The organism is Halococcus dombrowskii (assembly GCF_022870485.1).
Classification (GTDB): domain Archaea; phylum Halobacteriota; class Halobacteria; order Halobacteriales; family Halococcaceae; genus Halococcus; species Halococcus morrhuae.
The window spans coordinates 1,281,794-1,726,255 of record NZ_CP095005.1; the positions used below are offsets into that span (position 1 = coordinate 1,281,794).

The following is a 444,462-nucleotide window of genomic DNA, read 5'->3' on the forward strand; positions in this document are numbered from 1 at the left end:
CGGAGTGCTTCCTGACCCTGGACCGTGATCGAGCGCTCGTCGTAGAGACCGAGCCCGACGAAGGTGAGCATTGGCCCGCCTCGGGCGGCGGACGGATTAAACGACTCGCACCGGAGATTGCTGCATCGAAACGCCACGCTTAGGCCGGCCCGGCGGCGACTGCGGGCATGGAACTGCCGTGCGTCCGCGCTGCGCGCGAGAACGGCGAAACCGTGCGGGCGGTGCTCGCCGAGCGCGAACTCGTCGATCGCGACCACGAGATCACCGTCGTCGACGGGCGGATCTTCATCCCCGTCACCGACAGCGAAGCGGTTCCCGACGAGTACGCGGTCGTCACACACGACGCACCGGCACGCGAGACGCAGGAGATGCCCGCGGATATCCTCGGTTTCGAGCCGACCTACGAGCGCCTCGGCGACGTCGTGCTCGTCGACGAGGACGATCCCGAGCGCGCCGAGCGGATCGCGGCGGCGGTGATGGAGTCGGCGCTTCCCGTCGAGACGGTGCTCGATCGTGCCTCGAAGGTCACCGGCGAGTTCCGCACCCGCGAGTGGGACCATCTCGCCGGCGGCAGCACCGAAACCGTCCATCGCGAGTACGGCTGCGAGTTCGCCCTCGACATCGCCGAGGTGTACTTCTCGCCCCGACTGGCGACCGAGCGCCACCGCGTGACCGAGAAAATCGCGGCGGACGAGCAGGTGGTCGACATGTTCGCCGGCGTCGGCCCGTTCGCGATCCCGGCGGCCAAGCGCGGGGCGGAAGTCGTCGCCGTCGATCTGAACCCCGTGGCCGTCGACTATCTCCGCGAGAACGCGCGGCGCAACGACGTCGCGGAGCGAGTCACGGCCATCGAGGGCGACGTGCGCACGATCGCCGACGAGTACGAGGACTGGGCCGACCGGCTCGTGATGAACCTGCCCCACAGCGCCGACGAGTTCCTCGACGCGGCGGTGCGCCTCGCGAGCGACGACTGCCTGCTCCACTACTACGACATCCAGCACGAGTCGGATCCCTACGGCCCCGGCGAGCGCGCGATCCGCGCGGCCGCCGAGGAGTACGAGGTTACGGTCGAAGCCCGTCAGTCGGTTCGCTCGTACGCGCCCCACGAACTGAACGTCTGCCTCGACGTGCGACTGCGCGGGTGATCGATCGCAGTCGATCACGGCGATTCGCAACGATTATACCGTTCGTGGGCGCAGTTGGAAGTAGGCCGGTGTAGCTCAGACTGGCTAGAGCGAATCCTTCGTAAGGATTAGGCCGAGGGTTCAAATCCCCCCACCGGCTTCCTCGCTTATATTCAAAGCCTACGGGCTGTTCTCCGCCGAACTGGTAGTTCTGGTGCTCGTCGATAAGTGGTTCGTTGGTCGGTGAGTCGCTAGCGATACGTACCGCTCAGATTGGATGGAATCTAGATCATAAGAAGATGGTCCAAGGTTCTGGTGGCTGCTGAACGGACTTCCCCGACCAGCTACTGGCAGGAAGTATACTATATTGATATCGGGAGAGGTTGTGTCTTATAACCGCTCTTGAATATCAGATATCGTTTGTCGTACAGTTACTAGTGTACTTACTGCCTCCTGCATGTTGGGGGAGTGTGTTGGATGTGCTACCTCATTCCGCCTGTCTCTGAGATAATCTAAATGAGATAAGATTGATGGTCTGGAAGATTCATCGTATGTATCATCAAGATTTGAAAGAACCTGTCCGAATGTTTCTGTGTCGATACTGTGATCAGTTTCAGTTACGTACCAGGTACCAAGCCTCTCCTCAACAGCTCTCAAACATAGAAACACTGTTGCTGTGGGGCAGCTAGCCGCGGCAGTTCGGCAAGCCTCCGCAAGATCATCTTGAGTTTGGGAAGGAAGATCCTCCCATATGCCTTCATGTTGAAACAGACTTGATGGATCTTTCATTGCTCGATCTATATTCAATATACCTTCAGAAAACACAGGTATCCTAACTTCGTTTCCTAACTCAGTTCTTATAATTCTGACCCAGCTATCTGTTGCGTTTGCCAATTCGCGGCCATCTCGGTTGTTGATCATAGGGGTCGAATTGTTTTCCTCGTCTTGTGTTGAATCAGTCTCATCAGAACCTTCATCATCATTAAGATATTCATCTTGCAGTTCGTTTCGTTTTTGCGCTATATCTGAAACTACACCGGGACTCATTCCAACACGAGCTAATTTTTGTTCCAATGACCAAAGGGCCGCTAGTATGTACATGTCTGTTGATTCGTGGTTTATAAGTGGATGATTTTGAGAACCAGCTTGCCGAAGATATGTCAACCGCGAACCGATTTCCAACGCATCAACAAGTGTTATGTCTTCTCTTTCGCTACCTTCGGAACTAGATTCGCTCATGTGCGAAACAAACACACTCATTAATATAAGATTTCCCTATCTTGGGCCGATAGATAGAAGATATTTATTTAACCATTATTTGATAACTCATACAGAATCAATTCGTTGTTTATGTCTCACTCCCGTTCGAGCGGCCGGTAACGCCGATCAACGATGGCGACGTCACACTCGATGTCGTGGAGACGCTGGAAGGTCGCCGGCGAGAGCAGTCGTGAGACGGCGCTACGGTCGGCGCTCGCGCCGAGCATGAGGAGGTTCTGGCGCGACGAGGCGTCGGCGAGGAACTCCTCGATCGGGCCGTGGGCGACGCGGGTTTCGATCCGCTCGGCGAACGTCTCGACGAGTTCGGCGAGCATGCTCTCGGCGTCGCGGCGCTCGTGTTCGTTGTCGATGCAGTGACAGAGGCTCACCTTTCCCGCCCGGCCGGTGAGCCGGCAGGCGAAATCGAGCATGCTGTGGGCGACGTCGCTCGCGCGCCGGACGGAGACGAGCACCCGCGACCAGTCGGTGCGACCGTCGGCCGAGCGGTGGGCGATCACGTCCATGTCGGTCCGGAAGAGCGAGGTGACGAACGAGGCGGTGCGGCCGTCAGCGCGCTCGTACGGCGTCACGATGAGATCGCAGTTGGCCTCGCGGGCGGCACCGAGCGCCGTCGTCGCGGGTGCTTCCGCCCCGCGCTCGATGACAACCACCTCGCAGGGTACGTCCATCGTCTCCTCGATCCGTTCGGCACACGCTTCGAGATGGCTGGCGTGGGTCTTCGTTGCCGTCGATACTTCCCTCTCCGTCCCGCCGTCGGTGGCGACATCTTTGGGCGACTCGACGATATCGAGCAGGACGACCTTCCCGGCGTCGTGGGCGGCGGCGATGCGTGCGCCGAAGGATGCGGTCGCGTCGGCGTGATCGCCGCGCATCGGGACGAGGACGTGATCGTCACCCTTGGTCGACTGGTAGAGATAGCGCGCCCGGTGGCGATAGACACGCCGGTGCCAGAGGACGAACACGCCGGCGACGAGCAGACTCGATACGGCGATGCTGAGCACGTAGCTGAACCCCGGTGCGTCGTCGACGACCGCGAGCAGCGCCGTCGAGAACGCCGCCGGCTCCTCGATGCTGAATGCCCACGTCGCCGCGCCCGTGAGCAACATCGCGAGTGCAGCGCTGGGAGCGTGGATCGATCCGGGACCGCCGGCGTAGAACAGCCAGCCAGTCAGCTCGATGGCGAGCCAGCCACACAGCGCGCCGACGGTCAGCCCTGCGACGAACCGTAGCGGCGACGAGTAGCGCTCCTCGGGGTGGGCGAACAGTAGGTATGCCCCGGAGGCCAGCGGCGGAAAGAGCAGAAAGGAGAGGTTCGTCGCGTTCGCAACGAGCGTCACCAGCCCGACCAGCAGCGGGACGAACAGCACGACCGACAGATGGACGAGGTTTCGCGTGCTCTCCAGCCAGCGGCGGAACTCGTGGAACTCCCGCCGCTCGAACCGCCGCGAGCGCGACACGGCGGCTCGGCAATACGCTCGCACTTCCTCGCGCATACTCACTCCTCGGTGCTTGGACGAAAAACAGCTTCCGCATTCGACACGGCCCGACCGTCAGTTCGTGCCCGTACTACTGTTCGCTCCCGAAGCCGACTGGACGGTGACGTTTTCGAGCGCGAACCGCCCCGCGCCGCCGGCTTGCGAGGCGCGGAACTCGACGTTCGAGTGCATCCGATCGAGCGTGAACGGGACGGTGATGGTTTCGAGGCCGTCGGTGTTCGTGACGTTTTCGGTCGCGACGGGCCGTGGCGTGGTGCCCGCGGCGACTTCGAGGTTGGCGACCGGTCGCTCGCCGGTACTGGTCGCGTTGACCCTGAACGTCGCCGTGTATTCGCCGGGCGGTAGCATCGTTCCCGGGCCGTACCAGTAGTAGGTGCCCTCACCGCCGCCGGAGCCGACGAGCTGGCCGTCGATCCGCAGCGCGTCGTTCGGGATGAAGTCGTTCAGCTCGTACGTGCGCGGCTCGACAGTGTAGTTCCCGCGAATTCCGTCGGGAGAGCCGTTGTAGCCGCGCTTGAACACCCACACCTCGTCGTCGTAGCGCACGAGACCGTACTCCGTGCCGAACTGGTTGGCGTAGGTCGATCGGATCGGCTGTGCCCACTCGACGCCCTGCGTTTCGAGCTTCGTATCGAGGAGGATATACTCGGGTGTCGGCTTCTGGTTGTTGCGCTGATACCGATAGAACAGCGTCCGGTTGGCGCTGAAGGTCGCGTTCGGCCGCTCGGCGACGTGGGGGAAGACGTCATTCTGAGTGAGCAACGAGGCGTTCTCGGGCACCGTGTCGATGCCCTCCTCCAGCATCTCCGTGTGGTCGTTCGTTCCCGGCACGGCGTTTTTCTCCGCACCGATGGCGACGCCGACCGCGAGGTTCACCACCAACACGAGCGCGAGCAGTCCCGACAACACCGTTCGTGCCGAGGCACGCGCGCTCTCGGTGTCGACGATCTCGCTGGTGTCGATGCGGGCGAGCACGCGCACTGCGCCGATGTAGACGAACGGGAGCAGGTAGAGCGGGTAGTGTGCGCCGAAGGTGTAGTAGACGTCGCGACCGGCGAACACCCACGCGAAGCCGATGAAGGGGATCAGCGAGCCGAGCGTGAGCTCGTCGGCGACCGCGAGGAAGAGCACGGGCAAGAGGAGGAGCACGAGATAGACCACCTTGTCGAAGATCGCGATCGAGACCGAGTCGATGATGAGCTCGGGATTGCCGAGCACGATCGTGATCAGCTGGCCGATCCCCACCCGCGAGCCCTCGACGAACGGCTGAAGCGGGGCCGCGATCACGTCGGTCGGGAGCCCCGAGGCATCCGTGTACTGACCGATGGCCCACCCCGAAACCACTCGCGCGACGACGAGGATGCCGGCTGCAACGCCGATATACGGGGCCTCGCGCCGGAGTCGGCCACCGCGGAACGAGACCACGACGAGCCCGACGAGGAAGCCGCCGACGAGGATCGTCGTGAACTCGTTGGTGAACAACACGAGCGTGAGGAAGGCGAGGAAGGCGATGTAGCGCCGCTCGGAGTAGGTGTAGTAGGCCGCGAAGATCAGCAGCGGCAGGAGGATCTGCTCCTGGAAGTCGAACAGCCACGCCGACCAGAGGAAGGGGTTGAGCGCGTACGAGGCCGTCAGCAGGCCGGCGAGCCGGTCGCTCTCGATGTGGCTGCGCGCGAGCACCCAGAGCATCGGCACGCTCGCGGCGAGCAGCCCGGACTTGATCACGAGCAGCGTGTACGGCGACGGGACGAGCGCGTAGATGGGCAGGAAGGCCAGCAGCGTCGCCGTGAAGTGGCCGCCCCAGTAGGAGCTCTCGGGCCCGCGGACGGTGTATTTGCCCTGTTCGAGGAAGCCCTGGCCGTGCAGGGTGCTCTCGAACATGTGGATGTAGCTGCCGAAGTCGGCGCCCGTGAGCCAGAAGCTCCGGTAGAGCAGGGAGAGGTAGATCGAGAAGCCCACGAACAGCGCCAGCGCGAGCGCGAGGACGTACCACGTCGGGCTGGAGCGCTCGGGGAGGTAGTCGCCGACGGTTGCGGCGACCCGGTCGGTCGTGCTCATGCACTCCCCGCCGAGGCATTCGCAGTAGCGTTTTTCGATTCGTAGTTCACGCGCACCCCGTCGAGCGCGATCCGGCCCGACCCCTCACGGATCCCACGGAACTCGACGTCGGTGATCGTCTCGTCGATGGTGAAGTCGACGGTGACGTTCCGCCAGCCGTCCGTCGGTGCGATGGATTCGCTGGCGATGCGGCCGTGATCGTCGCCACCGGCGACGTCGACCGTCAGGACGGGATCGGAGCCGCTCCCCGAGGCGTTGACCCGGAAGGTCGCGGTGTAGCTACCCGGCGTCAGCGTGTCGTAGGGCCCGAACCACAGGTAGTCGCCCGCGGAGCCGTTGTCGCTCACGATCGTTCCGTCGGCGCGCTCGCCGGTGCCCGTCGCCATGCTCGCGGCGTCGTAGCGGCGCGCGCCGGGTTCGGACTGGGTGACGCCCTGGACGGGGCCGTCGTAACCGCGCTTGAAGATCTGAATCCCCTCCTGATACCGATAGAGGCCGTACTCGTCGCCGAGGCGGTCGGCGTAGGTCTGCTGGACGGCCCGCGCCCACGGCGCGTTCGGGTTGAGCTGCGTGTCGAGCAGCAGATATTCGGGTGTGACGTTCTGCCAGCGCCGTTCGTAGGCGCTGAACGTGCCCGGGCTCACGATGAACGAGGCGTTCGGGCGCGTCGCCACGTGAGGGTAGATGTCGTTCTGCGCGATGAGCGAGGCGTCCTCGGGGATCGAGTCGATGGCCGTGTCGAGTGTCTGGCGGTGGTCGTCGTCGGCCGGCGGCGGCACGGCGAGATGGCCGCCACCCGAGGCGGCACCGCTGACGAGACAGAGCACGAGCACCGCCGAAACCAATCCGGCGAGCGTCGATCGCGAGGGCCATCGCAGCGCGTCGAAGCGACCCGAGAGCCGGCGGAGGGCGTGGATCGCACCGATGTAGACGAACGGCAGCAGGTAGAGCGGGTAGTGTGCGCCGAACTCGAAGTAGACCGCCTTGGCCTCACCGGTGAACACCCATGCGAAGCCGAGATACGGCGCGAGTGCTGCCAGCGAGAGTTCGTCGAACAGCGCGAGAAAGGCCACCGGCAGCATGAACGCGACGAAGAAGAGCAGTTTGTCCGCGACCGCGAACGTCGCCGAGTCGATCAGTAGCATGGGGTTCGCGAGGACGGTCATCGCGAGATCGACGATCGAGACGCGCCCCATGCCCTGGATGAACGGCTGGAGCGGTTCGGCGACCACGTAGGTCGGCAGACCGCCGAAGACGCTGTAGTAGTCGATGGCGGCGCTCGACGCGACGCGCGCGACGACGACGAGCACGCCCGCCCCGAGGATCATCGGGCCGCGTTTCCTGAGCCGGCCGGCGATCGCCGCGGCGACGAACAGCCCGCCGATGAAGCCGATCGTGGGGAAGACGACGAACTCGTTGGTGAACAGTACGAGCGCGAGAAAGCCCAGAAACAGGAACCGACGATCCTTCTGATAGCAGTAGTAGGCGGCGAAGAGGAAGGGTGGTATCAGCACCTGTTCCTGGAAGTCGAACGACCACGCCGACCAGAGGAACGGGTTGAACGCATACGAGACGGTCACGACGCCCGCGAGGCGATCGCTGTCGAGGCGGTCGCGCGCGAGCAGCCATAGCACCACGACCGACGCCGCGAGCACGAACGACTTGGCGACCAGCAGCGTATACACCGACGGAACGAGCGCGAACAGCGGCATGAACAGCAGGAGGGTGAGCGAGAAGTGTGCCCCCCAGTACGAGCCGGAGGGGTGGCTCGCGCGATATTTCCCGTGCTGGAGCCAGCCCTCGCCGTCAAGCGTGCTCGAAAACATGTGGGTGTAGGCCCCGAGATCGGCCCCCGTCGTCTCGAAGCGGGCGTGCATCAGCGCCGTGTAGATCGAGAAACCGACGAACAGCGCCAGCGCGAGTCCGAGGACGTACCACGTCGGACTGCCGCGCTCGGGGAGGCTGTCGAGTACGCGATCGGAAAGCGAATCGCTCGTACCGATCGAAAGCGATTCCATGAGCCTACTCACGCTTGTCCTCGCCGAGATAGCGCTTGATCGTCTCGAACGACATTGACGAGCCGTCCGAACTCCAGACCCACTTCTCGCTCGCGCCGAACCCCCAGAGCACGCCGACGCCGATGCGGAGGATGTTCGAGATCGATGGGTTGACGTGCAGGATATCGACGAAGACGATCAACGCGACGGTGCCGATCCCGACGCCGACGATCCGCGTCGCACCGTATTTGAGTCCGCGCCAGAGCCACTGACCGATGCCGGCGGTACCGTTCTCGCGCCACGTCCAGCTATCGTTCATGATGTAGTTGGCGAAGATGCTCACCGCACTGCCGAGTAGGCCGGCGACGATATACTGGAGACCAATGGCCTCGTAGGTGAGCAGGAACACGCCCTGGTTGATGACGATTCCCATGACGCCCACGAGGAGATATTTGAAGAGTCGCTTGTTCTGCGGGTCGAACAGCGATCGCTCGCTGAGTTCGTCGAGAACGCTCATGCGCGTACCTCCGTCCGGGTCGCGCCGTTCTCGCTCTTGGTCGGCGGCGAGAGGAGTAGCTCCTTGAGTCGTGGATAGACCTCCTCGAAGCCGTGGGATTCGCCCTCGGCGCGCGCCCGACGACAGCGCTCCTCGTAGCCGTCGTCGTGTCGCCACTCGCCGTAGATGCGGGCGATCGCGTGGGCCAGCCCGCGCGGGGTTTCGGCCTGCAGGACGGCTTCGTTCTCACGGACGTGTGTCGAGAGCGGCGTCGTCACGATGGGCGTGCCCGACGCGCAGGCCTCGTTGATCACCATGCTGTCGGTGTCGACGCGTGCCGGATGGAGGACGACGTGAGCACGCGCGTAGGCGTCGGCGAGTTCGTCCTCGGTGAGGAAGCCGAGCCCGTCCACGTCGCCCGCACCGTCACCGGTCGTCACGACGCGGACGTCGTCGGGGAGGCGCTCGGCCACGGCCTGAATCGTGTCCCAGCCCTTCTCGCGGATGTGGGCGGCAGTCGTGAGCACGGTGAACTCGTCGGCACGTTCGTCGCGATCGGGGTTGAACTGCTCGATGTCGACGAAGTTCGGGATATGTACCGTGTTCGCGTGGGGCGAGTCGTAGGCCGGCGTGACCGAGTGGACGACGTCGAAGCGCGAGAGGTCGCGGTCGCCGAGCAGCCGGTAGAGCAGTTTCGTGGCCGTCGGCACGATGCCGTAGTGGGCCTCGTAGAGTTTCTCGGAGACGTAGACCCACGAGTGGATGCCCGCGATGCGCGTGTCGCCACCCGAGAAGAACAGCTCGGAGAAGGGGTTGTAGAAGACGTAGGCCGTGTCGAACCCGGAGAGGTCGTGATGCCAGGCCTCGCGGTAGGGTACCTGGGAGTCGAGCACCTCGCGGACGTCGACGCGGCGCTCGTCGCCGGGGGCGTAGGGGAGCGCGCGCACCGACACATCGACGCCGTCGGCCGCGAGCCGGTTGGCGAGCGCGCAGACCCACTTCTCGCCCCCGCGGTAGTGTTCGACCGAGAGGTGCGGACAGAGAGCGATTCGCGTCCCCGTCATCTCAGGATCGCAGCGGGGTCGCCGGGTCGGTTCGAGGCGAGCGACCGCGCGGGGACCGTTCGCGCGAGGGACGATTCATTAGGGAAACGAACCGACCCCGACCAATTAAGTATTACCTATCGGACTCGATGCATGTGTCGCATCCACAGTCCGGACGCCACGGAACCGTCCTTGCGATCGTGATTCGATACTGTCGGACAGAGTCGATCAAGTCCCCGATAACGCGACGACCTGCCCGTGGTTGGAGCGAGACAGAACCTTTTTAACCGAATGGTTAGTTGTATCGATAACGGCTGACTGTACGGTCAGCACTGGACGACTATGACTGACGAGACGATCACCGATATCACGGATGCCACCTCTCGCACGCTGTATGAGTGCGGTACTGGTGCGTTGCGGACGCGAATCACGACTTCCACGAACAGTACGACCGACACGATCATCACGACGGTTCGATCGGAGACCGTCCACCGCGTCGGCCACGAAGCCGCGACACGCGGAGCTCCCGGTTCCATTAGCGTATCCGTCGATCGAGGAGTTGTCGCCGAGTGAGCCTCCGAAGCCGTCTCGGCGGACTGTTCAAGTCCCGCGACGAGTTCGATCTCACGTCGGGCAGCATCGGCAAACCGCTGTTCTATCTCTCCCTGCCGATCATCGTGCAGAACCTCTTCCAGACCGCCTACAATCTGGGTGATACGTTCTGGCTCGGGCAGTACGATACGACCGCGCTGGCCGCGATCAGTTTCGCGTTCCCGATGGTGTTCCTGCTGATCTCGCTCGCGCTCGGGCTCTCGGTCGCGGGCAGCGTGCTCGTCGCCCAGTATACCGGGGCCGGGGAGGAACGGAGAGCCGAGTACGCCGCCTCCCAGACGGTCATCTACGCGGTGGTCGCCTCGCTCGTTCTCGGCGCGGTCGGCTATCTCTTCGTCGACGAGCTGCTCGCGTTGCTCGGTGCCGGGCCCAACATCGCGCCGCTGGTGAAACAGTATCTGCAGGTGTACACGATCGGTCTGGTGGCCGTCTTCGGCTTCGCCGTCTTCATGTCGCTGATGCGTGGCTACGGCGATACGCTCACGCCGATGTACGTGATGGCGGGTTCGGTCGTCATCAACATCGTTCTCGACCCGATCCTCATCTTCGGCTTTCAGGACAACCCGCTGTTCGGGCTGCTCGGCGCTCGTGGCCTCGAAACGTGGCTGTTCGGCCTCACGGGCTACACCGGCTCCGGGATCGCCGGGGCCGCGATCGCGACGGTGTTCGCCCGGGCGCTGGCGTTCGGGGTCGGTCTCGTCGTCATGTTCCGTGGCAATCGTGGCGTCAAGATACGGTTGCGACAGATGGTGCCCAGTCTCTCGTTCGCACGCAAGGTCGTCGATATCGGTGTTCCCGCCTCGGTCGAGGGGACGGCGCGCTCGCTGTCGATCAACCTGCTGTTGGTCGTCATCGCCGCGTTTCCCGAATCGGTCGTCGCCGCCTACGGGATCGGGACGCGGATCTTCTCGGTGATCTTCCTGCCGGCGCTCGCGGTCTCGCAGGGCATCGAAACGATGACCGGTCAGAACATCGGCGCTGGCAAACTCGATCGCGCCGCGGAGACGAACAACTTCGGTGCTCGGGCCATGCTCGTCGGCCTGACCCTCCTCGGGGCGCTCGTTCTGATCGCTCCGGAACCGATCGCCGGCATCTTCACCGACGACCCAGCGGTCGTCGCCCAGAGCGCGACCTTCCTCCGCTACTCCGCCCTCTCGTTCGGATTTATCGGCGTCATGCGGGCGTACACCGGCGGGTTCCGGGGTGCGGGGAAGACGATGGTCGCGGCGGCGATCTCGCTCATCTCGCTCGGGCTCGTCCGGCTGCCGATCGCGTGGCTCGGGGCGGCAGCACTGGGCACCGTCGGTCTCTGGATCGCGTTCCCGATCTCGAACCTCGCGGGCGGGATCGTGGCGTATCTCTGGTTCAAGCGGGGAACCTGGCGCGAACAGGACCTCACCGAGTCGAACGTCGGCGCGGACGTCGCGGGAACGGAGACGTCGTCGATGGACGACTGATACCACGGTCCAGGACCGCTGCAACCACTCGAACCGACGTCGGTCGGTACGGAGTTGCTGTGACCAACGTTATACCGTGCCGCCAGATATTTTCGCACAGGTACGAATCACGATGTTCGATCGAATACTCCTCCCGACCGACGGTAGTGATCCGACCGAGTCAGCGGTGACGATGGCGCTCGGACTCGCCGAAACACACGATGCGACGCTCCACGTGCTCTTCGTCGTCGATCCACCCACGTCGGTCACCGGCGTCGGTGACGGGTTCTCGGGGCTGGACAACCTCCTCGATGCGCTCGAAGAGGAGGGCCACAGTACGACCGACGAGATCGCCACACAGGCGAGCGAGCGCGACATCGAGACGACGGCGGCCGTCCGGCGGGGGAACCCCCACGACGACATCCTCTCGTACGCGGACGAAGCCGCTGTCGACGTGATCGTCATGGGAACGCACGGTCGAACGGGTGTCAAACGGGCGCTGTTGGGAAGCGTGACCGAGGACGTCGTCCGTCATTCCTCGATCCCTGTTCTCACCGTCCATCGCGATCCCGACGAATAGCTCGCTCTCGATCGATTCAGCGATATCGAACGATATTCCTCGATCGGTCTCAGGAGCTCAGTGGACCGCTGCTTCGTCCGTCGATTCGTCGGGCTCGGAGATGATGTACTTCAGTGCGATCGCGACTCCGACACAGAGCAGGCTGAGGACGACGAAGACGCCGAACCCGCGTGCGTAGCCGATCTCGCCGTACGCGTCCGCGAAGTAGCCCATCAGTGGCAGGATGACGAGCGTGCCCCCGCCGCCGATGCCGCTGATCCAGCCCGATGCTCCGCCGACGGCCTCCGGAATGAACTTCGGCACCAGTTCGAACACCGCGGCGTTGGCGATCCCCATGCCGGTTCCCAGCACCATCATGCCGACGATCGCCGGCCAGAACCCGGTGACGACGGTCATGATCGCGCTGCCGAGCGCCATGATCGCGAAACTGATGATGGCGACGATCTCGCCACCGAACCTGTCGCTGATGCTTCCAGCCGGAACCCGGATGAGCGATCCGTAGGCGATGAAGAGTCCGGCCAGAAGCCCCGCCGTCGCGAGCGACAGCTCGTGGAACTGCTCCCAATAGGTCGGGAACCAGGCCGACAGGGATGTGAACCCGCCGCCGAAGGAGACCGTGTAGAGAAAGACGAGAATCCACGTACGACGGTTTCTCGCGGACGTCTTCAGCGATTCCCACGCGCCACCCGACGGGAAGATGTCTTGTCCGAGATCGTCGGCGATCCGTCTCGATTCCTCCGGATCGGTGCCCTGTTTGCGGAGCTGGAAGTAGTAGGGGTCGACGGCGTACAGCGCGTAGATGACGGTGGCGACGAGCATGAAGACCAGCCAGATCGCGTAGCTTCCGGTCAGTCCGACGAGCCCGATGAGCACCGGGAGTGCGAAGGTGATCATCCCCGGGCCGATGTTCCCGATCCCGGCGAACGCACCGAGCGCGAACCCCTGTTTGTCGCTCGGATACCAGTAGGAGGTCTGTGAGGTCCCGACCGAGAAGGTCGCACCGCCTGCACCCGCGAGAAGCCCGAAGAAGACCAGCAGTGGATAGAGACTCATGTCGAAGTTCTCGGGATAGGTGAAAAACAACGTCACGACCAGCCCACCGGTCCCGACGAGCGTCGACGCCATGAGGATGAGAAACGGTTTCTTGCCACCGACGTCGTCCACCCAGGCACCGAAGGGGATTCTGAGGACCGCTTTGCTGAGATGTGGGGAGGACAGCAGGAGTCCGTGGAGGATGCCGGTGAGTGCCAACTGATCCTCCAGGATGGGTCCTGCAGCGCCATAGAAGACGATCGTCGTGAGGCCGGCGAAGAAGACGAACGTCGACAGTACCAGCCCTCGTCTCGGCGTTCCCGTCACCCCGTACTCGTCGGCTGCGTGGGCATCGCTCATTACGTGGGTGCCTTGTCCCCTCGGCGTATGTACTATACGAATTCTCCTCGCCCGTACCCCGTGAAAACAATTTGATGAGTGGCCCTCGCGGCGGATCACGGATTGTGGTTCTCGACCAGAACTGCGAACGAATCCCTCGATCGACGGCCCACTGTTGGCGATCCCTGACCGAACCCGTCGGACGATGTCAGTCGCGATAGTTTCGCAGCACGACCCAGCCGGCGGCGAGTGCGAAGATCGCTCCGACGACGAACGCGACGGGTTGGCCGGATGCACCCCACTCCCAGCCCAGGGCCGTCGAGCCGAACAGCGCGATTCCCACCGCGAGCAGTCCGACGACGGTGCCGATCGTCGATGTATCGCGTTCGAAGAGTGACGCCATATCGGAACTACCGATAGCAACGACATAAACGTTGGCCGAGTGATACGGGATCGAACGTTCGGCGAACGGGTACTGTCGAGACGAATGGCAAAACAAATGGCCGGGCGCGTAGTGGTGACGACCAATGAAGACGCTGCTGTTGACCATCGACGCGTGGCGCGCCTCGCATGCCTCGTTCGCGCCCGATGCGGTGGGCGATCACACGCCGAACCTCGCAGCGCTCGCCGAGGAGGGGACCGTTTTTTCACAGGCCGTGAGTCACGGTCCGGCGACGCCCTACGCCTTCCCGTCCGTGTTCACCTCGACACTGCCGCTCGATTACGGTGGCTACGAGCAGTTGAGCGACGAGCGAACGCTGGTGAGCGAGGCGCTGCAGGATGCGGGCTGGAGCGCCGCGGGCGTCCACGCGAACCCGTGGCTCGGCGAGAAGTACGGCTACGGACGGGGCTACGACATCTACCGCGACGTCGGCGAGTTCGGCCTCCCCGGACTGGAGCGCGGCCGGCAGTTCCTGCTCGACAACTTCTCGCTCGATAGCCCCGTCTATCGGGCGGCGCAGTCGCTCTATCGCACAGTCCAGGAACCGCTGCGGATGCTCGGTGGTGGCGACGCGGCCGAGATCGAGGTGGCGCGCGAGGCGCTCGAAAAGTCGAGCGACGAGACGTTCGTCTGGACGCATCTGCTCGAACCCCACGCGCCATACACGCCGCCGAAGCGCCACCGCGAGGCCGTCGGCGTGCCCGAAACCGATGCGACACCCTCCCAGCTCGTCACGCGCGCCCAGCATAGCCCCGAGGAGTTCACCGAACGCGAGCGCGAGGTCATCCGCGGGCTCTACGCCGCGTCGGTCCGCCACGCCGACGAGAAGGTCGGTAAACTCCTAGACGCAGTGGACGACGACACCCTCGTGATCGTCTCCGCCGACCATGGCGAGGCGCTGTTCGAGCACGGCCAGGTCGGCCACGAGCCGGCGCTGTACGACGAGCTCACGCATGTCCCGCTCCTCGTTCGTCCACCGGGCGGCGCGACGGCCGAACAGGTCGAGACGCAGGTGCGCCACATCGACATTGCGCCGACGATCCTGGATTACGCCGACGCCGAACGGCCCGATTCCTACCGTGGGCGCTCGCTCCGGCCGGCCGTCGAGGGCGAGGGAATCGACGAAAAAACGGCTATCTCGGAGGTCGCTTCTTCGGCGACCGAACCCGGCCGGCTCGCGCCCGACGAACTTCAGGTCGCGGTGCGCACGCCCGAGCGAAAGCTCATCCACGCTAACGGCGAGGTGCTGGCGTTCGATCTCAAAGACGATCCCGAGGAGCGCGAGCCGATCACCGACCCGGTCGGCGACGACTGGGACGACCTCCGAGCGGTGCTCGACGACCGGCTGGCGACCATCGATATCGGCGAGAGCGAGGGTGTCGATCGCGACGAGGAAGTCCAGGAGCGCCTCCGGAACCTCGGCTACATCGACTGAGTGGTTGTGGCGGCCGTGCGGTGCGGCGGCGGTGCCTTGGCGTCTCGGCGAGTGGAGCGAGCCGAGGCTCAGGAGAGCTTCGCTCTCCTGGAGGATGAAGGGCGAACGAGCGACCAAAGGGAGCGAGTGAGGGCTTCTGCGGTGCTGTGCGGAGTGGACAACAGTCGTGTCCGCGCGAGTGCAACGAGCGCGGTTCGTCGCGAGTGAGCGGAGCGAACGAGCGGGTGTTTTTAGTCCAGGTTTTTGGAGAGGGTTTGACCGAGCGCCGCAGGCGCGAGGGAGGACCCTCTCTAAAAAAGTGGGGTTTTATAAGCTCCACTGCGGGTCGAGCGGTTCCCAGGTGATGGGATCGGCCTCGACCGGGCTGAGTCCCGTGTGGTCGTGACACGGCGCTCCGGGAACCGATACTTCGTGGAGACACGGCCCGTCCCCGGTGGGGCGAGCACAGACCGGCGTTCCCTCGTTGGTGGGGCAGACAGTGCTTGCCATATTTGGCTAAAGGGTGACTGCAAGATGGCGTCAGGGCCTGCGCATGCTCGCCGTATATATCGGGATGTGGTCGCCTCCGGCTCGTTCTGTTTCGAGTGATCGCTTCATGCTTCGATCATCGTGTGACCACAATTCCTTCGAAGCCGCCGGACGAACTACCGTTTGCGTAGCCATCGTTGATAGACGATTTCCGTTCTTGACGGCGAATCTACCGCTGGATACGGGTCAGACGAGAAGTAGGTTGAACGTCGCACCAACGATGGTACCGATCGTGACGACGGTTCCGGCATACACGAGTAGCAGTCGGCGTTTGAACAACTTGTTCAGGAGGATCAGGTTCGGGATGCTCACGCCCGCGCCGCCGACGACGAACGCCAGCACCGTCCCGATGGCAATGCCTTGTCCGCTGAGCGAGGCAGCCATGGGCAACATCCCGCTGAGACTGATGTATACCGGTGCACCGGCCAGTGCGGCCAACGGTACGGCCAGTGGGTTCTCGGGACCGAGAACGGTTCGAAGAACATCGACGGGCACGACACCGTGGATCAGTGCCCCGATCACGATCCCGAGAATCAGATATGGAAGGGTATCGACGAAGAACGACCACGCATCACGCGCAGCGCTCTCGACGTGTTGTCTGTGAGTTCGTTCCATCCGCGTCGTCCCTCCTGCGCAGCAGTCGGCCGTCCCGCCGTCCGTTGCGATGGCCTGATCGGGATCGTCCGTGATACGGACCGTCTTGATCTGTTCGGTCAACCCCAGTCGCCCGATGACGAGTCCACCGACGACGGCCGCCACGAGCGTGATGACGACGTAATAGACCGTCACTTCGATGCCGAACAGCCCGACGAGCAACAACACGGCGATCTCGTTGACCAGCGGCGAAGCGAGCAGAAAGGAGAAGGCCAACCCGAGCGGCGCACCCGCCTGGAGCAGTCCTGCCAGAACGGGGACGGTCGAGCACGAACAGAACGGCGTCACGGCACCCAGTCCGGCGGCAGCGACGTTCCCCGAACCCTCGTCATGCCCGCGAAGGGCTCGTTCGACTCTCTCCGGCGGGAGATACTCCTGGGCGAGGCCTACGAGGAACGACGCCCCGATGAACAGCGGGACGAGGAGCACCACGAGGTGAATGAAGTAGTTCCACGAGTCGACGAGGCCGCTTTCGAGTCCTGCCGGAAGCATCTCAGGTGTCCTCCCGTATCGCGCGCGCGAGATCGAGTAGTTCGAAGACTGCGGTATCGGCGATACGGTAGTAGCTCCACTTGCCCTTCTTCCGCGATTTGACTAACCCTGCTTTCTTCAGCTTTCGTAGATGGGTGGCGACCGTCGACTGCGGTGCGTCGAGCACGACCTGTAGCTCACAGCCACAGCACTCGGACTTGCGGAGCGTTTCGAGAACGCGAAGGCGATCCTCGTTGGCGAGCGCCTTGAAGACGGCTTCTTGATCGGCGACGTTGCGTTCGGGTGGACGCGTGTCCCGCAAATCGGCGATCCGTGCTTCCGGATCGTCGTATAGTCGTGCGAGCGCGTCATACACCTCGTCGGGCGGTGATTCGGATCGAGACATATTGTATTTTTGCGCTATATATTTACTCGCAGCAGCTCTCTGATCTCTCGTTCGTGGGGTCCGACGACATTTCTTCAACAGTTGAATCACAACAGTTGGCCCCCCGATCCTGTTTGTACCGTTCTGTAAGCCGATCCCAAATGCGATCGAAGATGCTCTGCGACATCGTAACATATCGTATTTGCTCGATTTGTATGAAGGTTGCGGTGGTGATCACGGTTGTTGCGTTCGTCGGCGATGGACCACCAGTTCCGAGCTCCGGCGCTCTGGACGGGCATCACGTCGGTTCGGCTGCCCAACAAAAACGGTGGCTTCGGCTCGTGGCCACTCAGTAACGGTCAGTCGTCAGTCGAAGCAGCTATCGGGCGTCAGTTCGTGTCGGGACTGCGCCGGAGCTGATAGATGTGTTCGAGGAATTCCCAGTATTCGTCGGCGCTGAGCTTCGACTCGCCGCGTTCGCGTTCGGTGAACACGTATGGGATCTCGACGACGCGCTCGTAATCGCACTTCATCAGCACTTCGAGCAGGATCTTGTAGCCGGTGGGTGCGAGCGCGACGTCGTCGATGAGTTCGCGCCGGATGGCGAAGAAGCCGCTCATCGGGTCGGCGATGTTCCGTGTCGGCGGCAGGACGAGTTTGGTGATCGCCATCGCGCCGCGGCTGACGATCCGCCGGAAGCGCGACCAATTCTCGACGCCGCCGCCGTCGACGTGGCGGCTGCCGATGGCGATGTCGGCCCCGTCGTCGAACGCCGCGATGAGCTCGGGGAGCTTCTCGGGTGGATGTTGGAGGTCGGCATCGATGACCGCACAGCACTCGTAGCTGGCTTCGTCGAAGCCCCGGGAGACGGCGGTTGCGAGCCCCGATTCTTGGGTGCGGCGCACGATACGGACCGTCTCGGCGTCCGCGTAGGAGTCGGCGACGAGCTGCCAGGTCTTGTCCGGCGAGTCATCGTCGACGACGACGATCTCGAAGCGGTAGTCGGCGAGGGCGTCCCGGCAGCGCTCGACGACGCGCTCGATGTTCTCGCGCTCGTTGTACGTCGGGATGATGATTGAGACCGAGCGCCCGCGGCTCGCCGTCGCCTGCTCCTCGCGGCTGCTGTGTTGCGTTCCCGATCCGCTGTCGGGGGCGATTCCGCGGCCGCGTTGGCTGGGGCGGTCGGTCACGATGACTGCTCTCCACGCCCGGGGCTAAAAACCGTTAGCACTTCGGACGCGCCCTCGCTACGCGTTGACAGCCCGTAGACGGCCCGCGGACACAACCTGTAAGTCACTGCTCGTCCAGGAATCAGGGGATGAGTTCGGCAGCCGCAGCGAGCGACTGGGTACACCTGACGGGCGAGGAGCGGGTGCTCTGGGCCGGCATGCCGAGCCTCTATCCGGCGATCCCCACGTTCGCGATCGCGTTCGTACTGAGCATTTTCGGCGTCTGGCTCTTCCGCGACGGATCGCTCCCCGTGCTTCCATCGTGGCTCGCGCTCGTGCTCGTCCCGTTCGGCGCGCTCGTCGCTGCATGGGCGTATCTCTCGCGCTGGAGCACACGCTACGTGTTCACGACGAAGGCGATCTACGAGAAACGCGGCGTGCTCTCGCGAACGGTCACGCAGATCCGCTTCGACCGCATCCAGAACACCGCCTTCGAGCAGTCGATCGTCGAGCGTACCCTCTCGTACGGCGACATCGAGGTCTACACCGCGGGCACCGGCGGGGTGAACCTCTCGCTGCGTGACGTGCCCGATCCAAAACGTGCGAATGCGCTCGTGACGACCCGCCTCGGCGAGACCGCCCGCGCGAAACGACCGGATCGCTCGACCGACGAGCGTCCCACGGTGTAGCATGGCCGACGAACGGTGGCTCGGTCTGCGGCCGCGAACGGCGACGCGACTGCTCGTCATCGGGATCGTCTTTCTCGGGCTGTTCGTCCAGTTTCGCGACCCGCTCGCGACGCTCGCGGGACTGCTCTTCGATGGCATTTCCGGGCGTGAACTGACGCTCGTGTTGCTCGCATTGCTCTCGGCGCTCGTCCCGCTACTGATCGCCACCGCGATCGCCGACGCGCTCTACGATCGGTTCGGCTGAGTCAGTCGTCGGCCGGCGTCTCCAGCCGTCGCGGCTCGCCATCGAGTCGCGCCTCGACGCCCGCGACCACCTCCCCGATATCGGTGACGCGTGCGGTCTCGATATCCGTCGTGCGCTCGCCAGCGATTGCCTCGCCAGCAACTTCTCGGACGACGACCAGCCGTCGGGCGTGCTCGGCGAGCGCACGATTGGTTTCGTCCGTGCCGGCGAGCACGGTGCAGTCGGCCGCCCGTACCGATTCGGCGGTTTCTCGACGAATGCTCCCGTCGACCGGCGCGAACGGCGCTGCCGTGACAGTATCGATGTCGTGTGCACGGGCGGCGTCGAGTGCTCGATCTCCATCCGGCAGGACGCCCGCCGAGATGGAGAAGCCGGCCGTCGCGAGCGCGGCGATCGCGCGGGCGGCGGTGTGACCACCGCCCAGAACGTGGACGCGTGCATCGCGGTCGGACTGGCTCTCCGTGACCGTGACGTCGGGCGTTCCGGTGACGGGATGGCTCGTTACTGTTGCATCGGTCCCGAAGGCATGCTCGACGTGCTCCTCGGCGAGTACCGACTCCGGCGTGCCGGCCGCTAGGAGTTGGCCGTCGGCGACGAGCGCGAGCCGGTCGCAGAAGCGCGCGGCCAGCGAGAGGTCGTGGATCGCACAGAGTGCTGCGCGACCCTCGGCGACGAACTCGCGGACCAGCGAGAGGATCCGTACCTGATGGTCGATGTCGAGGCTGGCGGTCGGCTCGTCGAGCAGGAGGGCATCCGGGTCCTGACAGAGCGCGCGGGCGACGACGACGCGCTGGCGCTCGCCGCCGCTCACCGCGTCGATCGATCGGTCGGCGAAGCGCGCGACGTCGGTGCGTTCCATCGCCCGGTCGGCGTGTTCGCGGTCCGTTCGTGAGACACGCTCGAACCGCGAGCGATAGGGGGTCCGCCCCATCGCCACCACGTCGCGGACGGGGAAGGCAAACGAGAGGCTCGTCTCTTGAGGGACGGTCGCCACTTGGCGAGCGAGCGCACGCGCCGAGAGTTCGGTCACGTCGTCGCCGTCGACTGTGACGCGGCCCGCTGTCGGTTCGAGCAGCCCGTTGATCGTCCCCAGAAGCGTGCTCTTGCCCGCGCCGTTCGGCCCGACCAGCCCGACGAGTTCGCCGCGTTCGACGGTGAGGTTCACGTCGGACAGGGCCTGGACGTCGCCGAAGGCAATCGAGAGCTCATTGACGTCGATCACAGTGCGTGCACCTCCCGACGGCGGAGCAAGTAGAGGAAGAAGGGTGCGCCGACCGCTGCCGTCACGATCCCCACGGGGAGCTCGGCGGGGCCGGATCGTGCGAGCGTGTCCGCGGCGACGAGGAAGACGCTCCCTGCGAGCGCGCTCGTCGGGAGCAGGATTCGGTGATCGGGGCCGACGAGCAGGCGCATCACGTGGGGAACGACGAGCCCGACGAAGCCGATGACGCCCGAAACGGCGACCGCGCCGGCGGTCAGCACACTCGACAGGGCCAGCAGGATGCGCTTGCTGCGCTCGACCTCGATCCCGAGCGAGTGGGCTTCGTTCTCGCCGAGCAGGAGCACGTTGAGATCGCGCGTGTACGCCACCAGAACGGCGAAGACGACGAGTGCGACCGGGAGAGTAGTCATGACGTCGTCCCAACCGGCGTTGTGGAGATGCCCCATCAGCCAGTAGGTCACCCGCTCGAGGCTCTCGCCGGCGTTGATGAGCAGATAGGAGATGATTGCCCCCAGAAAGGTCTGTACCGCGACGCCGGCGAGCAGGAGGGTGGCAACGGGCGTCCGTCCACCCTCGGTGGCGATGAGATACACCCCGAAGGCGGCGATCAGCGCGCCGGCGAACGCCGCTCCCTGGAGTCCGAGGGCGAACGGGGTGGCGATGGGGAGGACGATCCAGGCGACCGCGCCCGTCGCCGCCCCCGTCGAGACGCCGATGATCGAGGGGTCGGCCATCGGGTTTCTGAAGAAGCCCTGCATCACCGTCCCGGACGCGCCGAGAGCGAAACCGACGACCGCCGCGAGTGTGATCCGGGGCAGACGCAGGTCCATGACGATCGTCCGAGCGGTCTCGGGAACTGCGAACGAGAGCGAGGGGAGCGCGTCGAGGATGACTCGCGCCACGACGCCGTACTCGATGCCGACCGGCCCGAGCGTCGCGCTCGCGAGGATGACCCCGACCAGCGCGAGCGCGAGACCGGCCGACCACGCGACCGCGCGCGAACCGATCGTCCAGCGGGCGTCCGACCGTGCCGCGGCCGTCGCCCCCTCGCCGTCCATGAACCCAACTGCGCTTGGGTTAGATAAGTATTTATTGCATAGCACCGCAGGCTGGGAGTGTATGCTTCCGAAGACAGCGAGTGCGGTGATGGTCGTACTGGTGATGGTCGCCGGCATCGGGCCGGCCGCAGCGTCGCCGGCCGCGTTGGGATCGCAGCCGGCACAGACGGCGAGCTGTTCGTTCCCGGTGACGGCGACCGACGCGACGGGGACCGACGTTACCATTGACGAGGAGCCCGAACGGATCGTCACGCTCCAGCCAAGCGCGGCACAGACGCTCTGGGAGATCGGTGCGCGCGACAAGGTGGTCGGCGTCTCCAAGTACGCCAGCTATCTCGACGGGGCCGAGAGCCGGACGAACATCTCCGGTGCGGGCCAGCAGTTCGTCAACGTCGAGAAAGTCACGGGTCTCGAACCCGACCTCGTGCTCGCGCCGAACACCATCCCGAACGAGACGGTCGAGACGTTGCGCGGTGCCGGGCTGACCGTCTTCAAGTTCGAGTTCGCGAGCTCGTTCGCCGATATCTCCTCGAAAACGAACCGGACGGGCCAACTCGTCGGGGCGTGTGACGAGGCCGAGCGCACCGTCTCGGAGATGGAGACCCGCGTCGACGCGATCCGGCAGGCGGTCGGCAACGAGTCCGCACCGGGCGCGCTCTACCTCCAGACCGGCAGTTTCGTCCCCGGTAACGGCACGTTCATCGGCGACGTTCTGACGACCGGCGGCGCGGAGAACCTCGCCGCGAGCGAGGGGATCGAGGGCTATCAGAAGATCAGCGCCGAGGTCGTCGCCAGTCAGAACGTCGAGTGGATCGTCACGTCGGATCGATCGATCGTTCCCGACGAGGCTCCCTGGTCCGGGACGACCGCGGTCCAGCGAAACCAGACGCTCGTCGTGAACGGCAGCTACATCAGCGAGCCGGCACCGCGGGTGATCCTTCCGCTGACCGCGATCGCACGTAACCTCCACCCCGAGGCGATTCAGTCGGCGAACCTCTCCGGGACGTCCATCGGACAGGCGAACCGTAGCGCGAACGCGACGACCGCACAGCCGATCGCGGCCGACGGCGGTACCGTGACGACGAGTGCTGACGACGCTGCGACGAGCGCTGGTGACGGCGCGACGGCAGCCGCGACCGATGGCAGCGGTGCAGCCGACGACGCAACCGACGCGGCCGGCGATGCGACCGACGCCGCTGCGACCGGCACCGCCGCGGACGCCACCACGACGAGTTCGGGGAGCGGTCCCGGCTTCGGCGTGACGGTGGCGATCGTCGCGCTGCTCGGCGCGGCACTACTCGCCCGACGGACGTAACGGGCGACTCGATCGGTGCGGCCCGGTTGCAAGCGGTTTAATTCCCCGGGCGGCGAACGCGGGGTATGGTTGAGAACGTCATCTGGCCGGCCTATCTCGATGCGTCACTGAGTCGCAAAGAGGGCCGGCGCGTCCCCCGCACCGTCGCCGTCCCGGAGCCGACCGTCGACGAGATCGCCAGCGCGGCCGGTCAGGTCGGCTACGACGTGGCGATCGAACGCGAGAAGACCTATCCGCGCGAGTACGAATCCAGGGGTCGCGTGCTCATCAAGGATGCCGACGACGACGGCAAATCCGATCTGCTCCAGGCGATCGCGGCCTACGTCAGCGCGCTCCGCGAATGAAACGCGCCGGCGAGGTCGTCGGCGTCGCACAGGGGATGGCGATCGTGCGCGCGCCTGACGAGAGCCATCCCGCCATCGGAACGCGACTGCTCGAACAGGACCTCTCGACCGCGGGCCAGGTCGTCGACGTGTTCGGCCCCGTCGAGCAGCCCTATCTCTCCGTCGACACGACGAACGGGCCGGCGGCGCTGCTCGGCGAACGACTGTACAGCGACTGAGTTCACCAGCGCCAGCGCCCGGACTCCCCGGATGGTTCGAACGCGAGCGGCGCGTCGAACGGTTCGTCTTCGTCGCCGAAACGGTCGGAACGACCCGCGAGGACGACGTTGACGACCGCGCCGAGCAGGAGGACGACACAGCTGTAGTAGAGCCAGATGAGCACCAACAGGACGCCGCCGACGATACCGTAGGCGGCGTACTGGCCCGCGTAGGCGACGTAGAACTGGAAGACGAACTCCGTGAGCGCCCAGCCGAGCGCGGCGACGACGGTCCCGGGAATGACCTCGCGCACCGAGACGTCGACATCGGGGACGAAGTAGTAGAGCGGCAGGAAGGTCACCGAGAGGCCGACGATCAACAGGAGCGTGCCGAACCGTTCGACGGTCGGCAGGATCGGGACGACCGCGAACACGCCGCCGACGAGCACGACGGTGCCGACCGCCAGTCCGACGGCGACGAGGACGACGATCGCGTCCCGAAGCTGTTCGAGAAGTGATTTCGCCTCGGTAATCCCGTAGACCGCGTCGAAGGCGATGTCGAGCCCGCGAAAGAGTTTGAGCGCGCTCCACAGCAGCGTGACGAGGCCGAGCGCCGACGCCCCGGTCTGGCCGGACGGATCGGTGAGCACGTCCGAAAGCACCTCGCGCGCGCTGTCGGTGAGCGTCGATTCGAGCAGCCCCGTGACCTCTCTGGCGAACGCCTCGCCGCCGACGACCGAGGCGGCGATGAAGGCCAGAATAAAGAGTGGAATCAACGAGAGGAAGGCGTAGAACGCGAGGCTCCCCGCCATGAACGTGAGGTGGTTCTCGGTCGTTTCGGCGATCATCGCCCGCAGTGCGACGACCGGGCGCGACGAACGGAGATTCATGCGACCCTCGTACAATGGGAGGGACGCCGACGCCTAACTCTTCGCCTTCGCCGACACAACGAAACCCCGAAGGTCGCGCCCGGGGTTCGTGGGGTATGCACCAGCGCACGCGGGCGATCGCGGCCGGCGGGGCCACGGTCGTGATCTTTCTCCTCGTCCAGGCGGGCGCGGTCGCGCTCGCCGGTCCCTTCGAGAGCGCGGGCTATCGCGCCGTCGAGAACCCGTCGAACCCGACCAACAGCATCGCCTACGTCGGCGCGATCCTCGTCGCGACGGCGGCGATGCTCGCGGTCATCAAGTTCGATTTCGACTGGCTGCTGCGCGGGTTCGTCATCCTCTCCAGTGGACTCATCTCCCTGTACGTCTTCTCGGTTCTCGCCCCACCACTCTCGATCGTCGTGGGTGGCGTCGCGATCAACCCGCTCGCGATCGGCCCCGCGATCGTGCTCGCGCTCGCCCTGCTCCTCTATCCCGAGTGGTACATCATCGACGCCGCGGGCGTCGTCATGGGCGCTGGCGCGGCGGGCATCTTCGGCATCAGTTTCGGCCTCCTGCCGGCGATCGTCCTGCTCGCCGTTCTCGCGGTCTACGACGCGATCTCGGTCTACGGCACCGAGCACATGCTCGCGCTCGCCGACGGCGTGCTCGATCTCAAACTCCCCGTCGTGCTGGTGATCCCGCTCACGCTCTCCTACTCGTTTCTCGACGACGCGCCGGCGACCGACGGCGGGGACGAGCAGGAATCGGTCGAGGCTGACGGCGGCGATACCGACGAGACGAGCGCCGACCGCCCGGATGCCGACGATCGTGATGTCTTCTTCGTCGGCCTCGGTGACGCGGTGATGCCGGCCGTACTGGTCGCGAGCGCCGCCGTCTTCTCGCCTGCCAAGCCTCTGTTCGCTGGCTTCGCACTCTCGCTACCGGCGCTCACGGCGATGGTCGGCACGGTCTGCGGGCTGGTCGTCCTGCTCTGGCTCGTGATGAAGGGCCGCGCACACGCCGGTCTGCCGCTCCTGAACGGCGGCGCGATCGGCGGCTATCTCGTCGGCGCACTCCTGTCGGGGATCCCGATCGTCCGCGCGCTCGGGCTCGGGCCGTATCTCTAGCTCTCCTCGCCCTCTCTAGCTCTCCTCGCCCGGCGGGTAGGCGTCTTGCCAGGGACGCATCCGTTCGAGCGCGGCGCTCGCGGCGAGCACCGTCTCCTCGGCGTGGCGGCGACCGACGATCTGGAGGCCGACTGGCAGCCCGTCGACGAACCCCGCCGGGATCGACGCGACCGGGTGGCCCGTGAGATTGAACGGCCACGTCAGACACCAGTCCACGACCGGGTTGGCGACCGACTCGCCGTCGATCTCGCTGGGCCCGTCGCGGCCGTGCTCGAACGGCGGGACCGCGGCGGTCGCGCTGACGAGCAGATCGTGCTCGGCGAAAACCGACTCGACGGCGTCGTAGAAGGCAGTACGCGGGCGCTCGGCCTGTTTGTAACCGAGCGCGTCCGAATCTTCGCCGATGGAGACCAAGGTTGCCGTCGAGGACATGAGTCGCTCGCGGTCGCCCTCCCCGATCCGCCCATCAGATTCGAGTCCGTCGACCAGCGCGGCGAACAGTACCGTGGTCTGCTGCGTGAACGCATATCTGAGCTCCGACAGCGTGCCTTCGTAGGGCGGATCAGTATTTTCAACCCGTCCGACGACGCCCGCGAGATCGTCCACCGCGTCGTCGAGTTCCTTCTGGACGCGCTCGGCGACATCGAACAGTCCGAGATCGAGGCTGTACGCCACGGAGAGCTCGTCGGTCGCCCGCTCGGTGGCCGCGCGGTAGTCGGTCGTGGGCGCGGGCAGGCTGTACGGATCGCTCGGATGCGGTCCCGAGAGCACGTCAAGCGCGATCGCGGCGTCCTCGACCGTGCGCGCGAGCGGGCCGCTGCTCGAAAACGGCGTCGCCATGCCGAAGGCGTCCGGTCTGAGCGCGTTCGGCACCCGCCCGAACGAGGGTTTGATGCCGTAGATGCCGCAGTTGGCGGCCGGGATCCGGATCGATCCGCCCGTGTCGGAACCCTGCGCGAACGCCGCCAGCCCGTCAGCCACCGCCGCCGCGCTCCCGCCCGACGATCCTCCGGAGGTGCGCTCGGGGTCGAACGGCGTTCCCGTCCGGCCGTGCAGCGGGTTTTCGGTGACGAGTTTGTGGCCGAACTCGGGCGCGTTCGTCGTACCGAGCACGATCGCCCCGGCGCATTCGAGCCGTTCGGTGACGACCGCGCTCTCGTCGGGAACGAACTCGCCGACCGCCGCCGAGCCCATCGTCGCCGGCACGCCCGCCTTGAACCCGAACAGATCCTTGAGCGCGATCGGCACGCCCGCGAGCGGCCCGGGGTCCTCGCCGCGGTCGATCGTCGCCTCGATCTCCCGGGCGCGCTCGCGGGCTTCCTCTTCGATGACCGTGACGTAGGCGTTCGTCACGTCGTTGCGCTCGGCGATGCGATCGAGATAGGCGTCGACGACGGCGACCGGCGACCGCTCGCCGGTTCTGATCTCCTCTGCGAGCCCTGCTGCCGACACGAACGGAATTTCTGGCATACCGACCCCTCTCCCGCTGGTGATTAGTCTCTTTCCCCGTGACCACTTTAGAGATCATTCTACGAAAGAGAAATCAGAAAACCATATTACACACCAATATGTGAAATCAATATATGGCAATACTTCATGAATACGCAGAGTCAAATTCTAAAACCGGTTATTATCTTCGTGAAGGATATGATGGGGCGGTTATTACGTATCAAGTACCAGATCTTGCTGAAGATATACTACTCAATCTCGGATATGGCGGTGAGGACAGGATAGCAGAAGAAGTATTTTACATATTACTGAACCTTGATCTGATATACACTAATCAATCTGGCGTCGAGCCAGTTGAATCCCTAGATGATCTACCAACATCGGAAAACGACGAAATATCTGCATTGTCGAGTGACCAGAGGCAATATCTCGTCAAGATTTTGTTTGAACAGATGGAGTTGACAACCGAACAGCGGGAAAAATTGACCGGCTACGCTGATAGTAGTGATACCAAGAATGGGAATCAAATAAGTTCTACAAATCAGAAAAATGAAAATAATACTCGCTTATTTGAATCACGGATAGATGATTACGATGAGTATATGCTTGCAGTTGATATGGCTAGATTGCTAAAGCCAGCTACGGAACGGCTTGATATTCCAGAAAACCCTGAAGAATCGGAGCTATTATCCGAATTGAAATCCGCTGAAAAACGTAGGGATGAATTATATGAAGTATCCAAAAAACATCCTGAGAATTTGAGGGCATATCGAGATGAGCAAGGTACTCCTGAGGGGGTAACTGTCTTAGAGAAAGATTCTCTCAACGAAGATGGGCTGTCCTTCCCGACTGGTGATGGCGAGGAAATCAAAATTACATATAATATTCCCGCAAAAAATTACGATATCGTTGTTCCGAAAGATTGGACGATCCCTCCGGTGCGTTCGAAAAGCGACTCTGAAGATGTTGACATTTGTTTCGAAGATTTGCCGGATAAGACTCAGGAACAGTTGATGAACCGAGCTCGCAAAGAAGTATTAGGGCAAGTAGTTGAATTTTTAGAGGATATGTAGATTATTTCATACAATTCTCACTCGCCGGTGAGTGCCTCGCTCGCCAGGGCGAATTCGAGTTCAGTACCCAGATCCTGCTCGCGGGCCTTCTCGTAGAGCATGTACGCGGCCGCCACGGTTTCGATGCCCGTCCCGCCCGAATCGAAGACGGTGATCTCGTCGTCCGATTCGCGACCCGGCACCTCGCCGGCGACGACCTCGCCGAGCTCGCCGTGAACGTCGTCCTCGCTCACGACGCCCTCCTCGACGGCGTTGATGAACGAGCCGGCGTCGTCCATGACGCGCTCGCGCAGGTCGAGGACGTATTTCGCGCGTTCGATCGTCGTCGCGTCGAGCTCGTGTTTCACGTCGTCGTACTGTCCCATCGCGGTGACGTGCGCACCGTCTTCGAGCACGTCGCCGTCGAAGACCGGCTCGGAACTGTTCGTCGCGGTGATGACCACGTCCGCGTCCTCGACGGCGGCGGCGCTGGAGGCGACGGCCGCGACGCTCGCCGAGAGCTCCTTGTTCATCGATGCGGCGAAGGACTCGCGATGGTCGGTGGTCGGCGAGTAGATACTGACCGTCTCGAACTCGCGGACCGTGGCGGTCGCTCGGAGCTGCCCACGCGCCTGCGCGCCGCTGCCGATGACCGCGAGCGTCGTGGCGTCCTCGCGCGCGAGCGCATCGACGCCGGTCGCCCCGGCCGCGCCCGTCTTGAACGGGTTGAAGCTCGCGCCGTCGAGCAGCGCGAGCAGCGCGCCCGATTCCGCGTCGAACAGCGGGAGCGCGAACTGGGCGTCCTGCCGGCCGAACCCCGCCGCGTACATGTAACCACCCATCGCGCCCGTCTCGGGAAGGATGGCGCTGTAACCGGTGAACATCCCCGGTGGCTCCTCGTTCATGAGCTTCGTGCGCAGCGCCGCTGGTGCGCCCTCGCCGCGCTGGCGGTAGCCCTCGCGCACCGCGGCGACGTACTCCGCTGGCGTCGCGAGCCCGGCACACTCCTCGCTCGTCAGAAACAGGGTTCCGTCGGTGTCGTCGGCCATATCTCGGCAACGCGCGGCGAGTGCTTATGGCTGGTGGCTCGTGAGAACGGGAGAGAAGACGGGTTCAGTCGGCGGAGTTGATCTGGCTGTCGGGGGTGGCGTTGACGGCCGGTGAACCGGACTGCGGTGCGGCCGACGCGCCGGGTGCCCGAACGAACATGCCGTGGCCGATGAGCGCGACGGCGACGCTTGCGGCGATCGGCACGGCGAGCGTGAATGAGACGCCGACGGCGGCGAGAACGGCGGTGATCCCACCCAGTGCAAGCGGGATGAGCCCGAGCAAGAGATCGTAGTACTGAGTCATTATACATCATTGTAGGACAGGGACCCACATAAGTGTTTCCCATAGGTGGGGTGTGAGCGAGAGATACGAACGCAGCTATTTACCAATACTACATCTGTAAGTTATGAGGCCACGAGATCGCCCACGATGGCAAGTCATCGACGGAAGAAACGCTTCTCAGCGGCTGAGATAGCCGACAGCGGCTCGCCACGGGACCAGCAACACGAGCCCGACGCCGAGCGAGACGAACATGAACGTCACCGCGAAGTCGCCGTGGAACGTCGCCGTGGAACGCAGTGCCTGTCCGACGAGTACCGCGCCGATCCACGCGAGCGCGGTCCGGACGACACCGCTACGCAGCGATCGGTAGATCCGTGGCGCGTACACGCCGGCGAGGACGGACGCGATCGCCCAGCCGATGAGGAAGGGGAGCGCGGTTCCGACGATTCGCCCCGGCTGGGCGAGGAGATTGTAGCCGTGCTGGAGTTCGCCGATACTGACGAACAGGAACACGAGCGCGATATCGCCGAAAGCGATGGCGAGCGTTCGCGGCGAGGCGTCGACACGCGTCCGCAGCGATGCGGCGGTGCTCATGCGCCTGCCTCGGGCTGCGCGCGGTATGTAGGGCTCGCTTTCACCGCTTGACGCCCGCGACGGTGAACCCGAACCCGCGATCCGGAATCGCTGCGTCGAGTCCCGTGCGCTCGACCGCCCTGGCGAGCTCCTCGGGCGTGAAGAACTCCGAGTCGAACCCGACGATGTGCTCGCCGGCGGCCAGCGCCTGGCCGCGGACGGTCGCACGGTTGAACTCCCGGCAGACGACCACGCCGCCGGGTCGGAGCACCCGTTCGACCTCGGCGAGCGCACCGGCCCGGTCGCCGATGTGGTGGAGCGCGTCGACGATGACGACCGCGTCCACGCTGTCGTCGGCGACCGGCAGCGTCGCCCCGTCACCGCGGACGCAATCGAGCCCGACCCGTCGCGCCTCGGCAAGCATCTCCCCCGCAGCGTCGATGACGACCCGTTCGGGGCTGTCGAGAACACGTGCTGCGCGTCCAGTCCCGCCGCCGACGTCGAGGGCCCGGTCGATCTCCCGGTCCGCGAGGGCGAGCCCCGCCCGGAGCGCGCGCTCGTTGGTCGCGGGCGAAAATCGCTCGTAGTAGCGCGCGACCCGCTCGAAGAGCGCGACATCCCCCGGCGCGTGCATGGCTCCCTCTCGCACCGGCCGGCGCTTAAATCGTCCGGCGCAGGGCCTATGCCGATTCGCCGTCGAACCCGGGCATGGAATACGCGGTTGACGGCTGGCCGGCCGACGAGCCGACGCTTCGGCTCGACTACCGCGAGTTCGCCTACGCCGGGAAGTTCGTCATGTCCTCGACCGGCAAGGCCGTCGTCCGCGACGCGCGCGACGGGACCGACGGCAAGTGGGACGACGAGATCATTGCGGCGATCGCATTCAACGAGGATCGCACCGACCCCGACACGCTCTGGTTTCGCTATATCACTGTGCGTGCCGACCGCCGCGGCGATGGGCTCGGCCCGCGCCTCGCGACCTTCACCGCCGAGCGCGCCCGCGACCGCGGCTACGACCGCCTCCGGATCGCGGTCAACAACCCCTTCGCCTACGAAGCGCTCCACAAAGCAGGCTTCGGCTACACGGGTCGGGAGACCGGTCTCGCCGAACTCGTCCTCGAACGCCCCGGCGATCGCTCGCGGGCGACCTACCAGTCCGGTCTCGACGTCTATCGCGAGCGCGACCTCACCGAGGGCGAGGAGGAATTTCTGGACGCGCGAAACGATACCGACCCGCCGTCGGTGATCGCTGCGCCGGAATGATCGCTCATTTCTGACCAGAGATGATCTGATTGTGCCACGTTCAGCAGAAGCTGTAACGACTTCATCCGAACGAATCCTAACTCAAACGAGAGATCGAAACTGCCCCATACGCCCACATACCTCCCCAACCGATTCGCTCTGCTCACTTCGTTCGCATCGCTCATCCACCGTCAGAGCGGGGCTCTGACGAGCCTGCACTCACTGCGCTCGTACAGACCTCGCACGCCGATCCGCGCTCGGTGCTCACTTCGCTCACGGGTCGTTCCTTCCCGTTCGCATCGAGGCATTCACTACGTTCGTGCCTCGCACTGTTCGCACACGAGCGTGAGCGCGCGCCAACTGCAACCAAATCCAGCCGAGGATTCTACGATTAGCAGGGAAAGACGTATGTTCCGATCGAACGCAGCGAAACGAAATGTTGCCGAATCCGTCGGGAACTGAGGGGTTGCTCGGCTCGCTCCGTCGCGCGCTGCTCGGTGGGTTGCTCGGGATCATCGCGATCATCTCGATCGGTGTTGCGATGCGTGCGCTGCCGTCCGGCAACTATCTCGTGGGTGTGGGTTCGGCCACTCTCGCCGTCGGTGCCGTCGCGTGGATCGTCTCTCTGTTCGACACGGGGTATCGAAGCGCTGGATAGCGGTTTTCGTGCTCGCTGGCATGTCCTGAGAGAACGCCGGTAGTCGGGGGATTCAAGCGCTGCTCTCGCCTACGGCTGGCAATGGGAAACGCAGACCTCCGCCAGCTCGCGGCCATCGAGCCGATCGAGTTCTCCGAACTCGCCGGCGCGACGGTGGCGATCGACGCGCACAACTGGCTCTATCGATATCTCACCACCACTGTCAAGTGGACCAGCGACGCGGTCTACACGACCGCCGCGGGCGAGGAGGTCGCGAACCTGGTCGGCGTCGTCCAGGGACTGCCCAAGTTCTTCGAGCACGACATCACCCCGGTGATGGTCTTCGACGGCGGCGTCACCGAGCTGAAGACCGACGAGATCGAGCAGCGACGCGAGCAAAAGGAGAAAGCCGAAAAACGAGCCAAGGAAGCGCGCGAGGCGGGCGACGCCGTCGAGGCCGCCCGGCTCGAATCGCGCACCCAGCGCCTGACGGAGACGATCCACGAGACGACGCGCGAACTCCTCGGCCTCCTCGATGTCCCGATCGTGGAAGCGCCGGCCGAGGGCGAGGCGCAGGCCGCCCACATGGCCCGCACTGGGACTGTCGATTACGCCGGCAGCGAGGACTACGACACACTGCTGTTCGGCGCGCCGCACACGCTCCGCGACCTCACCAGCAAGGGCGATCCCGAATGTATGGCGCTCGACGCCACCCTCGACGAGCACGACCTCACGTGGGAACAGCTCGTCGACGTCGGTATTCTCTGCGGGACGGACTTCAACGACGGCGTGTCGGGCGTCGGGCCGAAGACCGCGGTAAAACTCGTCGGCGAGCACGGTGATCTCTGGGCGGCGCTCGAAGCGGAGGACGCCTACATCGAGAACGCCGACCTCGTCCGCGAGCTCTTTCTGAACCCGGACGTCACCGACACCGACTTCGATCCCGCAATCGAGCCGGATCTCGACGCCGCCCGTACGTACGTCACCGACGAGTGGGAGATCCCCGCAAGCGAGGTCGAGCGCGGGTTCGAGCGCATTCAGGAGAGCGTCGTCCAGTCGGGACTCGATCGCTGGACGTGAGGGTTTTACCGCGGCCGCACTCCCCTCGGGTATGGACACGGCTGACGTCGAGCGACTCATCGAGGACGACATCGAGAACGCCGAGGCGACCGTCACCCGACCACGTGGGGTTGAGGACGACCATCTCGCCGCGGTGGTCGTCGCGCCAGCCTTCGAGGACGAGAGCGTCTTGGACCAGCACGAGCGCGTCTACGACGCCCTCGGCGACCACATGACGACCGATATCCACGCGCTCGAACTGACGACCTACACGCCGGAGGAGTACGCCGCCGAGGAGTGAGAGTGCCGCCGGTTCCCGTGAGTTTTATCCACCCCGGCGCGAAGCGGACGTACATGAGCGATGATTACAGAACGGAATCCGATAGCCTCGGCGAGATGGCGGTCCCGGCGGAGGCCTACTGGGGCGCACAGACCCAGCGCGCCGTCGAGAACTTCCCTATCTCGGGCATCACCTTCGACCGACGGTTCATCCGCGCGCTCGGCACGGTGAAAAAGGCCGCCGCCCAGGCCAACCGCGAGCTCGGCCTCGTCGACGAGGACACTGCCGACGCCATCATCGACGCTGCCGACGAGGTCATCAACGGCGAGCACGACAGCCAGTTCCCTGTCGATGTCTTCCAGACCGGGTCGGGCACCTCGACGAACATGAACGCCAACGAGGTCATCGCCAACCGCGCGAGCGAGATTCAGGGAGCCGAGGTCGGTTCCAATACTGTGCACCCGAACGACGACGTGAACTTCGGCCAGTCCTCGAACGACGTGATCCCGACCGCGATGCACGTCGCCACGCTCGAAGCGATCCAGCGCGACCTCGTGCCCGCGCTCGAAACCCTCCGGGCGTCCCTCGGCGAGAAGGAAGCCGAGTTCGACACGGTGGTGAAGACCGGACGCACACATCTTCAGGACGCGACGCCGGTCAGACTGGGCCAGGAGTTCGGCGGCTACCGCACCCAGATCGACAAGGGCATCTCGCGGGTGAGTCGCACGACCAGAAACCTCTCCGAGCTCGCCCTCGGCGGCACGGCGGTAGGCACAGGATTGAACACGCATCCGGAGTTCCCCGAACTCGCCGCCGACTACATCTCCAGCGAGACGGGACTCCCTTTCGAGGAGGCGACCGACCACTTCGAGGCCCAGGCCGCCCACGACGCGATGGCCGAGACCCACAGCGCGCTGCGTACCGTCTCCGGCTCGATGCACAAGATCGCCAACGATCTCAGACTGCTGGCCTCGGGTCCCCGGAACGGCATCGGCGAGATCGACCAGCCCGAGAACCAGCCGGGCTCGTCGATCATGCCGGGGAAGATCAACCCCGTCGTCGCCGAGGCAGTCAATCAGACTCACGTCCAGGTCGTCGGCAACGACGCCGCCGTCGCCACCGGCGCGGAGAACGGCCAGATCGACCTCAACCTCTACAAACCCGTCATCGCCTACAACACGCTCCAGTCGATCGAACTGCTCGCGAACGCGAGCGAGGCGTTCGCCGAGAAGTTCGTCGACAACCTCGAAGCCAACCGCGAGCGCTGCGAGGAGCAGGTCGAGCGCAGCATGGCGCTCGCCACCGCCCTCAACGCCCACATCGGCTACGACGACGCGAGCACGGTCGCCAAAGAGGCTCTGAAGCAGGAGAAGACCGTCCGCGAGGTCGTCGTCGACGAAGGCTATCTCGACGAGGGCGAAGCTGCGGAGGTCCTCGACGCGGGTGCGATGACCGAGCGCGGGATCCCGGGCCGCGAAGAGTAGCTCAGTTCGGCGTGAACTCGCCAGCGAAGACGATCTCGTCGAGCGGCTTGCGCTGGTTCGGCTGCTCGTCGTCGGGTGCACTGCTCTCGTCGTGGACGCCGACGGCGGCCATCGCCTCGACGGCGTATTCGTCGGTGAGGGAGAACAGTTCGCGTGCGCCGTCGTAATCGAACCCCTGCATCCCGTGGACGACGAGCCCACGGCGCGCACCCTCCAGGGCGAGGTTCTCCCACGCCGCGCCGGCGTCGAACGAGTGGGTCGGCGCGTGCTCGCCGTTGTGGTCGAAGGTCGTCTTCGAGAGCACGACCACGAGCGCCGCGGCGTCGCTCGCCCACTGACGGTTGCCCTCGGCGAGCAGCTCGGTGAACGCCTCCCAGCGATCGTCGTCGGGTGTCGCGTAGACGAACCGCCAGTGCTGGTTGTTGTACGAGGAGGGTGCCCAGCGCGCGGCCTCGAACAGCGCGAGCAGTTCGTCCTCGTCCAGTTGCTCGCCGGTCATCGTCCGCGGCGACCAGCGGTTGACCAACAGCGGGTCGACGTCGTAGTTCGGATCACGGTTGTCGTCGACGGCCGCCCGCAGTCCGTCGTGCGTCGAGCCGGCACCGGCGATCTCGGGGTCGCTCGTTCGTTGCATCGTATCGCCCGACGTAGCCGCTACGCACGGACAAATCCACCGATAACGTTCCGTCGATTCGACGGGCGGGATCGACACCGCCCGCGGGAGGCGGCGGTTTATGTGGGGAGGGGCCGGTGTTCGTCGCATGGAGCGGCTCGATTCGCGCGTCAGGATCGTCTGGCTCGCGAGTGCGCTCGTCGGTGGCTTAGTGGGCAGCGCGCTCGTGGGCGCAGCCGGACGCTTTTTCTTCGACAGCAGCCTCTGGATCGTGCCCGCCGCGTTCGTCGTCCTCGCGGTTCTCGGAGCGGGCTACGAGCTCGCCCGCTATCGGATCTGGCGGTTCGCGATCGAGGACGACGCCGTCACGCTCGAACGGGGTGTCCTCACCCGCGTGACGTCGGTGGTGCCGTTCGTCCGCGTCCAGCACGTCGATACCCAGCGGGGACCGATCGAGCGTCTCGCCGGCCTGTCGAGCGTCGTCGTCTACACCGCCGGCTCGCGCGGTGCCGACATCACCATTCCAGGACTCGCGCCCGAGCGTGCCGACGCCATCCGGGAGCGACTGCGCCGGCTTGCCATCGAGAGCGAGCCGGGCGAGCCGGAGGACGCGGTGTGAAACTCCACCAGCTCTCGCTGGTCTTCCGGGCGCTGCCACGCGGCGTCCAGCTCGGCTCGTTCGGTTTCTTCGCCGTCACGGTCGTGACGACGACGGTGGCGGCGGTACCTAGCTGGTTCGCCCTCACCGTCGCGGCGACGATCGGTGGCTTCCTCGCCGGCGTGGGCTACGAGTTCCTCTACTACCGTCGCTTCGAGTACGAACTCACGGCCGACACGCTCGACATCGGATCGGGCGTGCTCTCGCGGCGCGAGCGCGAGATCCCGATCAGGCGGATACAGAACGTCGATATCTCGCGGGGGATCGTCCAGCGTGCGCTCTCGATCGCGGCCGTCGGCATCGAGACCGCCGGCGGCGGCGAGACGGAAGCCGACCTCCGCTACGTGAGCTACGAGGAGGCCAAACGCCTCCAGCGCGATATCCGACGGCGCAAGCGCGGCGCGAGCGACGAACCGACGATCGCCGACGAGGACGAGAACGAGAGCCAGGGCGAACTGCTGTTCGCGCTCACACACCGAAATCTCGTCCTGCTGGGACTGGTCGCACCGGATCTCCGGGCACTCCTGCCGGTGCTCTTCTTCGCCGTCCCTACTCTCGGTATTTCGATCCCCGAACTGCTCGCCGAGAGCGGTGCGTTCGGCGTCGGGCCACGCGGGGCGGCGCTCGCGGTCGTCTCCTGGGTCGGCACGGCTGCCGTGACCGCTGCACGCTACTACGAGTTCCGCCTCACTCGCTTCGGGGACGAACTCCGCTACGAGCGCGGCCTGCTCTCGCGCTACGACGGCTCGATCCCGATCGACAAGATCCAGCAGATCGACGTCCGGGAGAACGTTCTGATGCGCCGGCTCGGCTACGGCTCGCTCGCCGTCGAGACTGCCGGTTACACGCCCGGCGAGGGGCCGTCGGGCGGCTCGGAGGCTGCAATCCCGCTGGCCGAACGCGGGCGCGTGCTCGACTTCGCACGCTCGATCGACGGGTTCGCCTTCGACGAGCCGGCGTTCTCCCATCCACCGTCCAGAGCACGTCGGCGCTACGCCGTCCGCTACGCGCTCGTGATCGCTCTCGTCACGGGCGTGCTGTACGCGCTGGATACCGGCCTCGCGACGGCCGTCGGTCGTCCGCTCGGCGGCAACTGGGGCACGATCCTCGAATTCTGGTACGTCCCACTGGTCGCGCTCGCCGTCGTCCCGTTCGCCGCCCACTACAAGTGGTGCAATCGTGGCTACGACGTCGGAGCGGAACACGTCCTGACGCGAAACGGGTTCTGGCGGCGCACGATCGCCGTCGTGCCCGCCTACCGTGTCCAGACGGTGATCCAGACCGCGACGCCGTTCCAGCGCTGGCGATCGCTCGCGAGCGTCGCCATCGACACCGCCGGCTCGCTGTCGGTCACGGACCGTGGCGCACGTGCGGTCGATTTCGATGCCAATGAGGCGACCACCCTCCGCGAGACGGTCCGCCGACGGCTCGACGAGAGCCTCGCCCTGCGCCGCGACGTTTCGCCTACGAACGATTCAGCCGACGACGTGCCGAATCGGGCGGGTGGTGACGAAGACCACGCGTGAGCAGCCCTCTTTCGCCGGTAGGAGCTGCTGTGATCGAATCATAGGCCATCGACCTCCAATCGTTATGGTCTTTATCCGACACGAACGTCCCATACCACACAGCAGCCCGATCCAGGATTTTCCAATAGCACTACAAGAACGTACGATTGATCGATTTTACGCTACATCCAAGGATGCGTAACGATAGATTTATTAATTCGATAGATACGCAATGAACCAATGAACAACAGAGTCGTGATATGGCTCGTGGTTGGTGGACTCGCCCTGTCGACCGTTGGGGCGGGAGCGTTCGTTTCCACGACCGGCGAGGATGGGGCTCACCGAGACACCGAAAGCCAGCCGAGCGAGACGCAACCCATGAGTATCGAGAACGTCAGCGTTCTCGATCGGACGAACGATCGCCTCAGACTCGCCGTCTCGTTTAGCGGCGCGTTCGATCGCAAGCAATTGAGCGCTTCACTCGTGGACGCCGTCGATGACGCGGATATCAGGGCGAGCAGCATGGAGATCGCCGGTGTCGCGAACCACGTGGCGACGGTCGTGGTCGCGACCGGTGGCAATGCGAGCTCGCAGGCGGCAGCCGGTCGACTCAAGCAGTTGCTGCAGCAGTCGGATCGAACGACTTCACCGTCCGGCGACGAGCGTACGAGCGAGAGTTCGGAGCCGAACGCGACGTACTATCAGCTCGACTTCGTGCGCGGTGATCCGATCGAGAACCTCCGTGGGCCCGAGGGTACCTACACCAACGGCAACCTGATTCGTTTCGCACACGGCGCCACGGATGGCATCACTCGCCGTTCGGAGGGTGAGTTCACGACGAATCGGACGCTCGCACGGTGTGTCGAGAGCCGGGAGATCGCAGTCGACGACGGAATCGCACACGTGTCGTTCAGCGTTGCGGAGGGCTGTGGGCCGCTCGAACTGACACTCGCAAGCTACACCAAGCCCGGGCCGGTCTGGTCGCCCGAGACCGAACCGCTCCAGGAGTTCATTGGAGCCGATACACGAACCTTCGAGTCGGGTGATTCCTACACGCTCCGCGTCGATCTCCCGCCCAGCAGCGACACGGTCGCGACGGAAACGGCAGACACGACTGATTCCACCCCGACGCCGTCGCCGACCGAAACGGAAACGAGGACGGCGACAGCCGTTTCGGAACAGACCGCGACGGCAACCGACATTCCAGAACGGACTGCGAGATCGACCGCGACGTCGGAACCGACCGCGACCGCGACCGAGACACCGAATCCGACCGAAACGGAAACACCTACTCCGGAACCGACCGAACCCGAGACGTCACCGTCCGAACCGTCACCAACCTCGACATCGACGCCAACCGCAACCTCGACACCGACTGCGACTCCGACACCAACGCCAACACAGACTGCGACTTCCACACCGACTGCGACTCCGATGCCAGCGCCGACCGAGACGCCGGGAACACCGGACGACGAGCAGCCCAGTATCACGTTCCGCAATCAGCCGTCACAGAACGGGTCGTCGGTCGAAGTGATGGCGGCGACGGTCGACAACGAGAACGGTGGGTTCGTGGCGATCTACAACGCCAGTAGTTTCGACGAGATCGACGATACACCGATCGGTATCTCGAAACTCGGTACAGGTACGACCGAGAACGTCATGATCGATGTCGATCCGCAACTTGACTCCGTGCAGACGCTCACGGTCGTCCTCATCGACGACACGGACGGCGACGGGCAGTACAGTCAGGAGATAGATATGGCAGCTCTCGGCGCGAACGGCGAGCCCGTGAGCGAGTCCGCGAGGGTGGTCGTGCCTGTGCAGGAGACGCCGACTCCGACCGAAACGACAACGCCCACTTCGACATCGACGACCGACAATGAGACACCGCTCCCGTCCGGACCTGCCACGACGAACGCGGCGGCCAATCAGCCATCCGACACGGAAACGATCGGACGATCCATCGAATCCACGACGGTGAACTCGTCGTCCACGGTAACGAACACGACCGTCGAACCGTCGGTGAGCGGTTAACGGCGTCCGAACGATCCGAAACCATTATATCTCAGTTCATATTTGACGAATTAATACGCTGCTGGCCATGGCTCAATGGTGGGGCTGTGCGCCATGTCCTGATGAGTTGCCATGTTTGAACGTCACAATCGAGTCGTGCTGGTCGCAATCGTCGTCTGTCTCTCCGTCGGGATCGTGTCGTTTCCCGCTCTCGATCCAGTAGGCGATGTGGACGCCACGACCGGCGATGCTCGACAGTTCCAGCAAAACGGTACTGGCGTCGCCACTGGGAATCAGAACGATAGTGTCGCATCGAACGTCTCGGTCACGCTCGACAATCAAACCACCACCGGAACGACCGCACGGATACGTTCGGTCACGCTCCCCGAGGCCGGTTTCGTGACGATACACAACCGCTCGTATCGGTCGACCGGCAACGAATCCGGCACGAGCATCGTCGGGGTTTCGTCGTCTCTCGATGCTGGGAACCACGAGAACGTCACGGTCGTGTTTCGACGACTGCTCAAAACGAACCAGACGCTCACCGCCGTCGTACACCGGGACGGCAACGGGAACCGGAACTTCGATTACGCGAGCGCGAACGGTTTCGTCGACACCGCGTTCGGCGTCAACGGAACTCCCGTCTCCGACAGCGGGGTCGCGACGATCCAACGACTCCCGCGATCGGGTGTCGGCAACGCGTTCGACGATCGACCGACGAGTCCATCGGTCACGATCGAAAACCAGACGGCGATCAACGACCGGATCACCGTCGATTCGGTCAGACTTCCGACCTACAGCCGGATCGTCGTTCACAACAGCAGCTACAACGTCTCCTCGCCATCCGCGGCGACGATCATCGGCAAATCAAAGCGAGTGCGGATCGGCACGTTCCGAAACATCACCATCGAACTCTACGACGTTCCAGGTCGCAACCTCGATCGACATCGACCCAACGAATCCGAACGGCTGTACGTAAGTCTCTATCGTGACACGAACAGAAACGGGGAGTTCGACTTTCGGAACCTATCATACGGGATGGACACCCCGTATTTGAACGAGAGCGGTGTCCCTCTCGTCACGAGCGTTCGGGTCAACAATACGGACACTCTCGGGAGTGAAACAACGGTAGCGTCTCCCGAACGGCCACCAACGGCCATACTTGAAACGACGAGTGGAAGCAGCGTTGGGCAGCGAGCAACGACCGATCGGTCAGGGAGCGAAGCAGGAACGAGCGATGACGGCACCGGCGCTGGCGGCGGCGGAAGCGGCGGTCTCGTCGGGCTCTTCGCCATCGGTGGCATCGTCGCGGTGCTCGCCGTCGGATGGGTCGCCGCTGGACGATCCCGGGCCGCGGACGACAGCGACGTCAGCGTGCTCCAACAGGAACTGGCGCGGATTCGGATGGCCGTCAGCCGGTACGGGGTGGATATGCGGGCGTACGGAATCCCGGCGGAGTGGCGGACGCTCGAAATCGAGCTCTCGGCGGACGATTCGGCAAAACGACGGAGTGCTGTCGAAGCACTTGCCGCCATCGATGGACTGGATCTGACTGCGATGGATGGTGAGACGCCCGACGACGCTGACGGGGAATTCACCCATCGAAGCATGACCATCAGCCTCCCACGCGAGACCGTTGAGCGGGCGGAAGACGCTGCGGCGGAGGGCGATGAGCGTTCACAGGAGGTGATCGCGACGCTGCGACGCGTTCTGAGCGCGTACTATCCCGACGCGGTTCGTGCAACGACGGATACGTACGGAGAGGCCTGAGCGCTACTCTTGGTGCAATACTGGATTCTTCACGGCTGAACTATATCATCTCTGATATTGGTTGTCTCATCATCTGCCTGCGGGCGTCGTGATTTGTTGTCCTTGACGCTGTTTGATGCGCCGTTTCAGAAACGTGCCGATCGAATTTCCCCGCTTGACGGAGCGAGCCGCGTGTCGTCTTCGATCTTGAATCTGTATAGTGTAGGATTGTTATGATCTTGTGTAGCTCTCCACTCAAAAATACTATTTCTACGATTCGGATCGTCCATCGTGATTCGAGGCAATTCTCAACATTCACACGCTCAGCACAACACCATACTCGTTTTCCAGCGCGAACTCACAGAGGCCGATTAATTGTAACTCGAAATAGTGTTCCCATCGTTCTGCGTCGCCTTCTCGTTTCATGATCTCCTTGTTGTCACGGAGTCGCTCGATGAGTGTCCTGATGTCACTGTTATAGATTATTGGTGGATCTGCATCGAGGTCAAACACATCACCCATTCCAGTATCTGGATGATCATGCACACTAGACAGATATTGCTCGTATATCATTATTCCATCTTTCGAATTCTCTGCTTTGCCTACTTCCTTTTGCTGGAGAGTAACAATATCTGATTCACTCACACTGTAATTTCCTCCACGCAGTTTTTCGAGCATATTTGCGTAGTAAGCGTCGACAATGTTCTTGTCCACACTGTACCTATTCTCGCCAAGTTGTAGGCGTAAACTCGTCCCCATTCTGGTTACTTATCTGCTTTTGAGCTGGTTTGCTTGGATTGCGTCTCGTAACGCTTGAAGTTCATCTCTTGTGAGATCATATGTTTCATCGTACGCCTTATTATATCCTTCTGGCGGACGCGGGCCGATAGTGTGCTGATCAAAGTCACCGCCATTGAAATCACTAACACTGAGATCGCCCGAAGTCTCATATATTCTTTTAATACTTCCTTGTTCAAATGCTTCGTTGATATTTTCTGTCTGTTGTCGTGCTTCTCTAGCTGCTGCTCTGCTTGGACTGGTCTTGACCTGATCGGTTGCTATGACATCGCCATCTGTGTTGGTCACTACTAGATCAACTTCGCCCTCACTCCCGCCTTGATTGAGTTCGACGCCTTGCTCGTATCTGTATCCTTTCGAGGTTGAGTGTTCATTTTGTGCTATAGACATAGCAAGAATCTCGCCTAGTTCCCCTTGTGCATCACTTTCTCCCGAAGATAGTGTGGCTCCACCATCATTTACGTATTTGTCATATGTATCGAAGGCATCGCTCATCTGTTGGAGGTCGTATCCCTGTTGTTTCCAATCGTATATCGTATCTTCAGGGATGCCCTGTTGTTGTAATTCAGCAGCGGCTTCTTGTTCACGCCCGCCATCGGGACGTAGATCGTCCGGGGGCGGACAGCGCTGGGCCAGTTTCCCACAGAATTGGCGTCGGTCGCTCCCATCTCTATCGCCTTTCTGATCGTTTTGCTTCCGTTTTTGTCGGTTCTTCCGGTCGTTCTGCTTGTTCTGCTCTTGCCCGTTCTGCTCACTCTCGCGCTGTTTGGTCGTCTCGCCGTTGCCGGAAGCAAGAATGCTACCGAGGGTGGCGAGACCCGCAGTGACGTACGGACCGGCTTTCTTGACGACTGTCTTACCCACTATCCCAACGGCTGCAGCCTCGTCAGTGGGGCCCAGTCCGTCGATGGGTGACACCACGGTCAGGATCATGCCCGCCTGTACGACGGGATCGTCCTGATCGATTTCAACGTGTTCGACTTTCGACTGGTTGACCGATAGTGAACCGTCGGCAGGATCCACCCTCACCGCCCGGCCGTCCGGCGTCGTCAGCGTGATGGGGTCCTGTAGTGGCGCAGCGGTCGACGGTTTGTCCCGCCCGCCCGCTTCGGCCTTCACCACTCTGTCGTTTTTGACCCAGAGCGCGATCCACCCGGACGATCCCGCCGGAGTGCGACCGACAATGAACCGAGAGCCGTCGTAGCTTCCGGCCACGTTCGGTCCTGTGAGAATGCGATAAACGGTCTGTTCGAGTCCGTTTCGGTTGGCGTTGTTGAGTATGCCCCGAAGGACCTTCATCTGCAGACTCACCGCCCGACCCCGAAGCTGAACACCGGACCGTCGTTGTTCGGACGCAGGAATGAGCCGCCACCGCCATCGAATATGGATTCGGTTCGCTTGAACCGTTCTGTGTTTTCGTGCGCGGTGCTCAGTTGCTGTTTGGCTTATGATCCGTCATCAGCGCCAGAGAGGTCGTTAGCGACCTCTTCGAGCCCGCTGGCTTCTTCGGTACTGGCGTGAATCACTACATTGTCATCACCAGAAATGGTCGAGCTGAGATCCTGGTCGGCGACGATGAGGACTTCGTCGACCGATGAACCACCGTCTTCAAGCGTGCTCGCTTTCCCGCCCGTAAACACGCCGAGACACTGTAGGATTGTTTTTCAATGTCCTGCTTTGTCGCTTGTCTCCCACTCCTCTTCGACTCTATGGATTTCGTTTTGAATCTCCACCATCTCCTCTTGATCACGGAGGCTGGGATTCATGTCGATGATTGTATCATGGAATTCTTGTGCTGTATCGATAACCGCCTTGATCCACCCCTGCTTCGTAATTGGACGAGACGTATCAATGTCAAGTCGTTCGTCTGGATTTCGTGCCCCCTCCATCGTGGTAGCTCTCGATACATTGATTGTATCTTCGTTCCAGGGTTCGACTACCATCCACGTTGGACCGTACTCGAACTCGAGAATATATTGTTCGTCCGAGAGAACCGCGTCTATTGATTCGAGTAACTGGAGAACGATACCGGATGCGAGCCCGGTTATTCCCTGATTCTGACATCCGTATATGTACGTACTACCAACTGTGATTGTGACTTCTATCCAGTCGCCCGGATACTGCTCCTCGATTACCGTCTGTCGATACTTCGAACCATAGTGAAATTCGATTGTCGCTGTCTCCGCTGGCAATATATTGCCCATATATTTTATATGAATCCGCCCTGTCCATTATTCAACTCTGGCACCCATTTCTCGACAGCGGAGCCACTAATTGGGAATGCTGTTTTGATTTCACCGTTTGACTTCACGATTACTCTCATTTCGTCAACGCCGCTGTTTGGATAGCCATGTTTCGTTGGTTGGAAATAATATTTGGTCTCGTCACCTCGGATCGTGCCGTCACCTTTCTTTATGGCGTCATAAATCATATTTCTCACCCCTTTCTTTGACATGGTATTGGGGAGTTTCTTTCCCTTGATCGTCTGACCGATCGGGAAGAAACTACTCGGGTCTTTCCCATCTATGTTGTTCGTTCCTTCGATGTGTCGTCCTTTGATGTGCTTCCAGCCGCTATCCGAAGTACCCTTTTCGAGCCAGACGACTTCACCGTTGCCCGCGCGTGCATCCGTTGGTTTGACCGCGAGGGATGCCTCGTCTGCATCGCCGTAGTTGGAGATATGACGATAGTCTTTGCTCGACAGGCCGTCATCGACTAGCTTTCCGTCGCCAACGGCTTTCTTCGTCTTGTCCAACGTCTTCCCACCATCAGTAACGAGCCGTCCGGCGTCGTCGCCCTTCTTGCCACCGTCTCCCAGAACGTCGAGGATCTTCCGCTCGAAGGAGTCGGGTGCGTACTTCAGAACCGTTTTCTTGAGTAGACCCAGCAGCTCGTTGGCTTTCCCCGAGAAGGCTTTCGCCCACGCTGAAACACCATCGACGGCCTTGGCCACGTCGGCGGCCTTCCCAAAGCCCGGCACCAGCCCGGCGACTTCGAGTGCCGTTCCCCACGGATTGCCCTGCAGGACGTTGGCGATGAGGTCTCGAACGCCGGTGAGAATGTCTGTACCCGGAACTAACGTACCCAACACGATCCCGAGCGCGTAGAACGGTGAATCGGCCTCTTTCGCCGTGAACGAAAGATCGTGATTACCGATTGATTCGTTATCGGGGAGACCTGCTTCACCGATTAGCGCTCCCGCACTCGCCTCGCCTGCCACCGCCAGCGGGTTCCCCTTCGCTCGTTCCAGTTCACGGCTGACTGCCCCGGTCAGATCTCCGGAACCGCCGCTGTTCGATTCCCCGTTTGTGCCACCCTCACCATCGGCCGACGATTCGTCCCGACCGAGGCTGCCACGCCTCCCGGTACCGTCGGTCTCGTCGTTTTGCGCGGGAGCTACGGCGTTGTCACCAATCACGTCCGAATTACCGTCTTTGCCCCCGGTCTGCCAGCGTCTATCTCATCACCACCGCAGCTTTACTCAATGGGAACTCCGACTGTGTATTGTTTGATCTAGTCAAGATTGGCACCATTGCGAACGTAGTGGTTGAGAACGGTTTTGGAACTCGCGCCATCCAGAAATCGAGACATGACCACGGATGTGGCAATCCACCGTAATCGAGAAGCATTGTCACATATATCAGATATATCACAGCATATTTGCCGAGTTGACTACATCACCGAATTGCCGTGCCTGATACAACGGATGTGATGCCGAGACCAACTTCAACGTCTTCTTGCTGAAGAACGCTTGAATTGTACCACGGAAATCCGCAAACAATGTTCGCTACCAATACGAACGGGCCGCCATCTGGCCTATGATGTACGCAACTCTCCTCTTCGATCAGCCCGTGACTCATCATCTAATACGACAAATCGGAAATTGACCGGCTATCGGGGCTATCTGAATACCTCAATTGAATTTTGAGCCTCTGAGACTCGATTCATGTCGATTCCAATCACCACACTCGATCGACTTCATAATCTCAAGTGCGAGATCTTTGGCTTCCTTTTCTGTCTCTCGTGTTCGAACGACCTCATCGTTGCCGAACCTGTAGTCGATGGTCCGGGTCCCGTCGTCGTGATCCTCGATGTTCGCGATCTCGTACGGCGTCAGCTCGACCGTGTATTCTACGGGTTTGAACTCATCACTAGCATGCCCAGTGCGAATGACGATACGGTAGCACCGCTTGTCGTTGAAGCAGGCGACTCTGAATCGTCCGAACGCTGCTTCATCCCACCGACCGATCTCCCACTCTGATTCGCCATAGTTGAAACGATGGAATTCGCTGGTAGGGGACGGCGTCAGTAGTTTTTTGAGGGATCTGAGTACGCCTCCTTCACCTTGTTCTGTCATCAACACACTCCTCTTTTTTCTACACTTTTCCAAAAAACATAAAGTTATCGCCGATAACCAGTACAAGTACCGGCAAGTTGATGAAAGACTGTTAAATATTAATTCCTGTCACTGAGAAAGCTTCTATATATAATTATTAGAACATAAACTAATCAGGAAGACGATGGTCCTGAAACCAGATGTCACAACTGACTCTACGTGACCGTGATAACCACCCAACCATTGTCTTTGAGACGGTGGTACAGCCAATACCAGTATTCATCAACCTAACGTTTGCCGAACATGTAATACCCATCCCAGTAGAATGTACTTCAAAATCACCAGCAGAATTGGCATGGTCAGCAACTGGTGTGGTCGTTCTGCTCTTAATTCCAATAATTTATATAACAATTATACTTTATTTTAACTTTTAATCGTCATCGCAGCATTTATAGTACAAACCAAACACACTCGGCTATGGTTTCAGTGTCGGATGTTGTTGAATGGATTGTATTTTTTGTCGTGGTGATTATATCAATCACAATCTTCGAGGTTGCAATCCAGCCAGTCTTGGCATACATCGATCCCGCGTTTGCTGACAATGTAATATCATTACCTGGTAGGAACTCCAATACACCAGCGCAAGTGGCAATGCTTGTGACGATGTTGATAATATCTTTTGTTGAGATTGTTGCAATCAGGCCACTAGTCAGGTTGTACTTCTCCAATAATAATTGATTTATTGATTTAATAAAATATTTCATCCAATTTAATGTCGGGATTTTTTACAAATAGCTGATGTGTTTGCCTTGCTCCTTGTTTCACTCTGGCACCACCATGTCCGCAAGCTCAGACCGCGTCCTACTTTACCCGCTCTCGTTTGGTATTGTCTATAATTCCGGACTATATCATCCACTCGCGACGGCGACTTCTGTCTCCTGAGGACACTAACAGTATCAAGTGGGATGTCACTCTTGAGGTAGTATTTCATGTTATCAACTGTGATACCCCGATTGAGAAGATCGTTGACCAGCCCAGCGTCATCCGTCTCATCCATATGGCTCACGACTTCGTCTGGAACCGGCCCAGAACCTGCAACAACGCGTCTAGAGCCATCAACACCATCGAACCTCTGTCGCACTGAACCCGTGACCTCGTTCCTCAACCCACTACTGGCGTCGGTCAGCTTACCGGGGAGTTTGTCCAGTATTTTTTGCCTGGCATTGCTCGGAAGACGCGATAATAAGCCCGATTTGACCATCCGATACAAATCATCGGCCTGTGCGGATCCCATCCCCACCCACTTCGCGGCGTACGTTCCAACTTGTCCGAAGTCGCCGGCTTTACCATACCCCGGGAGGATGGCTGCTAAACCAAGACCGGTCTCCGCCCAGTTGTGGTTCACGGCGGCTTGCACCGTATCGCGGATGTCCGGCAGTATGTCTGCCACCGGTACGAACGATCCAGCCATCCAGCCCACAAAGTACTCCGGTGTTTCGGCCTCTTCGACAGGAAAATTCCCTTCTGGCATCCCAACCGCACCTAACCCTGCACCCAGCGAGAGATTCATCGTCATTCCGGGGTTGAGCATCGCAAAAACGATCATGTCGTCGTAGAACCCCGGAGTGGCAGTAGCAGAGGCCCACAATTCTTCCTTGTGTTCTCGAAGAATGCTGTACTTACCCCTGATGAAACTGGCTACGCCATTGGCCATGTTCGTTACGGCATGCTTGGCCTTGCTGATTTTCCTTCCTGTCGCTTCATCCAAATCCCCAGCCAAATAGTCACCACTTGCGGCAGCGATGCCGTAGGCACCTCTAACGAAGTTTTCACCATAGCAGAGCAATCTCTTTCCACAGCCGTCGTTTTCGCTGCCACCGGATTGTCCGTTCGACCTACTCCCATCTCCATTACTGCTGCCAGTAAACCCGCGAGAAGGCCTGGAATTCGTCGGTTTCGTCTTCGTGGCCTGCAGGGGCGTCTCGATCTCCTTTTTCTTTGCACGCTTTGTTGGTCCGCTTCCCACGTCCGCATCAGTCCGAACTTCGACCGACTGAAGCAGGTTCTTCCCGGGCTCAACGCCACGGGAGTCGATAAGCAGTCCGACGTGCAGCGCCTGCCCGCCGGGTCGAAGCGTGACCGCTCCACCCTTGCTTTCGATGGAATCGCCGTTTGGCCCGACGAAGGCCACGGCCTTGCTGCCACCGGCAAACCAGACACTTACCGATTGAGCGCCTTTATTCGAGATCGTGAAGACGTTCTGGAATGACGTTCGACTACCGGGATTGACACCGCGGCTGCCCTCGCCCATTGTCACCTGCAGCGCACCGTCCGAACCATAGGAAGCGAACTGTCCGTTGGGTCCCTCGGACGTTTCGAGTGCGAGGAACGCGGCGGCGTCGCCGGCGACGGTCACGTCCGCCGAGCGGTCGGCGGACGTGGAGGTGAACGCGCCCGTCGCGTAGACGGCGGCGAACACCACCGCCAGCGCCAGCACTACAGTGCCGAGCTTGCGCGCGCGTCTCACGCTTGACCTCCTGCACGGAGCAGTGGCTCAGTCCGCGGGCGTTCGGTCGTGGACAGGGGCGTTCTCGACATCGGGTCGGAGTCGTAGTGTGTGGCGTCGAGCCGCGTTGATTCTCCCGTAAATTCTGGGTCGTCACGCGCCTCGCGTGGTCACGAGATGGTGATCGATCGCCGGGGTTAGCTCGGATCCTGTGGCTTGCCGTCAGCGCCGGGAGCCTGTCCGGAGTTGGGGGCCGTGGCGTGGACGGTGATGGCCTCGATGAGATTCCCTTGAGAGGCCCCAGAAGTGGTGTCGACCATGATACCGACCTTGACGGAGCTGCCGACGCCGAGGGAGCTGCCCGCCGATTCGAGGGAGCTGGTCGGATCGCCACCCTTGTAGAAGGTCACGGCGTCGGAGCTGTCCTGGATACGGATATCGACCGACTGACTGCCCTTGTTGGTGATCGTAAACACGTCGTCGAAGGAGGTCTTCGCACTCGGGTTGACGCCCTGGCCGTTGACCTTCGCATCGCCGTCGAGGTTCACCGCCAGCCGGCCGTTGTTGGTGGTGGCGTATTTCTGGCCGTTCGGTCCCGATCCCTGTTCGAGCGCGAGGAACGCCTCCTGATCGCCAACGACTTCGACATCGGTGCTCCTATCGGCCGTGACGCTGCTGAACGCGCCGGTGGCCATCACCATCGAGGCGGCGACCACCAGCGCGATCAGCGCGAGCAGTTTTCCTTGTGGCAAACGCATGAGTGTATCCTGTCCCGCGACCGCCGGACGGCCGGCGGGGTACAGCCACCACCTCCAGCGCTATCCCCGTAGTATTGGGCCGCTTGATGCACCATCAAGCACGGCCTGACATCCATCAAGCAGGGCTTGATGCGTTCCACTTGCGTTGCAACGATTGGAAATACAATACTACTATCGGAAAATTTAATACGATAGTCGAAAACCGTCGAATCACGTTCGCTGTGAATGAAGAGGTGTCGGGAGTCGTTCGAAAGACGAGTTGCATCCATACATATGAACGAACAACGCGTGCAGGCGAGATCTGACGACACACCGACGGAAAACGAAGGTGAACTGACGCGGGACGAACGGTTCCAGCTACTCGGCAGTCAGCGACGCCGATGGGTGCTCAGATATCTCAAACACGAAGGGCGAACGGAGCTCGGCGAGCTTGCGGAGCAGATCGCCGCGTGGGAGAACGGCACGACCGTCGAGCGAGTGGCCTATGAACAGCGCAAACGAACGTACACCGCGCTGCAGCAGACCCATCTCCCGACGCTCGCCGAGGCGGGGGTCATCGAGTTCGAGGCCGATCGCGGCGTGGTCGAAGCGACCGAAAGAGCGCGAACGCTCGATCTCTATCTCGAAGTCGTTGCCGACCGCGACATCCCGTGGAGCAGCTACTATCTCGGGATCGGTGTGTTGAGCTGCGTTCTGGTCGGTCTCGTGGCGGTCGGCGGCGATTTCTTCGTGATGATCCCGAACCTCGGCTTGGCGGCACTCATCGGACTCACGCTCACGCTCTCCGCGGCCGTCCACACCTACCAGTCGCGTCTGATGCGAGTCGATCGTGCGGATATCCCGCCGGAGGTGGATCGAGACCCATGAACCGCACAGCGGTGAAATACGTCGGTGTGGTGCTCATCGTCGGTGGGCTGGTGCTCTCGACTGTGGGGGTGGGCGCGTTCAGCACAGTCGAAGCGAACCGACAGCTGTTCGTCGGCGTTGGCGCGGAATCGAACTCGTATCTCGGCATTTCGGCGTCCGGGGCGACGGTGGCCACCAACGGGAGCAACGACGGAATGGGCACGCACACGGCTCGTCCCCGCGAGGAACGAACGGCGTCGTCCACGGTCGTTCTCGGGACGGTGACGAACTACTTCCCGGCGGAGCTCGATACCATCGATTCCACCGTGTCGAAAACATCTGGAGGAGTAGCCGTGAGCGACGTCCACGTACGGAACCTCCCTCTCGAATCCGGCGCGCGCACGAGCCTGGTGGCCACCGTCGACTGTGGGGGCATGTCGCACGGTACGGTGACGATCTCGTTCGAGGCCACGGGGACGGACACCCGTGCCACGGCCGAGCGGACGATGCCCGTTACGTGTGTGAACCGATCGTCGCCACCGTCGAACCCGCCGCGACCGCTACTGTCTCCACAACGGGTGGGCGGCGGTTCGGGATGAGTTCGAACTGCATTGTCGTCGGTAGGCTCAGCTCACGAGACGAGCAGCCAGTGTCGATCCGGGGCCGAAACGGGGACGAAACGCGAGGCAATCGAACCGACGGTCGTCGGACGGGGGCGGTGTAGTGGTTCGGTACCGTCTCGGAACGGTGGTGCAGGCGATCGTCGTTCTCGTTCTCGTGGCTATCGTCGCGGGGCAACTCATCGGCCAGCCAGTGTTGGTGACATACGTCACCAGCGACAGCATGGCCCCGACGATCGCGACCGGTGACGGCTATCTCGTGCTTCCATCCGTGATCGCGGGATCGGTCGAGAAGGGTGATATCGTCGTCTTCAACGCCAAGACGCTCCACGGTGGGAAGGGTGGGCTCACGACTCACCGTGTGGTCGGCGAGACCGGACAGGGGTTCACCACCAAAGGGGATAACAACCCCTTTACCGACCAGTCGGGCGGCGAGCCACCGGTCAAGCCCGTACAGATCGTTGGCCAGGCCGTTTCGGTCGGCGGTGGACCGGTCGTGATTCCGTCTCTCGGAACGGCGCTCACGACCGTTCGCGACGCGATGACGGGTGCGCAGCGGTGGCTGGCGATCAAACTGGGCATGCGGTCGCTGCTCGGAACGCGTGGGCTGGCCTACCTACTGCTCGGTGTGGGTGGGGTGCTCTACGCCGGCAGCGTCGTCGCCGAGCGGCGTGGCTCCGGATCGCGACGGCGTTCCCGACGTCGCAGCCACAGACGCGGTGGATTCCTCCCGCGACGGATCCCGAGGCTCTGGATCGCGCTCGTGCTTGGGTGTCTCCTCGTCGCATCGCTGACTGTGACGATGACCGTCGCCGGCGGGGTGCAGGAGTTCGGCGTCGTCAGCGCCGAACAGGACTCGCCGGAGGCGACGATCGTTCCCGCCGGACAGTCCGAACGACTCGATTACAGCGTTCCGAACGACGGCGTCGTCCCCATCGTGGCGTACGTCGATCCAGCCAGCACCGGCGTCGACACGCCGAGCGATGGCGTTCTCGTCGAACCCGGCAAGCGGGCGACCATCGGCGTTGAACTCTCCGTTCCACCGACGACCGGCTACTACCCGCGCTACGTCGTCGAGCATCGATATCTCGCCGTCCTGCCGCAGTCGTGGATTCACGGACTCTATCTCGTCCATCCGTGGCTCCCCATCGTGGTCATCGACGCGCTGGTTCTCGGTGGCTTCGTCGCAGTCGCTGTGCCGATCGTCGGTCGCGGAACGGTCCGGACAGACACGAATCGGAATCCGATCGTGCGCCGCATCAAGCGGCTTCTCAGGTGATACAACGAATGGCTTCAGATCGACGAACACGGCTCAAGATACTGCTCGACGAGCATTTCCTTGCGATCGTGCTCGTGCTCGCCGTCGTTGCAGCCGGCGGTGCGTGGGCGACGTACACCACCGCGGCCGCTCCAGGCACGCACGTCGAACAGCGTGACGTCGCATCGTGGGGCGTCACCGGTGGCTTCAACCACAGCGCAGCGGTCGTCAACGAGACGCCCATCTCCGAGCGCGGGGCGGTGCGCGCCGGTCAGCACTTTTACTTCACGAACCCGATGCCGGTGTTGGACGGCCGATTTCGGTTTCAGGTCGTGGGACCGGTCGAAAACGCGGTGGTGACGACGCAGGCGACGCTCGTCAACTACGCCGTCCAGACAAGGTCCGGAACCGGCGGCCGGTCCGGAGTCCGAAGCCAGCCCGTTGCCGGCAATGAATCGAAGCCACGCAATCAGTCCGAACGACGATTGTGGGAGCTCACGGCACCGCTCACGACCGATCGAACGCGGGTCGGGGCGGATGGCACGACGAACACCACGTTTTCGGTCGACGTTAGTGACATTCGAGAGCGGGCCCGAGCCATCGATCAGGCGCTTGGGCCGATCTCCCGCGTGTCCGACGATCGAACGTCGGTCGCCGTCACGGTGCGGGTCAACGGGACCGTTGCCGGGGAGCGCGTGGGCCGGTCGTTCGACTATACGTTGCCGATCAACAGCTCACAGGGCTACTACGCCGTCTATCCCCCGGAAACACCGGCGACGACGCAGTTCAGCGTCACACGCCCGATGACGGTCGAAAACGACTACGGACCGCTGGTGGTCCTCGCCTCGCTCGTCGGACTACTCGTTCCGCTGGTCGCGCTGGCTGGCCTCCTCCACGGCCGAGCGAACGGCTGGTTCGACGTGTCTCAACCCGATCGCGCCGAGATACAGCGCGCGACGCTCCGCTCCGAGTTCGCCGAGTGGATCACGACCGGAACGGTGCCCGCCGAGGACGACAGAACCGTGGTCACGATCGATTCGTTGGAGGGGTTGGTCGATGTCGCCATCGACTCCGACCGGCGCATCGTCGAGGACGACGACACCGGCACGTACGTCGTTCTCGACGGCGATGTTCGGTATCGGTTCGTCCCCGACTGGACGACCGATGCGTCCAAACCCACACTCGACGGTCATAGCGACGATGAAATCCCGGAGAACGCGAGCACGGGCGACGGTGTGGACGCGACCGCAAGCACACCCACCCGATCGGCTGATGGGGACGACGGAGAGGCACAACCGACCGCAATCGTTGAACTCTCCAGCCCGCCAGCCGTGGATGAGGGTCGATCCGATCCCGACTCCGCTACCGACGAACGATCGGGCGCTCCGTCGGGTATGCTGGATCGACTTCAGTCCGCCATCGGGTCAGTATTCCGCCGATCGAACGTGCGACGGGACGGTTCCGAAATGACGGAACAACGTAATGGGACGTCGAACGAGGCCGCATCAGCGTCCGAGACGGAATCGTCACCCAGTGCGGACGACAAACGAGACGAGCAGTAACTGGGTGTCGAGGGCGAGATCGTCGAAGTCGGATTTACCGACAGTATCCGAACTCGATCACGTCCCCGATACGACCGTAGCCGCAATCGTCGCGAAGTCGGGGAGCTTTTCATCGGCGCTGCGCGAACCGAACGGTAGTGTCACTGCCTGCGTTGTTGGATGGAATTCATCTCTCGCGCGAGTTCTTCGTCTCGCTGGGGCCGCTCGGCGTGTTCGCGGTGGCGTTTCTGGAGTTCTTCCTGTTGCCGGTGCCGCCGGATCTGGTGCTCATTCCTCTTACCGTCATCAGCCCGGCGCTCGGTCCGATCTACGCGGCTCTCGCGACCGCCGGTTCGGTGAGTGCGGGGCTCGTCGGCTACACTGTCGGGCGCAAGGGCGGTCGGCGGGTGCTCGAATCGCGCTTTTCCAGCGAACGTGTCGCTGGGGCCGAAGCGTACGTTCGGGAGTACGGGTTCGCCGTCCTGTTCGTCGGCGCGTTCGCACCGATTCCCGAGGGCTACGAACTGCTCTCGATCGCCGCGGGCGTCTTCGGCCTGCGTCCACGAACGTATCTCCTCGCATCGATCGTGGGACGTGGCGGCCGATACGTCCTGGAAGCCGGGTTGGCGATCGTCGCTGGTGGGGCCGCTCGCTCGCTGACCGAGATCGAACTCTACGCGATCATCGGCGTCGTGTCCGTCGTGATCGTCGGTGCATACCTGCTTCGGGATCGATGGCTGCCCGAGGAATTGGACGTCCTCTGATCCAACTGATGGGGATCAACCGCCGCGACCGATCGGAGAGTTCCTGAAATCGTCGGCACGCACGCTTCTCGTGGATGCTTCGGACCCTCGATTCCCGGGAGCCGATAGCCACGCGGCCGACGATCAGGCCCGTGCGGTGACGGTGATGCCGAGCAGAATGACCGCCCCGCCGACGACGGTGACGATACTGGGAACCTCGCCGAGCAGGAGGAGGGCGAGCAGCGCGCTACCGATCGGCTCGCCGAGCAGCGAGACGCTGACGACGCTCGATTCGAGGTGGGCGAGCGCCCAGTTCAACACCGTATGGCCGAAGATTCCCGGGCCGATCGCCATGCCGACGAAGAGCAACCACTCGCCCGCGGGATAGTCCGTGAGCGCCGCGCCGTCGGCGAGCACGAGCGCGAAGAGGACGACCGCACAGACCGAGTAGACGACGATGACGTACGGAATCAACGGGATTCGCTGGCGGAGCGAGCGCCCGGCGAGCACGTAGCCCGCCGCACAGACCGCACCGACGAGCGCCAAGGCATTGCCGTAGAGCGGGGCCGGGCCGGCGACCGCCCCGGTGATCGAATCGCCGATCGACAACGTCGCGATGCCGACCAGCGCGAGCGCCATGCCCGCGATCGTCCGCCGGGTGACGTGCTCGGCGAGCAGCCAGGACGCACCGATCGCGACGAACAGCACCTGTGACTGGACGATGGTGACGGAGGCGGCGACGCTGGTGAATTCGAGACTCTCGAACCAAGACGCGAAGTGGATGGCGAGCGCGACCCCGCCCGCTCCCGCAACGAGCCAGTCGCGGGCCGTCAGTCGCGAGAATGCGTTGCGGTGGCGCACGACGGCGAACGGCGCGAGCAGGAGGGTAGTGAAGAGCACGCGATAGAACGCCTTCACGATGCTCGGCGCGGCGCTGAACCGGACGAGGATCGCGCTCGTACTCACGGCGACGACGGCGATCGCGAGCGCGGCGAGCGGCGGCGTCGCGCGTTCGATACGACCGAAAACGTTGCTCACGGCGATCCGACGGTGAGGGGGTGCTTACCGCTTGTGATGCCCTATTCGGCGTCGGCCGGCACGTCGAAGTCGTGGAAGTGCTCGCCCTTCTCCTTCGTGAGGATGTTGAGCGCCGCGGCCGCGCCGTCGCCCGCCGAGATGACCGCCTGCCACTCCTCGGCGCGCACCATCGCGCCCGTCGCATAGGCGTTTTCGACTGTCGTCTCCATCGTGACGTCCACGTCGACGACGTCCTCGTCGGTGAACCCACAGCCCATCTCGTCGGCGAGGTCGCGATCGGCACCCGTCGCCAGGATCACGTAGCTCGCCTCGTGATCACCGTCCTCCGTGCTGACGGTGAAGCCGTCGCCGTTCGCTTCGACATCCGTGACTTGGGTTCCCTGGTGGCGGTCGACGCCGAACTCGTCGACCTGTTCGCGGGCGTCGTCCACGAACGCCGAGCCGTCCTCGCTTTCGATGCCCAGGTAGTTGAACAGGTGGGCCTTGTGCATCCAGGTCTCGTCGGTGTCGAACGCGACCGTATCGAGGTCGTTCTTCGCGGTGAACAGCGCCGCGCTGAGCCCTGCGGGACCGCCGCCGACGACTGCGACATCTGACTCTGTCATCGCTGCGGGCTACGACCGCGACCGTGATAAATAGTGGTGACGGCTCCGGTTGCTTCGATAGTCCGTTCTCATCGATTACGTCCGTCGGAAGCAGGTCGATCGTCGGGTTCCGTATCCGTCTGAAGCATCGAAGTAACGCGTTCCTGGATCGTCAGTCGAGAACGGCCGACGGGGAGACAGCGCCGTTGTCGAGCAGTTCTCCATCGAACGAGACCATCGTCGCATCAACGTCGTCGGCCAACGCCAAAAGAACGCAATCGAGCGTATAGAGGAGCGTGTCCTGCTGCCGTTCGTATGCTGCTATTTGATCGCTGATTTCGGGCGCATAGATATCAATATCTGTATAGATATCCGATAGTACGTCTTCGACTCGCTCCTGCTCGGCGTGCTTTTTCTTCGTCAGCACGGAGCGAATCTCCATGAGATTCAGAATCGAGGTGCAGAACTCGTCGTTTCAGTTGAGGAGGCGTGTTGCCGTTTCGCCACGCTACGGTTCGTCGGTGAGGCTGGCGATGAAGACGTTGCTATCGACGAATAATTTCATTCGCGCTCGCGTTCATCGCGTACCGCTTCGACGGAGTCGATATCCGCGTCCGAGAACCGACCGGAAAGCAGATCGCCCAGTCGTGAGGATTCCTCATCGTCGTCGGATGGGCTGTCGTCCGCGGTCGGCGGCATCGCATAGCTTCCCATAGCCAGCCATTGCCACCGTGTCTGTAAACCGTTTTCTACGATGCAACGACCGACCAGTGATCAGCAGCAACCAGTCATCGACTCTCGCGCTGTTCGACCTTATTGAGTTCGATCAGTAGCCGGAACATCGCCTTCACGAGGTTGTCGTCGACATCGAACCGTTGGGCGTTCTCGCCAGCCCGATCCATCACGCGCTGCTCCTGGGACTCGTCGGTCGTCGGCAGCCCCTGTTCGCGTTTGACCTCGGCGATGGCGTCGGCGACGTAGGTACGCTGGGCGATATGTTCGACGATCTCGCGGTCGATCGTCTGGATCTCCTCGCGCAACTCGTCGAGGCTCATTCCGTCCGTGCGCCGTCGGTCCGGCTCGTCGTCAGCCATGTATCCCCATCGTACTCGTTCCACGCCTCTTGTACCTTCGTTAGTTGGTCGCGCTCGCCGACCGCGACGTAGCTCGGCCCGGTGCCCGACAGCGAGACGCCCGCAACGTGTTCGAGCGCCGCCATCGCCGGTGCAGTCGGAAAGTCGAGCGCCGCACAGAACGCCAGCCCGTTGACCGTCATCGCGCGCTCGTAGCCCCCCGCGAGCGCCTGCTCGGTCGCGACCTCGACGACCGGTGCGACGCGCTCGCAGCGCTCCACGTCGGCGTCGGCGCTGAACGCACGCTCGTCGGGCGTCCACACCAGCACGTCCCAGTCGACCGTTCCGCGCGCGAGCAGCTCGTCGGCCGTGTTGTCCGTGACGGTGACGCCGCCGAGCATCGAGGCGCTCGCGTCGTCGAACGCTCCCGTCACCGTAACCCCGACATCGCGGGCGGCGCGCACGCCGAGTCTGGCGGCGTCCTCGGACGAAAGCGCACCGCCCTCGCCCACGGTTACGCCGAGCGCGTCGCAGGTCGCCAGCACCGTGGCGTTGGCTGCGGCGCTCGAACTCTTGAGCCCGGCGGCCATCGGCACCTCGCTCTCGGTTTCGACCCACCCACCCTGGCCGTCGCCGTACTGTTCGACGACGAGTTCGACGCAGCGCTCGATGAGGCGCGTGTCGGCGTCGGGCGCGCCGGCGATCGTTCCGGTCACGTCGCCACCACCGGAGAGTTCGACCGTCGCGGTCGTCTCGCGGTCGATGGCGAACGCACTCCCCCTGCCGGTGGCGAGTGCGTTGATCACTGTGCCGGCCGCCGGCGCGCTCGCGCGTCCGTCCATGCCGGCGAGTTCGCCCCGGCGGCCTTACCGATAGCGGTCCGCGCGGAACACGCCGTTTTTGCCGTAGAGTCCAGTAGTCCTCCCATGAGCTACCACAGCGAGCATTCGCCCGACACGCTGTCGATCGATCTCACGGACGGGGGCATCGCCGTCGAGTACACAGACGGGCGTGAGGCGTTCTATCACGGCGTCCCGGCGAAAGTCGAGGAGAGTCACACGACCGCACCGGGAAAGGAGGTCCACGTTCTCGTCACCGATCCCACCGAGACCGAGGGCGTGCTCGTCTACGTCAACGATCGGACGACTGTCGACGAGATCATCACCGAGACCGGCGTCGGACGCGTGCTCGTCGACGACGGCGAGGAGACGACCCTCTTTCCGGGCGTGGACGTGCGCGCCGACGGCCACCGCGTCACCGTCGCGGCCGACCCGGAGACGGCTCGCGGACGCGTGTTCGTCTTCGAGGAGGACGAGCGAAGCGAGCGCAGCGTCGAGATCGTTTAGATACCCGGTACGCCGAGCGCGTCGGGCGTGATGAGCCCGAGCGTCGCGAGCAGGTAGACCACGACGAAGACCACGAGCCACGCGACGAAGCCGATGCCGGCGGCGGTGATCCAGCCGCCGGGATAGCGCAGATTGATGACGCCGATCCAGACGACGAGTGCGAGCAGCGCACCGAGGACGGGGATGAAGCCGACGAAGAAGCTCACGATCCCCCACGCGACCGCCCCGAGCAGGGCCGTGAAGGCGGCGTTGCCGTAGCCCACGTCCCGGTCGGCGACGAGGCGCACGCCGGCATAGATGCCGACCGTTCCGAGGAGCAGGCTGACGAGGAAGATGACGAGACTGTCGAGGATCGCCATTATTTCCCCCTCCAGTCCATCTTGATCGTCACCGACTCACGACTCCCTCGGAGGATCGACGAGCGCTCGCGCACCCCGACCTCGAAACCGAGCGAGTCGCGCGGATGGAGCGTGATCGTCTTGTTGTCGATGTCGATGCGGAACTCGTCGTCGGACTCCAGCTCGTCGGCGATCTCCCGCAGGCGCTCGGCGGCCTCGGCACGGTCGAGTTTCTCTTCACTGATGTTCTTTTCTGCCATACTCTTGATAGTGCTGGATTTCAATTAAGGGTTGTGCCTGAAACGACGGCAGTCGGTACCGAAACCGGTAGTTTCGGCCCCTACTTCCCGACGAACGTTGGGTCATACTCGTCGTCGGCGAACGCGCGTGCGCCCTCCTCGTGATCGTCGGTTTCGAGCAGCGTGCCGAAGATCCGCCGGTCGTATTTGCGCCCCTCGCGGAGTCCGGCCTCGACGCTCACGTTGCCCGAATCCTTGATCGCGCGGACGGCGAGCGGCGGCTTGCTGGCGATCGTTTCGACGAAACTCTCGGTCTCGTCGGCGAACGCTTCGTCGTCGTAGACGTGGTTGACGATCCCCTCGCCGGCAGCACGCTCGGCACTGATGTGCTCGCCGGTCATGGCGAGTTCCTTTGCGAACGCGGGCCCCGCAAGCCGCGAGACGTACTGGACGCCGCCGGCACCGGGCAGCAGTCCCAGATCGACTTCCGGGAAGCCCAGCTGACTCGACTCGCTGGCGAGACGGAGATCGCAGGCCAGCGCGAGTTCGAGCCCGCCGCCGAGACAGTAGCCGTCGATCTTCGCCACCACCGGAGCCGAGAATTCGCCGATCGCAGCGCGCAGCCCGTGGGCGTCGAAGGCCGCCGGCGACGCATCGGCGAATCCGGTGACGTCCGCGCCGGCACAGAACGCCTTCTCGCCGGCCCCTTCGATCACGACCGCACGGACTGCGACGCCCTCCTCCTCGGCGTCGCGCTCTTCGAGCAGTTCGAGACCGGTCTCGATGTCGGCGCGCATCCGCCCGTTCATCGCGTTCAGCGCGTCCGGCCGGTTAAGCGTCAGCGTGCCGACGCCACGTTCCTCGTCGAACGCCACGATCACCGCGTCGAGTTCCTCGTGCATGCTGATCCCATTGGTGCTCGGGATGAAGATACTGCCGGTCGCACACGATCAATCGTCGTAGTGGCGCTGCTCGACGTACTCGTCGAACAGCCGCGTCAGGAGCTGTGTGACCGGCCCCGCACCGACCGCGATGCCGTCGGCACGCTCGATCGGGCGCAGTTCCCACGTCGAGTTGGTGAGGAAGGCCTCGTCGGCGCTCCGGACATCGGCCGGCACGTACTCGCCCGTCTCGACGGGAAAGCGCTCGTCGGCGGCGAGATCGAGGACGACCGAGCGCGTCACGCCCGGGAGGATTGGTCCGTCGAGGCTCGGCGTCTTGAGCGTCCCGTCCTCGACGAAGAAGACGTTGCTCGTCGTCCCCTCGACAAGATTGCCGTCCATGTCTCGGAGCAGCGCCTCGTCGGCGCGATACTGCTCGGTCGCCGCGCGTTCGAGTTCGAGGCGCGCGAGAACGCCGCCGAGGTAGTTGTGGGTCTTCGCGTCGGCGGGCAGCGCCACGTCGGGCGCGCGGCGCGTCTTGACGATCTGGACCGTCGCCGGCTCCGCCCAGACCGACTCGCCATCGACGCCACCGTGGGAGAGTTCGCCGATCTGGATGACGACCGTCGGCTCGGTCGCTTCCCCTGGTGTGAGCCCGCGCGACTGGACGCCCCGCGAGACGGTCAGTCTGAGGTAGGCCTCCGGGAGTTCGTTCGCCGCGATCGTCTCGCGGGCGCGCTCGTGGAGATCGTCCGGCACGGCGTTGTCGAACCCCAGTCGCTCGGCACCGTCGTGGAGCCGGTTCTCGTGGGCGTCCCACTCGAAGATTTGCCCCCCGTAGACGCGCATCGTCTCGAAGACGGCGTCGCCGTACAGAAAGCCACGATCGCGGACGCTCACCGTGGCCTCGTCCTCGGGCACGAGCTCGCCGTTCACGTGGTATTTCATGGCTCTCCCTCGTTCGCGCAGCGCTCGCAGAACGCGCGGACGAGGTCCGTTCCGCTCTCGGTGAGGATGCTCTCGGGATGGAACTGCACCCCGATATGTGGCTTCTCGGTGTGGCGCACGCCCATCACGACCCGGCGCTCGTCGTCGGTGGCGGCGCAGGCATCGAGCTCTTCCGGGAGATCGTCGCGCTCGACCGCGAGCGAGTGGTAGCGCCCGGCGACCAGTGGGTTCGGCAGGTCGGCGAAGACCCCGCGACCGTCGTGGCCGATACGCGAGGGCTTGCCGTGGATGACGTCCGGCGCGTGTCCGACCGGCGCGCCCGCGGCGGCACAGAGCGCCTGGAGACCGAGACAGACCCCCAGCGTCGGGTAGTCGAGCTCGGCGAACATCGCCATCGAGACGCCCGCCTCCTCCGGCGTTCCGGGACCCGGCGAGACGACGATCCCGTCGGGGTCGAGCTCGCGGATCTCACCGACCGTGATCGCGTCGTTGCGCCTGACGCACACCTCGTCGTGGACGCCGACGTACTGGACGAGGTTGTAGACGAACGAGTCGTAGTTGTCGACGACCAGGATCACTGCTCGACGCCCTCCCGATCCGCGACCGTCACGTCGGCGTCGAGCGCCCGCGAGAGCGCATCGACGAGACCACCGGCCTTGGCGAGCGTCTCGTCGTATTCTCGTTCGGGCTCCGAATCGTGGATGATGCCCGCGCCGACGCGCAGCGAGTACGTTCCCTCGCGCCGGACGAGCGTCCTGATGAGGATGTTGAACGTCGCGCGCTCGTCGAGACCGACGATACCCAGACTCCCGGTGTAGGGCCCGCGGCGCGAGCGCTCGACCTCGTCGATGATCGCCATCGTACGCGGTTTCGGCGCACCGGTGATCGTCCCGCCGGGGAAGACGGCCGCGAGCACGTCGGCGAGGCTCGTCCCCTCACGCAGGCGGCCGTCGACGACCGAGACCAGATGCATCACCGACGAGTACCGATCGACGCGCCGGTAGTCGCTCACCGTCACCGAGCCGTACTCGCAGACCTTCCCGAGATCGTTGCGTTCGAGATCGACGAGCATGGCGTGTTCGGCGCGCTCCTTCTCGTCCGCGAGGAGGTCAGCTTCGAGTTCGCGGTCCGCGGCGTCCGTCTCCCCGCGCGGTCGGGTGCCCGCGATCGGCTCGGTCGTTACGACCCCTCCATCGCGCTCGCAGAGGAGTTCGGGGCTCGCGCTCACGAGATCCACGTCCGGAAACTCGACCAGCGCGGAGTAGGGTGCCGGGTTCACGGTCCGGAGGGCGGCGAAGAGCTCGACGGGATGGACGGTCGCCGGCGCGCTCAGGCGCTGGGAGACGTTCGCCTGGAACGTTTCGCCGTCGCGGATCCGTTCTTTCACCGTCGCGACGCGCTCGGCGAACGCCTCGCGGGAACAGTCGCTCTCGAAGCGGATCGATTCCCCTACCCTCGTCGCTTCTTCGACCGACGAATCACCGTCGTGGACGGCACGAGCCAGCGCGAGTGCGCGCTCGCGACCCACCTCGTACAGCTCGTCGATCCTCTCGACACCTCGATCCCCACCGTCGACGCGCGGACAGGCGGTCACGCGGAGCGTCGTCGTCTCACCGCGGGGCTCCTCCCACGCGGCGAGGCAGTCGTAGAAGCCGACCTGTGCGCGGGGAAACCCCCGATCATCGATCGTCGTCGACGGCAGCGATTCGAGCTCGCGGGCGACGTCGTACGAGAGCCAGCCGACGGCACCACAGGGGTAGGGAACGTCACAGCCGGCGCGGCGCAACTCTTCGTCGGTCAGGTCGTCGATCGCGTCAAACGCACCGTCGCCATCCGCTTCGACGGTCCGGAACGCGCGCGGTTCGACGCCGAAATAGCCCCAGCCCGACTGGCCACTCGTGGTCTCCAGAAAGACGCCGCCCTCGTCGGTGCGCGCACGCCGGTAGGCCGTAAACGGGTCCCGAACCGTGGTCCGCACCTCGACCGGAACGCGACACGCGCCCGGCGCGTCCCGGACGGCCTCGCGGAACGATTCACGGGACGTGACGACGGTCCGGTCCATTGCATCGAGAACGCACTCGCATGGTCAACGGTGTTGTGGTTTCGTTCGCCGGGCGACCGCTCCACACGAAACAGCTACTGTCGGCGGGCCTTCGCGCGCTCGCTCCAGCGTTCCATACGGCTTTCGGCGACGTCGATCTCGTCGGCGACCGTTTCGGGGTCGGCGTCGGCGAGATCGGCGACGTTCTCGATGCCGGCCTCGTCGAGCCGCTCGGCGTAGGACGGGCCGATCCCCTTGAGCGCATCGACGTCGTTGTCGGCGGCGTCGTCGCCCGGATCGGCATCGGTCGGGCCGGCCGCCTCGGCGTCCTCGGCCGCCGAGATCGACTCGTTGGTCTCCTCGGTAATCGAGCCCGTCGAACCGCTCGCGTCGCTGCCCGCTGCGGCGGCCTCGTCGGCGGTTCCGTCGCCGTCCGCAACGTCGTCGGCTTCCGATTCGTCCTCGGATTCGTCGCCCACCTCGTCTTCGAGTCCCTCGTCGTCGGTCGGGCCGACCGCCTCGGCGGGCTCGGCGGCACCCTCGGAACTGCTCTCCTCGGTCATCGAGCCGGTCGAGGCGGCCGCATCACCGCCGGCCGCCGCCGACTCGTCCGCGTCGGCGTCCTCCTTGATGGGGGCGTCGTCGCTCTCGCTGGACGCCGATCCCGTGACTTCACCGGTTTCGGCACCACCCTCGGCATCCTCGTCGACGATCGATTCGGTCGAACCGGCGGCGTCGCCGCCAGCGGCTGCCGGCTCGTCGGTGTCGGTTCCCTTGACGGCGTCCTCGGAGTCCGTCGTCGGTGCCGTCCGCGAGCGCTCGTGGCGATCCTCCGACCGACCGTCGTCGAGACCGAGCAACGATTTGATGGTATCGAGCAGCGTCATGGCCGCTCCTACCATCCCCGGGGTTAAATATACTGTCGGACGGAAGTCCGAAAAAGGGACGATGCCGGTCGCGTTGGCGGTTCGACAGCTCTTCAGTCGTCAGTCCGAGCCACCGTCGTCCGACGCGAGCCGTTCCCGGAGTGCCTCGTTCATTCTCTCTACGGGGGCCGTGCGCCCGGTCCAGCGCTCGAAGGCCGCCACGCCCTGATAGAGCAGCATCCATCCGCCGTCGATCGTTGTCGCCCCCGTGGCGGCGGCCTCACGGAGCAATCGCGTCTCGATCGGCGAATAGACCGCGTCGAGAACGGCGAGATCACCATGTAGCGCTCCGGGGGCCACGGGTGAGACGTCCTCGTCCATCCCGACGCTCGTGGCGTTCACCAGCACGTCGGCGTCCGCGAGGAACTCGTCGAGTTCGTCGAGCCCGTGGCCCGTCGCGCCGTCGATCTCGGCGGCGAGTTCACGGGCGCGCTCGGCGGTCCGGTTGGCGATCGCGACCGCCATTCCTTCGTCGGCGAGCGCGAACGCCGCCGCACGGCCCGCCCCGCCCGCACCGACGACGACCGCTCGCCCGGAGAGCGACACGTCGTGATGGGCGAACGCGCGCTTGACGCCGATCGCGTCGGTGTTGTGGCCAGTCACCTGCTTCCCGCCGAAATCGAGCGTGTTGACCGCGCCGATCCGCGCCGCGAGCTCGTCCGGTTCGCAGTGGTCGCACACGTCACGTTTGAACGGAATCGTGACGTTCAGTCCCTGGATCCCGAGCGCGCGAGCGCCGTCGATGGCCGCTGCGAGATCGTCGGGATCGGGCTCGAAGGTGACGTATCGTGCGTCGATCCCCAGCTCGCGGTAGGCCGCCTCGTGTAGCGGCGGCGACAGCGAGTGCTCGACCGGCGAGCCGACGAGTCCAAACACCTGCATGGGTATCGATCACGACCCGGGGCGATAAGCGGGCCGATCCGCGCAACCGACAGCAAAAGAGATAGGTGCGTGCCTCGCTCGGTTCGACCATGTTCGACCGTTTACGCCATCCGCTCGTCGCCGTCGCGGCGGCGCTCTTGCTGACCGTCCCGTTCCTCGGGCTGTTCGTCTCACACGGCCTCCATCTCACCCCGGAGCCACCGGGCGCGAACATCACGCCGGCGATGGCCGTGCTCACCGGCGGGGCGGCCATCCTCGGGGCGTCGTTCCTGCTCGCGTGGGCGGCCGAGACGGCCGAAAAGGACGTCCCGACCGCCTTCGCCATCGCCGTGCTGGCGGTGCTCGCGGTCGCGCCCGAATACGCCGTCGACGCCCTCTACGCCTGGCAGGCCGGCTCCGGACAGAGCGGGGCGGCACAGCTCGCCATCGCCAACATGACCGGCGCGAACCGCATCCTCATCGGCATCGGTTGGGCGGGCATCGCGCTCTTCACCGTCTATCGCGCCAAGCATCTCGGCGACGAGGCCGTCGAACACCGCTCGGGCTTCCTGGCCGATGTCGTCACGCTCGATCACGGGATCGCCCTCGAAATCGTCTTTCTGCTCGCCGCGACGGCGTTCGCGTTCCTGGTCCCGCTCGGCGGCACCATCGGCATTCTCGACACCGTCGTTCTCCTCGGTCTCTACGTGCTCTACATCGCTATCGTCATCCGTGGCGATGTCGAGGAACCGGAAGAAAACGTCGGCGTGCCGGCGTACTTCCAGGCGTATTCGAAGATTCCTCGCATCGCGGTCGTGCTCTTCCTGTTCGCCTTCTCCGGCGTGCTCATCTACATCGCCGTCCATCCCTTTGCGACGGGGCTCGAACGGCTGGGGCTCCAGTACGGCGTCCCCGAGTTCTTCATGATTCAGTGGCTCGCGCCGCTGGCCAGCGAGAGCCCGGAACTCATCGTCGTCGCCTATCTCGTCAACAAGGCACGCTCGACGGCCGGGTTCAACGCGCTCATCTCCTCGAAGCTCAACCAGTGGACGCTGCTGATCGGGACGCTCGCGATCGTCTTCTCGATCGCCGCCGGCCACATCGGCGGGCTGCCGATCGACGAGAAACAGGTCGCCGAGATCTGGATCACGGCCGCCCAGAGCCTGTTCGCCATCGGCATCCTCTCGAACTTCGAGATCTCCGTCCGCGAGGCGATCGGGCTGCTCGTCCTGTTCGCCTCGCAGGTCATCGCCGAGTTCTACGTCATCCAGACGATGGCCGAGCAGGCGGCGAACGAGGTCTCGATCCTCATCCTCCACGGCTACACCGTCGTCTACGTCATCCTCGGCCTCGCGCTGTTCGTTCGCCACCGCGAGAGCCTGCGCGAACTGCTCGGCCGTACGGCGACGAACGCCCGCGAAGCGATCGGCTCCGGCCAGCCGGAGCGTGCCGACTGATGGCGGGCTCACTCGCCATCGTCGTCAGCCGTGCCGACGCGGCCTCGACGAACATCGCCGCCCGGCTCCGCGAGTGCATCGACTGGGAGCACGATACGGACGATTCCCGTCCCGACGGCGAGGGCGGGGGAACCGTCTATCGCGCACCGGGGATCGAACTGCGCGAGTTCGACGCGCTGCATCTCGATCTCGTGAACGTCGCCGACGCGTTCACCGATCCGCGGCTGGTCGTCTTCGCCTCGAAACACGCCGGCGACACCGGGCGATTCCTCACCGCTCACCACACGGGCAACTTCGGCCCCGCCGAGGCCGGTGGTCAGGATGGAGAGCTCGCCGAAGCGGCACCGAACGCCCACGCGGTGGTGCTCGACGCGCTCGCCGACTACGCGCCCGCGAACTACGACGTCGGTACGGAGTGTACCCACCATGGGCCCACCGACGTCGGCGCGCCGTCGCTGTTCGTCGAGTTGGGAAGTTCCGAGTCGGAATGGGACGATCCAGAGGGCGCACGCGCGGTCGCCCGCGCTATCCTCGATCTGCGCGAGGTCGCTCCCGAACGCGAGCGCCATGTCGTGGGGTTCGGCGGCGGCCACTACGTCCCGCGCTTCGAGCGCGTCGTTCGCGAGACCGACTGGGCGGTCGGCCACATCGGCGCGGACTGGGCGCTCGACGCGATGGGGGCCATCGACGAAGCCGTGATCCGCCGTGCCTTCGAGCGAAGCGGTGCCGAGCGTGCGCTCGTCGAGGGTGAGCGGCCCGCGCTCGAAGAGACGATCGAGGAACTGGGCTACGAGCTCGTGAGCGAGACGTGGCTGCGCGAGACCACCGGAATCCCGCTCGACATCGTCGCCGACGCCGAGCGACGGCTCACGACCGTCGACGATGGGCTCCGATTCGGCGCGCCAGCAGCGAAGACCCCGGTCGAGAGCGTCGATTGCTGGACGCTGCCGAGCGCGCTCCTCGCCGAGGCCGAGGGGATCGACGCCGAAGCCGTGCGCGAGAGCGTCGAGCGCCACGCGTTCGCGTTCGAGACCGACCAATCTGGCACGCGCCTCGGCGAGCGCGCGTTGCTCGACGACGCCGGACGGACGGCGGTCATCGACGCGCTCGTCGCTCTCCTCGGCGAGAAGTACGAGACGGTCGAGCGGGCGGAGGGGGCGATCGTCGCACACGAGCGGGCGTTCTCGCCGGCGAAGGCTCGGACGCTCGACGTTCCCGAAGGCCCGAAGTTCGGGCAACTCGCCGACGGCGAGCCCGTGGCCGTCGACGGGCGGACCATCGAGCCCGTGGCTGTCCACGAGCGGCGCGAGCGGCGCTTTTCCCTCGACGGCGCTGCGAGCGGAAAGGGGAAAGATAAATAGGCGGCCTCCGCCACTCGAAGACAAATGGATTCGATCATCGAGGACGCCATCGACGAGGCCGAAAACGGCCATGACGAGGACGAGCGGCCAGCAGGCGAGCGCGATGCAGGAGCGATGACCAACGAGGAGCTCGCGGGCGTCGTCGAGGAGCTCAAGACACAGATCACGGTGATCGGCTGTGGCGGGGCCGGCTCGAACACCGTCACGCGGATGGCGAAGGAGGGGATCCACGGCGCGAAGCTCGTCGCGGCCAACACGGACGCCCAGCATCTCGTCGAGCAGGTGCAGGCCGACACGAAGATCCTGATGGGTCGTGACAAGACCGGCGGGCGCGGTGCCGGTTCGGTGCCCAAGATCGGCGAGGAGGCCGCCCGCGAGACGATCGGCGACATCACCGAGACGATCGATGGCTCGGACATGGTGTTCGTCACGGCGGGTCTCGGCGGCGGGACGGGAACGGGCGCGGCCCCGGTCGTCGCTCAGGCCGCCCAGGAGGCCGGCGCGCTCACCATCGCCATCGCCACCATCCCCTTCACCGCGGAGGGCGAGCGCCGGCGCGCCAACGCCGACGCGGGACTCGAACGCCTCAGGGCGGTCTCGGATACCGTGATCGTCGTCCCGAACGACCGCCTGCTCGAATACGCGCCGAACCTCCCGCTCCAGGACGCCTTCACCATCTGTGATCGCGTGCTGATGCGCTCGGTGAAGGGGATGACCGAACTCATCACCAAACCCGGCCTCGTCAACGTGGACTTCGCCGACGTTCGCACCGTGATGGAGAACGGTGGTGTCGCGATGATCGGGCTCGGCGAATCCGACTCCGAGAACAAGGCGCGCGATTCGATCCAATCGGCGCTGCGCTCGCCCCTGCTCGACGTGGAGTTCAAGGGTGCCAGCTCGGCGCTCGTCAACGTCGTTGGCGGTCCGGACATGTCGATCGAGGAGGCCGAGGGCGTCGTCGAGGAGCTCTACGACCGGATCGACCCCGACGCGCGCATCATCTGGGGCGCGTCGGTCGACGAGAGCTTCTCCGGGAAGATGGAGACGATGATCGTCGTCACGGGCGTCGACTCGCCGCAGATCTACGGCCGCTCGGATCTCGCCAGCGAATCCGGCGGGCAGGTCGACTCCGACATCGACTACGTCGAATAACTCGGCTCCACACTGACGAACCGGCTCTCGTCGTCTGTTTTCCGCGACAAACATCTCACATTACTACTGATAGCGACCGTTCAGCGACGCCGCCCGAACCGAACGGCGAGCAGACCGGCCACACACATCGCGAGCAGTCCGATGGCGGGACCGAATCCCGGACCGGTGGTCGACGAGGTCGTCGTTCCGTTCGCGCTCGTCTCGCTGGCGTTCGCCACGGCCGTCGTCTCCGCGGCGATAGGTGTCGCCTCAGCGTCCGTCGTCGATGCCGCACCTGACGTTGCGCTCTCCGCCGTGGGTGCGGTGGCTGTCGCCGTTGGCGTGGCGGTTGCCGTCGCGGTCGGTGTAGCGGTTTGCGTTGCCGTCGGTGTCGCGGTGGCCGCCGTCGTCGTGGCGGTCTGCGGTGCGGTTGCTGTAGCGTTCGACGTCCCGTTCCCCGAGCGACTGAAGATCCCGATCGTCGCGGGATGGGGAACGCCGTCGGCCGAGACGGTGTTTGCCTCGGCATTCACCGTCGAGCCGTCGAGTTTCGACCACGAGTCGCCGTTGGGACTGCTCCAGAGCGCCAGCGAGGACTCATCCACCCCACTCGCGTCGTCGTAATGAAGTGAGAGCGAGAGGTTCGATCCCTCACCGTAATCGGTGGTTCTGACGGCCGTCCCGACGGCGGTTCGGCCGGAGGGGGCGCTATCGGGTTCGCCCTGCGCGTGCACGCCGACGTTCGTCCCCGAGAGATCGGCCGTCACCGCCCCCATGTCGAGGTTCTCCACTGTGGTCTGTGAGTCGGTACCCGGATCGTAGCGATCGGAGTAGAAATCCCAGAGCGAGTTCCCCGTCGCCGTGTCGTTCACGAAGCGATTGTCGATACTCGCGCGCTCGATATGCAGGCCGTACTTGTTGTCGTTCGCGGTGTTGTCGGCGATCGTGTTGTCGCTCGCTTTCCGGAGTTCGATCCCGAGGGCGTTCTCCCGAACGGTGTTCTCCGTCACGGTGGTGTCGTCGGTCGAGAGCAGCGTGATCCCCTCGGTCGCGCCGGTCGCGGTGCTGTCAGCGATCGTTCCGTTGTCGACGTTCCGAAAGAGGATGCCGCGGGTGAATCCCTCCGTGTGCACTCCCCGAACCGTGACGTCCGAGAGTCGTTTGGAGCCTGCGACCTCGACGCCGACGCCGGAACTGCCGCCGTCGATCCCGTGATCGTTCCCGTCGAGGGTGACGTGACTCGCCGTGATCCGGAGGCAGTCGTCCGACTCGGCCGAGAGGTTCGACGTGAGCGTGTACGTTCCCGGCGAGTCGATCGTCGTACACGAATCGATACTGGTGGTCGGTTGCGCGCCGGCGATCCCGACCGACGCCGTGGTGCTCCCGAGCGCCACGACGACGAGCAGTACGCCGACTATCGCTCGGCCGTTCGACACGTAATCCCTCCGTCGTCCTGTGATACATTCATGGTCATCGATCGGGTTCCAACGGGACTGTTATCTATCTCTCGCTCTCGCCACGCGGGGCGGTCGGTGTCACAAGATAGAAATTCGTCCGGGGAATACCGGCCGTATGGACATCAAATACGACCTTTCGAGCTACACGCGCGTGTTGAAGCTCGCCAGCACGCCATCGTGGGAGGAGTTCTCGCGCATCGCGCTGATCGCGGGCGCGGGCATCCTCCTCATCGGCATCGTCGGATTTCTGATCTTCACGGTGATGAGTTTCCTCCCGGGGGGTGTCTGAGATGGGGATGTACGCCGTCAAGACGACCGCGAGCCAGGAGCGCACCGTCGCCGACATGATCATGGAGCGCGAGGCCGAGGACATCCACGCCGCGCTCGCGCCCGACTCGCTGACGAGCTACGTGATGGTCGAGGCCGACGATCACGCGATCCTCGAACGCGTGCTCGACGAGATCCCCCACGCCCGCAACCTCGTCCCCGGCGAGTCCTCGATCGCGGAGGTCGAACACTTCCTCTCGCCGAAACCCGACGTCGAGGGGATCGCCGAGAGCGATATCGTCGAGCTCGTTGCCGGCCCATTCAAGGGCGAGAAGGCACAGGTCCAGCGCATCGACGAGGGGAAGGATCAGGTGACGGTGGAGCTGTACGAGGCGACGGTCCCGATCCCCGTCACCGTTCGTGGCGACCAGATCCGCGTGCTGGACAGCGAGGAGCGCTGAAAGCGTTCCTCAAGCAGTCAGCGCGGCTCCACCGCGCTGAATAGAGCGAGGAATGGTAGCTCCTCGAACTCACAAACGCCGTGGCACGCCGTGACGGATAGTGAGGTGTGCTGACAGCCTTTTCAATATACCTGTCTGATCTTCGAACTTCGACGGACGATCGGAAACCGCTATACGCTAACGATTCTCCCCTTGAATTAGTGACGCCGAACGAGTCGTTTCGCGTCGATCTGCACGTCAAAGTTCTCGACGAGCACGTGGTCCGCCGAGCCAAGCGGTACGGTCTCGATGCGTTGGTCTACGCGCCACATTTCACTCAGCTCGCCGATATCCGCGCGAAAGCACGCGAATACACCGACGACGAACTGCTGGTGGTGCCGGGCCGCGAACTGTTCACGGGATCGTGGCGCAACCGGCGACACGTCCTCGCGCTCGGACTCGACGAGCCGATCCCGGATTTCGTCACGCTCGCGGGTGCGATGGCCGAACTCCGCCGACAGAACGCAGTCGTACTGGTTCCTCATCCGACCTTCCTGAACGTCAGTCTCGATCGCGCGGCCATCGACCGCTATCGTGAGATCGTCGACGCCGTCGAGATCTACAACCCGAAATACTGGGCCCATCACGACCGCCGCGCGCGCTCGATCGCCGCCTCATTCTCGCTCCCGACGTTCGGCTCCTCGTACGCCCACCGCAAGCGGACGGTCGGCGAGGTCTGGACCGCGTTCGAGCGGACGATCGATGGTGTGAACGACCTGCTGACGGCGCTTCGCGAGGAAGCCCCCCGGCGCGTCGAGCACCGAACGGGGGCGATCCATCGCCTGCGGCGCGCCGCGGAGTTCGCCCATCTGGGTTACGAAAACAGCGTGACGAAGTTCGATCGGCTCGTTCTCTCCGGCACCGAGCCGACACATCCCGCACAAGAATACTACGGAGATCGGTTCGACGACGTGCGAGTCTACTGATTCCGGCGCAGGAGGACGAACGCGCTCGCGAGAACGGCGACGAGCGCGAGTCCGACTCCGAAGCCCGGTCCGTTGGAACTGCTCGTCGTGTTGGCGGCCGTCTCGGTCGCCGTGGCGGTTGGGGTCGGCGTGGGTGTCGGCGTCTCGACGTCACCGACCGGGGCGAGAACGCTCGCGTTGTCGATGTTCCCTGCTTCGGCGACGACGCGGTCCTGCTCGATGTTGACGAAATTCACGCCGTCGGGCTGGCTCCAGTTACCCTCGAAGCGCCACATCCGGAGGCTGTTCTCGGTCACGTTCGCGCGCGTCACGTTCGCCTCGTCGTAGCCGATGCCGAGCCGGAGCGAGCTATTGCCGCTCGTGGCGACCGCGCCGAGGCGCTGGCCGACCGTCGAGCGGTTGTCGAGCCCGCCCGGTGGCGAGCCGACGCCCGTGAGCGCGACGTCGCTGGCGGTGAACGAGGCGTTGTCCGTCGAGCCGGTCGCGAAGCCGCTGCCGGTGACGGTCGTGTTCCCGACGGTGTAGAGGCTCCAGCGGCCGTTATCGATCGCGGTGACGTTCTCGACGCGTGCGTCGCTCGCGGCGCGCAGGCGGATGCCGTGGCGGTCGTTGCCGCTCGCGGTGACGTCCTCGATGCTGCCGTTCGCGACGTCGAGATACTGGACGCCGGTCGTCCAGCCGGTCGTCGAGACGTTTCTGACGGTGACGTTCGAGAGGCTCGTCAGCGAGTTGTTCACCTTCACGCCGACGCTATTGTTGGCGTTCGCGCCCCCGATCATGTGGCCGCCGCCGTCGAAGGTGACGTCGCTCGACAGGATCTGGACGCACGTCGACTGTGAGCTGTTCGCGATGTCGGCGGTGAGAACGTACTCGCCGTCGTCGGCGATCGTCCGACACGAGTCGATAGGTGTCGGCGCGCTCTGTGCGCTCGCGGTGCCGGCGACGCCCGCTGCGAGCAGCGCGAAAACGACCACACAGACGCCGACGGTTCTGCCTGCAGTCATCGTTTCCTGTGATTCGCTCGCCGGTGATACCTGTTCTGCTCTCGGCTTACGACCCGCTCGTTTCGGCTCAGGCGAGCCCGCTCGCGCGCAGGCCGCTCGTCACGAGTCGGCGGGGGAGATCGTACGCGAGCGCGGCGGCGACGACGAGCTCGAACGCCGTGATGAGCACCATCAGCCCGCCGGCGTAGCGACTCCGCGCCGAGACGCCGACCGGGACGTCGAACTCGGCGCGATCGAGCGGGTAGAGCAGCGCGAGCCCGCGTTTCGATCCGAACAGATCGAGCACGTAGTGGGTGGCGACGCCGATCCAGACGAACTGGAGGTTGCCGAAGTAGTGCGGATAGACGAAGAAAAGTATCAGAACGGGGAGGTTGTGCAGCGTCTTGCGGTGGGTGCCGAAGGCGGTGTCGACGTCGGGGATGAGCGCGCCGAGGGTCACGGGCACGCCGATGGCGATGGCTGCCCGGACCGTCGCGGCATCCAACGACGGATGGGCAAGACAGGCGAGCCCGACGCTCAGGACGATCGCGTTGAGCACGTGGCCGCGCTTGTTCATTTTCGCTTCACTCGACGCGGGTGTCCCCTAAGTCGCTTCCTGCTCGCGATCGTCGAGCGCCTCGAACACCGCCGTGAGCGCGCGCCGGGCGATCTTCTCCTTGACCTCCGTGCGCGTGCCGTCGAAGACGTAGTGTTCGACCCTGCTCGTCGACTCGCCGGTGCCCCACTCGCCAGCGTGGGCGACGCCGATGTAGACCGTTCCCACCGGTTTCTCGTCGGTGCCGCCGTCTGGGCCCGCGATGCCCGTCGTGGCGAGCCCCCAGGTCGCGTCGGCGGTGTCGCGCGCGCCACGGGCCATCTCGCGGGCGACCGGTTCGCTCACCGCGCCGTGGGCGTCGAGGCTCTCGCGACTGACGGCCAGTAGCGCGCGCTTGGCCCGCGAGGAGTAGGTGACGAGCGAGCGATCGAAGTAGTCACTCGATCCAGGAACGTCGGTCAACAGCGAGCCCACGAGCCCGCCGGTACAGGACTCGGTGACGGCGATCGTCGCGTCGCTCTCCCGGAGCGCGTCGCCGAGCCGTCGTTCGATCGCGTTGTCGGTCATGACCGATCGGTCGCCCGCCGCGGGCAAAAACCCACCCCTCGTGGGAGCCGAAAGACGGAGTAGGCGGCGACCGTCAAGCAGCCTATGGAGTATCAGACGCCGCAGTTTTTCCGGCTGATGCAGTACGCGGCAGCCGCCGAGCGGGACGTCGTCGAACTGGTCAGCGGCGGCCCCGACTGGAACGCGCCGTCGGCGATCGGCGAGGGGCTTCACGAATTCGCCGATCTGGACGGCAACGACTACCAGTACCCGCCGAGTGCGGGGCTCGCGGATCTCCGCGAGGAGATCGCCGCCCGGCGCGGCGTCGCCATCGAGAACGTCGTCGTCACCAACGGGGCCGGCGAGGCGAACTCGCTCGCGCTGGCGGCGGCGCTCGATCGCGACGCGGGCACGGAGGTGCTGCTCACCGATCCGGTCTACCCCTACTACCCCGGCAAGACACAGCTGTTCGGCGGCATTCCCCGCTACGTCCCGGTCGATGCCGACGGCTCGCTCGATCCCACCGCCGTCCGCGAGCGCGCGAGCGACGAGACGGCCGCCATCGTCGTCAACACGCCGAACAACCCGACCGGCGCGGTCTACGGCGAGGAGACGATGGCCGAACTGGTCGCGATCGCCGCGGCACACGACGCGATCCTCGTGAGCGACGAGGTATACGATCACTTCGATTATACGGGGGAGTTCGCGAGTGCGCTTGCGGTCGATTCGCCGCACCGGATCGTGACGAACGCCTTCTCGAAGTCGATGGCCATCACGGGCTTTCGCGTCGGCTACGGCGTCTTTCCGGACGAGCTGGTCGATGGGGTGCGCAGTCGCCACATGCTCGTCAACGTCGCCGGCAGCCGACCCGCCCAGTACGCCGTTCTCCGCGCGCTCCGTGGGACCGGTCCCGAGTATTACGAACGCAATCGCGAGCGCCTCGTGCGCCGCATCGACGGCTTCACCGACGCGCTCGACGACGCCGGTGCGGAGTACACCGCTCCTGATGGCGGGTTCTACGTGATGGCACGCTTCCCGGAGTTCCCCGGAACGATGAAGAACGCCGAACGGCTCGTCGACGAGGCCGGCGTCGCCGCCATGCCCGGCGAGACCTTCGGCGAGGCGCGCGCCGACTGGTTCCGGTTCGCGCTCGTCTCGCCCGAAATCGAGACGGCGGGCCGCCGACTCGTCGACTTCTTCGGCTGACTGATCGCACTGCGGATCGTCGAGTATCGTGTGTCGAGCGCGACGGTACACTCAAGCAACCACCGGCCGCGATCTCGAACGAATGACGAACTCGTCAGAGCCCACACCGTCCACACGAGCGAACAGGATCGCTGCGGCGTTCGGCGTACTCTCGATCGTCGTCGCGCTCGGAGCGATCACCGCGGCCATCGCGCTCTCGACGCGGTTCTCGTTTTCGACGAGCGCGCTGTCCGATCTCGGGCGCGCGAGCTGGGCCTCGACGGCCGTGTTCAATTACGGACTACTCCTCTCGGGTGTGCTCGCGCTCCCGTTCGCCGTTGTCCTTTCCAGAAACGCCCGAACATTGCTCCAAGCCGCCGGCAGCCTCGCCTTCGCGCTGGCGGCGGTCTGCCTCTCGTCGATTGGCGTCTTCGCGCTGCCCGCCCCCGAGCACGGTCTCGTCGCGGTCGGTTTCTTCCTCGCGTTCACCGTCGCGTTCGTTTTCGACGGCGTTGGCGACGTGCGCATCGGCGCACGGGCTCGTGGTCTCGCGACGCTCGGGCTGGCGCTCGTCCACGTTCTCGGCTGGGTGGTGTGGCTCGGTGCGGGCACGCCGGGCGGGCTGGCGCTGCCGGAGCTCGTCGGATCGGCCTGTCTCTCGGTCTGGGTGCTCGCCACGGCGGCGCGGCTGTGGTAGTCAGTCGATGCGCTCGGACGAGCGTTCGTGGCGCTTCGCCAGTTCGACGTAATGTTCGCCAGCGTGGGTCCACGGCGAGTCTTCGACCTCCTTACGGACTTCGGCGGGCGTCCCAGCGACGAGCGTGTTCGGCGGGACGTCCATCCCTTCGGTGACGACGCTACCCGCCGCGACGAGGCTCTCCTCGCCGATGTGTGCGTCGCCGAGAACGGTCGAACTCATCCCGACCATCGCGCGCTCGCCGACCGTGGCCGCGTGAACGATGGCCGTGTGGCCGACGGTCGCGCCGGGCCCGATCTCGCAACCCTCGTGACAGACCGCGTTGTCCTGGACGTTCGCGCCCTCGCGGAGGACGATCGCGCCGGAGTCGCCACGGAGGGTGACGTTCGGCCAGACGCTCGCCTCGGCCTCGATCGTGACGTCGCCGATGACGATTGCCGATTCGTCGACGCGCGCCGACTCGTGGATGGTGGGTTCGGTGCCCTCGAACGAGCGGATGACCATGCGATCCGCTGTCACCGCGGGCGCATAAACCACGAGGGTCGGGAGAGGAAACTACGCGTATTCGGTCGATTCGGGGACGAAATCGGTCGAACTCCGTGTTCTCAGTACGACCGAGGCAGACCGAGGTGGTGTTCGGCGATGAAGTTCTTCGCCATCTCGTTCGAGACGGGCGCGGTCTGGGTGAGCCGGGAGTTCTGCCAGATGTCGTAGACCTCGTACTCGGGCGTGAACCCGTTGCCGCCGTGGGTCTGGATCGCCTGCGAGGCTGCCTCGGTGGCGAACTCGCTCGTCAACAGTTTGGCCGCGTTGGCTTCCATGCCGCAGTCCTCGCCATCGTCCCACTTCGCGGCGGCGTCGTAGGTGAGCTGCTGGGCGGCGGTGAGCTTGGCGTAGTGTTCGGCCAGCGGGTGCTGGATGGCCTGGTGGGCACCGATCGGCTGGCCGAACACCTCTCGATCGTTGGCGTACTCGACCGCGAGATCGATCGCACGCAGCCCTCCTCCAAGAGCGCTCGCCGCGCCGCCGATGCGCTCGGTGTTGAGGGTGTCGAACAGGAGATAGAGTCCGGCGTCCTCGGTCCCGAGAATCCGATCCTCGTGGACGCGCAGCCCGTCGATATCGACCTGGTACTGGGTCTCGAACCACGGCACCGTGGTCTCGATTGGTGTGAGCGAAATCCCCTCCTGGTCGGCCGGTTCGGGAACGAGAAACATCGAGATGCCGTGGGTGGGGTTCGACCGGTCGAACGCCGAGGTGCGTGCGACGAGCAGCATCTCGTCTGCGTTCTCGACACCGGAGATCCACATCTTCTGGCCCGAGAGTACGAACTCGTCGCCCGCGTGCCCGCCGGCACGATCGACGCGTTCCGCGCTGGTTTCGATGTTGAGCGTGTTCGTGCCTGCACGCGGTTCGGTCAGTCCCATGCAGAAACGCATCTCGCCGTTCGCGATCTTCGGGAGATATTCCTCCTTCTGGGCCTCGGTTCCGTGGCGCTCGATGCCGACGCCGCCGAACACGGGTGTGAGGACGAAGATGATCCCGCCCTGTCCGCCGCCCCGTGAGAGTTCCTCGATGACGATGGCCATTTCGAGCATCCCCATCCCCTCGCCACCGTACTCCTCGGGGATGGCGACGCCGAGCCAGCCGTTGTCCGCGAGGTCTTGCCAGTATTCCTCGGGGAACTGTTTTTCATTTACGCACTCGCGCCAGTATTCGGCGTCGTACTCGGCGGCGATCTCCCGCGTCGCCTCCCGGATCATCTCGTGCACATCGGTCTCGAAGGCCGCCATGCACACTGTGAGCGTTCACCAAGTATAGTGGTTGTGCCGCTCATCGAAGGACGACTGATTAGTGGAGCGACCATCGCTGTCCCGACTCCAATCGGAATTTTGAGTGCGCACGAGCGAGTAGCGGACGGTATGGCAGAGGGGGAGAAACCACATGACCGAGGCTGACGCCGTTTTGAACGCCGAGACGCGGCGTGCGCTCCGTAACTGGGGCCGGCGGCTCTTCGCGGTCGGCGCAGGGGTACTGACAGCCCTCGTGCTGCTCGTCCCGATCGCCGTGACGGCGGTACGGCCGGCTGGCGTGCTGTTCCATCTCGCCGTCACGCTCGTTTTCAGTCTCGTTTTGCCGGTCATCGCGGCGTACGTCGCCGTGAGGGCCTACGGACTCACCCACGACGAGGTGATTCGTGTCGGCAAGCGGCTGATCGGCACGGCCGTCGCGGATATCTCGACACTCAGCGATCACCGGGACGTACGCCGGTCGCAAACGGACGAGCAAAGCGACGACACGAGCGATCCGACGACACTGGTTACGGACTCCGACGACGAGGAGAAACGGTAGTTCGCCCGGGTGCTCAGAACTCCTCGCCGGTCGACCGGAGGGGGTCGTCGAGTCGCTCCGTGGCGTCGGCTTCGAGCTTGTACCGCTGGACCTTGCGCGTCGCGCTCCGAGGGAGTTCGTCGACGAAGAACACTCGCCGGGGATGGGCGTAGCTCGCGACGTGATCGAGCGTGAACTCCCGGAGGGCGTCCTCGTCGAGATCGGTTCCCTCTTCTGCGACGACGAACGCGACCGGGGCCTCGCCCTTCACCTCGTGATCGGCGGCGACGACCGCGGCCTCGGCGACATCGGGGTGGTCGTAGAGGGCCTCTTCCACCTCGGCGGGGTAGACGTTCTCGCCGCCGACGATCAGCATGTCGTCGACGCGATCGACCATCCAGAAGTAGCCGTCGGCGTCGACGCGCGCGATGTCGTCGGTGTAGAACCAACCCTCGTCGTCGAACACCTGCTCGGTCTTCTCCGGGCGCTCGTAGTAGCCCGCGAACACCTGTGGGCCGCGGACAGCGATCTCGCCGGTGACGCGCTCGTCATCCGTGAAGTCGATCTCGGGGTCGACGAACGGGGTGAGATCGTCGGGTCCGACGAGCGTCTCGCGGGTCGCGGGATCGGCGATCTTGCACTCGATGTTCGGCACCGGCGGGCCGATACAGCCAGCCGCCTTGCGCACCCCGCGGGAGGGTTCGGTCGTACCCGCGGGCGACGTCTCAGTCATCCCCCAGCCCTCGGTCATCGGGACGTCCCAGGATTCCTCGATCTCTCGCCGGGTCGCGTCCGCGAGCGGCGCGGCCGCGCAGGTGACGCTGTCGAGCGACGAGAGGTCGTACTCGTCGGAATTTTGTCGGTACTCGCGGTGCATCATCGTGTACATCGCCGGGACGCCCGCGAAGTGCGTGATGGCATGCTCGGAGATGGCGTCGAGCATCGGCTGGGCTTCGGGTTGGGGCTGGAGCACCATCTTCGCGCCCGTATAGAGGAAGGTTCCCATGACCGCGTTCAGCGCGTAGATGTGGAACAGGGGCAGTACGAGCAACACCGAATCCTCGGCATCGACGTTGAGTCCACCTGTATCGTACGATTCGATCGTCGAGAGGAGGTTTCGATGCGTCAGCAGCACGCCTTTCGGCTTGCCGGTCGTCCCGGAGGTGTAGGGCTGGCAGGCCACGTCGTCGAACGAGCGCTCCGGCCCTTCGAACTCACTGTCCGCCGCATCGAGTTCGTGCGAGAAGTTGACGACGCCGTCATCGGCGACTCCCGGAAGAAACGTCGTTTCCAGTCCGGCAGCCGCGGCGAGCTCCGTCGCCTCCTCGGCGAGCAGCGGCGAGGCGATCATCGTGTCGACGTCCGCGTCGTCGAGGACGAACGCGAGCGTCTCGGGATCCATTCGCAGGTTGAGCGGGATCGGCACCGCGCCCGCCCGGATCGTCCCGAAGTAGGCGCTCGGGAACTGGAGCGTGTTGGGGACAAATAGCCCGACGCGCTCGTCCGGTTCGATGCCGTGATCGGTGAGGACGTTCGCAACCCGGTTCGCCTCGTTGTCGAGTTCCGCGAAGGACTGTTCCTCGCCGAAGGCGACGAACGCCGTCTTCTCGCCGTAGCGATGGGCCGCCATCGCCGGGAGGTCGCCCATCCGCCGAAGGGGCCTGCCGTCGTGATATTCCATGGTATGGTACAACAGGTCGAGCGTGGCGTATTAAGTGTTCGTGCGTGAGCGGCGTCAGCGGCTATACTGAACGACGCCGTCGACGAGCTCCGCCTCGATCCTGTCCGCAGCAGCGAGATGGGTGAGCACCGCGACCGTCTCGGGGAGGAGGTTGGTAGGATCGTCGTCGTCCGTCCGTCGGGTGACTACGTCGGCGGCGGTCCGGGGTTCGTCGAGCGACTCGATCGTGTTATCGAGCAGTCGGTCGAGGCTCCGGCGATCGCGCTCGATGGTACGTTCGAATTCGGTGTGAACGGGGCCATGGCCGGGATAGACGCGATCCGGGTCGAGCGCCGCGAGGCGATCGAGCGCGCCGTAGAACGCCCCGATCGCCTCCTCGACGCCGTGATCGAGTCCCGTGTGGAGGGTGACGGGACGAAACGACTCGATGGCCATGTCGCCGGCGAGGAGCGCGCGCTCGCCGTCGAGCTCGACCGTGAAACAGCAGTGATCGGCCTGATGGCCAGGCGTGTGGAGCACGTCGACCGGCACGCCGCCGACGTCGTACGAGCCGCCGTCCTCGACCCAGACGTCGACCGCGTCCGGCGGGAGGAGGTCGCGGTTGCGTTCGAGCGACTCGACGGCCATTTCGATCGCGCGCTCGTGGTCGTCGCCCGTCAGACCGGCGCACGTCGCGTTCTCCGCGACGACGGTGGCGAGATCGTCGCTGTTGCGCGCGAACCGCTCGCGGACCCCGACGGGCGCGTAGACGGTGGGGTCGGCCGCTGCGATCACGGCGTTGGTCTGGCCGATGTGGTCGATGTGGGGATGGGTGAGGACGAGCTGGTCGATCTCCGCGAGCTCGTAATCGATGGCTGCGAGCGCCTCGCGGAGCTGGCGTTCGCTGTCGTCGCCCGGCATGCCGGCATCGACGAGCGTCGGTCGCTCGCAGTCGACGAGATAGCTCGCGACGTGGCCGGGTGGCCAGTCGACGGCGAACTCGATGCGGTGGACGGCCGTCGCCCGCTCGCGTTGGGCCATTGTCCCCGAGAGTCCCGTGGCGCGAATAAACGTGACGCCCGGCTGTGCGGTACGGCAATCACGGATACGGCGCAGTAGTTTGAAACCATGAGGGTGCGAGACACATGCATGGAGATCGACGTCGGCGAGGAGATCGACGGTGAAACCGCCCGCGCGCTCGCCACCGCGGTCTCGGAGCATCTCGGACGATCGGTCGAACTCGTCGCGGACGGCGAACGGGTCGCCGACGCCGGCGAGGGCGACTGGAACGAGGCCGGCACGGTGATGACCGACCGCGAGCAGCGCCTCCGCGACGATATCGAGGGCGTCCTCACGGGCGGACCGGAGCGCGGTCACGGGAAGATCGCGGATCTCGGCAAACTGTTCGTTCGCGATCGCCTGGAGATGGTCTTCGATCGGATCGAGTACGAGGATGGCACGTTCGCACGCCACAGCGACGATGACGACCTCGCGGCCGACGGACTGCTGACCGGGGTGGGGCTGATCGACGGCCGACGGGTGGCCTTCACCGCGAACGACTACACCGTGAAGGCAGGCTCGCTCGGCACTGCGGGCGTCGAGAAGGTCATTCGCATCGAGGAGCGCGCGATGGAGCTCGACATCCCGATGCTCAGGCTGATCGACTCGACCGGTGCGCGCCTCGACGCCGCCGAACGCGACCCCGGTGACACCCACATGGGTCGCTATCACGGCGGGAAGATGTTCTACAACCAGTGTCGGCTCTCGGGACAGGTGCCCCAGATCGGCGTGCTCTACGGCCCAGACATCGCCGGCTCGGCGTACACACCGGTGTTCTGTGATTTCCTGATCATGGTCGAAGAGATCTCGGGCATGGCGATCGCCTCGCCGCGCATCGTCGCGGCGATGACCGGCGAGGAGGTCGACATGCAGTCCCTCGGCGGACCGGACGTGCACGCGACCCAAAGCGGGAGCGCCGATCTCGTCGTTCCGGACGAGCAGGCTGCCGCCGAGACGGCCCGCGATCTCCTCTCGTATCTCCCGCAGAACTACACCGAGAAACCGCCCGAGAGCGCGCCCGCACCGCCGCTGAAAAACCCGAAAGGGCTCGACGGCGTGATTCCGGAAGCGCCGAACGAGGCCTACGACGTCCACGACTCCATCGATCGGCTCGTCGATAGGGAGTCGTTCTTCGAACTCAAGCCCCGGTTCGCGCCCGAGCTCGTGACGGGGCTAGCGCGCATCGACGGTCGACCAATCGGGATCGTAGCGAACCAGCCGAGCCACATCAGCGGGGCGATCTTTCCGGATTCCGCGGACAAGGGCGCGGGTTTCGTCTGGACCTGTGACGCCTTCAACATCCCGCTGGTCTATCTCTGCGACACGCCGGGATTCATGATCGGCTCGCAGGTCGAGCGCGAGGGCGTGCTCCGGAAGGGCCGGAAGTTCATCTACGCGACCGCCAACGCGCAGGTACCCAAGTTCTGCGTCATCACCAGAAAGGCCTACGGCGCGGGGATCTACGCGATGTGCGGACCGGCCTTCGGGGCCGACGCGACGCTCGCGCTCCCCTCTGCCGAAATCTCCGTGATGGGCCCCGATGCGGCGGTCCACGCCCTCTTCGGCGAGCAGATCGCCGATCTCGACGGGGAGGCGCGCGAACAGTTCGTCGAGAGTGCGAAGGCGGAGTTCGAGAACTACGTCGACATCGAGGCCCAGGCCTCGAACATGGAGGTCGACGAACTGCTCCCCGCCGGCGATCTGCGCGAACAGTTGACCACCCGCCTCGCCACGTTCGCCACCAAGCGCCGCGACGAGCGCCCGCGCCACCACGGCACCGTCCTGTTCTAGGGTGCGAACGCCCGGTGTGCGCCCTGTACTGCTCGCCACAGCCGCTCGCGGTCGGGAGCGAAGGCGAGGTGGGAGCCACAGTCACAGTCCGAGGCACCGAACTCCGGAACTGGCTGGCCGGGAAGCGCGTCGGCGACCACGCACTCGATGTCCGCCTCTACCGTCCGCGCGACCGCTGCGATGGTCGTTTCGGCGTGGCCGAGCAGGTAGTCGATATGCCAGTGGCGGGTGTCGTTCTCGCCGTCGTCGACCGCGCGGTGGCGCTCGATGCGTGCGAACCCACCCGTGCCGAATGCGCTGCCGGTGTAGGCGTACCAGCCAGGCTCGAAAACGTGTTCGCCGAGCGCGCCGACGGTGATCGTCGTACGCTCGGACATCGCGACGAGCAGGGTGTACGTTCCGCCGAGCATGATCGGTCGATGGCCGCCGATCGCCTAACGGTCACGGAACTCGCTCGTCGATCGCGGTTCCTGGATCGCTCAGAACGGCGTCGGCGCGAGCAGCTGGCCGCCATCGACGGTGAAATACCCACCAGTAACGTAGGCGGCCGCGGGACTGGCGAGGAAGAGTACAGGAGGAACGCAGTCGGCGGGCGTGCCGAACCGGTCGGCGGGCACGTCGTCGAGGAACGCGTCGGGCAGTTCGCCGCCGGCGGCCTCGGTGACACCCTCGGTTTCGACGATGCCCGGCGCGACCGTGTTCGCCCGGATGCCATGCTCGCTCCACTCGCTCGCGACGGTTTGCATCAGGTTGTGGACGCCGGCTTTGCCCGCGCCGGAGTGGGCGTGATACGGCGCACCCCTGACGGAGTTGGTCGCGCCCATCGAGACGATCGCCCCGCCGCTCTCATCGATCATGTGCTCACCCACGGCGAAGGTGCAGTAGGCCGTCCCGTCGAGGATCGTGCCGACGACCGCGCGCCATCCGTTCGGCGTGAGCGATTCGGTCGGCCCAAGGAAGTTCGCGCCCGCGTTGTTCACCAGAACGTCGATGCCGCCGAGCTCCTCGATCACCGTATCGACCATCGCCGCGACCGCGTCGTATTCCCGAACGTCGACGGTGGTCGCACACGCCTCGACACCTCGATTTTCGATCTCGTCAGCGACGGGTTCGAGGTGGTCCAGTTCGCGGCTGGCGATGGCCACGTCAGCACCGCAGTCGGCGAGACCGAGCGCGATCGCCCGGCCGATACCGGTCCCGCCGCCGGTCACGAGCGCGACCTCGCCCGCGAGGAGATCGTCGGCGAAGAGCTCCTCGACGGGCGGCGTTGCGCCGAGTCCCGCCATCAGTCCAACTCCATGATGGCGCGTGCCTCGTCGGGCGTCGCCGGCTCCCGACCCACCGAATCGGCGAGCGTGGCCGCGTGCGCGACGAGTTCGGGGTTGGTCGCCATCTCGCCGTTCGGCAGGTAGAAGTTGTCCTCCAGACCGACGCGGACGTTGCCACCCATCGAAAGTGCCGCAGCGACGAGCGGCCACTGATCCCGACTGATGCCGATGACCTGCCAGTTCGCGCTCGCGGGCAACTGGCGCGCCTGATGGGCCAAATTCTCGACGGTGGCCGGGATCCCACCGAGAACGCCCATGACGAGGCTGAACTGAAGCGGGTGGGTGAGCTCGCCCTGCTCCAAGAGCGGCCGCGTGTTCCCGATGTGGCCGGTGTCGAAACACTCCAGCTCCGGGCGCACGCCCGCCTCCTCCATCGCGGTGACGAACCGACGGATCTCGTCGAAGGGGTTCTCGAACACCATGTCGAAGACGAATTCATCCCGACTGTTGGAGTATTTCGCGTAGTTCATTGAGCCCATGTTGAGCGCGGCGATCTCCGGGCCGACCTCCTCGACATACTCGATGCGCTCCTCGGGCGGCGCGTCGAGCGCGCCCGTCGAGAAGTTGACGACGATATCGGTGCGATCGCGGATCTCGTCGTGGATCTCCCGATAGATGTCGGTGTCGAACGTCGGGCTTCCGTTCTCGGTACGGGCGTGGATGTGCGCGATCGCCGCCCCCGCCTCGCGTGCCGCGGCGGCGTCCTCGGCGATCTCTGCGGGCGTGTAGGGGATCTCTTCACATTGATCCCGGGTGGTGAGCGCGCCCGTGAGCGCCGCCGAGATGATCGCTTTGTCGGAATCGTTGCCTTTGACGGATTCTTGCTCTCGTATCGTCATGGTTTCTCCATCTATCGGTCGCTCCAGTCGGGTTCCTCGTCCATCAGGAAGGCGTTGATCCCCTCCTCGGTGTCCTCGCTCATGGCGATCAGCGCGATGATCTCGCGCATGTAGGACAGGGCCTCCTCGAAGCCCATGTCGCGCTGGGTGTAGTAGGCCCGCTTGCCCATCTCGATCAGCACCGGTGAGGAGGACGCGAGATCGTCCACCAGTTCGTCGAGCTCGCTCTCGAATTCGCTCTCCGAAACGACATCGGTCGTCAATCCCATCTCGTGGGCGCTCGCGGCGTCGATCTGTTCGCCGGTGAAGAGGAGTTTCAGCCCGCGCTTTTCCGAGACGGTGCGCATGATCGGGACGAGCGCCTGCGCGGGGAACAAGCCGATATCGACCTCCGGTGTGCCGAACGTGGCTGCCTCGCTCGCGAGCAGCATGTCACACGCCGCGGCGAGCCCCATCCCGCCCGCGAGACAGTAGCCCTCGACGGCCGCCACGGTCAGCGCGCGCGTCTCGACCAGCCGCCCCATCAGTCGCGACAGCCCTGAGAACCCCTCACGATAGGTCTGTGGCCCCTCGCCGAAGTTCGCGGCCATACTCTTCAGATCGCCGCCCGAACAGAAGGTCCCGCCCGCACCGCGGATGACGACCACCCGCGCCGGCCCCTCGTCGGCGACCGCGAGCACGTCGAGCAGCCCCTCGATCACCGCCTCGTTCAGCGCGTTGCGCTCGTCGGGCCGATCGATCGTCGTCCGGATCACCAAGCCGTCGTCGCTCTCGCTCACGGCGAGAGCAGTGTTTTCCGCCGCCGTTCGCCCGGTCATACTTCGCCGCCCGTTTCCCCTCTGCAGTCGTTCGTCATCTCACGACCACCATGTCTGGCAGTATCTCACACGAACGTGATAACTGTACGCCCTCGGATGAGTGGTGTCCGGTTCACGCCGGACTCGGCGTCTGGACGTGCGAGAGATACGCCGCGAGATCGGTGGAGGTGATCATCCCGATGAGGCCGTCTTCGTCGCTGACGACCGGCATGTGGTGGAAGCCGTGCTCGGTCATCGTGTCCGCGACATCGCGGATGGGGGCCTGGGCGGTCGTCGTGACGACGTCGGTGGTCATGTAGTCCGAGACCGGCGTTGCGGCCTTCGGGCGGCTCTTGGCGACGATATCGACGAAATCGGTTCGCGTGAGGATGCCCCGCAGCTCGCCGTTCTCGACGACCACGACCGAGCCGACGCAGTTGTCGAGCATCAGCTCCGCCGCGTCGGCGACGAGCGTCTCGGGAGCCACGGTGTGCAGATCGGTCGACATCACCCGACCGACGAAGAGGTCGTCCATAACGGTCGATCGTGTGGGTAAGTGATAAACGTTCACACTGTGGTGACATCCGCCGGGCGGCAGGAGGGGTGAGGAGGCGAAACGAACGACCGGCCGATTTATTCGCGATGGGATGTACGGAGTGGCATGGAGCTGCTTCACCCCTGTCTCAACGTCGCGGACATGGATCGGGCGGTCGCGTTCTACACCGAAGAGCTCGATTTCACGGAATCGTGGTCGTTCGAGACGCCCGACGGAGAGACCGAGAACCGCTATCTGGCCGCCGAGAACGGCGTCGAGCTCCAGCTGTCGAAGACCGAGGGTGTGGACGAGCTCGAACAGGGCACCGCCTGGGACCACCTCGCCGTGAGCGTCGAGAGCGTCGATCGAGCCTTCGAGGAGATCGACCACCACGGCGTCGTCCAGGAACCGACCGACGTACAGGCCGCCGGAACGCGGATCGCGTTCGTCCGTGATCCCGACGGCCACGTGATCGAGTTCGTCGAACCGCTCGACGACTGACGGCGGATCGGCGAGGCGGAAGTCGTTTGTCCACAGCGGCGCTGGTTTCGGTAGTGACGGACACGAACGCGAGCGAGCAGCCCGAGGACGGGACCGCCATCACCGCCGCCACGTTCCGCGCGGCGCTCGAAGAACTCGAAGAGCCCGTGGCGACCGCGAGCGCGGTGGCACGCGTCCTCGACTGCAGCCAGACCGACGCGAGCGACGCGCTCGATCGGCTGGCCGAGGCGGGCAAACTCGACCGCCAGGACGTGGGCGACGATCCCGTCGTCTGGTATCCCCGCGAGTTCGCCGATTTCGTCGATCCCGAACACGTCGTCGTCTTCCCGGAACGCCGCGAGCTCGTCGTCGAACGGCCCGAACAGTTCACCCGCGCACAGCTCACGCAGTTCGCCCATCTCGTCGATTCGGCCGACGAGGCCTACATCTACGAGATCCGTGAGGAGGACGTCTGGTGGGCTCCCTACGACCACATCGACGGGCTCGTCGGGACGATGCGCGACGTGCTGGGCGAACCCGCACCGAAACTCGAAGAGTGGGTCGAGCGCCAGTGGACGCGCGCCCGGAAGTTCGCGCTGACGACCCACCAGGACGGCTACACGGTTCTCGAAGCCGAGAGCCCCGAACTCATGGGCAACGTCGCCCGCCAGAAACTCGACGCGGACCAGCTCCACGGGCCGATCTCCGACACCGAGAGCTGGGTCGTCGAAGGGAAGGAGGGTTCGATCAAGCGCACGCTCTACGACGCCGGCTATCCGGTCCAGGACCAGCGCGAACTCGAAGGCGGCGCGGAGCTCGATATCGATCTCGGCGTCGATCTGCGCGAGTACCAGGAGGACTGGCTCGATCGCTTCCTCGACACCGGGGCTGGCGTGCTCGTCGGTCCGCCAGGCAGCGGGAAGACGATCGCCGCCATCGGCGCGATGGCCGAGATCGGCGGCGAGACGCTGATCCTCGCGCCGGGTCGCGAGCTCGCTGGCCAGTGGCACGAACAGCTGCTCACCCACACCTCCCTCGATCCCGAGCAGATCGGCGAGTACCACGGCGGCGAGAAGGAGATCCGCCCGGTGACGATCGCCACCTACCGCACCGCGGGGATGGATCGCCACCGCAAACTGTTCGACGAGCGCCGGTGGGGACTCATCGTCTACGATGAGGTCCACCACGTGCCGGCCGCCATCTACCGCCGCAGCGCCGACCTCCAGGCCAAACACCGTCTCGGGCTGTCGGCGACGCCGATTCGGGAGGACGACAAAGAAGGTGAAATATTCACTCTCATCGGTCCGCCGATCGGGACGGACTGGGCGAAACTGTTCGAGGCGGGGTTCGTTGCCGAGCCCGAGGTCGAACTCCGCTACGTGCCGTGGCGCTCTGAGGAGGATCGCACCGAGTACGCGAGCGTCGAGGGCTACGAACGCCGACAGGTCGCCGGCACGAACCCCGCGAAACTCGACGCGATACGCTCGCTGCTCGCCGAGCACGCCGACGCGAAGACGCTGGTCTTCGTCGAGTGGCTCGACCAGGGACAGGAGTATTCGGACGCGCTCGACATCCCGTTCATCAGCGGCGAGACGCGCTACCCCGAGCGCGAGCGGCTGTTCGACGAGTTCCGGCGCGGCGAGCGAAGCAGGCTGCTCGTCTCGCGGGTCGGCGACGAGGGTATCGATCTGCCGAACGCGGAGATCGCCATCGTCGCCTCCGGGCTCGGCGGGTCGCGCCGGCAGGGCTCACAGCGCGCCGGTCGGACGATGCGTCCGTCGGGCAACTCGCAGATGTACGTGCTCGCCACCCGTGGCACTCGCGAGGAGGAGTTCGCCAGAAACCAGCTCCGTCATCTCGCCGGGAAGGGTGTCCGTCTGCACGAGACCGACGCGAGCTGAGCCTCGATATCGATTCAGAACGGGAGATAGCCGAGATACATCCCACCGAAGAGCAGCCCGAACACCACGACGAGCAACAGCAAGATCCCCATCAGATACTGGTAGGCCCCGCCGACCGTCGTCAGCTGCGGAACGTTCATGCGTGAGTCGTTGCGGTCGAACCCTTTAGTGCTACCGTCCTCGGCCGACGACATCAGAGCACCTCGCAGAGCGCGTCGATGTCATCGTCGGTGTTGTAGACGTGGACCGAGACGCGGACGGCCGCCGGCGACGGGATCGACCGGATCGTGACGTCCTCGTCGGCGAGGCGTGAAACGGTGGCTTCGGGATCGTCGGCGGCGATCGTCACCAGTCCGGATTCGTACTCGCGCGGGCTCAGCAGTCGATCGTCGTCGATCCCCTCCTTGAGTCGGTCGGTGAGTCGCTCGATACGACCCTCGACCGTGTCGATACCGATCGAATCGATGGCGTCCATCGCTGCCTGGAGCCCGGCGTACGGTGCTGGCGAGGTCGTCCCGATTTCGAGGCGTTTCGCGCCCGCAGAGAATTCGTAGCTGTCACCCTCGGGGTCGGTCACGCTCCGGTAGCCGACCCGTTCGGGCACGAGCGCGTCGGTCGCCTCGTCGGCGACGTAGAGAAAGCCGGCACCCCACGGCCCGCAGAGCCACTTGTGGCCGGCACCGACGACGAAATCCGCACCCCACTCGCCGACGTCGACATCGACCTGTCCCGGTGACTGGACGGCATCGACGAGCACGCGCGCGCCGGCGTCGTGAGCGATCTCGGTGAGTTCGGCGACGGGAAAGCGAGTGCCGTAGTTCCACGTGATCGAACTCAGACAGAGCAGGTCGGCATCGGCGAGCAGCTCCGTGGCCTGCTCGCGGTCGATGCGGCCCGCCTCCGTTTCGAGCACCCTGACCTCGATCCCCTGCGTGTCGCGGAGTCGCTGCCACGGCAGCACGCCGGCCGAATGCTCGCAGTCGGTGCGCACCACCACGTCGCCCTCCTGCCAGGGGAGCGCCGTCGCGACGCGACTGATCCCGTCGGCAGTGCTCTGGGTCAGCGCGATCTCGTCGGTATCGGCACCGAGGAATTCGGCGACGCGCTCACGGGTCTCCGCGAAGGTCTCGAACAGTGCGGGATACGCGCCCTCGGCTGCGGGGGCGACGTGCTGCTGGCGTTCGATCTCGTCGGTTGCAGCATCGACGACGCTCGTCGGTGCGGGGCTCGCAGCGCCCGTGTTCAGGTAGGTGACCTCGTCGAGAACCGGGATCTCCTCGCGGAGGTCGAGCGGATCCATGTGCGGAAAAACGCGGGCCCCATAGAAGGATGTTCCCGTTCGTTCCCGATTGAACACCGTTATCCCGCGGCCCGGCGGATTTCGGGCATGTACCTCGCGGATCGGACGTGGCCCGAACTCGACGACATCGAGGAGCGGTCGCTCGCGGTCGTGCCCGTGGGATCGACCGAACAGCACGGCCCGCATCTCCCGCTCGCGACCGATCATCTCATCGCCGAATCGCTCGCCCACGAGGCGACCGACCGGGCTGACGTGCTCTGCACGCCGACGGTGAAAATCGGCGTCAGCCCCCACCATCGCCAGTTCAACGGCACGATGTGGGTCGACCCGCCGGCCTTCAGGGACTACATGGAGAGCCTCGCGCGCAACCTCACCTACCACGGTATCGACCGAATCGTCTTCGTCAACGCCCACGGCGGCAACGTCAGCCATCTCAGAGAGGTCGGTCGCCGCCTGCGCGACGCTGGCGATGCCTTCGCCATCGAGTGGATGTGGAACGACTCGATCCCCGAGCTCGTCGACGAACTGTTCGCGACGAACGGTCCCCACGGCGGGCCGAAGGAGACGGCCATGATCCAGCACATCGCGCCCGATCTCGTCCACGAGGAGGAGTTCGAGACCGCCCGCGACGACGGGCTCGTCGAGTTCGACGAAGGAGGCATGACGGTCCACGGCGCACGGACGTTCTACGACTCGATCGACAACACCGACAGCGGCGTTCTCGGCGATCAAACCGACGCCACCGCCGAGAAGGGCGCGCAGTTGTTCGAGGCTGCTGCCGACCAGCTCGTCCAGCTGCTCGACTGGCTCGCCGACCAGCCCCGCGACGCGCTGATGGCCAAGCCACACGTCTGAGACCGACGGGACGGAGTCGAAGAAGCACCGCCGATCGCGGTACGGTATCCGCTTTCTCTCACCCAATTTCTTCGGTTCGGGAGCAGCTCGCACGGTCCGCAGGGTCGAAGTGGATTCGGCTCCGAGCGGAGCCATGAAACCGTACGAGCGAAAACAGCTCCTCGCGCGGGTCGATCGCGAGGGGGCGACCGTCGGAGCCGACATCCCCGACGAGATCACGGTTCAGGGCGAGCGCCTCGCACTCGCCGATCTCGTCTTCGAGACGCGCTCGCGAGAATCGATCCCTGCGGGCGAGCTCGAGACCGTCGAGCAGGCAAAGCGCAATCTCCGGCGCGAGCGCATCGAACGTCGACAGCGCATCGAGGAGGACGACATCAGCCGCGAGCGCGGCGAGGAGCTCGTCGAGAGCATCATCGGCATCGATCGCGCGCTGCACGCGCTGTCCGATCTCGGGACGACCGACCTCGAGCGCGAAGCGACGACGAGCGAGACCGCCGACCGCAAGCGCTGGATGAACTTCCTGAAGCAGGCGCTCGGCCAGGACAGTTCGAGGGCGCGCCGATGAACGACAACGACGCCGTTGCCGACCGGTTCGAGGAGTTCGCCGACCGCCTCGAAGCGACTGGAGTGGAGTACAAACCCCAGTCCTACCGTCGAGCGGCCGAGAACGTCCGCGCCCACCCCAAATCCGTCGAATCACTGGTCGACGACGGGAAGGAGGCTGTCCAAGGGATCGAGGGCGTCGGCGACGCGCTCGCCGCGAAGATCGTCGAGTACGTCGAGACGAGCGAGATCGAGGAGCTGGAGGAACTGCGCGACGAGCTGCCTGTGGAGATGGCGGCGCTCACGCGCGTCGAGGGTGTCGGCCCGAAGACCGTTGGCACGCTCTACGAGGAACTCGGCGTCGAGGATCTGGACGATCTCGAAGCGGCCGCGCGCGAGGAGCGCATCCAGGAGATAGACGGGTTCGGCGCGAAGACCGAGGAGAACATCCTGTCGGGGATCGACTTCGCCAGGCAAGCCGGCGAGCGCTCGCTACTCGGTGACGCACGCCCGCTCGGCGCGGAACTGAAGCACTACATCGGGAAATCGGAGGCGGTCACCGACGCCGAGATCGCGGGCTCGCTGCGGCGCTGGCGCGAAACCATCGGCGACGTCGATCTGCTCGTGGCGAGCGACGAGCCCGAGACCGTCATCGAGCGGTTCACCAACTGGGATGATCGTAACGAGATCATCGAGGCCGGATCGAGCAAGGCGAGCATCCGCTCCGAGGGGATGCGCGTCGATCTCCGAGTCGTCGTCCCCGAGGAGTTCGGCAGCGCGCTCCAGTATTTCTCCGGGAGCCGCGATCACAACATCGGTTTCCGCAATCGTGCCATCGAACAGGGCCTGAAGGTCAACGAGTACGGCGTCTTCGACGTCTCCGAGCAGCGCTCGGATGGCTCGTCGGATACGTCCGACGATGTATCGGATGTCGACGACATCGAGGCGGACCAGCGGGTCGGTGAGCGCATCGCGGGCGACACGGAGGATGGGATGTACGACGCCGTGGGACTGCCCTGGATCCCGCCCGAGCTCCGCGAGGACGGCGGTGAACTCGCCGCCGCGGCCGACGGCGATCTGCCCGACCTGCTCGCCGAAGAGGACGTTCGCGGCGATCTCCACGTGCACTCGGAGTGGTCGGACGGCGACAACACGATCGCGGAGATGGTCACGGCCGCGGCGGAGTTCGGCCACGAGTACCTCGCCATCACCGACCACGCGAGCGGACCGGGGATCGTCGCCGACATGGGTCTCGACGATGCGGACCTCGCCTCCCAGCGCGAAGCGATCGAGTCGGCCGCCGAGAATACCCATATCGAAGTGCTCGCAGGCGTCGAGGCGAACATCGAGGCCGACGGCAGGCTCTCGGTCGGCGAGAACGTTCTGGAGGAACTCGACGTCGTGGTCGCCTCACCGCACAACGGGCTCGACGGCGACGGTACCGAGCGGATCGTCAGCGCCATCGAGCAGCCCCACGTCGACATCATCGGCCATCCGACGGGGCGGTATCTCAACCAGCGCACTGGGCTCGAACTCGATTTCGAGCGGATCGCCGAAGCGGCTGCAGAGTATGGGGTCGCGCTCGAAGTGAACGCAAACCCGCGACGGCTCGATCTCTCGGGCGGTGCGGTCCGGACGGCGATCGAGGCCGGGGCGACGATCGTCATCGACACCGATGCCCACCAGCCGGCGAGCTACGATCTGCTCCAATACGGGGTCCACACGGCTCGGCGCGGCTGGGCCGAGGCGGGCGACGTGCTCAACACGCGCGACTACGACGGTCTCAGGAAGTTCCTGGGCTGATCAGAACGGTGCGTCGGTCCCGTCGCCGGACGGGACTGCGCGGTCGTCGGGAGCGTCGGTTGCACGATCTGCGGGGGTGTCGTGCTCGGTGGCGTCGAGCGGGCCGTCCCACGCTTCGAGCCCGCCGTCGAGGCTCTCGACGCGGGCGTCGTCGACGGGTTCGGCCGAGCGCAGGAGCTGGAGGGCCTGAAGGCTGGCCTTGCCGTGCGGGCAGACCGTCACGATGTGCTCGGCGTCGGCGAACTGCTCGACGCGCTGGGGCAGTTCGCCGAACGGGACGTTCTCGCTGTCGGGGATGTGGCCGCGCTCGAAGGCGGCCGGCGATCGGATATCGACGACGCGCACCGGTTCTTCCTCGTCGAGCAGGCCGGCGAGTTCCTCGGGCGTGATTTCGTCGCTCACGGGAGCCCTACCGGTTTCGGGCGAATAAAACCGCCGTTCGTCAGAGTAGGCCTTCCTCGCGCGCGAGCAGGAGCGGTGTCAGCGACCAGCCAACCGATGGGTCGCGTCGGAAAATCGTTCAGAACCGTCTGGGCAGTCGCTGAAACGAAGTCGTAGCTGACTCCTCGAAGGAATGGGGACTGTTTGATGAACGTGAACGAGTCCCCGATTGAGGTTACGGTCACGATCCACTTCGTTCTGACTATTGACCCAACTGAACAGTACCCACTTGCCGCCTTCGCGGAGTTTCTGACCGAGCAGCGTCTCGAATCGACGCTGCTCGAAGCAATCATCGAGAGCCTCAACGACGTACTCGTTGAGGCGTACTGTGGCGAAAAACACGCACAGGGAAACGGAACCAACCGATTCCAACGCTCGACAACGAAGATTCGCACAGCGGTTACTACCGTCGGCGAGCACGAGTTCTCCCTTGGCTACGTCAAAGACACTGCGGCAACTGACGACGAGAACGCTCATTTCCGCCCCATCGAACAATTCGTCGATTTCAACGGAAAGAAGCGATATCAGCAGGATATCGCTGCGCGAACAGTCGATCTTGCGACGGCTCTCTCCTACCGTGACGCAGCCTCACATGCTGAGGACCTCGAAAGGACGCCCTCGAAGGACACCATCCGCGACCGCGTGACCGAGTGCGGCAGGAAACTCACAGAGTTCGTTTCCAGCCGCATTGCCGGGTCTGAAGCTGAAACCGTCATCCCTGACGGAACCAACTGCTACAGTCAGGACGAGGACCGTGAGTACCACGACGTACGAGTAACGCTCGCAGAAGACACCGAAACAGCGTCACGATCAGTGCTTGATGTCTCGGTGAACACTCCCTGGAGTGAGATTGCGGATACTCTGGATACTGCTGAGGCGATCACTGACGACGCGAAAGTCGTCAGTGACGCCGAAAAGAGCCTTGTTGGGGCCTTTCAAACAGACACACGCGATCATCAACTCGATTTGTCTCACGTTCCGCGCACACTTGGCTACAAGCTGTGGGACGACGGTGCGCTCTCATTGGAGGACCGTAACGAGATCATTTCGGAGGTCTCTGGAGAGTTGTTCCACCTGAAGAACTCCGTCGAGAAACATCGTCCGCAAGAGGAGTATTCGGCGATCCGCGAGCGGATCGCCCGAACGAAAGAGCGTATAGAGAAGACAGCATGGCAGTTAGAGCAACTCTCTTCGCTGAAAGCAGCATCGTACCTTCGTAGTGGACTGGATTCGATGGTGACGTTTGCTGAGGACGCGATAGACGGGTTCGAGGTGCCGTGGACCTCGAACCCTGTCGAACGAGCAATGGGTGAGGTAGCCAAGCGATGCAAGCGTGACTGGATGCAGTGGAGCGAAGAAGGGTTAGATACGCTGTTGCAGTTGTCTCTCACGAAATACGCCAATCCCGAATACTACCGCGAGTTCTTCGATGAGTTCCTCCAGCGGTCAACTCACGAAAAGATACGATGTAGCGTGTCGGTCACAACGAACGGAGGTGAACTCTGAACGGTTTTCCGACGCGACCAACCGATGGCTCCTGTCTGATCGTCTTGAGAGCGTCTTCGGTTGGCAGCAAACGGACATTCAGAAACTCGCCGTCGTGCGGTTCGGGATCACCCGGAGTGAGATCGGTCGCATAGACGACGTGTCGCATAGCGCGCTCCCAGCCGGACGGATAGTACGACGTGAGTAACTCGGCAGATTTCGCTCGGTATCCAGTTTCTTCACGGAGCTCTCGGATGGCTGCTTCTGTCGGCTCGTCGCCATCCGTTCCGCCAGCAGGACATTCGAGGAACGTTTGTCGAAGGCGCGGGCGATACTGCTCGACCAACACGACTTCGGCATCGTCGGTCACTGCAACAATGGTGACGTCGTCGTAGTCGGTTTCGATCCAATAGTAGTCGCCACGTTCACCATCTGGCCGCCTGACGACGTCGTGTCCGGCGTCGAACCACGGGTTTTCGTACTCGACGATTGATTCACGGACGGGCCACGTCGGATCGTTCACAACGGTAACTCCTCGCGCAGCTGTGATAATTTCCCCGACGATTAGAGCAGGCCTTCCTCGCGCGCGAGCAGGAGTCCCTCGATCGTGGCGTCGTTGGCCGGTTCCTCGCGCGCGGTGGCGAGCGCCTCGTCGATCGGCAGCGACGTCACGGTGAGGAACTCGTTCTCGTCGAGATCGCGATCGGTGGGGGTGAGTCCCTCGGCGAAGACGATCGCGCGGCGGTGGTTGAGTACGCCCGTCGCGACCCAGAAATCTTCAAGCAGTGAGACGCCCGCCGCTTCGAGGCCGGTCTCTTCGCGGAGTTCGCGCGCTCCCGCCGTAGTGGCCGATTCGCCGTCCTCGACGATGCCCGCGGGGAGTTCGAGATACTGCTTGCCGATCGCCGGCCGGTACTGATCGACGAAGACGACGTCGTCGCCGTCGCGGGCGACCACCACGACCGCCGCCGGCAGCTCCGCCCAGTAGTATTTCTTCTCCGAGCCGTCCGGCTGTTCGACGCGGTCGTAGCCGCCGGTGTACCAGCCGGTCTCGTACTCGACTTCCGATTCGAGAACCGGCCAGTCGTGATCGGCCTGCTCGGTCATACTCCTGCTGCGGGCGGCGCGCGCTAAACGGTGGCGTTCGGCGGTGAATCCGCCGCGGCGCGGAGCTACTTGACCTCGTGAAGGCGCTCGCCGCGGTGCAGGCGCGTCGCGATCGAGAACGTCTGCTCGGCGGCGCGCCGCGTCGGGAAGTGCGCGGCCATGTAGCGCGCCGTCGCCATCAGCGCCGTCCGTTGCTCGCTCTTCTCGCCGACGGCCTCGAAGCGCTCGATGGCCGCCGTCAGACTCTGTAGCGTGTGGAAGTCAGCGTCCTCGCGGAGCAGCCCGCGGCCGAGCGTGCGCTTGAGGTCGTCTGGATCGCCGTCGGCATCGAAGTGCTCGCTCACGAGCGTCGCCGCGCGATTCGTGTTGCCCTGTTCGTCGAACGCATCGAGAAGGTCAGCGCGGACGTCAGCGGGCGTGCGGTCGGTCTCGTCGGGGTCGGGCACCGGTGCGCGCGGCGAGTTGAGGAATCGATCGAGATAGACGCTCATCGCGCCGTCGAAACAGGCCCGATAGAGCTCGGTCGCGTCGGTCTTTTCGGTCGCGCGATGGACCGCGTTGGCGTAGGTGAACGTGTGATGAACGGTGTTCCAGTCGGTGAACTCGTTGTTCGTGGCGAACCAGAGCACGCGGCGCGTGGCTGCGCGCGCGACTGCATCCGCGAGCTGGGTCGTCGTCGCCCCCGCCTTGATGGCGTCGGTCAGCGCGTCGACGATCGCTTCGGCGTCGTCGTCGAGCAGCGTCTCGACGAAATCTTCAGGACGTTCCCACTCCTTGCCCTCGCCGGCGGCCACGAGATCGGACAGGAGATCGTTTGCATCGGCGCAGAGCCCCGCGATATCGACGGGTTGACGCCACGAGGAGAGTTCTTCCGAGCGTGTGGCATCGGTGATCTGGGCGACCGTCGAAGCGAGCGCGGCGTCTGCGTGCTCCTCCCAGCCGAGGTGTTGGGCCGTCTCGAAGGCCGTGTTGATGAAGTCGAGTGTGTGCCCAGCATTCATGTAGCGATGATCGGTCGCGGCCGAAAAGACGATCTCCGCGACGTCTTTGGGCGGGAGCGAGTCGATCGCGGTGAGTAGGCAGCGCTCCGCGCCGTCGGCATCGCGGACCTCGCAGGTGTCACGGAACCAGGATTTGAGTCGTTCCTTCGAGAGTTCTTGATTGTCGAAGGCGTACTGCTGGAAGCGTGGGGGTTCGCCGGCCGAATCGTCGGCGACCTCGCGGACGCCCGTGAACATCGCGCGGCGCTTGTCCCGGCCGCCGACGTGATCGTAGAGGTTCGCCATGCAGCCGAGGGTGGTGAGGCCGCGCCCCCAGCCCATCGCGCGATAGCGCGTGCCGAAGTTGACGGCGGTTTCGAGCGGCGTGTAGAACCCCTCACCCTCCTCGTCGAGACCGATGACTGACTTCGCCATTACGAGCGAGATGTCCTCTTCCAGTCCGTCGGCGAGTCGATTGCGAAATCGTGTCGCCGGCGGGACGTCGGGTTCCGGGTCGGGATCGAGATATACCTCGCCGTCGTCGATTTCAGTCGGGAAGGTCTGGACGTCGTCGGCGAAGAGGTCGAAGGTGTCGCCCTCCTCCAGCTCGAAGCGCGCGTGATGCCAGTGGCAGGTGAGGATGCCGTCCTCGACCGTCCCGCGCGTGAGCGGGAAGCCCATGTGTGGGCAGCGGTTGTCGACGGCGTAGACCTCGCCCTCGTGGTGGAAGAGTGCGATCGGTCGGCCGTCGCTGCTGACGACCTGTCGACCCTCGTCTTCGAGCTCCGACAGCGATGCGACCTGGACGTACTCGCTATCTTCGACCGCCATACCTGCGAGTTGGTGACACGCCCACAAAACGATTCCCTGAAACGATGTTTTGTACCCAAAACAACTGTTTCGAGTGGGCGATCGATGAATTGTGACTGGATGTGCGTGGCGGCGCGGCCGCCGCGGTGCGGTTGCTGTGTGGTGCTTGGCGTCTCGGCGAGCGGAGCGAGCCGAGGCTCAGGAGAGCATTGCTCTCCTGGTGGATGAAGGGCGAGGCGCACGAGCGGAGCGAGTGAGCCGAGGGCTTCTGCGGTGCTGTGGCGGTGGTGGTTGCGGTGTGGAGTGGTCGTGTCCGCGCGAACGCGGTGAGCGCGGTTCGCCGTGAACGAGCGCCGAAGGCGCGAGTGAGCGGGAGTTTTTAGTCCAGGTTTTTGGTCGGGGGTTGAGCGCGCGAGTGAAACGAGCGCGCGATGTCGTTCGAAAGGCGCGAAGCGCCTTTCGTGATGACGAAACGGCTTCGCCGTTTCGAACCACCCCCGTCTAAAAAAGTGGATTTCTAGAACGCGCTGCCTTCGACGGAGATGTCGGCGTGGAGCTCCTCGCGCAGCGCCGAGTGGACGTGACAGATCTCCTCGCCGCGCTCGACGAGTTCGTCCTCGTCGCCAGCGATGTCGGCCTCGACGCGGATGTCGAAGCGGATGGCTTCGAGGTCCTCATCGTCGTCGAGATCGCCCTCGGCGTCGATTTCGATCCGACCGAGGTCGTCGTAGTCGCGCTGTTGGGCCCCGACACGGAACGCGGGGATGTAGCAGGAGGCGTAGTCGGCGACGAGCGTCCCGTTCGGTTCGGGGCCTTCCTCCTCGGTGGCGTCGACGGTGAGTTCGAAACCGCCGACGCGGCTGGTCGTGGCGAATCCGTCCTCGGACGTGCTCGTGACGTTGATGTCTGCCATTGCACCGGCCATGCGAGCGCCGGACTCGTAAGCATCCCGGTCGTGCAGGCCGTTCACGAACGGCGATCAGTCGAGCGTGAACGAGCCGTCGTCATCGAGGACGTGGGCCTCGCTGTCGGGGGCGTGCTCGCCGACTGCGTCGACGAACTCCTCGGGGTCGGCTTCGAGCGGCGGCATGGTGTCGTAGTGCATCGGGAACACATGGGGCGCTTCGAGCCAGTCGGCGGCGATGGCGGCCTGCCAGATGCCCATTGTGAAGTGGTCGCCGATCGGGAGCGCCACGGCGTCGGGCTGGAGATAGGGGGCGATGACGTCCTTCATCTCGCTCATGAGCCCGGTGTCGCCGGCGTGGTAAAAGGACGTGCCCGTGCCGTCTGGACCCGGCTGTTCGTCGCTGACGAGATAGCCCGCCGGGTTGCCGAGTTCGTACTCGTAGCCCATGTCGATGCCGCTCGTGTGGTCGGCGCGGTGCATCGTCACGTGGGCGTCGCCACACTCTACTGTGCCGCCGATGTTCATGCCGATCGTGTCGTCGGCACCCATCTCCGCCTCGACGTAGGCGGCGACCTCGACGGGAGCGACCACGGTCGCGTCGGTGAACTCGCCGGCGTGGGCGATGTGGTCCGCGTGGCCGTGGGTGAGCAGGACGTAATCGGGCTGGTCGATCTCCGACGGCTCCATCGACGTGTGGGGGTTGTCGAAGAAGGGGTCGATGAGCAGGCTGGTGTCGCCGACGGTGACGTACCAGGTCGAGTGGCCGTGCCAGGTGAGTTCCATTGCGCTCCTCGATAGTCGCGTCACGCACTTAATACTGTAGGCGAGCGCGCAACGCGTGGGGATCGCGCTGTGTATGATTTTATCAGGGCGGGCGACGAGGGGCCGACATGCACCGCGTCAGGTTCCGCGATCCGAACGGCGACGTCCGCACCGGTAGCTGGGACGCGGCCGAGAACCGCATCACCGCCAGCGCCGGCCCCGGGGGTCGCCTCTCCGTCTCGGACGACAGCTACACGCCCGCGGAGGTGGACGTGCTCGCCCCGACCGACCCATCGAAGATCGTCTGTGTCGGACTGAACTACCGGGGTCACGCCGAGGAGCAGGACAAGGAGATCCCCGACCGCCCGCTGCTCTTCCTCAAGGGTCCGAACACTGTGGCGAGCCACAACCAGACTGTGGAACTGCTGCCCGGCAAGGAACGCATCGACTACGAGGCGGAGCTCGGCGTCGTCATCGATACGCAGTGTCGCAACATCGCCGAAGCCGATGCGATGGACGTGGTTCGAGGGTTCACCTGCGTCGACGACATCTCGAACCGTGACGACCAGCGTGCCGAGCAGAACTGGGTGCGCGGGAAGGCCTTCGACAACGCCGCGCCGATGGGGCCGCTGCTCGCGAGTCCCGACGAGGTACCCGACGACGCGACGATCGAACTCCGGGTCAACGGCGAGCGCAGACAGCACTCCTCGCGCGAGGAGTTCATCTTCTCGATCCCCGAACTCGTCGCGGAGATCACGACCTACATGACGCTCGAACCGGGCGACGTGATCTCGACGGGGACGCCTGCCGGCGTCGGCCCGCTCACGGATGGCGATCAGGTCGCCATCGAAATCGAGGGGATCGGCACGCTCTCGCACTCGGTCACGATCCCATGATCGACTCGAACCAGCGCCGGAGCGTCGGGCTGACGTAGGCGGCAGCGCCGAGCGCGACCAGCGCCATCCCGAGCGGGAAGACGAGCGGATCGATCGACACGCACGAGTTCAGCGAGCCGATGGCTGCGTAGTAGCGCTCGCCCTGATAGCTGACGACCGCGCCCTCGCGCAGCGCGTCCGTCCGGATCGGGCCGTCGATCTCGCCATCGCTCGTGGGACCGTTGACCGCCTCGTCGAGCGCGGCGCGTTCGGGCCCCGAGAGGTCGCTCGCGGCGAGCGTGGGGCCGCTGGCCGGCGCGCTCGGCGAACTGACTTCGAGGAGCGGGTTGCCACACAGCCCCAGGTCCTCCTGGAACAGTGCGTAGCCGCCGACGACGGCCGCACCGATGCCGATGGCCAACAGCACCGCACCGAGAAAGCGCACCGTGAAGGCGATGGTATCCGTACGATCCATTCGATAGATGCCCCTCGCCCGGGTGGACTATGTGCTTTCGGATGCCAGCAACGGAGCGACCGCGAAGCGAATCGATCGATGACGTGGGCAGCCAGCACGTGGTACGGACCGAAGCGTGGCCATCGCACGGTCGCGCTCGGGTAAGTACGCTTAAACCTCGTCATCCGTTCGTCCAACCATGCAGCCACGGGACCTCTCCGACCACGCCGTCTACGCGGCGGGCCGGGGGAGCGAGGAGGTCGCCCGCGAGCTGGGGCTCGACCCCGCCGAGCTGGTGACGCTCTCCTCGAACGAGAACCCACACGGGCCGAGTCCGGCGGCGGCCGCCGCCATCCGCGACGGTGCCGCAACGGTCCACAGCTATCCGAAGAGCGCCCACACCGACCTGACCGAGCGCATCGCCGAACGCTGGGCGATCGAACCGAATCAAGTCTGGCTCGCCAACGGCGGCGACGGTGCGCTCGACTACCTCTCGCGTGCACTGCTCGATCCGGGGGACTCGGTCCTCGTCTCCCGGCCCGGGTTCGCCTACTACGCGATGAGCGCGCGCTATCACCACGGCCGTGTGAACACGTACGAACTGGCACAGTCCGAGGGGTTCGCACAGACCGCTGAAACCGTGCTCGACGCCTACGACGGCGAGCGCATCGTCTATCTGACGAGCCCGCACAACCCGACCGGGACGACTGCATGTCTCGACACGATCGAGGAGATTGCCGAGAAGACCAACGACGAAACCCTCACCGTCGTCGACGAGGCCTACGGCGAGTTCGCCGACGTCTCGAGCGCACTGGCGCTCGTCGAGGGCCAAGACGGATGGGATGCACGCGACGACGTCGCCGTGCTCCGGACGTTCTCGAAAGTGTACGGGCTGGCGGGCGTGCGCCTCGGTTACGCCCTGGTGCCCGACGAATGGGCTGAGGCGTACGAGCGCGTGAACACCCCGTTCGCGGCCAGCGCGATCGCCTGCCGGGCCGGACTCGCCGCGCTCGACGATCACGAACATGTCGAGGAGACCGTCGAGAGCGTCCGCTGGGCACGCGAGTTCATGAGCGACGAACTCGACGCCGAGACCTACCCGAGCGCGGGCAACTTCGTGCTCGTCGAGGTGGGCGACGCCACGGCGGTCGCGGAGGCAGCCAAGCGTCGCGGCGTTATCGTCCGGGACTGTTCGAGTTTCGGGCTCGCCGACTGTATCCGGATCTCCTGTGGCACCGAGACCGAGACCCGGCGCGCAGTGGAAACGATCAACGAGGTGCTCGCGTGAGCATGCGGGTCGCCATCACCGGGACGCCAGGCACGGGCAAGACGACCGCGACCGAGCGCCTCGATCGCGAGGTCGTACATCTGAACGACCGCATCCGCGCGGAGGGACTGGACTCGGGAACCGACGAGCGCCGCGGCAGTCTCGTCGCCGACATGGACGCGATCGCGGCAGCTCTCGACGAAGGGGAGAGCGAGGGGATCGAACTCGTCGAGTCACATCTCGCTCACCGGCTGCCGGCCGATCGGGTGGTCGTACTGCGCTGTCATCCCGACGAGCTCGGTGAGCGCCTCGCCGCCCGTGACGAATCCGACGAAACGATCACGGAGAACCGAGAGAGCGAGGCACTCGACGTGATCCTCTCCGAAGCCGTCGAGGAGCACGGGATCGAGAACGTCTACGAGATCGACGCGACCGAGCGCGGTCCCGATGACGTCGCGAACGAGATCGAGCGCGTCGTCGCCGGCGAGCGAGAGCCGAGCGCCGGAACGGTGTCGTTTCTCGATACGGTGTCGCTATGAGTGAGCATCGATGACGCTCGATCAGTACCGCTCGCTCGCCGACCGACTCTTGGAACCGTTCGTCGGTCTGGCCGCCCGCGCGGGGTTGACGCCGAACGGGGTGAGCGCGCTCGCGTTCGTCCTCGCCGGCGCGGCGGGTGTCGCCTACGCCCTCGCAGGCGGCGAATCGCTGTGGTATCTCGTCGGTGCGGTGCTCGTGGGGCTGAACGGCGCGCTCGATCTGCTCGACGGCGCGCTCGCCCGCCGTCTCGACACCGCCTCACCGGCCGGCGATCTGCTCGATCACGTGCTCGATCGGTACGCCGACATCGTGCTGGTCGTCGGGCTCGCGGTCGGCATCGAGCGGACGCTGTTGGGGATCGTCGCCGTGACGGGCGTGCTCATGACCTCCTATCTCGGCACGCAGGCGCAGGCGGTCGGTCTCGACCGGGTGTACGGAGGGTTGCTCGGTCGCGCGGACCGCCTCGCGCTCATCGGGATCGTGACGGCGATCGCGGCGTTCGTCGCTCCCTCGATTCTCGACGTGGGACTGGTCGGCTGGCTGCTGGTCGTGCTGGCCGTCGTCGGCCATCTGACCGCGCTGCAGCGCCTCTCACACGCCTGGAACGCGCTCTCGCCGGGGCGATGAGCACGGCGGACGTTTTATACGCGCGGGTAGCCTTCCACCGATATGGTTCAGTGTGAGATGTGCGGTGCGGAGACGTCTTCTCCGACGACGGTCGAGATCGAAGGTGCTGAACTCGACGTCTGCGACGACTGTGCGGACTTCGGCACCGAGGTCGAGCAGCAGTCGACCGGAAGTGCCTCGACGAAATACTCGACCGATTCCTCGTCGGGCGGGTCGGACGGCTCGTCGAGCGCCGACGGGGCGAGCGGTTCGAGCAACACGCGTCGCCACGACATGTTCGACGACATGGAGGAAGTCGTCCAGGACTACGACGAGCGCATCCGGAACGCGCGCGAGGCGGCGGGACTGAGCCAGGACGAGTTGGCCAAGGAGCTCAACGAGAAGGCGAGCCTCATCCGCAAGCTCGAACGCGCCGCGAGCCTGCCGAGCGACAGCGTGCAGGGCAAGCTCGAACGCAAGCTCGACATCACGCTCACCGAGGGCGGTGTCGACGACACCGAGTGGGAGGGTGGTGCCTCGACGGGCGAGTACACCCTCGGCGACGTCGTGCAGCGAAAGGACTCCTGAGAGCGACACCGACCTCGCAACCTATTTGTCCGTCGCGGTGTCCCTCCAACCATGTTCGTTCTGGTCAATCTGAAGGCCTATGCGGCCGACGCGGTCGGGATCGCCACCACGGCGCGCGAGGTCAGCGAGGAATCGGGCGTCCGGATCGCCGTCGCGCCCCAGGCCGCACGGCTCGCGGCGGTCGCCGACACAGGGGTCGAGACGTGGGCACAGCACGTCTCGCCCGTCGAGCACGGCAGTCACACGGGGAGCACGCTCGCCGAGGCGGCGGCGATGGCGGGCGCGGACGGTACCCTGATCAATCACTCCGAACGCCGGCTCCGCCTCGCCGACATCGACGGGGCGCTCGACGCCGCCGAGCGGGCGGAGCTCGAAACGATCGTCTGTGCGAACAACCCCGCGCAGGTTGGTGCGGCGGCGACGCTCGGTCCGGATGCGGTGGCCGTGGAACCACCCGAACTCATCGGCGGCGACGTCTCGGTGAGCCAGGCCGATCCCGATATCGTCGAGGACGCCGTCGCGGCCGCCGAGGCCGTCGACGACTCGGTCGACGTGCTCTGCGGTGCGGGCATCTCGTCGGGCGAGGATCTCGACGCGGCGGGCGAACTGGGTGCCGAAGGCGTGTTGCTCGCGAGCGGTGTGGCGAAGGCCGACGACCCTCGTGCAGCGCTCGCCGATCTGGTCGAACCGCTCTCGTAACACCGGTCGTCCATCGTTCCGCTCCCGAAGAAGTGTCATATCGGTACGAACATCATTGATGATGGGCGTGGCAGTAATCAGGGTATGGCAACGCACAACTTGCCGGAGTACGAAGCCGCGTGCGAGGAGTTTTCTTGGGACGATATCTACGCCGAGGCCGACTGGGACGCGCCCGAGACGTTCAACATCGGCCACGAGGTCTGCGACCGCCATGCCGACGGCTCCGGGCGAGTGGCGCTCCAGTACGTCGGTACCGCCGGCGAGCGCGAGACGCTGACGTTCGACGACCTCGCCGAACGGTCGAGCCGGTTCGCGAACGTCCTCGAATCGGCAGGCATCGAGCGAGGCGACAGGGTGTTCACCTATCTGCCGCGAATCCCCGCTCACTACGTCTCCCTCGTTGGCACGCTGAAGCGTGGGGCGGTCTTCGGCGGTGTCAACGAACGGTTCGGCCCCGAGGGCATCGCCTACCGGCTCGGCGACTGCGATGCCAGCGCGGTCGTGACGACCTCCGAGAACCGCGAGACGGTCGAACGCGCTCTTGAGGACGTTGCGAGCGTGGAGACGGTCATCACGGTCGATCGGGGCGACGGCGTGGCCGACGATGACGTGAATTTCTCCGAGGCGATGGCCGACGCGAGCGCCGAGTACGAGGCGGTCGAAACGGGCGGCGAGGACAACGCTCTGCTCTACTACACCAGCGGGACGACCGGGCTGGCGAAGGGCGTGCTGCACAAACACCGCTGGGTCGCGGGCGTCGCGGCCACTCAGCGCTACGCGGTCGATCTCCAGGACGACGATCTCTACTGGTCGACCGCCGATCTCGGCTGGCTCACGGGGCCGATCAACGCGCTCGGTGCGTGGTTCTGGGGGACGAGCCAGCTCGCCTACGAGGGCGAGTTCGATCCCGATGAATGGGCCGGCGTTCTCGACGAGTTCCCGGTCACAGTGCTGTTCTCGGTGCCGACGGCCTACCGCATGCTCCGGACGAACGAGACCGTTCTTTCGGATGTGGATCTCGATCTGCGCCACGCGCTCTCGATCGGCGAACCGCTCTCGGGCGGCGTCGTCGAGTGGGGTGAGGAGGCACTCGGCGTGACGATCCTCGACACCTACGGCCAGACCGAGACCGGGAACATGGTGATCAACAACTATCCGACGATGGAGCTCCGGCCGGGGAGCATGGGCAAACCCCTGCCCGGCATCGAATCGGCGATCGTCGATCCCGCGACCGGCGAGGTGCTCGACCCCGGCGAGACGGGCGAGATCGCCCATCGCGGGGAGTTCCCGTGCTTTTTCGCCGAGTTCTGGGAGAACCCCGAAAAGACCGCCGACTGTTTCGTCGACGGGCCCGACGGCGAGTGGTATCTCTCGGGTGATCTCGCCCATCTCGACGAGGACGGCTACTTCTGGTTCGAGGGCCGCGCCGACGACGTGATCCTCTCGTCGGGCTACCGGATCGGTCCCTTCGAGGTCGAGAGTTCCCTGGGCGAGCATCCGGCGGTCGCCGAGGCCGCCGTCGTCCCGAAACCCGACAAAGAGCGGGGCAACATCGTCAAGGCATACGTCGTCCTCACCGATGACGAAACCGGCTCGGAGGGGCTCGCCGAGGAGCTACAGACCCACGTCCGCGAGGAGCTCTCGGCCCACGAGTACCCCCGCGAAGTCGAGTTCGTCGACGAACTGCCGAAGACAGTGACTGGAAAGATCCGGCGGACGGAGCTGCGCGACAGGACGGCCGATCCGACCGAATGAACCCGATCAGCGGACGATATACGGCTCGTCGCCGGGCATGAACCGGCCGAGTTCGGCCTCGCGGCGGTAATCGGTGGCCAGCAGCGTTTCGAGCGACTCGCGTAGCTGCTCGCCATGGCTGTCGGTCCAGTCCCGTGGATCGGCGATCGGGACGACGAGCCAGCCGCTGCCGCGGAGCTCGGTGGCGTGGAGGTCGGCCATCGCCAGCGGGTGCGGCGGGGTCCGGGCGGTGTAGGTCTGCAGGATCTGCTCGGTCGCGCGCTCGCCGACGGGGAGCAGGACGTGTGCGCCGATGGCGCGGAGTTCGGCGTCGAAGAAACGTTCGCAGTCGGCGTACGACTCCGGTGTCGGCTCGCCGGCACAGAGGTGGAGATAGGAGAGATACAGATCGTCGGGGGTGGGGGCGTCGGCGTCGGGGTCGTCGAGCAACCCTACGTCGGCGAAGATCGAAAGCAGGCGACGGCCGGCGGCGTTCGTGAACGGAACCTCCGTGTCGAGCCCGCCGTGGACGCCGGGATGGTCGCCGACGAGATGAAGCGCCGCGTTCGCGTCGCCGTAGCCGGGCACGAACCGGTCGCAGGGCGGACGCATGCCGAAGGGGTTGCTCGTGCGATCGGTGACGTTTTGCACGGCGGGCGTCCGGCCGCTGCGAACAAATGCGTGCGGATTTCGATCGGCGGCGGGAGCAAAAGCCGTCAGTAGATGATGTACGATAGCAGATAGACGACGATCCCGAGTGCGAACGAGATCATCCACAGCGAGGCGGCGACGCGACCGACACGCGGATGGTTCGTCTCCGAGAGCGCTGCGATGGGGCGGGTGAGCGCGAGCAGGAGGACGTAGTAGAGCAGCGGGATACAGATGATGGCGAGCGAGATGTGGATCGCGAGCACCGGTAGATAGACGAACCGATAGATCGTCTCGGGGCCGGGGAACGGTGCCGGCCCGAGCAGCGAGACGCGGTAGAGATAGAGCGCGAGAAAGGCGACGAACAGCACGAGCGAGACCCCCATCAGCTTGCGGTGCCGGGCGATCGCGCCGCGTCTGATCGCCCGCCAGCCGGTCGCGATGGTGCCGACGGCGACCGCGCTGACGAGGGCGTTCACCGTGGGGATGGCGTCGAGCACCGCCGTCGGTGCTCGGGGAAGAGTCCCATCGAACAGTCCGAGAACGGCCCCGAAGACGAGTCCGAGCGAGATCAGCGAGAGCACTCCTGTCAGCGCTGGCACGTGGTTACGTGCGCGAAACTCCATGACTCGTGCTTGGATGGTGGCCGGCTTGTAGCTTGTTTATTCCTCCGCGAAGTCGTCGAAGCGCGCCTGGCCGTCGGTCGGTTCGGTGGGCGACGCCGACCGATCGGCCGCCTCGTCGGTATCCGGTTCCCCGGATCGTTCGGTGCCGCCGTCGGCTCGCCCGCGGGTCGAGGATTCGAAGCCATCGAGACTGGCCTGCTCACCGGTTGCGAAGGCGAGGTTCGACACTCTGACGCCGACCTTCCTGACGGTGGCGTCGTCGAACTCATCCAGGAGATCGAGCGCGACCTCGGAGACGAGATCGGCGTCGGCCACCGGCCCGGGCAGCGAACGCGCGCGGGTGTTGACGTCGAACGGTGGCGTGACGACCTTGATCCCGATGGTGCGATAGAGCGCGTCCTCGCAGTCGGCGCGCTCGGCGACGGCGGTCGCGAGTGCCGCGACGCGTTCGCGCAACGCGGCCATGTCGTCGGTGGCGTCGGTGAACGCTGACTCGCTCGAAAGGCTCTTCGGGCGACCGACGGGCGTCACCTGGCGGCTGTCGTCGCCGCGGGCGAACGAGCGGATCTCGCGGCCGCGATCGCCGAACTGTTCGTCGAGCTTGCTCGGATCGGCCGCCGCGAGATCGCCAGCCGTCTCGATATCCATCTCGCGAAGTTCGCGAGCGGTGACGGGGCCGACGCCGTGGACGTCCTCGACGTCGAGCGGCGCGAAGAACTCGGCCACGTCGCCGGGTTCCACGACTGTGAGTCCGTCGGGTTTCTCGCTGTCGGCGGCGACCTTCGCGGCGCTCATGTTCGGTGCGACGCCGATGCTCGCGACGACGCCCACTTCTGCGGCGATGCGCTCCTTGATGTGGCGGGCGTACCCCTCGGCGAGCGTCCGGTCGTCGACGCGCTGCCACGCGGTTCGCTCGGTGACGTCGAGCGCCGCTTCGTCGATGCTCACCTCGCGGACGACGTCGGCGCAGTCATGGAGCACGTCCCTCACCTCCTCGCCAACCGTCTCGTAGTAGTCGAGATCGACGGGGAGGTAGTGACCGGCGGGTTCATCCGCACTCGCGTCCTCGACGCGGGAGAGTCGATCGAGCGCCGTCGAGATGGCCTGTGCGCTCCCGATCCCGTGGGCACGGGCCTCGTAGCTCGCGGTGGCGACTGCGCCGTGGCTCTCGCCGGCCTCGTAGCCCATTCCGACGACGACCGGTTCGTCCCGGAGAGCGGGCTTGCGGCGGCGCTCGCAGGCGGCGTAGAAGCAGTCCATGTCCACGTGGAACACGATGCGGGGAGCACCGTCGTCGACGCCGGGCAGGCGCTGTCCGCCGCGATCGGCCATACGGAACCCACGCGTGCCACGCCAATGAGGATTGCCAAACGATCGATCGGACACGTCGGATCGACACAAAGTTTATTACGGATACTGTGAAACAATGACATGCGTCAGACAATATGATGACGATCAGACATCCCCTCCGGCGGCTCCGGCGTGCGCTCGCTCTCAGCTACACCCCAGAGGAGAGCAACACCGAACATCTCGACGATTCCTGACGACGAAACGGCACTCGTTCTGCGATTGCGGATCCGCAACTCGCCGATCCTCTTGCTGTCGCTCACGGATCGTTCGCGACAGCAAATGGGGTCGGAGGGATTTGAACCACGGTCGTTTCGCTCACTTCGCTCACTCCACTTCCTGATTCAAATCCCTCCGCGTTCCATTGCTGCGGCTCGCGGAGTTGCTCGCCGCAGCAAGTGGGGTCGGAGGGATTTGAACCCCCGATCGACTGATATCTCCGGTCGCGCCTCGGTCCTCCAGAGGGTCGTCACGGCGGGCGATGATCAGTCGGCCGCTCTGTATATCAGTCTGGAGTGTCGTCCCGGGCGCGGTGCCTCTGGAGTCAGTCGCCATACCTGACTTGGCCACGACCCCGTGGCCCACCATAGAACGAAACCACCTAAACCGATTTCGGTTGCTACTCGCGATCGGTCGTGCTCCAGTCACAGTCCTGGCACTTCTGACCGGTGACGAACTCGGTGATCGACGGCATGTAGCCGACTTCGAGCACGTCGCCGCCACACTCCGGACAGTCGCGATCGGCATCGGTGATCGGTTCGGCGTCCATCACGTCGTCACCCTCGATGAGCTCGGCGAGCGCTTCCGGCGTGACCATCCGTCCCTCGACGACGCGGTTGTCGGCCATGCGCGGCGTTTGTGGACGAGAACCCTAAACCCTTACAACCAGGGTGCGCGGTCGGGACCGATGTCGGTCTCCTCGTCGGCCGTCGTGCTCGCCGCGGCCTCCTCGGTCGTCGTCTCGCTTGGCTCCTCGTCGACCTCGCCGGGATCGAACGCGAGCAGCGTCGTCACCCCGAGCACCGCCAGCGCGAGCGGCGCGTCGTCGGGAACGAGCCCGAGCACCGAGAGCCCGAGCACGCCGAGCGCGACCGCGCTGCCGAAGCGGAACCGATCGATGTCCACGGCGTCGTGCAGCCACGGGCTGGTGACGGCGACTGCGAGCGCAAAGGCCACGCCTGTGCCGGCGGCCGCCAGGCCACGGAGGACGAGGGTGGGATCGGGCACCAGCACGAGCTGTGCGTTCGCGGGATCGAGGCTCGCGACCATCCCCAGCCCGACGATGACCGCCGGACGCGGGAGATACTCGCCGACGCGCGCGCTCGCGGTCTTGGCGGCGATCGCGAGGATGACCAGCGCGGCGAACCGCTCGAACACGGCGAGATCGAGCAGGCTCTCGATCGTCGGCGCGAGCGCCGCCTCGACGCCCGCGAGCACGAGGACGACGACGCCGACGGCGAGCGTCGTTTCGACGCGCTCGCGACGGCTGCCGCTCATCTCGGCGAGGATCACCGCGACGGTCGCGCTGCCGCCGAACACCAGCAGTCCGACCTCCAGGATGCCGGCCGGATCGGAGAGCGTGCCCGCGAGCACCATCGCGGGGAAGATGCCGTCGACGAGCGGGAGCGCCATCACGGTCGCCAGCAAGCGGGCCGCGCCGCCGACGCGCTGCTCGAGGCGGAGCGCGACCGGGTGTTGGGAATGACTCACGGCGAAGCGTGGCTCTCTCCCTGAGCCGACGGGTGGTGTGAGTCACGGTTCGGGGAGCTGCGCCAGCCGTTCGTGACTCGCGTCGCCAGCGTGAGTTTGCATGCCGCTGTAAAAATCGAGGCGACCGCGGTATCGAGGGTCGTCGGGGCGGCGATGCGTGCGGTTGGCGGACTGGCGACGTCCATACACGAACAACTACTGTTACAATTATAAACGTTCTGTGAGACGTGACCACACGAACCCCATGAACGATCGCCATAGTTCCGGGTCTCTCGGAACGCTTTTGATTCGGGGTCCCACACCGATTACATGGCGACTAACCGTTCGGAGCCGTTTTCCGAGAAACTCCGCGTGCCCGAAGCACTCACGTTCGACGACGTCCTGCTCCGCCCGAAGGAGAGCCGTGTTGAACCGGACGACGCAGACACCACGAGCCGTGTCTCGACGTCGGTCGAACTCTCCGTCCCCGTGCTCTCGGCCGCGATGGACACCGTCACCGAGAGCGAGCTGGCGATCGCGATGGCGCGTCGGGGCGGGCTCGGCGTGCTCCACCAGAACATGGACGTCGAGGAGACCGTCGCGGAAGTCGACCGCGTCAAGCGCGCCGACGAACTGGTCATCCGTGAGGTCGTGACCGCGAGCCCCAAACAAACCGTACGGGAGGTCGACGCGATGATGGAAGAGGAGGGCGTCAGCGGCGCGCCCGTCGTGAGCGAGGACGACGAGGTGCTCGGCATCATCTCCGCGACCGACATCCGGCCGTATCTGGAGGTCGGTGATCGTGACGAGGTGCGCGAGGCGATGACCGACGAGGTCATCACCGCCCCGGAGGACGTCGATGCCCGCAACGCGCTCGAACTCATGTACGAGCACAAGATCGAGCGCGTGCCGATCGTCGACGACGGTAACCACCTCACGGGACTGGTGACGATGCAGGGGATCCTCCAGCGCCGCGAGTACGATTCGGCCGCCCGCGACGACGAGGGACGACTGCGCGTCGGCGTCGCCATCGGCCCGTTCGAGAGCGAGCGCGCCACCGCCGTCGACGCGGCCGGTGCCGACGTGCTCTTCATCGACTGCGCGCACGCGCACAACCGCAACGTCATCGAGAGCGCCCGCGAGATCGAGGGGAGCGTCGAGGCCGACGTCGTGGTCGGCAACGTCGGGACGCGCGAGGCTGCCGAGGCGCTCGTCGGGTTCGCCGACGGCATCAAGGTCGGCATCGGTCCCGGATCGATCTGTACGACGCGCGTGGTCACGGGCACGGGCATGCCCCAGATCACCGCCGTCGCGCAGGTCGCCGACGTCGCCAGCGAGCACGACATCCCCGTGATCGCCGACGGCGGCATCCGCTACTCTGGCGACGCGATCAAGGCGATCGCGGCGGGCGCGGACGCCGTCATGCTCGGGTCGTACTTCGCCGGCACCGACGAGGCTCCCGGTCGCGTGGTGACGATGAACGGCAAGCGCTACAAACAGTACCGCGGCATGGGCTCGGTCGGCGCGATGCAGTCCGGCGGCGGCGAGCGCTATCTCAAGGACACTGACGAGGACGAGGACTACGTCCCGGAGGGTGTCGAGGCCGCGACGCCGTACAAGGGCAGCGTCGAGAGCGAGCTCTTCCAGCTCGTCGGCGGGATGAAAAGCGGGATGGGCTACGTCGGTGCCGAAACGATCCCCGAGTTCAAGCGCCGCTCGGAGTTTGTCCGCGTCTCGTCGGCCGGCCAGACCGAGGGCCACGCCCACGACGTCGTGATCACCGACGAAGCGCCGAACTACAGTCCGGACAGCTAAGAGAATTATAATTCAGTAGACATTCGATGAAGTGGGTCGGATGTTGACCATAGAGAATTAGACATGAGGTAGAATTTTGAGATGCCTTTGACAAACAGTTAAAGCATATCATCGTCATCTGTGGGTATGGATATCTTCAATATCAGTCCTGAAGTTCAAGCCCGGCAACGAAAAACGCTAATTGCACTACTTCACTGGATATATACCGCGGATATTGATGAACTCGACATTAGCAACGAATACGACATTTATCTGGGTGAGAAGGCGACGGCTTGGGGATTTGAAGAATCGAAAAAATACCTTGGGTACGATATGAAGAAGAAAGGAAGGCGAATGCCTGTCGCAAACGTAGCAACTTCGTTGTGCCAGCTAAGTCCTGAATCCAAACATGACATGATATTCTTATTCGTTGAACTATCCGAGGCTGATAAATATTTGAAAGAGCATCAACCTCTCCCATCGCTTTCGCGGTCTTGTTCGTTCTTGGAACACACTTTATCCGACAGAATGGACGCAGATGATAATCTAGATAGTTTAATTAGAACTGCTGGTGAGAATGATGTATTTGCGAAAGATGAAGAAAAGATAGCCCAATTCATTCGCGCATGTCGAAACGATGTGTCACACAATTTCTGGCTTGAGACAGAATGGGGCTATCTGGTTCACGATCATGCGGCGATCTGCGTAGTCACGTTGCTCAATTCTCTATTGAATTCTTGGTATGGGAAAAAGTGGTACGTGAAAAACAGGCTATCTACGGATAGATGCCTACGGATAATCGAAAATGAATTCGGGTTTGAATGGAATAATAACAAAAAATACTGGAATTATAACAGTATAAAGGCAAGATATGAACGAGAACAGGATTTAGGCAAAGAAGGAGAGCAGATACTCCAGTATCATTACAGATGATGCAGATCTATTTCTAAATTAAAGAGCTGAGACGAAATCGAGCAATCGGTTGATGAGCTCCGACCATCGTCGATTTCGTTCGTCCACCGTGGTTTCCGACTCATCGAACCCGCTCAGAAGTCAGTTGATGGGACGACAAGTGAAGTCGGAACGGGTTGGATTTATCACTCCGTAAATTCGATCCCCAATAGTGTCGGCACCACACTATCGGGGAATGATCGCCTCGTGAGCCCTCGCGGACAGGGACTCTACGACTGGTGGAGCCGTCATCAGGGGCTATTCAGCCGGCTCTACGACATCGCCTTCCTGGGCCGCGAGTCCGAGCGCCGCGAACGGGCGATGAACTCGCTCTCGCTCGATTCGGGCGAGCGGGTGCTCGAACTCGGCTGTGGACCGGGCAACTCCTTCGAAGCGCTCCGAACCCGTGTCGGGAGCGCGGGGCGCGTCGTCGGCCTCGACTACAGCCCCGGGATGGCTCGCCAGGCCCGTCGGCGAGCGCGCGACAGGGGCTGGGCGAACGTCCACGTCCTCCGTGGCGATGCGGGTCGGCCCGGTATCGCCGACGGAGCGTTCGACGCGGTGTACGCCTCGATGTCGCTGAGTGCGATGCCGGAGCCGGAGCAAGCGATCGAGGCTGCCTACCGGGCGCTGCGCCCCGGCGGCCGGATCGTGGTGCTCGACGCGCAACCGTTCCAACAATTCCCGTGGACGCTGCTCAATCCCGTAGTCGTTCCGCTCGCGAGGTGGGCCACGAACTGGTTTCCCGATACGGATGTTCCGGCGACGCTCGCCGACCGGTTCGCATCGACGAAGATAGCCACCTTCGACGGCGGCGTGACGTTCATCGCCATTGCACGAAAATCGGAGCGGACGGGGGATTTCGGGTAACAGCGTCGACTGGCTGCATCGACGATCGATCGCCCGTCGTGGGACGAGTGGGGGACGAGATGCCGTGCAGCAGCGATTGATGACCATTGCAGGCGAATCACAGACCTCAATTGGGTCGTCTCTGTAGGAGGGGCATGGCTTCAGAGGATCTCGGTGGGGAACTCGCGCGGATCAACGAGCGCTTCGACCTGAGCGAGTACGAGACGAGCGCCTATCTCGCCGTGCTCGATCACGGTCGCCTGACCGCCGCGGCGATCACCGAGCGGACCGACATCCCCCAGCCACGCGTCTACGACACCGTCCGAGACCTCGAAGAGCGCGGACTCGTCGAACTCAAGGAATCGCGCCCGATCGAGGTGCTCGCCATCGATCCCGAGGAGGCGTTCGGCGACATTCACGCGTCGCTCGACACGCTCGTCGGCGATCTCGAAAGCCGGTACACGACGCCGGCACGCGACGCCGAGGCGGCCTCGCTTGTCAAATCCCGCTCGACGATCCTTCGCTATCTCGAAACGGCGATCGAGAACGCCGAGTACGAGCTCAACCTCTCGCTGACACCGGCGCTCGTCGAGCGCTTCGAAGACTCTCTCGCCGCCCGTCGCGAGGCCGGCGTGACGATCGAACTGCTTCTCACGCCCGCAACTGACGTCCCCTCGCCCGACGACTACGACTATACCGCCATTGCGACTGCCGTCCGCGCCCGCCACGGCATCACCACCCCGATTCTCGCGGTCGCCGACGGCACCCACGCGGTCTACGCCACACAGGACGCGCTCGTCGCCGATCGCGAGCGCTACGGCGTCGTCTTCAACCGCTCGGAGCTCGGCTTTCTGGTGTCTGGCTTCTTCGATACGCTGCTCTGGACGACCGCCGACGTGCTGCTCGACCGCGGCAACGAGCGCTCGTTCCCACGGCGCTACGCCTCGATACGTCGGTGTGTGGCCGATCTCGTCGAAAGCGAGGGCGAGTTCGACGCCCACGTCGAGGGGCGAGACGTCGAGACCGGCGAGCGCCGATCGGTCGCCGGCCCGGTCGTCGATATCGAGAGCAACACGACGAACCTGACGGCACGACTCACCGTCGAGACGGATGCGGGCACGATCTCGGTTGGCGGACAGGCCGCCACCTACGAGGACATCGAGGCGCACGAACTCCGGATCGAACGCCGGTAAGCGGCGTCGTGGTCGCGTATCGACGGATAGTGCGGTTTTCCGCGCTCAGAGAACGATCGACTTCCGCCGGACGAACTGCTCGATGCTCACGCCGATCCCTTCGCGATTGATGCCCGATCGTTTGTTGCCGCCGAAGGGGATGTCGCCCAGACCGTGCGAGGGCGCGCCGTTGATCCGGACCGCGCCGGCGTCGATCCGCTCCGCCACGTCCATCGCGCGGTCGTGATCGGCGGTGAACACCGCCGCATCGAGCGCGAGATCGCTCGCGTTCGCCACCGAAACGGCATCGTCCTCGCTTTCGATTTCCGTCACAGGGATCACCGGGCCGAACTGCTCCTCGCGGACGATGCGCGCGTCGCGCGGGACGTCGGCGAGCAACGTCGGCTCGACGAGCTGACCGTCGCGTTCGCCGCCGCGAACGAGGCGTGCGCCCTTCCCGCGGGCGTCCTCGATGAGCTCTTCGACCCAGTCGGCCTGGTCGGTGGAGATCAGCGGGCCGAGGGCCGTCTCCTCGTCGAAGAGGTCGCCGGCGGACCACTCGTCCATCGCGTCGTCGATCGACTCGACGAGGTCGTCGTGGATCTGCTCGTGGGCGAGCACGCGGCTGACCGCCGAGCAGCGCTGGCCGGCGTACTTGAGCGCACCCTTCGCGCAGTCTCCGGCGGTCGCGTCGAGGTCGGCGTCGGGGAACACCACGGCGGGCGCGTTGCCACCGAGCTCCATGTGGAGATTGACGATCCCGCTCTCGCGCGCGATGTGCTCGCCCGCGGCCGACGAACCCGTCATCGCGATCGCGTTCACGGCCGACGAGCCGGAGAGCACGTCGCCGATCTCGCTCGCGTGGCCCGGGACGAAGTTGAACCCACCCTCGGGGATATCGGTCGCGCTGATGATCTCGGTCAGGATCGCGGCGCTCACGGGTGTCTTGCTCGCGGGTTTCAGCACGACGCTGTTGCCGGCGGCGAGCGCGGGCGCGACCTGGAGCGCGGTCGTCGAGAGCGGGTAGTTGTACGGCGTGATGCACAAAACTGTGCCGATCGGTTCGGGCGTGGTGATCGCCTGCCAGCCCTCGTGGCCTGCGGTGGTGCCCTGCCGGTACTCACCTGTGAGATCGCGCGCTTCGCCGACGGCGCGCTCGAAGCGTTCGGCGGCCGATTCGACCTCGCCGCGCGCGCTGGCGATCGGTTTGCCCGCCTCGCGGACGATGATCTCGGCGAGTTCGGCCTTCCGTTCGCGCAGTTCCGCCGCGATCGCTTCGAGCCACGCGACGCGCTCGGGCACCGTCGTCGCGGCGAGCGCGGACTGTGCGTCTTCGGCGGCCGCGAGCGCGCTTTCGGCCTGATTTTGGTCCGCTGCACTCACCCGGGCGAACACGCCGCCATCGGCGAGATCGGTCACGTCGATGACCGCGTCGCTGCCCCGCCACTCCCCGTCGATGAACGGCTCTCGATCGTTTGCGGCCGATGCGGTAGCCATATGCATAGATCGAGCGCCGCGTGTAAAACGTTTACTACGCATCGAGTTAATAGGCGAATCGGCGTGGAGCGGGACGATCACATCTGTCTTCGGCGAAACGATCTCGGACGGCCGCAGCTGATTCGATATGAGAAACGAGAAACCGCGACGATCGTTCGTCGCTACAGAGCCGCCTCGACCGATACTGATCAGAGCTGTTCGGGCGTTTCGAGCACCGTTTCGTTGCGATAGACGGTGGCATCGCCGTCGATGTCGATGTTGGTGATCTCGCCGGGGTAGGCGTAGCTGTCGCGCCCACCCTTGCCGACCTGTCCGACGGCGGTCCGTCCGTTGATGCTGTCGTTCGGATCCGCCGGTCCGACGACCGCGCTCTTGACGATGCCGTCGCTGGTAGTGATCTCGTAGGTCGCGCTCGACTGGCTCTCGATCGTCACCGTGTTGGGCAGATAATCGGCCGGATCGACCGGCTTGCCGCCGTAGTAGAGGTTCGCACCGCCATCGAGAACGAGGCGTGTGATCTCGCTCGTGAACGCATAGCTGTCGCGCCCGCCACCGCCGACCTGTCCCGTTGCACGCTGCCCCGAGACACTGTCGTTCGGATCGACCGTCGCGTTGGCCGCCGTGGTCCGCTCTAGCGATTCGTTCGCCTCGATCTCGTAATCGGCTCCGGGTGCTCCCTCGATCGTGAGCGTCCCGCCAACGCCGAACTCGTCGGGGTCGATCACAGCACCGTTGTGATAGACGGTGGCGTCACCGTCGATAGCGATATCGGTGATCTCGCCGGGGTAGGCGTAGCTGTCACGCCCTCCCTTGCCGACCTGTCCAGTCGCGGTGCGCCCGCTGATGCTGTCGTTCGGGTCGGCCGCACCCATCGCTTCGCTCTTGGCGATGCCGTCGTTGGCGGTGATCTCGTAGGTCGCGTTCGACTGGCTCTCGATCGTCACCGTGTTGGACAAATAGTCGGCCGGATCGACCGGCTGCCCATCGTGATAGAGGTTGACGCCACCGTGCAGCAGTAGCTTCGTTACCGTTCCCGTGTAGGTGTAGCTGTCGCGGCCGCCACCGCCGACCTGTCCGGACGCGCTCGATCCCGTGAGTTCGTCGTTGGGATCGTCGGTTGCGCCGAACGACGCGTTCGACTCCAGCGTCCCGCTGACCGCGAGCTCGTAGTCGGCCCCTGGGGCCGCCTCGATGGTGAGCGTGTTCTCGAACGAGTCCGGTGATGCGGTCGCGTCGTTGGGCATCGGACATCGTCCACCGTTAGAGATCGCAGCGGTATCGATCGTGGCGTTCTCGGTCACGACCGGTTGGCCCGCCACGTTGAGCGTCGTGTTCCGGACGGCCGCACCATCGGAATCGACGATCTCGACGCCATCACCGTCGGTCTGCACACAGCAGCCGTCGATGACGGATTGGGGGCGCTTGCGGAGTTCGATCGCCGCGGTATCACCGACGGCCCCCGTGACGCTGACGTTGCGGAGCGTGCCGTCGTACGGCGGATCCGTCGTGTAGCTCCCACCGGTCGGGTCCTTCGCCAGCACGCCCCGGACGCCGGCAGGGCTGACGTTGATCCGCGTGTCGAGCGCCGCGAAGGAGCCGATGTCGCCCGATGCGACCACCCCGCCACCGGAGTGGGGAACGTCGGCGATGGTGATGTCGCAGTTTCTGACCTCCGGGCCGGCCGTATCGAGCGAGCCGACTTCGAGGCGCACGCCGCGACCGTTGAGCATGTCGTTCGGGTTGGGACTGGCGCTCGCTCCGGCGTCGACCGTCAGCGTTCCACCGTCGACGTAGCTTCCCTCGCTGCCGATGCGAACCTGCGAGATATCGTTGTTGCTGAATTCGCCGCCCTCGATCCGGACGACACCGTTCGTCCGGCTACAGTAGAGCCCGTTGTTGGGAAAGCCCTCGAACCGGCAGTTTTCGAGCGTGATCGTCCCCTGTGTGGTGACGCCGATCCAGACGCCGACGCGGCCGTCACCGGCGTTGTACGCACCCATCAGTCCGTCGTTTTCCGCGACGACGTTGCTGACGTTGCCCGTGCCGTCGGGCGATCTGACGATCGGTGTGAACGCGTTGGTGACGTCGGGGTTGCCGTTGCCCCCGTCACGGGGATCGCTGTCCGGATGGATCCCCTGTCCGATATACTCGACGTCGTGCACTTCGAGATCGTCGTCGGCCCCGAAATGCAGACCCGGCGTCGCACCGTCGGCAGTCAGATCGAGATCGATGTTCTCGAAGAGCAGTCCCGTGCCGTTGTCGACGACGAGCGCCTTCTCGTTGAACCCTGCTGGCACCGTGAACTGTACGTCGCCTTCGCCGAGGAATCCGAGATTCGTTTTCCCGAGAACGACGTTCTGTTCGGTCAGTTTGTATGTTCCCGCGGGGAATTTCAACAGTGTGTTGTCCGCGGCGGCCGCTCGGAGCGCTTCGTCACACGGTGTCCCGCCCGTTGGATCACAACCGGCGTCTTCGACCATGTCGACGACCCGATCGAACCGTATTCCCCGTCGTTCCGTGGCGGCGCTGGCCTCCCGAGCGGCCACTCCGCCCAGACCGACCGCAGCCCCTGCGGCGACCAGATACGATCGTCGATCGATCGGTAACGCGCTTTGCTGTCCGTTCTCCCTCCGTCCGTTTCCGCTGTCGTTGCGTGGCATCTGTGTGTTGGTGTGATGGTCGACTGCTCTCTTCTCGAAAGACGGACCCCGTCCAGAGAGTGCTGTCTCGGCGCGTCAGCCGTCGATCGATCGGTGAACCGCGTCACGCGATCGCCAGCCCGTCGTCGCAGCCGCTGCCGAAATCCGTGATCTCGCGATCCGCCGCTCCTCACGCTGCCGGATTGCGTGGCATGCTCTCTCCTCGTCCATCCTTCGGTAGAAGGCGACAGACCGGAATCATATAAATCATTCTTTGCTAATCCTTACCGCTCAAGCGTAGAATAGAAACTGCCGGTCGCTGATACTGTCGGACAGAACCCATCGAGAACCGATCGTGCGGCAGCCTCCCCCACTCCCATCTCCCGTTGTAGTGGATTTCCACAACCCGATCGTCCATCGCGCTGGATCGTGACTGTCGGTTTCTACGAACGGACTGCATTAAACAGATATCGCCGCGTTACTTCTCGAGGTTCACTGCTGCCTTCTCGCCCCGTGGCAGCACGCCGAAAATCGATTCGCCGGAGCCATCTTCGGAGACGAGCAGCTCGACGATGTCGCGGTTTTCCAGATCATTCAGCGCTTGTGAGGCCTGTCTGGTGGAGAGGGACGTGCCATCACTGATCGCCCGAGCGGACGTCGGACCGTCGATCAGTTCGAACAGTACCACCGCACGGGCCGAGCGTCCCGTCGATTCGGTGGCCGCTATCGACGCCCCGGACGACCCTCGAACGAAGTCGGCATCCGCCGTGATCTGTTCGTTTTCGACCGTGATCGTTTCGTCGGGCATGTTCGGTCACACGAACTATAGTATCCTAAACGTATCGACGGGACAATAGGCTAAATCGCGAACGACGGAAATTCTCCCGATCGCTGGTCGGTGTGCAGCGGGACGGTTCGTGTACTGGAGATGAATGAAAAAGCGCCGTATGGCCCTATCCACCGTCAGTATCGAGGACTGCACGCTCACCGAGCGCCGATACTGCGGCGTATCACTCGTTCGTTTCCGTTTCGTCGTCCTTGTCGAACCACTGGAGTGGGCCGGTGTACTCGTTGTGGATGAGCTCCTCGTCGACGATTTCGAGGCCGAGCGCGGCGAGATCACGGTTGATGCGGCTGAGATCGTCGCCGTCGCGTCCGACGGCACCGATCTGGATGTTCTCCTCGCCGGTCATCAGCTCACGGGATGAGACGACGCCGGAGATCGTCAGCGCCTCGCGGGCGAGCGCTTCGCGCTCGGGGATCGGTGCGGTACAGAAGATGCTGGTGAACAGCTGGTAGCCCGCGCGTTCGTAATCGATATCGAGATGTGCGCCACGGATGATCCCCTCGTCCTCGAGGCGGGCGATGCGTTTGCGGACCGTGCTCGGCGAGACGCCGTAGTCCTCGGCGATCTCGGCCGCCGACGTTCCGTGGCTGTCCGCCTGAAGTCGGAAGACGACGTACTCGTCCAATTCGTCGAGTTCGCGCGGTGGCATACTCCGAGAAGGCATCGCCGCTCGGGAAAGCGTTTGCCGTTCGCCCTACAGTAGTCGCCCTTCGAGTGCGCGTCCGATCCGCCCCGGCGTACTCTCCTCGCGCGGGCGCACGACGAGTACGGGTCTGTCGGTGCCGTCGGCGAGCGACTGGGCATCCGTCCCGACGACCAGCACGTCGGCGTCGTCGCTCTCGATCGATCTCGAACCACCGTCGGAGCTGACGAGCGCCGTTCTGACGGGTACCGAACAGAGCGCCGCGATCTCCTCGTGGTAGTCGGCGATAGTCCGCTGCTGCTCGGCGGAAACGGACGCGTCGCGAGCGTACTCCAGAACGATCGCCGCATCGTGTGCCGCCGCCACCGCGTCGGCGACAGCAATTTTCGCCGGATCGTGGGGACCGTCGTCGGTCAGTACGGTCACGGTCCCGATTTCGGAGTTCTCCGCGGCGTTGTCGACGACGACGGCATCACAGCTGGTGTGGGCGAGCACCCACTCGTCGTCCGCATCGAACAGTCGTTCGCGGCGACGCGACGGCCGGCGCTCGATCACGAGCGTGTCCACGTCGTGCTCGTCGACGTAGTTCGCCAGCGCGTGGCGGGTGTCGTGGCTGACGATCTCACCGACGCGCACCGGCACGTCGAGATCGTCCGCGAGCGCGTCCGTCCGTTGCTCGAACTCGATGTCGGCTCCCGACTGCTCGGTGGCGGCTTCGAGCGGAACCTGGTCGGCCACCTCGTCGAACCGGACGACCGACACCGCGCCGTACTGGGGTGCTGCGAGATCCGCCGCAACGTCGACCAGCGTCTTCTCGTGCGAGGGGGTCGTCCCCTCCGGCACCGCGACGAGCGCCTCGTAGCCCTCGGTCGGGGCGATGGCGTCCCTGGTGCGCTCGACGGCCTGCCGCCCGACCTCGCGGCGGACCGCGTCGACGGCTGCACCCTCGCGATCGACGTGATCGCGGGCGTACCAGAGATACCACGCGACGCTGCCGGCCGTGATGAGGGCGGCTCCGACGAGCGGGATGGTCCCCATCTGCGTGAGCAAGACGAGCCCGCCGACGACGCCGAACCCCTGCATCCAGGGGTAGAACGGCGATTCGAACGTCGGTTCGTAGGTCATCGTGCCGCGGCGGAACGCGATCAGCGCGACGTTGATCAGGACGAACACGAGGATCTGAAACGCGCTCGCGAGCTTGGCGATGCTTTCGAGCGGGACGAACGCGATGAGGACGAGCAATACGACGCCGGTGAGCGTGATCGACGTGCTCGGCGTGCCGAAACGCTCGCTGATCTCGCCGAGCGAGGCAGGGACGAGTCCGTCACGACTCATCGCGAACGGGTAGCGCGACGACGAGAGGATGCCGGCGTTGGCGGTGCTCACGAGCGCGAGCAGCGCCGCCATCACGACGACGAGAACGCCCGCCGGACCGAGCGCGGCCTCCGCGGCGACCGCCATCGGTGCCTCGGCGGCGGCGATCGCCGACGTATCGGTGACGCCGAGCATGACGACCACGATGAGCGCGTACAGCAGCGTGGTGAACCCGAGCGAGCCGAGAATGCCGAGCGGGATGTTCCGCCCGGGGTTCTCGATCTCCTCGGCGACGCTCGCGACCTTCGTCACGCCCGCGTACGAGACGAACACGAGCCCGGTAGCCGTGAGGATCCCGCCGGCGCTGGTCTCGAAGACGCCCGCGTAGTTCGTCGGCCGTACCGACGGCACCCCACCGACGACGAACCAGCCGAGCGCTGCGAGCATGATCGCGACGATGACCACCTGGATGCGACCGGTCTGTTTCGCGCCGAACAGGTTGACGAGCACGAGAATCACGGCGAGGGTGAGCGCCAGCGGCGTCGTGATCGACGGCGGCACGTCGAACAGATAGAGGAGATACGGCACCCCGCCCACCAGCGCCAATCCGCCCTTGAACGACAGCGAGAACCACGTCCCGATGCCGGCGACCGTCCCCAGGAGCGGCCCCATGCCGCGCTCGATGAACAGGTAGGTGCCGCCGGATTCGGGCATCGCCGTCGCCATCTCCGATTTCGAGAGCGCTGCGGGGAGGACGACCAGTCCGGCGAGCACGTAGGCAATCACGACCGCCGGTCCCGCGTACTCGACGGCGACCGCGGGGAGGATGAAGATGCCGCTGCCGATCATCGCGCCGATGCTGATGGCGAGCACGGAGAACAGCCCGAGATCGCGTTCGAGGCTCTTTGGCACTAGCGATCACCACCCGTTCCGTCCGATCGGAGCCGTTCGCGCCCCGATTCGTCGGCCGATTCTCTCGGGGATCGTTCGGTCGGCGACTCCCCCATCGCCTGCTCCGACTGCCGCTCGCTCTCGGGCTGCTCGCCGCCACGGCGCTGTCGGGCGAGTGCGGACGCCAGCGTGGTTGCGGCACACACCGGTTCGATGCCGGCTGCGGCGAACGCGTCGACGTTCCGCGGGTCGTTGACGAGTGCGATGACGCGCTCGGTCCGGCGGAGCCCCAGCAGCTGTGCGACCAGCAGGTTCCGTCTGTCCGTCCGCGAGGCGACGATGGCGGTTCCCATCGCCTCGATCGCCTCTCCATCGAGCGTGGCCGTCTCGCTCGGATCGGCCAGACGGGCGTCGACACCCGCCGATGTCGCGCGTTCGACGGCGTGCTCGTCCTCGCCGATGAACAGCACGACGGCCGAGCCGTGGACGAGCCTGCGAGCGAGTGTTTCTCCCACGGTCCCGTCGCCGCCGACCACCAGTGTTTCGCTACACATACTGAATCGTTCTCAGAATCGCATATAGAAGGCGATTCGTGATAAATAGTCGGATTTTAGCCGTGTTTCGTGATTATAATCCCTGATATTCGCCGATGCTGGCCACTGCGAACGATCTCAGTGTTTCCGTGAACTCTCGATGGGGCTCAGCAGCCCGACCGAGATCGCTGTCGGTTGACCGATTCCACAGTCGTCCTCCATGGACCGGGTTTACGATCACCGTCGCAACTGTTTAGCATAAACTAATTCAATAATTAGATAGAAACCATTATGTGCTTCGTTGCCGAACATGATCACGAAGCATGGGGTTCACCACGTCGATACGTCCGCCGATCGATGCGGAACCGGCCCTCGCGGTTCCGGACGTCACGTTTCAGACGTTCATGCTTGCGGTGTTTTTCAGTATCGTGCTGCTGTACGTGCTGGCCGTCCTGTATCACTCGTCTCGCTGGACGTGAGCCGACGCCAGCTGGTGGTGTTCGTGACGGACCACCCTGTCGGAGAGAGCTGGTCGAGAACGCGCGGTGCGCACGTTCTCTGTTGCGGTGGGCTCTCGGTACTCGAACGCCACATCGGCTGTCCGATAGTCGATGGTCAGCTGCCGTCCGACACCGAATTAGATTATCTACAACAACGATTTAGTAGCTCGACAACCAAGAGACGGTATGCCGAGCGCGACATCCGAGGATTACATCAAAGCCATCTATCAGCTACAGGACGGTGACGAACCCGTCTCCACGTCGGCGATCGCCGATTCGCTCGGCGTCACGCCCCCGACGGTGACGGCGACGACCAAGCGCCTCGAAGACGCCGGCCTCGCCGAGCGCGAGGAGTACACGGGCGTCCAGCTGACCGCCGATGGCGAACTCGTCGCCATCGAAACGATCCGCCACCACCGACTGCTCGAACTGTTTCTGACGGAGCAGCTGGGCTACGACTGGGCGGAGGTCCACGAGGAGGCCGACCGGCTCGAACACCACATCAGCGAGCGTCTCGAAACCAAGCTCGCCGCGAGCCTCGGCGACCCCAGCGCCGATCCCCACGGCGCGCCGATCCCGACCGAGGACCTCGAACCGACCGAGGCCGACGATGCAACGCTCGCCGACTGCAGCGAGGGCGAGACGGTAGTGGTCACACAGGTCGCCGACAGCGATCCCGAGGTGCTCTCCTATCTCGCCGATGCCGGTATCACGCCCGGGACACAGCTCGAAATCACCGAAATAGCTCCCTTTGGACTGATGACTGTCGTGCCGAGCGATGGCGATGACACGGTCTCGCTCCCCGACGAGATCACCACCAGCATGTACGTCCGCGAACTCGACACCGCTCCGTCGGACAACGAGATGTCGTTAGTCGGCTAGCGTGGACGAGGCCGTCCGCCCGTCGTGTCGGGCGATTCTCGCGATTGAATCATCGTGATAGTCGACAGTAGCCACTCCATTGCGACCACTAGTGGATGGTTCGCGGAATCAGATATCGGCACTCACAGTTTCGTATCGGTTCGATCGCGGTCGCTACAGTACGAGTATCGAGAACGAAACGCTAGGGAATGCAGAACTCCACTCACTTCGGTAGAGGCACACTGGTGTAGACAGGTATGTCAACACACGAGTGTTCGAGCCGTTCTATGTGGCGTGTCCAACGGTTGTGTTTCACCTCCTGCCCAATCATTAGACTACACTAATTTATATCTTTTGTATCTCTAGAAAGTGTTCGCGAGATGCGGATCGATGACTTCGACGACAATCCCTCTATCGCGTGGATCCCCGGAAATTCAGCCGCCGATCGGCGGTTCATCCGAACGCCGGCAGTACGGTTTCGTGCTATCGAAACTGTGTTGAGAAACCGTCGAGGGTTCCGAAATACACTCCCTCTCTATTAGCGCCTACTAATACTCGATTTAGATAAGAATCTTTATTGCCTTCGCTCATTCACAGTCGCCTGAGAATGAACGACAACTCTCGATCGAGCGAGTGTATCGTCTCCCGACTCGACCGTCGCACCCGATCCGAGGGGTCCCCGGGCTGATGATCCCGCTTCAACTCGGCCTGCCGGAGGTTCTCGAGATCCTCATCGGCTCGTGGCGTGAAGGCTTCGTACAGGTTTCGGGCTTCGTCGGTGCGACGATCCTGCTTTTCAGTCTCGTCCAGTATCGCTTCGATGGCCGCCTCACCACGTGGCTTCAGGAAAACGAGCGCGCCCAGCCGCTCACCGGCGCGTTGCTCGGACTCACGCCGGGCTGTGGCGGTGCGATCATCGCCATGCCGCTCTACATCCGCGGGACGGTCAGTTTCGGGACCGTCGTCGCGGCGCTCGCGGCGACCGCCGGCGACTCGGCGTTCATCATCCTCGCGCTCGCGCCCGAGGCGGCGCTGTACGCCTACGGGATGGCGTTCGTCGCGGCAGTGCTGTTCGGCTACGCGATCGATATCTTCGGGCTCGGCGTCGGCTACGTCGACAACGCGGTCGAGCGCATCGGCCGTCCGATGACCGACGGCGGGTTCGCAACGACCAGCGTCGCCGAGGGCGGCCCGAGCATCGCCGACTACGACGGGTCGGACGGTCACGATCACGACCACGATCACGGTGACGATCTCCCGAGCTACCTACCTCACTCCCGGCTGCTCGAACGTGTCAGCCACGCGATTCACGTTCTCTGGTGGATCGTTCTCGCGGGCGCGCTCGTCGCCGGCGTGCTGTATCTCGCGAAGGGTGCGCAGGAGCCCGCGTGGGCGGTTGCGGCCACCTACGACGGTCTGTTCACGATCACGGGGCTCGTCGGCACCACGCTGTCGTTCTACCTCTACTTCGTCGGCCGCCACTACATCGGCGAGGGCGAGACGGGCCGCGTTCGCGACTCGTTCGAGAGTCTCTACAACACCTTCCAGCACGCCGCCATGGAGACCGCGATGGTCACGGTCTGGGTCATCGCCGGCTACCTGCTCTACGAGTACGGTCTCCTGCTCACCGGCGTCGAGATCCAGGCGCTCGCGGCGGCCGCAGGAATTTTCGCACCGATCGCGGGCGCGGTGCTCGGCCTGATCCCCGGCTGTGCGGCACACATCGTTTTTGCGCAGCTGTACGCCCTCGAAGAGGCGATTCCGTTCTCGGCGCTCGTGGCGAACGCCATCAGTCAGGACGGCGACGCGCTGTTTCCATTGATGGCGATCGATCTGAAAGCCGCGATCATCGCCACGATCTACACGACGATCCCGGGCGTCATCGTCGGTATCTTCGTCTATTACCTCTGGCCGTACGCACAGTTCGGCTTCGGGGTGCTCGGATGACGGGCATCGACGGCCGACGATCGACCGAACGGATCGGAGGGCGTGACTGACGTGTACGATCGCATCCTCGTCCCGACCGACGGCAGCGAGCCCGCAGCCGCCGCGGTCCGGCACGCGCTCGATCTCGCCGACCGATACGACGCGACGCTGCACGCGCTGTTCGTCGTCGACACCGACAAGAGCTGGATGACGGTCTCGAAGGTCGAGGTCCACGACGCGCTCTGGGAAGTCGGCCGCGAGACTGCGACACGAGTCCTCGCGGAGGTCGAAGCCGTGACCGCGGATGCCGGCGTCGAACTCGTCACGGAGATACTCGAAGGATCGCCCGATCGGCGAATCCCCGAGTACGCCGCCGAGAACGGGATCGACCTCGTCGTGATGGGAACGCACGGCCGCACTGGGCTCCAGCATCGGCTCCTCGGCAGTGTCACCGAACGGGTCATCCGCGAGACGACCGTTCCCGTGATGGCGGTCAACGCCGAAGCATCGGACTGAACGGCGGGTTGTTACTCCGCGCCGCTCTCGTTCATAATCACTATTATTAGCGGCCGCTATTTTAGCAGTTAGATTAATAAAAAGCCATCCCGTAGCGCCAGTAATGGACGCATCCGATCGGTCGGAGGACGGGATCGACCCGCCATCCGACGGGCACGACGATCACGATCGCGAAACCGGTGTTCAGGACGAACCGTCGAACTCGGCTTCGATAGAGGGGAGAAGCGTCGTACAGCTCTCGGTTCCCGACATGGACTGCCCCTCGTGTGCGGGAAAAGTCGAGCGCAGCGTCCGGAAACTCGACGGCATCCGAGACGTCGACCCGCAAGTGACGACCGGTACGCTCACTGTCGCCTTCGGCGATGACTCGACGAGTCGCGAGGCGATCACCGATCGGATCGAGAAAGCCGGCTACGCCGTCGAGGAATCGGGTACGACGACCACGAAGCTCTCCGTGCCGGACATGGACTGTCCCTCCTGTGCCGGGAAAGTCGAGAATGCGCTCGATCGACTCACTGGTGTCTCTTCGCACGAAACTCAGCCAACGACCGGCACGGTGATCGTTACCTACGATGCGACGACAACGGGAAAGAGCGAGCTCGTCGCGGCCATCGAGAGCGCCGGCTACACCGTCACCGACACCGCGAGTGAAGAATCGAGCGCCGATGGGACCGACTCGAACGACAGCATCTGGACGAGTTCACGCGCGATCAAGACCTGGATCAGCGGTGGCTTCCTCGGGCTCGGGCTGCTCTTCGAGTTCATCCTAACCGCCCAGAACGCCGCCGTCGGGACGGTTCTCGGCAGCGAGCTGTTCGTCGCGGACGTCCTCTTCTTGGTCGGGGTCGCGTTCGGTGCCCAGGAGATCCTTCGCAACGGCTACTACTCGGCGCGAAACCTGAATCTCGATATCGATTTCCTGATGTCGATCGCCATTCTCGGCGCGCTGGTCGCGAGCCTCGCGTTCGGCGAGGCGCTCTACTTCGAGGCTGCGACGCTCGCCTTCCTGTTCAGCGTCGCCGAGCTGCTCGAACGCTCCTCGATGGATCAGGCCCGCAACTCGCTCCAGGAGCTGATGGATCTCTCGCCGGACGAGGCGACGGTCAAGAGAGACGATGGCGATGAGGAGACGATCCCGGTGGACGAGGTGTCTGTCGCCGAGGTCGTGGTGGTGCGTCCGGGCGAGAAGATCCCGATGGACGGCGACATCGTCGACGGCGAGAGCGCGGTCAACCAGGCCCCGATCACCGGCGAGAGCGTCCCGGTCGATAAAACCACTGGCGACGAGGTGTACGCGGGGACGATCAACGAGGAGGGCTATCTCGAAGTGCAGGTCACCTCCGGGGCAGCGGACAACACCCTCTCGCGCATCGTCGCAATGGTCGAGGACGCCCAGTCGAACAAGACCGAACGCGAGCAGTTCGTCGAGCGGTTCTCGTCCTGGTACACGCCCGTCGTCGTCGCGTTTGCCGTCCTCGTCACGCTCGCCAGTCCGTTCGTCCTCGGAACCACGTGGTCGACGGCCGTCGTCCACGGTCTCACCCTGCTGGTGCTCGCGTGCCCGTGTGCGTTCGTCATCTCGACGCCCGTCTCGGTGGTGTCGGGCATCACGAGCGCCGCGGACAACGGCGTGCTCATCAAGGGTGGCAACCACCTCGAAGCGATGGGTGCGGTCGACGTCGTCGCCTTCGACAAGACCGGGACGCTCACGAAGGGCGAACTCACCGTGACCGACGTCGTTTCGCTCAACGGCAACACCGAGGAAGACGTCCTCCGGTGTGCGCGCGGTCTCGAAAAGCGCAGCGAACACCCGATCGGCGAAGCGATCGTCGCCGAGGCCGGCAGCGCGAGTGTCGCCGAGCGCGATATCGACGATTTCGAGTCCATCACCGGCAAGGGCGTGCGGGCGGAGCTCGACGGCACGCCACACTTCGCCGGCAAACCAGGACTGTTCGACGATCTCGGCTTCGATCTCTCACACGTCCACGCGACGACCGATGGCGGTGTCGTGACCCAGACGACCCGCCAGCTCTGCGAGCACAACGACTGTCTCGATCTGCTGGAGGAGACCGTGCCAGAGCTCCAATCCGAGGGGAAAACGGTGGTGCTCGTCGGCACGGAAGACGAACTGGAGGGCGTCGTCGCGGTTGCCGATGAAGTGCGCGCCGAGGCCGAGCGGACGATCGCCCGATTGGACGAACTCGGTGTCGAGCATACGGTGATGCTCACGGGTGACAACGACCGCACGGCACGCGCCATCGCCGAATCGGTCGGTGTCGACGAGCATCGGGCGGAACTGCTGCCCGACGAGAAAGTCGAAGCGATCGACGAGCTGGTCGACGAGTATGACGGTGTGGCGATGGTCGGCGATGGGATCAACGACGCGCCGGCGCTCGCGACCGCGACAGTCGGAATCGCGATGGGAGCCGCGGGTACGGACACGGCGCTCGAAACCGCCGACATCGCGCTGATGGGTGACGATCTCGCGAAACTGCCCTACCTCTACGAGCTCGCGAACGACGCCAACAGCGTCATTCGCCAGAACATCGTCGGCAGCCTCCTGATCAAGGCCGGGCTGGCGATCGCGGTCCCGTTCGGCTACGTGCCGATCTGGCTGGCCGTGCTCGCGGGCGACGCCGGCATGACCGTCGGCGTAACCGGCAACGCGATGCGGCTCTCGCGCATCCGGCCCGACGAGTGACGCTCGCTCCGCCGGCCGACGAAACCGATCCAGGACGGCGATAGTTTCGATATCAGCGATCGGGTCGGTATCGCATCGAGAACGGAAGGCAAAGGTGATCGGTGATCGTTTCGTTGACCGTCATCAATGGGTACAGCAGGACCTCTCAGTCGCAACCTCTCGTGGATACATAGCGTCGCGGTCATCGTCGGAACGATGGTCGGTGCGGGGATATTCGTCGTCACGGGCACGGCGGCGGAGATCATGGGGCCGGCCGTCCCGCTCGGCTTCCTCGCCGGACTGCCGATCGTGTTCTCGACCGCGCTCGTCTACGCGGTTTTCATGAGCGGTCCGCTCGGCGAGCATCCGGGCGGTGCCTACATGCATATCTCGCGGACGTGGAACTCGACGCTCGCGGGCTACGTCTTCATCTGGCTGAAGGTCGTCGCCTTCATCGGCGCGCAGGCGGTCTTCGCGATCGGCTTCGGCAACGCGATCCGCTACTGGCCCGTGTTCCGATTCCTCCCCGCCGAGTGGTGGGCGATCGCCTTTCTCACCCTCCTGTTCGTCCTCCACCTCGTCGGCGTCGACGTCTTCGGACAGGCACAGGCGATCTTGACGGGTCTCCTCGTCGCCGTCCTCCTCCTGCTCGGCCTCCCCGGCCTGTTCCAGATCGATCCGGGAAACTTCTCACCGCTGTTTCCCGAACAGCTGTACGCCGACGGGCTCGTCGGTCCGTTCGTCGCCGGGACGAGCGCGCTCTTCTTCTCGTACATCGGCTTCGAATCGCTCGCCCAGACCGCTGGCGAGACCGAGAACCCGCGGAAGACGCTGCCGCGCGTGTTCGCCGGCAGCGTGCTCTTCATCGGACTGCTCTACTTGCTCGTGAGCGTCGTCGTCCTCGGCATCCTGCCGTGGGAGCAGGTGGCGGGGAGCGAGACGCCGCTCACCGACGCCGCAGCGACGTATTTCCCGGTCGGGACGGCCGGCATCGTCGCCGTCGGGAGCCTGCTCGCGTACGCGACGACCGCCAACGCCGGCTACATGTCCCCAAGTCGGATCCTCTACGCGCTCGGGCGCGACCGACTGCTGCCCGACGTGCTCACACATGTCAACGATCGCTTCGGCACACCGGACGTCGGTCTCACGCTCACGTGGGCGATCGCCGTCGCGTTCGTCCTCACCTCGACGTTCTCGTACGCGCTGAACATCTCGCTGGCCGCGCTCCTGTTCATGTACGTCGCGCACGCGCTCTCGCTCGTCGCACTGCCGCACGTCAATCCGACACTGTACGAGCGCAGCGCACTCCAGTTCGGACCGGTGACGGTCGCGGTCATCGGGCTGTTCAGCGCCGGCTCGATGCTCGTCTTCCTCTCACAGACGATCTCGCTGGCGGATCTCGGCCCGGCCGTCCAACAGCTACTTGCTGGCAACGTCGGCGGAGCACTGCTCTCCAGCAGCCTTCTTCTACTGGGGATCTGGCTTGCCATCGGCCTCCTGGTCTACGCGGGCTACCGGCTCTCGATCGACGGCGAGCTGCCCGCGCGGCTGCCGTTCGCCTTCCTCGAAGAGCGGTGAGCGAAAGGATACTGTACGCGCGGCGACTCCGTTCGGTATGACCGCCTTCGACGCCAGCCGCGAGGGTGCGATCGCCCGCGACGAGGCCGATCCGCTCGCCGGGTTCGCCGACCGCTTTCACCGTTCGGACGAGCTCTATCTCGACGGCAACTCGCTCGGTCCGCTCTCGACGGACGCACATCGCACGCTCGAACGCGTCATCGACGAATGGCGGGAGCTCGGCATCCGCGGCTGGACCGACGGCGATCCGCCCTGGTTTCGCTACGGGGAGTATCTCGGCGATCGCCTCGCACCGCTGCTCGGCGTCGACGGGGACGAGGTCGTCGCGGCCAACGCCACGACGGTGAACATCCACACGCTCGTCGGGACGTTCCTCGACACGATTGACGGGCGGCCGACCGTCCTGATCGACGAGCTGAACTTCCCGACCGACGGCTACGCCGTCCGTGCCCAGCTCCGCCAGCGCGGGTTCGACCCCGACGAACGGCTCGTGGTCGTCGAGAGCGACGACGGACGGACGGTCGACGAGGACGACGTCGTCACAGCACTGGAGACCAACGACGTCGATCTCCTCTTGCTCCCGTCGGTGCTCTATCGCAGCGGCCAACTGCTCGACGTCGAGCGTATCGCGACCGCCGCAGCCGACGCGGGGACGATCTGTGGGTTCGATCTTGCGCACTCGATCGGGGTCGTTCCCCACGACCTCTCGAACGTCGACTTCGCCGTCTGGTGTAGCTACAAGTATCTCAACGCCGGTCCGGGAGCCATTGCCGGGCTCTACGTGAACGAGCGCCACTTCGGCACCCAGCCCGCACTCGCCGGCTGGTGGGGCCACGAGAAGGAGACTCAGTTCGCGATGCGTTCGACGTACACACCGGCCGACACTGCGGGCGCGTGGCAGATCGGAACGGTTCCGATGCTGAGCGCCGCACCGCTGGAGGGAGCCCTCGATATCGTCGACGAGGCCGGTATCGATGCGATCCGCGAAAAATCGCTCGATCTGACGGCGTACCTGATCGAACTCGTCGACGAGCATCTCGACGATTCGTTCGCGGTCGGAACGCCTCGCGAGCGTGCCCGACGGGGTGGTCACGTCGCCATCGAGCATCCCCAGGCCGAGCGACTCGCGGCGGCACTCGCCGCCCGCGACGCCGTGGTCGACTTCCGTCCGCCGAACGTCGTCCGGGTCTGTCCGGCACCGCTGTACACAGGCTACGTCGACGTCTGGGAGTTCGTCGCGACGCTGGCCGAGATCGCCGAATCGGGCGCGTACGAACGGTTCGATCCTGACGGGACCGTCACGTAGCGCCCACCTGCGAGTGACCAACGGCTAAGTGCCGACCACCGGAATCCCACGCATGCTCTATCGGGAGTTCGAAACCCAGGCGGAACTCGATGCGCAGTACAACGTGAGCCAGACTGTCGACGATGCCTCGGCGTACGCGGAGTTCTACACCGAAAAGAGTCGGGAGGTTCGTGCGGAACTCGACCATCACCGCGACGTCTCGTTCGGCCCGACAGTCGCCGAGCGACTCGACGTCTTTCCCGCCGATCGCGAGAACGCCCCGATCCTCCTCTTCATCCACGGTGGCTACTGGCACAGCCGTACCAGCGACGAGTTCGACTTCGTCGCCCGTGGCCCCGTCTCGGCGGGCGTGACGACCGTCGTGATGAACTACGCGCTCTGTCCGGCAGTCTCGATCGACGAGATCGTCCGTCAGGCCCGTGCTGCGGTCGTCTGGCTCGCCGATCACGCCGACGAGTTCGACAGTGACGGCGACCGCATCCACGTTGCCGGCCACTCGGCGGGTGGCCATCTGGCCGCAATGTTGCTGACGACCGACTGGGCGGGCGAATACGGCCGCTCGCCCGGCATCATCGAGAGCGCCTGCACGATCAGCGGCCTGTTCGATCTCGCACCCTTTCCCTACACTTGGCTCCAGCCGAAACTGCAACTGACGTGGGACGAGGTCCGGCACAACAGCCCGATTCGCCATATACCGGCGGAGGCACCACCGCTACTGGTCAGCTATGGCGCGGACGAACCCGCAGAACTGCGTCGCCAGTCGGAGGATTTCTTGACCGCGTGGCAGCAGGCGGGTCTCGATGGCACCGGGCTGGAACAGCCGGCCACCAACCACTACACCGCCATCGAGGGGTTTCTCGACGCGGACAGTCGACTCTGTTCGGCTATCTTGGAGCGAATCGACAACTGATCCGTTCTTCGAGCGCGGTCGAGAAATTCGCTTATCACGACTGCTTCGAAAACCTTCACCTCGCTCGTGAAAACGCCGCAGAAGCGGGCCGGGAGGGATTTGAACCCCCGACTGTCTGATTAAGAGTCAGATGCTCTGCCTAACTGAGCTACCGGCCCTGACGATTCGGAGTTACCCGGCCCCAGTCAAATACGTTTTCCTTCACCGATCACGAGCGAGGGCGATACTGTGCGACTGCGGTGTCGTGATCTCCGCGCGAACGGGGGCGAGATTCAACCGACGAGAAACCCTGGAGACGAACGGCAAGCGTCGTCCGGCGCGAGCAGAGAGGTGTCGACCGTAGGGCCACCCGGTACAGTAAACGCTCCTACTGGAATCCGATGCGTCCGCCGCTGCGGCCGCGGGCGGGGTCTGCGGCACCGCCCTTGAACTCCTCGGCCATGCGGTCGTAGTAGTCGAGGATGTCCTCGGTGATCGTCGGGCGCACAGTCTCAAGCGCGGACCGGAAGTGGCGCATTTCGACGACGTTGGCGTCGGGGTCGTCCCGGAGTGCCTGGATCGCGGCCTCACGGGCGATGGATTCGAGATCCGATCCGACGTAGCCGTCGGTGATCTCGGCGATCTCGCGCAGGCTCACGTCGGCCGCCAGCGGCGTGTCGTCGGTGTGGATCGAGAGGATGCGCTCGCGACCTTCGATGCTCGGCTGGCCGACCATCACGAGCCGGTCGAACCGGCCCGATCTGATGAGCGCCGGATCGATCATGTCAGGTCGATTGGTCGCGGCGATGACCATCACGTTCTTCATGTCCTCCAGCCCGTCGAGCTCCGTGAGGAGCTGGTTGACGACGCGCTCGGAGACGTTCGACCCCACGTCGCCACCGCGGCTCGGGGCGAGACTGTCGAGTTCGTCGAAGAAAATGACTGTGGGCGAGACCTGCCGTGCCTTCTTGAACGTCTGCCGGATCGCCTTCTCGGACTCGCCGACCCACTTCGAGAGCAGCTGCGGCCCGCGCACCGAGATGAAGTTGGCGTTGGTCTCGTTGGCGACCGCTTTGGCCATCAGCGTCTTGCCCGTTCCCGGTGGCCCGTAGAGCAGCACTCCCGCTGGTGGCTCGATACCGAGTCGTGAGAACCGCTCGGGGCTCGACAGCGGCCACTCGACGGCCTCCTTGAGCTCGCCCTTCGCGTCCTCGAGCCCGCCGACGTCGTCCCACGTGATCTTCGGGAGCTCGACGAGCACCTCGCGCATCGCGCTCGGCTCGACCTCGTTGAGCGCGCCGTCGAAGTCCTCGCGCTTGATGATCATCCGGTCGATGAGGCTCGGCGGCACGTCCTCCTCGTCGAGATCGATCTCGGGGAGATACCTTCGAAGAGCCTTCATCGCCGACTCCTTCGTGAGGCTCTCGATGTCAGCCCCCACGAACCCGTGGGTCTCGTCGGCGAGCCCCGAGAGGTTCACGTCGTCGCTCAGCGGCATTCCGCGAGTGTGGATCTGGAGGATCTCCTCGCGCCCGCGCTCGTCGGGTACCCCAATTTCGATCTCGCGATCGAACCGACCCGGTCTGCGCAGCGCGGGATCGACGCTGTCGACGCGGTTGGTCGCGCCGATGACGATGACCTGGCCGCGGCTCTCTAGGCCGTCCATCATCGTCAGCAGTTGGGCGACGACGCGGCGCTCGACCTCACCCGTCACGTCCTCGCGTTTCGGTGCGATCGAGTCGAGTTCGTCGATGAAGATGATCGCCGGCGACTCCTCGGTCGCGTCCTCGAAGATCTCCCGGAGCTGCTGTTCGCTTTCCCCGTAGTATTTGGAGATGATCTCGGGACCGGCGATCGAGAAGAAACTCGCCGAGGTCTCGTTGGCGACGGCCTTCGCCAGCAGGGTCTTCCCCGTACCGGGCGGCCCGTGCAGCAGCACCCCCTGTGGCGGCTCGATACCCAGCTTCTGGAAGATCTGGGGGTGTTTCATCGGCAGCTCGACCATCTCGCGGACGCGCTGGATCTCGCCCTGGAGACCACCGATGTCCTCGTAGGTGATGCCGCCGCCGGTCTTCTCGAAGCCCGAGATCGGCTCCTCGCGGAGTTCGACGTCGGTGTCCTCGGTGATGAGCGCCACCCCGTCGGGCTCGGTGTCGACGGCGATGAGCGGGATCGCCTGGCCCGGCGAGCGCATGAACGGGTGGTTGGTCGAGCTCATCACGGGCACGATGTCCCGTTCCACCACGGGGCGCTTCAGGATCTGGCGTTTGACCATCCCGGCCGCGTCGCTGCCGAACTGGACGGAGGCCTCCTCGGGCGGGGCGAGCACGAGTCGGTCGGCCGTCCCGGGATCGGCCTTGCGGATCTCGACGCGTTCGCCGATGCCGATATCGGCGTTCTGTCGCGTGAACCCGTCGATCCGAACTGTATCGGTGTTCCAGTCCTGCCGATCGGCGCGCCAGACCTTCGCGGCGGTCGTGTCGCCACCCTCGATCTCGATGATGTCGCCCGGCGAGAGCTTGAGATGCAACAGGGTATCCGGATCGAGGCGGGCGATGCCGCGGCCCGAGTCGTTGGGGTACGCCTTCGCCACCTCCAGTTGGACTTCGTTCATGGCTGGCTGATGTCCGATACTCCGTCGCTGGCGGGGTTATGCCTTTTGCCTGTCCGCCCATGCCGAACAATCACGGCGACCGGACGGCTTTTCGCCTCGCCAACCCCACCCCAACTATGCGAACACTGGCGTTCGACGGTCGCATGGGCGCGAGCGGCGACATGCTCTGTGGCGCGCTGCTCGCCGCCGGCGCGGATCCCGATGTGTTGGAACCGATCGAGGAGGCACTCGACGTACAGTACGCGATCGACACGACGACGAAGAACGGCATCGACGCGACGACCGTCACCGTTCTTCTGGACGACGAATCCACCGACGGCCACGGCCACAGCGAAGCCGACGACGATCGATCACACGACCACACCCATTCTCACGACGACCACGATCACGAGCACACACACGAGGGACATGACCACCACGGTGATCACGATCATCCCCACGATCACACGCATGCCGAGGGCGCTGGCCCGACCCGATCCTACACCGAGGTCGTCGAGCTCGTCGAGTCGATGGAGCTCCCCGAGGAAGTCGAACACGACGCGACGGCGATCTTCGAGATCTTGGGCGAGGCGGAGGCGGCGGTCCACGGCACCGATCTCGATGCAACTCACTTCCACGAGGTCGGCGCTGACGACGCCATCGCGGACGTCGTCGGGGCGACGCTCCTTTTTGATTCGCTCGACGTCGAGCGCGTCGTGACGACGCCGATCGCAGGGGGCGGCGGCACGGTCGCGATGAGCCACGGCACCTATCCCGTGCCGGCACCCGCGGTGGTCGAGGTCGTCGAACGCGCAGACTGGGCGCTCCACGGTGGTCCGGTCGATGGCGAACTCCTGACTCCCACGGGTGCGGCGATCCTCGCACACGTCGCCGACGGCGTCGAGCGACTACCTGCACTCGATCTCGACGCGTCGGGCTACGGCGCTGGCGATCACGATTTTCCCGACTATCCGAACGTGCTCCGGGCGTTGGTCGGTGCCAGTAGCGAGGGCCTCACCCGCGAGGGAATTCGCGTGCTCGAGACGAACCTCGACGACGCCCCGCCGGAGGTGCTCGGCGGGCTGCACGACAGTCTCAAAGAGGCCGGTGCGCGCGACGTCTCGATTCTCCCGACGACGATGAAGAAATCCCGTCCGGGCCATCTCGTGAAGGTCATCGTCAAGTCCGAGGACGCGGAGCGAGTCGCCCGCCGGCTCGCCGTCGAAACGGGAACCCTCGGCGTGCGCGAGACCGGCGCACGCCACCGTTGGGTCGCCGAACGCGCCTTCGAGACCGCGACAGTCGCCGTCGAGGACGAGGAGTACGAGGTCGCGGTGAAGATCGCCAGCGATTCCGCGGGAACGGTCTACGACGTGAGCGCCGAATACGACGACGCGAGTGCGGTCGCCGCCGAAACCGACGTGCCAATTCGAGAGGTCATGCGGCGAGCCGAAAACGCGGTCCGCAGCTAATCGTCGCCTTCGCGTCCGTCACGTTGTTGCTCCGACCAGCGGTCGCGCGCATCGAGCGCCGGTCCGCGAAAGTCGAGCGTCCACGCTGGAACGTCCTCGATCTCCCAGTAGTCCAGTGCATCGCCTTCGTGTGAAAGGCCGAGCGTCCCGCCAGTCACCTCACAGAGATACAACAGGAGCACGTGACCGTGCGGATTGAGCCGGTTCGGTTCCATCATGTAGGCGTCGACGACCTCGATCGTTTCGACAGCGAGACCCGTCTCCTCGCGAGTCTCGCGGATCGCCGTCTCGGCCGGCGGTTCGAGCGGTTCGACCGCGCCGCCAGGGATGTCCCACGTGCCGGCGACGTACTCCGAGCCCTCCGGCCGTTGCATCAACAGCATCCGGCCCTCGTCGTCGAAAATCGCGGCCTTGACTCCGACATTCGGCGTGACGTAACCGAGATCCCGTGCGAGGCGGTCATGGATCTCTTCCGGTGGAACGTCAAGGGTCATACCGTAGTATTCGCCGACGAGTTCTAGGATTCGTTCGTACCGCTCACGGTCGTAGGGATCGTCCGCGAAGAACAAGCCGGCCTGTGCCATCACCCGGAGTTCGTCGAGCAGCGGAAGGAGATCCACACTGTCGTCGTTCATTGGCCACGATGCTCCGCAAGCGCCTCCTGGATGGTCAACTCGCCGGCGGCGACACGGCGGGCGAGCGTCTCGTCGATCTCGCGGTTGGTCTCCGATTGCTCGCGCGAGCGAGCCTTGATCACGTCGAGCTCGCCGACGGTCGGCTCGACGGTGCGCTCGCGGACCTGCTCGCCGGAGCGCCGGGCGATGTTGACGGCGGCGAGCACGTCGCCCATTCCGCGCGCACCGGTACCGAGCGAGGGCGTCGTGCCGGTCTCGTCGACCAGCTCCACGGGAACGTCGAGTTCGTCGATGACGGATGCGCCGGTGAGCCGTGCGCCATCGCCGACGCGAACGATCGGGTCCGCCGCGTCGGCGATCTCGCCGCCGATGACGCCGGCAGCGTCCGCGAGCGGGACGTGAAACGCCGCGACCACCACGTCACCCGAGAGCACGGCGATACCGGGTCGATCGCCGGGATCGACGCCGACGATCGTCCGTCCGCCGTCGCGCAGCGACGAGAGCGCGCTCTCGACCGCCCGCCGTGGCTCCGCCGGATCGGCGCGGACGATCTCGACATCCTCATCGGGCGTGTCGCTCCTGTCGGGCACGTCGTCCTCGTCGCCAACGATGAGAACGTGCGTCCGCTCGGGAAGTTCGTCGCCGGGCTCCACCGTCGTGAACTCGACGCCGCGCTCGCGGAGTTCGGTGACGACGCCGTGATAGAGCTCGAAGTCGGCGGTGGCGACGACGATCACGTCCACACTCGACCGCCGGCACAAATAAACGCTCACCACGCGGCGACAGGACGACTTTTGGTGGGCGGGCGGCAACGGCCGCCGTGAGCGAACCGCTTTCGACCGGCTGTGGGGTGCTCGACGACCTCCTCGGCGGCGGGCTCCCGCGCGGGGCCGTCACCCAGGTCTACGGCCCGCCGGCCGCCGGCAAGACGAATCTCGCGCTGTCAGCGGCCGTCGCAACGGCCGTCGACGGCGATCCGAGCTACTACATCGACACTGAGGGCCTCTCCGTGGCACGCTTCGAGCAGCTCGCGCAGGCACGCAGCGCCGACCTCGACGATCTCACCTCGCGCATCGTCGTCGCCGAGGCGCTCGATTTCGACGAACAGGAAGAGGCCGTCCGCGATGCCGAACAGCTCGCCGAACGTACCTCGTTGATCGCCCTCGACAGCGCGACGGGCTTCTATCGCCTGGAGCGGACGAACCGGGAGGACGGCGAAGCGCTCCGGCAGATCGGTCGTCAGGTGACGCATCTACTGTCGCTCGCACGCAAACACGATCTTGCCGTGTTGCTCACCAATCAGGTGTTTGCCGACCCCGAGAGCGAGTCGGGGCGGGCGCGGGCGCTCGGCGGCCACACGCTCTCACATCTGACGGGGACGATCCTCAGACTCGAACGGTTCCGAGCAGGCAACCGCCGAGCGACGCTCGAAAAACACGGTTCGAAAGCCGCCGGCGAGACCTGCCGGTTCGCGATCACGAACGACGGTCTCGAAGCGGTCGAAGAAGGGGTTTAGGCCGGGTTCGCGGCGACGGGGGCCAGCGACGAACTGTTCGCCGAGTCGCCCGTACTCTCGCTCGAACCGCTACTGGATTCCTGCTCGTCGAGCCACGACTGGTATTCGTCCTGTGGCATGACCGTCATGTTGGCGAGCATCTTCGAGTGACCGGAGCCACAGAACTCGGCGCAGTAGAGCTGGTAGGTGCCGGGTTCGGTGGCGTTGGTCATGATCGTGTTGTACTGGCCGGGGATGGCGTCCTGTTTGAGGCCGAGCGACGGCACGTGGACGGCGTGGATGACGTCACGGGAGGTGATGTGGAGATAGACCGACTTGTTCGCCGGTATCGCGAGCTCGGTCGAGGAGTTGACGCCCGCGTCCGGATAGATGAACTCCCACCCCCATTGGAAGGCGTCGACCTCGATCTCGACGGCCTGCTTGCTATCCGGGGCGGTCGCTCCCGAGCGGTTCGGATGCGTGACCGACGGTTGGATCTCCTGTTGGGCCTGTGGCTGTGCCTGATTCTCGTCGGCCGTCAGCGCGATCGCCGGGTTGCCGAGCACCGTGTAGGAGGCGACACCGACGAACAGGAGGATGATCGCGGTGGCGATCGTCCACGTGATTTCGAGCCGTCGGTTCTCGCGGGTCGGCTGCGGATCGTCGTTGTTCCGAAATTTCCAGACTGCGTAGACCAGAATGACCTGGACGAGCAGCGTTATCGGGATCGCGACGTAGAGCAGCTTCGCGTTCAATCCGTAGATGAGGTCCGCGTTGACCGACTGTGCCAACACCGGTTCCGTCGCGGCGAGAACGGCCCCGACCACCAGCAGGGCGTACCGCCCGAGACGCGTTTTGGTCATCTGTCCGCGCTTCGGTAGTGGAGCATAAATACCTGCTGACTCCCCCGTGGATGGCCGAAAACGCGGGGCCTAAGTACGCCGATTGCGAAGATCGAAACCGAGTCACAACACCGTGACAGCCAACACAGCCACCGAGCGCAGACGGGTGACGACGCTGCTTGCGGCCGCGGCCATCGGCGTCTATCTCCTGATCGTCGTCGGGGCGACGACGGCGCTGACCGAGGCGACGCAAGCCTGTTCGACCTGGCCGCTCTGTGGCACCGATCTCTCCGATCCGCGCGTGCTCATCGCGTGGGGCCACCGCCTCGCGGCGCTCGTCGTCGGCGTCGTCGTCCTCGCGGCGCTCGTCTCGACCTGGCGATCGTCCACGTCGCGGCGCGCGAAGGCTACCCTCCTCGTCCCGTTCGTCCTCTACCCCGTCCAGATCGGACTGGGCGCGCTCGCCGCGACCGCGACGACCGCTACCGCCGACTGGCTCTCGACGCTTCACCTGCTCTCCGGGATGGCGATTTTCGTCGGGCTTGTCCTCGCGCTCGCGTGGACGCTCGAACTCGGCACCGACGACACGGCACCGGTCACGGACCCGGATCCACTCACGGCCACACCGACCGACACCGACACCGGCGAAACCCCGTCACTGCAAACCCCGTCACCGCCATCCGGCCCGCTCGCCCGCGCGAGGCGGATCGGCGCGGCGTATTTCAGACTGATGAAGCCGCGGCTGATGTGGTTGCTCTGTCTCGTGGCGGCCGCCGGGATGGCGCTCGCGGCCGGGCCGTCGCTCGATGCCGGGATCGTGATCCGCGTGCTCGGCGGCGGTGTGCTCGCGATCGGCGCGAGCGGCACGTTCAACCACGTTCTCGAACGCAAGAAGGACCGGAAGATGCAGCGGACGAGCGATCGCCCGCTCGCCACCGACCAGGTGGGCGTGACGAACGCGCTCGCCTTCGGCATCCTGCTGGCGGCCGCCTCGCTCGCGCTGTTCCTCTCGGTCAACCTGCTGGCGGCCGCGCTCGGCCTCTGTGCCATCCTCTTTTACAGCGTGATCTACACGCTCGTGCTCAAACCGAACACCGTACAGAACACCGTTCTGGGTGGCGCTGCGGGCGCACTCCCGGCGCTCATCGGCTGGGTTGGGGTGACGGGAACGGTGGGCGTGCCAGGGCTCGCGCTCGCGGGCGTCATCTTCCTCTGGACGCCGGCGCACTTCTACAACCTCGCGCTCGCGTACAAGGACGACTACGCCCGCGGTGGCTTCCCGATGCTACCCGTGGTCCGTGGCGAGCGTGTCACCCGCCGGCATATCGTCTGGTATCTCGCGGCCACGCTGCTCGGCGCAAGCGTTCTGTCGGCGGTCACGTCGCTCGGCTGGCTCTACGCCGGCGCGACGGTCGCCTTCGGCGCACTGTTCCTCTGGACGGTCGTCAGACTCCACCGCGAGCGCAGCGAACAGGCTGCCTTCCGCGCGTTTCACGCCTCGAACGCCTATCTCGGGGCGCTGCTGTTCGCCATCGTCGTCGACGCCATCCTCCTCTGAACCGGCGATAGGCGTAAATCGGCCGAGATGCAATCGCGCCCATGGCGACAGTCGAGATCGAATATTGCGTCCCCTGTGGCTTCCTCGAACGCGCCGAAAACGTCCAGCACGCGCTGCTCACGAACTTCGGTGCCGAACTCGACCGGGTGGCGCTCGTCACCGGCGATCACGGCGTCCTAGAAGTGCGCGTCGACGGCGAGACGGTCTTCGACAAGAGCGAGGACGAGTACGACGTCGACGGCATCACCCGCGAGGTGCGCGGTCGGCTCTGACGCTCACCGAATCGAACCCCTTAGAACGGCTGCGGTCGTCGATCCAGCATGGATGCGGTACTGCGTGCTGAGGACGTTCGCCGGGAGTACGGCGAAACGGTGGCGCTCGACGGCGTCTCGCTGGCGGTCGCCGCCGGCGAGGTGTTCGCGCTGGTCGGCCCGAACGGCGCGGGCAAGACGACGCTCGTGCGTGCCCTGACCGGCACCACCGCGATCGATGGCTCGGTGTCGCTGTTCGGCTCGTCGCCCGACGCGGTCGAGAACGCACGCCTCGGCGTGCTTCCTCAATCGTTTTCGCCGCCGGCACGGCTGAGCGCGCACGAACTACTCGACTACTACGCCGGTCTGTACGACGATCCACGCGACGTCGAGAGCGTCCTCGACGACGTCGGGATGGTCGACAGCGCCGACACCCGGTACGAGGACCTCTCGGGTGGGCAACAGCGCCGGACCTGCGTCGGTGCGACGCTCGTCAACGATCCCGGTCTGCTGGTGCTCGACGAGCCGACGACGGGTATCGATCCGGCCGGCCGGCGCGCGCTCTGGCGACTCCTCGAAGGGCTCGCGGCCGGCGGCACGACGATCCTCCTCACCACCCACTACATGGCCGAAGCCGAACGGCTCGCCGATCGGGTTGGGCTGCTCGCCGACGGCCAGCTGGCCGCCGTCGGTACGCCCGGCGATCTCGTCGCCGAGTACGGTGGTCGGTCCAGACTCGAAATCGAGACCGACGCCGACGCGACGTCGCTCGACGGACTCGACCATATGATCGACCCCCATCCGACGGGCATCGTCGTGAGCGACGTTTCGGCGACCGAGATCGGGACGGTGGTGGACGCGCTCGAACGGAACGGCATCGACTACGGCGAACTCGCGTGGCGACAGCCCGACCTGGAGGACGTCTATCTCACGGTGACCGACGAGAGCCGTTCGCGCGACGGCATCGACGACGACCGTTCGCTTGCGGATGCGGGACAGGAAGCGGAGGCGGTACAGTGACCGCGACCGGACGGGTCGGTGCAGCCACCAGCGCGGCGTGGCGCTCGTTCCTGCGCCGGCGGACGGCCGTCTTCTTCACCTTCTTCTTCCCTGTGATCCTCATCCTCATCTTCGGCGTGCTGGTCGGCACGCGCCCGACCGGCGGCGGACTCTTCACGGAGTCGCCGGCGTACTACGTGCCGGGCTACCTGGCCGTCGTCGTGCTCTTCACGCCACTCTCGCGCGTCGGCAGCACGGTCGCGCGCCATCGCGAGGGCAATCGCTTCGAGAAGCTCGCCAGTACGCCACTCACCCGCCCGGAGTGGCTACTCGCCCAGACGCTCGTCAACGTGCTCATCATCGGGCTTGCTGGCCTGCTCATCCTCGGACTCGTCGTCCTCCTCACGGGTGCGGACGTGACGCTTTCGGTCGTCGTCGTTCCGTTCGTCGTCGTCTCGGTCGCGCTGTTCTGTGGCGTGGGCGCGCTTCTCGGCAGCCTCGCCGACTCCCAGGACGGCGTCATCGCCGCAAGCAACTCGCTGGCGCTCCCGCTCCTCTTCCTGTCCGACACGTTCGTGCCGCCCGATCTGCTCCCCGAGTGGTTCCAGCCGGTGATGAACGTCTCGCCGCTGACGTACTTCGCCCGCGGCGTACGCACGGTCGTCACCGGCGGGAGCGGCTGGGAGCTCGATCTCGTGGTTTTGTGCGTTCTCGCGGTCGTCTTCTTCGCGCTCGGGGCGTACGCCCTGCCGCGGACCGACTGACTGGAGAGCTGTGACTCGATTTTCCACCCTAGAACGGCTGTGAGTCAGAGATCATCCCGAGTCGACCGTAGAAATTCGGCCAGTTTGTAGGGGCGCTACCGCGGCATCCAGCCGTAGAGATGGTTCAGCAGGAAGTAGGTCACGACGCCGAGGAAGAGGCTGAGCGACCACGAGGCGACCGCGATGCGGCCGATGCGTGCGTGGGCAGTCTCCTTGAGTTCGGCCGGCGTGTGGGTCAGCCCGAGCACGACCGGGTAGATGACGACGGGGACCGCGATCGCCGACAGGAGGATGTGGATCGCGAGCATCACCAGATAGAGCGGCTTGACGATGCCGGCATAGCTGGCGAGGAACTGACCCTGCTCGATGACGATTTGCTTCTCGAACCCCCCGCCGACCTTCCAGAGATAGAGCACCAGGAAGACCATGATGAGCCCGAAGGCGGTGAGCATCGCCGCGCGGTGGCGGCGGACGTCGCCACGCCGGATGAAGACGAAGCCGACGAGCAGCGCCGTCAGCGCGAGACTGTTGACGACGGCGATGGCGTCCGAGAGCAGGATGACCGTCCCATCGTCGATCGACGGAAAGATATCGAGGACGCCGGCGAACGTCCCGATGACGAGCACGTAGCCGATCACCGAGAGGACGGCGGTCGCCGCGAGCGGATGCTCCTTGACGGGGCCGTGCGTGCTGGCTGTTGCCATTCTCGGCCGTTGGCTCGTTCGAACCATCGGTCTTCTGGTTCGGCGCGGCGGCGGGGGAAGATATTTATTGGCGGTTTCGGCAGTAAATGTATGGTCCGATCGATCCTTCGGAGCGCGCTGCTCACGCGGTACTCGTCGCTCCGATTCCTCCTGATGCTCCTCGGCGTCTGCGTTCTGCTCGCGAGTGGGCCGATCTGGCTCGGCACGGCCGATTTCGATTACCAGTTCGGGTACAATGGCCAGGTCGACGAACTCAGCTTCCAGCAGCAAACGCAGACGACACCGTACCGACAGCTCGACGCCGGGACGAAACGCATCGTCGACAACGCCATCGACGGGCAGAGCTACAGTTTCGAGGACGACACGCGGAGCCTGCCGAAATACGTCTCGCGCGATGGGACGTTCTACGGGTTCACGTCCAGACGAGCGATCGATTGGGCAAATCCGGGATCGTTCGTCCCGATTCTGACCGCGCTGGCCGGATTCTGGCTGATCTTCGAGGCGGTCCAGCACGAGCGCCGACAGCTCGGACCGCACGGCTACTGATCATCGTGCATCGTTTTTCACCGATAAACACAAATCGGCGGCGACTGAATGGGCGTGCATGAGTGCAGAGCAGACACAGCGGCCCATCCGCTGTCTCGTCGCCAAGGTCGGACTCGACGGCCACGACCGCGGCGCGCACGTCATCGCGCGCGCCTTCCGCGATGCGGGCTTCGAGGTCGTCTACTCGGGACTCCATCGCTCGCCGGACGAGGTCGTCCAGGCCGCCGTCCAAGAGGACGTCGACGTCCTCGGAATCTCCATTCTCTCGGGAGCACACAACACGCTCGTGCCCAAAATTCTCGACGGGCTCGACGAGTACGGTGCGCTCGACGACACGCTCGTCATCGTCGGTGGGATCGTCCCCGACAAGGACGAGGACGAGCTCAGAGAACGGGGCGTCTCGGCCATCTTCGGCCCCGGTGCGTCGATGGATGACACCATCGAGTTCGTTCGCGAGAACGCCCCCGAGCGCGAATGAGCGGGCTGCTCGACCGCCTGCTCGACGGCGATCACCGCGCGCTGGCGCGAGCGATCACGAAGATCGAAAACCGCATGCCGGGCCACCGCGATCTGGTCTCCTCGCTCTACGATCACACCGGCAACGCCGAGGTCATCGGCATCACGGGCAGCCCGGGTGCGGGCAAATCCACCCTCGTCGACAAGGTCGCCGAACACTACCGGAGTCAGGGCCTCACCGTCGGTGTCATCGCCATCGACCCCTCCTCGCCCTTTACTGGCGGTGCGGTGCTCGGCGATCGCATCCGAATGGCCTCGAACGTCGGCGACATGGACGTCTTCTTCCGCTCGATGAGCGCGCGTGGCTCGCTCGGCGGCGTCTCGATCGCCACCGCCGACGCCGTGAAGGCGCTCGACGCATTCGGCAAGGACCGGATCATCGTCGAGACCGTCGGAGCCGGCCAGAACGAGATCGATATCGTGAAAACCGCCGACACGGTGACGGTGCTCGTCCAGCCCGGCAGCGGCGACGACGTGCAGATGCTCAAGGCCGGCATTCTGGAGATCGCCGACGTGTTCGTCGTGAACAAGGCCGATCTCGACGGTGCCGACAGAACAGTCCAAGAACTGAACGAGATGCTCCAACTGCGCGATGACGACGGTGGACGCTCTTTGACCGGCCACCACGCAGGCCATCACGCCGAATCGGCCGAAGCGGTCGCGCTCCAGCGCACGGAGGCAGAAAACGGCTGGATGCCGCCGATCGTCGAGGCGGTCGCCACCCGTGGCGAGGGCGTCGAGGAGTACGTCGGCGCACTCGACGACCATCGGGCCCATCTCGAAGCGACGGGCGAACTCGAAGCGAAGGCACGCGCCCGTTACGCCGAGGAGATCCGAACCCTGCTGCGCGAGGACACCGCCGACCTCCTCACCGAGGAGATCGCCGCCCACGGCGGCATCGAGGAGCTCGTCGCGGGCGTCACCGCCGGCGAGACCGACCCCTACGAGATCGCCGATAGCGTGCTCGCCCCGATCGCCGACTGTGCACGACAGCAGCGCGATTCCTGAGTCGAACAGTCGAGAAATCGGGTGATACCGTGGCGCGCGGTAGGTCACCGCAACCGGTATAGGCAAGCGCGAGATACCGTCGCCCCATGAAACCGCTTCCCGTAGCGGTCGGACTGGTGGCCGTCGGCGTTGTCGTGGTCGTGTTCGGTAGCCCCGACGTAGCGGCATTCCCTGTCGAGTTGTCGGGCAGCACGGCGGTCGTGCTCCAACTCGAAGGTGCACAGGACCTCATCGAGCGCATCGACGCGATTCTGGAATCGGTCGTCGATCTGCTGCGGACGATCGGCCAGCTGTTCGGCGAGTCGGGCGGCTGAGGCGTCAGCGTGCGATCGCCAGCGCGACTTTCTCGATCGGATGACGCGGCGCGGTTTCGTCGGGGCGGTCGCCGAGTTGGGTGCGACAGGAGGTGCCGGGCGCGACCGCTTCCTCGCCATCGCTCTCGTCGACCTGCTCGAAGAGGATGTTCCCGATCGCCTGCGAGAGGTCGTAGTGTTCTTCCTCGTAGCCGAACGAGCCGGCCATGCCACAGCAGCCCGAATCGAGCGGATCGACCGCGTAGCCGGCCCGTCGGAGAACGCCGACCGCGTGGTGGTCCTTGTTGAGCGCCTTCTGGTTGCAGTGGCCGTGGTAGGTGAGCGATTCCTCTCGATCGGCGAACTCGATCTCCTCGTCGAGTCGCAGCACGTCGATGTATTCGAGCACGCCGTAAGCGTCGCCGGAGACTCGCCGGGTTGGGTCGTCGTCCGGCAGGAGATCGAGATACTCGTCCTGGAACATCACGGCGTCCGAGGGCTCGGTGAAGACGACCGACCAGCCGTCCCGGACGTAGGGGTCGAGCGCCGCGACGTTCGTTGCCGCGCGCCCGCGCGCTTCGTCGAGAAAGCCCTTCGAGTAGGCCGGCCGCCCGCTCGACACCACGTCGTCGGGGATCTCGACGTGGACACCGGCCGCTTCGAGCGTCAAGATCGCGGCCTTCCCCGGGGTGGTGTTGCTGTAGTTCGTGTAGGTGTCGGGAAAGAGCAGCGCCTTCTCGTTGGCGTCGGCGAGCGGAACGTCGGACCCGCCGCGGGCGGCGAACCACTCCTCCAGACTCTCGCGCTCGAAGTGTGGCAGTTCGCGCTCGGCGGCGATGCCGGCGACTCGTTCCATCGCGGTTCGTGCGCCCGGCAGTTTCGTCCCCCAGTTCGACAGCGGCGCAAATCGGCTGCCGAGCGCGGCCAGACTGTCGATGTTGGCGAAGAGGCGTTCGCGGAGGCCCGCCCCCTCGCGCTCGTGGTACTCGTGTTTGACCTCCGTTTTGATCTTCGCCATGTCGACGCCCGTCGGACAGTCGCTCTTGCAGCCCTTGCAGCCGACACAGAGGTCGAGCACCTCCTCCTGGAACCGTTCGGAGAACATCTCCTCCTCGGAAATCTCGCCGGAGATCCCTGCCCGGAGCATGTTCGCCCGCCCGCGCGTCGTCTGGATCTCCTCCTTCGAGGCGCGGTAGGTCGGACACATCGTGTTCGAGTCGGTCTGCCGGCAGGTGCCACAGCCGTTACAGAGCTCGATGGCGTGGGAAAATCCGCCCTCGCCCTCGAAATCCATCTCGGTCTGCGGTTCGAGCGAGGAATATTCCGCCCCGTACCGGAGGTTCTCGCGCATGTCGGCCGGATCGTCCGCCCAGTAGACCACCTTGCCGGGGTTCATCCGCCGGTCGGGATCGGCGGCGAGTTTGAGTTCCTGGAACGCGCTCCAAAGTACCTCGCCGTACATCTTCGGGTTGAACTCCGTGCGTGCGAGGCCGTCGCCGTGCTCGCCCGAAAAGGAGCCGTTGTGCTCCAGCACGAGCGTGGTGACGTCCTCGGAGATCGAGTGCATCGTCTCGATCCCTTCGCCGTCCTTGAGGTTCAGAATGGGTCGGATGTGGAGCGTCCCCGATCCGGCGTGCGCGAAGTAGGCCGCCGACGTATCGTGGTCTTTCAGCACTTCCTCGAACTCACCCACGTATTCGGCGAGCTCCTCAGGAGGAACGGTCGCGTCCTCGATGAACGGGTAGGGTTTCGGATCGCCTTCGAGACTCATCAACAGCGGGATCGCGGCCTTGCGGAGCTTCCAGAGCTTCAGTTGATCTTCTTCGGAATAGGCCTCCAGTACGTCGAAGGCGCTTCCCTCGTCGACGAAGTGGGCGTTCGTCGCCCCGATCGCGTCCTCGAAGTCGTCGCGGAGCTCCGAATCGTATTCGAGCATCAGCGCCGCGGCCGTTCCCTCGGGGATCGGTTCGGCGTACTGGGCGAACTCCGTCGATTCGCTCGCCAGCCGGAACACCTCGTCGTCCATCAGCTCGACGGCACTCACGTCGAAGTCGAGCGCCTCGGGGACGCCCTCCATCGCATCGGTCAAACTCTCGAAGCAGTAGAGCGCGAGCGCGGTTTCGTCGGGTTTGCTGACGAGGTCGAGCGTCGCCTCGACGATCGTCCCCAGGGTCCCCTCCGCGCCGACGAACAGTTTCGTGAGGTTGATCACCTCCTCGCCGGCCTCGTTCTCGTAAATGACCTTGTGGAGGTTGTAGCCAGACACCGAGCGTTTCAGGGTTGGATAGCGCTCGGCGATCTCCTCCTCGTTCTCCTCGACCAGTTCTCGTACCGTGCGATAGAGCGCGGCCTCGCGGTCGTCCTTGTCGACCAACCCGTCCCACTCGGGACTATCCAGGACCACGGGGCGAGTATGGATCAGCGAGCCGTCGGCGAGCACGACCCGCAGCTCCGCGGTGTAGGCGTCGGTGATGCCGTAGCGCACCGAGTGCGCGCCGGTACTGTTGTTCCCGATCCCGCCGCCGATCGTCGCCCGGTTCGAGGAGGCGGGATCGGGCGCGAACTTGAGATCCCACCGATCGAGCTGATCGTCGAGGTGATCCTGGACGACGCCGGGCTGGACGGTTGCCGTTTGCCCATCGGGATCGACATCGAGGATCGAATCCATGTGGCGGGTCGTATCGAGCACGACACAGCCCGGCCCGACGGCCTGCCCGGCCAGCGACGAGCCGGTGCCGCGCGGGAGCACCGGCGTGTCGTGGTCGGCGGCGACCCGGATCGCCGCTCGCACGTCCTCGGTGTCGCGCGGGCAGACCACGCCGGCGGGCCGGGCCTGATAGATGCTGCCGTCGGTCGCGTAGAGGATCTGGGAGTATTCGTCGAAGCGTACTTCGCCACGGATCTGCTCGCGGAGATCGGCGGCGAGCGCGCGATACTCGGCGACGTCGGCGTGATCGTGGCCGAGCGCGTCGGCCGAGGTTTGGATGTCCGGTGGGTCGTAGAACTCGTCGTCGACGGCCATACGTTCGATGGGCGCGAAGCGCTGTTAAGAGCTATGATAACGGATACCAACTCCGCTACAGCAGCGACCCGACGAGGCCCGATTTGAGGAGCGTAATCAACAGCGTGAGCACGGGCACGCTCAGCAGCGTCGTGGTGAGGACGGCCGCGCTGACGTACTCCGGGCCGCTGACGCCCGCCGGCGGTTCGCCACCCAACTCGATGAGCAGGATGAGCGACGTGATCGCCGCCGGCGCGGCACATTCGAGGACGAACACGCGCGCGACGGTCGTGTTGCCGAAGTCGAGCATGGACACGATGGCGAGCCCGACGGCCGGCGCGACGAGGAGTTTGAGAACGTTCGCCGGTCCCACGCGTGACAGCGCCGCGCCGTAGTTCGCGCTCGCCAACTGAACCCCGACGAGAATGAGCATCAGCGGGATCGAGGCATCGCCGACGAGCTGGATCGTCGTCATCGTCGCGCCGTCGGCCGGCGGAACGAGCCCGAGCGCGCGCACGACGAGCGCGAGCACGACCGCGTAGACCAGCGGGAGCCTGAACACCTTCGTGAGCGCGCCGAGACCGCGCGCACCGCCGGCCCGCGAGGCGAGATACACGCCCACGGTGTAGATGACGACGCTCTGGGCGACCAGATAGAGGACCGCCGTCGCTCGCCCCGTCGCACCGAAGGCGAACTCGGAGAGGGGGATCCCGTAGTTGCCCGAGTTCGAGAAAGCGCTCACCAACACGAACGCGCTCTGTATCGGTTCGCTCTCGCCGAGCACGCGGCCGACACCCTCCGCGAGCCCGACCATGACCAGGATGAAGACGACGACGCCGACGAACACCTTCGCCAGCGTCGCGCCGCCGACCGTGGTCGTCGTGAGACTGTGGAAAACCAGCGCTGGCACGAGTACGTAGACGGTGACGGTGTTGAGCGGGCCGACGTCGATCTCACGGACGCGCCCGAGAACGAAGCCGACCGCCGCGATGGTGACGATGGGGAGGATGGCCGTGGCGAAGACCGAGAGCAGCGACATGGGCCGGCCTACTCAACACCGGGTTACGAACGTTGCGAGACGATACGGAACCACGATCATCGCTCCGGAACGAGCACGAGTTTCCCGAGGAAGCTCTCCTCCAGGACGGCGCGCTGTGCATCGCCCGCCTCGTCGAGCCCGTACTCGCGGGCGATGTCGATCGTGAGGTCGCCAGCGTCCATGAGCTGGGCCAGCCGTGCGAGCGGCACGCGGAACTCCGGGGTGTTGAACATACTCATGAACTGGTAGGAGACGTCCTTGCTTCGGGCGACGCCGTCGTTTTCCAGACCGACCGCCGGATCGCTTTCACCGATGCCGACCACCCGCGCGCCGGTCGCGGCCACGTCGGCATCGAACTGGAGGTACTCGTCGAGGCGATGGTCGAGGATCACGTCGACGCCGTCTGTTCCCGGACCCGCGCTTGCGACTTCCTGGACCGCGTCGGCGAGATCGTCACGCGAGTAATCGAAGACCGTGTCGGCTCCCAGATCGACGAGACGGTCGTGGTAGTCCGGGCTGGCGGTCGTCAGCACCCGTGCGCCGGCCGCGGCGGCGAGCTGGACCGCGACGTGGCCGACCCCGCCGGAGCCGCCGTGGACAAGACAGGTTTCACCGGGTTCGAGCGCCGCGTGATCGACGAGCGCGCGCCAGGCCGTCACGCCAGCGACGCCGGCCGCACCCGCCACAGTCGTGTCCACACTGTCGGGCAGTGGGACGAGTCGATCCGTGGGGACGGCGACGCGCTCGGCGTAGCCACCGTAGTGGTCACGGCCGATGCCCGTCCCGTAGACGCGATCGCCGGCCGCGAACCCCTCAACCGCGGAGCCGGTTTTGCGAACCTCGCCGGCGACATCGGTCCCCGGGATCATCGGGAGCGAGAACGGTTCGTATCCCCCGTCTCGGAAGTAGGTATCGACGGGGTTGACGCCGGCTGCGTGGACGTCGACGACCACCTCCTCGTCGCCTGGTGTCGGGTCGTCGATCTCCTCGGTTGTGAGTACGTCTGGACCGCCGTGGTCGTGATATCTGACGGCGCGCATGACGGTGACTCGTCGACCGGCGAGAAAAAACTACCTCCGAGCACTGGTTATCGCTTAAGCCCAGAATGAGCGGTGAGCGCGGAAGCTGGTTTGCTGAGTGCTGTGGGATTTCTCAGAAGTAGAGCATGAACCGCCGAGTAGAGATCGATATTGCTGGAATCGACCAATCACAGATTCGTTTCCGTTCAGAAACGCGCCTAATCGAGAGCGTTGCCACTCAACGCGAAGCTTTCCCGGCTCGGCTGACAGTCGTCAGCCGGGCCGGATCGTCGCCAGTTCACCCGCGTTTTGCAGGTTCGGATCGACACTTCCGTGAGCCACTCGCTCCGTAAGCGCGTGGCGAGCCACGTTCGGATCGATTGCTCCTTCGATGATCACGATCCCGACGCCGTCCCACCCATACCCGAGCTGTTCAGCCAATATCCGCAGCAAATCACCGCTGAACAGCTGGATTCGCTTCGAAAAACGGATCGGCTCGATTCGGTCTTCTTCCTCGACTGATCGCTGTGAGGCGGGTCCGAGCCGTGCTCGTACCCGCCGCAGCAAGTACCGACTCACCAGCACCATCAACAGCGCCGCCATCATGAAACACTTCACCGCTGCCTCCCGCCGTACCGACATCTCGTCCAACTCGAACACCGACTTCAGTTCATCAATGACTGTTTCGACGCTCCAGCGGTTGCTGTACAGCGCCGCGAGTTCTCGCGGCGCGAACGCATCTGCCGGGAGATTCGTCGCATACAGGTGGTAATCGTGATCGGCTTCGACTTCCTCCGTTCGGTGATCATCCTCGTCGTCCTCATGGCGGACGCCGACGACTCGGACATCGTAAGGAAGGCGCGGATCGTTCTGATCCGCACCGACCGTCCCCGTCACATCGATGATCTGCCGATAAAGGTCGGGCAGCACCTCTTGGAGGTGCCTGCCCTCCAGATCGATCGTATCACCACACCAGGTTCGGAGTTCGTCGATGATCTCAGGGTTTGCGTCGACGTTAAGTCGGCTCACGAACCAGCCGCCATTGCGGTCGATCCGTGCTAACCTCGCGTAGTCGAGGTAGCCAAGATCGAACAGGACCAAGGAATCTTCGACCCAGTCACCGATCTGGAGCTGCGTGGTTTCTTGGGTACGAGCGTCGGTGATCGATGAGTAGATCGGAGCCCGCGAAGCAAGTGATTCGATCACGTGGAGCTTTGCTCCAGCGTGATCGTCGCTTAATCCGGGGAACTCATCGAATGATTCCGCCGAGAGCGTACAGATGGTCCCATCTGAGACGAAGACATCTCGGAAGCGCTCGAAGCGGCCTTCGAGCGCTGATTCTGTCCGTCCAAGCTCAACGCTGATGTAGCCGCAGATGTCGGTAAGTAGTTCGGTGAGATCAGGAGTGACCCACTGTTGGACGGATGAATACGCAACGGAATCGCTGGTGAACGCCTTGTAGAGGTCTTGAGCAGCAGCAAGAGACCCGTTGGATTGGGTAGTGCCAATCGTGAACGACCAGAAGAACGCGAACGCATCGATGTGCCGGTTGCGTTCAACGAGGTCGGTAGCGCGAGCGTGCTCGCGCACCGACCGTGGCGGGAGCAGATATCGAAGCTCTTGACCGAGAATATTGAGCCATCGATCCATGAGTCCCGACTGACGCGGGAGACAGTAGCGCCTGCTGATTCAGACAAATCCTAAAGCGATAACGAGTGACCTCCGAGAGGGCTTTGTCCGTCGGCAGCCAAACGGCCCCGATGCGGCTGATCGCCCACCGCGGCTTCGCCGACCGCTATCCCGCGAACACGCTCGTCGCCATCGAGAACGCGGTTGCCGACGCGGACATGATCGAGCTCGACGTTCGACGGTGTGGCTCGGGCGAGCTCGTCGTCTTCCACGACGAGGTGGTCGATCGGGCGACCGACGGTTCCGGGCGCGTCGACGAGCTCCCGCTCTCGCGGCTCGAAGCGCTCGACGTACACGGGACGGGCACGGGAGTCCCATCGCTCGCGACGGCCGCCGACGCGATCCCGGACGGGACGGGGATCAACCTCGAACTGAAGGAGCGCGGGATCGCGAACGAGGCGGTCGCGGCCGCTTCCACGGTCGACAACGAGGTCATCGTCTCCTCGTTCGACGGCGAGGCGCTCGACCAGCTCGCCACCGACGACCCGACGGTGGAGCTGGCCTACCTCTTCGGGCTGAACACCGACGAGGACTTCGGACACGCGCTCGCGCTCGACTGCGGGTACATCCACGTCCACTGGAGCCACTGGCTGCTGACCGACGCGATCGAGCGCGCCCACGACGCCGACATGAGGGTGAACGTCTGGACGATCGATAGCTCGATCGCGACCGGGCTGCTCGAACGGGCCGGCGTCGACGGCGTCATCGCCGACTCGCCGGACGTACTCTGAGTGGGGAGAGTTGGCGAACATCGTTCGTCGGTGGCCACGAGCGGCGACATGTCCACGATCTGTCCGACGAGAGTCCGCTGACCGGAACGAGCAACGTCGTGAATCGCGGGGATTTATGCGCTCGCCACTCCGTTCACGAGGTGATGCGACTCCACGAATATCAGGCAAAGGAAGTCTTCGCCGAGGCCGGCATGCCGACGCCCGAGTCGGTGCTGGCCGAAAGCACCGACGAGGTGCTCGATGCGGCCGAATCGATCGGCTATCCGGTCGCGGTGAAGGCACAGGTCCACGTCGGCGGGCGGGGGAAGGCCGGCGGGATCGAGCTCGCCGAGAGCGACGAGGAGGCCCGCGAGGCCGCCGACTCCATCCTCGGGATGGATCTCAAGGGCTACACGGTCGAGCGCGTGCTCGTCGAACAGGCCGTGGATTTCGTCGACGAGCTCTACGTCGGCGTGACGATGGACCGCGGCGCGGGCGAGCCCGTGGCGATGGTCTCCTCGGAGGGTGGCGTCGACATCGAATCGGTCGCCGAGGAGAGCCCGGAGGCCATCGCGCGCGAACACGTCGATCCCGCCTTCGGCATGCACCACTACCAGGCCAACCGGGCGGTTTACGATGCGGGCGTCGATCGCGCGGTCGCCTCCGACGTCGCGAGCGTGCTCACGACGCTGTTCGACCTCTGGGAGGATCGCGACGCGAGTGAGGCCGAGATCAACCCGCTGATGATCACGGGCGACGACGAGGTCGTCGCCGCCGACGCGGTGATGAACATCGACGACGACGCGCTCTTTCGCCAGCCAGACCTCGCCGAAATGGAAGAGGCCGCGGCGGGCGACGATCTCGAAGCGAAGGCCAACGAGTACGGCTTCGACTACGTCCGCCTCGACGGAAATGTAGGTATCATCGGCAACGGGGCCGGACTCGTCATGACGACGCTCGATCTCGTCGACTACTACGGGGGTGAACCGGCGAACTTCCTCGACATCGGCGGCGGTGCGAAGGCCGAACGCGTGGCGAACGCGCTCGATATGGTCTTCTCGGACGACAACGTCGACAGCGTGGTCTTCAACCTCTTCGGGGGCATCACCCGCGGCGACGAGGTGGCACGCGGCATCAACAGCGCCATCGAGGAATTCGACGAGCTCCCGAAACCCGTCGTCGTCAGGCTGGCAGGGACGAACGCCGAGGAGGGGATGGAGATCCTGAACGCCGACGCGCTCGATGTCGAGCAGACGCTCGAAGGCGCGGTCCAGCGATCTGTCGAGCAGGCTGGGGGTGCGCAATGAGCGTGCTCGTCGACGAGGACACGCGCGTCGTCGTCCAGGGGATCACCGGCGGCGAGGGTGAGTTCCACGCCGGTCAGATGATGGAGTACGGGACGAACGTCGTCGCGGGTGCAGTCCCCGGTCGGGGTGGCGAGGAGGTCCACGGCGTGCCGGTCTACGATACGGTCACAGGCGCTGCCGAGGCCGAGAACGCCGACGCGTCCGTCGTCCTCGTTCCGCCGGCCTTTGCGGCCGACGCCATCTTCGAGGCACTCGATTCGCCCGTCGATCTGGTGGTGGCGATCACCGAGGGGATCCCGACCCAGGACATGAGTCGCGTCAAAAAGCGCCTCGGCGAGACCGACAAACACCTCGTCGGGCCGAACTGTCCCGGCGTCATCACACCCGGCGAGGCCAAGTTGGGAATTCTGCCGGGCAACATCTTCTCGTCGGGCAACGTTGGGCTCATCTCGCGCTCGGGCACCCTGACCTACCAGGTCGTCGATAACCTCACCGACCGCGGGCTGGGCCAGACGACGGCGATCGGGATCGGCGGCGATCCGATCATCGGGACGGACTTCGTCGACGCGCTCTCGCTGTTCGAGGACGATCCCGCGACCGACGCGATCGTGATGTGCGGCGAGATCGGCGGCAGCGACGAGGAAGAAGCCGCCCGATACATCGACGAGAACATGGACACGCCCGTGGCGGGCTTCATCGCGGGCCGGACCGCGCCCGCCGGCAAGCGGATGGGTCACGCCGGCGCGATCGTGAGCGGCTCCGGTGCCGGTACCGCCGAGAGCAAGATCGAGGCGCTCGGCGACGCCGGCGTGCCCGTCGGCGACACGCCCGAGGAAGTCGCCGACAACGTCGAAGAGCTGCTGTAACCCGACGATTCCCCCGCTTTCGATCGTTTCTGGGGTGCAGTCCTGCGTTCCGAGCGGTCGTGAGCCGATGACCGCCAGCAGAGCGTGGCAATTGGTAACAACATTTAAGCAACTGGCTGTGCAACCGTGGGATGCAGACACGCGGGGTCTGCGCTACGCTCGGCCGACACGGGGCCGCCGAGTGTGGGAGCATACGCGAACCACGGGCCGGGGGCCAAACCGGCCGGCCCGTTTTTCGCTCGCGATCACGAACGAATAGTGGCAACGACAACGAACTGTTTCGGAGACGAAACTCATATCCTTTCATCCGACTAAACGAGTCGTTGGATGCAGCGCAAGAGCCGTTTATCGGCTACAACGAACGATGGGATTTCCCCCGGAGATCACCACCATCGGACGATAGACCCATGTTAGAGGAGTTCTTCGTCCGGCTGGCCGGCACGGACCCGATCTGGCAGGCGCTCGTCGGCGGGCTGGTCATCGCCGGGCTCAACGCCGTCGGCGCGCTGTCGGTGGTCGTCTGGCGCGATCCGAGCGATCGCGCGCTCGACGGCGCGCTCGGCTTCGCCGGCGGCGTCATGCTCGCGGCGAGTTTCACGAGTCTCATCATCCCCGGTATCGAGGAGTACGCCAACGGGAGCCTCTTTCCGGTCGTCGTCGGCGTCCTGCTCGGTGCGGTCGTGCTCGACCGCGGCGAGAAGTGGGTTCCATACGTCCAGCGCCTCGTCACCGGCCGCAGCAGGGAGGAGCTTTCGACTGACGGAGGCGAGGCAGTCGCGGCCCAGCAGGCAGCCAGCGAGCGCCGTATCACCCCACTCATCATCTTCATCGTCGCCATCACGCTGCACAACATGCCCGAGGCGCTCGCGGTCGGCGTCGGCTTCGGCTCGGGCAATCTGAGCAACGCCATCGCGCTGATGCTCGCCATCGGTATCCAGAACATCCCGGAGGGGCTCGCGGTCGCGGTCGCCGCCCGCAACGCCGGGCTCGGCTCGCTGTTCTACGCCGGCATCACGGGGATCCGCTCGGGACTCGTCGAACTCCCGATCGCCGTCTTCGGCGCGGTCGCGGTCTCGTTCGCCGCTCCTCTCCTGCCCTACGCGATGGGCTTTGCCGCCGGCGGCATGCTCTACGTCATCATCGACGAGATCGTCCCCCAGACCCACGAGCGCGGCCACGAGCGGGTGGCGACGCTCGGCACGATCATCGGGCTGGTCGTGATGCTCTCGCTCGACGTCGCGCTCGGCTGAGACCGACTCGCGTTCGATGTGTCGCTTACGAGCGATCACCGCGACCACAATCGATATCGCCGTCACGCACCCATTCGAGACGTGTCCGACGCCCACGAGACGCTCCGCGAGGACTCCGTACTGCGCGCGCTGATCGAGGAGTTCGGTGAGATCGAGATCGACACCGCCGAGGAACCCTTCGAGCGACTGGTCGTTTCGATCATCAACCAGTCGATCTCGACGGCCTCGGCGAACGCCGTCCGCGAACGCGTTTTCGAGCGCTTCGACGATATCACGCCGGCGGCGGTGCTGGAAGCCGATGCCGACGAACTCAGCGATGCAGGCCTCGGTGAGACGAAAACCGAGTACGTCAGAAACGCTGCTCGTGCGTTCCGCGAGCGCGATCTCGGCCGCGAGGGGCTCGCCGACGCGTCCGACGAGGAGGTCATCGACGAACTCGGCGAGATCCGTGGGATCGGCGAGTGGACCGCGCGGATGTACCTCATCTTCGCGCTCGGTCGCGAGGACGTCCTCCCGCTCGGCGATCTCGCGGTGCGCCGTGGCATCGAATCGCTGTACGGAGATGGCGAGGAGCTGACGCGTCCGGAGATGCGCGCAATCGCCGACTGTTGGCGACCGTACCGCAGCCTCGCCACGCTCTACATCTGGCGACAGTACGAATCCTAGCCATCGCGGCCGTCGGTTCGTCCATCTCGGCTGGCTCGATCCTTTCCTCTCCTTCCCGCTTGTTCAGCGATACGACCTGTCCACGAGGTGAATATCGTCAAACAAATTTCGGCGTCTGCGGTCAGCGATGATCGTGGGCGGTGAGGTGAGCGTGATCGGTCTCGCTGGGTGGACAGAGTTCGACGGTCGCGTGATCGACGTCGTTCGTGGCGAGCACGTCGTGTACGCGTCGGGTGAGCGCGTTGTCGTCGGTAGAGGTATCGACTTCGACGTGTGCGGTGGCGATGGTGATCTCGCTGCAGATCTGCCAGGCGTGGAGGTCGGCGACCCGCTCGACGCCGTCGGTCTCCTCGATCGTCGCGCGCACTGCTTCGGTGTCGAACGGCGTGCGGTGGAGGAAGATCCGGCCACTCCCGCGCAGGAGCTTGCCCGCGCTCCAGACGATCACGAGCGCGATGAGTCCCGCCGTAATCGGGTCGATGATTCGGATGCCTGTATACGTGACCGCGAGCACGGAGACGATGACCGCGATCGACCCGCCGGCGTCGCCGAGGAGATGGTAGAACGCGCCACGCTCGTTGAGATTCATCTCGCCGCCCTCGATGACGTAGACCGACAGCAGGTTCACGACGAGACCGCCGATGGCGATGGCGAGCGTCGGCCCGGTGGCGATGGCGACGGGATCGACGAAACGCTGGTAGGCCTCGTAGATGATGAACCCGACCATCGGGAGCAGCAGCGCGCCGTTGACGAACGCCGAGAGCGGTTCGAGCCGGTGGAGGCCGAACGAGTAGCGATCGTCGGTGCCGTAGCGAGCGGCGACGTAGGAGGCTGCGAACGCCATCACGTACGCGAGCGCGTCGAACAGCATGTGGATCGCGTCGCTCAACAGGGCGACAGAACCGAACAGCAGCCCGCCGGCAAGCTCGGCGAGAAAGCCGAGCAGGTTGATCGCCGCGACGAGCGCGAGATTGCGCGTGCTCGTGTCGCCGTGTCCACCCGCGTGGCTGTGACCGTCCGCACGATCGTGATCGGTTGCGTGATCGTGATCGTGGTCGTGGCTCGTCTCGTGTCCATGGCCGTCGACCCCACCATCCTCTTGCTCACCAGTGTGCGCTGGTGTATCGCTCATTACCAACCATCCGTTCTCCGAATGTATTAACTCTACTGCCAAAATAACCCCAATTACTGGCCATGATTAGCAAATTTTCGGCTGTGAATTGTTATCGGCGCGCCGTCCGTCCATTGCCGGTATCGGCCATGAATCGGGAGCCGTCGTGCGGTCTGTGGCGCTATCCGGTGACGTAACGCCTTTATCATGCGGGTTCGACCGTTAACGTGCATGAGTCAGTCGCATAATCGGGGTCTCATCGAGGACTTCGGGCGGTGGCGGGAGTTCGCGCCCGGCATGTGGGCGTGGATATTTCACAAGTTCACCGGCTGGGTGCTCATCGGCTACCTGTTCACCCACGTCGCCGTCCTGAGCACCGCGATCTCCGGCCCGCAGTTGTACACGACGACGCTGCGCTCGCTCGAAAGTCTGCTGTTGGTGCGCGTCCTCGAAGTGGGGCTGCTCGCCGTGGCGACCTTCCACATCATGAACGGGATCCGGCTGCTGTTCATCGATCTTGGCGTTGGTCTCGAATCACAGGACAAGAGCTTCTACGCATCGCTCGTGCTGACGGGTGCGATCGCCGTCGCGAGCGTGCCGACCTTCCTCTCGGGGGCCTTCTGAATGGCCGAACGCTACTCCTCGTTCGATCGGCGCGGCTGGGCGTGGTTCCTCCAGCGACTGACCGCGGCGTTTCTCGTCATCGTACTTGCCTTCCATTTCATGCTGCTGCACTTCGTCAATCACGCCTACGAGATCACCTTCTTGGGCTCGCAGGCACGGATGAGCCAGGTGGGCTATTTCATCACGATGGTGCTCTTCCTGGTGACGGCAACCTTCCACGGCGTCAACGGCGTGTTCAACGCGCTGGTGAATCAGGGGCTGAAGGGGACCCAGAAGAAGGTCGTTCTCGGCGTGCTGGCAATCGCCGGCCTGGGGCTCGTCGTTCAGGGGATCCGACTTGCACTCGCGATGACGGGACTGGTGTAAACACATGAGTACACAGCTACAACGAACCGAACAGGAAACGGACGAATCGCCACAAGAGCAGCGCCTCGAACGCAAGAGTCTCGACGAGGGCGAGCGCGAGGCCCAGCGCACCGAGGAGGAGTCGACCGGCGACGAGACGCCGCACGCCCACCTCAAGGTGTTCCGCTACGATCCGGAGGTCGAGGCCAAACGTGAGCCGCGCTTCGACGACTTCCGCGTGCCCGCACCGCAGGGGACGACCGTACTCGACGCGCTGATGTACGCTCGCGACGAGTTCGACTCGACGCTCACCTTCCGGCACTCCTGTCGGCAGGCGGTCTGTGGCTCGGACGCGCTGTTCATCAACGGTTCACAACGGCTGGGCTGCCAGACGCAGATCCAGGATCTGGACCAGCGGCCCGTGCGCGTCGAACCGCTCCCCCACCAGGAGGTCGAGAAGGACCTCGTGGTCGACATGGAGCATTTCTACGACCAGATGGAGGCCGTCGAGCCGTACTTCCAGGGCGAGACGCCCGACGAGGAAGAGCAGCTCCAGAGCCGCGAGAACCGCGAGAAGGTGAAGATGAGCACGCGCTGCATCTGGTGTGGAGCCTGCCAGTCCTCGTGCAACATCGCTGCCGGCGACAACGAGTATCTCGGCCCCGCCGCGATCAACAAGGCCTACCGGTTCGCGATGGACGAGCGTGAGGACGATGACATCAAGAAACACCGGATGAACATCCTCGAACAGGAACACGGCGTCTGGCGCTGTCAGACCCAGTTCTCCTGTACCGAGGTCTGTCCGAAGGACATCCCGCTCACCGAGCACATCCAAGAGATGAAGCGCGAAGCGGTCAAAGATAACCTGAAATTCTGGTAGCGGCAGCCAACCTTCTTGTCTATTCTAGATCTACCAATACACAGCGATTGGCTTTATAACGACCGCTTTCCCATCAACTGATACATCTTTGTCCTCTATATCAATACTGATCGTGGAATTTCGGGTGGGAGGTTCGTTGTTTTCGGATAGATCATCAATAGATATCTCACCTAACTGTGGCAAAGGTATCTCTTGTTGATAGCCATCAATGAGTTCTACAAACTCATCGACTAAAGTACGAACCGAACTCAATGAATCTTTTGAGACAATAGTTCCAGCTATTTGCAAGATGTCAATATAATCCCATTTGTCATTCGGTGGGATAATGGCTTCTACCCGTCCGAATACGGTGTAACGGCGTGAACCTAGGAATTCGCGCTGTGGATCATCCACCCATAAATTTTCTCTCTCAACCGACATTGCATAGTTCCAGTCATCATCAGGAACATCCGTAACCATCCCAATTTGCTTCCCGTAAATCGCTTCTCGTGCCTGTTCAATGTTCTCCTTGTTAATATCAAACGCATCAATACGCGCGAACAAGGATGCTACATTGAGCATTCGGTACAACGGATCGGTTCTGGTTATCCCACTGATTTCGACGATATCGCCGTTATTAAGTGATAACGAGTCACCTGTATCTTCTGCTCGGTCGTCTGGAAGTGTAGTAATTGAATCCTCTAATTCATCATACAATCGGGTAAACAATACCTGATCGTTGATTTTCTTCTTAGTTTCCAATATTTCAGTACCCGTTCTCGTGCCTGAAACATCGACTTCGCCTTTCCCACTACCAACGAATGGAAAATTTATACCGGCCGATAACTTCGATCTTAGGCTAGCTTCAGTAGTATTCTCATCAGTCTCAACTTCCTCTTGCGCGATGCCCACGCCCTGTGATGCCAGCAAGCTTTGAACGCTAAGCGAATCCAGATAAATGAACTCGCGCAGATCGTTTTCCATATTCGAAGGAAGAACCATAATCAAAAATATGTTCCGGTTTTACCACCCATTTAAATTTTATAATGTCGATACTTTATAACGTTGCTGTGTTTTCTCTCCATTATATTTTGCAACACAATTTATAATAAAATATTGACTATTATTTCATTATGCCGGGCATGAACAGCCTCAAATCCAGAAACTTTCGTCACGGACAAGGAGTGCACGGATACGACATCATCGTGGTCGGCACGGGCGAGACTGGCCTTCGGGCGCTGGTCGCAGCATGCGGGAGGATGTCGGCTTAGTGTTGATAGTAGTGTGGATTTATGAAGCGCGAAACCGTAGCTCGACCATGAGCGAATCGGAACATACGGAGACGGTCGGCGAGGGAGCCATTTCGGGCAATCAGGCATCGATTCCGGCCACAATCCGCGAGCGGGCCGACATCGAGGACGGTGATCGGGTCCGCTGGCGATGGTACGACGGCGAACTCTCGGTCGAAATCGTTCGGCAGCGGGAAGGTGTGTTCGCGGAGTTCGAGGGATTCGACGGCGAGAGCGAAACCCTCGATCACGACCGCGCAGGCCTCGATCCCGCCGGTGAGTACGATGCGGGTGACGAGGCGTAGTGTGGTCCAGCACGCACTCGTCGATACCAACGTGTTGTACGGGGCGTTGCAAAAACGCGATCAGTTTCATGAGGAGGGACTCGCGATCGTGACGGCGGCGGATGCCCATGATCTCCCGGTCTGCATCGTCCTCGATTTCGTGCTTGCGGAAACGATGAACGCACTCACGCAGGAGCTCGCTCACGAGGAGACGACCGAAGCGCTGTCGATGGTTCGCGAGAGCGCAGGGTTCGAGATCCGACGGACGACCAACGAGGTCTGGGCCACTGGCCTCGGCGTGTACGAAGCGCACGCCCACCTCTCGCTCGTGGACGCGATGCTCGTCGCATACGCTCGCGAAACCGATAGCTCGTACATCTACTCGTTCGACGATGGGTTCGACAGCGTCGATGGCGTACGGCGACTGAACACCAGTCGCTCTTGTGTAGCGTAGCGGAACCAAGCCATCGAAGTTAGGGCATTCCGCCGACAGCAGTCGTTTATGACCAACAAACGCGCTGCTTTCGGCGGAATGCTTGAGCAACTCGTTGATCTCGGAGTAATAGAGTTTCGGCCAGAGCCGCTCGACGCCATCGTCGAGCGGCGACTCAAAGCTATCTGGACCAGCCGTGCCTGCCCAAACTGTGACGCCGACGCTCTCCATGCTCTCGATGGCTCGGCCCGCATCTGGTGTAGCCGTTGTGACTGGAAAACGACCTACACCCGCGGCACACCCTTCTACGACTCGGAACTCGCCCCCGGCGAGTTCCTCGTTGCCTTCATCCTCTACGCTGACACTCTCCTCAGCATCAACCAAATCGCACCGCTGCTCGACCGCGCCTACAAAACCGTCTTCGAGGCAATTAGCGACGTGGAAACCGCGTTCGCCCGCGGTTTCTCGACGGTGTGGGAACGCATCGGTGACACGATTGCTGGACCAACACAGGTGGACGAAACTCAGCGGGTGTGTTCGGGGTACAAAGGCCAGAACCCACCGCGGGACGGACTGTCCCGCGGCGGGTCTCCTGGACCCGGACGGACGCGATGGACAGGAGAGCAGGGCGATGAAATGACGCTCGTCGCGGCCTGCCGCGACGTGCTCCAGGTGATCTCAGCCGAAGAAGGATCGAAATACGACGAGAACCTCGGGCCAGTGATCGAGGAAGCAGGCGATCTCTCCCAGCCGCTGGGAGAGATCTGGACCGACGAACTCCCCGCGTATCAGCAGATGGAACACGAGCATCGAACCGTTGTCCACGATGATGAATACGTCTCGGACGACGGTGTCCACACGAATCAGGTCGAGTGCCTCTGGTCGTTAGTGCAGCCGTGGCTGGCGAAATTCCGCGGCCTCTCCAAGCAGGGCTTGGAGCAGGCCGCTCATACTTTCGGACTTCTCCGATCCCTGAATCTCGTCGGAGCACCCATCCACAGCCTCATTGATTGCGTCGCTGTCAATGCATTCCGCTAGTCTACACAAGAGCGACACCAGTACGAACCCGTACTCGGCCTGAAGGCGTCCGTCGAAAATCCGGAACTCGACGCCGGGCATGAACAACCTCAAGTCCGGGTAGCCCTCATCACGAACAAGGATGCACGAACACGACGTCATCGTGGTCGGCGCGGGCGGGGCCGGCCTTCGAGCGGCGGTCGCGGCGAACGAGGAGGGCGCGGACGTCGCCCTCGTCTCGAAACTCCATCCCGTGCGAAGCCACACGGGGGCCGCCGAAGGCGGGATCAACGCCGTGCTCCGCGATGGCGACTCCTTCGAGAGCCACGCCGAGGACACGATGAAGGGCTCGGACTACCTGGGCGATGCACCCGCCATCGAGACGCTCTGTCATCAGAGCCCCAAGGAGACCGTCCAGCTCGAACACTGGGGGATGGCCTTCTCGCGGGACGACGACGGCCGGATGAGCCAGCGCCCGTTCGGCGGGCTCTCCTTCCCGCGGACGACCTACGCCGGCGCGGAGACGGGCCATCACCTGCTGCACACGATGTACGAGCAGGTCGTCAAACGAGGGATCACGGTCTACGACGAGTGGTACGTCTCCCGCCTCGCCGTCACGGACCACGCGGAGCCCGAAGACCGCGAGTGCCACGGTGTCGTCGCCTACGACGTTCAAACCGGCGAAGTTGACGCGTTCAAGGCCCGCAACGGCGTGATCCTCGCGACGGGTGGGCCGGGGCAGGTCTACGACCACACCACGAACGCGGTCGCCAACACCGGTGACGGGCCCGCGATGGCCTACCGGGCTGGCGTTCCCCTGGAGGACATGGAGTTCATCCAGTTCCACCCGACGACGCTGCCCTCCACGGGGGTGCTCATCACCGAGGGCGTTCGTGGCGAGGGTGGCATTCTCTACAACGCCGAGGGTGAGCGCTTCATGTTCGAGGGTGGCTACGCCAAGAACGTCGGCGAGCTCGCCTCCCGCGACGTCGTGGCGCGAGCGGAGCTCACCGAGATCAACGAGGGTCGGGGCTTCGAGGACGACTACGTCCATCTCGATATGCGCCACCTCGGCGAGGAGCGCATCACCGATCGGCTCGAAAACATCATCCATCTCTCCGAGGACTTCGAGGGCGTCAACCCCCTAGAGAACCCGATGCGCGTCAAGCCCGGCCAGCACTACGCGATGGGCGGCATCGAGGTCTCGGAGAACGGCGAGACCTGCATCAACGGGCTGTACGCCGCCGGCGAGTGTGCTTGCGTCTCAGTCCACGGATCGAACCGTCTGGGTGGGAACGCACTGCCCGAACTCATCGTCTTCGGCGCACGCGCGGGTCGTCACGCCGCCGGTAAGGAGATGGAAACCGCCGAGATCGAGACGGGCCCCGCCGCGAGCATCGGCTCCGGCGACGTCGACACCCCCGTCTCGCCAGGATCGATCGACACCTCCGAGGACGGTGTGGCCGCCGACGGCGGGCGAGCCGGCGACGATCCCGCAACCGATGGTGGCGCAGTGGTCGGCATGGACGAGACCGTCGAGCGCGCGCTCGATCAGGAACAGGCGCGCATCGAGCATCTCCTGGAGAAGGACGAGGGCGTCCAGCACGCCGACATCCGCTCGAAGCTTCAGGAGTCGATGACCGAGAACGTGAACGTCTTCCGCAACGAGGAGGGGCTGAAGCAGGCGCTGCGCGACATCCGCGAGGCCCGCGAGGCCTACCAAGATGTGTACGTCAACGACCCTTCGCGCACGTTCAACACCGATCTCCAGCACACGATCGAAACCAGAAACCTCATCGATCTCGCCGAGGCGATCACGCTCTCGGCGCTCGCCCGCACCGAGTTCCGGGGTGCACACTGGCGCGAGGAGCACCAGGACCGCGACGACGAGAACTGGATCAAACACACGATGCTCGCGTGGAACGAGGGCTCGCCCGATCTCTACTACGCGCCGGTCATCCTCGACGGTGAGGACAAGAGCTACGAGCCGAAAGAACGGCACTACTAACGCCACCGTTTTCCGGTCGGGTTCGTGCTCCGGCGCTCAGCTTTCATCTTACAGGAGAGGATCAGATCACGCCTCAATCGTGGTGATGGGGTGCCGGCTGGAGAACGTCACGTCGCCAAGCCGGTCGGAAGCCCCTTGTCTCTGCGAACGTTTCATCGATCCTGATTCTCTGCTGTCGAATCGCTCGTGATTGCCCGCCCCTGGCGGATGAAGGGCGAGCGCGACCAGCGGGAGCGCGAGGGCTTCGGCGGAGACGGTGCTGTGCGGTTTTGCGGGCGGTCGCGGAGAGTGGTAGTGTCCGCGCGAACGAAGCGAGGTTCGACCGGAGGGAGAACCTCGGTAGCGAACGGTGAACGGAGTGAACCGTGAGCAGTGAGCGCGGTTCACTGCGAGCGCCGTCAGGCGCGAGCAGGGAGTTTTCACCGTAGCTTTTTGCGAGTAGCGTGGGACCGAAGGCCCCTCGTACCATGCGAGCGGGCCATGCGCGGCGCGTAGCGCCGCGAGTTCGAGGCGGCTTCGCCGCCTCGCACGCCCGCGAGCAGAGAGTGGTGCGCGCGAAGCGCGAACCCGACGAAGTAAAAAGGTACTAGTAGATGAGCTCGTCGTCGTTGTCGACCATGTAGAGGGTGCGCGCGGAGATGTTGACGGCGTGGTCGCCGACGCGTTCGAGATCGCGGATCGTGAGCAGCAGGCGGGAGACGTCGGCCATGAGCTGGTCGGTGTCGGCGGGATCGAGCTCTGATTCGATGAGATCGCGGACGACGATCTCCGAGGCACGCTCACAGAGGGCGTCGAGTTCGTTGTCGCGCTCGTCGATGGCGTAGCAGGCGTCGGTGTCGTTCTCGTCGTAGGCCGTCATCGCCGTCTCGACCATCTCCTGGGTGATGCCCCCGATGCCCTGGATGTCGACCTCGGGGAAGACGTCGCGTTCGGCCTGCAGGGTGTATTTGCCGAGATTGGTGGCGAGATCGGCGACCCGTTCGAGATCGGTGATGATCTTGAACGAGGCGGCGATGAAGCGGAGATCGCCGGCGACGGGCTGCTGGAGGGCGAAGAGATCGATGCAGCTCCGTTCGAGATCGAGATACATCCTGTTGATCTCGTCGTCACCTTCGATGACTTCGTGTGCGAGGCGTTCGTCCTTCGTCGAGAGCGCTTCGAGCCCCATCCGGAGGCGTTCGAGCACGATCTCGCTCATGTAGAGGACGTCCTCGCGGAGGCTGTCGAGCTGCTCCTGATAGCTTTCGCGGGGCATGTCGCCCCGTCGGACCGTCCACCTAATGTACCCTTCGCCGAAATCACCGCTCACACGCCGATCGACGACCGATTTCGGATGAATAACGATTTCAATAGCGAACTATATACCGCTTCAGAGCCGCAGCGTACGATTGGAAGCAACTAGTGGACGAAAGTCCAGCTGATTGCAAAATCTCGAATTTACTATATAGAATACACGGATTTATTGTGCCGGCGTGGCGATCTGGCGTATGGAGACGCGCAAGGTGCAGGTCACGGGTGGCTCGACGTACACCGTTTCGTTGCCGAAGGGCTGGGCGACCGCCCACGGCGTCGAGGCCGGCGGCGAGATCGAGTTCTATCCCGAGGAGGGATCGCTGTTGCTCGCGCCGCGTACCGAGACCGAGAACGCCGAGGGAACGCTCGACGTGACGGGGTTGAACGACGGCGAACTCACCCGTGCGGTCGTGACGATGTACGTCAGTGGGTTCGACGTCATCACGCTCGAAACCGCGAGCGTCGATGCCGCCCAGCGCCGGACCATCCGGGAGACCGCTCAGGGGCTGGTGGGGCTCGAAATCATCGAAGAGACGGCCGAACACGTGAGTTTGCAGGATCTCCTCGATTCGGCGGAGCTGTCGATCCACAACGCCGTCACGCGGATGCGGCTGGTCGCGCTCACCATGCTCGACGACGCCGTGACGGCGCTGCGGACGGGCAACGAGGATCTGGCGGCCGACGTCATCGAACGCGACGACGACGTCGATCGGCTCTGGTATATGACCTCGCGCGTCTTCCGCGGCGCACTTCGCCACCCGAGCGCAGCGTCCGACATCGGTTTGCCGCGCGAGACGTGTTTCGATTATCACACGAGCGCGCGCCAGCTCGAACGGGTTGGCGACCACGCGACCAAGATCGCCGATCTCGCGGGCGCGCTCGACGGCGTTCCCGACGACGCGGGCGAGGCGCTCGGGACGCTTCACAGCGACGCCGCGGCGGTCGTCGAGACGGCGATGGATGCGCTACTCACCGAGGATTCGGACGAGGCCGTCGAACTGGCCAACGAGGCGATGGCGGGCATCGAGACGGTCGACGAGCGTGCCCGCGAGGTGGATGACCTACTGCGAACGCTCGACCCCCAGCGCGTCAAACGGCTTGGCCTCGTCGCGGACTCGCTGTCGCGCAGCGCCGACTACGGCGGCAACATCGCCGAAACAGCGCTCCAAAAGGCCGCGCCGCGCCCGTAGGCAACAATAGGCTCGAAAGCACTGCGGACCCCGATGTGATCCGGTTCGTTTCCCTCCTTCTCCTCCTCGTTCATCCTGTCTTCCGGCACCGACTGCGAATCGATAGTTGGTCGACCGACGAGCAATCGATTCCAAACCGATCGGTCGGAAGGACCTTTGTCCGTCGCACCCGTTCGGTCGGTATGCGCGATCTCGACGAGACCGATCTCGAACTACTCGAACTGTTGCTGAGCGACGCGCGCCGGCCCTGGAGCGAGCTCGCCGAGGTCGTCGGCCTCTCGGCACCGGCGGTCGCCGACCGTGTCGAACGACTCCAGGAACGCGGCGTTCTCCGTCGGTTCACGGTCGATATCGACCGCTCGCAGCTTGGTGGCGGCGTTCCCGTGTTGCTCACGCTATCGGTAGCTTCGGAGGGATTCGAAGACGTTCGCGAGACGCTGCTAAACGCCGAAGCCGTCGAATACGTGTTCACGACCGCCGAGGGCGACCTCCTCTGCTATGCGCGCATCGCGGACGGTGACGTTCCGTTCTGGCTCTCGCGGACGATCGAGACAGATCGCATCGCCGACTACGAAGTTGAGCTGCTCACGGACGCCGAATGGCGACCCTCGACCGGCGGCACGGAGTTCGCGCTCACGTGTGCCGAGTGTGGCAATACGGTGACGAGCGAGGGCGTCGCGACCCGGATCGACGGCGATCTCTATCAGTTCTGCTGTCCCTCCTGCGAGGCGCGCTTCGAGGAGCAGTACGAGCAGTTCGAGGAAGGCGCTGCGTGATCGACTGAAACGATCACTTTGGAATCGAAAGTCTTGCTGGCGAGAATCTGCGACGATCGGAACGGAAACCACGTTAAACGAGTATCGCGTAGATACAACCGATGAGTAACCGAACCGCCCGACTCGACGTTCGGGGCATGAGCTGTGCGACGTGCGCCCAGTCGATAACGGAATCCGTGGAGGGGCTTGCGGGGGTGAGCGAGGCGACCGTCAACTACGCGACCGATGAGGGAACCGTCGACTACGATCCCGACGCGGTGGAGCTTGCCGAGATCTACGACGCGGTCGACGACGCCGGCTACGAGGCGGTGAGCAGCTCGACGTCGATCGCCATCACCGACATGTCGTGTGCGAACTGCGCCGAGACCAACCAGGAGGCGCTCGAAGCCGTGCCGGGCGTGCTCACGGCGGAGGTCAACTACGCGACCGACGAGGCGACCGTCGAATACAACCCCGCGGACACCGACCGCGAGAATCTCTACGCGGCGATCGAGGACGCCGGCTACTCGCCCGTGCGCGACGACGGTAGCGGTGAGTCCGAACAGGAGCAGCGCGACGCCGCCCGCGAGGGCGAGATCCGCCGCCAGCTCCGGCTCACCCTGTTCGGCGCGGCGCTGTCGCTCCCGCTGATCGCGTTCATGGTCGAGAAACTCCTCCTGGGTGGCGGCGCACTCCCCGAGACGATCTTCGGCGTCGATTTCGGCTGGGTCGAGTTCCTGCTCGCGACGCCCGTCCAGCTCGTTCTCGGGCGGCCGTTCTACGAGAACGCGTACAACGCGCTCGTCAAGAATCGAACGGCGAACATGGACGTGCTGATCGCGCTCGGCTCCTCGACGGCCTACGTCTACTCGGTCGTCGTCCTGCTCGGGCTGCTCGCGGGCAGTCTCTACTTCGACACCGCCGCGCTGATCCTCGTGTTCATCACGTTCGGCAACTATCTCGAAGCCCGCTCGAAGGGCCAGGCCGGCGCGGCGCTCCAGCAGCTCCTGGAGATGGAAGCCGATACCGCGACGATCGTCGACGAGGACGGCAACGAAGAGGAAATCGCCCTCGACGAGGTCGACGTCGGTGACCGGATGAAGATCCGACCCGGCGAGAAGGTTCCCACGGACGGGACCGTCGTTTCGGGCCAGTCGGCGGTCGACGAGTCGATGGTCACCGGCGAGTCGGTGCCCGTCGAGAAGGGCGAGGGCGACGAGGTGGTCGGCTCGACGATCAACGAGAACGGCCTGCTGATGGTCGAGGCGACGAAGGTCGGCGCGGACACGGCACTCCAGCAGATCGTTCAGACTGTGAAAGAGGCCCAGTCGCGCCAGCCCGACATTCAAAATCTCGCCGATCGCATCTCGTCGTATTTCGTCCCGATCGTGATCGCGAACGCGCTGCTGTGGGGCGTCGTCTGGTATCTGTTCCCCGAAGCGTTCGCCGGCTTCGTTTCCTGGCTCCCGCTGTGGGGGCTCGTCGCCGGCGGACCCGCGATCGCCGGCGGCACGGTTTCGATCTTCGAGTTCGCCGTGGTCGTCTTTGCCTCGGCGGTGCTGATCGCCTGTCCCTGCGCACTCGGACTCGCGACCCCGGCGGCGACGATGGTCGGCACCTCGATCGGCGCGAAAAACGGCGTCCTGTTCAAGGGCGGCGATGTCCTCGAACGCGCAAAGGACGTCGACACGGTCGTCTTCGACAAGACCGGGACGCTCACCGAGGGCGAGATGGAGCTGACCGACGTCGTCCCGCTCGACGGTCGCTCCACCGACGGCGGCACCGAGACGGCGGCCGACGGGGGTACGCAGGCGATCGGTGGCGATACGGAACCCGCCACCGATGAAATCGACGAGGAAACCGTGCTCCGGGCCGCCGCGAGTGCCGAATCCGGCAGCGAACACCCGCTCGCGCAGGCGATCGTCGACGGGGCCGAGGAGCGCGGCATCGATCTCGTCGACCCCGAGGGGTTCGAGAACGTTCCCGGACAGGGCGTGCGCGCGACAGTTGATGGCGAGGAGGTGCTCGTCGGCAACCGGACGCTGCTGCGCGAGGCCGACATCGATCCCGCACCCGCCGTCGAGACGCTCGAACGGCTCGAAAGTGAAGGCAAGACGGCGATGCTGGTCGCACGCGTGCCCGCCGGCACGAGCGACGGCCGTCTCCTGGGCGTCGTGGCCGACGCCGACACGGTGAAAGAGAGCGCCAAAGAGGCGGTAGCGGCGCTGCAGGATCGTGACGTCACGACCCGGATGATCACCGGCGACAACGAACGGACGGCCGAGGCGGTTGCCGAGGCGGTCGGCATCGATCCTGACAACGTCCGTGCGGGCGTGCTCCCCGAGGACAAATCCGATGCGATCGACGACATCCAGCAGGGTGTCCTGTCGAGCGACGCGAGACAGGGCTCGGGAGACGAGCGCAGCGAGTCTGCCGGTGGCAGGCGGGCGATGATGGTCGGCGACGGCGTCAACGACGCGCCGGCGCTCGCGACCGCCTACGTCGGCACGGCGATCGGTTCGGGGACCGACGTCGCGATCGAGGCCGCCGACGTCACGCTGATGCGCGACGATCCGCTCGACGTGGTGAAGGCGATCCGCATCAGCGACGGGACGCTCCGGAAGATCAAGCAGAACCTCTTCTGGGCGCTCGGCTACAACACGGCGATGATCCCGCTCGCCTCGCTGGGGCTGCTCCAGCCCGCGCTCGCCGCCGCGGCGATGGCGTTCTCGTCGGTGTCGGTGCTCTCGAACAGCCTGCTGTTCCGGAACTACACCCCCGATCACGACTACGAACTGCTCGGATTCCTCCGGTAATCCGACGGTTCGTATCGGTACTGTGAATCGAATTCGTGCTCCGGTCTCCGCCCGTGGTTTCTGACTCCAGCGCCGATAGTCATCGCAGCAACCGTGACGAAATGGGCGTTCGACACCACCGTCGGATAGCCATCTTTAGGTAGATAGGATGGTGAGCGAACACATGCCGAATCCCGATCTGGATCGGTTCACCTCACGTCGTTCGACCGTCTACGCGAACGATGGTATCGTCGCCACCAGCCAACCGCTCGCCGCCGAGGCCGGCGTCGAACTCCTTCGGGATGGTGGCAACGCCTTCGACGCCGCCGTGGCGGTCGCCGCCGCGCTCAACGTCGTCGAGCCGATGAGTACCGGACTGGGTGGCGACACGTTCGCACTCTATCGGACCGCCGACGGCGAGGTCGGCTCGATGCGGGCCTGTGGCGGCGCGCCGGCCGATGCGACCATCGAGAACGTTCGCCAGTCCGTGCGCGACCACGAGGAGTCGGCGTCGTGGTATCCCGAAAACCGCGGCTATGCGGTCGACAGCAGCGACGAATCCGACGATCTCAGCATGCCGTTTCTCGGCCCGCACGCCGTCACGGTGCCGGGCAGCGCGCGCGGCTGGGAGGCGACCGTCGAGCGCTACGGCCGGCGCTCGCTCGGCGATACACTCCAGCCCGCGATCCGCTACGCGACCGATGGCTACCCCGTCTCGGAGGTCATCGCCCACGAGTGGCAGGCCGCAGAGAATTTGTTCACCGACAGCCACGCCGTCGACGCCTATCTCAACGACGGCGCTGCCCCCGCAGCCGGCGAGCAGATTCGCCTCCCACGCCTCGGCGAGAGCCTCGCAACGATCGCCGAGCGGGGTGCGGACGCGTTCTACGAGGGCGAGATCGCCGACGCGATCGTCGACGAGATCCAGGGGAAGGGTGGCTTCCTCTCGCACGCGGATCTCGCGGCGTTCGAAGTCGAGTTCCCCGACCCGGTCTCGACGCGCTATCACGGTGCGGAGGTGTACGAACTCCCGCCGAACAATCAGGGACTCATCGCGCTCGAAGCGCTCAACATCGCCGAGGAGATCGACGCCGGCGCACAGCCATTGGAGTCACCTGAGCGCGTCCACTACTTCGCCGAGGCGATGAAGCGCGCGTTCCACGATGGCCATCGATATATCACCGATCCCGACCACGTGGACGTGCCGCCGCTCGCCTCGCAGCAATGGGCCACGCGACGCGCGACGGACATCGGCGCGGCCGCGAGCGATGTGAGTTTCGGGGTGCCCGACAGCCACGCCGAGGACGCCGATACCGTTCTGGTCTCCGTTGCCGACGGCGAGGGCAACGTCGTCTCGCTCATCAACTCGCTGTTCGCCGGCTTCGGCTCCAGTCTGGTCGCCAACGGAACGGGGATCACCCTCCAGAACCGTGGTGCCTCGTTCTCGCTCGATCCCGAGCATCCGAACAGCCTCGCGCCGGGCAAGCGTCCGTTCCACACGCTCATCCCCGGCGTCGTCGATTTCGCTCCCGAGGAAAGCAAGGACGATTGGGCGGCCTTCGGCGTCATGGGTGGGTTCATGCAGCCTCAAGGCCACGTGCAGGTGATCTCGAATCTCGTCGATCACGACCTCCCTCTTCAGGCAGCGCTCGATCGCCCACGCTGGCGCTACCGTGAGGACGGATCACTCGCTGTCGAAGGTCGTATCGGTGGCCATCTCGCGACGAAACTCGCTCGCATGGGTCACGACGTGCGCATCGACACGCCGACGCAGTTCGGTGGCGCACAGATCGCGCGAAACAACGAGGGTACCCTTTCGGGCGCGACCGAACCGCGAAAGGACGGCACGGTCGCCGGCTACTGACGCGCTCTCAACGCATTTTGTCAGGATCGGCCGGGCGGTCTGAGCGCGAACGCGCCGATGCCCGCCAGCAGCGAGAGCCCGCCGCCGATGAGGAACGTCGTCGACCAGCCGACGATGGTGATGAGGAAGCCGGCGACGACGCCGCCGAGGGTGCCGCCAGCGACCTTCCCCATGTAGACCAGCGCGTAGTTGCTCGACGAGTTCGTCTGTCCGTAGTAGTCGCCGACGATGCTCGGGAAGAGCGCGAACTGCGGGCTCCAGAAGAACGTGGTGACGATCACGGCGGCGACGAAGCCGATGCCGGAGCCGAGCTGAGCGAACCAGACGAGCGCGAACAGTCCGACACCGGTGAGGATCGCCGACGCGAGGATGGCGCGCCGGCGTGAGAACCGATCCGAGATGCCGCCGACGACGACGCGGCTGAGGCCGCCGACGAGCGCGAGGATCGTCGCCGAGGCGGTGGCGACCGTCGCCGCGAGACCGAACTGCTGGGCGAACGAGACGACCTTCGCCGTCAGCATCAGCCCGGCCGTGTTGACGAACGCGAACATGACGAGCAGATCCCAGAACTGCCAGGTGCGCAGCATCTCGCGCCAGGTGTAGTCGCTCCCTGAGTGTGCAGCTGTCGCGGCCTGCCCGCCGTCGGTTCGTCCCGGAAGCCAGTCGGTTGGCGGGTCGCGGAGCACGACCGCGCCGACGAGGATGCCGACACCGATGAGCAGCCCCATGTTGCGGACCACCGCGGAGTAGCCGCCGACGGTCGTGTTCGCACGGACGTAGGGGATGAACGCGGCGCTGCCGGCGGCGAAGGCCATCGTGCCGATGCCCGTGGTGAGCCCGCGCCGGTCGGGGAACCACTTGAGCGCGGTGTTGATCGAGACGGTGTAGACGATGCCGACGCCGATCGCACCGAGCGAGTAGAGCACGTAGACCTGCCAGAGTTCGGTCGCGTAGGCGAGACCGAAATAGCCGCCGCCGGCGAGCACGCCGGCGAGCAGGCTGATGCGGCGCGGGCCGTGGCTGTCACGCCACGTCCCGACGGGGAACTGAGAGATCGATTGGAAGGCGACGAACAGGGTGAACACGAGCCCGAGCGCCGACAGCTGGAGATCCAGATCGGCCGCCAGCGGTCCCTCGATCGACGACCAGACGTACTGGTAGGGACTGATGAGTGCCATCATCACCGCGGCAGCGGCGATCTGCCACCAGCGCGAGTAGCCGAGCGCTTCGCGTGCGCGGGCGCTATAGTCGACGTCGCTCGATTCGGCCGCGGACGACATCAGTCCGCCGACCGCCCGACGGCGGGACGATCGAACGGAGCGCTACTGACCGTGTGAGAACGATGCATACGGTTGCTCGGTCTCGATTCCGAATAAATCTGCTGAAACGGAAATTCCCGCATAGAACACCGATTCAGACCTCGTCGCGGTCGGTGAAGGTGTATCGTCGCGCGATCGTTCCGTCTTCGAACTCGTGAATATCGGCGAAACCGAACCCGACGCGCTCGCCGTTCTGCCGACCGGAGAACGAACCCCGTACGGCGACCGTATCGCCATCGACGACCACGTCGTGGACCTCGTGGGAGCCGTCGTCGAGCGGGCGACCCTCCTCGTAGAAGGTCCGCAGCGCGTCACGACCCTCGATGGCGTTCTGGCCGGGGCGCTCGTAGCTGACGTCATCGGTGAACAGCGCGACGAGGTCGTCGTAGTTCTCGGCGTCGACGAGTTCGTAGTACCGCCGGACCACGGTTTCGGGATCGGCCATGCGTCGGCTACCGCTTCCAACGGGAAACGTTCTCGGGACGGGCGGCCGATCGTCGGGCTCTCAGGCGGAGTCGTGATCACCGAGCAACACGCTCCGCGGAACGTCGAGACGGACGAGCAGCGGGAGCGTCACGATCACGACGCCGGCTTCGAGCGCCGCGGCGGCGAAAAAGGCCGCGCCGAAGCCGAAACTGTCGGCGATCGCGCCGCCGCCGACGGTGCCGACGAGGAAGCCGAGGCTGCCGAAGACGTTGAACCCGCCCATCGCCGTACCGCGATCGGTCGCGAGGTCGGTGACGAGCGCCATCGTCGCCGGGGCGACGAGTGCGCCGGCGACGCCGAGAAGAACCATCGTCGCGCCGGCGATCTCGACCGTCGGGGCGAGATAGACGGCGAGCACCGCGCCGCCGTAGAGCACCGATCCGGCGACGACGGGGAGTAGGCGGCCGATCCGATCGGAGAGCCGGCCCATCGGGTACTGGCCGAGCGCGAACGGCGCGAAGAACAGTCCGAGCACGAGCCCTGCCGTGCCGGCATCGAGGCCGAAGGTTTGCCTGAAGTAGAGCGTCCCGACGAGCGCGAAGAACCCTGCGGTAAAGCGGTCGGCGAAGCCGAACAGGTAGGGCAGTCCGAGCGCCGGGCGATCGGTGAGCCCCGAGAGCGCCGCCCCGATGCCGCCTCGCCGGCTCTCGACCGTACGATCCGACAGTCGCACTGCGAGCAGCGCGACGAGGCAGAGCAGACCGGCGGCGACGACCAGCGGGACGAGCGGGCCCACGGCCGAGAGCTGACCGCCGAGCGGTGCGCCGAGCGCCGTCCCCGAACCGATGGCGATGCCCGCCGCACCCATGTTGCGACCGTGCCCGCCCTCCATGTCCATCAGCATCGTTATCGACAGCGAGAACGCTCCGATGGTAAAACTCCCCTCGACGAAGCGGACGAGGAGCATCGTCGTGAAGCCGATCTCGGTGAACCACGCGAGCCCGACCAGGAGCGCGTAGCTCGCCACGCCGCCGAGCGCGCCGGCGACGATGAACCGGGTTCGGCGGCCGCCGGCATCGCTCAGCGCACCCCAGACGCCGGCGAAAAGGACGAAACCCGCGTACTCGGCGGCGAGAAACCACGTGCTCGCGTCGAGCGTCGTCTGCGCACCGAGTGCGGCGACGAGCTCCGGCACACCCGGGTAGAGTGCCACCTGCCCGAACATGACGGCGAAGATCATCGCCGCGAGCGTGACACGGTCGGTGTTCACGGCGGTCGTACGGTCGAGACGCGGATAAAGCGAATGGAACGCCATCGCACGACGGTCGGCCGGCTCAGTCGTGGCCCGAGACGGGTACCGGTTCGTAGGGCTCTTCGAGATATTCTTGGTCGCTCTCCGACAGCGAGATGTCGAGCGCTGCGACGGCCTGTTCGAGGTGTTCGATGCTCGTCGTGCCGACGATCGGCGCGTCGACCCACTCCTTGTGCAGCAGCCACGCGAGCGAGATCTGGGCCATCGTGACGTCCTTCTCGTCGGCGAGTTCCTGGACGCGCTCGTTGATCTCCCGCCCGCCGCCCGCACGGTAGGGATGCTCGTAGAGGTGTTGCTCGCTCGCGCCGCGGTCGGTCGCGCCGATCTCCTCGTGGGGACGGGTGAGGTAGCCGCGCGCGAGCGGGCTCCACGGCATGACGCCGATGTCCTCTTTGTCGGTGAGCGGCAGCATCTCGCGCTCTTCCTCGCGATAGACGAGGTTGTAGTGGTTCTGCATCGTCACGAACCGTTCGAGGTTCTCCACTCGGCTCGTGTGCAGCGCGTCGGCGAACTGGTGGGCCCACATCGACGAGCCGCCGATGTATCTGGCCTTCCCCCGGCGCACCGCGTCGTCGAGCGCGCCGAGCGTCTCGTCGATCGGCGTGTTCTCGTCCCAGCGGTGGGTCTGATAGAGGTCGATCGTGTCCATTCCGAGCCTGTCGAGGCTGTTGTCGAGTTCCTGCTCGATGGCCTTCCGGGAGAGTCCGCCGGCGTTCGGATTGTCTTCGTCCATCGGGTGGTAGACCTTCGTGGCGACGACCGGCCAGTCGCGATCGTAGCCCGCGAGCGCGTTGCCGAGCACGCGTTCGGACTCGCCGAGCGAGTACATGTTCGCCGTATCGAAGAAGTTGATGCCGAGGTCGATCGCGCGCTCGATGATCTCGTGGCTCTCCTCCTCTTCGAGCACCCAGTCGCGCCACTCCGAGCTGCCGAAGCTCATGCAGCCGAGACAGAGCCGACTGACCTCCATGCCCGTGTCACCGAGGGTCGTGTATTCCATAGCATGTCATCGGCGGCCGCTGGGAAAAGTCGTAGCATCGATCCGAGATCGGTCGTCGCCGGTATCGACCGACGATATATCCTTCCCGACGACCGACACGTGTCGTGAACACAGCCATCGAGCGCACGCCCGACGGCCGTCGGCTCCTGGTCTCGCGCCCCATCGACGCGCCCGCCGACATCGTCTGGTCGATCCTCACCGACACCGACCGCTGGCCCGAGTGGGGACCGTCGATCGCGGCCGTCGACTGTCCCGACCGATTCATCCATGAGGGATCGCATGGCCACGTCGAAACCGTGGGTCCCGGCGCACTGCTCCCGAGTCTGTCGAACAGCGGACTACGGGTTCCGTTTCGCGTCACGAGCTGTGCCGACCGTCGGTGGACGTGGCGCGTCGCCGGCGTTCCGGCGACCGGCCATCGGGTCGAACCTGTGGGAGAGAACTGTCGAACGGCGTTCGAGATCCCGTTGCCTGCGGCGGCGTACGCACCCGTCTGTCGGCGGGCGCTGATCGAGATCGAGCGACTCGCTGGCGACGCTACTGGCTGACGAGAACGTCGCTGACCGGTCGGAGATCCTCTTTCAGTCCTGTGCCGTCGCAGTCGTCGTTCGGACAGTCGTATCGCCAACCGTCCGTCGTCGCATACCGCTCGGCGAACCGCTCGCCACATACCTCACACACCAACTGTGCGTCCGAACAGACGTCGCGGTGGAGTTCGAGTTCGAGCTCGCTGCCAAAGGTCCGCTTGCAGTTCCTGCAGGTCTGGGTCATACTTGCCGATTCTCAGTCGCGGGATATATGCGTGCCGCTTTTTTCGCCATCGCCTGTCCGCGGGAGTTTTGCCCACGCGGGGCGAGGAAAGAGCATGGCCACTTACGATCGAGAGACGTACCTGCGCGCGCCCTTCGAGGACGTCTGGGAGTTCCACTCGGCGATCACTGGGCTGACGGCGGTCACGCCCCGATTCATGAACCTCCGAGTGGAGGCCTCGCGCGGCCCGGATGGCGAACCTGACCCCGACATCTTGAGAGAGGGCTCCGAGATCGACCTCTCGATGCGCCCGTTCGGCGTCGGTCCGCGACAGGGCTGGACCTCCCGGATCGTCGAGCGGCGGCGCGACGGTGATGCAGGGCTGTTCCGCGACACGATGCACGACGGCCCGTTCGAGCGCTGGGTCCATACCCACAGTTTCTACGCCGACGCCGGCGGGACGATCCTCCGCGATCGCGTGGAGTACCGCCTCCCGTTCGGCGATCTCGGCCGCCTCGCCGAACCGTTTGGCGACATCGGTTTCGAGCCGATGTTCCGCTATCGTCACCGCGAGACCAAACGCCGCCTCGAATAGCTCCGACGCCTGTGCGAATCGTACCGTGTTTAACCCAGCGGACGGATCGGTATCTATGAGCGACCCACAACAGGACCTCGGGATCACCGAATCGAAGGAACACAGCCCCGGCGAGTGGTACGCCGAACTCGTCCAGAAGGCGGGGCTCGCCGACTACGCGCCGATGGGGGGGTTCATCGTCACTCGTCCCCGCGGCTACGCCCTCTGGGAGGGGATTCAGGACCATCTCGACGGCTGGTTCAAGGATACGGGCGTCCAGAACAGCTACTTCCCGATGTTCATCCCCGAGAGCTATCTCGAACGCGAGAAGGAGATCGTCGAGGGGTTCGACCCGGAGGTCGCGTGGGTGACGGAGGCGGGCAACGACGAACTCGACGAGCGCCTCGCGGTCCGCCCGACCAGCGAATCGATCATCACGCCGTTCATGAGCCAGTGGATCCGGAGCCATCGCGACCTTCCGATGCGGCTCAACCAGTGGTGTTCGGTGGTCCGCTGGGAGGCGACGGACACGAAACCGTTCTTCCGCACCAAGGAGTTCCTCTGGCAAGAGGGTCACACCGCCCACCGCGACGGCGAGAGCGCGTGGGAGGAGACGATGCTCCGGCTGGAGCAGTACCGCCGCCTCCACGAGGAGGTGCTCGCGATCCCGGTTCTGGAGGGTCGCAAACCGGAACACGACAAGTTCCCCGGGGCCGAGACGACGACCGCCGTGCAGTCGCTGATGCCCGACGGGAAATCGCTCCAGGCGGCGACGAGTCACTACCTGGGCGACGGGTTCGCCGAGGCGTTCGACGTGACCTACGTCGACGAGGACGAGAACGAACACGTCGCCCACACTGCCTCGTGGGGCCTCTCCTGGCGCGCGCTCGGCGGGATGGTCATGACACATTCGGACGATCAGGGGCTCGTGCTCCCGCCCGCGATCGCGCCCGAACAGGTCGTCGTCGTGCCCATCTGGCAGGAAGACACCCAGGAGGAGGTGCTGGACTACGCCGCCGAGCTCGCGGCGGAGCTCGACGAGGCGGGCCTGCGGGTCGAACTCGACGACCGCGACGGGCGCAACCCCGGCTTCAAGTTCAACGAGTGGGAGCTCAACGGCGTCCCGCTGCGCATCGAGATCGGACCGAACGAGGTCGAGGACGAGGAAGCGACGCTCGTCCACCGCCCGGACGGCGAATCGGTCGTCGAGGGGCGCGAGGGCATCGCCGAAACGGTCGAGGACCATCTCGACACCGTCTACGCGAAACTGTACGCCGCTGCCGAGGATGAGTTGGAGGAGAACGTCCGCGAGGCCGAGAGCCGCAACGAGCTGCTCGGTACGATCGGCCAACACGGTGGCTACGTCAAGACCGCCTGGTGTGGCGAGGAAGGCTGCGAGACCGAGATCAAAGACGAGATCGCCGCCGAGATCGTGATGGTCCCGCTCGACGAGGACGAGGGGCCGATCGACGACACGTGCGCGATCTGTGGCGACGACGCGACCGAGACGGCCTACTTCGCCAAATCCTACTGAGGAGTTCCACCAACTCGTCTTCTCTCTTTCGGCGCTAACGACCGGCAACGACACGCACTGTCGCCCTTATTTGGTATTAGCACACATTTAGTCCTTCAGGGTTAACCTCTTATACACGACCGGAAGACTCGGGTGCAGATGGTTAACACACACCCCTCTGGAGAGCAGTCGGCGGCCACGGGGCTGGCCGATCCGTCCGAGCAGCGCGCGAACTGCGGCGTCGGGGTCGTCATGGATCTCGACGGGGAGGGGGGCCACTCGGTCGTCGCCGACGGGCTCGACCTCCTCTCGAACCTCGAACATCGCGGCACGACCGGCGCGGAGGAGAACACCGGCGACGGTGCGGGTGTCATGCTCCAGACGCCCCACGACTTTTTCGCCGACGAACTCCCGATCGACCTTCCCGAGATCTATGCCGTCGGATCGCTGTTCTTCCCCCAGGACGACACCGCACGCGAGGCGCTCCAAGAACTCGTCGCCGACGCCCTCGCCGAACACGGTCTCTCGGTCGCCCACTGGCGGGCGGTCCCGACGGACAACACAGACCTAGGACGGACGGCGATCGATTCCGAACCCGCGGTCTATCAGGCGATCGTCGTCCCCGACGAAGATCTCACCACCGACGAGTTCGACACGCGGCTCTACGTCGGCCGTCGGGCGGTCGAAAAGCGCGTCGTTGAGCGCGCGCCCGCGGGCCACGAACGGTTCTACGTCTGCTCGCTCGACCGCCAGACGCTCGTCTACAAGGGGCTGCTGAAGGGTGACCAGCTCGCCGGCTACTATCCCGACCTCCGGGACTCGCGGCTCGCCTCGACGTTCGTCATGGTCCACGCGCGGTTTTCGACCAACACGCTCGGTGCGTGGCATCTCGCCCATCCTTACCGCCGGACGATCCACAACGGCGAGATCAACACGATTCAGGGCAACGTCAACTGGATGCGCGCCCGCGAGACCGACATCGATACCGACGAGTTCGACGTCGATGCGATCAGGCCGGTGATCGCCGACACCGAGCAGTCCGACACCGCGAGCGTCGACAACGCGCTCGAACTCCTCCTGGAATCGGGTCGCGAGCTCCCGCACGCGCTCAGGCTGCTGATCCCGGAGGCGTTCCGCGGCGACGAACACGAGATGAGCGACGAGCGCCGTGCGTTCTACGATTTCCATGCCTCACTGTCCGAACCGTGGGACGGGCCGGCGTTGGTGGCGGCGACAGACGGCGAACGGGTCGGCGCGGTGCTCGATCGCAACGGCTTCCGGCCCTGTCGCTACGACGTGACGACGGACAACCGGCTCGTGATGGCCTCCGAGACCGGGGCGCTCGATCTCGACCCGGCGAACGTCGCCGAGCGTGGTCGTCTCGAACCCGGCCAGCTGTTCCTCGCCGATCCCGGGGAGGGGCGCGTTCTGCCCGACGAGGAAGTGTTCGCGGAGCTGACCGACGAGAACTACGGCGAGTGGATCGATGAGGAGCAGGTTGGTCTCGCCGAACTCGTCGACGCGGCAGGCGATCGTCAAGCACACGCGGGAGACGAGAACGACATCGACCTCCGCAGTCGCCAGGCGCTCTACGGCTACACACATGACGAGCTCGACAACTTGCTCGAACCGATGGCGACCAAGGGAAAGGATCCGGTCGGTTCGATGGGCGACGACACACCCCTTTCGGTGCTCTCGCAGTTCAATCGCCCGCTGTTCAGCTACTTCAAGCAGCTGTTCGCGCAGGTGACGAACCCGCCGCTCGACTACATCCGCGAGGAGCTGGTGACGTCGCTCGAAACGCGCCTCGGCAACCAGCGCAACCTGCTCGCCGAGTCGCCGGCCCACGCCCGCCAGCTCGTCGCCGACTCGCCCGTTCTCTCGAACGACGAGACGGCAGCGATCAGAGGTATGGGCGGCGAGGCAGCCAACGGGATGGAGAGCCGGATCGTCGATATCACCTACGACACAGACGACGATCTCGAATCGGCCGTCGAGCGCGTGCGACGCGAGGCGACCGCAGCCGCCGCCGAGAACGATATCCTGGTTCTCTCGGATCGGACGGCGAGCGACGAGCGAGTACCGATCCCGTCGCTGCTGGCGACCGGTGCCGTCCACCATCACCTGGTGCGCAACGGCCGTCGCAACCGCGTCGGGCTCGTCGTCGAATCGGCCGATCCGCGTACCGTCCATCACGTCGCGGCGCTGATCGGCTACGGTGCGGGTGCGGTCAACCCCTATCTCGCCTACCGGACGATCGCGGATCTCACGCGTGGCGCGGACGGTGCCGATCGCGATGCGGCCGTCGCGGCCTACCGGGGTGCGCTCGAAGACGGACTCCTGAAGACCATGTCGAAGATGGGGATCTCCACAGTCCAAAGCTATCAGGGTGCCCAGATCTTCGAGGCAGTCGGATTGGATTCCGATTTCGTCGCCGACTACTTCGAGGGGACGACCGCCCGCACGGAGGGCATCGGCCTCGCGGAGGTCGAAGACGATCTCGAGAACCGTCACGCAGTCGCGTTCGGCGACGAGCCCGATATCGAACGCCAGGGCGAGTACGAACACCGCTCGGACGGGATCTTCCACGAGTGGAATCCCCAGACTGTGGGAACGCTCCAGCAGGCCGTCAGACAGGGCGATTACGAGCAGTACGAGGAGTTCGCCCGCCTCATGAACGAGCAGAACGAGCAGCTCCAGACGCTGCGTGGTCTGCTCGAATTCGACAGCGAGCGCGAGTCGATTCCAGTAGGGGAGGTCGAACCGATCCACGAGATCGTCGAGCGGTTCTCGACGGCGGCGATGAGCCTCGGCAGCCTCTCGCCGGAGATGCACGAGACGAACGCGATCGCGATGAACAGGTTGGGCGCGAAATCGAACACCGGCGAGGGTGGCGAGCCGCCGGCGCGGTTCCATACTGAAAAAGAGTGTCCGGTCAAGCAGGTGGCGTCGGGTCGGTTCGGCGTCACTTCGGAGTATCTCACGTCGGCCGACGAGATACAGATCAAGATGGCCCAGGGCTCCAAACCCGGTGAGGGCGGCCATCTCCCCGGGAAGAAGGTCAACGAGATGATCGCCCACGTCAGATACGCGACGCCGGGCGTGGGCCTCATCTCGCCGCCGCCGCTACACGACATCTACTCGATCGAGGACCTGAAGCAGCTGATCCACGATCTGAAGGCGGCGAACCCCGAGGCGGACATCAACGTGAAGCTCGTCTCGGAGGCGGGCATCGGCACCATCGCGGCGGGCGTGGCGAAGGCCAACGCCGACGTCGTCCACATCTCGGGCCACTCGGGAGGTACGGGTGCGAGCCCGCGCACCTCGATCAAGAACGCCGGGCTCCCCTGGGAGCTCGGACTGGCCGAGGCGAACCAGTTGCTCCGCGAGACCCGACTCCGCTCGCGCATCCGGGTCTCGGCCGACGGCGGGATGAAGACCGGCCGTGACGTGGCCGTCGCGGCGCTCCTGGGTGCCGAGGAGTACGTGTTCGGTACCGCTTCCCTCGTCACCTCGGGCTGCGTGATGGCCCGGCAGTGCCACGAGAACACCTGTCCGGTCGGCGTCGCCACCCAGCGCGAGGAGCTCAGGGATCGATTCCCCGGCGAGCCCGAACACGTCGTCAACTACATGACGTTCATCGCCCAGGAGCTCCGCGAGATCATGGCCGAACTCGGCTTCGCGACGGTCGAGGAGATGGTCGGTCGACCCGAGTTCCTCGCCCAGCGAGACGACGTCGCCAACGAGAAGGCCAGGAAGCTCGATCTCTCGTCGATGCTCGCCGAGCCGCGCAGCGACGGCGAGCCGGGCACCGAGCGCACGAAGGTACGGGAGCAGACCCACGAGATCGACGAGCAGCTGGATCACGAGCTGATCGCCGACGCTGAGACAGCCATCCAGGATGGAAAGCCCGTCTCGCTCAGTCGGGGGATCTCGAACGCCGATCGCGCGGTCGGCGCGCTGCTCTCCCATCACATCTCCCGCGAACACGGCGGCGACGGTCTCGCCGAGGATACGATACGTGTGGACTTCGACGGCACGGCCGGCCAGAGCTTCGGGGCCTTTCTCGCCGCGGGCGTAACGATGTATCTGACCGGGACCGCCAACGACTACGTCGGCAAGGGGCTCTCCGGTGGGAAACTCGTCGTGAACACGCCGCCGACCGCGCCCTACGAACCCGGGGCGAACAGTCTCATCGGCAACGTCGCTCTCTACGGTGCGACCGAGGGCGAGATCTACGTCAACGGGAAGGCCGGCGAGCGGTTCGCGGTGCGCAACTCGGGTGTCACGGGTGTCGTCGAGTCGGTCGGCGATCACGGCTGCGAGTACATGACCGGGGGAGCGATCGCGGTGCTCGGCGAGACGGGCAAGAACTTCGCGGCCGGCATGAGCGGCGGCGTCGCGTACGTGCTCGACAGGGCGGGCGAATTCGAATCGCGCGTCAACCACGGCATGGTGCGGACGACCGGCGAGCTCGACGAGAAGGACGAGCGGATGCTCCGCCGGCTGGTCGAAAACCACGTCACATACACCGATTCCGACCGGGGACAGTCCGTTCTCGATAACTGGGACGAGGAACTGGCGAACGTCGTGAAGGTGATGCCCGAAGCCTACGCCGACGTCATCGACGAGCGCGAGGGCGCGGACGTACGGACACGACCACCGACTGCGGCGGCGATCGACACCGACGGCCAGCCGGTCGCGGAGGGCGGTGCTGACTGAGAGTCACGACCGACCCGATCAGTCGCTGGCGTCCAAGAGATGCTCTCGAACCGCCGCACGCTTGACGGTACCCGAGGCGGTGCGGGGGAGTTCGTCGGCGAACGCGATCGTCCGCGGGAGTTTGAAACCGGCGAGGCGCTCGCGACAGTAATTTCGAACCGCTTCGGCATCGGCCATATCGCCGACGACGAGCGCGCCGACGCGCTCGCCCCAGTCTGAATCGGGGAGACCGACCACGCCGGCGTCGTCGATGGCCGGATGGGACCGGAGCATGCGGGCGATCTCTCCGGGTGCGACGAGTTCCCCACCCGTCGAGATCATCTCGTCGCGCCGCCCCGTCACCCAGAGCCGTCCGCCAGCGTCGCGATGGCCGACGTCGCCGGTGTGAAAGCCACGGTCGGAGAACGCCCGCGCGGTCGCGTCGGGATCGTTGTAGTAGCCCGCGAACACCGTCGGGCCAGACACGACGAGTTCGCCCGTTTCGCCGGTATCGACGGGTTTCCCGTCGCCGTCGAGAACCGAGAGATCGGTGCCGAACAGTGGGCGACCGACCGTACCGGCGTGGGTGAACGCTTCCTGGGGACGGGCGGTCGCGACCTGCGAGGCCGTCTCGGTCATGCCGTAGGTGGGGTGGACGGGAACACCTCGATCCTCGCAGCGCTCGATGAGTTCTTCCGAGGCGGGTGCACCGCCCAGGAGGACGAACCGGAGCGAGTCGGCGAGCGATCCCGCATCGAGCAGCCGGCGGAGCATCGTCGGCACGAGCGAGATCCCGGTGCAGTCGAACCGTTCGAGCGCGTCGAGTGTCGTCTCGACATCGAACTCGCCCGGAACGACGACGGTCGTGCCGTAGAGCGCGGAGCGAACGATCGGCGCGAGCCCGCCCATGTGGTAGACCGCGAGCGGGTCGAACCAGCGGTCGTCGGGCGTGATGCCGAGCCGAAACGCCGAGGCGACGGCGCTCGAACGGAGATTGCCGGCCGTGAGCACGACGAGCTTCGGCTCGCCGGTCGTCCCCGACGTTGCGAGCATGACCGCCGGCTCGTCGGCCTCGCGCGAGGCAGGCGCGAACTCTGCCGGCGAAACGCTGTCGAGAGCGGTGACGTCCGCGTGTTCCGCGTCGTCGACGGAGGCGATCGGAACGTCCACCGATAGCTCGACGGCGGTGTCGGCGGTGTCCGCCCCGCAGACGAGCGCTGCGAGCTCCGCACGCTCGACGTGACTGTCGAGTTCGGCGGGCGTGAGACGCGTGTTCAGTGGGACGAGAACGCAGCCGAGGCGCGCGGCCGCGTGGACGAGGACGACCGTCGCGGGCCGGGTTTCGAGCAGGCAGCCGAGATGTTCGCCCGCGACCCCGAGCGCCGCGAGTTGGCCGGCGACCTGCTCGACGCGCTCGTCGAGGTCATGGTACGTCCACTCCCGTCCGCCGGTCCCGAGGAGTGCAGTCGCGTCGGGCGAGGCCTGCACGCGCCGGGCGAGCACGTCGGTCATCCGTCCTCCAGGGGCGCGTTGCCCGGTTCCTGTGGCACGCGCGTATAGCCATTGTCGATCGGTACCGGATCCGGAACGAGATCCTCGGCGAGCCGATCGGCGGTCGCGAGCCCGGCCGCCGGCGGGTCGGGGAGACTCGCCGCGACGTGGACGGCCCCCGTCCGTGCGAGCGCGCCGTCGATCGTCGTCGTGAGCACCGCCTCGCAGCCGGCCTCGCGGGCAGCAAGCACGGCCGCCCGCGCGCGATCCGGCCCGCCGAGCGCCATCGGTTTCACGATCAGAACGTCCGCGGCGTCGGCGGCGAGAACGCGCTCGACGGAGTGGGTCGCGAGCGATTCGTCGAGCGCGATCGGCAGCCGTCCCCGGAGATCCGTGTGGCCGGCGAGGTCGTCCGCGGGAAGCGGTTGTTCGACGTACGCGAGTCCCGCGTCGGCGAACCCGTCGAGCGCTGCGCGTGCTGCCTCGCGATCCCACGCGCCGTTCGCGTCGACACGGAGTTCGATGTCGTTCCCGACCGCTTTTCGAACGGCGGCGACGCGCTCGACGTCCTCCGCGACTGCCCGCGCGCCGACTTTGAGCTTGAGAGTCTCGAACCCCCGTTCGACGGCCGCGGTGGCTTCGGCGACGGTTTCGTCGGCCGAGCCGTCGCCGATCGTCGCGTTCACCGGGATCTCGTCTGTCGGATCGCCGCCGAGATGGCGGTAGAGCGGGAGATCGGCGGCACGCGAGTGTGCGTCGGCGAGCGCGAGCGCGAGCGCGTGGCGGGCGGCCGGCGTTCCATCGAGCGCGTCGAGCGCTGCCGACCAGTCGTCGATGTCGCGTGCGCGATCGAGCGCCGTCCGGCACTCGTCGAGTGATTCCGTCCAGCCGGGCAGCGGTGTCGCCTCGCCGACGCCTCGGACCCCGTCGTGGTCGATCGTGACGAGGAAACCCTCCCTTGTATCGATCGTACCCCTGGCGGTCGAGAGCGGGCTCGCGAGCGCCAGCGAGAATGGCTCGACCCTCATAGCATCCCCGACAGCGCGAGCCCGAGCGCGAAGAGCACGGAGTGGGCCGCGAGCAGTTTGCCCACGCGTTCGAGCGCAGGATTGAGCGCGTCGCCGTCGGTTTTGGTCAGCACGGTCGTGGCAATCGAGGCGGCGTACGGCAGCGTGAGTAACGGCGCGAGCACGAGCGCGCCGGAGCCGGTGAGCCAGAAGACGACGGGGATCGTGTAGGCCATTCCCGTCATGAGGAGGAACTCGACCCGGCTCCAGCGGTAGCCGAGGAGCACCGCGAGCGAGCGCTTGCCCGCCGCCATGTCGGTCTCGCGATCGCGCAGGTTGTTGACGATCAGGATGTTCGTCGAGAGACCCGCGGCGGGGAGGCTCGCCACGACGGCCGCGAGCGGCAGCGTGTCGGGCGGGAGCCAGAGCGGGAACGATCGTGCAAGGGCCGCCGCCTGCACGTAGTAGGTGCCGCTGACGGCGACCAGCCCGAAGAAGACGAACACGAAGAGGTCGCCGAGGCCGTACCAGCCGTAGGGGTAGGGACCGCCGGTGTAGAGGATCCCCGCGGCGACGCTCGACAGCCCGATGATCACGATCGGGAGACCGCCGACGAAGACCAGATAGCTGCCGAGAACGATGGCGAGCGCGAACGTGGCGATCATCGCGCGCCGGACTTCGCTCGCCCCGATGAGGCCCGATTGGGTGACTCTCGTGAACCCGTCGCGATCCTCGGAGTCGACGCCGGATTTGGCGTCGTAGTAGTCGTTCGCGAAGTTCGTCCCGATCTGGATGAGCAGCGCGCCGACGAGCGCCGCGAGCGCCGGCAGCGGGGCGAACACGCCCATCGAGACGGCGAGACCGGTGCCGACGAACACCGGCGCGGCGGCCGCCGGCAGCGTCTGCGGTCGCGCGGCCATCAGCCACGCACGACCGCGCGAGACCTCCTGTGTACTCATTTTCGGAAAATCAGGCAGCCGGGAGCGTTAACGTTGGGGTACGGATCGGCGACGACACCGACCAAACACCCTTCCCCATTGTCGTTGGAGAAACAGTCAAAACTTCTATAGGTGTACGTTTCATGGTGTGAAACATACGTCAGTGCTTGAAACGTTGGTCAGGGAGTAAGTATAGGATCCTCTGCTTCGTGCATCCAGACGGAACCAGAGGGTTCCGGTCACACGGGAATACGGTCCGCTGCCCTGGCATCACCGCGCACCCTTCCCGTGTCTGTTTTCGATACGACGGCGTTCCGGAAGGTTTGATTGGCCGCAGGCCCGACAGCGGACGAACAGGCCCGGCGCGCTCGTCCGCAGAGAACTGTCGATCGTCGAGCGCGCGAGCGGCGAGTTCGAGTCATGGAGTACGTCCAAGAGCGGATCACGACGCTACACGGGTTCGCCGACGAGCCGCCGGCCGCGCCGACGGAGCGCACGGCAGTCGTCGTCCCGATGACCGGCCGCGAGTATCGTACCGATGCGGCCGCGCACGTCCTCTCGTCGCTCGCCACGCTCGATGTCGCGACGGTTATCGTCGCCCTGCGCGCCCCACGCGAGCGCGTCGAGCCGATCGCCGAGTGGCTGTCGGGGTTCGCCCTCGACGTCGAGTTGTTCTGGTGTGGCGGCCCGCGCCTCGCCGCACTGCTTGACGAACGTGATCTCGACGGCGAGAGCGGGAAGGGTCGGGACGTCTGGCTCGCGCTCGGCCCCGCGAGCGACCACGAGTTCGTCGTCGTCCACGACGCCGACGCGCTCTCGTACTCGCCCGCCGACGTCCGCCGTCTCTGTGCGCCGCTCGCCGACGGCTTCTCGTTCGTGAAGGGCTACTACGCCCGCATCGAGCGCGATCAGCTGTTCGGCCGACTGTTCCGCCTCTTCTACGAGCCGCTCGTGGCCACTCTCCGTGAGCGCCACGACGCACCGATCCTCGACTACCTCGGCGCGTTCCGCTACGCGCTCGCCGGCGAAATCGGACTCACGGGCGACCTCGCACGCGAACTCCGGCTCGGCCGGGGCTGGGGGCTCGAAATCGACGGGCTGGCGACCGCCTTCGACGAGGCCGGGTTCGCGGGCACGGCACAGGTCGACCTCGGGATCGACGTTCACGATCACCGATCGGTATCGGGAGCCGACGGCCTGGCGGCGATGAGTCGCGAGGTCGGGCGGGCGCTGCTCCACACGGTCGAAGGACACGGCGTGCGCCCCGCGTACGACACCCTGCCGTCGCGCTACGAGCGAACGGCGGCGCGGTTCGTCCGCCAGTACGCCGCCGACGCCACCCACAACGGGCTGGAGTACGACGCCGACGACGAGCGCGCACAGGTCGGCGACTACGCGACGGCCATCGAGCCACCAACGGACGACGATCGACTGCCGGCGTGGACCGACGCGCCGCTCGACCCCGACGAGGTCAGGGAAGCAGTTCGTGCCGATCTCGCGGCAGTAAAGGACTAACCCGTGGCCCACGGTAGGACGATCGAATGGAGCTGACCCACGACGAGCTCGCCGGCATCGTCGATCTCTTCGGTGCGCTCTCGCTGTCCGAACTCGCCACCGCGGGCGACGAACTCGCGTTCAAGCGCGGTACGGAGCTCGCCGGCCCGGACGTCGACGCGGCGCTCGCGGCTTATCGACTCGTCGCGTTCGATCCCGACGCGATCACCGACCGAACCACGGACGAACAGCTGCTCGCCGCCGGCCCGACGGCGTTCCCGGCGCTTCCCGACGGTGCCGAGGACCTCCCCCACATCCTCGACGTCGACGCCTGTACGCCCGATCGCGCGGCACTCGGGGCGGTCGTCGAGGAGCGGTTCCGCGCGGACGCAGCGCGTGCGGTCGCCGAGGACGATCACGACCGCATCGCGCGGCTGCTCGACGTGAGCTACGATCTCGAAACGTGGGCACCGGTCGCACTCGATGGCGTGCGTGACCGGCTCGATACGGCCGCGGGCGATTAGTCAGGCACGAGCGGTGACGTAGAGCGCGGCCGGGCCACAGACGATGAGTGCAAACACGTAGCTCGTCGCCCGGTAGAGAATCGCGAGCGCCGCTGCAGCGCCGGCACCGACGGGTGTGAGTGCCACCACGAGCGCGACCATTGCCGTCGAAACGCCGCCGAGACCGCCCGGCGTCGGGACGAACCCGGCGAGCGAACTCGCAGGGGCGAGGAAAGCGACCAGGAGGGGATCGACCGGCAGCGAGAGTGCGAGCGCGGCGAAATACAGCGGTGCGGCGAAACAGATCCAGCCGAGATACGAGTAGACGATCCCGACGAGCAGGTCGCGCGGCTCCGCGGCGATGCGCGCGATCTGGCTGTAGAAGGTGTCGATGCGCGACTCGATCCGTTCCATCGACACGCGATCGGTGCGTTTCGTCACCGGGCGAGCGAGCGTGGTGACGACTCGCTCGACGAGATCGCGGCGTCGCCACGCGCCGTAGACGATCGCCGGCACGCCGATGGCGATCGCCGCGAGCCCGATCAGGATCGAGCTCGCTCCTGGTGGTACTGTCCCGGTGATCGCGAGCGCCGCGAGTCCGATACCGGCGAAGGTAAAAAACGGGAGCAGATGCATCAAATCGGCCGTCGAGACGCTCGCGAGGCTCTCCTCGTAGCTCGCCTCGGTGTCGGCCGAGAGGACGTAGGCGATGAACGGCTCGCCGCCGGCCTGACCGAACGGTGTCGTGTAGTTCGCGAACGTCGCCGCGAGATAGGTCGGCACGAGTTCCTGGTAGGGGATTTCGATCCCGCCGGCGTCGAGGACGACCTGCCAGGTCTTCGTCCACGCGAGCAGGTAGCCACAGGTACAGAGACAGGCGACGGCCACCCAGCGGAGATCGGCACGCGCGAGCGCGTCGGCGATGTCGTCCCAGCCGACGACGTTGCCGAGGAAGTAGAGGAGGACGGCGGCGATGAGAAAGCCGACGAGCATCTTCCCGATCGAGCGTCGGTCGAGAATGTCCGCGGATTCGGTCGCCACGTCAGGCTCCCGTCCGTCGCCGCCGGTCACGCTGCGATCCGATCATGCTGTCGAGGGGACGAACGGCGGTGGCATAAACGACCCGAAACGATCGTCCCGAGACGAACGGAGCGGACGAATTAAGCCCCGTGGGCGTCTCACGACGGTATGCATCTCGCGCGGGTCGCCGAGCACGCCGCCACGGGCGTCACCGACGAGCAGCGCGACGCAGCCGTGCTCGTACCGGTCATCACGCGCGAGCGATCGGACGACTACGGCGGCGCACATCTCCTCTTCACCAAGCGCGCCGACCACCTCGGCGAACACCCCGGACAGATGAGTTTTCCCGGCGGCGGACGCGAACCGGTCGACGACGATTTGACTGCAACCGCGCTGCGCGAGGCCGACGAGGAGATCGGCCTCGACCCCGACACCGCCGAGGTCGTCGGTCGACTCGACGACATCCGCACCATCACGCGCTACGCCGTCCGGCCGTTCGTCGCACGCGTCCCCGATCGCGAGTACGTCCCCGACGAGCACGAGGTCGCCGAGGTCGTCGTCCTCCCGATCGCGGCGCTCACCGATCCCGACAACTACGATTCCGAACGCCGCGACCATCCCCACTACGGCGAGGTTCGACTTCACTTCTTCCGTGTCGGCGACTACGTGGTCTGGGGCGCGACCGGCCGCATCCTCGTGCAGTTCCTGGAACTGACGACCGACTGGCGCGTGCCGGACGATCCCGACCGCGTCGTCGATTCGGATGCCGATTTTCCGGTTTAGGACTCGTTGACGTCGTCGTCCGTCGTCTCCTCGTCAGTCTCTGCAGAAGTATCTTCGACTGTCCCGTCGTCACCCGTCTCATCCTCGTCGGTCGAGATCCGGATCGGCCCGTCGTCGGCGTCCTCGACTTTCGGTAGCTCGACTTCGAGCGTGCCCTCGCCGGTGAGCGACGCACTCGCGGCGTCGGGATCGACCGTCGCCTCGGTGGGGAGCGTCACGCTCCCGTCGAGCGAGAGGCCGCGACCCGGAAAGCGCATCTCAAAACCCTCGCGGTGCTCGCGAGTCCGGTCGATGCGGACGTGAACGGCGCGCTCGGAGAAGCGAACCTGGACGTCCTCGGCGCTCGCGTCGGGTGCATCGAAGACGACGAGGTAGGCGTCGTCGCTTTCGAGCAGGTCGGTCGCCAGCGGGCGGCGCTCCTGGGCGCGGCCCGCGAACCGGCCGACGCCGTCGAGCACGCGCTTGAGGACCGATTCGCCGACGCTGCTGCTCACAGTTCGACCTCCCGGAGCGAGTCCGTCTCGGTGCAGTACGGACATTCGAACGCGTCGATGCCCACGTCGTCGGGCATGTCGTAGGTGTAGTGCATCTCGAACATGTCGAGCTCGCAGTCGTCGTTCTCACAGACCACTTCGAGGGTTGCGGGCATACCTCCTGTACTGCCGGACGACCTATCAACCCCACGGGTCGTGAGAAATGGATTCTATTCTTATAGCTTTGGTCTAGTGTGAAAATATAACCTCTGAATTGTACCAAAACACTCATTTCCACAGTCGGCGTGATCAATCAACACCACATGGTAAATTCCAAACTGACATCATTCTTATCTGAATATGAAGGCGAAAATCCGCGTGATATTTCGCAATTTCGAAAATACCGTGAAAGGCATTCAGAGATGGTTGGTATCTCTATCTTAGCTCTAGTTATTGCTGTCGCTGCACACGAAGGGTTTTCTTTTAGAGTTGTGGAATTTCCGTGGCCGTTCTCAAGATATATTCTATATATGTTGTTCTCAATGTTTGTTTTAATTTCTTTTATTATCCAATTTGGTCTACGTGGTGTAGATATGGACCATACTCGGTTTTCATACCATCATATTCACCAAGCTGTCGAATCCTATATTGATGGGAATTATGATGCTGTATTTCACCACATTAGTGAACTCCACGAAGATGTTGAAAACACGAACAACGATGTATTCTCAAAAAAGACAGAAGACGCAATTTCGGATCTTTACGAGTCATTAGACGAGTCAGAAATGACAGAATCGATTGTTGAAGATAGGTTCGAAAACCTTGCAGTAATATTTGTTGAAGAAATTGAATTTGGTGAGGCGCTTGATCGACAAACTTCGAAAATGAAGAATGAAAATGAATTTGAGAGAAGTGTAGTCAGAGATGCGGCTCAGAATATGGGAATCCGACCACTTCAAGTAGCTCCTTTTGTCGTAGTTGCTATTTCGGCCGGGGTGTACTTTTATGTGAACAAAGATGCAGGATATGCTGTCGGCATGCTGCTTCTTTCTGCGCTTGGTGCCACCAATCGTAGCTAATATGTCCGAGACATCCTAATACGATAAGGAGTGGGAGTTTTACGCCGCGACGCTCTTGTCCCTCCATGACCGATCCAGCCACGCTCGACGTCACCCTGATCGATGGGTACGTCGACGAACCCGCCCACTTCGGCGTGCCGCCGTACATCTCCACGTATCCACGGTTCACCGCCGGCGCGCTCGTCGATGCGGGCGTTCCCGAAGAACGTATCACCTACCACACGATCGACGAACTCCGCGACGAGCGGAACAAGTGGCGCGACGTGGCCGACGCCGACCTGATGATCTATCTCGGCGGGATGACCGTTCCCGGCAAGTACGTCGGGGGCACGCCCGCCGAACCGGACGAGGTCCGCGAACTCGCGTGGGTCGCCGAGGGCACGAGCCTGATGGGTGGTCCGGTACGGTTCGGCGTCGGCGAGGAGAACGCCGGCGGGCAGGAGACCGAGCGTAAGGACCTCGATTTCGAGTTCGTCGCCAAGGGTGACGTCGAGGCCGCCGCCTACGATCTCGTGGGCAATGGATTGGAAGGGTTCGGCAACCGCGTCCGCGACGTCGAGGAAGTCACGAGGTGGGCGCGCCAGGGCGCGTTCGTCGTCTCCCAGCACCCGAACCATCCCGACTACCTCATCTGCGAGCTCGAAACGTCCAGGGGCTGTGCCTACCGCTGTTCGTTCTGTACCGAACCGCTCTACGGCAACCCTTCCTTCCGCCCGCCCGATTCGATCGTCGACGAGGTCGATGCGCTCGCCGACCGCGGCGTGAAACACTTCCGCCTCGGCCGACAGGCCGACCTGCTCGCCTACGGTGGCGACGGTGAAGCGCCCAACCCCGACGCGCTCCAAGAGCTCTACGGCGGTATTCGGAATGTCGCACCCAACCTCGAAACGCTCCACCTCGACAACATCAATCCAATTACCATCGTGCGCTGGCCGGAGCAATCGCGGGAGGGACTGCGGATCATCGCCGAGCACAACACGCCCGGCGACACGGCTGCCTTCGGACTCGAAAGCGCCGATCCCGTCGTCCAGGAGCAGAACGATCTCAACGTGACGGCCGACGAGTGCTTCCGCGCCGTCGAGATCGTCAACGAGGAGGCCGGCTGGCGGCCCGAGGGCGATGGGAACGCCAACCGTTTGCCGAAACTCCTCCCGGGAATCAACCTCCTCCACGGGCTGCAGGGCGAGCGCGAGGAGACGTTCGAGCTCAACAAGGAATTTCTCCATCGGGTCTACGACGCCGGCCTGATGCTCCGCCGGGTGAACATCCGGCAGGTGATGGCCTTCGACGGGACGGAGATGAGCGAGACCGGCGCGCAGATCGCCGACGATCACAAGAAACTGTTCAAGCAGTACAAAACCGAGGTCCGCGAGGAGATCGATAACCCGATGCTCCAGCGTGTCGCGCCCGCCGGGACGCTCCTGCCGGACGTCCATCTCGAATACCATCAGGACGGCAAAACCTTCGGTCGGCAGCTCGGCACCTACCCACTCTTGGTGGCGATTCCTGGCGAGCACGATCTCGGGAACGTCACCGACATCGCCGTCACGGATCACGGCTATCGGTCCGTCTCGGGCGTGCCGGCACCGCTCGACCTCAACCGCGCCTCGATGGACGAGCTCGCTGCGCTGCCCGGCCTCGGCGACCAGCGCGCGGGCACGCTCGTCGTGAACCGGCCGTACGAATCGCCCGCCGAGGCCAGCGACGCGCTCGGCGTCGAACTCCCTGGATTTGCGACCGCTCGCGCGCCGGAAGGGGCCGACTGAGGGGAGCGTCCGAGCCGTTCGGAACCCGGAAATGATTTGTCGATGGCTGGCGCATGCGAACCAATGAGTCCGGTCGCCGTGAGCGTCGTCCTGCCGGCCTACGACGAACAGCGGACGCTTTCGGCAACCGTCGAGACCACGCTCGACACGCTCGGATCGTTCCTTCCCGACGACTCGTTCGAGCTGCTTGTCGCCGAGGACGGCTGTACCGACGACACGCCCGAAATCGCCGCCCGGCTCGCCCGCGAGGACGAGCGCGTGCGCCACGTCCACAGCGACGAGCGACTCGGCCGGGGCGGCGCGCTCACCCGTGCCTTTCGAGCAGCGCGCGGCGAGACGCTCGCGTACTTCGACACCGATCTCGCGACGGACATGGGCCATCTCGAAGAGCTCATCACGTCCGTTCGCTCCGGCGAGTACGACGTCGCCACGGGCTCGCGCCTGCTCGCGGCGAGCGACGCCGAACGACCCGCGAACCGTGACGTGCCGAGCCGCGTCTACAACGGGCTCGTCCGGCTGTTCCTGCGTTCGTCGGTCCACGACCACCAGTGTGGGTTCAAGGCCTTCGACCGCGCGGTGCTCGATGATCTCCTCACCGATGTCGAGGACGACCACTGGTTCTGGGATACCGAACTACTCGTCCGCGCCCAGCGCGCCGGCTACCGCGTCCGGGAGTTCCCGGTCGACTGGACGCCAAAGGGCGATACGAAGGTCGATTTCGTCCGCGACGTGCTCGGCATGGGCAGCGGGGTGCTCCGAACCTGGTGGCAGCTCGCCGTCGCGCCGCGGATCACCCGGCGCGTGACGCTCGTCGCCGGCACGCTGCTCACGCTGTTCGCCGTCGCGCTGATGCCGCAGTATATCGATATCTCGCGGATGCTCGCCGAGATCAAAACGGCGGACCCAGCGCTCGTCATCGCTGCGGCGCTCGTCTACGTACTCTCGTGGCCGCTCCGCGGCGGGCGCTATCGCGATATCCTCGACGAGCTGGGATACACCGAGGGACTGGGCTTCCTCACCGGTGCAGTGTTCATCTCCCAGACCGGGAACCTGGTCTTCCCAGCACGGGCGGGCGACGCGGTCAGAGCCTACGTCGTCAAGACACGCCGGCGCGTGCCCTATCCGACGGGCTTCGCCTCACTGGCCGTCGAGCGCGTCTTCGACCTGCTCACCATCACGCTGCTCGCCGGCGTCGTCCTCATCGGTCTCGCCGGGACGGGGATCACCAGTCTCTCGGGGCTCGGTGCGACCGTCGCCGGCGGAAATCAAAGCGGGCGCGTCGCCCTCCTCGTCGCTAGCGGCGTCGGAGTGGCCGCCATCGTCCTCGTCGGTGCCATCGTCGCGAGCGCGCGTTCGGATCGCAATCTCGTCCGTCGTGGGATGGAGAAAGTGAGTTCGGACGCCTACGCCGACCGCGTCGCAGGCGTCATCGAGCGGTTCGTCGGCGACGTCCAGGCCGTGGCGGGTGACCGTGGTGCGTTCGCCCGCATCGGCGCGAGCAGCGTGGTGATCTGGACGCTCGACGTCGTCACCGCCCTGCTCGTGTTCGCCGCCTTCGACGTCGCACTGCCGCTCACGACGCTCGTCGCCGTCGGTTTCTTCGCCGTCAGCGTCGGCAATCTCGCCAAAGTGCTTCCGCTCTCGCCGGGCGGGCTCGGCCTCTACGAGGGTGCGTTCAGCCTGCTCGTCGTCGGACTGACGCCGGTCGCCACGCCGATCGCCCTCGGCGCGGCCATCGTCGACCACGCGGTGAAGAACGTCGTCACCGTCGTCGGTGGGCTCGGAGCCATGCTCGTGCTCAACGTCTCGCTCACGACCGCCGTCGAGGAGGGCAGCGAGGTCGAGGCGACGCCGACCGACGACTGATCGTCGTGCTGACCGGGTCTGTTTAGGCGCGCCGGCCCCTTCCTCGAACCATGTGCACCCTCGTGCTCGCGTGGCAGGTCTTCGCCGATCGCCCGGTGGCGGTGGCGGCCAACCGCGACGAGGCCGTCGACCGCGAATCGAATCCTCCCGAACTGCTCTCTGACGATCCTGCAGTCCTCGCCCCGAGCGACGCCGAGGCGGGCGGGACGTGGATCGGCTACAACGAGCACGGACTGTTCGTCGCGGTGACGAACCGCTGGACCGACCGGGAGCTCGCGGGCGAGCGCTCGCGCGGGCTGCTCGTCAGGGACGCGCTCGAACACGACTCGGCGGAGGCGGCCGCCCGTCACGTCGAGCGTGCGGTCGAGACCGACGAGTACGAGGGGTTCAACGTCGTGGTGGCCGACGCCCAGGCCGCAATCTTGCTCGAATGGGACGGCCAGCTGCGCGTTCGGAACCTCGACCCCGGCGTCCACGTCGTGATGAACACCGGCGCGATCGGCGACGTCGACGTACCCGAATCGTGGCCCGAGCGCGGCGAGCGACAGGCCGAAAACGGCCGCCAGGTACGCGCGACGCTTCAGCCCGATCCCGGCGAGACGAGCCAAGCGTGGATCGATCGGGCGGCCGATGTCCTCGGCGATCACGACTACGGAGTGTGCGTCCATCACGAGGAGTTCGGTTTCGGCACGCGCTCGTCGTCGCTCATCAGTATCGACGAGGACGGTGATGGCGAGTACGCGTTCGCCGACGGGCCACCCTGTCGAACCGCGTTCGAGCCGGTCGAACGCCGGATTTAACCCCTCCGGCGGTGTGGATGGCGTATGAGCACGACGGCCGAGGTGGAGCTCTCGGAGGACGAGCGTGCCGGTCTCGAACTCGTTCGCTCGACGGGCGGTATCCACCAAAGCGATTTCTGGAAGCAGCTCGACGTCGACTCGCGCACCGGCAGCCGCATCGCCGAGCGCCTGGAAGAGCACGGGCTCGTCGAGCGCGAGGACACCGTCTATGAGGGCCACAACACCTACTACATCGCCCCGGCGGCGCGCGATCTCAACTTCTCCCTGCTGATGGCCGGCAACAACCTCTCGCCGCTGGTCGGCGAGGAGGACGTCGAAGCCGACAGCGACGCCTTCTCGCAGTGGATCATGCAGCTGGCCTACGAGTAATCAGCGAAATTCCCGGCTGCTTGCACCGAGCACGAAGGTTCAAACCCGAAGCCGCGACCAGCAAGCGGCGTGGAGCCGTCGCCCCGCACGAGTATTGAGCCGGCAAGTCGGGTGGGCACACGCTGTGACTGCCAACCATCCACCGAGAGCGGTCGTCTTTCGATCGACGCGAGCGACTGCGCCGGGGATGGTCTGATCGCGACGACCCCGGCCTGCCGGGCGACCGCCATCGCGGCGCTCGACGACGTTATCACCGAAATCGAGATCCACAACGAGGGCTGCGAGCGTCGTTACGACGAGGGGACGGTCGGCGTGTTGCTCGCTGCGGCCCGCTTCGCCGACCTCGTCGCCGATCACGATGTGGCGCTGGCGCGGCGGGCGCATCGGGAACCGCTCAGGGCGGCCCGCGCGGCGCTCGCCCGCGGCGGACGGGTCGGCGAACTCGCTGCCGTGACCGGTCTGGCCGAGGCGCTCGCTCGGGGGGACGGCGTCACGGACGAACTCAATCCACTTACGTCGGGGACGGCTACCGTGGCCATGTTCCACGACGTCGAGAATGCGGGCGAACTCACGCCCGACGAACTGCGCGCGCGGTACGACGAGCTGCTCCGAGCGGTCGTCGAGAGCCACGGCAGCGACACGATCCGCGAGGAGACGGGCGTCGAGGGCGTCGGGGCACTCACGAACGGCGAATCGCCGCCGCTCACGCTCGACGAGGCCGCAACCGTACTCGCACTCGATCCGGCCGAACCCGACGCCGACGCCATCGCCATGGAGGCGCGCGATCACCTCCTGATGGGGATGACCACGGCAGTTCTCGACGTCGAGGCGCTCGAATCGGGGATCGACGGCGCGCTCGATGCGCGCGAAATCCAGCAGAAGATCGAGGGGCGGCTCGCGATGGAGCTCGACGAGTTCGCGCTGCTCCACGGCCACATCGAGGAACGAAAGCCATGAGCGTCGCCATCCTCGGCTGTGGCTACGTCGGTCTCGCGCTCGGTCGCAGCCTCGCGCCCGATCGCCGGGTCGTCGGCGTGCGCCGCTCGGCCGACGGCCGTGCAGCGATCGAACGCGCCGGCTTCGAGGCTGTCGAGGCCGACGTCACAAGTCGGGACGAGCTCGCGGCCGTTCCGGACGTCGATACGGTGGTGTTCGCGGCGAGCTCCGGCGGTCGCGGGGCCGATGCCGCACGCGATATCTACGTTGAGGGACTCCGGACCGCCATCGAGGCGCTCGGCGCGCGCGAGAACCCGCCCGACCGCCTCGTCTACACCTCATCGACGGGCGTCTACGGCGACCACGACGGCGACTGGGTCGACGAGGAGACACCCATCGAACCGACGACCGAGAAGACGGAGGTGCTCGCCGAGGCAGAGCGGATCGCGCTGGAAGAGACGGCGGAGCACGGCATCGACGGCACCGTGGTGCGCTTTGCGGGTCTCTACGGCCCGGAGCGCTACCGGCTCGATCGCTATCTCGACGGCCCCGTGACGGAGGGCTATCTCAATATGGTCCATCGCGCGGACGCCGCCGGAACGATCCGCTTCCTGCTCGATAGCGACGTGGCACGTGGCGAGACGCTGCTCGCTGTCGACGACGAACCGGTCGAAAAGTGGGCGTTCGCCGACTGGCTGGCCGACGAGTGTGACGTGCTCCGCCCGGAGAAACGGACGACCGCCGAGCGCCTCGCCGACGAGGAGCTCTCGGTGCCGGCACGGCGACGCATCGAGACGTCGAAACGCTGCTCGAACGACAGGCTTCGGGAACTGGGCTACGAGTTTTCCCATCCGACCTACCGCGCGGGCTACCGGGCGGCGATCGAGGACTATCGCCGCAGTTGACAGTACCCAGCGGAAGGCTCTTTCGTCTGCACGGGAATCCCCAATCGAATGGCGTCTTGGGAACACGTCGCGTTTCTCGCCGGCTCGGAAAACCGCGTCCAGATCCTCGAAACGCTCCACGACCGACCGCGTCGCCAGTGCGAACTGGTCTGTGAGTGTGGGCTGTCGCGCTCGACGGTCCATCGGGCGCTCGACGGGCTCGCCGAACGCGAGTGGATCCACAACGAGGGCGGTGTCTACCGGCTCACGGTGGGCGGACGGCTCGTGCTCGATCAGTACGAGCTGCTCGAAACGACGATCGAACGCGTCGACGAGTGGGGATCGTTCCTCCAGAATCTCGGCGAAACGGCCACGACGCTGCCGGCGGCGGCGCTCGACGACGCGCAGCTGGTATCGAACGTACCGGAGAACCCCCACGCGGCCATCAGCCACGTCGCCGATGTGTTCGTCACGAGCGATGTCGATACGTTTTACGGCATCTCCCCGGTCGTCAGCCCCGTGCTCAACCACGGCGCGCGCGAACTCGCCACGTCCGAGACGGAGATGGAGTATCTCATCGATCGTTCGGTGCTCGATGCATCACAGTCGGCCTACCCGGATGCGCTTGCAGTTGCGCATTCGCTCGATCATTTCACGCTCTATCTCCATCCCGACGAGCTGACGTTCGGGCTCGCGGTGCTCGACGACCGGGTGCTGGTCTCGACCTACGACGCGCACGGCTCGCTCCACGAGTGTCTCGACGGGACCGACGAGGCGCTCGTCCGGTGGGCGAACGACGTCTACGAGGACTACCGGGCGGCGGCCGAGCCCATCGACGCTCCCGAGGCTGAGGCTACCCCTCGACAGTGAAGCGCGGCTCTTCGATGGCCTCGCTCTTGCATTCGGGACAGCGCGAGGGCCGGTTGATGCGGTCGTCGAACTCGTCGAACCCGCAGTCGCGACACTCCGGCGGCGCGACCAGCAGCTCCTCGTCGGTCCCGTCGATCGACTGGGCGACGTGTTCGACGTGATCGAGCGCGCTTGCAGTCGTAATGGCGAACTCGGTCGCGAGAGTGCTCGCGGCGGCCGGCTGCTCGCGGAGGTGGTCGGCGATGCGCTGGCGCGTCGTCGCGTCGGCATCCGCTCGGCGCATGGGTCCTCTGGGGGGCGGCGGCGCAAAACCGTTTGCCTCCGCGGCCGTGTCGAAGCGGGTCGGAAGCCACAAGGCGCTGGCTGTCCATCCGCAGGTATGTTCGGAGGAGGCGGCGGTCTGAACCCGCGCAAGATGCAACAGATGATGAAACAGATGGGCATCGACATCGAGGAGATCGATGCCGAGGAGATAATCATCCGCACCGGCGACGAGGAGCTCGTCTTCGACGATGCCGAGGTCCAGCGGATGGACGCTCAGGGACAGGCGACCTACACCATCACGGGCGAACCCGAGACGCGCTCGGCCGACGAGGAAGCGATCCCGCTCGGTGAGGGCGACGACGATGCCGATACGGGCGGTACGGATCGGATTCCCGATTCGGACGTCGATATCGTCGCCCAGCGAACGGATGCGAACCCCGAGGAGGCACGCGAGGCGCTCGACGCCGAGGACGGCGACCTCGCGGCGGCGGTCTCGCGACTGGAGTGACGGCCGTTCTGCTCGTCGGCGAGGGCCGCGAGTATCTCCGCGAGCCGGGCGCAACGCTCGAAACGGATCTCGGCGTGCTCGACGTGCCGACGGACGCGAGTAGCGGTGACGTGCTCGAAACCCACCTCGGCACCGAATTCGAAGTCCGTGAGCTCCGCGGTCCGGATCTCTTCAACCACTTCGAGCGCACCGGCGCACCGATGTTGCCCCGAGACATCGGTCTGGTGATGGGCCACACCGGCGTCGCGGCCGGCGATCGGGTGCTCGACGCCGGCACCGGGACGGGCGTGCTCGCTGCCGCGCTCGGCCGTGCGGGCGCGTCGGTCGTGACGTACGAACAGGATCCCGAGTTCGCCGCCGTCGCCCGCGAAAACATGACTCTCGCCGGGGTCGAAGAGGACACGACCGGCGGCAGCGTCGACGTCCGTACTGGCGACGTGCTCGACGAACTCGGCGAACTCGATCGTCGCTTCGACCTACTCACGCTCGATACTGCGGACGCGCCGGCAGTCGTGGAACACGCACCCGATCTGCTAGTTCCTGGCGGGTTCGTCGCGGTCTACTCACCGTTCGTCGAGAGCATGCGCGAGACGGTCGAAACGCTCGACTCGGTGGGGATGGACGCCGACACCTACGAGACGATCCAGCGCGAGATGGACGTCGACGAGCGCGGGACGCGCCCCTCGACGGCCGGCGTCGGGCACACCGGCTATCTGATTTTCGCCCGCAAATAGGGATCGTCGATCGCCGTCGACCGTTCGTTCGGAGGAGTGCTGGACGGTCAGTCCGAGGTAGGTGACGACCGCCGGACGAAGAGATTGACCAGCGAGCGCCGCTGGATGCAGACGAACCCGGCGATGATGGCGGCGAAGCCGAGCGCGGTCAGCGTGTCGATGAGCTGGCCGAGGACGAGCCACGAGAGCACGGTCGCAGCCGCGGGTTCGAGATAGCCGATGAGGTTGACCTGCGCCGGGCCGAGGCGATCGAGCAGCGTGAAGTAGATGAGAAAGGCTCCGGCACCCGAGACGAGGCCGAGATAGAGCAGCGAGATCCCTGCCGTCGGCGTCCATCGGATGGCGGCGAGCGATTCGCCGCGCAGGCCGCCCGTGAGCATGAGCAGCGCCGAGCCGATCAGCATCGCCCAGGCCTGGACGGTGCGCATCGGCAGCGTCGTCTCGATCGTGCGTGTCAGCACGCCGCCGAGCGCGAACGAGGCCGCCGCGAAGAAGACCAGCACGATGCCGGTCATGTCGCCGGCCAGCAGTGCACCCGGATCGAGCGCCGCGATCCGCTCGGCGAGCGGCAGGCTGCTCTCCTCGGCGATGCCCGGCTGGGCGACCAGCAACACGCCGAAGAGGCCGAACGCGAACCCGAGCCCGTCGAGCGCCGAGAGATGGGCATCGAGGATGGCGACGGCGAACAGCGCCGTCAGCACCGGCCCGAGGCTGACGACGATGGCCGCGACGGCACCGCTGAGATACTGCTGGCCGAGATAGAGAAACGAGTGGTGGCCGCCGATGAGAAAGGCCCCCGCGACGCCCGCAAGCGTCCATTCACGACGACCCCGTGGTCGCCAGCGCGGCGTCGTCAGCCACGCGTAGGCCAGGATCACCACGCCGGCGATGAGGAATCGGAGGCCGGCGAACTCCAGCGGCGGGAAGTACGGCAGTCCGAGGTCGATCGCGACGAACGAACTCCCCCAGAGCGTGCCGAGCGTGACGAACGCGATCGCCAGTTGCCGTGTGCTCATCGACACCGCCGGCCGGTCGGACGCGCGTCGAACCGCGATCGGAGAGCCGAACTACCTGCTATCGAATCGAGTGCAATCATCTCGTCGACAACTGAATCGTCACACCATTATATTGCTATTGGTTCGATCGTTCGCAGTCAATCAGGACAATCGTCGCGTGTTAGTGCAAAACAAACGCACTCGTTTGTCGGCGGCCATCGCCGTGCGATCGGCACATTACTGGGCATCGCCGACGAACCGTGGCGTATCGAAAGCGTGGCTCCGACGATCGCGCAATCAGACGTCTCGCGTCGTGAGAACGGGGACGTCGCTGGTTCTGACGACGCGCTCGGTCACGCTGCCGACGAGGTAACGTTCGATCCCCGTCCGGCCGTGCGTCCCCATCGTGACGAGATCGATACCCGCCGCGTCAACGTAGTCGGTGATAGCCCGGTAGGGTGTACCCTGGACGACCTCGGTGACGACGTCGATCCCGCGCTCCCCGGCCGCGTCGGCAACGGTCGCGACGGCACGCTCGCAGTCGTCCGACCAGGCGTCGATGACCGTCGAGATGCCGGGGCCGACGTCGTAGGAGCCCGCCAGCGAGTTCAAATCGACGACCGACAGCGCGTGGACGGTGCCGTCGTAGCGATCGGCGATCGCCAACCCGTGCTCGACGGCGGCGTTCGCGGCGTCGCTGCCGTCGGTCGGGATCAGCACGTCGCCGTAGCCGGCGTCGGTGGCCGGTTCCCGTCGCGTCGTGAAGACGGGGACGTCGCTCGTCCGGCCGACGCGCTCGGTCACGCTGCCGATGAGTACGCGCTGGAGGCCCGTGCGCCCGTGGGTGCCCATCGCAACGAGATCGGCGTCACGGTCGGCGATGTCGAGGATCGTCTCGTGGACCGTACCGTGTTCGATCGCCGTCTCGTAGGAAACGTCCGTCTCGGTCGCGAGCGCTTCGAGCGTTTCGAGCGCGTCGGTCGCCTCCTCGTCAAGCACCGTCCGCCGCTCGGCGATCGAATCGAGACCGACGAGTCCGTCCTCGTTCGCGGCGTTGACGACGCTCAGAAACTGGAGTCGGCTGTCGAAGGCGTCCGCGAGCGCCAGCGCGTGCTGTGCGGCCGCGCGCGCCCCGGTGCTGCCGTCGGTCGGAACGAGGATGGTGTCGTACATGATCGTCAGCAGACGTTCGACGGCGAGTGACAAAAAACGGTGGCCGGCGACGTCGACGGAGCACGACTGCGGCGTCGGCAGGTCGGCGATCCGTAATGGCCGCCTCAGCCTTCGACGAACCGTTCGGGGACGTACTCGGTCATCGTGGCGGGGACGAACCCGACCAGATGCTCGGTCACTGCGGGCACTCGCCGGCGGACGAGCGCGTAGCCGACGGAGAGACAGACTGTCGCCCCGATCAGCCAGCGCAGCGGCGCGCCAGCGACGAGCAGCGGCGGAACAGCCAACAGCGCGCCGAGCAGCGCGTCTTCGGGCGCACCGTCGTAGCGTACCCAGCGCCGCGGTCGACGCCAGCGGCCCGCGAAGTGGTCGTACACCGCCCGCTCGGAGGTCGCCAGCCACGGCCGGAGTTCGAGCCCGCCGCCGAAGACGTCCATCGTCGAGTGGAGCGCCGCCGCGAGGAGGAAGCAGGCGAGGGCAACGGTCGCCGGTCCGGTCGAAACGATGGCGAGTGCGCCGGCGGCGAGCGCGAACGGCCAGTAGTAGACCGGGAAGTGGAGCGTCTTGCGGTGGCCGGCGTAGAGATCGAGGTCGGGGAACAGGCCGCCGACGAACGCCGCCGCGAGCGCCACGTCCACCTGTTCGGGGGCACCGAGCGCGACGAGCGAGGCGACGGCAACGCCGGCCAGCGCGTGTGTCGTTGCCATCATCGTATCATCTCGTAGGTGATCAGCGGTCAAAACGATACCGTCCGCACGCAGCGTCGTTCGGACCAACTCTGATCGAAACGATCGGTCGTCTATAGTGTTAGCACTCCGTTCTCTGGTCCAGTGTGTTTTAAGAGGTGAGCAGCGGAGAATCGGCGTATGGAACTCATCGAAGCCACTGCTGGAGATCTCGACGACCTCGTTGATCGCTGGTATTCACTCGCAAAATCGATGGAAGCCTACGACGAGCTGAACGAGCTTTCCGACGCGGATGTCGACGAAATTTCCGACGATGGCTTCCGCGCCCATCTCGAAGACGAGGAAGTTACTGACTATCTCGTCGTCCTCGAAGACGAGACGATTGGCTTTCTCACGCTCCGTGAGGGACATCATTCTTCTCGACAGTATTCACAATATCTCCGTATCGTGAACCTAGCTATCGACGAAAACCACCGAAATCAGGGGTATGGTACGGAGGTCGTCGAACGTGTGAAGGAGATGGCGTGCGATCACGGCTGTGACCATCTCATGGTCTCCTGTGAGTGGCACAACGAGGACGCACGCCGGTTCTACCGCAATGCGGATTTCCGACCGAAGCAAGTCGACTATGCACAACCACTGGAATAGCCAAATGATTGATGGCTATAACGACATATGAAAAAGAGCATGTATTCGATCACTAACCTCCAGAGACACCGACGTACTGCATCAGCGCCGCCATGAGTTTGTTTTCCGCACGTCGAAGATGTTCCTCGGCGGTGCGCCGTTCGACGCCGATCGCAGCGGCGATCTCGCTCGTCGTCGTTTCGCGTGGGATTTCGTAGTAGCCCTTGCCGTGGGCGGTCGTGAGCGTCTCGCGCTGGCGGGGCGAAAGGTCGGGCAGCACGCCGTCGAGGCTGAGCAACGGCGCGTCGTGGGCGACCGTTTCAATCTCGCGTTTCCGTTCGACCGAGACCGAGAAGCCATCGTCGACGAGATCGCGATAACAGCCCGTCAGGTTGGCCGGATCGAGCGCGAGCACGCGACAGGACTTCGCACCGTCGGCGTAGCGCAGCGGCGGCAGGAGCAGGCAGTCGTGGCGGGCGAGATACGTCTCGATCGAACGCCGCTCGTGGCGTTTCAGACAGTCGTCGGTGACGAGCACCGATTCGTTCGGCCGCTGGAGACTGTCCTTGATGCCGACGCGCTCGCGGACGTGCGCGCGTATCTCGTCGACGGCCTCGTTCGTGACGTAGAGGAGATCACAGTGATCGTTACACCACAGCTCGACCGTCGCATCCGTTCCCGCGGTCGCGGCGGCGTAGGCCCCATCGCCCTCGATGCGGAAGGTCGCCTCGTACATACGCCGCACAACGGCCGCGCCGCCCTAAATCTGCCTCATGGGAATCAGTCCTCGCCGGGAGCGGCGGGGACGGACCCCTCGCTTTTCGGTGTCGTCTCGCCCGCTTCCCCCTCTTTGTACGCGATCTGCCAGCCGGTGAGCCCCATGAATACGAGGACGAGCGGCGAGAGGAAGCCGAAGAAGTAGTACGGTGCGTACGACAGCGTCGAGACGCCGAGCGTACCGGCCATGAACAGCCCGCCGCTGTTCCAGGGGATGAGCGCCGCGGAGGTCGTCCCGCTGGCCTCGACGGCGCGCGAGAGGTTCTTGCTCTTCAGGCCCTGTTCGTTGTAGAGATTGCGAAGGGTCATCCCGGGCACGACGATGCTGATGTACTGCTCGGCGGCGAGCATGTTCATCGCCACGGCCGAGATCGCTGTCACGCCGGTGAGGCTCGCCACGCCACGGCTCAGTCGGCCGAGATGGTGGGCGAGCACGGCAAGCATGCCCGTCCGTTCGAGGATGCCGCCGAGCGAGAGCGCAGCGAGTGCGATCGTCACGATCCACGCACCCCCGAGCAGGCCGCCGCTTTCGAGGAGTCCATCGACGAGTTTCATTCCCGTCTCGGGGGCCGTCCCGGACTGGGCGGCCGTCCACGCGGCGGTGAAGCCGGTCCCCTGAACGGCCATCGAGGTGAGCGCGCCCGCGAAGACGCCCGTGCCGAGCGTCGGGAGCGCCGGGATACCGTAGATGGCGAGCCCGAAGGTGACGACGATCGGGACGAACACGAGCGGCGTCACGGCGTAGGAGCCCGCGATGGCGCTCTGGATCGCACCGACGCGCCCGGCCGGGATCGTTCCCGAGGCGCTCAGCCCGAGGAAAACGTAGAGTACGACCGAGAGGCCGAACGCCACCAGCGTGCCCGCGCGCATCGCGTTGATGTGCTCGTACAGGTCGGTGTTCGTCACCGCGGCCGCGAGATTCGTCGTATCGGAGAGCGGCGATTGCTTGTCGCCGGTGTAGGCCCCCGAGAGGATCGCGCCGGCGGTCATCGGCGCGGGGATGCCGAGCCCCGAGCCGATACCGATGAAGGCGACCCCGAGCGTGCCCGCGGTCGTCCACGAGGAGCCGACCGCGAACGAGACGATCGCGGCGAGGATCGCAGTTAGCGGGAGGAAGATCTCGGGTGTAAGCAGTTCGAGACCGTAGTACATCAGTCCGGGAATCGTCCCGGCTTGGATCCACGTCGAGACGAGCGCGTAGACGACGAACATGATGAGCACGACCCGCATCCCCATCAGGATGCTGTCGGTGATGCCGTCGTAGAGGGCGTCCCACGAGAAGCCGAGATGGTATCGGACGAACAGCCCGGTGAAGGCGATCCCCCAGAATAGGGGAAACTGCGGGTCGAGGTCGAAGACGACGATGCCGACGCTGAGGAAGACGATCATCGCCGCGACGGGGACGAGCGACGCGGCGAGCGACGGCCGTTCGTCGGGATCGATCTCCGCGAACAGCCGCGGTTCGAACGCTACCATTCGTGTCGACCATCCGTGATGGTCTCACTAAATGACTTCCCACTTCGCCCGCTTCGTCGCCAGCAGGCAAAATTACCATATCTGGAACTGGGAACGTCTCCCGCGACCGATTTTGCCTCCACAATCGGTGTAATCCGTGATCGTGAGATTGAGGGCCGTGTCGATTCGTGATCGTCTATCCTGGGTGTTGTTCGCATAGAACTCTGTTGTCCCAGCGCGAACAAGGAAGGAATACAGCCAAATGGAGGGGTATTTTTATATCTATTCTCATGCCGATCGCTCGCGCCGTCGATTCGACCGATCCACGAACGGTCGTAACAACCTGCGTTCCAGACTAACTTATAAATCAACCACCGCTTGGAGGCCAAACCGTCTCGTGACTCGTTCGCATAGTTTGGACGATGAGCGAACAAGAACCTGCACCGGACGAGATCGGCATCGGCGAGCCGTCGGCGCAGTGGCGCGAGTACCAGGGCGCGCCCACGGGCACCGACATCGAGTGCGAGGGCTGGCGGCAGGAGGCGGCCCTCCGGATGCTCAACAATAATCTCGATCCCGAAGTGGCCGAAAAACCCGAGGATCTGGTCGTCTACGGCGGGACCGGCAGGGCAGCCCGGAGCTGGGACGCCTACGACGCGATCCTCGCCGAGCTGCGCGAACTCGGTGACGAAGAAACGCTACTCGTCCAGTCGGGCAAACCCGTCGGGCGATTCCCGACTCACGAGCGCGCACCCCGGGTGCTGATCGCGAACTCGAATCTCGTCGGGAAGTGGGATAGCTGGGAGCACTTCCACGAACTCGAAGCCGAGGGGAAGATCATGTACGGCCAGATGACCGCCGGCTCGTGGGCGTACATCGGCACCCAGGGAATCCTCCAGGGTACCTACGAGACGCTGGCCGAACTCGGCCGACAGGAATACGATGATGATCTCGAAGGCAAGATCGTCGCCACCGGCGGTTTGGGTGGAATGAGCGGTGCACAGCCGCTCGCGGTCACGATGAACAAGGGCGTCTGCATCGCCGCCGAGGTTGACGCCCATCGGATCGAGCGCCGCCTCGACACCGACTACCTGATGGAACGCGCCGAGGATCTCGACGAAGCGCTCGACAAGGCCGAAGCGGCGGCCGACGCTGGCGAACCGTACAGCGTCGCGGTCGAGATGAACGTCGCGGACATGCTCGAAACGATGGCCGAACGCGAGTTCGTCCCCGACGTCGTGACCGACCAGACGAGTTCGCACGACGAACTCGAAGGCTACTATCCGAGCGGCTACACGGTCGACGAGGCCGACGAACTTCGGGAGGAGAACCCCGAGCGCTACGTCGAGGAGAGTCTCGACACGATGGAGCGCCACGTCGACGCCATCCTCGACCTTCAAGAGGAGGGTGCGGTCGCCTTCGAGTACGGCAACAACCTCCGCGGGCAGGTCGAGGATCACCGCGGACGTGAGGATGCGTTCGACTTCCCCGGGTTCGTTCCCGCTTACATCCGCCCGATGTTCTGTCGTGGTCGCGGCCCGTTCCGCTGGGCGGCGCTGTCGGGCGACCCCGTGGATATCCATCGTACCGACGAGGCGGTCACGGAGCTGTTCCCCGAAAACGACTCGCTCACCCGCTGGATCGAGCTCGCACAGGAGCAGGTCTCCTTCCAGGGACTCCCCTCGCGGGTCTGCTGGCTCGGATATCGGACCGATGACGATGGCATCACCGAACGCGCACGCTTCGCGCTCCGGATCAACGAGCTGGTCGCCGACGGCGAGATCAGCGCGCCGATCGTCGTCACGCGCGACCATCTCGACGCGGGCAGCGTCGCCAGCCCGCATCGTGAGACCGAGGCCATGAAGGACGGCACCGACGCGGTCGCCGACTGGCCGATTCTCAACGCGCTGCTCAACTGCGCCGCGGGTGCGGACATCGTGAGCGTCCACGACGGCGGCGGCGTCGGCATCGGCAACGCGCTCCACACGAACAACCACGTCGTGCTCGATGGCTCGGAGCTCGCCGCCGAGAAGGCCCGCCGCGTGTTCACGACCGATCCAGGAATGGGCGTGATCCGCCACGCCGACGCGGGCTACGAGGATGCCATCGACGAGGCCGATCGGTCAGGCGTGCACGTACCGATGCGGGATCGCCGATGAGTCTGCGCGAGCCACCGGCCTGGAACGGGCCCTCCGCCGACCCGAACGACGAGCAGTTCGGTGACATCGTCGAACCGGCAACTGTTGCTGACGCCAGCGAGTTCGACGCCGTCCTAGTCGGCGAGCCGTACGACGGCGCGGTTATCGGCCGGCGTGGCGCACGCGAGGGTCCTGCAGCGCTCCGCGAGGCGCTCGCGGGGGTCAAGACCCATCGCTTCGGTGCGGGCCCAGTCCGGTCGGTCGGCGATCTCGGCGGCGTCGAGGTTCCGGATGCCGATGTCAGTTCGGTACAGGCAGCCATCCGTGAGACGGTTCGCGAGATCCACGCGTGCGACACGCTGCCGGTCTTCCTCGGTGGCGACAACTCGCTCACCTACCCGAACGCCGCGCCGCTGCTCGCCGGATCGCTCGGCGTTATCAACTTCGACGCCCATCTCGATTGCCGAGAGATACGCGGCGAACCGACGAGCGGATCGCCCTACCGGCAGCTTCACGAGGCGGGGCTCGATGCCTACGCCTGCGTCGGCGCGCGCCACTTCGAGACATCGACGGCGTATGCCGAGTATGTGGACGAACAGGGTGGCGAGATCGTCACAAGCGAGGCCGTCGGCAACGATGTCGAGAGTGCTGCCGAGCGCGCACTCGATGCGATGGCCGGGGTCGATACAGTCTACGTCAGCGTGGATCTCGACGTGCTCGACGCGACGGCCGCACCGGGCGTGAGCGCACCCACACCCGGTGGACTCACGACGCGCGAACTGTTCCGCCTGCTCAGAGCAACTGCGGCCGACGACCGCGTGGCAGGCTTCGAGGTCGTCGAGTGTGCGCCACCGCTCGATTCTGAAAATCTGACCGCCGCCGCGGGCGCGCGGACGATCGCTCACTTTCTGAGTGGCCACAACGGAGATTCATCATGACTGAACTCACGACAGTAATTCACGACGCGAGCGAGATCGTCGTCGGACCGGGAACGGACACACCACTCGAACGGTACGAGAACGCTGCCATCGCCGTCACTGACGGCCGCGTGGCCGCGATCGGCCCGATCGAGGAGATCATCGACGAGTATCCCGCGGAGAACGCCACGCACGCGATCGACGCGAGTGGGCAGAGCGTGATCCCGGGATTCGTCGATTCCCACACGCACGGCCTGTTCGCGGGCGATCGGTCCGACGAGTTTGCCGCAAAGCTCGGCGGCGAGCGGTACCAGGAGATCCTCGCCGAAGGTGGGGGCATTCTCCGGACCGTGAGCGCCGTTCGCGAGGCGAGCGACGATGAACTCCTCGCGAACCTGCTCCCGCATCTCGACACGATGTGCGCCCACGGGACCACGACCGTCGAGATCAAATCCGGCTACGGGCTCGATACCGAGACCGAACTGCGGATGCTCGACGTGATCCGGCAAGCCGACGAACAGCATCCGATCGACATCGTGCCGACGTTCATGGGTGCTCACGCCGTGCCCGAGGACGAGGATGCCGAGTCGTACACCGACCGAGTGATCGACGAGCAGCTCCCTGCGGTCGCCGAGCAGGGGATCGCGGAGTTCTGTGACGTCTTCTGCGAGGAGGACGTCTTCTCGGTAGAGCAGTCCCGCCGAGTGCTCGAAGCGGGAATGGAACACGGGCTCACACCAAAGGTCCACGCAGAGGAGTTCGTCCGATTGGGCGGCGCACAGCTCGCGGCCGAGATGGGTGCGGCGAGCGCCGACCACCTCCTCCACGCGAACGCGGATGACCGCGCGGCACTCGCCGAGGCGGGCGTCACGCCCGTCCTCCTTCCCGGAACGGCCTTCTCGCTCGGTGCGGATTACGCGGATGCGCGGGCGTTTCTCGACGAGGGCGGATCGGTTGCGGTGGCGACCGATTTCAACCCGAACTGTCACTCGCAGAGTATGGGCTTCGCGATCGCGCTCGCCTGCGTCGGGATGGAGATGACGCCTGCCGAGGCGCTCGTCGCCGGCACGCACGGCGGCGCACGCGCGCTCGATCGTGCGGGCGAGGCAGGTACGCTCCGCGAGGGAATGCCCGCCGACGTGGCGATCGTCGACGCGCCCTCACATATTCACATCCCCTACAACTTCGGTGTGAACACCGTCGAAACGGTACTCAAGGATGGCGAGCCGGTCCACGGAGGGCAGCGATGAGCGATCATGGATCGGTCGTGCTCGACGGTGAATCGCTCACGCCGGAGGACGTCGCCGCGGTCGCACGCCACGATCGTTCGGTGGCCATCGCCGATTCCGCGCGCGAGGCCGTTCGGGAATCCAGGGCACGTGTCGAGGACGTGCTCGACAGCGACGAGACGGTCTACGGGCTGAACACCGGGTTCGGCCAGCTCGTGACCGAACGAATTCCCGAGAGCGATCGCGGGCGACTCCAGACCAACCTGATTCGGAGCCACGCTTCTGGCGTGGGCCGCGAACTCGAACGCGAGGAGGTGCGCGCGATGCTGCTCACTCGGATCAACGCGCTCGTGAAGGGCTACTCGGGCATCCGTGAGATCGTCGTCGACCACCTCCTGACGATGCTCAATCGAGGGATTCATCCGGTCGTCAAATCCCGCGGCAGCCTCGGCGCGAGCGGCGACCTTGCGCCGCTGGCCCACCAGGCGCTCGTGTTGCTCGGCGAGGGAACTGCCGAGGTGGACGGCGAGCGCCTCGACGGCGAGGCGGCGCTCGCGCGGGCCGGCCTCGAACCGCTCTCGCTCAGGGCGAAGGAGGGGTTGGCGCTCATCAACGGCACGCAGCTCACGGTGGGGCTAGGTGCGCTCTGTGTCGTTGACGCCGAGCGCGCGCTTCGCGGTGCTGATGTGGCGGGCGCGCTCACGACTGAGGTCTCGATGGGGACGACCGCCGCCTGCGATCCGGCGATCCAGGACGTGCGTCCGCACGCGGGACAGGCCACGAGCGCGCGTAACGTGCGAACACTCACCGCCGATTCGGAAATCGTCGAATCACACCGCAACTGCGATCGCGTCCAGGACGCCTACTCGATTCGCTGTCTTCCACAGGTCCACGGCGCGGCGCGCGACGCGATCGCCCACCTGCGCGAGGCAGTCGAGATCGAACTGAACAGCGCGACCGACAACCCGCTCGTCTTCCCCGGCAGCGCCGTCGACGACCGTGCGAGCGGTACCGAGAACGTGGGCGTGCTCTCGGGCGGCAACTTCCACGGTGCGCCGCTCGCGCTCCGGCTGGATTACGCCACGAACGCGCTCGCCGACCTCGCTGCCATCGCCGAGCGCCGTGTCGATCGGCTTCTCAACCCCAATCTTCAGGAGGAGCATCTCCCACCGTTCCTCACGCCCGAGAGCGGCGTGGGATCGGGCTACATGATCGCCCAGTACAGCGCCGCCGCGCTCGTCAACGAGAACCGATCGTTGGGGTCGCCCTCGACGGACAACACGCCCGTGAGTGGTGGGCAGGAGGACCACGTGAGCATGAGCACTCAGAGCGCGCTCAACGCCCGCACCGCCGTCGAAAACGCGCTGACGGTGGTGGGGATCGAACTGCTCTGTGGCGCGCAAGCGATGGAGTTCGTCGACGACGGGCTCGAACCCGGCAGCGCCACCGGTGCGGCCTACGACGCGCTCCGCGAACACGTCCCGCCGCTCGACGCGGATCGACCGCTCCACGGCGACATCGAGATCGCGACGGAACTGGTGGCCACCGGTCGGCTCGACGAAATCGTCGAGCGCGCGTGCGACGAACCGATCGCGTAGCGCGACTGCACATGGGGGAGGGGACGGTGGCCGTTTCGCTATCGGGTTGATCGATCCCCGAATCCGACGGTCGCAGCGCTCAGTCGTTGTACCGAGCGACCAGCGCCAGGATCGCGAACACGACGAGCAACAGCGTGCCGGCGATGGTGAACAGGCTGATCGATCCAAGCCAGTCGAGTATCCCTCCGCTCTCGCCCTGTGGCTGTGTGGTCGCGTTCGCCGCCTCGGATGCGGTCGGCGATGCCGTCGGCGTTGCGGATGGCGTTGCCGTGGTCGTCGAGGGTGTATCCGGCGTCGGTGTCGCCGTCGACGTTGCTGTCGGTGTCGCGGTGGCTGTGGGCGTCGCCGTCGGCGTCGCGGTAGCCGTCGGTGTCGGTGTGGACGTCGGCGTCCGTGTTGGCGTCGGCGGGGCAGTCGTCGGCGGTGCGGACTGTGGGAACGTCGCGGGGTCGACCGGCGTACCGTTGACGGAGACCTCCGCGGGCCCGCCGGAGACGTTCAGCGCGGTGATCCGACCGCGAAACGTGAAGTTGTCGACGCCGTTGAGCGCCGTCGAGCCGGACGCCGTCGCGCCATCGACCGTATCGGGCTGATCCGCGCCCGTGAGATCGGCTCCCGGTCCCGGCTCGATGTTGCCGCTGACCGATATCGTATAGAAGACGCGCTCCTCGCCCGTACTTCGGATGGCCACGGTGTTCGGCGTCGACTGTTGGAGCTGTTGCTGTGTGGGTGCGTCGGCAGCCGCTGCTGGGCTGCCGCCGGCCGTCGCCGGACCGCCGCTGGCCGCCGCGAGACCAGCGCCGAGGAGACACAGAGCGACGACGCTGACGCAACCGACCCGCCACCACGACCGATCATCCCGTCGTTCGGCTTGCTGCTCTTGCATGGCGATGTTCAGTGCTTGCGTCGACCGTCGCGCGTGGCGTTCATCACCCTAGCGATTCGGGATCGGGAGTGCGGACGCTACGCAGCACCGAACGGATCGTCGAGATACTCCTTCGGAACGGCGTTTCGCACCGTGACGAGCGGATCGACGACCTGGCTGATCTCCAGCCCACCGACGAGGCTGGAGAACAGATACGCTTCGGTCGTCTCCCAGTCGTGCGTGGCTTCGAGCAACGCCATCAGATCACGGTTGGCGAGCGTCGCGGCGATCTCCATCGTTTCGGCGCTCGCGATCGTCTTCCACGCCGCGTCGGTTTCGACCAGCGGTCGGTCGAGCGAGACGGTCGGATCGGAGACCACGTCGAGGGTGACGTCGATCTCGGTCCCGATCTCGACGCCGGTACCGCACATCTCCCCGTCGGCCATCGCGGCCTTCGCGTCGCCCATCGCGAGCATCGCACCGTCCTGGAAGACCGGGAAGTACGCCGTCGTGCCGGCGGTCATATCCGTCGTGTCGAGATTCCCACCGTGATCGTGCGGGACGAGTGTCGAATAGGAATCGGTGGCCGGTGCGACCCCGATCGTCCCGATGACCGGCTGGATCGGGACGGAGACGTCCCCGAACTCGACGGAGTCCCCATCGATGGGTGTCATGCGCGTGAACGGGTGTTCGATGTCGGCTGCGTCCTGCTGGAGGCCGAACGCCGGTGCGGTGACGACGCGGCCGCGATCCTCGGTGACGCGGATCGCCTCGATGTCGACCCGGAGGACGTCGCCCGGCGTGGCTCCCGCCACGGCGATGGGGCCGGTCGCGGCGTTGACTTCGTCCGGGATCGACTGCAATCGGTCGGTGTCCTTCTGGATCGCCCCTTCGAGACTGTCGACCGTCTCGACGGTCAGCGATTCGCCGTCCGCAGCGGTGTCGGCCGGTTCGAGCGCCGGCGTGAACTCGTAGATGCGGTCATCCGTGTACGATACGGTCGTTCGTGACATTACTAGATGGTTCGAGGGGGACGAGCAAAAAACCACCTGCCGGTACGTTGCTCACGTCGGTCGACCCGCATGGATCCGACAGTACTGAGGGATGATAGCGGAGGACACGTTTATATCGTCGGTGATTGACCGAAGGGCATGGTCGAGCTGCTCGTCGAGAACGGTCGCATCGTGACGATGAACCCGGCGCGCGACGTCATCGACGACGGCGCAATCGCCATCGACGGCGGAGAGATCGTCGCTGTCGGATCGATGGCAAATGTCACCGATCAGTACGATGGCGATCGGATCGTCGACGCGAGCGGCCACGCCGTCCTCCCTGGGTTCATCGATCCGCATACGCACGTCGCGGACATCCTCGCTCGTGGCGGCGTGAGCAACGAGCGGGCGCTGTACGACTGGCTGTTCAACGTCAAAAAGCCAGCAATTTACGCCATGACGCCCGACGATCACGCCGTCGCGTCGGCGCTGTTCGCCACCGAGGCGCTCCGTGCGGGGATCACGACCTTCGTCGAGTTCCCGGAGGTGTTCCTCATGTGGGACGACGAGTCCGAGGCCATTCTCGAAGCGAAACTGAACGAGTACGACGCCGCGGGCATCCGGAACGTCTACGCGCAGGCGTTTCGCGACAACGACGATATCCCGCGAACCCTGACCGAGTTCGTCGATCGCGTCACGCGGAAGGAGCCGGCCGTCGAGCACGTTCCGATGGACGCCTCGTTGAGCGGGACCGACGCCGCCCTCGACCGGGTCGGCGACGTCTTCGATCGATACCACGACCCGTCGCCGGACAGCCGACAGCAGGTCTGGATCGCGCCCGAGAACGTCGTGACGGCGACCGACGACGGGCTGACTGCGGCCGCCGAATTCGCCGCGCGACGGGAGACGATGACGACGACTCACGCCTCGGAGACGGTCCACGAGGAACACGGTGAGATGAGCCACGTGGAGTATCTCGACGCCGTCGACTATCTCGGCGAGCGCACGGTTTTGGCTCACTGCGTGCACGTCGACGAGCATGATATCCGTCTGTGTGCGGCGACCGACACGAAGATCGTCCACAATCCGCTCACGAACCTGGTGCTCGGCTCCGGCATCGCACCGGTTCCCACGATGACCAACTACGGTGTCACGGTCGGTCTCGGCACCGACAACCCGAGCGGCAACGACACGATCAACCCGCTCTCGGACATGCAGTACGCCGCCCTCATCCACCGGGCTGACCGCCGGGATGCGGGAGCCGTCACCGCCGAGAAAGTCCTGGAGATGGCCACCATCGATGGCGCACGCACCATCGGACGGGTGGACGAACTCGGCTCGGTCGAGACGGGCAAGCGCGCCGATCTGTCGCTCGTCGATCTCGACTACCCGCAGCTGACGCCGATCCGCAACATCGCGTCGACGCTGGTCTTTCAGACACACGGCCACGAGATCGATACGGTGATCTGTGAGGGCGAGATCGTGCTGGAGAACGGAACGGTGCCCGGCATCGAGGAGCGCTATCCCGATCTACTCGTAGAAGCGCAAACACGCGCCGACGACGTACGCTCCCGTGCGGGCCTGGATTCGGTGGCCGATCGTGAGTGGACCAGCCGCTCGGCCAACTGACTCGCTCCATCGCCGGGTTATCCCGGGTCGGGATCCGAACGTTCCTCGGAACCGATAGCCGCCGCCAAACGGAACGGACGACTATACTGTCGGACGGAAGTACGTGACGTTCGAATTGCGAAAATCCATTGTAACGAGCGACAGTTCGCCTCACGGTTTCCGATCAGTTCCGTCCGACAGTATATCGACGCTGCTCTCACGGATCCGTGTACGTGACGGAACTCATTACGAGCGCATACCTGATCGAGGATTAATAATAATAGTATATAAATATGCAGTAATACGAGGTCTGTTTCTCAAACGAACATATATTTTACCACACCTGTACTTGCGTAACGTGGTATCATGTCACAGGAATCTGCGGATCACATACAGTACGACTTGGACGACAAACCACCGCTTCCGGAGGCGCTCCCGCTCGGTCTCCAGCACGTGTTCGCGATGTTCCTCGGGAACGTCGCACCGCCGCTGATCATCGCGGGTGCCGTCGGGCTCGCGACCGGCAGAACCACGTTCCTGGTCCAGATGGCGCTGCTCGTCGCGGGCGTGGCGACGCTCGTTCAGGTGTTCACCGTCGGTCCCGTCGGCTCGAACCTTCCCGTCATGATGGGGACGAGCTTCGCGTTCGTCGGCCCGCTCGTCGCCATCAGCACGCAGTTCGGCTTACCGGCGGTGTTCGGTGCCTGTCTCGTCGGCGCGTTCGTCGAGATCGGCATCGGTTTCTCGTACGACTACATCGACCGGTTCTTCCCGCCGCTGGTGAGCGGGATCGTCGTCATGCTGATCGGGCTGACGCTCATCCCGGTCGGGATGGACTACGCCGCCGGCGGTGCGGGCGCGGAGAACTACGGCTCACTGATGAACATCGGGCTCGCCTCGCTCGTGTTCTTCGTCACGCTCGGGCTGAACCAGTTCTTCACCGGCTTCCTCCGGATCACGAGCGTGTTCCTCGGCATTCTCGTCGGCTACATCGCCGCCATCGTGCTCGGCGTCGCCGACTTCTCGGCGGTCGCACAGGCCGGCTGGATCGCGATCCCGACGCCGCTGGAGTTCGGCATCGCCTTCGAGCCGAGCGCCATCATCACGATCGCCTTCCTCTACGCCGTCACCGCGGTCGAGACGATCGGCGATATGACCGGGATCGTCGCCGCGGCGAACCGCGAGCCGACGCGCGACGAGATCCGCGGCGGACTGTTCGCCGACGGTATCATGAGCGCGATCGCGGCGGTCTTCAGCGCCTTCCCGAACACGTCGTTCTCGCAGAACGTCGGCGTCATCAACTTCACGGGCGTTCTCAGCCGGTACGTCGTCGCCATCGGCGGCGGACTGCTGATCGTCGCCGGCTTCGTCCCGAAGGTCGCCGCGCTCGTCACCGCGATGCCCGACGCCGTGCTCGGCGGCGGCGCGCTCATCCTGTTCTCGACGATCTTCTCGAGCGGCGTCAGCATCATCGACCGCGATGTCGATCTCAACCACCGGAACACGACCATTCTGGCGGTCTCGGTCGCGCTCGGGCTGGCCGTCGAGTTCCGGCCGGACGCCATCGCGAGCTTCCCCGAACTGTTCCAGACGGTGCTCGGCTCGGGGCTCATCATGGGTGGGATCAGCGCGCTCCTGCTCAACATCGTCATTCCCGGATCGAGCGGTGCGGACGTCGAACCCGAACCGCCCGCCGACGCCGAACCGTCCATCTCGGGTGACGGTGGCGTCGTGGACGAAGACTGAGGTCCACAGCGCACGAAACTGACCCTCCCGTCCCGGTTTCCGAACGTGATTTTTCACGGGCAGCCGATCAGCGGTCAGCAACGATCGGCGCGCTCGCCACCCCGATCGGATCGGTTTCGCGTGCGGGAGCGAACCGGATGCGCCAGCCGTCGTCGATGGCCTCCACTCGAACCGGTGCCGGCAGCCACTCGGAACGACGACGGGAGAGTTCGACGACCAGCGGGAGCGTCGGGAGCCGCCCGTCGTGTGGCGTCAGCGCGTACTCCGACAGCTCCACCACGACCGACCGCACGCCGTCATCGGGTTCGGTCGCGCCCGACGAACGAGCCGAACCACGGAGCACGCCACGGTCACGGAGATACGCAAGCGTCGCCGCGACCGGCTCCGCGTCGGTCGATAGGATGGGCGAAGAGAGACGACGCGCGGCAGCCGAGAGGACGTCACGCTGGACCGATGGATCGAGTCGCGTGTCGAGTTCGACGGCCATCCCTTCGAGCAGGCAGAGACAGAGATCGTCGGGTTCGGCGATGGACTCGGCGAGATCGAAATAGCGATCCATGACGGCCGTTTCGACGGCGTCGTAGCCCGCTTCGGAGAGCGTCTCGAAGACGGCAGCGGCGGTACGATGGCAGAACTCGACGAGTTCGTGGCGCTCGATCCGTCCTTCAATATCGGGCTCGACGCGGTTGCTTCGATCCGACGAGCGCCGATCCGCCAGGCCGTTCCCGTCGGATCGCGGCACGTTTTGCTGGACGATCACGTCGTGATAGGGAAGTCGGGGATCGTACCGGCGGAGCGCGGCCCGATACTGCTCGGCGGCCTGTGCGGCCGCGCGGGCTGTGGCCCGGTTCGGGAATCGGAGCTCGGCGGCCGGAACGGGTCGATCGCCGTATCGGCTACAGACGAGGGTGTACTCGCCGTCATCGCTGGCGAGCGATTCGATGTGATCGCGGATATCGCCGAGCGTCGTCCCGATCATGGTCCGCTCTACCCCCGCTCCTCAGTCAGCGGCCCAACCGTGCTGCTCCGGCGCGAAACGGCCGACGGACGATCGACGGCGTAGTTCGCACGGTCGAACGGCGTGTTCCGGCTCACGGCGAGACGTTCCCCGCAACGATGTCGGCGACGCGCTGGCGATCGAATAATTGTTCGTCCCGATCGAACTCGTCGGGATAGAGCTGCCACGCGCCGCGCTCGGTCCACGCGAGGTTGATGATCGGCCCCTGGTAGATGCCGGCACCGCGGTGAACGGCGTCGTTCTCGACGGCGGTCAGCTGGCTCGCCACGTCGTGGTTCTCCATGAACGAGACGAGCGTGTCCTGGAACTCCTCGCGGGACATGCGCTCGAAGCGACCGCGGCCGTCCCACATGAGGAGGACGTCCGGATCGGCCTCGACCAGCGTCTCGTAGTCGATCGTCCCGCCGGAGACGTAGTAGTCCTTTATTCCAGCTTCTTTGAGGGCACTCGTGGCACCGAGATCGCGCCACTGTTTGTACGACGTTCCCTCGTTGATCGGGTAGGGATAGAACTCCTCGGGCTCGTTCGAGGAAACGAGGAGGATCGCCACGGAGGGGCGCTCGGATTCCGGTGGGAGGCGGTTTTGCACCCGACCGATGACCTCGTCATGGAGCTGCTCGAACGCGCGATAGCGCTGCTCCGCGCCGAAGACTTGCGCGAGCTTCTCGAACGCCTCGTAGAGGGAGTAGTACCGGTGATCGTGCCACTGGAACGCGCGGGAGTAGCTGCTGTTGCCGAACACGGGGCCGACGTTCTCGCGGATTTCGTCGAGATCGGCCTGCTTCCATTTCGATCGGCTCAGCACGAAGACGGGATCGAACACGTGGACGTCGGCACCGAGCTCGTAGAACCGCTCCTTGCTGAGCGACTTGCCCCACAGCTCGTCGAGGTCCTTCCAGTGCACGTCGATGCCAGGAATGTCGTCGTAGACGTGCGTGTGATACCGGTTGGGTCGCCAGAGCCCCTTCGGCGGTTCCCGGCCGAGCGCGATGCCCATGTCCGCCCAGCTGCCGTTGTTCGCGATCCACGTCTCCGGGATGCTCTCGAACTCGACGTCGCCCACCGGTGCCATCGTCACCGAGTGCGATCTCCCCGATCCTGTCGTCGTCCCGCTGGAGCCGCTCGTCCCGTTGCCCGACTCACCCTTTCCTGTGCAACCCGCGAGCAGTCCCCCGCCAACCGCCGCACCGCCGTACTTCAGACAGTCGCGTCGCGTCGGTACCCGGTGTGTCGTCGGCTCGGTGTCCATACGAGTTAGGCCAGCCTAAAACGATATATCGGTTTCGGTTTTTAGGCTTGCCGAAACAGTAGGAACGGTCGCTGGGATGGTCAACCGTATCGACGCTACGAACCCGTGACCAGCGCCTCTTCGAGCAGTTCGAGCGGGTGGCGGATCTCGTAGCCGGTGCCGTGTTCCATCTGCATCGCGCAGGTCGGACACTCGGTCATCCCGGTCTCGCCGTCGGCGTGTTCCATATGCTCGAACATCTCCTCGCCGATCTCCATCGAGTAGTCGTACTTCTCCTCTTTCCAGCCGTAAGTCCCTGAAATCCCCGAACAGGAATCGCCGACGTCCTCGATGGCGACGCCGTCGAGGTCCGAGAACAGTTCGACGGCCTGCGTGTCGAGCCCCTGATTGCGTGCGTGACACGGGGCGTGGTAGGCGAGTTCGCTCCCCTCGACAGACGCTTCATCGAGTGCGTCCTCCAGATCCTCGTGCAGGCGGAGATACTCGACGCCCTCGTAGGTGTGGGCGGCGACGTCCTCGATGCCGTCGAGATCGAACAGTTCGGGGTACTCTTGGCCGAGCGCCATCGAACAGGAGGTACAGGAGGCGACGATCTCGGCACCGTTCTCGATCGCTGCGGCGAGGTTCTTCACGTTGGTCTCGGCGTGGCGGCGCGCGTCGCCGAGCATCCCGTTGGCGAACATCGGCGTACCCGAGCACTTCTGTGGCGGAACGAGGATCTCGTAGCCGAACTCCTCGTACACTCTGACCATCGCCTTGCCGACCTCGGGCGTGTTGAAGTTCGAGTAACAGCCGTGGAAGTACGCGATCCGCTTGTCGGGATTCGAAACCTGCGCACCGCCGCGGGCGGTCCACCACTCGCGGAAGGTGTGGTCGGCGAACGCCGGGAACTCGCGCTCGCTCGTCACGCCCATCGTCTTTGCCATCGCCCAGCGCGCCGGCCCGAAGTTCATGACGAAGTTCGCGACGCTCGGGGCGTAGGAGGCGAGCCACGCCGACGTGTGGTAGTTCGCGAGAATTCGATTCCTGAGTCGTTCGACGAGCCCGTCCTGGCCCTCACGGACGATTTCGAGCGCCTCGCGTGGACTGCCGTCGACGAGCGCCGACAGCGCCTCCCGGCCGAACCGCTGATTCTCGACGTACTCGCCGCGTGCGGTGTTGTGCATCTGGCTCAGCGGCACCGAGGATGGACAGGCGTCGTCACAGCGCATACAGTTCGAGCAGGAGGTGATCGAGTCGTCGATCTCGTGATCTTCCTTACGCTTGAGCCGCCACTGTTCGGGGCCCTGGAACTTCGGGCCGGGGAACTCGTCGTCGACCTCGGCGACCGGACAGGACGTATCACACGTCGAACACTTGTAACAGTCGTCCGCGCCCGGGCGGAGATCCATCTCGGTCGTCTCGAAGACGTCCACCGGTTCGAACTCGTCGGCGTCGTGGGTTGGTGCGTCGCTCATGTGTATCACTGGTTCGCCGCCGCGCCCGCCGCACGGCCGGCCGCGTGACCGGTCGCCAGCGAGATGCCGCTACCCGATTTTTCCGCCGCGAAATCCGCGCCGCCGAGAACGCCCCCGGCGGCACGGAGGTTGTCGTATTCCGCTCCTCCGTCCGCGTCGAGCGGTCGCAGATCGTCGTCGACGTCGACCCCGAAGCGCGCGAACGGGTGATCGCCAAACGCCTCGTCGTCGAACCACTCGTAGCGGTCGTCGGGGTGGGGGACGTGACAGTCGAAGACCGGTTCGATGACTTCCTCACGATCCGAGTCGATTCCCTTGCCGACCAGTCCACCGGTCGCGAGCACGAACTCGTCGGCGTGGAACGGCGTCGGTCGACCGTTGCGGTCGGTCGACACGCTTTGGATCCGTCCGTCGCTCGCGTCGAACTCCGTGACGGGGTTGCCGGTCGTCCGTCGTACGCCCGCCTCGTCCAGCGCTTCCTGGAACAGCGCTTCGAGCCGGAGTCCGAGCAGGCTCGGCGGTCCCATCGGGACCTCGAACACGTCGACCCCGAGAGACGATTCGAGCGCTTCGCGGACTTCCTGAGACTCCTCCTCGCCGAGCACCGCCGGAAACCCGACCCGCTCCGCGTTCCCGAGGTGGGATTCGAGAGTCCGCGCGAGCGCGCGCCGTACCGGCGTCGATCCGCTCGCGGTTTCGACGGTCTCGTCATCGTCGAGCGCGCGGGCGAAGCGCGTCACGCGCGAGTCGGCCCTGAAATCGCCGGGGAACGCGACGGTGACACCGCGCGTCGTTCCCGGAACGCCGGCGGCGGCGAGGTGGTCGGCTGCGAGCGGCGCGTCGAAGGCGGTCAGCGAATCGAACCCCACGAGCAGCGTCTTTCGATCTCGACTCGCCAGCCCCGGGGCCACGCGCGCAGGGTAGCGCGCGGTCGGTTTCACGGTGCCGCCGTGGGTCGCCACGAGCGCGTTCGCGTCGGTGTGGGTTCCCCGATAGGCGTCGCCGGTCACGTCGTCGAACAGGGACAGTCCTGCTCGCACGGCATCGTTCCCGACTCGCCGGTAGGGATGAGTTTTGGGGAGCAAGGAGAGCATGTCGAACGGGTCGGCGACGAGTTCGCCGTCGGCGTAGCCAAGAATATCGACGAGCCCGCTCGCGTGTCGGAGCGTGCTCTTCTTGTGTGAAAGCAGTCGCACCCGTGCGCCCTCGCGGGCCGCCCGGAGTGCAGCTGTCATGCCGGCGAGCCCGCCACCGATCACGCAGACGTCGTCCTCAATCGCCACGGTCGTCCTCCCCGTCGTCGATTCCTTCGCGCGCACCAGCACGACCGCCATCGGCCGCTGCTTCCGGCATGGGCGGTCCCGCGTCGAAGCGGTCGTACTCGATTCCGTCATCCGACGCCGCCGGATCGCGATCCCGGTTCATCGTGGTCGCGTGGAGCGCGTGGTTGAGCATCGCCTGGGAGAGCTGTTCACCCCAGAGCGCGTGGCGCTGGCCCTTCCAGCGCTCCTCGTACAGTTCGTTCAGGGCGGTTCTCGTCGTCGCCTCGTCGTACTCGGGATGGAGCAGTGCGGCGATCCGATGGGCACAGAACCCACCCTGACAGTTGCCCATCGAGGCACGAGTGCGGATGCGCGTCGCGTTCAGATCGGTGCCCGCGTCCGCGATGGCGTGGTCGAGTTCCGCGCGCGTGACCGCCTCGCAGGTACAGACCACCGGGTTTGGATCGTCGGTTTTCAGCACCTCGTCGGCCTTGCTCCCCAGTCGTTCGGCGCTCCGGCGGCCGACCGGCGAGCGCAGCCCGAACTCCTCCATGTAGTCCCGAAGCACCGAGAAGTCCTCGCTGCCCGGGAGGGGCTGCTCGGCGGTGCGACAGCTCCCCTCGACGCCGAGTTTCTCGCAGACGTGATCCGTGATCTGCTCGGCCATCAGCCGATAGGTGGTGAGTTTCCCGCCCACGATCGACGTCATCCCTTCCAGACTGTCGCGCTCGTCGTGATCGAGCAGGAAGAACTGCCGTGTGATATCCGTCGGATCGGTCGTGCCGGTGTCGGGCGGTTCGTACAGCGGGCGCACGCCCCAGAAGGATCTGATCGTTCTGGCCTCGCTCAGGATCGGCACGAGCTCCGAGAGGGTGTCGATCATCATGTCGACCTCCCACTGCTCTTCGGGGTAGTCGTCGGGGTCCTCGACCTCCACATCCGTCGTTCCGAGAATGCAGGCCGTCTCGTGAGGGACGATGATGTCGGCGTCACCTTTCGGCCGACAGCGGTTGACGACCGTGTCGACCTGTCGGGTGTTCATCACGGTCATCACGCCCTTCGACGGGCGGACCTCGACCTCGACGCCCGCCATCGCGCCCAGCTCCCCGGCCCACGCGCCGGTCGCGTTCACCACGTGATCGGCCTCGATGCGCTCCGTCGTGCCCGGTTCGTGGTGTGAGCGCTTGCCCGGGCCACTCTCGTGACGTACCTCGACGCCCGTTACTTGGTCATCCTCGACGAGCACGTCCGTGACCTCGGTGTGGGTCTCGATGCGCGCGCCGTGCTCCTCGGCGTCGGCAGCGTTGGCAACACAGAGGCGAAAGGGGTCGATCGCGCCGTCGGGCACCCGGATCGCCCGTTCGACGTCGTGGGTGAGATACGGTTCGATCTCCCGGGCTTCCTCGCCCGAAATCACTTCGGCCGGAATGTCACAGTCGCGACAGCCCGCGAGCTTCTCCTCGAAATACTCGTCGTCGTCCGCAGGCAGTTGGACGAACAGCCCGCCGGTCATCTCGACGCAGTGGCTCGCGATCTCGCGGAGAACGCGGCTCTCCGCGATGCACTCGGCGGCGCTCTCCTGATCCGAGACCGCGTATCGCCCGCCGCTGTGGAGCAGCCCGTGCATCCGGCCCGTCGTCCCGTGGGTGAGATTGCCGCGCTCGACGAGCGTGGTGTCGACGCCACGTAGCGCGAGATCACGCGCGATACCACAGCCCGTCGAGCCGCCGCCGATGACGAGCGCCTCGGTTTCGGTTGCCATCTGTCCGTGTGTGCATGACGCTCCACACGCTTTATTTTATCGGTGGGGGGTTAGTGGCCGTAGATAACGGCTTTCCAAGGGGAAGCGAGCGGTGAACGAGCCGAGCGATCGGTCCGATTCTCCCGATCGATCGCCGAGCCAGTTGCGGTGTTCGTCGCCGTTCGCACAAGGCTTATCACCGCATACAATGATTTACGGCCGAACACGTGTCAGTAGTAACAGACAGCAGACGGGAGAACGGGAGGGGGTCGGACAGCGAGGAACGGCGTCGATGGCGACGAGTTCGGTCGATCGGCGGTCGACGACCGAGCCGGTACGGTCGATAACCGTGGACCTCGCTGCTCGCATCCGACGGCGACGGGAATCGGTTGGGGAGACACGGGTCGTGCTCGACTACCACGCGATCAGCCCCATCGCCCACGTCGACGAACCGACCAACCGGGGGACGGTGCTCGAACGGCTGCTCGACTACGTCGATCCGGTGTTCGACGGCCGCCTCCCGCCGAACGCCTACGTCTGGGGACCGTCCGGGAGCGGGAAATCGGCCGTCGTCACCGCGCTGCTCGACCAGCTCCGTCGCGTGGGAACGCGTTCCGGTTCGGTGATCCACACCTCGACCCGCGGCGGGACGAACGCGGCACCGGCGCTCGTCTACGTCGACACGCGCCACGCGAGCAGCGAGTTCGGCCTCTATCAGACGGTGCTCGACGGGATGCTCGACGAATCGGTGCCGAAACACGGCGTCGGGACGGACACGCTCCGCTCGCGGCTGGCCGAGACGCTTGCGGACGATCGCCGGCTGCTCGTCGCGTTCGATCACGTCGACGAACCCGGCACGCAGTCGCTCGCGTCGCTCGTCTCGGCGTTCGATGGGATGGCCGACTCGCTCTCCTGGCTCGCCATCGGCCATCGACCGCCGTCGGAGCTTTCGATCGACGGTCCGCCCGAGCGCATCGAGGTTCCGGCCTACCGCGACCTTGCGCTGGTCGACATCCTGACGGCTCGCGCGTCGGCGGGGATGGCGCGGCGGGCCATCGAGCACGAACAGCTCCGTCGCATCGCCGTCTGGGCCGACGGGAACGCCCACGACGCGCTCTGTGTGCTGTTCGCGGCAGCCGACGAGGCGGCGCTCGCGGGGGTTTCGGGCGTCCGCGAGCACGACCTCCACGTCGGCATGGACGCCCTCCCGCGGCCGGCGGTCTCGCTTGGGCGCGTGTTCGCGCTCTCGGTGAACCGCCAGCAGGTGCTGGCCCGGCTCGTCGAAATCGACGACGATCAGCGTGCATCGGTCGACGCCGCGGCCACCGCCGTCGCCGCCACACCGAGCGTGGAGCTCTCGAAGGGGACGGTGAAGCGCCTGCTCTACGAACTCGCCGAGATCGGGATCGTCGAACGGGTGAGCGAGGAGCGCTCGGTCGGCGCTGGCCGATCACCGAGCCGCCTCGAACCACGGTTCCCGACACGGGTCTTCGGCCGGCTTCACGGCCTCGCGAACGCGTAGCGAGCGGGACGGATCGCGCGTCGCTCCACGCCGAGAAGCTGGCCGGCCGCCGAAACCACGGCCTGCGCAAGATTTATGTGAATAGAAGATACTGTTTACGGACGGATACATGGTAGTAGTAAAAACCGGTCGAAGCGCGCGGCCCGTGGACGGGAGCCGACGATGAGCGAGGGGACGTACGTCGGCGCGATCGACCAAGGGACGACGGGCACGCGGTTCATGGTGTTCGACCACGGTGGCGGGGTCGTCGCCAGTGCCTACGAGAAACACGAACAGTACTACCCGGAACCGGGCTGGGTCGAGCACGACCCGATGGAGATCTGGGAGAACACGAAGTCGGTCATTGCCGACGCGCTCGACAGCGCCGGCATCGACGCGACGCGGCTCGACGCGATCGGCGTCACCAACCAGCGCGAGACGACGCTGTTCTGGGATGCCGACACCCACCGGCCGATCATGCGGGCGATCGTCTGGCAGGATCGTCGGACCACCGACCGGATCGAGGAGCTCGAAACGAACGGCAAGGCCGAGACGATCCAGGCGAAGACGGGGCTCGAACCCGATGCCTACTTCTCGGCGACGAAGGCCGAGTGGATCCTCGACAACGCCGATCCGATCAAACTCCAGCGCTCGCGCCCGCAGGACATCCGCGAGCGCGCCGCCGACGGCGAGGTGCGCTTCGGCACGATCGACTCGTGGCTCATCGAGAACCTCACGGGCAACCACATCACCGACGTGACGAACGCCTCCCGGACGATGCTGTTCAACATCCACGAGATGGACTGGGACGACGAGCTCCTGGAGGAGTTCCGGGTGCCGCGCGCGGCGCTGCCCGAAGTCCGTCCGTCGAGCGACGAGAACCTCTACGGAACGACCGACGCGGACGGGTTCCTCGGTGCGGAGATCCCCGTCGCCGGCGCGCTCGGCGACCAGCAGGCCGCCCTCTTCGGCCAGACCTGTTTCGATCCCGGCGACGCGAAGAATACCTACGGCACCGGGTCGTTCTTCCTGCTCAACACCGGCGAGGAGGCCGTCGAGAGCGATCATGGCCTCCTCACCACGATCGGGTTCCAGCGCTCGGGCGAACCGGTGCAGTACGCCCTCGAAGGCTCGATCTTCGTCACGGGCGCTGCCATCGAGTGGCTCGAAGACGTCGAACTGCTCGACAACGCGATGGAGTCAGAAACCGTCGCCCGCAGCGTCGAGTCCACTGATGGGGTCTATCTCGTTCCCGCTTTCACGGGACTGGGCGCACCCCACTGGGACGGCCGTGCAAGGGGAACGATCGTCGGGATGACCCGCGGAACGGAGCGTGCACACATCGTCCGCGCGGCGCTCGAATCGATCGCTTTCCAGACTCGCGACGTGGCCGAGGCGATGGAGGCCGACGCGGGGATCGACATCAGCAGTCTTCAGGTCGACGGCGGCGCGGTGAAGAACAACTTCCTCTGTCAGCTCCAGGCGAACATCGTCGGCACCGACATCGTGCGCCCGGAGGTCGACGAGACGACGGCGCTCGGCTCGGCTTACGCCGCCGGGCTCGCGGTGGGCTACTGGGACGATCCCGAGAAGCTGCGCGACAACTGGCGGGTCGACCGCGAGTTCACGCCTGACGAGGACGCATCGGTCGATGGCCGCTACGAGCGCTGGAGCGAGGCGGTCGAGCGCTCGCGCGACTGGGCGCGGGAGGCCTGAGATGCACACACTGCTTCAAATACCCGTCCTCGGGATCGGTATCGAGGAGTTCGTCTATCTGGCGCTCGCATCGCTCGCTGGCGGCGCTTTCGGGGCGTACCTCGGCGCACTGCCGGCGTTCGTCTTCACTGGCTTCCTCACGTTCACTGGCGAACTGCTTGCATATCTCCAGTCGGGAGTCAACGGCGTCCTGTCCGGGGTCGATCCGGGTTCGATCGCCATCGGTGTGACGGGCAGCCTCGGTTTCGGTGCCATGTTCGGCCCCCACGTCTCGTTCGCCGGCGGTGTGGCCGCCTCAGCGTATATGGGCAAGAAATATCCCGAACTGGAGCCGAGTGGATGGGATCTCCATCCGGGGAAAGTCCTGACCGAGGCGTACGACACTGCCAAACTCGACATCATCGGGGTCGGTGCGCTTTTCGGCTTCATCGGCTGGCTCCTCGTCGCCATCCTCGGTGGACTCGGTCTTCCGGCCGATAACGTCGCCGTATCCGTGTTCACGACGGCGTTCATCGCCCGGTTGGCGTTCGGCTACCCGCTGATCGGCAAGCCGGCCGGCGACTCGTATTTCGACGTGAGTCCGTTCGAACGTGGTGACGAGAGGCCGGTCGAGAACGGCGACGGTGAGCCGGTCGCCGACGGCGGAGTCATGCGGATGGATACCGGAGTGTGGCTTGGTCACCAGTACAAGTGGGGCCCCGTCGCCGTGCTCGGTGTGGTTGGCGGAGCCATCGGTGCGTACCTGTGGATTTTCACCGGCACCTTCTTCCTCGGCTATGGCATCTCCGCGATGAGCCTGCTGTTTCTCACCCTTGGTGTGGCGAAGATTCCCGTCACCCACCACATCACGCTGTTGGGTTCGGTCGGCGGTGCAGTGGCCGCGGAGATCGCCAGCGGGGAAATAGCGGCGACGGCTGGCACCGAAGTCGCGGTCATCGCTCTCATCGGTGGCATCGTCTTCGGGACGATCAGTGCGCTCCTCGGTGAGGTAAGCGAGCGCCTCTTCTATGCGCACTCGGGGACGCACGTCGACCCGCCGGCGGTAGCGATTGCTGCCACGATGGTCATCGTGTACGTCCTGTACGCGCTCAACGTGACCGCTGCGTCGGGATATCTCGGTCTCTAACCCAACACGCCACCATCACAACTCAACACCAACCATGTCACACACATCAGAAGACGTCGAACTGTACGTCTGCTTGAACTGTAACGCCGTGCTCGCTGGCGACGTTACCGGAGGAACGGGCGAAAACCATACCTTCAGTGCACCGGACGAATGTGCTGCCTGTGGAAACGACGATATCGTCCGGATCGGTTCGTATCCACACGAGGCACAGCCATAGAAGGTCACACGACCGCAGCGGATCGTCAAACCGGTTTTGTTCGCGGGTTCCTAAACACGGTGAGATCTATCTTGACAACCACCATTTCACGGGTGGCTGTGCATGACGAATCTAGCTAGCTGACCGCTGTCTGTGAACACTGCCAGGACATCTGTGAGAGGACGATCGTCAACGACCGTGACCTCGTGGATTGCGCCTACGACCCACCCGGTGACTGTGCTCCCTGTGGCAGCACCGAATTCGTCGAGATGGAGGACTACCCTCACTTCGGCTGAACGACCGGACGGACAGCGACGGAACGGTATCTTTCGCCGATCATTCCTCGCAATCGGCCAGTAACGACGCCGTGCAGTCGTGATCGGTGGGACGCGACGATGGAAAGATATATCATTCACCGGTAGTAACACTGGGTTGCATGACGGATGAGTTCGATCAGTTCAGCGACGTGGGCGAAGCACAGGTAACCCGAGCGATCAGTCAGGAGTGGACCGAGGAGTTCATGGACTACACCGAGTCCGACGTGATCATCATCGGTGGCGGTCCCTCGGGGCTGATGGCCGCCAAGGAGCTCGGCGAGCGCGGCGTGAAGGCGATGGTCGTCGAGAAGAACAACTATCTCGGCGGCGGGTTCTGGCTCGGCGGCTTCCTGATGAACAAGATCACCGTGCGCGACCCCGCCCAGTCGGTGCTCGACGAGATCGACGTCGACTACAAGCGCTCGCAGGACAGCGAGGGGCTCTACGTCGCCAACGGTCCCGAGGCGGCATCGGGCCTCATCAAGGCCGCCTGTGACGCCGGCGCGAAGATGCAGAACATGACGGAGTTCACCGACATCGTGGTGCGCGAGGACCACCGTGTCGGCGGGATCGTGATGAACTGGACACCCGTCCACGCGCTCCCGCGCGAGATCACGTGTGTCGACCCCATCGCCGTCGAATCGGACCTCGTCATCGACGCGACCGGTCACGAGGCGATGGCCGTCTCGAAACTCGACGAGCGGGGCGTGCTCGACGCACCCGGCATCGCCGACGCCGCAGAGAACGCGACCGGTATGGACCAGACCGAGGACGGTCAGTACGGCGCTCCCGGTCACGACTCGCCGGGTCACGACTCGATGTGGGTCGGCCAGAGCGAGGACGCGGTCGTCGAGAACACGGGCGTCGCTCACCCCGGCCTGATCGTCTCGGGGATGGCGACCGCGACGACCTACGGTCTCCCCCGGATGGGCCCGACCTTCGGTGCGATGCTCCTCTCGGGCAAGCGCGCGGCCCAGGCCGCCATCGACGAACTCGGCGTCGACGCCGAGCCCGTCGACATGAGCTCGCCCGCACCGGCCGACGACTGAAGCGACCGACGCATTCCCGAACCCCGACCCCGATCGGCGGCCCCACCTCGGGCCCCGATCGATCGCCGGTTCGCCGGCATCGCTGCGGCGACGGCTGCTAGTACTCCCACCCGTAGCAACCCGGCGAACGCGGCTTCTCCTTCCCCTATTCGTCGTTTCGCACAGCCAGTTCGATCCGTTCGGCCGGATCGACGAAATCGTCCGCCGAGAGCCCGGCGACGGCGTCGTGGAAACACGTCCGATAGCTGTCCGGACCGGCGTATTCGCCGAATTGCTCGTCGGCGGCGGCCTCGCCGGCCAGCCCGAACGCGAGCGTGCCGGCGAGCGCCGCCCGTTCGTCGTCCAGCGCGGCCGTGAACACTGCGAGCGTCATCCCGAGCATGCAGCCGGTGCCGACGACCGAGCCGAGCAGCTCGTCGCCGCCGTGGATCTCGAATGCTTCGTCCGCAGTCGCGACGATGTCGACCGCGCCGGAGGCGACGACGACGCTGTCGGTCTGGCGCGCGCAGGTGATGGCCGTCTCGGCGATGTCGCCGTACTCGCCGACCGATTCGACGCCGCGGACGGTCGCGTCTTCGCCCGCCAACGCCGACACTTCGCCGTAGTTGCCGCTGACGATGCTCACGTCGAGCTCGGTCGTCAGTCGCTCGGCGACGCGATCGCGGGTCGACGTCGAGCCGACGCCGACCGGATCAACCACGACAGGCGTTCCGGCCTCGTTCGCCGCCTCGCCGGCGGCCAGCATCGTGTTCTCGCCGCTCTCGCTCACCGTTCCCATGTTGAGCAGGCAGGCGTCGGCGGCCGCGACCATCTCGCCGACCTCGCGCTCGTCGTCGGACATCACGGGGAGCCCGCCCCAATGAAGGGCGATGTTGGCCACGTCGTTGACCGTCACGTCGTTGGTGAGCGCGTCGATCAGCGGTTCGGTCTCGTCGACCGCGTCCAGAGCGTCGGCGAGATCGAGTCCGTCGAGCGCGCTCATTGGGCCACCTCCTCGACGGTATCGGCGAGCTGTCGCGTTGCAGCCGCCGGATCGTCGGCGGCGGTAATGGCCGAAATGACCGCGACACCGTCCGCGCCGGCGGCGACGACGTCGCGAGCGTTTTCGGGTGTCACGCCACCGATGCCGACGATCGGGACGTCGACGGCGGCCGTGATGTCGGCGACGGTCTCGGTGCCGATCCGCGCCTCGGCGTCGGGGACGTCCTTCGAGGTCGTCGCGTAGATCGCGCCGACGCCCAGATAGTCCGCGCCCGCGCGTTCGGCGGCCTCGGCGGCTTCGACCGTCGAGACCGAGCGGCCGATACAGCGCTCCGATCCGAGAACCTCGCGCGCGGCGGGGATCGGGAGATCGTCGTCGCCCAAGTGAACGCCATCGGCGTCGACGGCGGCCGCGATATCGACCCGATCGTTGACGATGAAGGTGACGCCGGCGGTCCGCGTCTGCTCGCGGAGCTCCTCGGCAAGTTCGTAGCGCTCCCGGACGGTCGCGTTCTTCTCGCGCAACTGGACGGCCGTCACCCCGCCATCGATCGCCGCCGCGACGATCTCCTCGGTCGAACGGTCGCGCGAACGGTTCGCCTGCGTCACGAGATACGCACCGGAGACATTCATGCGTTGTATATCGAAGTGGTCGAAGGGGCGGGATATGAATGTCGGTCGCCGCGTTCGCTCGTCGGCGATCCGTTCGTGGGGGCTCCCGAGTTCCCGATCGCGGACGGGTGGTGCTACTCAGTCAGTTCTTGGAACTTCTCGACGGCCGCCCGTGCGATCTCGACGTCCTCGTCGGGCATCCCGCCGCTCGATCCGACCGCCCCGACGACCTCACCGTCGACTTCGAGCGGGAACCCGCCGCCGAAGATGACGATACGACCCTCGTCGACCGTCTGAAGCCCATACAGCGTCTCACCGGGCTGTGCCACGTCGGCGAGTTCGTGCGTCGGCATCTTCAGACCGGCGGCCGTGTAGGCCTTGTTCCGGGAGATGGTGACGCTCGGCAGCCACGCGCCGTCCATCCGGTGCTGGGCGACGAGGTTGCCCTCGGAGTTCGACACCGTGAGCACCGACGGCACCCCGATCTCCTCGGCGTGTTGTTCGCCCGCTTCGATCACCGTCGTCGCTCGTTCGAGTGGGATCGTCGCTACCATCGTCCGTTCGTTTCACTCCAGTGTACAAAAAGGTGGAGGCCCACACAACCGAGAACGCGGAAAACGCTGCCGTGTCGTTGCGGACAATCAGTCACGATCGATTATATATGTAGGTTCGATGAGAAAGAAAACCCATATAAACACCCGTCACGAACTCTTTAAGGTTGAAATTTCGCGCGTCAAATCCCGTTCGGTTAGTCGTACTGTACATTGGCCGTCTGCTCGTTCGTGCCGGGTTGCTCGAATCCGAGCGAGCACGTCGCACGACGAAGCTCGCCTGGCCACGCATCATCACCGGTATCGCCCGGATGTCGAAGAACGCCGTCGACATCGCCATGATCGGCATCGCGCTCGGCTCGACGGCGATCGCCGGCGTCGGCTTCGCCAGTCCCTACTGGGGCTTTGCCTTCGCCATCGGCGGCGGCATCGCCGCCGGCACGATCGCACTGGTCTCACAGCGCTACGGCGCGAAACGCCTCGGCGACATCGATCGCGCCGTCCGATCGAGCGTCGCCGTCGTGATCGCGCTCACGCTGCCGATCGTCGCTGCGCTCTGGCTCGTCCCCACCCCGCTGGTCTCGCTGATCGGCGACGATCCGGCGGCGATCGCCTTCGGTGCCGACTACCTCAAAGTCGTCGCGCTCGGCATCCCCTTTGCAGCGCTCAATCTCATCGGGAGCCGCGTCTATATCGGCGTCGACGACGCACGGACACCGATGATGCTCCGCAGCGCTGGCGCACTCGCGAACATCGCCATCAACGCCGTGTTGATCTTCGGCTTCGGCCTCGGCGTCGTCGGCGCAGCGCTCGGCACCGTCCTGTCGAGCGCTGTCGTCACCGGCCTCTTCGCCGTCGGTCTCGTCAAGGGTCGCCTTCCTGGACTCGGTACACTTCCCGTCCAGATCGATCCGCGCGGGAGCTATCTCGGTACCGATATCCGTCACGTCGTCTCGATCGGGACGCCCGTCATCGGTCGCGAACTCGTCTTCACCGTCGCGGAGTTCCCGATGCTCGTCATCGTTGCGCTGTTCGGCAGCGACGTCGTCGCCGCCTACGTCATCGCGCGGCGGATCTGGGGACTGATGAACACACCCGGCTGGGGCTTCGGTCTCGCCTCCTCCAGCCTGGTCGGCCAGGAACTCGGGAGCGGCCACGAGGAGACCGCCGAAGCCTACGGCCGCGAGATCGTCCGGTTCGCGGTCGCGGTCTACCTCGTCTCGGCGGGCCTCGTCTTCGTCTTCGTCGACGAGATCGTCGCCGCGTTCGTCGGCGACCCCACCTCGTCGGTGGTGCCGGTCGCGGTGTCGCTCGTCTCGGCGGCCTGTTTCGCCATCGTTCTTCGCGGGGTGTCGGGCGCGGCCGCCGGCCCGCTCGACGCCAGCGGCGATACCAACTGGACGTTCTACAGCCAGCTGCTCGGCATCTTCGGCGTCTCCATCCCGATCGCCTATCTCGGCGCGACGACTTCGCTCGGTCTCACCGGGCTCTCGCTGGCCTTCCTCGCCGAGACGACCGTGCCCGCCGTGCTCAACTACTACCGCTTCAACAGCGAGAAGTGGAAGCAGGTGAGCCGGGACTACCGGTCGGACGCGTCAGCGTAAGCCGCTCGCACTCGACGAGGAGGTCGCCCTATCCGTTGGAATCACCGAACTCTGCTCGAATAATCCCGCGACCACTTCTCTCCGTTTTCACTTGTCCTCGCAACACCAACCATCCGAATGGACGGCTCTCGCGACTACAACCCGGTCGGACAGTCGATGAACGTCGTCTCGACCTCCCACTCCTCGGCGAGCGACTGGAGCGAGCGCACGCCGAAGGTTTCGGTCGCGTAGTGCCCAGCCAGATACACGTGGACGCCCGCCTCGCGCGCCTCGTGGTAGAGCTTCTGTTTGCCCTCGCCGGTGACGAACGCGTCGGCACCCCGTTCGACGGCCTCGTCGAACCAGTCGGCGGCGGCCCCGGTCGCGATGGCGACATCCTCGATCTCGTCGGGACCGAATTCGAGCGCTGTCACGCCGTTTTCGGGATCGCACTCGGTCACGAGCCGGTCGTGGAGTTTCTCGGGCGCGAACGGGGAAGCGCGTCCCGACTGACCGATATACTCGTCGCCGAGCGCGCCGAACGGCTCGCGATCGTCGAGGGAAAGCGCGCCGACGATGCCGGCGGCGTTGCCGAGTTCCTGGTGTCCGTCGAGCGGGAGGTGCGCGACGTACAGCGCCATGTCGTGCTCGAAAAAGGGCGTGAGCCGGTCGTGAATGGAGCCAGTCGCGCGCTCGAATTCGCCCCAGAACAAGCCGTGATGTACGACGAGTGCGTCAGCGTCCGCATCGGCGGCGCGCTCGGCGGTTTCGATCGCGGCATCGACCGCGAAGGCGGCGTGGTCGATCTTGTCGGGTCCGGCGACCTGGAGGCCGTTTGCGCTCGCGTCGAGATCGGCGTAGGCGGCAGTATCGAGGCGGTCGTCGAGACGCTCGACGAACGTTTCGGTGTCCATAGCGGGCGTTCGCCCGCCGGGATCAAGAACGCTGGCGTCTACTCCGATCCCGGACTCTCGGGCGCGAGCCGGTCGGCCCACGACAGCGCCTCGTCGATCTCGGTCTGGGGCGGCGAGCAGGTGAACGCACGACAGACGTACGCCGTCGGCTCGCCGTTCTCTCCCGTTCGGTCGGCCCAGATCGGCGGCGCGTCGTCGATCGAGAGTCGATCGAGCCAGCCGTCGAGCTCAGCATCGGTCGGCGGGCGACGTGCGAGCAGCCGTTTGGGGAGATACGTGCGCCCGATGCGTTCGCGCCATTCGGTAGGGAGTTCGTCGGCGACGACCGTCAGTTCGAGCGAACCCGCGGTGTGGCGGTTGGCCGCGAGCGCGAGCGACGCGCGCCGGAGCGGGCTCGCCTCGATCGACTCGGCATGTGTTTCGAGCACCGTCTCGGCGACTTTTCCGAACTCCCTGTCGGGCGCGAACTGTGACAGCGCGAGCAGCGTGTCGACGGCCACGCCGGTACTGGAGGGCGTCGACTGGTCGTCGAGTTCCTGGGGACGGGCGACGAGCGACTCGCCGCTCTGGGGCGTGAAATACAGCGTCCCCTCCTCGGCGTCGAAGAACTCGCGGACGACGGCGCGCCCGAGGTCGAGCGCGAATGTCAGGTATTCGACCTCACCGGTGGCCTCGTAGCAGTTGAGAGCACCACGTGCGAGGAAGGCGTAGTCTTCGAGATAGCCATCGATTTTCACTTCCCCGTCCTTGAACCGCCGCGCGAGCTGTTGCTCTTTCTCGTCCCACAGCTGCTCGCGGACGAAATCGAGTGCTGCGACGGCCATCTCGCCGTAGGTTTCATCGAGCGCGAGACCCGCCTCGGCGAACGCCGAAATCATCAGCCCGTTCCAGCCCGCCAAGACCTTCTCGTCGCGCGCCGGGCGGTCGCGGTCGGCCCGCGCTGCGAAGATCGCCTCGCGGGCGCGTTCGAGGTCGGCTTCGATCTCTTCGGTCGTCGTTCCGTGCTCGTCGGCCAGATCGTCGATCGCGGTGTCGAGCGTCAACACCGTCCTCCCATCCTCGAAGTTGCCCGCCTCGGTAATGCCGTAGCGCTCGCAGAACAGGTCGGCAGCGAACTCGTCGTCGACCGTCTCGTGGACTTCCGGGGGCGTCCAGACGTAGAACGCGCCCTCCTCGTGTTCGCCCGATTCGCCTTCGCTCTGGGCGTCGAGCGTGCTGAAGAAGCCGCCGTCGGGGTGGCGCAGTTCGCGCTCGACGAACCCGAGCGTCTCGCGGGCGATCTCCGCGTAGCGCTCCTCGCCGGTGAGTCGATAGCCCGCGAGATAGGCGCGCACGAGCTCGGCGTTGTCGTAGAGCATCTTCTCGAAGTGGGGTACCGTCCACTCGCGGTCGGTGACGTACCGGTGGAAGCCGCCGCCGGCGTGATCGCGCAGTCCGCCGTCGGCCATCGCGTCGAGTGCCTCGACGGCGATCTCGCGAAAGGCATCCCTTCCGGTCCGTTCGTAGGCCTGCATGAGGAGATGGAGCCGCCCGGTCTGGGGAAATTTCTGCCCGCGGCCGAATCCACCGTGCTCGCGATCGGCGTCGCTGACCGCGCGCTGGGCGGCAGTTTCGAGCAGTCCCTGTGGAACCTCGCCCGGGCTGTCGGGTGTGTCCTCAAGCTCGCCAGCCATCGCGTTGGCCCACTGATCGGCGCGGCTCTCGATGTCCTCGCGTTCGTCGTCCCACGAGTCGGCGATCGAATCGAGGAGATCGAGAAAGCCCGGCTGGCCGCGCTTGGCCTCGCGCGGGAAGTACGTGCCCACGTAGAAGGGACGACCGTCGGGCGTGAGCCAGACCGACAGCGGCCAGCCACCCTGTCCGGAGACCATCGCGGCGACGGTCTGATAGAGCCGGTCGAGATCGGGTCGCTCTTCTCTATCGACCTTGATCGGAACGAAATCCTTGTTGAGCCGTTCGGCCACTATCGGGTCGTCGAAGCTCTCGTCAGCCATGACGTGACACCAGTGACAGGCCGAATAGCCGATCGAGAGGAAGATCGGCACGTCGCGCTCGCGTGCCGCGTCGAGCGCGTCGTCGTCCCAGGGCTGCCAGTGGACCGGGTTGTCGGCGTGCTGGCGGAGATACGGGCTCGCCTCCTCGTCGAGTCGGTTGCGGCTGGTGCTCATGGGTCCGATAGACACCGCGGACGGGTAAACACCATCGCCCGCCCTCGCCGGCAGCAGGTTCTTGCCGAGCGCGAGCCCACCATCCGAGATGGCGACCCATCTCAGCCGCGAGCAGACCGAGGCGTGGCTCGACGAGACGGTCGTTCAGGGCGTCGAGAGCGAATCCGGCGACGGAGCCGAGTACAACCTCCAGCTCCAGCTGTCGCGACTGCCCCTGCACGTGATCAAGGAGGAGACCTGGGGGCCGCTGCGCATCGTCGGCGAGTGTACCTTCGATACCGATCGCGTCGCGGCGCTCGTCGAGAACGCGGAGCGCCGCCAGGAGCTCCTGTTGGGCCTGAACCCGGTTCTCGCCGGCGCACCGGGCTTTTACACCTTTCTCGACGACGAGGGCGACCCCTGCGAGTTCCCCCGCGTTCACTCGATCCTCCTCGAAGACCGTCTCTATCCCGACGGCGCGAGCCAGCAGGCGCTGATGAACTCGGTGATGGCGACGGCGAGCACGATGCGTTCGATCCAGAACACGGCCGCCGCGCTACAAAACCAGTCGATACAGAGCGCACACGACGATTCGACCGAGTAGCTTCCCCTAGCGGTGAACCGTAACGATCTCAGGCGTCGAGGTCGGCGGTCAGTCGATCGATGTGGACGACCTCGGCGTCGTTCTGGACCATCTCGATGACCGAGCCGTGACGCGAGACGTCCGTCTCGATCCCGGTGACTGAGACCGCGTAGCCCGCATCGAGCGCGCCCTCGACGAACCCGACCGCCTCGCGCGGATCCAGGTTTTCGAGCGCGACGGTCAGCGGGCCGCCGGCATCCCCCGCATCCGTCTCGTCGAGTCGTGCGGCGGCCTCTTCGAGCGATCGGTCGCTCATGTCGATGGTCACGTCTGCCATACTGATGGCTCTCGGGCAAGCGGTATAAACGACGGGGAACCCCCTTCAGTTTCCCTGTTTTGTCCCCGACAGTCGTTTGACCGTGGCCATCCATGCCGGTGTATGAGACACGTCACGGTCGACGGTGTGGACGTTCCCGCGCTCGGCTTCGGCACCGCCGGCATGGACACCGACGAGGAGCGCCAACGCGCCGTCGAGGCGGCGCTCGCGGCCGGCTATCGCCATATCGACACCGCACAGATGTACGACAGCGAGTCGGCGGTCGGGGCGGCGGTCGACGAGTCGGACGTCGCGCGCGAGGAGCTGTTCGTGACGACGAAACTGACACGGGACAACCGCGCCCACGAGGCGGTCATCGACTCGACACACGCCAGCCTCGACCGGCTCGACATGGAGTACGTCGATCTGTTGCTCATCCACTCGCCGGAGCAGAACGTCCCTCACGAGGAGACGCTCGACGCGATGAACGAACTCGTCGCAGACGGAGCCGTCCGCCATATCGGCGTCTCGAACTTCTCGGTCGAGGAGACACGGAACGCCATCGAGCACTCGACGGCACCGATCCTCACCAATCAGGTCGAGTACAGTCTCACCAGCCATCAGCCCGATCTCCTCCCGTTCTGCATCGACGAAGACGTGCTGCTCACCGCCTACAGTCCGCTCAAGCTCGGCTCGGCGCTCGAAGACGAGGAACTCGCAGCCATTGCCGGGACACACGGGAAGACGGTCCGACAGGTCGCGCTCCGGTGGCTGCTCCAGCAGCCGATGGTTTCGACGATCCCGCGGTCGTCGAATCCAGACCACATCGAGCGGAACGCCGATGTCTTCGATTTCGAGCTCTCCGACGAGGAGATGAGACGTCTCTTCGAGATCGGCGGCGGGATCGACGAGCAGCTCGCAGCGACGATCGGTCTCTGAATCGTTCTGCTGTCCACTCGACCAACTCATCCCCGTCCCGCGATCCGAACCAGTCCGTGAAGGACAACGCTTAGGTCGCCCGCGCCGGCCCACTGCACATGCACGAGACCGTGCTTCTCGTCGGTGGCGGCGGTCGCGAACACGCCATCGCGCGCGCCCTCGCCGACAGCGACGCGGAGCTCTACGGCTGTGCGGGCACCCGGAACCCGGGGATCGCCGCCCTCGCGGCGGGGTTCGAGACTCTCGACACGACGACTCCGCAGGCCGTCGTCGCCTACGCCGAGGAAGTCGACGCGACGCTCGCGGTCGTCGGCCCCGAGGCTCCGCTTCAGGCGGGTGTCGCCGACGCGCTCGCCGAAAATGGGGTCTTTCCGTTCGGTCCGCGGGCCGACGCGGCACGCATCGAGACCGACAAGGCCTACCAGCGGCGGTTCATGCGCGAGCACGACATCCCCGGCTGCCCGGACTTTGCGACGTTCGACGATACGGAACGGGCCTGCGAACATATCGACGACAGCGACGGCGATCTGGTGGTGAAACCCGCCGGCCTCACCGGCGGCAAGGGCGTGCGCGTCATCGGCGAGCAGCTCACTCCTGAAGAGGCGAAGGAGTACCTCCGGGAATCGAAGTACGATCGCGTCGTGCTCGAAGAGCGCCTCGTCGGCGAGGAGTTCACCGTGCAGGCGTTCGTTGCCGACGGCGAGGTGCGCACGACGCCGGCCGTCCAGGACCACAAGCGTGCCTACGAGGGCGACGAGGGACCGAATACTGGTGGAATGGGAAGTTACAGCGCCGCCACACGCGAACTCCCGTTCATGACCGAGGCGGACTACGACGCGGCCGTGTCGATCATCGAGGAGACGGTAGACGCCCTCGACGACTACACGGGCGTGCTCTACGGCCAGTTCATGCTCACGGCAGAGGGACCGACAGTCGTCGAGTTCAACGCGCGCTTCGGCGATCCCGAGGCGATGAACACCCTGCCGCTCCTCGACACCGACTTCCTCGACGTTCTCACGGCGGCCCGTGACGGCGACCTCCCCGAGCTCGCCTTCGACGAGCGGGCGACCGTCTGTAAGTACGCCGTGCCCGCAGGCTATCCCGAAGACCCTGACGCGGGTGCGAAAGTCGGGATCGATTCCGAGAGCGCGGGTAACCCACTGTTGTTCTACGCGAGCGTCGACGAGCGTGAGGATGGCATCTACACGACCACCTCGCGGGCGTTCGCGGTCGTCGGGATCGCCGAGAATATCGAGGAGGCCGAGGAGATCGCGGCCGATGCGCTCGACGCGGCCGACACGGACGGGCTGCGGGTGCGTGAGGATATCGGCACGGCCAACCTCGTCGAATCCCGCATCGAGCACATGGCCGAGCTGCGTGGCCACGAGGGCTGATGGGCCGTCACGACCGGCTCACGGTCCATTCGACGCCGGGACAGCGGAACTCGCTGTGGCACTGGCCCGACGCGAAGAGCACGTTGCGGATCATGCACAACTACGTTTTCGTGCTCGTCGCTCGCATCGCGCCATCGCTGCGCGTCAAGAACTGGGCGCTTCGACGCATCGGCGTCACGGTCGAACGTGGTGTCTCGTGGGGGCTCGAAGCCACACCCGACGTTTTCTGGCCGGAGCTGATCACCCTCCGCGAGGACGCCATCGTGGGCTACGATGCGACCCTGCTCTGTCACGAGTTCCTCCAAGACGAGTACCGAACAGGAGAGGTCGTCATCGGCGAGCGCGCGATGGTCGGCGCGGGGGCGATCGTCCTGCCGGGTGTCGAGATCGGTGCCGACGCGCGCGTGGCTGCGAACTCGCTCGTGGCCGAGGACGTTCCAGCGGGCGCGACGGTGGCGGGCGTGCCAGCAACCGAGCAGTAGGAAGCGATTACGGCTGCGGTCCGCGACCACGTTTTTGGTAGTGGGGCGGTGCCTGGTGTCTGCGGTCGCTCTGCGACCGCAGGCTCAGGAGAGCCTGCTCTCCTGGTGGATGAAGGGCGAGGCCGCGAAGCGGCCGAGGGCTTCGGCGGAGGCGGTGCAGTTGCGGTGTGAGCGATCGTATCCGCGCGAACGGAGTGAGCACGGTTCGCCGCGAGTGACCGGAGGGAACGAGCGGGAGTTTTTGATGAACCTTTTTGCAAGGGGTTGAGCGCCCGCAGGGCGCGATCCCCCCGCAGTAAAAAGGTTCAGGTGAAGCTCCCGAGCCCGGTCTGTGTCTGGCCGGATTTGACCTCATCCCAGGAGATATCGAGCGCTTCGAGCACGCGCGCGATCGGGCCTTTGAGCGTCTTGTCGAGCATTTTCGGCCAGTCGATGGCGAACTCCTCGGGAATTTGGTCGGCGTACTCGAAGCAGATGACGCCGTCGCCGTTGCTCACGTCGCGCTTGAACTCGCGGTAGAGGTCGTCCTCGGCGATCTCCGGCTGGTTGGATTCGATGCGTTGGAAGAAGCGGTCGTCGACGCGGTCGAGATAGAGCCGTTTGGGTTTGCTGCCGCGCTGGAAGTTCGTGCCCAAGAGGAGGTTCGCGTATTTCGCGCCGCGGACCTGTGCGGTGTCGGTGTCGTAGTTGCCGAGCCGTTTGCCGATCCCGCCGGGAACGCCGACCTCGTCGATATCCACGTCGCCGTCCGCGAACCGTTCGATGACCTCACGGACGTAGCGTTTGACGTCGTCGAGGTCCTCACCGTGGACGATGCGATCGATCACCTCGTGCTGGACGTTCTTGGTGATCGGGGCGATATCCGAGCGCTTGTACTCGAAGCCCGTGATGTCGACGTCGTCGACGTCCTGGCCTTCCTTCCAGACGATGTGGCCAGCGTAGCGTTTCTTCTTGCCCGCTTGGAAGAACCGTCGGTAGAGCTTCTCGAACTCGATCTCGAAGCGATGGTCGTCGGCTCCCAACTGCTCGCTGGCGAAGGCGTCGTAGGAGTCGTTGATGTGCGACTCGATGGTGCCGGCCTGCTCGATCGCCGATTCTTTGGCGACGTCGCCGCCGAGTTCGAGCATGACGCTGTCAGTGTCACCATAAGCAACTTGATAATTCAGTTTGTTTGCAGCGTTTTCGGTGTGTTCGATGACCTCACGCCCGGTCGCGGTCACGGCCGCGCCCATCTCGCGGTCGTAGAGGCGGAACCGTTCCCAGCCGAGCACCCCGTAGAGGGAGTTCATGATGACCTTAACGGCTGACTGCTGACGGTCGAAGCGCTCGTAGGCCCCGCTGCCCGGGCTGTGGTCGGCTCGTCGGGCCTTCTTCTCGTCGCGCTCGGCGAGCAGCTCGTCGACCATCTCCCGGATGATACCGTCGGGCTTCTTTCGGAAGTGCGTGCCGTTAGGCGCGTGATACGTCTCGCCGTCGTAGTTCTCGGGATCGACTTTCGTCTCCGGGCTCGCGTTCGTCGTGACCATACACATCGGATAGAGACTCTTGAGGTCGAGCACCGCCACCATTTCTCGAACTCCCGTAATGGGCTCGAACACCGCGCCACCCTCGTAGTCCTCCGCCTCCTGCTGGCCCTTCGACGGGAGCGCGAACTTCCCGTGGGCCTCGTGGAGGACGTACATGTCGACCGTGTCACCCGGCGTCGTGGCGTCTTCGAGCTTGCAGCCCACGAATGAAGCGACCTCCTGCCAGAAGGGGATCACGTCCTGCTGGCGGTCGATCTCGACGCAGAGCTCGACGTCGCGAAGGTTGTATTCGAGCAGCCGTTCGGGGTTCTCCTCCCAGAGATCGCCGATCGAGCCCGCATACCGCTCCTTGCCGACGCCGAGCTCGACCTCGCCGACGGCATCGAGTCGGTAGGAGTCGAGCTCGGAGAACTGTGTGCGCTGGTAGGCGTAGAGCAGGTCGAAGACGACTCGGCCCTTGATGTCGGGTCCCTGCCAGTCAGAGCGCCAGACCTCGTTCACCCGCGAGAGTCGGTTCGGATCGAGATCGTGACTCTCGCAGTCGGCCCCGCCGAGTACCTCCAGCCGATCGAGGAGATAGGGCGCGTCGAAATCGGTGAAGTTCCAGCCAGTCAGAATATCGGGATCGGTGTCGTCGATGTAGTCCAGAAACGCGGCGAGCATCGCCTCCTCGCTCCCGTAGCGGTTGACGATGGCGTCGATCTCGTCTTCGATCCCCTCGTACCCGTCGAGTTCGTCGGGGCCGATCCCGTCGCTGGCCTCGTAGAGCCAGACGATGTACTCGTCGGTGCGCGAGTCGTGACTCGACAGACAGATGATCGTCTCTTCGCCGTCCTCGGGGAAACCCGAGCGGTCGTCGACCTCGATGTCGAAGGTACAGACGCGCGCGTCGGCCTCCATCTCGGTCGCTTCGACCTCCTCGTGGGGAACGACGAGTGCGTCGTCGCTCGCGCGGCGGACAGGTACGCGAACGCCGCCGCCGATGTCCTTGTCGATGAGAAAGCGGTTCGGGAAGAGGATGTCCGCCTCGTAGTGATCGAACCGGTCGCGGATCTGGCCGACGTCGCGGGGCGTCTGGCCGAACACCTTGGTGAGTTTCTCGCCTCGGATGCTCTCGTAGGGCTCGCCGTTCTCGTCGGTCGCTTCCGATCCGGTGATGCGGTCGTGATCAAGCCCGTCTGTCAGGTTCGCCGTCGGCGCGTAGAAGTACGGGCGAAAGCCGTGGACGCGGACGTGCTCGGCCTCGCCTTCTTCGGTTCGGCCGAAGACGTGGATGATCGGTGTCTCCCGTTTGCCCGATCCCTCGATGGTGTAGTCGACCTGCGTGACGGCGAGGTCGAGCGTTCCCTCGGGGTCGGGGTAGCGACGGGCGCTCGGATCGACGAGTTCGGCTCCGTCGCCGCCGTCGCCGGCGACCGTCCGCGCCGCCGCTGCCGCCGACCCTGCGGCCGCCGTCTCGTCGGCGGCGCTGTCCCCAAGCGTCGCCTGCTGTGTGGCGTCGGTCCCGGTCATGACCGCCATTCGCCACCGCCGGTAAAAACACCGGCGGTCGTCCGCGACGAACCGAAACACGGTTGTTCGCGACGCGACAGAACACCATATCGTGTCCGACGATCCCGTCGACGGCTCGATCGACCGGTTCGAACCGGACGAGCCGGACCCCGAAGCCGAATACAGCCCCGATATCCCGTCGGTTTCGGTTCCCGACGCGACGGAGAACATCCCATCGGTCTCGATCCCCGAGATCGGCGACACCGACGTGCCGCCGGGGCTGGCGCGAGCGTTCTGGGGTGCGGTCGTCGCGGTCAACATCGGGCTGTTCGCGGTCTCACTCGGCCTCATGGTCGGCGTCTTTCGGGGCCAGTGGCAACTCGGTGCGACCGCGATCGCCCTCGGGGTCGTGGCGCTGCTCTCGGGCTATCGCCGCTACCGAGCCCATCAGAACCGCTAACGGGACGCGGTTCCAAACGGCGACATGCAGACCGTTCGTACCGATGACGGCGACCGCTATCTCCTCGTCCGTCGTTCCGGCGAATCCAGTCGTGTGCGCGATCCCGCGACCGGCGAGGAACGCAGCCTCGCCACCGAACGCCTCGAAGCTCTCCCCGAGGAATCAGCGCTCGACACGGCCGCCAGCGCGATCCCGGAACCGACTCGCCGACTGATGAGCGCCGTACCCAACAATCGTGCGCTCGGACTGCTCCGCGAAATCGATGCTCGGGGGCCGGTCGCGGTCCGCGATCTCTTGGCGTACGATCTCTGTGAGAGCGATCTCCACGGTCTCTGCGGGGAGTTCCGAGCAGCCGAACTGATCGAACCCTGTGAGGTCGCCGGCGAGCGCGGCTATCGGACGACCGCCGACGCGAGCACGGCGCTTGCCACACTCCGCGAGGAGTGAGGACTGTCGTCTGTGAGTTCGACACGATCGTCGATCGAGGCCGGCTAGACGATCACTCTGGATACCCGTCGACTACCTCCAGAAGACGACGCCGACACGGAACGGTCAGGTACTGAACTGAACCGGCAGTCGCTGGACACCGTAGAGGAACGTGCTCTCGACGGGTTGGAGCTCCGTCTCGGCGAGCTGCATCGTCTCGAAGCGGTCGAACAGCGTCGAGAGGGCGACTCTGGCTTCGAGGCGTGCCAGATGTGCCCCGAGACAGAAGTGAACGCCGCTGCCGAAGGCGAGATGCTGATTCGGTGATCTATCCGGAACGAACGTGCCGGGATCGTCGAATTTGTCGCCATCGTGGTTCGCTGCGCCGTTCCATACGACCACTCTGTCGCCCGCCTCGACGGAATGCCCGCCGAGCTGCGTGTCGGTCGTCGCGACGCGTGAAACCGCTTGAATCGGCGATTGGTACCGTAGCACTTCTTCGACGGCGAGTTCGAGCGAGGCGATGTCGCGAACCGACTCGATCCCATCGGGGAGCGTTGCGAAACACCGAATCGCGTTCGTGATCAGGTTCGTCGTCGTGATATTGCCGGCGATCAACAGCAATGCGAGAAAACCGAGCGTTTCGCCCTCCGAGAGCGTGGTGCCCTCGACTTCGGCGTGGATGACGTCACTGATGAGATCGTCGCGCGGGTCTTCCCGACGCCGTTCGATCAGTTCCGTGAAATACGTCGCCATCTCGGCTTGGGCCTGTAGCTGCGCCTCTTTGACGGTCTCCGCGCTCACTGTGGCCGCCTCCGGCCCTTCGACGATGGTGTCGGACCACTGTTTGAACTGCTCGCGGTCGTCCGCCGGGACGCCGATGAGTTCGGCGATCACGGTGACCGGGAGCGGCGTGGCGAGATCCGCGACGACGTCCAGTTCGCCGTCATCGACGACGGCATCGATGTACTCGTTGGTGATGTCGCGGATGTGCGGGGCGAGATGTTTCACCGCGCCGGGTTTGAACGGATCGTCGACGACTTTTCGGAGTTCGTCGTGGCGAGGTGGGTCGGTGTTGAGCATGGTTTCGAGCGCCATGCCGTCGGTTTCGCCCTCGCCTTGCGCCGTCAACGGTCGCTCCGAGGAGAACGTTTCCGGGTCGTGGAGCACGTCGTGAACGTCGTCGTATCGAAACACGTCCCAACACTCGCGATCCTCGTCGTAGCGGATCGGCGACTCCTCGTGCATCTCCCGATACCACGGGAACGGATCGAGGCGTGCGTCCCGCGTCGAGAGCGCCTCCGGCTGCGCCACCGGTCCTGACATGCCTGACGTTGCCATACCACGTGTTCATCGAACAGTCGTATAGTGTTTTTCGTTAATAAATAGATGCTGTCATACTTGGAGATGGATGAATTTGATTGCAACAGCAGCCAATCTTCGTAATTCGATAACGTGTTTCCCACAAAACGCCGGTCCATGCAGGTATGATCATACGACTTCCCACTCGGTTGTTTTGCTCACACTATCCGAAGTCAGTCCGATTCACGATTGAATCATTCTAATTCTATCTGAACCGATGGTCCGTCCGGCGATATATAACGAAATGAACCGATCGATGCCATCACGACCGGATCGAAACACGACCGTCGCACCGGGGGAGTAACCGCCCATAGTTTAGTGGCAGCCGCGAGGATCATCGGCATGGAACTCGATCGAGGGGTGCTCGCCGCGGCCATCGTCGTCTTCGCGGCACTCTCGTTGCTGGTGGTTCTCCCGCTCGCCCAATACGTCCTGCTCGCGCTACTGCTCGGTTACGTGCTCTATCCGCTTCAGAGACGCCTCGCTCCGCGGATCGGCTCGCGGATCGCCTCGGGCTCGCTCATCGTTGCGACGGCGCTCGTGGTTCTGATCCCACTCGGAACGGTGATCACGATCGCCGCGCGGCAGGCGTTGCAGGTCTACCGGGCCATCCGTTCCGGCAACCTCGGGGTCGACACCGTCGAGCAGTTCATCGGCGAGCAGTTCGGCGTCGCCGTCGACGTGAGTCGATTGCTCGGCGAGTTCAATCCGAACGAGCTCGTCAACGTGGTCGAGGGCAGCGGGGGATCGGCGCTGTTCGGCGGCGTGATGAAGGTCTTCGGCGGGCTCTCGGACGTCGCCCTCGGTCTGACGGTGTTGCTCTTTCTCACGTATTACCTGCTCGTCGACGGCTCGGCCTCGATGCGCTGGCTGCGCGGTGTCTCCCCGCTGTCCGATGCCGCCTGGTCGGAGCTCGTCGAGCGCGTCGATCAGCTCGTGTGGGCCGTGATCGTCGGCAACGTCGCGGTGGCGGTCGTCCAGGGCGTGCTCACCGGCATCGGGCTGGTAGTCCTCGATTTCCCGAGTGCCGTCTTCTGGACGGTCGTCACGGTGGTGCTCGGACTACTGCCGCTCATCGGCGCGTTCATCGTCTGGGCACCGGCGGCGGCCTATCTGCTGATCATCGGTCGTCCCGTCGCCGCCGTGGTGCTGTTCGTCTACGGAGCCACGGTTGTGAGCCTCTCCGACAACTACCTCAGACCGGTCATCGGCGGCCGCGAGGCGGGTCTCAACCCCGGTCTGTTCGTCCTCGGCATCGCCGGTGGACTGTTCGTCTTCGGCTTTCTCGGCGTGTTCTTCGGCCCCGTCGTTCTCGGGATCCTCAAGGTGGTCGTCGAGCTGTTCGCCCGCGAGCGCGCACCGGCAGGTCCGGGCGATGGAGGGCGGCGCGCTAGCTGATCGTCTGTTGGAGCGTTCCGATATTCGCCTCACACCGGGTCGAACACGGTTCGATAACCGCCACGCATGAACCGACGAATACGACCCGAGTATATACCACCTTGAGTCGTCATGGCCCACCTCTTTGACGGATGGCTGTCTGCATCCGAGCGGGAACACGGCACAGCGGAGGACGGATAGTTCATGGGCCTCCGCAGCGCGTGTCTCTGGCATCACCGCGCCCCCGTGTCCCCGGCGGCCGCCGTCGAACTGCGGAGATCCTATCGCCGAACAGTAGCACGAGCCACATCGAAGAAGAAACGGTTCACATGGGGCGTTTCGCGGCGTCCTCAGGCGACGTTCGTCTCCTCGCGCAGGTCATCCTGATCGAAGCGGTCGCTTCCCAGTACGTCGATATCGCCGAGCGCTGTCGATCAGCGCTCGATCGCCGCGGGACCGCGCGCCGGATAGCCGACGAGCGTGTCGACGCCGGCCGATCGGAGTTCGTCGACGCGTTCGTCGATCACATCGTCGGTGCCGACGAGCGCGAACCGCTCGATCGCCGAGAGCAGTACCGAACGGGGTTCGCCCGTCGCTCCCGCATCGGTTCGCATCCCGTCGGCGACGGTCGCGACATCCCCGCGCGCATCGTCGAGGGCGGCGGCGACCGAACCCCGACGGGCGACATAGTCGCCGAGCGCGTCCAGAAGAACGTCCTCGTCGGCGCTGCGCACGACGGGGGTGTAGACGGCGATCCCGTCGTCGAACCCCGCCGCGCGGAGCGCGCGCACCTCGCGGACGGTCGTCGGCGCGAGCAGTTCGAACTGGGTGCCGCCGGCTGCGAGCGCGACCCGCCCGATCCCCTCGGTACCGACCCAGGCTGCCGGTGCGCGCTCGCGGGCCGCGCCGATCCGCGGAGCGATGGCGCGCGTTCGCTCCGTTTCGGTGAGATAGGCTGGGTTGCCCGCGACGAGCACGCGACCGACGGCTTCGGGAAGCGATGCCGAGAGGCCGTCGTCGCCGAGCGGGTCGAACCCGTCGGCACGGACCGGCGTCGTGACCGACAGCGCTGTCTCGCGGGCGCGGTCGGCGAGCAGTGCTGGCTCCGGGAGGTGTTCGCGACCCTCGTAGTCGATGACTGCACGTTCGACGTCGGCGAGATCGACCGATTCGACATCGATCTCGGTCGGCTTGAGTGCGACGGCGTCGAACCCGCTCGCGAATTCGCCGAGATCACTCACGGGCGATCACCAGCCGGGATCGAAGAACAGGGTTGCAGCGACTATCGCGGAACACGATCCATCGTCTGTGCGACCATACCGGCTCTCGGTCGATCGAGGCTCAAAACCCCGTCGGTTCGGATGGCGTGTTCCCGCCGAGATCGCTCCGGGCGAACCGTGGTGCTCATTGAATCCGACGGCGAAGCGCTCGCGTCACGGTTCGACGAACGGCAACCGACCGGCGAGCACAGGACACCATGCACGCCGACCCTACCACCCACGACTCGCGCACGACAACCGACACAGCGGCCGCCGAGACGGCGTATTTCTCGCTGCGCGGAATGCACACTCGCGCCTGCGAGTCGTTTCTCGAAACGCTCGCGACCGACATCGACGGCGTTCGCGACGCGGCGGCGAGCTACAGCGCCGAGTCGGTCCGCGTGACCTACGATCCCAATCGGGTCGACACCGACGCCATCGCCGACGGACTCTCGCGGTGGGGCTACCGGGCATCGGCCCCCTCGCCGGACGCGACCGACGAGGACCGTAGCGCGCTCGCGTTCGACCGCGTCAGGACGGCCTTCGCGATCATCGTCGTCGCGCCGGTCTACATGCTCTATCTGGTTTTCTTCTATCCGGTCTATCTCGGCTTCTATCCCGACGCGTATCTCGACGCCAACGCCATCGTTGTCGGGCTGTACGGCCCGGTCGTCCTGTTCACGACGATCACCGTCTTCGGCGTTGGGTTCCCGATCTTTCGCTCGGCATATATCAGCCTCCGCGAGCGCCGACTCACCCTCGACGTGCTGATCGCGCTGTCGGCGCTCGCCACGTACGTGTATTCGGTGCTTTCGCTCGCGTTCTTCGACAAGGCCTACCTCTCGTTCGACGTCGCGATGACGATCGTCGTCGTGGCGACGATCGCCAACTACGTGCGCGCCGCCGACGAGCAGCGCACCATCGCCGACCTCGCCGAGCGACTCGACGGCTCGCAATCACGTGCGACGCGACTCGCCGACGGTGATACCGAGACGCTCCCAGTCGACGACTGCGAGGCCGGCGACACGCTGCTGGTCAAGCCTGGCGAACATGTCCCACTCGACGGCCGGGTGATCGACGGTCGTGGGGCGGTCGACGAGGCGCTCGTCACCGGCGAGGCGCGCCCACAGCGGAAGATTCCCGGCGACAGCGTGGTCGGCGGCTCGATCGCGATCGACGGTGCCTTCGAGATTCGAGTGGACGACGGCGCGACCAGCCTGCTCGATCGACTCCGCGCGCTCGTCTGGGATCTGCGGGCGACGCGGACGAACGCCGCCCGGCTCACGAGCCGGATCGCCAGACGGTACGTCCCGCTGATCTGTGCGCTCGCCGTCGTGACGTTCGCGGGCTGGCTGCTCGCCGGTGCGACGCTCGATACGGCGTTGTTGACGGGGCTGTCGGTGCTCGTCGTCGCCTGCCCGGTGGCGCTGATGCTGGCCGGCCCGCTCGCGCTCGGGCGCGGTCTCGCGACGGCGGCCGATCACGGGATGGCCGTCCTCGATCGGACGCTGCTCGAACGGATCACCGACGTCGATATCGTCGCATTCGACAAGACCGGAACGCTCACGACCGGCGAACTACGCGTGACCGGCGTCACGGCGCTCGACGATCGGGAGGAATTCCTCGCGCGTGCGGCCACCGTCGAGTCGCGCTCGGGCCATCCGATCGCGGCAGCCATCGGCGAGCAAGCGACACCGACCGAGGACGTCGGCGAGTTCGAGCACCATCGCTACGGCGTCAGCGCCACCGTCGAGGGATCGCGGACGGCAGTCGGCAACCCGGCGCTGTTCGACGAGCTCGGTTGGGAAATCCCCGAAACGGTACGATCACGGGTTGCTGAGATCCGTGCGGCGGGCGAACTCCCGGCGGTCGTCGGCTGGGACGGTGCGGCGACGGGCGTCGTCGCGCTCGCGGACGCACCACGAGAGAACTGGATGGAGGCCGTCGAGCGCCTCACGGCCGACGGCCGGCGTGTCGTCTGCATCACGGGCGACGATCCGCAGGTCGCCGCCCGGTTCGAGGAATCGGCCATCGACGAGGTGTTCGCCGACGTGGCACCCGAGGCAAAGGAGGAGATCGTCCAGGAGCTCGGGGAGGCGGGGACGGTGGCGATGGTCGGCGACGGTACCAACGACGCGCCGGCGCTCGCGGCGGCCGATGTCGGCGTTGCGATGCTGGCTGGCAGCGACTTCACCGCCACGGCCGCCGATGCGCTGTTGACGAGCGACGATCTCGACTCGTTCGTCAACTGTCTCGCCATTGCCCGCGGGACGCGCCGGCGGCTCGTCGAGAACCTCGCGCTCGCGCTCTCTGTTCCGGTCGTCGGGATGATGCTGGCGGTCGCGGGCGTCGTCACTCCTGTTGTCGCGTCCGCGTTGCTCGTCGTCGGCACGCTGCTCGTCGTCCTCAATAGCCGCCGTTCGTTGGCGGGAGACAACTCCTGACCGTCGGGAACGCCGGGTCAGGTGGCATCGGTGGGAGCGACACCGCAAGAGCTACCATCGCGCCGCGAGGCGTTCCAGTATGTCCCTTCGCGCGCGTGACATCATGACGAGCGAGGTCGAGAGCGTCGGCCCGGACGAGGAGATCAGCACCGTGCTGACGCGGCTCTCACGGGCCGAATTCAACGGGTTCCCGGTCGTCGACGACGGCCAGCTGGTCGGGATCGTCACACAGGGCGATCTCGTCGACCTGTTCCAGCCGAGCGACCGCACGCTCTGGATCCCGATCGGCTTCCCACCGTTCATCGAGCCGATCGACTACGCCTTCGATTTCTCGTGGGACGATCTCGACGTCAACCTCGATCTCGCGAAACACGCCGGCAAACCGATCAGCAGCGTGATGACCGCAGACGTCGTCACCGTCGAGCCCGACGTCAGCCTTGATGAAGTGCTCTCGGTGCTGGCCGACGCGGAGCGCGACATCAATCGCGTACCGGTGATCGACGACGAGGAGATCGTCGGCATCATCACTCGCGAGGACCTCTTGCGGACGCTCGATCGCGAGCGCGAGTAGTCCGCCCGGGCGCTCGTGGTTTTATATCACGGGCCACCCACGGTCGAATATGGCACGCGATCTCACGCGCCGCGCGCTCGTCGGGGCGATCCTGGCGGGCGGCGGCGCGGTCGGTGCGCTCTCGCCAGTGCGTGGCTATCTCGAACGGTTCGCGCCGCTCACGGGCTCGGCCTGGGAATCGACCGAGCGCGAAACGGAGACCGTCGAGAGCCCCCATGGGAGCGCCACGGTACGCTACGACGACTACGGAACACCCCACATCGACGCCGACAACGAGGACGCGCTCTACTTTGCGGTCGGCTACGCGCAGGCACGCGATCGCGCCTTCCAGATGGATCTCCAGCGCCGGCAGATGCGCGGGCGGCTCTCGGAAGTCGTCGGCGACGCGACGCTCGACTCCGACATATTCCACACGAAGATGGACTTCGACGGCGCGGCGCAGGCGAACGTCGCACTGCTCGAGGACACCGAAGCAGGAGCACTCGGCGAGACCTACGCCGAGGGCGTCAACGCGGTGCTGACCGACGATCCTTCGGCGATCGAGTTCTCGCTGCTCGACTACCAGCCGGACCCCTGGAAACCGGTTGATACGATGTTGCTCCAGAAACAGATCGCCTGGACGCTCACGGGGAGTTTCAGAACGCTCAGAAAGGCGCTCGTCGCCGACCGATTGGGGAAGGCGGCGGCCCGCCAACTCTACCCCGACCGTTTCGACCACGATTCGCCGATCATCCGCGGGCAGCGCGCGGCAGGATCGTCGTCGAACGGATCGGCGGGCCGATCGGTGTCAGGAAAACACGCCGTCGATCCGGGACTCGTCGATTGGCTGAGCAGCTACGAGTCTCCAGCGGGGATCGGCTCGAACAGCTGGGTCGTCTCGGGCGAGCAGACGAAAAGCGGCCTGCCGATCGTGGCGAACGACCCGCATCTGAGCCTGATGAGTCCCCCTGTGTGGTACGAGATGAACCTCCGGACCGACGACGTGAGCGTGCGCGGCGTGACTTTCCCCGGCGTCCCGTTCGTCGTCATCGGCGAGAACGACGCCGGCGCGTGGGGCTTTACCAACACCGGCGCGGACGTGATCGATTTCTATCGGTACGACACGCGGGACGGTAAATATCGATACAAAAACGGGTGGCGCGAGTTCGACACCGAGCGCCGCGAACTCCCGGTCAGCGGCGGCGAGAACCGGACGGTGACCGTGAAGAAGACCGTCCACGGGCCGGTCATCGAGCGCGAGGGCAGTCGCGTCGGCGTCGCCTGGACGGGGCTGTCGGCGGAACGCACGCCACAGGCGATCTACGAGTACAGCCACAGCGACGGGCTCGACGACATGCTGAAATCGACGGAAAAATTCGACACGCCGACACAGAACTTGGTCTACGCCGATCGCGACGGCAACACGCTCTACTCCGTCACCGGGAAGATCCCGATCCGTACCGTGGGCGGCGAGGAGGTCTCGGGGGCACGGATCTTCGATGGCTCCGCGGGCGAAGGCGAGTGGCAGGGGTTCACTCCCTACGGGCGCTCCTCCTGGGAGGGGTTCATCCCGTTCGACGAGAAACCGGGCGTCGTCAACCCCGACTACATCGGGACGGCGAACCAGCGCATCGTCGATAATCCGGCACATTACATCGCCGAGGCCTACTCCGATCCCTACCGCGGCATCCGGATCTACGATCTGCTCGATCGGCGAGCGACGTCGGACAAACCGATCGACCGCGCGTTCGTGAAGCGAATGCAACGCGACACGCTCGATCTCCGGGCGCAAGCACTCGTCCCGCCGCTCGTCGCAGCCGCACGCGACGCAAACGACACCGACGGGCTGGATCGGTACGTCGACGCGCTCGACTCCTGGAATCACCGGATGGAGCGCGACTCGCTCGCGGCGCTCGTGTTCGTCCGCTGGTTCGAGCAGTACCGCGAGGCGACGTTCGGCCCGGAGTTCCGCGCTGCCGGACTGGACGAATCGTACTACCCGGCCGACTGGGTGCTCCAGCATCTCGATCGGGAGAGCCGGTGGTTCGGCGCGGATTCGCGAGCGGTGGTGATGGTCGAGGCACTCCGGGAAGCCGTCGCGACGATCGAGGACGAGGGCGAGGAGCGATACGGCGACTACAACACCACCGGCGCGATGGACCACCCGCTGGGTCTCGAGTTCCTCGGCTATCCCGCCGAACCGACCGACGGCTCGCGCGCGACGGTGAACAACTACGCCGTCGAGAACCCCACCGGCAGCAGCTGGCGGATGGTCGTACCGATGGCCGGCAACTCCCAAGCGATCCTTCCCGGCGGCAACTCGGGGAGTTACTTCTCGCCACACTACGACGACCAGCTCCGGTTGTGGGCCGACGGCGAGTACAAATCCATGTCACGGGAGCTCCGCGGAACCCCGACCTACACCTTCGAGCGAGGGGACGAATGAGCGCCACGCGTCGCGTGTGGGCGGCGGTCGCCGACGAGCGCATCCGGTGGTTGGCGATGGTCGTGGCCATCGTGACCGGACTCGCCGCGAGCGCGCTCCACTGGACCGGCCTGTTCGTGGGTGGTGTGCTCTGCGGTGCGGTGGCTGCCGATCGTCGGCGGGCGCTGCTCGCCGGGTTCGGGTTCGGCGTGCTCGTCTGGGTCGTCTTCGCGCTCTCGCTGGCCGTGAGCGGCGATTTCGATGCCTACCTGGCGATGGGGCAGATCACCGCCGTGAGCGCCGTCATCCCGGTCGCGACGGCGGCCCTCGGAGCGCTTTCGCGCTGGCTCGTGTAGCGATCGAGGATTCTCCACAACGACTCGGAACCATCCTGCGAATCACGAACGGTCGCTGACTCGAACGATCGATGCCTGCTCGTGAAAAATCAGATCACGTCGTCGAGCGCCAGCAGTCGCTCCTCCAGAACGGCCAGCGAGGCTGCGAACAGCCGACAGATCGCTTCCTCGCCGACCGCACCGCGATCGAACACCGCGTCGGGGACCGTTTCCCGATTGCCCATCGCCCGCTCGATCGCCCACGCCGCCGATTCGCTTCCTGATTCGTCGGTCGTGTCGCCGTCGGATCGAGTTCGCTCGACTTCGACTGCATCGAACTGGTCGGTGACGGCTTCAGCCACCGTGTCGTCGAGGCGGACGGTCGCAGCCGCGACGACCGAGTGATCGTGTTCGCGGGCAGCGAGCAACGACTGGGCGACGTGATCCGACACACCGAGTCGGGGACAGCCCGCGGCCGCCACGCCGTCGGCGGTCCGGTGGAGTCGCCCATCGACGGCGGCCACGTCGTCGGCGTCCATCGCGTACGGCATGGCGACGGCGACGTTCAGTCCGATCTCGGGAACGAGCGCGTCGATCCCGCTTCGTTCGAGCGTTTCGACGAGCGCCCGTACGTCGTCGAGCGCGTCGGCACGGGCGGCATCGTCGTACAGCCCGGCGAGATGGTTGACCGGTCCGTCGCCGCTGCCGACGGCGAGGCCGTAGCGCACGGCGCGGTCGATGAACCGCTCGGCGTGCTCGACGGCCGCCGGCATCGTCGCCCCGCCGGCGAGTTCGGCGGCGATCGACGCCGAGATCGTACAGCCGCTGCCATGGGTGTCGTCGGTGTCCCGGCGCGCCTTGCGGAACGTGTGGGTCTCGCCGTCGGTGGCGAGCACGTCGACGAGTTCGTCCTCGTGGAGGTGGCCGCCGGTCACGAGCACCGCGTCGGGGCCATCGGCGGCGATCTCGGTGGCGGCCGCGCGCATGTCCTCCTCGTCCTCGATCTCCATGCCGGTGAGTACCGCCGCCTCCGGTAGATTGGGCGTCACGAGCGTCGCCTGTGGGAGCAACTGTTCCTTGAGCACCGTCTCGGCCTCCGCGGCGAGCAGGCGATCACCGCTCTGGGCGACCATCACGGGGTCGACGACGAGCGGGAATTCGTGCTCCGCTAAGCTATCGGCGACCGTTTCGATGATGGCCGCCGAACTGAGCATGCCCGTCTTCGCCGCGCTGACGGCGAAATCGTCCGTGACGGCGCTGATCTGCGCCGCGATGGTCTCGGTCGGGATGTCCTCGATCGCCTCGACACCGCACGTGTTCTGGGCGGTGACGCTCGTCAGGGCGCTCGTCCCGAAGACACCGTGTGCCTCGATCGTCTTCAGGTCGGCCTGGATGCCGGCACCGCCGCCGCTGTCCGACCCCGCAACCGTCAGCGCGACGTCACGCTCGGTCATGGCTGCACCTCGGCTCCCGCCGCCGAATCCGTTTCGGCCCGCGCTCCGCGGGCGAGCATCACGAGGAGGAAGGCGAAGACGATGGCGACCGCCGCCAGGCTACCCCAGACAAGCACTGCGAACGCGAGCCCGCTGAGGATCATCGCTCCGCCCCCTCGGACCCCGTCCCGTCGTTCGTCGGCCGTCCGCCGTCGGTCACGGGACCGGCTGCGTCGTCGAGCGAGTGGACCTCGACCGCGAGGCTATCGAGATCGAACCGGCCATCGGACAGTCGCGCCGCGAGCAGCGAGAGCAGGGCGGAGACGCCCGCCGCGCCCGCGAAGGAGTGGATGAACGAGCCACCGGGCAGCAGCGGTCCGATAATCGGCAGCGCGACCAGCGCGCCGTGGAACGTCGGGAAATAAGCGAGTCCGACGAGCAGGCCGGCGACGCTGGCGAGCAGGACGCCGCGCTCGGTCGCTCGGCCGGAGTAGAGGCCGTGCAGAAATGGAATGAACGTCGCCGCGCCGAGGAGGTCGGCGAGCAAGAACAGTTCGAGAACCGAGTAGCCCTGTGCGCCGACCGCGATGGCCGCGATCGCGACGACGACCGTCAGCGCGCGGGCGGCGTACTGGAGCGTTCGCTCGTCGGGATCGTCGAGCACGCGTGAGAGGTCGGCGGTGACGATGCTCGCGATCCCGTTGAACAGCGTGTCGGTCGTACTCGTCACGAGCAACACGACGAGCACGACGACCCCGAGCGTCGCCCACTCGGGTAGCGCCGCGGCGATGGCGACGAACAGCGCGACGCTCGGGCCCGCATCGCCCATCAGCCCGAGCCCGGCGGCCGAGACGCCGAGCAGCCCCGCCAGCAGGATCATCGGGACGGTGACGACCGCCGCGATGGCGAACCCGCGCCGGAGCGACGTATCGTCGGCGGCGGCAAAGACGCGCTGCCAGCGGCCCTGATTGAACACGCTGGAGCCGGTGATGGCGATGACGACGTAGCCGCCGAAGGCAAGGCCAGGGACGAAGCCGAGATCGAGCAGGTGTGGGTTCGCGCTCGCGATGGCCTGGTGGATGGCACCGGTGCCGCCGAGCCCGACGACGACCGCCGCGAAACTGAGCGTGAGCAGCGGCAGGATGACGAGCGTCTGGACCGTGTCGGTGAAGATGCTCGCCACGAGCCCGCCGTAGCCGGTGTAGACGAGCACGAAGCCGCCGATGATGGTCGCGGTGATCCAGGGCGGCACGTCGGCGACGAACGCGAGCGCGTCGGCGGCGGCCGTCATCCCCGCCGCGAGCGAGATGAACATGTAGAAGACCGCGATCAGGAGGGCGTAGCCGTACATCCACGCGCCGTAGCGCCCGTAGACGTACTCGGTCAGCGAGTGGCCCTGTGGGAGATACTCACGCAGGCGAACGCCGACCGAGATGAACAGAAGTAACGGAACGGCGCTGCCGATGGCGTAGCCACCGACCGCCGCGAGTCCGCCAAAGCCCGCGCCGGCCTCGGCAGGGCTGAACAGGATCCAGGCACCCATGCCGGAGGCAATCAGCGTGGCTGCCGTCGTTCCCGTATCCGCCGAATTGCGCGCGCTGATGTAGTCCTCGACCGAGAGCATGCGCGTGCGCGAGTGGGCGACCCCGAGCGCGGTCATGGCCGCGAGCACCGCGACCGTGACCCCGAGCGCGAGCGCGGTCGTGACCACTCAGACGACCTCCTGCCGGCGTTCGTGCGGCCAGGCTTCCTCGGTGTAGGCCATCTCCCAGAAGGCGTGTTCGAGCTGCGTGCAGCGCCGGAAGGCGGTTGCCATCTCGTCGCGGAGCGACGGGTGGCGCTCGGCACAGCGATCGACCAGTTCGGTCATCCACGCCACCGACTCGCGGAACTCGTCGCTGGTGTATTTCTCGATGAACGGCGTGTAGCGGTGGTCGCCGTCGGAGCGCTCGGCCATGTGCTCGGCGATGTCGAGATAGCCACGCCCGCAGGGGTAGATCGCGGCCGCGCCGACACCGAGCGGGCGCTCGGTGGCCGTCCGCAGCAGGTAATTCGTGTAGGCGACGCAGGTGGGAATCTTCTCGACGCTCGCGAGATCCTGGGGCGTGAGCCCGTAGTCGGCGGCGAACTCCCGGTGGAGATCCATCTCCTCGTCGACGATGTTGCCGGCGACCGCGAAGCAATGCGCCATCGTCTCCTCCTCGCGCGCTTTCGTCCCGAGAACAGCGAAGGTCTGTGCGTAATCGTGGAGATAGCGGTAGTCCTGCTCGACCCACGTCCGGAACGCCGCTTCGTCGAGGGTGCCGTCGGCCAGCTCGCGGATGAACGGGTGGTTCTTCTGGGCGGTCCACAGTTCCGATTCGGTCTCGACGAGATGGTCGCTGAAACTCATCAGGGAAACGCTATGCTCCCTAACTGATATAACTACAGAATAAAACTGGATTATATATCGAGGAACGACGCGAACGTCTCTTTCGGAACAGGGACCGAGAGACGCTTGAATCGGCGATAGAGCGATGGTATCCGATCACGACTGCATCGCGAGAGCGCGCGCTGGTCGGTCGCTGCGCCGTGAGGAATCGCCGCTGTAAATCAGCCGAAGAGTTTCATCGCAACCCAGCCGAGCGCGGCCAGGGGCAACAGCGGCAGCATCACTACGAGCATCCCCGCGAAGATCACGAGACCGACGACGTTCATCTCGCCGTTCGGCTGCACTCCGGCATCGGCCGTGACCGTCGGCGTCGCTCCCGGAAGTTCGCCGTCGTCGTCCTCGGTACTACTCTGACTCATGTATATATAGACGTGGACGACGCTAATAAAGCTGTAGCACCCGACCCGTCGACAGCGGTGGATTGATGCGTTTCTGTGCCCTCCGGAGAGATAATGAGCATCGAACCGAGCGGCGGATATCTCTCTTCGACGATCGGCCAGCGACGAGCGTGTCGCCACGGAGCACACCGTCGCCGAGCACGAACTACAGCATGATCGACGGGGAGATCCACCGGCTCGACCAGTCGACGATCGAGCGCATCGCCGCCGGCGAGGTGGTCGAGCGGCCCGCCTCGGTGGTGAAGGAGCTCGTCGAGAACAGTCTCGATGCGGACGCCTCGCGCGTGCGCATCGCCGTCGAGCGCGGCGGCAAGGACGGCGTGCGCGTGACCGACGACGGCACCGGGATGAGCGAGTCCGCCGTCGAGACGGCCGTCGAGAAACACACGACGAGCAAGATCGGCGACATCGAGGATCTCGAAGCGGGCGTCGAGAGCCTGGGGTTCCGGGGCGAGGCGCTCGCGGCGATCGGCGCGGTCTCGCGGCTTACGATCCGCACGAAGGCTCGCGGGGCCGATCGGGGCACCGAACTGACGATGGTCGGCGGTGAGATCGAAAGCATCGAGCCGGCCGGCTGTCCCGTCGGCACGACCGTCGAGGTCGCTGATCTGTTCGACAATGTCCCGGCACGACGGAAATATCTGAAGCAGGATCGGACCGAGTTCGGCCACGTCAGTCGCGTGGCGACGGGCTACGCGCTCTCGAACCCCGACCGCTCGCTCACGCTCTCGCACGACGACAGCGAGGTGTTCTCGACGACCGGCCAGGGAAGCCTCGAAAGCACGGTGCTGGCGGTCTACGGCCGCGAGGTCGCCGAGGCGATGATCCCGCTCGATGGCGATCTCGGTAAGGAAGGCCCGCTCGATGCCATCGACGGCGTCGTCAGCCATCCCGAGACGACGCGTGCGAGCCCACAGCAGTGTACGGTGTTCGTCAACGGTCGGTACGTCCGCGCGGGGGCCGTCCGCGACGCGATCGTCGATGCCTACGGCGGCCAGCTCGCAACCGACCGCTACCCCTTCGCGGTCGTCTTCCTCTCGGTCCCGCCGAACACGGTCGACGTGAACGTCCACCCCCGAAAGCAGGAGATCAGGTTCGCCGACGAGGAGACGGTGCGCGACCAGGTCGAGACGACCGTCGAGAACGCACTGCTGGAGGCGGGTCTCGTGCGCTCGGGCGCGCCACGCGGCCGGTCGGCCCCCGAGCAGACGGCCATCGACCCGCATTCGACCGACGACGGGGCGAGCGAGCAGCGGACGACCACTCAGGAGACGACCGACCAAGAGGTGAACGACGCACGAGAGGACGGAACGACGGCCGACGAAACGGAACCAGCCGACCCCGTATCGGCAGCTGAACCAATCGGATCGACCTCCACGGCAGAGCCAGCATCGAGCGACGACGAACTGGTCGGCGAGCAGCAGGCGGAGCCAACCGAACCAACGGAATCGGGAGAGACTTCGGAATCTGTCGAGCGGTCCGAATCGCCGGAACGGACGACGGACGGTGCGGCGAACGAAGCGGGAACCGAAGGGCGAAAATTCATCGAGACGCCCGCGCAGGCGACGCTCGACGGTGAGACGGTCGCCGACGAACCGGATTTCGAACGGCTCCCGCGCCTGCGTGTGCTCGGCCAGCTCCACGACACGTATTTCGTCTGCGAGTCGCCGGACGGGCTCGTGCTCGTCGATCAGCACGCGGCCCACGAGCGGGTCAACTACGAACGACTGCGCGAGCGGGTCGCCGGCGAGACGAACATCCAGGAGCTCGCCGAGCCGGTCACGATCGAGCTGACGGCCGCCGAGAGTGCGCTGTTCGAGGAGTTCACCGAGGCGCTCTCGGCGCTCGGCTTTCGGGCCAGCCCGAGCGACGGAAAGACGGTCGAGGTGGCGGCGGTGCCGGCGGTGCTCGCGGGCGCGGCCGATCCCGAACTGCTGCGGGACGCCCTGTCGGCGTTCGTCGACGAGCGCGATCCCGACGAGACGATCACGAAGGTCAGCGACGCGCTGCTGGCGGATCTCGCCTGCTACCCGTCGATCACCGCCAACACGTCGCTGTCGGAAGGATCGGTGACGGAGTTGCTACGCGCGCTCGACGCCTGCGAGAACCCCTATGCCTGCCCACACGGCCGCCCGGTCGTCATCGAACTGAGCGAGCGCGCGCTCGACGAGCGCTTCGAGCGTGACTATCCCGGTCACGCGGGCCGGCGGGCGAGCCACGACCCATAGCGATCGTCGATCGGACGTATAATATACCACCGTCGAGTTCCGAAATTATGGCTGATCTCCTCGCGGTCGGTGCGACTGCTCTGGAACTCACACCCCCGGATGACGAGCGGCTCGAAACGGCGACTGAACTGAGCGTCTCGGTGACGGGACCGGCATCGAACGCCGCGATCGCGGCGAGTCGTCTCGGCACCGCGAGCGCGTGGCTCTCGAAACTCTCGGACGACGCTCTCGGTCGGCGCGTCGCGGGCGAACTCCGTCGGCACGGCGTCGAGCCGGCGGTCTGCTGGGACGAAGGACGACAGGGACTGAGCTTCGTCGAGCGGGCGACGACTCCGCGCGACGATGGTCGCATCGACGACCGGGCGGGCGCGGCGGTCGCATCGCTGATGCCGGACGATCTCCCCGCGCTGGATTTGCAGGGGGCTGAAACCCTGTTCACGAGTGGGGCGACGCTGGCGCTCTCGGACACGCTCGCCGGGACGGTCGAAGAGCTGTTCGCGGCGTTCGACGGACGGACTGCGCTCGCTCTGAGCCGTTCCCGGACGCTTGATTCGTCGGTCGCGCGCATCGAGTCGATGCTGTCGACGACGAACGTGCTTCTGGCGAGCGAGGCGGGTGCGGCGGCGCTCGGCGAGGACGGAACGCCGCCCGAGGCGGCCCACGCGCTCGCTGCCGCCCACGATCTCGACACCGTGGTGCTCGCCGATTCTGGGGGCGACGCGCTCGTCTGGCACGAACGGACGGTCCACGAGCACGATCCGCCGGACACCGAGACGGTCGACGAGCGCGGCGCGTTCGACGCACTTTGTGGCGGCTTTCTCGGCCGCCGGATCGCCGGCGACAGCGTGAACGAGGCGCTCGCTGCCGGGGTTGCTTGCAGGGCACTCGCGCGCACCGTCCCGGGACCGGTACCCCTCGTGACGCCGGAAGAGGTCGACGACACCATCGCGATGATGGACGGCGAGCGCAGTGGACGTCGGTAGCTTCGTTTCGGTCTATCGACACCACTTCGCAATCGTTATTCCCCGAGCGCGAGCGTTCGCCGACATGGCCGACGAGTTCCCGAGCTCGTGGCGTGATCCGGAGTACGTCGGCACGGTCGTCGGCGTGCTCGCGACCGGCGCGGTGGCGTTCTACGCGGCTCTCACCGCCGGGCCGCCGACGCCGGGGACGGTCGCGTTCGTGCTGCTCGCCGTGTTCGTCCCGTGGGCACTCGCCCGTGAGGCCGCCCGTCGCTGGCTCTGAGGCTCCCGTGACCACCCATTCGGTGTCCGAGTGGAGGACGGAACGGTTATTCCACCGACAGCTGAATCCCGGTTATGGCCGGCGAACCGACGAGCGTCCGCGCGCAGTTCCGCGAGTTCTTCGCGCTCTCCCGGGACGTGCTCGTGCTCTCGATCGCGATGTTCGCGTTCAGCCTCGGCTTCCAGATGACGAGTCGGTATCTCTCCGAGTACATGGTCGCGCTGGGCGCGAGCGCGTTCGTCGTCGGTCTCTACGGCACCGTCTCGAACGTCATCAGCGCGGTCTATCCCTATCCTGGCGGCATCATCTCCGATCGGATCGGGTCGCGCTACGCGCTCACCCTGTTCGGGCTGCTCTCGGCGATCGGCTTCGGCATCTGGCTCGTCGCCCCTACCGCGGGCGCGCTCGCCATCCCGCTGCTTTTCGTCGGTGTCGTGTTCGCACAGGCCTGGAAGTCGTTCGGGCTGGGCGCGACGTTCGCCATCGTCAAGCAGAGCGTCGCGCCCGAGCGCCTCGCCGAGGGGTTCGCCAGCACCGAGACCGTCCGCCGGACCGCGTTCCTCGTCGGCCCGCTGCTCGCGGCCGGGATCTTCGTCCTGTTCGGGCCGGCGGACGTCGGCTCGATGACCGACTCGGCGATCGTCACCGCGTTCGGGGTCATCCTCGCGGTCGCGGTCGTCTTCGCCCTCCTCGGGACGCTCGCCCAGCACGTCCTCTACGATGCATCCGGTGACGACTACGGCAAGTCGTTCGCGGGTGTTTCTCAGATCGTTGAGGACCTCCGAACCCTGCCCGCCGAGCTGCGCCCGCTGCTGGTCGGCGACACGCTCGTCCGGTTCGCCAACGGGATGGTCTACGTCTTCTTCGTCATCGTCGTCACCCGCTTTCTCGGCGTCGGACTGTCGGTGAATTTCCCGATCCTCGGCGAAATCGAACTCTCGCCGCAGGCGTATTTCGGCGTTCTCCTGGGCATCGAGATGGCCGTCGCACTCCTGACGATGGTCCCGGTCGCGAAACTCGCCGAGCGTATCGGGCTCAAACCCGTCGTCGCGCTCGGTTTCGCGGTCTACGCGGTCTTTCCCGTTCTCTTGATCACCGCACCCGCGGACGCCGGCGTGCTCGCGCTCCTGTTCGCCTTCTCCGGGCTGCGCTTCGCCGGTCTCCCGGCGCACAAGGCGCTCATCGTCGGTCCCGCCGAGCAGGGAACTGGCGGGCGCGTCACGGGGACGTACTACCTCGTGCGCAACGTCGTCGTCATCCCGAGCGCCGCGCTCGGCGGCGCGCTCTACGGCGGCGTCTCGCTGCCGGGTATCGGCACTGTCGGCAGTCCACCGCTCGCCTTCGGCATCGCGACGGTCATCGGCCTCATCGGCACGGGCTACTTCCTCGTCTTTGGCAAGGAGTTTGAACCCGCAGGCCGGTGATCTCTCACCCCGAGTAGCCACCATTGATGGAGTCGGGCCAGAGTCGACCCGTGTTGTCGGCGCGTTCGATCGGACGACGACCGCCGAAAGACCGAACCCCTCACCCGCCCATGCCCTGATATGGCGTCCCATTCACTCGACGGCAAGAGCGCGATCGTCACCGGCGCGAGTTCGGGCATCGGCAGCGAGACGGTCCGCGCGCTCGCCCGCGACGGGGCGAACGTCGCACTCGCTGCACGCCGCGAAGAGCGATTGGAGGAGATCGCCGCGGATGTCGAGGACGAACACGATGTCGAGACGATCGTCGTGCCGACCGACGTGACCGACGAGGGGGCGGTCGAGGAACTCCTCACCGAGACCGTCGAGGCGTTCGGGCAACTCGACGTACTTGTGAACAATGCCGGTCTCGCCAGCGGCGGCGACGTCACTGAGCTCTCGACCGAGAAGTACCGGACGATGATGGACGTGAACGTCGACGGGACCTTCTTCGTCACGCGAGCGGCGTTGCCACTTCTCGAAGAAACCGAGGGCAATCTCATCTGCATCGGGAGCTTCGCGGGTCAGTATCCACGCCCGTCGAACCCCGTCTACGCCGCGACGAAGTGGTGGGTGCGCGGGTTCGCACTCAGCGTGGCGGCCGCCGTCGGCGAGGAGGGCGTCGCCGTCTCCGTCATCAATCCCTCGGAAGTTCGTACCGAGTTCGGCGGCGACGAGACGTTCGAGGAACGATTCGACGAGGGGGAGGTCACCGAACCCGCGGAGATCGCCGACGCCGTCGCCTTCGCCGCCCGCCAGGAGACCTCGACGGTGAGCGAACTCGATCTCTTCCGGCGCGACAAGTTCAGCGGCTTTTGAGCGCGACGATGAGCGCTTCCGCGGGAGTCGCCGCTCCGCGAACGTAGCGCGTCGGATCGCGCTCGATCGCGAAGACCCGAATCGTCATCACGAGCCGCGCGTCCGCGAGCGTCGCGCGCAACACCGGGCCAACGCTCGTGACGGTGAGATACGGCGGCGCGGCGACCGGCTCCGCCGGGAGTTCTTCGCCGAGTGCAGCGACGGCATCGACGAGTAGAGCGGGCAGCCGGCCGGTGACGTCTCGATCGGCGAGAGCATTCTTGAACGGTTCGACGACGTGCCGGCGCTCGGTCGTTCCTTCGTTGTCCCACGATGCGACGACCTCGTCGGCACAGTCGAGAATCGTTTCGAGCAGTGACCCGTGATCGTCGAGGACGGCTCCGTGGACGGCCTGCTCCCGGTTCACGATCGATGCCCCGATTCGGGGGTTGTGATGCCCGGAGACACGGAATTCAGATCGAAAACTCGTAGAGATCGTCGCCGACGTGGTGGAGCGACTCGACGACCTTGCCCGACTCACCGACCATCTCCCCGCCGTTGGCCATCGAGCGTCCGATGGCGAGCACCTTTCCATGGTTTTCTTCGGCGATGGCCACGAGATCGCCCGGTTCGATGTCGGCATCGGCCTCGGTGATGCCCGGTCGCATCACGTCCGCGCCATCGGAGACGAACGAGATCGCGCCCGCATCGACCGTCACGACGTGGCTCTCCGGCGGAAAGTCGTTCGCGCCGCGCACGGTGAGGAACGGTTCGTCGTCGAAATAGCAGACGGCGGGATCGCCGTCGACCAGCACGAGGTCGCGCTCGGCGTCGGCGAACTCGACTCGTTCGTAGCTGTCGCCGTCGAGGGTGACGCCGAGCGTCGCGGCGAGGTTCTCCTCGATGTCGTCCACCGCGTCGCTGCGGAGGTGATGGCGGGATTTGACCTGCATGGGCTATCCTCTCGGCGGTTGGGGATAAATCGTGCGCTGACCGACGCGAAGAGGTAAGTGCCCCCGCGTGCATTCTCCGAGCATGTGGGGGTCCCGGCGAAACCGGGGGGCGAAGCGTATCACCTGTATCGCCTGCGGGGAGGACGTGCGGCGCTCCGAAGCGCGCGAATACGACAAACACGGCGATCGGTGGGAGCGACGGAACAAGGCGTTCGAACACCTTTGTAAGACCTGCTATCGCGATCTCTGTCACCAACCACGCGACGAACTCGAAGCGCTACTGGTCGAGATCCAGACCGAACTCGGCAGCTGCTCACAGGAGACGTTTCTCGCCCACTACGAGAAGCTGGTCGAGGACCGCTACGGCCCGCTCGAAGAGCGCGAACGCTGACGGATCGTCGAACTCTCCTCTCCTTCGCTCTTTCCCTCTCCGTCACGCGGTCAGTCGCTGTTGGTCCACTCGATAGATCGTGACTTCCTCCCACTGTTTGGCGACGGTGACGCCTTCGAGATCGTCGAACGCCGTCGGACCGTAGGCCTCCCGCTCGTTTGGCCCGACATAGATGTAGCGTACGTCGTATTTGTCGAGCAGTCGCGCACGTGCTGCGGGCGTTCCCTCGTAGATTGTTTCGACGTCCGCCACGCGATCGAGATACGGTCCCTCGCCGCGGTAGCCGATCTCGTGGTCCCAGCCGACGACCGTCGGGAGCCCCGTGAGACTCGACGGGGCGTTGACCCAGTTGTAGCTCGTCAGCCCATCGTCCTCGTTGCAGTAACAGCCCGGTACCGAGACGATGTGTGGCTGGCCCGCCCGTGCATCGAGCCAGGCGATGGCGTCGGCCTCTTCGGGATGGGTCGCCGAGACGAACTCCAGCGCGTCGAGCGTCGGGTCGTCGACGGTCGCGACGCTTGCCTCGCTCGTCGCCTGATCGGTGAGCGCGAGCGCGCCGTAGATCGACGTCGAGAGCACGAGCAGCGCGAGCAGCACGCGGCCAGCCGTGCGAGCGCTGCCCGAGAGGCTGACAGTCGGCCGCCCCGCGCCGACGAGCCATGCGGTGATCGCGCCCGCTGCCGTCCCGAAGATGACCCACACCTGCGCGTAGGTCTTGAAGACGGTGTTGAACCGGCCCGGACCTGCCTTCTCCTGGATGTAGATAAACTCCACGAGCAGGACGAGGCCGACGCCGGCGACCACCAGCACGGTCTCGAAGCCCACGTCGGGCAGCCCGCTTCGGCCGTCGACGCCGCCATCAGATTCGGCGGGTTGAGCCCCTCTGACTGCATCCGAGTCCATCCGAGCGGAACCCGCACCGTTCCGTCGCGCGGCGAGCACCAGCCAGCCGACGAGCAGGAGCGGGCCGAACAGCGCGATCGCGGCGGCGTCGACGAGCCACGCGAGCACGACCAGTCCGGCCGTCGCCACGAGCGCGATCCGTCGCGTGCGTGCTGTGAGCGCGCGCGAGCGGGAGACGAGATACGGGACGAACACGAGAACGAACGCACCGTAGACGACCACGAGCGGTCCGAGCGCGCTCCGATCGGGGAGGAACGCGACGGCGCGCCCGCTCGCCGACCCGAGCCAGAACGGTAGCGACCACAGCCCGCCGAGGACGAGAACACCCACCGCGACCGCCAGCGCGCTCGCCGTCCGACGGAGCTCCCGCCCGAACAGGGAGCGCCCATGCGAAAGACGATCGCCGAGTCGTGGCACGAGCGTCGTGGGATCGCTGTCGGCGAAGGTGAGCGCGAGCCAGCCGACGCCGGCGACGGTCGGGAAGCTCCAGGTGTTGATCACCGTGAGCAGGCCGGCAAGCGGTGGAAGCACGCCGAAAACGAGCAACCGACGACGCCCGAGTTCGTCGGCCGGCGTTCGGTAGTAGGCGAACCAGCAGGCAACGGCCAGCAGGAGAAAGGGGGTGCTCAGCATGTGCGCGTGGAGATCACCGTTGAGCCACGCGAACAGCGGGAACTCGTTGACGGTTCCCGGGATCACCCGGCTCGCCCCCCAGTAGCTGAACTCCGCTGGCGAGGCCGCGAGCCCCTCGATCGTCACGCCGAGCGCGTCGGCGATCGTTTGTGCGAGATCGTCCGGCAGCAGCCAGAGCACGACGCGGCCGGCCGGTTCGAGGTTACTCGCGAAGCCGACAAAGAAGGCAGCCGCGACGCCGGCCGTCCGGGCCGAGCGCCCACGCGAGTCGGCGATCGCACCGGCGAGACCGTAGGCCGCGGTGACGAGCATGCCGAAAAAGCCCGCGAGCGCGAGGTTGTAGGCGTAGCGCGCCTCGGTGACCGTGAGCTTCGCGAGCAGCGCCGTGAGGAGATGGCCGCCGTAGTAGTATTTGACCGGTTCGCCGGCGAACCAGACGTCCTCCGGCGGGAGCTGTGACGTTTGCAGGAGCGATTTGAGCAGCCCGAAATCCAGGAACTTCTCGCCGCCGCCCGGATGGACGGCCGGATCGAGCGCCCGCACCGCGAGCATGAACGCGAAGGCGAGCACGAAGACGAGCACCGGGCCGGCCATCGCCCGGAGATCGAACGTCTCCCTATCGAGTGTGCGAAGCGAGAGTACAGAGAGAGCAGCGAGAGCGATCAGTCCGACGGCGAGGCCGGCGGTGAGCGAGAGGTGGCCGATCCAGTAGGCGACGATGCCGACGACCGCGAGCGATAGCGGTAGCGAGAGAGCGACCCCACGATCGGGAAAGCCCCGAAAGAGTCGGGCGGCGAGCGGTGTTCCCAGAAGCCCGACGGCGAGATAGACCGCCAGCCAGAGGACGACGAGACCGTACTCCATAGCGAAGGCGGGGAAGCGGCGCATATCTCTCTTGTGGGATCCGGCAGCCGCGCTTCCGAACTCCTTTTATTCGCTCCGTCGGGACCTCGCCCATGCAGCGCTCCGTCGGGGTCGTCGTGCCGGCCTACCGGCCCGACGTCGGGCGGCTCGCCGAGTACGTCACCGCCATCGCCGAGCGGCTCGACCCGGCAGTCGTCCGTATCGAACTCGACGTTCCCCGACCGGACGTGGTCGAGCAGCTCTCCTCGCTGCCGGCGACCGTCGCCACGGCACCCTACCGCCGTGGCAAGGGCCGAGCGATCACGATGGGGTTCGAAGCACTCGACACCGACATCCTGGTGTTCGCCGATGCCGACGGCAGCACGCCCGCCGACTCGCTCGCCGCGGTCGCTCGACCCGTTCTCGACGACGATGCGGAACTCGCGGTCGGCTCACGCCGCCATCCCAACGCACGAATCGCTCGCCACCGGACGTTCGCCCGTCGTCGACTCGGCGACACCTTCGCGTGGCTCGCCCGTCGACTGCTCGATCCACAACTGTTCGACTACCAATGTGGTGCGAAGGCCATCTCTCGTGAGGCCTGGGCGACGGTGCGCGAACACCTCTACGAGCCGGGCTTCGCGTGGGACATCGAACTGGTGGCGATCGCGGGCGCGCTCGGCCAGCGGATCGCTGAAATCCCGATCGAGTGGCACGATCAGCCCGACTCGACCGTCTCGCCAGTAGGAACCTCGATCGCGCTCGCACGCGGGCTGCTCGCCGCACGCCACCGTGCGGCGCTCATCAACGAGAACCGGCTGCACGGCATGATCGCCGCACAACGCGAAGAGCATCCGCTCGTCGACCCGGGCGAGCGATGACCGACGACCGCACCGGCGACTCGCTCGCATCCGCCGGCAACCGATCGTCGCGCTCCGACATCGGCCAGCGACTCTCCGCACTCGCCTCCGGCTCGCGCTTCGGGCGGTTCGTCTCGGTCGGCGTCGTCGGCGCGCTGTTCGACGTAACGACGGCGACCGCGCTCCGCGAGCTCGGCGTGTTCCCGGAGCTGGCGGTCTTCGTCGGCATCGAAGTCTCGATTCTCGTCATGTTCGTGCTGAACGATACCTGGACGTTCTCGGGCGAGGGAGCTGCCGGTCGCTTCCCGATGGTCCGCCGGCTGGTCCGCTCGAACGTCGTCCGCATCGGCGGCATCCTCGTCCAACTCGCCGCCTTCCGCGTTCTCTATCGTATGATCGCTGTCGATCTCACCCTTCTGGGCATCGACGGCTGGTTCGTCGTCGCGAAGGTCGCCGGCATCGCCGCCGGCATGATCGTCAACTACATCGCCGAGAGCCTGTTCACGTGGCGCGTTCACACGACGACAGGCAACGACTGAATCACAACCGTTAATGGGTCGACTGCGATATGAATGGGTAGCGGGATGGGATAGCCAGGAGATTCCGGCGGGCTCATAACCCGCAGACCGGTAGTTCAAATCTACCTCCCGCTACTGCACCTTTTGCTACGGTCGCTCACTTCGTTCGCTCCCTCGCAAAATCTGCACCAAAAGCCTCCTCCTTCCCGTTGGTCAGTCGTCGGCCCGCTCGCTCACTCCGTTCGCTCGCGGTAGAGCAGCCTATCATCACCACAACCGCACAGTACCGCGACCGCACCGCCGAAGCCCTCGGGCGCTCGTTTCACTCGCGCCTCTCGCCCTTCATCCACCAGGGGAGAACGGTCGCCTGAGCCTCCGGTCGCTCCGCGACCGCAGACGCCCGGACCCGCACCGCAGCAGCCACACGGTCGCACCGCACCGTCGCCCGGAATCGGCTTATTCGATATCCAGCTCTTCGAGCAGTTTCTCGCCACCGGCGGCCGAGGAGCCGGGGCCGCGGGCGGTGACGAGATCGCCGTCGACGGTCACGCTCGTGTCGGCGTCGAGCTCGGCATCCCAGTTGCCGCCGGCAGCTTCGACCTCGTCTTCGACCCAGTAGGGGAGTTTCCGGCCGTCGGGCATTCGGTCGTGGTCGTCGACGATCCCCTCCTCCCACGCGTTGGGGAATCCGGTCACGTCACGGTCTTCGACGAACGGCGAGCCGTCTTCCTCGCGGGCGAAGGCGAGGATGCCCGCCGCGTGGCAGACGACGTAGCCCTTGCCCTCGTCGCCGGAGACCGCATCGACGAGCAGCGCGCGGGCGTGGCGGTCCTGATTGACGTCCCATTCGGTGCCGTGGCCGCCGGGGATCGCCACGAGATCGTAGTCGCTGGCGTCGGCGGTCGCGACCGGAATGGGGTCGTTCAGGCGCTCGTCGGACTCGTGGATCTCCGTGACTTCCTCGGCGGTCTCCTCGCCCACCTCGTCGGGATCGATCGAGCGCTCGTCGATCACCGGCGGCGAACCGCTCGGCGTCGCCACGGTGATATCGACGCCCGCATCCGAGAGCATCGTGAGCGGTGTCGTACATTCCTCTCCCCAATAGCCTTCCTCGCTGACGACGAACAGTGCGTTTGGCATCACTCACGATGGGAGCGCCGCACGCAAAAGCCCCGTGCCCTCAGTCGTCGCCGTGTGAATCGGTGATGACGACCGCACCGTCCTCGACGTCGACGTTGATCAGCGTCCGCACGTCGTAGTCGGTGTCTTCGAGTTCGTTGCCGCCACCCTCTTTTTTGATCACAGCAACCACGTCGGCGATCTCCGCGCCGATCTCCTCGAGCGCGCCGGTGATCCCGCGGAGCGTGCCACCCGTCGAGAGCACGTCGTCGAGCAGGAGCACGCGATCGCCGGCATCGACGTCGTTGATGTACATCTCGTTTTCCGAGTAGCCCGTCACCTGCGAGAGTGCGACCTCGCCATCCAGACCGTACTGGCGTTTCCTGACGACGACGAGCGGGATGTCGGTCATCAGCGAGACCGCCGTCGAGATGTGGATGCCCATCGCGGCGGGCGTGACGATCTTGTCGACGTCGACGTCGGCCTTGCGGATGATCTTGATGACGATCTCGCGCAGGAGCTCGGGTTCGAGCATCGGCACGCCGTCGCTGATCGGATGGACGAAGTACTGATAGCCCTCTTTTTCGATGATGGGGGCGTCGAGCAGCGACTCCTCCAGCTGATTCATGCTGCGGGTACAGCCAGTCGTGGGTAAAGCTTGACGGTCGCCGAACCGAACGCTACGGAATCGCATCCCGACCCACACTCGCTCGCTGCGAGCGCGAACCGATGATCGGAACGCGATCGCCACGACGAAATCGAAAATCGTCGCGTTGCACGCCGATGGATACCACGCATGTGCCAGGATTGCCCTCATCCGTGCTCGTCTGCAACATACATCCATGCCAAACACGACCGCCACACCCGGCGAGAACGGCCAGCTCGAAATCGTCTGTCACCGAAACGGCGAGGTCGAGCCGAGTGCGAGCCTGACGAACATCGAGGGCGCAGTTTCGCTGCTCATCGACGACCTGGAGCCGAACGAGTCCATCGAAATCGAGATCATCGAGAGCAACGACGCGGAATGGTGATTTTCACTTCGCTTTCAAAACAGCGGCTCTCGTTGTCGCGCCCGAAAAATGGGAATTATATCGAATCGCGCAGTTCACCCGGAGATGGTGAGCGAGCTGTCGGTTTAGACCGTGGTTTTCCAGAGTGTTGTGCTATCGCCACCATCCGGGTCGGTATAAACAACTCGAACTGTATCACCAGCACTCGCATCGATTTTGACCGAATCTCCAGCAGAGACCGTGCTGCCATCCTTACCGCTACTGAATGGTTTTTCAGTATCGCCGGAAACTGCTTTGAGATTCGACGCGGTGATTTGATCACCACCTTCATAGACGACGTTGCCACTGGCACTATCATAGCTAAAACTCGCCTGTGGTGTCGTATCCTGATTCCCGCCAAGACCGAGCACGAACGCGCCGATCACGGCCGCGAGAATCACGACCACGGCGACCATCAGTACGACACCGATCACGGGGCTGACGCCCCGTTTGTCCGCAACGAACTGTTTGATTCTTTCCTTCATGATTTCCTGGAATCTGCACACCAGTCCGGACCGGAGGGTAGACCCGACCGCTCGGTCGCGTTCCCCGGTGGGCCGGTGCGTTGGGGCGGTCTGGCCGCGGTATCGTATATAAATCTACGTGCCGGCCTGGTGGGTCGCTGTGGGGCTCGTCCACCGGGTTGAACCACCGACGAGGCGTTGTGAAACCGACCCGCCGGCGACGGATTTGAGAACCGTTAAGAGCCATCGCTTGCAGATTCGGACATGTCTCTCGTGGCGCTCCCGACAGCGATCGCCGAGGCTTCGACGATGGGGCAACTCGGGACGGGAGCCGCCACGCTCGCACAGGCTACCGCCGATCCTGCGGGGGTGGCGCTGTTCGCCGCGCTTGCGCTGCCGTTTCTGGGCGCGCTCGTCACGCCGCTGGTCTACCGCGCACTCGGCGAGCGCACGGCCTGGTTCGCGGCGCTCGTCGCGTTCGCCTCGTTCGGGCTGGTCGCGAGCCAGTTCGGCACCACCGGCTCGGTCTCGATCGACTGGATCCCGACGCTCGGCGTCTCGCTGACCCTCTATCTCGACGGGCTCTCGCTGCTCATCTCGTTACTCGCCAGCGGTGTCGGCGTGCTGGTGTTCACCTACTCGGCGGGCTACATGCACGGCGAACCCGGCCAGGCGCGCTACTACGGCACACTGCTCGCCTTCATGGGCTCGATGCTCGGCGTCGCGCTCGCGGCCGATCTCATCGCGCTGTTCGTCTTCTGGGAGCTCACGAGCATCACCTCGTTCGGACTCATCGGTCACTACCGCGAGAGCGAGAGTTCGCTCTACGCCGCCCGGAAGTCGATGCTCATCACCGTCTCCGGCGGCCTGTTCATGCTCGTCGGCTTCGTCCTGCTCGCGTTCGTCTCCGGCGACGCGCTCGGCAGCACGACGTTCACCCTCATCGGTACGCCGGACTCGATGATCGCCAACGCCGACGCGATGCGCACCGCTCTGGAGAACGCTGGCCTGTTCGTCCCGGTGCTCGTCCTCGTCGCGATCGGTGCGGCCGCCAAGTCCGCACAGGTCCCGCTCCACGTCTGGCTACCGAACGCGATGGAAGCCCCGACCCCCGTTTCAGCGTTCCTCCACTCGGCGACGATGGTCAAGGCGGGCGTCTACCTCATCGGCCGGATGCGGCCCCTGCTCGTCGGCGACGAGTGGATGCTGCTGCTCGGCACGCTCGGACTGATCACGATGACCGTCACGGCGCTGCTCGCCGTGGGTGCGAGCGACATCAAGGAGCTGTTGGCCTACTCGACGGCCTCACATCTCGGACTCATCACCGCCGGCTTCGGCTTCGCCAACCAGTTGGGTGCCGAGACGGGCGCGTTCCACATCCTGAACCACGCGCTGTTCAAGGCGACGCTGTTCCTCGTCGCCGGTATCATTGCCCACGAGGCGGGCACTCGTGCGATCTCGGAACTCGGCGGGCTGCGCCACGATCTCCCGATCACGGGGATCATCACGGCGATCGCCGCGCTCGGGATGGCCGGCGTCCCGCCGTTCAACGGCTTCTACTCGAAGGAACTGCTCTTCGAGTCGGCCTACGAGGTGGCCCACGAGCTCGGCGGGCTGGCGTGGCTCTTCCCCGCCGTCGCCGTCTTCGGGAGCGTCTTCACCTTTCTCTACTCCATTCGCTTTCTCTGGCTGTTCATGGGCGAGAAACCCGCCGGGCTCGGCGAGGTCCATCGTCCCTCGCTGGCGCTGCTCGCACCACCCGTCGTCCTCGCTGGGCTCGCCATGATCGTCGGCATCGACCCGCAGCTCGCCGTCGACACGATCGTCCAGTCGGCCTTCGGCAGCGCGGTCGCCGGCGAGGCCCACACGATGAGCATCCACCTCCCCACCGAGCTCACGCCGGCGGTGGCGATGAGCGCCATCACGATCCTCACGGGGATCGCCCTCTCGCCGTTCTACGATCGCCTGCGCGACGGCGTCCGGCGACTCACGCACGGGCCGTTCTCGGCCGACTGGTACTACGACAAGGCAGTCTACGGGCTCGAACGCGCGAGCGGGTTGGCACTGCCACGGATCCAGACGGGTCAGTTCCGCACCTACGCCGCCTGGATGCTCGGCGTGACGAGCCTGCTCGCGCTCGCAGGCTATCTCGCGGCCGGGGTCTCGATCCCAGCGTTTTCCGACCTCTCGATCACCGCGCCGGTCGTCATCGTGTTGCTCGTGGCGATCGTCGGGGCCGCGGCGGTGGCGCGAGCCCCCTCGCACATCGCGGGCGTGCTCACGCTGTCGGTACTCGGGTTCATGGTCGCGCTCTTCTACGTGCTTTCGAGCGCGCCCGACCTCGCGCTCACGCAGTTGGTCGTCGAGACGCTCGTGCTCGTCATCTTCCTGCTTGTTCTCAACCGACTGCCGGCGTTCTACGGCGACACCGATCGCGGGACGGTCGCCCGCGACGCGCTGCTCGCCGGCGGCGTCGGGCTGACGGTGACGATCAGCGTGCTCGTGGCGACCGCGGGCAGTCCCGACGCGATCGCCCGCTTTTTCGTCGAGCGCGCGCCCGTGCCGGCCGAGCACGGCTCGATTCTCGCCGACTTCGGCGGCGGGAGCAACATCGTCAACGTCATTCTGGTCGACTTCCGTGCGTTCGATACGATGGGCGAGATCTCGGTGGTGGCGATGGCCGCCCTCGGCGTCCTCACGCTCGTCGCCATGCGGGGCCGGGGTGAGTCCTCGTGAGCGCCCGCGACATGTCGGTCATCACCCGCACCGTCACCCGCGTCGTCTTCCCGCTCATCCTGCTGACGGCGCTCGCGCTGCTCTTCCAGGGTCACAACCTCCCCGGCGGCGGGTTCATCGCGGGCGTTCTCACCGTGGCGGCGTTCGCGCTCGTCTACATCGTCAACGGGCTCGACTACCTCCAGGAAGACCTGCTCGGGCGTACCGGTGACGACGTCGAGGGCGGTCCGGCGATCGTCGCCGACTTCCTCAACGTGTTCGCCGGCGGGCTCGCGATCGCTGCTGGTGGCGGCGTCGTCGCCATCCTGCTGGGCCAACCGTTCCTCTCGCAAGCCGTCCTCTTCGTCCACGATCTCCCGATATTCCACGAACTCGAACTTGCCAGCGCGTTCGTCTTCGACCTCGGCGTCTATCTCGTCGTCGTCGGCGGACTCCTGACGATCCTCACGGTGGTGGGCGACGAATGACGCAGTTCGTCCTCGCCGGCGTGCTCGGCCTGCTGTTCGCGTTCGGCACCTTCCTGGTACTTCGCCGGGACATCGTCCGCGTCGTCTGGGGCGTGACGATCATCTCGCAGGCTGCGAACGTCTATCTCGTCACGATGGGTGGACTTGCCGGGAGCGTACCGATTCTCGGCCACGGACCGCCCGACAACCCCGCGACGATCACCGATCCGCTGGTGCAGGCGCTCGTCCTGACGGCGATCGTCATCAGCTTCGGGACGACGGCCTTCGCGCTCGTGCTCACCTACCGTATCCACGAGGAGCACGGCACGATCGATCTGCGCGAACTCGGCGAGACGGGAGGCGAGCACTGATGGCCGCTCAGATCGTCATCGCGCCGCTGCTGATCGCCCTCTTCACGGCGATCGCCACCCTCCCGCTGCGGCGATTCCCGCGCGCCCAGCGGGCAGCGAGTGTTCTCGGCGCGCTCGCCTATCTCGGCGCGGTGGCGCTGCTCGCCGGGCGGGTCGCCGACGAGTCGATCCTGGTCTACCAGCTCTCGGCGTGGCCCTCGCCGTTCGGCATCACGCTCGTCGCCGACGCGCTCTCGCTGTTCATGCTCGGGCTGACGGCGATCGTCTCGCTCGCGTCGGTCGCCTTCTCGGCGCGGTTCATGAGCGGGTTCGCCCAGCGGATCTCCTACCACACGCTCTATCACCTGATGGTCGTCGGCATCACCGGGTCGTTCCTCACGGGCGACATCTTCAACCTCTTCGTCTGGTTCGAGGTGATGCTCCTGTCGAGCTACGTGCTCGTCGCCTTCTATTCGGGGCCCGAGCACACGCGCGCGGCGCTGACCTACACCGTGCTCAATCTGCTCGGGAGCGCGCTCATGCTGCTGGCTATCGGCGGGCTCTACGCCACCGTCGGCACGCTCAACATGGCCGACATGGCCCGCCGGCTGGCCACCCCCGCGCAGTTCGGCGTCGATCCGGTGCCGGTGCTGGGGCTCACAGTCCTGTTGTTCTGTGTGTTCGCGCTCAAGGCGGGGATCGTCCCCTTCCAGTTCTGGGTGCCGGCGGCCTACCGCGCCGCGCCCGCGCCCGTCACGGCGATGCTCGCCGGCGTCGTCAAGAAAGTCGGCATCTACGCGATCATCCGGCTCTACTTCACCGTCTTCGCCGCCGCGACCCTGCCCGCAGGACTCGGGCTGCCGGGGTTCGTCGGCAACGACTTCCTCTCCTTCTTCGGCCCGATCATGTTCGTCATGGCCGCCGGCAGCATCCTCCTCGGCGGGATCGGCGCGGTGAGCCGCGACGACCTCGACGGCGTGCTCGCCTACTCGTCGATCGGCCAGATCGGCTTCGTGGTCCTCCCACTCGCGGTCGCAGCCACGGTTCCCGAGGTACGACCGCTCGCGATCGCGGCCGCGCTCGTCTACGCGCTCAACCACGGTCTCACGAAGTCGATGCTGTTCCTCGCGAGCGGCACGGTCAAGGAGGCCGTCGGCTCGGTCCGTTTCGAGCGCATCGGCGGGCTCGCGAAGCGGACGCCGGTGCTCTCGATCGGCTTCTTCATGGGCGCGATCTCGCTGATCGGCATCCCGCCGCTGTCGGGCTTCTTCGGCAAATTACTCGTCTTCAGAACGACCGCACATGCCGGCGCGCTCGGTGGGCGGGGTGGGGCGGTCGCGCTCGGGCTCTCGTTGGTCGGCGCGATCCTCACGATCGCGTACTTCTCGCGGGCCTGGAACCGCGGATTCTGGGGCACCGAGTCCGAGGGCGTGCGGACGGCAACGTACGCGCCCTCGCTCGTGGTGATCGTCGTCGCGCTCGCGGGACTCCTACTCCTCGTCGGCGTCGGCTTCGATCCCGTGTTGCGCGCGGCCGAGGCCGCCGCCGACATCGCGCTCGATAGGCAGGCATACGTCGACGCCGTTCTGGAGGGTCTCCAATGAGACGCTGGCCGGCGATCGGCGTGGTGTTCGCGGCGGTCTGGCTGTTCGTCCGCGGCGTTGCACTCACGCCCGAGCGCGTCGCCGAGGAGCTGCTCATCGGCCTGGCCGTCGGCATCCCGCTCGCGTACACCTTCCGGCGGTTCTACGCCGACGAGATCGCGCTCGGGCGCGTCGTCCGGGTGCTGCCGGCGACGGTCGCCTATCTGGCGGTCTTCGTCAAGGAGCTCGTCGTGGCGAACCTGGACGTCGTCTATCGGGTTCTCTCGCCGTCGCTGCCGATCGAACCCGACGTCGTCGCGGTGCCGCTGCGCGTCGAGAGCGATCCCGCGATCACGACGATCGCCAACTCGATCACGCTCACGCCGGGAACGCTGACGATGGACTACGACAACGATTCGAACACGCTCTACGTCCACGGCATCACCGGTCGCGACGAGGCGAGCCTCGTCGAGCCCATTCGGACGTGGGAGGACTACGCGCTCGTCATCTTCGACGAGGACGCCAGTCCCGAGGACGCGCCACCGGCGGCCCCGCGGGGTGATGTCGGTGGCGACTGAACTGCCCGGCTTCCTCAGTCTCGCCATCACCGTCGGGCTGGTCGTCGCCAGCGGCGTCACGCTGCTGGCCGGCTATCGCGTGATCTTCGGACCGACGACGCCCGACCGGGTGGTGGCGCTCGACACGATCGCGACGAACGTCGTCGCCATCGCCGTCCTGTTCGCGCTGCAGACCGACGACGGCTTCTTCATCGACGTGAGCCTCGTGCTCGCCATCATCGGCTTCATCAGCACGATCGCCGTCGCGCGCTACGTCTCCGAGGGGGACATCATCGAATGAATACGATCCACGCCGCGCTCGTCACGCTGTTCATCGCCATCGGAACGTTCTTCCTGCTCGTCGGGACGATCGGCCTCATCCGATTGCCCGACGTCTACAACCGGATGCACGCGACGAGCAAGGCCACCACCCTCGGAGCGGCCTCGCTCTTTCTCGCCGGGACGATCTACTTCGCGCCGAGCGCGCCCGGCGGTGCGGGCCTCACCTCGCTCGTCGGCATCGTCTTCCTGTTCATGACCGCGCCGACGGGCGCGCACGTCATCTCCCAGGCCGCCGAACGCATGGGTATCGAGTTCGCCGGCGACGCCGTCTGGCCCGACACGGGCGAATCGCGCCCGGAATCACCCGACGAGAGCGACGAGTGATGGACCGGTCGAGTCGCCGCACCCGTGTTCAACTGTTCGTCGTCGCCATCGCCGTGCTCGCGCTCGCCGTACGGCTGGTCGGTCTCGGCGCGCGCGTCGCCCACCAGGACGAGGCGCGCGTCGCCTACTGGGCCTACCGCTACATGGAGTCGGGCGTCTACTGGTATCGCCCGATCGTCCACGGACCGTTTCTCACGATCGTGGACAGTCACGTGTTCGCGCTGCTCGGGGCCTCGGACTTCACGATGCGGCTCGTCGTCGCCGTCGTCGGCGGGCTGCTCCCGCTCGCGGCGCTCCTGTTCGGCGACCGGTTGCGTGATTCCGAGACGCTCGCGCTCGCGCTCGTCCTCGCCGCCAACCCAGTCCTCCTCTACTACTCGCGGTTCTACCGCAACGACCTGCTGCTCGCGGGGTTCATGCTCGTCGCGTTCGGCTTCTTCGTCCGTGCGTACGACCGCGACCGACCCCTCCATCTCTATCTCGGGGTCGCCTTCTTCGCGCTCGCGTTCACGACCAAGGAGAACGCGCTCGTCTACCCCGTCACGTGGCTCGGGGCGCTCGCCCTCCTCGCCGATCGTCGGCTGCTGATGCGCACCCACAGCCCCGCGCAGACGCTCCGGAACGCTACTCGACGGATTCGTGCCGGCCTGGGGCGCTGGTGGCTCCACCTCGTGCTTGGAGTCGTGCTGTTCGTCGGGATCGTCGTGTTCTTCTACGCGCCACGCGGCCAGGCCGCGGGTGCGGAGCCGACGCTGGGCGCGACGTTTGCCGATCCGACGCTGCTGCCGGCGCTGGTCGAGGAGGCGCTGATCGGCTCGTGGCACGCGTTCGTCGAGCAGTGGGGCAGCGGCAGCGGCGACGCCTACCTCGACACCGCGAGCGCGCTCTGGTCGGTGCTCGGCGCGGGCGCGCCCGTCCTGCTCGGTTTCTCGGTCGTCGGCTTTCTCGCCGATCGGTACACCGGCGATCGCCCGCGCGACGTCGTCGCGTTCTCCTTCTTCTGGGGCGCGGCGAGCGCGCTCGGCTACCCGGTGATCGTCGACAACCCGTTCCCGTGGGAGGTCATCCACGTCATCGTTCCGCTCGCGGTGCCGGCGGCGGTCGGACTGGCGCTGGTCGGCCGCATCGGCCTCTCGCGACTCCGTGCCTCGCTCGGTGCTGCCCGCTCGCGGGTCGATCGCGACGCGGTCGTCGCCGTCGTCGCAGCGCTCGTGCTGGTCGTGGTCGCCGGTCAGGTCGCCGCGAGTGCCTACGACACCTCATACGCGAACCCACAGAGCGCCGATAACGAACTCGTCCAGTACGCCCAGTCGTCGAGCGAGATGAAGCCACTACTCGGCGAGATACAACGGGCCGTCCGGGCGAACGATGGCACTGACGTCCTGTACTACGGCGACGACCCCGACTTCGACGGCGACGAACTCTACGCGCCCGATCCCGGTTCACACCTGACACCGACCGCGGGCGACGGCTGGTTCGAGCGCCTGCCGTTCGCCTGGTATCTCGAAGGCGACGAGGCGCGGACGAACAGCACGAACGACGCCGCAGCGGTACGGCGAGCGGTACAGGGAGCCGATCGCCCACCGGTCGTCATCGCGTTCGGCCCGTCCGAAGCCTGCTCGAAGGAATACGACAACGCTGCCGATATCGATCAGTACATGAACGGCTACGAGCGCCACGAGGTCCAGCGGTTCCTCTTCGATAGCGGCTGTACGATCAGCAGTATGGTGGTCTACGTCGACGAGGGTGCTGCCAGTTCGCGCGCCAACTCCTCGGCGACGCGCGCACCGAGCCCCGCTTTGTCGCCTTCGTAGCTCTCGACGTCCGTCTCTCGCACCACGAGTGCGCGCGTCTCGTCTTCGCCCATCACGCTCGCGTCGTTGGCCACCACGAACGCCAGTTCCGCACGCGAGAGTGTCTCGCGGGCGGCTCGGATCATCTCCTCGTCGATGCCGCTCGTCTCAGTCTTGAACCCGACGATCGGAAGATCGGGCCGGGCGTCCCGGGCCGCATCGAGGACCTTCGGCGTGGGTTCGAGCGCGAGTGTGAGTTCCTGGCCGGATCTGATCTTCTCGTTGCTCGCCTCGACGGTGTAGTCGCCGATCGCTGCCGCCGAGACGAGCGCGTCGGCGTCCGCGACCGCTCCCTCCACTGCGGCGAGCATCTCGGCGGCGCTCTCGACGTGTTCGACGTCGGCATAGGGAACGTCCGGCCCGTCGTGGACGAGCCTCACGTCCGCGCCGCGCGCATAGCATGCCCGCGCGACCGCCCGCCCGGTCTTGCCCGACGAGCGGTTCGTGAGCACGCGCACCGGGTCGATCGCCTCGCTCGTGGCCCCGCTGGTCACGACGATCCGTTCGCCAGCGAGGTCGTTTTCGCCCGTCGTGCGTGCCGTGTCGAGCGCGATGGCGTCGAGACTCGCGATCTTCGCCTTCCCCTCCTCGACGCGTGGCGGGACGAACTCGACGCCCCACGACTCGACACGCTCGATGGCGTCGAGCACGCCGGGATGGTCGTACATCGGCTCGTGCATCGCCGGCGCGACGACCACCGGTACGTCGGCCCCGAGCGCGGTCGTCGCGGTCGTGGTCACTGGCGTGTCGTCGATGGCCGCCGCGATCTTCCCGACGGTGTTCGCCGTCGCGGGTGCGATCAGCAATACGTCGGCCCAGCCGTCGCGTCCGCAGAGTTCGACGTGTTCGACCTGGCCCGTGAGTTCGGTCACGACCGGGTTCTCGGTGGCGAATTCGAGCGCCCATGGATGGATGATCCCCTGCGCGCTGTCGGTCATCACGCCGCGAACGCGCGCGCCGCGCCGCCGGAGTTCGTGGGCGAGTTCGATGGTCTTGACCGCCGCGATCGATCCCGTGACGCCGAGCGCGACGCGTACCCCGTCGAGCATTGCCGCCCGTTGACCGGCTTAGCGGTTAAACCCCGGCCCTCGGTCATTGCGCCCGCGTAGTGCCACGATACCGAGGACGATCAGCCCGATCACGCCGGCGATCACGAACACCGTTCTGACGATGCCGATGCCGGAGCTCTCGGTCGCCTCGCTCTCCCCGCGTGCGGCCGTGGGCGTCGCGTTCGCTGACGGCGCTTGCTCCGTGGCCGCTGAGCCGGGGATGGTCGTCGGTGTCGGTGCCGGCGTCGCCGTCGGAGTCGCGGTCGCCGTCGGCGTCGACAGGTTTCGCTGGACGGCGGGCCCCTGATCGGCCGAGACCGTCACCGGCCCGCCGGCGTTCGCTCCCGCGTCCGACAGGGCAGCGAACGAGCCGAACTCGCTGATGTTCGCCGAGACCGTACTCGCCGCGCCGTTGGTCTGCGAGTCAGCGACGCGCGACCAGTGTTGGCCGTCGTGTCGCCACAGCGCGACCGGGTTGCGGGCGTTGCCGTAGCTCATCGTCAGCGAGATCGCCGCCTGGCCACCCCGGGTGCCGGTCGCTTCGACGTAGCTGTCGAGGTTGCCCGCCCCGCGCGGGAGCGGCGGCGGCGAGGTCACGGCCCCCAGTGCGACGTTTCGCTCGGAAAAGGAGAACGTCCCCGTCGCGAGATCGAGGTTTCTGACGATGTTCTCGTTGTCGTTGCGCTCGGAGTAGTAGTCCCACCGGCTGTTGTTCCGGGCGACGCTGTTGACGACCGTGTTGTTCGCGCTCTCGCGCTCGAAGTGGATCCCCCACCGGTTCTCAACGGCCGTCATCCTGCGCAGCGTGTTGTTCTGGCTCTGCCCGCCGAGCGCGATCGCGATGGCGCTGCCGGTGGCGGTGTTGTTCGCGAGCGTGTAGTTGCTCGACGCGCCGAGGGCGATCCCCTCGGTGCTGTTCTCGGTGATCGTCCGGCGGATCGTCCCGTTGTCGGTTTCGAGCGCGAAGACACCGATCGACCAGTTGTGTGCCTGGAGGTTCTCGACGGTGACGTTCGTGACTGGCCCTCGACTCCCGTCGATCTCGACACCGTGACCCGCACCGGTGCCGGCGACCGTGTGGCCCTGGCCGTCAAGGGTGACGTTGCCCGCGGTGATCTCGATACAGGCCGCATTGGGATCGTCGAGATCGCCGGTGACGGTTCCGGTCAGCGCGTACTGTCCGGAAGAGTCGATCGTTCGACAGGAATTGACCGTCGTGGTGTTTCCGGCCTGCTGTGCGCTCACCGTGCCGGCCGTGGCCGCGACCAGCACGACGACGATTCCAACGAGCACGGCTGCTCTCGCCCCGACCATCCGCGATCCACGTGGCATCATCTCTCGTTCACATCGCTTCCGACCGTGGGGTCATTTATTTCACGGTATCAGTCGGCCAATCGCCCACACTCCTCGTCGGCATGCAAACGGGGATGCCCTCGGATAGCAGTCCGTAACGATCGATGTCGGCGAGTCGACTCCCATGCGAGGCTGTTTGCATGATGAACTCCGTCGATTCCGTCCGACAGTATTAGGCAGTTGCCACACCAGTAGCGCTCGTGGACAGCATCGAAGTCAGCACCGAGGTCTATCTCCCGCCGGCGGACGTCTACGAGTTCCTGATCGACTTTCCCCGTTACGCGGACTACTCCGAATATCTGGAAGGCGTCGAGAGCCACGGCGACGGCTCGCCGGGAACGACCTACGATCTCCAGTTCGCCTGGTGGAAACTCACCTACACGGCACGCTCGGAGGTTACGGACGTCGACCCGCCCAACCGGATCGACTGGAAGATCGTCAAGGACATCCACGCACATGGCCACTGGGCGGTCGAGGAGATCGATCCACCGGACGGTCGCGAGCACGCCTCACGGGTACGGTTTCACGTCGCCTTCGACGCCGACTCGGTCGATTCGAGCCAGTTCGATCTGCCGAGCCTCGTCTCGCTGTCGTGGGTCGTCGAGAAGGTCAAACCGCTCATCGAGAGCGAAGCCGAGCGGATCGTCGAGCGTATCGTCGAAGACCTCGAAGGCGAGCCCCGACCCGTCGATCTCACCGTCCACACGAGACCCGATTCGGTCTGAGACGGGTTCTTCCCTCTCACGGGGCGTTGCGTCCCCCTACCCGTGGGTGGCGTCCCAGCGCGTCGCCTTCCGGAGGTTGCCACACTCGTTGCATTTCACGCGGCCCATCGTGTCCATCGCGTTGTCGAGGCTCTCGCAGTTCGTACAGAAGTAGCCGTACTTGTGCTCCTCGTCGAACGCGGGGTCGCTGTAGGTTGTGAGGAAGGGGCCTTTCGAGCCGCGTTCGACCTGTTCCTCGTTGATGTAGAGCCCGTCGTCGTCGAGCGTGCGCACGGGATCGCTCGATTCGGTCGTCGGCTGGACATCGACGTCGTCGGCGTGGAGATAGATGTTCTCGACGTAGTCGCCGTCGTCGATCTCGACGGTGTCGGTGCCGACCTGCTCGAAGTCGAACGCCGCGTAGAACTCGTTGCCCTCGGTGTTGTCCTCCAGCACTTTCGCGCGCAGCTGTGCGGCACCCATCTCGAAGAGCGCCTCGCGGGTGTGCTCGAACAGGTCACTGGCGATCCCCTGACTGCGATAGTCGGGATCGACGTGGAGCCAGAGCAGGTCGCCGTTGCCGCCCTCGTTGACGAGATCGCTCTCGGTGAATCCGCGTAGCTCGCCCGCGTCCTCGGCGACCATCAGGAGCGTGTCGTCCTCGTCAAGTTTCGTTGCGATCGCTTCCTCGTCGTACCACTGGGAAATCGCGCCGTCGATCGTGCGCGGACTGAGCGAGTACGACTGTTCCAGCGACCGGCGGGCGATCTCCCGTATCGCCCCGCCGTCGTCGGCCGTTGCTTCACGCAGTTCCATACCACTCGTTCGGCACTCGATGGGATAAACCCCGGTGTCACTGGCAACACTCCACGCCGGTATGGTGATCACAGTCATGGGGTCGTAACGCTAAAGGGTCGAACATACGTCTAGTCGGATAACATGAACGGAACACGAAAGATCAGGAGGGAGTCGGATTGGGCGTCGAGGTGAGAGAATCGCCGGTTTCGACCGCCGAGTTCGAAGAGATGAAGCGGTTCGTCTCCGGCTATCTCGAAGCGAGCATCGAAAACGAGGGGACGGGCGGGCGCATGCGCTGGTATCCCTGGCACTCGGCGAGCTATCGGTTCAACCACATCTTGAACGTCGTCGAGATCGCCGCCGACATCGCCGCGAGCGAGGGTGCGAACGTTGACGTCGTGCGCGTCGCGGCGCTCTTCCACGACGTCTCGAAACTGGAGGCCGAACAGGACCTCCACGCCGAGGCGGGCGCACACGTCGCCCGCGAGTTCCTCGAATCCCACGGCGACTATCCCGAGTCGTTCGTCGACGAGGTCTGCACGTCCGTGAGCGAGCACTCCTATCAGGGGCCGCTCGACGAACTCCCACTCGAAACGCGCTGTCTCATCGAGGCGGACCTGCTCGACAAGATCGGCGCGAACGGCGCGGTGTTGCTCCTCCTGCGGATGGGCTACGAGTCGCGCACGCACATGGACGCCGCCGAGATGATCGGGCGCGTGCTCGAACGCGGGCGCGACGCTCAGGAGCGCATCGAGAGCGATCACGCCGAGAGCCTCATCCACCAGCGTCTCAAGCGCGTGAAGTGGCTGCGCGAGTGGCTCGACGACGAGATCGCCGGCGTCGGATTCGGCTCAGAGGAGTGAACTGAGCATCGCGAGCGCCTCGCCAAGAAAGGCCACGCCGAAGCCCGCGAGCACGAGCGCGCTCGCGTAGGCCACAGTAGAACCGACGCCCGTGAGGCGGCGCTCGGCGGCAACCAGCGTCGTCGGAAAGCCGACGACCCATGCGGCGATCCCGGCGAAAAAGCCGACGAGGAGCGCCGGGCTGCCCGTCGCGACGACCAGCGTGCCGGCGAGCTCGCTCGATAGCGGTTCGAGCACGTCGATCCGTCCGGGCTCGAGCATACCGACGCCGATGGTGAGCCAGAACACCACCTGATAGGGGTTCGTGATCGCGAGGGCGAACGCCTTGGCGAACCCGCGGCGCTCGCCGGTGGCCGCCGCGTGGTCGTCGTTCGCGCCGCGAGCCGCATCGTAGGCGAAATAGAGCATCAACAGGCCGCCGACAGCGAAGGCTGCGCCACGGATCGCCGGGACGCGCTCGACGATCGCGACCACGCCGACCAGCGCGAGCACGAAGAAGCAGGCGTCGGCAGCCATCGCTCCGAGACCGGCCCAGACGCCCGAGAGCCAGCCCCGCAGGACGCTCTCCTCGGCGATGACTGCGTTCATCGGTCCCGGTGGCGCGGCGATGGCCAGCCCGAAGACCATCCCCGTGAGCACCGTCGTCACCGTCCCGAGAACGGACATTCGACCGATGAGAGGGGTGGAGCCGTGAAAAGTCGATCGGATGGCGCGGTGGCCGCCGCGCCGGCGGTTGCGGTTCGGTGGCGGGTGCGGTGCGGTTCCTGGCGTCTCGGCGAGTGGAACGAGCCGAGGCTCAGGAGAGTGGTTCGAAAGACGCTTCGCGTCTTTCGTCATTGTCGAGCAAAGCTCGACTTGCAGTCAGAACGTATCACGTTCTGACGACATCACGAGAGGGCTTCGCTCTCTCGAACGACTATGCTCTCCTGGCGGATGAAGGGCGAGCGACCGAAGGAAGCGAGGGCTTCAGCGGTGCTGTGCGGTTTGCGGGGGCGGTTGCGATGTGGAGCGGTCGTATCCGCGCGAGCGCAGCGAGCGTGGTTCACGAGAGACGCTTCGCGCCTCTCTGGCTCTCGTTCACTCCCTACGGTCGTTCACGAGAACACCGTGAACGAGGCCGAAGGCCGAGTGAGCGGGAGTTTTTGGTCCAGATTTTTGCAAGCGGGGGTCAAGCGAGCGAACGCCAGTGAGCGAGCGCGACCCCCGCAGTAAAAAGGTGGGTTCTAGATACCTTTGCCCATCAGGTGGCTTCTGAGGATGTCGGCTTCCTTGTTCGCGCTTGCGCTGTTCACAAGCACGACTGTGTCGTCAGCTCCGAACACGTCCTGCTCGGCGAGTTCCCACGCGCCGCTGGCTGCTGCTGCACTGCTCGAGCCCATCTCGACACCCGTGTGCTGGGCCACCGTGATCGCGCTGTCCAGGATCGATTCGTCGTCGGTGGCGACAGCACCGCCGTCGGCGTCGTCGAGGGCGTCCAGAACGAGCGGGCTCCCGTGGGGGTCGGCGATCTCGATGCCGCCGCAGATCGTGTCCGGCACCTCCCAGGGTTCGTGGGCGTCGTCACCCGCCTCCCAAGCATCGACGATCGGCGCACAGCCGCTCGCCTGGGCGGCGTACAGCGCCGGGAAATCGTCGGTGAGACCGAGCTCAGCGAACTCCGTCGCGCCCTTGTGCAGGCCGGCGAGCCCGACGCCGCTGCCGGTGGGGTGGACGATGCCGTCGGGCACTTCCCAGTCGAGCTGTTCGACGATCTCGTAATAGATCGTTTTCGTCCCTTCATGGCGGTAGGGTGTCTCGAAGGGGTTCGTCGAGTACCACTCTTCGTCATCCAGCGCGTCGGCACAGGCTGCGGCGGCGTCGTCGAACCGGCCCTCGACGACGTTCATGTCGCCGCCGTGGACGTTGATCATCGCCTTGTTGCCGAAGTTCGCGCGGGTGGGGACAAACGCGTGGGAGTTCAGCCCGGCGCGGGCAGCGTAGGCGGCCGCCGACTGGCCGGCGTCGCCCGTCGTGGCGAGCGCGACGTCGCTCGCGCCGTGTTCGCGGGCGGCCGACACCGCGAGCGCGTGACCGCGGTCGGTGAGGCTCCCTGTCGGGTTGCGACCCTCGTCCTTGATCAGCAGTCGTTCGACGCCGAGTTCGTCGGCGAGCTCGGGACAGTCGACCAGTGGTGTCGTTCCCTCGTCGACCGTCACCGCCGCCGTGCGGGGCATGGGAAGCAGTTCCTCGTAGCGCCAGAGCCCGTCGAACGGACGGGTTTCGAGCTCGTCGCGCGCGAGATCGATGCGGCTCAGGTCGTAGCGCGGATCCAGAATCCCGCCACAGTCGGGGCAGTCGTGCGTCGCGCTTTCGGGGTCGAAGCGCTCGCCGCAGTCCGTACAGACGAGCCCGTCGAACGCCGCCGTCGTCTCCATGACCGGGCTACCGACGCGAGCGACTAATCGGTTCCCTTCATCGCCCGGACCGCCAGCGGTTTGCCGTCGGCGGCGCATCGGCGAGCATGACCGAGCCGAGGGGCGAGACGATCACGTTCGACATCGCGGCGGGCGACGAGCACGCGGAGCTCGAACTGCCTCGGGCGCTGGTTGCGGCGCTCGCCGACGAGACCGATAGCGCGCCCGACGTCGTCGCCGACATCGCCCAGTTCGATTGCACGCGGCGTGCTTACGAGATGGACGCGGACGAAACTGCGGCGACCGAATCGATCGAACACGATGCGCTCGTGCTGTTCGAGGACCACTTCGGGGTCGCCTTCGAGTCGCTGATCGACGCGGAAGAGTGACGACGCGCCGCCGTCACGCAGTCGTTTTGTGGGCGGCCCGCACAGGGCGAGTATGACACAGGTCACCGTCGTCGGCGGCGGGCTCGCGGGACTGGTCGCGGCGCGCCACCTCGCCGCGGACGGCGCGGACGTCGAACTCCTGGAACGCCGCGAGTCGGTCGGCGGGCGCGTGCGCAGCCGTCAGATCGACGGCTACACTTTCGATCGCGGCTTTCAGGTGCTCTTCACCGGCTATCCGGCCGCACAGCGCGAGCTCGACTACCGTGATCTCGACCTGCAATATTTCACACCCGGCGCGACGCTCGCTCGGCCCGGTTCTCGAAGCGTGCTCGCGGACCCGCGGCGCGACCCCGCCTCGCTGACCGAGACGCTGTTCAACGCGAACGTGAGCTTTGGGGATATGACCAGCCTGCTCGGGCTCTGGCGCGAACTCGCGAACGAGGACGAGAGCGAGGTCTTCGTGGGAGAGGACGAGTCGATCGACGAATTCCTCCGGGATCGTGGATTTTCGAACCGGTTCATCGAGCGGTTTTTCGCCCCGTTCTACGGCGGGATCACGCTCGATCGGACGCTTGCGACGTCGGCGGCGGTGTTTCGCTACACGTTCCGGATGCTCGCCGGCGGGTCGATCGCCGTGCCCGCGGCGGGCATGGGCGCGATCGCCGACCAGCTCGCCGACGCCGCGCGCGAGGCGGGCGTCGAGATCACGCTCGACAGCGAGGTCGAGGCGATCGAGGGGGCGAGAGACGGCGTGGCGGTCGAACTGGCCGGCGAGAGCCGCGAGACGGACGCGGTCGTGGTCGCCGCCGATCCAAAGCAAGCCAGCGAACTCATTGACGTGGCGTCGATCCCGACCGACGCCCGCGGCTGCGTGACGCAGTATCTCTCCCTGCCGACCCATCAGCGCCTCGATACCGGGAAAAAACTCCTCCTGAACGCCGGCGGCACCGAACCGAACCACGTCGCACCGCTGTCGGCCGTCGCCCCCGACTACTCCCCTGCTGGACGCGAACTGCTCAGCGCGACCTTCCTCGGCGAGCAGGATCGAAGCGACGAGGAGCTCGCCAAGCGCACCCGCGAGGCGCTCGGGGCCTGGTATCCCGAGCGGCGCTTCGACGACCTCGAACTCCTCGCGACCGACCGCATCCCGTTCGCGCAGTTCGCCCAGCCGCCGGGGTTCTACCGCGACCTCCCGTCGACTAACGCACCCGACGGGAACGTCTATCTCGCCGGCGACTACACGAACTGGTCGTCGATCCAGGGGGCGCTGGAGAGCGGTCGCACGGCTGCCCATGCGGTGCTCGATTCCTGACTGGTCGATCCTGTCCTGTCGACCCGGTGGTTTTTGCGCCGCGCGCGTGAGCGACAGATGGATGGAGCCATCGAAGCGCCTGGCCAGCAACCTCGTCGCCGAGTCGAAGGCGTACGGCTACACGCTCACGATCTGGGGCGGTGGTGCGATCCTCGTCGCCCACTACGGCACGCCGAGCATTCTGGCGGTCGCGGCCTACGTCGGCGGCGCGCTCGTCGCGATGGCGCTCCTCGCGGTCGTCGCGTTCGGCGGACTGCTCGCCGAACAGCGCCAGCCCGACGGCGAACCGCCACCGGTCGCCTCGATGGTCCACATCGCCGCCACCGGTGGCAGCCTGCTCGTGAGCTATCTCGTCTCGATCGGGGGGAAGGGCCGCCTGCCGCCGGTGCTCGTGTTCGCGCTGGTCGGTTTCCTCGCGACGGCGCTGTACAACACGCTGCTCGTCGCCGAGGACAGCATCGGGCGCGCCGTCGAGTGACGGTAGGATTTTCATGACGGCCGCCCGATCCCTCCCATGACCGACGTTCTCGACGACAAACGCGACGCGACCCGCTTTCGCATTCTGGCAGCCATCGCCGAGCGCCAGCCGGCGGTGAGCCAGGGCGAGATCGCCGACAGCGTCGGCGTCACCGCACAGGCCGTCAGCGAATACGTCCGCGAACTCGACGGCGAGGGGTTCGTCACGAAGGAGGGCCGCTCGCGCTATCGTGTCACCGAGGAGGGCGTCGACTGGCTGCTCCGGTCGGCCGCCGACCTCCAGCGATTCGTCGATCACGTGACCGACGACGTCCTGTCGAGCGTCGGCGAGGACGCCGCCATCGCCACCGACACGATCGAGGAGGGTCAGCAGGTGTCGCTCTCGCTCGACGACGGACTCCTCCGAGCGACCCCCGGCGATGCGGGGCCGGCGACGGGCGTGGCGACGGGGGCGGCCGAGGGCGACGAGGTCGTCGGTGTCACGGGGTTCGAGGGCGTCATCGATCTCGAACCCGGCACCGTCGTCGTCCAGCAGGTCCCACCCGTGCGCTCGGGTACGGCGAGTTCGTCCGACGCGCTCGCGGCGGCCTGTGAGGGAGTCGATCTCGTGGCGGCGGCGGGCGTCGAGGCTGTCGTCGCGCTGCGCGGGATCGACGTCGAACCGATCAGGTTTGCGGCGGGCGCGGTCGCGGCCGACGCCGCCGGTCGCGGTCTGGACTGTGCAGTGGTCGTCACGGGCGATCGCGTCGGAGAAGTGACCGACGCGTTGCGGGACGCTGGCGTCGCCTACGAGGTCTCCACCGACTAGCCGGCGCGTTCCTTCGCGGTTGTGTAGGCCTCGCGCACGCGCTTGAACTCCTCGTGATCGCCGCCGTGGTCGGGGTGGACCCGTTTGACCTTCTCGCGGTAGGCAGCGGTGACTTCGCGCGCGCTCGCTCCGGTCGGGACGTCAAGGACGGCGAAGGCAGCGCTCGCGGGGTCGATCTCGCCGTCATCGATATCGAGGGTCGGCGTCTCGAAGGGGAGTCGTGAACCGAGGTAGACGCCGGGCAGTTCGTGTTCGACCAGCACGGCATGGGTCGACGAGCGCCGGAGGCGGTAGTACGTCCGCGGGTCGAACGTGATCGCGACGTCGCGTTCGGGCAGATAGAAGGCGACCGATCGGCTCTCGATCGGATGGTTCTCGACGAACGACTCGCCGATCGTATCGAGATAGTCGCGGATCTCACGGCGGCGTTTCGCGTCGCCACTCGATTCGTTCTCCGCCCGATCAGTGCCCGTGTCGTCGATCGGGACCGTCGGGAACAGTCGCGCACCGAGGGCGAAGACGCCGGCGACGAACAGCAGCGAGCCGGCACCGAGCGCCATCCCGAGCAGCCAGACGGGCAGCGATACCACGTCGAGCACGCCCGCCGATAGCCGACGACGAGTAATAAATCGTCCGTCGGCGGCGATCAGGACGGGCGGAATCACAACGGCTTTGTGCGGTCTCCATCGATCCCCGCCGATGCTCGCGGTCTCGCTGCCGACGGCGTACACGCTCTCGGTCGCGCTCGGCTCGCTGCTCGCGATGGGCGTTGCCGCGGCCGTCTTCCTCCCGCGGCTCGACCCCGTGGGTTTCGTCAGAGAGTTCCTCCGGACCGACTGGAAATATCTCGGCGTCGCCTGGATCGTCACCAACCTCGTGAACACGATCGCCCACCGCTTTCACGCCGACCAGACGTTCACGTGGCTCATCTACGAGTTCGAGGGGCCGGTCGTCGCGGCCTTCCAGTCGGTGACGAGCGAACCGCTCACGCTGCTGTTCACCGCCGCCTATCTCGTCGGCTTTCCGACGATCGTCCTGTTCACCTACTTCAAGCTCAAGGCCCACGACGAGCGCGAGGCACGGCGCTACGCGCTCGCGTACGTCGTCCTCGTCCTGATCGCCGTGCCCTTCTTCGTCTTCGTCCCGGTCGGGATTCCGGCGCTCTACCCGGCGGTGACCGTCAAGCCACTCATCTTCGACGTGAGCCCGATCATTCGGGCGGGCATGCTCGCCACCGACACGATGGTGAAGGCGTTCCCGAGTCTCCACACCGGACTGTCGGTGCTCGCCGCGCTCTACGCCAGAAAGGCCGGACCGAGATACGCCGCCGCCGCGCTCGCCCTCGCCGGTCTCATCGTGCTCTCGACGTTTTATCTGGGAATCCACTGGCTCACCGACGCCGCCTTCGCGGTCGTCCTCGTGGGCGTCGCCTACTGGGTCTCCCGGCGCGTCGATCCCGAGCGCGTGCTCCCGGTGCCCGCGCTCGGCGGTCTGCGCCCGGCCTTTCTCAGTCCCGATCGCGATACGGAGTGAGAATCCTCACGCCCGTTTCTGGATCTCCTCGCGCAGCAGTTCGCTCACCTCGTCGCCCTCCGCACGGCCACCGAGCGCGCCCATGCACTCGCCCATCAGCCCGGAGAACGCGCCCATCCCCTGCTGTTCGACCTGTTCCTCGTTTCGCTCGACGACCTCGACGACGGCCTCACGAACCTCGTCGTCGCCTGCGCTCCCGAGCCCCTCACGCTCAGCGGCCTCGGCCGGGGAGAGTTCGGGGTTCTCGGCGATCGCCGCGAGCAGGTCGGGGAGCCCCTCACTCGTTACCTCGCCCTCCTGGTAGAGATCGAACAGAGCGAGAAAGCGCTCGTCGTCGACGTTCTCGATCGGAACCCCGTCGCGCCGGAGTTCGGTCGCGGTGCTCTCGACCGTGCCTGCCGCAAGCGTGGGATCGACGCCGCGCTCGACGGCCGCCTCGAACAGGCTCATCCGCCGGCCGTAGGCGACCTGCTCGGCGAGCCCGGCATCGAGACCGAGCTCTGAGCGGTAGCGCTCGACGCGCTCGGTGAGGAGTTCCGGCGTCTCGATCCCCTCGAAATCGAGCTCGACCGGCGGCACGTCCGTCTCGGGGTACATCCGCGCCGCGCCCGGGAGCGGTCTGAGATAGCGGGTTGTGCCGTCGTCGTTCGCCCCGCGGGTCTCCTCGGGAACGCCGTCGATGGCCGCCCGCGCGCGGTCGGCGACCGCCGCGATGGCCGCCTCCGCGCTATCGGGGTCGGCAGCGACCATCGCCACCGCGTCGTCCCCACTCGCATCGATCGCTTCGCGCAACGCCGCGACCTCGTCCTCGGTGACGCCGTAGGCCGGCAGCTCGTCGGTGTGGAAGATGCCGCCGACGCCGTGGCGCTTGGCGTGATCGGCGAACTCGGTTCCCAGACGACGGTCGGGCTGGAGTTCGCGACCGACGAGTCCGTCGAACCCCTCCAGACGGACGGCCATCGCCACCCCATCCCCGGAGAGCGCACCGCCGATGAGCCCGCTGTCGGTTCCGTCGAACACCGACGAAACGTCCGCGGGCTGGCTGACACTCGCCCCTCGACTGTCGAGTTCCTCGCGGATGTCGAGGAGTGCGACCTGCCGACCGGCCTCGTTGCGCACGATGTCGTCGATGTCGTCGAGGCTCTGGACGCCCTTGAGCTCGACGCGCGCACCCTCGGCGATCGAGACGTTGACGTCCTGGCGGATCGTGCCGAGCCCGCGCTTTACCTTTCCTGTGGAGCGCAGCAGCATGCCGATGCGCTCGGCGGCCTCCTTGGCCTGTGCCGGCGAGCCGATGTCGGGTTTCGTGCCGATCTCGACGAGCGGGATGCCCAGTCTGTCGAGCGCATAGCGCACCCCGACGTCGGTTTCGGCGACGCGACCGGCGCTCTCCTCTTCGAGCTCCATGTCCTCGATTCCAACTGTGCCTTCGGAAGTGCTGATCACGCCGTCACCGGCGACGCGCGCCGAGCGCTGGAATCCCGACGTGTTCGAGCCGTCGACGACGATCTTGCGCATCACGTGGGCCTCGTCGACGGGCGTCATGTCGAGCAGGCCGGCGATCTCCAGGACGGTCTCGATCGCCTCGTCGTCGATCCGATGGGGTGGTTCCTCGTCGGCCTCCACGAGACAGGTCGAGTCGAAGGCCAGATACTCGAACTCGCGTTCGACGCTCGCCTCTTCGAGCGCCGCGACGTCGATCTCGCCGAGTTCGCTCTTCGTCGGGTGGAGATGCCGTCGGAATCGATGGGTGGACTCCTCGGGCTCGCGTCGGTCGGTCGGACAGCCACAGAACAGTTTCGATGCCGTGTCGAGCTGCTGGTGGATCTCCAGCCCGGCGACGAGACCCAGCTCCTCGTAGTCGTACTCGTGGTCGGCGTGCTCCGCGCTCATTACCACGTCGTGTGACGTCCAGCGACAAAAATCCGTCCAGTCGCCGGCGTCCCGTCGGTGTGCCGGATCGGCTTGGACGTCGAACTGTTTTCGGGAGAGTTGGTAAACCGAGACGATAATCGATTCTATTGGATGATCTAAATCAGGTAGGGACAAAACGACTATGTTGTTGTTTGAACGCTATTCGGCAGAAATCACAACGTTGTTCACCCCGACCGATACATGTCGAACCCATGTCGACGGAGTCATCGCCGCTTGCAGGACCTTCGATGCTCGCCGTTCTTCGCGGAGCGGTCGACGCCATCCGGAGATCGCCCGCCATCGTCGGCCTGTTTATCATTTCGGGCCTTCTCGGGATCGTACTCCCGCCGTTCACCGGCGTTGCGGCACGGCTGTTGGTGATTCTCGTCGGAGTCGTCGTCGCCTATCGGGCGCTCGGCGGACGGACACGCACGGATTCACCGTTTCTGCTCCGGCTGTTCATGGCGTTTCTCGCGACGGTTGCATCGTATCTGTCGGTGCTCGTCGGTGGGATGGCGCTCGCCGTTCCGGGCACCATCGGCTGGGTGGGGTTTTTCGTGTTCGCCCTCCCCGGACTGTATCTCTATTTTCGACTGTTTCTCTCCACGCCGGCGGTGATGATCGACGGGTACGGGCCGGCCGAGGCGCTCACCACGAGCTGGCGACTGATGAACGGCTCCGTCCTCGCCACCGCGTTCGCGGTCACGCTCGTGTTCGTCTGTGGGCTCGTCGTTCTCGTCCCGTTGCTCGGGATCGTTCAGTCGTCGTTCGTCGCGGACATCGGCGGCGTCCTCATCATGGACACGTTTCTGGCCGGGATGCAGGCGTTTCTCTACCTGCAGCTCGCCGAAAGCTCCTGACTGTTCGTTGACGACGATCCAGTAACCACGTCATCAGTCCCTATCTCCCTGTGTCGAGAGCGTCAATAGTCACGTTTGTTAAGGAACTCATTCGGCTGGCAGACAGTACACACGTGACCGGTTTCGAGCTATACGAAGCGACGAACGAGATCGTAGAGCGAATTGCGCACGCCGGCGGGGAGGAAGCGAGCGTACTCGGCGACTCCCGCGAGCGTTCCGACGGGATAGCGCGCCGGCGGGTCGGGTGCGACCGCCGCATCGAGGATCGCATCGGCGACTTCCGTGGGGCTGACGGTGCCGACACCGCCCTCGACCACGGTCCGGTAGTCGTCGAAGTAGTCGTAGAACAGCTCGTAGGCACCCGATCGTTCGAGCCCGTCGAGTTCGTCGCCAGCACGCTCGTCGAAGGCGGTGGCGACCGGGCCGGGTGCGACGACCGACACGTCGATACCGTAGTCGGCGACCTCCGTGCGCAGCGCCTCGGACATCGCTTCGAGCGCGGATTTCGAGCCGGCATAGACGCCACGACCGGGCGTGACGAAGCGACCGGCGGTGCTCGAAACGTTGATGATGCGGCCGCGTCCGCGGTCGCGCATGTGCGGGAGGACAGCCCGGATCAGTCGGTGCGGACCGAGGGTGTTGGTCTCGAACTGCTCGCGGACTCGTTCGGTGGGGACGTCCTCGATCGGGCCGAACTGGCCGTAGCCCGCGTTGTTCACCAAGCAGTCGATCCTGTCGGTGTCCTCGACGATCCGCTCGACGACGCTCTCGACCTGATCGTCGTCGGTCACGTCGAGCGCGGCGGTCTCACAGCCCGCCATTTCGAGGTCCGAGACGTCGGCGTCGTCACGGGCGGTCGCGTAGACGGTCCATTCGGCGTCGAGGAAGGCCTCGGCCGTCGCGCGGCCGATGCCCGACGAACAGCCCGTGATGAGTACGGTTTTCGCCATTCTATCCCATTCCTCTCGGGCCGGGTAGTTAACTTCCGTCGTTCCGCGCCTGCTCGCCGAACTCGCCTTTCGCCGTCGCGGCGTGGCTGTCGGCGAGTCGCGTCGGTTCGGGGAGTTTGTAGCCATCACAGAGCTGCTCGACGAGATCCGTGGCCGTCTCGGGACCGACGCGATGGCCCGGGCTCACGTAGACCGGGTTGATGTGGCGATTTCCGGAGTCGTACTGGCGCGTCTGGAGCGCGTAGCCGATGGTTCCCTCGACTCCCTCGACGTCCTCGTCGGCGTCGATGGCGACGCGCGCTCCCTCCGAACGTCCGTCGAGCGAGCCCTGCGGGGTGCCACAGAGCAGGCTCTTGGCGACACCGATGCTCGGGAGATCGAACACGACGCCGAGGTGGGTGGCGAGACCAGCCTCGCGGTAGTGGATGCGACCGCTGCCGTCGAACACCGCGAGGTCGGGCTCGGCATCGAGATTCCTGAGCGCGGCGACGATCGCCCCGGCCTCGCGAAAGGAGAGCAGACCGGGGATGTACGGGAACTCGCAGTCGACGGCGGCGCTCGCGCGTTCGACGACCTCGCCGTCGCGCAGGGCGACGACCGCGCCGACCGCCCGCTCGTCGAGGAAAGCCTGATCGATACCGACCACGATGGGCGAGTCGCCGGTCGTGGCTGTAAGCGTGTTCGCCATCGAAACGGTCGCGGGATCGAACGGGAACTCGTCCGCGAAGATCGCCTCGTCGGCAACCGTGCGCTGGAGGGTCTCCATCTCCTCGCGCGAGCTACTGGGGTCGGGGATGAACTCCGAACGGACGGGGTCCATCAGAACGGTCCCCGTCCACGCCCGGGACCGCCCATGCCGCCACCGCCGCGCCCGCCGCCGAATTGGAGTTGGTTGGGCATGCGCTTTCGACCCTTGACGCGCCGGCCGTAGGCGAGCCCGATGAGCAAACCGACGAGGTGAGCGACGTTGGCGACGCCGGCGATTCCCGGCCCGCCGAGCGCGCCCGAGACCGAGATGACGACGTAACCGATGGTGAGCAGCCAGATCGGGACGGGGATGAAGAAGTAGAGATAGACGCGGAGATCGGGCTTGAGAACGGTCAGTACGCCCATGATCGCGAGTGCGGCACCGCTCGCACCGAGTGCACCCGTGATCCCGCCCTGAAGCATCTCGATACCGATCTGTCCGAGTCCGGCGAGCGCGCCGCTCCCGAGAAAGAGCAGGGTGAAATCGCGCGAACCGATGTAGTTCTCGACGATTCTCCCGAAGAAGTAGATAACGATCCCGTTGACCAGGAGATGGAAGAACCCACCGTGAGCGAAGATCGAGGTGAACCACGTCCAGACGTACTCGGGGTGCTGTGGCGAGATCACGAACACCGCGTTCCAGAGCTGACTGCCGGGTGGTGAACCCAACGGAGGGAAGACGATGAACTGCAGCGCGAAGGTGATGAACATCAGTCCGAGGAAGACGAACGTCATGTTGCCGCGGAAGTAGCCGAGCGGGCCGCCGGTGCCGGTGTCGAGCAGCCCCGAGAGCCAGCCCGACGACCCGCTGCCTCGGTTGTTCACGCTGTCGTCGAACCCGCTGTCGAAGACGCCCTCGGGATCGTTCCAGTTGTCGAGGCCCGGACAGTCGTGACTTTCGGGCAGACGGTGCTCGCCACAGAAGGTCCCGCCGCAATGTCGGCAGTGGTACGGCATGTTTTCCGATCTGCCGCAGACGTCACACGTCGCCATTGTCCGCCACTAGCACCGACGAGTCAAGTCCGTTGGGGTACGGCACCCGCCAGCCATGTTGCGGCTGCGACGTGGCCGCCATGGCGGTCGCGGTTCCTAGTGGATGAAGGGCGAGGGGCGCGAGCGAGCGAAGCGAGTGAGTAGCGAACGGAGTGAGCGCGCCCCGAGGGCTTCGGCGGTGCTGTCAGAGCGGTTGCGGTAGCATCCGCGCGAACGTAGTGACGCGGTTCACGAGAGACGTGGTCCGAGACGCCAAAGGCGTCTCGTCATCACGAGAGAGTTCCGCTCTCTCGAACGACTTCGCGCCTCTCTGGCTCTCGTTCACTCCCTGCGGTCGTTCACGAGAACACCGCGAGCGCCGCAGGCGCGAGCGGGAGTTTTTAGCGTAGCTTTTTGCAAGGAGCGGTACGCGAGCGAAGCGAGCGTACCCGACGCAGTAAAAAGGTACGTGTTAGAAGTCGCGGCGCATGGCGATCTCGAACCAGGGACAGAGATCGAGCTGGCGATACCAGCGCGGATGCTCGTGGAGACGTTCGTAGGGGACCCAGAGCACGCCGCCGACCTCGCTGTCGTCGGGATCGATCGTGGTGTCGGTGAGCGTCGCCTTCAGGACGGTGCAGACCTCCCATTCGAGCCCCTCGTCGTAGTAGTAGCGTTTGTACTCGAAGCGGTCGGTCGCCCGGAGATCGTCGTACTGGTCGGGCGTGACGCCGAGTTCCTCTTCGAGTCGTTTGCGCGTGGCGTCGAGCTGCTCCTCACCCTCACGGGGGTGGGAGGCCACGGTTCCATCCCAGCCGGCGTCCCAGAGCCGTTTCTCGGGGCTGCGCTGGGCGAGCAGGAGGTTGCCCATCTCGTCGAACAGCATCGCGGTGAACGCGCGGTGGCGGACGCCGTCGCCGGTGTGGGCGTCGAGGCGTCCGACGATCCCCTCGGAGTCGTCGTTTTCGTCGACGGCGACGAGCTGCTGGTCGGCGTTCGGGTGGGTGTCGCCCGTTTCGTCGGCGGCGTCTCGTGTGCTCATGGTGGTCTCTCGCGGACTGCGTTCATATTGCCTTCGACTGCGGCCTACTGCTCGTCGATCGCCGGCGGGTCGGGCTCGTAGCCGTCGCCGACACGGATCGAGAGCGCGCTCGCGTCGACGTCGATGTCGAGTTCGCGCGCCGAGAGCATCTCGCCGTCGAGGCTGAACGTACCCGGATCGCCCTCTCGAACCGAGATCGACAGGGACGAACTCTCCAGTCGAGTGATGTTCGCGGTGTCGCTGCCGACCAGTCGCCGGAGCGTCGCCTCGCCGACGAGCTGACCCGTCGGGCGGTCCTCGATGACGGTGATCTCGAACCGGCCGTCCTCCATGTCGGCCTGGGTGCGCCCTTCGACGGGGAAGCGTCGGCCGTTGCCCACGAGGACGAACGCCGCGTCGCCGCTCCAGGCGTCGTCGCCGGCGGCGGTCTCGATGGAGAGCGGGAGGCCGTCGAAATCGGTCGCCGTTCGGACGGTGTTGACGACGTAGGCGAGCACGCCGAGCGAGTCCTTCATCTCCGAGGTGGTCTCGGAACTCGCGTTGGCGGTCAGCCCCGCGATGGCGGAGTTGACGAACGGATGGCCGTTGGCGATGCCGAGATCGATCGTCCGTGTCTCGCCGTCGACGAGCACCTCGAACCCGTCCGCGATGCTCTCGACGCCGATGTTGCCCGCGAAGTTGTTGCCCGTGCCCGTCGGGACGATGCCGACGACGGTCGAATCGAACGCGTCGGCTTCGTGGAGTCCGCGCACGACCTCGTGTACGGTGCCGTCGCCGCCGGCCGCCCCGAGATAGTCGGCGTCGCTCTCGCGGGCGAGCTCGATGGCGTCGCCGCTCTCGCTCGTCTCCCGGACCGAAAAGTCGTATTCGTCGGCGTAGTCGTAGATCTCGTCCGTGTGATCGGCGCTCCCGCTGAGCGGATTGTAGATGAGTTCGCGCGTGTCCGTCCCGCCGTCGGAGCGGATCGGCGATCCCGCCGTGGTCATGTAGCGACCTCACGTCGCAACAGCAAAGGCCTACCGACACCGCGTTCGGCCGTGTACCGCATCGACCTCCACGCGCACACGCGCTTTTTTCACGGTCATCGGCGGCTTGGCGACGTCTACGACCCGCTCGGCGGCCGACTGCTCGCGGGGGTCGCACGGGCGCGCGGTCTCGACGGGGTCGCCACCACCAACCACGACTACTACCGCGCGTTCGACGACGAGATCACTGGCGTGGCCGTACTCCCTGGCATCGAGATCTCGACCACGCGGGGACACGTGCTCGTGGTCGGGCCGAACCCCCCGAGCGAGACCGATCCCGGAGAGCTGACACCCGGTGAGGTCGTCGACATCGCCCACGAACGCGACTGTGCGGCCATCATCGCTCATCCGTACCGCAACTCCACGGTGAGAGAGGTCGATGCCGCCTTCGACGCCATCGAGGTCAACGGCAAGCATCCCCGGACTCGCGAGTGGGTCGAGCGTCTCGCCGATCAGTATGGGCTGCCGATGACCGGCGGTAGCGACGCTCACTATCCGATCGAGGTCGGGCGCGCCTACACCGCAGTCGACGTCGACGATCCGACACCCGAAAACGTCGTCGCGGCCATTCGCGACGGGCGTGTCGAGCCCCGTGTCGCCGACTGGCTTCCCTATCGCCTCATCGGTCGACTCTATCGGTATATCCATGCCGAGAAGGACCAGCTCGACGCACCCGACTGGGCGACGCCCGGTGTCGGGACACCGCCGGAGGACGATTGAGGTGCCCTGAGTATATCGGTTGGACCGTCCACGAACATCTATGACGACATCGAAGACGAAACGCTCGGACCGGGACGCGTTCCCGACGGTGACGGGACCCGAAGATGGCGATGTGGAGTGGCGGCGCGTGGAGCTGTTTTCTTCGTTCGGATCGCTAAGTTCCTGACGCAACCCGACTCATTCGCGCCGTTCGTCCAGAATGAGTCTGGTCTTCGTCGAGATGACGTCGTCGAGTTCGCGCGCCTCCGTGATGAGATCGTTGACAGCGCTCGTGTCGGCCGCGTCGACGATCAGCACGACGTCCTCCTCGCCGCTGACCTGCCAGACGAAATCGACCTCGGGCCACTCGGCCATCCGTTCGGAGACCGCCGAGGTGTCGACGTCGACGGCGACGCTCACTTCGATCATCGCCTTGATATTTCCGGTCCGGGTGGTCACGGTGAACCGCTCGATCGTCTCATCATCGATGAGCCGCTCGACGCGATTCCTGACCGTTCCCTCGGAGGTGCCGACCTTGGTGGCGATCTCGGTGTAGGGCGTTCGTGAGTCCCGTCGGAGCACGTCGAGGATCCGGCGGTCGAGGTCGTCCATCCCTCCCCTACCGACGGCCGACACTTCACGATTACGAATATCGTAACTTTGTTTCGAACACAACGGTTATTAGGGGTGCGTCTGTACGCATATCGTAATGGAAGAGGCCTACGTCGCCATCGAGGGTGGCATCGTGCTGACCGGACGCTCGCGCGCGCCGGGGACCGCCCGTGGCGAACTGGTGTTCACGACCGCCTATACCGGCTACGAGGAGAGCCTCACCGATCCATCGTACGCCCAGCAGATACTCACGTTCTCGTACCCGCTCATCGGGAACTACGGGGTTCGTGACGAACGCTTCGAATCTAGCCATGTGCAGCCGACCGCGGTGCTCGCCCGCGAACTCACCGACGACGTGGCGGAGTGGCTCACCGAGGCGGGCGTACCGGCGCTCGACCGCCTCGATACGCGGGACGTGGTGACCGAACTCCGCGAGGAGGGCGCGATGAAGTGTGGTATCGCCGCTGGCCCCGACGCCAGCCCGGAGGCCGCACGCGAGCAGCTCGAACAGTGCAAGGGGATGAGCGAGCACGTCGACATCGGTGCCGACGTCAGCGTCACCGAACCGGTCCGTCACGAGGGTGGCGAGTACGAGATCGCGCTCATCGACTGCGGTGCGAAGGGTTCGATCGTCTCCTCGCTGCTCGATCGCGGCGCGAGTGTCACCGTCCTCCCCTACGACGCGACGCCCGACGACGTGCGCGAAGTCGATCCGGACCTGCTTTTCCTCTCGAACGGGCCGGGCGATCCCGCCAACTTCGAGGCTGCACAGGAGCTCGTCGACACGTTCGTCGGCGACCTCCCGATCGCCGGCATCTGTCTCGGCCAGCAGGTCGTCGCGCGGGCGCTCGGCGGCAGCACCGAGAAGATGGCCTTCGGCCACCGCGGCGTGAACCAGCCCGTCCGCGATCTCGACAGCGACAGAGTCGTGATGACCACCCAGAATCACGGCTACGCCGTCACCGAACCGGGCGAGCTCGACGTCACACAGATCAACGTCAACGACGACACGCCCGAGGGGCTCGAAAGCGACGATCTCGGCGTTCTCACCCGCCAGTACCACCCCGAGGCGAACCCCGGCCCGCACGACTCGCTCGACTTCTTCGACGAAGTCCTCGAACTCGCGGGCACCACGCGCGTCGCGGCGACCGCCGACTAACTTCTCACTCTGATTTCGGTTCCGGCGACGAGATCGCCAAGACGCTGATCGCGATCGGTCGCCAGCACGAGAACGAACCCGAGCAGGTAGAAAACGACGAAATCGACCGGTCGCAACAGGTTGCGGAGGAGACACGCCCGAATCGAGGCCGGCGATCCGTCGGCAGCGGTGACGGTCAATCCTTCGAGATGTTTGCCGAGCGTCCGCCCGTAGTGAGCTTCGAGCGGCACGTAGTATGCGAGCGGCGTCAGCACGATCCCGGCGAGCACGCCCGCGAGAAAGCTATCGAACAGACTCTGTGCCACGATCCCGAGCGTGAACGCGGGAATCCACACCAGCACGCCGAGTGCGACGAAATCGACGACGCTTGCGGCCGCCCGCGCGCCCGCCGAGCCGAGCTCTCCGGTGATGCGATCGTCGCTCGCGGTCGAGTCGGCCGGCGAGACGTCCTCGATCCGTCCCGGCGCGCGAAGCCACCGGGGCGTGTACGCCCGCTCGACGGTCAGTCCTGCATCGCTCGCGTGATCGGCCATCCCGGAGAGGTGGGCCATGCCGGTCACGAGAACGGCCGCATCGTAGCCCTCCTCGCGAGTGATGGTTGCGATTCGCTCAGCCATGTGTTCGTTGCGCCCGTCGAGCGTCCGAGTGACGAACACCGAGAAAGCGAGGAACGTCGTCAGCACGAACCACCCGACGAGCGACTCGGCGGTGAGCGCCATCGCGATCACGATGAAGAGTACGGGAATGCGGGTCGCTATCGCGACGGTCGTGTTCGTGCTCACGGCCAGTGCGAGTGCGGTGGCGACGGGCAGCGCAGTGAGTGCGAGCGCGAACCCGCCGAGAAACGGGTCCACGACGGTGCTGGCACCGATCAGGGCGACGAGCGCGACCGTCTCGACGAGCACGCCACCCGTCCTGTTCCATCGGGCGACGGTTCTGATCGCGACGCCACCGACGAGAAGAGCGGCGATCGTGATCCCCGCGGCGAGCGGTGCGATCACGAGAAATGCGAGCAGAGCGAGCCAGTTGAGGGCGATCGCGACCGGCCCCGCCGTAGCCATGAGCGTCCAGGGATGCCGGTCGATCCCGTGGACTGGGCAATCGAGGCGCTCGGCAGCCATGTGCTCGGTCGAATCGAGACGACGGTTGAACAGCAGATAGTACGGTGCGCGAACGAGATCGAGGACGATCCCACCGAGAACGAGCAGCGGGACGGCGAGCAGCGCGCGCAGCGCCGTCCGGCGCGAGAGCGCGTGCTCGGGCCACTCGACGAACACCGCCTCCGCGTCCTCGCTCGCGACGAACGCCGACAGCTCGTCGGCGACCTTCGAGCGGCGATCGAAATGGATCGCACCGAACAGGGCGAGGCGGCTCATTCGCCGATTGTTTCTCGGCAGCCGACAAATAGTTGTGCCGCGAGCGTCGGTACACCCGCCGCAGCGCTCGCCTCAGTTGCCCCACTCGCGCGCGGTCGTCGGCCGCTCGCTCACCGCCGCGATCGCCGAATCTTCCTCGCGGGCCGCAAGCGCGTCGAGCGCCGCCTCGGCGCTGGCCGTCGTCGAGAAGTAGGTGATGTCCTCCTCGACACAGACTTCGAGTGCCGCGCGATCGCGCGAGATCACGAGATCGATGTCGCCGTTGCGGATGGCCTGCGGGAGATCGTCGAACTCCCCGATCTCGAAGCGCTCGGCGAACCCGTCTTGGAGCGCGTGCCCTGCATCGCTGTCGGGAGCGGGGAACTCCGCGTCCGCGAGATCGACGACCGCCGTGCCCGCGTCGGGGATCGGCTTGCTCGTCGCGGTCTGGGTCTTGTCGTAGGCCTTCCCGAAGCTGCCGGCGGTACCCATCACCTCGCCCGTGCTCTTCATCTCCGGGCCAAGGCGGGGATCGCTGCCCGGCAGGCGATCGAACGGCAGGACGACTTCCTTGACGCTCGTTTGCTCGGGCACCTGCTCGGCCGTGTCGAGGTCGGCGAGCGACGTCCCGGCCATCACCTGCGCGGCGAGCTTCGCGATGGGGACACCGGTCGCCTTCGAGACGAAGGGCACGGTTCTGGAGGAGCGCGGGTTCGCCTCCAGAACGAACACCTCGTCGTCCCGCACCGCAAGCTGGACGTTGAGCAGCCCGACGGTTTCGAGCGCCTGCGCGATCTCCTCGACGACCTCACGAACACGTTTTAGAACCTCGCCATCGAGCGATTCGGGCGGGATCATGCAGGCTGAATCGCCCGAGTGGACGCCGGCCGATTCGACGTGTTCCATGATGCCGCCGATGAGGACGTCCTCGCCGTCCGCGACGGCGTCGACATCGAGCTCGACCGCGCCCTCCAGGAACTCATCGATGAGGATCGGCTGGTCGGGGCTGACGTGGATCGCCTCCTCGACGTACTGACGGAGTTCGTCGTCGTCGTGAACGACGTCCATCGCACGCCCGCCGAGGACGTAGCTCGGGCGCACTAATACTGGGTAGCCGATCTCGTGGGCGAGATCGAGTGCTTCGGCCTCGCTTTCGGCCGCACCGCCGGCCGGCTGGGAAATCCCGAGGTCGTCCATGAGATGGTTGAATCTATCTCTGTTTTCGGCGAGATCCATCGCCTCGACGGTCGTGCCGAGGACGTCACAGTCGAGGCCGCGCCGGTCGAGTTCGGCCTGGAGCCCGCGGCCGATGTCGACGGAGGTTTGGCCGCCGAACTGGACCATCACGCCGTCGGCACCGGTCGATTCGATCACGTCGGCGACCTCCTCGGGGGTGATCGGTTCGAAGAACAGGCCATCGGAGGTGTCGTAGTCAGTCGACACGGTCTCGGGGTTGTTGTTGACGACGTGGGCGTCGATGCCCTGCTCGCGGAGCGCGCGCACGGCGTGCACGGTGCAGTAATCGAATTCGACGCCCTGGCCGATCCGGATGGGACCGCCGCCGACGATCACGACGCTCTCGACGTCGCGATCGACGCGCACCTCGTCGGTCGCGAGCGCCGTGTCGCCACCGAATTCCGGTTCGCGTGCGGAGTAGTAGTACGGCGTCGAGGCGGCGAACTCGCCGGCGCAGGTGTCGACCTGTTTGAAGTCACGATCCGGGGCGTTCGCACCCACTTCATCGACGGTGGCGTCGTCGACCTCGACCGCACCGCTGCCGTCGGCGCGCGTCATCGCGTCGTCGCCGGCGGCCATCGCCGCGACCTCCTGATCGGTGAAGCCGACCGCTGCGGCCGCCTCGAACTCGCCGTCGGCGGCTTTCCCTGCTGCTTCGGCGATATGCTCGTAGCGCTCGACGTACCACGATTTGATGCCGGTGAGATCCGCGACTTTCTCGACCGAATAGCCACGGTCGAATGCCTCGAACATCGCGTACGGGCGGTCGGGCGTCGGGCGTTCCAGATAGTCCGTTTCGAGCGTCGCGTCGTCCATCGCTCCCCAGTCGACGTCGGGCTCGTACTCGGTCGAGCGCAGCGCCTTGAGAAGTGATTCCTCGAAGGTGCGTCCGATGGCCATCGCCTCGCCCGTGGATTTCATCGCGGTACCGAGTTCGAACTCGACGTCGCGGAACTTCTCGTTTGGCCATCTCGGCACCTTCGTCACCACGTAGTCGATCGCCGGCTCGAAGGCGGCCGTCGTCTCGCCGGTGATCTCGTTGTCGATCTCGTGGAGGCGCTTGCCGAGCGCGACCTTCGCCGTGATGCGCGCGATGGGATAGCCCGTCGCCTTGGAGGCGAGCGCCGACGAGCGCGACACTCTGGGATTCACCTCGACGACGCGGTACTCGCCGCCGGGTGTCCCGTCGTCGCGCCAGGCGAACTGGATGTTACAGCCGCCCTGAATCCCGAGATCGCGGATCACGTCGAGCGCCGCGGTGCGCATCTCCTGATGGCCGTCGTCCGGGATGACCTGTGAGGGTGTGACGACCGTCGACTCGCCCGTGTGGATGCCCATCGGGTCGAGGTTCTCCATGTTACAGATGACGATACAGGAGTCGTCGGCGTCGCGCATCACCTCGTATTCGAGTTCGACCCAGCCCGCGATCGATTCGGTGATGAGGACTTCGCTATTCCGAGAGAGCCGGAGTCCCTTCCGCACGCGTTCGTACAACTCCTCGCGCTCCTCGACGACGCCCGACCCGCTCCCGCCGAGCGTGTAGGTGGTCCGGGAGATGACCGGTAGCCCGCCCACCGATGCAACGGCTTCGTCGACGCGCTCGGTGAGGTCGGCCTCCGTGAGTCCCTGTACCGACTCGCCCTCGTCGAGGGTGATGGTCGTCGAGGCGGGCACCGGCTGGCCGATCTCCTTCATCCGCTCCTTGAACAGGTCGCGGTCCTCGGTCGCGTAGATCGTGTCGAGCGGCGTCCCCATGATCTCGACGTCGTACTCCTCCAGAACGCCCTCTTCGGCGAGTTCGGCGGTCACGTTGAGGCCGGTTTGGCCGCCCAGTCCCGCGATAACGCCGTCGGGGCGTTCCTTCTCGATGATCTCGCTGATGGCCTCGGTCGTGATGGGTTCGATGTAGACCGCGTCGGCCATCTCCGGATCGGTCATGATCGTCGCCGGGTTCGAGTTGACGAGGACGACTCGGGCCCCCTCCTCGGCGAGTGCGCGACAGGCCTGCGCACCCGAGTAATCGAACTCCGCCGCCTGTCCGATCTGGATTGGACCGCTACCGATCAACAGTATCGTTCTGTCCTCGTCGCTCATTACCCACGCCAGTTCGCACATCGTAATAAGCCCGACGATACACTGCGAGATGCGTAGCTGAGTTTCGATTTTCGAAGCAATTTCTGCCACGCCACGGTATACTGATTTTAATCCCATCGGCGCGCGGGAGTACCGAAGGCACGACTCGCGCGAGGGATGAGCGAACGAGCAGAGCGAGTGAGCGAATCGGCTGGGGAGGTATGTGGCTGTGGCGGTGTGGTAATGGGAAGTCGGTAATCGAATTGCCAGCGAATCGAATGAACTGATCCGAGGAAACGGCAGCCGTCGATGCGCTACGCTGAATCGACGAGCCGGTAGCGGTACGGCTGGCTCTCGATGACCTCGATATCGCCGGCGTCGGCCCGCCGTCCCAGTACGGTGGCCACGCGGTGAGGGCTGTCGAGCGCCGCGTCGCGTGCGGCGAGGCGTTCGTGGATCTCGCGTGCCGTCAGCGCGTCGTCGTTCGCCTCCGCGAGCACCGTCCGAATCCGCTCGAACTCGCCACGGCGGAGCTGCATACGCGATCTACGTTGGCGGAACACATAACATATCGTCAGACGAGTGTCGGACGCGAGCGTCGGCGTTTCCGGACGAGTACAGGAATTTCAGGCGGGCGTGTCGGTTTCGTGCTCGAAGTCGCGCTCGCGGCGGTAGCGATCGACGAACTCCTCGACGTCGAAGGCGTGCATCTGCTCTTCGAACTCGCTTGCGGTCGCCGTGTCGTCGGCGTGGCTCACCGCGTGTTCCATCAGTTCGACGATGAGTTCGACGACGATCTCGTGGAGGCGGCGCGCGTCGAAGTCGGCGATCCACAGCAGCGCGTAGCCGACGCTGCTGTCCTCGGAGACGTCCTCGGCGACGATCTTCTCGGGGAACTCCTCCAGAACGACGCCCATCAGATGCATCGTGTCGAACTCCTCGCCGTCGGTGGAGTCGATCGTCTCGCGGAGGATCGCGACGAGCGACTCGGGGACGAACCGGCTCGGCGGGTGGACGTCCATCACGACGGCGTGGCGCGCGCCGCAGTCACAGTCGAACTCGCGCACGCCCATATCGAGCTCCGCAACGGCGACCGACTCGCCACACGGCAGCGACACCTCGCCCCCGCGAGCGCCGGGGACGCGTGGCTCGGACATACGAACGGTTGACGCGGCGTGCGGTTAAACTCCGTGGGTGGCCACTGCGGGCTACGGCGTCGGTGTCGACTCGCGTTCGTCGGGCGCGTCGCGTTCGGCGCGCAGCTGGTCGTACGCACGGGCCGCGACGGCGATGCCGAAGACGGTCGTGACCGAACCCAGCGCGACGCTCACGATCGTGACCGCGATCGTTGCCAGCCCCGGCGATCCAGCGCCGGCGAGGAAGCCGATGGCGGTGCCGGGGATCGAGACGACGAGGCCGATGAGCCAGATGACCACGGCGAGCGCGAACAGCCCGATGCGGTGGCCGCTCGTCAGCCGCCAGCTATCGGTCAGCGCGTCGATGAAGTTCTTGTTCTCGACGGCGATCTCCTGCCGGACGAAGAAAAACGAGGTGGCGAAAAACGCCGCGACGAGCGGGCCGCCGATGAGCAGTCCGATCAGTCCGACGATCCCGCCGATAGTGACGATGAACCAGACGACGATCCCACCGAAGAAACCGTTCAGCGTCGCCCAGACGATGTTCTCGCGCGCGAACGCGCGGGGAATCGACTCGGTGTGCTCGCTCACGAGCGTCCGGACGGCGATGATGCGTAGCACCTCGCCGATGAATGGTGTGAGCGCCGCGAGCGGTGCGGCGACGATCAGCGGAATCGGCAGTGCGAGCGGCTGGGTCCCGGCGGGATCACCTGTCGTGGTCGGTGGCGTGCTCGCTCCGCTACCCGCGCCAGGGCCCGGTGTGGGTGTCTGTGCCGCGAGGTCGTTGAGCCGCTCGACCAGTTGGAGGCTCGCCGTCTGGACGAGCACCGCACTTACGAGCCCGAAGATGAGAAAGGCCCCGATCAGCAGCAAGCCGTTGCGGTTGAACGTCCGCGAGAAGCCGCGCCTGATCGCGACGTCGATATCGAGCGTCATGTTCCGAACCCGTCCGATCGGATATTAAATGGTTCCCTTCGGCCGACTACGGCCAGTCGTCGCGCGATTCGGTGTCGATCGTGGGTTCCTCGTCGTCACCGTCGTCGAGCGTCCAGCCGGCGGCGTCGGCCGCGTCCTCGACGGGGAGATACTCCCAGTCGAGATCGTCGGCGAGCTCCCGGTCATCGTCGTTCATGCCGACGAAGACGTGGCGCTCGGTGTCGAACTGTTGTTTGACGTTTTCGAGGCTTTCGCGCCGCCCGCGCGGGCCGGAGAAGAAGTCCTGTCGGATACGGTTCTTCCGCGTGAAGTTCGTCACGACGTAGGTCGGCTGCTCGGAGATCACGCCGACGTACTCCGTCCAGCGGCGCGCGCCGGAGAACACGTCGGTCGGCTCCGAGAGCGCCTCCAGCGCACTGAGTTCGAACGCTAATGTCATGTCGCCGCTCCCGCCTTCCATACCGCTGCTGGGACAGCAGCGAGGAAAACGCCTTCGATGCGACTACTGTTCGGCGGCGGGTGCGAGCTCGTCGAGGTCGACCTCCTCCCGCATCAGCACGTCTTTCTGATCGGCGACGACGCGCTCCTCGCGGATGAGCTTCTTGTACTTGCTCTGGGGGGCGAGATCGCCGATGAGCACGCCGCCGACGATCTTGCCGTCCTTGAACGCGACCCGTCGCCACTCCGTGTCCGAGAACTTCGCTTCCGCGTGGTCGTCGCCGAGCGTCGGATGGCCGAAGGAGAGGAACGGGAAGTCGAAGTGCGTGATCGAATAGGACGACACCCAGCGGAACGTGGCTTCCTCTCCATCGGCGACCATGTTCTCGCCGGCGATCGAGCCCTGTTCCTTGGCGCTGCCCCACGAGCCATTCTGGGCGTACTCGTCGAGGATCGTATCGTAGTAGCGCGTGAGGTCGCCGGCGGCGTAGACGTCCTCGACGGAGGTCTGCATGTGCTCGTCGACGACGAGGCCGTCGTCGAGTTCGATCTCGGTGTTCTGGAGCAGTTCGAGGTTGAAGTCGAGCCCGATGGCGACGCCGGCGAACTCACAGTCGTAGCTATCGCCATCGGGCGTGACGGCGGCGCTGACGTGGCCCGCGTCGTCGGTCTCGAAGCGATCGACGCCGCTGTCGAAGACGGGCGTGACGTTGTTGTCCTCCAGGGCGTCGTGGATGATCTCTGCGCCGTCGTCCGAGAGCGCGTACCGCCACCAGTTCTCCCCGCGCATCAGATAGTGGGCCTCGACGTCCTGTGCGCCGCAGATGGCCGCGAAGTCGATGCCGAGCAGGCCCGCACCGACGACGACGCCGTTGTCTGCCGTCTCGGCGCGCTCGGCGATGGCGCGCGCATCCTCGAACGTCCAGAAGTGGTGGACGCCCTCGGCGTCGGAGTTCGGGACCGGCAGTTGGACTGGTGTACCGCCCGTTGCGAGCAGCAGTTTGTCGTAGTCGAACTGTTCGCCCTCGTGGGTGTCGACGGTGTGAGCGTCGGTGTCGATGTCGGTGACGAACGTGTTCAGCCGGAGGTCGATATCGCGCTCGTCGTACCAGTCGGGCTGGTGTATCGACATCGGTGCTGCGGGCAGTTTCCCCTTGGCGAACTCCTTGATGAGAATGCGGTTGTAGAGCGCTTCGCCCTCGTCGGTTATTACTGTGACGTCGGCGTCGGGCGCGTCCTCGCGAACGGTTTCGGCCGCCGAACTGCCGGCGATACCGTCGCCGATGATGACGTACGAGGCGGTCATGGAACGAGTTCGGCACCCCGGGGTAATGTGAATTGCTATCCACGAAGCCGTCCGGCCCGAGCGCCGCTCGGGCACACGCGACGGCGTTGCTGCCCGTCTATCCCTGCGTCTCGCCGCCGTCGACGGGGAGCGCGTGGGCGGTCACGAACGAGGCATCGTCCGAGCAGAGCCAGACGATCGCGCTCGCGATCTCGTCGGGCTGTGCCGGCCGGTCCATCGGCACGTCGGCGGTGACCTGATCGCGCTCCTCGGGCGAGAGTGACTCGATGGCCGCCGTCTCGACGACGGCCGGACAGACGGCGTTGACCCGAACCCCCTCGGTCGCGTACTCGACGCCGGCCGAGCGGGTCAGCCCGACGACGCCGTGTTTGCTCGCCGCGTAGGGCGTCCGCCCGGGGCTGGCCTCGATACCGGCGATCGAGGCGACGTTGACGACCGCTCCGTCGTCATCGCCGTCCAGGATGGCGGGGATCTCGTGTTTCATCCCGAGCCACGTCCCCTTCTGGGCGATCGCTATGACGCGATCCCAGTCGTCCTCGTCGATGTCGGCGGTGCGCGCCGCCGGGGCACCGGCCGCGACGTTGTTCACCGCGAAATCGAGCCCGCCGAACTCGTCGACGGCGAACTCGACCATCGCCGCGACGGCGTCCGAATCACTGACGTCCGCCTCGACGAACGCCGCGGTGCCGCCCTCCTCTTCGATGCGCTCGACTGTCTCTTCGCCCGCGTCGGTATCGATGTCCGAGACGACGACCGACGCGCCCTCGCGCGCGAACCGCTCGGCCGTTTCCCTGCCGATTCCTGCTCCCGCACCGGTCACCAGTGCCACGCTGTTGTCGATTCCGTTCATCTCCACTGATACATACTGACCGTTCATTCAAATTAGTTTCGGTTCACGGACGGCGGGACGTGGACGCGAACCAACCGAAAAACGGGCCGTTCCGTCCGCAGGCGGTGCGTTGATGTGGCTCGCGCCCCAACACGCAGCTACATGAAACTCCAGCAGTCGGTCCGTCATTTCGCCGCCAAACAGGCGCTCACGATGCCCGTCGTCGGCGAGTTTGCGACCGGGAAGCTCGTCGATCTTCACACGCGCGTGTTCACCGACAAGGCCGATCCCACCCGTGCCGACGAGCGCCGCGAGCATCTCGACGCCTTCTTCGAGGCGGCGATGGATAGTTATGTCGCCGCCCTCGAAGCAGACTACACCGAGGCCGCCGCGCGCGAGATCACGCACGTTCAGGCGAACTTCGACTTCTACAACCACGGCTGGACCGAGATGATGGAGATCCCGCCCGACGAGCTCGACGCCCACTACGACCGCTACCGGGAGTTCTTCGAGACGTTCGCCATCACCATCGACGACCCGCTTGGTACGTTCGCACCCGCTGGCGGGGTTCCCGAGGCACCGTCGACGCCCGAACAGCTCGACGACGACACCCATCGCTACACCAAGGGTGGGTTCGCCGACGACGTCTACGTCGAGGGGCCGGACGGCGAACTGCTCGTCGGCGGTCAGGACGAACCCGACGATGTCGACGTGACCGACGCGCCGGGCATCAGCGACGACGACGTTTAGATGGCCGCAATCCACGCCCGATAGTCAGCGGGTTGCTCGTAGACCGCGATGAACAGTCGATCGACGAACTCGGCGACGCGCTCGGGATCGGCCCGCGCCGCGATGTGGACGTTCGTCCCGTCGGCGTCCTCGGGGCTTTCAAGCTCGTCGATGCGGAAGGCGGGATAATCGTTCAGCAGTTCTTTCACTCGATCGAGTTCGTCGTCCGTGCAGTCGACGTTCAGGATCCCGTCCGCGAACTGTAACCACGGCGATCGCCCCTCGTCCTGTGTCTCCGTCTCGACGGTGAGGAACGCGCTCTCGCGCTCCTCGTGGGCACGGATCGCATCGGCGAACAGCTCCCTTCGTGGTTCTTCGGTCGCGGCATCGAAGCGGGTCATGGATCGGGTTCGCCGCTCGCGGTGAAAAGCGGGCCGCTGTGTCCATCGGGCAAACGACGACGATATCTACAACCCTTTTAGGCCGCGCTTCGATGGGTCGGTATGAGCGATGACCAACCCAACGTCCTGCTGCTCGGGCCGCCGGGCGCGGGGAAGGGCACCCAGAGCGCGAACGTCGCCGACGAGTACGACGTTCCACATGTGACGACGGGCGACGCGCTCCGGGCGAACAAGGACATGGAGACCGACTACGGCACGCCACGCGAGTTCATGGATGCCGGCGAGCTCGTGCCCGACCCGGTGGTCAACGAGATCGTCGCCGAGGCGCTCTCAGATGGCGAGGGCTACGTGCTCGACGGCTATCCGCGAAACACCGAGCAGGCCGACTATCTCGCGGATATCACCACGCTCGACGTGGTCTGTCTGCTCGCGGTGAGCGACTCCGAGCTCGTCGAACGACTGACAGGAAGACGGGTCTGTGACGACTGCGGCGCGAACTACCACGTCGAGTTCAATCCCCCGGAAGAGGAGGGCGTCTGCGACGAATGCGGCGGCGCGCTGATCCAGCGCGAGGACGACACCGAGGAGACGGTCAAAGAGCGGATCGACGTCTATCACGAGAGCACCGAGCCGGTCGTGGACTACTACCGCGAGGCAGGTGTGCTCCGGGAGATCGACGGCGAGGCCACTCCCGAGGAAGTCTGGGAAGAGCTGCGCGAGACGATCGACGCGGCGGTCTGAGCGGTTATCGGAATCGGTTCGAAACGGCTAGCGAAGTAAAAGGTTGATTAGCGCGCACGCTATAGAAGAGGAAAATGGGACGAACAGGCGAGAAAGCGCGCTCGCTGGTCGCCGAGGACCCCGCCTTCGCCGAGGCGCTCACGGTGGTGCTCGACCGATCCGGCCACGCCGCCGACGAACCGACACCCGACGGCGGCACCCACACCATCAGATGGGCCGACGTCAGCGACGACCTCACGAGCGGGCAGTGGGGCCGACTCATCGAGACCGGCATCCTCCACGACGCCGACGGCGACGGCTTCGCGGTCTCGAACCCCGACGAGATCCGCGCGGCGCTCGGCGACGACTCCGTCGAAACCGACGTCGAGGACGAGGATTCCGGCTGGTCGACCTACGACAAGCTCGCCGGGCTTGCGGCACTCTCGCTGTTTCCGGCCTACGCGGTCATGCCGATCCGCAACGCGGTCGGGCAGGCAGCGGACGTCATCTTCGGCCCGTTCGACGCCGTGTTGCCGTTCTATGCCGTCGTCATCATCCTCTCGGTGCTCACCGGGCTCTACTCGGTGCTGCTCCAGTCGAACCTGATGAACACCGAGAAGATGGGCGCGATCCAAGAACAGATGAACGACATCCAGGAGCGCCGCAAGGAGGCCAAAGAGCGCGGTGACGACGCCGCGCTCGACCGGATCCAGGAGGAGCAGATGGACGCGATGAGCGATCAGCTCGGCATGTTCAAGGAGCAGTTCCGGCCGATGGTCTGGATCCTGCTGCTCACCATCCCGGTGTTCGTCTGGATGTACTGGAAGACGGGCGTCCGCGGCGGCGGTGCCGAGCATATCGTCGCGGCCGAGCGGTCGATCGTCCTGCCGATGCTCGGGCGCATGGAGCTGACCGAGCAGATCGGCGGCTTCGTCTGGGTCTGGCTGGTCTGGTACTTCCTCATCTCCATCTCCTTCCGCCAGATCATCCAGAAATCGCTCAACCTCACCACGACACCGACGGGCTGAACGGGAGACACAACCCCTTTGTACCGCCCCGGACCGAGACACGGCATGTTTGTCACCGTGTCCGGGCCGGCCGGCGTCGGCAAATCCACGACGGCGGCGGCGCTCGCCGACCGACTCTCCTACGAACACATCAGCGGCGGCGATATCTTTCGGACGGTCGCCGACGAGCGCGGACTGACGGCGCTCGAACTCAACCGCCGCGCCGAGGAGGACGACGCCATCGATCGGGCGCTCGACCGTCGCCAGCTGACGATCGCGGAGGAACGCGACGACGTCGTACTTGAGTCCCGGCTGGCGGGCTGGATGGCCGGCGAATACGCCGATCTCAGGATCTGGCTCGACGCACCGCTGTCCGTTCGCGTCGCGCGCATCGCCGATCGCGAGGAGAAGTCGATCGAGGTCGCCCGCGAGGAGACCGAAGCCCGCGCCGCGAGCGAGGCCCAGCGCTATCGGGAGTATTACGGCATCGATATCGGCGATCGCTCGATCTACGATCTCTCGTTGAGCACCGCCCGCTGGGGACCGGACGCCATCGTCGACGTGCTCGCGAAGGCGTGTGCAGCCTACGACCCGTCAGCCGACGAGGGGCAAGTGAACGTCGCCGTCGATTTCGAGCGCTGATGCGCGGCGCGCCGGCCGATCGAACCGCCGAGAAGCGCTGCTCCTTCGGCGTCGTCAACCTCGACAAACCGCCGGGACCCTCCGCCCACCAGGTCACTGGCTGGGTGCGTGATCTCGTCGGGACCGACCGCGCGGCACACGCGGGCACGCTCGATCCGAAGGTCACGGGCTGTCTGCCGATCCTGCTCGGCGATGCGACGCGTCTCGCACAGGTGTTCCTGGAGGGCGAGAAGGAGTACATCGCCGTGCTCGAACTCCACGGACGGGCACCCGAGAGCCTCGCCGACGTGCTCGCCGAGTTCGAGGGCGAGATCTACCAGAAACCGCCGAAGAAGAGCGCCGTCGCCCGTCGGCTGCGCACTCGCCGGGTGTCGGAGCTGACGGCACTCGAAGTCGAGGATCGACGTGTGCTCCTCCGCATCCGCTGCGAGAGCGGCACCTACGTCAGAAAGCTCTGTCACGATCTCGGGCGAGCGCTCGGCACCGGCGCGCATATGGGCGATCTCCGCCGCGCCGGGACGACACCGTTCGACGATACGGATCTCGTAAGCATGCACGATCTCACGGACGCGCTCGCGTTCGCCGACGACGGCGATCCAGCAACGCTTCTCGACACCGTCCAGCCGGCCGAACGCGCGCTCACCCACCTCCCGCGCGTGGAGATCGCCCCCAGCGCCGCCCACGAGGTCGCCGAGGGCGCGCCGGTCTACGCGCCCGGCGTGCTCGGGATCGACGACCTTCCGGGGGACGCCGACGAGCCGCTGGTCGCGTGCTACACGCCCGACGGCGCGGCGGTCTGTCTCGGCCGACTCGTCGGCGACCCCGGGATGGAGTCGGGAACCGTGGTCGATCTCGAACGAGTGTTGGTGTAGCTCGCCTCTCCCATTCCCGACTGCGGTCGAGCGATTGCAGGGATCACCCTTTTGTGAACGGTTTGCGTATTCCCGCCGATGACGAATATCGATCTCCCCGACCCGGAGCTCGGGCGCGCGACGATCGTCTACGAAGGGCTCGACGGTGAACAGGTCAGCATCGACGTCGACAACGAACACATCGTCTACTTCGACGATCACTGGCAGGTGAAAACCGGCGAGGATGACGACGGCAACGACGTCATTCGGCGAATCCCGCGCGATCGCGTCCGCTACGTCGAACGATCGGTCGAGGAGTTCCAGGATCGCGTCGATGCAGCGGTCGACGAGGCGAAAGAGCGTCTCGATCTCGGATCGTAGCGAATCAGTCGTCGGCGCGGGCCTGCTCGACCTCGGCGATGTTCTCGACGTCGACACCGCCGGTGAGTTCGGTGTAGGGGTATGGCATGTCGATCCCCTCGGCGTCGAAGCGTTCCTTGACCGCCTGCACCCACGCCGAGAGGGTGTGGACGTACTTCCCGCGCGAGGGCTCCGTGATGTACGCGCGTGCAGTCAGCCCCACGTAGGAGTCGGCGAGCTCGGTGAGGATCACGTCGGGTTCGGGATCGCCCTTGAGCCCGTCGACGGCTGCAGCTTCCTCGACGATGATCTCCTTCGCCTGTTCGATGTCGTCCTCGTAGCCGATACCGAAGGTGAACGGGATGCGGAGTTCGTCGTCGGCGACGGGGTTCGTGACGGCGTTGTCGGCGAGTTCGGAGTTCGGGACGGTGATCAGCTCGTTGTCGAACGTCTTGAGCTTCGTCACGCGCAGGCCGATATCCTGGACGACGCCGGATTTGGTTTCGTTGCTGGAGGGCCACTCGATCCAGTCACCGATGCCGAAGGGATCGTCCTTGAGGATGAAGATACCCGCAGCGAAGTTCGCCAACAGGTCCTGAGCGGCGAAGCCGACCGCGAGCGAGAGCGCACCCAACAGGGTCGCAAACGCCGCGAGCACGGTGCCGAAGCCGGCGATCGTCGCCGCGAGCGAGAGCGCCGCGAACAGCGCGATCGCGCGGGCAACGGTCCCACCCAGGTTCACGACTTTCGGATCGTAGCCACGCGCGTCGAGCGCTCCTCGAACGAGACGGACGAGCACCGATCGCCCGACGAAATAGATGAGCACGAACGCGACGAGGAACAACACGGCTGTGGTGGCGACGCTGATGAGCGTCTCACCGTACTGGCTCACGAACCCCCCGACACTCGTCGGCACGCCCTGCTGTAGCGGTATCAAAGGCATCGTCGGAGTTCACACACGAACGGATCATCAAACCATCGCCTGCCATCGAGTCGCCGGCCCGCACGGAAGCGAAGGGCTTAATCCACGAGCCAGCATCCATCGATATGCGGGACCGTGGGGTAGCTTGGTATCCTCGGCGCATGGGGTGCGTCGGACTCGTGTTCGAATCACGACGGTCCCATGGACCTTTTTGCACCTCGCTCGCGCGGAGCGCGCTCGCTCGGGCAAAAATCTCCACCAAAAAGCGCGTCGGACTCCCTCCGGTCGTCCTCGCGCCCGCTCGCTCACTTCGCGCTCACGGTGGTTCGAGACACCTTCGGTGTCTCGTCATCCCGAGAGACGCTCCGCGTCTCTCGAACGACTGCGCCGTTCGCGCAACTCGCGGCGCTTCGCGCCGCGCGTTCGCTCGCGGTGGAACCTTATCCTTCCAGCCGCACAGCACCGCCGAAGCCCTCGACCGCTTCGCGGTCTCGCCCTTCATCCGCCAGGCGAGTGAACTCTCCTGAGTCTGCGTTCACAGAGCGACCACAGACGCCAGGATCCGCCACCCGCAACCGCCACAGCACCACACTGACGCTCACTGCCGGCTTTCGAGCCATCCCCATTGATCTGTCGTGTTACGATGGGTATTAAATTGTGGTGCTCAAGTTATTTGTAATTGGAAACTGATGGGGCTACCATGAGCTACGTCAGTGCCACTGTCCTCTTCGGTCGCGACCGGCATCGCACACGGCGGACTCTCGTTCTTGCCGCTGCTGTTTTCCTCGCGAGTTTCGTGCTCTATGCGAGTTTCCCGATATACGACGGGGTCCCGTTTACGTATCTCCTGATCATCCCCTCGATTCCAGTGCTTGCAGGCGCTGTGGCGCTCATCAGTGCCTACCGCAACGATGGCCTCCTCGTGAGCGCATTGGTGCCAGTGATGGCCGTCCTCGGACTGGAACTCTCGTTAGGCCTCTGGCTCACTTTCGATCTCGTTCCCAGCTACGATCCGGCCGGGTTCGGTTTCGTACCCGTCCTCCTTGCAGTTGCCTTCGGGATCGGCGTCGCCGTCGCCGCCGTTGGGGCTGGCACACGACGTGTTGTAACCGCCATCAGTTCGTGAGCTCCGAACGGTTTCTGGACGCAACCGATGCTTTCGTCCCTGTCAAGACATCTTGCCGGCTACGTCGCCGGTCGCCAGCAGCGCCTCACTCCCGTTTCACGCCGGGGTTCGTCACCGCACCGTTGGCCGCCGAGCCGAAGGTCGCTCCATATTTCGCGAGCACGCCGGTGGTGTAGTTCGGCTCGGGACGGTCGCGCTCGGCCAAGCGTGATTCGATCTCCTCGTCGCTCAGATCGACCTCCAGACGGCGCTCGTCAACGTCGATGCTGACGGTGTCGCCGTCCTGAAGGGCGGCGATCGGGCCGTCGGCAGCGGCCTCGGGCGCGATGTGGCCGATCGAGAACCCACGCGTCGCACCTGAGAAGCGCCCGTCGGTCAGCAGCGCCACGTCATCGGCGTGGCCCTGGCCGGCGACCGCCGAGGTCACGCCGAGCATCTCGCGCATGCCCGGCCCACCGCGCGGCCCCTCGTTGCGGATACACACCACGTCACCCGACTCGACGTGGCCCTCCTGGACGTACTCCATCGCGTTCTCCTCGCCCTCGAAGACCCTGACTGTGCCCTCCTGTCGGAGCTCGTCGTCGCTGGTGACCTTCAGGACCGCACCCTCCGGCGCAAGATTTCCCTTCAGGATACGGATCGCACCCTCCTCGTCGAAGGGATCGGCGGCGGGTCGCAGGAAGTCGGCGTCGATCTCGTCGTCGGCCGGCAGATCGAGTTCGTCCAACTCCTCGCTGATCGTACGCCCGGTGACGGTCATCGCGCCACCATCCATGTAGCCGCCTTCGACGAGCCGGCGGATGACGACCGGAACGCCACCGATCTCGTGGAGATCCTCCATCACGCGCGTACCGCCGGGCTGGAGGTTGGCGATCTTCGGCGTGCGCTGCGAGATCTCGTCGAACGTGTCGATGTCGAGATCGATGTCGGCTTCGGCGGCCATCGCCAGCAGGTGGAGTACGCCGTTGGTGGAGCCCCCGAGGGCGACCTGGAGGGCGATGGCGTTCTCGAAGCTCGCGCGCGTGAGGATGTCCGACGGTTTGCGGTCGGCTTCTATCGCATCGAGGACGACCTCGCCGGCCTCGTGGGCGACCGCCTCGCGCTCGTCGCTCTCGGCGAGCGGGCTGGCGCTGCCGAGCGGCGCGAGACCGATCGCCTCGGAGATCGAGGCCATCGTGTTCGCGGTGAACATCCCGCCACAGGAGCCGGCACCCGGGCAGGCGTTGCGTTCGAGATCGTCGAGCTCGTCGCGGCTCATCTCACCCTGTGCATACGTACCGACACCTTCGAAGACGTCCTGAACGGTCACATCCCGGCCCTCGTGCTCGCCGGGGAGAATGGAGCCACCGTAGCAGAAGACGGTTGGAAGGTCGGTGCGGATGGCGGCCATCATCATCCCGGGCAGGTTCTTGTCGCAGCCCGCGACGGTGACGAGCGCGTCCATGCGCTCGCCGAAGGAGACGAGCTCCACGGAGTCGGCGATCACTTCGCGGGAGATCAACGAGGCCTTCATCCCCTCGGTACCCATCGAGATCGCGTCGCTGATCGTGATGGTGCCGAACTCGATCGGCATGCCGCCGGCGTCGTCGATGCCGTCGGTGGCGGCGTCGGCCACGTCGTCGAGATGGACGTTACAGGGCGTGATGTCGGCGGCGGGGTTGGCCACGCCGACCATCGGCGAGTCGAGATCGGCGTCGTCGAACCCCATCGCGCGGAACATCGCCCGGTGGGGCGCACGTTCGGGACCGTCGGTGACTTCCCGGCTGCGGAGGCGCTCGCGCGTCTCGGCCTCGTCGCGCCGTTCGGACTGCTGACTCATGGTTCGGTTTCCGTTGCCACGGACATAAGTGCCACTGAAGCGCCCGAGGGGCGAGTCGAACCAGTTTTGAGGGCTGCGCTGACAGAAGGGGACGATGAGTTCGATCGTGGCCGTCGCACACTACCCCGAGGGGGCGGGTCACGCGACCCGGATGCTGGCGGTGGCGAGAGCGCTCGAAGCCCGGGGGGCCACGGTCACGCTCGCCGGCGGCGGCCCGGGCGCACGCTTCATCGATCGCAACGGCTACGACCAGTACGAACCCGCATCCGTCGACTTCATCGGCGACTACCAGGGCGGCTCGCTGCTGCACGTGCTCGGCCACAGCCTGCCCAACAGCGCACGCCGAGTGTACGACTACGTGCACTGGCTGCGCCGCGAACGGCCGGACGCGCTGGTGACCGACGACATGTTCGCCGCGATGGCCGCCGAGTTCGTCGATCTCCCGCTGTTCGTCTGTACGCACAACGCCGCCTCCTACTACGACGCGGTCATCGAGCAGGGGTTCACCTGGCTGCTCAACCGCCACCAGCTCTATTCTGCCGAGGCGTTTCTCTACCCCTCGATCTGGCCGCCCGACCGCGGTGACCCGGCGGGCGTGACACCGATCCCGCCGATCGCCCTCGACGTCGCGCCAACGGAAACGACCGACGAGCAACGGCGCGTGCTGGCCGACGGGAGCCCGCCCGAAACCGACGTGCCAGCCAACGGGTCGCCCGCGCCCGACGAGACCGACGTGCTGGTCGTGCCGAGCGCGTACTCGATGGGGTTCGAGGCGCTCACTGAACGACTCCGGGCTGCGGGCCACGAGGTGACGCTCGTCGGCGGCGAGGACTGGGACTGCGTGCCGGCGCTGCTGCCGTATCTCCGGGCCGCCGAGCGCGTCGTCTGCTCGGGCTATTCGACGATCATGGAGGCGGCGGTCGCGGGTACGCCCTGTATTGTCTACCCGTTCACCGACGAACAGCACGGCGTCTCGCGGGTGATCGAGCGAACAGGTTTACCGGGCTTCCAGGTCGAACACTCGATGGCGCACGTGGTGCGTGCGGTCAGCCAGCCGCTCGAACGCCCGGTGTACGAGAACGGTGCCGGGCGGGCGGCGGCGACCGTGCTCGCGGCCATCGAGTAGAAAGCGACTTTCGCGCGCGCTCGGTTGGTGCGGTATGACGCGGGTTCAGGTCACTGCCGGCGGGCGCATCCATTTCGGCTTTCAAAACCTCTCGCTCGCGCGTGAGCGGCTCTACGGTGGTCTCGGAATCTCTCTCCGTGAGCCACGATTCCGCATCGAGGCCGCGCCGGCCGACGAACTCCGCTGTGACGACCCGGACGCGAGCGAGTACGCGGCACGTGCGCTCGATCTGCTCGACCGTCCTGGAATCGCCCTCACGATCCACGAACGATTGCCGGCACACGTGGGTCTCGGCAGCGGGACACGCCTCGCGCTCGCGACGCTCGCGGCGGTCGCGCGGGCATACGACCACGAACCACGAGTCAGGGAGCGCGCGCCACAGCTCGGTCGCGGCGGGCGCTCGGGCGTCGGCTGTGCGACGTTCGAGACGGGTGGGTTCGTCGCTGATGCCGGCCATCGGGCCGAGCGGTTCACCACCCAGCCCCCCGCCGCGGGCGAGTGGGAAGTGCCAGAGCCGATCGCTCGTCACACGCTCGCAGACTCGTGGCGGTTCGTGCTCGTCGTTCCGTCGATCACCCCTGGCCGGAGCGACGATCACGAGGATCGGAGCATCGAGCGCGTGGTCGAACACGCCGATCCAAGCATCGCCGACGACATCGCCCGTATCGTCGCCCAGCAGCTGCTTCCGGCGGTCGCCGAGGACGACTGGCACGCCTTCGGGGGTGCGATCACCGCCGTGAGCCGCCTCAATGGCGCGTGGTACGCCGACGAACAGGGTGGCGTCTATCGCCCGCCGCTCGGCGATCTCATCGACGTACTGGAACGCTCGCCGGCCGTGGCCGGTGCGGGCCAGTCCTCGTGGGGGCCCGCCGTCTATGGGCTCACGGACGACGAGCGCGCCCAAACGGCACGGGAGGCGGCCCAGGACGCGCTGTCGGCTGCGGGCGTCGATGGCGACGTCGTGATCTGTGAGCCGGATAACGAGGGTGCGCGCATCGAAACGATGGAATAGGCGAACGTTTTTTGAATCGGAACGATCTCAGACCATTTTCTCTATCTCGTCGAGGAAGTTCTGGAAATCCTTGGCTCCGGCCTGTTCGGCAATCCCTTTCAGTGTACCCGTATCGATCTCGTCGTGGTAGGGAACGATGACCGTTCGCTTTTCTCCAGTATCAGGGTTGGTGTACCTGAGTTTCGCATGGCTGCCGGTTTGGCCGACCTTCTTGTAGCCCCAGTTGTCGAGAGCGCTGATGATGTCTTCGCCGGAAAAGGTGGATCGGCTCACTCGAACCAAGGAGCCGAGGCTTCCGTCACCGCTGCCTCTTCAGAATCCGGTCGGTGATACAATTCGAGGGCTTCTTGAAGGTTGTCAAGCGCTGCAGACGGGTTACTTCCCTGACTAACGATGCCCGTCTGCTCTTCTTTGGCAACCCATAGATCGGTACTCTCCCCCTCGGAAATCGTGAACCGCGGGCGTGTCGTAGTGCTCATGGAAACCGTTGGGGTACAGTGGGGATAAGACTTACTCGAAAGGGTCCCTCCTATGGCTCGGGGACGGATACAGACGATCTCTCCCTGGAATTCGTCGAACGCTTCAACGCGATGTGGCACGGAGGAACCACAAACCCGAGGCTGTGAAAAGTGAACTCGACAGAGTAAGCGGACGCTTTTGCGCGTCGAGCGTCTATCCCGATGTATGCAGTTCTGCGATGATTGCGGCTCGATGATGCACGCGGACGGCGACGAGATGGTCTGTTCGGACTGTGGCGCACGCGTGCCGAAGGACGAGGAGGTGGCGGCGTCGTTCGTGAGCACCGAATCACAGAGCGATAGCGACGTCATCGAGACCAGCGAGGACGCGGCCGACGAGGGGAAACCGACGGCCGAAGTCGAATGCGAGGAATGTGGAGCCGAGCGCGCGTGGTATACGATCAAACAGACCGGTTCGGCCGACGAGCCACCTACCCGATTCTTCAAATGTACCGAATGCGGCCATCGCTGGCGCGGCTATAGCTGATTCCACCGTGGTCGAACGGTTTTATCCGCTCTATGCTTGACAGCTCTCGTGACCCGTGCGATTCGGCCGCGGAACACTGTGGGGCTCGACGTGAGCGAGCGCCGCGTCATCGACACTCTGGATGCCGTTCTCCTCGGGATGCTCTGGGGCCTGTCGGACCCGACGACCGAGATCGAGCTGTCGCTGGCCGTGTGACGTCCGGAAAGCGGGGGCGGGAACGGTACGGTGATGCCACGCAACGGACCGTTCGGGGAGCCACCCCATCACATAGTTAGCGGGGACGACCGAAACGGTCCTGCATGATAGCGAAAGTGAATGTCACCCGAACCGATCGCTGACGAGTCGACCACAGCCACGCCGCAGCCGTTCGGAAGTGGCCTGATCCGAGATGTCGAGCTCCGCGGCGATTTCGGCGAGCGTCGTCTCCCGCGGGATCGCGAAGTAGCCACCCTCGTGGGCCAGCCGCAGCGCCTCGCGCTGACTGGTCGTGAGACGGTTTCGAGCCGTCTCGGCGTCGTCGCCATCGCTGTCGTAGAGCCGGTCGAGTTGGAAATCGAGATCGTGATCGAGACAGAACTCCCGGAAGGTGGCCAGCGCATCGCGACCGGGAAAGCGAATTCGGGCGTGCCAGCGGCCGTCGACGTACCGCATTTCGAGCCGTGCAGCCCCGAGATCGACCCACGCGTCGTAGGTCACGACCGACGCCCGACCGGTCAGTCGAGCGCGATAGAGCCGGCGATCGTCCGCGTCGCTCAACCGTTTGACGTCGGTGACGGTCTCGTCGTCCGCGAGCGCGCTCTCGAAGGCGTCGAGATCGTCGCTGCGCGCCCAGCAGAACACGACCGGCATCGCCGAGCGCGTTCTGTACACCCGTTCGACGTCGAGTTCGACCGCTGAGGTGGCCGACAGCGCCGTCGCGAACGAGAGCCGATCCGGGTCGAGGCTGCACTCGGCGATGACGCTCATGGCGATTGAACTATGCTACCAAATGGCAAAATACCTTCCGACGGATGGATTCGAACGAATCGTGTGTGGATCGCGATTTTTCAGGCGATCAGCAGCCACGCAAGCGCCACTGCGCCCGCGCCGGCGATCGTGCTCGCCACCGCGTGGGTGCGCAGTCGATCGAGGCGTGCGTGGGCCGCGCCGTGCGTATGGTCGTGAGCGTGCTCGCCACCGGTCTCGCACTCGGGCAGGAAATCCATCGCGATGTGGAGGAAGATGCCCGCGGCGAAGCCGAAGACGACTGCGTTGAGCGCCATCGTGCTCGGTGGTTCGATCAATCCCACGAGCAGCGCCGTGATCCCGACGCCGGCCGCCGGCAGCGCGATCGCGCCGACCGGTAGCCCCTCCGCTCGGAGGCGATCGGCGGCGGCGTAGCCCGCGGGCGCTTTGTGCGAGATGATACTCAGGCCGAGCAGCAGCCCGAGATCGGGCAGAAGCGTGTAGACCGTCCCGATGACGATCCCGGCGGCCAGCGCGTGTGCGGTGAGCTGTGCGGTCGTCGTTTCGAGCGGGAGGTCGAGATGCGTGAGGCGGTGGCCGACGGTGTGGCCGGCGTAGCCCGCGACGATCCCGGCCGCGATGCCGAGTCCCCCCAACTGCGGCTGATAGCCGATCGCCTGAGGGACGAGGAAGATGGCCGCACTCGTGATCATCGCGCCGCTCGCGAGCCCGTCAGCCCGGACCGATCGCGCCGCGTTCCGCTCTCGCGAGCGTGCGCCGAAAACCGCCCCGCCGGCCATCGCGGCGAAGGCAGCCCAGCTGACGACCAGCACCTTCCAAAGGCCTGCAAGTGCCCCGAGCGCCGAGAGAGCGACGAGTGCCACCAGGCCGACGACACCGATCCACGGTACTCGCTCGCGCCGTTCGAGACCGACCGCGTCGATGCTCTCCATTCTGTTAGCAACATCAACATCGAAGTTAATAAATCCGTCGTGCGGGCCGTCTCAGCGCGTCGCCTGTCGCCACGCGCGCAGGTCGAGAACCGAGCCGTCGAGATCCTCGCCGTCGGCCTCGGTCGCCGCCCAGACGAACATCTCGGCGATATCCGCGGGATCGCGGCCGGCCTCGCCAGCGAGATCGGTCGCGACCTGCCCGAGATCGAGCAGTCCTACTGAATGGTCCAATTCGGTGGCGAACCCGCGGACGAGTGCCTCCGCGGCCGCCTTGGAGACGGCGTACGAACCGAATCCGGCCTGCGCCTCGCGGGCGATCGCCCCCGTCGGAACGAGCACGCGCGCATCGTCAGCGAGGTGGGGGACAGCCTCGCGGACCGTCGCGAAGACCCCGCGGGCGTTCGTCCGGAGATGATCGTCGAACGCCGTGTAGCTCTCGTCGGCCAGCGGCGTCTCGCCGGCCGGGCCGTGATAGACGCCCGCGTTCGCCACCACGAGACCGATCTCGCCGACGTTCGCCGCGGTCTCGCAGAGCCGTTCCACGTCGTACTCGTCGCGCACGTCGGCGCGCTGCGTGGTGATCTCGCCGTCCAGCTCGTTCGCATCCGCGGCGAGCTCGTCGAGCGCGTCCGTGCTGCGCGCACAGCCGACGACGTGTGCGCCCTCCTCGGCGAAACGGTGTGCGACCGCCCGGCCGACGCCCCGGCTCACGCCCGTGACGACCGCGATGGTATCGTCCATATATCGGGATAGCTCGCCACGCTAATGCGCGTTGCCCCCCGCCCGTTAGGCCATCGAGCGCGTCGGTCGCTCGCCGTCACGATAGAACTGGCCGTGGAAGCCGAACGGGATCGCGTGTGGAACCCTGGCGCGGGCGCGCTCCTCGAAGGTCGCCGCGTCGAGCACGAGGAGGAACGACCGCCCGGCGTCGGCATCGAGTACGACCGAGAGGAGCACGCCCTCGTCCTCCCGTCGCGAGGCTGCAGTTCCGGGGGTACTGGGCGCTGGTACGAACACCGGCTCGCCGGGATAGCAGTTCGGCTCGTCCCACGTCTCGGCGGTCCGTGCCTCGACGTCGATCTTCACGAGTTGGTTCTGGAACTCCGCTGGCGGTCGCTCCCGATTACTCACGCCGTAGACGTAGCGATACGGACGGGTGTTTCGGCGCGCGTAGTCGATCGTCGGGAACTCGATGTGACCCGGATGGAGCGTCTCCCGTTCGACGCCGCGTGCCGAACTCCCCTCCGGGAGCCGATATCGGTTGAGTTCGCCCGTCGGCAGCGTCGGCGACGGCGAGCGGAGGTTGTCGAGGCCGAGCGCGTCGACCACCGACGCGTCGGGATAGGTCACGAGATCGAGCACGATCTCCTCGTCCACCTCGAAGGCGTTGACGTGATGGAAGACGAAGAACGGCTCCGTCCGATGGGTCGTGGCGACATCGCCCGATGCGCGATCGAAGACGATGAAACGCGAGCCGTGCTCGGGTTTCCAGGTGAAGCTCCCGGCCACGGTCGATCCCCGGAGTAGTGCGAGCGGCGAGACGACGAACGGGTTCTCGGCGAGCACCACGTAGTTCGGGGTGAGCGCGAAACTGTGGAGATAGGCGGCCTCGTCGACCGTCACGCCGCCGACGATCTCGGGGTCCGTCCGCCCGTCGGGAATTCGATAGAGCGTATAGCCCGGGTTCCGGCCAAAACGCGTCGCGTAGCCGATCGTCTCCCCGCGGTGGGCGTCGTAGTGAGGATGTACCGTCGTCGTGGTGCCCAACGGTTCGCGAGCGTGCTGGCCGCGCGTTTCGAGCGTCTCGGGATCGAACTCCAGCGGACGCGGGCTTTCGGTGGTGGCGACGACGGAATCGCCGCGTGTCTCGATATCGACGCAGGCGTTGTCGGTGATCCTCGGTGAGAGCAGTCGTTTCAATCGGTCGAGGGGACCGATGTCGGGGACGGTAGCGAACTCGCGAAAGCCGAGTTCGCCATGCTCACGGGCATATTCGTACGCCTCGCTCCGGAGGAAGCGATTCGAGTAGTGGACTTGGCCATCCTGAATCGCAAACCGTCGGAGCAGCGAGAACCCGTCGAACCAGTGGTTGAGCGTCCGGTTGCCGACGCGAAAGCGGCCAGGGCCGTTGCGGAGCAGGATTCCCGCGAGCCAGTCGGGGAGATCGCCCTCGACGGGCAGCGGTACGCGATCGAGCTCCTCCGAAATCGGTTCGAAGCCGAGGCGGTGGTCCATACACGGTCGAGAAGCGCAGCGGCCATAGCGTCCGGGGTCAGTCGTCTTTTATACGCGCCGCCGTATCATCCCACATGGATGCGCTCGCGGCAGGGTCGGACGCGGCATCGCTGTCCGGTCGGACGGTCGCCGTCGTCGGCGGGGGGTTCGGCGGGCTCTCGTCGGCGTGCTACCTCGCGGCTGCGGGGGCCGACGTCACGGTGCTCGAAAAGAACGGGCAGGTCGGCGGCCGCGCCTCGCAGTTCGAGCAGGACGGCTTCCGCTTCGATATGGGCCCGTCCTGGTATCTGATGCCCGATGTCTTCGAGCGCTTTTTCGATCACTTCGACGCCGACCGCGAGGATTATTATGGACTCGAACGGCTCGATCCCCACTATCGTGTGTTCTTCAAGGACGGCGATCGCGTCGATCTGACGCCCGACCGCGACCAGGTGCGTGCCGTCTTCGAATCCTACGAGGACGGTGCGGCCGAGGCGTTCGACGACTACCTCGTCCAGAGCGAGTCGACCTACGAGGCGGCGATGGAGCGGTTCGTCTACACCGATCGACCGCGATTTCGCGACTGGGTCGACACCGACGTGTTCCGGTCCGCGCCGGTCGGGCTGAACCTGCTGCGCTCGATGGAGAGCCACGTCTCGAACTACTTCGAGCACCCCAAACTCCAGCAGATCATGCAGTACACGCTCGTCTTTTTGGGTGGCTCGCCGAAGAACACGCCCGCGCTCTACACGATGATGAGCCACGTCGACTTCAACCTCGGCGTCTACTACCCCGAGGGCGGTTACGGTGGCGTCGTCGACGGCATCGCCGAGCTCGCACGCGAACGCGGCGTCACGATCGAGACCGACGCAGAAGTCGGCGAGATCACGCGCCGACGCGGCGGCTTCTCACTCGACACCGCTGCGGGCGAGCACACGCCCGACATCGTCGTTTCCGATGCCGACTACGCCCACACCGAGCAAGAGCTCCTCCCCGAACACGAGCGCCAGTATTCGGCCGATTACTGGGACGAGCGCACGCTCGCGCCATCCGCCTTCCTGCTCTATCTCGGCGTCGAGGGCGACGTCGACCCGCTCGCCCACCACACGCTCGTCCTGCCCACCGACTGGGACGGCCATTTCGAGCAGATCTTCGACGAGCCGGCGTGGCCCGACGATCCGGCCTACTACCTCTGTGTGCCCTCGCAGACCGACGACACCGTCGCGCCGGAGGGCCACTCGAACCTCTTCGCGCTCGTGCCGATCGCGCCAGGGCTCGACGACACACCCGAAATCCGCGAGCGCTACCGCGACTCGATTCTCGACGATATCGCCGCGAACACCGGCGTCGACCTCGCCGACCGGATCGTTCTGGAGAGGACGTTCTCGATCGACGACTTCGCCGAGCGCTACAACAGTCTGCAGGGCACGGCGCTCGGGCTCGCCCACACGCTCCGCCAGACCGCCCTCTTCCGGCCGCCCCACCGCTCCGACGCCGTTCCCGACCTCTACTTCACGGGCTCGTACACCACACCGGGTATCGGCGTGCCGATGTGTCTCATCAGCGGCGAACACGCCGCGAGCGCCGTCGTCGAAGACCACGGATGAGTCGCGAGCGCGTTCGTCGCAGCGTTGACCGGCTCCAGGGAACCATCCCACCCGAAACGACCACGACGGGCTATCTCCTGCGGCTCTCACGGCCCCGGTTCTGGTTCTACCTCGCCGGGCCGGTCGTCGTCGGCGTGGCCTACGGCGCTGACTCCCTCGCCGCCCTGTTCGCGCCGATCGCGCTCGTACTGTTCGCCTACTTCCTCGTCCCGGCGAACGTCTTCCTCTACGGCGTGAACGACGTCTTCGACGCCGACATCGACGAAACCAATCCGAAGAAGGACGACCGCGAGGTGCGATACACGGGCGATAAAACCGTACTCGCCGCCGTTATCGTGAGCGGGCTGCTCGCGCTCGGCTTCGTCCCGGTGCTCACGTCGGCGGCGCTCGCGACGCTCGCGCTCTTCGTCTTCCTCGCGGTCGAATACAGCGCGCCACCGCTCCGATTCAAGACCACGCCGCTGTTCGACTCGATCTCGAACGGACTCTATGTACTGCCCGGCGTGATCGCCTACACCGCCGTCGCGGGCGAGCTGCCGCCGATCGCGGCCGTGCTGGGCGGCTGGCTCTGGACGATGGGGATGCACACCTTCTCGGCCATTCCGGATATCGATCCCGATCGAGAGGCGGGCATCCGGACGACGGCGACGGCGCTCGGCGAGCGACGGACCTACGGCTACTGCGCACTCTGCTGGCTCGCCGCGGCCGTCTCGTTTGCGTTCATTCACATCCTCCTCAGCGTGCTGCTGCTCGCCTACCCCGTTCTCGTCTTCGCCATCGCCCGCTCGTCGATCGACGTCGACCGCGCCTACTGGTGGTATCCGGCGGTGAACACGCTCGTCGGGATGGTCTTCACCCTCGGCGGGCTCTGGAGGCTGATCTATGGCGGCTGAGCGCGCGACCCGCCAGCGAATCGAGGCCCGTCTCGACGAGCTCGTCGCCGAGAACCGCTTCACGATCGCCGTCGTCTTCCCGCTGGTCGGGGCGGCCCTGCTGCTCGCGAGCGCCGCCGGCCTCGTCGGCCCACCGCTCAGATACAACCCGTATCTCATCCTCATCGGGACGGCGGTGATGCGCCTCCCACTCGTGGCGGGACTCGCACCGCTGTTCGACCGCCGGGCGGCGGTCGCGACCGGCCTGCTCGTCGCCTACTCGTTCGGGATCGAACTGATCGGCGTGCTGACCGGGTGGCCCTACGGCGATTTCTCCTACACGATCGAGCTCGGCCCGATGCTGTTCGGGGCCGTCCCGCTCGGCCTCCCGGTCTTCTTCCTCCCGCTGGTGTTCAACAGCTACCTGCTCTGTCAGCTCGTGCTCGGCGAGCTCGCCCGGCGGCGGGCGGTGCGCCTCGTCGCGGTGATCTGCACGGTGCTGCTCGTCGACGTCGTGCTCGATCCCGGTACGGTCGCGATCGGTTTCTGGAGCTACTCTGGAGGTGTCTTCTACGGCGTTCCCGTCTCGAACTACCTCGGGTGGGTGCTCTCGGCCACCGTGACGGTCTTTCTACTGGACTACGGCTTCGATCGTGCACGACTGATGGATCGCCTCGAAAACTGTGAGTTCATGCTCGACGATCTGGTGAGCTTCGTCGTGCTCTGGGGCTCGATCAACGCCGTCTTCGGCAACTGGGTGCCAGTCGGCGTCGCGCTGGTGCTGGCCGGTGGACTCGTCAAAACCGATCGGTTCGACGTGGCGGGTCTCGGGGGCGGCGAGCCCGGCTCGACCGAAGGCTAGCGCGTCGGCGTCACGCCCTCGGGCTCGTGGACGTACTGCGGGCTGTCGGAGATCGTGCTCACCGCCGCGAAGACCGCTTCGGGATCCTTGTTCCAGAGCCAGTGCCAGCGGGTGCGCACGAGCAGCGAGAGCTTTCGCGTCGAGGAGAGTTCGGGCGTCGTCGAGAGGGTATCGTGGCCGTGATCCCTGATGAGTCGGTGATGGTCGGCGTAGAGCACGGCCGCGAGCAGGACGGGGAGCTGGCAGTCGTCGGGGAGATATTTGATGCCGGCGACGCCCTCGCGGTAGCGTTTCTCCGTCCGTTCGAGTTCGGATCGCATCAGCGCGGCGACGTCGTCGTTCATCTCGAAGCGCTCTATCTGTCGCTCGGTGACGTCGTGCTCGTCCAGGATTTCCTGGGGAAGGTAGATACGATCGCGTTCGACGACGTCCTCGCGCACGTCGCGAAGGAAGTTGGTGAGCTGGAACGCTTCGCCGAGTGTGCGGGCGTGCGGCTGGGCGATCTCGGGATTGTCGGGTCTCATGACGGCGGTCATCATCTCGCCGACGGCGGCCGCCGATCCGCCCATGTACTCGTCGAGCTCCGTGTGGGTCTCGTAGCTATCCGTATCGATGTCGGCGACCATCGCGTCGACGAACTCCTCGACGGCGGTGTCGGGAATTCCATACTGTTCGCGGAGATCGCTGAACGCCGCCACGACCGAGTCGTCGGTCGGGCCGCCGAGTGCGCCCTCGCGGAGGCGGGCGAGCTGTGCGCGCTGCTCGGCCGGCGGCGGGCCGTTCGGGTCGTCGACGATCTCGTCGGCGACGCGGAAGAACGCGTAGAGAACGTACGTCGCGTGGCGAACGCGCTCGGGGAGCAGCCGTGTCGCGACATAAAAGGTCGTCCCCGTTCGCCGATGGATCGCCTTGCTCTCGGCGAGCTGCGTATCGTCGACCATGTCAGTGTGTTTCGTTGGGGCGAGAGCGACTTATGTGTTTGTACGCTGTGAAGTTTAAGAACGAATTATAATAGAACCAACCATTTTGTTCCAACTGGCCATTCCGCCGATATCCCGCCGCTTTCCGGGTCGTCATACGGATATCCGATCCGTCGATTCCTGATGATCGATCGGTACTGTGGATGGACGAAACGACGGTCGGGCGAATGCCATTCACCTGAACCCCGTGATCGACGTGACACCGCTATCGCTTTTGGTCGTGGCTGCCATGGATCGAACAGGTACGAGCGTCTCGCGGGCGACGCTCGTCCATCCATCCATGACAGACCACATCGTCATCATCGGCGCGTACGGGAGCGCGGGCATCGCCGCCGCCGAGCGCCTCGTCGACGAACCGGACGTCGAACTGACCCTCGTCGATGACGGCCAGCCCGGCGGCGGGCTCTGCCTTCTCCGCGGCTGTATGCCCTCGAAGGAACTGCTCTCGGCGGGTGCACACCGCTTCCAGGCACGCCACGACGACCGCCTCTCGGACGCGCCGACCGTCGATCTCGACGACGTCGTCGCGACGAAGGACCGCCACGTCCAGGGGTTCGCCGAACACCGGCGCGAGTCGCTCCACGAGCTGACCGAGCGCAAGAACGTCGAGTTCGTCCACCGAACGGCGACGTTCGTCGACGACCACACGATCGCCGTCGGCGAGCGGACGCTCGACGCGGACTACGTCGTCGTCGCCACCGGCTCGACGCCGAACGTCCCGCCGATCGACGGCATTCAGGACGTCGACTATCTCACCAGCGACGACGTGCTCGACGCGACCGCGTTCCCCGAGTCGGGGATCGTCATCGGATTCGGCTACATCGGGATGGAGCTGGTGCCGTATCTCGGCGAGGTCGGCGGGATGGAGCTCACCGTGCTCGAACGTAGCGAGCGGGTGCTCGACGAGGGCGATCCGGCGCTCGACGACGCGCTGACGGAGCTCTATCGCGACGAGTTCGCCATCGATCTCCGCACCGAGACACAGGCCACGAGCATCGAGGAGACCGAGGACGGCGGCGTCCGTCTCCGCACCGAACACGACGGCGAGGAGAGTGTCGTCGAGGCCGACCAGCTGTTCCTCTTCACCGGCCGGCGGCCCGCACTCGATGGGTTGGAGCTCGATCGGTCGGCGCTCGACCCCGATCCCGATGCGGAGTGGGTCGAAGCGACGATGCAGGCCCGCGACGACGAGCGCGTATTCGTCGTCGGCGACGCGAACGGCCGCGAGCCGATCCTCCACATCGCCAAGGAACAGGGAATCACGGCCGCCGAGAACGTCCTCGCACATCGAGACAGCCAGGAGCTCACGGTTTACGACCCGATCCATCACCACGTCATCTTCTCGGCCCTCGGCGTCTACCCGTTCGTCCGCGTCGGCCACTCGGAGGCCTCGGTCCAGGAGACCGATCGCGAGTACGTCGCGGTCACGCGTGAGGCACGCGACGACGGCGTGTTCAAGACGAAGGCCGTCCCCGAGGGGCTCGCGACGCTGGTCGTCGACAGCGACGACGGCACCGTGCTCGGCTATCAGGGGTTCCACCACGACGCAGACGTGATGGCGAAGACGATGCAGGTCGTCGTCGAGACCGGGATGGACGTCCGTGACGTGCCCGATCGCGCCTACCATCCGACGACGCCCGAACTGATCGACGGGCTCGTCCGGGAGGCGCGCTCGGCGATCGAGGAGTGAACGCTCCGTTCGCTCGCGTCGGGTCCACGCGTGCGAGCATCCCGCGCGACGACCGGGGATCGGAAATGCTTATTCTTCACAATACCGTACGTGCGGGCAACGATGTTCGGAACGATCACCGCGCGCGACCTCGCGGCACGGCTCGATAGGGGTGACGAGAGCTACGTTCTCATCGACACACGTCCGGCCGAGAGTTACGACTCGTGGCGCGTGACGGGTGCGGAGAACGTCCCGTTCGGGCCGGCTGAAGGGCTGAGCGACGACCAGCGCGACCGGATCACGGAACTGGCGGACGGCGACGAGGTACTCACCATCTGCGGGAAGGGTGCGACGTCGACGCGGCTCGCCTCAGAACTCGACGCCGACGGATTCAGTGACGTCTCGGTCGTCACCGGTGGGATGCGCGCCTGGAACGAACTCTACGAGACCGCCACGGTCGAGACCGCGTCCGACGACCTCATCGTCAGGCAGTTCCAGCGCCGTGCGAAGGGCTGTCTCTCCTATCTCGTCGGCTCGGAGCGCGCCGGCGAAGCCATTGTCGTCGATCCGACCCGCCACACCGACCAGTACATCACGACGGCCGCCGAGCACGGGCTGCAAATCACGGGCGTGCTCGACACGCACGTCCACGCCGATCACATCTCCGGCGGTCGCGAGCTCGCGACCCGACTCGATGTCCCGTACTACCTCGGCGAGAAGGCGACCGAGCGCGATCTCGCCGTCGATTTCGAACCGCTTTCCGACGGCGAAACTCTCTCGATCGGCAATAACGAGATCGAGACGCTCGCCACACCCGGCCACACGACCGAGATGGTCGCCTACCGCGTCGACGATGTCGTTCTGACCGGCGACAGTCTCTTCCTGGATTCTGTCGGTCGCACGGAGCTCGAATTCGGCGAGGAGGGGGCCGAGGCGGGCGCGCGCATGCAGTACGAGACCCTCCACGACACGCTGCTCGAACTCCCCGACGAACTCATCGTTCTGCCGGGTCACGTCACGGTGCACGACGACGGGACGTACGCCACCGCCGAACCGGGCGAACTCGTCGGTGCCAAGCTCGGCGACGTGCACGCACGGCTCGATCTCGTGGATCTCGACGAGGACGCCTTCGTCGAGCGGATGATCGACAACATCCCCGAAAAACCGGACAACTACGAGACGATCATCGCGATCAACCGCGGCGTCGCAAGCACGGAGAACGACACCGAGGCGACGACGCTCGAAACGGGTGCGAACAACTGCGCGGCCTGAGCGGCTCGATCAGATCGTGTCGTCGGGGTCGTGCTCATCGCTCATCCGTGAGACTTCGTCGGCGTAGCGCTCCCGGAGATCGGAATGGTCGATGCTTTCGAGATCGTTCGGCGAGACGTCCTTCGCGGCAGTCACGGTGTCGACGCCGATGGCCTGGGCGGCGAGCTCCCGGCGGAAGAGCCGCTCGCCGTCGGGCGTCGCGTACTTGAGGATGATGAGATCGCGGTTGTTGTACCCGCGCTCGACGAGCCAGACGCGGACGGTATCGCTTTCGTCGGCCATGTCCGGTGGAAGGCGACCACGAGGTTAGGAAGTTCGGTTGTGGGATCGGTTCGTGACGCGGTCGCTCCGATTGCTCCACCGTACGGAGCGTTTTGGAACACGGCCAGAACCCGGACACCTGGACGGCGTTTCGATCACGCAAGCAATGCGGTCCCGTCGAGAACACGCTGGATGGCCCGTTCGGCGAGCAGCATCGTCGACCCGTTCCCACAGGCACAACCGCTGAGAACCGTCGTCGTTCCGGCGGCCGCCGCGCCGACCAGCACGGCGGCCGGAACGCTCCACCAGCGGTCGATCAGACCGACGGTGATGCCGACGAGCGCGACCAACAGCGATCCGAGCGTGAGATACAGCCGTTCGATCCCGACCCCGAGGTAGCCGACGACGGGAAGCCGACTCGCGCCGGCGACCTCCAGTGCAACCGACCCGACCGCCGGTTCGAGTGACAGCACTGGCCCTCGGGTGCCGAGCCACACGAACAGCCCACCGGCGGCGAGCGCGCCGACGATCACCGCCAGCACGGCCAGGCCGAGGGTCGTTCCCGACGGTCGACCGAATCGCGACCGTACGGATGTCATATCGACGGGAACGGCTTTCGCGCCTTTTTATCTGGTGGCGGATCGGTCGCCGGCGAGCGAGGGACTATTCGTCGAGCAGCTGCTCGACGAGCATCGGCACGAAGGTACCGATGTCGGTGACCATGCCGACCGCCTGTGCGCTCCCGCGGTCGAGCAGTTGGGTGACGGTCGCGGGGTTGATGTCGACACAGACGACCCGCGTCGAGGAGGGCAGGCAGTTGCCGACCGCGACCGAGTGGAGGAGCGTCGAGAGCATGAGCACCATGTCGGCCTCGTGAGCCTGCTCGCGGATGGCGTTCTGCGCGTCGACCGAATCCGTGATCGTGTCGGGTAGCGGACCGTCGTCGCGGATCGATCCCGCGAGCACGAACGGCCGGTCGTTGTCGACGCACTCGTACATCACGCCGGATTCGACCAGCCCCTCGTCGACCGCCTGCTCGATACTGCCAGCACGGATGATCTCGCTGATGGTGTAGATGTGGTGTTTGTGGCCCTTTCGGGGGTGATCGAGCGTTTCGGTGTTCATCCCGAGCGAGGTCCCGTACAGATCGCGTTCGAGGTCGTGGACAGCGAAGCCGTTGCCTGCCGAGAGCATGTCGACGTAGCCCTCGCGGACCAGGCGGGCGAGCGATTCGCGTGCGCCGGAGTGGATGAGCGCCGGCCCACAGACGGCGAGCACCGACCCACCCTCGCGCTTCGTCTCGGCGATCGCCTCGGCGACCTTCGCGATCGTCGATTCCGACGGGCGCTCGGAGGAGACGCCGCCCTGCATGAAGCCGAACGCGCCCTCGCGGTTCCGGGGGCGCTCTGGTGGGCGGACGCGGATCCCGGTCTCGCCGGTGACGACGAGTTCGTCCTCCTCGATGGCGTTGAGCACCTTCGTGTAGGCGCGCGGCTCGTCGTCCTCGCCTTTCTCGACGACCACCGCACAGTCCATCTCGATGCGCTCGACGGGGATCCACTCGCCGTCGTGGCGGATCTCGGTGTGGTGGTTCGTCGTCGAGTAGAAGCCCGACGGCACGACCTGATCATCGGGCGCGGGTTCGAGCGTTGCGTCGACGGGATGGGACGGCGTCGCACCGTTCTGGTGGAGTTCGTGGACGATCGACTGGAGCTCGTCCTCGGTGTCGGCCAGCACGGTGAGACGGGCGTACGATTCCTCGACTTCGCTCCGGCCGATGTCGAACTCGTCGACCTCGAAGGAGCCGCCGAGATCCATGATGACGCCGAAACACGACTGCATCATCCCCGAGTCGATGATGTGTCCCGAGAGTTCGACTTCGCGCGAGACGGTCATATCAGAGATTTCCGTCGGCAGGTAAGTCCGTTGTGGCTCTCAGGCGTCGGTGGACGATTCGACGATCCACTCCCGTTCGCTCCGCGCGGCGAGCCGGCGGTAGAGCGCGCGCAGGCCATCTGGATCGGTTTCCGGAAGCACGTGGAACTCGATGCGGCCGTCGCGGATCGACACCCGGAAGACGTCGCCGGTCTCAGTGTCGTGGACGAGATAGAGCGCCATCGGCAGGTCGAACCAGTCGCCATAGGTGTACGGGTCGCCGTCGAGCACGTCCTGGAGGAGTTCGTCGAGCGCCTCGTCCTCCTGTTCCCCGCGCTTGGCGGCGGGCGACAGCGAGAAGACGGTCGACCCCTCGTATTCGAGCCCCGCGTGGCGCGAGTAGCGCCGTTCCGGGCGACGGGGGATCGCGAACGAGGGCTCCTCGGTCATGGCTATCACGGGCTACGGCACGATATCGTTTATATGTACGGGCAGGAATCAGTCGATCGCGACCGGACAGCCGTTGATCTCGCCGCCGCGCATCCCGCGCGCGAGCCAGAACAGCGAGAGCACGAGCGCGACGAGCGCGAGCGCCGCGAACTCCAGCCCCTCGAACGGGAGCACCGTGAGCGAAGCCGTCACGCCGAACAGCGAGAGCACGCCCGCGAGCACGGCCGAGCCACAGGCCGCACAGCCCGCGCCGAGCGTGCCAAGGAGAACGCCGGCGACGCTCGTGGTGCCCTGTGCGGCCGACAGCGCGTGCTCGCGGAGGTGGTAGACGACCATCGCCACGTCGAGGCCGACGAGCAGTGCGGTCACGACGAGCAGTACGCCCTGGAACGTGCCGTAGTTCGTTCCGACGAAGGGGTACTGCTCGGCGAGGATCACGAGCCGGTTGCCGAGCGGGAGCGCTCCGGAGAGGAGGAAACCGGCGAGCGGGAGGTTCTGTGAGAGCACGAACAGCGTGAGGCCGACGAGGGCGGCGACGAGCGCGAGCACGGCATAGACGGGAATCGTCACGACCAGCCGGGCTGTGCGGGCCATCAGCCGCCAGTCGCGGGCGCGGGTCGGCAACCGAACCGAGCGCGAGCGGGTGCTCATTCGGCCCCCAACGCCCGTGCGAAGACCTGATAGCTCTGTGCGCCCCGTACTTCGGTCAGGAATTCTCCGTCGCGGAAGAGATAGAACGTCGGCGTGCTCACGACGCCCGCAGCGTCGCCGGCGTCGGCATCGCGCTGGAAGGCCCCATCGAACTTTTTCGCTTCGACGTCCGCGACGACCGCACTGGCATCGACCACCGTTTCGGCCGCGAGGAACTCTTCCGTGCGATCCAGAACGTTCTCCTCGCTGAACTCCTCCTGCGTGGCGAAGTAGTGACCTTCGAGCGCCCAGAACGGCTCCTCGCCGCGGGCGAACGTGGCTTCGAGCGCCTGCATCGCGGGCTCGCCCCACGCGAAGGCGTGCGGGAAGTTCCGGTAGACGAAGCTCACTTTGCCGGGTTCGACGAGCTTCGATTCGATCGCCGGGAGGGTGTCCTCGTTGAACCGTCGGCAGTTGTGACACGACGGATCCTCGAAGGCGATGATCGTTCCCGGGGCTGTCCCGGGTGCGGGACCGCGGAACGGCTGGCCCGCGAGCGCCGTGGCCGCCGGATGATCGAGCGCCGGTGCGGCGGTCCCCGCGACGGCTGTCGGTCCGTTGCGACTCGTCGCCCCGCTGTCAAAATCGTTCCCATTTGTCTCGTCCGTCCTTCCTGCTGTGTCGCCCGAGCCCGTCTCCCCGCTGCCGAGACAGCCGGCGAGCGTGCTCGTGGCCACGGCGCTCGCGAGAAACGCCCGCCGTCGGAGTTCCATGCACGGTGAAGGATCGCCGCGAGCATAGACCCCGCCCGGACGGGCACGGTGCGCGCACAAACGCCAGATCCCAGTCACCCGTTTCGATCGTGTACTGTCCGAGTCAGCGGCCGACGGCGTTATTTCCGACCACACCTATATCGAGCTATGTGCGGACGCTACACCCTCTTCACGCCGCCGGCGGACATCGAGGAGCGCTTCGATGCGAGCTTCGAGGGCTCGCCACAGCCGCGGTACAACGCCGCGCCGAGCCAGTCGCTGCCGGTGATCACGAACGACGCGCCCGAGACCATCGACACGCTCGAATGGGGCCTGATCCCCCATTGGGCCGACGATCGATCGGACGCGAACCGACCGATCAACGCCCGTGCCGAGACCGTCGCCGAGAAGCGGAGCTTTCGGGACGCGTATCGGAACCGGCGCTGTCTCGTGCTCGCCGACGGGTTCTACGAGTGGCAGGAAACTGGTGGGAGCAAACAGCCCTACCGCGTGACGCTCGACGGCGGGGAGCCGTTCGCAATGGCCGGGCTCTGGGAGCGCTGGCAGCCGCCGCAGAAACAGACCGGACTGGGCGAGTTCGGCGATGGCCGGCCCGACGGCGAGGCCGATCCCGTTGAGACGTTCACGATCGTCACGACCGAACCGAACGCGGTCGTCGGCGAGCTGCACCATCGGATGGCGGTCGTTCTCCAGGGGGAGGACGAACGGCGCTGGCTCGATGACGGCGATGCCGAACTGTTGCAGCCATACCCCGACGACGAGATGACAGCCTACCCGGTCTCGACGGCCGTCAACGATCCTTCGAACGACTCGCCGGAACTCGTCGAAGAGGTCGATGCGGCCGCCTGAGGCCGATTCGCAGGGAACTCCGTGAGATGGCTCAGGGATGACCGGTTGCGGTGCGGTCCTCGGAGGATGAAGGGCGAGGGCGCGAGTGGAACGAGCGCCCGAGGGCTTCGGCGGTGCTGTGCGGTGCGGTTTGTGGAGGGTGGTAGTATCCGCGCGAACGCAACGAGCGCGGTTCGCCGTGAACGAGCGCCGTAGGCGCGAGTGAGCGGGAGTTTTCAGCGTAGCTTTTTGCAAGCCGAGCGGGACCGAAGGTCCCGCTGGCCGTGCGAACGGGCGGCTTCGCCGCCCGCGAGCAGAGAGTGGTGGCCGACCGCGGGGAGGCCATCCGACGCAGTAAAAAGGTCCTACTCGAACAGATCGTCGTGACGTGCGGCGAGGTCGGTGTAGGCACCCGAGGAGTGGGCGTCGAAGACGGCTGCCGGGTCGAGCGTCGTCTCGGCCAGCGGTGTGACTGTCGCGGGGACGCCACGGACGAACGATTCCGGTGGGATGTCGTATCCCTCCGGCACCGTGGTGCCGCTCGCGACGACGCTGCCGGCTCCGACGGTGACGTCGGAGTTGATCGTCGCGTTGAATCCCACCAGCGCACCGTCGTCGACGGTGGCGTCGTTGAGTATCGCACCGTGACCGACCATCACGCGTTCGCCGGTCCGTGAGGCGTGGAGAACGGCGTTGTCGCCGACGTGCGATTGGGCACCGATCGTGACCGGTGCGACATCGCCGCGAAGCACGGCACCCGGCCAGACGCTGGCGTTCGGTCCGACGCTAACGTCGCCGACGAGCGTCGCATCGTGGCTCACCGCGGCCTCGGTGTCGATCTCGGGTTCGACTCCCTCGAAGGCGTACTGGTTGTCCGCCATACACGACGAATGCAGCCCGCCGACAAATCTCTATGGGACGGATAGAGTAGGCGAACGGAAACGATATGACCGCGCCGTGTCGCGGATGGATATGCAACTGGCGCGCATCCAGACGCCCGACGGGATCGTCACCGGCGAGCACCGTGATGGGGTCGTCCACACCGATCACGAGACACACCGCCTCGACGACAGTGACGTCGAACTGCTCGCGCCGTGTGCGCCGTCGGCGCTCTACTGCGTGGGACGGAACTTCGCGACGACGCTCGATCAGATGGACTACGAGCGCCCGGAGCGCCCGGATTTCTTCATCAAGCCGCCCGTCTCCGTGCTCGCGCCCGACCGCGAGATCGCGTATCCGAGTTTCACCGAGGAGTTCACGTACGCCGGCGAGCTCGCGGCCGTCATCGACGAACCCTGTAGCGATCTCGCGCCCGCGGAGGTGCCTGATGTGGTGCGTGGCTACACCATCCTGAACGATCTCGACGCGCTCGATCAGGACGGTCGCACGGCGCGGAAAGCGTTCGACGATTCCGGTCCGCTCGGTCCCTGGATCGAGACCGACGTCGATCCCAGCAGCATCGACATGGAGACGCGCATCAACGACGAGATCCGTCAGGAGGCCAACACCGAACGGATGCTGTTCGAGCCACACGAGGTGGTCGCCTTCCTCTCCGAGCGGTTCACGTTCCGGTCAGGCGACGTGATCTCCTTCGGTAGTCCGGCGAACCCCGGGCTGCTCGAACCCGGCGACGAGATCGTCATCACCTACGAGGGCGTCGGGACGCTCCGAAACACCGTCGCGACCGGTGAGTGAGAATCAGTTCGGTCACACGCCGGCAGCAATCCATAACTGGATGGCACCGTATCGATCGACACGTCTCATGGACACGGATCGTAACGCGCAGACGAGGGGACGCTGAATGGCCGACACCTGCTACCTGATCAGCGATCTTCATATCGGGGGCGACGAGCAGCTCACACAGGTCGACTTCCTCGACGAACTGCTCGGATTTCTCCGTGAGCTCGAAGCGAGCGACGAGGACGCCGAACTCATTATTAATGGCGACGCGTTCGGCCTCTGGGAGTTCACGGAGATCGAGGGGCCGGCGAAGTTCGACGCGCTGCTCGATCGGTATCCTGAGCTGTTCGAACAGCTCCGAGCGACGGGGGAAGAGGTGCCGATCACGCTCATCCCGGGCAACCACGATTACGAGCTCGCGGCACACGACGAATACGTCGATCGACTGGCGGCGTACAACGTCACTCTCGAACAGGAGGTCGCCATCAGCCGCGAGATCGGCGATCACACGATCCACATCGAACACGGCATGCAGGAGGATCCGAGCAACCGGATTCCTGATTTCGGAAACCCGTATGCGAACCCACCCGGCTACTTCGTGAACCGACACATCACGAGTCGGGCCGGCCGTCTCTCGGGGCGTGGGAAGTACAACTGGCTCAAGGACATCCAGGCCGTGACGCCGATGACTCGCATTCCCGACTGGCTGCTCTCGAACTACTTCTACCGCGAGATGAGCGGCTGGCTCAGATACGCCTCGGTTCCCTTCTTCCTCCTGTTCAATCTGAGCGTGCTGTATCTCGGCGTCTACGCGTTGGACGCCGTCGGCATCTGGTCGCGACCGATGACCATCGTGGAGGAAATTTTGGACGTGTTCGGGCCGGTCGGGACGCTGATCGACGTCGTTCTCGTCGCCAACGTCGTGTTCATCGTGCTGCTGCTCCTCATCTCGATCCCGCTGTACGTCCTCGCGAGGGACGTCCGCAAGACGCTTCGACGATTCGGTCTCGCTCAGAGTGATGATGACCGCGATCCCACGGCGAAATACAACGATCAGGCGCGGGACGTCTTCGCCGAGACTCCCGATACCGCCGTGTTTCTCTACGGCCACACCCATCGGGCCTCGGTCACGGAGATCGACGATCGGCTCGTGATCAACACCGGGACGTGGCTGAAACGCCTCCGACGAGTCGATCCGATTCTCGGTATCCTCCCGCCGGTGTTCTACGCGTCCTATCGGCTCAACTACGTTCGGCTGACGGGGGCGGACGACGGGAGCGTCGTCGTGGACTGCGACGTCGTCGACAAGCCGGACCCGGGCGAAGAGACGTTGCTCCAACGGCTGCTCACCCCCACACCGAAACCGCGCGAGGAGTTCCCGGTTCACGAACGCGTCGATCCGAGCGACAGTACGGATACCGAATCGAGCGCTCGGTCCGCGAACGGTCGCCAAGAGCAGTAATGGGTGGTTCCGTCGTGACTTCGCCCGGCCTCCCGATCGAGTGTGTGAGACCGATCGTTTTCTCGTCGTGCGGACGTTCTTTGTATCAGCCACCCGAACCACGAGACGGATGAGCGACGCACACGTTCGTTCGATTCAGGTCGGGACGCCCGATTCGCACGGCACGGCGGACGCCACCGACCCGATGGAGCAGCCGTGGTGGACGTCGTTCTACAAGGACCGCGTCGAGGGAGCGCTGTTCCTCGACGAAACGAACCTCGACGGCGACGAACAGGCGGATCTGAAACATCACGGCGGGCCGGAGAAGGCCGTCTGTGTCTACCCGGCCGAACACTACTCCTACTGGGACGACGAACTCGATCTCGAACTCGGCCCGGCGGCGTTCGGCGAGAACCTCACGATCACCGGACTCACCGAACGCGAGGCCTGTATCGGCGATAGCTACGATATTGGGGAAGCAACGGTGCAGATCACACAGCCACGGTCGCCGTGTTGGAAGCTCGCTCGTCGCTGGCGGACGAAAGACCTCGCCACACAGTTCGAGGAAACCGGCTATACGGGCTGGTATCTCCGCGTGCTGGAGACGGGGACGGTCGCTCCCGGCCAGTCGATGACGCTGGTCGATCGGCCGAACCCCGACTGGTCGGTCGCCCGGGCGACGAAGGTGCGCTATCGAATGCCGGACGATCGCGAGTTGGCCGGCGAACTCGCCGCCATCGACGCGCTCGGGGAGAGCTGGACGGACAAGCTCAGCCATCGGGCCGAAACGGGCGAACAGGTGTACTCGACGGCACGTGTCATCGGGCCGAATGCGGATGCCGATGCCGACGTGAATTAGTCAAGATAGTGAGATAAGTGGCTCGCCAGCGGCTGCGGGGCAGATCGGTCACACGTGGGAACAACGGACCCGCAGAGCGGAATCAGTACGTTTCGATGTCGACGCCGAGCGCTCGAAAATCGTATGAGTTGTCGGTAACGACCGGTTCGTCGTGCCTGTCCGCGACGGCCGCGATCATCGGGTCGACGTTGTCGATACCGCTGTCACCGTCGGCGTCCGCCCGCGCGAGGAGTTCGCCCGCGCGTCGAGCAATGGGCGCAGTCTGTTCGGCGATCGGATACATCCGAAGCGCATTCCGGACGTTTCTGCGTTCGTCTTCGTCGCCGAACGCCGCACCGTAGGATAGCTCCATGACGACTGGCGATGGAACCCGCTGGATGGCCCGTCGTTCAGTGAGTTCGACACCTTTCTCGAACGCCGCTTCGACGCCATCGAAGAGATCAATGAGATACGACGTATCGAGGATCACTCGAACCGTTCCCGGAGATCGCGTTTCGTCTCGATGTCCGCCGCGCGTGTTTCGTCGATCCGATCGCGCATTCGTTCGGCCGTTTCCGTGGACAGGATACCGGCGACGTCATCGGGATGTGGGCCGCCAACGAGCCGGCGAAGCGTCTTCTCCATCGTCTCGTCGTCCGCCTTGTGGGCCGTGATGAACTCGTGAAATTCCTCGGAAATACGGACTGATTTGCTCATCCGTGTCCGTATACTTCGATATACACGACTATCAACGTTCGGGTCGGTCAGCAAAACTCAACGGTGACAGTACCATCGTGTAAGCATGGCCTCGGAACTCATAGGGATCGTCATCGCCGGGTGCCGAGTCCGGCTCCGGACGATGGCTCGTCATCGGCCATCGGCCCTTACCCATCCAGTCGAAAAAGCATACCCTTAGCCGATGGTGAACTCGTTGCCACACTCGCTGCAAGTGAACGCGAAGGCACCCTGATCGGTGAGAACGGTGTCGTGGGCGGTCTCCTCGTCACATTCGCGGCAGTGGACGACCGATTCCATCTCGTCGAAATCGTGACGGGCCTTCGGCGCGCCGAGGGCGAATCCCACCACGCGCTCGTCGGAGTCGTTCTTGCCCATCTGGAACTCGCCGGGTGCGAAGCGGATGAGCTCGCCCGCGGCCACCTCGTGTTCCTCGCGGTCGCGACCCACCTCGAAGGTCGCCGTCCCCTCTTGGACGTGGAACACCTCCTCCTGGTCGTGGTGGGCATGGAGCCCGCCCGAGAAGGACTCGCCGGGTTCGAGCTCGAAGTAGTTCATCGCGAACGAGTCGGTGCCGAGATCGCGCGAGACGGGTTTGCGGACCGAATGCACGCCGAGCGGGTTGTTGACGATATCTACGTCCTCGATGCTGACCTTCTCCATAGCGGACCCACCGCGGCGACCGGCAAAAAAGTTCGTCCCCCACCTTTTGCTGCACTCCGACCTTTTTCCGCCTCGGGTGCGCTCGCTTCGCTCGCGCACCGCTCGGCGCAAAAACGTCGATGAAAAAGAGCCGAGCCTCACTGACGTTCGGCTCGGTGAACCGCTCGTTCCTTCGCTTCGCTCAGTCACTCGCGGACACTATCCGTCGACAGCCTCCTCCACGATCTCGATTTCCTCGTCGGTCAGCCCGTACAGCTCGTAGACGATCTCGTCGATCAACGCATCCGTCTTTTCGATTTTCTCGTCGAGCTCCGCGGCGCGCTCTCTGGCATCCGTGTAGCGCTCGATGCCACCGGCCACGTCGTCGAGTTTCGGCAGGGTCAGGCTCTCCAGTCGGTCGAGCGGCGAGATCGTCGCGGTGGCGTTGTCCCGATAGCCCGCGAAGCCGTCGGCCTCGTCGACCGCGTGGGGCACGAACGCCGCGACGAGATCGGCCTCGGCCTCACTCAGCCCGACGAACTCCATCGCCGGCACGGGATCGAGCGTGGCGTAGCCGTGACTGTTCGTCTCGTACTCGTCGGGATTTGCGGGCTTCACGTAGGGCACCGCCAGCACCCGCAGGCGGTCGCCGACCTTTTTCCACCTCGGGTTCGCCTTCGGCGAACCACTCGGCGCAAAAATGTCGATCAAAAAGGCCGAGTCTCACCCTTCGGGTTCGACTCGGTGAACCGCTCGCTCCCTCGCTTCGCTCAGTCACTCGCGGACACTATCCGTCGACAGCCTCTTCTACGATTTGGATTTCGTCTTCGGTTAGTCCATATAACTCGTAGACGATCTCATCGATCAACTCGTCCGTGCGCTCGATTTTCTCGTCCAGCTCCGCCGCACGCTCGCGGGCGTCCATGTAGCGCTCGATGCCACCTTCAACATCGGCGAGCTTTGGCAGGGTTAGGTCCTCCAACCTGTCGAGCGGCGAGATGGTTGTCATCGCAGTATCGCTATATCCGGCATTTTCGTTCTCGACTGCGTGCGGCACGAACGCCTCGATGAGGTTGGCTTGGGCCGGATCGAGACCGAAAAAATCCATCGCTGGCACGGGATCAAGCGTTTCGTACTCGCCGCGACCTGCATCCTCGGGCTTGACGTAGGGCACCGCCAGCACCCGCAGGCGGTCACCATCGCGCTCGACCTGCGCACCCGTCACCCGGAGTTTTGCGAACTCGCTGTCGGCCACGGTGTCGGTCAGCACCGACTCGGCCAGCCCGCTCGCCGGCTGATAGCGCTCCCCGAGGGTCGGGCCATCCTCGTAGGTGCCGAGGTAATCGAGGAGGTCAAGGTTGAGGCCGTGACGTTTTTGCTTGAAACCGATTATGTCTGTGACGAGTGAAGTCAATGATTCTCGATCTGAATCGTCGGCAGACGGAATCGGTAGCTGTGCTAAATATTTTCGTTTAACCTCTGCGAGAGCCTCGCCAACTTCTGGATTGAGAATGTTTTGATAGAACCATGTGAGGAGCTGGGAGTTCAGAAGTGATAACGAATATTTCACGTCCTCGTTCTCATCGATTGGAACCAATGTATAAGCACTATTGGTTATCACGAATTGATTTTCATCGAGAGTAGCCATCAGTGAATCGTCTGTTCTTCGTATGACCATCTTTTCATCCGCATCATACTTTGCTGACCGACGTGGTTCAGCTAAGTGATCTCCGAAGTCAACCCAGTAGTTGTTTTCCCAACAATTCAAGTAACGGCGTATCTGACTTCCCCGTAGAAGTGGGCGAAATTCAGGATTCTCTTTTTCGTCAGACACATAGGGCTTTTCACTAACAATTTCATCAGTCTGTGGAGGCTCACCTTTACCAACTTGAAATGGTTTCGATCCAAGTGTTATATCGTACTTACTTCCAAATTTTTCAAATGAACGCAACTTGTCAGCGAGATTCGTGATCGCTGGCCGCTCAAAAATATTAAACGGATTTTCTTCTTTTCCAGTCCACCTTCTCTGTGGTATTCGATATTCTGTGGATTGATTCGGTTCATCAATGGTCACGTCAATCATGTTTTCCTGTGGCTTTTGAGACCTTCTCACAATAACCGAAACTCAGTACCTCACAAAGCTCGTCGGTTGACTGCTTCTGAGTGTGAATTCGGTGGAGAAATCGGTGCCGAGTAACTGCTGAGGAGGGTTGTTCGACACCGAGAGCATCAAACCTGTCGCAGTCGGCGGCGGAACGCCGCCGACGCAACGGTGTTGCCACTCGCTGAGTAGGCGTTCCCGGTCGGTGGATTACCGCTCGAAGCGGTCGTCCGGTGGCTTGTTTGCGGGGACGGCGCGACGCACCGCGAGCGCCGTCTCCGCTGCTCTCCGCACCATTCCGAGGAATTCATCGAATCGCCACGGCCAGAGGCGTCGCGCGCCTCGGCGCGGCGACGCCACGTACTCCCAGTGGAGATACCGCCACGCATTCTGGAGGAGGTAGCTGATCAGCACGTACAGAAACCTCACCGCCGGATTCTGTGTCGTCGTCATCGCAATACTTCGTTCGGACAACCGGTAGGTCGATTCGATCCCGAAGCGTCGGCTGTAGTACTTCCGAGCCTGACGCGGTGTGTCGATGAACGGCGCGTCAACGGCGTAGCCGTGACGCGCCACACCTTCCTCGTCGTACTTTCCTTGTTGGTACGTACAGTCGATGTAGACCGGGAAATCGACGGTCCACGTGTGACCGTCGATTTCCCCTCGGAGGTCGTGGTCGATCACGCGGCTCCAGCCTTCACTCAGTTCGGTCTGAATCTTCTCGCCCCACTTCACGATCGGCATGACGAAAGCGTAGTTGTGGGCAGCGAGCAGCGTCAGACAGTACGTATCGTAGAATTCCCGATCGAGGTAGACGGCCTTGACTTCAAGGTTAAGGCCGTTGAGCACGCCGAGCAGTTCCGCGAGGATCGAGCTGGCGGTGTCGCCGTCGGTGAGACGGCGCACCGCCAGCGTGTAGCGTTTGTTGCGTACGCGGGCGTAGAGTGTGGCATAGCCGTGGAACGTGGTCGTTCCAGCTTTGGCGAGTGACTCGTAGAGTTCTTCCTTGGAGTCGTACTCCTCGCCGTAGTACGGACGGAGGTGGAGGTCGGCGACGACCTCCACCGGCCGATCCGGAAGGAGTTCGAGGGTATCCTGTTGGATGAGCGTCTTGCCGACTCGTTCGAGCTCTGCGAGCTCGAACTTCGTCCGGAGGTGATGGAGAATCGTATTGCCGTGGGGTGAGTCCTCTGAAATCTCACAGAGGTGACTGACCGAGTCCTCGTCGGCTGTTGCGCCGACGAGGACGTCCCAGATGTCCTTGGAGTCGATATCGGCGTTCTCGCCGAGTCCGATATCGATCTCCTCGTTGAGCGTGTTGACGAGAAAGTTAAGCACCTGGTCCTCTGTGAGTTCACTGGCTGCTTGGTTGGCCTCCATCAATCCACCAAGCAGCCCGTTCACCTAACCCGCTTTGTGAGGTACTGAAACTACATTCACAATGACTTCACGAAAAACAGGATAATCATAGTATATGATATTTTTTATTGAGTTGTTGTTCGCTATCTTTCCACGGATACTACTAAACTTCAAATTCGATAGCCATGTTTTCGGAATAATCATTCCGAATAATCCCGATGTATTAATCAAATCTAAACTATTCTCTATAAAAAGTAAATAGCTATCAATCTGGTAATCTTGGTTTGGATAGTTCATAAGGAAATATTCTTTCTCTACATCGGACATTCCAGCCCCGTATGGCGGATTCCCCACAACCGCATCGAAACCCGCACTCGCCAGTCGCTCGCCGTCCATGTCGAAGAAGACCGCGGGGAATTCGAGTTCCCAGTGGAAAAAGCCCTCCTCGTCGGCCATCGCCTGCGCCGCGCGGAACCAGTCGGTGTCTTCGAGCGCGGCCCACTCGCTCTCGTCCTCGATGGCGCGGGCCATGCGCTCGATGGCGTCCTCCGGCACGTCGAGTCCGAACTCACCGGCTGTGTGGACCGTCGCCATCGCCTGCAAGTGTTCGTAGAGCGGGTCGTCGCGGATCTCGGCGTAGAGCTCCTCCATCGAATGCACGTCGTCCAGGGTCTCGTTGTCGATGGCGAGCAGCTCGCTCATGTGGTCCATCACCTCCCCGAGCGCGCGCCGGCGGGTCTGCGCGAAGTCGTAGGCCAGCGTCACCTGTCCCGGCTCCTCGCCCTCGTCGGCGAGCACCTCCGAGATGTCCGACCCGACCAAGGAGTTCCCCGATTTGAGGTGGTGATCGAGAAAGGCCAGCGGCTGGTCGGCGGCGAGCGTTTCGAGCCACATCGAGAGCTTCGCCAGCTCGACGGCCATCCCGTTCACGTCCACACCATAGATGCACTCCCGGGAGATCGTCCGCCGGACCAGTTCCTCGTCGAACAGCGAGCCCGATTCAAGCTCCCGAACGCGCTCCATCATCGCGTCGGCGAGGTAGCCCGTCGCCTTCGTGAGGAAGTGCCCGCTCCCCATCGCCGGGTCCAGAATTTTGAGATCGGTCACGCGCTCCCAGAACGCGACCACGTACTCCTGGGTGCCCGATTCCACGTCGGCGAGTTCGTCCTCGATCTCCTCCAGCAGCGGCCCGACGGTCTCCTCGACGATGTACGTCACCACGTAGTCGGGCGTGTAGTACGCTCCCGTGGCCTTGCGCTCGCCGTCGTCGTTCACCACGTAGAGCTCGCCCTGCTCCACAGTTTCAACCGCTTCGGCCACGCTCACCTCGCCGGCGGGCTTCCAGACCTGTCCTCCGTCGCCGGCGACCGCGGCCTGCGCTGCGGGCGCGACGGCGAACTCGTGTTCGAGCAGCCCCTCGTAGATCGTCCCCAGATGGCGCGTGTCGAGATCGGCGTAATCCGCGGCGACGTGGCCCTCGTCGGTCTCGGTCGTCGACAGCCGATAGACCACCTCCGCGAGATGGCGGTCCGACACCTCGTTTTCCGCGAGGAACTCGTGACTCCCCTCGTCGAACAGCCCACCGTTGTACGCGGGAATTCCCAGATCGTCGTTGCCCGAATCGACGAGCGCGAAGAGGCCCTCCAGTTGGCCCCACAGCCCGGTCGAGTGGGATGAAAACTCTCGCTCGAAATCCGCCTCGTCGGCGCGCTCGCCCACTTCGTCGATGACCTCGCGCCGGAGTTCGTCGAGACTGAAGTTCTCCTCGTACTCCGACGCTGCATGCGGATCGTCAGGATCGATCAGCCCGCGTGATTCGGCGTAGAGCACGAACATCAGCCGATAGAGCAACACCAGCGACTGTTCCTTCAGATCGCCAAGCCGTTCCTCGTCTGCGGGGTCGATATCCATGGTGTTGGTCTCGACGAACCCCTCGCCGAGCACCCGCAGCGCCGTGAACACGTTGTCCTGGAGGTCCTCGCCGAGCTCCTGCGCGGCAGTTTCGCTCTCGGACCAGACCCTGTCGAGAAACGTCGTCCCACCGGATTCCCGGAACGCGGCCGGCCGGAAGAACACGTAGAAATATTTGAACACCTCGACGCTGCCGGTTTCGAGCAGGTCGACCAGATCGACCTCGTAGTAGGTCTCGGTCTCGTAATCCTTCGTCCCGTAGAGCCGCCATTTCTTCCCGTTCGTCAGGATCCCCCACGAGACCGACTCCGGCGTGTGTTCGAGGTAGTATTTGATCTGATGCGAGGCATCACGATAGGAGCGCTGCTCGCCGAAGCGCGCGGTGAAATCGGCGTCCCACTGCTTGGCTTCGAGCACCGACAGCGATTGCCCGTAGATCCCGGCGTACTCCCCGTCGGCTTTCATCGCCGCGGCGGCACGGCGGTCGTCGGCGGAGTCGTACAGCGCCCGGTCTATCGACCCGCGCGCGTCGAGAATCGGCGTCTCGGGGAGCGACTCGTAGCCCAGAATCGAGAGCACCTCGTCGATCCAGTGTCGCCGGAGCGGGTCCTCGTCGTAGCTTTCGAGCGTGTCCCGTTCGGCCTCGTAGAGCGCCTGCAGCTTCTCGAAGGCCTGCTCGGCTGCTTCGTCGCAGTCCCATTCGTCCAGCCCGAAGACACGCTCGTCGAGGTAGTAGCCCGAAAAGAGGTTCGAGTTCCGGTACCGACCCGGAAGCGTCGCCTGACTCATTATCCATCCATCCAGCATCGGCAGGCATGAAGGCAGGGGATATGCGCCGCCGATTGATGGCGTTCGCTGAAAGTCGAGCCATCCCCGTTGGTGTTAGGGACAGGCGAGAAACCGATTGTGTAGATATTCTAGCTTGCTTATATCCACGTCGAAAAGTGTGAATGGCTGTAATATCATTGCTGAGACGTACACCGAGCCACTATAATATATCAGTGGACAGTGGCAAATGATAGCAACGATGGCCTCCGGTCCCGAAGAAGAGGCGAAACACGAGCTCACTCAGTGGATGTACGACCACGGTGCGATCAATGTCTACTGGGAGAAAACAAGCAAGTGGGATTACCCCACGTTCAAGACCGAAAGCACCGATCGTCCAGACCTACTTGTGGAGACGGAATCTGGTGGGATAATCGCTATCGAGGCGAAGTCCGGCGATGACTCCGGCAATATCTATGCAGCACCGTCTCAGTTACAGCGATATTGGCAGAAGTCCATCATCGGCAATGAAATCTATCGGGCAGATGGTGAAAATGTCGAACCCGATGTGTTCGTGATGGCAACCGAGCACGCACCCGCTGGTCGGCTATACGAAGCGACCTACAACAACGATCACTTTCAAGTTGGTGATGATTGGGGAGGGAGCCAGTACGCTCGTGATCGTGGATGGTTGCCAGATGGGGAATACAACGCAACGAAGTGTACGATTCGTGTGATGTGGAAATACGCGGGTGCTTTCGCTAGTGAGGTCGGTGGAGCCACGGGTGTTGGCATCGGGGCATTGTTGTCAAGTCGTCTCGACGGCGGTGACGTGGATGTGCCCTATCTACTCTACTGGCAGGATGGCGATACGTATTGGGAGGAGCTACGATAGATCGGTATTGTTGAGCCGATGGAATTTGCATTGCCAAATCGTCGGATGGTATATGCATCTCCACGACGAACGCCAGCCATGCCCGTCCCAGGCTACGACCCGGAGGACCTCGACGCCCAGCTCGAAGCGGCCGCCGGCGAGGACGAGCTCCGTGCACGCATGACCGACGAGGAGTTTCGACAGTACGAGGAGGGCGAACATCTGATCGACCTGCTCGACGAGGACGAGATCGACGAGCTCCTGGACGACTCGTAGCCGACCCATCCGAACGGTTTTGTCGCCGACCGCCCATCAAACTCCGTGGACTACACGACACTCGGCGCGACCGGCCTCACGGTTTCAGAACTCTGCTTCGGCACGTGGCGCTTCGGCAAGCGCACCGGCGACGTGCTCGAAACCGACGAGGAGCAGGCCCACGAGCTGCTCGATCACGCGGCCGATCACGGCATCAACTTCATCGACACCGCGAACGTCTACGGCGATCCCTCGGGCACCGCCGAGGAGTACATCGGCAACTGGCTCGACGACCGCGATCGCAACGACTACGTGCTCGCCTCGAAGGTCTACTTCGACTACGGTGACGGCCCGAACGAGAGCGGTCTCGGTCGCAAACACATCCGCACGCAGATCGAGGGTACCCTCGACAGGCTCGGCACCGACTACCTCGACCTCTACTACATCCACCGCTTCGACGAGGACACGCCGATCCGTGAGACCCTCAGAACCCTGAACGACCTCGTGCGCAAGGGGAAGGTCAACTATCTCGGAGCCTCGACGATGGCCGGCTGGCAGCTCACGAAGGCGCTCTGGCAGTCCGACGTCGAGAACCTCGAACGGTTCGACGTCACCCAGCCGCTCTTTCACGCCGCCTACTACGAAGACGTCGAGGAGTACCTAGAGGTCTGTGCCGACCAGGACCTCGCGGTCTGTCCGTACTCACCGCTCGCGGGTGGGTTCCTGACAGGCAAGTACGAGCGCGCTGGCGAGGGCGTCCACGACGTCGAATCACCCGACGGCTCGCGGGGCACCTTCGACGAGTTCTTCGACGACTACTACGTTTCCGAACGAGGGTGGGACGTGCTCGATACGATCCGCGAGATCGCCGACGAGCTCGACGCCAGCCCGCCACAGGTCGCGCTGCGCTGGCTGATCGAACGGAACGAATTCACCTGCGTGCCGATCGTCGGCGCGCGCACGACCGACCAGCTCGACGAGAACGTCGGCGCGGTCGACATCTCTCTTTCGGACGACCAGCGCGGGCGCATCGACGCCGCGCGCGAAGGCGAGCAGTAACTCAGCTGTCGGTCGCGTTCGGTGCTTGCCCGGTTTCGAGACCGTCCTCCTCGGGCACGGTCTCGGTCTCGTCGAATGGCGTCGCCGTCTCCGCGGGCGGTGCCTGGCCCGTTTCGAGCGCCTCGTCTTCGGTCGCCTCGGCATCGGCACCCGATCCGGCGGCCGCGTCCGTTCCGGCTGCACCACCCTCATCGGTTCCGCCGTCTTCGCCATTGCCGCCCTCGCCACCGCTATCGGTGCCCTCGCCGCTTCCGTTACCCCCGTCAGTACCCGAACAGCCCGCGAGCACGGCGAATCCGGCGGTGCTCGCCGTGGCGATCCCCGCGAGGTACGATCGTCGATCCATATCGTTCATCCGGATCAGGAGAGCGAACAAAAGCGTTCTGCGTTCGCGACGATCCGGCCGTGGCGTTTAGTGCGCACGTCGCCAATCGCCGTCGATGGCGTCCGACGACTACCGCGACATCCGTTCGATCGCCGTCCATCGGGAGGACGTCGTGACGGCCCTCGAAGCGAACCGGCGAGGCGATTCTGGGGCGGTGCTGCGGGTGACGCCGCCGTTCAGCGGGCGGATGCGTGCCCGACTCCACGTCGAGCACGACGGCGAGTACGATGCGACTCCAACACCGATCCACATTCCACCGTCGCGACTCGTCGCCGATCCGCCCGCGTATCCGACACCCGACGCGACCGAGAAGCGCCTGCGGAACGATGCCGACGCCGACTATACTGTCGAGCGCCACCACGAGCGTCACGCGGCGGCGGTGGCGGACTGGCGCGAGGGCGTCGCGGACGCTATCGTCGAGTCGGTCACGCTCGACGGCGCGTCCGGTCCCCACCGAGTCGCCGTCGCGGCGCTCGGCTAGTCGGCACGCTTTATTCGTCGGCCCGCACAGCACATGCCATGAACGATGAACGATCGATACTCAGCCACGAGGAGCGCGCGGTCGCGGCCGCGCTCGCGGCGGGCACCGACCCGGTGACGATCGCCGACGAACGGGACAGCTCCGTCACGGAGATCGAGGCCGCCATCGATCGCATCCGCGAGAAGACCGAGCGCGCGTTCGCCACACTCGCCGAAAGCCCCTTCACGAACGATCTCGCCGCCGATCTCGATCCCGACCGCCGTACCGAACTCCGTGCCGCGCTCGACGACGCCTGACTGCACTCGTTGGCGATTCGCTCACTCGCCGGAGAGAACGCCGCGGAGCCGTGGGAGTTCGTTGGCGATGGCACGGCGCTTCAGGAGGACGAACCCGGCGAAGATGATCACGAAGCCGACGACGGTGATGGCGTCGATGACCTCGCCGAGAAAGAGCGCACCCGTGAGCGCCGCGAACACCGGCGCGACGTAGGAGACGAGGTTGATCTCGACCGGGCCGAGCCGGGAGAGCAGATCGAAGTAGATGAGAAAGCCGATCGCGCTCGCGCCGACCGAGAGATAGACGAGCGCCGCGACGCCGGGAACGGCGATCGAGACGTCGGCGAGCGATTCGGCCGAGAGCGCGCTCGCGGCGTGTAACACGACGGCACCGAGCACCATCGACCAGGCCTCCATCGTCGGTGTGGGCAGCGACGCGGAGACCCGCTCCGTGAAGACGCTGCCGAGCGCGAAGGAGACGGCCGCCGCGAAGACGAACGCCTTCGGGACGAGATCGCCGCCGAGGAGGCTCTCGGGCGTCGGACGCGTCAGGACGGCGACGCCGACCAGTCCGAGGAGGATGCCGACGACACCGACCGCCGAGAGGCGCTCGCTCGGGAGGAACGCGCGGGCGAACGCCGGCGTCAACACCGGCGAGAGGCTGACGATGACCGCTGCGACGGCGCTCGTGGTGTTCTGCTCGCCGATGAACAACAGCGCGTGATAGCCCGCGATGATGAACACGCCACCGACGGCGACGAGCAGCCACTCTCTCGTACCCTGTGGTCGCAGGCGGTCGGTCACGACGGCCGCGTAGCCGAGCATGATGACGGCGGCGAGATCGAAGCGAAACGCCGCGAACAGAACTGGCGGGAAAAAGGACAGTCCGGCCTTGATAGCCATGAACGCGGTGCCCCACAGCCCCGCGAGAACGACGAACGCGACGAAATTGCGATAGCGCATGACCGATCTCCGATTGGCCGTCGTCTGAACGTTTCGCTCTCGGCACGTGCCGCCGTATCGTTTAAGTTAGGAGGGTGCCAATTCGGTGCATGGCCGCCTACGGTCGGCCGACATTACGTGATCTCTTCGACGACTCGCCCACCCCGCACATCGCCCACCCGCCGCGAACCCATCACCGTGGGTTCTACGTCGCCACCGACGGCTCCTTTCGAGCCACGGGCGGCGGTCTCGGTGTCGTCATCGAAACCCGCGACGGCGAGCGCGTCGCACGGATCGCCCTGCCGGACCACGCGCCGGACAACAACGTCGCCGAATACCGTGCGCTCCACCTCGGTCTCGACGTACTCGCTGCCAGAGCGCCGCGCGACGCCCGCATCGGCGTGCTCGTCGATCACGATGTACTCGCGGCCAACGCCAACCGAACGCTGCTCGCGACCGACGACGGCTGGCGTCCCGACGAACCGCTCCCGGTGCCCGAACGCTCCAGGAACCACTGGCGCGGCATCCAGGCACGCCTGCACGGGTTCGACGACTGCCGAGTCGCACGCATTCGGAGCGCCGAAAACCCCGCCCATCCGCTCGCGAACGCCCCACGGCAGTACAGCCACGTCAACGACGAAGCGGACCGCTGCGTGCTTCCGACCGCCATCGACACCGACGAACTGATCCCGCCGCCCTCGCGCGCCGATCGCCCTGCGAGTGACTAAAACCCACTTTTTTAGACGGGGTTGAGCGCGCCGCAGGCGCGCGATACCTCCGTCTAAAAACCTGTTCTGCCGAACGAAGTGAGGCAGAGCTTGGAAGACGAGCGAAGCGAGTCTTCCAGTGGACTAAAAACATCCGCTCGCTCACTTCGTTCGCTCGCGGCGAACCGCGCTCGTTTCACTCGCGCGGATGCCAACTTCTTCCGCCAACCGTGCAACACCGCAGAAGCCCTCGCTCCCTCACGTTCGTTCGGTCGCTCGCCCTTCATCCGCCAGGAGAGCAAACTCTCCTGAGCCTCGGCTCGCGTCGCTCGCCGAGACGCCAGGACCGCACCGCAACCGCGCCACGGCCGTCGACCGCGTGCTTCGGCAATCGCCATCGGCCATCATTTATCCGTCGGCGATCGTAGCCGCTCCATGAACGAAACGCGCCGCGCGGTGCTCGCTGCCATCGCCGACGAGGCGGTATCCGGACCCGATCTCGCGGCCCATCTCGGCGTCTCGCGCGCAGCAGTCTGGAAACACATCGAGACGCTGCGCGAGGCGGGCTTCACGATCGAGAGCGACGGCGGCTATCGGTTGATCGAGGTCCCCGACTACGGCGGTTCGGCGATCGAGTTCGATCTCGATGCCCCGTTCACGGTCGAGTATCACGACAGTCTACCGAGCACGAACGCTCGCGCGCGCGAACTCGCCGCCGAGGGCGAAACGGACGTCGCGGTGATCGCGAACGAACAGACCGGCGGCCGCGGGCGACTCGATCGTGCGTGGCGCTCGCCGCCCGGTGGCATCTGGTTGAGCGTGCTCTGCCGTCCCGATCTGCCGCCGGCCCACGCCCCCGTGCTGACGCTCGCGGCAGCGGTCGCAGTCACGAAAACCGCCCGGGAGCACGGCGTCGAGGCGGGTATCAAGTGGCCGAACGACGTGCTCGTCGGGGACGAAGAAACGAAACTCGCGGGCATCCTCACCGAGATGGAGGGCGAGGCCGACCGCGTCTCGTGGGTCGTCGTCGGTATCGGCATCAACGTCGATCCGACGGGACTCCCCGAGGATGCGACCGGGTTGTGCGCCCACGTGGACGACATCGATCGGCGCGCGTTCGTCCAGGGCCTCCTCGAACGGTTTGATGCGCTCCGTGCGGACCCGGAGGGAGCGCTCGCGGCGTGGCGCGAGCACGCGCTCACGCTGGGCCGACGGGTGCGCGTCACGACCGGTAACGAGACGATCGTCGGGACGGCACGCGACGTGGAGTTCCCCGGTACGCTGGTCGTCGAGACCGATGACGGGTCGGTGCGCGTGCACGCCGGCGACTGCGACCACCTGCGTCCCGCCTAAGAATCGGTGTCAGTATCGGTGTCGGTATCAGCATCGGTATCGATATCGGCGTCGTCGACGTCCGAGCGCTTCGGCACGCGGACGGTGAGGACGGGGATTTCCGAAGTGCGGACGACGCGCTCGGCGACGCTGCCCAGGAGGAGGCGATCGATGCCGCCGCGGCCGTGCGTGCCCATCACGATGAGATCGCAGTCGGTCCCGTCGGCGTAGTCGACGATCTCGGCGCTCGGGCGACCATCGAGCAGAACGCGCTCGGTGAGGTGATCGCCGACGTGCTCTGCGGCCCGATCGAGCGCCGCCTCGCCCTGCTCGTTCATCATCGCGTCCAGCCCGCCGATGGCGGTATCACCCGGCAGCCCGGTGTAACCCGCTGTGTTGATGACGTACAGCGCGTGGAGCTCGGCGTCGTGCGCCGCGGCGAGACCGCTGGCGTGATCGAGAACGGCATCGACCTCCGGCGAGCCGTCGGTCGGCACGAGGATACGCTCGTACATAAATCAGTGTTCGCACCTGTTCGTGTTAACTGTTGTCACCGTTGTCGGTGGGAATCACTACCCGCTCGACATCGCCGACACCGGCCCGACGGACCACCGCCCGCACCGGATCGCGTGCGCCAGCGAGGTTGTGCGAGTCGCCGTCAAGCACGCACAGCCGTGCCGTGTTGCCCGTCTCGATCGCCACGTCCATATCGAGGAGTTCCGCGCCGTTGATCGTCGCCATCCGCAGGATTTCGTTGGCCGAGAGGTCGGTAAGCTTCGCGGTGAACTCCATCTCGCGGAACATCGAGGCGCTGTTGAGCATCGCGTTGTCGGTCCCGAGCGCCACGGTCGTGTGCTCGGCGAGCTCCGCGATCGGTGGGAGGCCGACACCGGTCACGAGGTTCGAGCGGGGGCAGACGACGACCGGCCAGCCCTCCTCGTCGAGCCGGTCGAGATGGTCCGACTGGGCGTAGACCATGTGGACCAGGAAGTCGGGATCGAGCGCGAACGCCGCGTCGATGTCGTCGGCATCGCGCTCGCCGGCGTGGATGCCGAACAGTTTTCCTGCCTCGCGGGTCGCCTCGCGCTCGTCGGCGAAGTCGGCGTCGCGTGCGCCGCTCGCGCCGAACCCGTCGCTGGCATCCATCGCCGCGATCGACTCGCGGCCGAGCACCGTCGCGTCGACGGGCACGTCGGTGAGTGCGTCCTCGATCGCGCGCACACCGTCGACGCCACCCTCGCGGAACTCGCAGAAGGCGGCCGTCCCACCGTCGTGCATGAACTGGATCGTTCGCTCCATCGCGGCGACGAGCTCCTCGTGGCTCGCTTCCCGGAGCAGTCGGTGTTTCAGGCCGTCAGGGGGTGCGACGAGTTCGTCGAGGTTCAGCCCGCCGCCGGCTTCCTTGGCGATCGAGTCGCCGATGTGGGTGTGCGCGTTGACGAACGCCGGCGAGACGATCCGATCGACGTCGGTCGTGGTCTCCTCGATGGCTTCGATGCGGCCGTCCTCGACGACGATGCGCCCCTCGATCGGCTCGAACTCGTGGCCCCTGAGTATCGTACCCTCGATTTCCATGCCCGCGTTCGGTTGGCGTTCGCCTTGAATCGCACTGTCGTTAGCGCTCACATACTCATCATTGTGATCGGCGCGCGCTCGTGCTCGTGTGCGAACGAAGTGAGCACCGAGCGCGAACACTGCGCGAGGGATGAGCGAACGAGCGTAGCGAGTGAGCGAATCGGCTGGGGAGGTATGTGGGCTGTTGCGGTGCGGTCGTATCCGCGCGAACGCAGTGAGCGGGGTTCACCGTGAGCGAGGCCGAAGGCCGAGCGAACGGTCCTTTTTAGTCCAGGTTTTTGCGACGAGTGGTGCGCGAGCGCAGCGAGCGCACCCGAGGAGTAAAAAAAGTGGGACGAAAGCCATTAACCCCCTCCGCGTACATCTGGGTGCGATGGCCGGTGGTAAGCGTCGTGCGTCGTTGTTCTCGCTGCGTGAGATCCTCGCCATCGGGTGGGTGACGACCGCGACGGTGGTGTTTTTCAACGTCTTCCTCAAGTACGTCAATGGCCAGTTGCTCGGCAACGCCCGCGGTGTGCCGGAGTTCTGGCCGATCAGCATCTTCGCGTTTCGGATCGGTGGGTTGCGCCCCGGCTGGGCGATTCCGACCCTGATCGCCGCGGTCGTCGTGTTCGCGCTGGCGGTGGTGTATCTCCATCGCGGTGGCACCAGTATCGTGCCGATCGTGGTTGCCGGAGTCGTGCTGGTGGTACTCACGAACCTACTGCACGGGATCAATCACGGGTTCGTCGCGCCGCTGGCCACGCGCGAGGGCTACTATCAGCTCGCGCCGCAGATCGCCGACCCGCTCGCGTTCGTCGGGAGCTACGAGGCGAACCAGCTGTCCTACGTCGTGCACGCGAAGACCCATCCGCCGGGAGCGGTGCTCACGTTCACGTTTCTCGCCGGGCTGTTCGGCTCGCGTGCGGCCGTCGCGCTCATCGTCGCGCTCGTCTCGGTGCCGATCTCGGCATACCTGTTCTACCGATTGATCGGGACGTACTACCGACGGAGCGTCGCCCAGTATACCACGCTGCTGTTCGTGCTCCTCCCGGCGGTGCAGATCTACTATCTGGCCTCGCTCGACGCGCTCATCACGACGCTGGTGCTCGCCACGATCTATCTGTTCACCCGTGAATCGCGCTGGACGACCCTCTGTGCGTTCGTCCCGCTGCTCGTCGTTTCCTTCCAGCTGTTCCTGTTCGTCTTCGTGCTCCCCGTGCTCGCGGGGATCGCGTTCTTCAGGCGGGAGAAGATCGCCCCGCTGGCGGGGATCGTTCTCGGGATCGGTGGATTCTATCTGCTCGTCGACGCGACGCTCGGCTACAACTACGTCGAGAGCTTTCTCATCGCCTCGAATCAGCAGAACCCCGGCGGGTTCATGCTGCTGGCCGAGCCGGCGCGCTACGTCTTCACCCGGTTCGAGGACGTCGCCGAGCTCGCGCTGTTCCTCACGCCGTTTCTGTGCCTGCTCGCGGCGCGCGGGTTGGGCGCGCTCTGGAGGGACGTGGGCGGTCGACGACTCGCGTCGAACACCCGCGAGCGCGAGCCGTTCGTGATGGCTGCGGTCGCCTTCGTCGGGTTCGTCGCGCTGCTCGCGGCGGGCGTCTATCACACCGGCGAGACCGCCCGCGGCGCGATGTTCATGTATCCCTTCCTGTTGCTCCCGATCGCGGCCGCCATCGATCGCATCGACGCGACGTGGCGGGCGAAGGGGCTGCTCGCGGCGGCGGTGTTCGGCCAGTCGCTCGTGATGCAGCTGATCGGCAACTATCTCTGGTGATCCTTCGCGCCGGTCAGGGGTTGTCGGGCGACGAGCGCGCAGCCGAACCCGGGGTGCTCGGCGAGGTGGCGCACCACGAGATGGCGTCGGCTGCCGGTGAGACCTGACTGTTCGATGTCGTCGGCGGTGAACCGTTCGGGTAGCGACTCGTACAGTTGTCGCAGTTCGTCGAAGCGGTCGAAGACCTTGCGGTGGCCGGACGAATCGGCACCACGTCGTGCGACGACGTACGAGCCATCGGAGCGGTGCGTGCCGACGGTATGGACGAACGTGTGGTGCTCGGCCAGCGCCCCGTCGAGCGCGCGGCGCAGCGAGGCAGCGGCATCCCTCCCGAGTTCGTGTGAGCGTCCGCCAAGCGAAACAACGACCGTTTCGTCCGTCGTCCGGACCGTTACCTCATCGCCGGAGAATTTCTCGATCAGGAGCGTGCTGACTCCGTGCCATACGCTCTCTGGACTCCACAGCGACTTAAATCCCATCGACGGTTTCGACGGTGGTTTGCCAGCGGGTATCCCGGCACGTCGATCGCGGACCACCAGCGTTGGTCCGGCGGATACCCGTGCTTTTGAGTGCGGCAGTCCTATCGTGTCCATGCGCATCCGTGGCGAGCGCGAGTGCAAGGACTGCGGGACGCGGTGGTCGTACTACGAGACCGGGACGCCGGACTGTCCGAACTGCGGCAGCCTGCACAGCGTCGGCGTCGGCGATCGTGCCCAGCACACCGCAGGCACGGCCACGCTCGATCTCTCGCCGGCGCGCAACCTGCTCGGCGATAGGGATGGGGACGTGCGCGCCGCGGCCGAACGAGCCACCGAGGACTGCCGGACGTTCACCCGCCAGCACGGCTTCATCGACGCGGGCGAGCTCGCACCGCTCGACGAGACCTACGTCGGCGCACTCGAACTCCGCGCGGTCGCCGACGAACTCGCACGCGCGATGCGGACCGACGACGCCGAGGAGGCGTACTTCCTCGCGCTGTTGGGGGGCGTCGACGATGGCGAGCGCCCCGCACCCACCGAAGTCCCGGAATCGCTCCGGGCAGCCCGCGGATTGGCCGCGGCGAAAGCCGTCCAGGAGTATCGTAGCGACGCGGGTTCGTATCTCGACGACCACCCCGACGAGGCGGTGCGGGCGGCGTTCGGCACGCTCGGCGAGCACCGGAAACGGATCGAAGCGCTCGACGGCGACGTGCCGCCCACAACCGCCGACCGCCTCGTTCGCGTCGCACGTGAACTGGGCACCTATCTTCGCGCTGGCGACGAGAGTGCACTCGTGACTGCCCGCGACCGCCTTTCACGGCTCGGATGAGTCGGCACCGAGCCGCGTCATCGTTTCATTACCGTCCGCTGAGTGGTGGCAGTACCCATGTCAGCACAGATCCTTCGTCACGCCTGCTATCCGTACACAGGCAGTGATCTGGATAAGTAGACAGCCTTTTAGTATTGTATTACTTAAGAGTGAGTATGTCTGATAGCACGGATAGCTTCGGGAGACGTACGTTTCTGTACGGTGCGGGAAGCATCACGCTCACGAGCGTGCTTGCTGGCTGTAGTGGCGGTTCAAGCGGCGACAACGGCTCCGGAAACGGAACGGGAACGGAGGGTGGGGCCGCCACGGAGGCCGCAACCGACACCGAAAGCGGGACCGAACTGACGGACGGCGATACCGACACCGACACTGATACCGAAACGGAAACTGACAGCGACACAGAAACGGAAACGGATGCCGATACCGACACCGGAACTGAAACCGAGGAGTCGGAGACGGACGACGATGACGACGACGAAAACTACGGGGGTCGCGATTCCGAGCGTCTGACGTACGGCGAGATTCGGCAGCAGCCGCCGAGCACGCTGGACAATCTCAACCAGGAGTACGTCGAGCTTATCAACGCGAGCGGATCGACGATCGATCTCTCGGGCTACACTCTCACCTACGGCGACGGCGCGAAGTATACCTTCGACGATGGTTTCCAACTCGATGTCGATCAGCCCGTCACCGTTCACACCGGTAGTGGCGACGACAGCGACACCGACGTCTACGTCGGTCGCGACGAGGTCGCCCTGGACTACCAGGGCCCCGACAAGGTCACGGTGAAGAACGCGGACGGTACCGTCGTGCTCGAAGCGACCGCCTGAACGACGGATTTCTCACGGCAGGGAGACGTCGACGTCCTCCTGCTGGCTCGCGGCCTTCACGGTGTTGTAGAGCAGCATTGCGCGCGTCATCGGGCCGACACCGCCCGGCACAGGGGTGATGGCGCTCGCCTTCTCCTTCGCCGAGTCGAACTCGACGTCGCCGACGAGTTCGTACCCCTTCTCGGTGTCGTCAGAACTCGACGAGTTCTGACTGCTCGACGAGCGTTGCTCGTCGGTGTCGGCATCGACGCGGTTGACGCCGACATCGATCACCGTCGTGCCTTCCGAGAGCATCGAGCCGTCGACGAGTTCGGGCGCGCCGACCGCCGCGACGACGATGTCCGCTCGCCGAGTCTTTTCGGCGAGGTCCTCTGTCCGGGAGTGACAGACGGTGACGGTAGCGTTGCCGCCGTCGGTCTTCTGCATGAGGAGGTTCGCGAGCGGTTTGCCGACGATGCGCGAGCGCCCGACGATGGTGACGTCCTTCCCTTCGGGATCGACGTCGGCCGCGTCGAGCAGTTTCTGCACGCCGTGGGGCGTACAGGGTTTGAATCGGGCGTCGCCGGCGACGAGTCGGCCGACGTTCTCGGGATGGAACCCATCGACGTCCTTTCCTGGATCGATGCGTCGGATGACCTCCCGGTAGTCGATCTGGTCCGGAACCGGATCCTGGACGAGGTAGCCATGCACCGCGGGATCGTCGTTGAGGTCGTCGATTGTGTCGTAGAGCTCGTCGGGCGCGGCGTCGCCGTCGAGCTCGACGTGGATGCCGTTCATCCCGACCTCCTCGCAGTCGCGCTGTTTCATCGAGACGTAGGTCTCGCTCGCGGGGTCGTCGCCGACCAGCACCGTCGCGAGACCGGGCGTGACGCCCGCATTGTCGAGCGTGTCGACGCAGTCCTCGAGATCGCCGCGAATCCCGTCGGCGACGGCGTTGCCGTCGATGACGTTCGTCATAGAGGGCAGCGGATTGCCGCACTAATCAACACTCGGGTCCGGTGATCCACACGCCTAACCGGCTGCCGATGCGTCCGATTCGGCAAAACGAAACCATGATATATATTGAACGCTTATTCAGTATCGATGGCAGACAGTACCAGTTTGAGCGGATTCGAGGACGCAGTCGCGATCGTGACCGGCGCGAGCTCGGGCATCGGCCGTGCGTCGGCCGAGCGCTTCGCCGCCGAGGGCGCAAGCGTGGTCATCGCCGACGTCGATCGTGAAGGCGGCGAGGAGACCGTCGAGCGCATCGAGAACGACGGCGGCGAGGCGATGTTCGTCGATGTCGACGTCTCCGACGAGTCGTCGGTCGAAGCGATGGTCGAGGAGACCGTCGACACCTACGGCGGACTCGACATCGCGCACAACAACGCCGGCATCAGCCCGTCGTACGCGCCGACGGCCGACGTCTCGGTCGATGACTGGGAGCAGGTGATCGACATCAATCTCACGGGTGTCTGGCAGTGTCTCAAGGCCGAACTCCCCGCGATGGTCGAGAGCGGCGGCGGTGCGATCGTCAACACCGCCTCGATCGGCGGGCTCGTCGCCAGCGGTAGCGCACCCTACACCGGTAGCAAACACGGCGTCGTCGGACTCACGAAGACTGCCGCGGTCGAATACGGCGGTCAGGGCGTTCGCGTCAACGCCATCTGTCCGGGCGTCGTCGAGACCCCGATGCAGCAGCAGGCGAGCGAGGACTCGACTGAGGCCGTCGACGCAGTCACCGAGGCGCAGGCGCTCAATTGGATGGCCGACCCCGCAGAGATCGCCAGCGCCGCCGCATGGCTCTGCTCCGACGAGTCATCGTTCGTGACGGGCCATCCCCTCGCGGTCGACGGCGGACTGGTCGCCCAGTAATCCTCACGGATCGGGCCGTACAGCACCGAGCGGGCGAACACGAGCATCGCTATTATTTCACATCGTCCGAGCTACCTGTTATTGGCAATTATTGTTTCGATGAGGATTGCGTCGCCGGCAGATGATGCTGGTCGAAAACAGTAGCTGAACGTGTCAGTACAGGGGGTGACGGTCGACGAGTGCATCCACGTCGGCCGAGACTTCCTCGCGGACGCCCTCGTCGTCGGGGGCATCGATGACGCGCGCGATGCAGTCGGCGACCTCCCGGCAGGCCTCGGCGTCGAAGCCACGGGTGGTGAGCGCGGGCGTGCCCGCACGAATCCCGCTGGCGACGAACGGGCTGCGGGTCTCGCCGGGCACGGTGTTGGCGTTCAGGACGATGCCGGTCTCCTCTAGGGCCTCCTCGACGTCCTTTCCTGTGGTGTCGGGATGGGAATCACGCAGATCACAGAGCACGAGGTGGGTGTCGGTCCCGCCGGAGACCAGCGAGAGCCCGTGCTCCTGCATGCGGTCGCCGAGCGCTTCGGCGTTGTCGACGACCTGTTCGATGTAGTCGTCGAACGCGGGATCGAGCGCCTCGCCGAAACCGACGGCCTTGCCGGCGACGTTGTGCATCAGCGGCCCGCCCTGCATACCGGGGATGATCGCCGAATCGATGTCGTCGCCGTACTCCTCGCGGGCCATCACGATGCCGCCACGGCCCGCACGGATGGTCTTGTGCGTGCTGCCGGTGACGAAATCCACGGTGCCGACGGGCGAGGGATGGGCTCCCGTCGCGACGAGGCCGGTGATGTGGGCGATGTCGGCGAGATGGTAGGCGTCGACCGCGTCGGCGATCGCCTGGAAGCGTTCCCAGTCGACCTCCCGGGGGTAGGCCGAAAAGCCCGTGACGAGCATGTCGGGTTCGAACTCGCTGGCATGGTCCTCGATCTCGTCGAAGTCGAAGCGCCCCGTATCGGGGTCGACTTCGTAGTGTTCGACGTCGTAGACCTTCCCGGCGAAGTTCAGCGGGTGGCCGTGCGAGAGATGGCCGCCGTGCGAGAGATCGAGCGAGAGGATCTTGTCGCCAGGTTCGAGCGCGGCGTGGTAGACCGCCATGTTCGCCTGCGAGCCGGCGTGGGGCTGGACGTTGACGTACTCGGCCCCCCAGAGCTCCTTCGCGCGATCGATGGCCAGCTGTTCGACCTCGTCGGCGTACTCGCACCCGCCGTAGTAGCGCGACCCGGGATAGCCCTCGGCGTACTTGTTGGTGAGTGCGCTGCTCTGGGCCTCCATGACCGCCTCACTGACGTGGTTCTCGCTCGCGATCATCGTCAGCGTCTCGCGCTGGCGGTCGACCTCGCCGGCGAGCGCGTCGGCGACTGCCGGGTCCGTCTCGCGTACGTGCTCGTACTCCATACCTCGGTTCCCGGCCCCATCATCAATACAGTATCGGTACGACAACGCCCAGCACGATCGTCGGCCGCCGCAAACGCCGGGTCTTTTTCGACGGGGTGCGTGGCTCGGCCATGAACGTCGGCATCGTTGGCTCCGGTCCCGCCGTCGAAAGCATAGAGATTGCACTCGACGACATCGAAACACACCGAATCGACCCGGATGCTATCCCCGAAACGGACCTCGCAGTCGTCGTCGAGACGGCGGGTGCGACGATCTTCGGGGAAGCGAACGAACTCGCCCGTGAGAGCGCGACGCCGTGGCTCGTGGTCGAGCTCGGTGGCGTCGGCGGCCAAGCGACCTGCGAGGCTGCCATCACCGGGTTTGGCCCCGAGACGGCCTGCTACGACTGCCTGCGTACGCGCGTCGCGGCGAACGCGGACGACACCGATGAGGAGAACGATCCGAGCATTGATCTCGCGACTGCCCGGCTGGCCGGCGCACGCGCGGGCTACGAGATCAGCCGACTGCTTGCAGGTGACCGATCCGCAGCGATGGGTGGCGTCGTCGAACTGCCACACGCCGAGCGACGACTCCTGCCGGTGCCGGACTGCGATTGTGCCGGCGATCGGGATCGGGAGCTGCGACGCGGACACGAGGATCGCGGGCTCGACGACGCGCTCGGGCGGGCTGAGGCCGCACTCGACGAGCGCGTCGGCATCGTCACCGAGGTCGGCGAGATCGCTTCCTTCCCTGCACCGTACTATCTCGCGCGAGTGGGCGACACTTCAGAATTCAGCGACGCGAGCGCGGCGAGCGAGGCCGCCGGCGTCGCCGCCGACTGGGATCGTGCGTTCATGAAGGCGCTCGGCGAGGCGCTCGAACGGTACAGCGCCGGCGTCTATCGTACCGGGGCGTTCGAGCACGGCGCGTCGACGGAGGTCGAGGGAGCCGTCACGCCGTCGTCGTTCGTGCTGCCGGAAAGTGCAGAGACGGATGCGGGAGCGTCGATCCCGTGGGTTCCCGGCGAGGACCTTGCAACCGACGAATCGCTCCGTCTGCCGGCCGAATTCGTCCAGTTCCCGCCGCCGGAACACCGCCACGGGCCGTCGATCACCACGGGGTTGGGGCTGGGAAACTCGGGTACCGAGGCGCTCCTCTCGGGGCTCACAGAGGTCGTCGAGCGTGATGCGGCGATGGTCTCGTGGTATTCGACGTACGACCCGCTCGGGCTGGCGGTCGACGACGAGGGGTTCGAGACGCTCGCCCGGCGTGCGCGAACGGAGGGACTGACCGTGACGCCCGTGTTGCTCACGCAGGACGTCGACGTTCCGGTGGTCGCCGTCGCCGTCGAGCGTGACGAGTGGCCGCGGCTGGCGGTCGGGTCGGCGGCGGGGTTCGATCCCGACGAGGCTGCGCGGTCGGCGCTCGCCGAGGCGCTCCAGAGCTGGATGGAGCTGCGTGCGATGGGTCCCGATGAGGCCGCCGAGGCCGAGGGTGAAATCGGCCAGTACGCCGATACACCCGGTGCGGCGGCAGAGTTTTTCGCCGTCGGAAGCCGCGTTCCGGCCGCGAGCGTCGGGCCCGAGACGGTGCCGACGGGCCAGGACGCGCTCGATACGCTGGTCGATTGCGTAACCGAGGCGGGGCTCGATGTCTACGGCGCGCGACTCACGCCGAGAGACGTCGGATCGCTCGGCTTCGAGGCCGTGCGCGTGCTCGTGCCCGATGCACAGCCGCTGTTCACCGACGAGGCCTTCTTCGGCGAGCGCGCCAGCGAGGTGCCGGACGCGCTCGGGTTCGAGCCACGACTCGACCGTGCGTTCCATCCGTATCCCTGAGCTGGCTGGCGGTTGTCGCGTGGTGGCGACAGCGGTGCGGTCCTGGCGTCTCGGCGAGCGACGCGAGCCGAGGCTCAGGAGAGTGGTTCGAAAGACGCGAAGCGTCTTTCGTCATCACGAGAGAGCTTCGCTCTCTCGAACGACTATGCTCTCCTGGCGGATGAAGGGCGAGGCTCCGAGCGTAGCGAGGGGCCGAGGGCTTCTGCGGTGCCGTGGAGTCTGTGGTTGCGGTGGTGTGCTGGTGGAGCGTCCGCGCGAGTGGAGCGAGCGCGGTTCGCCGCGAACGAGCGCAGCGAGTGAGCGGACGTTTTTAGTCCACCGGAAGAGCTCCGCTCTTCCGAGCCTTCGTTCGCCTTCGGCTCACGAAGACAGGTTTTTAGTCGGGGTCCTCGGCTCGCTCACCCCGTTCGCTCGCCTCGAACCCCGTCTAAAAAAGTGGGTTTTAGATACCGAACGTCGCCCGGAGCATGTCACGGGTCCCGGGCCCGAGCCCGACGACGAGCACCGCGAGCATCAGCAGGTAGGAGTAGCGCGGGCTCTCCTCGAAGATCGTCTCGTCGAACAGCCAGATGACGCCGGTGGCGAGGACGAGCTTCACGAGCAGGAACGGCCAGGAGTCGCCGATGACGTCGATGATCGACGGGGGGAAGACCGTCGTGGTGGCACCGACGATGATGGCGTTGATCGGGTGTTTCGCGCTGTACTGGAAGGGGAGCCCGATTGCCTGCGCCCAGTCCGAAGCCAGCACGTTCGCCACGCCGTCGACCGCCTGCGCCCAGAGGATCGCTAGCCCGATGAACCCGGTGCCGGCGTTGAGCGCCGGTGCGAGTCGGTCGATCGCGTAGTAGATGCCGACGGCGAGCCCCGAGGCGATGGCGAGCGTGAGCACGAGCATCTGCGGGTAGAAGGCGACGAACTCGGTCGAGTAGGAAAGAAAGGCGAGATAGGCGAGCGTCACGACGAGTGCGATCGTGCCCATCCCGGCGAGCGCCGGTTCGAACTCGGAGATGACGTCACGGCGGGCGAGGCGGAGGCTGAGGAGGATGGCTACGAGCGTGACGACGAAGACGGTGAGATAGATGACGGGGCTGATGATGAGCGCGTTCGCGGGATAGGAGATGGCGGCGGTCGCGTCGGCGGGGACGGCGTCGTTGGCGTCCTCGACCACTCGGAGCGCACCCCCGAACAGCGTGAACGGGATCAGCGCGAAGAAGAGTCGACTGTCGGTGCCGATGCCGAGCCGGCGCACCAGTAGGAGCACGCCGGCGAGCATGAACAGCAGGACGATGGCGTAACCGGCCTCGGAGACGAGCGTGTAGCCCGGCTCGGCGACGGTGAGGCCCTGTGCCGCGGCCGCGCGGCAGGTCTCGCTTTCGGCGAAGCGGCGGACCACTCCATCGGCACGGACTGCACAGAGGGCGTTGTGGGCGTCGGCGTCGATCGGCCCCCAGAAGTATTTCCAGAGAAAGTTCGTATAGACCGCCCGCGGGAAGGCGAGCGCCCCGGCGGCGATGGCGAGGACGCCCACGACGGCCGCCGCGAGCCACGCCCGCACGGGGTCGACCCGGTCCGCTATCGAAGCCATGTTCGGGTGGGTACACGCCCGCCGTTTGACGGTTCCGATTGGGCGCGTCGCTCTCGGCAATGGATGGCTTTACGGCCACGCCCCGCCTCCCTCCGCCGATGAACACACTCGCGAAACGAATCCACAACATCGCGCCCGACCCCGTCCACGTGACCTTCGCCGACGACTCGACGGCGACCTTCGAGATGCAGAGCGCCGAGTTCTTTCAGGAAGAGTTCCAGGGGGTTGCCACACCGCTCGACGGGGATCGCGAACACCGCATCGTCGCCGGCGGCTCCGACACCGACGAAATCGTCGTCGGCCGCGAGCGCGACGACGGCGGCTTCGAGGAAGTCGGCGCGATCGTCGCAGTCGAACCTGCCGAGTGAGGTTTTGAAACAGTAGTTGCGAGGGCAAGACGCTCCATCTTGCCCGCACTTTTCGCGCCAGCAGGCGCGCACGTGCCACACGATACGGCACGCAGTGCGAGGGACAGGATTTGAACCCGTGGACCTCTACAGGAGCGGAGCTTGAATCCGCCGCCGTTTCCAGACTTGGCTACCCTCGCACGCAGTTTTCCCTGGCTGTGGCGAGCGTTAAAGCGTTGCGGACGGCGGCGCAAGCGTTAGGCAGCCGCTCGCCGGAGGGCGAGTATGGACGACCACACCCGCGACCCCTCCGTGGGGCCGCCACGTGGAAACCCGGCCGGGTGGCATCCGGCCGGCACGGTCGCTGGTGACGGCGAACGGGACGGCGTTGCGGGCGGGCAGTGGGAACACGCCACCCTCCGGCGAGCGCTCGATCACGGCGTGCGCCTCTACAATTCGGGCGAGTTCCACGACTCGCACGATTGTTTCGAGGCTGAGTGGTACAACTACGGCAGCGGAAACACTGAATCGAAGTTCCTGCACGGGATGGTCCAGGTCGCGGCGGGCGCGCACAAAAAGTTCGATTTCGAGGACACCGTTGCGTCGGAGACGCAACGAGCAGACGGCGAAGCCGTCGACGAAGCGGGGATGCGCTCGCTCTTTCGGACGGCACTCGACTACTTCGTCGGCGTGCCAAACGACTTCTACGGGGTCGATCTGCTCGACGTTCGCACGACCCTGACGAACGCGCTGGAGGAACCGAGCGCCCTGGAGGGCTGGACGATCCGTCTCGACGGCGAATCGCCGATAGCACGCCCAGTGGATCGCGAGTACGTGGCGGCACTCGACTGACCGCCCATCCGGGTACCGCGGCACTCAAAAAGGGTGGGTGAGTAGTGTGGGTAGATGCGAATCGAGCAGTTGGGCGACGGCGAGCCGGAGATCGCCGTCGTCGGTGGCATTCACGGCGACGAGCCGTGTGGCGTGCGCGCGGTCGAACAGCTCATCGAGCGAGATCCCGACGTCGAGCGACCCGTCAAATGTATCGTCGCCAACGAGGAGGCGCTCGACCGTGACGTGCGCTACACCGACGCCGACCTCAACCGGGTGTTCCCGGGCGCTCCCGACGCCGACACCCACGAGGAGCGACTCGCGGCGGCCCTGTTGGCGGAGCTCAAGGGCTGTACGACCCTCTCGATGCATTCGACCCAATCCTACACGGGCACCTTCGCCGTGCTCGCCGAGGAGACGATGGCGCTTGCCCAATCGATCTGTCCGTATCTCACCCTCGATGCAGCCGTCGACACGAGCGCGTTCACCGAGGGCCGACTGATCGAACACGAACCCGTCATCGAGGTCGAGTGTGGCTATCAGGGCTCCGCGGGGGCCACCGAGCACGCCAGCATGATCGCCGAGGAGTTCCTCGCGGCGCTCGGCGCGCTCCCCGGCGGCGAGCCACACAACGAGGGCGTGCCGCTGTACCGACTCACCCACCTCATCCCAAAGGGTGCAGCCGAAGCTTACGACGTGCCGGCGACGAACTTCGAGCGCGTCGCCGCCGGCGAGACCTACGCGACGATCGATGGAGAAGAGCTCGTCGCCGACGAACCGTTCTATCCCGTGTTGATGTCGCCCTATGGCTACGAAAACGAGTTCGGCTACGCCGCGGAGCTCGACGGACGATTGGGTGGGTCGGCCGCCGGCGACGAGCGCGACCGGCCGGAAACGCCGCGGTAGCTACTCCTCGGCCGGTGCGAACTCGACGAGCGAGAGCTCGCGATCGAGATGGCAGTAGTCGTGTGGCGGGTCGCCGATGACCTCTTGAATGCGATATTCGGTGTCGAACGCCGCGCCGGCCGGCTCGCAGTATTCGTGGCTCGGACAGCCGGTGTGGGGACAGGGGCCGTCGAGTTTCGCCTTGCTGCCCGCGTAGGCGCTTTTCGGCGACACGTTCGCCATCACGGGTGCGGGCTCGACCTCGACCGCCTGGACGCCGGTGTCGTGGACGCCACATTCGAGGGTCTGGGTGTTCTCGCGGACGCTCGTGACGCGGTATTTCGTTCCCTCGGTGAGGTTGAGACACTGCTCGCGATAGGGACAGCCTTCACAGGCGCTGGCTTCGCCCTCGTAGGTGAACTCGGTGCCGACGTCGGCGAGACGCGTGCCGACGAGCGTGACCTGTGACATGGCCCGTTCTACGCTGCGAACGCGAATAAGAAACACGTCTCGGCGGCATCACTCCCCCGTGAGCTCGTCGAGTTTCTCGAAGTAATCCTCGCGGGGCACCTGATAGAGCGCTCGATAGTCGATCTCGCCGTCGGCGAACCGCTCGGCGAGCGCGATGGTTCCGGCGACGGCGTCCGTCCTGGCGTCGTAGTGTTCGGCGTCGCGGTCGATCTCCGGTTCCAGAAACAGCGTGACGACCCACGGATCGGTCGGGTCGGGATCGAGTTCGCTGCCGGGGCGGCGCGAGCGCCGGCCGTGAGTCAGATAGAGCGTCGGCAGGCAGGGCGCGGGGAACTCGTGGCTGTCGAAGACGTCGGGGCGGAAGACGAGGATGCACTGGTCGGCGCTCTCGTTCCAGATCGTCCAGGAGTCGGGCAGCGCGTCGAACTCGCTCATGGGCGCTCTCGGTGGCGAGCGCCCAAATCCTCGGCGGTCGGTGCGGGCGTTGCGTACGGGGATTGTGGGGAAATATGGCAGAAGTAAGGGCAACAGTTATATGTGTTAATCCTTTTTCTCCTACTAGTATTGGTGGGTCATGCTACCGCGGTACGCTGCCGCGAACCTCCGGTACGGCTCGCCGATCTCGATGCGCCGCCCACGACCGACACGGACGACTACCGCGGTGAGCCCGCGCGTGGCTCCCGCGAGAGAGATACAACAATGTCAGGCGACACCAACACGCTCGAAGCGCTCAGCGAGGAGTACCGTGCATCGATCCCGACCGACCTCCGCACGGCACGCACGTTCCAGTGGTATCTGGACGAACTCCGCGAGGAGCCAGCGATCGCTCGCAACGCCCACCAACGCGTCGCGGACATGTTCGACTTCTACGGCAGCGACTACGACGAGGAGACGGGCGTCGTCGAGTACCATCTCGCCTCCGAGGATCCGCTCGGCGAGGGCGAGAACACCTTCTACGGCCGCGAGATCCACGAGGCCATCCACGAGTTCGTCAACAAGGCCAAATCCGGCGCGCGCGGGCTCGGGCCGGAACGACGCATCAAACTGCTTCTCGGACCGGTCGGCTCCGGGAAGTCCGATTTCGACCGGCAGGTCAGGCGCTACTTCGAGGACTACACGATGCGCGAGGACGGGCGGATGTACACCTTCCGCTGGACGAACCTGGCCGACGTGATCGCCGACCAGGACCCGTCCGACGATGTCGTCCGTTCGCCGATGAACCAAGACCCGCTGGTGCTCCTCCCGCTCGACCAGCGCAAGCGCGTCGTCGAGGAGTTGAACGAGCGCCTCGATGCGCCCTACACCATCCAGAACGAGCAGTCGCTCGACCCCGCGAGCGAGTTCTACATGGATTCCCTGCTCGGCTACTACGACGACGACCTCCAGCAGGTGCTCGAAAACCACGTCGAGGTCATCAGACTCACTGCCGACGAGAACAAGCGCCAGGCGATCGAGACCTTCGAGCCGAAAGACAAGAAAAACCAGGACGAGACCGAACTCACCGGCGACGTCAACTACTCGAAGATCGCGGTCTACGGTGAGTCCGATCCGAGAGCCTTCGACTACTCGGGTGCGTTCTGTAACGCCAATCGCGGCATCTTCTCCGGCGAGGAGCTCCTGAAGCTCCAGCGGGAGTTCCTCTACGACTTCCTCCACGCCACCCAGGAGATGACGATCAAACCGAAGAGCAACCCGCGGATGGATATCGACCAGGTGATCGTCGGGCGGACGAACATGCCCGAGTACAAGGAGAAGAAGGGCGACGAGAAGATGGAGGCGTTCAACGACCGGACGAAACGGATCGACTTCCCCTACGTGCTCCAGTACGACGAGGAGGCGAACATCTACCGGAAGATGCTCGCGAACGCCGACGTGCCCGACATCCACGTCGAACCCCATACCCTGGAGATGGCGGGGCTGTTCGGCGTGCTCACCCGGATCGAGGAACCCGACTCCGGGACTGTCGATCTCCTCCAGAAGGCCAAAGCATACAACGGTGAGATCGACGAGGCCGAGGACGTCGACGTCAAGAAGCTACGCGAGGAGGCGACCGGAACGGCCGAGATCGGCGAGGGGATGGAGGGGGTGAGCCCGCGGTTCATCGGCGACGAGATATCCGAGGCGATCATGGATTCGATGCACAGGGAGCGAGGGTTCCTCTCGCCGTTGACGACGTTCAACCACCTGGAGGGCAACCTCGAGAACCACGGCTCGATCGCCGAGGACCTCTTCGACACCTACTACCGCTACCTCGAACTCGTCCGCGAGGAGTACAGAGAACGCGCGATCGAGGACGTCCGCCACGCGCTGGCGTACGACCTCGACGAGATCCAGCGCCAGGGCGAGAAGTACATGGACCACGTGATGGCCTACATCGACGACGACACCGTCGAGGACGAGCTCACCGGGCGCGAACAGGGTCCCGACGAGACCTTTCTTCGCTCCGTGGAGGAGAAACTCGACGTGCCCGAGGACCGGAAGGACGACTTTCGTCAGGAGGTCTCGAACTGGGTCTCGCGGCGCGCACGCGAGGGTGATACGTTCAACCCGCAGGACAACGACCGCCTGCGCCGGGCCCTGGAGCGCAAGCTCTGGGAGGACAAGAAACACAACATCAACTTCTCGGCACTGGTGTCCTCGGGGGAGATGGACGACGAGGAGCGCAGCGCGTGGATCGACGCGCTGATCGAACAGGGCTACACCCGTGGTGGGGCCAAGGAGGTGCTCGAATTCGCCGGTGCCGAGGTCGCCAAAACCGAACTGGAAGACGAGTGATGAGTGACCGAGAGAGCGGCGAGAGCTACGTCACGGCGGCCGACCGCGCGCTCCAAGAGACCTACGAGGAGCCGATGAGCCTCGCCGAGTACGTGGATGCAGCGCTGTCACAGCCCCGAATCGCAGCCCACGCCGCGAAATATCTTGTCGCCGCCATCGAGGCTGCCGGGACCAGAACCGTGATCGAGGAGGGCGAGGAGACCGAACGCTACCGGTTCTTCGACGACCCGCACAACGACGGCGAGCACGCGATCCTCGGCAACACCGAGGTGCTCAACGCGTTCGTCGACGACCTGCGCTCGATCGCCGCCGGCCGGGGCAAGGACGAGAAGATCATCTGGCTCGCTGGACCAACAGCGACGGGCAAATCGGAGCTCAAGCGCTGTCTCATCAACGGGCTGCGCGAGTTCTCGAAGACAGACGCCGGCCGGCGCTACACCGTCGAGTGGAACGTCGCTGGTCTCGGCGAGTCGGCCGGGCTGACCTACGGCGGCGAGTACCGCGACGATGAGGACGATTGGTACGAGAGCCCCGTCCAGTCGCATCCGCTCACCGTCTTCCCGCCGGAGGTGCGCGCGGAGATCGTCGACGCGCTCAACGAACGTAGCGACGATCACATTCCGATCGACGTCGAGGGACGCCTCGATCCGTTCTGTCGCGAGGCCTACGATTTCCTCGAAGAGCGCTATCGCCGCGACGGGGTGCGAGACCTGTTCTCGGCCGTGACGGACAGACGCCACCTTCGGGTGAAGAACTACGTCGTCGACGTCGGGCAGGGCATCGGCGTGCTCCATTCGGAGGACGACGGCTCGCCGAAGGAACGGCTCGTCGGCTCGTGGATGGCCGGGATGGTTCGCGAACTCGATTCGCGAGGCCGCAAGAACCCGCAGGCGTTCTCCTACGATGGCGTGCTCTCGCAGGGCAACGGCCTGTTGACGATCGTCGAGGACGCCGCCCAGCACGCCGACCTCCTTCGCAAGCTGCTCAACGTGCCCGACGAGGGATCGGTGAAGCTGGACAAGGGGATCGGAATGGACGTCGACACGCAGATGATCATCATCTCGAACCCCGATCTGGAGGCGCAGCTGAACCAGCACGCTGAACGCAACGCCGACGACCCATTGAAAGCGCTCAAACGCCGCCTCGACAGGCGCGAGTTCGACTACCTGACGAACGTCTCGCTCGAAGCCGAGCTCATCCGTCGCGAACTCGCGAACGAGACCGGGATCTGGCGTGCCGAGAGCTACGAGGCGCTCGAACGGAAGATCGCCGAACCGGTCTCGGTGGCGGTGGGCGGTGACGACGACGTCACCACGGTCGAGCTTGCCCCGCACGCGGTCGGGGCGGCCGCGCTCTACAGCGTCGTCACGCGGCTCGACGCCGACGACCTCCCGGCGGGGATGGAGCTCGTCGACAAGGCGCTGCTGTTCGACCGCGGCTATCTCCAGCACGGCGACGAGCGCACCGAGCGCGAGGCGTTCGATTTCGACGACGACAGCGCTGACGGCGAGAGCGGCGTTCCCGTCACCTACACGCGCGACGTCATCGCCGATCTGCTGTACGCCGAGCGCGAGCGTCACCATGCCGATCTCCCCGTCGAGGACGTCGTCATGCCACAGGACGTCCTGGACGCGATGGCGGCCGAACTGGCCGAAGCACCGGTGTTCTCGACGACCGAGCGCGGCGAGTTCGAGAGCCGCGTCGTCCAAGTGAAAAACCAGCTGTTCGAGCGCCAGCGCGAGGACGTGCTCGAAGCGCTGCTGCACGACAAGCGCGTCGACGAGGCGACCGTCGCCGAGTACGTCGAACACGTCTACGCGTGGGCGGCGGACGAACAGGTCGAGAACGACCGCGGCGAGCGTGAGGAGCCCGACCCGCTCGTGATGAAGGTCTTCGAGACCGAGCATCTCGGACGGTTCGGCTCCGAGAGCTACGACGGCAGCCAGCCCTCGCCGGCGGTCAGGGAGTTCCGCATGGAGAAGATCATCACCGCCCTCAACCGGCACGCGTGGCACAGCCGCGACGACGAATTCCGGGCGAGCGACGTCGCGCTCACCGAGATCCCGGTGATCGACACGGTGCTCGGGAGTCACGACTGGGACGACGTCCAGCGGGCCTACGAGGACTTCGACCCGCGTCAGTGGGAGGACCCGCCCAGTGGAACCGAGACGGCGCGACTGAAGGAACAGACGATCGAGAAGATGGTCGAACTGTTCGACTACAGCGAGGCGAGCGCCGAGCTGACCAGCCGACACGTCATGGGACAGGTGAGCTACCGATGGGACTGAGGGAGGACCTCGAACGCTACCGTGAGGTCGGCGAGGATCGCCGCGAGGACCTCGCGGAGTTCATTCAGTACGGCGATCTCGGCGGGAGCGGCCCGGAGTCGGTGCGAGTACCCGTGAAGATCATCGACCTGCCGGGCTTCGAGTACGACAAGCGCGATCAGGGTGGCGTCGGACAGGGCGACGGCGACACGCCCCAGCCGGGCCAGCCGGTCGGCCAGCCACAGCCGGGCGACGAGGAGGGCGACCCCGGCGAGGAGGGCGGCGAGCACGAGTATTACGAGATGGACCCCGAGGAGTTCGCTCAGGAGCTCGACGAGCGATTGGGACTCGATCTCGAACCGAAGGGCAAGCGCGTCGTCGAGGAGACCGAGGGCGATTACACCGACGTCAGCAGGACGGGACCGAACAGCACGCTCGATTTCGAGCGGATGTTCAAGGAGGGGCTGAAGCGCAAGCTCGCGATGGATTTCGATCGCAAGTACGTCCGCGAGGCGCTCAGAGTCGATGGGATGGGGCCCGAGAGCGTCTTCGAGTGGGCGCGCGCCAAGCACCTGCCCGTCTCGCGGGCGTGGCTCGACGACGAGTACGCCAAACTCGCGGCCAGCGAGCGCACGCGCTGGTCGTCGATCGAGACGATGGAGCGAAACGTCGAGGCCGAGGACACCGCCACCCGCATCCGCAAGGAGGGGATCGATCACGTGCCCTTCCGTCGTGAGGACGAGCGCTATCGCTACCCCGAGATCGTCGAGGAACACGAGAAGAACGTCGTCGTCGTGAACATCCGCGACGTGTCGGGCTCGATGCGCGAGCAGAAGCGCGAACTCGTCGAGCGGACGTTCACGCCGCTCGACTGGTATCTGACCGGGAAATACGACCGCGCCGAATTCGTCTACATCGCCCACGACGCCGAGGCGTGGCGCGTCGAGCGCGAGGAGTTCTTCGGCATCCGCTCTGGAGGAGGAACCAAGATATCGAGCGCGTACGAGCTCGCAGCGGCGATCCTCGACGAGGAATACCCGTGGAACGACTGGAACAGATACGTGTTCGCGGCGGGTGACTCCGAGAACTCCTCGAACGACACCGAGGAGTACGTCATCCCGCAGATGGAGGCGATCCCCGCGAACCTCCATGCCTACGTCGAGACACAGCCGTCGGGCAACGCGATCAACGCAACGCACGCCGAGGAGGTCGAACGCCACTTCCACGGTAGCGACAACGTCGCCGTCGCGTACGTCAACGGACCGGGTGACGTCGTCGACGCGATCGAGACCATCCTGAACACCGAGGACGACAATGAATGATCGCATCAGCGCACAGCGAGCGGCCGAGAGCCTCGAAGAGCCGGTAAGCGAGGCCGCGAACCTCGCCCGGAAACTGGGACTCGATCCCTACCGCGTGAACTACTGGATCGTCGACTACGACGAGATGAACGAACTCATCGCCTACGACGGGTTCCAGACCAGATATCCGCACTGGCGCTGGGGGATGAAATACGACCGCCAGCAGAAACAGAACCAGTTCCTCGGCGGGAAGGCCTTCGAGATCGTCAACAACGACGATCCTGCCCACGCGTTCCTCCAGGAATCGAACAGTCTTGCCGACCAGAAGGCCGTCATCACCCACGTCGAGGCGCACGCGGATTTCTTCGCGCACAACCAGTGGTTCGGCCTGTTCACCGGCGGCGGAACGCCGGACGCGGCGGCGATGCTCGCGCGACACGCCGACGCGATCGCCGCGTTCATGCGCGATCCCGACATCGAGCGCGAGGCCGTCGAGAGCTGGATCGACACGATCCAATGTCTCGAAACGAACATCGACCGCCATCGGGCGTTCGAGAGCGCGAGCGCGGAGGACGCTCCCAGGATCGAGGACGACGACATCGCCGACCGCCTCGACGAGCTCGATCTCGGGGCCGACGTCGTCAGCGAGGTGTTCGATGACGACTGGCTCGAAGCCCAGCGCGAGGACGAGCCCTCGGGAGCGATCCCGCCCGAGCCCGAACCCGATCTGCTCGCCTTCCTCTTCCGTCACGGGATGGCCTACGACGAGGAGCGCGAGAAGGCCGTCGAGATGGAGGAGTGGCAGCGCACAGTTTTAGAATTGCTCCGTCGGGAGGCCTACTACTTCGCCGCCCAGCGGATGACGAAGGTGATGAACGAGGGCTGGGCGGCCTACTGGGAGTCGATGATGATGGGCGAGGAGAATTTTGCAGGCACTGATGAATTCCTGAGCTACGCCGACCATCAGGCGCGCGTGCTCGCCTCCCCGGGGCTCAATCCATATAAGCTCGGCAAGGAGCTCTGGGAGTACATCGAGAACTCGGTCAACCGTCGCGAGGTCTGCGAGCGCCTCCTTCGGGTGGAGGGAATCACGTGGCGCAACTTCCACGACGTGGTCGATTTCGAGACCGTCGCGGCGGCGCTCGCGCCCGATCCCGTCATCGATCGGATCGCGGGCGATGGGCTCGCGGCGTTCGATCCCGACGACCCGCGCGTCGACAGCGAGGCGCTCGCGGCCGCGAGAAACGGCGAGATCGATGTCGATCGCTATCCCTGGAAACTGCTCACCTACGAGGGGATGGCCGAGCGCCACTACTCGCTCGCCAAACCCCAGAACAGCGGGTTCCTCCAGCGGACAAGTCGCGAGGAACTCGAACGGATCTCGCGATACCTGTTCGACGATTCGCGGTACAGCGACGTCGATGAGGCGCTCGCCGACGTCGAGTACGCGGCGGGCTGGAACCGCCTGTTCGAGATCCGCGAGAGCCACAACGACGTGACCTTCCTCGACGAGTTCCTCTCGCAAGAGTTCGTCGACGACAACGACTACTTCACCTACGAGTACACGCAGGCGACCGGCGACTACCGGGCGACCTCGACGGACTACGAGGACGTGAAGAAGAAGCTCCTGCTCCAGTTCACCAACTTCGGCAAGCCCACCATCACTGTGCAGGACGGCAACTACAACAACCGCAACGAGCTGCTGCTCGCCCACCACTACAACGGCGTGATGCTCGACGTCGAGCAGGCGCGACAGACCCTCGAACGCGTGTTCGACCTCTGGGGACGGCCGGTGAACCTCAAGACGATCGTCAAGGAGCTCGACGATCACGATCTCGAGGTCGCGAAACGCCGCGAGCGCGAACCCGATCCCGACGAGCGCGGCAAGCTCATCCGCTACGACGGTGAGTCGTTTACCGTCGAGGATCTCCCGTGGAGCGAGGTCGAAGGGATCGCCGCGACGGACGTCGATTACGACACGAAGCCCGACGAGTGGCTCGCGTGAACGCCCGACCGCCGACGGCGATACTGTCCCATCCGAAAGGGCTATCGTTCGGACCGGTATCAGTACGCATGATGGGACGAGCGCCATGAGGTACTTCGAGTTCACGATCAAACCCGACGATGGGGCGATCCATCCCGTCGATAGCGTCATCATCGAGACGCCCGGCGTCACGCGCGAGGCGCTCGTCCACGTCAACGCGCTCGCCAACGGGACGGGTGTGATGCTCTACCGGCTCCGTGGCGATCCAGAGAGGCTCCAAGCGCGCCTCGACGGCCATCCGGAGCTACTCTCGTGTTCGTCGATCGCCGTCGAGGGCGAGACGTTCCACTTCTACGTCCACGTCAAGCCGGGCCAGCCCGCCGGCCAGCTGATGTCCGTCGCCCAGAAATACGCCCTGATGGTCGTCCCGCCGCTGGCGTTCGTCGAGGGTGGGCTCCGGATCACCGTCGTCGGCACTCACGAGATGCTCCAGCAAGCGCTCGAAGAGCTGCCCGCGGAGACGCGCATCACCGTCGAACAGGTCGGCGAGTATTCGCCCGACGAGCGAAACGTACTCTCGCTGCTGACCGACCGCCAGCTCGAAGTGTTCGAGACCGCCGTCGAGAACGGCTACTACGAGGTGCCGCGACAGGCAACACACGAGGACATCGCCGGCACGCTCGACTGTGCGCCGAGTACGGTCGACGAACATCTCCGAAAGGCCGAATCGCGAATCCTTACATCGCTCGTCTGAAAATTCGGGAACCGGCTCGGCCTCGCCCGATTCAGCCCTGTCCGACGAGTCGTTCCTCGTCCTCCCAGTAGTCCTCGCGGAGTTCGTATTTCTGGACCTTGCCGGTCGCGGTCTCGGGCAGATCGTCGACGAAATCGACGGTCTTCGGGATCTTGTACCGTGCGAGATGGTCGCCGGCGAACTCACGGACGGCTTCGCCCGTGAGCTCGGCGTCGGGTTTCTCGACCACGAGTGCCGTCACCGCCTCGCCCCACTCGTCGCTCGGCGTGGGGATGACGGCCGCCTTGGCGATGTCGGGGTGGTCGTAGAGGACGTCTTCGACGGCGATCGAGGAGACATTCTCGCCACCGGAGATGATGATGTCCTTCTCGCGATCCTGAATCGCCACCATCCCGTCCTCGTCCATCGTCGCGAGATCGCCAGTATGGAAGTAGCCCGGCAGTTTGGCGGTGAACGCCTCCTCGGTCGCCTCGGGCTTGTTGAGATAGCGATCCATCACCTGATTGCCCTTGACGACGATTTCACCGAGTGTCGATCCGTCGCGCGGCACGTCGTGGCCATCGTCGTCGACCACCCTGACGTCGGTGGCGAGCACCTCGCTGCCCTGCTTCACCTTGAGATCACGCCCGTGCTCGGCGAGTCGCCGTGGCGAGTTCGAGGAAGTGATCAGCGGCGCGGTCTCGGTCAGTCCGTAGAGATGGATGACCCGCCAGCCGATGTCGTCCTCGATGCTGGAGAGGGTGGCGGTCGCGGGCGCGCTGCCGGCGGTGGCGATGCGCACGTCGCGGTCGCCGGTCGTCACGACGTCGGGGTTCTCGTCGTAGTGGGCGATGAGCCGGTTCAACACCGTCGGCGCGCCACACATGTAGGAAACGTCGTACTCGCGCACGCGACGGAGCGTCCCCTCCGGCTCGAACGTGCGCTGGCAGACGTGGGTCGCGCCCGTCCCGGTGATGGCGTAGGTGTGGCCCCAGCCGTTGCAGTGGAACATCGGCAACGTCCAGAGATAGGTATCGTCGTCGCGGATCTCCTTGTGCTGGTTGAGGACGAGCGCGTGCCAGTGCTCGGTCCGATGGGTCCGAACGACACCTTTCGGATCGCCGGTCGTCCCCGACGTGTAGTTGATCGAGGCGTCGTCATCCTCGGAAGTATCGGGCCGTTCGGGCCGTTCAGCCGGCTGAGCCGCAAGCCACTCCTCGTAATCCAGCCAGTCGCCGTCGATGGCGTCGGCCTCGTAGCCGACGAACGACTCGGCGGGCACCGAGTCACGCACCACCTCGACGTTCTCCGCGTACTCGTGATCGGCGATGACGACGTCAGCCTCGCAGTCGTTCAGGATGTACTCGAAATCGTCTGGCACCAGCAGGTAGTTCATCGGAACGAACACGGCCCCGAGCTGGTTGACGCCGTACAGCGTTTCGAGGAAATAATGCGTGTTCGGCGAGAGCAACGCAACCCGATCGCCCTGCTCGACACCCATCTCGCGCAGGGCATGCGAAACCTGATTCACCCGCTCGGCGAACTCGCCGTACGTGTATTCGGTACCGTCGTGAGCGATCACGCCGACGACGTCCGAATAGAGATCGACCGCCCGATCCAGGAAGTCGGTCGTTAGCATTTCCACCTTCATGAACTATCCAACACTCTTCGCGGGCGGCGACTAATGCCTTTCGCCCACTTTTTTACTGCGGAGGGTCGCCTACGGCGACCCCCGCTTGCAAAAACCTGGACTAAAAACCCCCGCTCATTCGCGCTTCGCGCTCACTCGCGGTGAACCGCGCTCGCTGCTCACGGTTCACTTCGTTCACCGTTCGTTTTCCGAGGTTCTCCCTCCGGTCGAACCTCGCTCCGCTCGCGCGGAAACCAACCGCCCCCGCAACCCGCACAGCACCGCCGAAGCCCTCGACCGCGAAGCGGTCTCGCCCTTCATCCGCCAGGAGAGCATAGTCGTTCGAGAGAGCGAAGCTCTCTCGTGATGTCGTCAGAACGTGATACGTTCTGACTGCAAGTCGAGCTTTGCTCGACAATGACGAAAGACGCTTCGCGTCTTTCGAACCACTCTCCTGAGCCTCACCTCGCTTCGCTCGCCGAGACGCCAGGACCGCACCGCAACCGCCGGCCGACGGGACCGCATCGGCGGCACCCACTGAGTCAGGGGAAGACGAGCACCGTCGCGCCGTCGGCGTCGAGCACTTCGACGGTCTCGCCCGCCGCGCGCTGCTCGTGGCGGACGTCGACCGCGTCGCCGTCGAGCACCACGACTTCACCGTTGGCGTCGAGTTCGATCTCACCCTGTTCGCGCTTCTGTGCCGCGATGTCCTCGGGATCGGCGTCTTCGAGCGCGCCGACGACCGCACCCGCTTGATCGCGGAACTCCGGGCCGATCGTGCTGTGGTCCGGGTCGATCTCGACGGGCACCATCTCGATGTCCGGTTCGCCCGCCTCGACCTCGATCGGGGCGTTGACCGTCGCGCGCAGATCGCCGGTGTCGAACTCGTCGGTGCCGTCGTCGGGATAGATCTCGACACGGTCGAGGTCGGTGTTGAGCGCCATCCCGGCCTCCGATTTCCACGCCCGGACCGCGCTCGCCACCGCCGCGATGCGCTCGCCACGGGCCTCGACCTCCTCGTCTTCGGCGTCGAGTTCGGGCCACCCAGCCGCGTGGACGCTCCCCGACGTTCCGGGGAGATGGCGGTAGGTCTCCTCGGCGAGGAATGGCGAGAACGGTGCGAGCATGCGGATCGACGCCGACAAAACTGTGGAGAGCGTTTGCCGAGCGGCGGCTTGCTCCTCGGAATTCCCCTCGTAGAGCCGACCCTTGATCAGTTCGAGGTAGTCGTCGGCGAGGTCGTGCCAGACGAACTCCCTGACCGTCCTGAGCGCCCGATCGAACCGATGCTCGTCCATGTCGGCGGCCACGTCGTCGGCGATGCGTGCACACTTCGAGTGAATCCACCGGTCCGTGTCGGTGTATGCGGGGTCCGCTCCGTCGGCAGCGTCGAGGTGGTCGCTCGCGAAGCGTGTGATGTTCCAGAGCTTCGTCAGGAACCGGGAGGCGCTCGTCACCTCCTTGTGCTGGAACTGGATGTCCGAACCGGGCTGGCCGCCGAGCGCGATCGCCTGCCGGAACGCGTCGGCCGACTGCTCCTCGACGACGTCGATCGGCGCGACCGAGTTGTCCTTCGATTTGCTCATCTTGTTGCCGTCCGTACCCAAGACCATCCCGTTGATCAGCGCCTCCTCCCACGGCTTCTCGTCTTCGAGCGCCGCCGTCCGGAGGATCGTGTAGAACGCCCACGTCCGGATGATGTCGTGGCCCTGCTCGCGGAGCTGGACGGGCTCGAAGGACTCTTCGGGCCACCCGGCCGCGTGGAGCGCGGAGATCGACGAGTCCATCCAGGTGTCCATCACGTCGGTCTCACCGGTCCACTCGCTCGCGCCACACTCCGGGCAGTCGGTAGCGGGATCGTCCTCGGTCGGTTTCGCGGGCAGATCGTCCAGCGTGGCGATATGCCAGTGGCCACAGTCGTCGCACGACCACGCCGGGATCGGGGTGGCGAACACGCGCTGGCGCGAGATCACCCAGTCCCAGTCCATCCCCTCGGTCCACTCCTCCAGCCGACCGTACATGTGCTCGGGCACCCACTCGATCTCCTTCGCCTTCGAGAGGATCTCGTCCTGATCGACGCGGACGAACCACTGCTCCTTCGAGAGGATCTCGATCGGTGTGTCACACCGCCAGCACGCACCTACCGACTGCTCGATCGGCTCCTCGTCTTCGAGGTAGCCCTCCTTCTGGAGCGCAGTCGTGATCTCCGCCTTCGCCTCGTCGAGATCGAGCCCGCCGAACTCCGCGACGCTCTCGTCGAGACGACCGTCTTCGGTGACGACAGGCCGGAGGTCGAGGTCGTATTCGGCCCACCAATCGACGTCCTGCTTGTCGCCGAAGGTGCAGATCATCACCGCTCCCGTCCCGAACTCGCCGTCGACGGCCTCGTCGGCGATCAGTTCGACTTCCTGCCCAAAGAGCGGCACCTCGAAGCTGTCGCCGATGCGGTCGGCGTAGCGCTCGTCGTCGGGATCGACCGCCATGCCGACACAGGCCGCGAGCAACTCGGGGCGCGTCGTTGCGATCTCGAGATCGTCGTTGTCGATGCCGGAGAATCGAACGGTCGCGAGCGTTCCCTGGCTGTCGACGTTCTCGACCTCGGCGTCGGCGATGGCCGTCTCACAGCGCGGACACCAGTTGACGGGATGCTCGTCGCGATGGACGTAGCCCTTCTCCGCCATCTCGACGAACGAGCGCTGGGTCTTCGCCCAGTAATCGGGATCCATCGTCTGAAACTCCTGCTCCCAGTCCTGAGAGAAGCCCAGACGCTGCATCGTCTCCTTCATCGCGTCGATCTGGCCCTCCGTGTGCTCGATGCAGAGCTCTCGGAACTCCTCGCGCGAGACGTCCGTCCGTCGGATGCCCTGGTTCTCCTCGACCTTCACCTCGGTGGGCAGGCCGTGACAGTCCCAGCCCTGGGGGAAGGAGACGTTCTCACCCTGCAGACGGTGGTACCGGGCGGCGAAGTCCATGTAACACCAGCCGAGTGCGTTTCCGATGTGGAAGTCACCAGTTGGGTACGGCGGCGGCGTGTCGATGACGTATTGCGTGTCAGTATTGGCGGTTTCGTCGTCATCGTAGCGATACAGCTCGGAATCGGCCCACTCCTCGCGCCACTTGGCTTCGAGGGTGGATGGGTCGTAGCTCTCTGCTAGCTCTGTCATGGTGAGAATGCCTGCGGCCGGTCAAGTAACGGTGTCGAAACGGCGGTTCGATCAGCGACGTACTACCGCTGCCATCGCGTCCATAACCAATCCACGCGAGTCGGTCGGATAAACGTTCACGTTCTGCGGGTCACACAGCAACCCTACGCTATCTCGCCGGAGCCGTCAGCGACTTGTTTGACAAACGCTATCAATGAACATGAATCTGCTCCTTCGCGTGCTCGTCGGCGCGTTCGTCTGTGTCGCGCCGTCGCTGCTGTTTCTGGGGCTCTGGCACGGCCTCCAGCGAATGCAGGACGGCGAGTTCATCGAGCAGATCGCGGGCCATCACGGAACGACCGTCGAGGATCTGTTGCCAACCACTTCCAGCACACGCGAACTCGACTCGACCGAACGGCGACGGTTGCGGCGCATGGCCGTCGAGGGCAATACGCCCGGATTCGACGATGCGCACGCGACCGAGGAGGAGCCACCCGGATAGCGGAACCACAACCCCTACCTGCGCGCCCGCGGAGGGAGGGGTATGCAACTGGGCGTCGTCGGACTCGGGCGGATGGGACGGATCGTCGCCGGGCGCGCACTCGATGGCGGCCATGACGTGGTCGCCTTCGACATGGACGAGCAAGCGGTCGCGGCCGCCGCCGAGGTCGGTGCCGAACCGGCCGACTCCGTCCCGGAGCTCGCCGAGACACTCGGCGACGAGAAACGAATCTGGCTGATGGTGCCCGCTGGCGACGCCATCGACGCCGTGCTCGCCGACCTCGAATCCCATCTCGACGGCGACGACGTCGTGATCGACGGCGGCAACTCCCACTTCGAGGCGTCGGTCCGTCGGGCCGAATCGACCCCGGCGGCGTATCTCGACTGCGGGACATCGGGCGGACCGGCGGGCGCGGAGGTCGGTTTCTCGCTGATGATCGGCGGGCCAGAGTGGGCGTACGAGGAACTCTCGCCCGTGTTCGACGCCGTGGCCACCGGACCAGCGGGCCACGACAGGATGGGACCGGCGGGCTCGGGCCACTACGTGAAGATGATCCACAACGGTGTGGAGTACGCGCTGATGGAGGCCTACGGCGAGGGGTTCGAGCTGCTTCACGACGGTCGGTACGACCTCGACCTCGAATCGGTCGCGCGCACGTGGAACAACGGTTCGGTGATCCGTTCGTGGCTGCTCGAACTCTGCGAGGAGGCGTTCGCCGAGGAGGGCACCGATCTCGATACCGTCGCCGACCACGTTGCGGGTGGTTCGACGGGCACGTGGACTGTCCAGGAAGCGCTCGCACAAGAGATTCCCGTGCCGCTCATCTACACCGCGCTCGCCGAGCGGTTCGGCTCGCGCTCGGACGGCCGGTTCGCCCGCCAGCTCGCCAACCGCCTGCGCTACGGCTTCGGCCGCCACGAGGTCGCTCGGTGCGAGTGATCGACCGAGTGCGACAGTAACCGAACAGGGAGCACCGCGACCCGTGAGGACAGAGATCGCTCGAACGGAATAACTGCAACACAGCAGCACCGCCGAAGCCCTCAACCACTCACTTCGTTCGTGGTTTCGCCCTTCATCCACCAGGAAACCGCAGCCGCCCGCTGCCGCAGCCGGGTTCAGTCGCGCTGGCCGCCGTCACCGACGGCCGTGGCCGCCTGGCGCTGTTCGAGTTTGTCTTTTTCGGCGATGCGGTCAGCACAGGCGAACCCGGCCCGGATCCCGCCGTTCAGGCTTCGTTCGGGGTACTGGGCGCGACTCGCCATCCCGGCGTAGTAGACTCCGTCGGCGACCTCGCTGGCGAGATCGTAGGGAATTACCATGTCGAGATAGCCGCGCTCGTAGACCGGCGCAGTGCGGGGGTTTCTGGCCGTCTCGATCCAGTTGACGCTGCTGCGATCGAAGTCGGGGAAGAGGTCTTCGATGCCCGAAAGCCACGTCGCCTCGACGGCTTCGTCGCTCATCCGCCAGAGCTCCTCTTCGGAATCCTGGACGTAGCTCACCGCGTAGAGCAGGTGTTCGCCGCCGTAGCGCGCCGCCGGCACGAAGTTCGTGTGTTCGATGAGCGCGCCGAAGGGAGCCTCGTCGGCGATGTTGAGCCAGTAGGTGTCCATCAGCGACTCGGAGAGCGAGATCACCGAACAGACCGTTCCCTGGAAGTCGATCTCGCAGGTGTAACCCGTGAGATCCTCCAGGACGTTGGGCATCGCCGCGACGACGACCTCGTCGACCGCGTGGGTCTCGGTCTCGCCATCGGTCGCGACGGTGAGCGATTCGACCCCGCTGCCAGCCGTGTCGAGATCCGTGACGCGCGTGCCGGTTTCGATGTTCTCGCGCCCGACCGCCGCGACGAGCGCGTCGATCAGTCGATGGAAGCCGCCGTCGAAGTAGCCCAGGATCTCTCCCCGGAGGAGGTCGCGCTCGCCGCGGAACTTGACGCGCCCGAGCAGCCACGCGGCGCTCACGTCGTCCTTGCGCGAGCCGAACTTCGCTTCGAGCAGCGGTTCGAAGAAGTTCTCGTAGACGCCGCGCGTCGTGTGCTCCAGAACGAACTCCTTGATCGGGACGTCCTCGTAGTCCTTCAGGTTCTCGTAGCTGTCGAACTTCGGCACACCGCCGCGCACGTCGACATCGAGCGTCAGCATGCCGAGTCGAAACGTGTCGTAGAGGCTCAGATGCGGGTAGGCGAGGATCTGCCACGGGGTATCCATCGGGTGAAGGACCCCATCGACGTAGTAGCCGTTCTCCCCGACACGCCATTCGAGCGCGTCGCCGAGGCCGAGCTCTTCGGCGAGTTCGACGATCGTCTCCTCGGATTTCGAGAGATGGTGATAGAACTTCTCGATGCGATCGCCGCGGGTCTCGTAGGTCGCCGCGAGCCCGCCGACGTCCTCGCTCGCCTCGAAGATCCTGACCTCGTGGCCCTCCTGTTGGAGGCGGTAGGCCGCCGCGAGCCCCGCGATGCCGCCGCCGACGATGCCGATCATGGCACGGGTTTCCGGCCGACGCGAATGTAGCTTGTGTTCGCTGGTGGCCCACAGCGTTAGGTGGATGGCCCGCGTCGTGCCCTCATGACCGTCGTTGCACTGCTCAGCGTCGCTCCCGTCATCGAGGACAGTATGGCCGGCGAGGTCGCCAAGGCCGTCGCCGCGCTCGACGAGTTCGACGTGGACTACGAGACGAACCCGATGGGCACGGTGATCGAGGCCGACGAGCCGGGTGAGCTGTTCGCCGCTGCGCAGGCCGCCCACGAGGCCGTCGACGGCGACCGCGTGAGCACCGTCCTGAAGATCGACGACAAACGCACGAGCGACAGTTCGGCCGACGACAAGGTCGACGCCGTCGAACGCGAACTCGGCCGGGAGGCACACGGCGACCGTGAATGACGAACCGACGAACGGTTCACCGCCGGGACGAACCAGAGGCATGGACAGTCTCAATCGGATGGCGCTCGAACTCGTCGAGGAGGCGATCGACTTCACGGACGAGCTCGGCATCGAGGTGCGGGAGCTCGACAACGAGGCCACGCTGCTCGATTTCGGCCACCGCGTCCCGGGCGGCATCGAGGCGGGCCTGCTGCTCGCCGAGATCCAGACCGCCGGGCTCGCGACCGTCCAGACGCGAATGGACACGGTCGCGGACGCGCCACTCCCTCACGTGGAGCTCACGACCGATCGCCCGGCACTCGCGCTGCTTTGCTCACAGACGGCCGACTGGGAGCTCAGTGGGCACGAGTTCGAGGGGCTCGGCAGCGGTCCGGCGCGGGCGCTGGCCGCCGAGGCGGAGATCTTCTCCCGAGTGGGCTACGCCGACGAGTTCGACTTCGGCGTGCTCGCCGTCGAATCCGATGACCCACCCACCCCGGCGATCGCCACCGAGATCGCCGAACGAGCCGGTATCGAGCCGAGGTCGCTCTTCCTGGCGACGACGCCGACCGCGAGCCTCGCGGGCAGCCTCACCGTCGCCGCGCGGGCGGCCGAGCTCGCGACCGTGCGCCTGACCGATCTGGGCTACGACCCGCTCGACATCCGATCGGTGAGCGCGAGCGCGCCGCTGGCCCCGGTGAGCGGGAGCGAGGCGAGCGCGATGGGTCGGACGAACGACGCGCTCGCCTACGGCGGCCAGGTCCACCTGACCGTTACCGAGGAGTTCGACCGGTTCGACGAGCTGCCGTCGACCGCGGCCGACGAGTACGGAACACCATTCGAGTCGATCTTCGAGAGCGTCGACTGGTCGGTCGCCGACCTGCCGGGCGGGCTCTTCGCACCGGCTCAGCTCACCGTCGACGTCGTGGGTGGGCCGACGCACGTCCTCGGCGGGACGAACGACGAACTGCTCGCCGACTCGTTCGACCTGTGAAGTTCAAAGTCGCGCCCGAACCCGGCGGGATGGAGTTTCTGACCGAGGCACAGAAGGCGCTCCCGCTGGTTCCCGGCAGCGAGAACGACTGCTGTGCGCGCCTGCTCGACCGGACGGAGCTCACCGCGCGCGACGACGCCCGAGAGTGGATCACGTTCCTCCGAGCGCTCGATCTCGCCGAGGAGACGAGTTCCGGCTATCGTCGTCTGCGGCGCGATCCGGGTCGCGAGGAGCTCGCGGTGGCGTTTCGTGAGGGTGTCTTCGGTGTCGACGCGTTGCTCGCCGCGCTCGACGACGAACCGCTCGACGAGGACGAACTGTTCGAGCGGTTCCGCTCCCGCGTGCCGAACTGGGAGCGCCATCGGCGGCCGGACTGGGAGGAACACTGGCGGGGGCGCGTTCGGCGGTTGCTCGGCTGGGCGGTCGTGTTCGGCCTCGCCGAGCGGATCGACGACGAGTACCGTGCCGTCTGACTTTTGGTTCCGTAGCGCCTTCAGTACGCAATGACAGCATCGGTCGACACTGTGTTGTTCGACATCGACGATACGCTCTGTGAGTACCGCCGCTCGGGCGACGAACTGCTCGCGCTCGCGTTCGAGGCGTGCGAGGTGGAGCCGTTCTTCACCGTCGAGGACTACTACGCCCGCTACGCGACGTTCGCCGACCGTACGGACACGATCACCGAGCTCCGTGCGGAGTGTTTCGCCGCCATCGCCGCCGACAACGACTACGACCCGGCGCTCGGATACGACCTCGCCGACGCCTATACAGACGAGCGCGATCACCACAACGTCCGCGCGCTGCCCGGCGCGCGCGAGGCGGTCGCGACGCTCTCGGACGATCACCGAATCGGTGTGGTGACGAACGGCCCACCGGAGATGCAGTCGGACAAACTCGCCGCGCTCGGCCTCGACGACGCCTTCGAGACGGTGGTCCACGCGGGTTACGACGCGCCCGCCAAACCCGACCCCGAACCGTTCCATCGGGCACTCTCCGTGCTCGACGGCAAGCCGGAATCGGCCGTCCACATCGGCAACTCGCTGTCCTCTGACGTCGCCGGCGCGCAGGCGGCCGGTCTCCAAAGCGTCTGGCTCGATGACGGCTCGACGCCCGATCCGGTGCCCGACCATACGCTGGCCTCGATGGAAGATCTCGCAAACCCGCCGTGGCGAAGCTAAGGGGTAGCAGATAAAGGTACGTTTGTCCGTGTTCCTTTCGACGACCGTCAGAAACGCCTTGCAAGATATAGAGCGCGTATTCAGCGCTGGCTATAGTTCTTCGGCAGATCGTGACAGTTTCACTCATACCAACTTAATCCGGCAGACTATACCAACGAATGATATCCGGTTGGTTTTTAATAGGTGGCTGGAGTTGTTTGTATATATGAGCGAAGAGAAGCCTGAACAATCATTAGCAGCTTTCGACAGCTTTGAATTGAATAACTCAAAGCAGCGAAGACTAGCAGTCTACGCTTTAAATGACTACTATGGAGCCACTTTCGCAGAGGTAGAGGGATCTCTGGGTTTTTGGCCTCGAGATTTGGAGATGGGTATCAAACATCAGTGGAATAAGACAAAATCTCGTCTTCGCGAGCTAGAAAATGCCGAAATACCTGAGGAATACGACACTGCAATAGAAAGCGTGAATGAAATCAGGAATGATATTTCCCACAATTTCACGGAAACACCTCCAAGAGAGATATTAGAACGATCCCGCGAGTTAGCCCCTGAGTGGAAAGATTGGATAACCCAAGCGGCAGAGGATTATGAGCAACATCAGGAGTCACTTACTGCCACGGAAGCATTAGCTCAGGTAGGAAAAAGGACACTTGAAAACGTCAAGGATCCGCCGCAGGACTATTCGTACGGCTTGGCTCGTCAACAAGAGTCGCTGAATGAAGATGCAAATCGACTGGAGAAAGAATTAGAAAATCTGTCTGAGGAGGATGCTGTCAGTCGTGATCTTGTTAATGTGGTATCTAATATTATGGAATTAAAAAGAGACAAAGACTCTCTTGATGATGAGCATAGAGTGCATGAGGAAGAGGCAAGACGAGAGGAAGAGTTGAGACGAGCTGAAAACACTCGTAGAGTTATCGTGACTGAAGGGGTTGATGACGATGGACAGATTGTTGTCGTAACTCATGAAGTTGGAAAGCCAGATGAAACGTATGTGATGGATATCGAGCATCCAGATACACCAGATGCGGCTCGTGAGAGGCTCATTGGTTTAGAGGCTAATGATGAGGTTCGATTGCGAATTGAGGAAGATTTAAGACGAGACAGAAAAGGACGAATTGAGAGGGTTCCGTATGTTGAAGAAATGAGATAAATAGGTTGCTGAATACATCCTCTATATCTAGCACGATATTTTCAATAGCTCGAAGATTCAGATGGAAGAGCAAAGGCTCCACTATTTTCTGTAGCTACTCTGAAGAGACATTCGTGACGGTGCCCACACCTTTCGACCGGCCCTCGCGGAAGACGAACCGCTGGCCCTCCTCGACGAGATAGGGTCGGAACTTGAATCGCACTCGCGTGTGGCCGGTGTCGCCCGGCAGGAGCTGACCGCCCTCCGGATGGAACGCGGCGGCCTCGCTCACCGTTTCGAGGTGGACGACCGGCTCGTAGCCGTCGTCGATCCTGGTGGGATGGTTGAGCACCATTACCTCGGCCTCGAACTCCCGAACCGGCGTCGGGTCCGTGTCCCGGGGGAGCAGCACCATCCCGCGTTCGAGGTCTGCCTCCCGAACACCCTTCAGCGCGATGCCGACGATTCGGCCGGCTTTCGCGCTGTCGACGCGGTGGTAGTGCATCTCGATCGAGCGTGCCTCGACCTCGTGGAAGGTGCCGTCGCGGAACGGCCCCAGTAGGAGTTCGTCGCCCGCTTCGACGGTTCCCGACCGAATCGTGCCGGAGGCGACCGCGCCGACGCCGGTCACCTTGTAGCTGCGATCGATGTACATCGAGAACTCGCCCTTCTCGGTGCCGGTCTTCGGCAGTCGCTCGAACAGCTCGTCGAGTGCGTCGAGCCCGTCCATCGTGACCGCGCTCGTGCGCAGAATGGGAACGACGGTATCGCCGATCTCCTCGATGGCCGCCTCGACGCCGTGGCGGTCTATGCGCAACGGGCTCTTGCCAACGTCCCTGAGGAGGCGCTCGACCTCGCGTTCGACCTCGATGGCACGCTCCTCGTCGACCATATCCGCCTTGGTGATGGCGACGACCGTCGGCAGCTCCGTCGCCAGCAACACGCCGAGATGTTCGCGCGTCGTCTTCGTCGGCCCGTCGTCGGCGGCCACCGTCAGGAGTCCGTAGTCGAGTTTCTGGCCGACGAGTCCGCGAATGGTAGTGCGCAGCCACGGCTCGTGACCGACGGTGTCGACGAACGAGACCAGTCTGTCGGCCTCTTCGACGACCTCCGCACGGTCGGCCTTCCGGTTCGGGTTCCGCGTGCGCACCGGTTCGCCATCGCTGAAGCCGTAGACGGCATACGAGAGATCCGCCGAGAGCCCGCGCTCGATCTCGTGGGGCTGGACGTCGAGGAAGCTCCGCGTGTCGCCGTTGCCGTCGTCCGGCTGGCCCGTGACGAGCGATCCGACCAGGGTGCTCTTGCCGTGATCGACGTGGCCGGCGGTGCCGACGACGATGTGGCCGTCGTCTTCGAGCATCGTGCCCTCGGCGATCGTGGCGACGCCGACGAGCCCGTCGTCGATCCCCCACGTGTCGACCGCCTCGATGTGTGCGTTGGCCTCCTCGGCGAGCAGGGAGAGCACGTCCATCGACTCGGAGAACACGTCGGGCGAGATACCCGCGAGCCCGCCGTCGTCGGTGACGCCGACGACGTAGGTGGCTTCGCCGTCGCCCGAGAGCACCCGGTGGCGCAGTTGCGCCGCGAGGCTCTCCAGCTTGCCGTCGGCGAGATGGAGGTCTTCGGTGAGCCGTTCTTTGAACTCGACGCTGCCGCCCTCGCGCTCGCCCGCCGCGAGCGCCCGGTCAAGGACGGCCCGATCAGCGACCATGTCGATCAGTAGCGTGTCGAGCGCAAAAACCTTCCCGCCGCGGCATACAGCCCCGTTACAACGGAATCACCATTGTGTTCGAGACGAACCAGCCCACGGGTCGCTCATTCGGAGAGGCGTTCGTAGGCCTCGTTGACGCGCTTGAACCGGCGTTCGGAGCCATCCTCGGTGTCCGGATGGGTTTCCTTCACCTTCTCGCGATAGGCCCGCTTGATCGCCGACTCGTCGGCATCGGGATCGAGGCCGAGTGTCCGGTAGGCGTCGCGCATCGACGTACCGGTCGATCGTCGTGTGGCACGGCGTTGTCGTGTATCCCGAAAGCCGCCACCGTCTCGCGGACCGGTCCAGTCCTCGCGCGGTCCCGCACCGAACCCGCCGCGCTCGGTCGTCGTTCGCCGTCCGGTGCGGACGTTGCGTCGGGCGCGCTCGCGGAGCCGCCCGCTCGCGTGATACCAGAGCGCGTAGGTCGTCGCACCGAAGGGCAACGCGACGACGAGCGCCACCGGACTGTAGGCGAACCCGAGAACGGCGAGCACGACTGTCAGCCCAGCGAACACCGACGCGAGCGCGAGCACGAGCTGCGACCGAGGCACAACAGCCGTTGGGTGTCGAACAGCCTAAACCCCTCGCCACAGCTTGAAGTCCTTCCACGGCGAACAGTTGCCATGAGCGTTTCCGAACTGTGTCAGATCTGCGAGAGCCGTCCGGCTGACCGCACCTGCGAGCGCTGCGGCCGAACGGTCTGCTCGCAACACTACGACGACTCGCTCAGCCTCTGTCTGGACTGTTCGGAAGGCTCCGGTTCCGGTTCCGGTTCCGACGAACCGACGGGTCCCGGTCGGGATGATACGGGCGAGAACGTACGGTTCTAACTCATCGGTACTCGTTCAGTCGTCGCTTCAGTCGCTTCGCCGCCTCGCCGGCCGCCCCGGCGAACGACTCGCCCTCGCCGGCAAAGATGATGCCCCGCGAGGAGTTCACGAGCCCGACGCCACTCGCGAGTCCGTGTTCGATGGCGGCTTCTGCGTCACCGCCCTGTGCGCCCACGCCAGGCACGAGAAACGGGAGATCGGGGGCGCGCTCGCGCACTTCCTCCAGTTCCTCGGGGGCCGTGGCCCCGACGACCAGCCCGATATTTCCGTACTCGTTCCACTCGTCGGCGGCGAGGCCGGCGATATGCTCGTAGACCGCCTCCCCCGAGGCGAGCTCGGCATCTTGGAGGTCCGCTCCTCCGGGGTTGGAGGTGCGACAGAGCACGAACACGCCCTTCTCCTCCCGCGAGAGGAACGGTTCGAGCGCGTCGCGGCCGAGATAGGGGTTGACAGTGATGGCGTCCGCCGTGTCCAAAAGGGTCGCGTACTGCCGAGCGGTGTTGCCGATGTCGGCGCGTTTGGCGTCGAGCAGCACGGGCACGTCCTTGCCGTGAGCGTAGGCGATCGTTTCGCGGAGTGCGCGCCAGCCGTCCGAGTCCTCGTAGAAGGCGGCGTTCGGCTTGTAGCAGGCGGCGTGGTCGTGAGTCGCGTCGATGATCCGGCGGTTGAACGCCCAGCGCGGCAGGTCGTGCTCGCGGAGGTGATCGGGCAGTCGGTCGGGGTCGGGATCGAGTCCGACCGAGAGTACGCTGTCGGTGGTGTCGATCCGTTCGGCGAGGCGCTCGAAGAACATGCCACAGCCTGTCGACGACCGACCAAGGGCGTTCGGGTTCGTCTCGCCACACTCATATCGGAGGAGTGTTTATCGCTACCATGCCCGTCTCGGCGGTCGCTTTCGATCTCGACTACACCCTCGCGGTGCCCGAGCGCGACCGCCAGACGCTGCTCGACGAGGCGACCGCGGCGGTCGGTGCACCTCGCCTCTCGCGCGAGACCTATCTCGACGCCCACCGCCGAAACCTCACGAGCGAGACGCGCGAGGCCATCTTCGCGGAGCTACTCGACGAGGACGATCCCTCGCCAGCGGCGCTCGCCGACGCCTACCGCGAGGCCATCGGCGACGCGCTCGTGCCGGTCGACGGCGTCGAGACGCTCGTTGCCGATCTCCAGGAGAGCTATCGGGTGGGACTGCTCACCGACGGCCCGGTGCGCGCACAGCGATCGAAACTCGACGCGCTCGGCTGGACGGAGCTCTTCGACGTGGTCGTCGTCACCGGGTCGCTCGACGCCGGCAAACCCGACGAACGCGCGTTCCGGTCCGTCACCGACGAGCTGTCGACGCGTGCCGACGAAACGGTCTACGTCGGCGACCATCCGGATATCGACATCGCGGGCGCGCACGCTGCCGGACTCCGGACGGTGCACGTGACCGACGGCGAACCGATCGCGGAGGCCGATGGGGCGGTCGAACGGGGTGCGCTCGCGGCACAGCTTCCGGGTCTGATCGAGTCCTTCTGTAGGGATTAACCACTGCTCTTCATGATTTCACAGAACAGGTCGTTGTCTGGTTGAAATCGGCGTGTGAGACACAGAACGTTATGCAGCCAGCGGTCGTTGCTATAGACAGTCTTACTTCCTCTTCGCTTGATCGCTCTGGATGAGCACTGGACGAGTCACTCTGCGTTGATGTGGCGAATCTCTTTGTCGGTGCAGGTGATCCTTTGATTGGTGCTCTCGTCAGTACAGCCGCCAAGATGAACGTTAGATAGTTCATACACGTTCCACCAGCCTCATTGGCGGACTACAGTACAGACCACCCTGGATCTTAATACTACACTCTACACGCACCCAGCCACTTGCTGCGCGGTCCCTCACGGTCCCGAATTGGCTGTTGGCTAGCGGGATGAGGATGTTGGATGGTATCCTCAGATTGTAGACTGATCTTCTTTGCCCCGTGCAATGACGTGATCTGTAAGCGCCATCACGAGTGCTACAGTGGATACCAATCCGACGTTGTGCGCTGTGGCAACATCGACAATAGTGAGAAGAATCGCAACGATACCCACGACATTGCTCGCCCTTCTGAGAGAGTCAGAGGACCGTGTGAGGTCGTAGCTGAATATCCCGATAATGCCATACCGATTGTGAATTGCACCCAGGTGAAGTCAGACATTGTGCAGGGTCAGTACTAAAAATCTACCTCGTCTAAACTAAGTGTTTCTGCTATAGGGGAGGGGGAATTATTGTGGGCCAACCCCGACACTCACGAAGGTGGGACACAATTTATACGTATTCTAAGAGATCGTGGTACTACCGCAACCGAAGCATAAATTAACCATGAACGAGACAGGCACGTACAGACATGGTGGATTGGGAACTGATTGCCGTGATGTCCCCTATGCTATTGATCCCGGTGATCATACTTCGGTGGTGTTGGCTTGTTCCGAGCGTCTGGCGAGGCGATAAAGAAACCGTTTCCCTTCCAACGGGTCCTGGCTATAAGATCTCTGTAAACGCGCGTAACTACCCGACGTTTGTAGCATCGGTTGTTTGCTTTTTCATGATTGCTCCAATTTGGATTATATTGCCGGAATTCGGATTCGTTCTTCCCCTTTTGCTAGAGCAATTCTTCGGACTGGTGGTGCTTTTGGCTGTTTTTCTGATGGTATTAACACTGATAATCAATGCATTCAACCGCCCGAAATTCATGATACCGCCTCCTCATCGGGACGAGTCCGGTTGGTTGATGAAATGGTGGCATGAATAGCGGTGATTTGACGAAATCGGTATTTCGACCATCCGGCTACGTTATAATCGACTGAGTATTTATCCACCGAGAGATGAGTATGCTGGAGTGGGATTCTCCTGAGAGAGCACACGAGTAGAGCTGTATCCGCAGAGACGAGCAGGGTACCGGCGATTCGAGATGCTTTTCCGGTAGGAATATCTCTATCATCGAGGATATGAACGAGTTACGCACTGGCTTGAGTTATGGAGATGTCCTTCTCGTCCCGAAACGGTCACCGGTCGATAGTCGGAGCGATATCGACCTCTCGACGCCCCTTACTCCGACCGTCAAACTAGACACACCGCTCGTCTCCGCCGCGATGGACACCGTCACGGAAGCAGATCTAGCCGTCGAACTTGCTCGTTCAGGAGGCCTTGGGGTTCTGCACCGATTCCTTTCTCCCGAAGAACAAGCCGCAGAGGTCAAACAGGTCAAGGCAACGGACGAACAGGTAGGCGCAGCAGTCGGTATCAACGAGGATTACGTCGCACGGAGCGCTGCCGTGATCGAGGCCGGTGTTGATGCACTCGTCGTCGACGTGGCCCACGGCCACCTCGACCGAACGCTCGACGCTGTCGAGACCCTCGCTGAGGAGTTTCCTGGCACCGACCTCGTTGCCGGCAACGTCGCGACGCCTGCAGGCGTCGAAGACCTCGCGGCTGCCGGGGCCGATTGTGTCAAAGTCGGTATCGGGCCCGGATCCCACTGCACTACCCGGAAGGTCGCTGGTGCCGGCGTTCCCCAATTGACTGCCGTCGATGATTGTGCAACAGTGGCTGATGATCTCGGTGTTACTATCTGCGCTGATGGTGGGATTCGAACGTCCGGTGATGCAGTGAAGGCTCTCATGGCCGGGGCCGATACCGTGATGCTGGGGAGCCTCTTTGCCGGCACCGAAGAAGCGCCTGGTGCGGTCGTCGAAGTTGAAGGGGCCCAGTACAAGCGATCACGAGGGATGGCAACCACTGCAGCGGCCGAAGACCGTGAGGACAAGCAGAACAACGTCAGCGCCGATGAAGGGGTCGAGGCATTGACTCCGTACAAGGGGTCGCTCACTACCGTGGCCGAGGAATTCTGCGCCGGCATTTGTTCTGGCCTCTCTTACTGTGGTGGCCATACCATATCCGAAGCCCGTGACAACGCGGAGTTCATTCGTGTCGCCCATAGTGCGAAGGAACGCGAAGGATTCCACGCTGATCACGACTGGGAAGGCATCAACGTCGATAGTGAGACAACACAGATCCACGACTCTGACACCGAAGCAACTGCCGACAGCGACGACTGAACAGGTTACTACTCCATCCAAAACCAGTCAGATGGGGTTTTAATGAATGACTAACACGCTATCTCTCGTACCGGAAGATAGATGCCCCAAACGCCGTGAAAAATCGGATCAGCCGTGTCGCTCTGTGACCATCTCCGAATCTCTGGGTCGAGATTTCGACAAAGCCCTCGATTCAGAACGGGTAATCGCGCGGATCGCGCTGAACAGAAATCCATTTCGGTTGGGTGAACTCGTCGAGAATGTATTCACCGTTGAACCGTCCGATTCCTGAGCCTTTGTAGCCGCCGAACGGAACGTGTGGTTCGTCGTTCACCGACTGATCGTTGACGTGAACCATTCCAGCGTCGATGTGATCTGCAACTCGTTCGGCATGAGCTATATCGCCGTACACCGACGACGAAAGACCGAACTCCGTATCGTTCGCCAGTTCGATTGCTTCCTCGTCATCCCCAAACGGGATCACGGGTGCGATGGGTCCGAAGTGCTCGTTACAAGCAGCAGCCATTTCGTTCGTTGCATCCGAAAGCACCGTCGGAAGGACGAAGAGACCGTTCGAATCGCCAAGCGAACTGTCACTGCTGAGATCGCCAGCCGAAACAGTCGTCCCTTCGATATCAGCGGCCGAGACGGCCGCACCACCGGTTTCGAGCGTCGCCCCTCCATCGACCGTCTCCTCGACATATTCGAGCATCTGGTCGCGCTGGCTCTCGTTGATGATCGGTCCGATGACCGTCTCTTCGGTTGCGGGGTCGCCAACGGGGAGGGATTTCGCCTTCTCAGTGAGTCGTTCGACGTATTCGTCGTAGAGCGATTCGTGGACCAGATGGCGATTGATGGAGATACAGATTTGGCCCTGATGGAGGAAGGTTCCGAATGCGCCGGCATCGACCGCGTCGTCCACAGCAGCGTCGTCCAAAACGACGTGTGGGCCGTTTCCACCCAGCTCCATCGCTGGATACGCCTGATGATCGACTGCGTTCTTTGCGACTTCCGTCCCAACGCCGGTCGATCCGGTGAAGGCGATGGCCGACGATGCCGGATGACTCGCCATCCGGTCGCCGATCTCCGACCCGCTCCCAGTGACGACGTTGAGAAGCCCATCGGGCAGTCCGGCGGCCTCGAAGATTCGCGCGATGAGGAGGCCGCCAGTGATTGGCGTATCCGAAGCAGGCTTGAGCACGACGGAGTTACCGGCTGCAAGCGCCGGGGCAACCGCTCGAATCGAGAGATGGAGCGGGAAATTCCACGGCGAGATGACGCCGACCACGCCGACGGGTTCGCGTTTGACGAGGTTCTCCTTACCCTCGATGTTCGACGCGCGATGATCGCCCGAAATCCGTGTCGGAAAGCTCGCGGCCTCTTGGGTGATTCCGGCCGCGCTCTGGAATTCGATACTGCCTTTTATCTTACTGGATCCGGATTCGACGGCCAGCAGTTCGAGGATGTCCTCGCGGTGTTCGCGTAGGAGCGAAACAGCCTGCGAGACGACTTCGGCACGTTCGGCTGGCGACCGCGCTGCCCATTCCGGCTGTGCAGCCGTGGCAGCCTCGTAGGCTTCATTGATGTCTTCTTCGGTCCCGCGTGGAACCTCTGCGAACGCGGTCTCCGTCGCCGGGTTCTCTACTGTAATCGCGTCGCGGTTGTTGGCTGTCCACTCGCCATCGATGTAGAACCGATTCCACTCCGTCTCGACCGAGATTTCCGGTTGCTCAGAGTCAACTGCTTGTGACACACACGAAGATACGTTCTGAATGGATAAGGACCGCTTGGAAGCGGTAATTCACCGTCGCCATCTGGGTCGAGGTTCATCCTAACGCAACCAGATCTATCACGTGTCTGATGTCGGGAGCTTGCTCTTTCATTTAGATTGGGTTCGAAATCACCCTCTGAACCTCACAAAATAGCCGAAAACCATGCCAACCGTTCTATGACGCCCTCAACTGCTAGAACGAGTTCGTAAAAATCTATTGACTAGTCTGTTGGCCTCTAACCGCCGAGTTCGGCGAGCGCGCGATCGGCGGCCTCGTTCACGTCGATGTCGCGCCGTCTGGCGTAGAGCACCGCGGCGGCCTCGATGGTAACGGCGAGGCGCTGCTGGAGTTCGTTGATCTCGGCGACCGCTTCCCGTTTGTCGATGCCGTCGGCGACGAGCGCGTCGAGGACCTGCTCGAACGCCGAGCGCCGGCGCAGCAGTTCCTCGTCGGGGACGAATCCCTCGGGAATCGTCGTGTCCGCGGGATCGAACGTGGGGACGAGCGCCTCGTCGGTGCGTTCGAGCAGCCCCTCGCCGACGGCGATGTCGGCCAGCCGGGTCGCCTGCTCGGGCGAGAACCAGTCGCGATCGAGCGAGAGCGCGACGACGAACTCGCTTTCGGCCAGTTCGCCCTCACCACGACCCTTGAACGGGGCGGCGACGGCGCTGCGAAGGCTCACGACGGATGGGCGGGCGGCGGCGTGCTAAATCCGTCGATGGGCTATCGAGCGATTCAAGTGTGCGCTCGCCCGCGTTTGGATATGAAAGATCAGGGACGCGCACTCAAAAAGCGAACCGGCGGGCGACGGCGACGAACGACGAAGAAGCGCAAACACCAGCTCGGCCGTGAGCCGACCGAGACCCGCGTCGGCGACACGGTGCTGAAGACCGTCGACACGCGCGGCAACACGCGGACGGTCCGCGCGATCTCAATCGACCACGCGAGCGTCGCGATCGACGGCGAGACGCGAAGTGCAGACATCGAGGGCGTTGCCGAGAACCCTGCGAACCCGAACTACGTCCGGCGGAACATCATCACCAAGGGCGCGCTCATCGAGACCAGCGAGGGCACCGCGCGGGTGACCTCCCGACCCGGCCAAGACGGCCAGGTCAACGCCGTTCTCGAAGAGTAGCGGCCACGGAACGCCAATAAAACGTTTCTGCGGTCGTCGATTCAGAAGCTGTCGATGACGGGGATCCCCATCGTCTCGAAATCGTCCATCGCCGCCAGCTTCTCCGAGACGTCGTCGAGCGGGACGGTCTCGGAGACCACCGCGCTCGGATCGAGTGTACCGTCGGCGACCATCCGGAAGATCTCGTCGTAGTTGGTGGGAGCCATCCCGAGCGAGCCGATGAACTCGATTTCACCCATCACCATCGCGTCCGTCGGCAGCGAGACCATCCCCCGCTCGTCCTGCGTCGAGAGGCCGACCTGAACATGTTGGCCGCGGGTGCCGAGACTCAGCACGGAGTTCCGGCAAGTGGTTTCGATGCCGAGCGCGTCCATCGAGACCGCCGCGCCGCCGTCCGCGATGGCTTTCACTTCGTTGGCCGGGTTCTCGACGTCGCTCGCGTTGACCGTCGCGCTCGCGCCGAGTTCTGTGGCTTTGTCGAGTTTTTCGTCCTGGAGATCGACCGCGATGACGTTGCCGCCAAGTGCGTTGGCGATGTGCACGGCCGAGAGGCCGACGCCGCCACAGCCGTGGACCGCCACCCAGTCGCCACCGCCGACGTCGGCGCGGTGGGCGAGCGCGTGAAACGAGGTCATGAACCGGCAGCCGAGCCCGGCCATATCGACCGACGAGACGCCATCAGGGAGCACGACGGCGTTGTGATCGGCTGCCGGGACGTGGAGCTGTTCGGCGAACGCGCCGGGTACCGATTCGACGAAGCCGAGCGGCCGGATGTTCTCGCAGGTGTTGCCGTGGCCAGTGCGACACTGCTTGCAGGTCCCGTCGCCGAGGTTGAACGGCACCGTGACCTGTTGGCCTTCCTGAAGGGTCTCGACCTCGTCGCCGACCGCGACGACCGTGCCCGCCGGTTCGTGGCCGAGGATCTGGCCCTCCTGTGGCTGGATACCGAGCCAGTCCCAGTCGCCCTGCCAGCCGTGCCAGTCGCTCCGGCAGATGCCACAGGCCTCCATTTCGATCACCGCACCCGTCGGCTCCGGATCGGGCGTGTCCACGTCTTGGATGTCGAGCGGTTCGCCGTGTTCTTCGAGGACTGCTGCTCGCATAGCTCGTATGCTATCGATGCCCATCGTAATAGATGTACCGTGTAAACACATCTCATTCTGGATGGTATGGACAGTCGGGTTTCCGTCGTTCACGGATGGCAGGAAGATATTTTTCGCTGGAAACCCATGACCACCTATGGCGTTCCAGCTATCGGGAGAACACGAGGCCATCCGGACGGCCGTCCGCGAGTTCGCCGAGGAGGAGATCGTCCCCGTCGCGCGCGAGCACGACGAATCGGGCGAGTACCCTGAAGAACTCAGACAGGAGGCCGCCGAATACGATTTCGTCGCGCCGAACATCCCCGAGGAGTACGGTGGCGCGGGGATGGACGCGCTCGCGGGATCGATCGTGACCGAGGAGTTCTGGCGCGCCGATCCGGGCATCGGCAGCGCGGTCGGCTCGGCGGGCTTCGGTAGCGACATGCTCATCGAATACGGCTCGGAGTGGATGAAGGAGGAGTGGCTGCCCGAGATCGCCGCCGGCGAAGCGGTCTCGGCGAGCGCTATCTCCGAACCCGCCCACGGCTCGAACGTCGCGGGCATCGAGACCCGTGCGGAGCAGGACGGCGACGAGTGGGTGATCGACGGGAACAAGACCTGGATCACCAACGGCTCGGTCGCGGACGTCGCCATCGTGATGACCAAGACCGATCCCGGCGCTGGTCATCAGGGGATCACGGCCTTTCTCGTACCGACCCATCTGGACGGATTCTCGGCGGAGAAAATCGACAACAAGCTCGGGATTCGGGCCTCGGATCTCGCGGAGCTGCGACTTGACGACGTCAGAGTTCCCGAGGAGAACGTCGTCGGCGAGGTAAACGAGGGGTTCTACCAGCTGATGGAGTTCTTCGCCTCCGGGCGAACGAGTGTCGCCGCCCAAGCCGTGGGGGCCGCACAGGGCGCGCTCGATGCCGCCCGTGAGTACGCGACCGAGCGCGAGCAGTTCGACCAGCCGATCAGCGAGTTCCAGGCCATCCGGCACAAGCTCGCCGAGATGGCGACGAACGTCGATGCCGCACGATCACTCGCCTACCGGGCTGCGAGCGCGGTCGAGAGCGACGCCGACGACGCGGTACGGCTGGCGAGCATGGCGAAACTGTTCGCCAGTGAGCACGCCGTCGACGTGGCCGACGAGGCGATCCAGGTCTTTGGGGGTGCGGGCTACGTCACCGATCATCCCGCCGAGCGCTACTACCGTGACGCGCGCATCACGAAGATCTACGAGGGCACGAGCGAAATCCAGAAGAACATCATCGCCGATCGGCTGGTATGAACGAGAACGGGCCATCGCACGGACGGATTCATCTCCCGAATGCTGACGGAGCGCAAACCGACGGACGAGTCACTGCGGGCGGAGGCCGACGATGAGCGAGGCACCGGAATGGGAGTTCACCGAGCGCGACGTGGTGATCCTGCGCGAGCTCGCAGGCGATCCGCAGGTCTCCTCGCGCCAGCTCACCGAGATCCTCGACGAGAAATACGATATCGACGTCTCGCACGTCACGGTGAGCGAGTCGATCCGGCGCATGCGCGAGGAGGGCGTCTTCCGCGAGGCGATCATCCCAAATGAAGATTTCTTCATCTTCGGACTGTTCGAGTTCAAGTTCAACGCCGAGCACTTCGCCGACGAGTGGCGCGCGGCGATGGAATATATCCGTGACTCGCCGAACACGCTGTTCTACTTCCTCTCCGATGGGGAGTATCAGTGGAAGACGGTGATGATGTTCCCGACGCGCGAGGCCGAATCGCGATGGATCCACGAGTTCTACAAGAAATATGGCGGCGTGGTCTCGAACATCCGCAACTCCGTCGTGACGAACGTTCTCAAGTTCGGAACCGACCCCGAACTGCTCGAAAGCCTGAACGAGGGGCCGCGAACGAGGGAATAGCCGAAATCAGCCGATGATCGTCACCGGGATCGAGACCTTGCGCGCGACCTCCTCGGCGACGCTGCCGAGCAGGAGGCGTCTGGTGCCCGAGCGGCCGTGGCTCCCGATGACGATCTGGTCGATCTCGTTGTCGTCGGCGTACTGGACGATGACGTCGCTCGGCACGCCGCTCTCGGCGGCCGTCGTGATCTCGATGCCGTGCTCGTCGGCCACCGCCTGTGCACTCTCTTGGATCTCGTCGCTCTCCTCGCGCGCTTCCTGCTGCCAGTGCTCGCCGAGGGTGTTGCCCGGCGCGCCGTAGCCCCACTCGGCGGGATCGACGGCGTGGATGGCCGTGAGCTCGTCCCCGGCATGTTCGTCGAGGGCGTATTCGAGCGCCTCGTGTGCCTGTTCCGAGTCGTCGAACGGAACCAGAACCCGCTTGCCCATACATACCCTACCACGAGGCGACAAAAGAAGCTACCGTCGATCGTCAGCGCACCAGCGAGAGCAACTCGCAGGAGAGCACGGTCTCGCCGTTCTGATCGAGTACCTCTACGCCATATCTGATCGTCCCGTTCGCCCGCGGGTGCTCGCGTTCCGCCTTTTCGAGCACCTCGGTTTCGACGTGGATGGTGTCACCGATGTAGGTCGGGGCGGAAAATCGGAGCGCATCGACCCCGTAGAACGCGATGACGTCGTCGCGCTGTTCGGGTGTTCTGGACTGCCAGAGCAATCCCGTCATCACCGAGAAGACGAACGCGCCGTGGACGATCCGCTCGCCGTATTCCGTATTCGCCATCCGCTCCGCGTCGGTGTGGTGATGGTTGAAATCACCGCTCACGCCCGCGAAGTTCGTCACGTCGGCTTCCGTCACCGTCCGCCGCGCAGTCGTGCTCGTCTCGCCCTCGTCGATCGATTCGAAGGTGCTCATCGCCCCTCCCGGAAGAGTCGGTAGCTCGTGCGCCCGACCGCGACGTCCTTCTCCTCGCCGCTCGGCGCGATGCTCGACACGGTTGCATCCGTCACACCCATCGACCCGCCCGCGCGGACGACCTCTGCCTCGACAGTCAGATCGTCGGTCGCGGGGCGGAGATAGGAGACGTTCAGATCCGTGGTCGTGAGCGCCGCGCCCTGGGGATTCTCGAACGTCGATCGGAGCGCGAACCCGCTCGCGGTATCGACGAGCGTGGCCGCCACGCCCCCGTGGACGTTCGCCTCGCCGCCGGGCACGAGGTTGGTGAACTTCTCGTCGTAGGGCACGCGGAGCACGACGCGGCCATGCTCGATCGTCTCGATCTCGATACCGAGCCAAGAGAAGAAGCCGTGCTCGCCGATGATGGCTTCGAGCTGGCTCCGCTCGGCCGGCGAGAGGTCGCTCATCGACCCCCGGAGACCGGCTCGCCGTTCTCGTACTCGTAGAACCCGCGTCCGCTCTCCTGTCCCGTGTTCCCGTTCTCGACCAGTTCGACGAGATAGTCGGCCGGCTCGAAGCGCTCCTCGCCGGTCGTCTCGTGGAGCGCTTCGAGTTTGTCTAGGAACGTGTCGAGTCCTTCCCGGTCGGCACGCCGGCACGGCCCCTCCGAGAAGCCAGCGCCGAGTCGCATGCCGGTGTCGATCGCTTCGGGAGTCGCCACGTCCATTCCGACGAGCTTCGCGGCCTCGTTGACCATCCGAGCCTCCACCCGGAGAGTGTCGAACTCCTCGCCGTCGCTCGCTTCGTAATCCGCGCCGTCACCGTCTTCGTAGTCGTAGTAGCCCTTCCCTGTCTTGCGGCCCAGTTCCTCGGCCTCGACCCGCTCCTCGATCACCGGCGGGTTGGTGATGCCGGCCTCCTCACGGACCGAGTAGCCGATGTCGATTCCCGTCAGATCGGCGAGCTCGAACGGCCCCATCGGGTAGCCACGGCGGTGGACCATCGCGGCATCGGCTTCCCGGATGGTGGCCTCGTCGTTGGAGACCATCCAGGCGGGTTCGACCATGAACGGTCCCAGAACGCTGTTGACGACGAACCCCTGCACGTCCCTCTGCACGTAGATCGGCGTCTTGCCTAGCGATTCGACGAAATCGTGGGCTGTCTCGGCGGTCGCGTCGGACGTCCGCTCGCCGTAGATCACCTCGACGAGATCCATCTTGACCGGCGGGTTGAAGTAGTGGGTGCCGACCACTTGCTCCGCCCTGTCGGTGGCGCTCGCGATCTCAGTGATCGACAGCGAAGAGGTGTTCGAGGCGAGGATCGCCCCGTCGGGCGCGAGCTCGTCGAGCTCGGCGTAGATCTCCTTTTTCAGCGCCATTCGCTCGGGGGCGGCTTCGACGACCAGATCGGCGTCGCCAACCGCTTCGGCGAGATCGGTCGTCGTGTCGATACGTGCGAGCACGTCGTCGGGATCGTCGATCGCTCCGTTCTCGGCGAGTTTCCCGACGCTCCACTCGATGTTCTCGGAGCCCGACTCGATCAGGTCTGTCTCGATGTCGCGCATCGTCACGTCGTAGCCACCGAGCGCGACGACCTCGGTGATGCCGTGGCCCATGTTGCCCGCGCCGAGCACCGCCACCCGTTCGATGTCCGTCATGGTCTTTCGAGCGATCGGCAGCGGTTTAACTTTCCCGTCGCCGGCGACCCGTTCATAGCGGCTCCTCCCCCTCGATGATGCGCACCGCGCGATCGGCGAGTTCGGGCACGCCCGTCTCCATCTTCGGATAGAGCGGGTCGTCGGCGTTACCCTCCAGGTAGCGCCGGAAGAACATCTCGCCGAGCCCGGCGAGCTTGTAGACCGCGAGCGCCCGATAGAACCGATCGTTCTCGTACTCGATCCCCGTCCGCTGCTCGTAGCGCTCGACGAGCTCCTGCCGACTGGGATAGCCCTCGCGGGTCATGAACGTCGCGGTGAGCGAGTCGGTCGCCGCCGGGGGTTCGGGATCGCCCTCGTCCCACCAGTACGACAGCAGCCAGCCGAGATCGACGAGCGGGTTGCCGAGCGTGCTCAGCTCCCAGTCGAACACCGCGACGATCTCTGGTGGCGTTCCCGGCCCGAACATCACGTTGTCGAGCTTGTAATCGCCCTGGACGAGCGTGTGCGTCGGCGCGTCGGGGACGTTCTCGGTCAGCCATTCCATCACGTCGTAGAGCGCGGGCACCTCGCGCTCCTCGCTCGTCACGTCGAACGCCCAGGTCAACTGCTCGGACCAGCGGCTCACCTGCCGCTCGGTGAACCCCTCGGGATGGCCGAACTCGCCGAGGCCCACCTTCTCGTAGTCGACCGCGTGGATCTCGGCGAGCCCGTCGACGAGTTCCTCGCCGATTCGTCGCCGGTGATCGGGCGTGGCGAAACGCTCGGGCTCACCCTCGCGCAGCACGTCGCCCGCGACACGCTCCATCACGTAGAAATCACAGCCCAAGATCGAGTGATCCTCACAGGCCAGAACGGTGGGTGGCACTCTGACCGGCGTGTCCTGGAGCGCGTCCATCACGCGATACTCCCGCAGCACGTCGTGGGCGGTGTCGGCGACCTCGCCGGGCGGCGGTCGGCGAACCACGAGGTCGCGATCGCCCCACTCGACGAACAGCGTCTCGTTCGAGTGGCCCTCCTGATGGTGCTGAACGTCGAACGCCTCGACCGCCCCGAGCTCGCACTCGAAGTAGTCGGCGAGCGACTCCCGATCGACGATGCGCGCGAAATACTCGTCGCTCATCGGTCCCCCGGATTCGGCGGCGATTGCGATCTCGTTACCATTGGTAGATCGGTTGTGCGCCCGGCTACGAATATCTACTGGACACATCTACGGCAACCGACACTTCTGTCGGCATTCCCCGTCGTCTGCGGCCTCATGTGGCCGATGACTTCGATCGGCGAAATCAGTCACATTCACCGACTGTGTGTGGAATCGTCAGTAATCGCCCTACCGTTTTACAATGTAGTGCCGAGAAGAGGGTGCATGGACTACGACGACTCGGCGACCGCACAGGAACTGCGCGATCGCGCCCGTGAATTCATGGATGAAGTCGTGCTACCGAAGGAGCGCGCCAACGCCGCTGGCAGCGTCTCCCAGGAGACGATCGACGAACTACGAGAACAGGCCCGCGAGTACGACGTGTATGCACCCCAAATCTCCGAAGAGCATGGTGGAATGGGGATCGCGCTGCGGGACGTGCTACCGCTGTTCGAGGAGGCGGGTCGAAGCCTCCTCGGCGCGCCCGCGATGCGTGTCGACGCACCCGACGAGGGGAACATGCACACGCTCGAACTCGTCGGCACCGGGGCACAGAAAGAGGAGTGGCTCGATCCGCTGGTGGCGGGCGAGATTCGTTCTGGTTTCGCGATGACCGAACCAGCTCCCGGCGGCGGATCGGACCCGAAGATGCTTCGCACGACGGCCGAAAAGGAAGACGGTGAGTGGGTCATCGATGGCCACAAATGGTGGACGACACAGGGCAGCGCGGCCGACGTACTGCTGGTGATGGCTCGCACCGACGAGGAGGCCCACCCCTACGCCGGCTGCTCGATCATCCTCGTGCCGACCGACACGGAGGGCGTCGAGATCGTCCGCGACATCCCCCATCTCGGCCAGGATCTCATGCCCGAGAGCCACGCCGAGATCCGCTTCGACGGGGTGCGCGTGCCCGAGGAGAACCTCCTCGGCGAGGAAAACGAGGGGTTCACCGTCGCTCAGCAGCGCCTCGGGCCTGCGCGACTGACCCACTGCATGCGCTTTTCCGGGATGGCCGATCGCGCGCTCGACGTGGCGAAAGCCTACATGAACGAGCGCGAGGCGTTCGGCTCGTCGCTTGCGGACAAACAGGCCCAGCGGTTCGCGATCGCGGAGGCCGAAACCCGTCTGCACGCCGCGCGGACGATGGTGAGGGACGCCGCGACGAAGCTCGACGCCGGTGAGGAGGCCAGAGTCGAGGTCTCGATGAGCAAGGTCTTCGCCGCCAACGTCGCCCAGGAAATGATCGATCTCGCGATCCAGTGCTGTGGTGGGGCCGGCATCAGCAGGGACCTGCCGCTCGCTGACTTCTACGATGCGGTGCGTGCCTTCCGCATCGTCGACGGGGCCGACGAGGTCCACAAGCGAACCATCGCGCGCGCAGCCTTCGAAGACACCGACTCGGCCGAGATCGAGGCGGTTCCGCGTTTCGACGGCTGATCGTCGGGTTCGGACTGGCCGGGCACAACCTTTTGCGCCGGCCGACTGTCGATGACGCATGGACCACGGAATCGTACACACGGACGACGTGCGCGTCACCGACCTCTCCGACGTCGAGGAGCTCCCGCCGGATCTCGACATCCGTTCGGTCGACGACGCGCTCGGCACCGACGAGACGAACGTCAAACTCTGGTATTTCGACCCCGGCGAGGAGATCCAGTACCACGCCCACGCCGAACAGGAGGAGCTCTACTACATCGTCGAAGGCGAATTTTCGGTCAAACTCGGCCGCTCGGGCGAGGAGGAGATCCACGAGGTCGGCCCGGGTACGTTCTACGCTGCCGGGCCCGAGATCGGCCACGGCCACCGCTATCTGGGCGACGATCAGGGGATCGTGCTCGCCATCGGCGCGCCGGCCGTCGAGGATGCCGGGCTCGACCCGCACGACCTCGACTAAGCGCTCTCGCCGTCACTCCGGTTCGCGCCATCGCTCCAGCCACCCCACTTCCGGCCGCCCTACTCGGAGACAACGTCGGCGTCGGGGGCGTTTTGCATCACGCTTCGCATCCCCTTGAGCGCGTTCTGCTTGCTCGTGTAGCCCTCGCCGCCCGTGGCGATGATGTTCCCGTTCCGGTGGACGAGCCGCCAGCGCCACTCGCTCGCTCTGTCCCGAAAGACCTCGAAACGACCGAGGCTCTGAGCGGGTTCGGCTCCGGTATCGTCGCTCTCTGCGGACTCTCCCTCGGCGGCCGCCGAAACATTCTCACCCTCCTCGTGCTCGTTCCATTCGAGCTCCAGTTCCAAACTGCATTTCCCGGACTCACGTTCGACCTCGATCTCGAACGTCGGGGTCGCCGGCGGGTCGATATCGATCGACTGTGCCCCGTCTTCGAGCGTCACCGGTCCATCGTTTTCGAGCGCCGTCGCCAGCGACCTGAGCACGCCAGCGATATCCGTACGGCTCCGCTGACGCTCGCTTTCGAACAGTGTTTCGTCGGCCATACCGTCGTTCCAGGCGGCGCGAGGATAAAAGAGTGGGAGGGGTATCCGGATCAGGCCGCGGCGTACGAACGATCGAGGTGTTCGACGATGCGATCGGATTCGCTCATCGTGATGCCGCGCTCGTCGTCGACGAGCACCGGGACGTCGCGCTGGCCGGAGACGCGCTTCACCTCGTCGCGTTTGGAGTGCAGCGCCTCGACCCAGATGCTGTCGAAGTCGATGTCCAGATCGTCGAGGCGATCGACGACGGCTTCACAGTGCGGGCAGCCTTCGAGACGGTAGAGCGTGATTGCCATGCCCCGTGTCCGATGGCCACGGACAAAAACCTCCCGCCGACGGCGTTTTGTGCCCGTCCGTCCAGCATGAGACATGCCACCATCCGAGGGCAAGCGCGCGCCCGATTTCACGGCGCTGCTCTGTGACGGCGAGACCTTCCACACGGCCAGCCTCTCGAACGTTTGCGACGGCGGCTGCGTGGTCGTCTTCTACGGCTTCTCGTTCAGCGCCATCGACGAGAACTGGTGGAAGCGCTACGAGCGCGCCGGCTGGAACGAGTTCGAAATCCCTGTCGTGGGTGTGAGTCGCGAGGGCCCCTACGCGCAGAACGCCTTCATCCGCTATCTCGACAGTCCCTTTCGACTGTTCAGCGACGGCGAGGGGGTGGCCGCCGAGGCGTACGATTTGCTCACGACGCGCTCGGGGATGGGCGAGACGCGAACCGCACGCCGTGCCGTCTTCGTTCTCGACGAGAATCGGCGCGTCGTCCACCGCTGGCTCGGCGAGGACTGGATCTCGCCCGTCCCGCGCGCGGAGATCGAGGCAGCTGTCGCCGAACTCACCGGATAGGCAGCGCCGACACGGCTATGGCGCGGACGCGCGAGGAAGTCGGTATGTCGATCGCCGACTACCCACACCGACCGGGTGCACACTGCGGGTCGGCCTCGTTGCGCAACCTGGCGGCGCGCTACGGCTGGGGGTTCGACGAGCCGCTCTGTTTCGGTCTCGGGGCTGGCATCGGCTTCGGCTACTACGAGAAGGGCCCCGCCAGCCGCACCATCATGGGCCGAACCTCGTGGCTCGAATCGAGCTTCTTCGACACCCTCGCGATCCCGTTTGCGGAGGAAGACGGATCAGACTGGGAGACGGCTTGGGAGGCCGTCAACGCGCGAATCGTGGGCGGAACACCCGTCGTGCTGTTCGCCGACCTATACTCAGTACCTCACAAAGCTCGTCGGTTGACTGCTTCTGAGTGTGAATTCGGTGGAGAAATCGGTGCCGAGTAACTGCTGAGGAGGGTTGTTCGACACCGAGAGCATCAAACCTGTCGCAGTCGGCGGCGGAACGCCGCCGACGCAACGGTGTTGCCACTCGCTGAGTAGGCGTTCCCGGTCGGTGGATTACCGCTCGAAGCGGTCGTCCGGTGGCTTGTTTGCGGGGACGGCGCGACGCACCGCGAGCGCCGTCTCCGCTGCTCTCCGCACCATTCCGAGGAATTCATCGAATCGCCACGGCCAGAGGCGTCGCGCGCCTCGGCGCGGCGACGCCACGTACTCCCAGTGGAGATACCGCCACGCATTCTGGAGGAGGTAGCTGATCAGCACGTACAGAAACCTCACCGCCGGATTCTGTGTCGTCGTCATCGCAATACTTCGTTCGGACAACCGGTAGGTCGATTCGATCCCGAAGCGTCGGCTGTAGTACTTCCGAGCCTGACGCGGTGTGTCGATGAACGGCGCGTCAACGGCGTAGCCGTGACGCGCCACACCTTCCTCGTCGTACTTTCCTTGTTGGTACGTACAGTCGATGTAGACCGGGAAATCGACGGTCCACGTGTGACCGTCGATTTCCCCTCGGAGGTCGTGGTCGATCACGCGGCTCCAGCCTTCACTCAGTTCGGTCTGAATCTTCTCGCCCCACTTCACGATCGGCATGACGAAAGCGTAGTTGTGGGCAGCGAGCAGCGTCAGACAGTACGTATCGTAGAATTCCCGATCGAGGTAGACGGCCTTGACTTCAAGGTTAAGGCCGTTGAGCACGCCGAGCAGTTCCGCGAGGATCGAGCTGGCGGTGTCGCCGTCGGTGAGACGGCGCACCGCCAGCGTGTAGCGTTTGTTGCGTACGCGGGCGTAGAGTGTGGCATAGCCGTGGAACGTGGTCGTTCCAGCTTTGGCGAGTGACTCGTAGAGTTCTTCCTTGGAGTCGTACTCCTCGCCGTAGTACGGACGGAGGTGGAGGTCGGCGACGACCTCCACCGGCCGATCCGGAAGGAGTTCGAGGGTATCCTGTTGGATGAGCGTCTTGCCGACTCGTTCGAGCTCTGCGAGCTCGAACTTCGTCCGGAGGTGATGGAGAATCGTATTGCCGTGGGGTGAGTCCTCTGAAATCTCACAGAGGTGACTGACCGAGTCCTCGTCGGCTGTTGCGCCGACGAGGACGTCCCAGATGTCCTTGGAGTCGATATCGGCGTTCTCGCCGAGTCCGATATCGATCTCCTCGTTGAGCGTGTTGACGAGAAAGTTAAGCACCTGGTCCTCTGTGAGTTCACTGGCTGCTTGGTTGGCCTCCATCAATCCACCAAGCAGCCCGTTCACCTAACCCGCTTTGTGAGGTACTGATACTACCTCGACTACTACGGAACTGACACCCACTTCGGCCCGCACACGCTCGTCTGCCTCGGCACCGAGGGAGACGACGTGCTGCTCTCGGACAGCGAGTTCGAGACCGTCCAGCGGCTGCCGATCGACCGCCTCCGGCAAGCATGGGGCTCGGAACACGGCTTCGTCGGGCCGCTGTCGAACCGCTGGCTCGCTGTCGATGGCGAGCGACCGTCGCCGAACACGTCGATCGAGTGCGCAGCGCGGGCGGCGATCGCACGGGCGGCGAAGGGCATGCTCACCGACGATGAATCCGGCGCGTGGGGCACGCAGGGCGTGGCAGGGATTCGCCGGTTCGCACGCGAGCTTCCCGAGTGGACGAAGCTGGACGACGCGTCCTGGACTGCACGCTTTGCCTACCAGAACATCGAGCGCCGCGGCACCGGCGGCGGTGCGTTCCGGCGGCTGTACGCCGATTTCCTCGCTCAGCTCGATTTCTTAGACGACTCGTTCGCCGATCGAACCCGCGCGATCGCCGACGACTGGAGCGCACTCGGCGACACGCTTCGTGCGGCGAGCGAGACGCCGACCGTGGAGCTCTTCGAGCGCGCGAGCGAGCAGGCTGCGGCCATCGCCGACCGCGAAGAGGAACTGTTCGCTGATCTCCGCGAGGGGCTGGAAGAAGATTGACGCGAAGGATTATCACCCAGCCGCCGGAGCATTGGGTATGCGACTCGATGGCGTTCGCGTGCTCGATCTGACGCGTCACCTGCCAGGTCCGTACGCCACCCAACTGCTCGCCGACGCCGGAGCGGAGGTCGTCAAGATCGAGGACACCGCCACCGGTGATCCGACCCGCTGGATGAGCTTCGAGAGCGAGGGGAGCGACGGAACGCTGTTCGAGGCGGTCAATCGGGGCAAGCGAAGCGTCGCGCTCGACCTCAAGAGCGATGCGGGGCGCGAGGCGTTCTTCGACCTCGTGAGCGATGCCGACGCGCTGATCGAGGGGTTCCGGCCGGGCGTCACCGAACGCCTCGGCGTCGACGACGACTCGGTTCGCGAGCACAACCCCGAGATCGTCTATTGCTCGCTGTCGGGCTACGGACAGACCGGGCCGTACCGGACCCGTGCGGGCCACGATTTGAACTACGCCGCCTTTTCGGGCCTGCTCGACATGACCCGTGCCGACGAGAGCGCGACACCACAGGTGCCGGGCGTTCCGGTCGGCGACATGGCCGGCGGGCTCTTCGCCGCGTTCTCGATCGTCGGCGCGCTCTGTTCGCGCGCGCTCGGCAACACCGGTGGGGAGTACCTCGATATCGCCATGACTGACGTGTTGCTCTCCTTTTCGCAAGCGCTCGCGCCCGACGCGCTCGCGGGCGAGACGCCACGTCCCGGGAAGACGGCTCTCACGGGGGAGTTACCCTGGTACGGGATCTACGAGACTGCCGACGGGAAGTTCGTCTCGATCGCAGCGCTCGAACCGCCCTTCTGGAACGCGTTCTGCGAGACCGTCGGCCGGGAGGACCTCGTCGAGACACACATGACGGACGACGCGGCGACGCGTGCGGCGCTGCGCGAGGAACTGACCGAGCTGTTCGCCGCGAAGACCCGCGACGAGTGGACCGAGACGTTCGCGGATAGCGACGCAACCGTCGAGCCGGTTCGCACCCTGCCGGAGGCGCTCGACCATCCGCAGACCGACTCGCGGGGGATCGTCGAGCGGACACAGTGGCCACAGCGCATCGTCTTTCCGGCGCGGTCGTCCGATCACGCCGACCCCGCAGCGGGCGTTCCGGGACACGGTGCACAGACCGGAGCGGTGCTCCGCGAGGCGGGTTACACCGATCGCGATATCGCGGAGCTGCGCGAGTCAGAGGCCGCGGTTTTCGGCGAGTGATCAAGGATCGTCCACGCCCGATGGCTGCCGATCGAGCAGTATCGATCGGTCGAGCTCGCCGAAGCTCGTGTGGCCCGCGAGCGCGAGCGTGAGATCGAGATCGGCGCGGAAGTTCTCGAGGACGCTTCCGACGCCGGCCTCACCGTCGAGCGCCAGTCCGTAGGCGTAGGGCCGCCCGAGCAGGACGGCGTCGGCCCCGAGCGCGATTGCTTTCACTGCGTCCGCACCGCCGCGAATCCCGCTGTCGAAGAGTACGGGCGTGTCCTCGACCGTCTCGACGATGCCCGGCAGCGCGGTGAGTGCGCCGATCGCGCCATCGACCTGCCGGCCGCCGTGGTTCGAGACGATCACGCCATCGGCACCGCATTCGACGGCCCGTTCGGCGTCGTCCGGATGGAGTACGCCCTTGACGAGCAGGGGGAGGTCGGTCTCCGTGCGGAGGCTCGCCAGATCGTCCCAAGTGAGCGAGGGATCGCCGAAGATATCGATGAACTCCATGAGCGCCGTACCTTCGTTCTCCTCGGGCGGGACGTCGAGGCGCTCGCGGAAGGCCGGATCGGAGACGTAGTTCGCCACACCCTCGCCGTCGAGGAAGGGGAGATAGCCCTGCTCGATGTCGCGCTCGCGCCAGCCGAGCAGGGGCGTATCGAGCGTGACGACGATCGCGTCGTAGCCGGCGTTCTCGGCGCGCTCGACGAAACTGCTCGTGATGTCGGGGTCGGCCGACCAGTAGAGCTGGAACCACTTCGGGGTCTCCCCCAGCTCCTCGGCGACCTCCTCCATCGTGTACGACGACGCCGAACTGAGCACCATCGGGACGTCGTGCTCGGCCGCGGCCCGCGCGACCGCGAGCTCGCCCGCCTCGTGGACGATCGAGAGCACGCCGAGCGGGGCGAGCAAGACCGGGAGATCGAGTTCGGTCCCGAAGAGATCGACCTGGAGGTCCCGTTCGGCAACGTCACGGAGCATTCGCGGGACGATCCGCCAGTCGGCGAACGCGCGGCGGTTCTCGGTGATCGTGTCCTCGGTGCCGGCCCCGCCGGCGACGTAGGCCGCCGCTTCATCGCTCATCGCGGCCATCGCTCGCCGTTCGAGCTCCTCGTACCGAACCGGATGCTCGGGCGGGTCGTCGGCGAGCATCCCTGACGCGTAGACGTTCCGCTGGCGGTGTTCGCCGTAGGGTTTCGAGGAATCGTCACTCATGTGAATTCCTGGCACGGCCGGCACAAGTAGTTTCACCCGTCGTCGATACCGACGAGATCGACGATTTCGAGCGGATCCTCGACCCGGTACGTGACGGCCGGATCGTCGGGGGCGGCCTCGCTCGCGCTGCCGCCGAACGCGACGGTATCGATGCGCATCCGTGCTGCGCCCTGCATGTCGTTCTCGTAGCGATCGCCAACCATCAGCGCCGCGGCGGGTTCGACGCCCGCCTTTTCGAGCGCGGTCTCGAACATCGCCGGGTCGGGTTTCGTCCGGCCGACCTCCTCTGAGGTCGTCACCGCGTCGAGCCGGTCGGCGACGCCGAACTGCGAGAGCAGCGCCTCGCCCTCCCAGGTGTCGATGTCGCTCACGATGCCCTGGTGGACGTGGGTTTCGAGCCGGCGGATCGCCGCAACGGTTCCCGCAACCGGTTCGAGGTTCTCGCGGGTTGCACGCTTGAAGGCCGGCAGCCACTCCTCCTCGGGCAGTTCGTGCCCGACCATCGCCGTGACCGCGTGCTCGTAACCGACCCGCGCGCTGCGGAACTCGGTGCCCTCGCGCGTACTGAAATGCGATCCCAGTTCGTCGCGCCACGTGGCGAGCGCTTCCTCCCTATCGAGTTCGTGTTCGTCGGCGAGTGCTCCGACGAACGCACGGTGGCCCGCACGGACCGAGTCGAGATCGAGAATCACGCCGCCGATGTCCCAGAAGACCGCCTCGTAGCCCGTCGATAAATTGGTTTGATTACAACGATCTGCGTGATTGGGTGTCATGGTTCGCCCGTGTCTCCTGGAACCAGTGTGAGTCCGGGCGTTCGAAAGTCGTCATCGAATGCAAAGATGCGTTCGATGTCATGCTCGTCCGCAAGCACGCCGCTCAGATGATCAACGAACGAAATATCGTGGTCGTTGTAACGACCGAACTCCTCACGTGCTGCTGCGTAGATCTCTTTTGAGACGGTAAGAAAGGTAAACGATTCAGATGTATAGACTGCATCGAACGCACGTATCGCCTCGCGGTGGCCATCGTTGTAGAGGATGAGCGTTGCTAGCTCCGAGAGGACGTAGCGGCTCGTAAACAATGGCTGATATGGGAGTGACTGCGAACGAATCGACTGAAATATAGCTTCGGCATTGTTGTGGTTGTCGTCAGACTCCTTGAACCATGCATAAAACGCGCCGGTATCGATGAACAACGGACGTACAGATCGAACGCTCATTCGCCGTTGCCGCGCTCACGATACAGATATCTGTCGACATTGGATGATACGTCCGACGGTTCATCGGGAGGGAGCATTCCGGAGGTTTCCCAGAACGAATCATCGGATGCAATCTCGTTCGCAAAGGCGTCAGTCGATGCCTCGCTTTTGTTCACACCGCGTGTTTCCGAACGTTGCGATGGCAGAGAACGAACAAGAGTTCGTTCGAGAGTGCTGTAGAGTCGACTCACAACCGCTTCAACTAGGCCGACAACGTGCTTGTAAATCCTAGTGTTCTGCTTGGACAGGCGTTCAACGATGTCTGAGGCTACACGATCGGCAACCAGGTTCGTCCGCCACCATACTTTCGCCTTGCCGTCCATCGTTTTACTCGCAATTTTACCCTGCTCGGCAAGTAGAAGGAGTGTCCTGCGTACTGCTCGACGCGAACAGCCGAGCATGTTGGCGATCTCTCCAGTTGTGAGCGGTTCACTCCGGTCATCCCGCTGATCAAACGTATCAAGCACCTCCTCTGGAGTGACCGATTGTCTTCGCTCGGACTGTTCCATGTCCCGACCAAAGGGATGGTCAGATTTGGCTCTTTCCCTCCGCGACAACTCATGCTATATCGAACAACTCTACGGAGAACCCATGGCTATATTGTGCAACACGGCCCGTCCGGGTCAGGATTTATTAGCACCCGCTCGGTAACACCGTTGTGATGACAACAACAGTACGGTGGTGGCTACGATGACCACGAAACAGTTCAGCGTCGGCGGCGACACGGCGCTCGTGACGGGCGCGTCGAGCGGTATCGGGCGCGCGATCGCCGAGCGCTTCGCGGCGGACGGGGCTGATGTCGTGATCTGCTCGCGCGAGCAGGAGAACGTCGATCCCGTGGCCGAGGGGATCGAGGAGGCGGGCGGATCGGCGCTCGCCGTCGAGTGTGACGTGCGCGATCGCGAGTCGGTCGAGGCGCTCGTCGAGGCCACCGTCGCGGAGTTCGGCGGGCTCGACACGCTCGTCAACAACGCGGGCGCGAGCTTCATGGCGAACTTCGAGGGGATCTCCGAGAACGGCTGGAAGACGATCGTTGACATCAACCTCCACGGGACCTACCACTGCACGCAGGCCGCCGGTGAGGTGATGCGCGAGGGTGACGGAGGGACGATCGTCAACTTCGCGAGCGTCGCCGGCCAGGAGGGCGCACCCTTCATGAGCCACTACGCCGCCGCCAAGGCGGGCGTGGCAAATCTCACCTCGACGCTTGCCTACGAGTGGGCCGACGACGGGGTGCGGGTGAACTGCATCGCGCCGGGGTTCGTCGCCACGCCGGGCGTGGCGAGCCAGATGGGCGTCACCGCCGACGAGATCGACCGAGAGGAGGTAGATCGCAAGATCGGCACGAGCGAGGAGATCGCCGACGTCGCCCAGTTCCTCGCGAGCCCCGCCGCGTCGTATCTCACCGGCGAGACGATCACCGCACGGGGCGTGCCGGACATCATGGAATCGCCAGAATGAGCGACGACGCCGATCGCGACGTGTTCCTCCCGGTGGGCGCACAGCCGAGCATCGACGCGCTCTGCGAGCAGGCCGAACGCGCCGAGGAACTCGGCTACGATCGGGTCTGGCTGCCCGAGACGTGGGGTCGCGACGCAGTGACGGTGCTCACCTCGATCGCCCACCGGACCGACGAGATCGGCATCGGCACGTCGATCGTCCCCATCTACTCGCGCTCGCCCGCGCTGCTCGGCCAGACCGCTGCCACGCTCCAGGAAGTCTCGGACGGGCGCTTTCGGCTGGGCCTCGGCCCATCGGGGCCAATCGTCGTCGAGAGCTGGCACGGCGTCGACTACGGAAACCCGCTCCGCCGGACGCGTGAGACCGTCGAGATCGTCCAGCGGGTGTTCACGGGCGAAGAAATCGACTACGACGGCGACTACTTCGATCTCTCGGGCTTTCGGCTGCGCTGCGAGCCACCGGAGCCCGCGCCGGCGGTCGATGCGGCCGGGATGGGGCCGAAGAGCGTGGAACTCGCCGGGCGCTTCGCCGACGGCTGGCACGCGCTCATGCTCACCCGCGAGGGGATCCGCGAGCGCCTCGACGATCTCCGTCGCGGGGCGGCGCTCGCGGACCGTGACCCCGACGACGTGCGCGTGACGCTCTCGCTGACCTGTGCGGCGCTCGACGACGGCAAGCGCGCCCGCGAGTCCGTCCGCCAGCATCTCGCCTTCTACGTCGGCGGGATGGGGACGTTCTACCGCGACAGCCTCGCACGGATCGGCCACGAGGACACCGCCGAGGCGATCTACGAACACTGGCAGGCCGGCGATCGCGAGGCGGCGATGGCGGCCGTCGACGACGAACTCCTCGATTCGATCGCGGTCGCCGGCACGCCCCAAGAGGCGCGCGAACGTTTCGGACGGTTCGCCGCCATCGATGGCGTCGATCACGTTTCGGTGTCGTTCCCGCGCGACGCGACGCTCGACGAGATCGAGGCGACGACCGCAGCACTCGCTCCCTGATCGATCTCAGAGCGTCCTCCATGGAGCAGTCAGTCGGTGTCGATCGGCTCGTGGACGGCCCGGTAGCCGTCGTCGGTCGCGGTCAGGTCCTCGATCGCGTAGAGCCGCAACGAACGTTCCTGTTTCGTCGTGACGGGGAAATCGTAGTGGTCGGCCTCGTAGGCGAAGTCGTCGACACCGTGTCCGTCGACGAACGCGCGGTGATCGTCGAGGCGCGTTCTCGCGATGGCCCTGGAGAGCGCGGGAGCGTCGTCGACACGATCGTCGAACGATTCGGCGAACGACGGTTCGCGCTCGAAACCGATCGAGTCGCGCGCGGCGGCCATCGCGGCGAGGCTCGTCGTGCCCGTCCCCCAGAACGGATCGAGAACCGTCTCCCCGACGACGCTGTACATGTTGATGAGGCGATACGGGATCGTGAACGGGTAGGCTCCCGATCGATCCCGGCGGTCGTCGCCGTCGAGCGTTTGATGCTCGCCGGTGACGTCCGTCCAGAGGTCCGAAAACCAGCGATTTCGCTCCTCCCAGAAGTAGGCCGACTCGTAGCGTCGCTCCGCGTTCGGCTCGAACTGCCGCGTCCCGCCGTTGCGAAAGACCAGAATGTACTCGTGTTCGAGCGTGACGTAGGCGTTCGGCGGAACCATCCCGCTGCCCATGAATTTCGCGCCCGAGTTGGTCGGCTTCCGCCAGAGGATCTCGGGGAGGGGCTCGAACCCGCGCGCCTCGAAGGCATCGATGATTCGGGAGTGGTTTCCCCAGACGCGAAAGCTTCCGTCGATCTTCCGCGTCGCGTCGCCGACGTTGACGCAGGCGATGCCGCCGTCGACGAGCACGCGCGCGAGTTCGTCCCAGACCGCGGCGAGTTGGTCGTGCATCAGCTCGAACGCCCCGCGCCCGTCGCCGGTGTCGAGCCGATCGCCGATGTCGGGGTCGAGTTCGGCGAACAAGTCGTCCCACATCTCGATCATCGGATACGGCGGCGAGGTGACGACGAGTTCGACGCTGTCGTCGGCGACCCCGTCGAGCTGCCGTGAATCGCCGACGACGACGCGATGGCTGGTCTCCATTGGCGATAGCCACCACGCCGTCGGTGAAAACGTCCGCGGAGATCGATCGAATCTGACGACTCAGGCCGCGAGCTTCTCGGCGAACTTCTCCCGCACCTTCTCGATCTTCGGCTGTGCGTGGATGGAGCAGTAGGCGTCGTCGGGGTTTTTCTCGTAGTAGTTCTGGTGCTCCTCGCTGGCCTCGTAGAACGTGTCGAGCGGTTCGACCTCGGTGACGACGTCGTCATCGTAACCACCCTCCGCGTCGAGCGCGTCGACGTAGGCCGCGGCCTTCTCCTGCTGGTCGTCGCTGTGGGTGAAGATCGCCGAGCGGTACTGGCTGCCGACGTCGGGCCCCTGCCGGTTCAGCTGCGTCGGATCGTGGACGGTGAAGAACACGTCCAGAAGGTCCTCGTAGGCGATGCGCTCGGGGTCATATTCGATCTGGACGACCTCCGCGTGGCCGGTGGTGCCCGAACAGACCTCACGGTAGGTCGGGTTCTCGGTGTGACCGCCCGCGTAGCCCGAGGTCACGTCGAGCACGCCGTCGAACTCCTCGACGGGAGCCTCGATACACCAGAAACAGCCGCCGGCGAGCGTCGCGCGTTCGGTTTCGGTTGCCATGCACGCGATTGGGCGCGCTCGGGGGAAAACCCATCGGCCCGGACGGAGTGAGGTATTTCACCACGGGCCACGATGGATCGATGATGAGCGACTACACCGGCGCGCAACTGTTCGTCGACGCGCTCGCCGACTACGGCGTCACGCACGTCTTCGGCAATCCCGGAACCACCGAGCTCCCGGTCGTCCATGCCCTCGCCGACAGCGAGATCGAGTACGTGCTGGGGCTCCACGAGGACATCGCGGTCGGGATGGCCGGCGGCTACGCCCAGACGCGCCGGTATCATGCCCACCACGACGACTCGATCATCCCGCTCGGCGTGGCGAACCTCCATCTCGCGCCGGGGCTCGCCCACGGTCTCGGCAATCTCTACGCCGCAAAGGTCGCCGGTGCGCCGCTGCTGGTGACGGCCGGCAACCACAGTTCGGACTTCCGTCACGAAGAACCGATCCTCTCGGGCGATCTCCTCAGGATGACGCGCCAGTTCTGTAAGGACAGTCAGGAGATCCTCGATGTCGAGGCGATTCCGACGATGGTCCGCCGGGCGGTGCGGACGGCGCTCACGCCGCCGACGGGACCCGTCTTTCTGGGGCTCCCGTTGGACACGATGCTCGCCGAAACCGACGCCAGCCCCGAGCGACTCGGACCGATTCCCACGGCGGGGGACGGCGACGCGGCAAGCATCGAACGTGCGGCCGATCTCCTGGTCGAGGCCGATGCGCCGGTGCTGGTCGTCGGCGACCACGTGGCGCGGGCGGGCGCGGACGCGGTCGCGGCGGCCGTCGATCTGGCCGAGGCGAGCGGTGCGCGCGTCCACGGCGAGATCCTCCTCTCGGAGGTCGACTTCCCGATGGATCACGAGCAGTGGGTCTCGCCGATCCCGCCGGACGAGGATCTCGCGCGAACGCTACTGAGCGCCGACACCGTGGTTTTCGCCGGCTGTTCGACCAACACGACGCTGACGCGCCACGAGGGCGACCTCGTCGCCAGCGACACGACCTGTATCCATCTGAGTGACGCGATCCACGAGATCGGAAAGAACCAGCCCGCCGACGCAGCCGTCATCGGCGACCCCGGTGACGTGATGGACGAACTCGCGAACCGACTGCGCGAGCGCCTCGACGACGAACGGAAAGAGGAACGGCTCGATACGGTGCGCTCGGTGAAAGAGATGGTCGAGGGCCAGCTGGCCACGATGGGCGAGGGCGACGAGGACGACCCGCGCGCCTCGAAAGCCGAACTCGTCGATGCGCTCGAAGCGGCCGCTTCGGACGCCTACATCGTCGACGAAGGGATCACCGCGAAATACGCGATGCTGACGCGCTGGCCGCTTCAGCCCGAGCAGTACATCTCGAACAAGGGCGGCGGACTGGGCTACGGGCTTCCCGCATCGGTGGGTGCGGCGCTCGCCGAGAGTCAGCGTGAGAGTCCACGAGACGTCGTGGGGTTCGTCGGCGATGGCTCGTATCTCTACTACCCGCACTCGCTCTACACCGCCGCACGATACGACCTCGATCTCACAGTCGTCATTCCCGACAACAGGAACTACCGCATTCTGAAGGACAACACGCTCGACGTGATGGGTGGCGAGGAGGACGAGTACGACTGGCAGGGCATGGAGTTCGACCCACCAGTGGACATCCCGACGAACGTCGAGAGCCACGGTGCGCGTGGACAACTGATCGAGTCGCCGGGAGAGATCACATCTGCCGTCGGGGAGGCACTCGGCAGGGGCGGACCGGACGTGCTCGACGTGCTGGTTCACGACTGAATTCCACAGAAAGTATTTGCCGGGCGTCGTACCATCGTTAACAATGCGGAAGGCGATCCTCGCCGGACTGTTCGCGGCGGCGGTCGTCCTCGCCGGCTGCAACGGGATCGCGCTCGGCGGTGACGAAACCCCGGCACGGACGGTGACGCCCGCGGCCGTCCCGACCGACGAGCCCACGCCGACGCCCGTGCCACGGCTCGCGCCGGGCCTCACCGAGAGGGGTGTGACCGACGCGTTCGCGCTCGGTGAAGCCCACGCGTCTGTTCTCGGCAACGCCTCCTACACCCTGAACGGGAATTTCTCCGTCGAATACGCGAACGGGACCGCCTACAATCGGGGGACGACCGACGCCCGACTCGCGGCCAACAGCAATCGGTACTACGTCCGGCAAAACGCCTCCGGGCTGCTCTTCGGTGACGGCGCATTCGCCAGGGCGATCTGGTCGAACGGCGAGCGCGTTCTCGTGGCCGACACGGCGAACGACAGTACGTCGTACGAATCCCCGCGGAACGTCGAAGGCGAGTCGGTGCCACCCCGGGAGGCACTCTCGATCGATCCGACGAAGCGCCAACAGCTGTACGCCTATCTTGGCTCGGTCGAGACCCGCGTGACCGGGACCGAGACGCGAAACGGAACGACGATCCATCGCGTCGAGTCGACGAACGTGACGAACCCGGCCGCCTTCGAGGTCCAATGGACTGACCCACGGGACCTCTCGCTCGTCGCGTTCGTCGATTCGCGTGGGCTCGTCCACGAGTACCGACTCGACTACACGGCGTCGCTCGATGGCACTCCCGTCGAGATCCACCGACACGTGCGCTACACGAACCTCGGAAACACCACCGTCGAGCGCCCGCCGTGGTACGGCGAAGCCATCGCAAACGTCTCGACCGCTACGACGACTGGGGACTGAGGTTCACTCGATCCGCAGACGCTCGCCCTCGGCGGTTTCGGGAAAGATCTTGCCGGGGTTCAGCGTGTCCTTCGGATCGAGCGCGCGCTTGATCGCGCGCATCGTTTCCACACTTCCCTCGCCGTGTTCGGCGACCATGTATTCGCGCTTGCCCCGTCCGACGCCGTGCTCGCCGGTTGCGGTGCCACCGAGTTCGATGGTCCGCTGGACGACGGCATCGGAGATCTCGCGGCCGGCTGCGAGTTCGTCCTCGTCGTTCGGATCGACCAGCACGTTGTAGTGGACGTTGCCGTCGCCGGCGTGGCCGAACGTCGTCACGTCGAGGCCGTGCTCGTCGCCGCGCGCCTTCGCGTAGCGGACGATCTCGGGGAAGTGGCTGATCGGCACGGTGATGTCGCCGGGTTTGGCCGGGCGACGCGGCGGATCGTAGGCGATCATGGCGTTCGCGAGGTTTCGTCTGGCGTCCCACAGCTCGTCCATCTCGTCGCCGGCGGCCATCTCGAAGCGGTCGGCGTCGTGCTCTGCGAAAATTTCGCGGCAGGCCTCGATCTCGGCCTCGACGTGGTGGTTCGCGTGGAATTCCAGGAAGACGGTCGGAACGTTCGGGAGGTCGGTCCCGGAGTAGGCGTTGGCGATCTTCGTGCTCAGTGGGTCGATGAGCTCGATCGTTGCCACGTCGACGCCGGCCTGCATCGTTGCGGCGATCGCCGCGGCGGCCGCGTCGAGATCGTCGAACGTCGCCCGCCCGCCGCGGATCTGTTTCGGTCGGCGGGCGAGTTCGAACGTTACGCGCGTGACGACCGCGAGCGTCCCCTCGCTGCCGATCAGGAGATCGGTCAGGTTGTAGCCGCTCGAAGTCTTGACCGCCCGACCGCCGGTTTCGATCACCGTGCCGTCGGCCAGGACGGCTTCGAGGCCGAGCACCCAGTCGCTCACTTCGCCGTATTTGACCGTCTTCGCGCCGCTGGCGTCGTTCGCGACCATCCCGCCCACGGTCGAGATGTCGCCCGACTGCGGCAACGGGGGCAAGAACAGTTCCTCGTCGGCGACGGCCTCGTTCACCGCCGACCCGAGCACGCCGGGTTCGACGTCGATCTGGAAGTCCCCCGGCCGGATTTCGAGCACTCGATCCATCCGGGTGCAGTCCATGCTGATGCCCTCGAATGCCGGCAGTGCGTTCCCCTCCAGCCCCGTGCCCGCCGCGTAGGGCGTCACCGGCACCTCGCGTTCGTTGGCCGCGGCAAGCACCGCGCTTACTTCCTCTGTGGATTCGGGCCAACAGACCGCATCGGGTCGCACACGCTCGTCGTCGGGGGTTCCCCAGTCGCCCGCGTGGCCGTCGCGGTCGTCGTCGCCGAACGACACCTGCCCGTCCGCGAGGTGGTCGGTGAGGAACGAACAGTCGTACGCCATGTGTTGGCTTCACGGATGGCAGGGATAAAACTCCGCTCCGAGTGGGACGCACCGACGATTCCCAACCACGCCCGTCGTTTCGGCTGGCTGTCAGAGGAACGCGATCCGTAACACATAAATTATCCTATTATCTCATCTGTGTTCTGGCTGAAAAATCATGGTATATTTTATTACCTTTCAACATATATCGATAGTACGGTCGATCACGGATGCGGAACGCTCCCGTACGATCGGCCGCTACGAACCATGAACCATGCATACACGCTCGAAAGCACAGTGCTACAGCTACAGGTCCCACAGTTCCTCCAGGAGACTGTCGCGGGCATCATCGCGTTCCTGCCGGTGCTTCTCAGCGCCATCGTCGTCCTGCTCGTCGGCTGGATACTCGGTCGGCTCCTCGGTGCCGTCGTCACCCGCGTCGTCGAGGGAATCGGTCTCTCGAAGTATACACAGGGGACGCCGCTCGAACAGGACGATCGCGGCGACGGCGGTATCGCGGGCGCACTCGGAAAACTCGTCAAATACATCGTCTATTTCTACGCCGCACTCGCCGCATCGGACATCCTCGGGATCGCGATCCTCTCGCAGTTGCTCTCGGATATCGGTACGTTTCTGCCGGTCATCCTCTCGGCGGTCGTCGTTCTCGTCATCGGGTTCGTCGTTGGACGGATCGTTGGCGGCATCGTCACGGACGTCGTCGGCGGGTTCAACCTCGGGAGCTACTTCCACGACACGCCGCTCGAACGGGTCACGCGGTCGGCCGGCGGCATCGGCGGCATCGTCGGCACGCTCGTCGAATACTACATCTACTTCCTGACGCTTCTGACCGCGGCGGGTATCCTGCAGATCCCGGCGCTGTCGCGGCTGTTGAACGACTTCGCCGGGTTCGTTCCGGCGCTCATCGGCGGGGTGGCCGTCCTGATCGTCGGCGCACTCGCCGCGGAATTCGTCGAGGACGTCGTCGCTAGCACCGACGGGAGCCGGCTGACGGATCTCGTCGGTCTCGGGGTGAAGCTGTTCGTCTACTACCTCGCCATCACCATCGCGCTCGATACGATGGGGTTCGATTCGACCGTTCTCACGACGCTGTTCGCCTCCTTCGTGACGGCCTTCTTCGGCGCGCTTGCGGTCGCTCTCGCCCTCGCCATCGGTATCGGTCTCGGCTGGGGCAGCAAGGACTACGTCGCCGAGAACATCGACGACTGGCTGTCGAGCGCGCGCAGTAGTGCCGACGATCTCACTGACGAGGAGGGATCGACCGGAACTCGCGGTACCGACGACCGGGACACGTTCGACGACGACGACACGCGGGGTGGTTCCGGGCCGAGTGGCACGGGCGACCCCGACGTCTGAACCCGTTCGCACAACGACTTTTTACCCGTTCCGGCTCTGTTCGCGGCATGGCTAGCCTGCTCGGCGACTACGACCGCTCGCGGATCCCGGTCTGGCTCATGGCGGTCGTCTTCTCGCTCGCGCTCTCGTTCATCATCTGGCGGTATATCGGGACGTTCGTTCTCGGACTGTTCGTCTACTACATCACGCGCCCGATCCACCGCCGGCTCGCCGATCACATCCCGACGTCGAGCCTCGCGGCGGCGGTCTCGCTGACGACGGTCGCGCTGCCGGTGATCGTGCTCATCGGCTACACGCTCTACGTCGGGACGTTCCAGCTCGCCGACATCGCCGAGAGTGCGAACCTCCAACCCGTGCTCGACGCACTCGAACCGTACGTCGAGAACGCTGGCGTCGGCACCGAGCCACAGGCCGTCATCAGCTCGGCGATCGAGAACCCACAGCAGTTCCTGAGCGGCGGCGTGATCGACGCGATCACCGAGGCTGCGACGCCGCTGTTCGCGTATCTCGGCGCGTTCGGCAACGCGCTCATCCACCTGTTCGTCGTGCTCGCGCTCGCCTTCTACCTCCTGCGCGACGACCACAAGCTCGCGGCGTGGTTTCGCAGCCAGCTCGCCGGCGACGGGACGCCAATGTACGCCTACCTCGACGCGGTCGATCGCAATCTGAAGACGATCTACTTCGGTAACATCCTGAACGCCTTCTCGACGGCGATCCTCGCGGCGATCTCGTACAATCTGCTCAACGCCGTCAGCCCGGCCGGCGTCGCCGTGCCCTCGCCCACGCTCCTGGGACTGCTCACCGGCGTCGGCAGTCTCGTACCGGTCATCGGCATGAAGATCGTCTACGTCCCGGTCGCGCTGTTGCTCGGCGTCGAGGCCGTTCTCGTCAGTCCCACGCTGCTCTGGTTCCCGCTCGTCTTCGCGGGCGTCTCGCTGGTCATCGTCGATACGATCCCCGACCTCGTGCTCCGACCCTACGTCTCCGGCCGGGATCTCCACACCGGCTCGGTGATGATCGCCTACATCATCGGTCCACTGCTGTTCGGCTGGTACGGGCTCTTCCTCGGCCCACTACTACTCGTACTGTTCGTCCACTTCGCGCGCATCCTCCTACCGGAGCTCATCCGTGGCGAGCCGCTCACCGCGCGGGCGACGGCGGGCAACCCGCTCCACCCGTCCACCGATCTCCCCGTTTCCGAACCGGAACCGATCGATCCGACGGACGAGTCGGACGCCGAGACCGATGGCGCAGGGCCTACCGACGACGAGTCGTCACGATCGCTCGACGACGGGACTGGAAATAGGGAATAAACCACGCCCGGATGGTTTATCCGGGTAGACCCCTAACCATCGGTGATGAAGGCCGTAGAAATCACCGAATTCGGCGACAGTGACGTCATCGAGACGACCGAGCGCGAGGTCCCGGAGCCCGGCGACGGCGAGGTCCGTGTCGCCGTCGAGGCAGCGGGGATCAACTTCGCGGACATCATGCAGCGCCGTGGTCACTACGTCGGTGGTCCGGAGCCGCCGTACGTGCCGGGCATGGAAGCTGCCGGCACCATCGATGCGGTCGGCGACGGCGTCGACCGCGAGGTCGGCGAGCGCGTGGTCGCCATGACCGACGGGGGCTACGCCGAGTACACCACCGCCGACGCCGCCGGACTGTTCGACATCCCGGAATCGATGAGCTTTCCCGAAGCAGCGGGCTTTCCCGTCCAGTTCCTGACCGCCCACAACACGCTGTTCGAGTGGGGTGGGTTGGAAGAGGACGAGCGCGTGCTGATTCACGCCGCCGCGGGCGGCGTCGGGACCGCCGCGACACAGCTCGCGAGCGAGGCCGGCGCGGAGGTCTTCGGCACCGCGAGCACGCAGGAGAAGCTCGATCTCGCCGAACGCCTCGGGCTCAACCATCCGATCAACTACACCGAGACCGAGTTCGCCGAAGCAGTGAACGACGCTACCGACGGCGAGGGCGTCGATCTCGTTCTCGACGGGATCGGCGGCGACACCACGACTGACAGCCTCGACTGTCTCACCCACTTCGGCCGGATGGTGTCGTACGGTGCCGCGAGCGGCGAACCCGGCTATCCCGACACGAGCACGCTGCTGTTCAACAACTTCACCATCCAGGGCTACCATCTCGGCCAGTCGATGCAGCGCGCCCCCGAGCGCGTGCTCGATGCCGTCCCGCATCTGACCGAACTGCTCACGAACGGCGAACTCGAAGTGGTCGTCGGCGAGACGTTCCCGCTGGCCGAGGCCGCCGATGCTCACGAGTACATCGAGAACCGGAAGTCGAGCGGCAAGGTCGTTCTCGAACCCTAACTGACCGGTAGCACACTCGTGTCGATCCCGTCGCGCCGCCCGTCGAGGACGGAAAACCGCTCGTCGCGCCGGCGTTCGAGCCAGTAGAGCAGTCGTTCGGCCCACACGAGTTTCCGTTTCTTCATCGGAGCCACCGATTCGTCGTCGAAATCCCAGCCGACGAACTCCAAGCTACTCGCCCCGCAGTGATCGGCCAGGAAGGCCGCGCGATCCCCATCGGTGAACCCGCCGAGGTTCACCACCGGACCGGCTGGCGCGGCTTGGGTCGTAGCGAGCACGTGCTCGATATCGAGGGTCGGTACGATTTCTTCGACCAGCGGACCGTTGTCGCCGTGGGCGTGGACCGCGACCGGCGTGCCCGCTACCGTGAGCGCCCGTACCGTTTCCGGATTCTTGTCGAGATCCGTCACCATGCAGTCGACGGCGATGCCGGCTTCCTGGAGCCGATCGACGGCAGTCGAGGCGGCGAACACGCTGCTGTCCGCTGTGTCGACCCCATCGAGATCGGTTTCGAGCGATGGGCCAGCCCCGGCGATCACGACCGTCTCACCCGTCACGTCGAGTCGATCGAGAGCGAACGGGCCGACGAGATCGGCGAGGCGGTCCCGGACGCGCTCGTCGCTTGCGCGATCGAAGCCGAAATCGGCGAGAATCGCCTCGTAGACCGGTTCCCACGTGGCGAAGTTCATCGCAGCGCAGCTCTGTCGCCGAGTGCGTCACCGATGCGGGCCGCATCGCGGGTCTCGGGGACGTCGTGGGTGCGGATCACGTCCGCACCGCGCTCGACGGCCAGCGCCGTCGCGGCGAGGCTCGCGGGCAGTCGGTCGTCCGTCTCGCGATCGACGATCTCGCCGAGGAAGTTCTTCCGGTTGATCGAGACCAGCATCGGGCGGTCGATGGCTCCGAACGCCGCGAGCCGGCGGAACGTCTCGCGGTCGTCGTCGAGGGTTTTGTCCTCGCTCCAGCCGCCGAACGCGGGATCGATGATCGTCTTGCCGGTGAGGTTCTCGGTGAGCGCATCGTAGATGTCGTCGACGTCCGCGAGCGCGCCGGGTCGTTCGAGATCCGGCGGGCTGGCCATCTTCACGACCGCCGCGTCGCGCGCCTCGCAGACGCGGGGCAGTTCGGGATCGGCGAAGCCACAGACGTCGTTCACCATGTCGAAATTCGCGTCGAGTGCCGCCGCAGCGACCTCGTGATATCGAGTCTCGATCGAGAACACCGCTTCCCCCGTGACGCGATCGATCGTCTCGATGGCCGTGTCGAGTCGCTCGCGCTCCTCGGCGGCCGAGAGCACCTCGAAGCGCTTGTTCGCCGATTCGAGCCCCACGTCGATGATCTCCGCGCCCTCGTCGATGAGCTCGTCGACGTAGGCGGCGGCGTCGGCGGGGTCGGCGAACACGCTCGGCTCGTAGGGTGACTGGTCGCTGACGTTGAGCACACCCATGATCCGCGCTGGGTGTCCGTCGCCGATCGGGAGACCGGCGGCCTCGACGGTCTGCATGGTCGAACGTTGGCGAGCGTGGGCAAAAGCGACCCGTTCGAGGGACGCGCGACTTTTAGGCACAACCGTCGTATCCGGGGTATGGGAAAGGTCAATATCGCGCTGCGCGGCTGGCGGTTCGACGAGTCGGCGGTGTTCACCGACGACGGTGATATCAAACCGATCGACGAGATGGAGCCGACGACCAGAGAGCGCATCGTCAGACTTCGCCAGCTCATCGACTCGCCGTGTCACGCCTGCTGGCTCATCCACGGCGATAGCGAGCTCGACGCCTGCAACGACGCGGCAGCCGTCTACGGCGAACCGCTGAGCGAGGTCGTCCTCTGCGAGGAGCACGAACCCGACTTCCGCTACTGGTTTCGTGAGCAGGGCGGGGCCGACCATCGCGGCGAGCCGGCGCTTCAGGACGCCTTCCACGAGTGGTTCGCCGACGGCGGGCGTGCACCGGAGGAGTACGAACCGGTCGAGCACGTCGATACCGACCCGTCGGCGGTCCCGTCGGTCTCGGGCACGGGCTCGGCGGCCGATGCCGAACAGGAGGCCCAGAGCGTGGACCTCGACAGCCTCGACATCTGATGGGGGTCGCCGTCGCCGTCGTCGATGCGGAGACGCCGGGTAACGTCGGGACGATCGCGCGGGCGATGAAGAACTTCGGGTTCGGTGATTTGCAACTCGTCGACCCGCCCGACCTCGATCCCGACGGCGAGGCCTACGGGTTCGCCGGTCATGCCCGCGAGGACGTCCTGCCGAACCACGACGTGCTCACGTTCGACGAGCTGGTCTCGGAGTTCTACACGGTGGGGTTCACCGCCATGACCGGCCGTGACGAGGGGCGACACGTCCGCTATCCGTTCAAGACGCCCGCCGAGCTCGCGGATCACCTCACGGACGTCGAGGGCGACATCGCGCTCGTCTTCGGGCGCGAGGGTACTGGACTCTCGAACGAGGAGTTCGCCCGCATCGACGAGGTCTGTTCGATCCCGGCCAGCCCCGACTACCCAGTTCTCAATCTCGGCCAGGCGGCCACGGTCGCCCTCTACGAACTTCGGGGGCTCACACTCGACGAGGTGCACCATCCTGACCGCCACGATCGGGCCGACGAGCGCGCGCTCGAAGGGCTGTACGACCAGTTCCAGTCGTTTCTGGCAGCCATCGATCGGCCGGAGGAAAAACGCGCGAAAACCGAGCGCATGCTCCGGCGCGTGCTCGGGCGCGCCCACCCGACGGGGCGGGAGGTCACGACGCTGCGCGGGCTGTTCCGCCGGGCGGAGATGCAGATCGACCGTGCACGGGACGAGGAATCGTAATCCGGACCGATCGTGGTCGAACCGACGCCGACTACAGATCCGGCGTCGCTTGCGGTTCGGTCTCCCCCTCGCTGATGACCAGCGTGTTTTCGACGAGGTTGCCGTGTGCGCGCCGGAACCGTTCCGAGAGCGCCTGATGGGAGATATCGAGCTCGTCGGCGAGATCGGCGACCGAGAGATCGCGCGGCACCTCGTAGTAGCCGTGCTCGAACGCCGCATCCAGCGCTTCGGCCTGCTCCTCGGTGAGGCCGAAGCGGGCGTGACGTTCGTTTTCCATCGCGTAGATGGCCTCGACATCGATCTCGATGTCGTGTTCCTGGCAGAAATCGTACGTCCGTGACAGCGCATCGCGGTCGGGAAAGAGCAGTCTGAGCTGCCAGCGTCCCCGCTCGCTTTCGGCGTTCAGCACGGTCGCCTGCTCTTCGAGAAGCGCGTGGACGACGAACTGGACGCGGGCGATCCACTCCATCCGGTAGAGCCACTCGCCGTCGAGATCGGAGAGTCGCTCGACGTTCTCGACGCTCGGGTCCGACGCGAAGGCGTCTTCGAGCGCTTCACGATCGGACGCGCTCGCCCAGACGAACGGCATGACGCGGTCGACGTCGTGGGCGACGACCCGCTCGACGTCGAAGGTCGCCTCGGGTACGCGCTCGATGGCCTCCCCGAGTGCGAACGTCTCGGCAGCGACCGATAGTTCGCCGATGGTGCTCATTCACCCAGTCGTGGGCTACGCGGCGAAATAACTATTTCCCTCCTCGATCGATCGAGCACGAGTATCGAACCCGTTCTGTTGAAGTGTCCGAAGCCAATATACTGGGCAATGAGTGAGGACTTCTACTCGGTGCTCGGCGTCTCGCGCGACGCCGGCGAGGACGAAATCAAACAGGCCTATCGCAAGCAGGCCGCCGAGTACCACCCCGACGTCTCCGACGACCCGAACGCCGACGAGAAGTTCAAACAGGCGAAGAAGGCAAAGGAGGTGCTCACCGACGACCAGAAACGCCAGGCCTACGACCAAATGGGTCACGAGCGCTTCGAGCAGGCCGAAAAGCGCGGCGGGTTCGACGGCGGCGGTGCGGGGCGGGGCGGCGGGATGGGCGGCATGGGCGGTGCCGGCGGCGACCCGTTCGGCGGCATGGGTGGCGGCGGGATGGGCGGTGGCGGTCTCGGCGACATCTTCGAGCAGTTCTTCAACGGCGGTGGCGGTCGCGGCGGCGGTGGCCAGAGCGGCCCGCGCCAGGGCTCCGACCTCCGAACCGACCTCTCGATCGAACTGGAGGAGGCCGCCGCGGGCGCAGAAAAGCAGTTCACCATCACCCGCCCCGAGACCTGCCCGGACTGTGAGGGATCGGGCCATCCCGAAAGCGCCGACGCCGAAACCTGCCCGCAGTGTGACGGCCGCGGCCAGACGACACAGGTTCAGCAGACCTCGCTCGGCCGCGTCCAGCAGACCCAGACCTGTCGGCGCTGTGGCGGCGATGGCACGCTCTACTCCGAGGACTGTTCGACCTGCGGCGGCGACGGCCACGTGCGCAACGAGGCCAGCCTCTCGGTCGAGGTCCCACCGGGCATCCGCGACGGCCAGACCCTCCGGATGGAGCGCGAGGGCGCACCCGGCGAGAACGGCGGGCCCAATGGTGATTTGCTCATCGAGATCAGCGTCCGCAAACACCCCGAGTTCGATCGCGAAGGCAACGATCTCGCTCACCGCGCGGCCATCTCCTTCCCCCAGGCGACCTTCGGCGCAACCATCGAAGTACCCACGCTCGACGGCACCGTCGAAATGGACGTCCCCGCCGGCACTCAGAGCGGCGAGACCTTCCGCCTCGAAGGGAAGGGCATGCCCCGCCTGCGCCGCCGCGGCACTGGCGATCTCTTCGTCCGCACGCAGGTCATCACCCCCGACGAACTGAACGAGGACCAGCGCGACGCGCTCGAAGCGTTCGCCGAAGCCGGCGGCGAGGAGATCGAGGTCGAGGAAGGGTTCTTCGAGAAGCTCAAACACTCGCTCTAGAACCCACTTTTTTACTCCTCGGGTGCGCTCGCTGCGCTCGCGCACCGCTCGTCGCAAAAACCTGGACTAAAAAGGACTGCTCGCTCGGCCTTCGGCCTCGCTCACGGTGAACCGTGCTCACTCCGTTCGCACGGACGCCCATCAGCACAGTACCGCCGAAGCCCTCGGCGCGCGCTCACTCCGGTTCGCTACTCACTCGCTTCGCTCGTTCGCGCCCCTCGCCCTTCATCCACCAGGACCGCACCGCTACCGCCGCAACCGCCACCGCGGCCGCGTAGCCGGCGGGCGCACGGCGAGCCACCGAGTATAACCGTCGGCGAGCGCTGATGTCGACATGGCAGAGACAGAATCCGCCGTCGAGACGTTTCTGGACCGTGCTGACGCGGTCTTCGAGGATTACGAGAACGGTTACGTGGACCCCGATGCAGCGCTGTCGACGCTCGAATCGCACGTCGACACGCTGCGCGAGGAGCGCGAATCGTAGCGAAAACATGAACAGTTATCGCATCTCGGGCCGCGAGTAGAGACATGACGGACTTCTCGAACCGGGTCGAATCGGTCGCCATCAGCGGCATCCGTGAAGTGTTCGAGGCGGCCGGCGGCGACGCCATCAACCTCGGCCTCGGACAGCCCGACTTCCCGACGCCCGATCACGCACGACAGGCCGCGGTCGACGCCATCGAGAGCGGCGCGGCCGACGGCTACACCTCGAACGCCGGCATTCCCGACCTCCGCGAGGCGGTGAGCGATAAACACGCTCGGGACAACGATCTCGACGTCGATCCGGACGAGGTCATCGCCACCGCCGGCGGCAGCGAGGCGCTCCACCTCGCGATGGAGGCCCACGTGAGTTCGGGCGAGGAGGTCATCGTTCCCGATCCCGGCTTCGTCTCCTACGCCGCACTCACTCATCTCGCGGGTGGCGAGCCCGTTCCGATCGAGCTCCGCGAGGATCTCACGATGAGTCCCGCGGCGGTCGAAGCGGCGATCACCGATGACACCGCCGCGTTCGTCGTCAACAGCCCCGCTAACCCCACCGGGGCCGTCCAGAGCGAAGAGGACATGCGCGAGTTCGCCCGGATCGCCGACGAACACGACGTGCTCTGTATCTCGGACGAGGTCTACGAGCACATCGTCTTCGAGGGCGAACACCACAGCCCCATGAAGTTCGCCGAAACGGACAACGTCGTCGTGGTGAACGCCTGCTCGAAGGCCTACTCGATGACCGGCTGGCGGCTCGGCTGGATCGCGGCGAGCGAGCGCCGCACCGACCGCATGCTCCGCGTCCACCAGTACGTCCAGGCCTGCGCGAGTGCACCCGCCCAGTACGCCGCCGCAGCCGCCCTCTCGGGCCCACAGGACCCCGTCCACGAGATGGTCGATGCCTTCGAGCAGCGCCGTGACGTCCTGCTCGACGGACTCGCCGACGCGGGTCTCGACACGCCCACGCCCGAGGGTGCGTTCTACGCGATGCCCGACGCGCCGGAGGGCTGGGTCGACGAATGTCTCGACCGCGGCGTGGTCGTCGTTCCTGGCGAGGCCTTCGGCGACGGCGGCGAGGGGTACGCCCGCATCTCCTACGCGACGGGCATCGAGGAGCTCAAAGACGCCATCGAGATCATGGACGACGCCGCGAACGCGGTTCGCTGACACCGCTAACGCTCCGCCGGACGGGTAAATTTCCCGTAATATGTCGTGATCGGTACCGAACGCTATATCATAATATATTACTCGCGTCCGTGTTAATGTCTGTGTAATGGTTCGTCGAACAGACCGAACGAGAGTTTCCGTGTGTCATCGAGAACAGCCACAGCGGAATCGTCCCGATCGAGTCCGGCCGATGTCCGGTGGTTGTCGATGAATATCGCCGACCGGTTGCTCAACGCCGAGCGCGAACACAGCACCTTCGTCTACGTCATCGCCGCCATCGCCGCCCTCAACGGGCTACTGTTCGGCTTCGATATCGGCGTCATTTCGGGCGCACTGCTCTATATCGATCAGACGTTCACGCTGTCGCCGTTTTTGGAAGGGGTCGTCACCAGCAGCGTGCTCGTGGGAGCGATGATCGGCGCGGCGACCGGCGGGAAATTGGCCGATCGGTTCGGCCGTCGTCGGCTGACGCTCGCGGGCGCGGCCGTCTTCTTCGTCGGCTCGTTCGGGATGGCGCTGTCGCCGACGATCGAGTGGCTCGTCTTCTGGCGGGTCGTCGAGGGTACCGCCGTCGGCGTCGCGTCGATCGTCGGCCCGCTGCTGATCTCGGAGACCGCACCCTCCGACATCCGCGGCGCGCTCGGTTTCCTCCAGCAGCTGATGATCACGATCGGCATCCTGCTGGCGTACGTCGTCAACTACGCCTTCGCCCCCGAGTTCCTCGGCATCACCGGCTGGCGCTGGATGCTGTGGTTCGGCGCGGTGCCCGCCACGGTGCTGGCGATCGGGACCTACTTCCTGCCCGAGAGCCCGCGCTGGCTCATCGAGCACGACCGGATCGAGGAGGCAAAGAGCGTGCTCTCGCGCATTCGCGACACGGACGACGTCGACGATGAGATCGAGAACGTCCGCGAGGTCAGCGAGATCGAGGAGAAGGGTGGCCTCTCGGATCTGCTTGAACCGTGGGTTCGCCCGGCGCTCGTCATCGGCGTCGGCCTCGCGGTCATCCAGCAGGTCAGTGGCATCAACACCGTCATCTACTACGCACCGACGATCCTCAACAACATCGGGTTCAACGAGATCGCCTCGATCGTCGGGACGGTCGGCGTCGGCGTCGTCAACGTGCTGCTGACGGTCGTCGCCATCCTCCTCGTCGATCGTGTGGGCCGGCGGCCGTTGTTGCTCGTCGGTACCGCCGGGATGACCGTGATGCTCGGGATACTGGGCCTCGGCTTCGTCCTGCCAGGGCTGTCGGGCGTCGTCGGCTACGTGACGCTCGCGAGCATGATCGGCTACGTCGCCTTCTACGCGATCAGCCTCGGCCCGGTGTTCTGGCTCCTCATCTCGGAGATCTATCCGCTTCGCATCCGCGGGACCGCCGAGGGCGTCGCCAGCGTGTTCAACTGGGGCGCGAACTTCCTCGTCGCGCTGACCTTCCTCCCGCTGATCAACAGGCTCGGCGAGGGACTCTCGTTCTGGCTGCTCGGCGGGTTCTGCCTCCTCGCGTTCGTGTTCATCTACGCGCGCGTTCCCGAGACGATGGGGCGCTCGCTCGAAGAGATCGAGGCCGACCTCCGCGAGAGCGCCATCGTTGGCTCTGACAGCGAGGAACGCCCGGAATCCGTGACGAACGACTGAGATCGCTTCGGTCACAACCGTTCGTAAGAGCGGCCCACATCGCCCGACGTGACGGGTCAACGACTGCCCATACAACTATGTGATTGACAGTTCTAGTGTGGGCATGGCTATTGCACGGCACGGCGACGGAATCGGTGGTGAGTTCGCCGCGCTCGCCTCGCAGGTCCACCCGGTGTTCATGCTGCCACCGCTCGCCGCGTCCTGGTTCGGCGCGGTGCTCGCTCCGTCGCTTCTGCCGCAGGTGGCGTTCGTCCACATGCTGGCGATGTTCTTCGCAGTCTACACCGCCCACGTCAAGGACGGCTACGTCGATTTCTACCTCCGTAGCGAGGACGACGATCACCCGCTGACGTTGGCGGGCTGTCGCCTCGGACTCGCACTCTCGACGACGGGCTTCACGCTCTGTACCGGCTGGCTCTGGCTCGCCGTCGGACCGGGTGCGGCGATCGTGACCCTGCCGACGTGGTTCATCGCCTATCTGCACGCTCCTCAGCTCGACACCAACCCGATCGGCGCGACGCTCGGCTATCCGCTCGGCATCGCCCTCGCGATCGTCGGCGGCTACTACGCACAGACCACGACGATCTCGGCCCCGCTGCTCGCCTTCGCGGCGGTCTTCCTCGTGCTCCTCTCGGGGATCAAGGTCATCGACGACGCGAAGGACTACGACTACGATCGCTCGATCGACAAGCGTACCGTCGCGGTGGTGCTCGGTCACAAGCGCGCCCGCCGGAGCGCCCACGCTCTCATCGGGCTCGCACTCGTGGGCGTGCTCGCCGGTGCGTTCCTCGAACTGTTCCCGCCGAGTACCGCCCTCGCCGCCATCGCCTTCGGCGTCGTCGCGCTCGCTACCCGTCGGTTCGAACCTCAGCGCGCGACCGAACTGCTCATGCGCGGCTCGTATCTGTTCCTGGCGCTTCTCTTTCTCGCCGTACTCGTCCGTCCGCTGTCGTGAGTCGGTCGCGGCATCTCCCGTTCCGGGGGGATTGCGCCCGCTGAGAAACAGTTGGTACGGCTGTCGCTCCTCGATGGAGCCCCGAAACTCCATCAGTTGGCAGCGTGTCATAGAACTCTTCACACGCCTCACCAAGAGCCCGAGAAACGGTATCTGAGAAGCAGCCAGTATTGTCGCAAGTCAGAGCCAGCGGTAGCGGGCCTTTCGACCGATACGTGAAAACCATGCCAACCGTTCTATGACACTCTGAGGCAGAAGGATAGAAAGAGTGTTTCAATAGGATCGGCAATAGAAAATACACAGGCTCCAATACTATTGTTCAACATGAGTCAATCAGCAAATCGTTGCGGATATACATGGCCTGAAGATCATGATGTAAATGATACTCCTGATAGGCAGAGCTGTTGCTATCGGCCGAGTCTCTCAGACCGAAACCGATGTATCTGGCACTCAAATTGTGATGAGACCGAGGACTGGTCACGGGACATTCTCAAATCAAGCAGAGCTCCCAAAGAAATCCAGGAGAAAAATGGCAAAATATCAGAATTGCTTGATGGAGTCAGTCTCCCAGAGTTCAATGGGAACTATTCCATATCGTTTTCGCAGGCGAGCTGTAGAGATTCAAATTTCAAAGGTTCTGATTTGGGCTTTTTTGACTTCTCTGGCTCTGATTTGAGAGGTAGTGATTTCACCAGCACATCACTCGAAGGAGCTGACTTTTCAGAGTCCGACCTTAGAGATGTCGACTTTTCTCGTTCACATTTCTCTGAAACATCGTTTCATAAATCAGATCTTCGAGGAGCAAAGATGCCGGGGAACGAAGACGAATTTGATGGTATTCCACTATATGCTGACTTTACTGGAGCAGACTTGCGCGGTGTTACTTTCCCGTTTGATTTGCAATTTTCTGAGATGAGCAAGGCGTTTTTTATCCCAGAACCATTGGATTTTGATCCATCTTTGGGGGTTCCAAATTCAGATGAAGTAAGGTCTGAGTTTGGTCAATCATCATATTTTGGACCCCCAACAGACGACCCTGGTCGGAAAGTTTGTATGGAGGCTTGGCCAAATATGAGGATCGTATGTGTTTAGCGCAGTCCGTTCGTAGATGCCTCTGCACGTGATTCTGGTTCCTCTCCTCCGAGTATCGACATCAGTTGATCCGGCGGATCGAGTCCCTGTCGTTCCCACGTCGCTACCATCGTCGAGAGCGTTTCGTGGATGCGGACTCCGGTTTCCGACCGGAGTCCGCCGAACATCTTCCGCATCACTACCTGCTCGCGTAGAGCGCGCTCTGCGCGATTATTCGTCGAATCAACGTCCGGTTCCGTGACGAACGTCAGCCAACTTCCCAGCCCGTTCCTGATCTTCTCGACTAGTTGCGTCACTTCCTCGGTCTCGTAGCCCGCTCTGATTAACTCCTCCAGACACAGCGAGGCCTGTGCCCGCCTCCGCTCGCGGACGGAGGCGGGCGGGTCCTCTTCGTCGAACGCGGTCAAATCCTCGTGGAGGTCGTGTAGTACCTCCGAGATCGGCTCTGCTTCCTCGTGCCGTTCAGCTACGTACTTCGCCTCTCGTAGAAGGTGCGCCCAGCACCGCTGGAGTTTGCCGTGATAGCTCGGATACGCCGACCAGCCGTCACAGCTCAAAGTGGCGTCCTCGGCGAGTTCGTCGCCGAGGACGTCCTCCAGTACCTGACTTCCGCGGCTCTCGTCGATCGTATAGAAGACGTCCTCGTCGGTCACGAACGTCCAGACCCAGTGCTGGTCGCCGTCGACCGGAAAGCCAGTTTCATCGCAGTAGATGACGTCGCTGTCACGGACGCTGGCTCGAACGTCCTCGTACGCG

443 protein-coding genes, 6 tRNA genes and 3 pseudogenes (2 of these 452 only partly in view) are annotated in these 444,462 nt (G+C 65.1%); 234 read left to right on the forward strand and 218 right to left on the reverse strand.

Going from position 1 to position 444,462, the window contains the following annotated elements:
- On the reverse strand, positions 1-71 hold the 5' portion of the coding sequence (gene dph5 / locus MUK72_RS06720; protein ID WP_244705050.1) for a diphthine synthase. The gene continues 685 nt to the left of window position 1, outside the view; only the first 71 of its 756 coding nucleotides appear in the window; the start codon lies at positions 69-71; the stop codon falls past the left edge of the window.
- 96 nt (positions 72-167) lie between these two features.
- Between dph5 and MUK72_RS06725 the strand changes: the two genes are divergently transcribed.
- Both MUK72_RS06725 and MUK72_RS06730 read left to right on the forward strand, forming a co-directional pair.
- Positions 168-1,145 carry a class I SAM-dependent methyltransferase gene (locus MUK72_RS06725; RefSeq protein ID WP_244705052.1) on the forward strand — a complete coding sequence of 326 codons (978 nt, stop codon included), beginning with the start codon at positions 168-170 and terminating at the stop codon, positions 1,143-1,145.
- A 64-nt stretch (positions 1,146-1,209) separates the two neighbouring features.
- Positions 1,210-1,284, forward strand: a tRNA-Thr gene (locus MUK72_RS06730).
- A gap of 230 nt (positions 1,285-1,514) precedes the next feature.
- On the opposite strand, the gene MUK72_RS06735 is transcribed toward MUK72_RS06730, so the two are convergent.
- From MUK72_RS06735 to MUK72_RS06760, 6 genes are all read right to left on the reverse strand, one after another.
- A complete protein-coding gene (locus MUK72_RS06735; RefSeq protein WP_244705054.1) occupies positions 1,515-2,363 on the reverse strand; it encodes a hypothetical protein in 849 nt (282 codons plus the stop codon).
- 116 nt (positions 2,364-2,479) lie between these two features.
- The gene (locus MUK72_RS06740; RefSeq protein ID WP_244705056.1) at positions 2,480-3,898 is read right to left on the reverse strand and encodes an HPP family protein; all 1,419 of its coding nucleotides are present in this window, start codon (positions 3,896-3,898) and stop codon (positions 2,480-2,482) included.
- A gap of 57 nt (positions 3,899-3,955) precedes the next feature.
- On the reverse strand, positions 3,956-5,959 hold the full coding sequence (locus MUK72_RS06745; RefSeq protein WP_244705059.1) for a DUF2079 domain-containing protein: 2,004 nt from the start codon (positions 5,957-5,959) through the stop codon (positions 3,956-3,958).
- A complete protein-coding gene (locus MUK72_RS06750) occupies positions 5,956-7,977 on the reverse strand; it encodes a DUF2079 domain-containing protein (RefSeq protein ID WP_425311080.1) in 2,022 nt (673 codons plus the stop codon). The genes MUK72_RS06745 and MUK72_RS06750 overlap by 4 nt, the downstream gene beginning before the upstream one ends.
- 4 nt (positions 7,978-7,981) lie before the next feature.
- Positions 7,982-8,473 (reverse strand): GtrA family protein, encoded by a 492-nt coding sequence (locus MUK72_RS06755; RefSeq protein WP_244705063.1) that lies wholly within the window; start codon positions 8,471-8,473, stop codon positions 7,982-7,984.
- Positions 8,470-9,516, reverse strand: coding sequence for a glycosyltransferase family 4 protein (locus tag MUK72_RS06760; RefSeq protein ID WP_244705065.1), 1,047 nt, complete (start codon positions 9,514-9,516; stop codon positions 8,470-8,472). The genes MUK72_RS06755 and MUK72_RS06760 overlap by 4 nt, the downstream gene beginning before the upstream one ends.
- A 321-nt stretch (positions 9,517-9,837) precedes the next feature.
- On the opposite strand from MUK72_RS06760, the gene MUK72_RS06765 reads away from it, so the two are divergent.
- The 3 genes from MUK72_RS06765 to MUK72_RS06775 all read left to right on the forward strand — a co-directional run bounded on the left by MUK72_RS06765 (position 9,838) and on the right by MUK72_RS06775 (position 12,123).
- A complete protein-coding gene (locus MUK72_RS06765; RefSeq protein WP_244705067.1) occupies positions 9,838-10,068 on the forward strand; it encodes a hypothetical protein in 231 nt (76 codons plus the stop codon).
- Complete coding sequence (locus MUK72_RS06770; RefSeq protein WP_244705069.1) at positions 10,065-11,564, forward strand: MATE family efflux transporter; 1,500 nt, start codon at positions 10,065-10,067, stop codon at positions 11,562-11,564. Before MUK72_RS06765 ends, MUK72_RS06770 begins: the two co-directional genes overlap by 4 nt.
- A gap of 112 nt (positions 11,565-11,676) precedes the next feature.
- A complete protein-coding gene (locus MUK72_RS06775; RefSeq protein WP_004053350.1) occupies positions 11,677-12,123 on the forward strand; it encodes a universal stress protein in 447 nt (148 codons plus the stop codon).
- Positions 12,124-12,180: 57 nt separating this feature from the next.
- On the opposite strand, the gene MUK72_RS06780 is transcribed toward MUK72_RS06775, so the two are convergent.
- Both MUK72_RS06780 and MUK72_RS06785 read right to left on the reverse strand, forming a co-directional pair.
- Positions 12,181-13,515 (reverse strand): MFS transporter, encoded by a 1,335-nt coding sequence (locus MUK72_RS06780; protein WP_244705071.1) that lies wholly within the window; start codon positions 13,513-13,515, stop codon positions 12,181-12,183.
- Between the two features lie 187 nt (positions 13,516-13,702).
- Entirely contained in the window at positions 13,703-13,897 is a 195-nt protein-coding gene (locus tag MUK72_RS06785; protein ID WP_244705073.1) for a multidrug transporter, read from the reverse strand.
- 124 nt (positions 13,898-14,021) lie between these two features.
- Between MUK72_RS06785 and MUK72_RS06790 the strand changes: the two genes are divergently transcribed.
- Positions 14,022-15,371 (forward strand): sulfatase, encoded by a 1,350-nt coding sequence (locus MUK72_RS06790; RefSeq protein ID WP_244705075.1) that lies wholly within the window; start codon positions 14,022-14,024, stop codon positions 15,369-15,371.
- Between the two features lie 714 nt (positions 15,372-16,085).
- Here the strand turns inward: MUK72_RS06790 and MUK72_RS06795 are convergent.
- The 3 genes from MUK72_RS06795 to MUK72_RS06805 all read right to left on the reverse strand — a co-directional run bounded on the left by MUK72_RS06795 (position 16,086) and on the right by MUK72_RS06805 (position 18,599).
- The gene (locus MUK72_RS06795; RefSeq protein WP_244705077.1) at positions 16,086-17,045 is read right to left on the reverse strand and encodes a permease; all 960 of its coding nucleotides are present in this window, start codon (positions 17,043-17,045) and stop codon (positions 16,086-16,088) included.
- 1 nt (position 17,046) lies between these two features.
- On the reverse strand, positions 17,047-17,430 hold the full coding sequence (locus MUK72_RS06800) for an ArsR/SmtB family transcription factor (protein WP_244705079.1): 384 nt from the start codon (positions 17,428-17,430) through the stop codon (positions 17,047-17,049).
- Between the two features lie 368 nt (positions 17,431-17,798).
- Positions 17,799-18,599 (reverse strand): polyprenol monophosphomannose synthase, encoded by an 801-nt coding sequence (locus tag MUK72_RS06805; protein WP_244705081.1) that lies wholly within the window; start codon positions 18,597-18,599, stop codon positions 17,799-17,801.
- 128 nt (positions 18,600-18,727) lie between these two features.
- Here MUK72_RS06805 and MUK72_RS06810 point away from each other — a divergent pair, with 128 nt between their 5' ends.
- Complete coding sequence (locus MUK72_RS06810; protein WP_244705082.1) at positions 18,728-19,267, forward strand: PH domain-containing protein; 540 nt, start codon at positions 18,728-18,730, stop codon at positions 19,265-19,267.
- A 1-nt stretch (position 19,268) separates the two neighbouring features.
- Entirely contained in the window at positions 19,269-19,511 is a 243-nt protein-coding gene (locus tag MUK72_RS06815) for a hypothetical protein (protein WP_244705085.1), read from the forward strand.
- Between the two features lies 1 nt (position 19,512).
- On the opposite strand, the gene MUK72_RS06820 is transcribed toward MUK72_RS06815, so the two are convergent.
- Together MUK72_RS06820 and btuC are read right to left on the reverse strand one after the other, a co-directional pair.
- Positions 19,513-20,733: a heme ABC transporter ATP-binding protein gene (locus MUK72_RS06820; protein ID WP_244705087.1), complete on the reverse strand. Its 1,221-nt coding sequence runs from the start codon at positions 20,731-20,733 to the stop codon at positions 19,513-19,515.
- Complete coding sequence (gene btuC / locus MUK72_RS06825; RefSeq protein ID WP_244705089.1) at positions 20,730-21,791, reverse strand: vitamin B12 ABC transporter permease BtuC; 1,062 nt, start codon at positions 21,789-21,791, stop codon at positions 20,730-20,732. Before btuC ends, MUK72_RS06820 begins: the two co-directional genes overlap by 4 nt.
- A gap of 61 nt (positions 21,792-21,852) precedes the next feature.
- Between btuC and MUK72_RS06830 the strand changes: the two genes are divergently transcribed.
- From MUK72_RS06830 to MUK72_RS06840, 3 genes are all read left to right on the forward strand, one after another.
- Positions 21,853-23,106, forward strand: a complete 1,254-nt coding sequence (locus MUK72_RS06830; RefSeq protein ID WP_244705091.1) for a PGF-CTERM-anchored ABC transporter substrate-binding protein — start codon at positions 21,853-21,855, stop codon at positions 23,104-23,106.
- 65 nt (positions 23,107-23,171) lie between these two features.
- Positions 23,172-23,450, forward strand: coding sequence for a signal recognition particle subunit SRP19 (srp19, locus tag MUK72_RS06835; protein ID WP_244705093.1), 279 nt, complete (start codon positions 23,172-23,174; stop codon positions 23,448-23,450).
- Complete coding sequence (locus MUK72_RS06840; RefSeq protein ID WP_244705095.1) at positions 23,447-23,668, forward strand: H/ACA ribonucleoprotein complex subunit GAR1; 222 nt, start codon at positions 23,447-23,449, stop codon at positions 23,666-23,668. The genes srp19 and MUK72_RS06840 overlap by 4 nt, the downstream gene beginning before the upstream one ends.
- 2 nt (positions 23,669-23,670) lie before the next feature.
- Here the strand turns inward: MUK72_RS06840 and MUK72_RS06845 are convergent, their stop codons facing one another.
- Positions 23,671-24,537, reverse strand: coding sequence for a YihY/virulence factor BrkB family protein (locus MUK72_RS06845; protein ID WP_244705097.1), 867 nt, complete (start codon positions 24,535-24,537; stop codon positions 23,671-23,673).
- 95 nt (positions 24,538-24,632) lie between these two features.
- On the opposite strand from MUK72_RS06845, the gene MUK72_RS06850 reads away from it, so the two are divergent.
- A complete protein-coding gene (locus MUK72_RS06850; RefSeq protein WP_244705099.1) occupies positions 24,633-25,643 on the forward strand; it encodes a presenilin family intramembrane aspartyl protease PSH in 1,011 nt (336 codons plus the stop codon).
- Positions 25,644-25,658: 15 nt separating this feature from the next.
- Here MUK72_RS06850 and MUK72_RS06855 read toward each other — a convergent pair whose 3' ends face one another.
- The gene (locus MUK72_RS06855; protein WP_244705101.1) at positions 25,659-27,113 is read right to left on the reverse strand and encodes an amidase; all 1,455 of its coding nucleotides are present in this window, start codon (positions 27,111-27,113) and stop codon (positions 25,659-25,661) included.
- Positions 27,114-27,226: 113 nt separating this feature from the next.
- Here MUK72_RS06855 and MUK72_RS06860 point away from each other — a divergent pair, with 113 nt between their 5' ends.
- Positions 27,227-28,165: a hypothetical protein gene (locus MUK72_RS06860; protein ID WP_244705103.1), complete on the forward strand. Its 939-nt coding sequence runs from the start codon at positions 27,227-27,229 to the stop codon at positions 28,163-28,165.
- Between the two features lie 17 nt (positions 28,166-28,182).
- Here the strand turns inward: MUK72_RS06860 and MUK72_RS06865 are convergent, their stop codons facing one another.
- The 4 genes from MUK72_RS06865 to MUK72_RS06880 form a co-directional block, all read right to left on the reverse strand.
- The gene (locus MUK72_RS06865; RefSeq protein WP_244705105.1) at positions 28,183-29,193 is read right to left on the reverse strand and encodes an ornithine cyclodeaminase family protein; all 1,011 of its coding nucleotides are present in this window, start codon (positions 29,191-29,193) and stop codon (positions 28,183-28,185) included.
- A 64-nt stretch (positions 29,194-29,257) separates the two neighbouring features.
- Positions 29,258-29,497, reverse strand: a complete 240-nt coding sequence (locus MUK72_RS06870) for a DUF8015 family protein (RefSeq protein WP_004053316.1) — start codon at positions 29,495-29,497, stop codon at positions 29,258-29,260.
- A 156-nt stretch (positions 29,498-29,653) separates the two neighbouring features.
- Positions 29,654-30,070, reverse strand: coding sequence for a DUF3054 domain-containing protein (locus MUK72_RS06875; protein ID WP_244705107.1), 417 nt, complete (start codon positions 30,068-30,070; stop codon positions 29,654-29,656).
- Between the two features lie 40 nt (positions 30,071-30,110).
- Positions 30,111-30,683, reverse strand: coding sequence for a class I SAM-dependent methyltransferase (locus MUK72_RS06880; RefSeq protein WP_244705109.1), 573 nt, complete (start codon positions 30,681-30,683; stop codon positions 30,111-30,113).
- Between the two features lie 74 nt (positions 30,684-30,757).
- Between MUK72_RS06880 and MUK72_RS06885 the strand changes: the two genes are divergently transcribed.
- From MUK72_RS06885 to MUK72_RS06905, 5 genes are all read left to right on the forward strand, one after another.
- The gene (locus MUK72_RS06885; protein ID WP_244705111.1) at positions 30,758-31,312 is read left to right on the forward strand and encodes a GNAT family N-acetyltransferase; all 555 of its coding nucleotides are present in this window, start codon (positions 30,758-30,760) and stop codon (positions 31,310-31,312) included.
- Between the two features lie 415 nt (positions 31,313-31,727).
- Positions 31,728-31,949, forward strand: a complete 222-nt coding sequence (locus MUK72_RS06890) for a hypothetical protein (protein WP_244705113.1) — start codon at positions 31,728-31,730, stop codon at positions 31,947-31,949.
- A gap of 81 nt (positions 31,950-32,030) precedes the next feature.
- Positions 32,031-33,008: a flap endonuclease-1 gene (gene fen, locus MUK72_RS06895; RefSeq protein WP_244705115.1), complete on the forward strand. Its 978-nt coding sequence runs from the start codon at positions 32,031-32,033 to the stop codon at positions 33,006-33,008.
- Between the two features lie 31 nt (positions 33,009-33,039).
- Positions 33,040-33,288: a BolA/IbaG family iron-sulfur metabolism protein gene (locus tag MUK72_RS06900; protein ID WP_244705117.1), complete on the forward strand. Its 249-nt coding sequence runs from the start codon at positions 33,040-33,042 to the stop codon at positions 33,286-33,288.
- 53 nt (positions 33,289-33,341) lie between these two features.
- Positions 33,342-34,751: a class II fumarate hydratase gene (locus MUK72_RS06905; RefSeq protein WP_244705119.1), complete on the forward strand. Its 1,410-nt coding sequence runs from the start codon at positions 33,342-33,344 to the stop codon at positions 34,749-34,751.
- Position 34,752: 1 nt separating this feature from the next.
- Here the strand turns inward: MUK72_RS06905 and MUK72_RS06910 are convergent, their stop codons facing one another.
- Positions 34,753-35,385, reverse strand: a complete 633-nt coding sequence (locus tag MUK72_RS06910; RefSeq protein WP_244705121.1) for a nitroreductase family protein — start codon at positions 35,383-35,385, stop codon at positions 34,753-34,755.
- 127 nt (positions 35,386-35,512) lie between these two features.
- Here MUK72_RS06910 and MUK72_RS06915 point away from each other — a divergent pair, with 127 nt between their 5' ends.
- The 4 genes from MUK72_RS06915 to MUK72_RS06930 all read left to right on the forward strand — a co-directional run bounded on the left by MUK72_RS06915 (position 35,513) and on the right by MUK72_RS06930 (position 41,310).
- Positions 35,513-35,983 carry a PH domain-containing protein gene (locus MUK72_RS06915; RefSeq protein WP_244705123.1) on the forward strand — a complete coding sequence of 157 codons (471 nt, stop codon included), beginning with the start codon at positions 35,513-35,515 and terminating at the stop codon, positions 35,981-35,983.
- The gene (locus MUK72_RS06920) at positions 35,980-37,548 is read left to right on the forward strand and encodes a PH domain-containing protein (RefSeq protein WP_244705125.1); all 1,569 of its coding nucleotides are present in this window, start codon (positions 35,980-35,982) and stop codon (positions 37,546-37,548) included. Before MUK72_RS06915 ends, MUK72_RS06920 begins: the two co-directional genes overlap by 4 nt.
- Positions 37,549-37,767: 219 nt before the next feature.
- The gene (locus tag MUK72_RS06925) at positions 37,768-39,561 is read left to right on the forward strand and encodes a DUF7282 domain-containing protein (protein ID WP_244705127.1); all 1,794 of its coding nucleotides are present in this window, start codon (positions 37,768-37,770) and stop codon (positions 39,559-39,561) included.
- Positions 39,562-39,672: 111 nt separating this feature from the next.
- Positions 39,673-41,310 carry a DUF7282 domain-containing protein gene (locus tag MUK72_RS06930; RefSeq protein ID WP_244705130.1) on the forward strand — a complete coding sequence of 546 codons (1,638 nt, stop codon included), beginning with the start codon at positions 39,673-39,675 and terminating at the stop codon, positions 41,308-41,310.
- Between the two features lie 294 nt (positions 41,311-41,604).
- On the opposite strand, the gene MUK72_RS06935 is transcribed toward MUK72_RS06930, so the two are convergent.
- The 5 genes from MUK72_RS06935 to MUK72_RS06955 form a co-directional block, all read right to left on the reverse strand.
- Positions 41,605-41,934 (reverse strand): hypothetical protein, encoded by a 330-nt coding sequence (locus tag MUK72_RS06935; RefSeq protein ID WP_244705132.1) that lies wholly within the window; start codon positions 41,932-41,934, stop codon positions 41,605-41,607.
- A 123-nt stretch (positions 41,935-42,057) separates the two neighbouring features.
- On the reverse strand, positions 42,058-43,398 hold the full coding sequence (locus MUK72_RS06940) for a hypothetical protein (RefSeq protein ID WP_244705134.1): 1,341 nt from the start codon (positions 43,396-43,398) through the stop codon (positions 42,058-42,060).
- 353 nt (positions 43,399-43,751) lie between these two features.
- The gene (locus MUK72_RS06945; RefSeq protein ID WP_244705135.1) at positions 43,752-44,279 is read right to left on the reverse strand and encodes a hypothetical protein; all 528 of its coding nucleotides are present in this window, start codon (positions 44,277-44,279) and stop codon (positions 43,752-43,754) included.
- A gap of 17 nt (positions 44,280-44,296) precedes the next feature.
- The gene (locus tag MUK72_RS06950) at positions 44,297-45,505 is read right to left on the reverse strand and encodes a hypothetical protein (protein ID WP_244705137.1); all 1,209 of its coding nucleotides are present in this window, start codon (positions 45,503-45,505) and stop codon (positions 44,297-44,299) included.
- 495 nt (positions 45,506-46,000) lie between these two features.
- The gene (locus MUK72_RS06955; RefSeq protein WP_244705140.1) at positions 46,001-46,444 is read right to left on the reverse strand and encodes a hypothetical protein; all 444 of its coding nucleotides are present in this window, start codon (positions 46,442-46,444) and stop codon (positions 46,001-46,003) included.
- Positions 46,445-46,900: 456 nt separating this feature from the next.
- Here MUK72_RS06955 and MUK72_RS06960 point away from each other — a divergent pair, with 456 nt between their 5' ends.
- Positions 46,901-47,161 carry a hypothetical protein gene (locus MUK72_RS06960; protein WP_244705142.1) on the forward strand — a complete coding sequence of 87 codons (261 nt, stop codon included), beginning with the start codon at positions 46,901-46,903 and terminating at the stop codon, positions 47,159-47,161.
- Positions 47,162-47,192: 31 nt separating this feature from the next.
- Here MUK72_RS06960 and MUK72_RS06965 read toward each other — a convergent pair whose 3' ends face one another.
- Positions 47,193-48,950 (reverse strand): hypothetical protein, encoded by a 1,758-nt coding sequence (locus MUK72_RS06965; protein WP_244705144.1) that lies wholly within the window; start codon positions 48,948-48,950, stop codon positions 47,193-47,195.
- A gap of 176 nt (positions 48,951-49,126) precedes the next feature.
- Positions 49,127-49,687 (reverse strand): DUF1102 domain-containing protein, encoded by a 561-nt coding sequence (locus MUK72_RS06970; protein ID WP_244705146.1) that lies wholly within the window; start codon positions 49,685-49,687, stop codon positions 49,127-49,129.
- A gap of 273 nt (positions 49,688-49,960) precedes the next feature.
- Here MUK72_RS06970 and MUK72_RS06975 point away from each other — a divergent pair, with 273 nt between their 5' ends.
- The 5 genes from MUK72_RS06975 to MUK72_RS06995 all read left to right on the forward strand — a co-directional run bounded on the left by MUK72_RS06975 (position 49,961) and on the right by MUK72_RS06995 (position 54,716).
- Positions 49,961-50,554, forward strand: a complete 594-nt coding sequence (locus MUK72_RS06975) for a DUF7344 domain-containing protein (protein ID WP_244705148.1) — start codon at positions 49,961-49,963, stop codon at positions 50,552-50,554.
- Entirely contained in the window at positions 50,551-51,132 is a 582-nt protein-coding gene (locus tag MUK72_RS06980; RefSeq protein ID WP_244705149.1) for a hypothetical protein, read from the forward strand. Before MUK72_RS06975 ends, MUK72_RS06980 begins: the two co-directional genes overlap by 4 nt.
- A gap of 124 nt (positions 51,133-51,256) precedes the next feature.
- The gene (locus tag MUK72_RS06985) at positions 51,257-52,432 is read left to right on the forward strand and encodes a signal peptidase I (RefSeq protein WP_244705151.1); all 1,176 of its coding nucleotides are present in this window, start codon (positions 51,257-51,259) and stop codon (positions 52,430-52,432) included.
- An 8-nt stretch (positions 52,433-52,440) separates the two neighbouring features.
- Positions 52,441-53,973 carry a DUF5305 domain-containing protein gene (locus MUK72_RS06990; RefSeq protein WP_244705153.1) on the forward strand — a complete coding sequence of 511 codons (1,533 nt, stop codon included), beginning with the start codon at positions 52,441-52,443 and terminating at the stop codon, positions 53,971-53,973.
- Positions 53,974-54,110: 137 nt separating this feature from the next.
- Positions 54,111-54,716, forward strand: a complete 606-nt coding sequence (locus tag MUK72_RS06995; protein ID WP_244705156.1) for a YqaA family protein — start codon at positions 54,111-54,113, stop codon at positions 54,714-54,716.
- A 123-nt stretch (positions 54,717-54,839) separates the two neighbouring features.
- Here the strand turns inward: MUK72_RS06995 and MUK72_RS07000 are convergent, their stop codons facing one another.
- From MUK72_RS07000 to MUK72_RS07025, 6 genes and pseudogenes are all read right to left on the reverse strand, one after another.
- A complete protein-coding gene (locus MUK72_RS07000) occupies positions 54,840-55,733 on the reverse strand; it encodes a DMT family transporter (RefSeq protein ID WP_244705158.1) in 894 nt (297 codons plus the stop codon).
- Between the two features lie 41 nt (positions 55,734-55,774).
- Positions 55,775-56,338 (reverse strand): NAD(P)/FAD-dependent oxidoreductase, encoded by a 564-nt coding sequence (locus MUK72_RS07005; RefSeq protein WP_244705160.1) that lies wholly within the window; start codon positions 56,336-56,338, stop codon positions 55,775-55,777.
- Between the two features lie 151 nt (positions 56,339-56,489).
- Positions 56,490-56,882, reverse strand: a pseudogene (locus tag MUK72_RS07010) (type II toxin-antitoxin system VapC family toxin).
- Positions 56,879-57,031, reverse strand: a complete 153-nt coding sequence (locus tag MUK72_RS07015; protein WP_244705164.1) for a hypothetical protein — start codon at positions 57,029-57,031, stop codon at positions 56,879-56,881. The pseudogene MUK72_RS07010 and the gene MUK72_RS07015 overlap by 4 nt, the downstream one beginning before the upstream one ends.
- A gap of 74 nt (positions 57,032-57,105) precedes the next feature.
- A complete protein-coding gene (locus MUK72_RS07020; protein WP_004053286.1) occupies positions 57,106-57,411 on the reverse strand; it encodes a chorismate mutase in 306 nt (101 codons plus the stop codon).
- Positions 57,369-58,232 carry a shikimate kinase gene (locus MUK72_RS07025; protein ID WP_244705166.1) on the reverse strand — a complete coding sequence of 288 codons (864 nt, stop codon included), beginning with the start codon at positions 58,230-58,232 and terminating at the stop codon, positions 57,369-57,371. The genes MUK72_RS07020 and MUK72_RS07025 overlap by 43 nt, the downstream gene beginning before the upstream one ends.
- Positions 58,233-58,316: 84 nt before the next feature.
- Here MUK72_RS07025 and MUK72_RS07030 point away from each other — a divergent pair, with 84 nt between their 5' ends.
- Positions 58,317-58,736, forward strand: coding sequence for a DUF5796 family protein (locus tag MUK72_RS07030; RefSeq protein WP_244705168.1), 420 nt, complete (start codon positions 58,317-58,319; stop codon positions 58,734-58,736).
- Here the strand turns inward: MUK72_RS07030 and MUK72_RS07035 are convergent.
- The 8 genes from MUK72_RS07035 to MUK72_RS07070 all read right to left on the reverse strand — a co-directional run bounded on the left by MUK72_RS07035 (position 58,733) and on the right by MUK72_RS07070 (position 64,991).
- Positions 58,733-59,095, reverse strand: a complete 363-nt coding sequence (locus tag MUK72_RS07035; RefSeq protein ID WP_004053283.1) for a hypothetical protein — start codon at positions 59,093-59,095, stop codon at positions 58,733-58,735. The genes MUK72_RS07030 and MUK72_RS07035 overlap by 4 nt on opposite strands.
- Positions 59,095-59,334 carry an amphi-Trp domain-containing protein gene (locus tag MUK72_RS07040; RefSeq protein ID WP_244705170.1) on the reverse strand — a complete coding sequence of 80 codons (240 nt, stop codon included), beginning with the start codon at positions 59,332-59,334 and terminating at the stop codon, positions 59,095-59,097. The genes MUK72_RS07035 and MUK72_RS07040 overlap by 1 nt, the downstream gene beginning before the upstream one ends.
- An 80-nt stretch (positions 59,335-59,414) precedes the next feature.
- Positions 59,415-60,215 (reverse strand): enoyl-CoA hydratase/isomerase family protein, encoded by an 801-nt coding sequence (locus MUK72_RS07045; protein ID WP_244705172.1) that lies wholly within the window; start codon positions 60,213-60,215, stop codon positions 59,415-59,417.
- Between the two features lie 48 nt (positions 60,216-60,263).
- Positions 60,264-61,142, reverse strand: coding sequence for an aminotransferase class IV (locus tag MUK72_RS07050; RefSeq protein ID WP_244705174.1), 879 nt, complete (start codon positions 61,140-61,142; stop codon positions 60,264-60,266).
- Positions 61,139-61,720, reverse strand: a complete 582-nt coding sequence (locus tag MUK72_RS07055) for an anthranilate synthase component II (protein WP_244705175.1) — start codon at positions 61,718-61,720, stop codon at positions 61,139-61,141. The genes MUK72_RS07050 and MUK72_RS07055 overlap by 4 nt, the downstream gene beginning before the upstream one ends.
- The gene (gene pabB, locus MUK72_RS07060) at positions 61,717-63,204 is read right to left on the reverse strand and encodes an aminodeoxychorismate synthase, component I (protein ID WP_244705177.1); all 1,488 of its coding nucleotides are present in this window, start codon (positions 63,202-63,204) and stop codon (positions 61,717-61,719) included. Before pabB ends, MUK72_RS07055 begins: the two co-directional genes overlap by 4 nt.
- A 74-nt stretch (positions 63,205-63,278) precedes the next feature.
- Entirely contained in the window at positions 63,279-64,070 is a 792-nt protein-coding gene (locus MUK72_RS07065) for a helix-hairpin-helix domain-containing protein (protein ID WP_244705179.1), read from the reverse strand.
- Between the two features lie 99 nt (positions 64,071-64,169).
- Positions 64,170-64,991, reverse strand: coding sequence for a shikimate dehydrogenase (locus tag MUK72_RS07070; RefSeq protein WP_244705181.1), 822 nt, complete (start codon positions 64,989-64,991; stop codon positions 64,170-64,172).
- Positions 64,992-65,080: 89 nt separating this feature from the next.
- On the opposite strand from MUK72_RS07070, the gene MUK72_RS07075 reads away from it, so the two are divergent.
- From MUK72_RS07075 to ftsZ, 3 genes are read left to right on the forward strand one after another with little or no spacing between them, the layout of a single operon-like run.
- Positions 65,081-66,427 (forward strand): sodium:calcium antiporter, encoded by a 1,347-nt coding sequence (locus tag MUK72_RS07075; protein ID WP_244705183.1) that lies wholly within the window; start codon positions 65,081-65,083, stop codon positions 66,425-66,427.
- Positions 66,427-67,788: a D-aminoacyl-tRNA deacylase gene (locus MUK72_RS07080; RefSeq protein WP_244705185.1), complete on the forward strand. Its 1,362-nt coding sequence runs from the start codon at positions 66,427-66,429 to the stop codon at positions 67,786-67,788. Before MUK72_RS07075 ends, MUK72_RS07080 begins: the two co-directional genes overlap by 1 nt.
- Positions 67,789-67,812: 24 nt before the next feature.
- Positions 67,813-68,940 carry a cell division protein FtsZ gene (gene ftsZ / locus MUK72_RS07085; RefSeq protein ID WP_004053267.1) on the forward strand — a complete coding sequence of 376 codons (1,128 nt, stop codon included), beginning with the start codon at positions 67,813-67,815 and terminating at the stop codon, positions 68,938-68,940.
- A gap of 80 nt (positions 68,941-69,020) precedes the next feature.
- Here the strand turns inward: ftsZ and MUK72_RS07090 are convergent, their stop codons facing one another.
- Positions 69,021-70,355, reverse strand: a complete 1,335-nt coding sequence (locus tag MUK72_RS07090; protein WP_244705187.1) for a NosD domain-containing protein — start codon at positions 70,353-70,355, stop codon at positions 69,021-69,023.
- Between the two features lie 136 nt (positions 70,356-70,491).
- Here MUK72_RS07090 and MUK72_RS07095 point away from each other — a divergent pair, with 136 nt between their 5' ends.
- From MUK72_RS07095 to MUK72_RS07105, 3 genes are all read left to right on the forward strand, one after another.
- Positions 70,492-70,665 (forward strand): protein translocase SEC61 complex subunit gamma, encoded by a 174-nt coding sequence (locus tag MUK72_RS07095; RefSeq protein WP_004053264.1) that lies wholly within the window; start codon positions 70,492-70,494, stop codon positions 70,663-70,665.
- 1 nt (position 70,666) lies between these two features.
- A complete protein-coding gene (locus tag MUK72_RS07100) occupies positions 70,667-71,104 on the forward strand; it encodes a transcription elongation factor Spt5 (RefSeq protein ID WP_004053262.1) in 438 nt (145 codons plus the stop codon).
- Between the two features lie 200 nt (positions 71,105-71,304).
- Positions 71,305-72,069, forward strand: coding sequence for a PHP-associated domain-containing protein (locus MUK72_RS07105; protein ID WP_244705189.1), 765 nt, complete (start codon positions 71,305-71,307; stop codon positions 72,067-72,069).
- Here MUK72_RS07105 and MUK72_RS07110 read toward each other — a convergent pair.
- The 3 genes from MUK72_RS07110 to MUK72_RS07120 all read right to left on the reverse strand — a co-directional run bounded on the left by MUK72_RS07110 (position 72,063) and on the right by MUK72_RS07120 (position 74,175).
- Positions 72,063-73,073 carry a PGF-CTERM sorting domain-containing protein gene (locus MUK72_RS07110; protein WP_244705192.1) on the reverse strand — a complete coding sequence of 337 codons (1,011 nt, stop codon included), beginning with the start codon at positions 73,071-73,073 and terminating at the stop codon, positions 72,063-72,065. The genes MUK72_RS07105 and MUK72_RS07110 overlap by 7 nt on opposite strands.
- Positions 73,074-73,140: 67 nt before the next feature.
- Positions 73,141-73,629 carry a metal-dependent hydrolase gene (locus tag MUK72_RS07115; RefSeq protein ID WP_244705194.1) on the reverse strand — a complete coding sequence of 163 codons (489 nt, stop codon included), beginning with the start codon at positions 73,627-73,629 and terminating at the stop codon, positions 73,141-73,143.
- 27 nt (positions 73,630-73,656) lie between these two features.
- The gene (locus MUK72_RS07120) at positions 73,657-74,175 is read right to left on the reverse strand and encodes a CinA family protein (RefSeq protein ID WP_244705196.1); all 519 of its coding nucleotides are present in this window, start codon (positions 74,173-74,175) and stop codon (positions 73,657-73,659) included.
- 84 nt (positions 74,176-74,259) lie between these two features.
- Here MUK72_RS07120 and MUK72_RS07125 point away from each other — a divergent pair, with 84 nt between their 5' ends.
- Entirely contained in the window at positions 74,260-75,360 is a 1,101-nt protein-coding gene (locus MUK72_RS07125; RefSeq protein WP_244705198.1) for a pyridoxal phosphate-dependent aminotransferase, read from the forward strand.
- 82 nt (positions 75,361-75,442) lie between these two features.
- A complete protein-coding gene (locus MUK72_RS07130; protein WP_244705200.1) occupies positions 75,443-76,036 on the forward strand; it encodes a DUF998 domain-containing protein in 594 nt (197 codons plus the stop codon).
- Here MUK72_RS07130 and MUK72_RS07135 read toward each other — a convergent pair whose 3' ends face one another.
- Together MUK72_RS07135 and MUK72_RS07140 are read right to left on the reverse strand one after the other, a co-directional pair.
- On the reverse strand, positions 76,037-76,540 hold the full coding sequence (locus MUK72_RS07135; RefSeq protein WP_244705202.1) for a gamma carbonic anhydrase family protein: 504 nt from the start codon (positions 76,538-76,540) through the stop codon (positions 76,037-76,039). It abuts the gene before it with no gap.
- A 101-nt stretch (positions 76,541-76,641) separates the two neighbouring features.
- Entirely contained in the window at positions 76,642-77,829 is a 1,188-nt protein-coding gene (locus MUK72_RS07140) for an acyl-CoA dehydrogenase family protein (RefSeq protein ID WP_244705204.1), read from the reverse strand.
- A gap of 151 nt (positions 77,830-77,980) precedes the next feature.
- On the opposite strand from MUK72_RS07140, the gene MUK72_RS07145 reads away from it, so the two are divergent.
- A complete protein-coding gene (locus MUK72_RS07145) occupies positions 77,981-78,388 on the forward strand; it encodes a hypothetical protein (RefSeq protein ID WP_244705206.1) in 408 nt (135 codons plus the stop codon).
- A gap of 13 nt (positions 78,389-78,401) precedes the next feature.
- On the opposite strand, the gene MUK72_RS07150 is transcribed toward MUK72_RS07145, so the two are convergent.
- Both MUK72_RS07150 and MUK72_RS07155 read right to left on the reverse strand, forming a co-directional pair.
- Positions 78,402-80,048 carry a class I adenylate-forming enzyme family protein gene (locus MUK72_RS07150; protein WP_244705208.1) on the reverse strand — a complete coding sequence of 549 codons (1,647 nt, stop codon included), beginning with the start codon at positions 80,046-80,048 and terminating at the stop codon, positions 78,402-78,404.
- Between the two features lie 54 nt (positions 80,049-80,102).
- On the reverse strand, positions 80,103-81,068 hold the full coding sequence (locus tag MUK72_RS07155) for an MBL fold metallo-hydrolase (protein ID WP_244705211.1): 966 nt from the start codon (positions 81,066-81,068) through the stop codon (positions 80,103-80,105).
- Between the two features lie 108 nt (positions 81,069-81,176).
- Between MUK72_RS07155 and MUK72_RS07160 the strand changes: the two genes are divergently transcribed.
- Positions 81,177-82,877: an acyl-CoA carboxylase subunit beta gene (locus MUK72_RS07160; protein WP_244705213.1), complete on the forward strand. Its 1,701-nt coding sequence runs from the start codon at positions 81,177-81,179 to the stop codon at positions 82,875-82,877.
- On the opposite strand, the gene MUK72_RS07165 is transcribed toward MUK72_RS07160, so the two are convergent.
- From MUK72_RS07165 to MUK72_RS07185, 5 genes are all read right to left on the reverse strand, one after another.
- Complete coding sequence (locus MUK72_RS07165) at positions 82,874-83,287, reverse strand: GIY-YIG nuclease family protein (protein WP_244705215.1); 414 nt, start codon at positions 83,285-83,287, stop codon at positions 82,874-82,876. The two genes, MUK72_RS07160 and MUK72_RS07165, sit on opposite strands and share 4 nt — an antisense overlap.
- Positions 83,288-83,356: 69 nt before the next feature.
- Positions 83,357-84,163, reverse strand: coding sequence for an SDR family oxidoreductase (locus tag MUK72_RS07170; RefSeq protein ID WP_244705217.1), 807 nt, complete (start codon positions 84,161-84,163; stop codon positions 83,357-83,359).
- On the reverse strand, positions 84,163-85,044 hold the full coding sequence (locus tag MUK72_RS07175) for a beta-keto acid cleavage family enzyme (RefSeq protein WP_244705219.1): 882 nt from the start codon (positions 85,042-85,044) through the stop codon (positions 84,163-84,165). Before MUK72_RS07175 ends, MUK72_RS07170 begins: the two co-directional genes overlap by 1 nt.
- 11 nt (positions 85,045-85,055) lie before the next feature.
- Positions 85,056-85,862 carry an enoyl-CoA hydratase/isomerase family protein gene (locus tag MUK72_RS07180; RefSeq protein ID WP_244705220.1) on the reverse strand — a complete coding sequence of 269 codons (807 nt, stop codon included), beginning with the start codon at positions 85,860-85,862 and terminating at the stop codon, positions 85,056-85,058.
- A 112-nt stretch (positions 85,863-85,974) separates the two neighbouring features.
- Positions 85,975-86,376 carry a CBS domain-containing protein gene (locus MUK72_RS07185; RefSeq protein ID WP_004053222.1) on the reverse strand — a complete coding sequence of 134 codons (402 nt, stop codon included), beginning with the start codon at positions 86,374-86,376 and terminating at the stop codon, positions 85,975-85,977.
- A gap of 126 nt (positions 86,377-86,502) precedes the next feature.
- Between MUK72_RS07185 and MUK72_RS07190 the strand changes: the two genes are divergently transcribed.
- Positions 86,503-86,877, forward strand: coding sequence for a VOC family protein (locus tag MUK72_RS07190; protein WP_244705222.1), 375 nt, complete (start codon positions 86,503-86,505; stop codon positions 86,875-86,877).
- A gap of 53 nt (positions 86,878-86,930) precedes the next feature.
- Positions 86,931-88,757 carry a DEAD/DEAH box helicase gene (locus MUK72_RS07195; RefSeq protein ID WP_244705224.1) on the forward strand — a complete coding sequence of 609 codons (1,827 nt, stop codon included), beginning with the start codon at positions 86,931-86,933 and terminating at the stop codon, positions 88,755-88,757.
- 14 nt (positions 88,758-88,771) lie between these two features.
- Here the strand turns inward: MUK72_RS07195 and MUK72_RS07200 are convergent, their stop codons facing one another.
- Both MUK72_RS07200 and MUK72_RS07205 read right to left on the reverse strand, forming a co-directional pair.
- Positions 88,772-88,951 (reverse strand): hypothetical protein, encoded by a 180-nt coding sequence (locus MUK72_RS07200; protein WP_049916136.1) that lies wholly within the window; start codon positions 88,949-88,951, stop codon positions 88,772-88,774.
- Positions 88,951-90,057 carry an aminotransferase class V-fold PLP-dependent enzyme gene (locus MUK72_RS07205; RefSeq protein WP_244705226.1) on the reverse strand — a complete coding sequence of 369 codons (1,107 nt, stop codon included), beginning with the start codon at positions 90,055-90,057 and terminating at the stop codon, positions 88,951-88,953. Before MUK72_RS07205 ends, MUK72_RS07200 begins: the two co-directional genes overlap by 1 nt.
- An 87-nt stretch (positions 90,058-90,144) precedes the next feature.
- Here MUK72_RS07205 and MUK72_RS07210 point away from each other — a divergent pair, with 87 nt between their 5' ends.
- The 3 genes from MUK72_RS07210 to MUK72_RS07220 all read left to right on the forward strand — a co-directional run bounded on the left by MUK72_RS07210 (position 90,145) and on the right by MUK72_RS07220 (position 93,258).
- Complete coding sequence (locus MUK72_RS07210; protein WP_244705228.1) at positions 90,145-90,912, forward strand: creatininase family protein; 768 nt, start codon at positions 90,145-90,147, stop codon at positions 90,910-90,912.
- A gap of 133 nt (positions 90,913-91,045) precedes the next feature.
- Positions 91,046-91,477 (forward strand): DUF5788 family protein, encoded by a 432-nt coding sequence (locus tag MUK72_RS07215; protein ID WP_244705230.1) that lies wholly within the window; start codon positions 91,046-91,048, stop codon positions 91,475-91,477.
- Entirely contained in the window at positions 91,474-93,258 is a 1,785-nt protein-coding gene (locus tag MUK72_RS07220; RefSeq protein WP_244705232.1) for a DNA polymerase/3'-5' exonuclease PolX, read from the forward strand. Before MUK72_RS07215 ends, MUK72_RS07220 begins: the two co-directional genes overlap by 4 nt.
- Here the strand turns inward: MUK72_RS07220 and MUK72_RS07225 are convergent, their stop codons facing one another.
- Positions 93,259-93,660, reverse strand: coding sequence for a rhodanese-like domain-containing protein (locus tag MUK72_RS07225; protein ID WP_244705234.1), 402 nt, complete (start codon positions 93,658-93,660; stop codon positions 93,259-93,261).
- 207 nt (positions 93,661-93,867) lie between these two features.
- Here MUK72_RS07225 and MUK72_RS07230 point away from each other — a divergent pair, with 207 nt between their 5' ends.
- Entirely contained in the window at positions 93,868-95,205 is a 1,338-nt protein-coding gene (locus MUK72_RS07230) for an ISH6 family transposase (RefSeq protein WP_425311083.1), read from the forward strand.
- Here the strand turns inward: MUK72_RS07230 and MUK72_RS07235 are convergent.
- The 5 genes from MUK72_RS07235 to MUK72_RS07255 form a co-directional block, all read right to left on the reverse strand.
- Complete coding sequence (locus tag MUK72_RS07235; RefSeq protein ID WP_244705237.1) at positions 95,180-95,707, reverse strand: NUDIX hydrolase; 528 nt, start codon at positions 95,705-95,707, stop codon at positions 95,180-95,182. The two genes, MUK72_RS07230 and MUK72_RS07235, sit on opposite strands and share 26 nt — an antisense overlap.
- 41 nt (positions 95,708-95,748) lie before the next feature.
- Complete coding sequence (locus tag MUK72_RS07240) at positions 95,749-96,291, reverse strand: NUDIX hydrolase (RefSeq protein WP_244705239.1); 543 nt, start codon at positions 96,289-96,291, stop codon at positions 95,749-95,751.
- Between the two features lie 65 nt (positions 96,292-96,356).
- On the reverse strand, positions 96,357-98,102 hold the full coding sequence (locus MUK72_RS07245) for a Rieske (2Fe-2S) protein (RefSeq protein ID WP_244705241.1): 1,746 nt from the start codon (positions 98,100-98,102) through the stop codon (positions 96,357-96,359).
- A gap of 496 nt (positions 98,103-98,598) precedes the next feature.
- Complete coding sequence (locus MUK72_RS07250) at positions 98,599-98,994, reverse strand: OsmC family protein (RefSeq protein ID WP_244705243.1); 396 nt, start codon at positions 98,992-98,994, stop codon at positions 98,599-98,601.
- Between the two features lie 66 nt (positions 98,995-99,060).
- Complete coding sequence (locus tag MUK72_RS07255; RefSeq protein WP_244705245.1) at positions 99,061-99,771, reverse strand: metal-dependent hydrolase; 711 nt, start codon at positions 99,769-99,771, stop codon at positions 99,061-99,063.
- 107 nt (positions 99,772-99,878) lie between these two features.
- Between MUK72_RS07255 and MUK72_RS07260 the strand changes: the two genes are divergently transcribed.
- Entirely contained in the window at positions 99,879-100,646 is a 768-nt protein-coding gene (locus MUK72_RS07260) for a fumarylacetoacetate hydrolase family protein (protein ID WP_244705247.1), read from the forward strand.
- On the opposite strand, the gene MUK72_RS07265 is transcribed toward MUK72_RS07260, so the two are convergent.
- Entirely contained in the window at positions 100,633-101,100 is a 468-nt protein-coding gene (locus tag MUK72_RS07265; protein ID WP_244705249.1) for a DUF7979 domain-containing protein, read from the reverse strand. The genes MUK72_RS07260 and MUK72_RS07265 overlap by 14 nt on opposite strands.
- Before the next feature lie 178 nt (positions 101,101-101,278).
- Here MUK72_RS07265 and hisC point away from each other — a divergent pair, with 178 nt between their 5' ends.
- The 6 genes from hisC (at position 101,279) to MUK72_RS07295 (ending at position 106,534) form a co-directional block, all read left to right on the forward strand.
- The gene (gene hisC, locus MUK72_RS07270) at positions 101,279-102,367 is read left to right on the forward strand and encodes a histidinol-phosphate transaminase (protein ID WP_244705252.1); all 1,089 of its coding nucleotides are present in this window, start codon (positions 101,279-101,281) and stop codon (positions 102,365-102,367) included.
- 2 nt (positions 102,368-102,369) lie between these two features.
- Positions 102,370-102,885, forward strand: a complete 516-nt coding sequence (locus MUK72_RS07275) for an adenylate kinase family protein (protein ID WP_244705293.1) — start codon at positions 102,370-102,372, stop codon at positions 102,883-102,885.
- A 10-nt stretch (positions 102,886-102,895) separates the two neighbouring features.
- Positions 102,896-103,513 carry a CDP-alcohol phosphatidyltransferase family protein gene (locus MUK72_RS07280; RefSeq protein WP_244698108.1) on the forward strand — a complete coding sequence of 206 codons (618 nt, stop codon included), beginning with the start codon at positions 102,896-102,898 and terminating at the stop codon, positions 103,511-103,513.
- 42 nt (positions 103,514-103,555) lie between these two features.
- Complete coding sequence (locus tag MUK72_RS07285; RefSeq protein WP_004053190.1) at positions 103,556-104,080, forward strand: multiprotein bridging factor aMBF1; 525 nt, start codon at positions 103,556-103,558, stop codon at positions 104,078-104,080.
- Between the two features lie 51 nt (positions 104,081-104,131).
- Positions 104,132-104,779 carry a triose-phosphate isomerase gene (gene tpiA, locus MUK72_RS07290; RefSeq protein ID WP_244698110.1) on the forward strand — a complete coding sequence of 216 codons (648 nt, stop codon included), beginning with the start codon at positions 104,132-104,134 and terminating at the stop codon, positions 104,777-104,779.
- Between the two features lie 84 nt (positions 104,780-104,863).
- Positions 104,864-106,534, forward strand: coding sequence for an acetate--CoA ligase (locus tag MUK72_RS07295; RefSeq protein ID WP_244698122.1), 1,671 nt, complete (start codon positions 104,864-104,866; stop codon positions 106,532-106,534).
- A 6-nt stretch (positions 106,535-106,540) separates the two neighbouring features.
- Here the strand turns inward: MUK72_RS07295 and MUK72_RS07300 are convergent, their stop codons facing one another.
- From MUK72_RS07300 to MUK72_RS07330, 7 genes are all read right to left on the reverse strand, one after another.
- Positions 106,541-107,164 carry a uracil-DNA glycosylase family protein gene (locus tag MUK72_RS07300; RefSeq protein WP_244698126.1) on the reverse strand — a complete coding sequence of 208 codons (624 nt, stop codon included), beginning with the start codon at positions 107,162-107,164 and terminating at the stop codon, positions 106,541-106,543.
- 65 nt (positions 107,165-107,229) lie between these two features.
- Positions 107,230-107,787 carry a DUF420 domain-containing protein gene (locus tag MUK72_RS07305; protein ID WP_244698129.1) on the reverse strand — a complete coding sequence of 186 codons (558 nt, stop codon included), beginning with the start codon at positions 107,785-107,787 and terminating at the stop codon, positions 107,230-107,232.
- 36 nt (positions 107,788-107,823) lie between these two features.
- A complete protein-coding gene (gene dinB / locus MUK72_RS07310) occupies positions 107,824-109,119 on the reverse strand; it encodes a DNA polymerase IV (RefSeq protein WP_244698132.1) in 1,296 nt (431 codons plus the stop codon).
- A 414-nt stretch (positions 109,120-109,533) separates the two neighbouring features.
- Positions 109,534-109,710, reverse strand: a tRNA-Trp gene (locus MUK72_RS07315).
- Positions 109,711-109,753: 43 nt separating this feature from the next.
- The gene (locus MUK72_RS07320) at positions 109,754-109,981 is read right to left on the reverse strand and encodes a DUF5795 family protein (RefSeq protein WP_004053171.1); all 228 of its coding nucleotides are present in this window, start codon (positions 109,979-109,981) and stop codon (positions 109,754-109,756) included.
- 32 nt (positions 109,982-110,013) lie between these two features.
- A complete protein-coding gene (locus tag MUK72_RS07325; RefSeq protein WP_244698136.1) occupies positions 110,014-110,844 on the reverse strand; it encodes a DUF5794 domain-containing protein in 831 nt (276 codons plus the stop codon).
- On the reverse strand, positions 110,841-111,029 hold the full coding sequence (locus tag MUK72_RS07330; protein WP_007741539.1) for a hypothetical protein: 189 nt from the start codon (positions 111,027-111,029) through the stop codon (positions 110,841-110,843). Before MUK72_RS07330 ends, MUK72_RS07325 begins: the two co-directional genes overlap by 4 nt.
- Positions 111,030-111,153: 124 nt before the next feature.
- Between MUK72_RS07330 and guaB the strand changes: the two genes are divergently transcribed.
- From guaB to trmB, 4 genes are all read left to right on the forward strand, one after another.
- Entirely contained in the window at positions 111,154-112,638 is a 1,485-nt protein-coding gene (guaB, locus tag MUK72_RS07335) for an IMP dehydrogenase (protein ID WP_244698140.1), read from the forward strand.
- A 126-nt stretch (positions 112,639-112,764) separates the two neighbouring features.
- A complete protein-coding gene (locus MUK72_RS07340) occupies positions 112,765-113,550 on the forward strand; it encodes a hypothetical protein (protein WP_244698142.1) in 786 nt (261 codons plus the stop codon).
- 225 nt (positions 113,551-113,775) lie between these two features.
- Entirely contained in the window at positions 113,776-114,438 is a 663-nt protein-coding gene (locus tag MUK72_RS07345; RefSeq protein WP_244698145.1) for a class I SAM-dependent methyltransferase, read from the forward strand.
- A 134-nt stretch (positions 114,439-114,572) separates the two neighbouring features.
- Entirely contained in the window at positions 114,573-115,610 is a 1,038-nt protein-coding gene (gene trmB / locus MUK72_RS07350) for an HTH-type sugar sensing transcriptional regulator TrmB (protein WP_244698148.1), read from the forward strand.
- 45 nt (positions 115,611-115,655) lie between these two features.
- Here trmB and MUK72_RS07355 read toward each other — a convergent pair whose 3' ends face one another.
- The 6 genes from MUK72_RS07355 to MUK72_RS07380 form a co-directional block, all read right to left on the reverse strand.
- Positions 115,656-117,086 carry an aldehyde dehydrogenase family protein gene (locus MUK72_RS07355; protein WP_244698151.1) on the reverse strand — a complete coding sequence of 477 codons (1,431 nt, stop codon included), beginning with the start codon at positions 117,084-117,086 and terminating at the stop codon, positions 115,656-115,658.
- A gap of 188 nt (positions 117,087-117,274) precedes the next feature.
- On the reverse strand, positions 117,275-119,746 hold the full coding sequence (locus MUK72_RS07360; RefSeq protein WP_244698154.1) for a hypothetical protein: 2,472 nt from the start codon (positions 119,744-119,746) through the stop codon (positions 117,275-117,277).
- Positions 119,747-120,203: 457 nt separating this feature from the next.
- Entirely contained in the window at positions 120,204-120,533 is a 330-nt protein-coding gene (locus tag MUK72_RS07365) for a MarR family transcriptional regulator (RefSeq protein ID WP_244698155.1), read from the reverse strand.
- A 202-nt stretch (positions 120,534-120,735) separates the two neighbouring features.
- Entirely contained in the window at positions 120,736-121,221 is a 486-nt protein-coding gene (locus tag MUK72_RS07370; protein WP_004053146.1) for an Lrp/AsnC family transcriptional regulator, read from the reverse strand.
- 45 nt (positions 121,222-121,266) lie between these two features.
- The gene (locus tag MUK72_RS07375; protein WP_244698156.1) at positions 121,267-123,441 is read right to left on the reverse strand and encodes an amino acid permease; all 2,175 of its coding nucleotides are present in this window, start codon (positions 123,439-123,441) and stop codon (positions 121,267-121,269) included.
- Positions 123,441-123,974, reverse strand: coding sequence for an NAD-binding protein (locus tag MUK72_RS07380; RefSeq protein ID WP_244698166.1), 534 nt, complete (start codon positions 123,972-123,974; stop codon positions 123,441-123,443). Before MUK72_RS07380 ends, MUK72_RS07375 begins: the two co-directional genes overlap by 1 nt.
- 302 nt (positions 123,975-124,276) lie before the next feature.
- On the opposite strand from MUK72_RS07380, the gene MUK72_RS07385 reads away from it, so the two are divergent.
- From MUK72_RS07385 to MUK72_RS07420, 8 genes are all read left to right on the forward strand, one after another.
- The gene (locus tag MUK72_RS07385; RefSeq protein WP_244698169.1) at positions 124,277-124,432 is read left to right on the forward strand and encodes a hypothetical protein; all 156 of its coding nucleotides are present in this window, start codon (positions 124,277-124,279) and stop codon (positions 124,430-124,432) included.
- A 207-nt stretch (positions 124,433-124,639) separates the two neighbouring features.
- Complete coding sequence (locus tag MUK72_RS07390; protein WP_244698173.1) at positions 124,640-125,335, forward strand: metal-dependent transcriptional regulator; 696 nt, start codon at positions 124,640-124,642, stop codon at positions 125,333-125,335.
- A gap of 666 nt (positions 125,336-126,001) precedes the next feature.
- Positions 126,002-127,261, forward strand: coding sequence for a putative manganese transporter (locus MUK72_RS07395; RefSeq protein ID WP_244698175.1), 1,260 nt, complete (start codon positions 126,002-126,004; stop codon positions 127,259-127,261).
- A 51-nt stretch (positions 127,262-127,312) separates the two neighbouring features.
- Positions 127,313-127,756 carry a universal stress protein gene (locus MUK72_RS07400; protein WP_425311069.1) on the forward strand — a complete coding sequence of 148 codons (444 nt, stop codon included), beginning with the start codon at positions 127,313-127,315 and terminating at the stop codon, positions 127,754-127,756.
- A 103-nt stretch (positions 127,757-127,859) separates the two neighbouring features.
- Positions 127,860-130,457 carry a heavy metal translocating P-type ATPase gene (locus tag MUK72_RS07405; RefSeq protein ID WP_244698179.1) on the forward strand — a complete coding sequence of 866 codons (2,598 nt, stop codon included), beginning with the start codon at positions 127,860-127,862 and terminating at the stop codon, positions 130,455-130,457.
- Between the two features lie 126 nt (positions 130,458-130,583).
- A complete protein-coding gene (locus MUK72_RS07410) occupies positions 130,584-132,014 on the forward strand; it encodes an APC family permease (RefSeq protein ID WP_244698181.1) in 1,431 nt (476 codons plus the stop codon).
- 37 nt (positions 132,015-132,051) lie between these two features.
- Complete coding sequence (kynU, locus tag MUK72_RS07415; protein ID WP_244698195.1) at positions 132,052-133,320, forward strand: kynureninase; 1,269 nt, start codon at positions 132,052-132,054, stop codon at positions 133,318-133,320.
- A 52-nt stretch (positions 133,321-133,372) separates the two neighbouring features.
- Complete coding sequence (locus tag MUK72_RS07420; protein WP_244698198.1) at positions 133,373-134,230, forward strand: alpha/beta hydrolase; 858 nt, start codon at positions 133,373-133,375, stop codon at positions 134,228-134,230.
- Between the two features lie 84 nt (positions 134,231-134,314).
- Here MUK72_RS07420 and MUK72_RS07425 read toward each other — a convergent pair.
- A tRNA-Lys gene (locus MUK72_RS07425) sits at positions 134,315-134,388 on the reverse strand.
- A 209-nt stretch (positions 134,389-134,597) separates the two neighbouring features.
- Positions 134,598-136,823, reverse strand: a complete 2,226-nt coding sequence (locus MUK72_RS07430; protein ID WP_244698201.1) for a CDC48 family AAA ATPase — start codon at positions 136,821-136,823, stop codon at positions 134,598-134,600.
- A gap of 116 nt (positions 136,824-136,939) precedes the next feature.
- Between MUK72_RS07430 and larC the strand changes: the two genes are divergently transcribed.
- Complete coding sequence (larC, locus tag MUK72_RS07435) at positions 136,940-138,274, forward strand: nickel pincer cofactor biosynthesis protein LarC (protein WP_244698204.1); 1,335 nt, start codon at positions 136,940-136,942, stop codon at positions 138,272-138,274.
- Here larC and MUK72_RS07440 read toward each other — a convergent pair.
- Together MUK72_RS07440 and MUK72_RS07445 are read right to left on the reverse strand one after the other, a co-directional pair.
- Positions 138,271-138,909 (reverse strand): NUDIX hydrolase, encoded by a 639-nt coding sequence (locus MUK72_RS07440; RefSeq protein WP_244698207.1) that lies wholly within the window; start codon positions 138,907-138,909, stop codon positions 138,271-138,273. The genes larC and MUK72_RS07440 overlap by 4 nt on opposite strands.
- Complete coding sequence (locus MUK72_RS07445; RefSeq protein ID WP_244698211.1) at positions 138,906-139,646, reverse strand: hypothetical protein; 741 nt, start codon at positions 139,644-139,646, stop codon at positions 138,906-138,908. The genes MUK72_RS07440 and MUK72_RS07445 overlap by 4 nt, the downstream gene beginning before the upstream one ends.
- Before the next feature lie 83 nt (positions 139,647-139,729).
- Here MUK72_RS07445 and radB point away from each other — a divergent pair, with 83 nt between their 5' ends.
- Complete coding sequence (gene radB / locus MUK72_RS07450; RefSeq protein ID WP_244698215.1) at positions 139,730-140,425, forward strand: DNA repair and recombination protein RadB; 696 nt, start codon at positions 139,730-139,732, stop codon at positions 140,423-140,425.
- Here radB and coxB read toward each other — a convergent pair.
- The gene (gene coxB / locus MUK72_RS07455) at positions 140,422-141,267 is read right to left on the reverse strand and encodes a cytochrome c oxidase subunit II (protein ID WP_244698217.1); all 846 of its coding nucleotides are present in this window, start codon (positions 141,265-141,267) and stop codon (positions 140,422-140,424) included. The two genes, radB and coxB, sit on opposite strands and share 4 nt — an antisense overlap.
- A gap of 112 nt (positions 141,268-141,379) precedes the next feature.
- Here coxB and MUK72_RS07460 point away from each other — a divergent pair, with 112 nt between their 5' ends.
- From MUK72_RS07460 to MUK72_RS07475, 4 genes are read left to right on the forward strand one after another with little or no spacing between them, the layout of a single operon-like run.
- Positions 141,380-142,804 carry a heme o synthase gene (locus MUK72_RS07460; protein WP_244698219.1) on the forward strand — a complete coding sequence of 475 codons (1,425 nt, stop codon included), beginning with the start codon at positions 141,380-141,382 and terminating at the stop codon, positions 142,802-142,804.
- A 41-nt stretch (positions 142,805-142,845) separates the two neighbouring features.
- Positions 142,846-143,076, forward strand: a complete 231-nt coding sequence (locus MUK72_RS07465) for a SelT/SelW/SelH family protein (protein WP_004053096.1) — start codon at positions 142,846-142,848, stop codon at positions 143,074-143,076.
- A 48-nt stretch (positions 143,077-143,124) separates the two neighbouring features.
- The gene (locus MUK72_RS07470; RefSeq protein ID WP_244698221.1) at positions 143,125-144,075 is read left to right on the forward strand and encodes an ABC transporter ATP-binding protein; all 951 of its coding nucleotides are present in this window, start codon (positions 143,125-143,127) and stop codon (positions 144,073-144,075) included.
- Positions 144,072-144,818 (forward strand): ABC transporter permease, encoded by a 747-nt coding sequence (locus MUK72_RS07475; RefSeq protein WP_244698223.1) that lies wholly within the window; start codon positions 144,072-144,074, stop codon positions 144,816-144,818. The genes MUK72_RS07470 and MUK72_RS07475 overlap by 4 nt, the downstream gene beginning before the upstream one ends.
- A gap of 95 nt (positions 144,819-144,913) precedes the next feature.
- Here MUK72_RS07475 and MUK72_RS07480 read toward each other — a convergent pair whose 3' ends face one another.
- Positions 144,914-145,522 carry a DUF420 domain-containing protein gene (locus tag MUK72_RS07480; protein ID WP_244698225.1) on the reverse strand — a complete coding sequence of 203 codons (609 nt, stop codon included), beginning with the start codon at positions 145,520-145,522 and terminating at the stop codon, positions 144,914-144,916.
- 90 nt (positions 145,523-145,612) lie between these two features.
- On the opposite strand from MUK72_RS07480, the gene MUK72_RS07485 reads away from it, so the two are divergent.
- The 4 genes from MUK72_RS07485 to MUK72_RS07500 all read left to right on the forward strand — a co-directional run bounded on the left by MUK72_RS07485 (position 145,613) and on the right by MUK72_RS07500 (position 147,906).
- The gene (locus MUK72_RS07485; protein ID WP_244698228.1) at positions 145,613-146,068 is read left to right on the forward strand and encodes a hypothetical protein; all 456 of its coding nucleotides are present in this window, start codon (positions 145,613-145,615) and stop codon (positions 146,066-146,068) included.
- Positions 146,069-146,126: 58 nt separating this feature from the next.
- Positions 146,127-146,546, forward strand: a complete 420-nt coding sequence (locus tag MUK72_RS07490; protein ID WP_244698232.1) for a cobalamin B12-binding domain-containing protein — start codon at positions 146,127-146,129, stop codon at positions 146,544-146,546.
- Entirely contained in the window at positions 146,543-147,592 is a 1,050-nt protein-coding gene (meaB, locus tag MUK72_RS07495; RefSeq protein ID WP_244698235.1) for a methylmalonyl Co-A mutase-associated GTPase MeaB, read from the forward strand. The genes MUK72_RS07490 and meaB overlap by 4 nt, the downstream gene beginning before the upstream one ends.
- A gap of 86 nt (positions 147,593-147,678) precedes the next feature.
- Positions 147,679-147,906, forward strand: coding sequence for a hypothetical protein (locus MUK72_RS07500; RefSeq protein ID WP_244698238.1), 228 nt, complete (start codon positions 147,679-147,681; stop codon positions 147,904-147,906).
- Between the two features lie 4 nt (positions 147,907-147,910).
- On the opposite strand, the gene MUK72_RS07505 is transcribed toward MUK72_RS07500, so the two are convergent.
- The 4 genes from MUK72_RS07505 to MUK72_RS07520 all read right to left on the reverse strand — a co-directional run bounded on the left by MUK72_RS07505 (position 147,911) and on the right by MUK72_RS07520 (position 154,594).
- Positions 147,911-150,907 carry an FAD-binding and (Fe-S)-binding domain-containing protein gene (locus MUK72_RS07505; RefSeq protein WP_244698241.1) on the reverse strand — a complete coding sequence of 999 codons (2,997 nt, stop codon included), beginning with the start codon at positions 150,905-150,907 and terminating at the stop codon, positions 147,911-147,913.
- A 55-nt stretch (positions 150,908-150,962) separates the two neighbouring features.
- Entirely contained in the window at positions 150,963-151,925 is a 963-nt protein-coding gene (locus tag MUK72_RS07510; RefSeq protein WP_244698245.1) for an AEC family transporter, read from the reverse strand.
- Positions 151,926-151,981: 56 nt separating this feature from the next.
- Complete coding sequence (locus tag MUK72_RS07515; RefSeq protein ID WP_244698248.1) at positions 151,982-152,965, reverse strand: NADPH:quinone reductase; 984 nt, start codon at positions 152,963-152,965, stop codon at positions 151,982-151,984.
- 252 nt (positions 152,966-153,217) lie between these two features.
- A complete protein-coding gene (locus MUK72_RS07520) occupies positions 153,218-154,594 on the reverse strand; it encodes an IS4 family transposase (protein ID WP_244698251.1) in 1,377 nt (458 codons plus the stop codon).
- Positions 154,595-154,704: 110 nt separating this feature from the next.
- Between MUK72_RS07520 and MUK72_RS07525 the strand changes: the two genes are divergently transcribed.
- The 5 genes from MUK72_RS07525 to MUK72_RS07545 all read left to right on the forward strand — a co-directional run bounded on the left by MUK72_RS07525 (position 154,705) and on the right by MUK72_RS07545 (position 159,432).
- Positions 154,705-155,364 carry a glycerophosphodiester phosphodiesterase gene (locus MUK72_RS07525; RefSeq protein WP_244698255.1) on the forward strand — a complete coding sequence of 220 codons (660 nt, stop codon included), beginning with the start codon at positions 154,705-154,707 and terminating at the stop codon, positions 155,362-155,364.
- A gap of 143 nt (positions 155,365-155,507) precedes the next feature.
- Entirely contained in the window at positions 155,508-156,650 is a 1,143-nt protein-coding gene (sucC, locus tag MUK72_RS07530; RefSeq protein ID WP_244698259.1) for an ADP-forming succinate--CoA ligase subunit beta, read from the forward strand.
- Complete coding sequence (gene sucD, locus MUK72_RS07535) at positions 156,647-157,516, forward strand: succinate--CoA ligase subunit alpha (RefSeq protein WP_004053061.1); 870 nt, start codon at positions 156,647-156,649, stop codon at positions 157,514-157,516. Before sucC ends, sucD begins: the two co-directional genes overlap by 4 nt.
- Positions 157,517-157,923: 407 nt before the next feature.
- Positions 157,924-158,766 carry a ZIP family metal transporter gene (locus tag MUK72_RS07540; RefSeq protein WP_004053059.1) on the forward strand — a complete coding sequence of 281 codons (843 nt, stop codon included), beginning with the start codon at positions 157,924-157,926 and terminating at the stop codon, positions 158,764-158,766.
- An 81-nt stretch (positions 158,767-158,847) separates the two neighbouring features.
- The gene (locus tag MUK72_RS07545; RefSeq protein ID WP_244698262.1) at positions 158,848-159,432 is read left to right on the forward strand and encodes a DNA-3-methyladenine glycosylase family protein; all 585 of its coding nucleotides are present in this window, start codon (positions 158,848-158,850) and stop codon (positions 159,430-159,432) included.
- 121 nt (positions 159,433-159,553) lie between these two features.
- Here MUK72_RS07545 and MUK72_RS07550 read toward each other — a convergent pair whose 3' ends face one another.
- Complete coding sequence (locus MUK72_RS07550; protein WP_244698265.1) at positions 159,554-160,564, reverse strand: cation diffusion facilitator family transporter; 1,011 nt, start codon at positions 160,562-160,564, stop codon at positions 159,554-159,556.
- A gap of 210 nt (positions 160,565-160,774) precedes the next feature.
- Here MUK72_RS07550 and sdhC point away from each other — a divergent pair, with 210 nt between their 5' ends.
- Genes sdhC through MUK72_RS07565 form a run of 3 tightly spaced genes read left to right on the forward strand, consistent with a single transcriptional unit; the run spans position 160,775 to position 162,392 of the window.
- Positions 160,775-161,167 carry a succinate dehydrogenase, cytochrome b556 subunit gene (gene sdhC / locus MUK72_RS07555; RefSeq protein ID WP_004053050.1) on the forward strand — a complete coding sequence of 131 codons (393 nt, stop codon included), beginning with the start codon at positions 160,775-160,777 and terminating at the stop codon, positions 161,165-161,167.
- Positions 161,168-161,533, forward strand: a complete 366-nt coding sequence (locus MUK72_RS07560) for a succinate dehydrogenase hydrophobic membrane anchor subunit (RefSeq protein ID WP_244698268.1) — start codon at positions 161,168-161,170, stop codon at positions 161,531-161,533.
- 4 nt (positions 161,534-161,537) lie between these two features.
- Positions 161,538-162,392: a succinate dehydrogenase/fumarate reductase iron-sulfur subunit gene (locus MUK72_RS07565; protein ID WP_244698271.1), complete on the forward strand. Its 855-nt coding sequence runs from the start codon at positions 161,538-161,540 to the stop codon at positions 162,390-162,392.
- A 30-nt stretch (positions 162,393-162,422) separates the two neighbouring features.
- On the opposite strand, the gene MUK72_RS07570 is transcribed toward MUK72_RS07565, so the two are convergent.
- Positions 162,423-163,355 (reverse strand): DUF6414 family protein, encoded by a 933-nt coding sequence (locus MUK72_RS07570; RefSeq protein WP_244698275.1) that lies wholly within the window; start codon positions 163,353-163,355, stop codon positions 162,423-162,425.
- Positions 163,356-163,689: 334 nt separating this feature from the next.
- Here MUK72_RS07570 and MUK72_RS07575 point away from each other — a divergent pair, with 334 nt between their 5' ends.
- The 4 genes from MUK72_RS07575 (at position 163,690) to MUK72_RS07590 (ending at position 167,402) form a co-directional block, all read left to right on the forward strand.
- On the forward strand, positions 163,690-163,965 hold the full coding sequence (locus MUK72_RS07575; protein WP_244698279.1) for an AbrB/MazE/SpoVT family DNA-binding domain-containing protein: 276 nt from the start codon (positions 163,690-163,692) through the stop codon (positions 163,963-163,965).
- Between the two features lies 1 nt (position 163,966).
- Positions 163,967-164,398: a type II toxin-antitoxin system VapC family toxin gene (locus MUK72_RS07580; protein WP_244698282.1), complete on the forward strand. Its 432-nt coding sequence runs from the start codon at positions 163,967-163,969 to the stop codon at positions 164,396-164,398.
- Positions 164,399-164,446: 48 nt separating this feature from the next.
- Positions 164,447-165,415 (forward strand): IS1595 family transposase, encoded by a 969-nt coding sequence (locus tag MUK72_RS07585; RefSeq protein WP_244698287.1) that lies wholly within the window; start codon positions 164,447-164,449, stop codon positions 165,413-165,415.
- Between the two features lie 121 nt (positions 165,416-165,536).
- Positions 165,537-167,402 carry an FAD-binding protein gene (locus tag MUK72_RS07590; RefSeq protein WP_244698289.1) on the forward strand — a complete coding sequence of 622 codons (1,866 nt, stop codon included), beginning with the start codon at positions 165,537-165,539 and terminating at the stop codon, positions 167,400-167,402.
- Between the two features lie 586 nt (positions 167,403-167,988).
- Here the strand turns inward: MUK72_RS07590 and phoU are convergent.
- On the reverse strand, positions 167,989-168,657 hold the full coding sequence (gene phoU, locus MUK72_RS07595) for a phosphate signaling complex protein PhoU (protein WP_004053043.1): 669 nt from the start codon (positions 168,655-168,657) through the stop codon (positions 167,989-167,991).
- Positions 168,658-168,889: 232 nt separating this feature from the next.
- Here phoU and MUK72_RS07600 point away from each other — a divergent pair, with 232 nt between their 5' ends.
- From MUK72_RS07600 to ggt, 4 genes are all read left to right on the forward strand, one after another.
- Positions 168,890-169,885 (forward strand): phosphate uptake regulator PhoU, encoded by a 996-nt coding sequence (locus MUK72_RS07600; RefSeq protein WP_004053041.1) that lies wholly within the window; start codon positions 168,890-168,892, stop codon positions 169,883-169,885.
- Between the two features lie 182 nt (positions 169,886-170,067).
- Complete coding sequence (locus tag MUK72_RS07605; protein WP_244698296.1) at positions 170,068-170,661, forward strand: AsnC family transcriptional regulator; 594 nt, start codon at positions 170,068-170,070, stop codon at positions 170,659-170,661.
- Between the two features lie 101 nt (positions 170,662-170,762).
- A complete protein-coding gene (locus tag MUK72_RS07610; RefSeq protein WP_244698300.1) occupies positions 170,763-173,456 on the forward strand; it encodes a heavy metal translocating P-type ATPase in 2,694 nt (897 codons plus the stop codon).
- Between the two features lie 163 nt (positions 173,457-173,619).
- Entirely contained in the window at positions 173,620-175,299 is a 1,680-nt protein-coding gene (ggt, locus tag MUK72_RS07615; protein ID WP_244698304.1) for a gamma-glutamyltransferase, read from the forward strand.
- A 20-nt stretch (positions 175,300-175,319) separates the two neighbouring features.
- Here the strand turns inward: ggt and MUK72_RS07620 are convergent, their stop codons facing one another.
- The 4 genes from MUK72_RS07620 to MUK72_RS07635 form a co-directional block, all read right to left on the reverse strand.
- Positions 175,320-176,579, reverse strand: coding sequence for an OFA family MFS transporter (locus MUK72_RS07620; RefSeq protein ID WP_244698309.1), 1,260 nt, complete (start codon positions 176,577-176,579; stop codon positions 175,320-175,322).
- A 133-nt stretch (positions 176,580-176,712) separates the two neighbouring features.
- Positions 176,713-177,063: a nuclear transport factor 2 family protein gene (locus MUK72_RS07625; protein ID WP_244698312.1), complete on the reverse strand. Its 351-nt coding sequence runs from the start codon at positions 177,061-177,063 to the stop codon at positions 176,713-176,715.
- Positions 177,064-177,123: 60 nt separating this feature from the next.
- A complete protein-coding gene (locus tag MUK72_RS07630) occupies positions 177,124-178,314 on the reverse strand; it encodes an MFS transporter (protein ID WP_244698315.1) in 1,191 nt (396 codons plus the stop codon).
- A gap of 64 nt (positions 178,315-178,378) precedes the next feature.
- Entirely contained in the window at positions 178,379-179,356 is a 978-nt protein-coding gene (locus MUK72_RS07635) for an aldo/keto reductase (protein WP_244698318.1), read from the reverse strand.
- Between the two features lie 104 nt (positions 179,357-179,460).
- Here MUK72_RS07635 and MUK72_RS07640 point away from each other — a divergent pair, with 104 nt between their 5' ends.
- Positions 179,461-179,904, forward strand: a complete 444-nt coding sequence (locus MUK72_RS07640; RefSeq protein WP_244698320.1) for an SRPBCC family protein — start codon at positions 179,461-179,463, stop codon at positions 179,902-179,904.
- On the opposite strand, the gene MUK72_RS07645 is transcribed toward MUK72_RS07640, so the two are convergent.
- Positions 179,894-180,127, reverse strand: coding sequence for a transcriptional regulator (locus MUK72_RS07645; protein ID WP_244698323.1), 234 nt, complete (start codon positions 180,125-180,127; stop codon positions 179,894-179,896). The two genes, MUK72_RS07640 and MUK72_RS07645, sit on opposite strands and share 11 nt — an antisense overlap.
- 94 nt (positions 180,128-180,221) lie before the next feature.
- Here MUK72_RS07645 and MUK72_RS07650 point away from each other — a divergent pair, with 94 nt between their 5' ends.
- The 3 genes from MUK72_RS07650 (at position 180,222) to gltB (ending at position 186,915) form a co-directional block, all read left to right on the forward strand.
- Positions 180,222-180,701 (forward strand): SRPBCC family protein, encoded by a 480-nt coding sequence (locus MUK72_RS07650; protein WP_244698326.1) that lies wholly within the window; start codon positions 180,222-180,224, stop codon positions 180,699-180,701.
- Between the two features lie 55 nt (positions 180,702-180,756).
- Positions 180,757-182,214 carry a proline--tRNA ligase gene (proS, locus tag MUK72_RS07655; RefSeq protein WP_244698330.1) on the forward strand — a complete coding sequence of 486 codons (1,458 nt, stop codon included), beginning with the start codon at positions 180,757-180,759 and terminating at the stop codon, positions 182,212-182,214.
- Between the two features lie 138 nt (positions 182,215-182,352).
- On the forward strand, positions 182,353-186,915 hold the full coding sequence (gene gltB / locus MUK72_RS07660) for a glutamate synthase large subunit (protein WP_343749974.1): 4,563 nt from the start codon (positions 182,353-182,355) through the stop codon (positions 186,913-186,915).
- 18 nt (positions 186,916-186,933) lie between these two features.
- On the opposite strand, the gene menE is transcribed toward gltB, so the two are convergent.
- The 3 genes from menE to MUK72_RS07675 are packed head-to-tail and all read right to left on the reverse strand — an operon-like array spanning position 186,934 to position 190,351.
- Complete coding sequence (gene menE / locus MUK72_RS07665; RefSeq protein WP_244698333.1) at positions 186,934-188,406, reverse strand: o-succinylbenzoate--CoA ligase; 1,473 nt, start codon at positions 188,404-188,406, stop codon at positions 186,934-186,936.
- Positions 188,403-189,413 carry an o-succinylbenzoate synthase gene (menC, locus tag MUK72_RS07670; RefSeq protein ID WP_244698335.1) on the reverse strand — a complete coding sequence of 337 codons (1,011 nt, stop codon included), beginning with the start codon at positions 189,411-189,413 and terminating at the stop codon, positions 188,403-188,405. Before menC ends, menE begins: the two co-directional genes overlap by 4 nt.
- Positions 189,410-190,351: a 1,4-dihydroxy-2-naphthoate polyprenyltransferase gene (locus tag MUK72_RS07675; protein WP_244698337.1), complete on the reverse strand. Its 942-nt coding sequence runs from the start codon at positions 190,349-190,351 to the stop codon at positions 189,410-189,412. The genes menC and MUK72_RS07675 overlap by 4 nt, the downstream gene beginning before the upstream one ends.
- 399 nt (positions 190,352-190,750) lie before the next feature.
- Here MUK72_RS07675 and MUK72_RS07680 point away from each other — a divergent pair, with 399 nt between their 5' ends.
- Both MUK72_RS07680 and MUK72_RS07685 read left to right on the forward strand, forming a co-directional pair.
- Complete coding sequence (locus MUK72_RS07680) at positions 190,751-191,845, forward strand: glycosyltransferase family protein (protein ID WP_244698339.1); 1,095 nt, start codon at positions 190,751-190,753, stop codon at positions 191,843-191,845.
- A gap of 26 nt (positions 191,846-191,871) precedes the next feature.
- Positions 191,872-192,348, forward strand: a complete 477-nt coding sequence (locus tag MUK72_RS07685; RefSeq protein WP_244698341.1) for a DUF7109 family protein — start codon at positions 191,872-191,874, stop codon at positions 192,346-192,348.
- Here MUK72_RS07685 and MUK72_RS07690 read toward each other — a convergent pair whose 3' ends face one another.
- Positions 192,349-193,368 carry a lysylphosphatidylglycerol synthase transmembrane domain-containing protein gene (locus MUK72_RS07690; RefSeq protein ID WP_244698343.1) on the reverse strand — a complete coding sequence of 340 codons (1,020 nt, stop codon included), beginning with the start codon at positions 193,366-193,368 and terminating at the stop codon, positions 192,349-192,351.
- Between the two features lie 147 nt (positions 193,369-193,515).
- Between MUK72_RS07690 and MUK72_RS07695 the strand changes: the two genes are divergently transcribed.
- Positions 193,516-194,130 carry an NUDIX hydrolase gene (locus MUK72_RS07695; protein WP_244698345.1) on the forward strand — a complete coding sequence of 205 codons (615 nt, stop codon included), beginning with the start codon at positions 193,516-193,518 and terminating at the stop codon, positions 194,128-194,130.
- On the opposite strand, the gene MUK72_RS07700 is transcribed toward MUK72_RS07695, so the two are convergent.
- Complete coding sequence (locus MUK72_RS07700) at positions 194,127-194,624, reverse strand: Hsp20/alpha crystallin family protein (protein WP_244698347.1); 498 nt, start codon at positions 194,622-194,624, stop codon at positions 194,127-194,129. The genes MUK72_RS07695 and MUK72_RS07700 overlap by 4 nt on opposite strands.
- Positions 194,621-194,779, reverse strand: a complete 159-nt coding sequence (locus MUK72_RS07705; RefSeq protein ID WP_007741419.1) for a DUF7559 family protein — start codon at positions 194,777-194,779, stop codon at positions 194,621-194,623. The genes MUK72_RS07700 and MUK72_RS07705 overlap by 4 nt, the downstream gene beginning before the upstream one ends.
- A gap of 147 nt (positions 194,780-194,926) precedes the next feature.
- On the opposite strand from MUK72_RS07705, the gene MUK72_RS07710 reads away from it, so the two are divergent.
- From MUK72_RS07710 to MUK72_RS07745, 8 genes are all read left to right on the forward strand, one after another.
- Positions 194,927-195,682: a hypothetical protein gene (locus tag MUK72_RS07710; protein ID WP_244698350.1), complete on the forward strand. Its 756-nt coding sequence runs from the start codon at positions 194,927-194,929 to the stop codon at positions 195,680-195,682.
- A gap of 65 nt (positions 195,683-195,747) precedes the next feature.
- The gene (locus MUK72_RS07715) at positions 195,748-197,448 is read left to right on the forward strand and encodes a radical SAM protein (protein WP_244698354.1); all 1,701 of its coding nucleotides are present in this window, start codon (positions 195,748-195,750) and stop codon (positions 197,446-197,448) included.
- 63 nt (positions 197,449-197,511) lie between these two features.
- Entirely contained in the window at positions 197,512-199,314 is a 1,803-nt protein-coding gene (locus MUK72_RS07720; RefSeq protein WP_244698357.1) for a flippase-like domain-containing protein, read from the forward strand.
- Positions 199,315-199,364: 50 nt separating this feature from the next.
- Positions 199,365-200,114, forward strand: coding sequence for an NRDE family protein (locus tag MUK72_RS07725; RefSeq protein ID WP_244698360.1), 750 nt, complete (start codon positions 199,365-199,367; stop codon positions 200,112-200,114).
- A 24-nt stretch (positions 200,115-200,138) separates the two neighbouring features.
- Positions 200,139-200,483, forward strand: coding sequence for a helix-turn-helix transcriptional regulator (locus MUK72_RS07730; RefSeq protein ID WP_244698362.1), 345 nt, complete (start codon positions 200,139-200,141; stop codon positions 200,481-200,483).
- A 69-nt stretch (positions 200,484-200,552) separates the two neighbouring features.
- The gene (locus MUK72_RS07735; RefSeq protein ID WP_244698365.1) at positions 200,553-201,440 is read left to right on the forward strand and encodes a DUF5791 family protein; all 888 of its coding nucleotides are present in this window, start codon (positions 200,553-200,555) and stop codon (positions 201,438-201,440) included.
- Positions 201,437-202,324 (forward strand): SDR family oxidoreductase, encoded by an 888-nt coding sequence (locus MUK72_RS07740; RefSeq protein WP_244698368.1) that lies wholly within the window; start codon positions 201,437-201,439, stop codon positions 202,322-202,324. Before MUK72_RS07735 ends, MUK72_RS07740 begins: the two co-directional genes overlap by 4 nt.
- Positions 202,325-202,372: 48 nt before the next feature.
- Positions 202,373-203,173, forward strand: a complete 801-nt coding sequence (locus MUK72_RS07745; RefSeq protein WP_244698371.1) for a helix-turn-helix transcriptional regulator — start codon at positions 202,373-202,375, stop codon at positions 203,171-203,173.
- On the opposite strand, the gene MUK72_RS07750 is transcribed toward MUK72_RS07745, so the two are convergent.
- The gene (locus MUK72_RS07750; protein WP_244698375.1) at positions 203,157-203,456 is read right to left on the reverse strand and encodes a transcriptional regulator; all 300 of its coding nucleotides are present in this window, start codon (positions 203,454-203,456) and stop codon (positions 203,157-203,159) included. The two genes, MUK72_RS07745 and MUK72_RS07750, sit on opposite strands and share 17 nt — an antisense overlap.
- A gap of 96 nt (positions 203,457-203,552) precedes the next feature.
- Here MUK72_RS07750 and MUK72_RS07755 point away from each other — a divergent pair, with 96 nt between their 5' ends.
- Both MUK72_RS07755 and MUK72_RS07760 read left to right on the forward strand, forming a co-directional pair.
- The gene (locus tag MUK72_RS07755) at positions 203,553-203,945 is read left to right on the forward strand and encodes a nascent polypeptide-associated complex protein (RefSeq protein ID WP_244698377.1); all 393 of its coding nucleotides are present in this window, start codon (positions 203,553-203,555) and stop codon (positions 203,943-203,945) included.
- Entirely contained in the window at positions 203,942-204,679 is a 738-nt protein-coding gene (locus MUK72_RS07760) for a methyltransferase domain-containing protein (RefSeq protein WP_244698379.1), read from the forward strand. The genes MUK72_RS07755 and MUK72_RS07760 overlap by 4 nt, the downstream gene beginning before the upstream one ends.
- A 47-nt stretch (positions 204,680-204,726) precedes the next feature.
- Here MUK72_RS07760 and MUK72_RS07765 read toward each other — a convergent pair whose 3' ends face one another.
- The 3 genes from MUK72_RS07765 to MUK72_RS07775 form a co-directional block, all read right to left on the reverse strand.
- Positions 204,727-205,695: a DMT family transporter gene (locus MUK72_RS07765; RefSeq protein ID WP_244698388.1), complete on the reverse strand. Its 969-nt coding sequence runs from the start codon at positions 205,693-205,695 to the stop codon at positions 204,727-204,729.
- Positions 205,696-205,971: 276 nt separating this feature from the next.
- Positions 205,972-206,847 (reverse strand): universal stress protein, encoded by an 876-nt coding sequence (locus MUK72_RS07770; RefSeq protein ID WP_244698391.1) that lies wholly within the window; start codon positions 206,845-206,847, stop codon positions 205,972-205,974.
- Between the two features lie 104 nt (positions 206,848-206,951).
- Positions 206,952-207,557, reverse strand: a complete 606-nt coding sequence (locus MUK72_RS07775; RefSeq protein ID WP_244698395.1) for a metal-dependent hydrolase — start codon at positions 207,555-207,557, stop codon at positions 206,952-206,954.
- A gap of 156 nt (positions 207,558-207,713) precedes the next feature.
- On the opposite strand from MUK72_RS07775, the gene MUK72_RS07780 reads away from it, so the two are divergent.
- Positions 207,714-208,181: a GNAT family N-acetyltransferase gene (locus MUK72_RS07780; protein ID WP_244698398.1), complete on the forward strand. Its 468-nt coding sequence runs from the start codon at positions 207,714-207,716 to the stop codon at positions 208,179-208,181.
- 52 nt (positions 208,182-208,233) lie between these two features.
- Here the strand turns inward: MUK72_RS07780 and MUK72_RS07785 are convergent, their stop codons facing one another.
- On the reverse strand, positions 208,234-208,896 hold the full coding sequence (locus MUK72_RS07785; RefSeq protein ID WP_244698401.1) for a helix-turn-helix domain-containing protein: 663 nt from the start codon (positions 208,894-208,896) through the stop codon (positions 208,234-208,236).
- A 44-nt stretch (positions 208,897-208,940) separates the two neighbouring features.
- Positions 208,941-210,413 carry an arginine/ornithine antiporter ArcD gene (arcD, locus tag MUK72_RS07790; RefSeq protein ID WP_244698404.1) on the reverse strand — a complete coding sequence of 491 codons (1,473 nt, stop codon included), beginning with the start codon at positions 210,411-210,413 and terminating at the stop codon, positions 208,941-208,943.
- 401 nt (positions 210,414-210,814) lie between these two features.
- On the opposite strand from arcD, the gene hutU reads away from it, so the two are divergent.
- From hutU to hutH, 4 genes are read left to right on the forward strand one after another with little or no spacing between them, the layout of a single operon-like run.
- Complete coding sequence (gene hutU / locus MUK72_RS07795) at positions 210,815-212,551, forward strand: urocanate hydratase (RefSeq protein WP_244698406.1); 1,737 nt, start codon at positions 210,815-210,817, stop codon at positions 212,549-212,551.
- Positions 212,548-213,468, forward strand: coding sequence for a formimidoylglutamase (gene hutG / locus MUK72_RS07800; protein WP_244698408.1), 921 nt, complete (start codon positions 212,548-212,550; stop codon positions 213,466-213,468). The genes hutU and hutG overlap by 4 nt, the downstream gene beginning before the upstream one ends.
- Positions 213,465-214,697 (forward strand): imidazolonepropionase, encoded by a 1,233-nt coding sequence (gene hutI / locus MUK72_RS07805; protein WP_244698410.1) that lies wholly within the window; start codon positions 213,465-213,467, stop codon positions 214,695-214,697. Before hutG ends, hutI begins: the two co-directional genes overlap by 4 nt.
- Positions 214,694-216,274, forward strand: a complete 1,581-nt coding sequence (hutH, locus tag MUK72_RS07810; protein WP_244698411.1) for a histidine ammonia-lyase — start codon at positions 214,694-214,696, stop codon at positions 216,272-216,274. Before hutI ends, hutH begins: the two co-directional genes overlap by 4 nt.
- A 79-nt stretch (positions 216,275-216,353) precedes the next feature.
- Here hutH and MUK72_RS07815 read toward each other — a convergent pair whose 3' ends face one another.
- Both MUK72_RS07815 and MUK72_RS07820 read right to left on the reverse strand, forming a co-directional pair.
- Positions 216,354-217,160: a hypothetical protein gene (locus MUK72_RS07815; protein ID WP_244698413.1), complete on the reverse strand. Its 807-nt coding sequence runs from the start codon at positions 217,158-217,160 to the stop codon at positions 216,354-216,356.
- A gap of 77 nt (positions 217,161-217,237) precedes the next feature.
- Positions 217,238-218,152 carry an acetamidase/formamidase family protein gene (locus MUK72_RS07820; RefSeq protein ID WP_244698416.1) on the reverse strand — a complete coding sequence of 305 codons (915 nt, stop codon included), beginning with the start codon at positions 218,150-218,152 and terminating at the stop codon, positions 217,238-217,240.
- Positions 218,153-218,290: 138 nt separating this feature from the next.
- On the opposite strand from MUK72_RS07820, the gene MUK72_RS07825 reads away from it, so the two are divergent.
- Both MUK72_RS07825 and MUK72_RS07830 read left to right on the forward strand, forming a co-directional pair.
- Positions 218,291-219,760, forward strand: a complete 1,470-nt coding sequence (locus MUK72_RS07825; RefSeq protein ID WP_244698419.1) for an amidohydrolase family protein — start codon at positions 218,291-218,293, stop codon at positions 219,758-219,760.
- Positions 219,761-220,105: 345 nt separating this feature from the next.
- Positions 220,106-221,485 (forward strand): uracil-xanthine permease family protein, encoded by a 1,380-nt coding sequence (locus MUK72_RS07830; RefSeq protein ID WP_244698423.1) that lies wholly within the window; start codon positions 220,106-220,108, stop codon positions 221,483-221,485.
- Positions 221,486-221,552: 67 nt separating this feature from the next.
- On the opposite strand, the gene MUK72_RS07835 is transcribed toward MUK72_RS07830, so the two are convergent.
- The 5 genes from MUK72_RS07835 to glpA all read right to left on the reverse strand — a co-directional run bounded on the left by MUK72_RS07835 (position 221,553) and on the right by glpA (position 228,233).
- Entirely contained in the window at positions 221,553-222,464 is a 912-nt protein-coding gene (locus MUK72_RS07835; protein ID WP_244698426.1) for a DUF7551 domain-containing protein, read from the reverse strand.
- A gap of 112 nt (positions 222,465-222,576) precedes the next feature.
- Positions 222,577-223,752 carry an ABC transporter substrate-binding protein gene (locus MUK72_RS07840; RefSeq protein WP_244698429.1) on the reverse strand — a complete coding sequence of 392 codons (1,176 nt, stop codon included), beginning with the start codon at positions 223,750-223,752 and terminating at the stop codon, positions 222,577-222,579.
- 95 nt (positions 223,753-223,847) lie between these two features.
- A complete protein-coding gene (locus MUK72_RS07845; protein WP_244698432.1) occupies positions 223,848-225,209 on the reverse strand; it encodes an anaerobic glycerol-3-phosphate dehydrogenase subunit C in 1,362 nt (453 codons plus the stop codon).
- Between the two features lie 5 nt (positions 225,210-225,214).
- Entirely contained in the window at positions 225,215-226,492 is a 1,278-nt protein-coding gene (gene glpB, locus MUK72_RS07850; protein ID WP_244705298.1) for a glycerol-3-phosphate dehydrogenase subunit GlpB, read from the reverse strand.
- Positions 226,482-228,233 (reverse strand): anaerobic glycerol-3-phosphate dehydrogenase subunit GlpA, encoded by a 1,752-nt coding sequence (gene glpA / locus MUK72_RS07855; RefSeq protein ID WP_244698435.1) that lies wholly within the window; start codon positions 228,231-228,233, stop codon positions 226,482-226,484. Before glpA ends, glpB begins: the two co-directional genes overlap by 11 nt.
- A 271-nt stretch (positions 228,234-228,504) precedes the next feature.
- Here glpA and MUK72_RS07860 point away from each other — a divergent pair, with 271 nt between their 5' ends.
- The 4 genes from MUK72_RS07860 to MUK72_RS07875 all read left to right on the forward strand — a co-directional run bounded on the left by MUK72_RS07860 (position 228,505) and on the right by MUK72_RS07875 (position 234,117).
- Positions 228,505-229,734: a Cdc6/Cdc18 family protein gene (locus tag MUK72_RS07860; RefSeq protein ID WP_244698439.1), complete on the forward strand. Its 1,230-nt coding sequence runs from the start codon at positions 228,505-228,507 to the stop codon at positions 229,732-229,734.
- A gap of 162 nt (positions 229,735-229,896) precedes the next feature.
- Positions 229,897-231,429, forward strand: coding sequence for a glycerol kinase GlpK (glpK, locus tag MUK72_RS07865; protein ID WP_244698469.1), 1,533 nt, complete (start codon positions 229,897-229,899; stop codon positions 231,427-231,429).
- A 1-nt stretch (position 231,430) separates the two neighbouring features.
- Entirely contained in the window at positions 231,431-232,555 is a 1,125-nt protein-coding gene (locus tag MUK72_RS07870) for a DUF7973 family transport facilitator (protein WP_244698472.1), read from the forward strand.
- Between the two features lie 632 nt (positions 232,556-233,187).
- Complete coding sequence (locus MUK72_RS07875) at positions 233,188-234,117, forward strand: sulfide-dependent adenosine diphosphate thiazole synthase (protein ID WP_244698495.1); 930 nt, start codon at positions 233,188-233,190, stop codon at positions 234,115-234,117.
- A gap of 145 nt (positions 234,118-234,262) precedes the next feature.
- Here MUK72_RS07875 and thiM read toward each other — a convergent pair whose 3' ends face one another.
- The 3 genes from thiM to MUK72_RS07890 all read right to left on the reverse strand — a co-directional run bounded on the left by thiM (position 234,263) and on the right by MUK72_RS07890 (position 236,264).
- Positions 234,263-235,099: a hydroxyethylthiazole kinase gene (thiM, locus tag MUK72_RS07880; protein WP_244698498.1), complete on the reverse strand. Its 837-nt coding sequence runs from the start codon at positions 235,097-235,099 to the stop codon at positions 234,263-234,265.
- On the reverse strand, positions 235,096-235,731 hold the full coding sequence (gene thiE, locus MUK72_RS07885; protein WP_244698501.1) for a thiamine phosphate synthase: 636 nt from the start codon (positions 235,729-235,731) through the stop codon (positions 235,096-235,098). The genes thiM and thiE overlap by 4 nt, the downstream gene beginning before the upstream one ends.
- A gap of 113 nt (positions 235,732-235,844) precedes the next feature.
- The gene (locus tag MUK72_RS07890; RefSeq protein WP_004052920.1) at positions 235,845-236,264 is read right to left on the reverse strand and encodes a GlcG/HbpS family heme-binding protein; all 420 of its coding nucleotides are present in this window, start codon (positions 236,262-236,264) and stop codon (positions 235,845-235,847) included.
- A 236-nt stretch (positions 236,265-236,500) separates the two neighbouring features.
- Between MUK72_RS07890 and MUK72_RS07895 the strand changes: the two genes are divergently transcribed.
- Positions 236,501-237,865 (forward strand): MATE family efflux transporter, encoded by a 1,365-nt coding sequence (locus MUK72_RS07895; protein ID WP_244698504.1) that lies wholly within the window; start codon positions 236,501-236,503, stop codon positions 237,863-237,865.
- A gap of 134 nt (positions 237,866-237,999) precedes the next feature.
- On the opposite strand, the gene MUK72_RS07900 is transcribed toward MUK72_RS07895, so the two are convergent.
- Together MUK72_RS07900 and MUK72_RS07905 are read right to left on the reverse strand one after the other, a co-directional pair.
- Entirely contained in the window at positions 238,000-238,758 is a 759-nt protein-coding gene (locus MUK72_RS07900; protein WP_244698524.1) for a Nif3-like dinuclear metal center hexameric protein, read from the reverse strand.
- Positions 238,759-238,796: 38 nt separating this feature from the next.
- Positions 238,797-240,926: a thioredoxin domain-containing protein gene (locus tag MUK72_RS07905; protein ID WP_244698528.1), complete on the reverse strand. Its 2,130-nt coding sequence runs from the start codon at positions 240,924-240,926 to the stop codon at positions 238,797-238,799.
- Between the two features lie 88 nt (positions 240,927-241,014).
- On the opposite strand from MUK72_RS07905, the gene MUK72_RS07910 reads away from it, so the two are divergent.
- A complete protein-coding gene (locus MUK72_RS07910) occupies positions 241,015-241,509 on the forward strand; it encodes a hypothetical protein (RefSeq protein ID WP_244698531.1) in 495 nt (164 codons plus the stop codon).
- 28 nt (positions 241,510-241,537) lie between these two features.
- Here MUK72_RS07910 and MUK72_RS07915 read toward each other — a convergent pair whose 3' ends face one another.
- Positions 241,538-241,825, reverse strand: coding sequence for a hypothetical protein (locus tag MUK72_RS07915; RefSeq protein ID WP_244698534.1), 288 nt, complete (start codon positions 241,823-241,825; stop codon positions 241,538-241,540).
- A gap of 102 nt (positions 241,826-241,927) precedes the next feature.
- Here MUK72_RS07915 and MUK72_RS07920 point away from each other — a divergent pair, with 102 nt between their 5' ends.
- The 3 genes from MUK72_RS07920 to MUK72_RS07930 all read left to right on the forward strand — a co-directional run bounded on the left by MUK72_RS07920 (position 241,928) and on the right by MUK72_RS07930 (position 244,619).
- The gene (locus tag MUK72_RS07920; RefSeq protein WP_244698538.1) at positions 241,928-242,743 is read left to right on the forward strand and encodes an aldo/keto reductase; all 816 of its coding nucleotides are present in this window, start codon (positions 241,928-241,930) and stop codon (positions 242,741-242,743) included.
- A 98-nt stretch (positions 242,744-242,841) separates the two neighbouring features.
- Positions 242,842-244,137 carry a phosphoribosylamine--glycine ligase gene (purD, locus tag MUK72_RS07925; RefSeq protein WP_244698539.1) on the forward strand — a complete coding sequence of 432 codons (1,296 nt, stop codon included), beginning with the start codon at positions 242,842-242,844 and terminating at the stop codon, positions 244,135-244,137.
- The gene (locus MUK72_RS07930) at positions 244,137-244,619 is read left to right on the forward strand and encodes an acyltransferase (RefSeq protein WP_244698543.1); all 483 of its coding nucleotides are present in this window, start codon (positions 244,137-244,139) and stop codon (positions 244,617-244,619) included. The genes purD and MUK72_RS07930 overlap by 1 nt, the downstream gene beginning before the upstream one ends.
- Before the next feature lie 305 nt (positions 244,620-244,924).
- Here the strand turns inward: MUK72_RS07930 and MUK72_RS07935 are convergent, their stop codons facing one another.
- On the reverse strand, positions 244,925-247,657 hold the full coding sequence (locus MUK72_RS07935) for a DNA-directed DNA polymerase (RefSeq protein WP_244698546.1): 2,733 nt from the start codon (positions 247,655-247,657) through the stop codon (positions 244,925-244,927).
- A gap of 91 nt (positions 247,658-247,748) precedes the next feature.
- On the opposite strand from MUK72_RS07935, the gene MUK72_RS07940 reads away from it, so the two are divergent.
- Positions 247,749-248,096, forward strand: a complete 348-nt coding sequence (locus MUK72_RS07940) for a DUF7322 domain-containing protein (protein WP_244698549.1) — start codon at positions 247,749-247,751, stop codon at positions 248,094-248,096.
- 24 nt (positions 248,097-248,120) lie between these two features.
- Positions 248,121-248,543: a DUF7346 family protein gene (locus MUK72_RS07945; protein ID WP_244698552.1), complete on the forward strand. Its 423-nt coding sequence runs from the start codon at positions 248,121-248,123 to the stop codon at positions 248,541-248,543.
- Between the two features lie 105 nt (positions 248,544-248,648).
- On the opposite strand, the gene MUK72_RS07950 is transcribed toward MUK72_RS07945, so the two are convergent.
- Positions 248,649-249,863 (reverse strand): cytochrome P450, encoded by a 1,215-nt coding sequence (locus tag MUK72_RS07950; RefSeq protein WP_244698554.1) that lies wholly within the window; start codon positions 249,861-249,863, stop codon positions 248,649-248,651.
- A gap of 363 nt (positions 249,864-250,226) precedes the next feature.
- Here MUK72_RS07950 and MUK72_RS07955 point away from each other — a divergent pair, with 363 nt between their 5' ends.
- The gene (locus tag MUK72_RS07955; RefSeq protein ID WP_244698563.1) at positions 250,227-251,282 is read left to right on the forward strand and encodes an AI-2E family transporter; all 1,056 of its coding nucleotides are present in this window, start codon (positions 250,227-250,229) and stop codon (positions 251,280-251,282) included.
- 413 nt (positions 251,283-251,695) lie between these two features.
- On the opposite strand, the gene MUK72_RS07960 is transcribed toward MUK72_RS07955, so the two are convergent.
- Positions 251,696-252,502, reverse strand: coding sequence for a DUF7388 family protein (locus MUK72_RS07960; protein WP_244698566.1), 807 nt, complete (start codon positions 252,500-252,502; stop codon positions 251,696-251,698).
- A gap of 236 nt (positions 252,503-252,738) precedes the next feature.
- Between MUK72_RS07960 and MUK72_RS07965 the strand changes: the two genes are divergently transcribed.
- From MUK72_RS07965 to MUK72_RS07980, 4 genes are all read left to right on the forward strand, one after another.
- The gene (locus tag MUK72_RS07965) at positions 252,739-254,964 is read left to right on the forward strand and encodes a heavy metal translocating P-type ATPase (RefSeq protein ID WP_244698570.1); all 2,226 of its coding nucleotides are present in this window, start codon (positions 252,739-252,741) and stop codon (positions 254,962-254,964) included.
- A 79-nt stretch (positions 254,965-255,043) separates the two neighbouring features.
- Positions 255,044-255,535, forward strand: coding sequence for a CBS domain-containing protein (locus tag MUK72_RS07970; protein WP_244698578.1), 492 nt, complete (start codon positions 255,044-255,046; stop codon positions 255,533-255,535).
- Positions 255,536-255,584: 49 nt separating this feature from the next.
- Complete coding sequence (locus MUK72_RS07975) at positions 255,585-257,960, forward strand: penicillin acylase family protein (protein ID WP_244698582.1); 2,376 nt, start codon at positions 255,585-255,587, stop codon at positions 257,958-257,960.
- Positions 257,957-258,295 (forward strand): hypothetical protein, encoded by a 339-nt coding sequence (locus MUK72_RS07980; protein ID WP_244698585.1) that lies wholly within the window; start codon positions 257,957-257,959, stop codon positions 258,293-258,295. Before MUK72_RS07975 ends, MUK72_RS07980 begins: the two co-directional genes overlap by 4 nt.
- An 89-nt stretch (positions 258,296-258,384) precedes the next feature.
- Here MUK72_RS07980 and thiD read toward each other — a convergent pair whose 3' ends face one another.
- From thiD to MUK72_RS08005, 5 genes are all read right to left on the reverse strand, one after another.
- Positions 258,385-259,728 (reverse strand): bifunctional hydroxymethylpyrimidine kinase/phosphomethylpyrimidine kinase, encoded by a 1,344-nt coding sequence (thiD, locus tag MUK72_RS07985; protein WP_244698588.1) that lies wholly within the window; start codon positions 259,726-259,728, stop codon positions 258,385-258,387.
- Positions 259,725-259,871, reverse strand: coding sequence for a hypothetical protein (locus MUK72_RS07990; protein WP_244698591.1), 147 nt, complete (start codon positions 259,869-259,871; stop codon positions 259,725-259,727). Before MUK72_RS07990 ends, thiD begins: the two co-directional genes overlap by 4 nt.
- Positions 259,868-261,418, reverse strand: a complete 1,551-nt coding sequence (locus MUK72_RS07995; protein WP_244698594.1) for a sodium:solute symporter family transporter — start codon at positions 261,416-261,418, stop codon at positions 259,868-259,870. The genes MUK72_RS07990 and MUK72_RS07995 overlap by 4 nt, the downstream gene beginning before the upstream one ends.
- Positions 261,419-262,099, reverse strand: a complete 681-nt coding sequence (tenA, locus tag MUK72_RS08000; RefSeq protein WP_244698596.1) for a thiaminase II — start codon at positions 262,097-262,099, stop codon at positions 261,419-261,421.
- Between the two features lie 200 nt (positions 262,100-262,299).
- Positions 262,300-262,497 carry a DUF7535 family protein gene (locus MUK72_RS08005; protein ID WP_004052885.1) on the reverse strand — a complete coding sequence of 66 codons (198 nt, stop codon included), beginning with the start codon at positions 262,495-262,497 and terminating at the stop codon, positions 262,300-262,302.
- Positions 262,498-262,688: 191 nt separating this feature from the next.
- Here MUK72_RS08005 and mutL point away from each other — a divergent pair, with 191 nt between their 5' ends.
- The 5 genes from mutL (at position 262,689) to MUK72_RS08030 (ending at position 268,288) form a co-directional block, all read left to right on the forward strand.
- On the forward strand, positions 262,689-264,764 hold the full coding sequence (gene mutL, locus MUK72_RS08010) for a DNA mismatch repair endonuclease MutL (RefSeq protein WP_244705301.1): 2,076 nt from the start codon (positions 262,689-262,691) through the stop codon (positions 264,762-264,764).
- A gap of 47 nt (positions 264,765-264,811) precedes the next feature.
- Complete coding sequence (locus MUK72_RS08015; protein ID WP_244698601.1) at positions 264,812-265,747, forward strand: PfkB family carbohydrate kinase; 936 nt, start codon at positions 264,812-264,814, stop codon at positions 265,745-265,747.
- 64 nt (positions 265,748-265,811) lie between these two features.
- The gene (locus tag MUK72_RS08020; RefSeq protein WP_244698603.1) at positions 265,812-266,009 is read left to right on the forward strand and encodes a hypothetical protein; all 198 of its coding nucleotides are present in this window, start codon (positions 265,812-265,814) and stop codon (positions 266,007-266,009) included.
- Between the two features lie 74 nt (positions 266,010-266,083).
- A complete protein-coding gene (locus MUK72_RS08025; RefSeq protein WP_244698605.1) occupies positions 266,084-267,433 on the forward strand; it encodes an MFS transporter in 1,350 nt (449 codons plus the stop codon).
- A 120-nt stretch (positions 267,434-267,553) separates the two neighbouring features.
- A complete protein-coding gene (locus tag MUK72_RS08030; RefSeq protein WP_244698607.1) occupies positions 267,554-268,288 on the forward strand; it encodes an SDR family oxidoreductase in 735 nt (244 codons plus the stop codon).
- Here the strand turns inward: MUK72_RS08030 and MUK72_RS08035 are convergent.
- Entirely contained in the window at positions 268,275-268,694 is a 420-nt protein-coding gene (locus MUK72_RS08035) for a DUF7988 family protein (RefSeq protein ID WP_244698609.1), read from the reverse strand. The genes MUK72_RS08030 and MUK72_RS08035 overlap by 14 nt on opposite strands.
- A 46-nt stretch (positions 268,695-268,740) precedes the next feature.
- Complete coding sequence (locus tag MUK72_RS08040) at positions 268,741-269,220, reverse strand: RNA-binding protein (protein ID WP_244698611.1); 480 nt, start codon at positions 269,218-269,220, stop codon at positions 268,741-268,743.
- 82 nt (positions 269,221-269,302) lie between these two features.
- Here MUK72_RS08040 and MUK72_RS08045 point away from each other — a divergent pair, with 82 nt between their 5' ends.
- The gene (locus tag MUK72_RS08045) at positions 269,303-269,611 is read left to right on the forward strand and encodes a DUF7562 family protein (protein WP_244698614.1); all 309 of its coding nucleotides are present in this window, start codon (positions 269,303-269,305) and stop codon (positions 269,609-269,611) included.
- 42 nt (positions 269,612-269,653) lie between these two features.
- Here MUK72_RS08045 and MUK72_RS08050 read toward each other — a convergent pair whose 3' ends face one another.
- Complete coding sequence (locus MUK72_RS08050; protein WP_244698617.1) at positions 269,654-272,011, reverse strand: DUF2298 domain-containing protein; 2,358 nt, start codon at positions 272,009-272,011, stop codon at positions 269,654-269,656.
- A 92-nt stretch (positions 272,012-272,103) separates the two neighbouring features.
- On the opposite strand from MUK72_RS08050, the gene MUK72_RS08055 reads away from it, so the two are divergent.
- The 3 genes from MUK72_RS08055 to MUK72_RS08065 all read left to right on the forward strand — a co-directional run bounded on the left by MUK72_RS08055 (position 272,104) and on the right by MUK72_RS08065 (position 273,503).
- Entirely contained in the window at positions 272,104-272,871 is a 768-nt protein-coding gene (locus tag MUK72_RS08055) for a glycosyltransferase (RefSeq protein ID WP_244698621.1), read from the forward strand.
- The gene (locus MUK72_RS08060; protein ID WP_244698632.1) at positions 272,868-273,389 is read left to right on the forward strand and encodes a GtrA family protein; all 522 of its coding nucleotides are present in this window, start codon (positions 272,868-272,870) and stop codon (positions 273,387-273,389) included. The genes MUK72_RS08055 and MUK72_RS08060 overlap by 4 nt, the downstream gene beginning before the upstream one ends.
- Positions 273,390-273,428: 39 nt before the next feature.
- Positions 273,429-273,503, forward strand: a tRNA-Met gene (locus MUK72_RS08065).
- A gap of 321 nt (positions 273,504-273,824) precedes the next feature.
- Here the strand turns inward: MUK72_RS08065 and MUK72_RS08070 are convergent.
- Positions 273,825-274,508 (reverse strand): DJ-1/PfpI family protein, encoded by a 684-nt coding sequence (locus tag MUK72_RS08070; protein WP_244698634.1) that lies wholly within the window; start codon positions 274,506-274,508, stop codon positions 273,825-273,827.
- Positions 274,509-274,548: 40 nt separating this feature from the next.
- Entirely contained in the window at positions 274,549-275,115 is a 567-nt protein-coding gene (gene hpt, locus MUK72_RS08075) for a hypoxanthine/guanine phosphoribosyltransferase (RefSeq protein ID WP_004052857.1), read from the reverse strand.
- 214 nt (positions 275,116-275,329) lie between these two features.
- Between hpt and MUK72_RS08080 the strand changes: the two genes are divergently transcribed.
- On the forward strand, positions 275,330-275,518 hold the full coding sequence (locus tag MUK72_RS08080; RefSeq protein ID WP_244698637.1) for a hypothetical protein: 189 nt from the start codon (positions 275,330-275,332) through the stop codon (positions 275,516-275,518).
- A 104-nt stretch (positions 275,519-275,622) separates the two neighbouring features.
- Here the strand turns inward: MUK72_RS08080 and MUK72_RS08085 are convergent, their stop codons facing one another.
- Positions 275,623-276,021: a type IV pilin domain-containing protein gene (locus MUK72_RS08085; RefSeq protein ID WP_244698647.1), complete on the reverse strand. Its 399-nt coding sequence runs from the start codon at positions 276,019-276,021 to the stop codon at positions 275,623-275,625.
- 288 nt (positions 276,022-276,309) lie between these two features.
- On the opposite strand from MUK72_RS08085, the gene mbhE reads away from it, so the two are divergent.
- The 8 genes from mbhE to MUK72_RS08125 are packed head-to-tail and all read left to right on the forward strand — an operon-like array spanning position 276,310 to position 284,152.
- Positions 276,310-278,736: a hydrogen gas-evolving membrane-bound hydrogenase subunit E gene (mbhE, locus tag MUK72_RS08090; RefSeq protein ID WP_425311084.1), complete on the forward strand. Its 2,427-nt coding sequence runs from the start codon at positions 276,310-276,312 to the stop codon at positions 278,734-278,736.
- 11 nt (positions 278,737-278,747) lie between these two features.
- Positions 278,748-279,203: an MnhB domain-containing protein gene (locus tag MUK72_RS08095; RefSeq protein WP_244705303.1), complete on the forward strand. Its 456-nt coding sequence runs from the start codon at positions 278,748-278,750 to the stop codon at positions 279,201-279,203.
- Positions 279,200-279,553 carry a sodium:proton antiporter gene (locus MUK72_RS08100; RefSeq protein ID WP_244698652.1) on the forward strand — a complete coding sequence of 118 codons (354 nt, stop codon included), beginning with the start codon at positions 279,200-279,202 and terminating at the stop codon, positions 279,551-279,553. Before MUK72_RS08095 ends, MUK72_RS08100 begins: the two co-directional genes overlap by 4 nt.
- Complete coding sequence (locus tag MUK72_RS08105; RefSeq protein WP_244698655.1) at positions 279,553-281,136, forward strand: complex I subunit 5 family protein; 1,584 nt, start codon at positions 279,553-279,555, stop codon at positions 281,134-281,136. Before MUK72_RS08100 ends, MUK72_RS08105 begins: the two co-directional genes overlap by 1 nt.
- Positions 281,133-281,693: a Na+/H+ antiporter subunit E gene (locus MUK72_RS08110; protein WP_004052844.1), complete on the forward strand. Its 561-nt coding sequence runs from the start codon at positions 281,133-281,135 to the stop codon at positions 281,691-281,693. The genes MUK72_RS08105 and MUK72_RS08110 overlap by 4 nt, the downstream gene beginning before the upstream one ends.
- The gene (locus tag MUK72_RS08115; protein ID WP_244698673.1) at positions 281,677-281,973 is read left to right on the forward strand and encodes an MrpF/PhaF family protein; all 297 of its coding nucleotides are present in this window, start codon (positions 281,677-281,679) and stop codon (positions 281,971-281,973) included. The genes MUK72_RS08110 and MUK72_RS08115 overlap by 17 nt, the downstream gene beginning before the upstream one ends.
- On the forward strand, positions 281,970-282,338 hold the full coding sequence (gene mnhG, locus MUK72_RS08120; RefSeq protein WP_004052839.1) for a monovalent cation/H(+) antiporter subunit G: 369 nt from the start codon (positions 281,970-281,972) through the stop codon (positions 282,336-282,338). Before MUK72_RS08115 ends, mnhG begins: the two co-directional genes overlap by 4 nt.
- Positions 282,338-284,152 (forward strand): flippase activity-associated protein Agl23, encoded by a 1,815-nt coding sequence (locus tag MUK72_RS08125; protein ID WP_244698678.1) that lies wholly within the window; start codon positions 282,338-282,340, stop codon positions 284,150-284,152. The genes mnhG and MUK72_RS08125 overlap by 1 nt, the downstream gene beginning before the upstream one ends.
- Here MUK72_RS08125 and coaBC read toward each other — a convergent pair.
- Together coaBC and MUK72_RS08135 are read right to left on the reverse strand one after the other, a co-directional pair.
- Complete coding sequence (gene coaBC, locus MUK72_RS08130) at positions 284,071-285,240, reverse strand: bifunctional phosphopantothenoylcysteine decarboxylase/phosphopantothenate--cysteine ligase CoaBC (RefSeq protein WP_244698696.1); 1,170 nt, start codon at positions 285,238-285,240, stop codon at positions 284,071-284,073. The genes MUK72_RS08125 and coaBC overlap by 82 nt on opposite strands.
- A gap of 18 nt (positions 285,241-285,258) precedes the next feature.
- The gene (locus tag MUK72_RS08135; protein ID WP_244698699.1) at positions 285,259-286,572 is read right to left on the reverse strand and encodes a NosD domain-containing protein; all 1,314 of its coding nucleotides are present in this window, start codon (positions 286,570-286,572) and stop codon (positions 285,259-285,261) included.
- A gap of 221 nt (positions 286,573-286,793) precedes the next feature.
- Here MUK72_RS08135 and MUK72_RS08140 point away from each other — a divergent pair, with 221 nt between their 5' ends.
- Positions 286,794-287,318 (forward strand): type II toxin-antitoxin system RatA family toxin, encoded by a 525-nt coding sequence (locus MUK72_RS08140; protein ID WP_244698703.1) that lies wholly within the window; start codon positions 286,794-286,796, stop codon positions 287,316-287,318.
- A gap of 36 nt (positions 287,319-287,354) precedes the next feature.
- Here MUK72_RS08140 and MUK72_RS08145 read toward each other — a convergent pair whose 3' ends face one another.
- Positions 287,355-288,113, reverse strand: a complete 759-nt coding sequence (locus tag MUK72_RS08145) for a GNAT family N-acetyltransferase (protein ID WP_244698706.1) — start codon at positions 288,111-288,113, stop codon at positions 287,355-287,357.
- A 158-nt stretch (positions 288,114-288,271) separates the two neighbouring features.
- Between MUK72_RS08145 and MUK72_RS08150 the strand changes: the two genes are divergently transcribed.
- Complete coding sequence (locus tag MUK72_RS08150) at positions 288,272-288,958, forward strand: HD domain-containing protein (protein WP_244698709.1); 687 nt, start codon at positions 288,272-288,274, stop codon at positions 288,956-288,958.
- Here the strand turns inward: MUK72_RS08150 and MUK72_RS08155 are convergent.
- Both MUK72_RS08155 and MUK72_RS08160 read right to left on the reverse strand, forming a co-directional pair.
- Positions 288,947-289,624 (reverse strand): LysE family translocator, encoded by a 678-nt coding sequence (locus MUK72_RS08155; protein WP_244698712.1) that lies wholly within the window; start codon positions 289,622-289,624, stop codon positions 288,947-288,949. The two genes, MUK72_RS08150 and MUK72_RS08155, sit on opposite strands and share 12 nt — an antisense overlap.
- Positions 289,625-290,181: 557 nt before the next feature.
- Complete coding sequence (locus MUK72_RS08160; protein ID WP_244698722.1) at positions 290,182-291,372, reverse strand: threonine synthase; 1,191 nt, start codon at positions 291,370-291,372, stop codon at positions 290,182-290,184.
- Between the two features lie 86 nt (positions 291,373-291,458).
- Here MUK72_RS08160 and MUK72_RS08165 point away from each other — a divergent pair, with 86 nt between their 5' ends.
- From MUK72_RS08165 to MUK72_RS08180, 4 genes are all read left to right on the forward strand, one after another.
- The gene (locus MUK72_RS08165) at positions 291,459-291,740 is read left to right on the forward strand and encodes a DUF7545 family protein (RefSeq protein WP_244698725.1); all 282 of its coding nucleotides are present in this window, start codon (positions 291,459-291,461) and stop codon (positions 291,738-291,740) included.
- Between the two features lie 52 nt (positions 291,741-291,792).
- Entirely contained in the window at positions 291,793-293,052 is a 1,260-nt protein-coding gene (locus tag MUK72_RS08170; protein ID WP_244698728.1) for an NAD(P)/FAD-dependent oxidoreductase, read from the forward strand.
- Positions 293,053-293,113: 61 nt separating this feature from the next.
- Entirely contained in the window at positions 293,114-293,530 is a 417-nt protein-coding gene (locus tag MUK72_RS08175; protein WP_244698729.1) for a hypothetical protein, read from the forward strand.
- A 36-nt stretch (positions 293,531-293,566) separates the two neighbouring features.
- The gene (locus tag MUK72_RS08180; protein WP_244698731.1) at positions 293,567-294,337 is read left to right on the forward strand and encodes a DUF7839 domain-containing protein; all 771 of its coding nucleotides are present in this window, start codon (positions 293,567-293,569) and stop codon (positions 294,335-294,337) included.
- Here MUK72_RS08180 and MUK72_RS08185 read toward each other — a convergent pair.
- Complete coding sequence (locus MUK72_RS08185) at positions 294,334-294,897, reverse strand: J domain-containing protein (protein WP_244705305.1); 564 nt, start codon at positions 294,895-294,897, stop codon at positions 294,334-294,336. The genes MUK72_RS08180 and MUK72_RS08185 overlap by 4 nt on opposite strands.
- 139 nt (positions 294,898-295,036) lie before the next feature.
- Here MUK72_RS08185 and MUK72_RS08190 point away from each other — a divergent pair, with 139 nt between their 5' ends.
- Positions 295,037-295,870, forward strand: a complete 834-nt coding sequence (locus tag MUK72_RS08190; protein ID WP_244698733.1) for a phosphatase PAP2 family protein — start codon at positions 295,037-295,039, stop codon at positions 295,868-295,870.
- 6 nt (positions 295,871-295,876) lie between these two features.
- Here the strand turns inward: MUK72_RS08190 and gatE are convergent, their stop codons facing one another.
- The gene (gene gatE, locus MUK72_RS08195) at positions 295,877-297,763 is read right to left on the reverse strand and encodes a Glu-tRNA(Gln) amidotransferase subunit GatE (RefSeq protein ID WP_244698735.1); all 1,887 of its coding nucleotides are present in this window, start codon (positions 297,761-297,763) and stop codon (positions 295,877-295,879) included.
- Positions 297,764-297,996: 233 nt separating this feature from the next.
- Between gatE and MUK72_RS08200 the strand changes: the two genes are divergently transcribed.
- A complete protein-coding gene (locus MUK72_RS08200) occupies positions 297,997-298,644 on the forward strand; it encodes a glycerophosphoryl diester phosphodiesterase membrane domain-containing protein (protein ID WP_244698737.1) in 648 nt (215 codons plus the stop codon).
- Between the two features lie 128 nt (positions 298,645-298,772).
- Here MUK72_RS08200 and MUK72_RS08205 read toward each other — a convergent pair whose 3' ends face one another.
- From MUK72_RS08205 to MUK72_RS08225, 5 genes are all read right to left on the reverse strand, one after another.
- Positions 298,773-299,594 carry an SDR family oxidoreductase gene (locus tag MUK72_RS08205; RefSeq protein WP_244698739.1) on the reverse strand — a complete coding sequence of 274 codons (822 nt, stop codon included), beginning with the start codon at positions 299,592-299,594 and terminating at the stop codon, positions 298,773-298,775.
- A 28-nt stretch (positions 299,595-299,622) separates the two neighbouring features.
- Entirely contained in the window at positions 299,623-300,414 is a 792-nt protein-coding gene (locus MUK72_RS08210; protein WP_244698741.1) for an endonuclease V, read from the reverse strand.
- Positions 300,414-301,334 (reverse strand): rhomboid family intramembrane serine protease, encoded by a 921-nt coding sequence (locus tag MUK72_RS08215; RefSeq protein WP_244698744.1) that lies wholly within the window; start codon positions 301,332-301,334, stop codon positions 300,414-300,416. The genes MUK72_RS08210 and MUK72_RS08215 overlap by 1 nt, the downstream gene beginning before the upstream one ends.
- A 451-nt stretch (positions 301,335-301,785) precedes the next feature.
- On the reverse strand, positions 301,786-302,355 hold the full coding sequence (locus tag MUK72_RS08220; protein ID WP_244698746.1) for an NUDIX hydrolase: 570 nt from the start codon (positions 302,353-302,355) through the stop codon (positions 301,786-301,788).
- A gap of 44 nt (positions 302,356-302,399) precedes the next feature.
- The gene (locus MUK72_RS08225; protein WP_244698748.1) at positions 302,400-303,341 is read right to left on the reverse strand and encodes a diacylglycerol/lipid kinase family protein; all 942 of its coding nucleotides are present in this window, start codon (positions 303,339-303,341) and stop codon (positions 302,400-302,402) included.
- 51 nt (positions 303,342-303,392) lie between these two features.
- On the opposite strand from MUK72_RS08225, the gene MUK72_RS08230 reads away from it, so the two are divergent.
- Positions 303,393-304,100, forward strand: a complete 708-nt coding sequence (locus MUK72_RS08230) for a CehA/McbA family metallohydrolase (RefSeq protein WP_244698750.1) — start codon at positions 303,393-303,395, stop codon at positions 304,098-304,100.
- Between the two features lie 177 nt (positions 304,101-304,277).
- Here MUK72_RS08230 and MUK72_RS08235 read toward each other — a convergent pair whose 3' ends face one another.
- The gene (locus MUK72_RS08235) at positions 304,278-304,691 is read right to left on the reverse strand and encodes an Lrp/AsnC family transcriptional regulator (protein WP_004052783.1); all 414 of its coding nucleotides are present in this window, start codon (positions 304,689-304,691) and stop codon (positions 304,278-304,280) included.
- A gap of 97 nt (positions 304,692-304,788) precedes the next feature.
- Between MUK72_RS08235 and carA the strand changes: the two genes are divergently transcribed.
- Entirely contained in the window at positions 304,789-305,850 is a 1,062-nt protein-coding gene (gene carA / locus MUK72_RS08240) for a glutamine-hydrolyzing carbamoyl-phosphate synthase small subunit (RefSeq protein ID WP_244698753.1), read from the forward strand.
- Here carA and MUK72_RS08245 read toward each other — a convergent pair.
- The 8 genes from MUK72_RS08245 to MUK72_RS08280 form a co-directional block, all read right to left on the reverse strand.
- Positions 305,847-307,226, reverse strand: a complete 1,380-nt coding sequence (locus MUK72_RS08245; RefSeq protein WP_244698757.1) for an RDD family protein — start codon at positions 307,224-307,226, stop codon at positions 305,847-305,849. The two genes, carA and MUK72_RS08245, sit on opposite strands and share 4 nt — an antisense overlap.
- A 72-nt stretch (positions 307,227-307,298) precedes the next feature.
- On the reverse strand, positions 307,299-310,535 hold the full coding sequence (gene carB, locus MUK72_RS08250) for a carbamoyl-phosphate synthase large subunit (RefSeq protein WP_244698760.1): 3,237 nt from the start codon (positions 310,533-310,535) through the stop codon (positions 307,299-307,301).
- Between the two features lie 293 nt (positions 310,536-310,828).
- The gene (locus tag MUK72_RS08255) at positions 310,829-311,053 is read right to left on the reverse strand and encodes a helix-turn-helix domain-containing protein (protein WP_244698764.1); all 225 of its coding nucleotides are present in this window, start codon (positions 311,051-311,053) and stop codon (positions 310,829-310,831) included.
- Positions 311,054-311,140: 87 nt separating this feature from the next.
- On the reverse strand, positions 311,141-311,671 hold the full coding sequence (locus MUK72_RS08260; protein ID WP_244698767.1) for a DUF5815 family protein: 531 nt from the start codon (positions 311,669-311,671) through the stop codon (positions 311,141-311,143).
- A 51-nt stretch (positions 311,672-311,722) separates the two neighbouring features.
- On the reverse strand, positions 311,723-312,586 hold the full coding sequence (locus MUK72_RS08265) for a DUF7847 domain-containing protein (RefSeq protein WP_244698769.1): 864 nt from the start codon (positions 312,584-312,586) through the stop codon (positions 311,723-311,725).
- 46 nt (positions 312,587-312,632) lie between these two features.
- Positions 312,633-313,046: a DUF7124 domain-containing protein gene (locus tag MUK72_RS08270; RefSeq protein WP_244698771.1), complete on the reverse strand. Its 414-nt coding sequence runs from the start codon at positions 313,044-313,046 to the stop codon at positions 312,633-312,635.
- Positions 313,047-313,088: 42 nt separating this feature from the next.
- A complete protein-coding gene (locus MUK72_RS08275) occupies positions 313,089-314,330 on the reverse strand; it encodes an NAD(P)/FAD-dependent oxidoreductase (RefSeq protein WP_244698773.1) in 1,242 nt (413 codons plus the stop codon).
- Positions 314,331-314,427: 97 nt separating this feature from the next.
- The gene (locus tag MUK72_RS08280) at positions 314,428-315,180 is read right to left on the reverse strand and encodes an SDR family NAD(P)-dependent oxidoreductase (protein WP_244698775.1); all 753 of its coding nucleotides are present in this window, start codon (positions 315,178-315,180) and stop codon (positions 314,428-314,430) included.
- 141 nt (positions 315,181-315,321) lie between these two features.
- Here MUK72_RS08280 and MUK72_RS08285 point away from each other — a divergent pair, with 141 nt between their 5' ends.
- Complete coding sequence (locus tag MUK72_RS08285; protein ID WP_244698777.1) at positions 315,322-315,909, forward strand: DUF6149 family protein; 588 nt, start codon at positions 315,322-315,324, stop codon at positions 315,907-315,909.
- Here the strand turns inward: MUK72_RS08285 and MUK72_RS08290 are convergent.
- Positions 315,906-316,289 carry a DUF7975 family protein gene (locus tag MUK72_RS08290; RefSeq protein WP_244698778.1) on the reverse strand — a complete coding sequence of 128 codons (384 nt, stop codon included), beginning with the start codon at positions 316,287-316,289 and terminating at the stop codon, positions 315,906-315,908. The two genes, MUK72_RS08285 and MUK72_RS08290, sit on opposite strands and share 4 nt — an antisense overlap.
- Positions 316,290-316,391: 102 nt before the next feature.
- Here MUK72_RS08290 and MUK72_RS08295 point away from each other — a divergent pair, with 102 nt between their 5' ends.
- From MUK72_RS08295 to MUK72_RS08315, 5 genes are all read left to right on the forward strand, one after another.
- Positions 316,392-317,030, forward strand: a complete 639-nt coding sequence (locus tag MUK72_RS08295; RefSeq protein ID WP_244698780.1) for an adenylate kinase — start codon at positions 316,392-316,394, stop codon at positions 317,028-317,030.
- Between the two features lie 74 nt (positions 317,031-317,104).
- Complete coding sequence (locus tag MUK72_RS08300) at positions 317,105-318,037, forward strand: DUF106 domain-containing protein (protein ID WP_004052761.1); 933 nt, start codon at positions 317,105-317,107, stop codon at positions 318,035-318,037.
- A 45-nt stretch (positions 318,038-318,082) separates the two neighbouring features.
- The gene (cmk, locus tag MUK72_RS08305) at positions 318,083-318,658 is read left to right on the forward strand and encodes a (d)CMP kinase (RefSeq protein ID WP_244698782.1); all 576 of its coding nucleotides are present in this window, start codon (positions 318,083-318,085) and stop codon (positions 318,656-318,658) included.
- On the forward strand, positions 318,658-319,530 hold the full coding sequence (locus MUK72_RS08310; protein WP_244698785.1) for an RNA-guided pseudouridylation complex pseudouridine synthase subunit Cbf5: 873 nt from the start codon (positions 318,658-318,660) through the stop codon (positions 319,528-319,530). Before cmk ends, MUK72_RS08310 begins: the two co-directional genes overlap by 1 nt.
- A gap of 78 nt (positions 319,531-319,608) precedes the next feature.
- The gene (locus MUK72_RS08315) at positions 319,609-319,890 is read left to right on the forward strand and encodes a hypothetical protein (RefSeq protein WP_244698787.1); all 282 of its coding nucleotides are present in this window, start codon (positions 319,609-319,611) and stop codon (positions 319,888-319,890) included.
- Between the two features lie 4 nt (positions 319,891-319,894).
- Here the strand turns inward: MUK72_RS08315 and MUK72_RS08320 are convergent, their stop codons facing one another.
- A complete protein-coding gene (locus MUK72_RS08320) occupies positions 319,895-320,812 on the reverse strand; it encodes a mechanosensitive ion channel family protein (RefSeq protein ID WP_244698789.1) in 918 nt (305 codons plus the stop codon).
- Between the two features lie 108 nt (positions 320,813-320,920).
- Between MUK72_RS08320 and MUK72_RS08325 the strand changes: the two genes are divergently transcribed.
- Positions 320,921-320,993, forward strand: a tRNA-Pro gene (locus MUK72_RS08325).
- 498 nt (positions 320,994-321,491) lie between these two features.
- Complete coding sequence (locus tag MUK72_RS08330) at positions 321,492-321,917, forward strand: hypothetical protein (RefSeq protein ID WP_244698791.1); 426 nt, start codon at positions 321,492-321,494, stop codon at positions 321,915-321,917.
- A gap of 85 nt (positions 321,918-322,002) precedes the next feature.
- Here MUK72_RS08330 and ilvD read toward each other — a convergent pair whose 3' ends face one another.
- The gene (gene ilvD / locus MUK72_RS08335; protein WP_244698793.1) at positions 322,003-323,736 is read right to left on the reverse strand and encodes a dihydroxy-acid dehydratase; all 1,734 of its coding nucleotides are present in this window, start codon (positions 323,734-323,736) and stop codon (positions 322,003-322,005) included.
- Between the two features lie 94 nt (positions 323,737-323,830).
- On the opposite strand from ilvD, the gene MUK72_RS08340 reads away from it, so the two are divergent.
- Together MUK72_RS08340 and MUK72_RS08345 are read left to right on the forward strand one after the other, a co-directional pair.
- Complete coding sequence (locus MUK72_RS08340) at positions 323,831-324,862, forward strand: glycosyltransferase (protein WP_244698795.1); 1,032 nt, start codon at positions 323,831-323,833, stop codon at positions 324,860-324,862.
- A gap of 34 nt (positions 324,863-324,896) precedes the next feature.
- Positions 324,897-325,874: a beta-ribofuranosylaminobenzene 5'-phosphate synthase family protein gene (locus MUK72_RS08345; RefSeq protein WP_244698797.1), complete on the forward strand. Its 978-nt coding sequence runs from the start codon at positions 324,897-324,899 to the stop codon at positions 325,872-325,874.
- 27 nt (positions 325,875-325,901) lie between these two features.
- On the opposite strand, the gene MUK72_RS08350 is transcribed toward MUK72_RS08345, so the two are convergent.
- Positions 325,902-326,147, reverse strand: a complete 246-nt coding sequence (locus tag MUK72_RS08350) for a type II toxin-antitoxin system HicA family toxin (RefSeq protein WP_244698799.1) — start codon at positions 326,145-326,147, stop codon at positions 325,902-325,904.
- Positions 326,144-326,353 (reverse strand): type II toxin-antitoxin system HicB family antitoxin, encoded by a 210-nt coding sequence (locus MUK72_RS08355; RefSeq protein WP_244698801.1) that lies wholly within the window; start codon positions 326,351-326,353, stop codon positions 326,144-326,146. Before MUK72_RS08355 ends, MUK72_RS08350 begins: the two co-directional genes overlap by 4 nt.
- 205 nt (positions 326,354-326,558) lie before the next feature.
- Here MUK72_RS08355 and MUK72_RS08360 point away from each other — a divergent pair, with 205 nt between their 5' ends.
- Together MUK72_RS08360 and MUK72_RS08365 are read left to right on the forward strand one after the other, a co-directional pair.
- Entirely contained in the window at positions 326,559-326,879 is a 321-nt protein-coding gene (locus tag MUK72_RS08360) for a transcription factor S (protein ID WP_244698803.1), read from the forward strand.
- 48 nt (positions 326,880-326,927) lie between these two features.
- Positions 326,928-327,074 (forward strand): hypothetical protein, encoded by a 147-nt coding sequence (locus MUK72_RS08365; protein ID WP_244698805.1) that lies wholly within the window; start codon positions 326,928-326,930, stop codon positions 327,072-327,074.
- A gap of 123 nt (positions 327,075-327,197) precedes the next feature.
- On the opposite strand, the gene MUK72_RS08370 is transcribed toward MUK72_RS08365, so the two are convergent.
- The 4 genes from MUK72_RS08370 to MUK72_RS08385 all read right to left on the reverse strand — a co-directional run bounded on the left by MUK72_RS08370 (position 327,198) and on the right by MUK72_RS08385 (position 331,012).
- On the reverse strand, positions 327,198-327,845 hold the full coding sequence (locus tag MUK72_RS08370) for a helix-turn-helix domain-containing protein (RefSeq protein ID WP_244698807.1): 648 nt from the start codon (positions 327,843-327,845) through the stop codon (positions 327,198-327,200).
- An 80-nt stretch (positions 327,846-327,925) separates the two neighbouring features.
- Positions 327,926-328,777 (reverse strand): ZIP family metal transporter, encoded by an 852-nt coding sequence (locus MUK72_RS08375; RefSeq protein WP_244698821.1) that lies wholly within the window; start codon positions 328,775-328,777, stop codon positions 327,926-327,928.
- A 51-nt stretch (positions 328,778-328,828) separates the two neighbouring features.
- Positions 328,829-329,518, reverse strand: a complete 690-nt coding sequence (locus MUK72_RS08380; protein WP_244698824.1) for an SDR family oxidoreductase — start codon at positions 329,516-329,518, stop codon at positions 328,829-328,831.
- A 45-nt stretch (positions 329,519-329,563) separates the two neighbouring features.
- Positions 329,564-331,012 (reverse strand): carotenoid oxygenase family protein, encoded by a 1,449-nt coding sequence (locus tag MUK72_RS08385; protein WP_244698827.1) that lies wholly within the window; start codon positions 331,010-331,012, stop codon positions 329,564-329,566.
- 74 nt (positions 331,013-331,086) lie between these two features.
- Between MUK72_RS08385 and MUK72_RS08390 the strand changes: the two genes are divergently transcribed.
- The 3 genes from MUK72_RS08390 to cruF are packed head-to-tail and all read left to right on the forward strand — an operon-like array spanning position 331,087 to position 334,332.
- Positions 331,087-332,598, forward strand: a complete 1,512-nt coding sequence (locus tag MUK72_RS08390; protein WP_244698830.1) for a phytoene desaturase family protein — start codon at positions 331,087-331,089, stop codon at positions 332,596-332,598.
- Complete coding sequence (locus MUK72_RS08395) at positions 332,595-333,491, forward strand: prenyltransferase (protein ID WP_244698833.1); 897 nt, start codon at positions 332,595-332,597, stop codon at positions 333,489-333,491. The genes MUK72_RS08390 and MUK72_RS08395 overlap by 4 nt, the downstream gene beginning before the upstream one ends.
- Positions 333,481-334,332, forward strand: coding sequence for a bisanhydrobacterioruberin hydratase (cruF, locus tag MUK72_RS08400; protein ID WP_244698836.1), 852 nt, complete (start codon positions 333,481-333,483; stop codon positions 334,330-334,332). The genes MUK72_RS08395 and cruF overlap by 11 nt, the downstream gene beginning before the upstream one ends.
- Here cruF and MUK72_RS08405 read toward each other — a convergent pair.
- Positions 334,329-335,273 carry a phytoene/squalene synthase family protein gene (locus MUK72_RS08405; RefSeq protein WP_244698840.1) on the reverse strand — a complete coding sequence of 315 codons (945 nt, stop codon included), beginning with the start codon at positions 335,271-335,273 and terminating at the stop codon, positions 334,329-334,331. The two genes, cruF and MUK72_RS08405, sit on opposite strands and share 4 nt — an antisense overlap.
- Positions 335,274-335,541: 268 nt before the next feature.
- On the opposite strand from MUK72_RS08405, the gene MUK72_RS08410 reads away from it, so the two are divergent.
- A complete protein-coding gene (locus MUK72_RS08410) occupies positions 335,542-337,002 on the forward strand; it encodes a dihydrolipoyl dehydrogenase family protein (RefSeq protein WP_425311070.1) in 1,461 nt (486 codons plus the stop codon).
- Between the two features lie 102 nt (positions 337,003-337,104).
- Positions 337,105-338,253: an MBL fold metallo-hydrolase gene (locus MUK72_RS08415; RefSeq protein WP_244698850.1), complete on the forward strand. Its 1,149-nt coding sequence runs from the start codon at positions 337,105-337,107 to the stop codon at positions 338,251-338,253.
- 9 nt (positions 338,254-338,262) lie between these two features.
- Here the strand turns inward: MUK72_RS08415 and MUK72_RS08420 are convergent, their stop codons facing one another.
- The 6 genes from MUK72_RS08420 to MUK72_RS08445 all read right to left on the reverse strand — a co-directional run bounded on the left by MUK72_RS08420 (position 338,263) and on the right by MUK72_RS08445 (position 342,242).
- Positions 338,263-338,535, reverse strand: a complete 273-nt coding sequence (locus MUK72_RS08420) for a DUF7967 family protein (RefSeq protein WP_244698854.1) — start codon at positions 338,533-338,535, stop codon at positions 338,263-338,265.
- Positions 338,536-338,669: 134 nt separating this feature from the next.
- On the reverse strand, positions 338,670-339,113 hold the full coding sequence (locus tag MUK72_RS08425) for a hypothetical protein (protein ID WP_244698856.1): 444 nt from the start codon (positions 339,111-339,113) through the stop codon (positions 338,670-338,672).
- A gap of 64 nt (positions 339,114-339,177) precedes the next feature.
- Positions 339,178-340,410, reverse strand: coding sequence for an ornithine cyclodeaminase, nickel-pincer nucleotide-dependent (locus tag MUK72_RS08430; protein ID WP_244698857.1), 1,233 nt, complete (start codon positions 340,408-340,410; stop codon positions 339,178-339,180).
- Positions 340,411-340,449: 39 nt separating this feature from the next.
- A complete protein-coding gene (locus tag MUK72_RS08435) occupies positions 340,450-340,839 on the reverse strand; it encodes a hypothetical protein (protein ID WP_244698859.1) in 390 nt (129 codons plus the stop codon).
- Positions 340,840-340,887: 48 nt separating this feature from the next.
- A complete protein-coding gene (locus MUK72_RS08440; RefSeq protein WP_244698861.1) occupies positions 340,888-341,490 on the reverse strand; it encodes a hypothetical protein in 603 nt (200 codons plus the stop codon).
- Positions 341,487-342,242, reverse strand: a complete 756-nt coding sequence (locus MUK72_RS08445; protein WP_244698865.1) for a DsbA family protein — start codon at positions 342,240-342,242, stop codon at positions 341,487-341,489. The genes MUK72_RS08440 and MUK72_RS08445 overlap by 4 nt, the downstream gene beginning before the upstream one ends.
- Before the next feature lie 147 nt (positions 342,243-342,389).
- Between MUK72_RS08445 and MUK72_RS08450 the strand changes: the two genes are divergently transcribed.
- Entirely contained in the window at positions 342,390-343,091 is a 702-nt protein-coding gene (locus tag MUK72_RS08450) for an SOS response-associated peptidase (RefSeq protein WP_244698868.1), read from the forward strand.
- Positions 343,092-343,435: 344 nt separating this feature from the next.
- Here MUK72_RS08450 and MUK72_RS08455 read toward each other — a convergent pair whose 3' ends face one another.
- Complete coding sequence (locus MUK72_RS08455) at positions 343,436-343,951, reverse strand: gamma carbonic anhydrase family protein (protein ID WP_244698872.1); 516 nt, start codon at positions 343,949-343,951, stop codon at positions 343,436-343,438.
- Positions 343,952-344,042: 91 nt separating this feature from the next.
- Between MUK72_RS08455 and MUK72_RS08460 the strand changes: the two genes are divergently transcribed.
- From MUK72_RS08460 to MUK72_RS08470, 3 genes are all read left to right on the forward strand, one after another.
- Entirely contained in the window at positions 344,043-344,765 is a 723-nt protein-coding gene (locus tag MUK72_RS08460) for a fumarylacetoacetate hydrolase family protein (protein ID WP_244698875.1), read from the forward strand.
- A gap of 106 nt (positions 344,766-344,871) precedes the next feature.
- Positions 344,872-346,212 (forward strand): metallophosphoesterase, encoded by a 1,341-nt coding sequence (locus MUK72_RS08465; protein WP_244698878.1) that lies wholly within the window; start codon positions 344,872-344,874, stop codon positions 346,210-346,212.
- Between the two features lie 109 nt (positions 346,213-346,321).
- On the forward strand, positions 346,322-347,050 hold the full coding sequence (locus MUK72_RS08470) for an MOSC domain-containing protein (RefSeq protein WP_244698881.1): 729 nt from the start codon (positions 346,322-346,324) through the stop codon (positions 347,048-347,050).
- 82 nt (positions 347,051-347,132) lie between these two features.
- Here the strand turns inward: MUK72_RS08470 and MUK72_RS08475 are convergent, their stop codons facing one another.
- From MUK72_RS08475 to MUK72_RS08505, 7 genes and pseudogenes are all read right to left on the reverse strand, one after another.
- A complete protein-coding gene (locus tag MUK72_RS08475; RefSeq protein WP_244698883.1) occupies positions 347,133-347,519 on the reverse strand; it encodes a PIN domain-containing protein in 387 nt (128 codons plus the stop codon).
- Entirely contained in the window at positions 347,516-347,746 is a 231-nt protein-coding gene (locus MUK72_RS08480) for a hypothetical protein (protein ID WP_244698885.1), read from the reverse strand. Before MUK72_RS08480 ends, MUK72_RS08475 begins: the two co-directional genes overlap by 4 nt.
- 195 nt (positions 347,747-347,941) lie before the next feature.
- Complete coding sequence (locus MUK72_RS08485; RefSeq protein WP_244698887.1) at positions 347,942-348,427, reverse strand: cupin domain-containing protein; 486 nt, start codon at positions 348,425-348,427, stop codon at positions 347,942-347,944.
- A gap of 198 nt (positions 348,428-348,625) precedes the next feature.
- A pseudogene (locus MUK72_RS08490) lies at positions 348,626-349,051 on the reverse strand (Eco57I restriction-modification methylase domain-containing protein); the annotation flags it as partial.
- Positions 349,052-349,193: 142 nt separating this feature from the next.
- Positions 349,194-350,489: a TaqI-like C-terminal specificity domain-containing protein gene (locus tag MUK72_RS08495; protein ID WP_244698891.1), complete on the reverse strand. Its 1,296-nt coding sequence runs from the start codon at positions 350,487-350,489 to the stop codon at positions 349,194-349,196.
- 228 nt (positions 350,490-350,717) lie between these two features.
- The gene (locus tag MUK72_RS08500) at positions 350,718-351,887 is read right to left on the reverse strand and encodes an ISH3 family transposase (RefSeq protein WP_244698896.1); all 1,170 of its coding nucleotides are present in this window, start codon (positions 351,885-351,887) and stop codon (positions 350,718-350,720) included.
- 57 nt (positions 351,888-351,944) lie between these two features.
- Positions 351,945-354,566: pseudogene (locus MUK72_RS08505) on the reverse strand (Eco57I restriction-modification methylase domain-containing protein); the annotation flags it as partial.
- A gap of 226 nt (positions 354,567-354,792) precedes the next feature.
- On the opposite strand from MUK72_RS08505, the gene MUK72_RS08510 reads away from it, so the two are divergent.
- From MUK72_RS08510 to MUK72_RS08520, 3 genes are all read left to right on the forward strand, one after another.
- The gene (locus tag MUK72_RS08510; protein ID WP_244698901.1) at positions 354,793-355,437 is read left to right on the forward strand and encodes a hypothetical protein; all 645 of its coding nucleotides are present in this window, start codon (positions 354,793-354,795) and stop codon (positions 355,435-355,437) included.
- Positions 355,438-355,515: 78 nt separating this feature from the next.
- Positions 355,516-355,692 carry a DUF8027 family protein gene (locus MUK72_RS08515; protein WP_244698903.1) on the forward strand — a complete coding sequence of 59 codons (177 nt, stop codon included), beginning with the start codon at positions 355,516-355,518 and terminating at the stop codon, positions 355,690-355,692.
- A 45-nt stretch (positions 355,693-355,737) separates the two neighbouring features.
- Positions 355,738-356,730 (forward strand): aldo/keto reductase, encoded by a 993-nt coding sequence (locus tag MUK72_RS08520; RefSeq protein ID WP_244698906.1) that lies wholly within the window; start codon positions 355,738-355,740, stop codon positions 356,728-356,730.
- Between the two features lies 1 nt (position 356,731).
- Here MUK72_RS08520 and MUK72_RS08525 read toward each other — a convergent pair whose 3' ends face one another.
- Positions 356,732-357,076: a hypothetical protein gene (locus tag MUK72_RS08525; protein WP_244698908.1), complete on the reverse strand. Its 345-nt coding sequence runs from the start codon at positions 357,074-357,076 to the stop codon at positions 356,732-356,734.
- A 94-nt stretch (positions 357,077-357,170) separates the two neighbouring features.
- Here MUK72_RS08525 and MUK72_RS08530 point away from each other — a divergent pair, with 94 nt between their 5' ends.
- Complete coding sequence (locus MUK72_RS08530) at positions 357,171-357,596, forward strand: DUF8009 family protein (protein WP_244698909.1); 426 nt, start codon at positions 357,171-357,173, stop codon at positions 357,594-357,596.
- A gap of 38 nt (positions 357,597-357,634) precedes the next feature.
- A complete protein-coding gene (locus MUK72_RS08535; protein ID WP_244698911.1) occupies positions 357,635-357,892 on the forward strand; it encodes a hypothetical protein in 258 nt (85 codons plus the stop codon).
- 21 nt (positions 357,893-357,913) lie between these two features.
- Here MUK72_RS08535 and MUK72_RS08540 read toward each other — a convergent pair whose 3' ends face one another.
- Complete coding sequence (locus MUK72_RS08540) at positions 357,914-358,834, reverse strand: DMT family transporter (protein ID WP_244698913.1); 921 nt, start codon at positions 358,832-358,834, stop codon at positions 357,914-357,916.
- A gap of 89 nt (positions 358,835-358,923) precedes the next feature.
- On the opposite strand from MUK72_RS08540, the gene MUK72_RS08545 reads away from it, so the two are divergent.
- Both MUK72_RS08545 and MUK72_RS08550 read left to right on the forward strand, forming a co-directional pair.
- On the forward strand, positions 358,924-359,541 hold the full coding sequence (locus MUK72_RS08545) for a ribonuclease H family protein (protein WP_244698915.1): 618 nt from the start codon (positions 358,924-358,926) through the stop codon (positions 359,539-359,541).
- A 414-nt stretch (positions 359,542-359,955) separates the two neighbouring features.
- A complete protein-coding gene (locus tag MUK72_RS08550; protein ID WP_244698919.1) occupies positions 359,956-360,873 on the forward strand; it encodes a biotin--[acetyl-CoA-carboxylase] ligase in 918 nt (305 codons plus the stop codon).
- Here MUK72_RS08550 and MUK72_RS08555 read toward each other — a convergent pair.
- Both MUK72_RS08555 and MUK72_RS08560 read right to left on the reverse strand, forming a co-directional pair.
- A complete protein-coding gene (locus MUK72_RS08555; RefSeq protein ID WP_244698921.1) occupies positions 360,870-361,367 on the reverse strand; it encodes a universal stress protein in 498 nt (165 codons plus the stop codon). The two genes, MUK72_RS08550 and MUK72_RS08555, sit on opposite strands and share 4 nt — an antisense overlap.
- Positions 361,368-361,392: 25 nt before the next feature.
- Positions 361,393-362,427, reverse strand: a complete 1,035-nt coding sequence (locus MUK72_RS08560) for an amidohydrolase family protein (protein ID WP_244698923.1) — start codon at positions 362,425-362,427, stop codon at positions 361,393-361,395.
- Between the two features lie 373 nt (positions 362,428-362,800).
- Between MUK72_RS08560 and MUK72_RS08565 the strand changes: the two genes are divergently transcribed.
- Positions 362,801-364,189 carry a hypothetical protein gene (locus tag MUK72_RS08565; RefSeq protein ID WP_244698924.1) on the forward strand — a complete coding sequence of 463 codons (1,389 nt, stop codon included), beginning with the start codon at positions 362,801-362,803 and terminating at the stop codon, positions 364,187-364,189.
- Here the strand turns inward: MUK72_RS08565 and MUK72_RS08570 are convergent.
- On the reverse strand, positions 364,177-364,668 hold the full coding sequence (locus MUK72_RS08570) for a DUF7528 family protein (RefSeq protein WP_244698926.1): 492 nt from the start codon (positions 364,666-364,668) through the stop codon (positions 364,177-364,179). The two genes, MUK72_RS08565 and MUK72_RS08570, sit on opposite strands and share 13 nt — an antisense overlap.
- Positions 364,669-364,780: 112 nt before the next feature.
- On the opposite strand from MUK72_RS08570, the gene MUK72_RS08575 reads away from it, so the two are divergent.
- Together MUK72_RS08575 and MUK72_RS08580 are read left to right on the forward strand one after the other, a co-directional pair.
- The gene (locus MUK72_RS08575) at positions 364,781-365,497 is read left to right on the forward strand and encodes a DUF7117 family protein (RefSeq protein WP_244698928.1); all 717 of its coding nucleotides are present in this window, start codon (positions 364,781-364,783) and stop codon (positions 365,495-365,497) included.
- A gap of 155 nt (positions 365,498-365,652) precedes the next feature.
- Entirely contained in the window at positions 365,653-366,327 is a 675-nt protein-coding gene (locus MUK72_RS08580) for a lamin tail domain-containing protein (RefSeq protein WP_244698930.1), read from the forward strand.
- A gap of 12 nt (positions 366,328-366,339) precedes the next feature.
- Here MUK72_RS08580 and MUK72_RS08585 read toward each other — a convergent pair whose 3' ends face one another.
- Positions 366,340-367,284, reverse strand: a complete 945-nt coding sequence (locus MUK72_RS08585; protein ID WP_244698933.1) for a bifunctional methylenetetrahydrofolate dehydrogenase/methenyltetrahydrofolate cyclohydrolase — start codon at positions 367,282-367,284, stop codon at positions 366,340-366,342.
- A 126-nt stretch (positions 367,285-367,410) separates the two neighbouring features.
- Here MUK72_RS08585 and MUK72_RS08590 point away from each other — a divergent pair, with 126 nt between their 5' ends.
- The gene (locus tag MUK72_RS08590; protein WP_343749940.1) at positions 367,411-368,184 is read left to right on the forward strand and encodes an SDR family NAD(P)-dependent oxidoreductase; all 774 of its coding nucleotides are present in this window, start codon (positions 367,411-367,413) and stop codon (positions 368,182-368,184) included.
- Positions 368,185-368,337: 153 nt separating this feature from the next.
- Here the strand turns inward: MUK72_RS08590 and glyA are convergent, their stop codons facing one another.
- A complete protein-coding gene (gene glyA / locus MUK72_RS08595) occupies positions 368,338-369,582 on the reverse strand; it encodes a serine hydroxymethyltransferase (protein WP_244698935.1) in 1,245 nt (414 codons plus the stop codon).
- Positions 369,583-369,692: 110 nt separating this feature from the next.
- On the opposite strand from glyA, the gene MUK72_RS08600 reads away from it, so the two are divergent.
- Positions 369,693-371,399: a YcaO-like family protein gene (locus MUK72_RS08600; protein WP_244698952.1), complete on the forward strand. Its 1,707-nt coding sequence runs from the start codon at positions 369,693-369,695 to the stop codon at positions 371,397-371,399.
- Positions 371,400-371,841: 442 nt separating this feature from the next.
- On the opposite strand, the gene MUK72_RS08605 is transcribed toward MUK72_RS08600, so the two are convergent.
- Positions 371,842-372,984 (reverse strand): DUF63 family protein, encoded by a 1,143-nt coding sequence (locus MUK72_RS08605; RefSeq protein ID WP_244698956.1) that lies wholly within the window; start codon positions 372,982-372,984, stop codon positions 371,842-371,844.
- A 98-nt stretch (positions 372,985-373,082) separates the two neighbouring features.
- Here MUK72_RS08605 and MUK72_RS08610 point away from each other — a divergent pair, with 98 nt between their 5' ends.
- Positions 373,083-373,352 carry a DUF8072 family protein gene (locus MUK72_RS08610; RefSeq protein WP_244698959.1) on the forward strand — a complete coding sequence of 90 codons (270 nt, stop codon included), beginning with the start codon at positions 373,083-373,085 and terminating at the stop codon, positions 373,350-373,352.
- A 95-nt stretch (positions 373,353-373,447) separates the two neighbouring features.
- Here MUK72_RS08610 and MUK72_RS08615 read toward each other — a convergent pair.
- Positions 373,448-373,531 (reverse strand) — tRNA-Leu (locus MUK72_RS08615).
- Between the two features lie 85 nt (positions 373,532-373,616).
- Between MUK72_RS08615 and MUK72_RS08620 the strand changes: the two genes are divergently transcribed.
- Positions 373,617-374,183: a DUF309 domain-containing protein gene (locus MUK72_RS08620; RefSeq protein ID WP_244698962.1), complete on the forward strand. Its 567-nt coding sequence runs from the start codon at positions 373,617-373,619 to the stop codon at positions 374,181-374,183.
- A 54-nt stretch (positions 374,184-374,237) separates the two neighbouring features.
- A complete protein-coding gene (locus MUK72_RS08625) occupies positions 374,238-375,068 on the forward strand; it encodes a M14 family metallopeptidase (protein ID WP_244698965.1) in 831 nt (276 codons plus the stop codon).
- On the opposite strand, the gene MUK72_RS08630 is transcribed toward MUK72_RS08625, so the two are convergent.
- Both MUK72_RS08630 and MUK72_RS08635 read right to left on the reverse strand, forming a co-directional pair.
- Positions 375,069-375,518, reverse strand: a complete 450-nt coding sequence (locus MUK72_RS08630; protein ID WP_004056053.1) for a UPF0179 family protein — start codon at positions 375,516-375,518, stop codon at positions 375,069-375,071.
- 48 nt (positions 375,519-375,566) lie between these two features.
- Positions 375,567-375,953, reverse strand: a complete 387-nt coding sequence (locus MUK72_RS08635) for a DUF5820 family protein (RefSeq protein WP_244698968.1) — start codon at positions 375,951-375,953, stop codon at positions 375,567-375,569.
- Between the two features lie 264 nt (positions 375,954-376,217).
- Between MUK72_RS08635 and MUK72_RS08640 the strand changes: the two genes are divergently transcribed.
- From MUK72_RS08640 to MUK72_RS08660, 5 genes are all read left to right on the forward strand, one after another.
- Positions 376,218-378,293: a PrkA family serine protein kinase gene (locus MUK72_RS08640; protein WP_244698970.1), complete on the forward strand. Its 2,076-nt coding sequence runs from the start codon at positions 376,218-376,220 to the stop codon at positions 378,291-378,293.
- Positions 378,293-380,581, forward strand: a complete 2,289-nt coding sequence (locus tag MUK72_RS08645) for a PrkA family serine protein kinase (RefSeq protein WP_244698975.1) — start codon at positions 378,293-378,295, stop codon at positions 380,579-380,581. Before MUK72_RS08640 ends, MUK72_RS08645 begins: the two co-directional genes overlap by 1 nt.
- Complete coding sequence (locus tag MUK72_RS08650; RefSeq protein ID WP_244698978.1) at positions 380,572-381,882, forward strand: YeaH/YhbH family protein; 1,311 nt, start codon at positions 380,572-380,574, stop codon at positions 381,880-381,882. Before MUK72_RS08645 ends, MUK72_RS08650 begins: the two co-directional genes overlap by 10 nt.
- Positions 381,875-383,866 carry a SpoVR family protein gene (locus MUK72_RS08655; RefSeq protein WP_244698981.1) on the forward strand — a complete coding sequence of 664 codons (1,992 nt, stop codon included), beginning with the start codon at positions 381,875-381,877 and terminating at the stop codon, positions 383,864-383,866. The genes MUK72_RS08650 and MUK72_RS08655 overlap by 8 nt, the downstream gene beginning before the upstream one ends.
- An 85-nt stretch (positions 383,867-383,951) precedes the next feature.
- Complete coding sequence (locus tag MUK72_RS08660) at positions 383,952-384,599, forward strand: helix-turn-helix domain-containing protein (RefSeq protein WP_244698985.1); 648 nt, start codon at positions 383,952-383,954, stop codon at positions 384,597-384,599.
- A gap of 31 nt (positions 384,600-384,630) precedes the next feature.
- Here the strand turns inward: MUK72_RS08660 and MUK72_RS08665 are convergent, their stop codons facing one another.
- Together MUK72_RS08665 and MUK72_RS08670 are read right to left on the reverse strand one after the other, a co-directional pair.
- Positions 384,631-386,229 (reverse strand): long-chain-fatty-acid--CoA ligase, encoded by a 1,599-nt coding sequence (locus MUK72_RS08665; protein WP_244698987.1) that lies wholly within the window; start codon positions 386,227-386,229, stop codon positions 384,631-384,633.
- Between the two features lie 521 nt (positions 386,230-386,750).
- Positions 386,751-389,372, reverse strand: coding sequence for a valine--tRNA ligase (locus tag MUK72_RS08670; protein ID WP_244698989.1), 2,622 nt, complete (start codon positions 389,370-389,372; stop codon positions 386,751-386,753).
- Positions 389,373-389,571: 199 nt separating this feature from the next.
- Between MUK72_RS08670 and MUK72_RS08675 the strand changes: the two genes are divergently transcribed.
- Positions 389,572-389,853: a hypothetical protein gene (locus MUK72_RS08675; RefSeq protein WP_244698991.1), complete on the forward strand. Its 282-nt coding sequence runs from the start codon at positions 389,572-389,574 to the stop codon at positions 389,851-389,853.
- A 42-nt stretch (positions 389,854-389,895) separates the two neighbouring features.
- The gene (gnd, locus tag MUK72_RS08680; protein WP_244698993.1) at positions 389,896-390,792 is read left to right on the forward strand and encodes a phosphogluconate dehydrogenase (NAD(+)-dependent, decarboxylating); all 897 of its coding nucleotides are present in this window, start codon (positions 389,896-389,898) and stop codon (positions 390,790-390,792) included.
- A 176-nt stretch (positions 390,793-390,968) separates the two neighbouring features.
- Here gnd and MUK72_RS08685 read toward each other — a convergent pair whose 3' ends face one another.
- Positions 390,969-392,336, reverse strand: coding sequence for an NAD(P)/FAD-dependent oxidoreductase (locus tag MUK72_RS08685; RefSeq protein ID WP_244698995.1), 1,368 nt, complete (start codon positions 392,334-392,336; stop codon positions 390,969-390,971).
- An 84-nt stretch (positions 392,337-392,420) separates the two neighbouring features.
- Between MUK72_RS08685 and MUK72_RS08690 the strand changes: the two genes are divergently transcribed.
- The 5 genes from MUK72_RS08690 to MUK72_RS08710 all read left to right on the forward strand — a co-directional run bounded on the left by MUK72_RS08690 (position 392,421) and on the right by MUK72_RS08710 (position 396,039).
- Positions 392,421-392,735, forward strand: a complete 315-nt coding sequence (locus MUK72_RS08690) for an MTH1187 family thiamine-binding protein (RefSeq protein WP_244698998.1) — start codon at positions 392,421-392,423, stop codon at positions 392,733-392,735.
- Positions 392,736-392,775: 40 nt separating this feature from the next.
- Positions 392,776-393,708 (forward strand): methenyltetrahydromethanopterin cyclohydrolase, encoded by a 933-nt coding sequence (gene mch / locus MUK72_RS08695; protein ID WP_244699001.1) that lies wholly within the window; start codon positions 392,776-392,778, stop codon positions 393,706-393,708.
- Positions 393,705-394,181, forward strand: coding sequence for a double winged helix-containing putative transcriptional regulator (locus tag MUK72_RS08700; protein WP_244699004.1), 477 nt, complete (start codon positions 393,705-393,707; stop codon positions 394,179-394,181). The genes mch and MUK72_RS08700 overlap by 4 nt, the downstream gene beginning before the upstream one ends.
- A 30-nt stretch (positions 394,182-394,211) precedes the next feature.
- Positions 394,212-394,886: an HAD family hydrolase gene (locus MUK72_RS08705; protein WP_244699007.1), complete on the forward strand. Its 675-nt coding sequence runs from the start codon at positions 394,212-394,214 to the stop codon at positions 394,884-394,886.
- A gap of 205 nt (positions 394,887-395,091) precedes the next feature.
- Positions 395,092-396,039, forward strand: coding sequence for a hypothetical protein (locus MUK72_RS08710; protein WP_244699010.1), 948 nt, complete (start codon positions 395,092-395,094; stop codon positions 396,037-396,039).
- Between the two features lie 94 nt (positions 396,040-396,133).
- On the opposite strand, the gene MUK72_RS08715 is transcribed toward MUK72_RS08710, so the two are convergent.
- Both MUK72_RS08715 and MUK72_RS08720 read right to left on the reverse strand, forming a co-directional pair.
- Complete coding sequence (locus MUK72_RS08715) at positions 396,134-397,729, reverse strand: GTPBP1 family GTP-binding protein (protein WP_244699013.1); 1,596 nt, start codon at positions 397,727-397,729, stop codon at positions 396,134-396,136.
- Between the two features lie 104 nt (positions 397,730-397,833).
- On the reverse strand, positions 397,834-398,322 hold the full coding sequence (locus MUK72_RS08720) for a J domain-containing protein (protein WP_244699015.1): 489 nt from the start codon (positions 398,320-398,322) through the stop codon (positions 397,834-397,836).
- A 72-nt stretch (positions 398,323-398,394) separates the two neighbouring features.
- Here MUK72_RS08720 and MUK72_RS08725 point away from each other — a divergent pair, with 72 nt between their 5' ends.
- Positions 398,395-398,601, forward strand: a complete 207-nt coding sequence (locus MUK72_RS08725; RefSeq protein WP_244699017.1) for a hypothetical protein — start codon at positions 398,395-398,397, stop codon at positions 398,599-398,601.
- 1 nt (position 398,602) lies between these two features.
- On the opposite strand, the gene pyrF is transcribed toward MUK72_RS08725, so the two are convergent.
- Positions 398,603-399,394 carry an orotidine-5'-phosphate decarboxylase gene (gene pyrF / locus MUK72_RS08730; protein WP_244699024.1) on the reverse strand — a complete coding sequence of 264 codons (792 nt, stop codon included), beginning with the start codon at positions 399,392-399,394 and terminating at the stop codon, positions 398,603-398,605.
- Between the two features lie 80 nt (positions 399,395-399,474).
- Here pyrF and MUK72_RS08735 point away from each other — a divergent pair, with 80 nt between their 5' ends.
- The 3 genes from MUK72_RS08735 (at position 399,475) to MUK72_RS08745 (ending at position 402,674) form a co-directional block, all read left to right on the forward strand.
- Positions 399,475-400,128: an HAD family hydrolase gene (locus tag MUK72_RS08735; protein WP_244699026.1), complete on the forward strand. Its 654-nt coding sequence runs from the start codon at positions 399,475-399,477 to the stop codon at positions 400,126-400,128.
- 835 nt (positions 400,129-400,963) lie between these two features.
- Entirely contained in the window at positions 400,964-401,368 is a 405-nt protein-coding gene (locus MUK72_RS08740) for a hypothetical protein (protein WP_244699028.1), read from the forward strand.
- A 196-nt stretch (positions 401,369-401,564) separates the two neighbouring features.
- Positions 401,565-402,674: a guanosine monophosphate reductase gene (locus MUK72_RS08745; protein WP_244699030.1), complete on the forward strand. Its 1,110-nt coding sequence runs from the start codon at positions 401,565-401,567 to the stop codon at positions 402,672-402,674.
- A 172-nt stretch (positions 402,675-402,846) separates the two neighbouring features.
- On the opposite strand, the gene MUK72_RS08750 is transcribed toward MUK72_RS08745, so the two are convergent.
- Both MUK72_RS08750 and MUK72_RS08755 read right to left on the reverse strand, forming a co-directional pair.
- Positions 402,847-404,406, reverse strand: a complete 1,560-nt coding sequence (locus MUK72_RS08750) for an aldehyde dehydrogenase family protein (protein ID WP_244699032.1) — start codon at positions 404,404-404,406, stop codon at positions 402,847-402,849.
- Positions 404,407-404,660: 254 nt separating this feature from the next.
- Positions 404,661-405,107, reverse strand: a complete 447-nt coding sequence (locus tag MUK72_RS08755) for a DUF2240 family protein (protein WP_244699034.1) — start codon at positions 405,105-405,107, stop codon at positions 404,661-404,663.
- A gap of 81 nt (positions 405,108-405,188) precedes the next feature.
- On the opposite strand from MUK72_RS08755, the gene MUK72_RS08760 reads away from it, so the two are divergent.
- Positions 405,189-405,560, forward strand: coding sequence for a 30S ribosomal protein S8e (locus MUK72_RS08760; protein ID WP_244699036.1), 372 nt, complete (start codon positions 405,189-405,191; stop codon positions 405,558-405,560).
- Positions 405,561-405,601: 41 nt separating this feature from the next.
- Here MUK72_RS08760 and MUK72_RS08765 read toward each other — a convergent pair whose 3' ends face one another.
- A complete protein-coding gene (locus MUK72_RS08765) occupies positions 405,602-406,663 on the reverse strand; it encodes a zinc-dependent alcohol dehydrogenase family protein (RefSeq protein ID WP_244699038.1) in 1,062 nt (353 codons plus the stop codon).
- A 136-nt stretch (positions 406,664-406,799) separates the two neighbouring features.
- Between MUK72_RS08765 and MUK72_RS08770 the strand changes: the two genes are divergently transcribed.
- Positions 406,800-407,936, forward strand: coding sequence for an acyl-CoA dehydrogenase family protein (locus tag MUK72_RS08770; protein WP_244699040.1), 1,137 nt, complete (start codon positions 406,800-406,802; stop codon positions 407,934-407,936).
- Between the two features lie 91 nt (positions 407,937-408,027).
- A complete protein-coding gene (locus tag MUK72_RS08775; protein ID WP_244699042.1) occupies positions 408,028-408,552 on the forward strand; it encodes a winged helix-turn-helix domain-containing protein in 525 nt (174 codons plus the stop codon).
- Between the two features lie 6 nt (positions 408,553-408,558).
- On the opposite strand, the gene MUK72_RS08780 is transcribed toward MUK72_RS08775, so the two are convergent.
- From MUK72_RS08780 to MUK72_RS08800, 5 genes are read right to left on the reverse strand one after another with little or no spacing between them, the layout of a single operon-like run.
- Entirely contained in the window at positions 408,559-408,981 is a 423-nt protein-coding gene (locus MUK72_RS08780) for a universal stress protein (RefSeq protein ID WP_244699045.1), read from the reverse strand.
- A gap of 43 nt (positions 408,982-409,024) precedes the next feature.
- The gene (locus MUK72_RS08785; protein ID WP_244699059.1) at positions 409,025-409,465 is read right to left on the reverse strand and encodes a MaoC/PaaZ C-terminal domain-containing protein; all 441 of its coding nucleotides are present in this window, start codon (positions 409,463-409,465) and stop codon (positions 409,025-409,027) included.
- Positions 409,462-409,914 carry a PaaI family thioesterase gene (locus MUK72_RS08790; protein ID WP_244699062.1) on the reverse strand — a complete coding sequence of 151 codons (453 nt, stop codon included), beginning with the start codon at positions 409,912-409,914 and terminating at the stop codon, positions 409,462-409,464. The genes MUK72_RS08785 and MUK72_RS08790 overlap by 4 nt, the downstream gene beginning before the upstream one ends.
- The gene (locus tag MUK72_RS08795; RefSeq protein ID WP_244699065.1) at positions 409,911-411,104 is read right to left on the reverse strand and encodes a 3-hydroxyacyl-CoA dehydrogenase; all 1,194 of its coding nucleotides are present in this window, start codon (positions 411,102-411,104) and stop codon (positions 409,911-409,913) included. The genes MUK72_RS08790 and MUK72_RS08795 overlap by 4 nt, the downstream gene beginning before the upstream one ends.
- 52 nt (positions 411,105-411,156) lie before the next feature.
- Positions 411,157-412,224 carry a phosphotransferase family protein gene (locus tag MUK72_RS08800; RefSeq protein ID WP_244699068.1) on the reverse strand — a complete coding sequence of 356 codons (1,068 nt, stop codon included), beginning with the start codon at positions 412,222-412,224 and terminating at the stop codon, positions 411,157-411,159.
- 243 nt (positions 412,225-412,467) lie between these two features.
- On the opposite strand from MUK72_RS08800, the gene MUK72_RS08805 reads away from it, so the two are divergent.
- Together MUK72_RS08805 and MUK72_RS08810 are read left to right on the forward strand one after the other, a co-directional pair.
- Positions 412,468-413,679 carry an acyl-CoA dehydrogenase family protein gene (locus tag MUK72_RS08805; RefSeq protein ID WP_244699072.1) on the forward strand — a complete coding sequence of 404 codons (1,212 nt, stop codon included), beginning with the start codon at positions 412,468-412,470 and terminating at the stop codon, positions 413,677-413,679.
- A gap of 58 nt (positions 413,680-413,737) precedes the next feature.
- Positions 413,738-414,136, forward strand: coding sequence for a cupin domain-containing protein (locus MUK72_RS08810; protein WP_244699075.1), 399 nt, complete (start codon positions 413,738-413,740; stop codon positions 414,134-414,136).
- 59 nt (positions 414,137-414,195) lie between these two features.
- On the opposite strand, the gene MUK72_RS08815 is transcribed toward MUK72_RS08810, so the two are convergent.
- Complete coding sequence (locus MUK72_RS08815; RefSeq protein WP_244699078.1) at positions 414,196-414,681, reverse strand: HVO_2922 family protein; 486 nt, start codon at positions 414,679-414,681, stop codon at positions 414,196-414,198.
- 50 nt (positions 414,682-414,731) lie between these two features.
- Positions 414,732-414,977 carry a glutaredoxin family protein gene (locus MUK72_RS08820; protein WP_004052097.1) on the reverse strand — a complete coding sequence of 82 codons (246 nt, stop codon included), beginning with the start codon at positions 414,975-414,977 and terminating at the stop codon, positions 414,732-414,734.
- Between the two features lie 73 nt (positions 414,978-415,050).
- On the opposite strand from MUK72_RS08820, the gene MUK72_RS08825 reads away from it, so the two are divergent.
- On the forward strand, positions 415,051-415,527 hold the full coding sequence (locus tag MUK72_RS08825) for a redoxin domain-containing protein (protein WP_244699081.1): 477 nt from the start codon (positions 415,051-415,053) through the stop codon (positions 415,525-415,527).
- Positions 415,528-415,571: 44 nt separating this feature from the next.
- Entirely contained in the window at positions 415,572-415,964 is a 393-nt protein-coding gene (locus MUK72_RS08830; protein ID WP_244699086.1) for a BtrH N-terminal domain-containing protein, read from the forward strand.
- A gap of 114 nt (positions 415,965-416,078) precedes the next feature.
- On the opposite strand, the gene MUK72_RS08835 is transcribed toward MUK72_RS08830, so the two are convergent.
- Positions 416,079-417,248 (reverse strand): ISH3 family transposase, encoded by a 1,170-nt coding sequence (locus tag MUK72_RS08835; RefSeq protein WP_244698896.1) that lies wholly within the window; start codon positions 417,246-417,248, stop codon positions 416,079-416,081.
- Between the two features lie 126 nt (positions 417,249-417,374).
- Between MUK72_RS08835 and MUK72_RS08840 the strand changes: the two genes are divergently transcribed.
- Together MUK72_RS08840 and MUK72_RS08845 are read left to right on the forward strand one after the other, a co-directional pair.
- Entirely contained in the window at positions 417,375-417,965 is a 591-nt protein-coding gene (locus tag MUK72_RS08840) for a DUF4872 domain-containing protein (protein WP_244699090.1), read from the forward strand.
- Between the two features lie 37 nt (positions 417,966-418,002).
- Positions 418,003-419,175, forward strand: coding sequence for a CaiB/BaiF CoA transferase family protein (locus MUK72_RS08845; protein ID WP_244699092.1), 1,173 nt, complete (start codon positions 418,003-418,005; stop codon positions 419,173-419,175).
- Here the strand turns inward: MUK72_RS08845 and MUK72_RS08850 are convergent, their stop codons facing one another.
- From MUK72_RS08850 to MUK72_RS08865, 4 genes are read right to left on the reverse strand one after another with little or no spacing between them, the layout of a single operon-like run.
- Positions 419,176-420,378: an alpha-hydroxy-acid oxidizing protein gene (locus tag MUK72_RS08850; RefSeq protein WP_244699095.1), complete on the reverse strand. Its 1,203-nt coding sequence runs from the start codon at positions 420,376-420,378 to the stop codon at positions 419,176-419,178.
- A gap of 32 nt (positions 420,379-420,410) precedes the next feature.
- Positions 420,411-421,151, reverse strand: a complete 741-nt coding sequence (locus MUK72_RS08855; RefSeq protein WP_244699098.1) for an HAD family hydrolase — start codon at positions 421,149-421,151, stop codon at positions 420,411-420,413.
- Positions 421,148-421,573, reverse strand: coding sequence for a type II toxin-antitoxin system VapC family toxin (locus MUK72_RS08860; protein ID WP_244699101.1), 426 nt, complete (start codon positions 421,571-421,573; stop codon positions 421,148-421,150). Before MUK72_RS08860 ends, MUK72_RS08855 begins: the two co-directional genes overlap by 4 nt.
- 20 nt (positions 421,574-421,593) lie before the next feature.
- Positions 421,594-422,145 (reverse strand): HTH domain-containing protein, encoded by a 552-nt coding sequence (locus MUK72_RS08865; RefSeq protein WP_244699105.1) that lies wholly within the window; start codon positions 422,143-422,145, stop codon positions 421,594-421,596.
- Positions 422,146-422,326: 181 nt separating this feature from the next.
- Here MUK72_RS08865 and MUK72_RS08870 point away from each other — a divergent pair, with 181 nt between their 5' ends.
- On the forward strand, positions 422,327-423,097 hold the full coding sequence (locus MUK72_RS08870) for an SDR family NAD(P)-dependent oxidoreductase (RefSeq protein ID WP_244699108.1): 771 nt from the start codon (positions 422,327-422,329) through the stop codon (positions 423,095-423,097).
- Positions 423,094-424,101: a TIGR04024 family LLM class F420-dependent oxidoreductase gene (locus MUK72_RS08875; RefSeq protein ID WP_244699111.1), complete on the forward strand. Its 1,008-nt coding sequence runs from the start codon at positions 423,094-423,096 to the stop codon at positions 424,099-424,101. Before MUK72_RS08870 ends, MUK72_RS08875 begins: the two co-directional genes overlap by 4 nt.
- Positions 424,102-424,130: 29 nt before the next feature.
- On the opposite strand, the gene MUK72_RS08880 is transcribed toward MUK72_RS08875, so the two are convergent.
- Positions 424,131-425,168: a DNA-methyltransferase gene (locus MUK72_RS08880; protein WP_244699115.1), complete on the reverse strand. Its 1,038-nt coding sequence runs from the start codon at positions 425,166-425,168 to the stop codon at positions 424,131-424,133.
- Between the two features lie 60 nt (positions 425,169-425,228).
- Positions 425,229-425,771 carry a peptide-methionine (S)-S-oxide reductase MsrA gene (gene msrA, locus MUK72_RS08885; protein WP_244699118.1) on the reverse strand — a complete coding sequence of 181 codons (543 nt, stop codon included), beginning with the start codon at positions 425,769-425,771 and terminating at the stop codon, positions 425,229-425,231.
- An 80-nt stretch (positions 425,772-425,851) separates the two neighbouring features.
- On the opposite strand from msrA, the gene MUK72_RS08890 reads away from it, so the two are divergent.
- Together MUK72_RS08890 and MUK72_RS08895 are read left to right on the forward strand one after the other, a co-directional pair.
- Positions 425,852-427,540: a thiamine pyrophosphate-binding protein gene (locus tag MUK72_RS08890; protein WP_343750060.1), complete on the forward strand. Its 1,689-nt coding sequence runs from the start codon at positions 425,852-425,854 to the stop codon at positions 427,538-427,540.
- Between the two features lie 43 nt (positions 427,541-427,583).
- A complete protein-coding gene (locus MUK72_RS08895) occupies positions 427,584-428,453 on the forward strand; it encodes a DUF7537 family lipoprotein (RefSeq protein WP_244699131.1) in 870 nt (289 codons plus the stop codon).
- Positions 428,454-428,456: 3 nt separating this feature from the next.
- Here the strand turns inward: MUK72_RS08895 and MUK72_RS08900 are convergent, their stop codons facing one another.
- Entirely contained in the window at positions 428,457-429,866 is a 1,410-nt protein-coding gene (locus tag MUK72_RS08900; protein ID WP_244699133.1) for an FAD-binding oxidoreductase, read from the reverse strand.
- Between the two features lie 276 nt (positions 429,867-430,142).
- Here MUK72_RS08900 and MUK72_RS08905 point away from each other — a divergent pair, with 276 nt between their 5' ends.
- The 3 genes from MUK72_RS08905 to MUK72_RS08915 are packed head-to-tail and all read left to right on the forward strand — an operon-like array spanning position 430,143 to position 433,546.
- On the forward strand, positions 430,143-431,219 hold the full coding sequence (locus MUK72_RS08905) for a mechanosensitive ion channel family protein (RefSeq protein ID WP_244699135.1): 1,077 nt from the start codon (positions 430,143-430,145) through the stop codon (positions 431,217-431,219).
- A 47-nt stretch (positions 431,220-431,266) separates the two neighbouring features.
- Positions 431,267-432,532 carry an AI-2E family transporter gene (locus MUK72_RS08910; RefSeq protein WP_244699137.1) on the forward strand — a complete coding sequence of 422 codons (1,266 nt, stop codon included), beginning with the start codon at positions 431,267-431,269 and terminating at the stop codon, positions 432,530-432,532.
- 45 nt (positions 432,533-432,577) lie between these two features.
- On the forward strand, positions 432,578-433,546 hold the full coding sequence (locus MUK72_RS08915; protein ID WP_244699139.1) for a quinone oxidoreductase family protein: 969 nt from the start codon (positions 432,578-432,580) through the stop codon (positions 433,544-433,546).
- Here the strand turns inward: MUK72_RS08915 and MUK72_RS08920 are convergent.
- Together MUK72_RS08920 and folP are read right to left on the reverse strand one after the other, a co-directional pair.
- On the reverse strand, positions 433,543-434,235 hold the full coding sequence (locus tag MUK72_RS08920) for a 6-hydroxymethylpterin diphosphokinase MptE-like protein (protein WP_244699144.1): 693 nt from the start codon (positions 434,233-434,235) through the stop codon (positions 433,543-433,545). The two genes, MUK72_RS08915 and MUK72_RS08920, sit on opposite strands and share 4 nt — an antisense overlap.
- The gene (gene folP, locus MUK72_RS08925; RefSeq protein WP_244699146.1) at positions 434,232-435,050 is read right to left on the reverse strand and encodes a dihydropteroate synthase; all 819 of its coding nucleotides are present in this window, start codon (positions 435,048-435,050) and stop codon (positions 434,232-434,234) included. The genes MUK72_RS08920 and folP overlap by 4 nt, the downstream gene beginning before the upstream one ends.
- Before the next feature lie 81 nt (positions 435,051-435,131).
- Between folP and MUK72_RS08930 the strand changes: the two genes are divergently transcribed.
- Together MUK72_RS08930 and MUK72_RS08935 are read left to right on the forward strand one after the other, a co-directional pair.
- Positions 435,132-435,626, forward strand: a complete 495-nt coding sequence (locus tag MUK72_RS08930) for a DUF8114 family protein (RefSeq protein WP_244699153.1) — start codon at positions 435,132-435,134, stop codon at positions 435,624-435,626.
- Positions 435,626-436,357 (forward strand): RNA methyltransferase, encoded by a 732-nt coding sequence (locus MUK72_RS08935; protein WP_244699155.1) that lies wholly within the window; start codon positions 435,626-435,628, stop codon positions 436,355-436,357. The genes MUK72_RS08930 and MUK72_RS08935 overlap by 1 nt, the downstream gene beginning before the upstream one ends.
- Positions 436,358-436,388: 31 nt before the next feature.
- Here MUK72_RS08935 and MUK72_RS08940 read toward each other — a convergent pair whose 3' ends face one another.
- Positions 436,389-437,069, reverse strand: coding sequence for a helix-turn-helix domain-containing protein (locus MUK72_RS08940; RefSeq protein ID WP_244699164.1), 681 nt, complete (start codon positions 437,067-437,069; stop codon positions 436,389-436,391).
- 108 nt (positions 437,070-437,177) lie between these two features.
- On the opposite strand from MUK72_RS08940, the gene dnaJ reads away from it, so the two are divergent.
- The 6 genes from dnaJ to MUK72_RS08970 all read left to right on the forward strand — a co-directional run bounded on the left by dnaJ (position 437,178) and on the right by MUK72_RS08970 (position 443,706).
- On the forward strand, positions 437,178-438,371 hold the full coding sequence (gene dnaJ / locus MUK72_RS08945) for a molecular chaperone DnaJ (RefSeq protein ID WP_244699167.1): 1,194 nt from the start codon (positions 437,178-437,180) through the stop codon (positions 438,369-438,371).
- A gap of 334 nt (positions 438,372-438,705) precedes the next feature.
- Positions 438,706-438,855, forward strand: a complete 150-nt coding sequence (locus tag MUK72_RS08950; protein WP_244699176.1) for a hypothetical protein — start codon at positions 438,706-438,708, stop codon at positions 438,853-438,855.
- A 44-nt stretch (positions 438,856-438,899) separates the two neighbouring features.
- Positions 438,900-440,021 (forward strand): pyridoxal phosphate-dependent aminotransferase, encoded by a 1,122-nt coding sequence (locus MUK72_RS08955; RefSeq protein WP_244699181.1) that lies wholly within the window; start codon positions 438,900-438,902, stop codon positions 440,019-440,021.
- Positions 440,022-440,228: 207 nt separating this feature from the next.
- Positions 440,229-441,659, forward strand: a complete 1,431-nt coding sequence (locus tag MUK72_RS08960; protein WP_244699184.1) for a sugar porter family MFS transporter — start codon at positions 440,229-440,231, stop codon at positions 441,657-441,659.
- Positions 441,660-441,762: 103 nt separating this feature from the next.
- Complete coding sequence (locus tag MUK72_RS08965) at positions 441,763-442,614, forward strand: UbiA family prenyltransferase (RefSeq protein WP_244699187.1); 852 nt, start codon at positions 441,763-441,765, stop codon at positions 442,612-442,614.
- Positions 442,615-442,938: 324 nt separating this feature from the next.
- Entirely contained in the window at positions 442,939-443,706 is a 768-nt protein-coding gene (locus MUK72_RS08970) for a pentapeptide repeat-containing protein (RefSeq protein ID WP_244699190.1), read from the forward strand.
- Here MUK72_RS08970 and tnpC read toward each other — a convergent pair.
- On the reverse strand, positions 443,703-444,462 hold the 3' portion of the coding sequence (gene tnpC / locus MUK72_RS08975) for an IS66 family transposase (RefSeq protein ID WP_244699194.1). The gene runs 659 nt beyond the window's last position; the window shows 760 of its 1,419 coding nt (coding positions 660-1,419); its start codon lies beyond the right edge, outside the window; its stop codon occupies positions 443,703-443,705. The two genes, MUK72_RS08970 and tnpC, sit on opposite strands and share 4 nt — an antisense overlap.

What these genes read in the sequence shown, in the direction of transcription:
- MUK72_RS06725 (WP_244705052.1), top strand. Translation starts at nt 168, where the DNA reads ATGGAACTGCCGTGCGTCCGCGCTGCGCGCGAGAACGGCGAAACCGTG.
- MUK72_RS06735 (WP_244705054.1), bottom strand. Translation starts at nt 2,363, where the DNA reads ATGAGCGAATCTAGTTCCGAAGGTAGCGAAAGAGAAGACATAACACTT.
- MUK72_RS06740 (WP_244705056.1), bottom strand. Translation starts at nt 3,898, where the DNA reads ATGCGCGAGGAAGTGCGAGCGTATTGCCGAGCCGCCGTGTCGCGCTCG.
- MUK72_RS06745 (WP_244705059.1), bottom strand. Translation starts at nt 5,959, where the DNA reads ATGAGCACGACCGACCGGGTCGCCGCAACCGTCGGCGACTACCTCCCC.
- MUK72_RS06750 (WP_425311080.1), bottom strand. Translation starts at nt 7,977, where the DNA reads ATGGAATCGCTTTCGATCGGTACGAGCGATTCGCTTTCCGATCGCGTA.
- MUK72_RS06755 (WP_244705063.1), bottom strand. Translation starts at nt 8,473, where the DNA reads ATGAGCGTTCTCGACGAACTCAGCGAGCGATCGCTGTTCGACCCGCAG.
- MUK72_RS06760 (WP_244705065.1), bottom strand. Translation starts at nt 9,516, where the DNA reads ATGACGGGGACGCGAATCGCTCTCTGTCCGCACCTCTCGGTCGAACAC.
- MUK72_RS06765 (WP_244705067.1), top strand. Translation starts at nt 9,838, where the DNA reads ATGACTGACGAGACGATCACCGATATCACGGATGCCACCTCTCGCACG.
- MUK72_RS06775 (WP_004053350.1), top strand. Translation starts at nt 11,677, where the DNA reads ATGTTCGATCGAATACTCCTCCCGACCGACGGTAGTGATCCGACCGAG.
- MUK72_RS06780 (WP_244705071.1), bottom strand. Translation starts at nt 13,515, where the DNA reads ATGAGCGATGCCCACGCAGCCGACGAGTACGGGGTGACGGGAACGCCG.
- MUK72_RS06785 (WP_244705073.1), bottom strand. Translation starts at nt 13,897, where the DNA reads ATGGCGTCACTCTTCGAACGCGATACATCGACGATCGGCACCGTCGTC.
- MUK72_RS06790 (WP_244705075.1), top strand. Translation starts at nt 14,022, where the DNA reads ATGAAGACGCTGCTGTTGACCATCGACGCGTGGCGCGCCTCGCATGCC.
- MUK72_RS06795 (WP_244705077.1), bottom strand. Translation starts at nt 17,045, where the DNA reads ATGCTTCCGGCAGGACTCGAAAGCGGCCTCGTCGACTCGTGGAACTAC.
- MUK72_RS06800 (WP_244705079.1), bottom strand. Translation starts at nt 17,430, where the DNA reads ATGTCTCGATCCGAATCACCGCCCGACGAGGTGTATGACGCGCTCGCA.
- MUK72_RS06810 (WP_244705082.1), top strand. Translation starts at nt 18,728, where the DNA reads ATGAGTTCGGCAGCCGCAGCGAGCGACTGGGTACACCTGACGGGCGAG.
- MUK72_RS06815 (WP_244705085.1), top strand. Translation starts at nt 19,269, where the DNA reads ATGGCCGACGAACGGTGGCTCGGTCTGCGGCCGCGAACGGCGACGCGA.
- btuC (WP_244705089.1), bottom strand. Translation starts at nt 21,791, where the DNA reads ATGGACGGCGAGGGGGCGACGGCCGCGGCACGGTCGGACGCCCGCTGG.
- MUK72_RS06830 (WP_244705091.1), top strand. Translation starts at nt 21,853, where the DNA reads ATGCTTCCGAAGACAGCGAGTGCGGTGATGGTCGTACTGGTGATGGTC.
- srp19 (WP_244705093.1), top strand. Translation starts at nt 23,172, where the DNA reads ATGGTTGAGAACGTCATCTGGCCGGCCTATCTCGATGCGTCACTGAGT.
- MUK72_RS06840 (WP_244705095.1), top strand. Translation starts at nt 23,447, where the DNA reads ATGAAACGCGCCGGCGAGGTCGTCGGCGTCGCACAGGGGATGGCGATC.
- MUK72_RS06845 (WP_244705097.1), bottom strand. Translation starts at nt 24,537, where the DNA reads ATGAATCTCCGTTCGTCGCGCCCGGTCGTCGCACTGCGGGCGATGATC.
- MUK72_RS06850 (WP_244705099.1), top strand. Translation starts at nt 24,633, where the DNA reads ATGCACCAGCGCACGCGGGCGATCGCGGCCGGCGGGGCCACGGTCGTG.
- MUK72_RS06855 (WP_244705101.1), bottom strand. Translation starts at nt 27,113, where the DNA reads ATGCCAGAAATTCCGTTCGTGTCGGCAGCAGGGCTCGCAGAGGAGATC.
- MUK72_RS06860 (WP_244705103.1), top strand. Translation starts at nt 27,227, where the DNA reads ATGGCAATACTTCATGAATACGCAGAGTCAAATTCTAAAACCGGTTAT.
- MUK72_RS06865 (WP_244705105.1), bottom strand. Translation starts at nt 29,193, where the DNA reads ATGGCCGACGACACCGACGGAACCCTGTTTCTGACGAGCGAGGAGTGT.
- MUK72_RS06870 (WP_004053316.1), bottom strand. Translation starts at nt 29,497, where the DNA reads ATGACTCAGTACTACGATCTCTTGCTCGGGCTCATCCCGCTTGCACTG.
- MUK72_RS06875 (WP_244705107.1), bottom strand. Translation starts at nt 30,070, where the DNA reads ATGAGCACCGCCGCATCGCTGCGGACGCGTGTCGACGCCTCGCCGCGA.
- MUK72_RS06880 (WP_244705109.1), bottom strand. Translation starts at nt 30,683, where the DNA reads ATGCACGCGCCGGGGGATGTCGCGCTCTTCGAGCGGGTCGCGCGCTAC.
- MUK72_RS06885 (WP_244705111.1), top strand. Translation starts at nt 30,758, where the DNA reads ATGGAATACGCGGTTGACGGCTGGCCGGCCGACGAGCCGACGCTTCGG.
- MUK72_RS06890 (WP_244705113.1), top strand. Translation starts at nt 31,728, where the DNA reads ATGTTGCCGAATCCGTCGGGAACTGAGGGGTTGCTCGGCTCGCTCCGT.
- fen (WP_244705115.1), top strand. Translation starts at nt 32,031, where the DNA reads ATGGGAAACGCAGACCTCCGCCAGCTCGCGGCCATCGAGCCGATCGAG.
- MUK72_RS06900 (WP_244705117.1), top strand. Translation starts at nt 33,040, where the DNA reads ATGGACACGGCTGACGTCGAGCGACTCATCGAGGACGACATCGAGAAC.
- MUK72_RS06905 (WP_244705119.1), top strand. Translation starts at nt 33,342, where the DNA reads ATGAGCGATGATTACAGAACGGAATCCGATAGCCTCGGCGAGATGGCG.
- MUK72_RS06910 (WP_244705121.1), bottom strand. Translation starts at nt 35,385, where the DNA reads ATGCAACGAACGAGCGACCCCGAGATCGCCGGTGCCGGCTCGACGCAC.
- MUK72_RS06915 (WP_244705123.1), top strand. Translation starts at nt 35,513, where the DNA reads ATGGAGCGGCTCGATTCGCGCGTCAGGATCGTCTGGCTCGCGAGTGCG.
- MUK72_RS06925 (WP_244705127.1), top strand. Translation starts at nt 37,768, where the DNA reads ATGAACAACAGAGTCGTGATATGGCTCGTGGTTGGTGGACTCGCCCTG.
- MUK72_RS06930 (WP_244705130.1), top strand. Translation starts at nt 39,673, where the DNA reads ATGTTTGAACGTCACAATCGAGTCGTGCTGGTCGCAATCGTCGTCTGT.
- MUK72_RS06955 (WP_244705140.1), bottom strand. Translation starts at nt 46,444, where the DNA reads ATGACAGAACAAGGTGAAGGAGGCGTACTCAGATCCCTCAAAAAACTA.
- MUK72_RS06960 (WP_244705142.1), top strand. Translation starts at nt 46,901, where the DNA reads ATGGTTTCAGTGTCGGATGTTGTTGAATGGATTGTATTTTTTGTCGTG.
- MUK72_RS06970 (WP_244705146.1), bottom strand. Translation starts at nt 49,687, where the DNA reads ATGCGTTTGCCACAAGGAAAACTGCTCGCGCTGATCGCGCTGGTGGTC.
- MUK72_RS06975 (WP_244705148.1), top strand. Translation starts at nt 49,961, where the DNA reads ATGAACGAACAACGCGTGCAGGCGAGATCTGACGACACACCGACGGAA.
- MUK72_RS06980 (WP_244705149.1), top strand. Translation starts at nt 50,551, where the DNA reads ATGAACCGCACAGCGGTGAAATACGTCGGTGTGGTGCTCATCGTCGGT.
- MUK72_RS06990 (WP_244705153.1), top strand. Translation starts at nt 52,441, where the DNA reads ATGGCTTCAGATCGACGAACACGGCTCAAGATACTGCTCGACGAGCAT.
- MUK72_RS07005 (WP_244705160.1), bottom strand. Translation starts at nt 56,338, where the DNA reads ATGACAGAGTCAGATGTCGCAGTCGTCGGCGGCGGTCCCGCAGGGCTC.
- MUK72_RS07015 (WP_244705164.1), bottom strand. Translation starts at nt 57,031, where the DNA reads ATGGGAAGCTATGCGATGCCGCCGACCGCGGACGACAGCCCATCCGAC.
- MUK72_RS07020 (WP_004053286.1), bottom strand. Translation starts at nt 57,411, where the DNA reads ATGGCTGACGACGAGCCGGACCGACGGCGCACGGACGGAATGAGCCTC.
- MUK72_RS07025 (WP_244705166.1), bottom strand. Translation starts at nt 58,232, where the DNA reads ATGGACGGACGCGCGAGCGCGCCGGCGGCCGGCACAGTGATCAACGCA.
- MUK72_RS07030 (WP_244705168.1), top strand. Translation starts at nt 58,317, where the DNA reads ATGAGCTACCACAGCGAGCATTCGCCCGACACGCTGTCGATCGATCTC.
- MUK72_RS07035 (WP_004053283.1), bottom strand. Translation starts at nt 59,095, where the DNA reads ATGGCGATCCTCGACAGTCTCGTCATCTTCCTCGTCAGCCTGCTCCTC.
- MUK72_RS07040 (WP_244705170.1), bottom strand. Translation starts at nt 59,334, where the DNA reads ATGGCAGAAAAGAACATCAGTGAAGAGAAACTCGACCGTGCCGAGGCC.
- MUK72_RS07045 (WP_244705172.1), bottom strand. Translation starts at nt 60,215, where the DNA reads ATGCACGAGGAACTCGACGCGGTGATCGTGGCGTTCGACGAGGAACGT.
- MUK72_RS07050 (WP_244705174.1), bottom strand. Translation starts at nt 61,142, where the DNA reads ATGAAATACCACGTGAACGGCGAGCTCGTGCCCGAGGACGAGGCCACG.
- pabB (WP_244705177.1), bottom strand. Translation starts at nt 63,204, where the DNA reads ATGGACCGGACCGTCGTCACGTCCCGTGAATCGTTCCGCGAGGCCGTC.
- MUK72_RS07065 (WP_244705179.1), bottom strand. Translation starts at nt 64,070, where the DNA reads ATGACGCTGCTCGATACCATCAAATCGTTGCTCGGTCTCGACGACGGT.
- MUK72_RS07070 (WP_244705181.1), bottom strand. Translation starts at nt 64,991, where the DNA reads ATGCAGGTGTTTGGACTCGTCGGCTCGCCGGTCGAGCACTCGCTGTCG.
- MUK72_RS07075 (WP_244705183.1), top strand. Translation starts at nt 65,081, where the DNA reads ATGTTCGACCGTTTACGCCATCCGCTCGTCGCCGTCGCGGCGGCGCTC.
- MUK72_RS07080 (WP_244705185.1), top strand. Translation starts at nt 66,427, where the DNA reads ATGGCGGGCTCACTCGCCATCGTCGTCAGCCGTGCCGACGCGGCCTCG.
- ftsZ (WP_004053267.1), top strand. Translation starts at nt 67,813, where the DNA reads ATGGATTCGATCATCGAGGACGCCATCGACGAGGCCGAAAACGGCCAT.
- MUK72_RS07095 (WP_004053264.1), top strand. Translation starts at nt 70,492, where the DNA reads ATGGACATCAAATACGACCTTTCGAGCTACACGCGCGTGTTGAAGCTC.
- MUK72_RS07100 (WP_004053262.1), top strand. Translation starts at nt 70,667, where the DNA reads ATGGGGATGTACGCCGTCAAGACGACCGCGAGCCAGGAGCGCACCGTC.
- MUK72_RS07110 (WP_244705192.1), bottom strand. Translation starts at nt 73,073, where the DNA reads ATGACTGCAGGCAGAACCGTCGGCGTCTGTGTGGTCGTTTTCGCGCTG.
- MUK72_RS07115 (WP_244705194.1), bottom strand. Translation starts at nt 73,629, where the DNA reads ATGAACAAGCGCGGCCACGTGCTCAACGCGATCGTCCTGAGCGTCGGG.
- MUK72_RS07120 (WP_244705196.1), bottom strand. Translation starts at nt 74,175, where the DNA reads ATGACCGACAACGCGATCGAACGACGGCTCGGCGACGCGCTCCGGGAG.
- MUK72_RS07125 (WP_244705198.1), top strand. Translation starts at nt 74,260, where the DNA reads ATGGAGTATCAGACGCCGCAGTTTTTCCGGCTGATGCAGTACGCGGCA.
- MUK72_RS07130 (WP_244705200.1), top strand. Translation starts at nt 75,443, where the DNA reads ATGACGAACTCGTCAGAGCCCACACCGTCCACACGAGCGAACAGGATC.
- MUK72_RS07135 (WP_244705202.1), bottom strand. Translation starts at nt 76,540, where the DNA reads ATGGTCATCCGCTCGTTCGAGGGCACCGAACCCACCATCCACGAGTCG.
- MUK72_RS07140 (WP_244705204.1), bottom strand. Translation starts at nt 77,829, where the DNA reads ATGGCGGCCTTCGAGACCGATGTGCACGAGATGATCCGGGAGGCGACG.
- MUK72_RS07145 (WP_244705206.1), top strand. Translation starts at nt 77,981, where the DNA reads ATGACCGAGGCTGACGCCGTTTTGAACGCCGAGACGCGGCGTGCGCTC.
- MUK72_RS07150 (WP_244705208.1), bottom strand. Translation starts at nt 80,048, where the DNA reads ATGGAATATCACGACGGCAGGCCCCTTCGGCGGATGGGCGACCTCCCG.
- MUK72_RS07155 (WP_244705211.1), bottom strand. Translation starts at nt 81,068, where the DNA reads ATGGCCCAACGCGAGCGGGCGACGGCCGTCCACCGCATCGAGTTCGCC.
- MUK72_RS07160 (WP_244705213.1), top strand. Translation starts at nt 81,177, where the DNA reads ATGGAGATCGACGTCGGCGAGGAGATCGACGGTGAAACCGCCCGCGCG.
- MUK72_RS07165 (WP_244705215.1), bottom strand. Translation starts at nt 83,287, where the DNA reads ATGCTCGGCGGAACGTACACCCTGCTCGTCGCGATGTCCGAGCGTACG.
- MUK72_RS07170 (WP_244705217.1), bottom strand. Translation starts at nt 84,163, where the DNA reads ATGGCGGGACTCGGCGCAACGCCGCCCGTCGAGGAGCTCTTCGCCGAC.
- MUK72_RS07175 (WP_244705219.1), bottom strand. Translation starts at nt 85,044, where the DNA reads ATGACGATACGAGAGCAAGAATCCGTCAAAGGCAACGATTCCGACAAA.
- MUK72_RS07180 (WP_244705220.1), bottom strand. Translation starts at nt 85,862, where the DNA reads ATGACCGGGCGAACGGCGGCGGAAAACACTGCTCTCGCCGTGAGCGAG.
- MUK72_RS07185 (WP_004053222.1), bottom strand. Translation starts at nt 86,376, where the DNA reads ATGGACGACCTCTTCGTCGGTCGGGTGATGTCGACCGATCTGCACACC.
- MUK72_RS07190 (WP_244705222.1), top strand. Translation starts at nt 86,503, where the DNA reads ATGGAGCTGCTTCACCCCTGTCTCAACGTCGCGGACATGGATCGGGCG.
- MUK72_RS07200 (WP_049916136.1), bottom strand. Translation starts at nt 88,951, where the DNA reads ATGTCGTCGGCCGAGGACGGTAGCACTAAAGGGTTCGACCGCAACGAC.
- MUK72_RS07205 (WP_244705226.1), bottom strand. Translation starts at nt 90,057, where the DNA reads ATGGATCCGCTCGACCTCCGCGAGGAGATCCCGGTTCTCGACGAGGTC.
- MUK72_RS07210 (WP_244705228.1), top strand. Translation starts at nt 90,145, where the DNA reads ATGTACCTCGCGGATCGGACGTGGCCCGAACTCGACGACATCGAGGAG.
- MUK72_RS07215 (WP_244705230.1), top strand. Translation starts at nt 91,046, where the DNA reads ATGAAACCGTACGAGCGAAAACAGCTCCTCGCGCGGGTCGATCGCGAG.
- MUK72_RS07220 (WP_244705232.1), top strand. Translation starts at nt 91,474, where the DNA reads ATGAACGACAACGACGCCGTTGCCGACCGGTTCGAGGAGTTCGCCGAC.
- MUK72_RS07240 (WP_244705239.1), bottom strand. Translation starts at nt 96,291, where the DNA reads ATGACCGAGCAGGCCGATCACGACTGGCCGGTTCTCGAATCGGAAGTC.
- MUK72_RS07245 (WP_244705241.1), bottom strand. Translation starts at nt 98,102, where the DNA reads ATGGCGGTCGAAGATAGCGAGTACGTCCAGGTCGCATCGCTGTCGGAG.
- MUK72_RS07250 (WP_244705243.1), bottom strand. Translation starts at nt 98,994, where the DNA reads ATGGCAGACATCAACGTCACGAGCACGTCCGAGGACGGATTCGCCACG.
- MUK72_RS07255 (WP_244705245.1), bottom strand. Translation starts at nt 99,771, where the DNA reads ATGGAACTCACCTGGCACGGCCACTCGACCTGGTACGTCACCGTCGGC.
- MUK72_RS07260 (WP_244705247.1), top strand. Translation starts at nt 99,879, where the DNA reads ATGCACCGCGTCAGGTTCCGCGATCCGAACGGCGACGTCCGCACCGGT.
- MUK72_RS07265 (WP_244705249.1), bottom strand. Translation starts at nt 101,100, where the DNA reads ATGGATCGTACGGATACCATCGCCTTCACGGTGCGCTTTCTCGGTGCG.
- hisC (WP_244705252.1), top strand. Translation starts at nt 101,279, where the DNA reads ATGCAGCCACGGGACCTCTCCGACCACGCCGTCTACGCGGCGGGCCGG.
- MUK72_RS07275 (WP_244705293.1), top strand. Translation starts at nt 102,370, where the DNA reads ATGCGGGTCGCCATCACCGGGACGCCAGGCACGGGCAAGACGACCGCG.
- MUK72_RS07280 (WP_244698108.1), top strand. Translation starts at nt 102,896, where the DNA reads ATGACGCTCGATCAGTACCGCTCGCTCGCCGACCGACTCTTGGAACCG.
- MUK72_RS07285 (WP_004053190.1), top strand. Translation starts at nt 103,556, where the DNA reads ATGGTTCAGTGTGAGATGTGCGGTGCGGAGACGTCTTCTCCGACGACG.
- tpiA (WP_244698110.1), top strand. Translation starts at nt 104,132, where the DNA reads ATGTTCGTTCTGGTCAATCTGAAGGCCTATGCGGCCGACGCGGTCGGG.
- MUK72_RS07295 (WP_244698122.1), top strand. Translation starts at nt 104,864, where the DNA reads ATGGCAACGCACAACTTGCCGGAGTACGAAGCCGCGTGCGAGGAGTTT.
- MUK72_RS07305 (WP_244698129.1), bottom strand. Translation starts at nt 107,787, where the DNA reads ATGGAGTTTCGCGCACGTAACCACGTGCCAGCGCTGACAGGAGTGCTC.
- dinB (WP_244698132.1), bottom strand. Translation starts at nt 109,119, where the DNA reads ATGGCCGATCGCGGCGGACAGCGCCTGCCCGGCGTCGACGACGGTGCT.
- MUK72_RS07320 (WP_004053171.1), bottom strand. Translation starts at nt 109,981, where the DNA reads ATGGCCGACAACCGCGTCGTCGAGGGACGGATGGTCACGCCGGAAGCG.
- MUK72_RS07330 (WP_007741539.1), bottom strand. Translation starts at nt 111,029, where the DNA reads ATGGACGTCGCCAGTCCGCCAACCGCACGCATCGCCGCCCCGACGACC.
- guaB (WP_244698140.1), top strand. Translation starts at nt 111,154, where the DNA reads ATGGCGACTAACCGTTCGGAGCCGTTTTCCGAGAAACTCCGCGTGCCC.
- MUK72_RS07340 (WP_244698142.1), top strand. Translation starts at nt 112,765, where the DNA reads ATGGATATCTTCAATATCAGTCCTGAAGTTCAAGCCCGGCAACGAAAA.
- trmB (WP_244698148.1), top strand. Translation starts at nt 114,573, where the DNA reads ATGGCTTCAGAGGATCTCGGTGGGGAACTCGCGCGGATCAACGAGCGC.
- MUK72_RS07355 (WP_244698151.1), bottom strand. Translation starts at nt 117,086, where the DNA reads ATGGCTACCGCATCGGCCGCAAACGATCGAGAGCCGTTCATCGACGGG.
- MUK72_RS07360 (WP_244698154.1), bottom strand. Translation starts at nt 119,746, where the DNA reads ATGCCACGCAACGACAGCGGAAACGGACGGAGGGAGAACGGACAGCAA.
- MUK72_RS07365 (WP_244698155.1), bottom strand. Translation starts at nt 120,533, where the DNA reads ATGCCCGACGAAACGATCACGGTCGAAAACGAACAGATCACGGCGGAT.
- MUK72_RS07370 (WP_004053146.1), bottom strand. Translation starts at nt 121,221, where the DNA reads ATGCCACCGCGCGAACTCGACGAATTGGACGAGTACGTCGTCTTCCGA.
- MUK72_RS07380 (WP_244698166.1), bottom strand. Translation starts at nt 123,974, where the DNA reads ATGTGTAGCGAAACACTGGTGGTCGGCGGCGACGGGACCGTGGGAGAA.
- MUK72_RS07385 (WP_244698169.1), top strand. Translation starts at nt 124,277, where the DNA reads ATGGGGTTCACCACGTCGATACGTCCGCCGATCGATGCGGAACCGGCC.
- MUK72_RS07390 (WP_244698173.1), top strand. Translation starts at nt 124,640, where the DNA reads ATGCCGAGCGCGACATCCGAGGATTACATCAAAGCCATCTATCAGCTA.
- MUK72_RS07395 (WP_244698175.1), top strand. Translation starts at nt 126,002, where the DNA reads ATGATCCCGCTTCAACTCGGCCTGCCGGAGGTTCTCGAGATCCTCATC.
- MUK72_RS07405 (WP_244698179.1), top strand. Translation starts at nt 127,860, where the DNA reads ATGGACGCATCCGATCGGTCGGAGGACGGGATCGACCCGCCATCCGAC.
- MUK72_RS07410 (WP_244698181.1), top strand. Translation starts at nt 130,584, where the DNA reads ATGGGTACAGCAGGACCTCTCAGTCGCAACCTCTCGTGGATACATAGC.
- kynU (WP_244698195.1), top strand. Translation starts at nt 132,052, where the DNA reads ATGACCGCCTTCGACGCCAGCCGCGAGGGTGCGATCGCCCGCGACGAG.
- MUK72_RS07420 (WP_244698198.1), top strand. Translation starts at nt 133,373, where the DNA reads ATGCTCTATCGGGAGTTCGAAACCCAGGCGGAACTCGATGCGCAGTAC.
- MUK72_RS07430 (WP_244698201.1), bottom strand. Translation starts at nt 136,823, where the DNA reads ATGAACGAAGTCCAACTGGAGGTGGCGAAGGCGTACCCCAACGACTCG.
- larC (WP_244698204.1), top strand. Translation starts at nt 136,940, where the DNA reads ATGCGAACACTGGCGTTCGACGGTCGCATGGGCGCGAGCGGCGACATG.
- MUK72_RS07440 (WP_244698207.1), bottom strand. Translation starts at nt 138,909, where the DNA reads ATGAACGACGACAGTGTGGATCTCCTTCCGCTGCTCGACGAACTCCGG.
- coxB (WP_244698217.1), bottom strand. Translation starts at nt 141,267, where the DNA reads ATGACCAAAACGCGTCTCGGGCGGTACGCCCTGCTGGTGGTCGGGGCC.
- MUK72_RS07465 (WP_004053096.1), top strand. Translation starts at nt 142,846, where the DNA reads ATGGCGACAGTCGAGATCGAATATTGCGTCCCCTGTGGCTTCCTCGAA.
- MUK72_RS07470 (WP_244698221.1), top strand. Translation starts at nt 143,125, where the DNA reads ATGGATGCGGTACTGCGTGCTGAGGACGTTCGCCGGGAGTACGGCGAA.
- MUK72_RS07480 (WP_244698225.1), bottom strand. Translation starts at nt 145,522, where the DNA reads ATGGCAACAGCCAGCACGCACGGCCCCGTCAAGGAGCATCCGCTCGCG.
- MUK72_RS07485 (WP_244698228.1), top strand. Translation starts at nt 145,613, where the DNA reads ATGGTCCGATCGATCCTTCGGAGCGCGCTGCTCACGCGGTACTCGTCG.
- MUK72_RS07490 (WP_244698232.1), top strand. Translation starts at nt 146,127, where the DNA reads ATGAGTGCAGAGCAGACACAGCGGCCCATCCGCTGTCTCGTCGCCAAG.
- meaB (WP_244698235.1), top strand. Translation starts at nt 146,543, where the DNA reads ATGAGCGGGCTGCTCGACCGCCTGCTCGACGGCGATCACCGCGCGCTG.
- MUK72_RS07500 (WP_244698238.1), top strand. Translation starts at nt 147,679, where the DNA reads ATGAAACCGCTTCCCGTAGCGGTCGGACTGGTGGCCGTCGGCGTTGTC.
- MUK72_RS07505 (WP_244698241.1), bottom strand. Translation starts at nt 150,907, where the DNA reads ATGGCCGTCGACGACGAGTTCTACGACCCACCGGACATCCAAACCTCG.
- MUK72_RS07510 (WP_244698245.1), bottom strand. Translation starts at nt 151,925, where the DNA reads ATGTCGCTGCTCTCGGTCTTCGCCACGGCCATCCTCCCCATCGTCACC.
- MUK72_RS07515 (WP_244698248.1), bottom strand. Translation starts at nt 152,965, where the DNA reads ATGCGCGCCGTCAGATATCACGACCACGGCGGTCCAGACGTACTCACA.
- MUK72_RS07520 (WP_244698251.1), bottom strand. Translation starts at nt 154,594, where the DNA reads ATGGATCGATGGCTCAATATTCTCGGTCAAGAGCTTCGATATCTGCTC.
- MUK72_RS07525 (WP_244698255.1), top strand. Translation starts at nt 154,705, where the DNA reads ATGCGGCTGATCGCCCACCGCGGCTTCGCCGACCGCTATCCCGCGAAC.
- sucC (WP_244698259.1), top strand. Translation starts at nt 155,508, where the DNA reads ATGCGACTCCACGAATATCAGGCAAAGGAAGTCTTCGCCGAGGCCGGC.
- sucD (WP_004053061.1), top strand. Translation starts at nt 156,647, where the DNA reads ATGAGCGTGCTCGTCGACGAGGACACGCGCGTCGTCGTCCAGGGGATC.
- MUK72_RS07540 (WP_004053059.1), top strand. Translation starts at nt 157,924, where the DNA reads ATGTTAGAGGAGTTCTTCGTCCGGCTGGCCGGCACGGACCCGATCTGG.
- MUK72_RS07550 (WP_244698265.1), bottom strand. Translation starts at nt 160,564, where the DNA reads ATGAGCGATACACCAGCGCACACTGGTGAGCAAGAGGATGGTGGGGTC.
- sdhC (WP_004053050.1), top strand. Translation starts at nt 160,775, where the DNA reads ATGAGTCAGTCGCATAATCGGGGTCTCATCGAGGACTTCGGGCGGTGG.
- MUK72_RS07560 (WP_244698268.1), top strand. Translation starts at nt 161,168, where the DNA reads ATGGCCGAACGCTACTCCTCGTTCGATCGGCGCGGCTGGGCGTGGTTC.
- MUK72_RS07565 (WP_244698271.1), top strand. Translation starts at nt 161,538, where the DNA reads ATGAGTACACAGCTACAACGAACCGAACAGGAAACGGACGAATCGCCA.
- MUK72_RS07570 (WP_244698275.1), bottom strand. Translation starts at nt 163,355, where the DNA reads ATGGAAAACGATCTGCGCGAGTTCATTTATCTGGATTCGCTTAGCGTT.
- MUK72_RS07575 (WP_244698279.1), top strand. Translation starts at nt 163,690, where the DNA reads ATGAGCGAATCGGAACATACGGAGACGGTCGGCGAGGGAGCCATTTCG.
- MUK72_RS07585 (WP_244698287.1), top strand. Translation starts at nt 164,447, where the DNA reads ATGACCAACAAACGCGCTGCTTTCGGCGGAATGCTTGAGCAACTCGTT.
- MUK72_RS07590 (WP_244698289.1), top strand. Translation starts at nt 165,537, where the DNA reads ATGCACGAACACGACGTCATCGTGGTCGGCGCGGGCGGGGCCGGCCTT.
- phoU (WP_004053043.1), bottom strand. Translation starts at nt 168,657, where the DNA reads ATGCCCCGCGAAAGCTATCAGGAGCAGCTCGACAGCCTCCGCGAGGAC.
- MUK72_RS07600 (WP_004053041.1), top strand. Translation starts at nt 168,890, where the DNA reads ATGGAGACGCGCAAGGTGCAGGTCACGGGTGGCTCGACGTACACCGTT.
- MUK72_RS07605 (WP_244698296.1), top strand. Translation starts at nt 170,068, where the DNA reads ATGCGCGATCTCGACGAGACCGATCTCGAACTACTCGAACTGTTGCTG.
- MUK72_RS07610 (WP_244698300.1), top strand. Translation starts at nt 170,763, where the DNA reads ATGAGTAACCGAACCGCCCGACTCGACGTTCGGGGCATGAGCTGTGCG.
- ggt (WP_244698304.1), top strand. Translation starts at nt 173,620, where the DNA reads ATGCCGAATCCCGATCTGGATCGGTTCACCTCACGTCGTTCGACCGTC.
- MUK72_RS07620 (WP_244698309.1), bottom strand. Translation starts at nt 176,579, where the DNA reads ATGTCGTCCGCGGCCGAATCGAGCGACGTCGACTATAGCGCCCGCGCA.
- MUK72_RS07625 (WP_244698312.1), bottom strand. Translation starts at nt 177,063, where the DNA reads ATGGCCGATCCCGAAACCGTGGTCCGGCGGTACTACGAACTCGTCGAC.
- MUK72_RS07635 (WP_244698318.1), bottom strand. Translation starts at nt 179,356, where the DNA reads ATGGAATACACGACCCTCGGTGACACGGGCATGGAGGTCAGTCGGCTC.
- MUK72_RS07645 (WP_244698323.1), bottom strand. Translation starts at nt 180,127, where the DNA reads ATGACCCAGACCTGCAGGAACTGCAAGCGGACCTTTGGCAGCGAGCTC.
- MUK72_RS07650 (WP_244698326.1), top strand. Translation starts at nt 180,222, where the DNA reads ATGGCCACTTACGATCGAGAGACGTACCTGCGCGCGCCCTTCGAGGAC.
- proS (WP_244698330.1), top strand. Translation starts at nt 180,757, where the DNA reads ATGAGCGACCCACAACAGGACCTCGGGATCACCGAATCGAAGGAACAC.
- gltB (WP_343749974.1), top strand. Translation starts at nt 182,353, where the DNA reads ATGGTTAACACACACCCCTCTGGAGAGCAGTCGGCGGCCACGGGGCTG.
- menE (WP_244698333.1), bottom strand. Translation starts at nt 188,406, where the DNA reads ATGACCGACGTGCTCGCCCGGCGCGTGCAGGCCTCGCCCGACGCGACT.
- menC (WP_244698335.1), bottom strand. Translation starts at nt 189,413, where the DNA reads ATGAGGGTCGAGCCATTCTCGCTGGCGCTCGCGAGCCCGCTCTCGACC.
- MUK72_RS07675 (WP_244698337.1), bottom strand. Translation starts at nt 190,351, where the DNA reads ATGAGTACACAGGAGGTCTCGCGCGGTCGTGCGTGGCTGATGGCCGCG.
- MUK72_RS07680 (WP_244698339.1), top strand. Translation starts at nt 190,751, where the DNA reads ATGGAGTACGTCCAAGAGCGGATCACGACGCTACACGGGTTCGCCGAC.
- MUK72_RS07685 (WP_244698341.1), top strand. Translation starts at nt 191,872, where the DNA reads ATGGAGCTGACCCACGACGAGCTCGCCGGCATCGTCGATCTCTTCGGT.
- MUK72_RS07695 (WP_244698345.1), top strand. Translation starts at nt 193,516, where the DNA reads ATGCATCTCGCGCGGGTCGCCGAGCACGCCGCCACGGGCGTCACCGAC.
- MUK72_RS07705 (WP_007741419.1), bottom strand. Translation starts at nt 194,779, where the DNA reads ATGCCCGCAACCCTCGAAGTGGTCTGTGAGAACGACGACTGCGAGCTC.
- MUK72_RS07710 (WP_244698350.1), top strand. Translation starts at nt 194,927, where the DNA reads ATGGTAAATTCCAAACTGACATCATTCTTATCTGAATATGAAGGCGAA.
- MUK72_RS07715 (WP_244698354.1), top strand. Translation starts at nt 195,748, where the DNA reads ATGACCGATCCAGCCACGCTCGACGTCACCCTGATCGATGGGTACGTC.
- MUK72_RS07720 (WP_244698357.1), top strand. Translation starts at nt 197,512, where the DNA reads ATGAGTCCGGTCGCCGTGAGCGTCGTCCTGCCGGCCTACGACGAACAG.
- MUK72_RS07725 (WP_244698360.1), top strand. Translation starts at nt 199,365, where the DNA reads ATGTGCACCCTCGTGCTCGCGTGGCAGGTCTTCGCCGATCGCCCGGTG.
- MUK72_RS07730 (WP_244698362.1), top strand. Translation starts at nt 200,139, where the DNA reads ATGAGCACGACGGCCGAGGTGGAGCTCTCGGAGGACGAGCGTGCCGGT.
- MUK72_RS07740 (WP_244698368.1), top strand. Translation starts at nt 201,437, where the DNA reads ATGAGCGTCGCCATCCTCGGCTGTGGCTACGTCGGTCTCGCGCTCGGT.
- MUK72_RS07745 (WP_244698371.1), top strand. Translation starts at nt 202,373, where the DNA reads ATGGCGTCTTGGGAACACGTCGCGTTTCTCGCCGGCTCGGAAAACCGC.
- MUK72_RS07750 (WP_244698375.1), bottom strand. Translation starts at nt 203,456, where the DNA reads ATGCGCCGAGCGGATGCCGACGCGACGACGCGCCAGCGCATCGCCGAC.
- MUK72_RS07755 (WP_244698377.1), top strand. Translation starts at nt 203,553, where the DNA reads ATGTTCGGAGGAGGCGGCGGTCTGAACCCGCGCAAGATGCAACAGATG.
- MUK72_RS07765 (WP_244698388.1), bottom strand. Translation starts at nt 205,695, where the DNA reads ATGAGCACACGGCAACTGGCGATCGCGTTCGTCACGCTCGGCACGCTC.
- MUK72_RS07770 (WP_244698391.1), bottom strand. Translation starts at nt 206,847, where the DNA reads ATGTACGACACCATCCTCGTTCCGACCGACGGCAGCACCGGGGCGCGC.
- MUK72_RS07775 (WP_244698395.1), bottom strand. Translation starts at nt 207,557, where the DNA reads ATGATGGCAACGACACACGCGCTGGCCGGCGTTGCCGTCGCCTCGCTC.
- MUK72_RS07780 (WP_244698398.1), top strand. Translation starts at nt 207,714, where the DNA reads ATGGAACTCATCGAAGCCACTGCTGGAGATCTCGACGACCTCGTTGAT.
- MUK72_RS07785 (WP_244698401.1), bottom strand. Translation starts at nt 208,896, where the DNA reads ATGTACGAGGCGACCTTCCGCATCGAGGGCGATGGGGCCTACGCCGCC.
- arcD (WP_244698404.1), bottom strand. Translation starts at nt 210,413, where the DNA reads ATGGTAGCGTTCGAACCGCGGCTGTTCGCGGAGATCGATCCCGACGAA.
- hutU (WP_244698406.1), top strand. Translation starts at nt 210,815, where the DNA reads ATGAGCGAACAAGAACCTGCACCGGACGAGATCGGCATCGGCGAGCCG.
- hutG (WP_244698408.1), top strand. Translation starts at nt 212,548, where the DNA reads ATGAGTCTGCGCGAGCCACCGGCCTGGAACGGGCCCTCCGCCGACCCG.
- hutI (WP_244698410.1), top strand. Translation starts at nt 213,465, where the DNA reads ATGACTGAACTCACGACAGTAATTCACGACGCGAGCGAGATCGTCGTC.
- hutH (WP_244698411.1), top strand. Translation starts at nt 214,694, where the DNA reads ATGAGCGATCATGGATCGGTCGTGCTCGACGGTGAATCGCTCACGCCG.
- MUK72_RS07815 (WP_244698413.1), bottom strand. Translation starts at nt 217,160, where the DNA reads ATGCAAGAGCAGCAAGCCGAACGACGGGATGATCGGTCGTGGTGGCGG.
- MUK72_RS07820 (WP_244698416.1), bottom strand. Translation starts at nt 218,152, where the DNA reads ATGTCACGAACGACCGTATCGTACACGGATGACCGCATCTACGAGTTC.
- MUK72_RS07825 (WP_244698419.1), top strand. Translation starts at nt 218,291, where the DNA reads ATGGTCGAGCTGCTCGTCGAGAACGGTCGCATCGTGACGATGAACCCG.
- MUK72_RS07830 (WP_244698423.1), top strand. Translation starts at nt 220,106, where the DNA reads ATGTCACAGGAATCTGCGGATCACATACAGTACGACTTGGACGACAAA.
- MUK72_RS07835 (WP_244698426.1), bottom strand. Translation starts at nt 222,464, where the DNA reads ATGATCGGGACGACGCTCGGCGATATCCGCGATCACATCGAATCGCTC.
- MUK72_RS07840 (WP_244698429.1), bottom strand. Translation starts at nt 223,752, where the DNA reads ATGGACACCGAGCCGACGACACACCGGGTACCGACGCGACGCGACTGT.
- MUK72_RS07845 (WP_244698432.1), bottom strand. Translation starts at nt 225,209, where the DNA reads ATGAGCGACGCACCAACCCACGACGCCGACGAGTTCGAACCGGTGGAC.
- glpA (WP_244698435.1), bottom strand. Translation starts at nt 228,233, where the DNA reads ATGGCAACCGAAACCGAGGCGCTCGTCATCGGCGGCGGCTCGACGGGC.
- MUK72_RS07860 (WP_244698439.1), top strand. Translation starts at nt 228,505, where the DNA reads ATGGCGACGAGTTCGGTCGATCGGCGGTCGACGACCGAGCCGGTACGG.
- glpK (WP_244698469.1), top strand. Translation starts at nt 229,897, where the DNA reads ATGAGCGAGGGGACGTACGTCGGCGCGATCGACCAAGGGACGACGGGC.
- MUK72_RS07870 (WP_244698472.1), top strand. Translation starts at nt 231,431, where the DNA reads ATGCACACACTGCTTCAAATACCCGTCCTCGGGATCGGTATCGAGGAG.
- MUK72_RS07875 (WP_244698495.1), top strand. Translation starts at nt 233,188, where the DNA reads ATGACGGATGAGTTCGATCAGTTCAGCGACGTGGGCGAAGCACAGGTA.
- thiM (WP_244698498.1), bottom strand. Translation starts at nt 235,099, where the DNA reads ATGAGCGCGCTCGACGGACTCGATCTCGCCGACGCTCTGGACGCGGTC.
- thiE (WP_244698501.1), bottom strand. Translation starts at nt 235,731, where the DNA reads ATGAATGTCTCCGGTGCGTATCTCGTGACGCAGGCGAACCGTTCGCGC.
- MUK72_RS07890 (WP_004052920.1), bottom strand. Translation starts at nt 236,264, where the DNA reads ATGGTAGCGACGATCCCACTCGAACGAGCGACGACGGTGATCGAAGCG.
- MUK72_RS07900 (WP_244698524.1), bottom strand. Translation starts at nt 238,758, where the DNA reads ATGGACACCGAAACGTTCGTCGAGCGTCTCGACGACCGCCTCGATACT.
- MUK72_RS07905 (WP_244698528.1), bottom strand. Translation starts at nt 240,926, where the DNA reads ATGAGCACCAGCCGCAACCGACTCGACGAGGAGGCGAGCCCGTATCTC.
- MUK72_RS07910 (WP_244698531.1), top strand. Translation starts at nt 241,015, where the DNA reads ATGGCGACCCATCTCAGCCGCGAGCAGACCGAGGCGTGGCTCGACGAG.
- MUK72_RS07915 (WP_244698534.1), bottom strand. Translation starts at nt 241,825, where the DNA reads ATGGCAGACGTGACCATCGACATGAGCGACCGATCGCTCGAAGAGGCC.
- MUK72_RS07920 (WP_244698538.1), top strand. Translation starts at nt 241,928, where the DNA reads ATGAGACACGTCACGGTCGACGGTGTGGACGTTCCCGCGCTCGGCTTC.
- purD (WP_244698539.1), top strand. Translation starts at nt 242,842, where the DNA reads ATGCACGAGACCGTGCTTCTCGTCGGTGGCGGCGGTCGCGAACACGCC.
- MUK72_RS07930 (WP_244698543.1), top strand. Translation starts at nt 244,137, where the DNA reads ATGGGCCGTCACGACCGGCTCACGGTCCATTCGACGCCGGGACAGCGG.
- MUK72_RS07935 (WP_244698546.1), bottom strand. Translation starts at nt 247,657, where the DNA reads ATGACCGGGACCGACGCCACACAGCAGGCGACGCTTGGGGACAGCGCC.
- MUK72_RS07945 (WP_244698552.1), top strand. Translation starts at nt 248,121, where the DNA reads ATGCAGACCGTTCGTACCGATGACGGCGACCGCTATCTCCTCGTCCGT.
- MUK72_RS07950 (WP_244698554.1), bottom strand. Translation starts at nt 249,863, where the DNA reads ATGGCAACGTCAGGCATGTCAGGACCGGTGGCGCAGCCGGAGGCGCTC.
- MUK72_RS07955 (WP_244698563.1), top strand. Translation starts at nt 250,227, where the DNA reads ATGGAACTCGATCGAGGGGTGCTCGCCGCGGCCATCGTCGTCTTCGCG.
- MUK72_RS07965 (WP_244698570.1), top strand. Translation starts at nt 252,739, where the DNA reads ATGCACGCCGACCCTACCACCCACGACTCGCGCACGACAACCGACACA.
- MUK72_RS07970 (WP_244698578.1), top strand. Translation starts at nt 255,044, where the DNA reads ATGTCCCTTCGCGCGCGTGACATCATGACGAGCGAGGTCGAGAGCGTC.
- MUK72_RS07975 (WP_244698582.1), top strand. Translation starts at nt 255,585, where the DNA reads ATGGCACGCGATCTCACGCGCCGCGCGCTCGTCGGGGCGATCCTGGCG.
- MUK72_RS07980 (WP_244698585.1), top strand. Translation starts at nt 257,957, where the DNA reads ATGAGCGCCACGCGTCGCGTGTGGGCGGCGGTCGCCGACGAGCGCATC.
- thiD (WP_244698588.1), bottom strand. Translation starts at nt 259,728, where the DNA reads ATGACCGAGCGTGACGTCGCGCTGACGGTTGCGGGGTCGGACAGCGGC.
- MUK72_RS07990 (WP_244698591.1), bottom strand. Translation starts at nt 259,871, where the DNA reads ATGATCCTCAGCGGGCTCGCGTTCGCAGTGCTTGTCTGGGGTAGCCTG.
- tenA (WP_244698596.1), bottom strand. Translation starts at nt 262,099, where the DNA reads ATGAGTTTCAGCGACCATCTCGTCGAGACCGAATCGGAACTGTGGACC.
- MUK72_RS08005 (WP_004052885.1), bottom strand. Translation starts at nt 262,497, where the DNA reads ATGAGTCAGAGTAGTACCGAGGACGACGACGGCGAACTTCCGGGAGCG.
- mutL (WP_244705301.1), top strand. Translation starts at nt 262,689, where the DNA reads ATGATCGACGGGGAGATCCACCGGCTCGACCAGTCGACGATCGAGCGC.
- MUK72_RS08015 (WP_244698601.1), top strand. Translation starts at nt 264,812, where the DNA reads ATGGCTGATCTCCTCGCGGTCGGTGCGACTGCTCTGGAACTCACACCC.
- MUK72_RS08020 (WP_244698603.1), top strand. Translation starts at nt 265,812, where the DNA reads ATGGCCGACGAGTTCCCGAGCTCGTGGCGTGATCCGGAGTACGTCGGC.
- MUK72_RS08025 (WP_244698605.1), top strand. Translation starts at nt 266,084, where the DNA reads ATGGCCGGCGAACCGACGAGCGTCCGCGCGCAGTTCCGCGAGTTCTTC.
- MUK72_RS08030 (WP_244698607.1), top strand. Translation starts at nt 267,554, where the DNA reads ATGGCGTCCCATTCACTCGACGGCAAGAGCGCGATCGTCACCGGCGCG.
- MUK72_RS08040 (WP_244698611.1), bottom strand. Translation starts at nt 269,220, where the DNA reads ATGCAGGTCAAATCCCGCCATCACCTCCGCAGCGACGCGGTGGACGAC.
- MUK72_RS08045 (WP_244698614.1), top strand. Translation starts at nt 269,303, where the DNA reads ATGTGGGGGTCCCGGCGAAACCGGGGGGCGAAGCGTATCACCTGTATC.
- MUK72_RS08050 (WP_244698617.1), bottom strand. Translation starts at nt 272,011, where the DNA reads ATGGAGTACGGTCTCGTCGTCCTCTGGCTGGCGGTCTATCTCGCCGTC.
- MUK72_RS08055 (WP_244698621.1), top strand. Translation starts at nt 272,104, where the DNA reads ATGCAGCGCTCCGTCGGGGTCGTCGTGCCGGCCTACCGGCCCGACGTC.
- MUK72_RS08060 (WP_244698632.1), top strand. Translation starts at nt 272,868, where the DNA reads ATGACCGACGACCGCACCGGCGACTCGCTCGCATCCGCCGGCAACCGA.
- MUK72_RS08070 (WP_244698634.1), bottom strand. Translation starts at nt 274,508, where the DNA reads ATGCCAAACGCACTGTTCGTCGTCAGCGAGGAAGGCTATTGGGGAGAG.
- hpt (WP_004052857.1), bottom strand. Translation starts at nt 275,115, where the DNA reads ATGAATCAGCTGGAGGAGTCGCTGCTCGACGCCCCCATCATCGAAAAA.
- MUK72_RS08080 (WP_244698637.1), top strand. Translation starts at nt 275,330, where the DNA reads ATGCCAAACACGACCGCCACACCCGGCGAGAACGGCCAGCTCGAAATC.
- MUK72_RS08085 (WP_244698647.1), bottom strand. Translation starts at nt 276,021, where the DNA reads ATGAAGGAAAGAATCAAACAGTTCGTTGCGGACAAACGGGGCGTCAGC.
- mbhE (WP_425311084.1), top strand. Translation starts at nt 276,310, where the DNA reads ATGGGGCAACTCGGGACGGGAGCCGCCACGCTCGCACAGGCTACCGCC.
- MUK72_RS08095 (WP_244705303.1), top strand. Translation starts at nt 278,748, where the DNA reads ATGTCGGTCATCACCCGCACCGTCACCCGCGTCGTCTTCCCGCTCATC.
- MUK72_RS08100 (WP_244698652.1), top strand. Translation starts at nt 279,200, where the DNA reads ATGACGCAGTTCGTCCTCGCCGGCGTGCTCGGCCTGCTGTTCGCGTTC.
- MUK72_RS08105 (WP_244698655.1), top strand. Translation starts at nt 279,553, where the DNA reads ATGGCCGCTCAGATCGTCATCGCGCCGCTGCTGATCGCCCTCTTCACG.
- MUK72_RS08110 (WP_004052844.1), top strand. Translation starts at nt 281,133, where the DNA reads ATGAGACGCTGGCCGGCGATCGGCGTGGTGTTCGCGGCGGTCTGGCTG.
- MUK72_RS08115 (WP_244698673.1), top strand. Translation starts at nt 281,677, where the DNA reads ATGTCGGTGGCGACTGAACTGCCCGGCTTCCTCAGTCTCGCCATCACC.
- mnhG (WP_004052839.1), top strand. Translation starts at nt 281,970, where the DNA reads ATGAATACGATCCACGCCGCGCTCGTCACGCTGTTCATCGCCATCGGA.
- MUK72_RS08125 (WP_244698678.1), top strand. Translation starts at nt 282,338, where the DNA reads ATGGACCGGTCGAGTCGCCGCACCCGTGTTCAACTGTTCGTCGTCGCC.
- coaBC (WP_244698696.1), bottom strand. Translation starts at nt 285,240, where the DNA reads ATGCTCGACGGGGTACGCGTCGCGCTCGGCGTCACGGGATCGATCGCG.
- MUK72_RS08135 (WP_244698699.1), bottom strand. Translation starts at nt 286,572, where the DNA reads ATGCCACGTGGATCGCGGATGGTCGGGGCGAGAGCAGCCGTGCTCGTT.
- MUK72_RS08145 (WP_244698706.1), bottom strand. Translation starts at nt 288,113, where the DNA reads ATGGAACTGCGTGAAGCAACGGCCGACGACGGCGGGGCGATACGGGAG.
- MUK72_RS08155 (WP_244698712.1), bottom strand. Translation starts at nt 289,624, where the DNA reads ATGTCCGTTCTCGGGACGGTGACGACGGTGCTCACGGGGATGGTCTTC.
- MUK72_RS08160 (WP_244698722.1), bottom strand. Translation starts at nt 291,372, where the DNA reads ATGGAGACGACGGCGGCGTTCGACGGGCTCGTCTGTACGGACTGCGGC.
- MUK72_RS08165 (WP_244698725.1), top strand. Translation starts at nt 291,459, where the DNA reads ATGACCGAGCCGAGGGGCGAGACGATCACGTTCGACATCGCGGCGGGC.
- MUK72_RS08170 (WP_244698728.1), top strand. Translation starts at nt 291,793, where the DNA reads ATGACACAGGTCACCGTCGTCGGCGGCGGGCTCGCGGGACTGGTCGCG.
- MUK72_RS08175 (WP_244698729.1), top strand. Translation starts at nt 293,114, where the DNA reads ATGGAGCCATCGAAGCGCCTGGCCAGCAACCTCGTCGCCGAGTCGAAG.
- MUK72_RS08180 (WP_244698731.1), top strand. Translation starts at nt 293,567, where the DNA reads ATGACCGACGTTCTCGACGACAAACGCGACGCGACCCGCTTTCGCATT.
- MUK72_RS08185 (WP_244705305.1), bottom strand. Translation starts at nt 294,897, where the DNA reads ATGGCGCTCGGTGCCGGCTCGCTGCTGTTCGTCGCCGGCGTCTTCGCC.
- MUK72_RS08190 (WP_244698733.1), top strand. Translation starts at nt 295,037, where the DNA reads ATGCTCGCGGTCTCGCTGCCGACGGCGTACACGCTCTCGGTCGCGCTC.
- gatE (WP_244698735.1), bottom strand. Translation starts at nt 297,763, where the DNA reads ATGAGCGCGGAGCACGCCGACCACGAGTACGACTACGAGGAGCTGGGT.
- MUK72_RS08200 (WP_244698737.1), top strand. Translation starts at nt 297,997, where the DNA reads ATGTCGACGGAGTCATCGCCGCTTGCAGGACCTTCGATGCTCGCCGTT.
- MUK72_RS08205 (WP_244698739.1), bottom strand. Translation starts at nt 299,594, where the DNA reads ATGGCGAAAACCGTACTCATCACGGGCTGTTCGTCGGGCATCGGCCGC.
- MUK72_RS08210 (WP_244698741.1), bottom strand. Translation starts at nt 300,414, where the DNA reads ATGGACCCCGTCCGTTCGGAGTTCATCCCCGACCCCAGTAGCTCGCGC.
- MUK72_RS08215 (WP_244698744.1), bottom strand. Translation starts at nt 301,334, where the DNA reads ATGGCGACGTGTGACGTCTGCGGCAGATCGGAAAACATGCCGTACCAC.
- MUK72_RS08220 (WP_244698746.1), bottom strand. Translation starts at nt 302,355, where the DNA reads ATGAGCACACGAGACGCCGCCGACGAAACGGGCGACACCCACCCGAAC.
- MUK72_RS08225 (WP_244698748.1), bottom strand. Translation starts at nt 303,341, where the DNA reads ATGACCACGGCGGGATCGCCGATCCGCTCCGACGGCGGGACGGACACG.
- MUK72_RS08235 (WP_004052783.1), bottom strand. Translation starts at nt 304,691, where the DNA reads ATGGACGACCTCGACCGCCGGATCCTCGACGTGCTCCGACGGGACTCA.
- carA (WP_244698753.1), top strand. Translation starts at nt 304,789, where the DNA reads ATGGAAGAGGCCTACGTCGCCATCGAGGGTGGCATCGTGCTGACCGGA.
- MUK72_RS08245 (WP_244698757.1), bottom strand. Translation starts at nt 307,226, where the DNA reads ATGAGCCGCCTCGCCCTGTTCGGTGCGATCCATTTCGATCGCCGCTCG.
- carB (WP_244698760.1), bottom strand. Translation starts at nt 310,535, where the DNA reads ATGAGCGACGAGGACAGAACGATACTGTTGATCGGTAGCGGTCCAATC.
- MUK72_RS08255 (WP_244698764.1), bottom strand. Translation starts at nt 311,053, where the DNA reads ATGCAGCTCCGCCGTGGCGAGTTCGAGCGGATTCGGACGGTGCTCGCG.
- MUK72_RS08260 (WP_244698767.1), bottom strand. Translation starts at nt 311,671, where the DNA reads ATGTCCGAGCCACGCGTCCCCGGCGCTCGCGGGGGCGAGGTGTCGCTG.
- MUK72_RS08265 (WP_244698769.1), bottom strand. Translation starts at nt 312,586, where the DNA reads ATGACGCTCGATATCGACGTCGCGATCAGGCGCGGCTTCTCGCGGACG.
- MUK72_RS08270 (WP_244698771.1), bottom strand. Translation starts at nt 313,046, where the DNA reads ATGGAAGGCGGGAGCGGCGACATGACATTAGCGTTCGAACTCAGTGCG.
- MUK72_RS08275 (WP_244698773.1), bottom strand. Translation starts at nt 314,330, where the DNA reads ATGACCGCCTCGTACGTCATCATCGGCGACGGTATCGCCGGCAGTTCG.
- MUK72_RS08280 (WP_244698775.1), bottom strand. Translation starts at nt 315,180, where the DNA reads ATGAACGGAATCGACAACAGCGTGGCACTGGTGACCGGTGCGGGAGCA.
- MUK72_RS08285 (WP_244698777.1), top strand. Translation starts at nt 315,322, where the DNA reads ATGAAACTCCAGCAGTCGGTCCGTCATTTCGCCGCCAAACAGGCGCTC.
- MUK72_RS08290 (WP_244698778.1), bottom strand. Translation starts at nt 316,289, where the DNA reads ATGACCCGCTTCGATGCCGCGACCGAAGAACCACGAAGGGAGCTGTTC.
- MUK72_RS08295 (WP_244698780.1), top strand. Translation starts at nt 316,392, where the DNA reads ATGAGCGATGACCAACCCAACGTCCTGCTGCTCGGGCCGCCGGGCGCG.
- MUK72_RS08300 (WP_004052761.1), top strand. Translation starts at nt 317,105, where the DNA reads ATGGGACGAACAGGCGAGAAAGCGCGCTCGCTGGTCGCCGAGGACCCC.
- cmk (WP_244698782.1), top strand. Translation starts at nt 318,083, where the DNA reads ATGTTTGTCACCGTGTCCGGGCCGGCCGGCGTCGGCAAATCCACGACG.
- MUK72_RS08310 (WP_244698785.1), top strand. Translation starts at nt 318,658, where the DNA reads ATGCGCGGCGCGCCGGCCGATCGAACCGCCGAGAAGCGCTGCTCCTTC.
- MUK72_RS08315 (WP_244698787.1), top strand. Translation starts at nt 319,609, where the DNA reads ATGACGAATATCGATCTCCCCGACCCGGAGCTCGGGCGCGCGACGATC.
- MUK72_RS08320 (WP_244698789.1), bottom strand. Translation starts at nt 320,812, where the DNA reads ATGCCTTTGATACCGCTACAGCAGGGCGTGCCGACGAGTGTCGGGGGG.
- MUK72_RS08330 (WP_244698791.1), top strand. Translation starts at nt 321,492, where the DNA reads ATGAGCTACGTCAGTGCCACTGTCCTCTTCGGTCGCGACCGGCATCGC.
- ilvD (WP_244698793.1), bottom strand. Translation starts at nt 323,736, where the DNA reads ATGAGTCAGCAGTCCGAACGGCGCGACGAGGCCGAGACGCGCGAGCGC.
- MUK72_RS08340 (WP_244698795.1), top strand. Translation starts at nt 323,831, where the DNA reads ATGAGTTCGATCGTGGCCGTCGCACACTACCCCGAGGGGGCGGGTCAC.
- MUK72_RS08345 (WP_244698797.1), top strand. Translation starts at nt 324,897, where the DNA reads ATGACGCGGGTTCAGGTCACTGCCGGCGGGCGCATCCATTTCGGCTTT.
- MUK72_RS08355 (WP_244698801.1), bottom strand. Translation starts at nt 326,353, where the DNA reads ATGAGCACTACGACACGCCCGCGGTTCACGATTTCCGAGGGGGAGAGT.
- MUK72_RS08360 (WP_244698803.1), top strand. Translation starts at nt 326,559, where the DNA reads ATGCAGTTCTGCGATGATTGCGGCTCGATGATGCACGCGGACGGCGAC.
- MUK72_RS08370 (WP_244698807.1), bottom strand. Translation starts at nt 327,845, where the DNA reads ATGAGCGTCATCGCCGAGTGCAGCCTCGACCCGGATCGGCTCTCGTTC.
- MUK72_RS08375 (WP_244698821.1), bottom strand. Translation starts at nt 328,777, where the DNA reads ATGGAGAGCATCGACGCGGTCGGTCTCGAACGGCGCGAGCGAGTACCG.
- MUK72_RS08380 (WP_244698824.1), bottom strand. Translation starts at nt 329,518, where the DNA reads ATGGACGATACCATCGCGGTCGTCACGGGCGTGAGCCGGGGCGTCGGC.
- MUK72_RS08385 (WP_244698827.1), bottom strand. Translation starts at nt 331,012, where the DNA reads ATGGACCACCGCCTCGGCTTCGAACCGATTTCGGAGGAGCTCGATCGC.
- MUK72_RS08390 (WP_244698830.1), top strand. Translation starts at nt 331,087, where the DNA reads ATGGATGCGCTCGCGGCAGGGTCGGACGCGGCATCGCTGTCCGGTCGG.
- MUK72_RS08395 (WP_244698833.1), top strand. Translation starts at nt 332,595, where the DNA reads ATGAGTCGCGAGCGCGTTCGTCGCAGCGTTGACCGGCTCCAGGGAACC.
- cruF (WP_244698836.1), top strand. Translation starts at nt 333,481, where the DNA reads ATGGCGGCTGAGCGCGCGACCCGCCAGCGAATCGAGGCCCGTCTCGAC.
- MUK72_RS08405 (WP_244698840.1), bottom strand. Translation starts at nt 335,273, where the DNA reads ATGGTCGACGATACGCAGCTCGCCGAGAGCAAGGCGATCCATCGGCGA.
- MUK72_RS08410 (WP_425311070.1), top strand. Translation starts at nt 335,542, where the DNA reads ATGGATCGAACAGGTACGAGCGTCTCGCGGGCGACGCTCGTCCATCCA.
- MUK72_RS08415 (WP_244698850.1), top strand. Translation starts at nt 337,105, where the DNA reads ATGTTCGGAACGATCACCGCGCGCGACCTCGCGGCACGGCTCGATAGG.
- MUK72_RS08420 (WP_244698854.1), bottom strand. Translation starts at nt 338,535, where the DNA reads ATGGCCGACGAAAGCGATACCGTCCGCGTCTGGCTCGTCGAGCGCGGG.
- MUK72_RS08425 (WP_244698856.1), bottom strand. Translation starts at nt 339,113, where the DNA reads ATGACATCCGTACGGTCGCGATTCGGTCGACCGTCGGGAACGACCCTC.
- MUK72_RS08430 (WP_244698857.1), bottom strand. Translation starts at nt 340,410, where the DNA reads ATGACCGTCTCGCGCGAAGTCGAACTCTCGGGACACATCATCGACTCG.
- MUK72_RS08435 (WP_244698859.1), bottom strand. Translation starts at nt 340,839, where the DNA reads ATGACCGAGGAGCCCTCGTTCGCGATCCCCCGTCGCCCGGAACGGCGC.
- MUK72_RS08440 (WP_244698861.1), bottom strand. Translation starts at nt 341,490, where the DNA reads ATGAGCACCCGCTCGCGCTCGGTTCGGTTGCCGACCCGCGCCCGCGAC.
- MUK72_RS08445 (WP_244698865.1), bottom strand. Translation starts at nt 342,242, where the DNA reads ATGGAACTCCGACGGCGGGCGTTTCTCGCGAGCGCCGTGGCCACGAGC.
- MUK72_RS08450 (WP_244698868.1), top strand. Translation starts at nt 342,390, where the DNA reads ATGTGCGGACGCTACACCCTCTTCACGCCGCCGGCGGACATCGAGGAG.
- MUK72_RS08455 (WP_244698872.1), bottom strand. Translation starts at nt 343,951, where the DNA reads ATGGCGGACAACCAGTACGCCTTCGAGGGAGTCGAACCCGAGATCGAC.
- MUK72_RS08460 (WP_244698875.1), top strand. Translation starts at nt 344,043, where the DNA reads ATGCAACTGGCGCGCATCCAGACGCCCGACGGGATCGTCACCGGCGAG.
- MUK72_RS08465 (WP_244698878.1), top strand. Translation starts at nt 344,872, where the DNA reads ATGGCCGACACCTGCTACCTGATCAGCGATCTTCATATCGGGGGCGAC.
- MUK72_RS08470 (WP_244698881.1), top strand. Translation starts at nt 346,322, where the DNA reads ATGAGCGACGCACACGTTCGTTCGATTCAGGTCGGGACGCCCGATTCG.
- MUK72_RS08480 (WP_244698885.1), bottom strand. Translation starts at nt 347,746, where the DNA reads ATGAGCAAATCAGTCCGTATTTCCGAGGAATTTCACGAGTTCATCACG.
- MUK72_RS08485 (WP_244698887.1), bottom strand. Translation starts at nt 348,427, where the DNA reads ATGGAGAAGGTCAGCATCGAGGACGTAGATATCGTCAACAACCCGCTC.
- MUK72_RS08495 (WP_244698891.1), bottom strand. Translation starts at nt 350,489, where the DNA reads ATGATTGACGTGACCATTGATGAACCGAATCAATCCACAGAATATCGA.
- MUK72_RS08500 (WP_244698896.1), bottom strand. Translation starts at nt 351,887, where the DNA reads ATGGAGGCCAACCAAGCAGCCAGTGAACTCACAGAGGACCAGGTGCTT.
- MUK72_RS08510 (WP_244698901.1), top strand. Translation starts at nt 354,793, where the DNA reads ATGATAGCAACGATGGCCTCCGGTCCCGAAGAAGAGGCGAAACACGAG.
- MUK72_RS08515 (WP_244698903.1), top strand. Translation starts at nt 355,516, where the DNA reads ATGCCCGTCCCAGGCTACGACCCGGAGGACCTCGACGCCCAGCTCGAA.
- MUK72_RS08525 (WP_244698908.1), bottom strand. Translation starts at nt 357,076, where the DNA reads ATGGATCGACGATCGTACCTCGCGGGGATCGCCACGGCGAGCACCGCC.
- MUK72_RS08530 (WP_244698909.1), top strand. Translation starts at nt 357,171, where the DNA reads ATGGCGTCCGACGACTACCGCGACATCCGTTCGATCGCCGTCCATCGG.
- MUK72_RS08535 (WP_244698911.1), top strand. Translation starts at nt 357,635, where the DNA reads ATGAACGATGAACGATCGATACTCAGCCACGAGGAGCGCGCGGTCGCG.
- MUK72_RS08540 (WP_244698913.1), bottom strand. Translation starts at nt 358,834, where the DNA reads ATGCGCTATCGCAATTTCGTCGCGTTCGTCGTTCTCGCGGGGCTGTGG.
- MUK72_RS08545 (WP_244698915.1), top strand. Translation starts at nt 358,924, where the DNA reads ATGGCCGCCTACGGTCGGCCGACATTACGTGATCTCTTCGACGACTCG.
- MUK72_RS08550 (WP_244698919.1), top strand. Translation starts at nt 359,956, where the DNA reads ATGAACGAAACGCGCCGCGCGGTGCTCGCTGCCATCGCCGACGAGGCG.
- MUK72_RS08555 (WP_244698921.1), bottom strand. Translation starts at nt 361,367, where the DNA reads ATGTACGAGCGTATCCTCGTGCCGACCGACGGCTCGCCGGAGGTCGAT.
- MUK72_RS08560 (WP_244698923.1), bottom strand. Translation starts at nt 362,427, where the DNA reads ATGGAAATCGAGGGTACGATACTCAGGGGCCACGAGTTCGAGCCGATC.
- MUK72_RS08565 (WP_244698924.1), top strand. Translation starts at nt 362,801, where the DNA reads ATGGCCGGTGGTAAGCGTCGTGCGTCGTTGTTCTCGCTGCGTGAGATC.
- MUK72_RS08570 (WP_244698926.1), bottom strand. Translation starts at nt 364,668, where the DNA reads ATGGGATTTAAGTCGCTGTGGAGTCCAGAGAGCGTATGGCACGGAGTC.
- MUK72_RS08575 (WP_244698928.1), top strand. Translation starts at nt 364,781, where the DNA reads ATGCGCATCCGTGGCGAGCGCGAGTGCAAGGACTGCGGGACGCGGTGG.
- MUK72_RS08580 (WP_244698930.1), top strand. Translation starts at nt 365,653, where the DNA reads ATGTCTGATAGCACGGATAGCTTCGGGAGACGTACGTTTCTGTACGGT.
- MUK72_RS08585 (WP_244698933.1), bottom strand. Translation starts at nt 367,284, where the DNA reads ATGACGAACGTCATCGACGGCAACGCCGTCGCCGACGGGATTCGCGGC.
- MUK72_RS08590 (WP_343749940.1), top strand. Translation starts at nt 367,411, where the DNA reads ATGGCAGACAGTACCAGTTTGAGCGGATTCGAGGACGCAGTCGCGATC.
- glyA (WP_244698935.1), bottom strand. Translation starts at nt 369,582, where the DNA reads ATGGAGTACGAGCACGTACGCGAGACGGACCCGGCAGTCGCCGACGCG.
- MUK72_RS08600 (WP_244698952.1), top strand. Translation starts at nt 369,693, where the DNA reads ATGAACGTCGGCATCGTTGGCTCCGGTCCCGCCGTCGAAAGCATAGAG.
- MUK72_RS08605 (WP_244698956.1), bottom strand. Translation starts at nt 372,984, where the DNA reads ATGGCTTCGATAGCGGACCGGGTCGACCCCGTGCGGGCGTGGCTCGCG.
- MUK72_RS08610 (WP_244698959.1), top strand. Translation starts at nt 373,083, where the DNA reads ATGAACACACTCGCGAAACGAATCCACAACATCGCGCCCGACCCCGTC.
- MUK72_RS08620 (WP_244698962.1), top strand. Translation starts at nt 373,617, where the DNA reads ATGGACGACCACACCCGCGACCCCTCCGTGGGGCCGCCACGTGGAAAC.
- MUK72_RS08625 (WP_244698965.1), top strand. Translation starts at nt 374,238, where the DNA reads ATGCGAATCGAGCAGTTGGGCGACGGCGAGCCGGAGATCGCCGTCGTC.
- MUK72_RS08630 (WP_004056053.1), bottom strand. Translation starts at nt 375,518, where the DNA reads ATGTCACAGGTCACGCTCGTCGGCACGCGTCTCGCCGACGTCGGCACC.
- MUK72_RS08635 (WP_244698968.1), bottom strand. Translation starts at nt 375,953, where the DNA reads ATGAGCGAGTTCGACGCGCTGCCCGACTCCTGGACGATCTGGAACGAG.
- MUK72_RS08640 (WP_244698970.1), top strand. Translation starts at nt 376,218, where the DNA reads ATGTCAGGCGACACCAACACGCTCGAAGCGCTCAGCGAGGAGTACCGT.
- MUK72_RS08645 (WP_244698975.1), top strand. Translation starts at nt 378,293, where the DNA reads ATGAGTGACCGAGAGAGCGGCGAGAGCTACGTCACGGCGGCCGACCGC.
- MUK72_RS08650 (WP_244698978.1), top strand. Translation starts at nt 380,572, where the DNA reads ATGGGACTGAGGGAGGACCTCGAACGCTACCGTGAGGTCGGCGAGGAT.
- MUK72_RS08655 (WP_244698981.1), top strand. Translation starts at nt 381,875, where the DNA reads ATGAATGATCGCATCAGCGCACAGCGAGCGGCCGAGAGCCTCGAAGAG.
- MUK72_RS08660 (WP_244698985.1), top strand. Translation starts at nt 383,952, where the DNA reads ATGAGGTACTTCGAGTTCACGATCAAACCCGACGATGGGGCGATCCAT.
- MUK72_RS08665 (WP_244698987.1), bottom strand. Translation starts at nt 386,229, where the DNA reads ATGAAGGTGGAAATGCTAACGACCGACTTCCTGGATCGGGCGGTCGAT.
- MUK72_RS08670 (WP_244698989.1), bottom strand. Translation starts at nt 389,372, where the DNA reads ATGACAGAGCTAGCAGAGAGCTACGACCCATCCACCCTCGAAGCCAAG.
- MUK72_RS08675 (WP_244698991.1), top strand. Translation starts at nt 389,572, where the DNA reads ATGAATCTGCTCCTTCGCGTGCTCGTCGGCGCGTTCGTCTGTGTCGCG.
- gnd (WP_244698993.1), top strand. Translation starts at nt 389,896, where the DNA reads ATGCAACTGGGCGTCGTCGGACTCGGGCGGATGGGACGGATCGTCGCC.
- MUK72_RS08685 (WP_244698995.1), bottom strand. Translation starts at nt 392,336, where the DNA reads ATGATCGGCATCGTCGGCGGCGGCATCGCGGGGCTCGCGGCGGCCTAC.
- MUK72_RS08690 (WP_244698998.1), top strand. Translation starts at nt 392,421, where the DNA reads ATGACCGTCGTTGCACTGCTCAGCGTCGCTCCCGTCATCGAGGACAGT.
- mch (WP_244699001.1), top strand. Translation starts at nt 392,776, where the DNA reads ATGGACAGTCTCAATCGGATGGCGCTCGAACTCGTCGAGGAGGCGATC.
- MUK72_RS08705 (WP_244699007.1), top strand. Translation starts at nt 394,212, where the DNA reads ATGACAGCATCGGTCGACACTGTGTTGTTCGACATCGACGATACGCTC.
- MUK72_RS08710 (WP_244699010.1), top strand. Translation starts at nt 395,092, where the DNA reads ATGAGCGAAGAGAAGCCTGAACAATCATTAGCAGCTTTCGACAGCTTT.
- MUK72_RS08715 (WP_244699013.1), bottom strand. Translation starts at nt 397,729, where the DNA reads ATGGTCGCTGATCGGGCCGTCCTTGACCGGGCGCTCGCGGCGGGCGAG.
- MUK72_RS08725 (WP_244699017.1), top strand. Translation starts at nt 398,395, where the DNA reads ATGAGCGTTTCCGAACTGTGTCAGATCTGCGAGAGCCGTCCGGCTGAC.
- pyrF (WP_244699024.1), bottom strand. Translation starts at nt 399,394, where the DNA reads ATGTTCTTCGAGCGCCTCGCCGAACGGATCGACACCACCGACAGCGTA.
- MUK72_RS08735 (WP_244699026.1), top strand. Translation starts at nt 399,475, where the DNA reads ATGCCCGTCTCGGCGGTCGCTTTCGATCTCGACTACACCCTCGCGGTG.
- MUK72_RS08740 (WP_244699028.1), top strand. Translation starts at nt 400,964, where the DNA reads ATGGTGGATTGGGAACTGATTGCCGTGATGTCCCCTATGCTATTGATC.
- MUK72_RS08745 (WP_244699030.1), top strand. Translation starts at nt 401,565, where the DNA reads ATGAACGAGTTACGCACTGGCTTGAGTTATGGAGATGTCCTTCTCGTC.
- MUK72_RS08760 (WP_244699036.1), top strand. Translation starts at nt 405,189, where the DNA reads ATGAAAGATCAGGGACGCGCACTCAAAAAGCGAACCGGCGGGCGACGG.
- MUK72_RS08765 (WP_244699038.1), bottom strand. Translation starts at nt 406,663, where the DNA reads ATGCGAGCAGCAGTCCTCGAAGAACACGGCGAACCGCTCGACATCCAA.
- MUK72_RS08770 (WP_244699040.1), top strand. Translation starts at nt 406,800, where the DNA reads ATGGCGTTCCAGCTATCGGGAGAACACGAGGCCATCCGGACGGCCGTC.
- MUK72_RS08775 (WP_244699042.1), top strand. Translation starts at nt 408,028, where the DNA reads ATGAGCGAGGCACCGGAATGGGAGTTCACCGAGCGCGACGTGGTGATC.
- MUK72_RS08780 (WP_244699045.1), bottom strand. Translation starts at nt 408,981, where the DNA reads ATGGGCAAGCGGGTTCTGGTTCCGTTCGACGACTCGGAACAGGCACAC.
- MUK72_RS08785 (WP_244699059.1), bottom strand. Translation starts at nt 409,465, where the DNA reads ATGAGCACCTTCGAATCGATCGACGAGGGCGAGACGAGCACGACTGCG.
- MUK72_RS08790 (WP_244699062.1), bottom strand. Translation starts at nt 409,914, where the DNA reads ATGAGCGACCTCTCGCCGGCCGAGCGGAGCCAGCTCGAAGCCATCATC.
- MUK72_RS08795 (WP_244699065.1), bottom strand. Translation starts at nt 411,104, where the DNA reads ATGACGGACATCGAACGGGTGGCGGTGCTCGGCGCGGGCAACATGGGC.
- MUK72_RS08800 (WP_244699068.1), bottom strand. Translation starts at nt 412,224, where the DNA reads ATGAGCGACGAGTATTTCGCGCGCATCGTCGATCGGGAGTCGCTCGCC.
- MUK72_RS08805 (WP_244699072.1), top strand. Translation starts at nt 412,468, where the DNA reads ATGGACTACGACGACTCGGCGACCGCACAGGAACTGCGCGATCGCGCC.
- MUK72_RS08810 (WP_244699075.1), top strand. Translation starts at nt 413,738, where the DNA reads ATGGACCACGGAATCGTACACACGGACGACGTGCGCGTCACCGACCTC.
- MUK72_RS08815 (WP_244699078.1), bottom strand. Translation starts at nt 414,681, where the DNA reads ATGGCCGACGAAACACTGTTCGAAAGCGAGCGTCAGCGGAGCCGTACG.
- MUK72_RS08820 (WP_004052097.1), bottom strand. Translation starts at nt 414,977, where the DNA reads ATGGCAATCACGCTCTACCGTCTCGAAGGCTGCCCGCACTGTGAAGCC.
- MUK72_RS08825 (WP_244699081.1), top strand. Translation starts at nt 415,051, where the DNA reads ATGCCACCATCCGAGGGCAAGCGCGCGCCCGATTTCACGGCGCTGCTC.
- MUK72_RS08830 (WP_244699086.1), top strand. Translation starts at nt 415,572, where the DNA reads ATGTCGATCGCCGACTACCCACACCGACCGGGTGCACACTGCGGGTCG.
- MUK72_RS08835 (WP_244698896.1), bottom strand. Translation starts at nt 417,248, where the DNA reads ATGGAGGCCAACCAAGCAGCCAGTGAACTCACAGAGGACCAGGTGCTT.
- MUK72_RS08845 (WP_244699092.1), top strand. Translation starts at nt 418,003, where the DNA reads ATGCGACTCGATGGCGTTCGCGTGCTCGATCTGACGCGTCACCTGCCA.
- MUK72_RS08850 (WP_244699095.1), bottom strand. Translation starts at nt 420,378, where the DNA reads ATGAGTGACGATTCCTCGAAACCCTACGGCGAACACCGCCAGCGGAAC.
- MUK72_RS08855 (WP_244699098.1), bottom strand. Translation starts at nt 421,151, where the DNA reads ATGACACCCAATCACGCAGATCGTTGTAATCAAACCAATTTATCGACG.
- MUK72_RS08865 (WP_244699105.1), bottom strand. Translation starts at nt 422,145, where the DNA reads ATGGAACAGTCCGAGCGAAGACAATCGGTCACTCCAGAGGAGGTGCTT.
- MUK72_RS08870 (WP_244699108.1), top strand. Translation starts at nt 422,327, where the DNA reads ATGACCACGAAACAGTTCAGCGTCGGCGGCGACACGGCGCTCGTGACG.
- MUK72_RS08875 (WP_244699111.1), top strand. Translation starts at nt 423,094, where the DNA reads ATGAGCGACGACGCCGATCGCGACGTGTTCCTCCCGGTGGGCGCACAG.
- MUK72_RS08880 (WP_244699115.1), bottom strand. Translation starts at nt 425,168, where the DNA reads ATGGAGACCAGCCATCGCGTCGTCGTCGGCGATTCACGGCAGCTCGAC.
- msrA (WP_244699118.1), bottom strand. Translation starts at nt 425,771, where the DNA reads ATGGCAACCGAAACCGAACGCGCGACGCTCGCCGGCGGCTGTTTCTGG.
- MUK72_RS08890 (WP_343750060.1), top strand. Translation starts at nt 425,852, where the DNA reads ATGATGAGCGACTACACCGGCGCGCAACTGTTCGTCGACGCGCTCGCC.
- MUK72_RS08895 (WP_244699131.1), top strand. Translation starts at nt 427,584, where the DNA reads ATGCGGAAGGCGATCCTCGCCGGACTGTTCGCGGCGGCGGTCGTCCTC.
- MUK72_RS08900 (WP_244699133.1), bottom strand. Translation starts at nt 429,866, where the DNA reads ATGGCGTACGACTGTTCGTTCCTCACCGACCACCTCGCGGACGGGCAG.
- MUK72_RS08910 (WP_244699137.1), top strand. Translation starts at nt 431,267, where the DNA reads ATGGCTAGCCTGCTCGGCGACTACGACCGCTCGCGGATCCCGGTCTGG.
- MUK72_RS08915 (WP_244699139.1), top strand. Translation starts at nt 432,578, where the DNA reads ATGAAGGCCGTAGAAATCACCGAATTCGGCGACAGTGACGTCATCGAG.
- MUK72_RS08920 (WP_244699144.1), bottom strand. Translation starts at nt 434,235, where the DNA reads ATGAACTTCGCCACGTGGGAACCGGTCTACGAGGCGATTCTCGCCGAT.
- folP (WP_244699146.1), bottom strand. Translation starts at nt 435,050, where the DNA reads ATGCAGACCGTCGAGGCCGCCGGTCTCCCGATCGGCGACGGACACCCA.
- MUK72_RS08930 (WP_244699153.1), top strand. Translation starts at nt 435,132, where the DNA reads ATGGGAAAGGTCAATATCGCGCTGCGCGGCTGGCGGTTCGACGAGTCG.
- MUK72_RS08935 (WP_244699155.1), top strand. Translation starts at nt 435,626, where the DNA reads ATGGGGGTCGCCGTCGCCGTCGTCGATGCGGAGACGCCGGGTAACGTC.
- MUK72_RS08940 (WP_244699164.1), bottom strand. Translation starts at nt 437,069, where the DNA reads ATGAGCACCATCGGCGAACTATCGGTCGCTGCCGAGACGTTCGCACTC.
- dnaJ (WP_244699167.1), top strand. Translation starts at nt 437,178, where the DNA reads ATGAGTGAGGACTTCTACTCGGTGCTCGGCGTCTCGCGCGACGCCGGC.
- MUK72_RS08950 (WP_244699176.1), top strand. Translation starts at nt 438,706, where the DNA reads ATGGCAGAGACAGAATCCGCCGTCGAGACGTTTCTGGACCGTGCTGAC.
- MUK72_RS08955 (WP_244699181.1), top strand. Translation starts at nt 438,900, where the DNA reads ATGACGGACTTCTCGAACCGGGTCGAATCGGTCGCCATCAGCGGCATC.
- MUK72_RS08960 (WP_244699184.1), top strand. Translation starts at nt 440,229, where the DNA reads ATGAATATCGCCGACCGGTTGCTCAACGCCGAGCGCGAACACAGCACC.
- MUK72_RS08965 (WP_244699187.1), top strand. Translation starts at nt 441,763, where the DNA reads ATGGCTATTGCACGGCACGGCGACGGAATCGGTGGTGAGTTCGCCGCG.
- MUK72_RS08970 (WP_244699190.1), top strand. Translation starts at nt 442,939, where the DNA reads ATGAGTCAATCAGCAAATCGTTGCGGATATACATGGCCTGAAGATCAT.